Consider the following 455,701-nt stretch of genomic DNA (forward strand, 5'->3'; position numbering starts at 1 on the left):
CTAAGGCGAGGCTGAAAAGCGTAGTCGATGGAAAACAGGTTAATATTCCTGTACTTCCAGTTATTGCGATGGAGGGACGGAGAAGGTTAGGCCAGCCTGGCGTTGGTTGTCCAGGTTTAAGGTGGTAGGCTGAAATCTTAGGCAAATCCGGGATTTCAAGGCCGAGAGCTGATGACGAGTTGCCTCTAGGCGACGAAGTGGTTGATACCATGCTTCCAAGAAAAGCTCCTAAGCTTCAGATAACTGGGAACCGTACCCCAAACCGACACAGGTGGTTAGGTAGAGAATACCAAGGCGCTTGAGAGAACTCGGGTGAAGGAACTAGGCAAAATGGCACCGTAACTTCGGGAGAAGGTGCGCCGGCGAGGGTGAAGGACTTGCTCCGTAAGCCCATGCCGGTCGAAGATACCAGGCCGCTGCGACTGTTTATTAAAAACACAGCACTCTGCAAACACGAAAGTGGACGTATAGGGTGTGACGCCTGCCCGGTGCCGGAAGGTTAATTGATGGGGTTAGCGCAAGCGAAGCTCTTGATCGAAGCCCCGGTAAACGGCGGCCGTAACTATAACGGTCCTAAGGTAGCGAAATTCCTTGTCGGGTAAGTTCCGACCTGCACGAATGGCGTAACGATGGCGGCGCTGTCTCCACCCGAGACTCAGTGAAATTGAAATCGCTGTGAAGATGCAGTGTATCCGCGGCTAGACGGAAAGACCCCGTGAACCTTTACTATAGCTTTGCACTGGACTTTGAATTTGCTTGTGTAGGATAGGTGGGAGGCTTTGAAGTGGGGACGCCAGTTCTCATGGAGCCATCCTTGAAATACCACCCTGGCAACTTTGAGGTTCTAACTCAGGTCCGTTATCCGGATCGAGGACAGTGTATGGTGGGTAGTTTGACTGGGGCGGTCTCCTCCCAAAGAGTAACGGAGGAGTACGAAGGTGCGCTCAGACCGGTCGGAAATCGGTCGTAGAGTATAAAGGCAAAAGCGCGCTTGACTGCGAGACAAACACGTCGAGCAGGTACGAAAGTAGGTCTTAGTGATCCGGTGGTTCTGTATGGAAGGGCCATCGCTCAACGGATAAAAGGTACTCCGGGGATAACAGGCTGATACCGCCCAAGAGTTCATATCGACGGCGGTGTTTGGCACCTCGATGTCGGCTCATCACATCCTGGGGCTGAAGCCGGTCCCAAGGGTATGGCTGTTCGCCATTTAAAGTGGTACGCGAGCTGGGTTTAGAACGTCGTGAGACAGTTCGGTCCCTATCTGCCGTGGACGTTTGAGATTTGAGAGGGGCTGCTCCTAGTACGAGAGGACCGGAGTGGACGAACCTCTGGTGTTCCGGTTGTCACGCCAGTGGCATTGCCGGGTAGCTATGTTCGGAAGAGATAACCGCTGAAAGCATCTAAGCGGGAAACTTGCCTCAAGATGAGATCTCACTGGGATCTTGAATCCCCTGAAGGGCCGTCGAAGACTACGACGTTGATAGGTTGGGTGTGTAAGCGCTGTGAGGCGTTGAGCTAACCAATACTAATTGCCCGTGAGGCTTGACCATATAACACCCAAGCAATTTGCTAGCGCAGATTGCGGTGGTGAAGACGAAACAACCGAAAGTTCGCAACATCACAAATATCGCATATCCGAATTCGCTGGGCTGTCCATCTGGACATTCTGGCAACAGAATTTCTTGACGACCATAGAGCATTGGAACCACCTGATCCCATCCCGAACTCAGCAGTGAAACGATGCATCGCCGATGGTAGTGTGGGGTTTCCCCATGTGAGAGTAGGTCATCGTCAAGATTCATTTCGCAAAACCCCTATCTGCACATGCAGGTAGGGGTTTTGTCTTTGTGGTGCAAAAACTCCCGGGCATACGCAGCCCCTGTGGGAGCGGGCGTTCGCTGCCGCCGGCAGCCCTTTTCCTATGCAAGCCAACAGCCCATAGCTATCATGCCTGCCTTATTCCAAGTCGAGACTGGCATGCTGAAGTTGTTGAATCTCCTCAAGGATGGTCGGTTCCATTCCGGAGAAGCTCTGGGGTCGGCCCTCGGGGTAAGTCGCAGCGCCGTTTGGAAGCAGCTGCAGCACCTGGAGAGCGAACTGAACCTCACCATTCACAAGGTTCGTGGGCGCGGCTATCAGCTGGCGGCGCCACTGGCTTTGCTCGATGCACAAGCGATTGCCGGGTTTGCCGACGGCGAGCAGTGGCCCGTTTTCATCCACGAAACCATCGACTCGACCAATGCCGAAGGCTTGCGGCTCGCCGGGGAAGGGCAGATCGCTCCATTCCTGGTCCTGGCCGAGCGCCAGAGCGCCGGCCGTGGTCGGCGCGGTCGGCAGTGGGTCAGCCCGTTTGCCGAAAACCTCTATTACAGCCTGGTTCTCCGCGTGGATGGTGGCATGCGCCAGCTCGAGGGCTTGAGCCTGGTGGTTGGATTGGCGGTAATGCGTACCCTGCAGGCTTTTGGCGTAAAGGATGTGGGCCTCAAATGGCCCAACGATGTCCTCGTTCGCGGGCAAAAGATCACCGGTATCCTCCTGGAGTTAGTGGGCGACCCGGCAGATGTTTGTCACGTGGTACTAGGTATTGGCATCAATGTGAACATGCAGACCAACGATCAGGTCGACCAGATGTGGACCTCGATGCGTCGCGAAATAGGTGCGGCAATAGACCGTAACCGGCTGGTAGCGTTGCTCAGTCAGCAGTTGCAGCACGAATTGGCACGGCATCGTCGCTATGGGTTTGCCGCATTCCAGGAAGAATGGGAGCAGGCGCACCTCTGGCAGGGGCGCAAGGTTTCTCTGGTTGCCGGTAGCACGCGTATTGATGGCGTGGTTCTTGGCGTCGATGGGCAGGGCGGTTTACGCCTTGAGGTGGACGGGGTGGAGAAGAGCTTCAGTGGTGGTGAGCTCAGTTTGAGGTTGCGTGATGATTCTTGAGCTCGATTGCGGTAACAGCTTCATCAAGTGGCGGGTAATCCATGTCGCTGATGCAGTGATTGAAAGCGGCGGTATCGTCGACTCCGATCAGGCGCTGGTGGCCGAAGTGGCTGCACTGGCTTCGGTGCGTCTCAGCGGTTGCCGCATTGTCAGTGTGCGCAGTGAGGAAGAAACAGATGCGCTTTGCGCGCTGATTGCCCAGGCGTTTGCCGTGCAAGCTCGGGTGGCGCACCCGGCCCGGGAAATGGCGGGTGTGCGCAATGGCTATGACGACTACCAGCGCCTGGGCATGGACCGTTGGTTGGCGGTGCTGGGAGCCTTTCACTTGGTCAGGGGTGCCTGCCTGGTCATTGATCTGGGGACCGCTGCAAAAGCGGATTTCGTTGCGGCGGATGGCGAGCATCTGGGTGGCTACATCTGCCCGGGGATGCCATTGATGCGTAGCCAGTTGCGTACGCACACCCGGCGTATCCGTTATGACGATGCCTCCGCAGAGCGGGCGTTGGCCAGTCTGGAGCCGGGCCGTTCGACGGTCGAGGCGGTCGAGCGCGGTTGCGTGTTGATGCTTCAGGGTTTTGCGCGTACCCAGCTCGAACAGGCGCGTGCGTTGTGGGGGCAGGATTTCACAGTGTTTCTCACAGGAGGTGATGCGCCGCTGGTAAGGGAGGCCGTCCCCCAGGCGCGTGTCGTGCCTGACCTGGTTTTCGTAGGCCTGGCCATGGCCTGCCCATTGGATTGAGGTGCCTATGCGTTGGTTGTTTCTGCTGTTACTGGTGCTTAACGTCTTCTATTACGTGTGGCACCAGCAGGAAGCCCCGCTGAAGGTCAAGGAAGTCGCGCCCTTGTCGCTGTACAAGGGCAATCAGCAAGAAATCCGCCTGTTGCGCGAAACAGGGGTGTCGGCGCCGCCCAAGCGCCGGGATGAGTGCCTGGTGGTCGGTGGTGTGATGGGGCAGGGTCAGCTCGATGCGCTGCGTCAGCGCCTGGTGACCTTGGATATTTCCACGCTGCCGGTGGTGGGGCAGCTGCCAGGGGCGGACGGTCGTTGGCTCAAGGTTGCCCCGGAAAGCGAGCGTTTGCTGGACCAAACCGTTCTTGCAACTCTTTCCAACGATTTCAAAGACTTAAAACACAAAATTATTTTCTGCCAGGGTATTGCAACTGGCGAATAGCTTGATAGAATGGCGCCCGCTTCACAGGGAACACCACTCAGGTGGCAGAACTGGAAGCAGTGTCAAAGTAGCTAAGTTTCAGATTTGATTGAAAAAATTTGAAAAAAAGCTTGACACTAGGACGGCAGACAAATAGAATGCCGGCCACATCTGGAGGGATTCCCGAGCGGTCAAAGGGGACGGACTGTAAATCCGTTGCGAGAGCTTCGAAGGTTCGAATCCTTCTCCCTCCACCAGTTTTAGCGAGAGCCGCAAGCTCCGCGGGTATAGTTTAGTGGTAGAACCTCAGCCTTCCAAGCTGATGATGCGGGTTCGATTCCCGCTACCCGCTCCAAGTTTGCTGGATTTTGCACAAAGTGTTTCGCTCTTGTAGCTCAGTTGGTAGAGCACACCCTTGGTAAGGGTGAGGTCAGCGGTTCAAGTCCGCTCAAGAGCTCCATATAAACAAGGCAGATATGAAAATATCTGCCTTTGTTTTATCAGCGCAAGACTATTTCTTCTGCGGAGGATTGTATCGATGGCTAAGGAAAAGTTTGATCGTTCCCTTCCCCACGTTAACGTCGGCACTATCGGCCACGTTGACCACGGTAAGACCACTCTGACCGCGGCTCTGACTCGCGTCTGCTCCGAAGTTTTCGGTTCGGCAGTCGTTGAGTTCGACAAGATCGACTCGGCTCCGGAAGAAAAAGCGCGCGGTATCACCATCAACACCGCTCACGTCGAGTACAACTCGAACATTCGTCACTACGCTCACGTTGACTGCCCAGGTCACGCTGACTACGTGAAGAACATGATCACCGGTGCTGCCCAGATGGACGGCGCGATCCTGGTTTGCTCGGCCGCCGATGGTCCGATGCCACAAACCCGTGAGCACATCCTGCTGTCCCGTCAGGTAGGCGTTCCTTACATCGTGGTCTTCCTGAACAAGGCTGACCTGGTAGACGACGCCGAGCTGCTGGAACTGGTCGAGATGGAAGTTCGCGACCTGCTGTCCACCTACGACTTCCCAGGCGACGACACTCCGATCATCATCGGTTCGGCTCGTATGGCCCTGGAAGGCAAAGACGACAACGAAATGGGTACTACCGCTGTCAAGAAGCTGGTAGAAACTCTGGATGCCTACATCCCTGAGCCAGTTCGTGCCGTTGACCAGCCGTTCCTGATGCCGATCGAAGACGTATTCTCGATCTCGGGTCGTGGTACCGTTGTTACCGGTCGTATCGAGCGTGGTATCGTCCGCGTTCAGGATCCGCTGGAAATCGTTGGTCTGCGTGAAACTTCGACCACCACCTGCACCGGTGTCGAAATGTTCCGCAAGCTGCTGGACGAAGGCCGTGCTGGCGAGAACTGCGGCGTTCTGCTGCGTGGTACCAAGCGTGACGACGTTGAGCGTGGCCAGGTTCTGGTCAAGCCAGGTTCGGTCAAGCCGCACACCAAGTTCACCGCAGAAGTCTACGTTCTGTCGAAGGAAGAAGGCGGCCGTCACACTCCGTTCTTCAAAGGCTACCGTCCTCAGTTCTACTTCCGTACCACTGACGTGACCGGTAACTGCGAACTGCCGGAAGGCGTTGAAATGGTAATGCCAGGTGACAACATTCAGATGACTGTCACGCTGATCAAGACCATCGCAATGGAAGACGGTCTGCGCTTCGCTATCCGTGAAGGCGGTCGTACCGTCGGCGCCGGCGTCGTAGCAAAAATTATTGAATAAGTAGTTGATTTACTTGATCAGGCCGGTATAATGGCCGGCCTGATACAGCGTTACAGGTCAGTAGCTCAATTGGCAGAGCGACGGTCTCCAAAACCGTAGGTTGGGGGTTCGATTCCCTCCTGACCTGCCATTTCACCTCGGTGTGATGGCTTTCTTCTCACAGGATCCTCCTCGATGACTCCCAAAACTGAAGCCCAAGAATCGCGTTTTGATCTGTTCAAGTGGCTGGCTGTAGTGGCTTTGGTGGTTGTTGGTGTAGTGGGTAACCAGTATTACTCCGCCTCCCCGATTCTGTATCGCGTCCTTGTACTTCTCGTCCTGGCTGCTGTCGCGGGCTTTGTAGCTCTGCAGACTGCGAAGGGCAAGTCGTTCTTTGCGCTGGCGAAGGAAGCTCGTACCGAGATTCGTAAAGTCGTGTGGCCGACCCGCCAGGAAACCACCCAGACCACGCTGATTGTCGTGGCTGTCGTGCTGGTTATGGCACTGCTGTTGTGGGGTCTTGATTCCCTGCTCGGCTGGGCGGTCTCCTTGATCGTTGGCTAAAGGTGTCCCGTGGCTAAGCGTTGGTATGTTGTGCATGCTTACTCGGGTTACGAGAAGCATGTAATGCGCTCCCTGATCGAGCGCGTCAAGCTGGCTGGCATGGAAGACGGTTTCGGCGAGATCCTGGTCCCGACCGAAGAAGTCGTCGAAATGCGCAACGGCCAGAAGCGCAAGAGTGAGCGTAAATTCTTCCCTGGCTATGTACTGGTCCAGATGGAGATGAACGAAGGGACTTGGCACTTGGTCAAGGATACCCCTCGTGTGATGGGCTTTATTGGTGGCACCGCAGACAAGCCTGCGCCGATCACCGATAAAGAAGCGGAGGCTATCCTGCGTCGCGTTGCCGACGGTAGCGACAAGCCGAAGCCCAAGACGCTGTTCGAGCCGGGTGAAGTGGTTCGAGTCATTGACGGTCCGTTCGCTGACTTCAATGGTAGTGTCGAAGAGGTTAACTACGAAAAGAGTCGCCTGCAGGTGGCGGTGCTCATTTTCGGTCGCTCTACTCCGGTGGAGCTCGAGTTCAGCCAGGTCGAAAAGGTCTAGGCGGACGAAGCATCCCATACCCCGCAGCCCTGTGTGCTGCGGGGTTTTGTCGTCACTGGGATAAAACGCAAGTCATCCGGGGAGCCAACAGGCGTTCGTACCCGATTTTGGAGTAGCTCATGGCTAAGAAGATTCAGGCTTACATCAAGCTGCAAGTTAAGGCCGGCCAGGCCAACCCAAGCCCACCCGTTGGTCCAGCACTGGGTCAACACGGTGTGAACATCATGGAATTCTGTAAGGCCTTCAACGCCCGTACCCAGGGTCAAGAAGCCGGCCTGCCGACTCCTGTGATCATCACTGTCTACAGCGACCGTAGCTTCACCTTCGAGACCAAGAGCACCCCTGCCTCGGTTCTGCTGAAGAAAGCTGCTGGCCTGACCAGTGGTTCGGCTCGCCCGAACACCGTTAAAGTCGGTACCGTTACCCGTGCTCAGCTGGAAGACATCGCCAAAGCTAAACAGGCTGATCTGACTGCCGCTGACCTGGACGCTGCTGTACGCACCATCGCTGGCTCTGCCCGCAGCATGGGCCTGAACGTGGAGGGTGTGTAATGGCTAAGCTGACCAAACGCCAAAAGGCAATCGCCGAGAAAATCGAAGCAGGCAAGGCCTACAACTTCGAAGAAGCGGCCACTCTGCTGGCTTCGCTGCCGGCTGCCAAGTTCGTAGAGTCCTACGACATCGCCGTTAACCTTGGTGTTGACCCGCGTAAATCCGACCAGGTCGTACGTAGCGCTACCGTGCTGCCACACGGCACTGGCAAGACCGTTCGCGTTGCTGTCTTCACCCAGGGTCCAGCTGCTGAAGCCGCTCTGGCTGCCGGCGCTGACCGCGTAGGTATGGACGATCTGGCTGCCGAAATGAAAGGCGGCGACCTGAACTATGACGTCGTCATCGCATCGCCTGATGCCATGCGCGTTGTAGGTCAACTGGGTCAGGTTCTGGGTCCTCGCGGCCTGATGCCTAACCCGAAAGTTGGTACCGTGACCCCAGACGTAGCCGGCGCCGTCAAGAACGCCAAGGCTGGTCAGGTTCGCTACCGTACCGACAAGAACGGTATCATCCACACCTCCGTTGGCAAGGTCGGCTTCGAAGCTGGCAAGCTGAAGGAAAACGTTGAAGCCCTGATCGCTGATCTGAAGCGTATCAAGCCAGCTTCCTCGAAAGGTATCTACGTCAAGCGCGTTACCCTGAGCACCACCATGGGCCCAGGTCTGGTCATCGATCAGAGCTCGCTGAACGTGTAAGAACATGGTGGCGCGACCTGTCGCGCCACCAGCAAAAATTGGGGTCCCTGCCTGGCGGGGGCTATCCAAGACCGTAGGCGGCGCAAGCCTTAAAATACCAGCCCACGCAGATGGTGCTCCCGATTCGTTACCGAATCAGACACCAAAACGACATCCGGCTTCGGCCAGATGAAACGGTAAAAACCAGGAGTAAACCCGTGGCAATTAAACTCGAAGACAAGAAGGCCATCGTCGCTGAAGTCAACGAGGCTGCCAAAGTCGCTCTGTCCGCTGTCGTGGCTGATGCCCGTGGTGTGACTGTAGGCGCAATGACCGGACTCCGTAAAGAGGCCCGCGAAGCTGGCGTATACGTACGTGTCGTACGTAACACCCTGCTGAAGCGCGCTGTTGAAGGCACCGAATTCTCGATCCTCAACGACGCGTTCAAAGGCCCGACCCTGATTGCTTTCTCCAACGAACACCCGGGCGCTGCTGCTCGTCTGTTCAAAGAGTTCGCCAAGGGTCAGGACAAGTTCGAGATCAAGGCAGCTGCGTTCGACGGCAAGTTCCTTGCCGCTAACCAGATCGACGTGCTGGCAACCCTGCCAACTCGCGACGAGGCTATCGCACAGCTGATGAGCGTAATCCAAGGTGCAACCAGCAAGCTGGCTCGTACCCTGGCAGCTCTGCGCGACCAGAAAGAAGCTGCTGCTGCCTAAGGCACGCGCAACTCTTTCAAAATCATACGTTTAATTTGATGGCTGCGTAGGCTGTCACCCCAATACAGGATTTAAGTCATGTCTCTGACTAACGAACAAATCATCGAAGCGATCGGCCAGAAAACTGTTCTGGAAATTGTTGAACTGATCAAAGCGATGGAAGAAACCTTCGGCGTTACCGCTGCTGCCGCTGTTGCTGCTGGCCCAGCTGCTGGCGCTGCTGCCGCTGTTGAAGAGCAGACCGAGTTCAACGTCGTTCTGACCGAAGCTGGCGACAAGAAAGTAAACGTGATCAAGGCCGTTCGTGAACTGACCGGTCTGGGCCTGAAAGAAGCCAAAGAGAAAGTCGACGGCGCTCCTCAGGTTATCGCTGAAGGCGTTTCGAAAGAAGCCGCTGAAGACGCGAAGAAGAAGCTGGAAGAAGCTGGCGCTAAAGTCGAGCTGAAGTAATCTCGACCTTGCGACTCCAGTCCGAGCGTTGAGCGAAGGGCTGATGGCTGGTGGCTTATGCCACCGGCCTTTTTCCGTTATTGGTGGCCGGTCAGGCCGGCCCCGATAACAAGCTGCAAGACACCCATGTGGGTGGCGCAAACCAAGAGGTTTGCACGATTTTCTGGCTGCTCCCGCCGGGAGAAGCCAAACAAGCAGGTGACCAAGCTGGGGAACGCTGATGGCTTACTCATACACTGAGAAAAAACGTATCCGCAAGGACTTTAGCAAGTTGCCGGACGTCATGGATGTGCCTTACCTCCTGGCCATCCAGCTGGATTCGTATCGCGAATTCCTGCAAGCGGGAGCATCCAAGGATCAGTTCCGCGACGTCGGCCTGCACGCGGCCTTCAAATCGGTATTCCCGATCATCAGCTACTCCGGCAATGCTGCCCTGGAGTACGTAGGCTATCGCCTGGGCGAACCCGCCTTCGATGTGAAGGAATGTGTCCTGCGTGGCGTGACCTTCGCGGTCCCACTGCGGGTCAAGGTGCGCCTGATCATCTTCGACAAGGAATCGTCGAACAAAGCGATCAAGGACATCAAAGAGCAAGAAGTCTACATGGGTGAAATCCCCCTGATGACTGAGAACGGTACCTTCGTTATCAACGGTACCGAGCGTGTGATCGTTTCCCAGCTGCACCGTTCGCCTGGTGTGTTCTTCGACCACGACCGTGGCAAGACTCACAGCTCCGGCAAGCTGCTGTACTCCGCTCGCATCATCCCTTACCGCGGCTCCTGGCTGGACTTCGAGTTCGACCCGAAGGACTGCGTGTTCGTGCGTATCGACCGTCGCCGCAAACTGCCGGCCTCGGTGCTGCTGCGTGCCCTGGGTTACAGCACTGAAGAAGTGCTGAACACCTTCTACACCACCAACGTGTTCCACATTTCCGGCGAGAAACTCAGCCTGGAACTGGTACCGCAGCGTCTGCGTGGTGAGGTTGCAGTCATGGATATCCATGACGAAACCGGCAAAGTCATCGTCGAGCAGGGCCGCCGTATTACTGCGCGCCACATCAACCAGCTCGAGAAGGCCGGCGTCAAGCAGCTGGACGTTCCAATGGAATACGTCCTGGGCCGCACTACTGCCAAGGCTATTGTGCATCCGGCTACCGGCGAGATCCTGGCTGAATGCAACACCGAGATGACCACTGAACTGCTGATCAAGGTCGCCAAGGCTCAGGTCGTCCGTATCGAGACCCTGTACACCAACGACATCGATTGCGGTCCGTTCATCTCCGACACCCTGAAGATCGACACCACCAGCAACCAGCTGGAAGCCCTGGTCGAGATCTACCGCATGATGCGTCCTGGCGAGCCGCCAACCAAGGATGCTGCCGAGACCCTGTTCAACAACTTGTTCTTCAGCGCCGAGCGTTACGACCTGTCCGCCGTTGGCCGCATGAAGTTCAACCGTCGTATCGGTCGTACCGAGATCGAAGGTTCGGGCGTGCTGAGCAAGGAAGATATCGTCGAGGTTCTGAAGACCTTGGTCGACATCCGTAACGGCAAAGGCATCGTCGACGACATCGACCACCTGGGTAACCGTCGTGTACGTTGCGTCGGCGAGATGGCCGAGAACCAGTTCCGCGTTGGCCTGGTGCGTGTCGAGCGCGCGGTCAAGGAACGCCTGTCGATGGCGGAAAGCGAAGGCCTGATGCCGCAAGACCTGATCAACGCCAAGCCGGTTGCGGCGGCGGTGAAAGAGTTCTTCGGTTCCAGCCAGCTGTCCCAGTTCATGGACCAGAACAACCCGCTCTCCGAGATCACCCACAAGCGCCGCGTCTCCGCACTCGGCCCAGGCGGTCTGACCCGTGAGCGTGCCGGCTTCGAAGTCCGTGACGTACACCCGACCCACTACGGCCGTGTGTGCCCGATCGAGACCCCAGAAGGTCCGAACATCGGTCTGATCAACTCCCTGGCAGCCTATGCCCGCACCAACCAGTACGGCTTCCTGGAAAGCCCGTACCGCGTGGTGAAGGAAGGCGTGGTCAGCGACGAGATCGTGTTCCTGTCGGCCATTGAAGAAGCGGATCACGTCATCGCCCAGGCTTCGGCCGCGATGAACGAGAAGAAGCAGCTGATCGATGAGCTGGTAGCTGTTCGTCACCTGAACGAATTCACCGTCAAGGCGCCGGAAGACGTCACCCTGATGGACGTTTCGCCGAAGCAGGTTGTTTCCGTCGCTGCGTCGCTGATTCCGTTCCTCGAGCACGACGACGCCAACCGTGCATTGATGGGTTCCAACATGCAGCGTCAGGCTGTACCGACCCTGCGCGCCGACAAGCCGCTGGTAGGTACCGGCATGGAGCGCAACGTTGCCCGTGACTCCGGTGTATGCGTGGTTGCTCGCCGCGGTGGTGTGATCGACTCGGTCGACGCCAGCCGTATCGTTGTTCGCGTTGCCGACGACGAAGTGGAAACCGGCGAAGCAGGTGTGGATATCTACAACCTGACCAAGTACACCCGTTCGAACCAGAACACCTGCATCAACCAGCGTCCGCTGGTGAGCAAGGGTGACAAGGTTCAGCGTGGTGACATCATGGCCGACGGCCCGTCCACCGACATGGGTGAACTGGCACTGGGTCAGAACATGCGCATCGCGTTCATGGCGTGGAACGGCTTCAACTTCGAAGACTCCATCTGCCTGTCCGAGCGTGTGGTTCAGGAAGACCGCTTCACCACCATCCACATCCAGGAACTGACCTGTGTGGCGCGTGACACCAAGCTTGGCCCAGAGGAAATCACTGCGGACATCCCGAACGTGGGTGAAGCCGCGCTGAACAAGCTGGACGAAGCCGGTATCGTCTACGTGGGTGCCGAAGTCGGCGCTGGCGACATCCTGGTCGGCAAGGTAACGCCAAAAGGCGAAACCCAGCTGACTCCGGAAGAAAAACTGCTGCGCGCAATCTTCGGTGAGAAGGCCAGCGACGTTAAGGACACCTCCCTGCGCGTGCCAACCGGCACCAAGGGTACCGTCATCGACGTACAGGTCTTCACCCGTGATGGCGTCGAGCGCGACAGCCGCGCTCTGGCCATCGAGAAGATGCAGCTGGACGAGATCCGCAAGGACCTCAACGAAGAGTTCCGCATCGTCGAAGGTGCAACCTTCGAGCGTCTGCGTTCTGCTCTGAACGGCCAGGTGGTCGACGGTGGCGCGGGCCTGAAGAAAGGCACCGTGATCACTGACGAAGTGCTGGATGGTCTGGAGCACGGGCAGTGGTTCAAACTGCGCATGGCCGAAGATGCACTGAACGAGCAGCTGGAAAAGGCTCAGCAGTACATCGTCGATCGTCGCCGTCTGCTGGACGACAAGTTCGAAGACAAGAAGCGCAAGCTGCAGCAGGGTGATGACCTGGCACCGGGCGTACTGAAGATCGTCAAGGTTTACCTGGCAATCCGCCGTCGCATCCAGCCGGGTGACAAGATGGCCGGTCGTCACGGTAACAAGGGTGTCGTCTCGGTAATCATGCCGGTCGAAGACATGCCGCACGACGCCAACGGTACTCCGGTCGATGTCGTACTGAACCCGCTGGGTGTACCTTCGCGTATGAACGTCGGTCAGATCCTCGAAACCCACCTGGGCCTGGCGGCCAAAGGTCTGGGCGAGAAGATCGACCGCATGATCGAAGAGCAGCGCAAGGCCGCTGAACTGCGCGTGTTCCTGACCGAGGTCTACAACGAGATCGGCGGTCGTCAGGAAAACCTGGACGAGTTCACCGACGAAGAGATCCTGGCCCTGGCCCACAACCTGAAGAAGGGCGTGCCAATGGCTACCCCGGTCTTCGACGGTGCCAAGGAGCGCGAGATCAAGGCCATGCTGAAGCTGGCCGACCTGCCAGAGAGCGGCCAGATGGTGCTGTTCGATGGCCGTACCGGCAACAAGTTCGAGCGTCCTGTGACCGTTGGTTACATGTACATGCTCAAGCTGAACCACTTGGTGGACGACAAGATGCACGCGCGTTCCACTGGTTCCTACAGCCTGGTTACCCAGCAGCCGCTGGGTGGTAAGGCGCAGTTCGGTGGTCAGCGTTTCGGGGAGATGGAAGTGTGGGCGCTGGAAGCATACGGCGCGGCATACACCCTGCAAGAAATGCTCACAGTGAAGTCGGACGACGTGAACGGCCGTACCAAGATGTACAAGAACATCGTGGATGGCGATCACCGTATGGAGCCGGGCATGCCCGAGTCCTTCAACGTGTTGATCAAAGAGATCCGTTCGCTCGGTATCGATATCGATCTGGAAACCGAATAACACGTGACGCGAAGGGGAGTGGGGCAGGTAATGCCCGCTCCCTGCTCCGCCAGGAGGAAAGGCCTTGAAAGACCTACTGAATTTGCTGAAAAACCAGGGTCAAGTCGAAGAGTTCGACGCCATCCGCATCGGTCTGGCGTCGCCTGAAATGATCCGTTCGTGGTCGTTCGGTGAAGTTAAGAAGCCGGAAACCATCAACTACCGTACGTTCAAGCCTGAGCGTGACGGCCTGTTCTGCGCCAAGATCTTTGGCCCAGTCAAGGACTACGAGTGCCTGTGCGGCAAGTACAAGCGCCTCAAGCACCGCGGCGTGATCTGCGAGAAGTGCGGCGTTGAAGTTGCCCTGGCAAAAGTTCGTCGTGAGCGCATGGCGCACATCGAACTGGCCTCGCCGGTTGCCCACATCTGGTTCCTGAAGTCGCTGCCGTCCCGTATCGGCCTGCTGATGGACATGACCCTGCGTGACATCGAGCGCGTGCTCTACTTCGAGAGCTACGTCGTTATCGACCCGGGCATGACCACCCTGGAAAAAGGCCAGCTGCTGAACGACGAGCAGTACTTCGAAGCGCTGGAAGAGTTCGGAGATGACTTCGACGCCCGCATGGGTGCCGAGGCTGTCCGCGAACTGCTGCACGCTATCGACCTGGAACACGAGATCGGCCGCCTGCGCGAAGAGATTCCGCAGACCAACTCGGAAACCAAGATCAAGAAGCTGTCCAAGCGCCTGAAGCTGATGGAAGCGTTCCAGGGTTCGGGCAACCTGCCTGAGTGGATGGTCCTGACCGTCCTGCCAGTGCTGCCGCCGGACCTGCGTCCGCTGGTACCGCTGGATGGCGGCCGCTTCGCGACCTCCGACCTGAACGACCTGTATCGTCGGGTGATCAACCGTAACAATCGTCTGAAGCGCCTGCTGGATCTGTCGGCGCCGGACATCATCGTGCGCAACGAAAAGCGCATGCTGCAGGAGGCGGTCGACGCCCTGCTGGACAACGGCCGTCGCGGTCGCGCCATCACTGGCTCGAACAAGCGTCCGCTGAAGTCCCTGGCCGACATGATCAAAGGTAAGCAAGGTCGCTTCCGTCAGAACCTGCTCGGTAAGCGTGTGGACTACTCCGGCCGTTCGGTAATTACCGTAGGCCCGACCCTGCGTCTGCACCAGTGCGGTCTGCCGAAAAAGATGGCTCTCGAGCTGTTCAAGCCGTTCATTTTCGGCAAGCTGGAAATGCGTGGTCTGGCGACCACCATCAAGGCTGCCAAGAAGATGGTCGAGCGCGAGCTGCCAGAGGTTTGGGACGTGCTCGCCGAGGTGATCCGCGAACACCCCGTGCTGCTCAACCGTGCACCGACCCTGCACCGTCTGGGTATCCAGGCATTTGAACCGGTTCTGATCGAAGGTAAGGCTATCCAGCTGCACCCGCTGGTCTGTGCCGCGTACAACGCCGACTTCGACGGTGACCAGATGGCCGTTCACGTGCCGCTGACCCTGGAAGCCCAGCTCGAAGCGCGCGCGCTGATGATGTCGACCAACAACATCCTGTCGCCAGCCAACGGTGAGCCAATCATCGTTCCGTCGCAGGACGTGGTACTGGGTCTGTACTACATGACCCGTGAGGCCATCAACGCCAAGGGCGAAGGTCGCGTGTTCGCCGACCTGCAGGAAGTCGACCGCGTATTCCGCGCCGGCGAGGCTGCCCTGCACGCGAAAATCAAGGTTCGTATCAACGAAACCGTGAAAGAGCGTGACGGTTCCGTGGTCAAGAACACCCGCATCGTCGACACCACCGTCGGCCGTGCGCTGCTGTTCCAGGTTGTACCGGCAGGCCTTCCGTACGACGTGGTCAACCAGCCGATGAAGAAGAAGGCGATCTCCAAGCTGATCAACCAGTGCTACCGCGTGGTTGGTCTGAAAGAGACCGTAATCTTCGCTGACCAGCTGATGTACACCGGTTTCGCGTACTCGACCATTTCCGGCGTTTCGATCGGTGTTAACGACTTCGTTATCCCGGACGAGAAAGCTCGCATCATCGGTACCGCTACCGACGAAGTGAAGGAAATCGAGAGCCAGTACGCCTCCGGCCTGGTAACCCAGGGCGAGAAGTACAACAAGGTCATCGACTTGTGGTCGAAGGCGAACGACGAAGTGTCCAAGGCGATGATGGCCAACCTCTCGAAAGAGAAGGTCATCGATCGCGAAGGCAAGGAAGTCGAGCAAGAGTCCTTCAACTCGATGTACATGATGGCTGACTCCGGTGCGCGGGGTTCCGCAGCCCAGATCCGTCAGCTGGCCGGTATGCGTGGCCTGATGGCCAAGCCGGACGGCTCCATCATCGAGACGCCGATCACTGCGAACTTCCGTGAAGGTCTGAGCGTTCTGCAGTACTTCATTTCGACCCACGGTGCTCGTAAGGGTCTGGCGGATACCGCACTGAAGACTGCGAACTCCGGTTACCTGACTCGTCGTCTGGTAGACGTTGCCCAGGATCTGGTGGTTACCGAGATCGACTGCGGCACCGACCAGGGCCTGCTGATGACCCCGCACATCGAAGGCGGCGACGTTGTAGAGCCGCTGGGTGAGCGTGTACTGGGTCGTGTCATCGCCCGTGACGTGTTCAAGCCAGGCACCGAGGACGTCATCGTTCCGGCCGGTACCCTGGTCGACGAGAAGTGGGTCGAGTTCATCGAGCTGAACAGCATCGACGAAGTGGTCGTGCGTTCGCCGATCAACTGCGAAACCCGCTACGGCATCTGCGCCAAGTGCTACGGTCGTGACCTGGCTCGCGGTCACCAGGTGAACATCGGTGAAGCTGTCGGCGTTATCGCTGCCCAGTCGATCGGTGAGCCGGGTACCCAGCTGACCATGCGTACGTTCCACATCGGTGGTGCTGCGAGCCGTACCTCGGCTGCCGACAGCGTCCAGGTGAAGAACGGCGGTATGGTGCGTCTGCACAACCTGAAGCAGGTAGAGCGTGCTGATGGCAACCTTGTTGCCGTATCGCGTTCGGGCGAGTTGGCCATTGCCGACGAGTTCGGTCGTGAGCGTGAGCGCTACAAGCTGCCTTACGGTGCGGTGATTTCGGTCAAGGAAGGTGACAAGGTCGAAGCTGGCGCCATCGTCGCCAAGTGGGACCCGCACACCCACCCGATCGTTACCGAACTGAAAGGTACCGTGACCTTCGTGGGCATGGAAGAAGGCATCACGATCAAGCGTCAGACCGACGAATTGACCGGTTTGACCAACATTGAAGTTCTGGACGTCAAGGATCGCCCTGCCGCTGGTAAGGAAATCCGTCCGGCGATCAAGATGGTCGACGCTTCTGGCAAGGACCTGTACCTGCCAGGTACCGACGTACCTGCCCAGTACTTCCTGCCGGCCAACGCCCTCGTCGGTGTGGCTGACGGTGCCCAGATCGGTGTTGGTGACGTTATCGCGCGTATCCCGCAGGAAACGTCGAAGACCCGTGACATCACCGGTGGTCTGCCGCGCGTTGCCGACCTGTTCGAAGCACGCCGTCCGAAAGAAGCCTCGATTCTGGCTGAAGTCAGCGGCACCATCGCGTTCGGTAAGGAGACCAAGGGCAAGCGTCGTCTGGTCATCACCCCGACCGACGGTAGCGATCCGTACGAAGAGCTGATTCCGAAGTGGCGCCACCTGAACGTCTTCGAAGGCGAACAGGTAAACCGCGGCGAAGTTATCTCCGACGGCCCGAGCGATCCGCACGACATCCTGCGTCTGCTGGGTGTGAGCGCGCTGGCGAAGTACATCGTCAACGAGATCCAGGACGTTTACCGTCTGCAAGGCGTTAAGATCAACGACAAGCACATCGAGACCATCCTGCGTCAGATGCTGCGCAAGGTCGAGATCTCCGAGTCGGGCGATTCCAGCTTCATCAAGGGCGACCAGATGGAACTGACCCAGGTACTGGTAGAGAACGAGCGTCTCGCCGCCGAGGACAAGTTCGTCTCCAAGTTCACCCGCGTGCTGCTGGGTATCACCAAGGCGTCGCTGTCGACCGAGTCGTTCATCTCCGCGGCTTCCTTCCAGGAAACCACCCGCGTACTGACCGAAGCGGCGGTAACCGGCAAGCGCGACTACCTGCGCGGCCTGAAAGAGAACGTGGTCGTGGGTCGTCTGATCCCGGCCGGTACTGGTCTGGCCTACCACAGCGAGCGCAAGCGTCGCCGTGATGCCGACAAACCGCTGCGTGTGAGCGCCAGTGAGGTGGAAGCCGCACTGACCGAAGCGCTGAATTCCAGCGGTAACTAAGTACAGGGCAGGGCCCCGGCAAGCCCCGAACGGTCATCGACGACATGAAATGTTGCCGATGATCGGACGGGGAGGGCCGGGGCCTCGTCTTGACTGGGTGCAAGATCCTCTTTAGACTTTTGTACCCTTAAATTTGGTGAGGCTCCGTCTCGCCAATTTTTGGCTTTCTTGCAAGACAATAGAGTCGCAAGACAATCAGTGGAGCTAGTAGATGGCAACTATCAACCAGCTGGTACGTCAGCCGCGTAAGCGTTCGGTCGAGAAGTCCGACGTTCCTGCGCTGCAGAACTGCCCGCAGCGTCGTGGCGTGTGCACCCGCGTGTACACCACCACGCCGAAAAAACCTAACTCGGCACTGCGTAAAGTATGCCGTGTGCGTCTGACCAACGGTTTCGAGGTTTCCTCGTACATCGGTGGTGAAGGCCACAACCTGCAAGAGCACAGCGTCGTCCTGATCCGTGGCGGCCGTGTAAAAGACTTGCCAGGTGTTCGTTACCACACCGTTCGCGGCTCTCTGGATACTTCGGGCGTTAAAGGCCGTAACCAGGGTCGTTCGAAGTACGGTACCAAGCGTCCGAAGTAATCGGTCGTTTGCAGACATCCATTTATTTGAGTCGATAAGAGTAAGGTCGGGCAGGGGTCGAAAGACCTGGTCCCGGGCTAACCTGAAGACCGTTTGAGGGCTTATCATGCCAAGACGTCGTGTAGCAGCAAAACGTGAGATCCTTGACGATCCGAAGTACGGATCCCAGATTCTCGCCAAGTTCATGAACCACGTGATGGAAAGCGGCAAGAAGGCTGTAGCCGAGCGCATCGTTTACGGTGCCCTGGATACCGTCAAAGCACGCAAGAACAGCGACCCCCTGGAAATCTTCGAGAAAGCTCTCGACGCCATCGCTCCGCTGGTCGAAGTTAAGTCCCGTCGTGTCGGCGGTGCCACTTACCAGGTTCCGGTTGAAGTTCGTCCATCCCGTCGTAACGCTCTGGCAATGCGCTGGCTCGTAGACTACGCCCGCAAGCGCGGCGAGAAGTCGATGGCTTTGCGCCTGGCCGGCGAGCTGCTGGATGCTGCTGAAGGCAAGGGTGCTGCAGTCAAGAAGCGTGAAGACGTGCACCGTATGGCCGAGGCCAACAAAGCGTTCTCGCACTACCGCTTCTAATTCAAGCATCAATCATTTTGCGAGGGCTTTATGGCTCGTACTACAGCAATTAACCGCTACCGTAACATCGGTATCTGCGCCCACGTTGACGCGGGCAAGACTACCACTACCGAGCGGATCCTGTTCTACACAGGTCTGAGCCACAAGATGGGCGAGGTGCACGACGGCGCCGCGACCACCGACTGGATGGTGCAGGAGCAGGAGCGCGGTATCACCATTACCTCCGCTGCCGTTACCACCTTCTGGAAAGGTTCCCGTGGTCAGTATGACAACTACCGCGTAAACGTCATCGATACCCCCGGCCACGTTGACTTCACCATTGAAGTAGAGCGTTCGCTGCGTGTACTCGACGGCGCGGTCGTTGTGTTCTGCGGTACCTCCGGCGTTGAGCCGCAGTCCGAAACCGTATGGCGTCAGGCCAACAAGTACGGCGTTCCACGTGTTGTTTACGTGAACAAGATGGACCGTGCTGGTGCCAACTTCCTGCGCGTTGTCGGCCAGATCAAGAACCGCCTGGGTCACACCCCGGTTCCGGTCCAGCTGGCTATCGGTGCAGAAGACGACTTCCAGGGTCAGGTTGACCTGATCAAGATGAAAGCCATCTACTGGAACGAAGACGACAAGGGCACCACCTACCGCGAGGAAGAAATTCCTGCGGATATGGTCGACCTGGCTAACGAATGGCGCAACAACATGGTTGAAGCTGCCGCCGAAGCCAACGAAGAGCTGATGAACAAGTACCTTGAAGAAGGTGACCTGTCCGTCGAAGACATCAAGGCCGGTCTGCGCGCGCGTACCCTGGCCAGCGAGATCGTTCCGGCTGTCTGCGGTTCGTCGTTCAAGAACAAGGGCGTTCCCCTGGTTCTCGACGCCGTTATCGACTTCCTGCCTGCTCCGACCGAGATTCCTGCGATCAAGGGTATCCACCCTGATCTGGCCGAAGTGCCGAAGGATGAAATCACCGAAGCGCAGCAGGACGAGCGTCACGCTGACGACGCAGAGCCGTTCTCGGCCCTGGCGTTCAAGATCGCTACCGACCCGTTCGTAGGTACCCTGACCTTCGTTCGCGTTTACTCGGGCGTTCTGACCTCTGGTGACTCGGTCATCAACTCGGTCAAAGGCAAGAAAGAGCGCGTTGGTCGTATGGTGCAGATGCACGCCAACCAGCGTGAAGAGATCAAGGAAGTGCGCGCTGGCGACATCGCGGCCCTGATCGGCATGAAGGACGTTACCACTGGTGAAACCCTGTGCGACGCTGACAAGCCAATCATCCTTGAGCGCATGGACTTCCCGGAGCCAGTGATTTCGCTGTCTGTCGAGCCGAAGACCAAGCAGGACCAGGAAAAGATGGGTATCGCTCTGGGCAAACTGGCTCAGGAAGACCCGTCGTTCCGCGTCAAGACCGACGAAGAGACTGGCCAGACCATCATCTCCGGTATGGGTGAGCTGCACCTGGACATCATCGTTGACCGCATGAAGCGTGAATTCAACGTTGAGGCCAACATCGGCAAGCCGCAGGTTTCGTACCGCGAGAAGATCACCAAGTCCGGTGTCGAGATCGAAGGCAAGTTCGTTCGCCAGTCGGGCGGTCGTGGTCAGTTCGGTCACTGCTGGATCCGTTTCTCGGAGCCAGAGCAGGACGACAAGGGCAACATCACCGAAGGTCTGGTGTTCTCCAACGAAGTCGTTGGTGGTGTAATTCCTAAGGAATACATCCCTGCGATCCAGAAGGGTATCGAAGAGCAGATGAAAAACGGCGTTGTTGCCGGTTATCCTCTGATCGGCCTGAAGGCCGCGGTATTCGATGGTTCGTACCACGACGTCGACTCCAACGAAATGGCGTTCAAGATCGCCGCTTCGATGGCAACCAAGCAACTGGCCCAGAAGGGCGGTGGCGTGGTTCTCGAGCCGATCATGAAGGTCGAAGTTGTAACCCCGGAAGACTACCTGGGTGACGTGATGGGTGACCTGAACCGTCGTCGTGGTCTGGTCCAGGGTATGGATGAGTCGGTCTCTGGCCGTGTCGTCCGCGCTGAAGTTCCGCTCGGAGAGATGTTCGGTTACGCAACCGACGTTCGTTCCATGTCTCAGGGTCGCGCAAGCTACTCCATGGAATTCTCCAAATACGCCGAAGCTCCGTCGAACATCGTCGAAGCACTCGTTAAAAAACAAGGCTAATCCCCTTTAGGCAAGAGGTTCACTGTCGTGGCTAAAGAAAAATTTGATCGTTCCCTTCCCCACGTTAACGTCGGCACCATCGGCCACGTTGACCACGGTAAGACCACTCTGACCGCAGCTCTGACTCGCGTCTGCTCCGAAGTTTTCGGTTCGGCAGTCGTTGAGTTCGACAAGATCGACTCGGCTCCGGAAGAAAAAGCGCGCGGTATCACCATCAACACCGCTCACGTCGAGTACAACTCGAACATTCGTCACTACGCTCACGTTGACTGCCCAGGTCACGCTGACTACGTGAAGAACATGATCACCGGTGCTGCCCAGATGGACGGCGCGATCCTGGTTTGCTCGGCCGCCGATGGTCCGATGCCACAAACCCGTGAGCACATCCTGCTGTCCCGTCAGGTAGGCGTTCCTTACATCGTGGTCTTCCTGAACAAGGCTGACCTGGTAGACGACGCCGAGCTGCTGGAACTGGTCGAGATGGAAGTTCGCGACCTGCTGTCCACCTACGACTTCCCAGGCGACGACACTCCGATCATCATCGGTTCGGCTCGTATGGCCCTGGAAGGCAAAGACGACAACGAAATGGGTACTACCGCTGTCAAGAAGCTGGTAGAAACTCTGGATGCCTACATCCCTGAGCCAGTTCGTGCCGTTGACCAGCCGTTCCTGATGCCGATCGAAGACGTATTCTCGATCTCGGGTCGTGGTACCGTTGTTACCGGTCGTATCGAGCGTGGTATCGTCCGCGTTCAGGATCCGCTGGAAATCGTTGGTCTGCGTGAAACTTCGACCACCACCTGCACCGGTGTCGAAATGTTCCGCAAGCTGCTGGACGAAGGCCGTGCTGGCGAGAACTGCGGCGTTCTGCTGCGTGGTACCAAGCGTGACGACGTTGAGCGTGGCCAGGTTCTGGTCAAGCCAGGTTCGGTCAAGCCGCACACCAAGTTCACCGCAGAAGTCTACGTTCTGTCGAAGGAAGAAGGCGGCCGTCACACTCCGTTCTTCAAAGGCTACCGTCCTCAGTTCTACTTCCGTACCACTGACGTGACCGGTAACTGCGAACTGCCGGAAGGCGTTGAAATGGTAATGCCAGGTGACAACATTCAGATGACTGTTACCCTGATCAAGACCATCGCAATGGAAGACGGTCTGCGCTTCGCTATCCGTGAAGGCGGTCGTACCGTCGGCGCCGGCGTCGTAGCCAAAATCATCGAGTAATCACTCGACCGATTGAAAAAACCCCCGCTCAGCGGGGGTTTTTTTTATTGGGTTGACACTAAATGGGGGCGTCTATAGAATCACGCCTCCTTTTAGCGGGCGTAGTGCGTCCGTTGGGAACAGCCTGGAGTCTGAAATCCAATGCAAAATCAGCAAATCCGTATCAGGTTGAAGGCTTTCGACCATCGCCTGATCGACCAATCCACCCAGGAAATCGTGGAAACCGCGAAACGTACTGGTGCACAAGTGCGTGGTCCAATTCCACTGCCTACCCGCAAAGAGCGTTTCACCGTTCTGGTTTCCCCGCACGTCAACAAAGACGCGCGTGACCAGTACGAGATCCGCACTCATAAGCGTGTTCTGGACATCGTCCAGCCAACGGATAAAACCGTTGACGCGCTGATGAAGCTTGATCTGGCGGCAGGTGTGGAAGTACAGATCAGCCTCGGCTAAGACTTCGGTCTGGTCGTGTAACGCTCTGAAATGGGCGGCCATAGCGGGTGAAAGCCCCGTACACTCATGAGGTTTACAACATGACTATTGGTGTAATCGGTCGCAAGTGCGGTATGACCCGCATTTTCACCGAAGAAGGTGTCTCCATTCCGGTCACGGTCATCGAGATCGAGCCGAATCGTGTCACCCAGTTCAAAACTGAAGAAACCGATGGCTACCGTGCAGTGCAAGTCACTGTCGGCGAGCGTCGTGCTTCGCGTGTGACTGCCGCTCAGGCAGGTCACTTCGCAAAGGCCAACGTTGCCGCTGGTCGCGGTGTCTGGGAGTTCCGTCTTGAAGAAGGCGATTTCCAGGCTGGCGATCTGATCAAAGCTGAACTCTTCACTGCAGGCCAGCTGGTAGACGTTACTGGTCAGTCCAAAGGTAAAGGCTTCGCCGGTACCATCAAGCGCTGGAACTTCCGTGGCCAGGACAACACCCACGGTAACTCCGTGTCGCACCGTGTCCCAGGTTCCATCGGCCAGTGCCAGACTCCTGGTCGTGTGTTCAAGGGCAAGAAAATGTCCGGTCACATGGGCGCCGAGCGCGTGACTGTTCAGTCCCTGGAAGTAGTTCGCGTAGACGCTGAGCGCAACCTGCTGCTGGTCAAGGGTGCCGTTCCAGGCGCTACTGGCGGCGACGTGGTTGTACGTCCAGCTGTCAAGGCTCGCGGTTAAGGGGAAACTGACATGCAACTCAATGTAAATGACGCTCAGGCGATCGAAGTTTCCGAACTGACTTTCGGTGGCGAATTCAACGAGACGCTGGTACACCAAGCAGTCGTGGCCTACATGGCCGGCGGCCGTCAGGGCACCAAGCAGCAGAAGACCCGTTCCGACGTGGCTGGTGGCGGTAAGCGCCCATGGCGTCAGAAGGGTACTGGCCGTGCTCGTGCTGGTACCACTCGTGGTCCGATCTGGCGTGGCGGTGGTGTAACCTTCGCAGCTCGCCCTCAAGATCACTCGCAGAAGCTCAACAAGAAGATGTATCGCGCAGCCCTGCGCTCCATCCTCGCTGAGCTGGTGCGTAGCGACCGTCTGGTCGTGGTTCAGGACTTCGCTGTTGAAGCACCGAAAACCAAAGATCTGCTGAACAAGCTGAACGGCATGGGTCTGAACGACGTACTGATCGTTTCCGACGCTGTTGATCAGAACCTGTACCTGGCTGCTCGCAACCTGCCGCACGTCGACGTACGTGACGTACAAGGTTCCGACCCGGTCAGTCTGATCGCATACGAGAAAGTGTTGATCACTGTCTCGGCCGTGAAGAAATTCGAGGAGCTGCTGGGATGAACCAGGAACGCGTATTCAAAGTCCTCCTTGGCCCGCACGTTTCCGAGAAGGCTACCGTTCTGGCTGAGAAAAAAGGCCAGTTCGTATTCAAGGTTGCTACCGATGCAACCAAGCTGGAAATCAAGAAAGCTGTCGAAGGCCTGTTCAACGTAAAAGTTGAAAACGTGTCGACTGTTAACGTTCTGGGTAAAACCAAGCGTACCGCACGTGGTCTGGGCAAGCGTAATGACTGGAAGAAGGCGATCGTCTCCCTTCAGCCAGGCCAAGATCTCGATTTCAGCAGCAGTGCTGAGTAAGGAAGGGGTGCATCATGGCAATCGTTAAATGCAAACCGACTTCCCCTGGCCGCCGTTTCGTGGTCAAGGTGGTCAACCAGGAGCTGCACAAAGGCGCTCCTCACGCACCGCTGATCGAGAAAAAATCGAAGTCTGGTGGTCGTAACAACAATGGCCGCATCACCACTCGTCACGTTGGTGGTGGTCATAAGCAGCATTACCGTCTGGTCGACTTCCGTCGCAACGACAAAGATGGCATTCCAGCCACTGTCGAGCGTATCGAATACGACCCGAACCGTACTGCTCACATCGCCCTGCTGTGCTACGCAGACGGTGAGCGTCGCTACATCATCGCCCCTAAAGGCGTGAGCGCTGGTGACCAGCTGATCGCAGGTGCCCTGGCCCCAATCAAGGCCGGTAACTCCCTGCAGCTGCGCAATATCCCAGTAGGTAGCACCATTCACGGCATCGAACTGAAGCCGGGTAAAGGTGCTCAGATCGCTCGTTCCGCTGGTGCTTCGGCTCAGCTGATCGCTCGTGAAGGCGTCTACGTGACTCTGCGTCTGCGTTCCGGTGAGATGCGTAAAGTACTGGCTGAGTGCCGTGCGACCCTGGGCGAAGTCTCGAACTCCGAGCACAGCCTGCGTTCGCTGGGTAAAGCTGGTGCCAAACGCTGGCGCGGCGTTCGCCCAACCGTTCGTGGTGTTGCCATGAACCCGGTTGACCACCCACATGGTGGTGGTGAAGGTCGTACCTCCGGTGGTCGTCATCCGGTATCGCCATGGGGCTTCCCAACCAAGGGTGCGAAGACCCGTGGTAATAAGCGTACCGACAACATGATCGTCCGTCGTCGCAAGTAACTAGAGGGATACGACAGTGCCACGTTCTCTGAAAAAAGGTCCTTTTATCGATCTTCACCTGCTGAAGAAGGTCGAAGTGGCGGTGGAGAAGAACGATCGCAAGCCAGTTAAAACCTGGTCGCGCCGTTCGATGATCCTGCCACAAATGGTCGGTCTGACCATCGCGGTACACAACGGTCGTCAACATGTCCCAGTTCTGGTGAACGAAGACATGGTCGGCCACAAACTGGGCGAGTTCGCCGGTACCCGCACCTATCGCGGGCACGTGGCTGACAAGAAAGCCAAGCGTTAAGGGGTAAGGAAATGGAAGTAGCCGCTAAGTTGTCGGGCGCTCGCATCTCCGCCCAGAAAGCCCGCTTGGTCGCCGACCAGATCCGCGGGAAGAAGGTGGGCGAAGCGCTCAACCTGTTGGCCTTCAGCAGCAAAAAAGCCGCTGAAATCATGAAGAAAGTCCTCGAGTCGGCCGTTGCCAACGCCGAACACAACGAAGGCGCAGACGTTGATGACCTGAAGGTCTCCACCGTCTTCGTCAACGAAGGGCGTTCGCTGAAGCGCATCATGCCACGTGCCAAAGGCCGTGCTGATCGCATCGTCAAGCGGTCTTGCCATATCACTGTCAAGGTTGCGGACAAGTAACGGAGTCGATCAGATGGGTCAGAAAGTACATCCCACTGGCATTCGCCTGGGAATCGTCAAGGAGCACACCTCCGTCTGGTACGCAGACGGTGCTACTTACGCAGATTACCTGTTGAAGGATCTGAAAACGCGTGAGTACCTCCAAGACAAACTAAAAAGCGCGTCCGTAAGCCGTATCGATATTCATCGTCCGGCTCAAACTGCACGCATCACCATCCACACCGCTCGTCCCGGTATCGTTATCGGTAAGAAAGGTGAAGATGTCGAGAAGCTGCGTCAGGACCTGACCAAGCAGATGGGTGTGCCTGTGCACATCAACATCGAAGAGATCCGCAAGCCGGAACTCGACGCTATGCTGGTTGCGCAGAGCGTAGCTCAGCAGCTGGAACGCCGCGTAATGTTCCGTCGCGCCATGAAGCGCGCCGTACAGAACGCCATGCGTATTGGTGCCAAGGGCATCAAGATCCAGGTGAGCGGTCGTCTCGGCGGTGCTGAGATTGCTCGTACCGAGTGGTATCGCGAAGGTCGTGTGCCTCTGCACACCCTGCGTGCCGATATCGACTACAACACCTACGAAGCTCACACCACTTACGGTGTGATCGGTGTGAAGGTTTGGATCTTCAAAGGCGAAGTTATTGGTGGTCGCCAAGAAGAACTGAAACCACAAGCACCAGCGCCTCGTAAAAAAGCTGCTAAGTAAGGGGTACGCCAAATGTTGCAACCAAAGCGTACAAAATTCCGCAAGCAGATGACTGGCCACAACCGTGGTCTGGCACTGCGCGGTAGCAAAGTCAGCTTCGGCGAATTCGCCCTGAAAGCTGTTGCTCGCGGTCGCCTCACCGCTCGCCAGATCGAGTCCGCACGTCGTGCGCTGACCCGTCACGTAAAACGTGGCGGTAAGATCTGGATCCGTGTGTTCCCGGACAAGCCGATCTCCAAGAAGCCTCTCGAGGTTCGTATGGGTAAAGGTAAGGGTTCCGTGGAATACTGGGTTGCCCAGATTCAGCCAGGCAAAGTCCTGTATGAAATCGAGGGTGTTTCTGAAGAGCTGGCGCGCGAAGCTTTCGCCCTGGCTGCTGCAAAGCTGCCTCTCGCCACCTCCTTTGTTAAGCGGACGGTGATGTGATGAAAGCGAATGAACTTCGTGAAAAATCGGCACAGCAACTGAATGAGCAACTGCTCGGCTTGCTGCGCGACCAGTTCAATCTGCGTATGCAGAAAGCAACTGGCCAGTTGGGGCAGTCGCACCTGCTCTCGCAAGTTAAGCGTGACATCGCTCGCGTGAAAACTGTGCTCAACCAGCAGGCAGGTAAGTGATCATGGCTGAAGCTGAAAAAACCGTCCGTACGCTGACTGGCCGTGTCGTCAGCGACAAAATGGACAAGACCATCACCGTTCTGATCGAGCGTCGCGTAAAGCACCCGATCTACGGTAAATACGTTAAGCGTTCGACTAAGCTGCACGCGCACGACGAAGCCAACCAGTGCAAGATCGGCGACAAGGTTTCCATCCGTGAAACCCGTCCGCTGGCCAAGACCAAGTCCTGGGCACTGGTTGAAGTCCTCGAACGCGCTGTTGAAGTCTAAGGGCTAGGGGTCGGAGAAATTTTATGATTCAGACTCAATCCATGCTCGATGTGGCCGATAACAGCGGCGCTCGTCGCGTCATGTGCATCAAGGTGCTCGGCGGTTCGCACCGCCGTTACGCCGGCATCGGTGACATCATCAAGGTAACCGTCAAGGAAGCAATTCCGCGCGGTAAGGTCAAGAAAGGCCAAGTGATGACTGCTGTTGTCGTGCGCACCCGTCACGGTGTTCGTCGCGCTGACGGTTCCATCATTCGTTTCGACGGCAACGCTGCTGTTCTGCTGAACAACAAGCAAGAGCCGATCGGCACTCGCATCTTCGGGCCAGTGACCCGTGAACTTCGTACTGAGAAGTTCATGAAGATCGTCTCGCTCGCCCCTGAAGTGCTGTAAGGAGATCCGACATGCAAAAGATTCGTCGTGACGACGAGATCATCGTGATCGCCGGCAAAGACAAAGGTAAGCGCGGTAAGGTGCTGAAGGTTCTGGCTGACAACCGTCTGGTTGTTGGTGGTGTGAACCTGGTCAAGCGTCATACCAAGCCTAACCCGATGGCGGGCGTACAGGGCGGTATCGTCGAAAAAGAAGCGCCTCTGCACGCTTCCAACGTTGCCATCTTCAACGGCGAAACCAACAAGGCTGACCGCGTTGGTTTCAAAGTAGAAGACGGTAAAAAAATTCGTGTCTTCAAGTCGACCCAAAAAGCGGTTGATGCTTGAACACTGCTAGGTAGAAGACCATGGCACGACTGAAAGAGATTTACCGGAACGAAATCGCTCCTAAGCTTAAGGAAGAACTTAAGCTGTCGAACGTGATGGAAGTTCCGCGCGTTACCAAGATCACCCTGAACATGGGTCTGGGCGAAGCGATCGGCGACAAGAAAGTCATCGAGCACGCTGTTGCCGACCTGGAAAAGATCACTGGTCAAAAGCCGGTTGTGACTTTCGCTCGTAAATCCATCGCGGGCTTCAAAGTCCGTGAAGGCTGGCCGATCGGTGTCAAGGTGACCCTGCGTCGCGACAAGATGTACGAATTCCTGGACCGCCTGCTGGCGATCTCCCTGCCTCGGGTTCGCGACTTCCGCGGCCTGAATGCCAAGTCCTTCGACGGCCGTGGCAACTACAGCATGGGCGTGAAAGAGCAGATCATCTTCCCGGAAATCGACTACGACAAGATCGATGCTCTGCGCGGTTTGGACATCACCCTGACCACCACTGCTCGTTCGGACGACGAAGGCCGCGCTCTGCTGCGTGCTTTCAAGTTCCCGTTCCGCAACTGATTGGAGTAGGAAAATGGCCAAGAAGAGCATGAAAAACCGCGAGCTGAAGCGTCAGCTCACGGTAGCCAAGTACGCCAAAAAGCGTGCCGAGCTGAAAGCGACCATCGTCAACCTGAACGCCTCTCCTGAAGAGCGTTTCGCTGCCGTTGTCGCCCTGCAGAAGCAGCCACGTGATGCCAGCGCTTCGCGTCTGCGCAACCGTTGCCGCCTGACCGGTCGTCCTCACGGTGTATACCGTAAGTTCGGCCTGGGCCGTAACATGCTGCGTCAAGCTGCAATGCGCGGTGACGTACCAGGTCTGGTCAAGGCCTCCTGGTAATCGCTGCAGGCTGGATCCCGGCGGAAGGGGAGCAATCTTCCGACCGCCGGTGACCTCGCCAACAAACAAGCCCCTATATGGGGCTTGTTTCGTTTCTACCTTGTGTCTAGAATGACCGGCTCACCTGAGCCTGGGTTTTTTGCCCTGTCCGCTCGGGTGGTTGTGATAGCCGCAAGGCTAATAATTCTTGTATCAGGAGCATCTAGCCCATGAGTATGCAGGACCCGTTAGCGGACATGCTAACTCGCATCCGTAATGCCCAGATGGCTGAAAAGTCCGTCGTAAGCATGCCTTCCTCCACCCTGAAGGTCGCGGTTGCCAAAGTTCTGAAAGACGAAGGTTACATCGCCGGCTACCAGGTAACTGGTGAGGCCAAGCCTTCCCTGTCGATCGAACTGAAGTACTTCGAAGGCCGTCCGGTCATCGAGGAGCTGAAGCGCTCCAGCCGTCCAGGCCTGCGCCAGTACAAGTCCGTCGCAGAACTGCCGAAAGTACGTGGCGGTCTGGGCGTGTCTATCGTCTCCACCAACAAAGGTGTGATGACTGATCGCGCTGCGCGCGCTGCCGGTGTCGGCGGCGAAGTTCTGTGCACAGTGTTCTAAGGGGGGATAGGCATGTCTCGCGTCGCTAAGAACCCCGTTAAGCTGCCAGCAGGCGTCGAAGTCAAATTCGCCGGCCAGCAGCTTTCGGTGAAGGGTGCCAAAGGCACTCTCGAACTGAACGTTCACTCGTCTGTTGAAGTTACCGAAGAGTCTGGCGAGCTGCGTTTCGTCGCTCGTAACGGTGACCAGCAAGCTCGCGCCATGGCCGGTACCACCCGCGCTCTGGTGAACAACATGGTCCAGGGCGTAAGCCAAGGCTTCGAGCGCAAGCTCCAGCTGGTCGGTGTTGGTTACAAGGCACAGGCCAAGGGCACCGTCCTGAACCTGGCCCTGGGCTTCTCGCACCCAGTGGACTACGAACTGCCAGCCGGTATCACCGCTGAAACCCCAAGCCAGACCGACATCCTGATCAAGGGTATCGACAAGCAGCTGGTGGGTCAGGTGGCCGCTGAAATCCGCGACTTCCGTCCGCCAGAGCCTTACAAAGGCAAGGGTGTGCGTTACGCGGACGAAGTAGTCCGTCGTAAAGAAGCCAAGAAGAAGTAGGGCCTAGCAAATGACCGACAAAAAAGTTACTCGACTGCGTCGCGCTCGCAAAGCACGTCTCAAGATGCACGAACTCGAAGTCGTGCGCCTGTGCGTGTTCCGCTCCTCGCAGCACATCTACGCCCAGGTCATTTCGGCCGACGGCAGCAAGGTTCTGGCAAGCGCCTCGACCTTGGACAAAGAACTGCGTGATGGCGCCACTGGCAACATCGACGCGGCCACTAAGGTTGGCAAGCTGGTAGCTGAGCGTGCGAAAGCCGCCGGTGTATCTCAAGTTGCCTTTGACCGTTCCGGCTTCAAGTACCACGGCCGCGTCAAAGCGCTGGCTGATGCTGCTCGTGAAGGCGGGCTGGAGTTCTAAGTTATGGCAAATAACGATCAAAAGCGCGACGAAGGCTACATCGAGAAGCTGGTTCAAGTTAACCGCGTTGCCAAAACCGTAAAAGGCGGCCGTATCTTCACCTTCACCGCGCTGACCGTGGTAGGTGATGGTAAGGGCCGTGTTGGCTTCGGCCGTGGCAAGTCGCGCGAAGTACCTGCCGCGATCCAGAAAGCCATGGAAGCTGCTCGCCGCAACATGATCCAGGTTGACCTGAAGGGCACCACCCTGCAGTACGCCACCAAGGCAGCCCACGGCGCCTCGAAGGTTTACATGCAGCCTGCCTCGGAAGGTACCGGTATCATCGCCGGTGGCGCAATGCGTGCTGTCCTGGAAGTTGCTGGTGTTCAGAACGTTCTGGCCAAGTGCTACGGTTCGACCAACCCAGTGAACGTGGTTTACGCCACCTTCAAGGGTCTGAAAGCCATGCAATCTCCTGAATCCATTGCTGCCAAGCGCGGCAAGAGCGTCGAGGAGATCTTCTGATCATGGCAACCGTAAAAGTAACGCTGATCAAGAGCGTCTCGGGCCGTCTGCCTAACCACAAGCTGTGCGTTAAGGGCCTGGGTCTGCGTCGCATCGGTCACACTGTAGAAGTCCAGGATACTCCCGAAAACCGCGGGATGATCAACAAGGCTTACTACATGCTGAAGGTCGAGGGTTAATCGATGAAACTCAATGATCTGAGTCCAGCGCCGGGTTCCCGTCGCGAGAAGCATCGTCCAGGTCGTGGTATCGGTAGCGGTCTGGGTAAGACCGGCGGCCGTGGCCACAAAGGTCAGACTTCCCGTTCGGGTGGTTCGATCGCTCCTGGCTTCGAAGGCGGTCAACAGCCGCTGCACCGTCGTCTGCCGAAGTTCGGCTTCGTTTCCCTGAAAGCCATGGATCGCGCCGAAGTGCGTCTGTCCGAGCTGGCCAAGGTGGAAGGCGACGTGATCTCCGTGCAATCCCTGAAGGATGCCAACGTGATCGGCCAGAACGTACAGCGCGTGAAAATCATGCTGTCTGGCGAAGTCACTCGCGCAGTCACCATCAAGGGTATCGCAGCCACCAAGGGTGCGCGTGCGGCTATCGAAGCAGCTGGCGGCAAGTTCGAGGAATAAATGGCTAAGCAAGGTGCTCTCTCTTCGCTCGGTAAGGGCGGGATGTCGGAACTCTGGGCTCGTCTGCGCTTTCTGTTCATGGCGATCATCGTCTATCGGATAGGTGCGCATATCCCGGTTCCTGGCATCAATCCAGACCGTCTGGCGGATCTGTTTCGGCAGAATGAGGGGACCATTCTTAGCTTGTTCAACATGTTTTCCGGTGGCGCGCTTGAGCGCATGAGCATCTTTGCACTGGGGATCATGCCGTACATCTCGGCATCGATCATCATGCAGCTGATGACGGCGGTCAGCCCGCAACTGGAACAGTTGAAGAAGGAAGGTGAAGCTGGCCGTCGCAAGATCAGCCAGTACACCCGCTACGGCACCGTTATCCTGGCACTGGTTCAAGCCATTGGCATGTCCATTGGCCTGGCCAACCAGGGCGTGGCGTTTTCTGTAGGCCTGGGCTTCCATGTCGTTGCCGTCTCCACCTTCGTGGCAGGCGCGATGTTCATGATGTGGCTGGGCGAGCAGATCACCGAGCGCGGTGTGGGCAACGGTATCTCGATGTTGATCTTCGCGGGTATCGTTGCCGGTCTTCCGAGAGCAATCGGGCAGTCTTTCGAGTCTGCGCGCACAGGCGATATCAACATTTTCGCCCTGGTCGCTATCGGTTTGCTGGCAGTAGCGATTATCGGTTTTGTGGTGTTCATTGAGCGTGGTCAGCGTCGTATCGCCGTTCACTACGCCAAGCGTCAGCAGGGCCGCAAGGTCTTCGCTGCGCAGACCAGCCACTTGCCGCTGAAGTTGAACATGGCGGGGGTTATCCCGGCCATTTTCGCGAGCAGCATTCTGCTGTTCCCGGCTTCGCTGGGTGCCTGGTTCGGTCAGTCCGAAGGTATGGGCTGGCTGCAGGACATCTCGCAGTCGATCGCTCCTGGTCAGCCGTTGAACATTCTGCTGTTTAGTGCAGGGATCATTTTCTTCTGCTTCTTCTACACAGCGCTGATGTTCAACCCGAAAGACGTAGCGGAAAACCTGAAGAAGTCCGGTGCCTTTATTCCGGGTATCCGTCCTGGTGAGCAGTCGGCACGCTACATTGATGGCGTTCTGACCCGTCTGACCATGTTCGGTGCTCTTTACATGATGGCCGTCTGCCTTCTGCCCCAGTTCCTGGTGGTGGCAGCAAATGTGCCGTTCTACCTTGGCGGGACCTCGTTGCTGATTGTGGTAGTGGTTGTGATGGACTTCATGTCCCAAGTACAATCGCACCTCGTTTCGCACCAGTACGAATCCCTGATGAAGAAAGCCAACCTGAAAGGCTACGGTGGCAGCGGTCTGCTGCGCTGATACGCCCCTAAGGTTCGAGGAGTCGGTAATGAAAGTTCGTGCATCGGTGAAAAAGCTGTGCCGTAACTGCAAGATCATCCGTCGCGAAGGCGTCGTACGAGTGATCTGCAGCGCGGAACCGCGTCACAAACAGCGCCAAGGCTGAGTGTGATCTGCGCTTCAAACCCAGCAGCTAGTGTGCTGCTGGGTTGATTATTCGTTTCTACAGCGATATTATCTCGCGCCCTATTTCTTGGCTTCCGGGGCGTAGGTAGCTGTCAATTGGAGTCCCACTGAATGGCCCGTATTGCAGGCGTCAACATTCCAGATAACAAGCATGCTGTTATCTCGCTGACCTACATCTATGGTGTCGGTCGCACTACTGCACAGAAGATCTGTGCAGACGCTGGTGTAAACCCAGCCGCTAAGATCAAGGATCTGAGCGACGAGCAAATCGAAACCCTGCGTGGCGAAGTCGCGAAGTTCACCACCGAAGGTGACCTGCGTCGTGACATCAACATGAAGATCAAGCGCTTGATGGACCTGGGTTGCTACCGCGGCCTGCGTCATCGTAAAGGTCTGCCGGTTCGCGGTCAGCGCACCAAGACCAACGCACGCACCCGTAAGGGCCCGCGTAAGCCGATCCGCAAGTAATCGCCCAGGAATATAGACATGGCAAAACCTGCTGCTCGTCCTCGTAAGAAAGTCAAAAAGACAGTGGTTGATGGCATCGCCCACATCCATGCCTCTTTCAACAACACCATCGTGACCATCACCGACCGTCAGGGCAACGCTTTGTCCTGGGCGACCTCCGGTGGTTCGGGTTTCCGTGGTTCGCGCAAATCCACCCCGTTCGCAGCCCAGATCGCTGCTGAGCGTGCTGGTCAAGCTGCGCTGGAATACGGTCTGAAGAACCTCGACGTAAACGTCAAGGGTCCAGGTCCAGGTCGTGAGTCCGCCGTTCGTGCACTGAACAGCTGCGGCTACAAGATCGCCAGCATCACCGACGTGACGCCAATCCCGCACAACGGGTGCCGTCCGCCGAAGAAGCGTCGCGTGTAATCAGGAGACAGATAAATGGCACGTTACATTGGTCCAAAATGCAAACTGTCTCGTCGTGAAGGCACTGACCTGTTCCTGAAGAGCGGCGTTCGCGCTCTGGAATCGAAGTGCAACATCGAAGCAGCCCCAGGTATCCACGGCCAGCGCCGTGGCCGTCAGTCCGACTACGGTACCCAGCTGCGCGAGAAGCAAAAAGTTCGTCGTATCTACGGTGTTCTGGAGCGTCAGTTCCGCGGTTACTACCAGGCTGCAGCCTCGAAAAAAGGCGCAACCGGTGAGAACCTGCTGCAACTGCTCGAGTGCCGTCTGGATAACGTCGTCTACCGTATGGGCTTCGGCTCGACTCGTTCCGAGTCCCGTCAGCTGGTTTCGCACAAAGCGATCAGCGTCAACGGTAAGACTGTAAACATTCCATCCTACCAAGTTCGTCCGGGTGACGTGGTCGCGGTTCGCGAGAAGTCGCTGAACCAGCTGCGCATTGTTCAAGCCCTTGAACTGTGCGCCCAGCGTGGCCGCGTTGAGTGGGTTGACGTGGATGCTGCTAAAAAGTCGGGCGTTTTCAAGAACGTTCCTGCTCGCAGTGACCTGTCTGCCGACATCAACGAGAACCTGATTGTCGAGCTCTACTCCAAGTAAGGGCTAGAAAATAGGTGCATCCATGCAGATTTCGGTAAATGAGTTCCTGACTCCCCGCCACATTGATGTGCAGGTAGTCAGTCCGACCCGCGCCAAGATTACGCTCGAGCCTCTCGAGCGTGGTTTCGGCCATACCCTGGGCAACGCGCTGCGCCGCATCCTGTTGTCCTCCATGCCTGGCTGTGCAGTAGTCGAGGCCGAGATCGACGGCGTACTCCACGAGTACTCCGCGATCGAAGGTGTTCAGGAAGACGTCATTGAAATCCTGTTGAACCTGAAAGGCCTGGCTATCAAACTGCACGGTCGTGACGAAGTTACGCTGACCTTGTCGAAAAAGGGTTCGGGGGTGGTTACCGCTGCCGATATTCAGCTGGATCACGATGTCGAGATCGTCAACCCCGATCACGTAATCGCGAACCTGGCGTCGAACGGCGCCCTGAACATGAAGCTCACTGTAGCTCGTGGTCGTGGTTACGAGCCGGCCGACTCCCGTCAAACCGACGAAGACGAAAGCCGTAGCATTGGCCGTCTGCAGTTGGACGCTTCGTTCAGCCCGGTGCGTCGTATCGCCTATGTGGTCGAGAACGCCCGTGTTGAACAGCGTACCAACCTGGACAAGCTGGTCATTGATCTGGAAACCAACGGCACCCTGGATCCTGAAGAGGCTATCCGCCGCGCTGCGACCATCCTGCAACAGCAGCTGGCCGCGTTCGTCGACCTCAAAGGTGACAGCGAGCCTGTCGTAGTCGAGCAGGAAGACGAGATCGATCCGATCCTGCTGCGTCCGGTTGACGACCTGGAACTGACTGTACGTTCGGCCAACTGCCTCAAGGCGGAGAACATCTACTACATCGGCGACCTGATTCAGCGTACCGAAGTAGAACTGTTGAAGACTCCTAACCTGGGCAAGAAGTCCCTGACTGAAATCAAGGACGTCCTGGCCTCTCGTGGTCTGTCTCTCGGCATGCGCCTCGACAACTGGCCGCCTGCAAGTCTTAAGAAAGACGACAAGGCGACCGCCTGATCGTCGTAATCACCGAACGTAGTGTTTGGTAAGGAATGAATCATGCGTCATCGTAAAAGTGGACGTCACCTGAGCCGTACCAGCTCTCACCGCAAGGCTATGTTCCAGAACATGGCAGTGTCGCTGATCGAGCACGAGCTGATCAAAACCACCCTGCCGAAAGCCAAGGAACTGCGCCGCGTTGCCGAGCCGCTGATCACCCTGGCCAAGGAAGACAGCGTAGCTAACCGCCGTCTGGCCTTCGATCGTACCCGTTCGAAGTCCGCTGTTGGCAAGCTGTTCAACGACCTGGGCAAGCGTTACGCCACCCGTCAGGGCGGCTACCTGCGCATCCTGAAGTGCGGTTTCCGCGCTGGCGACAACGCTCCTATGGCGTACGTCGAGCTGGTTGATCGTCCGGTCGGCGGCGCTGTAGAAGCTGCTGAGTAAGACGTTCTGTCTGCTACAAAGAACCGGGCCTAGTGCCCGGTTTTTTGTTTCAACATGTATTGTTTATTTCTATTGATTCAAGTCATGTAATGCATTTGTTCTTGTAACCTTGCTCGTCAATACTCTCTCCAGAGCCGATTAGCCGGCGCTTGAAGACCGATAAGGAGAGCCCATGAGCAAGATTCTCACCACCGCCAGCGGTGCACCTGTAGCAGACAACCAGAATTCCCGTTCCGCCGGCCCGCGCGGCCCGCTGCTGCTCGACGACTTCCATCTGATCGAGAAGCTTGCCCACTTCAACCGCGAGAACATTCCTGAGCGCCGCGTACACGCAAAAGGCTCGGGAGCTTACGGCACCTTTACCGTCACCCGCGATATCACCGATTACACCAGTGCCAAGTTGTTTGAACAGGTTGGCAAGGAGACCGAAACCTTCCTGCGCTTCTCGACCGTTGGTGGTGAGCGTGGCTCCGCTGATACCGAGCGCGATCCCCGTGGTTTTGCCGTCAAGTTCTACACCGAGGAAGGCAACTGGGACATCGTCGGCAACAACACGCCGGTGTTCTTCATCCGCGACCCACTGAAGTTCCCGGACTTTATCCACACCCAGAAGCGTCACCCACAATCCAACCTGAAGAACGCTCAGATGATGTGGGACTTCTGGTCACACTCTCCCGAGGCGCTGCATCAGGTCACCATTCTGTTCTCCGATCGCGGCATTCCGGACGGCTACCGCCACATGCACGGCTTCGGTAGCCATACCTACAGCCTGATCAATGCCAAGGGTGAACGCACCTGGGTCAAATGGCACTTCAAGACCCAGCAAGGCATCAAGAACCTCGCTCCGGCAGATGCTGCGCGTCTGGCAGGTACTGACCCGGACTACGCCCAGCGCGACCTGTTCGAAGCCATCGAGCGGGGCGATTACCCACGCTGGACCGTATGCATCCAGGTGATGAGCGAAGCCGAGGCTGCCAGCCGCGACGAAAACCCCTTCGACGTTACCAAGACCTGGTCGCAGAAGGTCTACCCGCTGATTGAAGTGGGTGTGCTGGAGCTCAACCGTAACCCGCTCAACTACTTTGCCGAGGTCGAGCAGGCTGCGTTTGGCCCGAGCAACATGGTGCCGGGTGTTGGCCTGTCGCCGGACCGCATGCTGCAAGGGCGGGTATTCGCCTACGCCGACGCGCATCGCTACCGGGTGGGTACCAACCACCAGCAGCTGCCGGTGAACGCACCACGCTGCCCGGTCAACAGCTACCAGCGTGATGGTTCCATGGCCGCTGGCAGTTACGGCAGCGCGCCGAACTATGAGCCCAACAGCTACAGCGATGCGCCGAAGCAGTCACCAGGCCACGCCGAGCCTGCACTGGCCCTGAATGGTTCGGCAGACCGCTACGACCACCGCGAGGACACCGACTACTACAGCCACGCCGGCGCGCTGTTCCGCCTGATGAGCGATGAGCAGAAAGCCCTACTGATAAACAACATTGCCGGCACCATGGCAGGCGTCAGCGAAGACGTGATCCAGCGTCAGCTGCAATACTTCTTCAAGGCCGATCCGGCCTATGGCGAAGGGGTTGCCAAGGCCTTGGGCATCAATCTCGCCTAAGTCGAAGTGATAAGAAGAACCGCCCTCATTTGGGCGGTTTTTCAATGAATATCACTACTGTTTAACCGATTTTTTGCTTCTAATTGCGCGGTTTTCAGTGACCGCGGGCAAAAGCTGGTTCACACTATATGGCATAGACGTTTTCACATGGAGAAGCAGGGCGATGCAAGGTCACCCGGACGTAATCAACTACCTCGTTACGCTGCTGAAGGGCGAACTGGCGGCTCGCGACCAGTACTTCATTCACTCGCGTATGTACGAAGACTGGGGCCTGTCCAAGCTCTACGAGCGCATCAACCACGAAATGGAAGAAGAGACGCAGCACGCCGATGCCCTGATGCGTCGCATCCTCATGCTCGAAGGCACCCCTGACATGCGCGCGGATGACCTGGAAGTGGGCAGCACCGTGCCGGAAATGATCGAGGCCGACCTCAAGCTCGAGTACAAGGTACGCGGCGCGCTGTGCAAAGGCATCGAACTGTGCGAATTGCACAAGGACTACATCAGCCGCGACATCCTGCGCGCTCAGTTGGCTGATACCGAAGAAGATCACACCTACTGGCTGGAGAAGCAGCAGGGGCTGATCAAGGCCATTGGCCTCGAGAATTACCTGCAGTCGCAGATGTAAAAGGCTGGGGCTGCTTTGCAGCCCTATCGCGATAAAAGGCCGCTCCCACAGGGAAATGCATTCCTCCTGTGGAGCGGCCTTTTGTCGCGAAATGGGCGCAAAGCGCCCCCCGAGGCCTTACGCCCGATCCCGCTCCAGCAACGGTTTCAGGTAGTGCCCGGTATACGACTGCTTCATCGTACTCAGTTCTTCCGGCGTACCGCAGGCAATGATTTGCCCGCCTTTCGAACCACCCTCCGGCCCCAGATCCACCAGCCAATCCGCGGTCTTGATCACATCCAGGTTGTGCTCGATCACCACCACGGTATTGCCGTGGTCGCGCAGGCGATGCAGCACGTCCAGCAACTGCTGAATATCGGCAAAGTGCAGGCCCGTGGTCGGCTCGTCGAGGATGTACAGGGTCTTGCCGGTGTCACGCTTGGACAGTTCGCGCGACAGCTTCACTCGCTGTGCCTCACCGCCCGACAGCGTGGTCGCCGACTGGCCCAGCTTGATGTATGACAGCCCCACATCCATCAACGTCTGCAGCTTGCGCGCCAGCGCCGGCACTGCGTCGAAGAACTCGCGGGCATCCTCGATGGTCATTTCCAGCACCTCGTGGATGTTCTTGCCCTTGTACTTGATCTCCAGGGTTTCGCGGTTGTAGCGCTTGCTCTTGCACACGTCGCACGGCACATAGATGTCCGGCAGGAAGTGCATCTCCACCTTGATCAGGCCATCGCCCTGGCAGGCCTCGCAACGGCCTCCCTTGACGTTGAACGAGAAACGCCCCGGACCATAGCCGCGCGAACGCGATTCCGGCACACCGGAGAACAGCTCGCGGATCGGCGTGAAGATGCCGGTGTAGGTCGCCGGGTTCGAGCGAGGGGTGCGGCCGATCGGGCTCTGGTCGATGTCCACTACCTTGTCCAGGTGCTGCAGGCCATCCATGCTGGCATGCGGTGCCGCTTCCAGGCTGCTTGAGCCATTCAGGGCGGTCGCGGCCAGTGGGAACAGGGTGTTGTTGATCAGTGTCGACTTGCCCGAACCGGACACCCCGGTCACGCAGGTCAGCAGGCCGATCGGGATTTCAAGGTCGACGTTTTGCAGGTTGTTGCCACGCGCGCCCTTGAGCTTGAGTTGCAGCTTCTTGTTGCGCGGCGTGCGCTTGGCCGGCACTACGATCTTCTTGCGCCCTGACAGGTACTTGCCGGTCAGCGAGTCGGGGTGCTCCATGACCTCCTGCGGCGACCCCTCGGCGACGATCTGACCGCCGTGCACGCCGGCCCCAGGGCCGATGTCCACCACGTAGTCGGCCAGGCGGATGGCGTCCTCGTCGTGTTCCACCACGATCACCGTGTTGCCCAGGTCGCGCAGGTGGTTGAGGGTGGCCAGCAGGCGGTCATTGTCACGTTGATGAAGGCCGATGGACGGCTCATCGAGGATGTACATCACTCCCACCAGGCCAGCACCGATCTGGCTGGCCAGGCGGATACGCTGCGCTTCGCCACCGGACAGGGTATCAGCGCTGCGGTCCAGGGTGAGATAGTCGAGACCGACGTTCACCAGGAACTGCAGGCGCTCGCAGATTTCCTTGAGGATCTTCGCCGCAATCTCGCCACGGCGTCCGGTCAGAGTCAGCTCGCCGAAGTAGTTGCTGGCTTCACCGATCGGCAGGTTGGTCACTGCCGGTAGCGTTTTTTCGCCCACCCACACATGCCTTGCCTCACGGCGCAGGCGGGTGCCGCGGCAATCGGGGCACGGCTGGGTGCCGAGAAACTTGGCCAGTTCTTCGCGCACGGTGGCCGACTCGGTCTCGCGGTAGCGACGCTCCAGGTTCGGCACGATGCCTTCGAACGGGTGCGAGCGCTTGACGATGTCGCCACGGTCGTTGAGGTACTTGAAGTCGACGCTCTGCTTGCCGCTGCCCTGCAGGATCACCTTCTGGTGCTCGGCCGAAAGCTGGCCGAATGGTTCCTCCAGGCTGAAGCCGTAATGCGCGGCCAGCGAGCCGAGCATCTGGAAGTAGTACACGTTGCGCCGGTCCCAGCCGCGGATCGCGCCTTCGGCCAAGGTGAGCTCGGCATTGACCAGGCGCTTGGTGTCGAAGAACTGCTTCACCCCCAGGCCATCGCAGGTAGGGCAGGCGCCGGCGGGGTTGTTGAAGGAGAACAGCTTCGGCTCCAGCTCGCTGATGGCATGGCCACAGACCGGGCAGGCGAAACGCGCGGAGAAAATCGTCTCCTCGCCTGGCTCGTCATCCATCGGCGCTACCAGGGCTATGCCGTCGGCCAGCTTGAGCGCGGTCTCGAACGACTCGGCCAGGCGCTGTTGCAGGTCGGCGCGGACCTTGAAACGGTCCACCACCACATCGATGCTGTGTTTTTTCTGCTTGTCCAGCTTGGGCAGTTCGTCGAGTTCGTAGAGCTTGCCGTTTACCCGGGCGCGCACGAAGCCCTGGGCGCGCAGCTCGTCGAACACCGCCAGGTGCTCGCCCTTGCGCTCGCGCACCACCGGCGCCAGCAGCATCAGCTTGCTGCCTTCCGGTCGCTCCAGCACCAGGTCGACCATCTGGCTGATCGTTTGCGCTTCCAGCGGGATATCGTGATCCGGGCAGCGTGGGGTACCCACGCGAGCGTACAGCAGGCGCAGATAGTCGTAGATTTCGGTGATGGTGCCGACCGTGGAGCGGGGGTTGTGCGAGGTCGACTTCTGCTCGATGGAAATGGCCGGCGACAGGCCTTCGATGGTGTCGACGTCGGGCTTTTCCATCATCGACAGGAACTGCCGGGCGTAGGCCGACAGCGATTCCACATAGCGGCGCTGGCCTTCGGCGTACAGGGTGTCGAATGCCAGGGACGACTTGCCGGAACCGGACAGGCCGGTGATCACGATCAGCTTGTCCCGGGGCAGGGTCAGGTCGATGTTCTTCAGGTTGTGGGTACGTGCCCCACGAATCAGGATCTTGTCCACTGCGGCCTCGCTCGGCGGGCATAAACAAGGAAGTATACGGCGCCCTGCCATTACGCGGCAAAGCGTCGCGTAGATGCCGTCAAGCTGTCGGACTGATAGAATCGCCGCCGGTTCACACGAGGTTAATCCATGCACGACACCCACAACGAGCGTATGAGTGGCGGCGAAACCCGCGCCGCTGGCGGCCTGGCCCTGGTCTTTGCCTTTCGTATGCTGGGCATGTTCATGGTCTTGCCGGTGCTGGCCACCTACGGCATGGACCTGGCCGGTGCCACGCCTGCGCTGATCGGCCTGGCCATTGGTGCCTATGGCCTGACCCAGGCCGTATTGCAGATCCCGTTCGGGATCATTTCCGATCGCATCGGCCGCCGGCCTGTGATTTACCTGGGGCTGGTCATCTTTGCCCTGGGCAGTGTATTGGCGGCCCAGGCCGACTCCATCTGGGGTGTGATTGCCGGGCGTATCCTGCAGGGGGCCGGGGCGATTTCCGCTGCGGTCATGGCGCTGCTGTCCGACCTCACCCGCGAGCAGCATCGGACCAAGGCCATGGCCATGATCGGCATGAGCATCGGCCTTTCGTTTGCCGTCGCCATGGTCGTCGGCCCATTGCTGACTCGTGCCTTTGGCTTGTCAGGATTGTTCCTCGCCACGGCAGGACTTGCCCTGGTCGGCATCCTGCTGATCGCCTTTGTGGTGCCCAATACCCACAGCATCCTGCAGCACCGTGAGTCGGGTGTGGCGCGCCAGGCCATCGGCCCGACCCTGCGCCATCCGGACCTTCTGCGCCTGGATGTGGGCATCTTCATCCTCCACGCCATCCTCATGGCCAGCTTCGTCGCATTGCCACTGGCCTTTGTCGAGCGCGGCGGCCTGCTGAAGGAGCAGCACTGGTGGGTATACCTGACCGCGTTGTTCATCTCATTTTTTGCAATGGTCCCGTTCATCATCTATGGCGAAAAAAAGCGCAAGATGAAACGCGTGCTGGCCGGGGCGGTCAGTGTGTTGCTGCTGGTGGAGGTGTTCTTCTGGCAGTGGGCTGACGGTTTGCGCGGACTGGTGATCGGCACCGTGGTATTCTTTACTGCATTCAACCTGCTGGAGGCATCGCTGCCTTCGCTGGTGAGCAAGGTGTCGCCTGCAGGTGGCAAGGGGACGGCAATGGGGGTCTACTCCACCAGCCAGTTCCTTGGCGCTGCCCTGGGAGGAATCCTTGGTGGCTGGTTGTTCCAGCACGGCGGGCTGAACATGGTGTTCCTCGGTTGTGCGGTACTGTGTGCCATCTGGTTGGTCGTCGCCTTGCGCATGAACGAGCCGCCCTATGTGACCAGCCTGCGCATGCCACTGACGCCAGAGGCAGTCCGGGAAGCCGGCCTGACCGAGCGCCTGATGGCTGTACCGGGTGTGACCGACGCCGTCGTGGTGGCGGAAGAAGCCGCCATCTATATCAAACTGGATACGAAAATTTTGGACCGTACGACCCTCGAGCGCCTGGTGAACCCGGCCTCTTCGGCGTGCGAAGCCTAGGAGAACGTTATGGCCCGTGGGGTTAACAAAGTCATTCTGGTCGGCACCTGTGGCCAGGATCCCGAAGTCCGCTACCTGCCCAACGGTAACGCCGTGACCAACCTGAGCCTGGCTACCAGCGAGCAGTGGACCGACAAGCAGTCGGGCCAGAAGGTCGAGCGTACCGAGTGGCACCGTGTGTCGCTGTTCGGCAAGGTTGCCGAAATCGCCGGCGAATATCTGCGCAAAGGTTCGCAGTGCTACATCGAAGGCAAGCTGCAGACCCGCGAGTGGGAAAAAGACGGCATCAAGCGCTACACCACCGAGATCATCGTCGACATCAACGGCACCATGCAGCTGCTCGGCGGTCGTCCGCAGAACCAGCAGCAGGGCGGTGACCCGTACAACCAGGGTGGCGGCAACTACGGTGGCGGCCAGCCGCAGCAGTACAACCAGGCCCCACGCCAGCAGGCCCCGCGCCCGCAACAGGCTCCTCAGCGCCCGGCCCCGCAGCAGCCAGCCCCGCAGCCGGCGGCTGACTTCGACAGCTTCGATGACGATATTCCGTTCTGATCAGAACGGTTAGGCGTCTGGCAAGACCAGAAACCCAGGGCAGTTGCCCTGGGTTTTTTTATGGGCGGTGCCGCGTACCTTTTTGTGGGCGGGTTTGCCCGAGAATGAATTGGTACCGACTGCCACTCCAGTAGCGAGCCTGATCAATAGAACAACCGTGGCTCCGGCGAGTCCAGCAGGCTGACCAGCTTGGTCAGGGCAAAGCCCAACTCCTGACGGCTGGGGGCCATCAAGGCGATGCGCACGCCGCAGCTGGCGTGGCTGCGCTCTGGCAGGAACTGGCTGCCACTGACTACAGTGACGCCGTTGTTACGCGCCAGGTTGGCGAATTCGTCGCTGGTCCACGGCTCGGGCAACTCCAGCCAGATGTGGAAGCTGTTGGGCTGGCTGCGGATCTTGTACTTGCCAAGGATCTCCTGGGCCATTTGCTGGCGCGCGGCAGCCTCTTCCTGTTGTTCTCGCACCAACTGGTCGGCCATGCCGCTGTTGATCAGGTTGCTGGCCAGTTGTGCCATCAACGGCGATGGCATCCAGACGCTGCTGCGTACCATCGACGATAGCCGCGAGAGGGTTTGCGGTGGGGCGTACAGGTAACCGATACGCAGCGCCGGCAGCACACTTTTGGACAGGCTGGTGAGATACACCGAACGTTCTGGCGCGTACGCCGCCAGTGGCTGGTAATCCGGTGCGGGTTCAAGGAAGCCGTAGATATCGTCATCGACGATGAACAGGTCGAACTCGCGGGCGATCTCTGCGATGGCCTGGCGCCGTGCGTGGGGCATGATTGAGTTGGTGGGGTTCTGGTGGGTGGTGACACACACCAGCAGGGAAGGGCGATGCTCCAGGCAGGCCGCGCGCAATGCCTCGGGAATAAGGCCATGCTCGTCCATGGCCACGCCACGCAGGCGTCGGCCCATGCTGTGGGCCAGGGAGATGATGCCTGGGTAGCAGAACGATTCGCACAGCACCACATCGTCGCTCTTCGACAGGCTGCTTATGGCCACCAATAGTCCATGCTGGGCGCCAGAGGTCAGTACAACTTGTTGCCAGCGCGCGCCAGGCAGCCAGCGCCGAATCCAGTCTGCACCTGCTTGTTTGTGGGAGGTGTGACCACCTTCTGTCACATAGTCGAGTACCTGTCCCAGGTCCGCAGAGGTGGCCAGCTCGCTGATGGCTGCACCCAGCCACTCACTCATGTGGGCGTCGTTGGGTTTGATGATCGAGAGATCGATCTGGCTGCTTTCGCCAGTAACTGGTGTAGGCACCGACGGGGCGGATAACCGCTGTCGCAACTGCCTGACAAATGTGCCACGGCCTACCTCTCCAACCACCAGGCCGCGCTTGGCGGCTTCGTCGTAGGCTCTTCCAACGGTGCCGGGGGTTACATTCAGTGCCTCGGCAAGGTCTTTGAGGGTGGGCAAACGATCGCCTGCTGCAAGCCGACCACTTTCGATGTCCTGTTCAAGGGCATTAGCGATCATCAGGTAAACCGGCTGGGTTTGATCGCCGTATTGAGGGACCCACATGGAAATGGCACCAGATTCTGCAATTGCGCGCAGCCTAACATGAAAGCCAGGATGCGGGTAATGATGGCAATCTTCGCCATTGAGTCGATTTAATTCGATATTGCATCGATTCAATTTTTGTAATTACAATCATCGCGCTGATTGGGACATGCACACTTGCGTTGTGCTTGGCAGAAAACTCCACTGGATGGACTTCGCTATGGAAATTCTGGGCGCTTTCTGGGCGGAACACTGGTTGCTGGCGGTGCTCATGCTTGGGGCTATCGCTTTCGTTGCCGGCTTCGTAGACAGCATTGCCGGTGGCGGCGGGTTGTTCCTGGTGCCGGGCTTTCTGCTGGTCGGCATGCCACCGCAGGTTGCCCTCGGCCAGGAAAAACTGGTCAGTACCCTTGGCACACTGGCGGCCATTCGCAACTTCCTGGCCAACAGCAAGATGGTCTGGCAGGTGGCGCTGGTCGGCGTGCCATTCTCGTTGCTCGGTGCCTACCTGGGAGCGTACCTGATCGTCTCGATCTCCCAGGAAGCTGTGGGCAAGATCATCCTGGCGCTGATCCCCTTCGGCATCCTCATCTTCCTCACCCCCAAGGACCGCTTGGTCGAGGAGCGCGAACTGTCATCGCGCATGCTCTTCACCGTGGTGCCGCTGACCTGCCTGGCCATCGGCTTCTACGACGGCTTCTTCGGCCCGGGTACCGGCAGCATGTACATCATCGCGTTCCACTACCTGCTGCGTATGGATCTGGTCTCCAGTTCGGCCAATTCAAAAACCTTCAACTTCGCATCCAACATCGGCGCTTTGGTGGCCTTCGTCATTGCCGGCAAGGTCGCCTACCTGTTGGCGTTGCCGCTGGTGGCCTGCAACATCCTCGGTAACCACCTGGGCAGCGCAATGGCCCTGCGCAAGGGCAACGAAGTGGTGCGCAAGGCGCTGGTGTTCTCGATGCTCTGCCTGTTCACCAGTCTGGGCGTGAAGTACCTGGCCTGACCCTTCCATAGGAGACAACTGATGGAAACCGCATTCGTAACCGGCGCCTCCTCGGGCTTTGGCCGCGCCATCTGCCGTACCTTGATCGGCAAAGGCTACCGCGTGATCGGTGGCGCCCGGCGCATGGACAAGCTGCAAGCGCTGGCCGCCGAGCTGGGCGTCAATTTCATTCCGCTGGCGCTGGATGTCACCGACCCGGTGTCGCTCGAGAAGGCGGTCGAGCAGATTACTGATGCGTCACTGCAGGTCGACCTGCTGGTCAATAATGCCGGGCTGGCGCTGGGCGTGGACCGTGCCCAGGCCAGTAGTGCGGAGAACTGGCAGCGGATGATCGACACCAACATCACTGGCCTGGCCATGGTCACCCACAAGATCCTGCCGCAGATGGTGGAAGCTGACAGCGGCATGATCATCAATATCGGCTCGATCGCCGGCACCTATCCCTACCCGGGCGGTAACGTGTATGGCGCCAGCAAGGCCTTCGTTCGCCAGTTCAGCCTCAACCTGCGCGCCGATCTGGCGGGCACCCGCGTTCGAGTGAGCAACATCGAGCCTGGGCTGTGCTCGGGGACCGATTTCTCGGTGGTGCGCCTGAACGGTGATCTGGATGCCGTGCAGGCGCTGTATCGGGACGTGGAGGCCATCCTGCCCGAGGACATCGCGGCCACGGTGGCCTGGATTGCCGAGCAGCCGGCGCATGTGAACATCAATACCATCGAGATCATGCCGGTGGCCCAGAGCAGTGCGGCGCTGAACGTGGTGCGCAACCTGCCGCTTTGCTGATCGGCCGGTGGTGGATGGCACCGGCGTTGCCGGTGTTCGCGGGCACGCTCGCTCCCACAGGAATAGCGCCCTGCTTCGGGCATGGGCAGTAACTGTGGGAGCGGGTTCACCCGCGAATCAGGCAGCACAGCGCCTTCTGCTGACCCATGTCATCGCACCTTCTCGATTCTTGGCTAGTCTTAACTGTCGGCGGCCATCAATTGGCCGCCACCGTGACTACCAAGAGGCGCCGGCCATGTTCCGTGCGTCCACCACCTGATCAGGAGTGCACGATGGACCTGAACCGTCGGCAGTTCTTCAAGGTCGCCGCCGTCGGCCTTGGAGGCTCGAGCCTTGCGGCGTTGGGCATGGCCCCGACACCAGCATTCGCCGAGCAGGTGCGTCACTTCAAGCTGGCGCATACCAAAGAAACCCGTAACACCTGCCCCTACTGCTCGGTCGGCTGCGGCCTGATCATGTACAGCCAGGGCGATGCGGGCAAGAACGTCAAACAGAACATCATCCATATCGAAGGTGACGCCGACCACCCGGTCAACCGCGGCACCCTCTGCCCGAAAGGCGCCGGCTTGCTGGACTTCATCCACAGCCCGAGCCGCCTGCAGTTCCCCGAGGTACGCAAGCCGGGCAGCAAGGAGTGGGTGCGGGTCAGCTGGGACGAGGCGCTCGATCGCGTCGCCGACCTGATGAAGCAGGACCGCGACGCCAACTTCATCGAAAAGAACGCCCAGGGGCAAACGGTCAACCGCTGGCTTACCACCGGTTTTCTTGCTGCTTCCGCCGCCTCCAGCGAGGCCGGCTACCTGACCCACAAGGTCATCCGCGCAACAGGCATGCTGGGGTTCGATAACCAGGCTCGTGTCTGACATGGCCCGACGGTGGCAAGTCTTGCCCCGACGTACGGCCGTGGCGCCATGACCAACCACTGGTCCGATATCGCCAATGCGAATCTGGTCCTGGTGATGGGTGGCAACGCAGCAGAAGCGCATCCGTGCGGCTTCAAGTGGGTGACCGAGGCCAAGGCGCACAACAAGGCGCGGCTGATCGTGGTCGACCCGCGGTTTACCCGTACCGCTTCGGTGGCCGACTACTACGCACCGATTCGTACCGGTACCGACATCGCCTTCATGGGCGGGTTGATCAATTACTTGCTGAGCAATGACAAGATCCAGCACGAGTACGTGCGCAACTACACCGACGTGTCGTTCATCGTCAAAGAGAACTATGGCTTCGAGGATGGCCTGTTCAGCGGGTACGACGAGGCCAAGCGCGTGTATTCCGACAAGTCCGGCTGGGGTTACGAGCTGGGTGCAGACGGCTTTGCCAAGGTTGACCCGACGCTGCAGCACCCGCGCTGCGTGTTCCAGCTGATGAAGCAGCACTACAGCCGCTATACACCGGAACTGGCAAGCATGACCTGTGGCATGCCGCAGGACGCCATGTTGAAGATCTGGGAAGAGATCGCCACCTGCTCGGTACCGGGCAAAACCATGACGATCCTCTACGCGCTGGGCTGGACGCAGCACTCGATCGGTGCGCAGATCATCCGCAGTGCGGCCATGGTGCAGTTACTGCTGGGTAACGTCGGCATGCCAGGTGGCGGGGTCAACGCCTTGCGCGGGCACTCCAACATCCAGGGCCTGACCGACCTCGGCCTGCTGTCCAACTCGTTGCCGGGTTACTTGACCCTTGCCGGCGATGCCGAGCAGGACTATGCCGCCTATATCGACAAGCGCGCCTCCAAGCCACTGTGTCCTGGCCAACTGTCGTACTGGCAGAACTACGGCAAGTTCCATGTCAGCCTGATGAAGGCGTGGTACGGCGCCAATGCCACGGCGGAGAACAACTGGGGCTACGACTGGCTGCCCAAGCTTGATGTGCCGGCCTACGACGTGCTGCGCATGTTCGAGATGATGAGCCAGGGCAAGGTAAACGGCTACATGTGCCAAGGTTTCAACCCGATTGCCGCGCTGCCGGACAAGAACCGTGTCACTGCCGCCCTGAGCAAACTCAAGTGGCTGGTGATCATGGACCCGCTGGCCACCGAGACCTCGGAGTTCTGGCGCAACGCCGGGCCGTTCAACGATGTCGACACGGCCAACATCCAGACCGAAGTGATCCGCCTGCCCACTACCTGCTTTGCCGAGGAAGACGGCTCGCTGGTCAACAGCAGCCGCTGGCTGCAGTGGCACTGGAAGGGCGCCGACGGCCCGGGCGAGACCCGCACCGACGTTCACATCATGAGCGAGCTGTTCCTGCGCCTGCGCCGACGCTACCAGGCCGAAGGCGGCGCCTATCCTGACGCGCTGATGAACATCAGCTGGCCATACAAGGTCCCTGAAGAGCCATCCCCGGAGGAGCTGGCCAAGGAAATGAACGGCTGGGCGGTGACGGACGTCACCGATCCGACTGGCGCAGTGCTCAAGGCCGGCCAGCAACTGGCGGGCTTTGGCCAGCTCAAGGACGACGGCAGCACTGCGTCCGGTTGCTGGATCTTCTCCGGCAGCTGGACCGAGCAGGGTAACCAGATGGCTCGCCGTGACAACAGCGACCCGTACGGCATGCACCAAGTGCAGAACTGGGCCTGGGCCTGGCCGGCCAACCGCCGCATCCTCTACAACCGTGCCTCCAGCGACCCGCAAGGCAAGCCGTGGGACCCGGAGAAGAAGCGCCTGGTGTGGTGGAACGGCAAGGCCTGGACCGGGACCGATGTGCCCGACTTCAAGGTCGACTCGCCGCCCGAGGCGGGGATGAACCCATTCATCATGAACCCCGAAGGCGTGGCGCGGTTCTTTGCCATCGACAAGATGGCCGAAGGCCCGTTCCCCGAGCACTACGAGCCGTTCGAGACGCCGATTGGCATCAACCCGCTGCACCCGCAGAACAAGAAGGCCACCAGCAACCCGGCCGGGCGGGTGTTCGACTCGGTGTGGGACACCCTCGGCAAGCACGACGAGTTCCCGTACGCGGCGACCACGTACAGGCTGACCGAGCACTTCCACTTCTGGAGCAAGCATTGCCGGCTTAACGCCATTGCCCAGCCCGAGCAGTTCGTCGAAATCGGCGAGGTGCTGGCCAACGAGAAAGGTATCAAGGCCGGTGACCGGGTGCGGGTATCGAGCAAGCGCGGGCACATCGATGCGGTGGCGGTAGTGACCAAGCGGATTCGCCCGCTCCAGGTCAACAACCAGACCGTGCACCAGATCGGCATCCCGCTGCACTGGGGCTTCACCGGGGCTACGCGGCATGGCTACCTGACCAACACCCTGGTGCCTTTCCTGGGTGACGGCAATACCCAGACGCCAGAGTCCAAGTCGTTCCTCGTCAAAGTGGAGAAACTCTGATGGCCAGCCAAGACATCATCGCCCGCTCGGCCACCACCACCGTACCGCCTTCGGTACGCCAGCAGCAGGAAGTCGCCAAGCTGATCGACACCACCAAGTGCATCGGCTGCAAGGCTTGCCAGGTGGCGTGTTCGGAGTGGAACGAACTGCGTGACGAGGTCGGCCACAACTACGGCACCTACGACAACCCCCAGGACCTCACCGCCGAGACCTGGACCCTGATGCGCTTCACCGAGCACGAGCGCGACGACGGCAACCTGGAGTGGCTGATTCGCAAGGATGGCTGCATGCACTGCGCCGAGCCAGGTTGCCTGAAGGCGTGCCCGAGCCCGGGAGCGATCATCAAGCACGCCAACGGCATCGTCGACTTCAACCAGGACCACTGCATCGGTTGTGGCTACTGCATCACCGGTTGCCCGTTCAATATCCCGCGTATTTCGCAGAAGGACCACAAGGCGTACAAGTGCACCCTGTGTTCCGACCGCGTGACCGTGGGCCTGGAGCCGGCCTGTGTGAAAACCTGCCCGACCGGGGCGATCGTGTTCGGCACCAAGGATGAGATGAAGGTGCATGCTGCCGAGCGCATCGTCGATCTCAAGTCGCGAGGCTACGACAAGGCTGGGCTGTACGACCCGGACGGCGTCGGTGGCACCCACGTGATGTATGTGCTGCACCATGCCGACACGCCGAAGCTGTACGCCGGCCTGCCGGACCAGCCGGTGATCAGCCCGCTGGTGGGGCTGTGGAAGGGCTTTACCAAGCCGCTGGCGCTGCTGGCCATGGGGGCTGCGGTGCTGGCAGGGTTCTTCCACTATGTGCGGGTGGGGCCACAGCGGGTGGAGGAGGACGAACACCCGACACCCGCGGATGAAAGCGTGCACCAGGTGGACCCGTCGGTCCATGTCTATGATCCGACCAAGCCCGGTGGGCAAGGGGAGCAGCGACCATGAACGACAACAAACCCATCCTGCGCTACAACGCCAACGAGCGCAGTAACCACTGGGTCGTCGCGATCCTGTTCATCCTGGCTGGCCTGTCGGGGCTGGCGCTGTTCCATCCGGCGCTGTTCTGGCTCAGCAACCTGTTCGGCGGTGGCCCGTGGACACGCATCCTGCACCCCTTCCTCGGGGTGGCGATGTTCGTGTTCTTCCTCGGCCTGGTGCTGCGTTTCTGGCGCGCCAATTTCATCACTGCCAATGACCGACTGTGGCTGCGCCGGGTGGACCGGGTGATGCTCAACAAGGAGGAGGGTGTGCCACCGATCGGCAAGTACAACGCCGGGCAGAAGCTGTTGTTCTGGACCCTGCTGGTGTGCATGCTGGTTCTGCTGGTCAGCGGCGTGGTGATCTGGCGCGCATACTTCAGCCATTTGTTCGGCATCGAGGTCATTCGCCTGTCTGCGCTGCTCCACGCCCTGGCGGCGTTCGTGCTGATCCTCAGCATCATCGTGCACATCTACGCCGGTATCTGGATCAAGGGCTCGATCGGCGCCATGCTGCATGGCTGGGTCAGCCGCGCCTGGGCGCGCAAGCACCATGAGTTGTGGTACCGCGAAGTGACTGGTGACAAGACGCCGGGCAATCACGGACGAAAAGAAGGATGAGCGCTTGAGCACGATACTCGAACCCGGGCAGATCGAAGCGTCGGCAGTGATGCCGCCGTTTCTGCACCTGCCCCCCGCCAACCTGTTCGAACTGCGCGCCGCGCGCCTGGAGCAGCTGGCCGAGGGCAATGCCCTTGGCGAATACCTGAAGCTGGTGGCTCGTTTGTGCCGTATCCAGCAGCAGCTTGTGGATAACCCGCCCGCTGGCATGCCGGTGGCAGAGGAGCGTCAGCGCCTGTGCACAAGTCATGGTTTGCCGCCACTGGCGGCGGACAGCCTGGTGCGTGAAGGGCCGTGGCTGGTCTGGTTGCAGGCCTTGCTCGAGCACTTCAATCCGCAGGCCAGCGTTCCATTAGGGGAGGCGCTGCAAGTTCTGCGCAGCAGTGACGACTGTCAACGCAAGGGTTGGGGCATCGCCTTGCTTGCCGGTCAGTACGATGCCGTGCCTGCGGCGCTGGTGCCGTTCATTGGTGCGGCCTTGCAGGCGGCCTGGTCCAGCTGGTTGCTGGCGCTGCCCGCGCCAGAGCTCAAGCCCGCCGACAGCCTGGCCCAGTGCCCGGCCTGCGGTTCGCCGGCGATGGCCGGGGTGGTGCGCAACCGCGGCAAGCACAATGGCCTGCGCTACCTGGCTTGTTCGCTGTGTGCCTGCGAATGGCATGTGGTGCGGGTCAAATGCGTGTACTGCGAGTCGAGCAAGGACCTGCGCTATACCAGCCTTGACGATGACCGCCATGCGCCGGGCAAGGCGCCGCTACGGGCGGAGTGCTGCCCGGAGTGCGAGAGCTACCTGAAGCAGAACTACCTGGAAAACGATGCGGCGGCCGAGCCGCTGGCCGATGACCTGGCCAGCCTGGCACTGGACATTCGCCTGGACGAGGAGGGCTTCCATCGGTTGGCACCGAACCTGATGCTCGCACCCGGGTAATGGAGAGTGTCTACACTGTAAGACCGAGTCGCCTTCTTCGCGGGTAAACTCGCTCCCACAGGGCCCGCGCAGCTTTTGAGGCTTGCGCGGCCCTTGTAGGCGCGGGTTTACCCGCGAAGAGGCCAGTACAGACAACGGATCAGTCCAAGGTAGTACCGCATGTCCTCCAGCCTAGCCAGCGACACCCCACGCCTGCCCTCCATCGACACCCTTTTGCGCCACCCAGCCTGCCTCCCGCTGATCGACCGCCACGGTCGCGACGCGGTCCTCGCCACCCTGCGGCAACTGCTCGACGATCTGCGCGACCCCGCCCGCACCGGCCAGCTCAGCACCGCCGAACTGGCCGCTGAAGTCCTGCTGGGCCGCACTGGCGAACGCTTGGCCACCCAGCAACGCAGCCAGGTCCGCCGAGTGTTCAACCTCACCGGCACCGTGTTGCACACCAACCTCGGCCGCGCACTGTTGCCAGAGGAGGCCATCGAGGCCATGCAGACCGCCGCCCGCTACCCGCTCAACCTTGAGTTCGACCTGGCCACCGGCAAGCGCGGCGACCGTGACGACCTGATCGAGGGCCTGATCCGCGAGCTGACAGGCGCCGAAGCCGTCACCGTGGTCAACAACAACGCCGCCGCCGTGCTGCTGGCGCTCAACAGCCTGGGTGCGCGCAAGGAGGGGATCATCTCCCGCGGTGAACTGATCGAGATCGGCGGTGCCTTCCGCATCCCCGACATCATGGCCCGCGCCGGCGTGAAGCTGCACGAAGTCGGCACCACCAACCGCACCCACGCCCGTGACTACGAGGCCGCCATCAGCCCGCGTACGGGCCTGCTGATGCGGGTGCATTGCAGCAACTACAGCATTCAGGGCTTCACTACCCAGGTGCCCACCGCCGAGCTGGCGCGTATCGCCCACCAACATGACTTGCCGTTGCTCGAAGACCTTGGCAGCGGCAGCCTGCTTGACCTTACCCGCTGGGGCCTGCCCGCCGAGCCTACTGTGCGTCAGGCCCTTGCTGACGGCGCCGATATCGTCACCTTCAGCGGCGACAAACTGCTGGGCGGGCCGCAAGCCGGAATCATCGTCGGGCGCAAGGAGCTAATCGCCAGAATCAAGAAGAACCCGCTCAAGCGCGCGCTGCGGGTCGACAAGATCACCCTTGCCGCACTCGAAGCGGTGCTGGCGTTGTACCGCAACCCCGACCGCCTGGCCGAGCGCCTGCCCAGCTTGCGCCTGCTGACCCGCAGCCAGGCAGAAATCCAGGCCCAGGCCGAGCGCCTGGCCCCTGAAATCAAAGCCCGCCTCGGCGAGCAATGGGCGGTCAGTGTGGAGCCGGCGTTGGGCATGATTGGCAGTGGCAGCCAACCGGTGGCCCGCCTGCCAAGCGCGGCATTGTGCCTGCGCCCGCAGGTGTCGAAGAAGTTGCGCGGGCGCAGCCTGCATGTACTGGAGCGCGCCTTGCGCGGTCTGCCCGTGCCAGTGCTCGGCCGAATCGACGATGACGCCCTGTGGCTGGACCTGCGCCAACTGGATGACGAGGCCCAGTGGCTGGCTCAGTTGCCCGCCCTGCAATTAGGGCCGGTACAGTGATCGTTGGTACCGCCGGCCACATCGACCACGGCAAGACCGCACTGCTCCAGGCCCTGACCGGCCAGGCCGGTGACCAGCGCCAGGAGGAGCGCGCCCGTGGCATGACCATCGACCTTGGCTATCGCTATGCGGCGTTGACCGAGGGCGCAGCGCTGACCGGCTTCATCGACGTGCCCGGTCACGAGCGCTTTATCCACAACATGCTGGCCGGCGCCCATGGCATCGATCTGGTGCTGCTGGTAGTCGCGGCCGACGACGGGGTGATGCCTCAAACCCGCGAGCACCTGGCGATCATCGAGTTGCTGGGCATCCCACAAGCCCTGGTGGCGATCAGCAAATGCGACCGTGTAGAGCCGGCCCGCCTGGCCGAAGTGCAGGCACAGGTCAGCGAACTTCTGGCGCCGGGCCCATATGCCGGTGCGCGGCAGTTTCCGTTGTCCAGTGTGACCGGCGAAGGTATCGATGCCTTGCGCCAGGCCTTGCTGGCCGCGCAACAGCGCGTGTGCCAGCGCAGCGTGCGCGGCGGTTTCCGCCTGGCCGTCGACCGCGCCTTTGCCGTTACCGGTGCGGGTGTGGTGGTCACGGGCACGGCGCTGGCCGGGCGGGTCAGTGCCGGTGACACCTTGTTACTGGGCAAGGCCGGCAAACCGGTGCGGGTGCGTGGCCTGCATGCGCAGAACCAGGCCGCACTGGTGGCCGAAGCGGGCCAGCGGGTGGCACTGAACATTGCTGCCGAACGCCTGGCGGTGGAGCAGGTGCGCCGGGGGGACTGGCTGGTGCCCGAGTGGCTGCATGCGCCTAGCGTGCGGGTGGATATCGAGTTGAACCTATTGCCTGGCGAGACCCGTACCTTCGAGCATTTCAGCGCTGTGCACGTGCACCTGGGCACCCAGGATGTAACGGCCCGGGTAGCCTTGCTCGAGGGTGAAACCTTGGTGGCAGGCCAGCGCATGTTCGCCCAGTTGCTGCTCAACGCGCCGCTGCAGGCGGTACACGGCGACCGCTTGGTGCTGCGCGATCAGCGTGCCCAGCGCACACTGGGGGGCGGCAAGGTACTCGATCCGTTCGCGCCAAGCCGTCAGCGTCGCAGTGATGAGCGCCTGCGCCAATTGCAGGTGCTGCGTGATGCCGAGGACCTGGAGCAGGCCTTGCCGGCACTGCTTGCCAGCGCACCCGGGGGTATCGACCCGCAACGTCTGGAACGGCAGTTCAATCGCCTGCGCGAAACCTGGCAGTTGCCGGAAGATGTGCTGGTGGTGGCTACGCGGCAGGGCCAACTGCTGTTTGCCAGTGCCCGGTGGCAGGCGCTCAAGCGCCAGGTGCTGGAGCAGCTGGCGCGGTTCCATGAACAGGAGCCCGACCAGCTCGGCCCGGACCGCGACCGCCTGCGCCGCTTTGCTGCCTTGCCGCTGGAGCGGCCCGCTTTTGTCAGCCTGCTGGATGAGTTGCTCGAAGACGGCGCCATTGCCAGCAGCGGGCCTTGGCTGCACCTGCCCGATCACAAGGTGCAGTTGAGCGAAGCCGACAGTGCATTATGGGCGAGTCTGCAACCGAAGTTGCTGGCGGGGCAATACGATCCGCCCTGGGTCCGGACGCTGGCGAGCGAGGAAAATTGTGCCGAAGCCGATGTGCGCCTGTTGCTGCGCAAGCTGGCCCGGTTGGGCCTGGTGCACCAGGTGGTGCGCGACCTGTTCTACCCCGAGGCGACGCTACAGCGCATGGCAGAGCTGCTGCTGGGGCAGGCCAGTGAAACGCCGATAGTGCAGGTTGCCGCGTTTCGCGATATGTTGGGCATCGGTCGCAAGCGCAGTGTGCAGATTCTGGAGTACTTCGACCGCATCGGCCTGACCCGGAGGGTGGCCGATCAGCGTCACATTCGCGCCGACAGCGCCCTGGCCCAGCAGCAGGCCAGGCACTGAGTTCAAGGAAGGCAATCGCGCCCGGTGGCGCGGCCGGGCTTCAAACCCGGTTGGGGACGGCAGCCGTTCCCGGGCAGGTTCGACTCCCGCTGCCTTCCGCCATTTTCTTTTGCCTGTCAGGGCCCTATCGCCGGCAAGCCAGCTCCCACAGGTACTCCACAGATCGTGTTATCCCTGTGGGAGCTGGCTTGCCGGCGATAGGGCCAGACCAGGCAACACTCAGGCCCGTTCCCCACACAGGTCCAGGGCAAACCACCGCTCTGCCGTTTCGACATCCAGCCCGGCCCCCAGCAACGCAACCATCTTGGCCAGCGCCGCCTCCCGGGTCATGCCCCCGCCACTGACCAGCCCGGCCCCGCGCAAGCGGTTACCCGCCGCATAGGTATCGAACATCACCGACCCCTCAGGGCACTGGCTGATAGCTGCCAGCATCACACCCCGCTGGCGTGCCGCGCTCAGCACATCCAGTAACGCCTGGTCATCCGACGGCCCGGTTCCGCTGCCGTAGCATTCCAGCAGCAAACCCTGCACGCCGCTGCCCAGCAGTGCCTGCAAATGCCCGGCCTGCAGGCCCGGGAACACCGGCACTACCGCCAGGTTGACCGGCTGGCGCGGGTGCTTGTAGCCAAGCTCGGCAGGGATCGCCGTTGCGCGCTCACTGTCACGATGGCGCGGCAGCGCGGCAAAGGCATCGAACGCCTCGCTGCGCAGCTTCGACGCCCGGCAGCCATGCAGCAGCTGCCCATGGAAGTACAGTTGTACGCCATCTTCCAGCCCTTGTTCGAACTGGCGCAGTGCGCCGCACAAGTTGCCCCAGGCGTCGCTGTCCGCGCTACCTGCCGGCAGCATCGAGCCGGTCAGCAGCACTGGCACCGGAAGGCCCAGCAGCAGGAACGACAACGCCGCGGCGCTGTAGGCCAGGCTGTCGGTGCCATGCAGCACGAGCACGCCATCATGGCCAGCTACCTCTACCGCTGCAACGATTGCATCGCGCATCGCCAGCCAGTTGTGCTGTTGCATGTTGGCGCTGTCGAGCAGCGGGTTCAGTTCCTGCAAGGTCCATTGCACCTGGGGTGCATCGGCCAACTGGGCAAAGTGTTCGCGCATGCGTGCTTCGAAGCCACCGGCGGGCGCCAGGCCTTCGGGGGTTTCGAGCATGCCGATGGTGCCCCCGGTATAGAGCACGAGGAGATTCTTTACTGCTCGCATGGGAAGTATCCGTAGCGGTGAGCGGAAGAAGGTAAGCCGCCCACGGACGGGGCGGCTGGCAGGGGAGAATATCAGCGTTGAGTCTGGACTTCGCCGACTGCTTTGTCAGTGGCTGTTTCCGCCTGCGGATTGGCAGGCCAGGCATTGCGATCCAGGTCCAGGTCGGCAAACTTGGCCGAGTCGAACACCGGTTGGTCGACGCCCGCCTTGCGCTGGTCATCGTAGTCGCGCATCACCCGCAGGCCGACCTTGAACAGCAGGGCCAGGGCTACCAGGTTGACGAAGGCCAGGCAGGTCATGGTGATATCGGCAAAGGCGAACACAGTCGACAGGTCCTGCAACGAGCCCCATACAACCAGCGCCAGTACCAGGCCACGGAATACCATCAGTACCACACGATTGCGGCTGAGGAATTGCAGGCTGTTCTCGCCCAGGTAGTAGTTGTAGAGGATGCAGGTGAACACGAACAGCGACAGTGCCACGCTGACGAACACGCGGCCCCAGTCACCGACCACGGCGGCTAGCGAGTTCTGGGTCAGGACGATGCCGTCACCTTCGAAGCCCGGGGTGTAGAAGCCCGACAACAGGATCAGCAGCGCGGTGCAGGTGCAGATCACGAAGGTGTCGAGGAACACGCTGAATGCCTGGACAACGCCCTGCGCACCCGGGTGTTTCACGGCGGCCACGGCTGCGACGTTTGGCGCACTGCCCAGGCCCGCTTCGTTGGCGAACACACCACGCTTCACGCCCATGACGATGGCGCTGCCGAGCAGGCCGCCGAACGCCGGGTCGAGGCCGAAGGCACTCTTGAAGATGGTTTCCAGCATGGCTGGCACGTGCTCGATCTGGGTGCCGATCACGTACAGGGTCACGCCGATGTACGCCAGGGTCTTGACCGGTACCAGCAGGTCCGACACCGCGGCGATGCGCTTGATGCCGCCGATGAAGGTGATGGCCAGCAGCACGGCGAGGACGATGCCGGTGTGCTTAGGGTCGAAGGCGAAGGCGTTCTGCAGCGAGTGAGTTACGGTGTACGACTGCAGGCCGATGAAAGCGAAGCCGTAGGTGACCAGCAGCAGGACCGAGAAGACGATGGCCATGCTTTTCAGCTTCAGGCCGTGCTGGATGTAGTACGCCGGGCCACCACGGTACAGGCCGTCGCCATCGGCGCGCTTGTAGACCTGGGCCAGGGTGCATTCGAAGAAGCTGCTGGACATACCCACCAGTGCGGTGACCCACATCCAGAACACGGCGCCTGGGCCACCCAGGGTCACGGCAATGCCGACACCGGCGATGTTACCGGCACCAACGCGGCCAGCCAGGCTCAGCATCAGGGCCTGGAAGGAGCTCAGCTGGCCTGCCTGGCCACGCAGCGATTCCTTGAACACACCGAACATGTGGCCGAAGTGGCGGAACTGGACGAACCGGGAGCGGATAGTGAAGTAGCTACCCAGCCCTACGATCAGCACAATGAGAAGTTTCCCCGAGAGGAAATCGTTGAGTACTTCGAGCATTGGAAAATGACCTCGATTCTTATTGTTCGTGTGGAAAGATCAGCGGACGGCAGGCGCACCGCTATTCGTGGGGCGCATGGTTGGCTATGACAAGAGCGGTTACAATTTCGCGGGTTGCTCTGATTTGGTGCAACTTGATGCTACAATTGCGCCATTCGCGTCACCTGAGTCCCGAGTCATGAGCGATCATTTCGCTACCAACCTCAAACTGGCCTGCAGCCACTACCGCTCTATCTCCGAAGTTTGCCGCCAGCTGTCGATCAACCGCGCGCAGTTCAACAAGTACCTGAGTGGGCAAAGCCGCCCGACGGCCTACAACCTCAAGCGCATCGGCGATTTCTTCGGGGTAGAAGATTACGAATTGCATTTGCCACCCGAGCAGTTCAGCCGCCTGATCGGTGCCCGCGTGTCGACCCCGGCCGAGCAGCCTGGCGACCCGATCAGTGATCTGTTCCGCCCGTTGCACGCCCATGCGGGGAACCTGTCGCGCTATTGCGGTTACTACCTGGAATATTCCAACTGCATGTCGGTTCCGGGTACGGTCCTGGTGTCATTGGTGCACCTGTGGGAGGAGCGCGGGCAGTTCCTTTTCGAACGCCAGGAACGCCAGGAGCGTTCCAGCGCCACCAACCCCCATGCCGAGGTGCGTTGTCGCTATCTGGGAGCGGCGTTCCAGCTGCAGGACCGGATGTTCCTGGTCGATTACGAGTCGCTGACGTTCAACGAGATGAGCCAGACTATCCTCATCCCCAGTTTCAAAAGCCGCATTACCCGGCTCAACGGCCTGAAGGCCGGCGTATCCAGCGGAGACCGGCGAAACCCGGCCTGCACTCGGGTTGTGTGGGACTACCTGGGAGAGGAGATCAATCGCATCAATGTCTACCGGCAGGTAAAACTGTACCAGCCGGATGACCCACGCATAGATGACGATGTGCGTGAGCGCCTTAGCGTGGGGCCGTTGCGTAACAGTCTGTTCGAAATCGAGTGATGCTTTTTTCACAGAACAAGTTGATGTAACCACTCGCCAACAGGGTTACCTGGGTCGAGCAGCAACTTGATTGCCATGATGCAGCAAACACAGACCAGCAATGGCTTGATCAGACGGGGGCCAAAGTGTACTGCGCAGCGTGCGCCCAGTTGAGCCCCCACAAAAGCAGCGAATGCCATTGCCAGTGCCAGCGGCCAGATGATCGCCCCGCTCAGTGAAAAGACTGACAACGCGCCCAGATTACAGGCTGCGTTCAATAGCTTGCTGGTGCACACGGCTTGTATCAAGTGCTGGCCCAAGAGGATCACGCAGGCCAGCATGAAGAACGAGCCGACGCCAGGGCCGAAGATCCCGTCATAAAAGCCAATGATTGGTGCAACCGTAATGCAGAACAGGCTGGTCGATATCTTTGCCTTGCGCGCTCGTTCATTCGGCTTTGGACTGAAGGCAAAGTAGGCGGCTATCAGGATCAGCAGAGGTGGAACGCACGCCTGCAGAACGCTTTTGGGCACGTAAGTTATCGACAAGGCACCCAACGCCCCTCCGATAAACGACATGACAGCCATTGGACTGCCTTGTCTCCAGTCGATCATGCCTTTGCGGGCGAAGGCGCACGTAGCCGAAACCGTAGCCGAAGCCGCCTGGAACTTGTTGGTGGCAATTGCCGCCAAGGGTTCGATACCGGCAATGAACAACACCGGGAGCGTGATCAGGCCCCCGCCACCGGCGATGGCATCGAAAAAGCCGGCCATCAGTGCCACCAGTGCGAGGGTCAGAACAAGCGTTACGTCGAATTCGATCATTGGGTGTTCTCCTGGGATCAGCCACGCACCAGCAGCGGGTCTTCAGCGAGCACCAACGGTACTGCGAAGGGGGAGTATCCGAATTGACGGATGAGCAGCCGCCGGTTGTCCTGGACCATGTCGCGGCCGTGCAAGGCTCGGCTGTTGTTGATCAACAATGCGCTGTCAGGCTGCAGGACAAACGCCAGTGGTCGTGCGTTATCCAGTGCTTTCTGAAAGGCGTCGAAAGCGCGCGCCGCTGCGCTGCAGGCGCGGTCATTCAGGCTGAAGCGATAGCTGTTGTAACGAACAGAAAAACCACCATTGGGCTCGAATTGCAGCATTGAAACTGCTTTGCCTGCATTGCCCTGTCCGTGAGCGAAGCAGTCACTGCGGGTGAAATCGAAGGACGTTGAAGTCAGCGCAAGTGTGTCCAGGCTACCCAGGCGTTCAATGATTCCCCGGAGCGGGAAGACATGCGTAGGTTCATTGGCGGGGTTCCAGCGCGCAGTCAGAATCAGTGCAGAGGGAGCAGGGGAGTGAGCGGTGCTGGAAATTGTCGAGCAGTTGTAGGGCGCTTCAGTGTGCGGCCCCAAGCGCAAGCCCGCATGCGAGCTGGTTTCAACTTTAAGGCAGGGATCTTCGTCGAGTCGCGGAATGCGGCCACCGCCCTTGAAGTTGCCTACCAGGCGAACCTGCTTACCCTCGTTATCTATATCGAAGGCGAAACTGCGGTGGCGAACGAGCTCCAGCAGCAGTTGATTGCGTGAGGCAAGGTATTGGCAGCGAGGGTTTTGCGCCAGGGCGGAAATGTCGGGCAGGTACTCTGGTATTGGCTCGTTGGCACAAGGCATCTGCCTGTACATCAAGGCAGATAGCTGGCCCTCACTGAAGCGTTGTAACAGCGCACGCTGTTCCTCACTCAAGGCTTGCTCGAGTTGATCGGCGAATATACGAGCCTGAAGTGCTACTCCTTTGGCCTCCGGGCCACCCAAGTCAGCAATGGTCTGGCTTGCAAAGGCTATGGCTTTGCTTTGCTCCGGGCTGAAATCCAGGTATGCAACTTCCGAACGAGGCATTGAACGCTCCCTGTACTTGTTTTTGAGAAGCTCCCCGGCTGGCAAGTGGGGGAGTCAACTATTCAATGCGGTTGTGCTGTTGCGCGGAAGTCAGCTCGTTCCTGGTATGTCGTAGGAGATTTCTGCGTGTTGCGGTATTGAAAGGTGGAACTTTGAATTCAGTACCGCCTGTGGCATCGAACGGGTCCGGTGTTGGACTTCCCCGCCCGGAAACCGCAAAATGACCCCTTTCCTTCAATCAACCTCTCCGGATCTGCTGACTCTATGCGTATGCGCCTAATGCTGTTGGGTGGTGGCAATGCCCTCGGGCAAGCGCTGATTCGTCTTGGGGCCGAGGAGGACATCGCATTCCTGGCTCCGCGTCCGCCCGAGAACGGCTGGACGCCGGCCAGCCTCACCCAGCTGCTCGACGATCATCGTCCCGATGCACTGGTCAACCTGGCCTATTACTTCGACTGGTTCCAGGCCGAGTCGGTCAGTGAGCAGCGCCTGGCCCAGCAGGAGCGGGCTGTGGAGCGGTTGGCAGAGCTGTGCCAGCACCACCAGATCACCCTGGTTCAGCCGTCCAGCTACCGGGTGTTCGATGGTTCTCGGGCCACGGCCTACAGCGAAAAGGACGAGCCGGTACCGCTGGGCCTGCGTGGCCAGGCCCTGTGGCGCATCGAGCAGAGCGTTCGCGCGGCTTGCCCGCAACACGTGCTGTTGCGCTTTGGTTGGCTGCTCGACGAAAGCATCGACGGGGCGTTGGGCCGCTTCCTGACCCGCGCCGAGCAACCCCAGGAGCTGCTGCTGGCCGATGACCGGCGTGGCAACCCTACGCCGGTCGACGACGCCGCCCGGGTGATTCTGTCGGTGCTCAAACAACTCGATTGCAGTGCGCCGCTGTGGGGCACCTACCATTACGCCGGCAACGAAGCGACCACGCCGCTGGCGCTGGGCCAGGCGATCCTCGCCGAGGCAGGCCAGTACCGGCAGCTGGCCGTGCAGGCGCCGACGCCGCAGGCACATGCCGCACGGCCGGATGCCAGCGAAGAGCCGCAGCACGCGGTACTGGCCTGCAAGAAAATCCTTCATACCTTCGGCATCAAGCCGCGCGCCTGGCGCGCCGGCTTGCCGCCTCTACTGGACCGGTTCTACCGCCATGGCTGACGCCCCCATCCTGATCACCGGCGGTGCCGGCTTTATTGGCTCCCACCTGTGCGATGCGTTGTTGGAGAAAGGCTACGCCGTACGCATTCTCGACGATTTCTCCACTGGCCAGCGGGGCAACCTGCAGGTTGACCACCCTCGGCTGGAACTGGTTGAAGGCGATGTCGCCGATGCCGAGCTGGTTACGCAGGTTACGGCTGGCTGCAGTGCCGTGGTGCACCTGGCAGCGGTGGCCTCGGTGCAGGCCTCGGTCGAGGACCCGGTGCGGACCCACCAGAGCAATTTCATCGGTACCCTCAACGTGTGCGAAGCCATGCGCGTGCATGGGCTGCGCCGGGTGCTGTTCGCCTCCAGTGCGGCGGTGTATGGCAACAATGGTGAAGGCGAGTCGATTGCCGAAGACACCCCCAAGGCGCCGCTGACCCCGTATGCCGTGGACAAGCTGGCCAGTGAGCAGTACCTGGACTTCTACCGTCGCCAGCATGGCCTGGAGCCGGTGGTGTTCCGCTTCTTCAATATTTTCGGGCCGCGCCAGGACCCGTCCTCGCCGTATTCCGGGGTGATCAGCATCTTCTCCCAACGTGCTGTGCAGGGTTTGCCGATTACCGTGTTCGGTGATGGTGAGCAGACCCGGGACTTCCTTTACGTGGGCGACCTGGTGCAGGTGATGGTGCAGGCGCTGGAGCAGCCGCAGGTCGAGGAGGGAGCGGTGAATATCGGCCTCAACCAGGCCACATCGCTTAACCAGCTGCTGGCAGCGCTTGAGAAGGTGGTGGGTAGCTTGCCGGCGGTCAGCTATGTGGCGGCACGTTCGGGTGACATTCGCCATTCGCGGGCGGATAACCAGCGCTTGTTGGCGCGGTTCGAGTTTCCGCAGGCGACGCCGATGGTCGAGGGCTTGTCGCGGCTACTGGGTAAGGGCTGAAATTCTTGGGGGCGCTTTGCGCCCCTATCGCCGGCAAGCCCGCTCCCACAAGAGCGAGAACGCGGTCCCGGTGGGAGCTGGCTTGCCGGCGATGGGCTGCGCAGCAGCCCCAGAATCACTCATGCCGCACCACTTTTCGCAGGCAATCCCCTGCCGCCAGCACCCGCCCATCCCGGGCCCGCACCTGCAGTGTTTCCAGCGCCTGCCCCGTATCACTATCCACCAACTCCGAACGCACCTCGCCCGCCTCGAACAGAAACCGCTCCCCCCACTGCCTCAAGCCAACCACCACCGGGAACACCGATCGCCCTTTCTCGGTCAGCACATACTCCTTGTAGGCACTGCCATCCGACGCCGGCTGCAGCGTCAGCAGCCCACTCTCCACTAGCCACTTCAGCCGTGAGGCGAGGATGTTCTTCGCCAGCCCCAGGTTCTTCTGGAATTCACTGAACCGCCGCAGCCCATCGAATGCGTCGCGCAGGATCATCAGCGCCCAGCGGTCTCCCAGTACCTCAAGCGCCCGGGCTACGGGGCATTGCGCATTGTTTTCATCGAGCATGGACGGGGCCTTTCGTGATCATTCGGTTGCAGATTAAAACCACATTTGCTAAATAGCCAGCATGTGGTTTCAATTCGAAACCAGATTAACGAGACCAGCCCGATGAACCCTGCACTGACACGCTGGATAACCCTGCTGCTGGCCATTACCAGCGCCATGGCTGTGGCGACAGTGTATTTCGCCCAGCCTCTGCTCGAGTCGATGGCCGCTGACCTTGGCGTGGCGCAGCAGCAGATCGGTTGGGTAGTTGGCGCGACCCAGGCGGGCTACGCCCTGGGGTTGTTGCTGATCGTGCCGTTGGGTGACCTGATCGACCGCAAGCGCCTGCTGCTCGGGCAGTTGCTGTTCTCGGCCCTGGCGCTGGTTGGGGTAGGCATGGCGCCCAACTGGGCGCTATTGCTGCTGGCCCTGGCTATCACCGGGCTGATGGCGGTCATGGTGCAGGTGATGGTGGCGCATGCAGCGAGCCTTGCCGACCCCGGCCAGCAAGGGCAGGCCGTGGGCACCGTCACCAGCGGCATAGTGCTGGGCATTTTGCTGGCGCGGCTGGTCTCGGGCGGGCTTGCCGACCTGGCTGGCTGGCGCAGCGTGTACCTGATTACCGCCGGGTTGTTGATGCTGCTGGCCCTGGTGCTGTGGCGCAGCCTGCCCGTGGGGCAACCGGTGTCGCTGCGGTCTGGCTACCGGGCGCTGATCGTTGCCCAGTTCAGGCTGTACCGGCACGACCGGCTGCTGCGTCAGCGCGGGTTGTTCGGCGTGTTGATCTTCGCTGCGTTCAGCGTGCTCTGGAGTGCCATGGTCATGCCCCTGAGTGCCGAGCCACTGGAGCTGAGCCATACCGCGATCGGTCTATTCGGCCTGGCGGGTGTTGCCGGCACATTGGCGGCAGCGCGCGCCGGTCGCCTGGCCGACCAGGGGCTGGGGGAGCGCACCACCGGGGTAGCGCTGATTCTGCTTGTGCTGTCATGGCTGCCCACTGCCTTCGTCGGGCATTCACTGATGGCCTTCGGGTTGGGTGTGCTGATGCTGGACTTTGCCGTGCAGGCGGTGCATGTCACCAACCAGAGCCTGCTGCTGGCGGGGCGTGGCGCAATGGCCAGCCGGTTGATCGGCGCCTACATGTGCTGCTATTCGCTTGGCAGTGGAGTGGGGGCAGTGCTGGCGAGCTGGGTGTATGCCCATTGGGGTTGGGCAGCGGTGTGTGGGCTCGGGATGGGCATCAGCGCGGTCGCGCTGGGGTACTGGTTATGGCTGCAACGCGCGAGGGCGGCCGAAGCCGCCCTGCAGTGTTCAGGTCAGAACTTGTAGCCAAGGCCGACCATGTACACCCATGGGTCGACATCGACGTCGACTTTGGTCTTGCTGTAGCCCAGTGCGGACGGGCCGTCGACGCTGGCCTTGGTGTCGATGTCGATGTACCAGACCGAAGCGTTGACCAGCAGGTTGTCGGTGATCATGTAGTCCATGCCCAGCTGGCCGGCGAAGCCTACCGAGTCCTGCAGCTCCAGGTTGCTGAAGCCCTGCTGCTTGCGGGTGCTGCTGAGGTCTTCATCGAAGAACAGCGTGTAGTTGATGCCGACGCCGGCATACGGCTGGAACTTGGAAGTCGGCTCCATCGGGTAGTACTGCAGCGACAGGGTTGGCGGCAGTTGCTTGATGTCGGCCAGCTTGCCGTCCAGGCCGCCGCCCAGACCTTTGACGCCGACGGTGTGCTTGAACGGGGTGGCTGCCAGCAGCTCCAGGCCGATGTGGTCGGTGAGCATATAGGCGAAGGTCAGGCCCAGTTGGGTGTCGCTGTCCAGAGTCGCCTTGGTGCCCGAGACTTTGTTGCCGTCGAATTTCAGGTCGCCGCTGCTTTCGTTGGGAGCAGTGGTAATGGCACCTGCGCGGACGATGATATCGCCTGCCTGGTGGGCGTTGGCGACAGGGGCAGCGAGCGCCAGGGCCGCGAGGGCGGCGCTGAGCAAGGACTTGTTCATGGAAGCTCCCAGAGGACGTGAGTAATCGAGTAGTCCAATGGTACGGATGCGTCTGAACGGAAAGTTTGACCCAGCTCAACGAAGCATCGTCACAAATTCGAAATAGTTCTCATCTCAGCTCATAAGCGTATATTTTCTCGGCTTCCATCTGGTAGCCGGCATCGGCCAGTTCGCTGCTGGAGGCTCTAACCTGAAGCTTTCCCTCGATCCAGTAGGGCTGGTAGAGGTCTTCTATGCGAACGCCCATTTCACTGAAGATGTGCACAATCTGGTTCGACGGTGGCGGTGGCACGTGGATGCACGCGCCGTAGTAGGGGACCAGCAGGAATTCGGTGGTGCGGCCTTCTTCGCTCACCTCCAGCGGCACGATGTAGCCGGGCAGTTTGATCTGCTGGCCGTCGAGGCTTTTTACCACTGGAGCATCGGGAGCCTGCTGGCGCGCCGGTGGGGCGGACTCGGCGGACAGGGCGTTGCTGAGCTGCGACATGTCGTGCAACGGCGCGAGTTGGGGCGGGATGACCGGGGCGCCTTCGGGGATGAGGGCGGGCCAGTCAAGTTCGCGGGGTTCCGAGGCCCAGGTGGGCGATGCCAGCGAAAGCAGCATGACCAGTAGTAGTTGTACTGCCTGTACTGGCCTCTTCGCGGGTGAACCCGCTCCCACAGGTCCTGCATAGGCTTTGAAGCTTGTGGTGGACCTTGTGGGAGCGGGTTCACCCGCGAAGAAGGCAGTGAGGTATTGGATCATTGCACGCCCTCAGAGGTGAATGGACAAGCCGTCGGCCAGCGACTGCCGATAGGCCCGCCACGCCGGTACGCTGCCCATCAGCAGCGCAGCTCCCAGTATGATAGCCAGCAATGTCCATTCATGAGCACTCGGCATGGCCAGCGGCAAGTACAAACCATAGTTGGCCTGCACATACCCTTGTGCCAGGGCGATTCCCGCATACAGCAAGCCAAGCCCTGCAGCGATCCCTACCGCCGCCAGCGACAGTGCCTCCAGCACCAGCAGCCCTGCGATATGCCACGGCCTGGCACCAACCGAGCGCAATATCGCCATCTCCCTGCGGCGTTCATTGAGGCTGGTGAGAATCGCCGTAAGCATGCCGATCAGGCCGGTCAGCACCACGAACAGCGACACCACGAACAACGCCTGCTCCGCGGTGCCCATCAGGCTCCACAGCTCCTGCAGGGCTACCCCGGGCAGGATCGCCAGCAACGACTCGCTGCGGTATTCATTGATCTCCCGCTGCAGGCTGAATGTCGCGATCTTGCTGTTCAGGCCGAGCATGAACGCAGTGATGGCGGCAGGCTGCAGGTCCATGGTCCGTGCCTGCTCGGCGCTGATACGCCCGGCGCCACGGGCCGGCACCCCGTTGTGCCAGTCGATGTGGATGGCTTCCATGCCGCCCAGGCTGATATGCAGCGTGCGGTCGACCGGTGTGCCGGTGCGCTTGAGCACTCCGACTACGGTGAACGGCTTGTCGTCGTGCTTGACCAGGCTGATCGCGGCCACGCCGTGGGCAAGCACCAGCTTGTCGCCCAGCTTGTAGTGCAATGCCTCGGCCACTTCGGCACCCAGCACCACCTCGAACGGATCATCGGCAAACGCGCGGCCATGGCTCAATTCCAGGTGCTGGCGGCGGCCGTACTGGTAATGGCTGAAGTAGTCGCCGGTAGTGCCCATCACTCGATAACCACGGTGCGAGTCGCCCAGCGAGATGGGGATGGCCCATTTCACCCGCGGGTCCTTGGCGTAGTGCTCATAGCTGTCCCAACGGATGTTGTTGGTGGCGTTGCCGATGCGGAACACCGAGTACAACAGCAGGTTCACCGAGCCGGAGCGGGCGCCGACGATCAGGTCGGTACCGCTTATGGTGCTGGCGAAGCTGGCCCGGGCCTCGGTACGGACCCGCTCCACGGCCAGCAGCAGGCACACCGACAGGGCGATGGCGAAGGCGGTGAGGAATGCGGTGAAGCGGCGGTTGGCCAGGCTGGCCAAGGCAAGGCGGAGCAGGTACATCAGGCCTCCCGGGGCTTGGCGGCGCGGTTGAGTTCGGCCAGCGACAGGTGGCGGTCGAACAGCGGCGCCAGGCTCTGGTCGTGGCTGACGAACAGCAGGCTGGTACCGGCGGCGCGGCATTCATCGAACAGCAAGCGGATGAACGCTTCGCGGGTGTCGGCATCCAGCGCCGAGGTCGGTTCGTCGGCGATCACCAGTTCGGGTTGGCCGATCAGTGCGCGGGCGGCAGCGACCCGTTGCTGCTGGCCGATCGACAGGCTGTCGGCGCGGCGGGCGAGCAGGGCGGGGTCGTCCAGGCCCAAGTGGGCCAGCAAGGTGCTGGCTGCCTGGTCGACACTGCCATGGCGTTGCTCGGCGCGGGCCTTGCGGCTGCGCGAGAAGCGGCAGGGCAGCTCGACATTTTCGCGTACCGAGAGGAACGGCAGCAGGTTGAACTGCTGGAAGATATAACCGGTGTGGTCGACCCGGAAGCGGTCACGGGCGCCTTGGCCCAGGCGGCCGAGGTCCTGGCCGAGCAACTGGATGCGGCCTTGGCCCGGTACGTTCACCCCGCCCAGCAGGCCCAGCAATGTGGTCTTGCCACTGCCACTGGGACCCTTGAGAAACAGTGCTTCGCCAGCTTCCAGGCGGAATGCCGGAATATCCAGCAGCGCCGGCTGGCCGGGCCAGGCAAACACCAGGTCATGCAGTTCGATCAACGGCTGGCGCATTCAGAACGCGACCGCAGCCTTGGCTGGCGTGGCTTCCGCGCCTTTCTGGCCATTGGGGCCGATCAGTTGAACGGTGATTTTCTGGGTAGCCGGGAACGCCTTGAACAGCGGAGCGAGGTCCACCTGCGCCAGTTTGTCGGGGTTGGCGCAAGTCAGCTGGTAATGGGCGCCGATGTCGCTGTGCTGGTGGCTGTGCTCGTGCTCGTCACCATCGTCGTCGGCTTTCGGGGCATCACCGAACAGCGGGCTTTCCAGTTCCTGCTGGTCTTCCTTGCAACCGGCAGCGGCGGGCAGGCCGAACAGCTTCAGTGGTTGCTCCAGCTGCTGGCGCACCGCCGCGACCTTGGCCTTGTCGGCGTCGCTGTTGGCGGCGTGTTCGAAGCCGACCAGGTTCATTGCCGGGCTGTCCAGCTCCAGCTCCAGGGTGTTGCCATCGAGCACGGCATTGAGCTTGGCCACGCCATGCTCGTGGGCGCCGAGGGTGCCGTGGGCGTGGTCGTGATCGTGATCATCATCGTGGGCATGGGCCACGGCCAGGGGCAGCAAGGCGAAGGGCAGGGCAAGCAACAGGCGACGCATGGACGACTCCGGAGCGGGCAAGAAGATTGGGTTATGTTATAACAGCTTTTCCCCGTGCTGCCAGCCTGCGTGGCGCAGGTTTCATGTTGGGGTAGGATGGCGGCATTGACTTGGGTTCAGGGAATGCAGCATGAGAATTCGTGGACAGATTGGTGATTGGCCTGTGGACCTGACCATCGAGCTGGCGCCTGAAGAGTGGGCACAACTGGGGCGGCAGATCGAATTGCCCGCGGTGGCGCAGACCGCAGCAACCGAAACCGTGGCGACAACGCGTCAGGATGACGGGCAATGGACTGCGGCGTGTGAGGTGTTGCGCCTGGCGGGGCAGATGAGCGGGCCGGAATTGCTGGATCGGCTCGAAGGGCTGGCGGGAAGTACGGCGGCGGGTAAGCGGCTGCTGGTGCGCTTGCGGCATAGCAGTGAAGTCAAGGTGGAAAGTGGCGTGGACGCGCCGGTGTATCACTGGGTTGGGTGAAGGCTTTCAGGATTTTTGGGGCTGCTTTGCAGCCCATTCGCAGCACAAGGCTGCTCCTACAGGGACTGCGCAACACGTGGTGTAGGAGCAGCCTTGTGCTGCGAATGGGCCGCAAAGCGGCCCCGGCATTGTCAGAACATCGCCGCCGACAACTTGCGACGATACACGCCGACCAGCGGGTGATCACCGCCCAACAGCTCGAACACCTGCAGCAACGCCTTCTGCGGCAGCCCGTTCTCATACCCACGGTTACGCTGGAACAGCTTCAGCAACCCTTCCAGCGCCGCTTCATACTGCTGGCGCGCCAACTGCTGCACGCTCAGCTGATAAGCCGCTTCATCATCCTGCGGGTTCTGCGCCAGGCGGCTTTTCAGGTCAGCCACTTCCGGCAGACTGGCGGCCTGGCGCAGGAAGGTCAGTTGTGCCTTGGCACCGGCCAGTGCAGCTTTGTGCTCGTCAGTCTTGACCGCATCCAGCACCACCTGGGCCTCACCCAGCTCCCCGCGCTCGGCCAGGCAACGGGCATACAGGATCAGTGCCTCGGCATTGCTGTTGTCCTCACCCAGCAGTGCCTGCAACAGTGCTTCGGCCTCGGCAAAACGGCTTTCGGCAAAAAGTCCCTTGGCCTGCTCCAGTGGCGAGGCGGTAGGCGCGGCAGGCAGTTGCACGTGCGGCTCGAGCATCGCGCGGATCGCCGATTCCGGCTGCGCACCGGCAAAACCGTCCACCGGCTGGCCGTCCTTGAACAGCACCACGGTCGGCAGGCTGCGGATGCCGAACTGGGCAACTACCTGTTGCTCCACGTCACAGTTGATCTTGGCCAGCAGCAACTCGCCCTGATAACCCTCGGTGATCTTCGCCAGCAGCGGCATCAGTGCCTTGCACGGCGCGCACCACTCGGCCCAGAAATCCACCAGCACCGGTTTGTGGAAGGAGTTCTCGATAACCAGTTGCTGGAAGGTGGCATCGGTAGCGTCGAAAATGTAAGGCGTGTCTTGGGTCATCGCGACTCTCGCAAACTCGTGGATAACACCACTATAAAGTGTCGCGGCTGGCGTGGTACAGGCTGACCCGGCGGAATTCGTGCGGCTCGGCCAGGTCTGGCAGGGTAAGCGCTTCCAGCACGCCCAGCTGCTGGTACAGCGGGTGGCTGAAGTCGCGTACCCGCGAGTCGGCCACCAGCGCCTGGCGCCCGCGGCCGAGGAAGGCATCCAGCAGCGGCAGGTTGGCGCGGTCGTACAGCACGTCGGCAACCAGGATCAGATCGAAGCGGTCGTCTTCGGCGAAGAAATCGCTGCTGTAACCCAGTTCCACCCCGTTCAGCGCGGCATTCGCGCGGCAGGCATCGAGTGCCAGCGGGTCGAGGTCGCAGGCCACCACTTCCAGCGCACCGGCGCGGGCGGCGGCAATACCGGCGATACCGGAGCCGGCGCCAAAATCCAGCACGCGCTTGCCGGCTACCCATTCCGGGTGCTCGGCCAGATAACGGGCCATGGCCAGGCCGCTGGCCCAACAGAAGCTCCAGTAGGGCGGATCTTCAAGAATGCGCCGAGTCTCCTCGCTACTGAAGGCGCGGTCCATGTTCTGGTCGTCGATCAGCCACAGCTTGAGGTCGCAGCCGGGCAGCTCGCTGACGACAAGACGCGCTTCGCCGATCAGGCCGCTGAGGGCCTGTTGCAGGGGCTGTTGTAGGGAGACTGGCGCCACTTACGGCGCCTTCTCGAAACGCAGCGGGCCGGTGGCCTGGGTCTGGGCCTGGGTAATGCGCACCGGCGGCAGGTGCATGATCAGCTGGCCAGAGCTGCTGGCGCGGCCGCGCAGCTCGACCCGGGCACCAGCGGGGAAGGCCTCGGGGTTGAAGCGCAGTTGGTAGGGCAGGGCCTGGCCGGTGCCAGTCAGATTGCTGCTGGCCAGCAAGCGTTGTGGGCGGTCGCGTTCGTCGATGACCAGCAAGGCCAGCTCCACGTCGGCACCGGCGGGGATTTCCAGCAAGGTGCCGCTCAGCTCGCGCTGGTAGGCCGGCAGCGGGCCCAGTACTGCGGCCGGCTTGGCCGTGCGGGCTGGCGTGGGTGCCGGAGGGGTGTCGGGCTTCGGCCTGTCGCTGCCGCAGGCAGCGAGCAGGGCGGCGCAGCACAGCACGACGAGCGCTCGGTAGTGCATGGGGTAGTCCTTCACGGGCAGATTTCCCATGGATGTTAACCCCTTTGGCTTGTCTTGCCAGTGGGATGCGCTACCATGGCCCTCCCTTTTTTTGTTGCCTGCCACCATGCACTGTCCCTTTTGCGGTGCCAACGACACCAAGGTAATCGACTCTCGCCTCGTCGCCGAGGGCGAGCAGGTGCGCCGCCGCCGTGAATGCGTCGCCTGCGGCGAGCGCTTCACCACCTTCGAAACCGCTGAGCTGGTGCTGCCCCGGCTGATCAAGCAGGACGGCACGCGCCAACCCTTCGACGAAGAAAAACTGCGAGCCGGCATGCAACGGGCACTGGAAAAGCGCCCGGTCAGCGTCGAGCGCCTGGAAGCTGCGCTGGCGCATATCAAGAGCCGCCTGCGTGCCACCGGCGAGCGTGAAGTCAAATCGCTGGTGGTGGGTGAGATGGTCATGGCCGAGCTGCGCAAGCTCGACGAAGTGGCCTATATCCGTTTTGCCTCGGTTTACCGGCGCTTCCAGGACCTCGACGAGTTCCGCGAAGAAATCGACCGCCTGGCTCGCGAGCCGGCTAAAGAGTGAACATGCCCAGCCAAGCTGCCATCCTCGACGCCCACTACATGGCCCGCGCGCTGGAGCTGGCGCGCAAGGGCCTGTACACCACCCACCCGAACCCGCGCGTAGGCTGCGTGATCGTGCGCGATGGCGAGGTGGTTGGCGAAGGCTGGCATGTACGCGCCGGCGAGCCGCATGCCGAAGTGCATGCGCTGCGCCAGGCCGGTGAGCGTGCCCGTGGCGCCTGTGCCTATGTCACCCTCGAGCCGTGCAGCCACCATGGCCGCACGCCGCCGTGCGCCGAAGCGCTGGTCAAGGCAGGCGTGGCACGGGTGGTAGCCGCCATGCAGGACCCCAACCCGCAAGTGGCGGGGCAGGGCTTGCGGCGCCTGGCCGAAGCCGGTATCGAAGTGGCCAGCGGCGTGCTCGAGGCCGAGGCCCGCGCACTCAACCCCGGTTTCCTCAAACGCATGGAGCACGGCCTGCCGTTCGTTCGCGCCAAGCTGGCCATGAGCCTGGATGGCCGCACCGCCATGGCCAGTGGCGAAAGCCAGTGGATCACCGGCCCGGCCGCCCGCTCGGCGGTGCAGCGCCTGCGCGCCCGCTCCAGCGTGGTACTGACCAGCGCCACCAGCGTGTTGGCCGACAACGCGCGGATGACCGTGCGCGGCGCCGAGCTGGGCCTGGATGCCGAAACCACTGCCCTGGCTCTCAGCCGCACACCGCTGCGCGTGCTGATCGATGGCCACCTGCGCCTGCCGCTGGATGCGCCGTTCTTCCAGGCTGGCCCGGCGCTGGTGGTGACCGCTGTCGCAGATGACCCGCGCTATGCCGCTGCCGGCCACGAACTGCTCAGCTTGCCGGGTGACAATGGCCAGGTAGACCTGTCGGCGTTGCTGCAGGCCCTGGCGGCCCGCGGCATCAACGAAGTCCTGCTGGAAGCCGGTGCCGGCCTGGTCGGCGCCTTCGCCCGGCAAGGCCTGATCGACGAGTACCAGCTTTTCGTCGCCGGCACGTTCCTTGGTTCCCAGGCCCGTCCGCTGTTGGACTGGCCACTGGACAAGATGAGCGAAGCGCCGCGGCTGAAAATTACCGAAATGCGCGCAGTGGGCGATGACTGGCGGGTCACGGCCATCCCCCTGCCGGCACCCCGCGTATAATGCCTGGCTTGCCCTGCGCAAAACGTTTTTGAGGAAGACCCAATGTTCACCGGCATCATCGAATCCATCGGCACCATCCGCAGCCTGACTCCCAAGGGTGGCGACGTGCGCGTCTACGTCGAAACCGGCAAGCTCGACCTGGGTGACGTCAAGCTCGGCGACAGCATCGCCGTCAACGGCGTGTGCCTGACCGCCGTCGAACTGCCGGGCGACGGCTTCTGGGCCGACGTCAGCGTCGAAACCCTCAAGCGCACCGCCTTCATCGACCTCAAGAGCGGCAGCAAGGTCAACCTAGAAAAAGCCCTGACTCCCACTACCCGGCTGGGCGGGCACCTGGTCAGCGGCCACGTCGACGGGGTCGGCGAAATCATCTCGCGCAGCGATAACGCCCGCGCCATCCAGTTCCGCGTGCGTGCACCGAAGGAACTGGCCAAGTACATCGCCCACAAGGGTTCGATCACCGTCGACGGCACCAGCCTGACGGTCAACGAGGTCAATGGCGCCGAGTTCGAGCTGACCATTGTCCCGCACACCCTGTCCGAAACCATCATGGCCGACTACCGTGCAGGGCGTCGGGTAAACCTTGAGGTCGACCTGCTGGCCCGTTACCTGGAGCGTCTGCTGCTGGGTGACAAGGCCGCCGAACCGAGCAAGGGCAGTGGCATTACCGAAAGCTTCCTGGCCGCCAACGGCTTCTTGAAATCCTGATTGAGAAGGGGGTGCCGCGTGGCGCTCAACAGCATCGAAGAACTGGTCGAAGACATCCGCCAGGGCAAAATGGTCATCCTTATGGATGACGAAGATCGCGAAAACGAAGGCGACATCATCATGGCAGCCGAGTGCTGCCTGCCCGAACATATCAATTTCATGGCCAAGCACGCCCGTGGCCTGATCTGCATGCCGATGACCCGCGAGCGTTGCGAAACGCTGAAGCTGCCGCTGATGGCGCCGCGCAACGGCTCGGGCTTCGGCACCAAGTTCACCGTGTCGATCGAAGCCGCCGAAGGTGTCACCACCGGCATCTCCGCCGCTGACCGCGCACGTACCGTGCAGGCGGCCGCTGCCAAGGACGCCAAGGCCGAAGACATCGTCAGCCCTGGCCACATCTTCCCGCTGATGGCCCAGCCTGGCGGTACCCTGGCCCGTGCCGGCCACACCGAGGCCGCGTGCGACCTGGCGCGCATGGCCGGTTTCGAGCCGAGCGGCGTGATCTGCGAAGTGATGAACGACGACGGCACCATGTCGCGCCGCGCCGAACTGGAAGTGTTTGCCGCCGAGCACGGCCTGAAGATCGGCACCATCGCCGACCTGATTCACTACCGCATGATCCACGAGCGCACCGTGCAGCGCGTCTCCGAGCAACCGGTCGAGAGCGAGCTGGGTGAGTTCAACCTGGTCACCTACCGCGACGCGGTGGAAGGCGACGTGCACATGGCCTTGACCCTGGGCAAGATCTGCGCCGAAGAGCCGACCCTGGTCCGCGTACACAACATGGACCCGCTGCGCGACCTGCTGCTGGTCAAGCAACCGGGCCGCTGGAGCCTGCGCGCCGCCATGGCTGCCGTGGCCGAGGCCGGCAGCGGCGTGGTATTGCTGCTGGGGCATCCGCTGGACGGCGACGTGTTGCTGGCGCACATCCGCGAAAGCGCTGGCGATGCACCAGTCAAGGCACCGACTACCTACAGCACCGTGGGTGCAGGTTCGCAGATCCTGCGCGACCTCGGTGTGCGCAAGATGCGCCTGATGAGTTCGCCGATGAAGTTCAACGCGATATCCGGATTCGATCTGGAAGTTGTAGAATACGTGCCCTCCGAGTGACTTGAGGCGGCAGTGACGCCCTCCAGCTCGAGTCCATACCCCTGTCGAGGCCGCCAGCATGCGGCCTCGCTCTTGAAGATGAGAATATCGGAATGACCCTGAAGACCATCGAAGGTACCTTCATCGCCCCCAAAGGTCGCTATGCTTTGGTGGTTGGCCGCTTCAACAGCTTCGTCGTCGAAAGCCTGGTAAGCGGTGCCGTTGATGCCCTGGTACGCCACGGTGTCAGCGAAAGCGACATCACCATCATCCGTGCCCCGGGTGCATTCGAAATCCCGCTGGTGGCACAGAAGGTCGCCCAGCAAGGCGCCTACGACGCGATCATCGCCCTGGGCGCCGTGATCCGTGGTGGTACCCCGCACTTCGAATACGTGGCGGGCGAATGCACCAAGGGCCTGGCCCAGGTGTCCATGGAGTTCGGTGTTCCGGTGGCCTTCGGCGTACTGACCGTCGACTCCATCGAGCAGGCCATCGAGCGTTCCGGCACCAAGGCCGGTAACAAAGGTGCTGAAGCTGCCCTGTCCGCTCTGGAAATGGTCAGCCTGCTGGCGCAGTTGGAGGCCAAGTGATTAGCGACGAAAGCGATCGTTTCAACCCGCGCGATCCAAAACCTGCGGATGCCGGCAAGCCATCGAAGAGTGCCAAGCGCCGCGAAGCCCGCAAGCTCGCGACCCAGGCGCTGTACCAGTGGCACATGGCGCAGCATTCGCTGAACGAGATCGAAGCGCAGTTCCGGGTCGATAACGATTTCTCCGATGTCGACGGCGCTTATTTCCGCGAGATCCTCCATGGGGTCCCGGCGATCAAGAGCGAAATCGACAGCGCCCTGAAGCCATGCCTGGACCTGGCACTGGAAGAGCTCGACCCGGTCGAGCTGGCCGTGCTGCGTCTGTCTACCTGGGAGTTCATCAAGCGCGTCGACGTACCGTACCGCGTGGTGATCAACGAAGGTGTCGAGCTGGCCAAGGTCTTCGGTGCCACCGACGGCCACAAGTTCGTCAACGGTGTGCTGGACAAGCTGGCCCCGAACCTGCGCGAAGCAGAAGTCAAGGCGAACAAGCGCTGATCCTGGCGCTTGCGGACCATGGGTGAGTTCGAGCTGATCAGCCATTACTTCGCCGCCGCGCCCTGTGCGCAAGGCGGTGAAGGCGTGGCCCTTGGCATTGGTGACGACTGCGCCTTGCTGGGCCTTCCTGTCGGCGAGCAACTGGCAGTGTCCACCGACACCCTGGTTGCCGGGGTGCATTTTCCGGCTCTGTGCGACCCTTGGTTGCTCGGCCAGCGCTCGCTGGCCGTGGCGGCCAGCGACCTGGCTGCCATGGGCGCCACCCCCATCGGCTTCACCCTTGCCCTGACCTTGCCCGAGGTCAGCGCCGACTGGCTGCAAGCCTACGCCAGCGGCCTCAACCGCATGGCCGGCCATTGCCAGCTAAGCCTTATCGGTGGCGACACCACTCGCGGCCCCCTGAGTATCACCATGACCGTGTTCGGCCGGGTTCCGGCGGGGCAGGCGTTGCGCCGTGGCGGGGCTCGTCCGGGCGACTTGCTGTGCGTGGGCGGTGAGCTGGGCAATGCGGCGGGTGCCTTGCCGCTGGTGCTGGGCCAGCGCCAGGCGGATGCCGCGCTGGCGCAACCGTTGCTCGACCATTACTGGTCGCCATCGCCACAGTTCGCCCTGGGCCAACTGCTGCGCGGGCGTGCCACCTCGGCGCTGGATATTTCCGACGGCTTGCTGGCCGACTGCGGGCATATCGCCAAGGCCTCCCGTGTGGCGCTCGAGGTGAACCTGGAGCAGGTACCAGTGTCAGCCGCTCTGCAGGGGTTCCTCGGTGCCGAGGCGGCCGTGCAGGCGGCGCTGACCGGTGGCGACGACTATGTGCTGGCGTTCACCTTGCCGCCAGCCGAGCTTTCATCCCTGCAGGCACAAGGCCTGGCGGCGTTCCATGTCATCGGGCGGGTGCTCGAAGGGCAGGGTGTGAGCCTGCGCGACCGGCAGGGCCAGGACATCACCCCGCGGCAACGCGGCTATCAACATTTTAGGGAGACACCGTGACCGATCACCCCAACCAGGTGCCTGCGGAGTTTGTTCCGCCTTCGGTCTGGCGCAACCCGTGGCACTTCATCGCCTTCGGTTTCGGTTCTGGCACCTTGCCAAAGGCGCCGGGCACCTGGGGCTCGCTGGTGGCCATACCGTTCATCCCGCTGTGGCAGATGCTGCCCGACTGGGGCTACTGGCTGTTGCTGGGCGTGAGCATGCTGTTCGGCTTCTGGCTATGCGGCAAGGTCGCCAATGACTTGCGCGTGCACGACCATGAAGGCATTGTCTGGGACGAGATCGTCGGCATGTGGATAACCCTCTGGCTGGTGCCGGAAGGCTGGCAGTGGCTGCTGGCGGGGTTCCTGATGTTCCGCTTCTTCGACATTCTCAAGCCGTGGCCGATCCGCTGGGTCGACCGCCATGTGCATGGGGGCGTTGGCATCATGCTCGACGATATCCTGGCTGGCGTGTTTGCCTGGCTGGGGATGCAGGTTCTGGTTTGGGCGGTTGCCTGATACAGGGAGCGTGTGAATGGCCATGAGGACCGTGCTGGTGGCAATGCTGCTGAGCCTTGCACCATGGGCGGCGGCTGCCGAGGGTGTGCCGAAACAGATCCACCTGGTCAGTGAAGAGTGGCTCGACTACACCAACGCCGACGGTACCGGGGTAGCCTGGGACGTGCTGCGCAAGGTGTTCGAGCCGGCCGGGGTCAAGGTAGTGACCCAGAGCGCGCCCTACAGCCGTGCGGTCGGGCTGGTGAAGCGTGGCGAGGCTGACGCCTGGGTAGGCTCGTACAAGGAAGAGAACGACGACAACCTGTACCCGCGCTGGCACTTCGACATGGACCACATCTACGCGCTAGGGTTGGTCAGCAAGCCAGTGCCTACTCGGCAGACCATAGGCCGCTACCGCTTGGCCTGGGTGCGTGGCTACGACTTCGGTAGCTATCTGCCCGATGTGCATGACTTCCGCGAAGTCCAGCGCCGCGAAGGCATCCTGCCGATGCTCGAGCATGACCGCGTGGACTTCTACATCGATGCGCTGACCGAGATCGACTACGTGCTCGGCCAGACCTCCCAGCCCGAGCGCTTCCGCCGCACCCATGTGGCCGAACTGCCTCTGTACCTGGCCTTTGCCCGCAGCGACCAGGCCAAGGCCCTGCGCGACCTGTTCGACAAGCGCATGGCCGAGCTGGTGCGCAGTGGTGAGCTGAAGCCGATCTTCGAGCACTGGCAGCAGCCGTATCCGTTCAGCCCGGATAGCAAACCGCATTGAGGCGCAGAGCACCAAGGCCTGTGCGGTCCCTGTGGGAGCGGGTTTACCCGCGAACACCGGCGAAGCCGGTGCCAGGCACCGCGTTACCTTCTTCGCGGGTAAACCCGCTCCCACAGAAGCCCGCGTAGGGGGCAGGGTTGATCGATGGCCTAATAAGCATCGAACTTTTCGATCTTACCCCACGGTATTCAGCCAGCCCACATCCCCCAACCTGCTGATACAATCGGCCCACGAGAAATTTAAACTTATTCCAGGAGCACAACGTGCCCGTCGTCTTTGTTGCCGCCTCTAAACTCCCGACTCCCTTCGCGACCTTCACCATGCATGGCTTCCTCGACGAAGCCACTGGCCGTGAGCACGTGGTGCTCAGCCTGGGTGACATCGCGGACGGCCAGCCGGTGCTGGGGCGCCTGCACTCCGAGTGCCTGACCGGCGATGCCCTGTTCAGCCAGCGCTGCGACTGCGGCTCGCAGCTGGAAGCCGCGCTGCAGGCCATCGCCCGTGAAGGCCGTGGCGTGCTGCTGTACCTGCGCCAGGAAGGCCGTGGCATCGGTCTGCTGAACAAGATTCGCGCTTATGAGTTGCAGGACGGTGGCGCCGATACCGTCGAGGCCAACGAGCGCCTGGGCTTCGCCGCCGACCAGCGCGACTACGCCATGTGCCTGCCGATGCTGGAGCACCTGGGCGTGAAGTCGTTGCGCCTGATGACCAACAACCCGCGCAAGGTCAAAGCCCTGACCGACATGAACATCGTCGTCGCCGAGCGCGTACCGCTGCACACCGGGCACAACCCGCACAACCGCTACTACCTGGCAACCAAGGCCGGCAAGCTGGGCCACATGCTGGGTAACGAGCACCAGGGCGAGGTGCCTCAGGCGTGACCCGCGCCGAGGTCAAGCGGCGCCTGGCGCTGGCCTGGTGGCAATACCTGGCGGTGGGCCTGGTGCCGCTGCCAGTGATGGCCTGGGCCTTCGGTGGCGGTGATGCGCTGGCCTCGGTGTTGGCCATGCCACTGTTCATTGCCGGCGCGGCGACCATGTTCCTCAGCCTGCCGCGCTTCGGTGCCTACAAGCGCGCCCTCATCGCCACATCCAAGGTGCTCGGCACTGGTGAAGAGCCCGCCGCCTGGATCGAGCTGGCGCGGGTGCGGCGCCTGGCCATGCTGTATGCCTGCTTCCCGGCCTGGGTCGCCGCCTTGTCGGTGCTGGTCGGCCTCGAGGCGGTGCCACAGATCCTGCTGGCGTTGTCCACCGCAGTGGTGCTGTACCTCTATCGCATTCCACGCCAGCTCGGCTGATGCGCCTGCTGCCCGGCCTGTTGGCGCTGCTCGTCTGCTCCACACTGGCCGCCGAACCCCTGCGAGTGGTCAGCCTGGCCCCGTCGATGAGCGAGATCATGCTCGAACTGCAGGCCGATGACCTGCTGGTCGGTGTGCTCGACGGTGGCGAACGGCCGGCGGCGCTGCGCGAGTTGCCCTCGGTGGGACGCCAGGGGCAACTGGACCTCGAACGCCTGCTCAGCCTGCGCCCCGACCTGTTGCTGCTGTGGCCGGGCAGCGTGCCGCCGGCCCAACGCGACCAGCTCAAGCGCCTGGGTATCGCAACGTACAGCGCAGAACCCAATGATATCGACCAGCTGATCGAGCAGATCGAAGCCATCGCCGAACGAATCGGCCGTGCCGAACAGGGCCATCGGTATGCCCAGGCCCTGCGTGACCGGCTGCGGCAGCTGCGCCAGCAGTATCGACGGGACGAGCCCCTGCAGGTGTTCTACCAGGTCTGGGACCGACCGCTGTATACGCTCGGTGGCCGGCAGGTGGTCAGTGATGCCCTGGCCGTTTGCGGCGCGCGTAATGTCTTCGCCGATCTCACCCAGGCGGCGCCGCAGGTAAATGTGGAGTCTGTGCTGCTGCGCAACCCGCAGGTCATTCTGGCGGGTGATGAGGCGCAGCTGGCGGGTTGGAAGGCCTGGCCACAACTGCGTGCAGTTGCCGGTGATCGTTTACTGGTGGTGCCAGACAAGGGCCTGGAGCGGCCTAGTGGGCAGATGATCGAAGCTACGGCGCGTTTGTGTGCGTTGCTCGAGGCTAACGCGCCGGCGTCCAAGTAAGCTTTTGCGAGGGCTGCGCCCTCGATCGCGACGCAAGGCCGCTCCCACAGGGACTGCGCAAGGCTTGGTGGCTTGCACGACCTTTGTGGGAGCGGCCTTGTGTCGCGAAAGGGCCGCAAAGCGGCCCCCAAGGGATTACAACCCGAGCCTGGCCATCCGAGCCTTCACCGAAGCCTCGATCCCAGCCGCATCCAGCCCGCACTCAGCCAGCATCTGCGCCGGCTTGGCATGCTCGACATAGATGTCCGGCAACCCCAGGTGCAGCAGCGGTTTCACGATCGCCTGGCTGGCCAGGAACTCACCCACAGCCGCACCGGCACCGCCCATGATGGCGTTTTCTTCGATGGTTACCAGCAGCTCATGGCTTGCAGCCAGCTCCAGCACCAGCGCCTCGTCCAGCGGTTTGACGAAACGCATGTCCACAACGGTAGCGTTGATCTGCTCGGCCACCTGCATGGCCTCGGCCAGTTGCACGCCGAACACCAGCAAGGCGACTTTCTCGCCCTGGCGACGGACCACGCCCTTGCCGATTTCCAGCGGCTCCAGGTCACCGCTGATCGGCGCGTTCGGGCCGGTGCCACGCGGGTAGCGCACAGCCGCCGGGCCGTTGTACAGGTGGCCGGTGCTGAGCATCTTGCGCAGTTCGTTTTCGTCGCTTGGGGTCATCACCAGCATGCCCGGGATGCAGCGCAGGTACGACAGGTCGTAGCTGCCCGCGTGGGTCGGGCCGTCTTCGCCGACCAGGCCGGCGCGGTCGATGGCGAACAGCACGTCAAGATTCTGTACCGCCACGTCGTGGATCAGCTGGTCGTAGGCGCGCTGCAGGAAGGTGGAGTAGATCGCCACCACCGGCTTGCTGCCCTCGCAGGCCATGCCGGCCGCCAGGGTCACGGCATGTTGCTCGGCAATCGCCACGTCGAAGTAACGCTCCGGGTAGCGCTCGCTGAACTCGACCAGGTCGGAGCCTTCCTTCATCGCCGGGGTAATGCCCACCAGGCGGTTGTCGGCGGCAGCCATGTCGCACAGCCACTGGCCGAATACCGCGGAGTATTTCGGGCCGCTGGCTTTCTTCGGTGCGGCGGGTTTGTCGGCCGGCTCCAGCTTGGTGATGGCGTGGTAGCCGATCGGGTCGATCTCGGCCGGGGCGAAGCCCTTGCCCTTCTTGGTCACCACGTGCAGGAACTGCGGGCCCTTGAGGTCACGCATATTCCGCAGGGTGGCGATCATGGTCGGCAGGTCGTGGCCGTCGATCGGGCCGATGTAGTTCCAGCCCAGTTCTTCGAACAGCGTGCCCGGCACCAGCATGCCCTTGGCGTACTCCTCGGTGCGGCGGGCGATTTCCCAGGCGCCTGGCAGGCGCGACAGCACTTTTTTGCTGCCTTCGCGCATGCTCGCGTAGGTGCGGCTGGAGAGGATCTTGGCCAGGTAGTTGGACAGGCCGCCGACATTGCGCGAAATCGACATGTCGTTGTCGTTGAGGATCACCAGCATGTCGGCGTTGACTTCCTGGGCGTGGTTCAACGCCTCGAAGGCCATGCCGGCGGTCAGCGCGCCGTCACCGATCACCGCGATCGACTTGCGGTCGCTGTTCTGCAGGCGGGCGGCAATGGCCATGCCCAGTGCGGCGCTGATCGAGGTGCTGGAGTGGCCGACGCCGAAGGTGTCGTACTCGCTCTCGCTGCGACGCGGGAAGGCGGCGATGCCGTCCTTCTGGCGCAGGCTGAGCATGCGGTTACGGCGCCCGGTGAGGATCTTGTGCGGGTAGGCCTGGTGCCCCACGTCCCACACCAGCCGGTCGTCGGGGGTGTCGAAGACATAGTGCAGGGCGATGGTCAGCTCGATGACGCCCAGGCCGGCACCAAAATGCCCACCGGTCTGACCCACGGTGTAGAGCAGTTCCTGGCGCAGTTCGTCGGCCAGGGTCTCCAGGTCGGCTTCGGCCAGCCGGCGCAGGCCGGCAGGCGTGTCAGCGCGGTCGAGCAACGGCGTGACCGGGCGTTCGCGGGGGATCTCTTGAAACGTCGTGGGCATCAGGCGAGTCGTTATAGGTGTGTGAAGACGCGGCAGTTTACCCCATTGTAGGAAATACTGCCCATTCAACCACGGGTTACGCGGCCCCTGTGGGAGCGGGTTCACCCGCGAATGCGGCGGTAAACTCGACATCGCATTCGCGGGTAAACCCGCTCCCACAGGGATTGGTGTCGTTGCTTAATTGCGGCGTTCGACGATGTAACGCGCCAACGCCCGCAGCGGTTCGGCCTTTTCGCCGAACCCTTGCAGTGCGACCAGCGCCTGGTCGCGCAGTTCGATCGCATAGGCCTTGGCCGCTTCCAGGCCCAGCAGCGCCGGGTAGGTCGGTTTGTCACGGGCGATATCGGCCCCCTGGCGTTTGCCCAGGGTGGCGGTGTCGCTTTCCACGTCAAGGATGTCGTCCTGCACCTGGAACGCCAGGCCGATGGCCTGTGCATAGGTCTGCAAGGCATCCAGTTGCGCCTGTTCGGCGCGGGCGCTGGCCAGGGCGCCGAGGCGCACGCTGGCTTCGATCAGCGCGCCGGTCTTGTGCCGGTGCATGAACTCCAGCGCCTGCTGGTCCAGCTTCAGGCCAACCGAGCCCAGGTCGATGGCCTGGCCACCGACCATGCCTGCCGGGCCGGCAGCCTTGGCCAGGGCCTGGACCATGGCCAGGCGAATGCTGTCAGCCTGTGGGCTCAGGCGCGGGTCGAGCAGGGCGCTGAAGGCCAGGCTCTGCAGACCGTCGCCGGCGAGGATCGCGCAGGCTTCATCGAAGGCTTTGTGGGTGGTCGGCTGGCCGCGGCGCAGGTCGTCGTCATCCATGGCCGGCAGGTCGTCATGCACCAGCGAGTACGCGTGGATCAGTTCCACCGCACAGGCTGCGCCGTTGGCCTGTTCGGCCGGGGCGCCCAAGGCTTCGCAGGCCGCGTAGGCCAGCAGCGGACGAACGCGTTTGCCACCGTTCATCACGCTGTAGCGCATGGCGGCGTAAAGGCGTTCGAGTTCCTTGGTCGGGGCGACGAACAACGGTTCGAGGGCGGCGTCGACCCGCGCCTGGCAGCTGGCCTGGTAGGTGCCGATCATGCTTCCGGCTCCGCGTCGAAGGGCTGGGCAGCCAGTTCGCCATCGCGTTCCAGCAGGATCTGCACCTTCTGTTCGGCCTGGGCCAGGGCGCCCTGGCAATCGCGGGTCAGGGCGATGCCTTGCTCGAAGGCGGCCAGCGACTCTTCCAGCGACAACTCGCCGTTCTCCAGGCGCTCGACCAGTGCTTGCAGGTCTGCGAGGGATTGCTCGAAATCGAGGGAGGCTTTTTTGCGGGCCATGGCGACTGTCTCGGTGGCATTCAGAACGGCGCGACACTAGCAGAGCGGGGCGGGGGGAGCAAACTTCCGGCAGCCTGAGGTTGCACTTGCCGGCCTCTTCGCGGGTAAACCCGCTCCCACAGGTACTGCACCGGTTCCGAGTCTGCGCGGTCCCTGTGGGAGCGGGTTTACCCGCGAATGGGCCGCAAAGCGGCCCCGTGCGGTGGATCAGGCTGGCTCTGCCTCGAGCTCCAGCATGGCCTCACGGTACCGCGCCAGTTCCTCGATGGTCAGCACCGGCAGATTGTATTGCCGCGCATACACCGCCACCTGCTCGCCACGGGCCATCGTGCCATCGGGGTTCATCAGTTCGCACAGCACTGCCGCCGGGCGCAACCCGGCCAGGCGTGCCAGGTCTACCGAGCCTTCGGTGTGGCCACGGCGGGTCAGCACCCCGCCATTGCGGGCGCGCAGCGGGAATACATGCCCCGGGCTGACGATATGGCGCTGGTCCGCAGTAGAGCGCAATGCCGCGCCAATGGTGGTGATGCGGTCCTGGGCGGACACCCCGGTGGTGATGCCTTCCGCCGCCTCGATGGTGACGGTGAAGCCGGTGCCATGGCGGGCCTGATTGTTCTGCACCATGGGTGCCAGTTGCAGTTCGTCGACGGTGGCCTCGTCCAGGCACAGGCAGACGATGCCGCTGCAATCGCGAATCATCATGGCCATGGTCTGCAGCGAGATGTTCTCGGCGGCGGCGATGATGTCCGCTTCGTCCTCGCGGTCGTCGTCGTCGAGCAGCAGCACAGGGCGCCCGGCCCGGAAGGCGGCGATGGCGGCGCTGACATTGGGGAATTGCGGGTGGTGCGTGGTGGACATGAAACGCTCCTCGTGAATGATCGATGAACGTCTCGGGGCGAACAAAATGCGCGCGCAGGGGCGCCCGGATGGCCCCTGCCTGACGCCTTCTTTCATCCGGACTATGACCGTCGGCTCTGGAGTCTCACCAGATCTGCTGACCCCCGGCATGGCCGGGGCGCTCGCGGGCTCATCTTTCGATTTACCGCCGGTGGGGACTTTCACCCCGCCCTGAAGACCCGCCAAGCATACAGCACATTGCCACCTCGCTGGCAACCGACGGCTCTACGACCTTTGGCGGTATCATTCGGCTATGCATTCGAGGAACAGCCCCATGGACATTCTCCAGGTCGCCGGCGGCAAGCCGGTCAAGTTGTGGACCGACGGCGTACCGGTGGAAGACGACGCCCGCAAGCAACTGCTCAACACAGCCAGGATGCCGTTCATCTTCAAGCACCTGGCTGTGATGCCGGACGTGCACCTGGGCAAGGGCTCGACCATCGGCAGTGTGATCCCCACGGTTGACGCAATCATCCCCGCCGCGGTGGGTGTGGATATCGGCTGCGGAATGATCGCCGCGCGCACGTCGCTGTACGCCCGCGACCTGCCGGACAACCTGCATGGCCTGCGCAATGCCATCGAGCACGCCGTGCCGCATGGCAAGACCTTCGGCAAACATGACCAGGGCGCCTGGGCCGATGTGCCAGCCAAGGCGGACAAGGCCTGGGGGCAGTTGGCCTGGCGCTTCAAGGCCATCACCGACAAGTACCCGCGCCTGGAGAAGACCAATAACCGCCATCACCTGGGGACGCTGGGCGGCGGCAACCACTTCATCGAGGTGTGCCTGGACGAGGCCGACCGCGTCTGGTTCATGCTGCACAGCGGCTCCCGGGGCGTGGGCAATGCCATTGGCAACCTGTTCATCGAACTGGCCCAGGCCGACATGCGCCAGCACCTGGCCAACCTGCCGGACAAGGACCTGGCGTATTTCGAGGAAGGCAGCCGCCATTTCGCCGACTACGTGGAAGCGGTGGAGTGGGCGCAGGACTACGCCAGGCAGAACCGCGAGCTGATGATGCTGGCGGTGGTCGGTGCGGCTCGCAAGGCGCTCGGCAAACCGTTCGAGGCCAGCCTGGAAGCGGTGAACTGCCACCACAACTATGTGCAGCGCGAGCAGCATTTTGGCCGAGAGGTGCTGGTGACGCGCAAGGGGGCGGTGTCGGCGCAGAAAGGGCAGTTGGGCATCATTCCCGGCTCGATGGGGGCCAAGAGCTTCATCGTGCAAGGGCTGGGCAACGAGGAGTCTTTCTGTTCCTGCAGCCATGGTGCCGGCCGGGTGATGAGCCGGACCAAGGCCAAGAGCCGCTTCACCGTGGAAGACCAGCGGCGGGCCACGGCGCATGTGGAATGCCGCAAGGACAAGGAGGTGATCGACGAGATCCCCATGGCCTACAAGGACATCGATGCGGTGATGCGCGCGCAGCAGGACTTGGTGGAGGTGGTGCACACCTTGCAGCAGGTGGTGTGTGTGAAGGGCTGACGGGTTTACCGAGATATCCCTTCATTCGAGCCGCGGTATGACTTCTGATAATCAGATTTTTCCCGTTGCGCGTAGGCCATTTCTGAAATAGCTTCCTAGCGCCCTTGAGCCATTGCGGTGGTGTTCCTGGCGGCCTAGTGTGGGCCTGTCGTTGCCAAATCAGCGACCGGGCCTGCAAGCCCGCTCAGAGAACGATTACCGATCACCAATAGCCAATGGCATGCCATTGCGCGCGCTTGTTGGTGGCTGCGTACGGGAGGTTTTCGAACCTGCCGGTTTCGTTCTCTGCCGGTCTTGCAGACCTGTACGTGGCCGCCACCCATCACACTGCAAGTAATGAGTGGCGGTTCTAGCCAATCAACTGAGAACCTCACCATGCTTAAGATTGTCCCCGATCCACCCCACGATATTCATTCCCTTGAAGACACCCTGATCCGGGCCACGGACTACGCTCTGTGCGCGGCGACCGTTGTGCATCAGGCCATGCTGCTGCCCGCTCAGCCTCGGACTTTGCACTGAGGCTTGAGTGATGTGTTGTCTGGGCCGGCCTTTTCGCGGGTAAACCCGCTCCTACAACGATCGGTGGTCCATGTAGGAGCGGGTTCACCCGCGAATGGGCCAGAGCAAGCAGTCGAGAAATTTCAGGGGGATTCAACAATGACCACAGAAGACACCCAGTTCACCGTCGGCAAAACCACCTTCTACCAAGGCGAACACGGCACCCATCCACTGTTCCGCATCGAGCCCGGCATCCCCTGCCGCGATGCCCGCGAGCAGTCCTCAGAGTTGATGGGCTATGTCCGCGAACTGACCATCACCGGCCTGATGGATGAGAAGCCGATGATGATCTGGGCTGCGCACTACCTGAGTGCGATGGCCAAGGCGCTGATGGATGATGCTGAATTGGGCATGGGGCAGTGAGCGTTTGCCTTTAGGTCGCATGAGGGCCGCAAGGTGTTCGCCGCGGCAGTTTCAGCGCCTGTCAGACCGAGCGCCGCCCGCGCGGCGCTTCGCAGCACAAGGCTGCTCCTACATCTGTTTCGGGCCAGTCCTTCCTGTGTAATTCGCGCGCGAACGCCTTGGCGCATGCCGTGATATCGCGTCGCACAAACAAGGCGACCGCACGCCCCTGGCACAGGCGATATTGGCCCGAAACAAATGTAGGAGCAGCCTTGTGCTACGAAGCGCCGCGCGGGCGGCGCTCGGTCTCACAGGCGCTGCAAACCTGTCGGTATACACCTGATGGCCCGCTTGATTAGAGTGGCGCCTGGGGTGATACAGGCCAGTCAAGCCTTTCGACAAGCGAGGTGCAGGTGAGCGTTGATATCGAGTGTGTGGTGGTCGGGGCCGGCGTGGTCGGCCTGGCGGTGGCGCGCGCCCTGGCCCAGGCTGGCCATGAAGTGCTGGTGGTGGAGGCGGGCGAGGGCATTGGCGTCGGGGTCAGCTCGCGCAACTCCGAGGTGATCCACGCCGGCCTGTATTACCCCGATGGCAGCCTGAAGGCGCAGTTGTGTGTCGAGGGCAAGCAACGCCTGTATGCCTATTGCGACAGTCGGGGCGTTGAATACCAACGCCTCGGCAAACTGATCGTCGCCACCGATGCGGCCCAGGTCGAAGGCTTGCAGCGCCTGCTGGAGCAGGGCCGGCGCAATGGTGTCGATGACCTGCAATGGCTCGACGCCGACCAGGCGCGTGAGTTGGAGCCGGCGCTGTCATGTGTCGCCGCGCTGTGCTCGCCGTCCACCGGCATCATCGACTCCCACGGTTTGATGCTCGCCCTGCTGGGTGACGCCGAGGCCGCAGGCGCCACCTTGGTACTGCATACCCCACTGCTTGCCGCGCGGGTGATCGAGGCCGGTTTCAGCCTGGACATGGGCGGTGCCGAGCCGATGAGCCTGACCTGCCAGCGGCTGGTCAACTGCGCCGGGTTATCGGCAGTTGAAGTCGCTGGGCACATCACCGGCCTCGATCCGGCCCATGTGCCCAAGGCCTATCTATGCAAAGGCAGCTATTTCAGCCTGAGCGGTCGCGCGCCATTTCGGCACCTGGTGTACCCCGCACCGGAGCACGCCGGCCTGGGCGTGCACATGACCCTCGACCTGGGCGGCCAGGCGCGCTTCGGCCCGGATGTGGAGTGGGTGGAAAATATCGACTACCCGGTAGACCCCCGACGCGGCGACAGCTTCTACGCTGCAGTACGGCGCTATTGGCCCGACCTGCCAGACGCCAGCCTGCAACCGGCCTACAGCGGCATCCGCCCGAAGATCAGCGGCCCGCAGGACCCGGCGGCAGACTTTGTCATCAGTACGCCCGCCGAGCATGGTGTGCCGGGGTTGGTGAACCTGTTTGGCATCGAGTCACCGGGGTTGACCAGTTGCCTGGCATTGGCGGATCGCGTGCTGCATACCCTGCGTGACAACTGAGGGCAGTGCCAAGCTGCCTTCAGTCTTTATGCATGTGCTGCTTGCCATCGCGATGAGTATGGGCCTTTGAATGCCCCTCATCATGCTGGCCTGCGCCCGAGGCCTGCTCACCATGGTGGCCAGGCACGTTGCCGCGGTGCTGGCCTTCATGGTTGTGCATTTCACTTTCGCCACCACCATGCTGGTGGCCGCCACTGGCCGCGACCATCGTTTTGTACTGCTCGGCGTTCAACTGGGGTAGCTGGTCCAGGAAGGCGACGATGCCCCAGATGTATTCATCGCCCATGCTCTTGCCCCAGGCCGGCATGCCGGAGGCCTTGATGCCGTGCTTGATGATCCAGAACGCCGCAGCAGGGTCGCCACCGATACCGCTTATGGTCAGGTTGGGGGGTGATGGATACAGAGCCTGGCTGAGCTCGGTCTTCTCGACGCCAGGGGCAAGGTGGCAACCGATGCACATGGCATTGTAGTTACCGGCGCCGGTACGAATCAGCGCTTCATCTTTCAGGTCTGGCACCTCGATGTCCCTGGCCCGTACTGCGATGGAGCGGTCCCGGGCCATGGCCAGAAACGCATGCACGGCGGGGAAATGGGGATCATCGGCCCCCACGTTGACCAGGCCGGAGTACGCAGCACCCAGCATGGCCACGCAGGCCACTGCGCCTGCTGCAAGAAGCGTTGTTATTGTTCTTTTCATGTCTGGTTCTCAAAACCACATGCGGATACCGGCCACGAAACGCGCTTCATCCACATCACCACCGTCGTCGCGGACGAAATCGGCGGTTTTGCCGTAGGAGCGGCTCCAGGTGATGCCGATGTAGGGGGCGAACTGGCGGACAATTTCATAGCGCAGGCGCAGCCCGACTTCGGTATTTGCCAGGCCGGAACCTACGCCGCGCCCAGGGTCGTCCTTGCCATAGAAGTTGACTTCAGCGGTCGGCTGCAGGATCAGGCGGTTGGTCAGCAGAATGTCATAGTCGCCTTCCAGGCGAGCGGCAGTCTGGCCGTTCTCGCCAATGAACGCGGTGGCTTCGGCTTCGAAGTCGTAAAGCGCCATGCCCTGGATACCGAACGCCGCCCAGGTCTGGGGAGATTCAGGCTTGAAGTCCTGGCGCACCCCGGCAACCACATCCCACCATGGGCTGATCGAGCGGCCGTACAGCAGCTGCAATTCGGCATCCTCGGTGACACCGTTGGTGCGTTCACCTTCGGAGCGGATCCACAGCCGGTTGATATCGCCGCCTACCCAGCCAGAAGCATCCCAGGCCAGCGTGCTGCCTTCATTCGCATCCTGGTACTCGAGCTGATCCAGCAGGAAGAAGCTGTTGATAGCACTGTCGTGCATCTGATGCCCACCCAATGGGGGGAAGGCTGCCTGGCGGTCGGCGTCGGTCAGGACCGGGATCGGGGTACGGCTTGTTGTCGGTGTATCCGCCGAGCCTTGGTTCATTGTCGAATGGTCCATAGCCTCATGATTCATAGCCTCATGATTCATAGCTCCATGATTCATCGCGCCATGGTCCATGCCCTGCATGCTGCCATGATCCATCTCGCCGTGGTCCATCATCGAATGGTCCATTTCTTCAGCGGCGAAGCTGGGCGCAGCGCCCAGCGCCCCCAGCGTAACGGTCAGTGCCAGCAGCGATGGTCGTGCCAGGCTATTGAGCATCTTTCCCTGCCTTGGCTTTGTTACTGCCATGGGATTCCATCATCTTGCCGTGGTCCATGCCCTGCATCGAACCATGGTCCATACCCTTCATGGCGTCATGGTTCATACCTTTCATCGAGCTGTGATCCATCCCTTTCATGGCGCCATGGTCCATGCCCTTCATCGCACCATGGTCCATGCCTTGGGCACTCCTGGCTTCCTTGGCATCGGCAGACTGCTGATCGTTGCCGTCGGACCAGGATGATGGGGCATAAACTGCAAACAGGCCGGCTATCGCAGCAGAGAGAAAAAACGCGCTTCGTTTCATTGGTTTGCTCATCTCGGATCTCCAGTTCATTCGTCCACGCGGACTTCGCGGAACATGCCCATTTCCATGTGGAACAGCAGGTGACAGTGATAGGCCCAGCGCCCCAAGGCATCTGCCGTGACGCGATAGCTTCGTTTTGAGCCAGGCGGCATGTCGATCGTGTGTTTGCGCACCATGAAGTTGCCGTTCTCATCCTCCAGGTCGCTCCACATGCCATGCAGGTGGATGGGGTGAGTCATCATGGTGTCGTTGACCAGGGTGATGCGCAGGCGCTCGCCATACTTGAGGCGCAGTGGCTCGGCATCGGAAAACTTGATGCCGTCGAAGGACCACGCGAACTTTTCCATGTGGCCGGTTAGGTGCAACTCGATTGTGCGACCAGGCGCGCGGCCGTCCGGGTCCGGGAAGGTGCTGCGCAGGTCGGCATAGGTCAGCACACGGCGGCCGTTGTCACGCAGGCCGATGCCCGGATCGCCCAGTTTTGGCGTCGGGGTCATCGTTTGCATGTCGACCAGGGGGTTGTTGGTCTCGGACTCTGGGTGGCTCTGCATGGGCGCGCTGGTGCCAGCCATTTCGCCATGGTCCATGCCGGCCATGCTGCCGTGATCCATGCCGCCCATACCGCCCATACCGCCCATACCGCCCATACCGCCATGGTCCATGCCCATATCGCTCATGGAAATGGTCGGCCGTGGATCGACAGCGGGAACAGGGGCCTGCAAGCCCTCGCGAACCGCCAGGGTGCCCCTGGAATACCCGGTACGGTCCATGGATTGGGCGAAAATGGTGTAAGCCTGCTCGCTTTCGGGTTCGACGATGACATCGTAGGTTTCGGCAACGGCAATGCGGAACTCGTCGACCGCAACGGGTTTGACATGCTGCCCATCCGCCGCGACAACCGTCATCTTCAGGCCGGGAATTCGCACATCGAAATACGTCATGGCCGAGCCGTTGATGAAGCGCAGGCGGATTTTCTCGCCCGGCTTGAACACGCCCGTCCAGTTACCGTCGGGGGCCTGGCCGTTCATCAGGTAGGTGTAGGTGTAGCCGCTCACGTCAGCGAGATCGGTGGGGCTCATTTTCATCTCGGCCCACATCTTGCGGTCGGCTACCGCGGCGGACCAGCCCATTTCGCTCACATCGTTGACGAAATCGCCCACCGTGCGCTTGTGGTAGTTGTAGTAGTCGGACTGCTTCTTGAGCTTGGACAGCACCCGTGCAGGGTCTTCATCCGTCCAGTCGCTGAGCATGACCACGTAGTCCCGGTCATAGGTGAACGGCTCAGGCTCTTTCGCGTCGATGACCAGGGCACCATACACCCCGACCTGCTCCTGGAAACCGGAGTGGCTGTGGTACCAGTAGGTGCCGTTCTGCTGGACCTTGAACTTGTACTCATACATGCCGTCGGGGGCGATGCCATGGAAGCTCAGGCCCGGCACCCCGTCCATGTTCGCCGGCAGGATGATGCCGTGCCAGTGGATGGAGGTGTCCTGCTGCAAGCGGTTGCGCACACGCAGCGTGACGGTATCGCCTTCGCGCCAGCGCAGGATGGGCCCGGGAATGGAGCCGTTGATGGCCATCGCTGTGCGCGCAGCGCCGGTAATGTTGACCGGCAGCTCACCGATGTAGAGATCGAAGTCGGTGCCGCTCAGCACACTCGGTTGGCCCGGGCTGGTCACGGCCCAGACCGGCGCGCGCCACATGCCAAGCCCGCCAAGCAGTCCGGTAGCGGCCAGGCCTTTGACGAAAGAGCGTCTGGTGGTTTTGCTTTGCATGCCGTTGCGTCCAGTCAGTCGAAAAGTTGCTGGTATTCAGGCGGTTCAACGCCCCAGGCCGTGGGGCTAGAAGCCCCCCACAATCTTCCTTAACGCTAGCGGACCTGCGCTGTCAGCTGGCTGAGCTTCAGATTACTTTTCTGTCAGCTTGTGGTGGGTCAAATTCAGTAAGCGCGCCGCGCGGCCTGTGGGAGCGGGCGTGCCCGCGAAGGGCTGCAAAGCAGCCCCATCAAGGGGCTCTTTGGCCTGGCCGCTACTCGATGCGCAGCGCCGCGACCGGATGCAAGCGAGCCGCCCGCACGGCCGGGGCCAGGCCGGCGAGAATGCCGAGCACCGCCGCCAGCAGCAGCGCCAGCAGCAGAAACAGCGGTTGCAGCGCCAAGGGCAGGCTCGGCATGGCCAGGTGCAGTAGCCCCAGCAGCAGGCCCATCAACAGCAGGCCAAGCAGGCCACCGGCCAGGGACAGCAGCGTCGCTTCAGCGAGAAACAACCCAAGTACCTGCCGCGGACTGGCGCCAATCGCCCGCAACAGGCCGATTTCTGCCGTGCGCTCGCCCACAGTGGTCGTCATGATGGTGAGAATGCCGACGGCGCCGACCAACAGCGAAATGCCCCCCAAGGCACCAATGGCCAGGCTCAGGGTGCCGAGAACGCGGTTGAAGCTGCGCAGCATGTCGTCCTGGGTGGTCAGGCTGAAGTCCTCCGCACCGTGTCGTTCGCCGAGCACCTCGCGAATCTGCCGGCTCAACGCCCGTGAAGTGGTACCGGCGCCAAACACCACATGGGCTTTGACCACCCCGGTGCGGTTGAACAGGCTTTCCGCCCAGTCCACCGGGATGTAGGCGATATCGTCGAGGTTGAAACCGAGCAACTGGCCTTTCTCCGCCATCACGCCGATCACCCGGAAACGTACGCCGCCGACGCGGATCAGCTCACCCAGCGGGTTGCGCGCACCGAACAGCTCGGTACGCAGCTGATGGCCGAGCACCACATAGGGCGGCGAACGGCCGTCACGGGCCGGGGGCAGGAACTCGCCCAGGCTCAGTTGCATGCGCCAGGCCTGTGCCATCTGATGGCCGCCACCGAGAATGTCGCTGCGCCGGCTCAGGTGACCGAACTGGATATTCCCGCTGCCCTGAATGATCGGCACCGCCGCCTCGACATGCGGCAAGCGCCGCAGGGCGTCGGTGTCACTGATGGTCAGTGGCCGCACGCTGCCAAGCAGGCCGCCGAGGCCGCTGGTCTGGGTCTTGCCCGGGCGCACGGTGATGATCCGCGTACCAAACTGCGAGAAGTTCTCCAGCACATAGCCGCGCACGCCTTCGCCTATGGCCGTGAGCAGCGCCACGGCGGCTATGCCGATCGCTACCCCGAGCAGGGTCAGCAGGCTGCGCAGCGGGCGGCAGGTCAGCGCCGAGCTGGTCAGCCGGAAACCATCTTGCCAGCGCATCAGTGCGCCCCCGGCGGGCGTAGCGCCGCCACCGGCTCCAGCGCCGAGGCCCGAGCGGCAGGCAGCCAGGCGAAAAGCAGCGCCGTGCCGAGTGCCAGCAGCACGGCGCCAACCCGCGCCCACCAGGGGGCATAGAGCGGCAGATCGAACGCCAGGCGCCCCAGCCAGAGCAAGGTTTCGGCCAGCAGCAGCCCTGCCAGTGCCCCTGTCAGGGCCAACAGCGCCGCCTCGCCGAGGAACAGCAGGCGCAGCTGCGCCGCCGTCACGCCTATGGCTTTGAGCAGGCCGATCTCGGCGGTGCGCTGGCTTACTGCAATCCAGGTCACGTTCATGATCAGGATGCCTGCCACCAGCAGGCTGATCGCGGCAATGCCGGCCACCGCCAGGGTCAGCACCGCGAGTATCTGGTCGAAGGCGCTGAGCAGGCTGTCCTGGCTGACGAGGGTAACGTCCTCCTCACCCTCGTGACGCTCCTTGAGCGCGGCGAGTATCAGCTGCTTGCTACGGTCGAGAAAGCTCGGACCATGCACCTCGACAAACACCCGCGACAACCCCTCGCTATTGAACAAGGCCTGGGCACTGGCCACCGGGATGATCAACATCTCGGCGAAATCCATCCCCAGCGATTCGCCCCGCTCGCCGAGAATGCCGACCACCCGGAAGCGCCGGTCGCCAGCGCGCAACCATTCACCCAGGGCCGGGCGAGCCCCGAACAGCTCGCGCCGGAGTTTGCCGCCGATCACGCAGACGGCTTCGGCCTGCTCAGGGTCCAGCGTCGGCAGGGGTTGGCCTTGTACGACGGTCAGTTGGCGAATGGCGAAGAAGTCCCGGGTGGTGCCCAGCGTCAGCACTTCACGATTGCGGTTGCCGACTATTACCTCCATCTGCCCGGCCTGCTGCGGCGCGACCCGGCGGATGCCCGGCAACCGGGTGATGGCCTGGACATCCTGCAAGGTCAACTCGTGTGGCGTCAGCCCGGTGAGCGGCGGCATTCGCCCGGTGGTTTCCTTGCGCCCCGGGAAAACGATGAGTATGTCGCGCCCGAGCAGCGAGAACTCGTTCAGGACGAAGGCCCGCGCCCCCGCGCCAAGACCGGTGAGCAGATTGACCGCGACCACCCCGATAGCGATGGCCAGCAGTAGCATCAGGCTGCGTGAGCGATGCCCACGCAAGGCACCTAGCCAGAAGCCCAGGGCATCGGCAGCGCGCATCAGGCCAGCGCCCACTGCGGCGCAATACTGTGGATCCGCCCATCACGCATGTGCAGCTGGCGCTGTGCACGGGCGCCCAGGTTGGCATCGTGGGTCACCACTATCAGGGTCAGGCCCTCGCCGTTGAGCTCCTCCAGCAGGCTGAAGACCTCTGCGCCGGCCTGGCTATCGAGATTTCCGGTGGGTTCGTCGGCCAACAGCAGCGCCGGTTGCATGACCATCGCCCGGGCGATCGCCACGCGCTGGCGCTGGCCACCGGACAGCTCGGCCGGGCGGTGGGCAATGCGCTCGCCCAGCCCCAGGCGTGCCACCAATTGGCTGCTGCGCTTGCGCCGTTGTGCCGCACCAATGCCGGCAAGGACCATCGGCAGCTCGATGTTTTCCAGCACCGTCAGCCGTGCGATCAGGTGGTAGGACTGGAACACGAAACCTATCAGCCGGCTGCGCAACTGGGCGCGGCGCGCCTCGCTCAGGGCCGCCGTGGCCTCGCCCTGCAGCCAGTATTCGCCGGCGCTCGGCGCGTCGAGCAGGCCGAGGATGTTCAGCAAGGTCGACTTGCCCGAGCCCGACGGGCCCATCACCGCCATGTAGTCACCGGCGGCGATGTCCAGGTCCAGGCCATCCAGCCCCATCACCTGCTGTTCGCCCAACTGGAAGCTGCGGCTGCCGCCGCGCAGGCGGATCATTTCTCGGTCTCCGCGGCATCCACCGGGATCACCGCCACGGTATCCTTGAGCCCTTCCTGCTCGTGGCTGGCGACTATGCGTGCGTCCTCGTCCAGCCCTGCAAGCACCTCAGTCCAGCGCCAGTTGCTCAGCCCGGTTTGCACCTGCACCTCGCGCAACACCCGGGCGCTTGGGTCATATCGCAGCACGCGCTGCCCCTCCAGCAGGGTCTCGGTGGGGATGCGCAAGGCGCCCGCGTGCTGCTCCAGGAGGATCTCGACATCGGCGCTATAGCCGGTGAGCAGGGCCAGGTCTGCCGGCGGCTGGTCGAAGCGCACCTCGACATCGACGGTGCGCGCCTGCTTCTCCAGTTCGCGCACATAGGGCGCGATGCGGCTGACGCGGCCGGTGAAATGCTGACCACGGAAGGCATCCAGGCTGATCCGTACGGCGGTTCCGGGGTGAACCCGGGCAGCGTCCACCTCATCGATCGGTGCCTCTACAAACAGGCAGCTGTCGTCGATCAGGTCGACTGCCGGCGGCGTGGGAATACCTGGCGGCGACGGGGTGACGAACTCGCCGAGTTCGCCGTTGATTTCTGCGACGATGCCGGCGAATGGTGCACGCAGGGTTGTCTGTTCCAGCAGTGAACGCTGTAACTGCAGGCTGGCGTCGGCCTCGCGGATCAGCACGGCACTGGCACTGCACATCAGTTTCGCCAGGTTGGCCTTGGTCGTGGCCTGATCGAGGCGGTCGGCGGCAATCAACTTGCGGTCGGCCAACTGGCCCAGGCGATCAAGGTCGCGCCGGTCCAGCAGAGCTTGCTGGCAGCGCTGTTCGCGGGTGTTGCGCTGGGCCTCCAGCCGCGCCTCGGCTTCCTGTAGCCTGGCCTGTTGCTCGTCCTGCCGCAGGCGCATGAGCACCTGACCCGGCTGGACCCGTTGGCCTTCGCTGACCAGCAACTCGGCAACCTGGCCGCCGACATTGAAGGACAGGTGCGAGCGTCGACAGGACTTCAGCGTACCCGCGCGCGTGTTGGCCACCACCGTCTCCACCGGTCCCCGCTCAACTTCCAGCAGCCTGACCGGCACCGGCTGCGGTCGACTCAACCAGCCGCCCAACACCACGAGACAAGCCAGGATCGACGAGCCAATCAATAATTTGCGCATGGACTACACCTCCTCCCATATGGCTTGAGCCTAGATCAGGAGGGTGAAAGCTCCACGCGAAACGTCATTTATCTGACGATTTTCGGATGAGCGTTAGTATAGTGTCAGATAAATGGCGAATGAGATTTTTTTCGCTCACGCAGCGGCGATTCCCTGGCCATGGGAAGGCTGCAGAAAGTTTCAGAGGATGGGAATGGCGGGCATTAAAAAGCCGGCTTGTGGCCGGCTTCTCGGGGACGCTTCCGACTAATTTATGGTAAGCCGCAATCGCCTTAACTGTGTGGCCATCAAGGGCCTGAAAGAGATGGCAGATGCCCGTGTGGGATATCGCCGAGCCCTCTGGACCGCGGCTTGCGCCGGTCGGGGCTGAATGTGCGGCGTAGCATACAAGGGCGCGCGCAGGATGCCCAGCAAAAAATGGCACAGGTTGTTTCAGTCGGGCCGTTGCTGGCGGAAATGCGACCAGTGGAACACCCAGCCCAGGACCTTCAGCCCTTGTGTCTGGCGCTGGGCGGCGGTGTAGCGTTCGACCGCATAGTTGCGCCGATCATGGCTGTGCAGGTACAGCGTGCCGTGCTGGCCGAGGCTGAGGTTGTTAACCCTGAGCACGCCGTTGTGCAGCAGGGCATAGGTTTCGCCCTCGACCACCTGGGTCATGCCCAGGTCGATGGCCAGGGTAGCTTGCAGCGGAATCAGCGGGGTCATGTTGCTGGCGGGCATGGCCAGGCAGATGGCGTCGTCGGCATGCACTCCCAACCCTTTCAGGGCTTTTGCGGGCAGGCACAGGTGTTTGCCGGCCACGGGCGACAGCAGGCCGTTGTGCAACTCGTAAAAGGGCACCTTCAATGTACGGCCGCCTTGCGCCGATAGCGGCGTGTGCGGGTTGGCGGGCGCCGGCTCCGGTGGGCAGGTGCGCAGGATCGGGTTGTGGTGTTTGGGGCCTTCGCCCGTGCGCAACCAGCGACGATGCACGCAGAACAGGTCCGCCATTTCGTCCAGCCGGGCCAGGGGCACGCCGCGCTTGAGCCAGTTGTTGACGTGCTGGGGCGTGACGCTGCGCTGGGCGGCGAAATCGGAAGGGGTCAGGCCACATTCGTGGAGGAGGGCTTTGAGTCTGTCACCGGATGTGTTCATGGCGGCGAGTGTAGCGGCGGGGTGCCAGCAAGGATATGAACCGGATGTTGATGGGGCTTGTGTGAAAAGCGCCTGTTTGTAGGGCGTTGGAGTAGGACTGCGTAGGATTTTTTACTCTCCCAGGCAAGTGCGCGGTTCCTGTGGGAGCGGGTCGGCATCTAGAATTTGAGCAAGACAGTTGTTCCCACAAAAGTGCTGCGCAGGCAGGTCATCCAGTGCCAGGGCGACCAGCCATCCATCAGGCATAAAAAAACCCCGCCGAGGCGGGGTTCTTCATGCAACCGGCATCAGCCCTTGTAGGCAGCAACCGATTTGGTGATCGCGGCGCGGGCGGCGTCAGCGCCTTCCCATCCTTCGATCTTGACCCACTTGCCCTTCTCGAGATCTTTGTAGTTGGCAAAGAAGTGCTCGATCTGCTGGATCAGCAGGGCTGGCAGGTCGGTGTATTCCTTCACGTCGACGTACAACTGCGACAGCTTGTCGTGAGGAACAGCGATGACCTTGGCGTCGCCGCCGCCGTCGTCGGTCATGTTCAGCACGCCGACCGGACGGGCGCGGATAACCGAACCTGGGGCTACCGGGTAAGGGGTAACGACCAGCACGTCCAGCGGATCACCGTCATCGGCCAGGGTGTTCGGGATGAAGCCGTAGTTGGCTGGGTAGAACATCGGGGTCGCCATGAAACGGTCGACGAACAGGGTATCGCTGTCCTTGTCGATCTCGTATTTGATCGGCGCGTGGTTGGCCGGGATCTCGATGGCGACGTAGATGTCGTTCGGCAGGTCTTTGCCCGCCGGAATCTTGCTGTAGCTCATTGGGCAGTGCCCCCGTGTTTGACCAAAAAAGTGGCGGCGATTATAGGCACATTCTGCATGGGCATGCCACGCCTGGCCTGATGTGCGGCCCCGTCAGGCGTGGCTTTCGCGGTATTCCGGGTGTTCGGCCTGCAGCCGGCACAGGCGCGCCAGCGGGTCCTGGCGGTAGAACAGCGACAACTGGCGGTAGACCTGTGGATAAGCCTGTTGCAGCAGGTCGGGGGCACTAAAGAAGTACTCGCTGGTGACGGCAAAGAACTCCGCGGGGTTCTCTGCGGCATACGGGTCGATGGCGGTTTCGGCCTCGGGGTTGGCGTCCAGCTGGCGGTTGAGGTCGTCATAGGCCTGTTGCATGGCGGTTGCCCATTCATCCACGGGCATGCCGCTGTGCAGCGGCGGCAGGCCGTTGGCATCGCCATTGAGCATGTCGAGCTTGTGCGCCAGTTCATGGATGACCAGGTTGTAGGCCTCCCAGCCACCGCTTGCCAGCACGCCGTTCCAGGCGAGGATGATCGGGCCCTGCTGCCAGGCCTCGCCGCTGTGCTCGCCGTCCCACACGTGCTCAACGCCACTGGCATCGCGGTGGCGCTGGGGGCTCTTGAAGTCGTCGGGGTAGAGGATGATTTCGTGGAAACCCTGGTACCAGTTCAGCTCGCCCAGGTGCAGCAGCGGCAACTGCGCCTGGGCCGCCAGCAACAGGCGCTGCTCGTCATCCGGCTCGACGCCGGGCAGGCAGGTGAGGTGCTTGTCGAGCAGGAACAGGATGCAGGCTTCACGCAGCCAGCGATCCTCTTCGTCAGTGATGCCGTCCAGCATTGGCAGGCGCTCGCGCACGGCCTGCCATTGCTGGGGGGTGATGGGATAGCGCGCCAGGGTGCGCTTGCGCCGCCAGGCGCTGAACGACCACATCGGCAAGTTTCAGTGCGCTTTGGCCGTGCGGCCCAGGCGGCCACGCAGCAGGCCGAGGATCATCGGTACCAGCGACAGGATGATGATGCCCACCACCATCATCGACAGGTGCTGTTTGATGAATGGCACGTTGCCGAAGAAGTAGCCCAGGGTCACCAGGCCACCGACCCACAGCAGCGAACCGGCGACGCTGAAACCGAGGAAGCGCGGGTAGTGCATGTGGGCGATGCCGGCGACGAACGGCGCAAAGGTGCGCAGGATGGGCAGGAAGCGCGCCATGGTCACGGTCTTGCCGCCGTGGCGTTCATAGAAGTCGTGGGTACGCTGCAGGTAGTCGCGACGGAAGATCTTCGAGTTGGGGTTGTTGAACAACCGCTCGCCCGCCGTGCGGCCGATCACATAGTTGGTGCTGTCGCCGAGGATCGCGGCGGCCATCAGCAGGCCGGCCAGCAGCAACGGGTCCATGCCGCCACCGGCGGCCACGGCGCCGGCAATGAACAGCAGCGAATCGCCAGGCAGGAAGGGCATGACCACCAGCCCGGTTTCACAGAAGATCACGGTGAAGAGGATGGCGTAGATCCAGGGGCCGTAGTTGGTGACCAGCAGATCGAGGTAGGCATCGAGATGCAGGATAAGGTCCAGCGGGTTGAAATCCATGTACAGCACCTGTGTTCTTGGGCGTAGGCTCGGTTACCTGCGGATGGGTAAATTTTCACACATGACAGGTGGGCCATTATACGGCTAAGTCAGGAACATGCCCGGGGAGTTTGTAGCGGGGGGTTACGGCAGGGGGGACTCCTGTACCAGCCTCTTCGCGGGTAAACCCGCTCCCACAGGTACAGCACGGACTTCAGATGTGCCGCTATGCCTGTGGGAGCGGGTTTACCCGCAAAGAGGCCGGTACAGGTCAATCCTGGCTGATCGGCAGGATATAGCTCTTGAACTCGTTATCCTCACGAAACCCGATGGATTCGTAAGTCTTGTGCGCTACCTCATTGTCCGCGCTGGTCGACACCCGCATGCGCACGGCGTTGGTTTCCTTGGCCATTTTCTTCGCCTCGCGCATCAGGTGGTCGGCCACCAGCATGCGCCGCGAGTCCTCGGCCACGTAGATATCGTTGAGAATCCATACCCGCTTCAGCGACAGCGACGAGTAGCTCGGGTACAGCTGGCAGAAGCCCAGCAGCTTGCCGTCATCATCATCGGGTAGCGCCAGGTAGATCACCGACTCATCCCGCTTCAGGCGCTTTTCCAGGAAGCTGCGCGAACTGTCGGGGTAGGGTAGCTGCCCATAGAACTCGCGGTATTTGACGAACATCGGCGTAAGCAGATCGAGGTGTTCCAGGGTTGCCTTGATGATGCGCATGTGCGGCCCTCAGAGTCCATTAGGGGAAACAGCGGATTGCCAGCAGCTTTCAAAGGCATGCTGCCCAATGCTTGGCGCAAGTGCAATCCGCCTTCCGTGACATGTTTTTTATCCTTTGCCGAGCAGAAAGTTACCTTTCTGGCCGGTGTTGTTTTCGCTCTCCAGGCTATGGACCTCGGCCTCGTCCTTCAGATTCACCCCGGAAAGCTGGCGCCGGCAGGCTTCGCGCATCAAGTACAGCAAGCGGTGCGCCGCCATGCCATAGCTCAGCCCCTCCAGGCGGATGTTGGAAATGCAGTTGCGGTAGGCATCGGTCAGGCCGACCTTTGGCGCATAGGTGAAGTACAGGCCAAGGCTGTCGGGCGAGCTGAGCCCCGGGCGTTCGCCGATCAGCATCACGGTCATCCGTGCGCCCAGCAGTTCACCGACCTCGTCGGCCACTGCCACGCGGCCCTGCTGCACCAGCACCACCGGGGCGCTGGTCCAGCCATCGGCGGCGGCCTGTTCCTCGAAGCGCGCCAGGAACGGCAGGGTGTGGCGGTGCACGGCCAGTGCCGACAGGCCGTCAGCGACGACGATGGCCAGGTCGACCCCGCCGGGGTTGGCCTGGGCGTGCTGGCGCAGCGCGGCAACCGAATCTTCGTTCAGCCGTCGCCCCAGGTCCGGGCGTTGCAGGTACTGGTTGCGGTCGCTGGCGGCGCTGTGCAGCACCAGGCTTTCGCGCCCGCGGTCACTCAGCTGGGTAGCCAGGCCGGCATGGTCGAAGGCCAGATGCACGGCATCGCGTGCCTGGGCGTGGGCGAACTGGAAGTCCAGTTGCGCACCGGTAGGCAGGCTGGTGCCGGTGCGGCCCAGGGCAATGCGCGCCGGGGTCAGGTTGCGCAGGGCCAGCCAGGGGTTTTCGGGGGTAGGCGTGCGGTGGTCCATGGTCATCCCTATGCAAGCTGTGCCAAGGCCTGGCGGAAGGCCGGCGGCAGGTTGTCACCGAAGCGCACCCGGCCATCGGCCTGGGTGAAGATGCCGGTGCGGGCCAGCCATGCCTCGAATTCCGGCCCAGGCTTAAGGCCCAGGGTCTGGCGTGCATACAGCGCGTCGTGGAACGAGGTGGTCTGGTAGTTGAGCATGATGTCGTCGGAGCCTGGGATACCCATGATGAAGTTGATCCCGGCCACGCCCAGCAGGGTCAGCAGGGTGTCCATGTCGTCCTGGTCGGCTTCGGCGTGGTTGGTGTAGCAGATGTCGCAACCCATCGGCACTCCCAGCAGCTTGCCGCAGAAGTGGTCTTCGAGGCCGGCGCGGATGATCTGCTTGCCGTTGTACAGGTATTCGGGGCCGATGAAACCGACCACCGTGTTGACCAGGAACGGTTTGAAGTGGCGGGCCACGGCATAGGCGCGGGTCTCACAGGTCTGCTGGTCGACGCCGTGGTGGGCGTTGGCCGACAGCGCGCTGCCCTGTCCGGTTTCGAAGTACATCAGGTTCTGCCCGAGGGTGCCGCGTTTCAGCGAAAGGCCCGCTTCGTAGCCTTCCTGCAGCACGTTCAGGTTGATGCCGAACCCGGCGTTGGCCGCCTCGGTGCCGGCAATGGACTGGAACACCAGGTCCAGTGGTACGCCACGGTTGATCGCCTCGATCGAGGTGGTGACGTGGGTCAGCACGCAGGCCTGGGTGGGGATGTCGTAGCGCTGGATGATGGCGTCGAGCATCTCCAGCAGGGCGCAGATCGAGGCGATGCTGTCGGTGGCCGGGTTGATGCCGATCATGGCGTCACCGTTGCCGTACAGCAGGCCGTCGAGAATGCTGGCGGCGATGCCGGCCGGCTCGTCGGTCGGGTGGTTGGGCTGCAGCCGGGTCGACAGGCGCCCGCGCAGGCCCATGGTGCCACGGAACCGGGTGACCACGCGGATCTTCTGTGCCACCAGCACCAGGTCCTGCACGCGCATGATCTTCGACACCGCTGCGGCCATTTCCGGCGTCAGCCCGGGTGCCAGGCTGTGCAGGCTGTCCTCGTTGGCCTCTTCGCTCAGCAGCCAGTCGCGCAGGCCACCCACGGTCAGGTGGCTGACCGGGGCGAAGGCCTGGGCGTCGTGAGTGTCGATGATCAGGCGCGTGACTTCATCATCTTCGTAAGGGATCAGCGCTTCGTTGAGGAAATGCGTCAGCGGGATATTGGCCAGGGCCATCTGCGCGGCGACCCGTTCGCCATCATTGCTGGCCGCCACGCCCGCCAGGTAGTCCCCCGAGCGGGCGGGGCTGGCCTTGGCCATCACTTCCTTGAGGCTGTCGAAGCGGTAGACCAGGTGGCCGACCGTGTGTACGAAACTTGCCATACAGAGTCTCCAGAGCCGCGGGTTGCCCCGCGGCGGGTGGCGGCGATCAGTGCAGGGCCTCTTCGGCCTTCTGGATCGCGGCGAATTCCTCTTCCGGTGTACCCGCGACCAGGTGGTGGCGGCTGTAGAAAGCAAAGTAGGCAATTAATACCGCATAGATAACTGCGGCGCCAATCACCACCCGAGGGTCGACCAGGAAACCGGCGACCACGGCGATGCAGGCCAGTACCAGTGCCAGGCCCGAGGTGAAGATGCCACCAGGGGTGCGGTATGGGCGCTCCATCTTCGGCCGGCGGATGCGCAGGGTGATGTGCGCGGCCATCATCAGTACGTACGACAAGGTAGCGCCGAACACCGCCACCAGGATCAGCAAATCACCTTGGCCAGTCAGCGACAGGGCAAAGCCGATGATCCCGGGGATGATCAAGGCCAGTACCGGGGCCTTGCTCTTGTTGGTTTCCGACAGCTTGCGCGGCAGGTAACCGGCGCGGGACAGGGCGAAGATCTGCCGGGAGTAGGCGTAGATGATCGAGAAGAAGCTGGCGATCAGCCCGGCCAGGCCGACCAGGTTGACGAAGCCGCCCATCCAGGTGCTACCGCCGTAGGCCTTGGACAAGGCTTCTACCAGCGGGTTGCCGGACGCTTTCAATGCTTCGGACCCTGCGCCGCCGGGGCCGACCACCAGGATCAGCAGGGCGAAGGCCAGCAACACCAGCATGGCGCCGATCAGGCCGCGTGGCAGGTCACGCTTGGGGTTCTTGGTTTCTTCGGCAGCCAGCGGCACGCCCTCTACGGCAAGGAAGAACCAGATGGCATAGGGGATGGCCGCCCACACGCCGACATAGCCGAACGGCAGGAAGCTGCTGGCGCCTACAGCGTCCGTTTTGGCGATGTCGAACAGGTTGGCTGCATCAAAATGGGGCACCATGCTCACCAGGAACACGGCCAGGGCGATGGCTGCGATGGCGGTGATGATGAACATCAGCTTCAACGCCTCACCCACGCCAAAGATGTGGATGCCGATGAACACGATGTAGAACGCCAGGTAGATCATCCAGCCGCCGATGCCGAACAGTGACTGGCAGTAGGCGCCGATGAACACCGCGATGGCGGCGGGGGCGATAGCGTACTCGATGAGGATCGCCGTGCCGGTGAGGAAGCCGCCCCAGGGGCCGAAGGCGCTGCGGGCAAAGCCGTAGCCGCCGCCTGCGGTGGGGATCATCGACGACAGCTCGGCCAGCGAGAAGCACATGCACAGGTACATGGTGGCCATCAGCAGGGTAGCGAGGAACATGCCGCCCCAGCCGCCCTGGGCCAGGCCGAAGTTCCAGCCGGCATAGTCGCCGGAGATGACGTAGGCCACGCCCAGGCCGACCAGCAGGACCCAGCCGGCGGCACCTTTTTTCAGTTCACGTTGCTGGAAATAGTCCGAGCCGACTTTTTCGAAGTCGACGGAAGAGCCTGCCGGCGAGCCGGCGGAATGATCGCTTGGCATAGTTTCACCTGTTGTTTTTCTTGGTGGCCGGACGGGTTCCGGGCCGATGGTGATGGGTACTGCAGGAAGCGAGCCAGAGCGTTGGTGCACGGTTACCGCTCTGGGTTTTGTATATGCAGGCCTGGCCTCTTCGCGGGTGAATCCGCTCCTACAGGGGGTGTACAGCGCCTTAAGCAAGCGCAGTACCTGTGGGAGCGGGTTTACCCGCGAAGAAGGCGACGCGGTTTAGAAGAAGCCCAACGGATTGATGTCGTAGCTCACCAGCAGGTTCTTGGTCTGCTGATAGTGGTCGAGCATCATCTTGTGCGTCTCACGCCCGACCCCCGACTTCTTGTAGCCACCGAACGCGGCATGCGCCGGGTACAGGTGGTAGCAGTTGGTCCACACGCGGCCAGCCTTGATCCCACGGCCCATGCGGTAGGCACGGTTGATGTCGCGGGTCCACACGCCGGCACCCAGGCCGAACTCGGTGTCGTTGGCGATTGCCAAGGCTTCGGCTTCGTCCTTGAAGGTGGTGACGCTGACCACCGGGCCGAAGATTTCTTCCTGGAACACGCGCATCTTGTTGTTGCCCTTGAGCAGGGTCGGCTGGATGTAGTAACCGGTGGCCAGCGAGCCTTCCAGTTTTTCGACCTTGCCACCGGTCAGCAACTCGGCGCCTTCCTTCTGGGCGATGTCGAGGTACGACAGGATCTTCTCGAACTGCTGTTGCGAGGCCTGCGCTCCGACCATGGTGTCGGTGTCCAGCGGGTCGCCGCGCTTGATCTGCAGCACCTTCTTCATCACCACTTCCATGAACTGCGGGTAGATCGACTCCTGTACCAGTGCCCGTGACGGGCAGGTGCATACCTCGCCCTGGTTGAAGAACGCCAGCACCATGCCTTCGGCCGCCTTCTCGACGAAGCTTGGCTCGGCTTGCATGATGTCTTCGAAATACACGTTCGGCGACTTGCCGCCCAGTTCGACGGTGGACGGGATGATGTTCTCGGCGGCGCATTTCATGATGTGCGAGCCAACCGGGGTCGAGCCGGTGAAGGCGATCTTGGCGATGCGCTTGCTGGTGGCCAGTGCTTCACCGGCTTCGCGGCCATAGCCTTGCACCACGTTGAGCACGCCTTTTGGCAGCAGGTCACCGATCACTTCCAGCAGCACGGTGATGCCCAGCGGGGTCTGTTCGGCAGGCTTGAGCACCACGCAGTTGCCGGCGGCCAGGGCCGGGGCGAGCTTCCAGGCGGCCATCAGGATCGGGAAGTTCCACGGGATGATCTGCCCGACCACGCCCAGTGGCTCATGGATGTGATAGGCCACGGTGCCTTCGTTGATTTCCGCGGCGCCGCCTTCCTGGGCGCGGATGCAGCCAGCGAAGTAGCGGAAGTGGTCGACCGCCAGCGGAATGTCGGCATTGAGGGTTTCGCGGATCGGCTTGCCGTTGTCCCAGGTTTCGGTAATGGCCAGCAGTTCGAGGTTCTGCTCGATACGGTCGGCGATCTTCAGCAGAACGTTGGAGCGGTCCTGCACTGAAGTGCGGCCCCAGGCGTCGGCTGCAGCGTGGGCGGCATCCAGGGCTTTGTCGATGTCTTCGGCAGTGGAGCGAGGGAATTCAGCGATCAGCTTGCCATTCACCGGGGAGGTATTTTCGAAGTACTGCCCCTTTACCGGAGGAACGAACTCACCACCGATGTAGTTGCCGTAGCGGCTCTTGAAGGAAACCTTCGCGCCTTCGGTACCGGGATGTGCGTAACGCATGGTGTGTCTCCTGGCTATTGTGTTTGTTAGGGAGTTGGAAAGCGTAGAGCAAAGGTTGGGCCAGCGTTTCGAGCGCCAGGCAAATCAATGACTTGGCTCGGTTCGTTGGGCCTGGCCCACGATCTCTGTGCCAGCGCCGGTACGCGCGGGGGTGACACTTTGTGCCATTTGCGACACATAACCGGAGGGTGCATTGCAAAGCCTTCCCGGGTGGAGGATGCTGGCGAGACTCTCTATCTGCGGAGAACTACAACAATGCAGAGCAATCATTTCAGTCGCCATGCCCAGCAAGTCCATACCGTCGCCCATGGTGGGGCCGGGGCGGGTGGCAGTGACCCGTCCATCGCCCGCTCCTGGCTACGCTGCCTGGAGGACTACCACCTCGACCCGTCGGTGATCGAGGCCCCGGTGGTGCTCGAGCATGGGCGCCTGCTGGAAAGCCGCGAGCGCCTGCGCCAGGTGCTGCAGATTGCCGACCATGAAATGAACAGCCTGCACCAGCAGCTTTCCGGGGCCGGCCATGCGGTGCTGCTGACCGATGCCCGTGGGGTGATCCTCAATTGCGTCAGCGCGCCGACCGAGCGGCGCAGCTTCGAGCGTGCCGGGCTGTGGCTGGGCGCTGACTGGAGCGAGGCGCGCGAGGGCACCAACGGCATCGGCACATGCCTGGTCGAGCGCCAGGCGCTGACCATTCACCAGAACGAGCACTTCCGCGGTCGCCACACCGGCCTGACCTGCTCGGCCAGCCCGGTGTTCGACCCGCATGGCGAGCTGCTGGCAGTGCTGGATGTGTCTTCGGCGCGGCCCGACGTTTCCCGGCAGAGCCAGTTCCACACCATGGCTTTGGTCAACCTGTCGGCGAAGATGATCGAAAGCTGCTACTTCCTGCGCCATTTCGAACAGCAATGGCTGCTGCGTTTTCACCTGCAGGCCGAGTCGGTCGGCCTGTTCAGCGAAGGCCTGCTGGCGTTCGACGGTGACGGGCGCATCTGCGCCGCCAACCAGAGCGCGCTGAACCTGCTGGGCACGGTGCGTGGTGGCGTGCTGGGCAAACCGCTGGAACGCTTTTTCGCTTGCAGCCACGACGAACTGTTCAGCCGCGCCACGCCTGGCGGCAGCACGGCGTGGCCGCTGCATACCCTGGACGGGCGCCAGGTGTTCGCCAGCCTGCGTGGCCAGGCTCGCGCACCGGTGTGGTCGGTGCCAGCCGCCCAGCCGCGGCCCACGCGGGAAGTGGAGCCGCTTATCTGCCTGCTCGACCCCGCCTTGCAAAACGACTTCCGCCGCAGCGTGCGGGTGTTCGAGCGCGATGTGCCGCTGTTGCTGCGCGGCGAGACCGGCTGTGGCAAGGAGGCTTTTGCCCAGGCCGTGCACCAGGCCAGCGAGCGGCGCGGCAAGCCGTTCGTCGCCATCAACTGCGCCTCGATCCCGGAAAGCCTGATCGAGAGCGAACTGTTCGGCTACCGCGGCGGCAGCTTTACCGGTGCACGCAAGGAAGGCATGCGCGGCAAGCTGCTGCAGGCCGATGGCGGCACCTTGCTGCTGGACGAGATTGGCGACATGCCACTGGCCCTGCAAACCCGCCTGCTGCGCGTGCTGGAGGAGCGCCAGGTGGTGCCGATCGGTGGCGAGCCGCAGGCGGTCGACGTGCGCATTGTCAGCGCTACTCACCGTGACCTGCTGGAGAGGGTGGAGCAGGGCAGTTTCCGCGAGGACCTGTATTACCGCCTGAATGGCCTGGAAGTGGCATTGCCTGCGGTGCGCGAGCGCAGTGACAAGGCGCAGTTGCTGGACTTTCTGCTGCGTCAGGAGGCGCAGGGAGAACCGATCGATATCGAGCCCAGGGCGCGGCAGGCACTGCTCGACTTCGCCTGGCCGGGCAACGTGCGGCAGATGCGCAACGTGCTGCGTACCCTGGTGGCACTTTGCGAAGACTCCCGCATCGTGTTCCAGGATCTCCCAGCCATTGTTCGCGAGGGCTTCGCCCTCGATCGCAGTGGCTTCAGGCCATGTGCAATCCCTGTGGGAGCCGGCTTGCCGGCGATAGGGCCAGAGCAGGTAGCACAAGACAGTTGCTCCCTCAGGGTGAATGGGGCTTTCGAAGCTGGCGCTGTACCTGTGGGAGCTGGCTTGCCGGCGACAGGGTCTGCCGCATTGGAGGACGCCGAGCGCCATGCGCTGTTGGCGACCCTGGAGGCAAAACACTGGCACCTCACCCGTGTCGCCGAGCACTTGGGCATCAGCCGCAATACCTTGTATCGAAAACTGCGCAAACACGGCATCACCAGGGCCGACTGAGCGAAACATCTGGTGCGATTTGTCGCGCCCTGGGCTACCCTGCCTCGATGTTTTGCGAGGTCGACCATGCATATTCACATTCTCGGTATTTGCGGCACTTTCATGGGCTCGCTGGCGGTGCTGGCCAAGGAACTTGGCCACCGCGTCACCGGCTCGGACGCCAACGTCTATCCCCCGATGAGCACCCAGCTTGAAGCCCAGGGCATCAAGCTGACCCAAGGCTATGACCCGGCCCAGCTGGACCCGGCGCCAGACCTGGTGGTCATCGGCAACGCCATGTCGCGTGGCAACCCGGCGGTGGAGTACGTGCTGAACAAGGGCCTGCCCTATGTTTCCGGCCCGCAGTGGTTGGCCGACCACGTGTTGCAGGGCCGCTGGGTGCTGGCCGTTGCCGGTACCCACGGCAAGACCACTACCAGCAGCATGCTGGCCTGGGTGCTGGAACACGCTGGCATGAGCCCGGGCTTCCTGATTGGCGGTGTGCCGCAGAACTTCTCGGTGTCGGCGCGCCTTGGCGATACGCCGTTCTTCGTGGTCGAAGCCGACGAGTACGACAGCGCCTTCTTCGACAAGCGCTCGAAGTTCGTCCACTACCACCCGCGCACGGCGATCCTCAACAACCTCGAGTTCGACCATGCGGACATCTTCCCCGACCTGGCCTCGATCGAGCGGCAGTTCCACCACCTGGTACGCACCATTCCTAGCGAAGGCCTGGTCATCCACCCCACCACCGAACAGGCGCTGGAGCGGGTGATCGGCATGGGTTGCTGGACCCCGGTGCAGACCACCGGCGAAGGTGGCCAGTGGCAAGCCCGTCTGCTCAGCCCCGACGGCTCGCGCTTCGAAGTGCTGTTCGACGGCGAAGCGCAGGGTGTGGTGGACTGGGCGCTGACTGGCCAGCACAACGTCGCCAACGCCCTGGCTACCCTGGCAGCGGCGCGCCATGTAGGCGTGGTGCCAGCCATGGGCATCGAAGGCCTGAGCGCCTTCAAGAGCGTCAAGCGGCGTATGGAGAAGGTTGCCGAAGTGCAGGGCGTGACCATCTACGATGACTTCGCCCACCACCCGACCGCCATCGCCACCACCCTGGACGGCCTGCGCAAGCGCGTTGGCGAAGCCCCGGTGATCGCCGTGATCGAGCCGCGCTCCAACTCGATGAAGCTCGGTGCCCACCGTGACGGCCTGCCGGAAAGCGTAAACGACGCCGACCAGGTGATCTGGTACGCCCCGGCCAACCTTGGCTGGGACCTGGCTGCCACCGCCGCGCAATGCAAAGTGCCCAGCGTGGTGGCCGACAGCCTCGAAGCGATCATCGAGCGGGTCAAGGGCCAGGCCCGCCCAGGCACCCATGTGGTGATCATGAGCAACGGCGGCTTCGGCGGCCTGCACGGCAAGCTGGCCGAGGCACTGAAGTGAGCGGGCCGGAACGCATCACCCTGGCCATGACGGGCGCCTCTGGTGCCCAGTATGGCCTGCGCCTGCTCGACTGCCTGGTGCGTGAGGACCGCGAGGTGCACTTCCTGATCTCCAAGGCCGCGCAACTGGTGATGGCTACCGAGACGGACGTGGTGCTGCCGGCCAAGCCACAGGCGATGCAGGCCTTCCTCACCGAATATACCGGCGCTGCCGACGGGCAGATCCGCGTGTATGGCAAGGAAGACTGGATGTCGCCGGTGGCCTCGGGCTCCGGCGCCCCGGCGGCAATGGTAGTGGTGCCCTGTTCCACTGGCACGCTGTCGGCGATTGCCACCGGTGCCTGCAACAACCTGATCGAACGTGCTGCCGACGTTACCCTCAAGGAGCGTCGCCAGCTGATCCTGGTGCCGCGCGAGGCGCCGTTCTCCACCATCCACCTGGAGAACATGCTCAAGCTGTCGCAGATGGGCGCGGTGATCCTGCCGGCGGCGCCGGGCTTTTATCACCAGCCGCAGACCATCGACGACCTGGTCGACTTCGTGGTCGCGCGCATTCTCAACCTGCTGAACATTCCCCAGGACATGTTGCCGCGCTGGGGTGAGCACCACTTCGGGGTGGATGATTGAAGCGAGCGCTGGTGGGCTTGCTGGCGCTGGTGCTGCTCGGTGGCTGCGCCACGGTGCGCACGCTGGATGCCAACAAGCCCGGGGCACCGGTGGTGTATGCAGGTACCCGGTTGGACTTGTATGTGATCAATGGCGGGTGCTGCCCGCGGGATCGTTACGGGGCTGAGGCGCCAGCGTATCCGGGGCTGGACCTGCCGGGGAGCATGTTGCTCGATACCTTGTTGCTGCCGTTGTCGTTGCTGACAGCGGCCGGTGTAGGCTTCCAGGCCACTGGTGGCCTGTAAGGGCCCTTTCGCGGGTAAACCCGCTCCCACAGGTACTGCACCAGGTCTGAAATCGGTGCAAATCCTGTGGGAGCGGGTTTACCCGCGAAGAGGCCCTGCCAGGTAAAGCCTACTTCTTGCCCAACCTGCGCAACTCATCCGACTCCACAATCCGCACCCCGTCCTCTTCCTCCAGCGCCAGCCGCCACAGCGCCCGGGCCAAGGTACAAGCCTCGATCCCCCGATACTTCCCGGGTATCAGCCTGGCAAACGGCGAAGCCAACTGTTCGCCGAGCCGCGGCTCGACCCGCTCACCCAGCAGCAACGACGGCCGCACGATGGTCAGCTGCGGCCAATCCTGAGCCTTGAGAGCCTCCTCCATCTCACCCTTGACCCGGTTGTAGAAAATCGACGATTTCGGGTCGGCGCCCAATGCACTGACCACCAGCAGATGCCGCGCGCCCAACTCCCGGGCACGCTTGCTGAAAGCCACCACCATGTCCAGGTCCACAGCGCGGAAGGCCGATTCGGAACCGGCTTGCTTAAGTGTGGTACCCAGGCAGCAATAGGCGATATCGACCCGCCCACCCAGTTGTGGAAGGAACACAGCCGGGTCGCCTACCGGGTTTTCCAGGTGCGGGTGCTCGGCCAATGGCCGGCGGGTAGGCGCCAGTACGCGAGTGATGGTGGGCTCGTTGAGCAGACGGTCGAGCAGGTGTTCACCTGTCAGACCCGTGGCACCGGCAAGCAGGACATGCTGAGGCGTCAAATACATGATGTCTCTCCCTTGTTACACACAAGCTTAGTGGCTGCCGGGCGTTTGCGCCTGTTCCCCCACGTTGGCCTGTGCGGCGTTACGCAATGCTTCTTCGGCCTGTTGCCGGCGCAGGTGCTGCCAGTGCTCAAGCACCTTCTGCGGCGCCCACAGCTGAGGTTCGGAGGCCTCGAAACCTTCCCTTTGTTCTCTTTCGGCAACGCTGGCGCGCGCCAGTTCAAACGCCTGTTTCAGGTCGTCGGTCTGGTTCAGCGCTTCGGCGAACAGGGCATCGCCGAAATAGGTGAAATCGGCTTCTTCCGAACAACCGAAAGACACGCGGTCGGCCCGGGCGGCGGTCATGATCAGCGTGCGCTCATCTTTGAGCGGCGTGATGTAGCCCCCTGAATAGCAGGCGGATATGACAATCACCTTGTCGCGGTTCTTCAGCGGTGCCAGCGCGCTCGCCAGCTCGTCGGCAGACAGATCGGCCAGCTGCAGGCGCGGTTGGTCGAGTACCAGCTGATGGTCCTGGCTGCCATGACTGGTGAGATAGATGAACACCAGGTCTTCGGGGCCGCTGCGCTCGGCCAGGGTGCGGGCGGCGCGGGTCAGGTTTTCGCGTGTGGCCATGGCTCGGGTGGTCATGTGGTCGCGGTGGTTGACCAGGGTCACCTGGCCACTGGCGCCAAAGCGCACCTTGAGCATGTTGCTGACATAGTCGGCTTCGCGCATGAACACGCTCTGCTGGCCATCGCCGGCCACCACCAGGCTGTATAGCTGAACTGGTGGCGCCGAGCGCGGTACCCGGGCCAACGCTTCATCCAGCAAACGGCCCTGGTTGAGCAGCGCCAGGTCCAGTGGGTCAGGCAACAGCTTGCCGTTCTGGTCCCGTACGCGCACGCCGTTGCTCCAGGTGCCACTTTCGACCTTGCCGTTGGCCAGGATCAGCCGGCCCTGGCCGTGGTAGGCATCGTTGAGAAAGCCACCGATATACTTGCTGCCGTCGGCCAGCTGCAGGCTGCCCTGGCCCGACAGTCGCCAGTCGGCGAAGGTGCCTTTGTAGTGGCTGCCATCGCTGCCCAGCAATTCGCCTTCGCCAACCAGCGAGCCGTCCTTGAATTCGCCGATCCACACATCACCATCGGCATTTTCGTAGCGGCCACGGCCTTCCAGGCGGTTGTCCTTGAACTCGCCGATGTACTGCTCGCCGTCAACGCTGTCGTAGGTGCCGCTGCCTTCCAGCTGGCCATTGATGAAGTGGCCGCTGAACTGGTTGCCGCTGGCATCGCTGCGCACCCCGGCGCCGTTGGGCTTGCCCTTGGCGAACAGGCCCTGGTAGCGGCTGCCGTCGGCCAGTTCCAGCTCGCCGGCGCCTTCGTACAAGTCGTCCTTGAACTGGCCGCGGTAGGTCTGGTCGGCTTGCTTGAGGGTGCCTTCGCCGTCGCGGCGGCCGTGGCTGAAGGTACCGGCATAGTGGCTGCCCGGGGTAGTCAGCTCGCCCAGCCCCTGGAACAGCCCTGCGGCGAACTGGCCGCGGTACACCTCGCCGTTGCGGCCGTGCCATTCGCCCTGGCCGTGCCATTGGCCGTCCTTGAAGGTACCGGCGTACCAGCTGCCGTTGGGGTAGTCGATCCGGCCCTCGCCTTGCAACAGGCCATCGACCACCTGCCCCCGGTACCGCCCACCGTCAGGCAGGCGCGCGTCCGGCGGGAGCAGCGATTCGCCATCGCCGCAGGCGGCGAGCAGCAGGACCAGGGTGACGGGGAGCAGTGAACGCATGGCGAGAACCGGGCAATAGGTCTGCCGAGTATGACGCAGAATGGGATCCTGAAACAGCGAACGCATGTGCTGGCGCAGCTCTCGAGCCTGCACTGCATTGAAAAGCTGGCACGGAACCTGTGGGAGCGGGCGTGCCCGCGAACACCGGCGAAGCCGGTGCCAGGCACCGTGTGGTCTTCTTCGCGGGTGAACCCGCTCCCACAGGTATTGCGGTGACCTTCAGCTTTGCGCAATCCCTGTGGGAGCGGCTTTAGCCGCGAACACCGGCGAAGCCGGTGCCAGGCACCGCGTCGCCTGCTTCGCGGGCACGCCGGCTCCCACAGTTTCCGTGTTGCCTTTGAGGTGCAATCAGCGCACGCCCGGCGACACGATGATCTTCACGTTCTCCTCCTTGTTGTTGACCAACTCCTCGAAGCCCAGCTCGACAATCTGCTCCAGCCCGATCCGCCCGGTCACCAGCGGGCGAATGTCCAGCCTGCCGTCAGCGATGAAGGCAATCACATCGGCGAACTCGCCGTTGTACGCCAACGCGCCCAGCACCTGCTTTTCGGTGGACACCAGTTCGAAGAAGTTGAACTCGCTAGGCTCCTCGAATATCCCCACCAACACGCACTTGCCCGCCTTGCGGATGGTGTCGATGGCCAGCTTGGCCGTGTGCTTGTTGCCGATGCATTCAAAACTCACATCCGCGCCCAGCCCGGCAGTGAGCTTGCGGATTTCCACCAGGGCGTCGCACTGGCTGGGGTCCAGCACCACGCTGGCGCCAACCTCCTTGGCCTTGGCCTTGCGTGCCGAGGACATTTCCAGGGCGATCACCTGCGCCGCGCCAGCCGCCTTGGCACACATGATGGTGCACAGGCCGATGGTGCCGGCGCCGACCACCACCACCGTCTGGCCAAGCAGGCTGCCGGCCTTCTTTACCGCATGCATGCCCACCGCCAGCGGTTCGATCAGCGCCCCGGCCTCTGCCGGGAAACCCTGCGGCAGCCGGTACAGCAGGTTGGCGGGCACGTTGACCAGTTCGGCAAAGGCGCCGTTGTTCATCAGGCCGGTGAAGGCCAGGCGTTCGCAGATGTTGTACAGGCCGTGGGTGCAGTAGTAGCAGGTGCCGCAATGCTGGCAGGCGTCCGCAGCCACCGGGTCACCGACGGCAAAACCTTCCACGCCTTCACCCAGCTTGGCGATCTGGCCGCAGAACTCGTGGCCGAGGATGCACTGGCCCTGGATGCCGGTCAGCGGGTGCGGTGCCTCCACCGGGATGAATACCGGGCCAGCGACGTATTCGTGCAGGTCGGAGCCGCAGATGCCGCACCAGTCCACCTTGATCTGCACCCAGCCGGGCGCAGGGTCGGCCGGCAGGGGCACCTGTTCGACGCGGATATCATTGCGGCCATGCCAGACGGCGGCGCGCATGTGGGTGTGGCTCAGGTCGTTCATTGTTGTTCTCCAGGCTCACGGAAAGGGCTTAGTGCTTGCGCAGGAACGCGAGCAGTTGCTGGTTGACCTGTTCGGCCGCCTCCATTTGCACCATATGGCCAGCCTCGGGCAGCACCAGTACTTCAGCCTCCAGCCCTTCGGCATGGCTGACCGGGATGATCGCGTCCTTGCCGCCCCACACCACCAGGGCCGGGTGTTGTCCCAGCACCCCGCGCAGGTCGTGGCGCTGCCGGTCGCCGTCGGCGATGGCCGATGCCAACAGGCGCAACGCGTCGTCCACGCCTTCCAGTCGCTTGAACTTGAGCATGTCCTCCAGCATCTGCCGCGTTACCAGTGCGGGGTCGGCAAACAGCTGTACCATCTGCGGTTTGAGGGCATTGCGGTTGGCGGCAGCGACGAAGCCTTGCAGGTACTGTCCGTTGATCTCGTCGCCCAGCCCGGCACTGGCCACCAGGCTCAGGCTGGCCACCCGTTGCGGCGCCAGGCGCGCCACGTTCAGGCTGACCGCGCCGCCCATGGAGTGGCCGGCCAGGTGGGCCTTGGCGATGTCCAGGTGGTCGAGCAGGGCCAGTACGGTTTCGCTCAACTCATCCAGGTCGCCCCGTTGCAGGGCCTTGGCCGACTCGCCATGGCCCGGCAGGTCGAGGGCGATTACCCGTCGCTCGGCAGCCAGCGCCGGGTGGTTGAACAGCCAGTTGTTGAGGTCGCCACCAAAACCGTGCACCAGCACCAGCGGCGTGCCGCCTTCACCCAGCTCGAACCAGCGCAACTGCCGGCCAGCCACTTCAGCCTTCTGTGGCGCCGGCCCTTGGGCCTGGTCGGCGCCACCCTCGGCAACGAACTCGGCCTGGAAGCGCTGCACCACGGCATCGATTTCAGCCTCTTCGGCTTCGCCTTCCACTACCACCGCCAGCAGGGCACCGACCGGCAGGGTTTCATCAGGCCTGGCCACCTGGCGGCGCAACACACCGCTGAACGGGGCTTCGACGCTGCTGCTGATCTTGTCGGTCTCGACGTCCAGCACCTCGTCGCCCTTGCTGATTTCGTCACCTTCCTGCTTCAGCCAGGTATCCACCCGGCCCTCGGTCATCGACAGGCCCCACTTGGGCATGGTCAGCGTATGGATCTGGCTCATGCGGCACTCCTTGCGGCTTCGATCACTTTGCGTACCGCAGCCTCGATCTTCGCCGCGTCAGGGATGTACAGGTCTTCCAGGGCATCGGAGAACGGCACGGGAGTATGCGGGGCGGTGACCATTTCGATCGGGCCCTTGAGCGCGCCGAAGGCCTTCTGTGCCACCAGCGCGCTGATGTCGGTGGCCATGGAGCAACGCGGGTTGGCTTCGTCGATCACCACCAGGCGGCCGGTCTTTTCCACGCTTTCCAGGATGCTGTCCTCATCCAGCGGGCTGGTGGTGCGCAGGTCCAGCACCTCGCAGTCGATACCCTGGCGGGCCAGGTTGTTGGCAGCCTCCAGCGCCACATGCACCATGCGGCCATAGGTGACCAGGGTCACGTCGTCGCCATCACGCAGGAAGTTGGCCTCACCGAACGGTACGGTGTACACCTCTTCCGGCACCTCTCCCTGCATGCTGTAGAGCAGCTTGTGCTCGCAGAAGATCACCGGGTCGTTGTCGCGGATCGCCTGTATCAACAGGCCCTTGGCATCGTACGGCGAGGACGGGCAGACCACCTTCAGGCCGGGAATGTGCGTCCACAGCGAGGTGAGCATCTGCGAGTGCTGGGCCGCCGCGCGCAGGCCGGCGCCGTACATGGTGCGCATCACCAGCGGAGTGACCGCCTTGCCGCCGAACATGTAGCGGAACTTGGCGGCCTGGTTGAGGATCTGGTCCAGGCAGCAGCCGGCGAAGTCGACGAACATCAGCTCGCACACCGGGCGCAGGCCCTGGGTGGCAGCACCGACGGCAGCGCCGACGTAGCCGATTTCCGACAGCGGTGCGTCGAGCACGCGCCCCGGGAACTGATGGTAAAGGCCCTTGGTCACGCCCAGCACGCCCCCCCAGGCGTCATCCTCGCCGGGGGCACCGGCGCCGCCGGCAACGTCTTCGCCAATGATGAATACAGTGTTGTCGCGGCGCATTTCCTGGGCCAGGGCTTCGTTGATGGCCTGCTGGTAGCTGATCTTTCTTGCCATGGTGATTCTCCTGTTGTTCTTGTAATCCGCGGCTCAGGGGTAGGCGACGTAGACGTCGGTGAGCAGGTCGGCGGGCTGTGGCTTGGGATCGGACTTGGCGCGGCGCACGGCGTCTTCGATCAGGTCCTCGACGCGGGCGTCGATGGCGTCCAGTTGCGCAGCCGTGAGCAGGCCGGCGCGGGTGGTCTTGTTGCGGAACTGCATGAGGCAGTCGCGGGATTCGCGCAGGTTCTTCACTTCGTCGGGGGCGCGGTAGGTTTGTGCATCGCCTTCGAAATGGCCGTAGTAGCGGCTGAGCTTGACCTCGATCAGCGATGGGCCTTGCCCGGAACGCGCACGTTCGATGGCAGCGCCGGCGGCCTCGTACACGGCAAAGAAGTCGAAACCGTCGATGGTGACACCTGGCATGCCGAACCCGGCCGCGCGGTCGGCGATATGGTCGCAGGCAACCGACCAGGTCGAGGCGGTGGCTTCGGCGTAGCCGTTGTTCTCGGCCACGAAGATGCACGGCAGGTTCATGATCGAGGCCATGTTCATGGCTTCGAACACGGCGCCTTCGTTGGAGGCGCCATCGCCGAAGAAGGCCACCGATACATCGTCGCGGCCTTTGATCTTGGCCGCCAGCGCCGCCCCGGCCACCAGCGGAGCGCCGGCACCGACGATGCCGTTGGCGCCGAGCATGCCTTTTTCCAGGTCGGCGATGTGCATCGAACCGCCTTTGCCGCCGCACACGCCGGTCTTCTTGCCGTAGATCTCGGCCATCATGCCGTACACGTCCACACCCTTGGCGATGCAGTGGCCGTGGCCGCGGTGGGTCGAGGCGATACAGTCGCTATCGCGCAGGTGGGCCATGACTCCAGCGGCGGAAGCTTCTTCGCCGGCATACAGGTGCACGAAGCCAGGGATCTCGCCGGTGGCGAACTCGACGTGCAGGCGTTCTTCGAAGGCGCGGATGGTGCGCATCACTTCATAGGCATGCAGCAGTTGTTCGGTACTGAGTTGATTGGACATCTTGTTGTTCTCCGGGGTTGTCTCAACACGGGGTTGCAGGGTGCAGCCGATGGCCACGGGGCACGGCCAGCAAGTGATGGCGGGCGGCGTGCGCCAGTACGGCCTCGACGTCCACGCTCAATGGGCCTTGGTGGTCGAGGGTGATGGTGGGGCTGTCATGCTCGGCGAATTCGATTTCGCGCTCGCCGTCCAGCGCCAGGGTGCCGCTGGCCAGGCTCAGACGATGGGCTACGCCGGGCGTCAGGGCGCCGCTAGCGGTGATGCCGCAGCCTTGCAGCAGGCCGGGTGCCAGTGGTGCGAGCAGCGCTTGTTCAGCACCGGGGTTCAGGCGTACCCAGGCACCGTGCGGGTCCTGGCGCGAGACCGGGCACCACAGGCCGCACAGGGCCGAGAGGCCGATGGCATGGGGTTCGGCGAAACAGGCGAAGACTTCGCAAAGGTCTTCGCTGCGGCTCAGTGCCCGAGCGCCGATGAAGCGCTGGGGCGAGACCGCCACCTCCACCAGTGCCCATTCGGCAAGCTGTTGTTCGGGCACCTTCACCAGCAGGCGCTTGTTGCGGCGCAGGCCGATGCTGGCTGGTACCCGGCCGCTGGCAAGCAGGCCGCCGGCCAGGCCGGCGCTGGTGGCCTCGCGCAGTTCGGGGAAGGCATTGTTGGTGCCGGTGGACAAGGTCAGCAGCGGTACGTCACCGGCCTCGGCAGCAACTGCCTTGTGGGTGCCGTCGCCGCCGAGCACTGCAATCATCGCCACGCCGCGTTCGACCATGCGCCGGGTGGCCAGGCGGGTATCGGCAACGGTCTGGGTCAGCGGCAGGTCGAGGATCTCGATGGCCGGCCAGTGCTGGTCCTGGGCGACCGGGCCCTGGCTGGCCTTGAGCACGGCAGCGGCGATGCCGGTCATGTCGCTGGGCAGCAGCACCTGGCCGATGCCGGTAGCACCGAAGGCAGCGAGCAGGCGCTGGATCGCCGATGCCTTGTCGGTACTCGAATAGAGCCCGGCATTGGCAGTCAGGCGGCGCAGGTCGCGGCCGGAGGCAGGGTTGGCAATGATGCCGACAGTTGGGGCGGGTAGCGGCATGGCGCACCTCGTTTCTTGTTTGCCAGTGCCGGAGCAAGCGCGGTGCCAGTTTTCCTTGGGTTGGCTGAAATCACCGGGGCAGAGCGGTTTCGTTGCGCTCTGGCCGGAACGTATGGCCGGGTTGGCGAGACGCCGGGTGCCAGCCGAGGTATGGCATGGCCGAGACGCTGAGACGCTGCGTCTCAAGCCAGCCGGTAATCACGCAGTGCTTGTCGGGGCATGCCCGGAAGCGCTTAATGGCCGGACAACGATAAAAACAGCAACGAGAACCGGAGGGCCTGAATGCTTGCCGCGAACTCCCGAGCCCATGTCGACTGCGTCAGCAGGGTGCTGAAGAATGCCGACCGCCTGCCGCAGGCGCCGGTGCCACCGCTGATCCTCGATTCATGGCGCCGTTCCATGGAGCTGTACCGCCTCGACCCCGGGTCCCAGCAGGGGCCGCGCATCCTGTCCCAAAGCCTGCTCAACGAATGCCGCGAGCGCGCCGAACTGTTCCTGCGCATCGCCAGCGATGCCGTGGCCCGCCTGCATGAGCGGGTGCGCGGTGCCGACTACTGCGTGCTGCTCACCGACGCCTTGGGGCGCACCATCGATTACCGGGTCGAGTCGGCCATCCGCAACGATTGCCGCAAGGCCGGGCTGTACCTGGGCACCTGCTGGTCGGAGGGCGAGGAGGGCACCTGCGGCGTGGCGGCGGTGTTGACCAGCAAGGCGCCGGTCACGGTGCACAAGCGCGACCACTTCCGCGCTGCGTTCATTGGCCTGACCTGTACGGCGGCACCGGTGTTCGACCCGCTGGGCGAGTTGCTGGGCGTGGTGGATGTCTCGGCCTTGCAGTCGCCGGACGACCGCCGCAGCCAGCACCTGATCCGCCAATTGGTCGAGCAGACTGCGCGCGAGATCGAAAATGCCTTCTTCATGCACAGTGCCCAGGGCCATTGGGTAATGCGTGCCCATGGCACGCCGGGCTATGTGGAAAGCCAGCCCGACTACCTGCTGGCCTGGGATGGCGATGGCCGTATGCAGGCGATCAACAGCCTGGCGCGCCAGCGCCTGGTGGAGCATCTGGGGCGTTTGCCCGAGCACATTGGCGAGCTGTTCGACATGGATCAGTTGCGCCGCGTGAACGCATCGTCCGCTCAACGCCTGCCGGGCCTGGGCGGGCTGTACGGCCGGGTCAGCGCACCCCGCCAGCGCCAGCGTGCGCAGCCGTTGCGCCAGGCCCAGGACGCCCGTATCGAGCAGCATCTGCGCCTGGCCACGCGGGTCAAGGACTGCAATCTGGCGGTGCTTGTGCAAGGCGAGACGGGGGCTGGCAAAGAGGTGTTCGCCCGCCAGCTGCATCAGCAAAGCCTGCGTCGCGATGGCCCGTTCGTCACCCTGAACTGCGCGGCCATCCCGGAAAGCCTGATCGAGAGCGAGCTGTTCGGCTATGTGGCCGGGGCCTTCACCGGGGCTTCCAGCAAAGGTATGCAGGGGCTGTTGCAGCAGGCCGATGGCGGCACGCTGTTCCTCGACGAAATCGGTGACATGCCGCTGAACCTGCAAACCCGGTTGCTGCGCGTGCTGGCGGAGGGTGAAGTGGCGCCGCTGGGCGCGGCGCGGCGGGAGCGGGTGGATATTCAGGTGATTTGCGCGACCCACCGCGATTTGGCGGCGATGGTGGAGGATGGGCGTTTTCGTGAGGACCTGTACTTCCGCCTGGCCAATGCCCGCTTCGAATTGCCGCCGCTGCGCGAGCGTGAGGACCGCTTGGGGTTGATTCACCAGTTGCTGGCCGAGGAAGCCGAGGCCTGCGGAGTCGAGGTGGTGTTGGCGGATGATGCGCTGCAGGCGCTGCTGGTTTACCGCTGGCCGGGGAATTTGCGCCAGCTGCGGCAGGTGTTGCGCTATGCCTGTGCGGTGAGTGAGGGCGGGCAGGTGCAGATGCAGGACCTGCCGCAGGAGGTGCGTGGCGAGGTGGTTGCTTCGGCTGAAGGCGGCATGTCTTGCCCGGCCCGGCAGTTGCTGCTGGATGCGCTGATCCGCCATCGCTGGAAGCCGGCCGATGCGGCGCGGGCTCTGGGAATATCGCGGGCAACCTTGTACCGGCGGGTGCATGAGCATCACATCGAGATGCCGCGGATGAAGGGCTGAGTCACGCGGACCTGTAGGAGCAGCCTTGTGCTGCGAAAGGGCCGGCATGAACAACAAATTTGTTTGGGAAGTAATGCCCTCTTCGCAGCACAAGGCTGCTCCTACAGGGCTTCTGCCAAACCGGTGACCCATAAAAAACCCCGGAACAAGTCCGGGGTTTTCAGTACATCACACTACGCGATCACTCCTGGCTAGCCAGTTTGTGCTCGAGGTAGTGAATGTTGACGCCGCCTTTGCAGAAACCTTCATCACGCACCAGGTCGCGGTGCAGCGGGATGTTGGTCTTGATGCCGTCGACGACGATCTCGTCCAGGGCATTGCGCATGCGCGCCATGGCTTCGTCGCGGTCCTTGCCATAGGTGATCAGCTTGCCGATCAGCGAGTCGTAGTTCGGCGGAACCGAGTAACCGCTGTACAGGTGCGAATCAACACGCACGCCGTTGCCGCCCGGGGCGTGGAAGTGCTTCACCTTGCCTGGGCTCGGGATGAACTTCTTCGGGTCTTCGGCGTTGATACGGCATTCCAGCGCATGGCCACGGATGACCACGTCTTCCTGGCGGAACGACAGCTTGTTGCCAGCGGCGATGCTCAGCATCTCCTTGACGATGTCGATACCGGTCACCATCTCCGACACCGGGTGCTCAACCTGCACGCGGGTGTTCATCTCGATGAAGTAGAAGCGGCCGTTCTCGTACAGGAACTCGAAAGTACCCGCACCACGGTAGCCGATCTCGATGCACGCATCGACGCAGCGCTTGAACACTTCCTGACGGGCTTTCTCGTCGATGCCCGGGGCTGGCGCTTCTTCCAGTACCTTCTGGTGACGGCGCTGCAGCGAGCAGTCACGGTCACCCAGGTGAATGGCGTTGCCTTGGCCGTCGGACAGTACCTGTACTTCCACGTGGCGTGGGTTGGTCAGGAACTTCTCCAGATAGACCATCGGGTTGCCGAAGGCTGCACCGGCTTCGGTACGGGTGAGCTTGGCCGAGGAAATCAGGTCCTCTTCCTTGTGCACCACACGCATGCCGCGACCACCACCGCCACCGGCGGCCTTGATGATCACCGGGTACCCGACGTCACGAGCAATCGCCAGGGCGACTTCTTCATCTTCCGGCAGCGGGCCATCGGAGCCCGGTACGGTCGGTACGCCCGACTTGATCATCGCGTCCTTGGCCGAAACCTTGTCGCCCATCAGGCGAATGGTGTCGGCTTTCGGGCCGATGAAGGCGAAACCGGATTTTTCCACCTGCTCGGCGAAGTCGGCGTTTTCCGCCAGGAAGCCGTAGCCCGGGTGAATCGCGGTGGCGCCGGTCACTTCGGCGGCAGCGATGATTGCCGGGATATGCAGGTAGGAATCCTTGGACGATGCAGGGCCGATGCAGACCGACTCGTCTGCCAGGCCCAGGTGCATCAGTTCACGGTCGGCGGTGGAGTGCACGGCGACTGTCTTGATACCCAGCTCTTTGCAGGCACGCAGGATCCGCAGGGCAATTTCCCCGCGGTTGGCGATCAGGACTTTTTCGAGCTTCCCAGACATCGTTGGCTCTCCGCGATTCAAACGACGGTGAACAGCGGCTGGTCGAACTCAACCGGCTGGCCGTCTTCTACCAGGATGGCGTCGATGACACCGCCAACATCGGCTTCGATGTGGTTCATCATCTTCATGGCTTCGACGATGCACAGGGTGTCGCCTTTCTTCACGGTCTGGCCAACTTCAGCGAAGTTCGGCGAGGTCGGCGAAGGCTTGCGGTAGAAGGTACCTACCATCGGCGAGCGGATCACGGTGCCTTTCAGGGCCGGGGCGGCGGCAGCGGCTTCAGTGGCCGGAGCGGCAGCGGCGACCGGGGCAGCAACAGGAGCGGCGGCTACCGGAGCCGGTGCGAAGTACTGCTGGGCAGCCGGGGTCTTGCTGTGACGGCTGATACGGACCGACTCTTCGCCTTCCTTGATCTCCAGTTCGTCGATGCCAGACTCTTCCAGCAGCTCGATCAGTTTCTTGACTTTACGGATATCCATTAATCATCAACTCCCAAAGGTTCGGTCAGGGGGCGAAATACAAAAAAACGTATCTGAAACGTTTCTCTCGAACCCTGGCCCACTGAGGCCAGGGTTTTCATCATTTGGGCTGTGCGTTGGCAGCCAGTTGTTCCAGCGCGGACTCCAGAGCCAGGCGATAACCGCTGGCGCCCAGGCCGCAGATCACCCCTACGGCAACATCGGAAAAGTAGGAGTGGTGGCGGAACGGTTCGCGTTTGTGCACGTTGGACAGGTGCACTTCGATGAATGGGATGCTCACCGCAAGCAATGCGTCACGTAATGCGACGCTTGTGTGGGTGAAAGCAGCCGGATTGATCAGGATGAAGTCCACACCCTCGTTGCGTGCGGCGTGAATGCGGTCGATCAGTTCGTATTCGGCATTGCTCTGCAGGTACTGCAGATGGTGGCCTGCGGCGCGGGCACGTTGCTCCAGGTCCTGGTTGATCTGGGCCAGGGTCACGGCGCCGTAGTGGCCAGGCTCGCGGGTACCGAGCAGGTTGAGGTTGGGGCCGTGGAGCACCAGTAGCGTTGCCATCTGCGGATTCCTTGGATTTGTAGGGCAATTCGACACAGCGCGGCGAGTGTGCCGTAAAGCGACGGCAAGTGTCCAGTTCCCGGCAATAGCCAGCACGATGTCCGAGGTTCGCGCGAAGTATGTGACCAAATAATTAAATTTGGTCACTGATTTCTGGATTTTTCACAGCTCGCGGGAAGTTATAGACCGACTTTGCCGCGCACGCGTGTGAGAATTTGCGCAAATTCACCGGCATTTATCTCGCCAATGACCCGATCAGCGGTTATTTCGCTACCGTTCGCGGCAAAGAACAGCAGGGCGGGCGGGCCGAACAGCTGGTAGCGATCGAGCAGGCTGCGTTGTTCGGCATTGCTTTCGGTGATGTCAAAACGCAGCAGCTTGAAGCCGGCCAGTTGCGCTTGCACCTGCGGCGCGGTGAGCACCTCGCGTTCGATCACTTTGCAGCTGATGCACCAATCGGCGTACCAGTCCAATAGCACCGGCTGGCCGGCTGCCTTGGCCTGGGCCAGGGCAGCGTCCAGTGCAGCGGGGGTAGTGATCGTCTGCCAGCTATCCGCCTGCACCGCCGGCCCGTTGCCGGTGGCCACAAGGGTTGCCGGCGGCAGCGGGCGCAGGGGGTCGCCCTGGCCGCTGAGGGCGCCGTACCAGCAGGCCAGGGCGTATACCAGCAGGGCCAGGCCGAGCAGTTGGGCCAGGCGCTGGCGTGCGGTCTTGACGACGAACTCGAGGGCACCGAGGAACAGCGCCACGCCAGCGGCGAGGAAGCCGACCAGCAGCAAAGTCAGCGGGCCTGGCAGCACTCGGCTGAGCAAGCCGATGGCCAAGCCCAGCAGCAGGACGCCGATGGCATTCTTCACCGTATTCAGCCAGGGGCCGCTTTTCGGCAGCCAGGCCGCGCCACCGGTGGCCACCAGCAGCAATGGTGCGCCCATGCCCAGGCCCAGGGCGAACAGCTTGAATGCGCCGCCCAGGGCATCGCCGCTGGCGCTGATGTACAGCAGCGCACCGGCCAGCGGCGCCGACACACAGGGCGAAACCAGCAGGCTGGAGAGTACGCCCAGTATTGCCGCGCCCAGCAGCGAGCCGCCCCGGGTGTGGCTGGCGACATTGTTCAGGCGGTTGCTCAGGGCTTGCGGCAGTTTCAGTTCGAACAGGCCGAACATGGCCAGGGCGAATACCACGAAAAACAGCGCGAAGGGCACCAGTACCCAGGCCGACTGCAGGCGCGCCTGCAGGTTCAGGCCGGCGCCGAACAACCCCATCAACGCACCGAGTACCGCAAAGCTGGCCGCCATCGGCAGCACATAGGCCAGCGACAGCGCCAGCCCGCGCAGGCCGCCGGCCTGGCCGCGCAGCACCACGCCGGAAAGGATCGGCAGCATCGGCAGAACGCAGGGGGTGAACGTCAGGCCGACCCCAGCGAGGAAGAACAGCAGCAGCGACTTCCAGGTCCAGGCGTGTTCACCGCCGGCCGGGATGCTTTTGCCGCCTTCGCCATCGATGTTCAGGCCTGCGGTTTCTGGCGGGTAGCACAGGCCTTTGTCGGCGCAGCCCTGGTAGCCCACCAGCAGGGTGAAGGCGCGCGGGTCATTGCGCGGCAGCTCGATATCGAGCACGCCGTGGTACACCTCGACATCGCCGAAGAACTCATCGTGCTTGGCCTCGCCCTTGGGGATGCTTGGTGTGCCCAGGGCAATGTCGGCCGGTTCGGTGCGGAACTGGAAACGGTGGCGATAGAGGTAGTAGCCGTCGGTTGCGACGAAGCGCAGCTTGATGGTTTGCGCATCGGCCTGGACCAGGCTGAGCTTGAACGCTTCGTGTACCGGCAGGAAGTCGGCGTTGTTGGCCAGCGAAGCTGCGCCGAGGGTGGCGCTGGGGCGGTTGTCGAGCAGGCCCGTGGCGAAGGCAGGGCTGGCCAGCAGCAGGAACAGCAGGAAAAACAGGCGGCGCATGGCGGACTCGCGAGGTGGAACGTGCTGGGCATGATAGCGGAGTTGGTGCGGGTTGGGGCCATGCTGGTGGCGGGGGCGACACATGGCCGCTGGCTCATGTGCTGCCTGTGTCGGCCTCTTCGCGGGTAAACCCGCTCCCACCTCGTCCGCATGAACCTCAAGCCATGCGCTATCCCTGTGGTAGCGGGCATGCCCGCGAAGAGGCCGGTACAGGCCAACCTAGACTCTGAAGGCCCGCACCGCCCGGTTCAGTTCACCACCCAGGCTCAGCAACTGCTCGCCTTGCTCTCGCCCCTCGCCAATGCGCTGCAGGTTGTCCTCACCCAGCTCATGAATCCGCTCGCTGTGGTCGCGAATCTCACTCACGGCACCACTCTGCTGCGCCGTGACATCGGCAATCCGCACCGCAGTGTCCGAAATGGTGCGAATGGCACAGACGATCTCGTCCAGCGCCCCGTCCGCCGCCTGGGCCTGGTTGGCCGTGGCCTCGGCATGCTCAAGCTGCGCACGCATCCCGGCTACCGAGCTTCTGGCTGCCTGCTGCAAGCGGTCGATCAGTGCCTGAATCTCGCCGGTCGCCCCGGTGGTGCGCTGTGCCAGCGAACGCACCTCATCGGCCACCACGGCAAAACCACGGCCCATCTCACCGGCGCGGGCCGCTTCGATCGCGGCATTCAGCGCCAGCAGGTTGGTCTGCTCGGCAATCGAGCGGATCACCGTCAGGACGCCGCCGATGGTGGCCGACTCCTCCGCCAGTTGCTCGATCATGCGGGCGTTGCCCTGCACCTCGTCGACCAACTCACGCAAGCCCGACAGGCTCTGGCCGATCACCGCCTGGCCCTGCTCCACTGCACGCCCGGCATCGCGGCTGGCGTCGGCTGCGGCGCTGGCGTCGCTGGCCACTTGCTGGATGGTCGCTTCCAGTTCACCCAAAGCATCGCGGATCTGCCCGGTGTCGCCGGCCTGGCGTTCGGCGCCGTCATGAAGGGCGGCGCTCATGCCGGCCAGGGCGTGGCTGCTGCCAGCCACCTGCTCGGCGTTGTGGCGGATGGTGCCGACCAGCTCTACCAGATACTGGCGCAGGCGGTTGAGCGATTCCTGGATGTCGCGCAGTTCGCGGTTGGTCCTGCCCAGGGCGATGGCCTCGGCGAAGTCACCCTCGGCCCAGCGCGACAGGGCCGGGGCCAGGCCGGTCAGGGTGCGCGCCAGGCGGCGTTGCAAGGTGTCGATCAGCAGGGCGATAAGCAGGATCAGGCCGATCATCAGACCCTGGATGATGCGCACTTCGCCGGCAATTTTCGCATGCTGGCCGCGTACCTCGGGCTCCAGTGCCGCAATGGCCTGTTGCACGGCCTCCAGGCGTTGGCCGGTGCTGGCAGCCAGAGCGACGCGGCGCTCGATCTGTTCGCGGGTGCGCTGCAGCTCGGCCGGGTAGCGGCCGAGCAGGCTCTGCAGTTCGCGCTTGAGGCCGACGGCAATGTCTTCCTGCTGGGCGCTGGCCTGGGTTTCCAGGCCCATCATCGCGGCGAAGTCGTCGGCACCGGACTCGGCGCTACGGGTTACGCCGAGCAAGGGCAAGGCATCGATCGCCTGGGCCTGGACACGGATCAACTGCAGCTCACGCTCCACTTCGTCGGCCAGCTCCGGGCGGCCGCTGCTGACCAGCTTGTCCCGGGCCAGCGACAGGCGACCGAGGTGCACGGTGGCGTCGAGCAGTGGCACCAGGTAGCGGTTTGCGTCGGCGCTGCCGCTGTCGCGGGCGTAGCCGGCCAGTTGTTCGAAGTTGGCACCCAGTTCCCGCTCGGCTTGCAGCAGCAGGGCTTGCGGGTCACCAGCCAGCTTGCCGGCGGCCAGTAGCTCCTCGGCGGTAAAGGCCTGCAGGCTGTCCAGGCTGGGGCGCAGTTTGTCGGCCAGTTCGCTGGGCCACTCGGCCAGCGCGGCCTGCAACTGCTGGTTGGCCTCCATCGCCGCGGCATGGCGCAGGGCATCGCCGCTGCCCAGGTACGCCTGGATGTTGCGGGCCGCCTGGTTCTGGAATTGCTGGGACAGGCCCAGGTAGCGCTCCATCAACTGGTAGGGGCGCTCCAGGGCCCGTTGCGACCACCACAAGGTGGCGCCCAGGGCGATACACACGGTTACCAGCAACAGGGTGTTGAAATTGGTCAGCCACTTCAGGCGCATAGCCGCGAGCTTCCTGCGGGGAGGGGAGAGGTCGGTGGCTGAAGTTATTGCGATTTTGTGACGGGGTGATGACGACAGGGGGGTGGCGCCATAAAAAAGTGGCACAGTGCCTCTATTGGTGACCGTCTACACTGGCCTATTCGCAGCACAAGGCTGCTCCTACAGAGCGTGCGATACCTGTAGGAGCAGCCTTGTGCTGCGAAGAGGCCAGTGCAGGCTATAAGAAACTCAAGGCTCCACACGGACTACGCAATTACGCCCGGCATGCTTGGCCCGATACAGCGCCTCGTCCGCCGCACTGGCCATGGTCAGCGCATCCAGCCCCTCATCCAACTGCACCACCCCTGCACTGAAGGTGCACTGCAAGTCCCGTGGCTGCGCCGGGTAGAGGATCTCGGCAAAGCGCCGGCGGATTTCGTCCAGCACCTTGTGCGCCGCGTCCAGCGCGGTATTGGGCATCACAATGGCGAACTCTTCACCGCCGTAACGGCCAATGAAATCGGTCTTGCGCAAGCGCTGCTTGAGAAACAGCGCCAGGCTCTTGATCACCCGGTCGCCCATGGGGTGACCGTGGCGGTCGTTGATCTTCTTGAAATGGTCGATGTCGAGCATGGCAAAGCACAACGGCAGCTGCTCGCGACGGGCGCGGAAGCTGCAGTCTTCCAGCAATTGCAGGATGTGGGTGTGGTTGTACAACCCGGTCAGGCTGTCGCGCACCATGCGCGCCTTCAGGTGCCGGGCGCGGGCGGCGCGGTTGCGCACGGTGGTGATCAGGTGGCGAGAACGAAACGGCTTGGTCAGGAAATCATCACCGCCTTCGCTCATGGCATCCAGCTGCTTGTCCAGGTCGTCTTCGGCAGACAGATAGATGATCGGCACGCTCACATAACGGTCGCTGTGGCGGATCACCTTGGCCAGTTCAGGGCCGGTGCAGGCCGGCATGTACAGGTCGAGGATGATCAGGTCGGGCTGGAAGTCAGCCAGCTCGGCCATGGTGCGGATCGGGTCGGTCAGGCTGCGGGTGATCATGCCGGCGCTGGCCAGCACGCGCTCGGTGTACAGCGCCTGGGTGCGTGAATCGTCGATGACCAGTACGCGCAACGGGTCGTGCTGGGTTGCATTGGTCAGCAGTTCGACCTTTTCCAACAGGCTGGAGGCTTCCAGGGTGCCGGTGAGGAAGTCCTGGCCACCGGCGCGCACGGCGGCCAGGCGGGTCGGGGTGTCGGTTTCGTGATGGCTGAAGAACAGCAGTGGTATATGTCGGGCCAGCCCCTGCTGCATCTGGGCAGCCAACAGCAGGCCTTGGCCGGCACCGTTGAAGTCGACATCCATGATGATGGCCGAGGGCGGGTATTCGCTGATCGAGGCCTGAAACGCCGCAGCGCTGGCAAGCGCCTGCACCACCAGGCCAAAGAATTCCAGTTGCTGGGCCAGGCGCTGGGCGCGCTCGTGGTCCTGCAGCAGGATGTACACCGGCTTGCGCAGGGGCGGCAGCAGCACCTGATCGAGCGGGTCGTCCTTGCGCAGGCCGCTACGCGTCAGCTGTTGGGCGGGGCACAGCGGGCTCGGCTCGGCTGCTTGGCTCATGTCCTGGCTACTTGTAGGTTGGGGTGTGCAGGGGCAATGATGGCTCTATGCTAGCAGTTCTTTTCAGGTGCGTGAGTGCCCTGCGTCAACAAAGCGGCCAGAACGAATATTCAGTTGCTGACCGATTGGTCGCTTATGCGTAAGGCGGTGTCTGCTTTATAGTGCTGCCACGCGGGCTTGCCGTGGCACCCTGGCGCAGGCCTGTGGTCCAAGCCCCTGAACCGTCGTGACTGATTAAGGACAAAGCCATGCTGGACTGGAAAAACCGCGAGGCCAAAGCCGAGCCCCGCGAGCGTGTCGACGGCCGTGGCGCCGCCGCCCGTAGCTATCTTGGCGGCCTCTGGAGCCGTGCCCTGGGGACCCTGATCGGGTTGTACCTGCTGGTGTGCATCGGCCTGGGCTGGTACTGGAGCCAGGAGCCGGAGCTGTTCCCGGTGCAGCAGAACGCCCAGGCCGCAGCCGAGCGTACCGGCCAGCAGATGGTGGTGGGCTACACCACTATCGAAACCCTCAAGACCGTGGCCGGCACCTTGCTGAACAAGCCGGGTGGCTACATTTCCAACGACCGCTTCCCGCCAGGGCTGTGGATGGACAACATGCCGAGCTGGGAATATGGCGTGCTGGTCCAGGTGCGCGACCTGTCCCGTGCCTTGCGCAAGGACTTCGCCCGTTCGCAGTCGCAGTCGACCGAAGACGCCGACCTGGCCAAGGCCGAGCCGCGTTTCAACTTCGACAACAAGAGTTGGATCCTGCCGTCGAGCGAGTCGGAGTTCGAAGAGGGCATCAAGTCGCTGACCCGCTACCAGACCCGTCTGGCTGCCGGCGACAAGGGCGCAATCTTCTATACCCGTGCCGACAACCTGAATAACTGGCTGGGTGACGTGGCCACCCGCCTGGGCTCGCTGTCGCAGCGCCTGTCGGCCAGCGTTGGCCGGGTCAAGCTCAACACCACGCTGAAGACCGAGTCGCTGGTCGCCGGCCAGGCGCCGCAGGTGGACGAGGAACTGGTGGAAACCCCATGGCTGCAGATCGACAACGTGTTCTACGAAGCCCGTGGCCAGGCCTGGGCGCTGTCGCACCTGCTGCGCGCCATCGAGGTGGACTTTGCCGACGTGCTGGCGAAGAAGAACGCCACGGTCAGCGTGCGCCAGATCATCCGTGAGCTGGAAGCCTCGCAGGAAGCCCTGTGGAGCCCGATGGTGCTCAACGGCAGCGGCTTCGGCATGTGGGCCAACCACTCACTGGTCATGGCCAACTACATTTCCCGGGCCAACGCGGCGGTCATCGACCTGCGTCAGCTGCTGTCGCAGGGTTGATGATGGCGATCAGCCCGAACGAGGCCGCCCACCGGGCGGCTTCCGACCGAGAACTGGTCACCTGGGTGGACGAAGCCGACCGGGTGCTGGGTGCCTTGCCCCGGGCCGAACTGCGTGAGCGCGGCCTGATAGGGCGTTGCACGTTCATTCTGCTGTTCAACAGTGCCGGTGAGCTTTGCGTGCACCGGCGTACCCTGAGCAAGGCGCTGTACCCGGGTTACTGGGATGTGGCGGCAGGCGGCATGGTGACGGCCGGGGAGTCGTATGCCGATTCGGCGGCGCGGGAGCTGGCCGAGGAGCTGGGGATCGACGGTGTGGAGCTGCGTTTTCATGAGCGGTTCTACTTTGACCAGCCGGATAACCACTTGTGGTGTGCGGTGTATTCGGCGGTGTCGGATGCGCCATTGCGGTTACAGCCGGAAGAGGTGATCGAGGCGCGGTTCATTGGCCTGGAGCAGGCTGAGCAAGAAAGCCTGACGAAGCCGTATTGCCCGGACTCGTTGGCGGCGTTGCAGCGCTATAAAGCCAGCCTGGGATAGTTGTTTTGGCAGTGCCGGCCCTTTCGCGGGCACGCCCGCTCCTACAGGGACAGTGCAATGTTCGAGAGCGGCGTCGGGCCTGTGGGAGCGGGCGTGCCCGCGAATAGTCGCAAAACATTCGCAAAATGCCGCATTCCGGTACTTAGCAACAGCGGGATTTATCGTTACACTGCGCGCCCTTTTCGGGCTGCCGCAGGTCTTGTGGCAGTAGCGCCGCCCCTGCCAGAGTGGGGCTTCGCGGTCGGGCTCAACCCCCTGGGGCCGACCAGTTTTTGTCCTCAGCACAGAGGAACAAAAGTGGCCAAGAAAGCTTCTTCCTTCGCCGCCCTTGGCGGTCTCGTTTACTCCACCGACACCGGTCGGCACTGCCCCGACTGTAGCCAGCCGGTGGATGCCTGTACCTGCAAGCAGCAGGTCATCCCCGAAGGCGATGGCATTGCCCGTGTGCGCCGCGAAAGCAAGGGCCGCGGCGGCAAGACCGTGACCACCGTCACCGGCGTGCCGCTGCCGCTCGATCAGCTCAAGGAGCTGGCCTCTACCCTCAAGCGCCGCTGTGGTACCGGTGGCGCCCTGAAGGATGGGGTCATCGAAATCCAGGGCGACCATGTCGAACTGCTGATCGGTGAGCTGACCAAGCAGGGCTTCAAGGCGAAAAAATCCGGCGGCTGATGCGGCCACGCGATTTTTTGCCCAGTGCTTTCTAAACTCGTTGCCGTGACCAGGGTCTATCCAGGGCACGGACGAATCGTCATTTTTGGCTTTTACACTGCGCCCGCCTCCTTGCGGGGCAGTGTCTTCGACTTATCTATAGGGGACTTGAATGTCCGTACGACGCACACGCAAAGACGATGGTAGCCAATGGACCGTGGCCGACAGCCGCAGTGTTTATGGCATCCGCCATTGGGGCGCTGGTTATTTCGCCATCAATGAAGCCGGGCGCGTCGAAGTACGCCCCAACGGCCCCAAAAGCGCACCGATCGACCTGTTCGAACAGGTCGACGAACTGCGCCAGAGCGGCCTGTCGCTGCCATTGCTGGTGCGCTTCCCCGACATTCTGCAGGACCGCGTGCGCCAGCTGACCGGCGCCTTCGATGCCAACATCGCGCGCCTGGAATACCAGAGCAAGTACACCGCGCTGTACCCGATCAAGGTCAACCAGCAGGAAGCGGTGGTGGAAAACATCATCGCCACGCAGAACGTCTCCATTGGCCTGGAAGCCGGCTCCAAGCCTGAGCTGCTGGCAGTGCTGGCGCTGGCGCCGAAGGGTGGCACCATCGTCTGCAACGGCTACAAGGACCGCGAGTTCATCCGCCTGGCGCTGATGGGCCAGAAGCTCGGCCACAACGTGTTCATCGTCATCGAGAAAGAGTCGGAAGTGGCCCTGGTGATCGACGAGGCCGCCGAGCTCAAGGTCAAGCCGCAAGTCGGCCTGCGCGTGCGCCTGTCGTCGCTGGCCTCGAGCAAGTGGGCCGACACCGGTGGCGAGAAGTCCAAGTTCGGCTTGTCCGCCGCCCAGCTGATTTCGGTGGTACAGCGCTTCCGCGATGCCGGCCTGGACCAAGGTATCCGCCTGCTTCACTTCCACATGGGCTCGCAGATCGCCAACCTGGCGGACTACCAACACGGCTTCAAGGAAGCCATCCGTTACTACGGTGAGCTGCGTGCGCTGGGCCTGCCGGTCGACCATATCGACGTTGGCGGTGGTCTGGGCGTGGACTACGACGGTACCCATTCGCGCAATGCCAGCTCGATCAACTACGACATGGACGACTACGCCGGCGTGGTGGTGGGCATGCTCAAGGAATTCTGCGACGCGCAGGGCCTGCCGCACCCGCACATCTTCTCCGAGAGCGGCCGTTCGCTGACCGCCCACCACGCCATGCTGGTGATCCAGGTGACCGACGTCGAGAAGCACAACGACGACGTGCCGACCATCGAGAACAAGGAAGCCCTGCCCGAGACCGTGCAGTGGCTGGTCGACCTGCTCGGCCCGACCGATATCGAGATGGTGACCGAGACCTACTGGCGCGCCACCCACTACATGGGTGACGTGGCTGCGCAGTATGCCGATGGCAAGATCAGCCTGGCCGAGAAGGCCCTGGCCGAGCAGTGCTACTTTGCCGTGTGCCGCCGCCTGCACAACTCGCTGAAAGCCCGCCAGCGCTCGCACCGCCAGGTGCTGGACGAGCTGAACGACAAGCTGGCCGACAAGTACATCTGCAACTTCTCGGTGTTCCAGAGCCTGCCGGACACCTGGGCCATCGGCCAGGTACTGCCGATCATCCCGCTGCACCGCCTGGACGAAGAGCCGATGCGTCGTGCCGTGCTGCAGGACCTGACCTGCGACTCCGACGGCAAGATCAACCAGTACGTCGACGAGCAGAGCATCGAGACCAGCATGCCGGTGCATGCGGTGAAGGAGGGCGAGGACTACTTGCTGGGTGTGTTCCTGGTTGGTGCCTACCAGGAAATCCTCGGTGACATGCACAACCTGTTCGGTGACACCGACTCGGTGAACATCTACCAGAACGCCGACGGTAGCGTGTACCACGCCGGTATCGAGACCCACGACACCATCGAAGACATGCTGCGCTATGTGCACCTGTCGCCGGAGGAGTTGATGACGCATTACCGTGACAAGGTGGCCAGCGCCAAGATCACTGCGCGGGAGCGGACCCAGTACCTGGATGCGTTGCGCCTTGGGTTGACGCGGTCTTCGTACTTGTCGTCGTGATCCTCGGGGGCCGCTTTGCGGCCCATCGCGACACAAGGCCGCTCCTACAGGGGGCCGCGAAACCACATGGAATTGCGGTTTCGCGGGAAATCGCGGCGCGAGCTGTTGTAGGAGCGGCCTTGTGTCGCGATCTGAGGGCGCAGCCCTCACCGCGTCATACTCGGTAATGATCCACCGGCGGTGCATTTCATCGCCACGCCTATCCTGTGAATGCAATGTTCAAAGGAAGTCGACATGGATCGTCACGGCAACCATCGCTTGCGCCAAGGGCGCTTTTCAGAGCCAGGACGGCTCTACCTGCTAACCACCATCACACGCCATCGCCTCCCGTTATTCGAGAACCTCTGGTTTGCGCGTTCGGCCATTCAGCAATTGCGGCTGAGTGATCGAGAGGGGAGTTGCCGTTCGCTGGCCTGGGTCTTGATGCCGGACCATTTGCATTGGCTGATCGAGCTCGGCCCGACCAGCCTGGGCAAACTCATGTGTGCCTTCAAGTCGCGAAGCAGTTGCGCGCTCTACCGTACAGGTGCCGAGCGACAGCACATCTGGCAACCCGGCTTTTACGACCGGGCGCTGCGCAAGGAGGAGGATGTAAAGGCCGCTGCCCGCTACATCATCGCCAATCCCATTCGGGCTGGGCTGGTGCGGCGGGCTGGTGATTATCCACATTGGGATTGTGTGTGGCTGTGAATCCGCAGGTGATCGCGATACCAGGCCGTCTCCATGTAGGAGCGGCCTTGCGTCGCGATGGGCCGCAAAGCGGCCCCGGCATTACTGAATCCACTCACCTTTTTCCTGCAACCGCCACCCCACCCACCCCAATGTCACCGCCCGCAACCCCATGAACCCGAGAAACGCCAACCACAACCCATGGTTGCCAAACCCACTCATGAGCACTCCCAAGGGCAGCGCAATCACCACCGACACCAACATCGCATTACGCATCTCCCGCGCCCGGGTCGCGCCTATGAACAAGCCATCCAGCAAATAGCTCCACACCGCAATCAATGGCAGCAATGCCAGGTACGGCAGGTACGGATAAGCCGCTGCCCGCACACTCTCGATGTCGGTCTGCAAATCGATGAACAGGTGCCCGCCCAGCAGGAACAACCCGGCAAACCCCAGGCTGGTGATCAGCGACCAGCCACAGGCCACCACCAGCGAGCGGCGCAATGTGTCGCGGTCGCGGGCGCCAATGGCATGGCCGCACAGGGCCTCTACCGCGTGCGCCAACCCGTCAAGCGCATAGGCAGTCAGCAGCAGGCCGTTGAGCAGCAGGGCATTGGCCGCCACGGTGGCTTCGCCCAGACGAGCGCCTTGCACGGTGATCAGCAGGAACACCAGTTGCAGCGCCAGGCTGCGCAGGAAGATGTCGCGGTTCACCGCCAGCAGCGGCCGCCAGGCCTGCCAGCGCTTGAGCGCCGCCCACACGATCTGCCCCGGGTAGGCGCGCAGGGCCGGGCGGGTCAGGGCCAGGCCGAGCAGGGCGGCGCTCCATTCGGCGATCACCGACGCCCGCGCCGAACCCAGCACGCCCCAGTCCAGGCCAAGCACGAACCACAGGTTCAAGGCGATGTTCAGCAGGTTGGTGGTCAGCAGGATGGCCAGTGGCGCCCTGGCGTTCTGGGTGCCTAGGAACCAGCCGACCAGGGCGTAGCTGGCCAGTGCCGCGGGCAGGCCAAGCAAGCGGGTATGGAAGAAGTCTTCGGTGGCTTGCTGCAGGGCCGCGCTGGGTTCCATCGCGTGCAGCGCCAGCTGACTGAAGGGCAGGGCCAGCAGGCCGATCAGCAGAGCGAAGCCCACCGCCAGCAGCAGCCCTTGTACCAGTACCTGGCGCAACGCTGCACCGTCGCCTCGGCCGGCGGCCTGGGCGGCGAAGCCGGTAGAGCCCATGCGCAGGAAACCCATCAGGCCGACCATGAAGGTGAACAGCGTGGCGCCCACGGCTACGGCACCCAACTGGTGGGCGTGGGGGAGGTGGCCGATGACCGTGCTGTCGACCAGGGCTACCAGCGGCACGGAGATATTGGACAGGATCATCGGCGCGGCCAGGGCCCAGACCTTGTGGTGGGTGGGGCGGTGCTGCCAGTCGGTGGTCAGTGAGGTCATCGGGTGTCCTGGGGAATCCTGGGGCTGCTGCGCAGCCCTTTCGCGACACAAGGTCGCTCCTACAGGGGCCGCAAGGCCTTCCAGGTTGCCGCGGTCTCTGTAGGAGCGACCTTGTGTCGCGAAAGGGGCGCAAAGCGCCCCCGCTTTTCTAAATTGCCAGCAGTGTACCGGCCATGCAGCCAATTCGCGCGACCATAGTTGCGCTATAGTTGCTGCCCTCACGTACACGCTGCCAAAGAGTTCTACTCCATGTTCAACAAAGGATTGTTGCTGGCCTGCGCGCTGGCTTTGCTCAGTGCCTGTGACTCTTCGACGCCGGACAAGCCGGCGCCATCCGAAAAGCCGGCGGCCACAGCGCCCGTCGCCACCCCGGCACCCCAACGCGAAGACCAGGCCGAACTCGGAAAACGCTACGAGGGCCGCGAGCTGACGGTGCTGGATGTTTCCGAAGTGCAGCTCGATGGCGCCGCGACGCTGTCGATCAGCTTCTCCGCGCCGCTGGATGCCAAACAGGACTTCGCCAGCAAAGTGCACCTGGTCGACACCGTCAAAGGCAAGCTCGACGGCGCCTGGGAGCTCTCCGACAACCAGATGGAGCTGCGCCTGCGCCATCTGGAGCCGCAGCGCAAACTGGTGCTGACCGTCGACAAGGGCCTGCTGGCGGTCAATGGCAAGCAACTGGACAGCGAGTCGATCAGCCGCCTGGAAACCCGCGACATGCAGCCGACCATCGGCTTCGCCAGCCGCGGTTCGCTGCTGCCCACGCGCCTGGCCGAGGGGCTGCCGGTGATCGCGCTCAACGTCGACAAGGTCGATGTCGAGTTCTTCCGCGTGAAGCCGGACATGCTCTCGACCTTCCTGGTCAACTGGGGGCGCAACAGCAGCCTGTACTACTACCAGTCCAAGGAAACCCTGGACATGGCCGATCTGGTCTACAGCGGCCGCTTCGACCTCAACCCCGCACGCAACACCCGCGAGACCGTGCTGCTGCCGATCGCCGGCATCAAGCCGCTGCAGGAGCCAGGCGTGTACCTGGCGGTGATGCGTGCCTCGGGCACCTACGACTACTCGCAACCAGCGACGCTGTTCACTCTCAGCGACATCGGTGTGTCCGCGCATCGCTACCGCGACCGCCTCGATGTGTTCGCCCAGGCCCTGGAAGGTGGCAAGGCGATGAACGGCGTGAACCTGGAAATCCATGACGACAAGGGCAAGCTGCTGGCCCAGGCCAGCACCGATAGCGATGGCCACGCCCAGCTGCCGATCACGCCCAAGGCCGACACCCTGATCGCCACCCAGGGCGTGCACACCACCCTGCTGCGCCTGAGCAGCGCGGCGCTGGACCTGGCCGAGTTCGACATCACCGGCCCGCAGGCCAACCCGCTGCAGTTCTTCATCTTCGGCCCGCGTGACCTGTATCGCCCCGGGGAAACGGTGTTGCTCAACGGCCTGCTGCGCGACCAGGACGGCAAGCCGGTCAAGGCGCAGCCAGTGAGCGTGGAAGTGCGTCGCCCGGATGAGCAGGTCAGCCGCAAGTTCGTCTGGGAAGCCGACGGCAACGGCCTGTACCAATACCAGCTGCAGTTGGCCAGCGAGGCCCCGACCGGCCGCTGGCAACTGCTGCTCGACCTGGGCGGCGGGCGCAAGCAGGTGTATGAATTTCTCGTCGAAGACTTCTTGCCCGAGCGCCTGGCGCTGGAACTCAAGGGCAGCAGCAAACCGTTGTCTCCGGATCAGGATGCGCGCATCCAGGTCAATGGCCGTTACCTATACGGCGCCCCGGCTGCCGGCAACCGCCTGAGCGGCCAGGCCTATGTTCGCCCGCTGCGCGAGGCGGTACCGGCGCTGCCTGGCTACCAGTTCGGCTCGGTCACCGAAACCGAGCTGAACCAGGACCTGGAGCTGGACGAAGTCACCCTCGACCAGGCCGGCAAGGCCGTGGTCGATATCGAAAGCCGCTGGGCCGAAGCCCGCTCGCCGCTGCAACTGACCGTGCAGGCCAGCCTGCAGGAGTCCGGTGGCCGGCCGATTACCCGCCGCCTGGAGCAACCCATCTGGCCGGCCGAGCGCCTGCCGGGCCTGCGTGGCCTGTTCGACGGCGAGGAAACCGACAGTGACGGGCCGGTGGAGTTCGAGTTCCTGGTGGCCGACCGCAACGGCAAGAAGCTGGCGGCCAACGACCTCAAGGTGCGGCTGGTGCGCGAGCGCCGTGACTACTATTGGAACTACTCGCAGAGCGATGGCTGGAGCTACGCCTACAACGAGAAATTCCTTACCCAGAGCGAAGAGACCGTCAGCGTCAAGGCCGGCTCCACCGCCAAGCTGAGCTTCCAGGTGGAATGGGGCCCGTACCGTGTCGAGGTGGAGGATCCGGAGACGGGCCTGGTGTCCAGCGCGCGCTTCTGGGCTGGCTACCGCGCCCAGGACAACGCCGAAGGCGGCGCGGTGCGGCCGGACCAGGTCAAGCTGGCGCTGGACAAACCGGCCTACGCCGACGGCGCTACCGCCAAGGTCACCGTCACCCCGCCCGCAGCCGGCAGTGGCTACCTGATGATCGAGTCCAGCGATGGCCCGCTGTGGTGGCAGGAGATCGACGTGCCCGCCGAGGGCAAGACGTTCGACGTGCAGCTGGACAAGCAGTGGGCCCGCCACGATCTGTACATCAGCGCGCTGGTGATCCGCCCGGGTGAGCGCAAGGCCAACGCCACGCCGAAACGCGCGGTGGGCGTGCTGCACCTGCCGCTGAACCGCGCCGAACGCAAGCTGGCGGTGAGCCTGCAGGCGCCGGAGAAAATGCGCCCGAAACAGCCGCTGACCGTGAAGGTCAAGGCTGAAAATGCCGATGGCAGCGTGCCGAAACAGGTGCATGTGCTGTTGTCGGCGGTGGACGTGGGCATCCTCAACATCACCGACTTCAAGACCCCCGACCCGTTCGCCAGCCTGTTCGGGCGCAAGGCTTACGGTGCTGACCAGCTGGATATCTACGGCCAGTTGATCGAAGCCGGACAGGGTCGCCTGGCCAGCCTGGCATTTGGCGGTGACGCAGCGATGGCCAAGGGTGGCAAGCGCCCCAACACCACGGTGACCATCGTCGCCCAGCAGAGCCTGCCGGTGACCCTGGACGACAAGGGCGAGGGCCAGGCCACGGTCGATATCCCCGACTTCAATGGCGAACTGCGGCTGATGGCCCAGGCCTGGACCGAGGAACAGTTCGGCATGGCCGAAGGCAAGACCGTGGTCGCCGCGCCGCTGATCGCCGAGCTCTCGGCACCGCGTTTCCTGGCCGGTGGCGACCGCACCAGCCTGGCGCTGGACCTGGCCAACCTGTCGGGCCGTGCCCAGCAGCTGAACGTTGAAATCAGCACCGAAGGGCAGCTGAGCCTGGCGGCCAACGCCGTGCAGAACGTTGGCCTGGCTGAAGGCCAGCGCTCGACGCTGATGATCCCGGTACAGGCCCAGGGTGGCCTGGGCCAGGGCAAGGTGCATGTGCGGGTCACTGGCCTGCAGCTGCCGAACGAGCCGACCGGCGCGTTCGAACGCGAGTGGACGCTGGGCGTGCGCCCGGCCTACCCGGCGATGCTCAAGCACTACCGCGTGGCATTGAAGGACCAGCCATGGACCCTGCCTGAAGCAGACCTGGCCGCCTTCGAACCCGCCGGGCTTGAAGCCAGCCTGGCCTTGTCGAGCCGGCCACCGCTGAACCTGGCCGAGCAGATCCGTGCCCTCGAAGCCTACCCCTACGGTTGCCTGGAGCAGACCACCAGCGGCCTCTACCCGTCGCTGTACGCCGATGCCGACAGCCTCAAGCGCCTGGGCATCAAGGGCGAGCCTGCCGATGTGCGCAAGCGCAAGATCGAGATGGGTATCGAGCACCTGCTGGGCATGCAGCGTTACAACGGCAGCTTCGGCCTGTGGAGCTCGGACAGCGAGGAAGAATACTGGCTGACCGCCTATGTCACCGACTTCCTGCTGCGCGCCCGTGACCAAGGCTATGGTGTGCCCGCCGAAGCGCTGAAGAAGGCCAGCGAGCGCCTGCTGCGCTACCTGCAGGAGCGCAACCTGATCGAAGTCGACTACAGCGAGAACGCCGAACACACCCGCTTCGCCGTGCAGGCCTATGCGGCATTGGTGCTGTCGCGCAGCCAGCAGGCGCCCCTGGGTGCCCTGCGTGGCCTGTTCGAACGCCGCGCCGACGCCCGCTCTGGCCTGCCACTGGTGCAACTGGCGGTGGCGCTGGACAAGATGGGCGACAAGCCGCGTGCCGAGCAGGCCCTGCAGGCAGGCCTGGGCATCAGCCGCGGTAAAGGCTGGATGGCCGACTATGGTAGCGCCCTGCGCGACCAGGCACTGATCCTGGCGCTGCTGCAGGAAAGCAACCTGGCCAGCCGCCAGGTCGACCAGCGCCTGTTCGCCCTGTCGGATGAACTGGCGGCCAACCGCTGGCTGTCGACCCAGGAGCGCAATGCACTGTTCCTGGCCGGCCGTGGCCTGCTGGGCAAACCGGAAGGCCAGTGGCAGGCGCGCCTGGACAGCGCGGGTGAAGTGCGCGAGTTCAACAATGCCGAGTCTGGCATGAAGCTCGAAGGCCCGTTGCTGGCTTCGCCGCTTAGTGTGCAGAACCAAGGCAGCGAGACGCTGTACCAGCAACTGACCTTGTCGGGTTACCCACGCCAGGCGCCTGCGGCCGGTGGCAACGGCATGCAGATCCGCCGTGAGTACCTGGGCATGAATGGCCAGCCGTTGGACCTGCATAACCTGCGCAGCGGAGACCTGGTGCTGGTGCACCTGGCGCTCAAGGCTGAAGACCGGGTGCCGGATGCGCTGGTGGTGGACTTGTTACCGGCGGGCCTGGAGCTGGAAAACCAGAACCTGGCGCAAAGTGCCGCCAGCCTGGAAAACGCCAGCAGTGCGGTGAAGGAATGGCGCGAATCGATGCAGAACGCCAGCGTGGTGCACCAGGAGTATCGCGATGATCGTTACGTCGCCGCGCTCAAGCTGGACAGCTACGGCACCACCCACCTGCTGTATCTGGCTCGGGCGGTGACCCCGGGCACCTATCGCGTGCCGCCGCCGCAGGTTGAATCGATGTACCGGCCAAACCTGCAGGCCGTGGGGGATGGGCAAGGGGAGATGACCGTAAAAGCCCGCTAGAATTTTGTCGCCTTTACCGGCCTCATCGCCGGCAAGCCAGCTCCCACAGGATGGAGCATGGCTTGAGGGCGACGCGGGCGAGGTGGCAGCTGGCTTGTCGGCGATTGGGCCGCAAGGCGGCCCCCGGCCTTGTTCAGTGAATCACCCAGCTCATCACCCACAACCCCAGCAACAGCCAGATGATCCCGAGGATGATCGAGGCGCGCATGAACGCGCGGATTGCCGAGTACAGCAGCACCAGCCCGATGATCAGGGCGAGGATGCTGAGCAGCGAGGTCTCCATGCCCAAGGTGCGCGCCAGGCCATCGATGAAATTGCCACCGGCATTGGCCAGCAGGTTGAACAGCCCGCTCAATGCGTCGACGATGAAGCGGATCAACGACCCCAGCGCCTGGCCCAGCCACTCGAAAAAACCTTCTACATGCATAGTTGCTTCCTGATGAACGAATCGGCGATGTTGCCGTTCCCAAGCCTTTGGCCATCACCTGGCCAGGTCGGTTCCCGATGCCAAGCTTAACGCGGCCGCGTACCCGTGCGGGCAGGCTGTTGCGCGTCACGGCGATCGGCATGCTGGTACTGTTCGGCCTGTTGTGGCTGGCCGACCGCCTATGGCCGCTGCCCATGCCCGGAGACGACCTGGCCCGCGTGGTGCTGGCCGAGGACGGCACGCCGTTGTGGCGCTTTGCCGATGCCGATGGCGTGTGGCGCTACCCGGTCAGCCCCGACGAGGTTTCGCCGCTGTACCTGCAGGCGTTGCTGACCTATGAGGACCGCTGGTTCTACAGCCACCCCGGGGTCAACCCGTTGGCCCTGGCCCGTGCTGCCTGGCTGAACCTGCGTGGCGGGCGTGTGGTGTCGGGCGGCAGCACGCTGTCGATGCAGGTCGCGCGCCTGCTCGACCCGCATGACCGCACCCTGGCCGGCAAACTGCGCCAGCTGTGGCGCACGGCGCAGCTGGAATGGCATTTGTCCAAGCGCGAAATCCTGCAGATCTACCTGGACCGCGCACCTTTCGGCGGCACCCTGCAGGGCGTGGCGGCCGCCAGTTGGGCATACCTGGGCAAGTCACCCATGCACCTGACCCCGGCCGAAGCGGCGCTGCTGGCCGTGCTGCCCCAGGCGCCCAGCCGCCTGCGCCCGGACCGCCACCCCGAGCGTGCCCAGCGCGCCCGGGACAAGGTGCTGCAACGCCTGGCCGAATACCAGGTGTGGCCGGCCCAGCAAATCCGTGAGGCTGCCGAAGAACCGCTGGTGCTGGCGCCACGTCAGGAACCGGCCCTTGCGCCGCTGCTGGCCCGGCGCCTGAACAGCGCCGACAGCCCGCCGCTGATCCGCACCACGCTCGACGCCGCACTGCAGCGGCGCCTCGAAGACCTGCTGCTGGGCTGGCGCGCACGGCTTCCAGAGCGCACCTCCGCTGCCATCCTGGTGGTCGATGCGCAAACCATGGCGGTGCGAGCCTATCTGGGCTCGATCGACCTGGCCGACGAGCGCCGCTTCGGGCATGTCGACATGGTGCGTTCGTTGCGCTCGCCGGGCTCCACCCTCAAGCCGTTCCTCTACGGCATGGCGCTGGATGACGGCCTGATCCATTCCGAGTCGTTGCTGCAGGATGTGCCGCGACGCTATGGCGACTATCGCCCCGGCAACTTCTCCATGGGTTTCAGCGGGCCGGTGTCGGCCAGTTCGGCGCTGGCGCTGTCGCTCAACCTGCCGGCGGTGCAGCTGCTGGAGGCCTATGGCCCGAAACGCTTTGCCGCGCAACTGCGCATGGCGGGCATGCCGCTGATACTGCCGCCCTTGGCCGAGCCCAACCTGTCGTTGATCCTGGGTGGAGCGGGCAGCCGCCTGGAGGACCTGGTGGGTGGCTACGCGGCTTTGGCGCGGGGTGGCAACAGTGCGAGGGTGCGCCTGCAACCACAGGATCCGTTGCTGGAACGGCGCCTGCTGTCGCCAGGGGCGGCGTGGATCATCCGGCGCATCCTCAGCGGTCAGGCGCGCCCCGACCGCGACCCGCATGCCGAGCTGGTGCAACGCCCGCAACTGGCGTGGAAGACGGGCACAAGCTACGGCTTTCGCGATGCCTGGTCGATCGGCGTGGGCCCGCGCTACCTGATCGGCGTATGGATTGGCCGCCCCGATGGCACACCGGTCCCCGGCCAGTTCGGGCTGGCTTCGGCAGCGCCGCTGATGCTGCAGGTGCACGACCTGCTGAGCAACCGTGACAGCCAGCGTGGCATCAGCGTGCCGGTGGAGCGGGTGCCGGCGAATGTCGGCGTGGCTGCGATCTGTTGGCCACTGGGCCAGCCGATGAGCAAAAAGGACCCCAACTGCCGGCGTCAGCGTTTCGCCTGGACTTTGGACGGCACTACGCCGCCAACCCTGCAGGCCGCCGACCAGCCACTCGGCCTGGGCCTGCGCGAAAGCGTATGGGTCAACGACCAGGGGCTGCGCGTCGATGGCAGTTGCCCGGGCGCCAAGGCCCGCGATATCGCCCTATGGCCCGCCCCGCTGGAGCCTTGGCTGCCACGTGTGGAGCGACGTGCGGCGCGCCTGCCGGCCATCGACCCGGCCTGCCCGCCGCAGGTGCCGGCCAGCGCGCCACCGCTTTCGATCGTGGGCGTGCGGCCAGGCGACAACCTGCGCCGCCCGGCCACCAGCAGCGAGCCGTTGCAACTGCATGTGTCGGCGCTTGGCGGCGGCGGTCGGCGCTGGTGGTTCCTCAACGGCCAGCCATTGGGCGAAACCCAGGGCCAGGACAGCCTGCTGGTGCGCTTCCAACAGGTAGGCCAGGCCGAAATCAGCGCGCTGGATGAAAGCGGCGAGACGGCGCGCGTGGCGTTCCAAGTCAGCGAGTAGCCGTTCGACGAGGGCCGAGGCAGCACCTACGCTTGCAGGTAACGGGTGTGACCGGCTGGCGCCCCTGATGCCTGTCAGTCAAGCAATTTGGGGCCGCTTTGCGGCCCTTCGCGGGCACGCCCGCTCCCACAGGTTTGGTGCTGGCTTCAGGAAAGCGCGATCTCGGTGGGAGCGGGCGCGCCCGCGAAGGGCTGCAACGCAGCCCCAGGGAACATGGAGCGCCCTATGCGTCCTCTGGCCGTGCCCCTGTTGTTGCTGCCTTGGGCACTTGCGGCCCATGCCGAGCCTTTGCCAGGTTTTCTCGACAGCCATGAGTACGAACGTCGCCTGCCCGGCGCCAACCTGCCGATAGACGCCTACCGTCCGGTCAGTGCTCACCTGCAGCTGGCCGGGGAGGATGGCGACAGCCCCGCGCGGGCGCCTGCGAATACCCGGCTGGTGCTGCATAAAGTGCGCTTCGAAGGCGGCACGGTGTTCCCCCTGAGCGACCTGCGCGAACACTACCAACCGCTGATCGGGCGCCAGACTACCTTGGGCGAGCTCCAGCAGTACACCGCGCGCCTGACCCAGCGCTATCGACAGGAAGGCTACCTGTTGTCTTACGCCTACCTGCCGCCGCAGGAGGTGGCTGATGGCCTGGTCAATGTGGTGCTGGTCGAAGGCTATATTCGGGATTACCGCGTGGTCGGCGATATCGGCCCGGCAAGCGCCTATCTGCACCAGCTGCTGGAGCGGCTTGCAACCGAGCGCCCGCTGACCCGGGAAACGCTGGAGCGCTACCTGGGCCTGGCCGAGCGCCTGCCGGGGGTAACGATAGAGCCGCAGCTGGCCGTGGCGCAAACCGCTGATGGTGCTGCGCGGTTGACCGTGCATGCGCAGCGCAAGCCGTTCAGCGCTGCTGTTATCGTTGCTGATGGCAACCGCGACGATGCGCAGGCGCTGCTGACGGCAACCAGCCACGCCCAGACCCGCTTTGCCGAACAGATCGAGGCCAGCCTGTTGCTGCCGCCGGGGGATGACCAGGTGCATTACCAGCGCCTGGCCTACAGCCAGTACCTGGACGCGGGCGGCAGCCAGCTGCTGCTGTCGGCTTCGCGCTACCGCAGCGAACCCGGCACGCGGATTCGTCTGGACGATGGCCGTGACATCACCCGCAAGCGCGACAGCGATCGCTATGCGATCGGCCTGCGCCAGCCGGTGATCGTCAGGCCGGATGAATGGATGGTGGTGCAGGGGCAGGTATATTCGGTCAGTGAGCACTTCGAGGACCGGGTAGATGGGTTGCCATCGGCACGGGACTACGACACCTACGTGCGTGCGCTGTCATTCGAGGGCGACTGGCGCAAGGTGGAAGAGGGCCGTTTGCGCATCGTCAGCGCCGGGGTCTATCAGGGCCTGGATTACCTGGGTGCACGCAGCGATGCCGACTACGATCTGGATTTTCTGCGGTTGCGGCTTTCCGGCTTGCAAAGTGACAGGTTGCTCGGTAACTGGCAGGGGGTGGTGTCCGGGGCGCTGTACTGGAGTGATGACCGCTTGCCCGACAGCGAGCGTGCGGGGTTTGGCGGGCAGAGTTTCGGCCGTGGCTACCCGCGCGACCAGGCGGACGGGGACAAGGGCTGGGGTGTGGCTTACGAGGTGAATTACAGCATGCACGCCAACTGGCTGGCGTTGGTGCAGCCCTATGTGGTCGTTGATACGGCGCAGGCCTGGCATAACCGGGGGCCTGTGCAGGATGCCCACCTGGCTTCGGCGGCGCTTGGTGTGCGGTTGGGCGATGGGCGCTTGTTCAATGTGGCGCTGGAGCTGGCCAAGCCTTTGGCGGATGTGGCATTGGACAGCCTGGACCGCGCGCCGCGCATGACGTTAAAACTGGCTATCCAGTTGTAACAGGTGAACCGAGGATCTGTAGGGGCAGCCTTGTGCTGCAAAGAGGCCATTTCAGGCGCAATCTTTTGTATGCCATGAGGGCCCTTTCGCAGCGCAAGGCTGCTCCTACAAAAAAGCGGTGTGCCTACCGGTCACTCAATGGGTAGTAAACCGCTGATGCACCGGCGACGAACTGGGTGTCAGTGCCAGTGCCAGCTGGGTGCGGTTGTGCATGTGGGTCAGGCGCAGCACCTGCGACACATACAGCTTCACGGTATTCTCGGTAATGCCCAGCTCACAGGCGATCTGGTAGTTGGTCTGGCCCTTGCCCACCAGGCGGGCTACTTCCAGCTGGCGTGGCGACAGCTTCTCGAACGCCGCTGGCAGTTCGCTTTCACTCTCGTCCACATCGCTGGCACGCCGGTGCATGCCCTGGCCCCGGGCTTTTTGCAGGTCCTGGTAAAGCTCGTCCATCGACTCTGCCAGCTCTTGCAGACGCTGGCTCAACCCGCCCAGCTCGCGGAAGCTGCGCTGGCGCTCCTGCACGGCCTGTTCCTGGCGGCGTACGCCCTCCAGCAGTTCATCGAGGTCCATGGGTTTCTGGTAGTAATCGGCAAAGCCCTCGCGCAACGCTCGGATCACATCCTGCTTCTCCGCTCGACCTGTCACCATGATGGCCTCGAACGCGCGCTGCCCGCCTTGTATCTTCAGTTCGCGCACCAGTTCAATACCATCACGACCAGGCATGTGCAGGTCACAGATGACCACGCCAATGGCCTCGTCTGCCAGGTAACGTTCCAGGGCTTCGTCAGTGGAGTGGGCCGGCAGGCAGCGGTAACCCTTGGTTTCGAGAAACTCACACAATTGTTCGACTATCACTGGTTGGTCATCGACCACCAATATCTTCACATCACTGAATGCTCTGGACACGATCAACTCCCTGTCGTTACGCGGTCCTGCTCCCGGGCCAAGCGCTCTGCAAACTAAAAATAGTCGGGGGTAGTGGATTTGTACAAATTACAAATTCTGTACAGCCATCGGACCACGAGATTGCTCACTGGATCCATACAGCAGTCAAAAGAAAACCGGTGAGCACATAGGGGACGAACGCCTGCTTGTCACCCATTTCCTCGGTCAAAGCCTGCAAGCGCTTTTTTACCTTGGGGTTGAGCAACGTCCACAGGCGCCGGCGGGTAAGCAGCCACAGCAGTACGCTGACACCGGCGCCGATGAAGGTGCCAAGTACGTATTGCGGGCTGGTGGCCAGGGCCAGGGCGCCCATCAGCTTGACGTCATCGGCACCGAAACGGCCGAGCATGTAACCGGGCAGGGTCAGCAACATGACTATGGCCAGCGCCCATCCGGCATCGCTGGCATCGGCGCCGATCCAGCTGCGGCCAGTGGCGAAAAGCCAGGCCAGGGCACAGGCAGCCACACCCAGGGTGAGCATGTTGGATATCTGGCGTTGACGCACGTCCTGTTCGGAGCACAAGGCAAGCCACAGCAGAAGAACAATGCTTTGCATTGGCAGGTAGCCCTTCCCAAATGTTGAACACATCTACCCGGTCAGTCAGGTTTCCTTAAGTGAAGATAGACGGGAACTTGCGGGCGAGTGGGGCGGGAAAGGCAAAAAGGCGTGGTCGGGATGGATTTTGTCGCTGTTGAAACAGGCCTCGCAGGCGACCCTTGTGGGAGCGGGTTCACCCGCGAACACCGGCAAAGCCGGTGCCATGCACCGCGTTGTTTTCTTCGCGGGTAAACCCGCTCCCACAGGGGCTGCGGCGCCTGCATAACCGCGTTCGGTGTTACTTCTTGCTCCCCGGCGGGTAGTTGGCCAACACCTTGGTCACAGTGTTCTGGATAGCGCTGTTACGTTCTTCAGGGCTTGGTGGGTAGTTGTTCATGATCTGCTCGGCACTGCCGCGCCACACCAGCTTGCCGTCACGCCCATCGAACAGGTCGATCTGGATAGTGGCGACCTTGTAGTCGACGCTGCGCGTTTCGTTGTACATCGGGCCACCCCAGTAGCCGCCCCAGTAGCCTCCCCAGCCACCGCCGTAGTTGGTGGTGATCTGTTGCTGGCGCTGCTCGACGATCAGGTACGCGCGCACTGTCACGTCCGGCCGGGCGCCGCCTTGTACCGGGCGCAGGCCACGCTGGTCGAGTTGGCTTGCAACTGCCTGGCGAATGCGCTGCTCGGTCAGGTCGCTCTTGATTCGTGGGTCATCCGGGCGGTACTGCAGGCCCGGTTCCTGCCATGCCCAGCTGCGGTAGGCGGCAAAGTCACGGCTGGCATCGAAATCCTGCTGGACGTTATTGCTGGAGCAGGCGGCGAGCAACAACGCGAATGACAGTAGAACGAGACGGCGCAACATGATGGTTCTCCGTTGGTTATCAACTGGGAGGATAGCCGTTGAGCGCCTTGTGCACAGAATCGCGCAGGGCGCTTTCGCGTTCACGCGGCGAGTCCTTGTCGCTGCCGCTTTCGGCACTGGCACTCCATACCGGCTGGCCGCTGCGGGCGTCGTACAGGTCGATACGCACCACCATCACCTGCACTTCGTAGGTGCGCACTATGGGCACGCTGGCATAGCCCCCATAGCCATGGCGGTAGCCGCCATAGCCGACACCGCCATAGGGATACGGGCCGTAGTAAGGGTCGTAGGCATCGTAGTCACGTACCTGGCGCAAGCGCTTTTCCAGGCGTATGTCGGCGCTGACCAGCAAGTCGCCGGGGCCGCCCCGGGCGGGACGCAGGCCATGCTGGTCCAGTGCGCCGCTGACGGCATCGGCCAGTTGCGCCGGGTCGGTATCGACCGAGCCACTGGGCAACTGGCCGTTGAGCCAGCTCCAGCTACGGTAGTGCCCGTAATCACGGGCCGGTGTCGGGTAGGCACTGGCATCGAAGGTGCTGGCCGCCTGGGCCGGTGCCGGTGGTAACGGGCGGCTGCTGGCCACGTAGGGGTTGCTGCCCTGGCAGCCAGCCAGGGCAAGCGGCAGCACGGCCAGGCACAACAGACGGTACGGCATGTATTCCTCCCGGCGGGCAGGTCAACGGGGGCGGCAGACCCAGTGCAGGTAGCGGCCGAGCCCGGCGAAGCTGGGGTGGCGACGGTAGGCCAGTTCCATTTCCAGCAGGTCGAGCAGCTCGGCCTTGCCTTGGAATTCCTTGGGCATGTAGTCGTGGAACACCCGCACGCCACTTTCGCTTTCAACCTGCCACATAGGATCAAGTTGCGCCCTGAGTTCCCGTGGATCAAGCGGTTTTTGCGGGGTCAGGCTCTGCTTTTCACCTTCCAGCCGGTTGCTGCGCAACTTGCGGAAATGGCCCTTGAGCAGGTTGCGATAGACCAGGGCGTCTCGGTTGTAGAAGGCCAGCGACAGCCACCCGGAAGGGGCCGTGAGCTGGTGCAGCACCGGCAGGATGCTTTCGGGCTCGGCCAGCCACTCGAGTACTGCGTGGCATAGCACCAGATCGTAGGGTTCGGTCAGCTGGCCAAGCAGGTCTTGCCAGGGGGCCTGTATGAAGGTGGCCGGTTGGCCGGCTTCGGCAAAGCGCGCCCGTGCGCCGTCGAGCATCGGCGCGGCGGGTTCGGCCAGGGTCAGCTGGTGGCCGCGCTGGGCCAGCCACAAAGCCATGTGACCCAACCCGGCACCGATGTCGAGGATGCGCAGCGGGCGGTCAGGCAGGGCTTCGGCCAGGTCGGCCTGCAGCACGGCCAGGCGGATCGCGCCCTTGGCGCCGCCGTAGATCTTTTCGGCAAAGCGGGTAGCCAGCTCATCGAAGTGACGGTCGTTCATCGGGCGAAGCGCCTCTCGCTGTCGGCCAGCTTGGCTCGCACTACCTGGTCCATGTCCAGGCCAAGTTCGCTGCACAGCAGCAACAGGTAGAGCACCACATCGCCGATTTCCTGGCCGGCATGGGCCAGCTTATCGGCTGGCAGCTGGCGCGATTGGTCTTCGCTCAGCCACTGGAAGATTTCCACCAGCTCGGCCATTTCGACACTGGCGGCCATGGCGAGGTTCTTCGGGCTGTGAAAGCCGCGCCAGTCGTTGTTGTCGCGGATCTGGTGCAGGCGTTGGGTGAGTTCTTGCAGGTTCATCGGGGGTCTCCTAATGCTGCATAGCTTCTGCGCAGGCCCGATGCAAAGCAAGCGTATACCGCCAAGACAGACATGGTCCCTGTAGAAGCGGCCTTGTGTCGCGATGGGGCGCGAAGCGGCCCCAAATTATCAGCTTCGCCGCTGGCATCGCCGGGGCCGCTTTGCGGCCCATCGCGACACAAGGCCGCTCCTACAGGGGGGCCCAGCGCCCGACCATATGCAACATGCCTCCATGCCCATCCAGCCGCAGCTCTCCCGCAGCCCCCGCCTCACTGGCACCGAGCATCACCTCCGATGGCAACCGCACCGGCTTGCGGAAATCCACCTCGAAGGCAAAGCCACTGTGCGGCAGGTGCCCGCGCAGTGCCGCCAGGGCCATGGCCTTGCTCCACATGCCATGGGCAATGGCCGTGGGGAAGCCGAACAGCCGGGCACTGGCCGCGCTGAGGTGGATCGGGTTGTAGTCCCCGCAGACCTTGGCATAACGCCGGCCGATATCGCTGTCGGCGTACCAGCGGGTCGCCTCTGGCAACGCTTGCGGTTCGTCCTCGGCAGGCTCACCTGCCTCGCTTTCCAGCTTCAACCCGCGCACCAACATGCGGCTGGTCTCGCGCCAGAGCAGGCCGATGCCGTCTTCGGCTTCGGTGACCAGGTCGAAGGTACCGCCCTTGGCATGCGCTTGCAGATTCCCTGCATGCACCGCAAAGCGCAGCCCTTCGATACCGCCCAGCGGGCGCATCACTTCGATGCGGTTGTGCAGGTGCACCAGGCCAAGCAGCGGGAAGGGGAAGTTGGGCGCGGTCATCAACTGCAGCTGCAGCCTGAACGCCATGACATGTGGATAAGTACCCGGCAGGCGGCCATCGTCGGTGAAGTGGCACAGCCGACGATAGGCGGCCAGGTTGCCCGACTGGACGCGAATGAAACAGCGTAGGCCGTCGTCCGGCAGCTTGTCGCCGCTGATGGTGCGCTTGCTGGCCGCGCGCAGATACAGGCTGGCGCGCGAAGCCGGGCTGTGCAGGTCGTGCCAGTGTCGGCTCATGCTCAAGCCCCCATCAAGGCCTGGCCGCATACCCGCAGCACCTGGCCGTTGACTGCACCGGAGCCCGGCTGGCTGAGCCAGGCGATGGCTTCGGCGACATCCTGCGGGCGGCCGCCCTGGCCAAGCGAACTCAAGCGTCGCCCGGCCTCGCGCAGGCCCATGGGCATGGCGGCGGTCATGTGGGTTTCGATGAAACCGGGTGCCACGGCATTGATGCTGCCGCCGCGCTCGGCGAGCCGGGGCGCCCACGCCTGGGCCAAGCCGATCAGCCCGGCCTTGCTCGCGGCATAGTTGGCCTGCCCGCGGTTGCCGGCGATACCGCTGACCGAGGCCAGCAGGGTGATGCGCGCGTTCTCACCCAGGGCGCCGTTGTCGTACAGCGCCTGTGTCAGCACCTGCGGTGCCTTGAGGTTTACCGCCAGCACCGCGTCCCAGTATTCCGGGGTCATGTTGGCCAAGGTCTTGTCGCGTGTGATACCGGCATTGTGCACCACGATGTCGACGCCGTCGGGCAGGGCCGCAAGCAGTTGCGTTGCCGCGTCGCCGGCGCAGATGTCCAAGGGCAGCGCCTTGCCGCCCAAGCGCGCGGCCAGGGCGTCGAGATCCTGGCTGGCTTGGGGCACATCCAGCAGCAGTACGTCGGCACCGTCCCGCGCCAGGGTTTCGGCAATGGCGGCACCGATGCCGCGCGCGGCACCGGTCACCAGGGCGCGGCGCCCAGCCAGCGGCCGGGTCCAGTCCTCGACCTGGCTGGCGCAGGCATGCAGGCGCAGCACCTGGCCAGAGATAAAAGCGCTTTTGGGCGAGAGGAAGAAGCGCAGGGCGCCTTCCAGCTGGTCCTCCGCGCCGGGGCCGACATACAGCAACTGCGCGGTCGCACCGTTGCGCAGTTCCTTGGCCAGCGAGCGGCTGAAGCCTTCCAGGGCTCGTTGGGCAATGCTGGCCAACGGGTCGTCGAGGCTTTCTGGCGCGCGGCCCAGCAGCACCACATGGGCGCACGATGCCAGGCTGCGCAGCAGTGGCTGGAAAAATTCGCGCAACTGCTTCAACGCGTCGCTGTCGGACAGGTGACTGGCATCGAATACCACGGCCTTGATCTTCGGCCCCAGGCCAGCCACCCACGCTTCGGCCTGGAGGTTGTCGGTATTGAAGCTGTAAAGCGTGTCGGTCAGGCGCGGGGCAATGGCTTCGACCTGGCTCGCCAGTGGCCCGCCACCCAGTACCAGGGCACCTTCGACCGGGCGCAGGCGGCCGGCCTGCCAGCGCTCCAGCGGCGTCGGGTGTGGCAGGCCAAGGGCTTCCACAAGACGGCGGCCGAGGTTGGAGTTGGCAAAGCCGAGGTAGCGATCGCTCATGAGTGGGTCTCCCGGAAGGCAAGCTTGAAAGTGTGGACCAACTTTGTGGCAAGGTCGTTCGAATGCGGTAAAAACACCTAGGCTGTACGGATCAAATTGTTTCAGGAGGAACAAGCGCATGCGTTCACTTCGCCGGGTCGCGATCTTGGGCGGCAACCGAATTCCCTTCGCCCGTTCCAATGGCGCCTACGCCACGGCCAGCAACCAGGCGATGCTAACCGTCGCCCTCGAAGGGCTGATCGAACGCTACCGCCTGCATGGGTTGCGCGTGGGGGAGGTGGTGGCTGGCGCTGTGCTCAAGCACTCACGAGACATGAACCTGACACGTGAGTGCGTGCTGGGTTCGCGCCTGTCGCCGCTGACGCCAGCCTATGACATCCAGCAAGCCTGCGGGACGGGGCTAGAGGCGGCACTGCTGGTGGCCAACAAGATTGCCCTGGGGCAGATCGACTGCGGCATAGCCGGCGGCGTGGACACCACCTCCGATGCGCCGATTGCGGTCAGCGAAGGCCTGCGCCACATCCTGTTGCAGGCCAACCGTGGCAAGAGCCTGGGCGAACGGCTCAAGCCATTTCTCAAGCTGCGTCCTCACCACCTGAAACCCGAATTACCGCGCAGCGGTGAGCCGCGCACCGGTTTGTCTATGGGCGAGCATTGCGAACGCATGGCCCAGGCCTGGCGCATTGGCCGTGCCGAGCAGGACGAGCTGGCGCTGCTGAGCCACCAGGCGCTGGCTGCCGCGTACGCCGAAGGGTGGCAGGATGACCTGCTGACGCCGTTTCTGTCGTTGACCCGTGATAACAACCTGCGCCCCGACCTGACCCTGGAACAATTGGCCAAGCTCAAGCCAGCCTTCGACCGCAGCGGGCAGGGCACGCTGACGGCGGGCAACTCCACACCGCTGACCGATGGTGCTTCGCTGGTGTTGCTGGGCAGCGAGGAATGGGCCGAGCAGCAGGGGCTGTCGGTGCTGGCCTATCTGGTCGATGGTGAAACCGCTGCGGTGGATTTCGTTACTGGTCGCGAAGGGCTGTTGATGGCGCCGGTGTATGCGGTGCCGCGGCTGCTGGCGCGCAATGGCCTGACGCTGCAGGACTTTGACTATTACGAGATTCACGAAGCCTTTGCTGCCCAGGTGCTGTGCACGCTCAAGGCCTGGGAAGATGCCGATTATTGCCGCGAACGGCTGGGGCTGGATGCGCCGCTCGGGACGATTGACCGCAGCAAGCTCAACGTCAAGGGCAGTTCGCTGGCGGCCGGGCACCCGTTTGCCGCGACCGGGGGGCGGATATTGGCCAACCTGGCCAAGCTGCTGGCGAGGTCGGGGAAGGGGCGGGGGTTGATATCGATCTGCGCTGCGGGTGGGCAGGGGGTGACCGTCATCGTCGAGCGCTGAGCTGTTAGGCTTGTCTGGTCAGAACTAAAAGAAACCACCATGCCCATCATCGGACACCCCCGCCCCATTCCGGCGCTGGACCACCTGCCCAGGCCGCTCTATGCACGAGCCGAAAGTCTTGGCGCCGGCTCCTGGACCACCCGCCACCAGCACGACTGGGTGCAGTTTTCCTATGCCATCAGCGGCGTCCTCGGGGTGTATACCCAGGAAGGCAGCTACTTCGCCCCGCCCCAGTGGGGCGTGTGGATACCAGCCGATGCCGAACACGAAGTGGTCACCTCGATGCAGGCCGAAATGCGCAGCCTTTACGTGCGCCGGGATGCCTGCCCGTGGGCCCCGGAGCAATGCCGGGTACTGGAAGTGACCCCGTTGGCGCGCGAACTGATCAAGCAGTTCTGCCTGTTCCCGGCAGAATACCCGGAGGTTGATAGCGCCGAGGCGCGGCTGGTGGCGGTGCTGCTCGACCAGTTGCGCATGCTGCCCGAAGTCGGCTTTTCGTTGCCACTGCCACGGCACCCGGGGTTGCTGGCGCTGTGCAATGGTCTGATCGCTGCACCGGACCAGTCGCAGACGTTGCAGCAGTGGGCGCGAGAGTTGGGTTGCTCGGAGAAGACGCTGATGCGGCTGTTCCAGCGGGAGACGGGGTTGAGTTTTCGCAACTGGCGGCAGCGTATGCGGCTGTTGTCGTCGCTGGCGCTGCTGGAGGCCGGGGAGAGTGTGACCGAGGCGGCGTTGGGGTGTGGGTATGACTCCACCTCGGCTTACATTGCGGCATTCAAGCAATTGTTCGGCGCGACGCCGGGAGAATTGAGGCTTTAGTGATTGGTCGCCTGTGCCGGCCTCTTCGCGGGCACGCCCGCTCCCGCAGGTACTGCACAGCTTGCAAAGCTGCGGTGATCCCTGTGGGAGCGGGTTCACCCGCGAAGAGGCCAGCGCAGGCAACACATCAGGTACGGAACCTGCGCACCAGTGCATCCAGCTCATTGGACAACCCGGCCAGGCTCTCCGAATCCATCCGCGCCGCCTGGGCCAGTTCGGCCACCAGCTGCGCATCGCCGTGAATCTGGCTGATGTGCCGGTTGATGTCTTCGGCCACCTGGTGCTGCTCTTCGGCCGCCGTGGCAATCTGGGTGTTCATGTCGCGGATCACATCCACCGACTCGCGGATCTGCCCGAAGCTGTCACGGGCCAGGCCGATGCGGCTCACCGACTGCTGCGAAACCTCCAGGCTGGCGTGCATCTGTGCAGCCACTTCGGCAGTGCGGCTGGCCAGGTTGCCCAGCAGGCCGTCGATCTCGGCGGTGGAGTCGGCAGTGCGCTTGGCCAGCGCCCGCACCTCGTCGGCAACCACGGCAAAGCCACGGCCCTGCTCGCCGGCACGGGCCGCTTCGATGGCGGCGTTGAGCGCCAGCAGGTTGGTCTGCTCGGCAATCGAGCGAATGGTGCCGAGGATCGACTGGATGGCGTTGCTGTCACGCTCCAGTTGCTGGATCGACTGCGCCGACTGCTCGATTTCCTGGCTCAGGCGGTCAACGCTATGTACCGCGGCATCGATCTGCTGCTGGCCTTCGCGGGCCTGTTGCTGGCCGCTGTCGGCCGACTGTGCCGCCTGGCGGCAGGAACGTGCCACTTCGTTGGCGGTGGCGACCATTTCGTGGAAGGCTGTAGAGACCATGTCCACCGCTTCGCGCTGGCGGCCTGCGGCTTCGGCCATGTCGCTGGAAACGCGGGTCGAGCTGCTGGAGGTGCTGAGGATCTTGCTGGCGGCAGCACCGATGTGCTGGATCAGGCTGCGAATGGCACCGAGGAACTGGTTGAACCAGCTGGCCAGTTGTGCGGTTTCGTCGCGGCCACGGATCTCCAGGTTGCGGGTCAGGTCGCCCTCGCCCTGGGCGATATCTTCCAGGCCGCTGGTGACGCTGTTGATCGGGCGTACGATCAGCTTGGCGAAGGTGGCACCGACCACGGCGAACAGCGCGGCCAGTACCAGGGCCACCACGCCGATCAGCCAGGTCAGGCGGGTGGTGGTCTGCATCACTTCGCTTTGTTCGATCAGGCCGATCAGGGTCCAGCCAAGCTGTTCGTCCGGGTAGATGTTGGCCATGTAGCGCACACCATTCAGCGCCACTTCGGCCAGCCCCTTGCCGTGCTTGGCCAGCTCGGCGTACCCGTCGCCAAAGCTCGCCAGTTGCTTGAAGTTATGCTTGGCGTCACGAGGGTCGACCAATACGTTGCCGTTGTTTTCCACCAGTAGCACGTAGCCGCTTTCGCCCAGCTTGATCTGCTGGACGATCTCGGTAAGGCCTTTGAGCGAGACGTCGACGTTGACCACGCCGCCAGGGTTGCCCAATTGGTTGGCGACGGTGCGCACGGTGCTGACCAGCACGGCGTCGTCGGCAGCCCAGTAGTAGGCGCCGGTACGCAAGGTTTTGCCAGGGTTGGCCATGGCCAATTGGTACCAGGGGCGGGTGCGCGGGTCGTAATTGACGAACTTCTGCCCGGCCGGCCAGCCGACATAGCCACCGTCATTCACCCCATAGGACAGGTACGCATAGCTGGGATGCGTGGTGGCCAGGCGGGTCATGAACTCCAGCAGCTTGCTGGCCTGCTCGCCCAGTTCATAGGACGGGGCTGCGCTCATGTACTTGTTCAGTTCGCTACCCGTGGCGGCGACCATCGGCTGCGCAGCCAGGTACTCGACGTTCTGGTTGATGCCCTGGAAGAAGATGTTCATCGCGTTGCTGACCTGGCGGATTTCCCGGCTGCTGCCATCGAGGAATCCGTCGCGGGCTTCGCCACGCAGGTTGAGGACCACAAGGGTGGCCACTAGGACGATGGGCAAGCCGGCGATGACCGCGAATGCCCAGGTCAGTTTCTGTTTGATGCTCATCGACGCTCCCGGATTTGTTATTTTCGACACACGAGGCAGGTAACAATTGCATCGGCAGCATCCGGGTTTAATGTAGGGAAACGCCCGTATTTATTGGATAAAGTCGCAGTTGGTGACTATTCGGTCGTGTTTGGACGTATATGGCATACCAAAAGCGTTGCGGGTGGCTCAGTGACAGCAGCCACCAGCAGTCCCATTGGCCAGATCCTTGAGGATCGGGCAGTCCGGGCGCTCGTCTCCCTGGCAGTGCGATACCAGTTCGCCAAGGGTGTCGCGCAGGCTCACCAGCTCTTCGATGCGCCGGTTCAGCTCATCGATGTGCTGCATGGCCAGCGCTTTCACATCGGCGCTGGCACGCTGGCGGTCCTGCCACAAGGTCAACAGCTTGCCGACCTCCTCGAGGGAAAAGCCCAGGTCGCGGGAGCGCTTGATGAAGGCCAGGCTGTGCAAGTCTTCCGCCTGGTAAAGGCGGTAGCCGCTGTCACTGCGCGTGGCGGGTTTGAGCAGGCCGATGGACTCGTAGTAACGGATCATCTTGGTGCTGAGCCCGCTGCGGCGGGCGGCCTGGCCTATGTTCATGGGGCCTCCTGGGTGTTGCTGGTGGGTTTCCACGCCTTGAGCCACAGCGCGTTGCTCACCACGCTGACGCTGGACAGGGCCATGGCGGCGCCGGCCAGTACCGGGTTGAGGTAACCCAGCGCGGCCAGCGGGATGCCGATCAGGTTATAGATGAACGCCCAGAACAGGTTCTGGCGGATCTTCGCATAGGTCTTGCGGCTGATCTCCAGGGCGGCCGGTACCAGGCGTGGGTCGCCGCGCATCAGGGTGATGCCGGCGGCCTGCATGGCCACGTCGGTACCGCCCCCCATGGCAATGCCGATATCGGCGGCGGCCAGCGCCGGCGCATCATTGATGCCATCACCGACCATGGCGACCACGCCATCCTGCTTGAGCGCGGCCACGGTCGCGGCCTTGTCGGCCGGCAGCACTTCGGCATGCACGTCGTCGATGCCCAGGGCATCGGCCACCACTTTGGCGCTGCCGCGGTTGTCGCCGGTCAGCAGGTGGCTGCTGATGTGTTGCGCATGCAGGGTATCGATTGCCTGCGCGGCGCCGGGCTTGAGGCTGTCACCAAAGGCGAACAGGCCCAGCACACGCGGCTGCGCGCCGCGTTCGATAAGCCATGACAGGGTGCGCCCCTCGGCTTCCCAGGCCTGGGCCTTGGCGGCCAGGTCGCCGGGTGGCAGGGCGCTTTCATCGAGCAGGCGGCGGTTGCCCAGGGCCAGCTCGCGGCCTTCCACGCGCCCGGCAATACCACGCCCGGTCAGCGACTGGCTGTCGGTAACCCCAGGCACGTCCAGGCCCTGTTCGGCACAGGCATCCAGTACCGCCTTGGCCAGCGGGTGTTCGCTGCCGCGCTGCAGGGCACCGGCCAGGCGGTGCAGGTCGGCGCTGCTGCCCACCTGCGCCTGGCTGTGGACAACGCGCGGGCTGCCGGAGGTGAGGGTGCCGGTCTTGTCGAACACCACGCGGTTGACCGCATGGGCGCGCTCCAGCGCTTCGGCGTCCTTGATCAGGATGCCATGGCGGGCGGCGACCCCGGTGCCGGCCATGATCGCGGCGGGTGTGGCCAGGCCGAGGGCGCAGGGGCAGGCGATGACCAGTACCGCGACGGCATTGATCAGCGCGGTTTCCAGTGGCGCGCCAGCCAGCCACCAACCGACCAGGGTGATCAGCGCCAGTACCAGCACGGCCGGGACGAATACCTGGCTGACCCGGTCGACCAGCTTCTGGATCGGTGCCTTGGCCGCCTGGGCGTCTTCCACCAGGCGGATGATGCGTGCCAGCACGGTTTCGGTACCCAGTGCCTTGGTGCGTACCAGCAGCCGGCCTTCGCCGTTGATGGCGCCACCGGTGACGCTGTCGCCGGGCTGCTTGGGCACCGGCAGGCTCTCGCCGCTGATCAGGGCTTCATCGGCATGGCTGCTGCCGTCTTCCACCACGCCATCGACCGGGAAGCGCTCGCCGGGTTTGACCAGTACCAGGTCGCCGAGGCGCAGTTGGGCAATGGCCACGTCTTCTTCCCGGCCATCGACCAGGCGCACGGCCCGTTCCGGGCGCAGGGCCTCGAGGGCACGGATGGCGCTGGCAGTCTGGCGCTTGGCACGGCTTTCCAGGTACTTGCCCAGCAGCACCAGGGCAATCACCACGGCCGAAGCTTCGAAGTACAGGTGAGGGGCCATGCCGGCGGGGGCTTGCGCCCACTGGTACAGGCTCAGGCCGTAGCCGGCGCTGGTGCCCAGGGCTACCAGCAGGTCCATGTTGCCAGTCCCGGCGCGCACGGCTTTCCAGGCGGCCACGTAGAACCGCGCGCCGAGAATGAACTGCACCGGTGTGGCCAGCAGGAACTGCACCCACGCTGGCAACATCCAGTGCACGCCAAACGGCTGCACCACCATTGGTACCACCAGCGGCAGGGCGAGCAGCAACGCTGCGCCGACCGCCAGGCGTTCGTTACGCAGGCGGTGCTGGGCAGCGTGCTGGTCGTCCTTGGCGGTTTGCGGCAGGCTGGCGCTGTAGCCGGCCTTTTGCACGGCGTCGATCAGCAGGTTGTCGTCGAGGGCCGCGAGCACTTCGAGGTGAGCGCGTTCGCTGGCCAGGTTGACGCTGACCCGTTCAACACCCGGCAGCTTGCCGAGAGCGCGCTCTACGCGGCCGACGCAACTGGCGCAGGTCATGCCGCCAATCTGCAGTTCGACGGTGCGGGTGGGCACGCCATAGCCGGCTTCGCGTATGGCCTCGACCAGCGCGGGCAGACTGTTGACCGGGGCCTGGACCCGGGCCTGTTCGGTGGCGAGGTTGACGCTGACCTGTTCAGTGCCGGTGACCTTGCGCAGGGCGCGTTCGACCCGGCCGGCACAACTGGCGCAGGTCATGCCGGAGATCGGCAGGTCGTATGTGGTGGATGCGGGCATGGCTCTCCTCCTTGGACAGGCCTCCAGCATCAACCTTGCCACGCAGGTAAGGTCAATAGCCCAGGCCGGCTCGCTTCAACTCCAGCCCATATTGCCCCATGGCGATGCGGTATTTGTTGATCTGGCCCGCCTGCAGGTTCAGTCGCGTGCTGCGTTGGTCCTCGACACCCGGGGCGCAGCCGGGCATTTGCCCGGGCAGCAGGCGCAGGCGCACGTCCACCGGGCCGGGTGGCAGGTTGAACGAGGTGGACTGCTCCTGGAACACGCGCCCGGAGAGCTGGTCGTTGAGGTAGATGCCGATTTCGCAACTGGTGGCCACTTCCAGACGCTCCCGGGAAATGATCAGCACACTGTAGTCCGAGTTGCCCTCGGCGCTGGCCGGTGGCACTGCAGCCAGCGTGCTCAATAGCCCGACGACGCCCAATGCTGCCCTGAACATGAAGAATCTCCTGCTTGCCTGATCATCAAAGGCGCAGCTTGGCCGACGCGCGCGCGGATTTCCACCCCAGCTGGTGTCGGCAAGTCTTGACCTTGCCCCGATGGCAAGCTTGAGACTTGTGGAAAACCCGAAGGAGGTAACCCCCATGCAAGTGTTCAATGTACAAGGCATGACCTGTGGCCATTGCGTGAAAGCCGTGACCCGGGCGGTGCAGGAACAGGATGCCGCGGCCAAGGTGGAGGTCGATCTGGCGGCCAGGCAGGTACGGGTGCAGAGCGAGTTGGCTCAGGAGCAGATCCTCACGGCCATTCGCGATGAGGGTTATCAGGCCGACGTAGCCTGATCAGGCTATGCGCTGAACTCTGTAGGAGCGGCCTTGTGTCGCGATGGGCCGCAAGGCGGCCCCAGGATATTGGCATCGATGCATGACTTGCTGGGGCCGCTTTGCGGCCCATCGCGACACAAGGCCGCTCCTACAGGGGCCGCGCGAGGGCCTGTATTGTTGCAAATGTTTTCATGTCGATAGGGCCCGCAGCAGGTAGAATCGAGCACTTGCTTAGCCTGCTATGGATTCCTGATGAACCTGCGAATGGTGCTCATCCTGGGCGCACTCAGTGCGTTCGGGCCCTTGGCGATCGACTTCTACCTGCCTGCTTTCCCGGCCATGGCGCAGGCGTTCGCCACCGATGAAAAACACGTCCAGGCCACTTTGGCCGCCTACTTCCTTGGCCTGTCCATCGGGCAACTGGCCTACGGGCCGGTGGCTGACCGCTTTGGCCGACGCAAGCCGCTGATGTTCGGGGTGACCCTGTTCACCCTGGCGTCACTGGCCTGTGCCTATGCCCCCAACCTCGATACCCTGGTGCTGGCGCGGTTTGTCCAGGCGTTGGGCGGTTGCGCCGGGATGGTGCTTTCGCGGGCCATCGTCAGTGACAAGTGCGACCCGGTGGCCTCGGCCAAAGTGTTCTCGCAGCTGATGCTAGTCATGGGCCTGGCGCCAATCCTGGCACCGATGCTGGGCGGGGTGCTGGTGAACGTGGCCGGCTGGCAATCGATCTTCCTCGCCCTGAGCCTGTTCAGTGCCGGCTGCCTGCTGGCGGTCAGCCTGGGCCTGCCGGAAAGCCTGCCCGAGCACATACCGCGGCAACCGCTGTCTGGCGCCATGCGCCAATACTTGCGTCTGTTCGCTGACCGGGTGTTCGTCGGCCATGCCCTGACCGGTGGTATCGCCATCGCCGGCATGTTTGCCTACATCGCCGGTTCACCTTTCGTGTTCATCAAGCTCTACGGCGTGCCGGCCGAGCATTACGGCTGGTTGTTCGGCACCAATGCCGCCGGCTTCATCCTGGTGGCGCAGGTGAATGCACGCTTGCTGGCCAAGCGCGGGCCGGCGTTTCTGTTGGCGCGTGCGGTGTGGCTGTACCTGGCTGCGGGCTTGGTGTTGCTGGCCGTGGCGGCAATGCGGCCAACACAGCTGTGGCCACTGCTGGTACCGCTGTTCGTCTGCATCTCCAGCCTTGGCTGCATCATCCCCAACGCCTCTGCGTGTGCCATGAGCGGGCAGGGGGCGCGGGCCGGCAGTGCCTCGGCGCTGATGGGCTGCCTGCAGTTCAGCGTTGCCGCCGGCGCAGCAGCGCTGGTCGGGCTGCTGCATGATGGCAGTGCGGTACCGATGGCGCTGGTGATCAGCCTGTGCGGGGCGCTGGTGGTCAGTGTCGCGCTGCTGACCCGACGCTTGCCGGCCAAGGCTCCCGCATAAGCGGGTGAGGTGCATGCAGGCGGGTTTCCAGCGTGGCGACGAAGGCACGCGCCTCGGCCTCGCTGCGGAAACTGACCACGTGTTGATCGAGCTGGACCTGCCAGGGGCAAGCGGGGTTTCGGCTCGACGCACTGACGACAATTTTCATCGCGGCATACCTCCAAAGGGGGAGAGCGGATGAAGTGTAGCGCTGCACCTTCTGCCCGCCATGACCTGCATCAGTGTCCTGACTGACGGTTGGCAAGAATGTTTTCTACATGTTTTTTCCTGCTTGGGGTGCAATGCCCGCAAGCACGTGGAACCTTCGCTTTGGCTTGCGCTACTTGTGGAAATTGGTTGTCGGCCGCGTCCGAAGTTGCATCCGGTGTTTTTTCCGCCTGTCGTTCCCGGGCTCCTGCCATGTGTGCCGGGCTGCTTGCCCACGCGGTCCGGGCAGCTTTCACGCACTGCTTCACTGCTTGCCATGGGTAGGCATACCCAGTGGTATTTTGCCTGTGGCACCACTGCGCGGCGCTGCCTGAATGGCGTTTTTTGCGGCTTATACTGGCGAACCAGGCCAGTGCCAGCGAGAGGCGCTTCCCTGCCAGGGGTGGCCATCGCATCCACACAGTGAACTTGCAGGGAGTTACAGGGACATGAACGCAGCCAGCAGTATCAGCCAGATTGCCAGCCTGATGGCCGACCCCAAGCGCAGTGCCATGTTGTGGGCATTGATCGATGGCACGCCGCGGCTGGCCAACGAGCTCGCGGTAATGACAGGCCTGACCTCGTCATCGGCCTGCGCTCATCTTTCGTTGTTGTCGTCGGCCGGTTTGCTCCGGCACGAAGCGCGGGGGCGCAAGCGCTACTTCCGGCTGGCCACCCCGCAAGTCGGGGCGGCGGTGGAGGCCCTGGCCAGTGTCCAGTTGGAGAGTGCCAGGGGGGAGCGGGCCAAGGCACCGGTATCACCGCTACCCATGTCGATACGCAGGGCGCGTCGCTGTGGCGATCACCTGGGTGGGGAACTGGCCGGTGAACTGTATCACCGTCTGGTGGTGGCCGGCTGGCTGGAGGGTAGTGGTCGGCAGTTGATGGTAAGCGAAGAGGGGCGGAGGCAGTTGGCTTTGGTCGGGGTCTACATCGATGCCTTGGCGCCGCACCAGCAACGTGGCTGTGTGATCTGCCGCTGCACCGAGTGGAACGACCAGGGGCCGCACCTGGGTGGCGTACTGGGGCAGGCCTTGTTCCGGCTGTTCCTGCAATCTGGCTGGATGCGCGAGGCCGAGGACTCGCGGGCATTGCATATTTCTGCGTTGGGTATCCAGCAGATCAATCGCATTGCCCGCGTGCCGACGTTGCAGGTAGGTTGACGGCGCCACAGATATGTCGCCGTCAGGTCATTCAGGCCAGCCGGGCATCCAGGCTGTTCTGGGCCAGTCGACGGGCCTGGTCTTCGGTCATACCCAGATGGGTGTACAGGGCGTGGAAGTTTTCGGTGACATAGCCGCCGAAGTAGGCCGGGTCGTCAGAGTTGACCGTGACCTTCACGCCGCGCTCGAGCATCTCGAGGATGTTGTGCTGGCTCATGTGGTCGAACACGCACAGTTTGGTGTTCGACAGCGGGCACACCGTGAGCGGGATCTGCTCGTCGATGATGCGCTGCATCAGGCGCTCGTCCTCGATGGCGCGCACACCGTGGTCGATACGCTTGACCTTCAGCAGGTCCAGGGCTTCCCAGATGTACTCGGGCGGGCCTTCCTCGCCGGCATGGGCAACGGCGACCAGGCCTTCGCTGCGGGCGCGGTCGAACACGCGCTGGAACTTGCTCGGTGGGTGCCCCATTTCCGAGCTGTCCAGGCCAACGGCGATGAACGCATCGCGGAATGGCAGGGCCTGGTCGAGGGTTTTCTGTGCTTCATCTTCGCTGAGGTGGCGCAGGAAGCTGAGGATCAGGCCACTGCTGATGCCCAGTTGTTCGCGACCGTCCTTCAACGCCTGGTTGATGCCGTTGAGCACCATCTCGAAGGGGATGCCGCGGTCGGTATGGGTCTGTGGGTCGAAGAACGGTTCGGTGTGGATCACGTTCTGCGCCTTGCAGCGTTGCAGGTAGGCCCAGGTCAGGTCGTAGAAGTCCTGCTCGGTGCGCAGCACGTCGGCGCCCTGGTAATACAGGTCCAGGAACTCCTGCAGGTTGTTGAAGGCATAGGCACCGCGCAAGGTCTCCACATCGGCCCAGGGCAGGGCGATCTTGTTGCGCTCGGCCAGGGCGAACAGCAGCTCGGGCTCCAGCGAGCCTTCCAGGTGCAGGTGCAGTTCGGCCTTGGGCAGGGCGTTCAACCAGTCATACATGGTGGGTCATCTCGATCAGGTACGGTTGCCGCCATTCTACAGAGCCTGGCCGGGCATTGCGCACGGCCAGGCTGCGACCTGGTGAATCACCAGACCAAGGGTTCGCCCTTGTAGTTGATGAAGCGCAGGCCGCCGTTGCCGCTTTGCGCCTTGATCTGTTCAAGCATGCCGCGGGTGCTGGTCAGCACGTCGATCTCGGCGTTTTCACCGCCCATGTCGGTTTTCACCCAGCCAGGGTGCATGGCCAATACGCAAAGGTCGGGGCGTTGTTGCTCGACGACGAAGCTGTTGATCATCGAGTTCAGGGCCGCCTTGCTGGCCTTGTACAGGCAGATTTCGCCGCCATCGGGGATGGTCACGCTGCCCAGGATCGAGCTCATGAAGGCCAGCACGCCGCTGCCTTCGCGTACCTGGCCGACCAGGCGGCGGGCCACGCGGATTGGCGCCACGGCGTTGGTCATGAACAGGTCGCCGATGTCCTTGTTCTGCACCGTCTCCAGGTCTTGCGGCAGAGGCCCCATGACCCCGGCGTTGATGAACACCAGGTCGAAGACTTGGTCTTGCAGGCGTTGCTTGAGGCCATCGAGCTGGGCCGTGTCGTTCATTTCCAGCTGTTCGATGCGCACGCCGGGCACGTCCGCTAGGGCGCCGGGCTGCTGCGGGTTGCGCACGGTGGCGGTGATGGTCCAGCCGTCTTCCTGCAGGCGTTGCACCAGGCCCAGGCCCAGCCCGCGCGAGGCGCCGATGATGAGTGCGGTTTTTGCGTTAGCCATTTGGATGCGCTCCGTGATCGGTTCGAAGAAGGATATTGAGGATAATGCACTGTGGTGCCGAGCGCCTCGTTGTGGGCTGTACGAAAAATCACCAGTTGCGTCAGGCCCTTGTACGGCGTGGCCTTCGGCTTGTTGGCGCACGGGTTATCCACAAGCTGGTCCACAGTTATTGTGTGCAAGCGCAGATGGCTGTGCGGGGGTACGCAGGCTGGGGACCTGGGGATAACGTCAGGAGCATCAACGGTTTGCGGCTGTCATCAAATGGTGATCAAAATATGATCAAGCCTCTGTAGCCCTTGATTAATGCTGCCTGCAAGCGAATGCCCCAAGCTTATCCACAGGCCGGCCCACAGTTGTTGTGGGCAATGTTCAACGTGCTTCGAGCAGAATGCGCCCGCGGCTCAAGTCGGCCAACTGCTGCTGAATTTGCGCAAGATGGGTGTCGCCGAGTGCAATCAGCAGGTCCACGCCATTGGCGGTGAATTGTTCGTCCAGAACCAGGCCGTCAACCTCTGCCAGGCGCAGCTTTACCAGTGCCAGTTCGCTGAAACTGCAACTGCAGGTGAATTCGCTGCGCTGTACCAGCAGCCGCTTGGGTGCCTGTTGCAGGCATTTGTTGGCGCCGCCGCCGTAGGCCCTGGCCAAGCCGCCAGTTCCCAGCTGAATGCCGCCGTACCAGCGGATTACCAGCACTACCACCTGGTCGCAGTCCTGCGCCTCGATGGCCGCGAGGATTGGCCGCCCCGCGGTACCGCCAGGTTCGCCGTCATCGCTGCTGCGGTACTGGGCGCCAAGCTTCCAGGCCCAGCAGTTGTGGGTGGCGGCCAGGTCGCTGTGGCGTTCGATGAAACTCATCGCGTCGGCGGCACTGCTGATCGGCCCGGCCAGGGTGATGAAGCGGCTTTTGCGGATTTCCTCGCGGTACTCGCAGAGGTCGAGCAGGGTAGAAGGCATAAATGACGATCAGGCAGCCGGCTTGATGCCGCAGCCCTTCAAAATGATGTGGATAAGATTGTTGCTCGCGTCTTCCATGTCCTGCTTGGTCAGGCGGCTGCGGCCGGTCACCTGGCAGATCTGGGTGGCGAAGTCGGCGTAGTGCTGGGTGCTGCCCCACAGCAGGAAGATCAGGTGCACCGGGTCGACCGGGTCCATCTTTCCGGCTTCGATCCAGGCCTGGAACACCGCGGCCCGGCCGCGGAACCATTCTCGGTAGTCGGCACTGAAGTATTCGCTCAGGCAGGTGCCGCCGCTGATCACTTCCATGGCGAAAATCCGCGAGGCTTGCGGGTTGCGCCGGGAGAACTCCATCTTGGTGCGGATGTACTGGCTCAGGGCTTCGCCCGGGTCGTCGTCGACGCTCAAGGCGTTGAAGGTGCTGTCCCACAACTCGATGATGTTGCTGAGTACGGCAATGTACAGGCCCAGCTTGTTGGTGAAGTAGTAATGCAGATTGGCCTTGGGCAACCCCGCCTTGAGGGCGATGGTGTTCATGCTGGTGCCCTTGAAACCATGGCGGGCAAACTCGTCTTCGGCGGCCTGGATAATGGCCTGTTCGTTCTTCTGGCGGATGCGGCCCGCGGGCTTGCCCGAGGCGGAGAGGCGATGCGCAGGGACTTCTAGGGTCATGGACGATTCCGTACGGGTCAGTGGCTGCGGCTGTCGGACAAGATTACCTGCCTGTGCCGAAGTGACAAGCGTTTGCGGCACAGACTGGCATCAGCGTGTCGCAGCCAGGCTTTCGAGGAAGCTTTCCAGTACCAGGTTCGGCCGCCGGCCCTTGCGCGTTACCCAGCTGAGACTCAGGTCATAGAAGCGTTCCCGGGGCTTGAGGGCACGCAAGCGGCCTTGCTGCACCCAGAACGTGGCGTAGTGGTCTGGCAGGTAGCCGATGTAGCGCCCGGTAAGGATGAGAAACGCCATGCCTTCGCGGTCCGAAGCACTGGCCGTGCAATTCAGTGCCTGGTAATGCGCCTGGATTTCGGCCGGCAGGCGGAAGGTGGGGGTGATGGCTTCCTGGCTGTTGAGGCGGTCGTCGTCGATCTGCTGGTCATCGGCATAGAACAGTGGGTGGCCGACTGCGCAGTACAGCAGCGAGCGCTCACTGTACAGCGGCTGGTACTCGAGGCCCGACAGCGGGCTGGTCTGCGGCACCACACCTACATGCAGGCTGCCATCGAGCACGCCGTGCTCGACCTGGCTGGGTGCGATCATGCGGATCTGGATGCGCACATCGGGGCCGCGGTCCTTGAGCTCGGCCAGGGCATGGGTAATGCGCATGTGTGGCAGGGTCACCAGGTTGTCGGTCAGGCCAATGTTCAGCTCGCCACGCAAATGCTGGTGCAGGCCGTTGACCTCGGTGCGAAAGCTTTCCAGAGCGCTGAGCAGTTGCAGCGCCGAGTGGTAGACCTCGCGGCCTTCCTCGGTCAGCGAGAACCCGGCGCGTCCGCGCTGGCACAGGCGCAGGCCCAGGCGTTGCTCGAGGTCGTTCATCTGCTGGCTGATGGCCGAACGGCCAATGCCCAGCACGTTTTCGGCGGCCGAGAAGCCGCCGCACTCGACGACACTGCGGTAGATCTTCAGCAGGCGGATGTCAAAATCGCTGACTTGGGCGAGTGGATCGGGGCGTCGGCTCATTAGTTTAGTCAGGGCCTGTCTGAAGATTAGAAATGTTGGCTTTTCCAGACTTTATCGCCGTGCCAATTTAGCTGCAACAACATCCATCGTTGCCTAATCGTCTTCCGAGGAACCGCCGATGAACATGCCCGAAACCGCCCCCGCCGGTATCGCCAGCCAGCTCAAGCTGGATGCGCACTGGATGCCCTACACCGCCAACCGCAACTTCCAGCGCGACCCACGCCTGATCGTGGCGGCCGAAGGCAGCTACCTGTTCGACGACCAGGGGCGCAAGATCTTCGATGCCCTGTCCGGTTTGTGGACCTGCGGCGCCGGGCACACCCGCAAGGAAATCACCGAAGCGGTGGCTCGCCAGATCGGCACACTGGACTACTCCCCGGCCTTCCAGTTCGGCCACCCGCTGTCGTTCCAGCTGGCCGAGAAGATCACCGAACTTACCCCGGGCGACCTGAACCATGTGTTCTATACCAACTCCGGTTCCGAGTGTGCCGACACCGCGCTGAAGATGGTGCGTGCCTACTGGCGCCTGAAAGGCCAGGCGACCAAGACCAAGATCATCGGCCGTGCTCGCGGCTACCACGGCGTGAACATCGCCGGCACCAGCCTCGGTGGCGTCAACGGTAACCGCAAGCTGTTCGGTCAGCTGCTGGATGTCGACCACCTGCCTCACACCGTGCTCCCGGTCAACGCCTTCTCCAAAGGCATGCCGGAAGAGGGTGGTATCGCCCTCGCTGACGAGATGCTCAAGCTGATCGAGCTGCACGACGCCTCCAACATCGCTGCCGTGATCGTCGAGCCGCTGGCGGGTTCGGCTGGTGTTCTGCCGCCGCCGAAGGGTTACCTGAAGCGCCTGCGTGAAATCTGCACCCAGCACAACATCTTGCTGATCTTCGACGAAGTGATTACCGGCTTCGGCCGCATGGGCGCGATGACTGGCTCCGAAGCCTTCGGCGTGACCCCGGACCTTATGTGCATCGCCAAGCAGGTGACCAACGGCGCCATCCCGATGGGCGCGGTTATCGCCAGCAGCGAGATCTACCAGACCTTCATGAACCAGCCGACCCCCGAGTACGCTGTGGAATTCCCGCACGGCTACACCTACTCGGCCCACCCGGTAGCCTGCGCCGCCGGTATCGCCGCGCTGGACCTGCTGCAGAAGGAAAACCTGGTGCAGGCCGCCGCCGAGCTGGCGCCGCACTTCGAGAAGCTGCTGCATGGCGTGAAGGGCACCAAGAACATCGTCGATATCCGCAACTACGGCCTGGCCGGCGCGATCCAGATCGCTGCCCGGGACGGTGATGCCATCGTGCGTCCGTACGAAGCGGCGATGAAACTGTGGAAGAAAGGCTTCTATGTACGCTTCGGTGGCGACACCCTGCAGTTCGGCCCAACCTTCAACACCACGCCGCAGGAACTGGATCGCCTGTTCGACGCAGTAGGCGAAACCCTGAACCTGATCGACTGATCTTTCCGATTCTGATGCCTGGCGCGTGAACGCATCGCGCGCCTGCCTCAACCTTCTTTATCTGGAGTTTTGCATGAGCATTGTTCAGCACCTGATCCATGGCGAACTGGTTACCAAGGGTGAGCGCACCGCCGATGTCTTCAACCCGTCCACCGGCCAGGCCGTGCGCAAAGTCGAGTTGGCCAGCCGCGCGACCGTGCAGGAAGCGATCGACTCGGCCAAGGCTGCCTTCCCGGCCTGGCGCAACACCCCACCGGCCAAGCGCGCCCAGGTGATGTTCCGTTTCAAGCAACTGCTGGAGCAGAACGAAGCGCGTATCTCGCAGATGATCAGCGAAGAGCACGGCAAGACCCTGGAAGATGCTGCCGGCGAACTGAAGCGTGGCATCGAGAATGTCGAGTTCGCCTGCGCCGCGCCTGAAGTGCTCAAAGGCGAGTACAGCCGCAACGTCGGCCCGAACATCGATGCCTGGTCCGACTTCCAGCCGCTGGGCGTGGTTGCCGGTATCACCCCGTTCAACTTTCCGGCCATGGTGCCGCTGTGGATGTACCCACTGGCCATCGCCTGCGGCAACGCCTTCATCCTCAAGCCTTCCGAGCGCGACCCGAGCTCGACTCTGTTCATCGCCCAGCTGCTGCTGGAAGCCGGCCTTCCGAAGGGTATCCTCAACGTGGTGCATGGCGACAAGGAAGCGGTGGATGCGCTGATCGAAGCGCCGGAAGTGAAGGCCCTGAGCTTCGTCGGTTCGACTCCGATCGCCGAGTACATTTACGCTGAAGGCACCAAGCGCGGCAAGCGTGTGCAGGCCCTGGGTGGTGCGAAGAACCATGCGGTGCTGATGCCGGATGCCGACCTGGACAATGCCGTGAGCGCACTGATGGGGGCGGCCTACGGTTCATGCGGCGAGCGTTGCATGGCCATTTCGGTGGCGGTATGCGTGGGTGACCAGGTGGCTGACGCCCTGATTGCCAAGCTGGAACCGCAGATCAAGGCACTGAAGATTGGGGCCGGCACCTCGTGCGGCCTGGACATGGGGCCGCTGGTGACGGCTGCTGCCCGTGACAAGGTAGTGGGCTACATCGATGACGGTGTTGCTGCTGGCGCCAAGCTGGTGGTGGATGGCCGTGGTTTCCGTGTGGCCGGTAATGAGGATGGCTATTTCGTCGGTGGCACCCTGTTCGACAAGGTGACCCCAGAGATGCGCATCTATAAGGAAGAGATCTTCGGCCCGGTGCTGTGCGTAGTGCGTGTGAACAGCCTGGAGCAGGCCATGCAACTGATCAACGATCACGAGTACGGCAACGGCACCTGCATCTTCACCCGTGACGGTGAAGCGGCGCGCCTGTTCTGTGACGAGATCGAAGTGGGCATGGTCGGTGTGAACGTACCGCTGCCGGTACCGGTGGCCTACCACAGCTTTGGTGGCTGGAAGCGCTCGTTGTTCGGTGACCTGCATGCCTATGGTCCGGACGGTGTGCGCTTCTATACCCGTCGCAAGGCGATTACCCAGCGCTGGCCGCAGCGGGCCAGCCATGAGGCTTCGCAGTTTGCGTTCCCTAGTTTGTAAGGGATGAAGCAGAAGCGGGGAGGCCGACAGGCCTCCCCGCTTTGTTTTTGGGGTTTGGTGTTTTGGCTTTTGGTTGTCGTGTGCGTCAGGGCGGCTATGGGCCTGTCTTGAGATGGTATTGGCTTTGAGAGGTGGCTGTCTTGGGTTTTCTGGCGCCTGTGAGATCGAGCGCCGCCCGCGCGGCGCTTCGCAGCACAAGGCTGCTCCTACCGTTTGTTTCGGGCCAATTATTCCTGTGAGAACGGCACGCGACCGCCTTGGCGTCCACCTCGATGTCGCGTCGGGCAAACAAGGCGGTCGCGTGCGCAGGCACAGGCGTGACTGGCCCGAAACAGATGTAGGAGCAGCCTTGTGCTGCGAAGCGCCGCGCGGGCGGCGCTCGATCTCATAGGTGCAGAAGGTGTTGTGGCGAACATCTGGTGGCCTTTATAAGGTCTTCGCCTGGGATATTTCAAATAAATGAAATTAACCCTTGACCGCCTTCTGAATCCCCTTATAATGCGCCCCACTTCCAGCGACGCCGGAACGACAAACTCCTTGATTTTCAAAGAGTTAGATAGTTGAAGCGAAGTTGAAAGGGCTACGATCAAATGATCGCCAGCGGTTGAGATGATGGTTGACAGCGCTTCTAAACGCTGTATGATTCGCCTCCCGCTACGAGAGATCGCAGCGAGTCAAGTGTTTGAAGCTAAACGAGTTTCTCGCAAAAAACTTCAAAATAAACGCTTGACAGCAAATGAGGGAAGCGTAGAATGCGCGCCTCGGTTGAGACGAAACGCTCTTAACCAAACGCTCTTTAACAAATCGAATCAAGCAATTCGTGTGGGTGCTTGTGAGTACGGACTGATAGTCACAAAGATTATCAGCATCACAAGTGGCCATGCGAGAAATCACATAGTCATTTGAGATTGCTGAGCCAAGTTTAGGGTTTCTTAAAAACCCAAGCAGTATTGAACTGAAGAGTTTGATCATGGCTCAGATTGAACGCTGGCGGCAGGCCTAACACATGCAAGTCGAGCGGATGAAGGGAGCTTGCTCCTTGATTCAGCGGCGGACGGGTGAGTAATGCCTAGGAATCTGCCTGGTAGTGGGGGACAACGTTTCGAAAGGAACGCTAATACCGCATGCGTCCTACGGGAGAAAGCAGGGGACCTTCGGGCCTTGCGCTATCAGATGAGCCTAGGTCGGATTAGCTAGTTGGTGAGGTAATGGCTCACCAAGGCGACGATCCGTAACTGGTCTGAGAGGATGATCAGTCACACTGGAACTGAGACACGGTCCAGACTCCTACGGGAGGCAGCAGTGGGGAATATTGGACAATGGGCGAAAGCCTGATCCAGCCATGCCGCGTGTGTGAAGAAGGTCTTCGGATTGTAAAGCACTTTAAGTTGGGAGGAAGGGCAGTAAGTTAATACCTTGCTGTTTTGACGTTACCGACAGAATAAGCACCGGCTAACTCTGTGCCAGCAGCCGCGGTAATACAGAGGGTGCAAGCGTTAATCGGAATTACTGGGCGTAAAGCGCGCGTAGGTGGTTCGTTAAGTTGGATGTGAAAGCCCCGGGCTCAACCTGGGAACTGCATCCAAAACTGGCGAGCTAGAGTACGGTAGAGGGTGGTGGAATTTCCTGTGTAGCGGTGAAATGCGTAGATATAGGAAGGAACACCAGTGGCGAAGGCGACCACCTGGACTGATACTGACACTGAGGTGCGAAAGCGTGGGGAGCAAACAGGATTAGATACCCTGGTAGTCCACGCCGTAAACGATGTCAACTAGCCGTTGGAATCCTTGAGATTTTAGTGGCGCAGCTAACGCATTAAGTTGACCGCCTGGGGAGTACGGCCGCAAGGTTAAAACTCAAATGAATTGACGGGGGCCCGCACAAGCGGTGGAGCATGTGGTTTAATTCGAAGCAACGCGAAGAACCTTACCAGGCCTTGACATGCAGAGAACTTTCCAGAGATGGATTGGTGCCTTCGGGAACTCTGACACAGGTGCTGCATGGCTGTCGTCAGCTCGTGTCGTGAGATGTTGGGTTAAGTCCCGTAACGAGCGCAACCCTTGTCCTTAGTTACCAGCACGTTATGGTGGGCACTCTAAGGAGACTGCCGGTGACAAACCGGAGGAAGGTGGGGATGACGTCAAGTCATCATGGCCCTTACGGCCTGGGCTACACACGTGCTACAATGGTCGGTACAGAGGGTTGCCAAGCCGCGAGGTGGAGCTAATCTCACAAAACCGATCGTAGTCCGGATCGCAGTCTGCAACTCGACTGCGTGAAGTCGGAATCGCTAGTAATCGCGAATCAGAATGTCGCGGTGAATACGTTCCCGGGCCTTGTACACACCGCCCGTCACACCATGGGAGTGGGTTGCACCAGAAGTAGCTAGTCTAACCTTCGGGAGGACGGTTACCACGGTGTGATTCATGACTGGGGTGAAGTCGTAACAAGGTAGCCGTAGGGGAACCTGCGGCTGGATCACCTCCTTAATCGACGACATCAGCCTACTGATGAGCTCCCACACGAATTGCTTGATTCATGGTTGAAGACAATCAAGATCCTGTATGGGTCTTGTGTTGTTCCTGGTCAGAACTTGGAAATGAGCATTCGCATCGAATGTTGATTTCTGACTTTTGTCAGATCGTTCTTTAAAAATTCGGATATGTGATAGATATAGACTGATGACCAGTTTCACTGCTGGTTAATCAGGCTAAGGTAAAATTTGTGAGTTCTGCTCGAAAGAGCAACATGCGAATTTTCGGCGAATGTCGTCTTCACAGTATAACCAGATTGCTTGGGGTTATATGGTCAAGTGAAGAAGCGCATACGGTGGATGCCTTGGCAGTCAGAGGCGATGAAAGACGTGGTAGCCTGCGATAAGCTTTGGGGAGTCGGCAAACAGACTGTGATCCAGAGATCTCTGAATGGGGGAACCCACTCAGCATAAGCTGAGTATCTTGTACTGAATACATAGGTGCAAGAGGCGAACCAGGGGAACTGAAACATCTAAGTACCCTGAGGAAAAGAAATCAACCGAGATTCCCTTAGTAGTGGCGAGCGAACGGGGACCAGCCCTTAAGTTGATTTGAGATTAGTGGAACGCTCTGGAAAGTGCGGCCATAGTGGGTGATAGCCCCGTACACGAAAATCTCTTGTCAATGAAATCGAGTAGGACGGAGCACGAGAAACTTTGTCTGAATATGGGGGGACCATCCTCCAAGGCTAAATACTACTGACTGACCGATAGTGAACCAGTACCGTGAGGGAAAGGCGAAAAGAACCCCGGAGAGGGGAGTGAAATAGAGCCTGAAACCGTATGCGTACAAGCAGTGGGAGCCTACTTTGTTAGGTGACTGCGTACCTTTTGTATAATGGGTCAGCGACTTATATTCAGTGGCGAGCTTAACCGAATAGGGGAGGCGTAGCGAAAGCGAGTCTTAATAGGGCGTTTAGTCGCTGGGTATAGACCCGAAACCGGGCGATCTATCCATGGGCAGGTTGAAGGTTAGGTAACACTGACTGGAGGACCGAACCGACTACCGTTGAAAAGTTAGCGGATGACCTGTGGATCGGAGTGAAAGGCTAATCAAGCTCGGAGATAGCTGGTTCTCCTCGAAAGCTATTTAGGTAGCGCCTCATGTATCACTCCAGGGGGTAGAGCACTGTTTCGGCTAGGGGGTCATCCCGACTTACCAAACCGATGCAAACTCCGAATACCTGGAAGTGCCGAGCATGGGAGACACACGGCGGGTGCTAACGTCCGTCGTGAAAAGGGAAACAACCCAGACCGTCAGCTAAGGTCCCAAAGTCATGGTTAAGTGGGAAACGATGTGGGAAGGCTTAGACAGCTAGGAGGTTGGCTTAGAAGCAGCCACCCTTTAAAGAAAGCGTAATAGCTCACTAGTCGAGTCGGCCTGCGCGGAAGATGTAACGGGGCTCAAACCATGCACCGAAGCTACGGGTGTCATCTTTGATGACGCGGTAGAGGAGCGTTCTGTAAGCCTGTGAAGGTGAGTTGAGAAGCTTGCTGGAGGTATCAGAAGTGCGAATGCTGACATGAGTAACGACAATGCGAGTGAAAAACTCGCACGCCGAAAGACCAAGGTTTCCTGCGCAACGTTAATCGACGCAGGGTTAGTCGGTCCCTAAGGCGAGGCTGAAAAGCGTAGTCGATGGAAAACAGGTTAATATTCCTGTACTTCCAGTTATTGCGATGGAGGGACGGAGAAGGTTAGGCCAGCCTGGCGTTGGTTGTCCAGGTTTAAGGTGGTAGGCTGAAATCTTAGGCAAATCCGGGATTTCAAGGCCGAGAGCTGATGACGAGTTGCCTCTAGGCGACGAAGTGGTTGATACCATGCTTCCAAGAAAAGCTCCTAAGCTTCAGATAACTGGGAACCGTACCCCAAACCGACACAGGTGGTTAGGTAGAGAATACCAAGGCGCTTGAGAGAACTCGGGTGAAGGAACTAGGCAAAATGGCACCGTAACTTCGGGAGAAGGTGCGCCGGCGAGGGTGAAGGACTTGCTCCGTAAGCCCATGCCGGTCGAAGATACCAGGCCGCTGCGACTGTTTATTAAAAACACAGCACTCTGCAAACACGAAAGTGGACGTATAGGGTGTGACGCCTGCCCGGTGCCGGAAGGTTAATTGATGGGGTTAGCGCAAGCGAAGCTCTTGATCGAAGCCCCGGTAAACGGCGGCCGTAACTATAACGGTCCTAAGGTAGCGAAATTCCTTGTCGGGTAAGTTCCGACCTGCACGAATGGCGTAACGATGGCGGCGCTGTCTCCACCCGAGACTCAGTGAAATTGAAATCGCTGTGAAGATGCAGTGTATCCGCGGCTAGACGGAAAGACCCCGTGAACCTTTACTATAGCTTTGCACTGGACTTTGAATTTGCTTGTGTAGGATAGGTGGGAGGCTTTGAAGTGGGGACGCCAGTTCTCATGGAGCCATCCTTGAAATACCACCCTGGCAACTTTGAGGTTCTAACTCAGGTCCGTTATCCGGATCGAGGACAGTGTATGGTGGGTAGTTTGACTGGGGCGGTCTCCTCCCAAAGAGTAACGGAGGAGTACGAAGGTGCGCTCAGACCGGTCGGAAATCGGTCGTAGAGTATAAAGGCAAAAGCGCGCTTGACTGCGAGACAAACACGTCGAGCAGGTACGAAAGTAGGTCTTAGTGATCCGGTGGTTCTGTATGGAAGGGCCATCGCTCAACGGATAAAAGGTACTCCGGGGATAACAGGCTGATACCGCCCAAGAGTTCATATCGACGGCGGTGTTTGGCACCTCGATGTCGGCTCATCACATCCTGGGGCTGAAGCCGGTCCCAAGGGTATGGCTGTTCGCCATTTAAAGTGGTACGCGAGCTGGGTTTAGAACGTCGTGAGACAGTTCGGTCCCTATCTGCCGTGGACGTTTGAGATTTGAGAGGGGCTGCTCCTAGTACGAGAGGACCGGAGTGGACGAACCTCTGGTGTTCCGGTTGTCACGCCAGTGGCATTGCCGGGTAGCTATGTTCGGAAGAGATAACCGCTGAAAGCATCTAAGCGGGAAACTTGCCTCAAGATGAGATCTCACTGGGATCTTGAATCCCCTAAAGGGCCGTCGAAGACTACGACGTTGATAGGTTGGGTGTGTAAGCGCTGTGAGGCGTTGAGCTAACCAATACTAATTGCCCGTGAGGCTTGACCATATAACACCCAAGCAATTTGCTAGCGCAGATTGCGGTGGTGAAGACGAAGCAACCGAAAGTTCGCAACATCACAAATATCGCATATCCGAATTCGCTGGGCTGTCCATCTGGACATTCTGGCAACAGAATTTCTTGACGACCATAGAGCATTGGAACCACCTGATCCCATCCCGAACTCAGCAGTGAAACGATGCATCGCCGATGGTAGTGTGGGGTTTCCCCATGTGAGAGTAGGTCATCGTCAAGATTCATTTCTCAAAACCCCTATCTGCGCATGCAGGTAGGGGTTTTGTCTTTGTGGCGCAAAAATTCCTGGGCATACGCAGTCCCTGTGGGAGCGGGTTCACCCGCGAACACCGGCATAGCCGGTGCCATCCACCACGTCGCCCGCTTCGCGGCGGTTCGACGCCTCGACTCGCCCGCACTGGTCACCGTTCAATCGTCGCCTCCCACAATTCGAGCCAGAACACTAGAATAGGCCCACGCACCTATTCAGAAGCGCTATATGCCCAATCCTGTCGAACCTGAAACCCTGGCCCAGTTGCCGTTGGACGAGCTTGTCGCCTGTCATGAATGTGACCTGCTGCTGCGCAAGCCCGTGCTCCAGCATGATGAGAAAGCCCAATGCCCGCGCTGCGGCTATGAGCTGTACGCCCATCGGCACAATGTGGTCAACCGCAGCCTGGCCCTGGTGCTCACCGCCTTGCTGCTGTTTGTGCCTGCCAATTTCCTGCCGATCATGCAGCTGCACCTGCTTGGCCAGACATCGGACGATACTGTCTGGAGCGGCGTGCTGGGCCTGTACAACTCGGAAATGCGCGGTGTGGCCGTCGTGGTTTTCTTGTGCAGCATGGCCATCCCTCTGGCAAAACTGCTCTGTCAGCTGGTCGTGCTCTTGAGTATCCGTCTGAACGTGGGGCGTAGTTTCGGCCTGCTGTTCTACCGCATCTATCACCACTTGCGTGACTGGGGCATGCTCGAGGTCTATTTCATGGGCGTGCTGGTAGCCATCGTCAAGCTGGTGGACCTGGCCGAGCTGACGGTAGGCCTGGGGCTGTTCTGCTTCATCAGCCTGTTATTGATCCAGGTGTGGCTCGAGGTGGTGATGTCACCGCATCAGATCTGGAGTGCGCTATCAGGGGAGGACCTGCATGCGGGCGATTGATGCAGGCATTCTTGTCTGCAATGAATGTCACGAGCTGAACCGGCAACAGCCAGACAGCACTTCACAAACCTGTACACGCTGCGGTGCCATCGTGCATGCCCGTCGGCCGAACAGCATCGCGCGTACCTGGGCGCTGCTGATTGCCGCGTCGATCCTGTACATCCCGGCCAACATGCTGCCGATCATGACCGTGAGCACCCTGGGCCAAGGCAGCCCCGACACGATCATGTCCGGCGTCATCACCTTGCTCAAGCATGGCATGGTGCCCATTGCTGCCGTGGTGTTCATTGCCAGTATCCTGGTGCCCACGTTCAAACTGGTGGGCATCGGCTTGCTGTTGTACTCCGTTCAGCGCCGTCAGCCGCTTTCGGCACGGCAACGGATATTGATGTACCGCTTCATCGAATTCATTGGGCGCTGGTCCATGCTCGATATCTTTGTCATCGCCATCCTGGTGGCGGTGGTGAATTTCGGCCGAATAGCCAGTGTCGAAGCCAACCTGGGCGCTGTCGCCTTTGCAACTGTGGTGATCCTGACAATGCTTGCCGCTTTAACTTTCGATCCCCGACTGATTTGGGACAACACGGAGTCGGATGACGACCATGAGTGACCTGCCAACGGCTAAAACCCGCCCAGCCTCGAACTGGTCGGCCATATGGATCCTGCCTTTGATCGCCTTGATGATCGGTGGCTGGCTTGCGTGGCAGGCTTACCGTGATGCCGGTGTGGAAATTGAAGTCCGCTTCGAGTCGGGTGAGGGTATCGTCGCCAACAAGACCGAGGTGATCTACAAGGGCATGCCGGTTGGCAAGGTCAAGAGCCTGGTGCTCGACGCCAAGGGTGAGAACCAGGGAGTGATCGCCACCATCGAGATGAACAAGGCTGCCGAGCCGCATCTGACCAAAGGCACGCGTTTCTGGCTGGTGAAGCCGAGCGTCAGCCTGGCGGGTATTTCCGGCCTGGAAACTCTGGTGTCAGGCAACTACATCGCCGTCAGCCCAGGGGAGGGGGAGCGCACCAAGCGTTTTACTGCCTTGAAGGTTGCGCCGCCGCTGTCGGACACCGAGCCGGGCCTGCACCTTACCCTCAAGGCTGAGCGGCTTGGGTCGCTCAACCGTGACAGCCCGGTGTTCTACAAGCAGATCCAGGTTGGCCGGGTTAAAAGCTACCGCCTGTCCGAGGACCAGAGCACCGTCGAGATAAAGGTCTTCATCGAGCCGGCCTATGCCAGCCTGGTGCGCAAGCACACGCGTTTCTGGAATGCCAGCGGCGTCAGCATCGATGCCTCGCTGTCGGGCGTGAAAGTGCGTAGTGAATCGCTGTCGAGCATTGTCGCCGGTGGTATCGCCTTTGCCACGCCGGAACACCGCAAGGACAGTCCACCCACCGACTCGAACCTGCCGTTCCGTCTGTATGAGGACTTTGATGCGGCCCAGGCCGGTATCCGGGTGAAGGTGAAATTGAGCGATTACGAGGGCCTGCAGGCGGGCCGTACACCGGTCATGTACAAGGGCATCCAGGTAGGCTCGCTGAAAGCCCTGACAATGGCAGACAACCTGGCCAGTGCCTCAGCCGAGCTTACGCTGGACCCGTTGGCCGAGGATTATCTGGTCGAGGGCACGCAGTTCTGGGTGGTAAAGCCGTCGATTTCCCTGGCGGGTATCACCGGCCTGGAGGCGCTGGTCAAGGGTAACTACATTGCCATTCGCCCTGGTGAAAGGGGCGCGCGGCCCGAACGCGAGTTCGAAGCCCGCGCCAAGGCGCCTCCGCTCGACCTCAAAGCACCAGGCCTGCACATGGTGCTGTTCGCCGACACCCTGGGTTCGCTGGAAGTCGGTAGCCCGGTCATGTACCGCCAGGTGAAGGTGGGTAGCGTGCAGAGCTACCAGTTCGCCCGCAACAGCAATCGCATCCTGATCGGTGTGCATATCGAGAAGGAATACGAAAAGCTGGTCAACGGTTCGTCGCGCTTCTGGAATGTCAGTGGCATCACCCTGACGGGCGGCCTTTCGGGCATCAAGATCAAGAGTGAGTCACTGCAAACCCTGATGGCCGGTGGTATCGCATTCGACACGCCACGGCCCGATGTGCCCCTGAAACGCCACATCCCGCGCTTCCGCCTGCATGACAGCCAGGATGCGGTCAACCGCGCGGGTACGTTGATCACCATTCGCGTGGACCGTGCCGATGGCCTCAAGCCGGGTACGGCGATCCGCTTCCGTGGCCTGGATGTGGGCAGCATCGAGAGCGTCGACCTGACCGATGACCTGCAGGCGGTGCTGCTGCGGGCGCGCATTACCGAAGCGGCGGACCGTATCGCCCGCGTCGGTACGCAGTTTTGGGTGGTCAAGCCAGCCTTTGGCCTGGTGCGCACGCAGAACCTCGACACTCTGGTGGGCGGGCAGTACCTGGAAGTGCAGCCGGCTGCCAAGGACCGTGGCCCGCAGCGCGATTTCATCGCCTTGGCCGACGCCCCGCAGGTGGCAGTGCCTGAAGTCGGGCTGCCGTTGACGCTGAGCGCCCCGCGCCGTGGCTCGATCAAGCCGGGCGTGCCGGTGACCTATCGTGAGGTTGCGGTGGGCAAGGTGACGGGCTTCGAACTGGGCCAGAGCGCTGACCGCGTATTGATCCATATCCTGATCGAGCCGCGCTACGCGGCCCTGGTGCGCAGCGGCAGCCGTTTCTGGAACAGCAGCGGCTTCGGTTTCGACTGGGGGCTGGTCAAGGGGGTTACGGTGCGTACCGAGTCGGTGGAGACCATGATCGACGGCGGTATCGCCTTTGCCACGCCGGATGGCGAGCAGATGGGCAACCCGGCACGGCCGCAGCAGACGTTCGCCTTGTTCGACAAGGCCGAGGATGAATGGCTGCAGTGGGCGCCGAAGATTCAGATTGCCAAGTGATGTGGAGGCAGGGCTGCCAAGTGCAGCCTTGCGCTTTTCCGTAGGAGCAGCCTTGTGCTGCGAATGGGCTGCGTAGCAGCCCTGACAATGTCCGCTGCCAGCTGAAGCCTGGGGCTGCTATGCAGCCCATTCGCAGCACAAGGCTGCTCCTACAAAAAGCCGATCGTAATCAACTGGGCGGGATGCTTGCACAAATCGCAGGCAACAAAAAACCGACCCTAGGGTCGGTTTTTCGACTAGCGCGTCGCTTAGGCAGCTGCAGCTTCTTTCAGCGCCTTGATGTGGCCATTCAGACGGCCTTTGTGACGAGCAGCCTTGTTCTTGTGGATGATGCCCTTGTCGGCCATACGGTCGATTACAGGCACAGCCAGAACGTAAGCGGCTTGCGCTTTTTCGGCGTCTTTTGCGTCGATGGCTTTAACTACATTCTTGATGTAGGTACGGACCATGGAACGCAGGCTGGCGTTGTGGCTGCGACGCTTCTCAGCCTGTTTTGCACGTTTCTTGGCGGAAGGTGTGTTGGCCACCGTCGAGCTCCTCGAAAGACTTTAGGTAAATAGCAAACAAAATAGGCCGCGAATCATGCCGATCAGTCGAACGGATGTCAAGGCCACCTGCAAGGTTCCGCCGAGCGGTGCGCCAACAAGAGGGAAATATTCCTTTCTGCTGCGCGACCTGTAAACTCGGGAATTTTTGGCTCCCCTGCGAAGGCGCGGGAGTATCGCACATTCGGACGCTGTCTGGCAGCGTCCTCTGCCCTTGGCGTGAATCTTTTCGATGAACCTGCTCAAATCCCTGGCTGCGGTAAGCTCGATCACCATGATTTCCCGGGTGCTAGGCTTTGTCCGCGACACCATCCTGGCGCGTGTTTTCGGCGCCGGCATCGCCACCGATGCTTTCTTCATCGCCTTCAAGCTGCCCAACCTGCTGCGGCGCATCTTCGCCGAGGGCGCATTTTCCCAGGCCTTCGTGCCGATCCTGGCCGAATACAAGACCCAGCAAGGCGAGGAGGCGACCCGCACCTTCGTCGCCTATGTCAGTGGCCTGCTGACCTTGGTTCTGGCGCTGGTGACCGCCATCGGCATCCTGGCGGCGCCATGGGTGGTGTGGGCGACCGCACCAGGCTTTGTCGACAGTGCCGAAAAGTACGAACTGACCACCGCCCTGTTGCGGGTGACTTTTCCTTATATATTGCTGATCTCGCTGTCCTCCCTGGCCGGGGCAATCCTCAATACCTGGAACCGTTTCTCGGTGCCGGCCTTTACCCCGACCTTGCTGAACGTGGCGATGATTGCCTTCGCCGTGCTGCTCACGCCGTATTTCGACCCGCCCATCATGGCCTTGGCATGGGGCGTGCTGGCCGGTGGCCTGGCACAGTTGCTGTACCAGCTGCCAGCGCTGAAGAAGATCGGCATGCTCGTGCTGCCACGCCTGAACCTGCGTGATGCCGGCGTGTGGCGGGTGCTCAAGCAGATGCTGCCGGCGATCCTCGGGGTGTCGGTGAGCCAGATCTCGCTGATCATCAACACCATCTTCGCCTCCTTCCTGGTAGCCGGCTCGGTGTCGTGGATGTACTACGCCGACCGCCTCATGGAGCTGCCTTCCGGCGTACTGGGCGTGGCCCTGGGCACCATACTGCTGCCGACCCTGGCCAAGACCTACGCCAACAAGGACCGCGAGGAATACTCGCGGATCCTCGACTGGGGCCTGCGCCTGTGCTTCCTGCTGGTGCTGCCATGCACCCTGGCCCTGGCCATTCTCGCCGAGCCACTGACCGTGGCGCTGTTCCAGTACGGCAAGTTCACTGCCGTCGACGCAGCCATGACCCAGAAGGCGCTGATCGCCTATTCGGTGGGCTTGCTGGCGATCATTCTGGTCAAGGTGCTGGCACCGGGCTTCTATGCGCAGCAGAATATCCGTACACCGGTGAAGATCGCGGTATTCACCCTGGTTTGCACCCAACTGTTCAACCTGGCCCTGATCGGGCCGCTCGCGCATGCCGGCCTGGCCCTGGCGATCAGCCTGGGGGCCTGCCTGAACGCCGGCCTGCTGTTCTGGAAACTGCGCAGTCAGCAGCTGTTCCAGCCGCAACCAGGCTGGGCGATATTCCTGCTCAAGCTGGTGCTGGCGGTGGGGCTGATGTCGGCGGTGTTGCTGGCCGGCATGCATTATCTGCCGGCCTGGGAACAGGGCAACATGCTCGAGCGCCTGGTGCGCCTGGGGGCTCTGGTACTGGCGGGCGTCGTGACCTATTTCGGCTGCCTGTACCTGTGCGGCTTCCGGCCTCGGCATTTCGCCCGCAAGGCCTTGCACTGAGGCATCGGGCGGGTCAGGCGTCGGTTTTTCGCATTCCACGCCGCCCTTGGGCGCTGCTGCCTGTCACCGGCGCCCGGGTGTGGTTATAATCGGCCACTTTATGAGCAAGAAGCGCGTTATGCAGCTGGTTCGAGGTCTTCACAACCTGCGCCCCGAGCACCGGGGCTGTGTCGCCACCATTGGCAACTTCGACGGGGTTCACCGCGGCCACCAGGCTATCCTGGCGCGCCTGCGCGAGCGCGGCCAGGCCTTGGGCCTGCCGACCTGCGTGGTCATTTTCGAACCGCAACCACGCGAGTATTTCGCCCCCGACACCGCGCCGGCCCGCCTGGCCCGGCTGCGCGACAAGATCGAGCTGCTGGCGGCCGAGGGTATCGACCGGGTGCTGTGCCTGGCATTCAACCAGCGCCTGAGCAAGCTCGGCGCCGATGCCTTCGTCAAGGCCATCCTGGTCGACGGCCTGGGTGTACGCCACCTCGAAGTGGGCGATGACTTCCGCTTCGGCTGCGACCGCGCCGGCGACTTCGCTTTCCTGGTCGAGGCCGGCAAGCAGTACGGCTTCACCGTCGAGGCTGCCAACACGGTGATCCAGGACGGCCTGCGGGTCAGCAGCACCGAAGTGCGCAAGGCCCTGTCCGAAGGCAACTTCGAGCTGGCCGAGCACCTGCTGGGCCGCCCGTACCGCATCAGCGGCCGCGTGCTGCATGGCCAGAAGCTGGCCCGCCAGCTCGGCACACCTACCGCCAACATCCAGCTCAAGCGCCGCCGCGTGCCGCTGTCCGGGGTCTACCTGGCCAGCATCGAAATCGACGGCAAGGCCTGGCCGGGTGTCGGCAATATCGGCGTGCGCCCCACCGTTGCCGGTGATGGGCGCCCGCACCTGGAGATTCATCTGCTGGACTATGCCGGCGACCTTTACGGCCGGCGCCTGACGGTGGAGTTCCACCACAAGCTGCGAGAAGAGCAGCGATTCGCCTCCCTGGAGGCGCTGAAGTCGGCGATCGATGCGGATATCGCCGCCGCACGTGCACATTGGCACGCTCAACCGCTAACGAAGAGCCTGAAATGACCGACTACAAAGCCACGCTTAACCTTCCGGACACCGCCTTCCCCATGAAGGCCGGCCTGCCTCAGCGCGAACCGCAGATCCTGCAGCGCTGGGACAGCATTGGCCTGTACCAGAAGCTGCGCGAAATTGGCAAGGATCGTCCCAAGTTCGTCCTGCACGACGGCCCGCCCTATGCCAACGGCAAGATTCACATCGGTCATGCGCTGAACAAGATCCTCAAGGACATGATCGTCCGTTCCAAGACCCTGGCCGGCTTCGATGCGCCGTATGTGCCGGGCTGGGACTGCCATGGCCTGCCGATCGAGCACAAGGTCGAGGTCACCCACGGCAAGCATCTGTCCGCCGACCGCACTCGCGAGCTGTGCCGCGAGTACGCCGCCGAGCAGATCGAAGGGCAGAAGACCGAGTTCATCCGCCTGGGCGTGCTGGGCGACTGGGACAACCCGTACAAGACCATGAACTTTGCCAACGAGGCCGGCGAAATCCGCGCCCTGGCCGAGATGGTCAAGCAAGGTTTCGTGTTCAAGGGCCTGAAGCCTGTGAACTGGTGCTTCGATTGCGGTTCGGCCCTGGCCGAGGCCGAAGTCGAGTACGCCGACAAGAAATCGCAGACCATCGACGTTGCCTTCCCGGTAGCCGATGACGCCAAGCTGGCTGCTGCCTTCGGTCTGGCTTCGCTGGCCAAGCCGGCTGCCATCGTGATCTGGACCACCACCCCGTGGACTATCCCGGCCAACCAGGCGCTGAACATCCACCCGGAGTTCAAGTACGCCCTGGTCGACACCGGCGAGCGTCTGCTGGTTCTGGCCGAAGAGTTGGTCGAGTCGTGCCTCAAGCGCTACAGCCTGGAAGGCTCGGTCATTGCCACCGCCCAGGGTTCGGCACTGGAACTGATCAACTTCCGCCACCCGTTCTATGACCGCCTGTCGCCAATCTACCTGGCTGACTACGTCGAGCTGGGCGCCGGTACCGGCGTGGTGCACTCCTCGCCAGCCTACGGTGAAGACGACTTCGTCACCTGCAAGCGCTACGGCATGGTCAACGACGACATCCTCACCCCGGTGCAGAGCAACGGCGTGTATGTGGACTCGCTGCCATTCTTCGGCGGCCAGTTCATCTGGAAGGCCAACCCGGCCATCGTCGAGAAGCTGAGCGAAGTCGGCGCGCTGATGCACACCGAAACCATCAGCCACAGCTACATGCACTGCTGGCGCCACAAGACCCCGCTGATCTACCGCGCCACCGCGCAGTGGTTCGTGGGTATGGACAAGCAGCCGACCACCGGCGAGCCGCTGCGTGAGCGCGCACTTAAAGCCATCGAAGACACCAAGTTCGTCCCGGCCTGGGGCCAGGCGCGCCTGCATTCGATGATCGCCAACCGCCCGGACTGGTGCATCTCCCGTCAGCGCAACTGGGGTGTACCGATCCCGTTCTTCCTGCACAAGCAGACCGGCGAGCTGCACCCACGCACCGTCGAGCTGATGGAAGCAGTGGCCAAGCGCGTCGAACAGGAAGGCATCGAGGCCTGGTTCAAGCTGGACGCCGCCGAACTGCTGGGCGCTGAAGCCGAGCAGTACGACAAGATCACCGACACCCTCGACGTGTGGTTCGACTCGGGTACCACCCACTGGCACGTGCTGCGTGGCTCGCATGACATCGGCCACGCCACCGGCCCGCGTGCCGACCTGTACCTGGAAGGTTCCGACCAGCACCGCGGCTGGTTCCACTCGTCCTTGCTGACCGGTTGCGCCATCGACGGCCACGCGCCGTACCGCGAGCTGCTGACCCACGGCTTCACCGTGGACGAGAACGGCCGCAAGATGTCCAAGTCGCTGGGCAACACCATCGAGCCGGAGAAGGTCAACAACACCCTGGGTGCCGATATCCTGCGCCTGTGGGTTGCCGCTACCGACTATTCCGGTGAAATGGCCGTTTCCGAGCAGATCCTGCAGCGCAGCGCCGACGCGTACCGCCGTATCCGCAACACTGCACGCTTCCTGCTCTCCAACCTGTCCGGCTTCGACCCGGCCCGCGACTTGCTGGCCCCGGAAGACATGCTGGCGCTGGACCGCTGGGCGGTTGACCGTACCCTGCTGCTGCAACGCGAGCTGGAAGAGCACTACAGCGAGTACCGTTTCTGGAACGTCTACTCCAAGGTGCACAACTTCTGCGTGCAGGAACTGGGCGGCTTCTACCTCGACATCATCAAGGACCGCCAGTACACCACCGGCGCCAACAGTGTCGCTCGCCGTTCCTGCCAGACCGCGCTCTACCACATCAGCGAGGCGCTGGTACGCTGGATCGCGCCGATCCTGGCGTTTACGGCCGACGAAATCTGGCAGTACCTGCCAGGCGAGCGCAACGAGTCGGTAATGCTCAACGGCTGGTACGAAGGCCTGAGCGAGCTGCCGGAAGGTACCGAACTGGACCGCGCCTACTGGGACCGCGTGATGGCCGTCAAGGCATCGGTCAACAAGGAGCTGGAAAACCAGCGTACCGCCAAGGTCATCGGCGGCAACCTGCAGGCCGAAGTCACCCTGTACGCCGACGAAGGCCTGAGCGCCGACCTGGGCAAGCTGGGCGACGAACTGCGCTTCGTGCTGATCACCTCGGCTGCCAGCGTTGTGCCATTCGCGCAAGCGCCGGCCGAAGCGGTGGCCACCGAAGTCGAAGGCCTCAAGCTGCAAGTGGTCAAGTCCGGCCACACCAAGTGCGGCCGTTGCTGGCACTTCCGCGCCGACGTCGGCAGCCACCCGGAGCATCCGGAAATCTGCGGCCGTTGCGTCGACAACCTGAGCGGTTCCGGCGAGGTGCGCCACTATGCCTAACCCTGTAGCGGGGCGCTTCGGGCGCCTTGCATGGCTTTGGCTGAGCCTGGTGGTACTGGTCCTCGACCAGGCCACCAAGCTGTATTTCAACAATGCCCTGACCATGTACCAGCAGGTTGTCGTCATCCCTGACTACTTCAGCTGGACCCTGGCCTACAACACCGGCGCGGCGTTCAGCTTCCTGGCGGAAAGCTCGGGCTGGCAGCGCTGGCTGTTCGCCCTGATCGCCGTGGTGGTCAGTGCCGTGCTGGTGGTTTGGCTCAAGCGCCTGGGGCGCAACGAGACCTGGCTGGCCGTGGCGCTGGCGCTGGTGCTGGGTGGCGCGATCGGCAACCTGTACGACCGCGTCGTGCTCGGCCATGTGGTCGACTTCATCCTGGTGCACTGGCAGAACCGCCATTACTTCCCGGCCTTCAACCTGGCCGACAGCGCCATCACCGTTGGTGCGGTGATGCTGGCGCTGGATATGTTCAAGAGCAAGAAGTCCGAGGATCCGGTCCATGACTGACACCCGTATCGGCCAGAACACCGAAGTCACCCTGCACTTCGCGTTGCACCTGGAAAACGGCGATACCGTCGACAGCACGTTCGACAAGGCCCCGGCCACCTTCAAGGTTGGCGATGGCAACCTGCTGCCAGGGTTCGAGAACGCCCTGTTCGGCTTCAAGGGCGGCGACAAGCGTACCGTCGTGGTGGCCCCGGAGAACGCGTTCGGCCAGCCAAACCCGCAGAACGTGCAAGTCATGCCACGGTCTCAGTTCGAGGGCATGGAGTTGTCCGAAGGGCTGTTGATCATCTTCAACGACGCCGCCAACACCGAGCTGCCGGGTGTGGTCAAAGCGTTCGATGACGACCAGGTGACCATCGACTTCAATCACCCATTGGCTGGCAAGACCCTGACCTTCGAGGTGGAGATCCTCGAGGTGAAGGCCCTGTAAGCCTGGAGCCGAGCATGCAAATCAAACTCGCCAACCCTCGCGGCTTCTGCGCGGGGGTCGACCGGGCGATCGAGATCGTCAACCGCGCGCTGGAAGTCTTCGGCCCGCCGATCTATGTGCGTCACGAAGTGGTGCACAACAAGTTCGTGGTGGAAGACCTGCGCAACCGTGGCGCCATCTTCGTCGAAGAGCTGGACCAGGTACCGGACGACGTCATCGTCATCTTCAGTGCCCACGGGGTTTCCCAGGCTGTGCGCCAGGAAGCTGCTGGCCGTGGCCTGAAAGTGTTCGATGCCACCTGCCCGCTGGTGACCAAGGTGCACATCGAAGTGGCCAAGTACAGCCGCGACGGCCGTGAGTGCATTCTCATCGGCCACGAAGGGCATCCGGAGGTCGAAGGCACCATGGGCCAGTACGACGCCAGCAACGGTGGCGCCATCTACCTCGTCGAAGACGAGGAGGATGTTGCCAACCTGCAGGTGAAGGATCCGGACCACCTGGCGTTCGTCACCCAGACCACGCTGTCGATGGACGACACCAGTCGTGTGATCGACGCCCTGCGTGCGCGCTTCCCGAACATTGGCGGCCCGCGCAAGGACGACATCTGCTACGCCACCCAGAACCGCCAGGACGCGGTCAAGCAACTGGCGGACGAGTGCGACGTGGTACTGGTGGTCGGCAGCCCGAACAGCTCCAACTCCAACCGCCTGCGCGAGCTGGCCGAGCGCATGGGCACCCCGGCCTACCTGATCGACGGTGCCGAGGACCTGCAGCGTGGCTGGTTCGACCAGACGGCGCGGGTCGGCATCACCGCTGGCGCTTCGGCTCCCGAAGTGCTGGTGCGTGGCGTGATCGAGCAGCTCAAGGCCTGGGGCGCCACCGGTGCTGAAGAGCTGGATGGGCGGGAAGAGAACATCACCTTCTCCATGCCCAAGGAACTGCGGGTTCGGTCGCTGATCTGAAACGGCACCCACCTGGTGCTGTTTTATGTGGGAGCGGCCTTGTGTCGCGAAAGGGCCGCTCCCACAACGACCACGTATGCTAGCTGGAGGTGTCTTTGCATCGGGATTTTTTTGGCTCTCCCATCTGTACGTTGACCCTGCCAGTCGATGCCATCACAACTTGATACTGGCTAGTTGCGGTCAAGCGCTCGCAAATCTCCATCGTTGAACCTAACCAATTACCGTTGGCCCCAAGCGGAACACCCTGCGCACTGAATTTCAGCTGCTCACCGCGATTGCTCGTGATCTTCAGCGGCCGTGAAAGACGCTGCTCGCGCAGCACCTGCCCGTTATGCTCCAGCATCACCTGCCAACCATTCCCCCAGTTACCGTCCAACGCCTGCACCAGCACCGGCTGGCTTTGCAACATGGCATGGCTGCGCGCACTGCGCAGTGCCTGCGCCAAGTCACGCGCAGCTGCCGCCCTGTGTAGGTCGTCGCTCAATCTGGCGTAGGCCGGCATGCCGAGCTGTGTCAGCAATACGGCCACCGCCAGGGCCGACAACATTTGTATCAGTGTTACACCTCGTTGCTTCACCGTGCATTCCTCCCTGGAAGTGCTTGGCTGTAGCTTCACGGTCGTTGGACCGGCGGTCCAGTCGCCCGGGTTCAATGCAATTGCAGGAAAAGTCGCAGGAGGTGCAGGGATGCACGCAAGACAACGGGGCATGACGCTTCTGGAAGTGTTATTGGCGGTGGGTGTGGTGGCCGTAGGTATGTTCGCAGCGGCAGGCCTGCAACTGCAGGCATTGCAGGCTGCGGAGGACGCGCGCCGCGATGGCAAGGCGGTAATGGCGGCGCACAGTGAGCAGGAAAGGGGGCGGCCATGAGTCGCGGCCAGCGTGGTTTCGGCTTGCTTGAGCTGATGCTGGCGCTGACCATCGGGTTGCTGCTGTTGGCGGCGGCCAGCCAGCTATTCGCCTCGGCCCACCATACCTGGCGGCTGCAAGGCACGGCAGTACGCATGCAGGATGAGGCACGCCTGGCATTGCTGCGAATGGCCCAGGATATCCGCATGACCGGGATGTTCGGCTGCCTGCGACTGCGGCCAAAGCACTTCGGCAGTTCGAGCGCAGAGCACGCATTCGCCCGGCCGATGGAAGTCGAAGCATCCACCCTTAGCCTGGTCGTTGCGGAGTTACCTGGGCAAGCCGGGGGCCCGCAGTGGTTCCTGCACACGGACTGTACTAGCAAAGTGTCTGTGGACGATGAGTTGAAGGAGGGCTACCCACAGGTTTACCCCATCAGCAGATATGTCTACCAACTCCAGGGCAATACGCTGAAATTCAAACGCAACAAAAGCAACTTCCAGCCGCTGGTTGAAAATGTGCGCTCAATACGTTTCCAGCGTGTGCAAATGGCACAGGGTGAGGGGGTGGATATTGCCCTGACGCTTTACGAACCCACGCTCGAACTTGAACAGCACCATGAACTGAGCGTCGCAATCCGCAACCCGGTGCCGGCCTCATGAATCGTCAGCGTGGCATAGTCCTGTTGTTGGCCTTGGTCCTGAGCCTGCTGCTTGGGCTGCTTGCGGCGTCTGCCCTGCGTAATGCGCTGGCGCAAACGCGAATGACCGGCTACCTGAGCGAAGGCCTGCTGGCGCTGGAGCAGGCCGAGGCCACGCTGCTGGCAGGGGCAGGCGAGCTCGAGCGGGCTCCCCCCGACCCTTGCGAGGCGTGCCCGCCACCCGCTCGACCGCATGACCTGAGCGGGCAGTGGCAGCGCACGCGAACCGGCTATTTCCATTTGCAGAATCTGGGTACCAGCGAACACGCGGCGCATATGCCGGAAGGGCAGCAGGTCACCCTGTACCGCGTCACCGCCGTCAGCCTGCAAACCCAGTCACGGCATGTGCTGGAAGCGGTCTACGCCATGGCCGGCGACGCAACCCGGCGCATTGCCTGGCGGCAGAGATTGCGAGGAGACTGACATGCAGCAAGGTTTGAGCCTGATCGAGTTGTTGATTGTGCTGGCCGTGACCGGCATTCTGGCAGCCATTGCCTACCCCAGTTACAGCGACCAGCTACGGCGAGCCGCGCGCAGCGAAGTGGTTGGCCTGCTGCATGATGCCGCCCTGCGCCTGGAGCGCCACCGCGTACGCACTGGCCAATACGCCGAGGGCGACCCGGCGTTGCCCGACGGTACCCGCTATTACAGCCTGCAGGCCCAGCGCGACAGCGACACCTTCACGCTGCGCGCCCGGCGGCTGCCGAGCGGGCTGATGGCGCAGGACCGCTGTGGCGATTTTCAGCTCGACCAGGCCGGCGTGCAGCGCAATCCGGGTGCCGTCGAAGACAGCGTGCACTGCTGGGGAAGCTGAAGATTGAATGATGCCCGGTGCATCGCGGATTTACTTCAGGTGTTGGATCGACAGATGAGCAAGCAAGTAGTGGTGGTCGGCGGCGGGGTGATTGGCCTGCTGACGGCATTCAACCTGGCGGCGAAGGTCGGGCAGGTGGTGGTGTGCGATCAGGGGGAAGTCGGCCGCGAGTCGTCCTGGGCTGGCGGTGGCATCGTCTCGCCGCTGTACCCGTGGCGTTACAGCCCGGCCGTGACCGCCCTGGCACACTGGTCGCAAGACTTTTATCCACAGCTGGGCGAGCGTTTGTTCGCCAGCACCGGCGTCGACCCCGAAGTGCACACCACGGGCCTGTACTGGCTCGACCTGGACGACGAGGCCGAAGCGCTGGCCTGGGCCGAGCGTGAGCAGCGGCCGCTGAGTGCCGTGGATATTTCGGCGGCCTATGACGCGGTGCCGGTGCTGGGCCCGGGCTTCAAGCGTGCCATCTACATGGCCGGCGTGGCCAACGTGCGCAACCCGCGCCTGGTGAAGTCGCTCAAGGCGGCGTTGCTGGCGTTGCCCAACGTGACCTTGCGTGAGCACTGCCAGGTTACCGGTTTTGTCCAGCAAGGCGGTCGCGTGACCGGGGTGCAGACGGCAGACGGCGTTCTGGCGGCGGATGAGGTGGTGCTCAGTGCTGGCGCGTGGAGTGGCGACCTGCTGCGTACGCTCGGCCTGGAGTTGCCGGTGGAACCGGTGAAGGGCCAGATGATTCTGTTCAAATGTGCCGAAGACTTCCTGCCGAGCATGGTGCTGGCCAAGGGGCGCTATGCGATCCCGCGGCGTGACGGGCATATTCTGGTGGGTAGCACGCTGGAGCATGCCGGGTACGACAAGACCCCGACCGAGGAGGCGTTGGAGAGCCTGAAGGCCTCGGCGGTGGAATTGTTGCCTGAGCTCGAGGGGGGGACGGTGGTGGCGCACTGGGCCGGGCTGCGGCCGGGGTCGCCGGAAGGTATTCCGTATATCGGGCCGGTGCCGGGGCATGCGGGGTTGTGGTTGAACTGCGGGCATTACCGCAACGGGCTGGTGCTGGCGCCGGCTTCGTGCCAGCTGTTTACCGACTTGCTGACCGGGGCCGAGCCGATCATCGACCCGGCGCCCTATGCGCCAACCGGGCGGCTGGGCTGAGGGCCTCTTCGCGGGTAGAGCACAGGTTTCGAAAACTGTGCGATCCCTGTGGGAGCGGGTTTACCCGCGAAGAAGCCAGTGGAGATTTGAATTCAGTCTTGGCGGCCAGGCCCCTGCTGCAGGTGCGCCTGGCTGCAGTACCACTCGTTGCCCTGCTGCAATGCCCGGTCATTGGGCAGGTGCACGCCGCAATGGGCGCAGCGCACCATCTTCAGCGGCGCATCCAGCTTGGCCTCGGGGTGCGACTGTTGGCTGGCTTTGAACTTGCGCCACAGCCAGAACGCTGCGGCGATCAGGGCGATCCAGAAAAGTAGGCGAACCATGGTGTCCAGCTTGTCGGTTGAAGAAGCCGACAGTCTAGGACGCGGCCAATAAAAAAGGGAGGCCCAGGGCCTCCCTTTCATGTACCGCTACGTATCAGTCGAACAGACCAAAGGTCATGTAGCTGAACCAGGAACGGTCCTTCTCGGCTTCCTTCGGCCCTTCCGGCACGATCGGGTCACCGTTCTCGTCAGTTGGCAGCAGCTCACGCGGCATCTCGTCACGTGCATCCTGGAACTGCTTGACCACGTCCTGGTTGGCGCGGGTTTCGCCCGGTGGCAGCGGGGTTTCGGTTTCGATCAGGCCCAGGGTCGCCTTGGACAGCCAGCCGCGGCCGTCAGACTCGGTCTGCTTTGGCTGGAACTCGCCATCTACCAGGCTCGGGTGGTCCGGGTAGTTGAGTTTGAGGGTTTCCAGGCTGGTGGCGGCCAGTTCGTCCAGGTGCATCTTCTGGTACGCCTCGACCATCACCGCCAGGCCGTCGCCGACCGATGGGGTTTCCTGGAAGTTCTCCACCACGTAGCGGCCACGGTTGGCAGCGGCTACATAGGCCTGGCGGCTCAGGTAGTAGTCGGCCACATGGATTTCGTACGACGCCAGCAGGTTGCGCAGGTAAATCATGCGCTGTTTGGCGTCGGGGGCGTAGCGGCTATTGGGGAAGCGGCTGGTCAGCTGGGCGAATTCGTTGTACGAGTCGCGGGCAGCACCCGGGTCACGCTTGGTCATGTCCAGCGGCAGGAAGCGCGCCACCAGGCCACGGTCCTGGTCGAACGAGGTCAGGCCCTTGAGGTAGTAGGCGTAGTCGACGTTCGGGTGCTGCGGGTGCAGGCGGATGAAGCGCTCGGCAGCCGACTTGGCAGCCTCGGGCTCGGAGTTCTTGTAGTTGGCGTAGATCAGCTCGAGCTGCGCCTGGTCGGCATAGCGGCCGAACGGGTAGCGCGACTCCAGGGCCTTGAGTTTGTTCACGGCGCTGGTGTAGCTGGAGTTGTCCAGGTCAGCTTGCGCCTGCTGATACAGCTCGGCCTCGCTGAGGTTCTCGTCGATCACTTCCTTATTGGAGGAACAGGCCGCGGTGAGCCCGAGGATGGCGATCAGCAGCAGGTGTTTCACTTGCATGGCGGCTTGCGTCCCTTTGACGGCCGCTGTCTTGGGCGGTGCCGTCCTGTTATGATGAGCGCCCCGGCCAACCCCGGGACAAAAGAAGCCGTATTTAACCACAAGCTCGCAGCCGAAACCAAAGGCTGTGCGCCCGCCGAATCGAGCATGTCCGAGATCATTCAACTTAGCGCAGAGGTCCCGTCCGAACTGGGCGGTCAACGCCTCGACCAGGTCGCCGCCCAATTGTTCGACGAGTATTCGCGCTCGCGGCTGACTACCTGGATCAAAGAAGGCCGCCTGACGGTCGATGGCGCGGTCCTGCGCCCGCGTGACACCGTCCATGGTGGCGCCGTGCTGGCCCTGGAGGCCGAGCAAGAGGCCCAGGGCGAGTGGGAGGCCGAGGACATCGCGCTGGACATCGTCTATGAAGACGACCAGATCCTGGTGATCAACAAGCCTGCCGGCCTGGTTGTGCACCCGGCTGCCGGGCATGCCAGCGGCACCTTGCTGAACGCGCTGCTGCACCATGTGCCCGACATCATCAACGTGCCACGTGCCGGCATCGTGCACCGCCTGGACAAGGACACCACCGGCCTGATGGTGGTGGCCAAGACCCTGCAGGCGCAGACCAACCTGGTCGACCAGCTGCAAAAGCGCTCGGTCAGCCGCATTTATGAATGCATCGTGGTTGGTGTGGTGACTGCCGGTGGCAAGATCGACGCACCGATCGGCCGCCACGGCGGCATGCGCCAGCGCATGGCAGTCACCGACGGCGGCAAGCCTGCGATCAGCCACTACCGTGTGCTCAAACGCTTCCGCTCGCACACCCATGTGCGGGTGAAGCTGGAAACCGGCCGTACCCACCAGATCCGCGTGCACATGGCTCATGTCGGCTACCCGCTGGTCGGCGACCAGACCTACGGCGGCCGCTTCCGCATTCCGCCGGCAGCCAGCCCGACCATGGTCGAGGCGGTGAAGACCTTCCCGCGTCAGGCCCTGCACGCACGCTTCCTGGCGCTGGTACACCCGACCACCGGTGAGCGCATGGAATGGGAATCGCCGTTGCCGGATGACTTCGTCTGGTTGCTGTCGCTGCTGAACCAGGACCGCGAGAGCTTTATCGGATGAGTGGCCTGACTCAGTCGCTGCTGTTCCCCGACTGGCCGGCCCCGGCCTCGGTGCGCGCCTGTGTCACCACTCGCCAGGGCGGCATCAGCCTGCCGCCCTATAAAACCTTCAACCTTGGCGACCATGTAGGGGACGACCCTGCCGCGGTGGCCGAAAACCGTCGTCGCCTGAGCGACGAATTCGCCATCCAGCCGGCCTGGCTCAAGCAGGTGCATGGGCTGGTGGTGGCAAATGCCGACCCGGCTGTGGTGGCCGAGGCCGACGCCAGCTGGACCGACCAGCCTGGCATTGCCTGCACCGTGATGACTGCGGATTGCCTGCCAGCACTGTTCTGCGACCGGGCCGGTACCCGTGTGGCGGCCGCGCATGCTGGCTGGCGCGGGCTGGCCGGTGGTGTGCTGGAGGCCACCTTGGATCGCCTGGCACTGCCACCCGAAGAGGTGCTGGTGTGGCTGGGGCCGGCGATTGGCCCACAGGCGTTCGAAGTGGGGCTGGAAGTGCGTGATGCCTTTACTGCGGTGCACCCGGAAGCGGCCCGGGCCTTTGTCGATGGTGCCCGGCCGGGCAAGTTGATGGCCGACATCTATGAGCTGGCGCGTATTCGTTTGGCGGCGCGTGGGGTGACTGCTGTTCATGGCGGTGGCTTGTGCACGGTCAGCGACGAGCGGTTCTTCTCCTATCGGCGTACCCCGCAGGGTGGGCGTTTTGCCTCCCTGGTGTGGCTGGAGCCGCGCTAGCCTGCACCGGCCTCTTCGCGGGTGAACCCGCTCCCACAGGATAATCACAGGCCCTGAGAGCGGAGCAGTACTTGTGGGAGCGGGCATGCCTGCGAATGGCCCAGCACTAATCCAGCAGGTTGATCCTGGTCAACCCCGCTACGCTTGAATCTTCCAGAATCAGCCTTATCTATAAGGTCATCTCAGGCAGGTTTCTTCACAAACAGGCGCTGTCCATCGCTCCGACCTGCCCTTTAAAAGGAAGGTATCCCCATGCGAATAGACCGTTTGACCAGCAAGCTGCAGCTTGCGATATCCGATGCCCAATCCCTGGCGGTTGGCATGGATCACCCTGCCATCGAGCCGGTGCACCTGTTGCAGGCATTGCTCGAGCAGCAGGGCGGCTCGATCAAGCCGCTGCTGATGCAGGTAGGCTTCGACATCAACAGCCTGCGTCAGGCACTGGTGAAAGAACTCGACCAGCTGCCGAAAATCCAGAACCCCACCGGCGACGTGAACATGTCGCAGGACCTGGCGCGCCTGCTCAACCAGGCCGACCGCCTGGCCCAGCAGAAGGGCGACCAGTTCATTTCCAGCGAACTTGTGCTGCTGGCTGCCATGGACGAGAACAGCAAGCTCGGCAAGCTGTTGTTGAGCCAGGGCGTGAGCAAGAAGGCCCTGGAAAACGCCATCAACAACCTGCGCGGCGGTGCGGCGGTCAATGACGCCAACGCCGAGGAATCGCGCCAGGCGCTGGACAAGTACACCGTCGACCTGACCAAGCGTGCCGAAGAAGGCAAGCTGGACCCGGTGATTGGCCGTGACGACGAAATTCGCCGTACCGTACAGGTGCTGCAACGCCGTACCAAGAACAACCCGGTGCTGATCGGTGAGCCTGGCGTAGGTAAAACCGCCATCGCCGAAGGCCTGGCCCAGCGCATCATCAATGGTGAAGTGCCGGACGGCCTGAAGGGCAAGCGCCTGCTGGCGCTGGACATGGGCGCGCTGATTGCCGGTGCCAAGTACCGCGGCGAGTTCGAAGAACGCCTCAAAGGCCTGCTGAACGAGCTGTCCAAGCAGGAAGGCCAGATCATCCTGTTCATCGACGAACTGCACACCATGGTCGGCGCCGGCAAGGGCGAGGGCGCCATGGACGCCGGCAACATGCTCAAGCCGGCCCTGGCTCGTGGCGAGCTGCACTGCGTTGGCGCCACCACGCTGAACGAGTACCGCCAGTTCATCGAAAAGGATGCTGCCCTGGAGCGCCGCTTCCAGAAGGTGCTGGTCGAGGAGCCGAGCGAGGAAGACACCATCGCCATCCTGCGTGGCCTGAAAGAGCGCTATGAAGTGCACCACAAGGTGGCCATCACCGACGGTGCCATCATTGCTGCGGCCAAGCTCAGCCACCGCTACATCACCGACCGTCAGCTGCCGGACAAGGCCATTGACCTGATCGACGAAGCGGCCAGCCGCATCCGCATGGAGATCGACTCCAAGCCGGAAGTGCTCGACCGCCTCGACCGTCGCCTGATCCAGCTGAAGGTGGAGTCGCAGGCGCTGAAGAAGGAAGAAGACGAAGCGGCGAAAAAACGCCTGGAGAAACTGACCGAGGAAATCGACCGGTTGGAGCGGGAATACGCCGACCTGGAAGAAATCTGGGCTTCCGAGAAGGCCGAAGTACAGGGCTCGGCGCAGATCCAGCAAAAGATCGAGCAGGCCCGCCAGGAGCTGGAGACCGCCCGTCGCAAAGGCGACCTGAGCCGCATGGCCGAGCTGCAGTACGGGGTGATCCCGGACCTGGAGCGCAGCCTGCAGATGGTCGACCAGCACGGCAAGACCGAAAACCAGTTGCTGCGTAACAAGGTGACCGAGGAAGAAATTGCCGAAGTGGTCTCGAAGTGGACCGGTATCCCGGTGGCCAAGATGCTCGAAGGCGAGCGTGAAAAGCTGCTGAAGATGGAAGAGCTGCTGCACCAGCGTGTGATTGGCCAGAACGAGGCGGTAACCGCCGTGGCCAACGCGGTGCGCCGTTCGCGTGCCGGGCTGTCCGACCCGAACCGGCCGAGTGGTTCGTTCCTGTTCCTCGGCCCGACCGGGGTGGGCAAGACCGAGCTGTGCAAGGCGCTGGCCGAGTTCCTGTTCGACACCGAAGAGGCAATGGTGCGCATCGACATGTCCGAGTTCATGGAGAAGCATTCCGTGGCTCGCCTGATCGGTGCCCCACCAGGCTATGTGGGGTATGAAGAGGGCGGTTACCTGACCGAGGCGGTACGGCGCAAGCCATACTCGGTGGTGCTGCTGGACGAGGTGGAGAAGGCCCACCCGGATGTGTTCAACGTGCTGCTGCAGGTGCTGGAAGATGGCCGCCTGACCGACAGCCACGGGCGCACCGTGGACTTCCGCAACACCGTGATCGTGATGACCTCCAACCTGGGCTCGGCGCAGATCCAGGAACTGGTGGGTGACCGTGAGGCACAGCGTGCGGCGGTGATGGATGCGGTGGGTTCGCACTTCCGTCCGGAGTTCATCAACCGTATCGACGAAGTGGTGGTATTCGAGCCACTGGGCCGCGAGCAGATTGCCGGCATTACCGAAATCCAGCTGGGCCGCCTGCGCAGCCGCCTGCTGGAGCGCGAACTGTCGCTGAGCCTGAGCCCGGAGGCATTGGACAAGCTGATTGCCGTGGGTTACGACCCGGTATACGGCGCACGGCCACTGAAGCGTGCGATCCAGCGCTGGATCGAGAACCCGCTGGCGCAGTTGATCCTGGCAGGCAAGTTCATGCCGGGCACGGCGATTACCGCCAAGGTGGAAGGCGACGAAATCGTCTTCGGCTGATCTGTTTCACCATGAGCCCCGCATCTGCGGGGCTTTTTTTTGCCTGTATCTCCCAGGCCTCACACACATTCCGAGGACCAGTGCAGTACCTGTGGGAGCGGGCATGCCCGCGAAGGGGCCCTCACAGCCCCAGCAAATCCGGGCCTTTCCGGCCTCCTGGATAACTAGCTGAAATTTTTGAAATTTTTGCTTGCATCTAAAATCGAGTGCCCCTAATATACGCCGCGTTGTCAGGCACTAAGCGAATCACCAGCAACACCGGTGACCGCAAAACAACTTACAAATCAGTAAGTTGAATGAAAAAAAGTGGTTGACAAGCAAAACGAAGAATGTAGAATAGCCGGCCTCAGCAGCTGCAACGCGAAAGCGGATAGCCAAAGAGACCGAAGCTAACACAAGCTTCGAAGCTGTAAAGATGTACCGAAGTTCAGTTCCGCGATAGCTCAGTCGGTAGAGCAAATGACTGTTAATCATTGGGTCCCTGGTTCGAGTCCAGGTCGCGGAGCCAATCTCGGGGTGTAGCGCAGTCCGGTAGCGCGCCTGCTTTGGGAGCAGGATGTCAGGAGTTCGAATCCCCTCACCCCGACCATTTTCCGGGTCGTTAGCTCAGTTGGTAGAGCAGTTGGCTTTTAACCAATTGGTCGTAGGTTCGAATCCTACACGACCCACCATGTAAAAAGGGCATCTCAAGCGAGATGCCCTTTTTCTTTAAGTATCACGGGGTGTAGCGCAGTCCGGTAGCGCGCCTGCTTTGGGAGCAGGATGTCAGGAGTTCGAATCCCCTCACCCCGACCATTTCCGGGTCGTTAGCTCAGTTGGTAGAGCAGTTGGCTTTTAACCAATTGGTCGTAGGTTCGAATCCTACACGACCCACCATGAAAAAAAGGGCATCTCGCATGAGATGCCCTTTTTTTTTGCCTGCTCCGCACAGCAACACAACCCCTTGTAGGAGCAGCCTTGTGCTGCGAAGAGGCCATTGTTGCCGAAGAAAATCTTCTGTCGTACCGGCCTCTTCGCAGCACAAGGCTGCTCCTACAGGGCAGTGCCGTGCCTGTAGGAGCAAGTGCCTGTCAGTGCAATTTCAGGCGCGGCTCGGTACCCCGGCCAATCTTGCTACCCAGCATCATCAATGCCGTACGGAAGAACCCGTACAACGCCATCTGGTGCATCCGGTACAGCGACACGTAGAACATCCGCGCCAGCCAGCCCTCCAGCTTCACGCTGCCCATCAGGTTACCCATCAGGTTGCCCACCGCCGAGAAGCGCGACAGCGACACCAGCGAACCGTAGTCCTTGTACTCATAGGTCGGCAGCGCCTTGTTCTCCAGCCGCGCCTTCAAACTCTGCGCCAGCATCGAAGCCTGCTGGTGCGCCGCCTGGGCACGTGGCGGCACGTTGCGGTCGCTACCCGGTTGCGGGCAGGCGGCGCAGTCACCGAAGGCAAAGATGTTGTCATCGCGCGTGGTCTGCAGGGTAGGGCGTACCACCAGCTGGTTGATGCGGTTGGTTTCCAGGCCATCGATGTCCTTGAGGAACGCCGGCGCACGGATACCAGCCGCCCACACTTTCAAACTGGCCTGGATCACTTCACCGTCTTTGGTTTTCAGGCCATCCTCGGTCACTTCACTGACGGCGGCATTGGTCATCACCTTCACCCCGAGCTTTTCCAGGGTCTTGTGCACCGGCACGCTGATGCGCTCTGGCAGCGCCGGCAGTACGCGCGGGCCGGCCTCAATAATGGTGATGTGCATGTCCTTGGGCTGGATGCGGTCCAGGCCATAGGCCGCCAGTTCGTGGGCCGCGTGATGCAGCTCGGCTGCCAGTTCCACACCGGTGGCACCGGCGCCGACGATGGCCACGCTGATCTTCTCGCTCGCCACGTCACCGGCGTGGGCGCGCAGATAGTGGTTGAGCAACTGCTGGTGGAAACGCTCGGCCTGCTTGCGGGTGTCGAGGAACAGGCAGTGCTGCGCCGCGCCCAAGGTGCCGAAGTCGTTGGTGTTGGAACCCACGGCAATGACCAGGGTGTCGTAGCCCAAGGTGCGCGCAGGCAGCAGCTCGCGGCCCTCTTCGTCGAGGGTGGCGGCCAGTTGAATCTGTTTGCCTTCACGGTCCAGGCCGCTCATGCGCCCCAACTGGAAGTTGAAGTGGTTCCACTTGGCCTGGGCCACGTAGTTCAGTTCGTCTTCCGAGGAGTTCAGCGAGCCGGCGGCCACTTCGTGCAGCAGAGGCTTCCAGATGTGCGTGAGGTTGGCGTCGACCAGGGTAATCTCGGCCTGCTTGCGCTTGCCCAGGCTTTTACCCAGGCGGGTCGCCAGTTCCAGGCCGCCGGCGCCGCCGCCGACAATCACGATGCGATGAGTCATGGGGATATCTCATAAGGTTTACGGAATTCGTGGCCCCGGGGGCCGGCCGCAAACTGCACGAGGGGAGGGCGAGCGCGAAGCAGCTCATAGCACCAGTCCACTTAGCAGGCGGCTGATGAGACCCAACCCGATGGTCACGGCCACCACCAGCACAAGGAGCAGCCACGGCCGGAAGGGCCTGCGCTCGACTTGGTGCTGGGGGGCTCGCAGATACTCATCGACACGACGCTGATCTTCCGGATTCAGGCGGCTGGTCATGGTGGGGCCTCGTCAGGTAGACGTTTGGGACTGCGTAAACGCTACAGCGTTCACGCAAGCGCTTGAAACAAATGATAAGGCTTTCTATCTCTGGCGCCGAGTGTACGCCATCGCAAACACTCGCTGCAGTGGATCAAAGACTGATGCCCACGTCGAACACAATGCTGCGGCCCAGGTTGCCACGCAGGAAGTCCGGCGCATCGGGGTGGGCGAACAGCACCCGGGCAAATGTCGGCCCGACCAGTGACAGCGAGCGCCAGCCCTGGCGCAGGTATTCGGTGGGCGGCGGGAAATGGGTGTTGAGGTCGAGCACTTCGCGCTTGAGGCTGGCGAAGGCAATGATATCCAGCTCGTTCAGTTCCAGCCCGCGTTCCCGGTAGTTGTGCGCCTTCTTGCGCAAGGTCGGCGCCAGCCGCCCCAGCAGCTCGGTGGCACTGATGCGCCGCGGGCGCGCTTCGCGGCGCACCAGTTGCGCCAGGGAAAACGCACTGCGCCGGCGCTGCAGTTCTTCGCGCCATTCATCGTTGAGCCGGCGGCCCTCGTCGAGCACGAAAAACACCTCGAACGCCGCGTCGCGGAACAGCACGTCTGGCGGTTCTTGCCCGGCCGGGGTGAAGTCCTCGCTGCGATAGGGGATGTTCAGCCCCTGCAACAGGCGTTGGCACACCCAACGCTCCCGCTCCCACTTGCGGGCGTTGGAGAGAAAGGCATTGGCTTGTTCCGCCTGGATGGTAAGCAGGCGCAGGTAGTCTGAGTCATCCATGCAGACAAGCTTAGCTGTTAATCGATGACGATAAGATGCTGTTTGTGCGCAGAAATCAGCCCAGTATTGGCCATTGCTGTACCACACCAAGCAGGTGCACCAGGCCAAACCCCAGGCAGATCAGCGAACTGACCACGATGAAACGCCGCGAGCGCCCGGTACCCGCCAGCAATATCGGCCCCAGCAGGCCGCGCGCCAGGTACACCAAGGTGATCAGGCAGATGGCCGGCAGCAGCAAGGGCAACCGCCCGATGGCCCCGGCAGCTGACAGCGCATACCCCGACCAGGCCAGCAGCACGCAGGCGATGGCTGCGGTGATCAGCCCTGGGTACCAGCGGCCGTTTTCGGCGGCCACGGCCATGCGCTCGCCGGCCCCGAACAAACGGTACCAGCGTGGCCCGACGGCGATGATGACCAGGTGAAGTACGCCGATGATGGCGTTGAGTGCTGCTGCCAGCAGCAGGGCGAGGTTGATTCCTTCCGGCATGAGCAATGCTTCCTGCATCGAGTGAGGGTGCCAGCCTAGCGCAACCGAATGAAACGGAGAATGGGTGTAGACTCGGCGTTATCCACATGGCTGCAAGGGGCATTCGTCAGGTGATCAGCGCGCAGGTGTTGTCGGGCACCACCCTTACGCTTGGCTGGCTGGGATATGTGCCGTTGCTGATCTGGGCGGTCAGCCAGGTGCGCTGGGTTGAGCTGTTCACTGACCGGCGCCGCCAGCATCTGCTGTTTGGCACGGTGTTCTGCCTGTTTGCCTTGTGGTTGGTGCGGCGCGATTTCGATACCGGTGTGTCGTACCACTTCATAGGCATGACGGCGGTCACGCTGTTGCTGGACTGGCCACTGGCGGTACTGGGCGGGTTCATGGCCCAGCTCGGTTTGCTGGTGCTGGGGCGTCAGGACCTGGCGGCGCTGGGGGTGAATGGCTTGTTGCTGGTTGGCCTGCCGGTGCTGATCGCCGAGGCGTGCGCGATAGGGGTCGAGCGCGCCCAGCCGCGGAACCTGTTTGTGTATATCTTCTGTTCAGGGTTCTTCCCGGCGGCACTGACCGTGCTGGCCTGCCTGTCGACCGCGCTGGGGCTGTTGTGGCTGGACGGGCGCTTCGCCATGCCGGAGTGGCTCAGCGATTTTGTCGGCTACCTGTGGCTGATGATGTTCCCCGAAGCGTTCATCAACGGCACGGTGATCAGCGCGCTGGTGGTGTTTTGCCCGGAGTGGCTGGAAACCTTCAACCGCACGCGGTATCTGCAGGCGCCGTGGAAGGAGGATGATCGATAACTAACCAGGCCACCGCAGCGGTGCGGTCCTTGCTTGTAGGAGCGGCCTTGTGTCGCGAAAGGGCTGCGGAGCAGCCCCGGCGAACTTTGGGTTAACGCTGAAATCGAGGGCCGCTTTGCGGCCCATCGCGACACAAGGCCGCTCCTACAGGTACCGCGCCAGTCTTGAAGCTTGTGGGGTTGCCTGTGGGAGCGGGCATGCCCGCGAAAAGGCCCGCACAGCCACTTGGCTATCGGATCAATGCCGCGGCTCCAAATCCCCCGAGTACAGCTCATCCTCGGACTCTTCCGCCCCCGGAATCTTGTGCTCCTCCGCCGCCCAGGCCCCCAGGTCGATCAGCTTGCAACGGTCCGAACAGAATGGCCGGAACGGGCTTTTCTCGTTCCATTCCACAGGTGCGCCACAGGTCGGGCAATCGACGGTCAATGGCTGGCTCATGGCTGGCCTCCTCGTAAAGTCAGGTAAAAGTGGTGCAGGCGGTCAATCTGCTGATGCAGCGCGGCCAGGTCGCCGTCATTGACCACCACATCATCGGCATGGCGCAGGCGCTCCTCGCGGGCCAGCTGGGCCTTGAGAATGGCCTGCACCTGCTCGGCACTGGTGTTGTCACGCGCCAGGGTACGCGCCACCTGCAGCTCCTGCGGCGCATCGATCACCAGCACCCGTTGGGTTTTCTGGTGCTGGCCCGACTCGATCAGCAGCGGCGACACATACACCGCATACGGCGACTCCGCTTTGGCCAGGTAGCTGAAAATCTCCTGCCCGATCAGCGGGTGCAGCAATTGCTCCAGCCATTTGCGCTGCGCCGGGTCGGCGAATATCAGCTGGCGCAGTGCCGAACGATCGAGTTGGCCGTCCGCCTGCAGTACGCCGGCACCAAAGCGCTCGACGATGCTGGCCAGGGCCGGGCGGCCAGGCTCGACCACCCAGCGCGCCGCCTGGTCGGCATCGACCAGGTGCACGCCAAGCTCAACGAAACGCTCGGCAGCGGCGCTCTTGCCGCTACCAATGCCGCCGGTCAGGCCGAGAATCCAGGGGGTAAAGGCCGCAGTGGTCATCAGAATCCAAGCAGGTTTGTGTATGAAGCGTATATTTCATCACCCCAGAGCACGGCAATCCACCCCGCAATCGCCAGATAGGGGCCAAACGGGATCGCCGTGCCCATCGCATGGCGGCGCAAGCGCAACAGGCACAGCCCAGCCAGCGCCCCGACCACTGACGACAACAGCAAGGTCAATGGCAACACCTGCCAGCCACCCCAGGCCCCGATCAGCGCCATCAGCTTGAAGTCGCCATAGCCCATGCCTTCCTTGCCAGTGGCCAGCTTGAACACCCAGTACACCGTCCACAGGCTGAGGTATCCGGCCACCGCGCCCCACAACGCACTGGTCAGCGGGACGTAGAGGCCAAAGGCGTTGACGATCAGCCCCAGCCACAGCATCGGCAGCACCAGCGCATCCGGCAGCAACTGGTGCTCGGCATCGATCAGGCTCAGGGCCAGCAGGCACCAGGTCAGCGGCAGCGCCAGCAAGGCCTCGGGCGAAGCACCAAAGCGCCAGGCCACCACCAGCGACAGCAGCGCGCTGGCCACCTCCACCAACGGGTAGCGCGGGCTGATGCGGGTTTTGCAGGCTGAACAACGCCCGCGCAAGGCCAGGTAGCTGATGACCGGAATGTTCTCCCATGCGCGAATCCGATGCGCACAATGCGGGCAGCGCGAGGCGGGTAGCCACAGGTCGAAACGCTCGTGCGGCGTGATCGGCAATTCCAGCATTTCCTGCGCCTCACGCTGCCATTGCCGCTCCAGCATGATCGGCAGGCGATACACCAGCACGTTGAGAAAACTGCCCACCAGCAGGCCGAGCACCGTGGCCAGGGTGAGAAAGTACGCCGGCTGCTCAGCCAGCAAAGTCCATAAAGTCATGTTCAGATCAAGCTACCCAACTGGAAGATCGGCAGGTACATCGCCACCACCAGGCCGCCCACCAGCAGGCCCAGGACCAGCACGATGGCCGGCTCCAGCAGGCTGGTCAACTGGTCCAGCGCCTGGCTGACCTGTTCCTCGTAATGGCTGGCGGCCTTTTCCAGCATCTGGTCCAGCGTGCCGCTGGATTCCCCGATGGCCGTCAGTTGCACCAGCAGCGGCGGAAACAGCGGCTCAGCGGCCATCGCCTGGTGCAGCCCCTGCCCATTGGCCATACCCTGGCGCAGCCGCAACACCGCCTGCTCATGCAGGTCGCCGCCACTGACCCTGGCCACCGTGCCCAGCGCATCCAGCAACGGCACCCCGGCGGCGTAGGACGTTGCCAGGCTACGCGCAAACCGCGCCAGCGCCGCCTGCCCCAGCAGCGTGCCGAACACCGGCAAGCCCAGCACCCGACGAGATATCCACAGGCGCGCTGGCGCGTGCTGCCGGTAGAGCTGGCGCATGGCAAAACCCAGCACCACGCCCATCACCAGCAACAACGGCGCAAACCGGCTCAGCCCTGTGGACAAGTCGATCACCCATTGGGTAAATGCCGGCAACGCCACGCCCATGCCAGAGAACATGCCCTCGAATTTCGGAATCACCTCCAGCAACAGGATCGCCGACACCCCCAACCCCGTCAGCAACAGCAGCAACGGGTAGATCATCGCCTTGCGCACCTTCTTGTGCAGCACCCGACGCTGCTCCAGCATGCCTGCCAGCTGTTCCAGCTGCCGGTCGAGCGTGCCGGACTGCTCACCCACCCGCACCAGGTTGCAGTACAGCGCATCGAACCAGCCCGGGTGGCGCTGCAACGCATCTGCCAGCCCCAGGCCCGAGGCCACATCCTGTTTCAATCTATCCAGCAATGCCGCCTGCGCCGCATCACAGCCACTGCGCCCCATTACCTCGAACGCCTGCAGCAGCGGCACACCGGCCTTGAGCAAGGTCGCCAGCTGCCGGCTGAACCCCGCCGGGTCGGCCTTTGCCCGCCGTTTCGGCAAACTGAACGTTAGCCCACCGGCAGGCCGCAAACTGGCCACCTTGATGCCCTGGCGGATAAGCCCGGCACGCACATAAGCCGGGCTGCGCCCGAACGTTTGCCCACTGACCGGCGCGCCGTTGGCGTCGGTGCCGTGCCAGGTGTAGAGGAGTGTGGATTGGGTCATGCAAGGTCCTTTTTCTGCCCGTGCGACAAGCCTGGAAACAGCTTGCCGCGCCCATGCAAGGGCGTGCGTCCGAGATGCTCACTAGAGTAGTTCAGCGAAGACGACGCCCGAGCGGGCAGGGGTGACAAAAGGTGTCTGTTCAGGCCTACTGCGCCGCTGCCAGCCGGGGTCGAGCCTGACCTCAACGAGTACGCGTATCAAAAAGGAAAACGTTCATGAAAGGGCAACGCGGTATCACCCTGATCGAACTGATGATCGTCGTCGCGATCATCGGCATTCTGGCGACCATCGCCTTACCGATGTACACCAACCACCAGTCACGCTCCAAGGCCGCGGCCGGGTTGCTGGAGATCAGCGCGCTGAAGACCGCGATGGACCTGCGGTTGAATGACGGGAAGGATGTGCCGGATGTGGCCGCGCTGGGGGGCCAGCCGGCGACGGCGCACTGTGCGATCACGGCTAGCGGCAAGGCGGCGGATGGCACTGGGAGCATCGTTTGTACGCTGGTGGATGCGCCGGCCAATGCGCTGGGCAAGGCATTGACCCTGACGCGTTCGGCTAGCGGGTGGGCGTGTACGACCGACATCGAGGAAGACCTGGCGCCGACGGGGTGCAAGGCGCCTTGAGGGTGGGGCAATAAACTAGCGGAAACAGGGGTTTGCGTAACGGGTGCGAGCAGTGGTACGTTGCGCTACACGCCGGTGTAGCTCAGTCGGTAGAGCAGCGCACTCGTAACGCGAAGGTCGCAGGTTCGATTCCTGTCTCCGGCACCAGTCAATAGATTCATGCAGTGCCAAGCAGTCGCATGAAACCCCTCAGAAGCCCGCCTAGTGCGGGCTTTCTGTTTCATGCGGTGCCATCCGATCCCATCCCAGCGCTTGCTATCTGAGTACCCCTGCGAGTACCTTTGTGCTGTTCAATAATCTATAGGTACTCGCATGCCTTTGACAGTGCTGCAAGTGAATAACGCCGCACCCCGCGAAAAGGACTTTGGCCTTGCTGACGGAGGTGGCTTATTCCTCTGGATTCGAGCCGCCGGCGGCAAGTCTTGGCGCTTCCGTTTCAGGCTGGACGGTAAGCAATCACACATTTCTTTGGGCACTATCGACAACGTTACGTTGGCGCAGGCTCGCCAGCTTGCGTTTGATGCACGCCAGCTGGTTTCACAGGGACGGCATCCAGGCCTTGAGAGAAAGGTCGCTCGGGCTCAGGCGGCAATTTCTCGTGCCAATACCTTCAAAAGTCTCGCATTGGAGTGGCATCAGCATAAGTCTGCACGCTGGTCAGAAGGGTATGCGACTGACGTCATCGAGGCTTTTGAGCTGGACATCTTTCCGCAGGTTGGAAGCTTGCCTCTGTCTGAGATCAAGCCTATGCAGTGGTTACAGGTCTTCCGCCGCATAGAGTCGCGTGGGGCTTTGGAAAAGCTACGCAAGGTTCGACAGCGCTGCCAAGAGGTGTACCGCTTTGCGATTGCCACCGGCAGGGTCGAGTACAACCCCATTGCAGATATCGGAGGGGCACTTCAAACGCCTACCTCCCGGCACTACCCCTTCCTTCCTATCGCGGAAATCCCAGATCTGATTCGAGGCTTCCAGGCGTGCCCAGGGCATGACGTGGTGAAAATTGCTACCCGTTTGCTAATTCTCACGGGTGTACGGACTGCCGAGCTCAGAGGGGCGCCGTGGTCCGAGTTTGACCTCGACAATGGACTTTGGACGATTCCAGCCCAGCGGATGAAAATGCGCCGAGCCCATCTAGTCCCTTTGTCGACGCAAGCGGTGACTGCGTTGCGTGAACTAGAAGGCATCACAGGTGGTTATACGCTTGCGTTTCCTGGTCGTAATGACCCCGCGAAGCCGATGAGCGAGGCTGCGATAAATCAGTTGCTTAAACGCTCTGGTTACGACGGTAAGGCGACAGGTCATGGATTCCGCCACACGATGTCCACCACTCTGCATGAGCAGGGATATCGTAGTGAGTGGGTCGAGACCCAGCTGGCGCATGTGGATAAGAACAGCATTCGCGGTACCTATAATCACGCTCAATACCTTGAAGGGCGTCGTGAAATGCTTCAGTGGTATGCCAACCGTTTAGACGCTTTGTCGTGCGGTGCTGCCTAGATTTCAATTGAATAAATATGGAGTTCCCAGTGAGTGATGACGCTATGCGCCTGTCTGATCTGGCGCCGATGTACGCCCGATTCTACAAGGTTAGCCCTCAAGAAGCTGCATATGCATTGTATGAATTGATTGAAAGATTATATATTGAGTACGGTGTGAACCGATTTAGTCCGGACTCGGTTAATGATATTTTCTGGGTTGGGTCTGTTGGAGGCTATAAACGTTCGGCTAGAACTCATGTGATTTATTTTCAGGGGTTGAGCAGGTACTTTTACGATATTTTTTGCTCGTCACAACAAAGTGATAAAGATAACTTGGATTGTTATTGTGAGGATGCCCAGCAGTCAATAAGTGTCCCTGCTAGCGTAGTATATTTCTCAAAATCCGCCCTGTCTGAGTGGATTTTGAATGCAGGTTTCGAGTCTCCTGATTTTATGATAAGTGACAAATTGGCTGGGAAGGGAAATAAAGTCGGGGGCGGTGATGAGTTTAGCCGGCAGGAGTTAGGGAGCATCGTTAAGGTTATGAAGGGTTTGCTTGAGGTAATAAAGGCAGTTGACAAGGCTCATCGTGAACCACCTAAGGACTATCATGGTGAAAAGCGTGCTCAGAAGATTAAGAACTTGGCCAATCTGTTTAATAATCCGCCGCGTGATGGATTTGATGTTTGCTCTCACTTGATACTTCTTGCGCAGGAGGCGGAAGTTGATATGCTCTCATGTCATAAGACTTTTCGGAAGTACATGGGGATTGGGCCTAAAAACGGCAAAAAGGTGTGAGCTATCCGTAGAAAATCTTGGGGAACCCTCTGAGAGTTTGGGGTTCCCCATGACTCCTCTATCGCGGTGCCATTGAATTCATAGCCATCCAAACCGGCCCCAGGAGGTCCCATAGATGGCTAATCAGTCTGTATCACCTTTGTTGCTTCGTCTGCCGGGAGTCTGCGCCCTTGTAGGGCTGAGTAAGTCTCAGATCTACCGCTTGATTCGAGCTGGGGATTTTCCTCCCGGAATCTCTCTCGGAGCGAATTCTGTGGCATGGCCGGCGGAGCAGGTACAAGCTTGGGTAGCGGATAAAATCAGTTCGGCTGTTCGTTGACGATGGCTACAAATCCGCCATTTCCACCACGCGTCAATATCAAGATAGAGGAGCTTAGAAAGAGCTCTATTGCTAGGCGTAAGGAAAAAGAGAAAGATAAGCACGTTGAGGTCGAGGTTGAAGCCAAGCGTGAATCACTACCAAGCTGGTCCGACTCAGTTAGGCGTATACCTAATGTAGCTCTTAGATCGGCGTTGTTTGGAACCATGAGGAAGGGGGCGCATCCTTATGTTGAACAAATGGAGGTCAGCGCGCTAGGTGGTGTCAGTATCCTCTATACAGGCGCTCTCCTTGATCAAGGTGATTTGGACGTTTGGGCAGCAGTTCTACATTTGGCGCGAATGCAAGAGTTGGGAGAGGAGTGCAGAATTACTGCCTACCGCCTTTTGAAGGTTTTGGGGAAAACCGACACGGGTAAAAATCGTCGTGTCTTGGACCTGAGCATCAGCCGCTTGAAAGCCACGGCTTTGCAGGTAAAGGTTGGTCGGTACGCATATGAAGGCAGCTTGATTCATGAGGTTTATCGTGATCATCATGAGCGAAGTGAACGAATTTATGTCATACGATTGAATCCGAAGCTCGGGGCGTTTTTTCGTGAAGACCAATTCACCGATGTAGATTTGTCAATAAGGTATGCTCTGCGCGGTAAGCCGCTTGCAAAGTGGATACATGGATTCTATTCCAGTCACGCACGGCCATATGATCTTAAGATCGAAACTTTGCATAGGCTGTGCAGAAGTCAAGCAAGCTCCTTGATTGATTTTAAAAAGGACTTGCTGAAGTCTCTTGAAGCAGTAAAGCAAGCAAGTGCAAATGTTGGTAGACCGTTTAGCTATCTTGTTGACGCTCATTTGATCCAAGTTAAGACGACTCCTAGCGCCTCTCAAAAGCGGCACTTAGATAAGAAGCGTTGATAGCGTCTCAGTCCCGCTGGTACCGTTTCAGCATTCCTGCTCGTAACGTACCAGCCTTCAACTTATACCGTTCCAGCACCCCTGTCGATACCGCTCCAGTACTCCTACCGATGCCGTTCCAGCCCCCCTGTCGATACCGTTCCAGCACCCCTATCGATACCGTTCCAGACCCCTATCGATACCGTTCCAGCACCCCTGTCGATACCGTTCCAGCACTCCTACCGATGCCGTTCCCGCACCCCTGTCGATACCGTTCCAGCACTCCTACCGATGCCGTTCCCGCACCCCTGTCGATACCGTTCCAGCACCCCTGTCGATACCGTTCCAGCACTCCTACCGATGCCGTTCCCGCACCCCTGTCGATACCGTTCCAGCACTCCTACCGATGCCGTTCTAGCACCCCTGAATACCGTTCTAGCACCCTTAGAATGCCGTTCTGATACCCCCATCATTACCGTTCCAGCACCCCTTGGACGATTTGAAAAATCGCGCTCCAGCCCAGTAGGAATAGGGTGTCGGCCGTAGCACGGGAGGCTGCTAATCTCTTACTAATCAAATCTAATCGCTGCTTGCAGTTGGGTGCTAATAACTGACTATGAGAAGAGATTACGATCCCTCTGGAGGGCTTGTTTCACGACTGCTGCCGTCGCATCGTCGCCAGTAGCCCATGTCTCCATGAGCACGTTTAGGTAAGCGATGCGGTCGTGCATCAACTTGACCTGTCTCTGATCGTCAGAGGCGGCCTTGATCGCGGCGTCTCGTTCTTGGTCAGCGATACCGAGAATCTGCATGAGGCTAGCTACCTCATGTCGATGATGCGTTGCAGTTGCAGCTAAGCGCTCAAGGTGCAGTTGTTCGAGAGCTTCAATTTCTTCGCCTTGTTCTTTGTGCAGAGCTAGCTGTCGCTGAGTGCTGGCATCCAGCAACGTTTCAGTTTGCGCTATAGCTTTTTTGCTCTCGATGAGTAGGAGGAGGAGCACGACAATTAGAATGAGCGACGCACCTAAAACGAAGAGAAGGCAGCTGTGAATCAGGGTTGGATCGATAGTGGTGCTCAACGCAGATAGACCTCGGTAATCTCAGGGCGGAAATGGCCTAGTTCCTGTGAGACCACCTCCAAGGCTTGTTTCCGTGGGAGATGACGTTGTAGCGAAGCCATTCGCTCTTGAGCGTACGTGTGGCGTAATCCATGTGCGCCATTTGACCAGCCGAGAGCTTCCTTCGAGGCAGTGCTGACGCTTTTGCTCCAAGGCTGGCCGCCGCCAATTGCATAGAATTGCTGGTAGTTGATGCCGCGATCCGTTACGCCCCGTGGTGCCGCCAGCCGGGTCCTTTCTAATCGTTGAGCCAGTGGAATCGGGATACGCACCTCGCGAACTAGTCCACCTTTACCGTGAACGGTGTAGCTGATCGTAGTTTCCCGAATTCCTGCAAATTTCATCCCGTGCGTTGGACGTTCATCCGCTACACGGCGATGAGTTCTTTGGAGACTCAGCAATTCATGAGCACGGAGACCCGCTGCGTATGCAATCTCTGTCGCAAGCGAGTTGTGAGGAGCTTGCCGAGAGGCGATCAGCGTCATCTGCTCGCGGTTATATGCTCGTGTTTGGTTGGCCAAACGGCGACCCAAAGTCGGGTGCTGCTTCGTGCTGGTGCGAGCGGTCGCGCTGCTTTTAATTACTTCCAGAGACCGGCCTATCGGCAGTTGTAGGGTGACGTGTTGCATCATGGCCTGGAGAGCCTGACGCTCCATATCGAGTGTTTTCTGACCCACGGTCGTCGCCCTTTGCTGGAGGTAGCTAATCGCGCGATCAGGGGTCATTTCGCGGAGGCTGCCTAAGCGATGCTGCTGTAGGTAAGCGGTGATGCGTACCAACCGCTGCTCGTAGTTACGGACAGTGCCCACGGATCGAATTTGGGTGCCCTGGAGCTTTTTCATCACGGATGCAGCTTGCGTTGTAGGCTTGGCAAACTTAGCCACTCAGGCGATTCCGATGTAGCCATCGGTGCACTGTAGAGCGTTGAATCTTGATACCTCTTTCCGCTATCCAGCGTTGCAGTTCGGTGCCATTGCAGCCTGCTGAATCAAGCTGCAACAGCTCGTATTTATAGTTATCCAACAATGAGCGACGCTGGGCATAAGTTCGGGGTTTTCTCCGAATCCTTGATTCGGCCTTGAGGCGTGCAGTAATGCTCTGCGCATCGAATTCGCTCATGGGATTCTCTCTATCAGGTGTAAGAACTCCTGACCGTTGCCGGTTCAGCGACACACCATCCGGAGATGGTTCGTTGTGTGCCTGTTCGCCCCCCTTAGCATGAGATGCAGGCGGGGACTGTTCACGCCTACTCGGATTCTCCGAGTGAGTTCCTGAGTGTCCGCTCAGGTTCGGCTGCCATTGGGTCTGGCTGACCATGTTGGGTTGTCTTCACTCCTCAAGTGATTGGTCGTTGCCGGTTCAGCGACACACCATCCGGAGATGGTTCGTTGTGTGCCTGTTCGCCCCCCTTAGCATGAGATGCAGGCGGGGACTGTTCACGCCTACTCGGATTCTCCGAGTGAGTTCCTGAGTGTCCGCTCAGGTTCGGCTGCCATTGGGTCTGGCTGACCATGTTGGGTTGTCTTCACTCCTCAAGTGATTGGTCGTTGATGGTCCCGATACGTAGTCGGCGTTGGGCCGGGCACACACGCGATGACGCAGGTGTGGCCGATGGGCTAATGCCCGCGATGACGCAGGCTGAGCCCCCTGCCACTGTCGCAACCCACGAATCACACGGGTAACGACTGCCGGGCAGTGCGGTTTGGTTCCTGATCAGCTTACGAAAACGGGGGCGGGCAAACAACGCAACTGCGCTGCGTTGTATTTGTTGCGCGAAATCAAACCGGTCGATGGTGCCCGCTATGTAGCGCGACGTTTACGAGCGTTACATAGCGGGCACGGGGCGCGAGCAGAACCAGTAGCAGTAACTACATAGGGTTCGGTAGAACCGAAGCCAGTGGATTCATAGGATCGATACGTATCCTTTATCACTGGAGTGATGTGACGATGAAATTCGCGATTTTTTTGGACTGGGTTCAGGTGCGTATGCCATTCCTTACCAGGTGGGCGGGTCGGCTGGGATTGCTCCTAGGCCCCGTTCTTTGCGTTCTGCATCTGATCGCCGCATCAATTTTTCCACCATACGGGCAACTCGTACTCGCCCAATATGATGCGGTCCAGCTCACCGGAAGCCTCTTAGCCGCTCCGACTGCGCAGTATTTCATTCTGTTGGGCGTGGTCTTCGGTGTCCTGTGGGTATTCCTTTGGGCTGTCCGGTGTGCCTTGGCTCTGCGTAGTTGGATCATCTGTCGGCGGGCGGCATGATGAGCATTGGCACGGCTGAGGATTTCGCCGGATTCAATTGGGTATTCGGGATGTGGGAAAACGTTGCGTTGACGATCCTGACTGCCACCGAGCCGCTATTTGTTGCATTCAACGAAACCAGCAACGCGCTTATCGTTGCGGTTGGTTTTGGGTGGATGCTGCTTGTTGCATTGCGCGTGGGACAGGGCGCGGCGCGAACGTTGTTGTCCGGAATTATGATTTTCCTGGTTGTAGCGTACGGAATGAGACCGGTGACCGTAACCCTTCCAAGCGGAGCAACGGTCCGGTTGGTTGAGGCTCAGGCGGTGCCGCTCAGTTTCGTGATGACGATTCACAAAATCTACAGACAGGCTTTTGATCAGGTTCTTAGTGATCAAACAGTGGCAGGGACAATCGTCCCCGCGCAGTCCGCGATTGACAACATGGTAGGTCGATCAGCCGAAGTGTTTGCCGGCAGTGATTTGGCTCGGTTGATTAGAGATTACAACGCTAGTTGTGCCCCGGCGCCGGCGGAGCTTGCCGGTCCCGAGCACGCGGCCAAAGTCGAAGCTTTGCAGTCTATAGGGCTGCTCGGCGGTGGTGGCTTGGGGATACCGGATGAAGAAGTCGGCGTGATAGCACAAGCACGCACCGCTATTGGCGGCGCGTGGACATATGTGTTCGGTTCAGCCGAAGAAAATGGAGGTTGGGGAGCTTATCTGTTAGGCGGCGGGGCTGCCCGAGCTAGTCTGGGTCAGGTGCTTGACCAGAGAGCTATCCAGTCGCGTCGTGAGGCCGGTATTCGTGCTCTTGAATCTGCCGGGCCGTTCATGGGGGACCGCTATGCCCTGCCAACGCAAGCGCATTGGGCCGCCAAGCTTGCAGGGGAATCTCAAGCTACGCCGTCTTACTTGTCGATCAGCACAGTGCCAGGGCAGGAGTCGGCTATCGTCGGCGACGATCAAGGAATAATGTTTCGACCCACCAGTTGCATCGAGGCATACAAAATTGCCCAGATGGGCGCTGAGCAGGCGTATCAGGCGTTGCGCGAGTCGGGTGCGGTTATAGCAGGTGGGCAGAGAGTAAGCGCTGAGGTGGGGGCTGTCAGTACAGCGACAGCTTGGCAGCGATTCATGGCTGGTTCATTGCAGAAAACGGCGGGCCTCTCTCGTGGGGATAGTGAGGTTGCTGGAAGCTTCTTAGCCGCGGCTCAGATGTGGAAGAACTTTAGCGGGTGGCTTGATCTGCAAACGCTGTTACCTGGTTATGTGATCATGTCAGCCTGGTTGTTTTGGATTGTGTTACTCCTCGCGCCGTTCTTCTTGATGCTCGCGCCTCTCAGGGGCGGTAGGATGTTGACCAATTGGCTGTCGCTGCTGATGCTGCCGGTCATCTCCGTCATGACCGCACAGATGATCACTGTTGCGGTGTCCCAGACGGTGGCTGCTGTTGCGGTTGCCCAAGCGGGGGCTGCTAGTGGGTGGTCAGGCGTCGGAGCGGACTATGACGGTCTTCGTGGGTTGATGTCAGCTATTGCAGCTGTATCACTGGGCATTTCCACCTGGATCACTTCGAGTATGCTAGGTGTATCGTTGGGGGGGTTGGCTGGTAGCCTGTCCGGCGCTGTGGCAACTGCCAGCGATGTAGGACGCCTAGGTATGAAAGCGGTTGGGTTTGCCATGATGGGCTCCCGAATTGCTAGCATAGCGGGAGCGGCCTCGACTGGGCGCAGGCGTGGCTCTAAAACTCAGTCGGGCAACGAAACCCCTCCATCCATGCCACCGTCAGCCAATCCGGTTGGGCCTAGCTCGATTCCCACATTTCGGCCCGGTAGCCCTGGTGTGAGATCGCTAAACCCACCGAAAGCCGGACGTTAGAGTTCGGGCAAGGGGGGCGGCGCTGACCGCCCTGGTACAGGTGATGACGTCGCTTTTTGCGGGGCTCATCTGTACAAGCCCTCCATTTCCGAAAGAAACCAACAGATGCATTCGCGGCGCCCTAACAACTCAATTGGGGGCACCGCTTTTGCGTTGCCGAAGCAGTTGGCCGCACAAGCTCGCAACTGCCGTTCCAGTGACTCACCTTTAAGGCTCCTCTGAGATGAGTCACTGGTTCTTCGCCCTGCCATTGGCATGGCGTCGCCAGACCCAATCAAGCCTGCGCCACACCAGTGACTACCCAGCGAAAATCTCCGAAAAACCACTGAGAATCATCGGCGCACCCTCTCGTGCTTTGGGGGACTGTTGATACACCCCGGCTTACCTATGAGATCCGCCACGAACTCCTCGATTCCCACTTGGGGTAGTGAGCATTTTTTTCCGTGGCCCGATGACACCATGCCAAGTGGTGTTTTGCTTCCCCCTCTACTGGGAGAGGAGATGAGCATGAAGACTCTTTTGATCACGGTTGTATGCGCTGGGGGAGGGTATTTGCTGGGAACGAATCGCTTAGTACCTCCATGGCTGGTAATCGGATTGGCAATTTTGGGCGTGGGGTTATGGGTCATTGCCGAGTGGATTGAGCTCCGGGAAGGGAATGACGAGGGCAAACCATGATGTATGCCGATATGAAGGATCTTGCCGTTCTATCTGCAATGTTTCCTTCCTGGAGTTGGAGGCTGGCGGTGAGACGACGGGTATTTGTGGCATCGGAAGGGCCAGTCATCCGACTCTACTGGATGCCAGCCTTGTTGAGCCTTGACGAGTTTCGTGCCCAGCTTTTTGTGAAGGAGCTCAACGCCTTAGGCGCGTCTGGTGGCTCAAGACAGGGGGAGAGGTGATAATGGCAAATTGTTATCAAGGAGTGTGCTGTGTGAAAAAATGGAAACTGGTGATGCTGGCTGTGGCATCCGCCTCCCTTGCCGGGTGCTGGCAGAGCGATTACGCCTTTGAGGGGAAATACTTCGTTGCGGAGGGAGAGGAGTGCGCGCCCCCTACTACCGCCTCGGATCGCGAGCAATATCTTCTGGATATCACCAAACAGGTCCACGACGGTAAAGCTTTGTACTCGGCCAGATTCCCAATCGCTGCGAAGCTGGGAGCTCCTCTCACCAGCGAACAGAGCGTGACTGCAACAGACGATAATGAGCTGACTTTCCGGTTCAATAAACCTGAAGTTTCCGGAGTGTTTTCAGGAAGCCCGGCAGTGGAAATCATGCTCACCGTCGTGCCTAACAAGAGCAGAAAAGATCATCTCTGGATGAAAAAAGCGACTTTCACTAGCGTTCGAGACGGGAAGGTCATCGAACGAGATTTTTTAGCCAGTCTGAGAGCTGCAAGCAAGGTCGGGGAGTCCGGTGCTTGTTTGAGAAAAGATAGCGTCGCCCTATGATTGGCTAAACATCGGGCTGCCAGAGATAAGGGGGAGCGCCTTGGCGCTCCCTCCGTGTAACAAACCAATCGTGTTGCAGTTCGCTTGAGAGCGGGCAGAAGCCGCGAGCCATTTGGGATTTTCGAGTGATGCGCTAAAGTCCGCTATTTTCGCTCTGTCACTCGGCCAAGATAGTGGCAGTCTGTTTCCCGGTTGAGTATGTCTATAATTTCATCAAGTGCAATTTTTTCATGCAGTCCAATTTTGAAGCTGGCTCCATTGGTATAAAAAAGGTCGGCATGGTCTAAGGGGTGTTTGTGCCCATCTCGTCTGTCGGGGTCATGGTCGAAGCGCAGATATCCGTCTTCTGCATCAAGTAGCTCGGCCAGAACAGGCCAAAAGTCATTTGAAGCCCCACCCTGGCTTTCGAAATGTTCCGCTAGAGTCCACTCATTGATCAAGCCATTATTTTTCAGAAGTGATGCTATCAGTAGTATTTCTGAGGATAGCCTACTATCAATATCAATGCCGGAGATGGTTTTTACGGTAAATGAGCCTGCATCGGCTTCAACCCTAAATGGAAAGGCTACGGAAAAAGTTTTAGGGACGCTGGAGTAAAATAGTCTACTCATTCTGGAGTTGTGGATGTGGATTTCTGCGGCAGTAATAGCTTCATGCGGTGGAAAGTAGTTGATGATTACTTTTATTGAGTCCATCCATAGTCTCAAAATATCAAACCTGCTGCGTATGGCCTTAGTGAAAGCTTCAGTCTGATATTGGTCCACTTTGAAAATATTTACCGTCATGCCGAGCTATTCCGACGTAAGCTTACGGGCAAGCTTGTGGATCTCGACTTTAGATGCATCAGGATCGAGGAGAGACTTCATTGCACTGAGATAACGAGCGACTTGAGATTCAGGTGTGCCCAGTTCTGTGAGAATGTCTAACGCGAGATCATCGAAAGATTTAAGTCTGCCATGCCATTTGACGGAGGCTCTAATTCGATCTTGTTCTTCAGCTGGTGGCGGCATGACTCTCAATACACCGCTTTCGGAGATCTTTTCTAGACCTTCCTGAATCCTGTCGAGCGTTTGATTCATAGCCCCATTCGGGACTAAAAAATACGTCTTAAGGAAGGACCTCGTAATTGCCATGTAGAGTGCATTTCGATGATTGAATGACTCCGAGAGGTGGGAGGTTACGCAGATTACAAATGGGAACTCTAAGCCCTTCACATGGTTAGTGTTGCTGAGGAAAAGCTCTCCATCTTTGCTTGGATTACCAGATTCATAGGCTTTGTTAACAGGCCAGCCGACTTCTCTAGGTATGATCTGAGCAAGCATGTCAGACATTTCGTAAATTGCTTTTCCTTTGTCGATCATGATAATACCGACATCATTTGCAGTTACGTTGGGGTACTGTCTTTTTATATCTCTTATGCATTCTATGATTTGCAGGCAGCTTTGCTGACGATACTCTCCATTTAAGCGAATTAAGTCTACGCTTCTGCTTTCTTGAGATATGTCTTCAAATCTGCTGATAGGCTCGCGCTTGAGAATTAGCTCTCCCGTGTGCGGATCGGTATGGTTTTGGTAGCCGCAAGCATCTAAATCGTCGTTGTCTAGCCAGTTAAGTTTCCGGTCTTCGAAGTATCCCATAGCTAGCGCCTGTGCGAACATAAGCGTAGTGGGTGCCGTGCGGTAGCACTTGCTAAGTGTAAATTCCGCCTTAGCTCCGGCGTTTTTTCTTTCGTCGAAAATGCTTTGGAATATGTCGCCGGCTATGAATAGAGAGTTTTTTGTTGCCAGTTCGCATAGCACAAAGAAACTCTCGGGGAAATCTTGACTTTCATCGATCAGCATGTAATCGAACGCATATACTCCGTCCGTTCCACCTTTCGCTTTCAGTGCTTCTAAAGACAGTGAGCAAGCTCGGTCAAAATCCATGGAGCGTGACCAGGGGTGGCAGGGGATATCGTACGCGCTGCAAATAGCTGCGTATGCGCCGGAATATGGCTGGCCAGATGAACCCCATGCATGAACACAAAGAAGCCTATGGTTCCATTCAATCTGCTGCTCAACCTTCATGAAGTTAAAGAACTTCGGAATTCTTGCTCGAAGGTTAGCGGCAAGAATTTTGTTGTGGCACGTGACAGCAATTTTGGAACTGTCATCGGCAACGTAGAGCTCTTTAAGCTTGTGAAGCAGTAACTCAGTTTTGCCGGTCCCTGAGAGACCTTGTATGCGGACTTCTTTTTGTTTCAAGTCTTGATATACGAAGCGAGTCTGATCTCCATCGAAAAGCAAAATATTACGCTTAATTCGATCGAGGTCATTTTCAGGTACTTCTACACCGACACGTTCGATGTCGTTAATGCTGCCGGTGGCTAATGAAACAAGCAATTCTGAAAGGCGTTGTTCTTCTGGATTGTCTAGTTCCGACGCTTCAAGGTATTCTGCTATTGATAGATTTTCGGCGTTTGGCTTCTGAGAGGTTAAAACATTTTGCCAGCGCTTCGGTCGACCGATTTTTTCTTTGTAGTTGAATTTTGTTGAGATGTAGCCAATATCCTCAACGAAATCATCGGCATATTCTGATAGGGTGTTTTCGTCTGTGCTGCAACTTGCGAATACGATCTTTCGTTTTGGGATTAATATGGCGAAACATTTGTCTGATTCGTAGTTGCCTTTGACTTCAATCAGTGGCTTGTCGATGATGTAGCACTGTACGAATTTTTGTGCGCACCAATCGGCCAGCTCATGCAGAAAACCTTCAATTTCTGCGCTTGCCTCAATGCTACTGAAGATATAACTGCTCATATTTTTCTCTGTTCTGGATGGCGCTTGAGCGAGGGGTGGTGCTTTTTACTGAGTACTCAAGCTAGGTCGTGAACGGATGATGGCCCAACCTTGGGCCACCGGCAAGGAAAGCAGCTGTTACCGGCGGTGTCTCAGCTCTACCTACAGGCTCACCAGCTCGGATATCACCGTGAGGATGCTTTGTCCTTTGTCCTACCGCTGAGAGCGCCGAAGGTAGCCCTCAATCGCATTCCCTTGTGAAGACGAGCCCGAGCCCGAGCTGAGTACCTAGATGAGTGCCTTTTTGCATATTCAAACTGAATTCAACGCCTGATTATCTGGCGTTGAGCTAGCTGATTCGACTCCTGTCTCCGGCACCAGATCTTGTTGGCACGATGCAGGTTTTCCTGGTTTCGGCCCCTCCAAAAATGCCCGCCTTGTGCGGGCATTTTTGTTTCTGCCACATTCTGCCTGTGGCCGATCAGGCTACCTTCGGCTCAGCATCTCGACTGAGTGAATGGTTAGCTGCTTTTCACTTCCGGTTGCACGGGTTTCAAGATAATGGGTGACTGGCATTTGGCTTTCGCTCAGTGTTTTCGGGGTGTTCGGCGAAATTTTTTAAGATAGTGCTTTCACCGGTTAGAGATATTTTCAGATGGGCAAGCTTTTCATCATGATCTTCAGCTGCTGACCCCGCCTAGTCATCACACAACCCGTAGATCCACTGCATACCCTTCGGGAGATGGCCCCCTTTGGGCTGCGCTGTCGCGTAGATAACTGAAATTGCAGGCAATCCGCGTACTCTGTGGGAGCGGCTTTAGCCGCGAAGAATCCAACGCGGTGCCATCCACTGAGTTGCTTTCTTCTCGGATAAACCCAATTCCACAGGGGTATAGGTCATAGCGCCGGTTAGCGACTATTAGTTGCTGTCGAAAACGGAAAGTAATAGAGGTAGTATTAGATGGCCTTGTGCCATACTCATCGAAGGCTGTGCTCACCTTTGATAAAACTACCTACTACCCTACTTCTACCCGCGACCCTGGAACGGTGAAACGCAATGGATGCCAGCATTCAGAAGATCGAACTCTACGGCCACGTTCTCGAAACACCGCAGAGCAAGCTTGATACAAACCTGGTCAGGCAAGCATTCTCGACGATTGCCTCGACGTGGTCGCGGAAAATCAATGCCGGCTTTTACGATCTGTTTTCCAACCTGGATAGCCTCTATGAAGGCGGCGACGATCTGGCAGACGAGATCCGCACTCAGGCAATAGGTCAGAGCATCAAACTCACTGTGGCCCACGGGATCTACGATCTTGACGAAGAAGGTTTCTATGACGCGTTCATGCAGCGCTACGACTCATGGGATGATGACTTCGGCGTATTGGCCGAGCAATACGAGGCCATCGTCGAACGCTCTGCTGAGCTGGATGCGCATCGTACCAATCGCCGCCGTGGTCGCCGCCAATGGGTGGGCTACGGTTCAGAGAAGGCGGTATACGATGCCGACGCGAAAAACCTGATTTCCAATATTGGTCATGGTGTATTCAACCTGATGGCCAAAGGGGTCAGCGCACTCGGCGACTCGTTCAAGAAAAACGAGATTTTCAAGAGCCCGGCAACGGTCAAGTCTTTCGCAGACGGTGCCAGCAATATCGTCAATGCAGCCTACCTGGCGACGCTCGACGCCATCAATGCCGATTCGCCCGGGAAGTTGCATAGCTACTCGAAGGACGAGATTAGAAAGTCCCAAGCGATAACCGAGAATATTGAAAAAGGCCTGATTCCCGACGATTCCGTGCTTCCGTCGGCGATCAAGGCGATCAGTGTTTATCCCTACAACGAGCGGATCTACCCGATCCTGCTTCGCAAGTTCGGTGGTGATCAAGGGCGGCTCGATGGTGTTGTGGAATACTTCGGCATGGGCGACCTGCTCAAGGAAAAGCAAGCGCTGATCCAGGAGAAATTGCGTCAGTGCGACCTCAGTACGGTGGAAAGTTTCAACGCCAGTCGCCCGGACATCGAGCGTTATGCGCAGTTCATCTGTTATGAACGTTTCGATGAACACTGTGAGCGAGTCGTTGAGAAAATAGTGGCGCGCGAGGCTCAGGCAAGCGCGCCATCTGCTGCTACGCCGGCACTACAGGGCGCAGCGAAACACAGCGGTAGCGGGTTGACGGTGGCGACTGCCGCCCAAGGTTTCAAGTCCAATGCCGACCACAAGTTCTACGTGGCACCGGACTTGCCGGCGAAGAAGATCCTAGCCTTCGAATCCAAAAACGCGCTGAACATTGCCAAGGACGAGGTTGTGTTCTTCTTTGACGACACGGTGTTCGGTGCTGGCGACAAGGGCGTATTGGTTGATCTTGAGTACGTGTATGTACACCTGCAATTCAAGGAGTCACACCACGTGGCGCTTGCTGATATCGCAGACGTTACTATCAGCGGACTGTTGAATAAAAAGCTCACGATGGCCAAGGGTGACGGAACCACGGTGGATGTGGTACTGACCCAAAGCAACAAGGGCGCGATCAGCTTGAGCGAGGCCATTCTTGGGCTGGTGCGGTTGAGAAGGGCGGCAAGGAGCTGATAATTAGGTCAACAATCTTTGTTGGTCTGATGCTATTTGACACTACGAAGGCAGCGGCTGGATGCCGCGTCTCGTAAAAACAGTTGATTGGTTCCACTTAGGCTGTGTATGAAAACCCTTGAAACGGTTCGTTGGTACCACTGTGGCATCAGTCCTCAACGCCACGTCATTATGGGTGGTGGTTCATCTCAAGTGCGTTGAACATCTGGCAGTATGCGCAGCCACTACTCCTGTGATTGAGGTCCAATTCCACTCATGGGCCTCGTCCGAGATACGATTTTCTTACCTCGTTGCCCTGCAGTAACTTATCCGCTTGGCCAACTATTGCGCCAACCTGCGCCCGTTTCTTTCTTCTGGAGAAGAGACGGGCGCTCCTACCACTGCTGCAGCCCTGATCGCACCTAGCTTTGCGGCATTCCCCCTCGTGACAATCGGCGTGACAAATGCCGATGTCACCAGCAACAGCCATGTAGATGATGGTGCCGCAGGGCCAGGAATGGACTGCACCTGACTGACAGTCAGGCATGCCCCGGTCATCGCATTGCTGCTTGCACATGGCTCAGGATCTTCAGGCGCTGGTCTCGTCAGCCAGTGCTGCCTCCACCCGCCCACCGGTAAAGGTGTTCAGGAGGCCAGATCATGAGATGCCCGTGCTCCCGGTCGTAAGGAGCCGCCAGTCCCGCGTTAAAGGACATCCCCACAGGTCGCAGGGGCCTTTATCCCTGATAACACTCAGCATTCTTGGCGGGATGACGTGGGGCGAGAATTGGAGATCGGAAGATGGGGTGATCGACATGGCATTGGTAGGTAGGCGCGACGGTCGTAATTTTGGCTACGGCAGGCAATTGAGCTACGCAGGGCCGCAGGCCCTGAAAGACATGTTTGGTGGCGGCCACTACGGCACGGTCAAGGCGCACTGTGATCGGTGGCGGGCATTCGTAAAGTGGAGCCGCTCCGAACAGGGGCCCGGTATCAATGATGCGCGGCAGATTGATCGAAAGGTATTGGCCGACTACGCGGCGTATCTGCGCGGCATTGTTAAGAGCGGTGATCTCGCCGTCAGCACCGCGCAAAACCGATTATCCAGCGTTAACAGGACCATGGCAGCGCTTCGCGGTGATCAGCATGTGAAACTGCCAAGTCCGAGCAAGGCGTTGGGTACGCAGCGCAGCGGAATTCGACACTCGGTGCCACAGGGCCAAGACCGCAAACAGGTTAAGCAGATTGTCGATGTACTTTGCCGCGATCATCAGCAACGGGCCGCTGCAATCGTTCTGTTGGCGCGAGCCACCGGCATGCGCTTGCGTGAGGCCATCCTAGCCGACTTGCCACGGCTGAGCCGTGAGGCTAACGACCTAGGCAGGATCAACATCCAGGATGGCACCAAAGGCGGTCGCACCGGCGCGACGGCGCCCCGTTGGATCGCAGTGAACGACCATGTTCAAGGTGCGCTCGAATCGGCACGGCAGGTTTCGCCTGCGGGTAGCCGCAACCTGATTGCGCCACACGAAAGCTATCTGAATGTTCTGCAAGAAGTCGTTCGCCCTGCGCGTGCCATCCTGCATGCATACAACCTCAGAGGCTTCCATGAGCTCCGTGCAGCGTTCGCATGTGAGCGCTATGAGCAGATCACCCAACACCCCGCGCCAATCAATGGTGGCCAATGTTGCCAGGTAGATAGGAAGCTTGATCACAAGGCTCGGAGGCGAATCAGTTACGAGCTTGGGCACGGTCGGATCGACGTGGTCGCGGCGTACATTGGAGGGCGGACATGAACAAGCCATTCGATATGGAGTTGTTCTTGGCTGGCGTGCTGACCGGATCGCACTCCACACAACAACGCCATTTGCGGCAGGCTAGATTCATCCAAGCAGAAATCTCAGAGCGCTGGCAGCGACAGACGCCTTGGGCTTGGCAGAAAAAGCATGTGGATTGGTTTCTTGAGCATCGCCTAAATGCACACAGCGAGGCGACGCGGTATTACTATCTGCTGACTGTGCGGCTACTCGCCCGTCGTTTGCAAAAAGCATGGGTGTTCAATCTCTGAGGGATACTGCTCTTGATAGGCACGACTGAACGTAATCGTCCCTTTGCGGCCGTTCGAGGCGCCACGAAACCAGGGGCGATTGAAATCTACGACTCTAGCCTTGGGAGTTCTCTGCCGATTCGTGACAGCCTAAAGCCAGCCACCATCCAAGATTTAAGAGAACTCTGAATGTCGCTACCGACCAAAACGCCCCTTCGCAACGTTCACATGCGAGCGTTAGCGAGCGTCAACGACCAATTGTGCCTCACCCTGTTTATGCACGAAGATGTCGCTGCTCGTTGGCAGGAGCTAGCTGCGTTGCGTCCGACTGAATTCACGAGCGAAGTGTTCCCAAGCAACGAGTTCGCTGATCGAATACACATTCCTATGACACGCCTGTTGTCATTTCGTGATGCTCAGCTCAATACTTCACTGGGAGTGAGCTTCGCATTTGCAGTCGAACAACTGCTCCTCTTCATTGAGGCTGCTTTACAGCACTGGGGAGATATAGCTGAAACTCCCATTAAGCTGGCTGATCCCATTGATGAGACCTTGAATCAGTATTTGCTGACGCATAATGTGCCAATAGAGCCCTCATTACTGAGGACGGTCAAATATCTGAGATTAAGGCGAAACCACGTAATCCACGGAGCCACTGAGCTTTCGACCGAGTATTCGAAGCTCCTGAAGCACGACGCATCACGTCTTCAGCAATTCTGGGAGGCGCGCTCAGCCATCCCAGGTCTGAATTTCGGAGACAAATCGCCAACAACCTTTTCTCCGAGTGAGACGATTACGTTGGTCAAGCTCGTCAGGGTGTGCCTTGAAGAAATTGACACTTGCGTTGCTGGTCAGTTGCGGCCAAATTGGATCTTTCGGTCAATCAATGCGGGGCTTCTGAAAGATCGCCATGAACTACGGGTGACAAATCCGGTGGTGGTGGGGCGAAGAATCCGAAAGATCAAAAATAAGTCGAGCTCGATGTATGGTCTGCACGTTCAAGCGTCAGATATTGCGAGTGCTCTGGGAGAGTCATTTCAATAGTTAAGTCAATGCTATACAGACAGGCCTTTGATAGGCTGGTTAACTGAAGTCTTTGTTTTTTGATAGTCACTGTGAGGAATAATGAATCGCACCGTACCTGAATGGCTTATTCAGATAACTTGGTGGGGCTCCGGGATTTTTGCAACTGGGGCGCTTTGGTATTTTATATCAGTTAAAGACTACCCCTTTGCGCTTGGGTCAGCTGCTACGGCAACTGTACTTGCTATTGTCGCAGTGCTTCTACACCGGCGAAAGGATCAGCTCGCAGAAAGTCAAGTTCCAGCCGAGGTGAAGGACTCGCTTCCAGATGATTATATAAGAAGATCGTTCGATGACCCTAGCGATCTACGCCTCTTTGATGGTTTGCCAAACATTAAGATGCTGGCCTATGCAAACGCACAATCAGGTTGGGGCACAGGCGTAACCATCGAAATGAGGAAGGCTTCCTATGATCTTGTGGACTTCTATGAATTCTTTTGGCTTAGATTGGCAGAGTTCTATTCACACAAGCACCTTGGTTCAGGTGGGGCTAGTGCCTATTTTCGTCAGTACGTTCGTGAGCGATATAAGTTCCATTGGGCGAAGCACGAGCCAAGCGGCCCAGGAACAGGGGGCACCATTGTTGGTGTTCTAACGGGCAGAGATGTTATTGAGGATCTTGATCGACTTATAGTTGACACTGCGACTGCAATCGTTGGCTACAGGGATGATTTTGATTTCACATCATGGCTTCAACGCTGGAAGGACCTGCCCTCCGATGCTTAACCTGTCATTCAGCAAATCGCCTAGTAGTACTAGTTAATTATTGACGCCAAATCCATCGCTGGTGCGGGTGCAGGAATTTAAAGCTTGATTTATATGCGGAAACATAAGTTCCAACGTAGGTATGCAATGAGATTTAAAGTTTTGCCCGTTGATTCTCCTCTAAAAGATTGACCGTACGCCGCTCTCGCTTGAGGTAGGCAGTAGTCGCGAAGAAGTAGCTCTGGCATAGGTTCACCTCATAGCGTTCACCGTCGTGAGCCCAGCCAATTACCGGGTTTTTTATGCACGGATTTGACGCGAGTGGCCGCCACCGACCCATGGCGGACCTTAGACACGGGCCGCGTTCAGCTGGAAAATGTCACTTGGATGTATCTAGAAGTCTTGGGGGAAATCACCGATCAAGCCGCTGATGTGCCCTATAGATATCTTGAGTAATCCTTATCAAGCGTGCGCTTCTTGAGCATGGAGCAAGTGCGCCCGCAAGGAGTGAGGTCGTTGAGTACGGGGTTGATAAAAGTTTTTCGTTCTGATAATTAGTGAGTGAGGCCGCAACGGACTCCTGCGTTCTGGCACGTCGTGTCACTGCAAGTGCGGTGGAAGCCATCCTTCAGTTATGGAAGAAGATTTTATGGAAATGCAGAAGGACAAAATTTATCTATTTGATCATCCGACTCTTCAGGGTTACAGGATCATAGATGGATGGGTTAATTTGCACGGAAAAACTGTAGGGGTTGTTGGCAAGAATAATGGGTCACGGCGATTCTATCCAGAAGGAGTTATTGATTTTTACTCTCATCTTCCGGACTTACCAAAAGAGTGGAAGAAATCCATAATTATTCGAGGGCTAACTGCGATCCTGCCTAGTGAGGAATTAATTCCTCTTTACGAAATGCATTCTGAGCGTCCGAGTAGTATTGAAAAGCGGCGCGCTGAAACGTTGCGCTATGAAACTGCGTTCAATGATCTGGCCAATGAGATCCTAGATGAGGTCAAAGGCTACCTGGGTGAAAATCACGATTCCGCGGCAGTTAAACTCTTCTATAATCTGCTTGTATCATTTAAGAGCCGAATGGGGCGTGATGCTTCTTTGCCAAACTTGAATGGCTTTTTCTTAGGCCTTCAGGCTGCGTCGATTTTAGATGAAAAGCAATCCAAGCTTACTCGTGAGAAAGTTGACCAGCTTCATGAGCTTGGAGGTATATATTCAGACTATATATCTCACCGTTAAATAATACTTCCGGTATTGATGGTGGGGCGTTGACATTAATTCCTGATAATAGAGGGCTCCACCACCTCGGAGCCCCGCAGAACTGTGGCCCCTGAGGCATTTCGACCCAGCTTTTGCAGTGCGAATCGACGTCTCTGCGAGCGTTTCAACCAGATGCTGTACCCGATGTCGGCGACTGATACTTCTTGACCTATAGCTGCTCTTCATCAGTGGCATTTGAGAGACGTTAGCGTTCCCTCGTGACCGGCAGCTTTCGGCCAAGAACTGTCGCTCAAGTATTTATCGAACCAGAGGCGATTCATTCGAATGCGAATGGAAATTCCCATTCAGATCCGTCCTTCAAGCGGTCGAACAATTTTTCAGGGTTTTTAATTTCTGAATGGTCAGCTAAATCCAGGTAATAGTTAAGCCCGTCATGAATGTAATAAACAAGCCACTCACCCGTAAGTGCTCCCCTCTTTCGTCTTGACTCGATCCCCTCATAAACAACTGAATGTGATATTCGATTGGCCATAACAACGCGATATCTTTCAATGTCAGCATCGTCCTCTTCAGCCATAAAGATTTCTCGGAGCTTTTCCTTGAATAGGCCGTGTTTAAGTGCGTAATCACCAAACCACTTATTTTGAAAGTTCTGCGCCAAATGTCTTGAATCGCAATAATGCTTATGCCAGAACCTACCTAGAATAGGCCCTCTAAATTTTTCAGCTGCTTTGGTTCCTGTAGAGCGGCTAGTTGGTGTTCTCTCTAGTAGTGCAATTTCATCTAGCACCGAGAATTTATTTATCCGTCTAAGAGATGACAGCAGTTGAAGCTTTAGTGCTAAACTTTGACTCAGTCGGTGTGAATAGGGTTGCGACAACGTAACGCTTTTCTTGAGCAGCAGTGAGTCGTATCTATGAAGTAAGGGCATAGGTTTTCCTCCAGCACGGATAGCTCTAGGTATTCTAGATCATTCGATGTCTGCTCCTGGCCGATAGCAGGCTCTGGCTGAAGACCGCTAACGACAAGCAGCGGTGAGAGACTTTCAGTCAAGGGCATCACGCCGGCACTCAGCTTTTTGAAGCATTGCAGCTAAGCGATCTGTTTGCACTTTGATTTGAGCCCTGGTTTCATAACCAATCGAGATGAGTCCAGCAATTTCCAATATGACCCAAGCTGCCCATTTGCTTATTGTAATTATATCGCGCTCCGATACATGGCTATGACTTGCGTCATGCACTGCTCTGGAACGCAACTCATAAAGTGTGTCGATCTCCTTTTCAAGTTCTTTCCATTTATCTAAGCTTGCAAAGCCGTAGCTTCCAAATGTCAGCAGCGCGGTCAATCCACGCTTGATTTTATTTGTGGTCTCGCCCGAGTTTTCGAAGGAAAAAAAGCACTCAATACAACTCCAAAACTTTACCAGTTGCATCTCTTCTGATGTGTCTGTCTGTGCATCGAAGAACCAATAGATGGCGCGACGCACTGCGTGTTCCGCGTCAGTCCCACTATTCCGCTGGATGATTTCAGCTAATTCAACGAACCATTCGGACTCGTGTAATTGCTTGACGAGAGCATCATCTAGGTCGATTGATTGGAACCCTCGCATAGATGAGCTTGTGCATAGTTCATGAGATGAGGTCTCAATCGAAAACCACGTCGCCGCGCTCGGCCTAATTCTACCATCCATGCTGGGCGTCAAGCGGACAGCGTAGCCACCTTTTTCCAGAACGGTTGTCAAAGTGACGGCTAGTAAACCGCACGCAGCTTTGACGTCTTTGAAAAATTGCTTTTCTGCGTATTTTCTACTTCCCGTGATCTCAGCAGAAACCCAGAGCCCGCTTTTCATTCGTCCCCACGCACCGTCAATCATGGATTCGTAGGCAACACAATTCTGAAGAATTGCTAGATCTGGAGTTTGCACAGTCAATTTACCGACTCTCACCTGGTTGACACCGACAAGCCTCAAACCATCGAGAGTCGTGTAAAATACACGGGTAGCAATATCGCTTTGAATAGCAGCATCCACTGCGCACAGAAAGGTATCGATATCCTTTAGGGGCGTTTCCTGTTCATACATACGCCCTAACACCAGTTTGCATGTTTGATAAATATCATCAGGCAAAACCAAGTCACGACTTGGTAGATGTATTTCTACGATTTCCACCAAGCGCAGAAAACTTGTATTCGCTTTGTTGGAGAGATATACCTGGCCACCGCTGGGAGTTACGATCTCTCGGTACAGCCTTTCCATTACCTCAAATTCCTTGAGTGCTTTGGGCGCTGGCATCAGTTCCTTCGTTCGGAACAACGTAGCAATATCGCTATCAGCAGCTCTTCGCGTCTTCGGATGCATTTCCATCAATACGGCCTGCTATTTTAAAGTGAGCTGCAAGGATAGCGTAGGGCACTGGTTCATGATCGTAGTACTTTCATCGAATGCGTCCGGCGACCTAAGTATACGTGAGCGGTCTCGCCCTGCGGGTCTTCGACATCCAGGCCGCGATGCAGCTTACACCTTGGTAGATGCCGATTTCACTGCACCCACGATTCGCCAGGACGGACAGGTTTGGGTCGATTACGGTCAGTCGTGACCGGCTGCTTTCGACCCTAAGCGACCTTCCGTAAGAGGCAAAAAACGGCACTGCGGGCCCCAACCTCTGCGCCCAGGGATGTCAGCGCGACGCCAAGCGGACCCAAATGTACCAGCTACGACATTGAGTTACGCAGGAAACTCGCTGCGTCTCGACCAAAATTCTAGAACTCATCCAAACAGCTATCGGCTTCCAGTACACTTGGACCGCAGAAAATTCAACTAAATTTTGGCCAAGACAGTGGTTGCTGAATGAAACATGCAGAAGAGTATCTCGAAAGAACAGAAAGCGCCGTACGACTTTTATTCAAGGCTGTGGATGGTTACCTCGAAAATTTAAGAGCGGGTATAAAGCCCATTTTCGTCTCGGGACTACCCTACGGGCCAGAGCAAGATGCCCAGTATGCTGCCTGGCGCATAGAGAATGCGGATGCGTTAGAGGAAGCGAAAGCTGCCCAGCGAGCTTTTCGAGCTGAGACTTTTGCTCTCGACACTATATGCGGAGCGATACTGCAAATCGCAGAAAAGGGTTTAGAAATTTATTCAGAGAACACGCAGGTGCTGGAAGCTTGGACAGCAAAAATCCCTCCGTCTTTAGCGAAGTTCTGTGTCGGACGTGTAGTGCGAAGCACTCCTTTAGGACTCATAGTGTACGCAGCTCGAAATCAGCATACTCACTTCAATGACCCCCAGCTTCGAAAAGCTAGCGCAAGCGTTTTCGCGAATCTGGCCTCAGAACATGGATATAGTTGCTCCGCACTTGATCCAGCTTTCGACTTGAACAATCCAAGTCTCACAAGCTATGCGGGCAATGTAACAGCCCTCATAGAATGGAGAAGCTTTGAGAAATACCAGGACGACATGTGCAGAATGCTTGGCCTGCAATACCGGTCTTAAGAATGTAGTGAAAAGAGCTAGAAAGCTAACCCCAGACATCGTGAATTGCTCTCAATGACCGACGGCTATGGGGCGGCTGCCCTTCGGAACACTCAGCTAGCAGCTAAAATTTTAAGCATAATGGCTGCTAGCAAATCAAAAGTAGTTCACGTAACACTCCATAAAATATAGGACTTTTAAGTGATTAATGGATTTGCTGATTTCAAGATGTCAAACTCGGGTGAAATAAGTGATTGCTATAGAGCAAAGTCAACCTCTCAACTCAGCACGGAAGAGCTGGCAAATATTCATCTGGATATAAATCGCAAATGGCACTGCCTGACTGACGGGAATATCTCAAGCAACATTTACGACTTGAACGAAGCAGTAAACGCAGCGTTTAATAACGCCCGTACAGAACAGTATGTCCCACTGCTAGCCTGCTTTGCCATGCTGGACCAAATTGGTAGCCTATACCAGCGCACCGATATAAAAAGCCATTACAATAACGGAATAAAAAAAGCGTTTGATAGCTACTCAAACTTTAAGTCGCCTGACGACCTAGAGGCCATAGTGACATTGCGTCACGGCCTTCTGCATAACGGAAGTCTAACCTGCATCAATAGTCGAACCGAAACAAAAGTTTTTTTTCGCATGATCAAGAACAGCAAAAAAATCTATACACCACCAAAGAAACAATGGGACGGGATCTATCATGATAGCATGTCTGACTTTACTTCCCTCATCGATTTAAGGGAGCTTCACAATACAACAAAAGAAATCATCAGTGAGTGCAAGAGACTATTGCAGGATAAAAAGTTAGAAATTAAAGTATGTGCACCGAGGGAGCTATTTTTCAAATATCTATTCCTATCTCCTCGCAATGAGGATATTAATTCTCTAGCGGTCTCGGCAACGCTTTAATGAGTTATGCTTTAAGCGAGCTTAATTTTAGCGATGGCCAAACCCCGCCTTGATCGAGCGCAAACAAGATACCATATACTTGAACAATCTTAGCTTTTCTATACAACTACGAACCGCGTCTTGTGGCCCTTAGCAGTCCGTCCTGAAGGGCCGCTATGGGTCGGTTTCTGCCGTTCCTTACGTACCATTTAAAGTGGGTGGGAGGAGCCTCCGCAATTCCTGATTCGATTCCACAGAAAGCCATAACCAGCTGGTTTGTTTATAGACACCCTATGAGGTACATCAAAAAATCCACCAAATTCCAGACCCGCGAAAGCGGGCCCTCACGTCCAACAACCGTCCGTCTGTCTCCGCACCAGAATGAGTTGTCGTGTTTCAGGTCCTCTAGCTACGGCTCGCTCCCCTAGCTGACTTTTGCCTACAATTTTCCGCGAATATTCATACAATGGAGAACCTTGCATTAGCGCCCCCTCAGCGATACCTTGCTCCAGTCGCGGCCAATTCCGCGACCGGGTTTGGCGACCCGAACGAAAAGGCGCAACGGCGCCCCGACCACGATTGCAGGCGCTTTTTTTGCGTCCGCAGTTTCGTGTAATGGCGGCTGTGCGTGGGAGACCTTCGGGTCTGCCGAGTTCCTTTTCCTCGGTTCGCCAACCTGCGTACAGCTGCCACCCTAACCGTTTGGCGACGGTCAGCGTGGTGCTTCAACCGAAAAGGACCGCATGCATGTCTACCTCAAGTCCACTCAAGATCCTCGCATCCGTTCTCCACCTTTATTCCTGGACGACGCTCAGTTACTTCACCTCCAGCCAATCCCGCTCCGTCTCCGCCCAATCGGAGGCACGCCATGACTGACCAAGAACGCCTATCCACCATCCAAAGCTACGCCTGGACCCTCGAACTGTTAGGCGAAGCCCTGGTCCAGCACGACGAAATGCTGGAGTGCGAACACAACCCACACCTGAGTTTTCGTAACACGGCCGGTATCCATCAGGCGATCCGGATCATCAGCCGTTTGGCCAGTGAGCAGTGTGGGAAGGTGATGGAGCGAAACGGCCAGGACCCTGTTAGTTAGGCAGGATCATTGATGAGCGGCGGGCCGGATAACACCCTTGCGGCTGGTCCTCTGCTAAAGGCTTTCTGGTGGTGTATTCCTGTCGGGTAGGGTTATGGGGCTGCTGCGCAGCCCTTCGCAGGCAAGCTAGCTCCTACAGGGACCGCGCTAGTCCCTCCAGCACGACGAAATGCTGGAATGCGAACACAACCCCCACCTGAGCTTTCGCAACACGGCCGGTATCCATCAGGCGATCCGGATCATCAGCCGTTTGGCCAGTGAGCAGTGTGGGAAGGTGATGGAGCGAAACGGGCAGGGCCCTGTTAGTTAGGCAGGATCATTGATGAGCGGCGGGCCGGATATCACGCTTGCGGCTGGCCTTCTGCTAATGGCCTCCTGGTGGTTTATTCCTGTCGGGTAGGGTTATGGGGCTGCTGCGCAGCCCTTCGCAGGCAAGCCAGCTCCTACAGGGACCGCGCTAGTCCCTCCAGCACGGCGAAATGCTGGAGTGCGAACACAACCCGCGCCTGAGTTTTCGTAACACTGCCGGTATCCATGAGGCGATCCGGATCATCAGCCGTCTGGCCAGTGAGCGGTGTGGGAAGGTCATGGAGCGAAGCGGCCAGGCCCCAGAGCGTTAGGCAAGATCCCGTTGTTGCGTGTAATCGCCATGCCGTCGTCAGCCCCGCACAGAATCGGAGGCTGGCAGGCTGCTGTGAGGCGCTTTGGCACGCCTTGCCTGCTCGTCTTGACCAAGCAAGAAGAACGCCGCTCCAGCCGACAACACGGTGAACCCGATCAGCACCAGCACCAAGGTGCCGAAGCCGTCCAGATACGCGGCCTGCAGCAGCAACGGATCGACGCCCTGAACCTGGCCCAGGTCGCCCATCACCAGGCGCTGCGCCAGTTCGCTGTAATCGCCGGCAGGCAGTACGCGCCCAAGACTGTTACCTACCAACGCGGTGAGCAGGGCGATGGTGATCGCCAGGGCGACACCTTCGCCCGCTACCCGGGTGGTGTTGAAGATGCCGGTGGCCATGCCTGCTTGTTCTTTGGGGATCACGCTAACCGCCAGCCCGTCCATCAGGCCCCAAGGGAAACCGGTGCCGATACCAATCACCAGCATTGCCAGCACCAGTTGCTGGTAATCGCCAATAGCGGCATGGGCCAACAGGTACAACCCCGCGGCCGCCACCAGGAAGCCTGCAGCCGACAGCACGCCAGCACTTACCCAGCGGGTCAACCAGGCGGCCAGCAGCGGGACCACCAGCATCGGCGCCGACAGTGCCAGCATGATCAGGCCGCTGTGCATCGGGGCGATGCCTTCTACGCCGATCAAGCGAAACGGAAGCAGTACGATCAGCACGATGTAGCAATAACAGGTGCCGATCGGCAGAATCTGCACCCCGACAAAGCGCGGGTATTTCAGCAGGCTCAGCTCGAGCATCGGCTGCCTGGCGCGCAGCTCGATGGTCACGAACGCCAGCAAGCTCAGTGCCGCGCCGCCGAACAGGCCCAGGATCAGCGGGGAGCGCCAGCCGGCCTGCGGCCCCAGGATGATCGCAGTGGTAAACAGTGCGAGCATGCTCGAGAAGGCAAGCACACCGGGCAAGTCCAGCTTGGGCGCTTCGGGGTTAAAACTTTCGCGCATCCGTGACAACGCCGCCAGCAGCGAGATCGCAGCAAGGACCGCAGTGCTGACGAAGATCGAGCGCCAGCCGAACTGTTCGATCAGCAGGCCGCTGACCATCGGCCCGAACGCCAGGCCCAGCCCGAACGTGGTGCCAAGCAGGCTGAAAGCGCGCGTGCGGGCCTGGTCCTCGAACTCTTGGGCCAAGGCAGCGGAGCCACTGGCCAGGGCAGCGGCGGCGGCAACGCCTTGCACCGCCCGCAGGGCATCAAGCCAGACGATGCTGTAGACGCTCGCCAGCAGGATGCTGACGATGACGAACAGGGCCAGGCCCAGCGTGAACAGGCGCTTTCGCCCGTAAATGTCCGACAGGGTTCCGGCTGCCATCAGCAGGCTGCCGAAACTGAGCATGAAGGCGTTGGTGATCCAGGTAAGCGAGGACGGCTCGGCATCGAAGGCCTTGCCGATGGCCGGCGTGGCCACGGCGCCACCGGTGAAACTCAGCGGCAGCACCAGGGCGGCCAGGCAGATGGCTGCCAGAACATGGTAACGGCCCGCGTGCGGGGTGTGGTCAGTAGCCTGATCCATTGCGCTATCCCTCCTGTTGTAGCACCGTGCGCGTTAAATCTATATTGGCCGCAATTATGGATAAACAGGCTGGAACTCCACTCATAATGGACAAAAAGGAAGTAATGCCATGGAAAGCCTGAACGGCATCCTCGCCTTCGTGAAAACCGCCGAGTCGTTGAGCTTTGTCAGCGCGGCACGGGCGATGGGTATTTCCGCATCGGCGGTCGGCAAGAACGTTGCCCGCCTGGAGAGTTCGTTGAAGGTGCGGCTGTTCCAGCGCAGCACGCGCAAGGTCAGCCTGACGGCGGAAGGCCAGCTGTTCTATGAGCGCTGCCGGCGCATTCTCGACGACCTCCAGGATGCGGAGGCCATGCTGTCCCATGCGATACAGGCCCCGCGTGGTCGCTTGCGGGTCAGCCTCCCGACCATCGGCTACCGTTTTCTGCTGCCGTTGATGCCGGCTTTTCGCAAGGCATACCCTGAAATCGAACTGGAAATGGACTTCAACGACCACCTGGTCGACCTGATCGACGATGGCTTCGATGTGGTGATCCGCAGTGGTGGGCTAGCCGATTCAAAATTGATGTCGCGCAAGCTCGGGCCGTTCCGCTTTGTCCTGTGCGCAGCGCCTACCTACCTGGCACGCAAGGGGCGGCCCCAGACGCTAGCCGACCTGGAGCGACACGACTGCCTGCGCTATCGCTTTGTCACGACCGGCAAGATCATGGACTGGAGCCTCGGTGCCGATCCCGAGATTACCCAGTTGCGCTTACCCACGGTGCTGACGCTGAACAACATGGAGGCAATGCTGATGGCTGCGGTGGACGGCCATGGTATCGCCTACATGCCGGACTTTCTGGTACGTGAATCGGTCAGGGCTGGCGCCCTGGAAAGCCTGCTTGATGCGCATACCTCCGACCAGGGCCAGTTCTGGGCGCTGTGGCAATCGAGCCGCCACCTGTCGCCGAAGATCCGAGTGTTCGTCGACTTCATCGCCGAGCGTTTGTTCAAGGCGTAAGTTGCCCGGCGCCTCCAACGATCTCCACAACACATAACTCATTGAGTTGGCAGTGACCTTGTGGGAGCGGGTGTGTCGAGGCGTCGAACCGCCGCGAACACCGGCGCAGCCGGTGCCAGGCATCGCGTTGGATTCTTCGCGGGCACGCCCGCTCCCACACGGTACGCGTACCGCTTGCGAGCGCTTCACAAATGAAGCAACCCCAACGCCCCGATCAAGGCAGGCGGCATTACCAGCGCCCCCAGGCGCAGGAAGTCCAAGGCACCGACGTGTTCGCCTTCACGGCGAACGGCAACCAGCCAGAGCAAAGTGGCCAGGGAGCCGGTAATCGACAGGTTCGGCCCGAGGTCGACGCCAATCAGCAGCGCCGCAGTGGTTTTCGCGGGTAAATCGACAATATGGCCAACGGAACCTGCGATCAGGCCGGTCGGCAGGTTGTTCATCAGGTTGCCGGCGATAGCCGCGACCACGCCGGCGCCCCAGCTCGCCTGGGTCTCGGAGCTGCGCGCCAGCGCGGCCAAACCATGGGCCAGGTGCTCGATCACACCCGTCTGTGCCACCGCTTCCACCAGCACGAACAGGCCCGCGACCAACGGCAGTACGCCCCATGCCACACCTTTGAGCACCGGCATCGGGTTGCGCCGTTGGCGCAGGTGGATCAGCCCGGCCGTGGCGATGCCGGCGCAGAAGGTGGGCAAGCCGAGTTGCCGGTCCAGGGCGGAGGTCAGCAGCAACAGGGCGCCTGTCAGCACGATACCCAGCGCGCACAAGCGTGCACCGCTGGACAGCGGTTGCATTTCGATAGTCGTTGCCAGGGGTTGGCGTATCTGTTTGCGTTGGGCCAGCCGCAGCACCAGGTAGGTCAGGCCGATGGCCGCAAGCGACGGCAAGGTGAACTGCCGCAGCCAATCCAGCAACGGCGGCATCTGGCTGCCGAACACTACCAGGTTGGCCGGGTTGGAAATGGGCAGCACAAAGCTGGCGGCATTGGCGATGAAGGCACAGATGAACAGATAGGGCAGCGGCTCGGCCTTGGCCGCCCTGCATGCGGCATACACCGCTGGGGTAAGCACCACCGCCGTGGCATCGTTGGAGAGGAACACCGTTACCAGTACCCCCACCAGGAATACCAGGTGGAACAGGCGCTGACCGGAGCCCCGGGCATGCTGCACCGCGTACATGGCCAGCCAGTCGAACAACCCTTCCTGGCGTGCCAGTTCGGCCAGCACCATCATACCGATCAGAAACAGGTAAACATCGCCACCCTCGGCGACAGCGCCGAGGGCCGTGGGTAGTGGCACCAGGCCAAACGCGGTCAGCAATACAGCGGCGCCGACTGCCCAGACATATTCCGGCACCCGCCAGGGGCGCAGGATTACCCCACCGGTCGCAACGGCGGCGACGGCCCAGATGAGCGAGGATGGATCAAATACAGGCATGCAGTTTACTCAGGTGAATGAATGAGTTGGCGCGGCTTGGCCGGGTGCCAGCCTTTGGTGGATGGCGTGCAGCACGCTATATCGTGTCAACGTTATTTGGCTGAGCTGGCAATTGCCGGCTTGGGTGTCCCTTCCTAAGGCCTGTCTGATAGGTGAGTAGCCCGATTGCAGCCACGATACCCAGAACGACGAAGGCTGTGCCATAGCCGAAATGTTGCGCGATCCAGCCGGCGAGTGCGTGGCTCATGGCCGCGCCTATTCCCTGTATCGTCATCACTGCACCAAGCCCTGCATTGATGTGCCCAGTGCCGCGCAGGATGGAAGCGACAAGCCCAGGCAAGGCGACACCCAGCAGGCCTGCCCCGATTCCATCAAGGGCCTGTACCGGAATCAGGGCCCACGGGGACTCCCAGCAACCGGCGATCAGCCCGCGCAAGGGCAAGGCCAGGAGGGCGGCAAGGATCAGTGCCCGATACCCGTGCCGAGAGGCATGCCGCCCGGCCCAAAGCGCGACGGGAATCATGACCAGCTGCGCCACGATGACAGTGGATGCCGTGAACACGCTGGGGTCGGCCAGCCCACGCGTGACAACCGACTGTGCCAGCAAGGGCAGCATCGCGGCATTGCCAAGGTGGAACAGCAGCATGGTGATCGCGAGCAGGCCCAGTTCGCGCGAGTGCGTCAAAACCCGCACCATGGAAGGCGAGGGGCTGCTACCTTGCGCAGGCTGGTTGCCAGTGAGGTCACCACCGCGGGCACGCTCATGATCGATGTCATGTGGATCGATCTTGCGCAAGCAGGCAAGAGCCGCGCACGCCATCAGGGCCATCAGGACGAATACGGCTGACAGCCCCCAGCGGTAGCCTGCCAGCCCGGCCAAGGCAGCCGCTACCACGTTGCCGGCATGGTTCCAGGCTTCGTTGATGCCGAGCTGCCGAGACAAGTCTTTCTGATCAACGATGCCCAAGGTGATGCCCATGATGCCGGCGCCCATCAACGCACCCACAACACCCGTCACCACTTGAGAGGCGACGGCGACGCCGAACGTTGGCGCCGTCCATAGCGCTGCCGTGGCGAGAATGAGTGCAATGGCGCCGCTTGCCAGAAGCAGTCGCTTGTGGCGCGAGGCGTCGATCCACGCGCCCATCGGCGTGGTCGCCAACATGCCTGCGATGCCGCCCGCGGCCATCACGTAGCCGATGTCATCGGCTCGCCAGCCGTGGCTGGCCAGAAACACACCGAGGAAGGGGCCCAGGCCGTCACGGACATCGGCCAGGAAGAAGTTGAGGCCGGACAGCCAGCGCCGTGAGCTGGCATGCGCCGGGGTTATGAAAGGCGTTGCCGGGTGCATAGCGGCATTCCCTTATGGCGCGCGGTCATAGAGCGGCTGCAGGGTGGATAACGTGGTGCCCATGCTGACCGCTTCCAAAGCGGTGCCAAATGCATTGCGCGTGCCCAGCCCGGATGCTGCGAACGGTGCGCCCGTCTGCACGGAAATACGCAGGCTTTCTGACGGGAAACGTACGATGCTGCCATCGCTCAGGATGACGCCGTTGGCCTCGCCCCGTGGGCCAGTGAGCACGGTCTCCACCTGGCCTTCCACCTGTTGGGGCTGCAGGCGCTGGGCGCGCAGGTGTGGCGGCAGGGCTCGGCCTTCGCCGACCGATGGCGGCTGGTCGTACACGGTGCGCCCGCTGTCGGCGTGGATGATGGCGTCGGCTTTGACCGTGCCTCGCGTTTCCGCCCGCCCGATGATGCGGACGGCGTCCCCCACTTTGACCGTGGCTGTGAGCGCATCGGCCATGTGCGGTGGAAACTTTGCAATGGTCCCGTCGCTCAGGCGCAGCCCGTCGACCTCACCATAGGGATTGATGAGCAGCCGTTGCACCTGGCCTTCCACCACGTACTGGCTCACCAGGCCAGGTGTTTCCACACCTTGATGCGGTGTTGGAGGCAGATGGGCGGCGGCGGGCGGCATGGCATGCGCGCTGAGGCTACCCAGACCAATTGCCAGTGCAAGAGATGTGGCGATGAAATACCTGGACATTGGAGAAGCTCTTTTGGGTTGGGAACACCCAACCTGTAGCGCAAACACCATGCCAGATAAAATTATTAATTAAATCAAACGGTTATGATTGATAGGAGTGATGTGCCGTCCGATTCCGTGACGCTAAGGTGTCACGGAATCGGACACCTCCTTTGCGTGCGAAGGGGTTAGTCCAGATCGAACTCGGCCAGCTTGCGGTAGAGCTGCTGGCGAGACAGACCGAGGCGCCGCGCCGCCTCTGCGCGGTTGCCCGCCGTCGCAGCCAGGGCGCGCACGATCATTTCGCGCTCCAGCTGGGCAACGGCCTGTGCCATTGGGCCTTCCCAGTCAATGTCCAGGCCCGGGGTGGGCGCCGCCGCCGTCTGCAACCCGATGTGTTCGGCCTCGATGACCGGGCCGTGGCTGAGGATGGCAGCGCGCTCCATGGCATTGCGCAGTTCGCGCACGTTGCCCGGCCAGGAATGGGCCAGCAGCATCCGGGCTGCCGCCGCGCTCAACCGCTTGGGCGAGTCGCTGCCCAGCAGGCGTAGAAAGTGTTCGGCCAGCAGCAGCACGTCGCCCAGGCGCTCACGCAGCGGCGGCAGCCACAGGGGCACTACCTGCAGGCGGTACCACAGGTCTTCCCGGAAGCGCCCCTCCTTGACTGCGCTGGGCAGGTCTCGGTGGGTGGCCACGATGATGCGCACGTTCACCGGCTGGGCACGATTGGCGCCCACGGGGGTGATTTCGCGTTCCTGCAGCACCCGCAGGATCTTCGCCTGCGTGGCCAGCGGCATATCGCCTATTTCGTCGAGGAACAGGGTGCCGCCATCGGCCTCGCGAAAGCGCCCGGTGCGTTCAGTGATGGCACCGGTGAACGCGCCTTTGACATGACCGAACAGCTCGCTTTCCATCAGTTCGGCCGGGATCGCCGCGCAGTTGACGGCGACGAAGGGGCCGGTGGCTCGCCCGCTGTTGCGATGCAAGGCGCGCGCGACCAGTTCCTTGCCTGTGCCCGTTTCGCCCAGGATCAACGCAGTGGCATCGGAGTTCGCGGCCAGCCCGATACGCTTGAAGACCTGGCGCATGGCCTCGCTGCTGCTGACCAGTTCGGTGCCATCCACGGGCTCTTTTGCGGCAGTTGATGCCCCGGCCGCCTGGGGGTTGTCTGGGGTGTTGGCTGCCCGTCGCAGGGCCCGTTCGAGCGTCTCGATCAGGGCGGCCCTGGTCACGGGCTTGGTCAGGTGGTCGAACGCGCCCAGGCTCATCGCCTCGATGGTGTTGCCGCCACTCGCATAGGCGGTGAGCATGATGCAAGGCACCTGCGAGATGCGCGCCGCGCGGCGCAGAAACACCAGGCCATCCTCGCCCGGCAGCCGCAGATCAACGATGGCCGCATCCACGTCCTCGGTGCGCAGCCTGTGCAGGCCTGCATCGGTGGTTTCAGCCTGCAGCACCGCATACCCCAGGTCTTGCAGCATTTCTGCAAGGCTGTCGCGGAATGCGGCGTCATCGTCGACGATCAGGATTCGGGCCACGGTAGCTCCATCTCTATGCGCGTTCCTTTGGCCGACTCGGCGAGACCGACCCGCCCGCCGTGACCCTGCACGATCTCGCGCACCAGCGCCAGCCCCAGGCCGGTACCTCCAGCGCGGTTGGTGGAGAACGGTTCGAACAGTGTATCGCGCAGGTCATTCGGAATGCCGGAACCATCGTCCGCCACCCACAACAGCAATGTGCCGCGGTGCGTGCGATGTGCACCGAGCTCGATTTCACCGCGTTCTTCCGTGTGCGCCAGCGCATTGAGCAGCAGGTTGTCAAAGACCCGCGCCATTTGTGTCGGGTCGAACAGCGCAACTTGCTTCGCGCTAGCGGTCAGCTCCGGTTCAACGGCCAGTGTTATTCGTACGCCTTTCTTTTGCGCTGCTTCGGCGTGGGCATTACGCCGCTCCTCCAGCCATTCCTGCAGGTCAACTGCCTGGCGCTCGGCGCGGAAAGGTTGGGTCAATGCCAACAGGCTCGACACCAGCGTCTCCAGCCGTGCCGTTTGCGACAGTACGGCCTCCAGGGCGCCAACCACGCGTGCTTCGCGCCGGTCAGCCGGTGCAGCCATCGCGTTTTCCACCTTCATGCGCATCGTGCCCAACGGGTTGCGGATCTCGTGTGCAAGCCCGGCGGAAACGCGCCCCAGCGTGGCCAGGCGTTCGGACTGGGCCAGTTGCTTTCGCAAATGCGCCGACTGGCGCTGCCAACGCGAAATCATCCAGCCCAGCCATGCCCCGGAGACAACGACCAGCGCCAGCAGCAGGCTTACAGCGAGTATCAAGGTATTGACTGTTTCTGTGGCCAAAAGCGGAACGCGCATCAGGGTCCAGGCGATCAGCTGCCGGTCATAGGCCTGAACGGGGCAGGCGGCGAAAGCCACGGCTTCGCGTAAGCCCGGTCGCACATCCGCCACCAGGCCTGCAGAATCCTGCGCACGCTGGGCCGTGGAGGCAATGCGCTGCAACTCGGCGCTCGGCGGGTCGCGTTTGATTCCCGTGCCGTCGTAGGTTGGGAAGGCGTAGGCCACCACACCCGCATCCGCTCGCCAGAAGCCGCCCTCCATGCCCGGCTGATCGCGCAGTGCCAAATCCAGCACTGCCTGTGCGGCAGCGGGGGGCATGAGATCAGGGTGGTCTTGTGCAGGCGGGAGCTGCTGGCGAACCCGTGCCGCACCCGCCTGGAGCGCCTGGCAACTGGTCGAGGTGAGTTGGCGCGCCTGCGCAATCTGAGGGCCGGCGCCTTGGCGGCTGATTATCAGCAGCAGCCATCCCAGCACAAGCGCAACTGCGGCAATGGAAAGCCACAGAATCAGCAGATCACGGCGAACGGAGGGTTGCAGTGACAGGTCAGGTTTCCTTTGATGTGGGGCACCGCTGGTCAGTCGGTGGGCGTTCTGCTGGCAACCTTGCCAGATGGAAAATCGCCGTGCAAGGACGGGGTCGGTTGAATTAGCAGTGACTCTGTGGGCGCTTGGCGGTGAACCAGTACTTTGTGGCCATTGGCGATGCGCGGCAGGTGAGCTTGTCCAGTACCTTCGAGTTCTAGGCCAGCCTGCACCGGCCTTTTCGCGGCTAAAGCCGCTCCCACAGGTACTGCACTGCACTCGAAGGTGGCGCGGTCCTTGTGGGAGCGGCTTTAGCCGCGAATACCGGCGCAGCCGGTGCCAGGCAACGCGTTGGATTCTTCGCGGTTAAAGCCGCTCCCACAGGTACTGCACTGCACTCGAAGGTGGCGCGGTCCTTGTGGGAGCGGCTTTAGCCGCGAATACCGGCGCAGCCGGTGCCAGGCAACGCGTTGGATTCTTCGCGGTTAAAGCCGCTCCCACAGGTACTGCACTGCACTCGAAGGTGGCGCGGTCCTTGTGGGAGCGGCTTTAGCCGCGAACACCGGCGCAGCCGGTGCCAGGCAACGCGTTGGATTCTTCGCGGTTAAAGCCGCTCCCACGGGGTACGCGTACCGCTTCCATTTGCCTTTGTGTGGTCTTTTCGCCTCAGCAGGCGATACTTCTCTGTATTGCAGGCGTGTTCCTGGTGGCGCGCGCCGCTGGGAGGTGTCGTGTGAACAAACTGACAATCGTGGGTGCCGGCATGGTCGGCGAGGCGGCGGCGCAGATCATCGCTCGGGAAGAGTTGTGCCGTGAGCTGGTGTTGATGGATGTGCAGGGCGAGATGGCGCAAGGCAAGGCGCTGGATGTGTGGCAGGCGGCAGTCGAGTCGGGTTCCGATACCCGGGTTCACGGCGGGGCAAAGGCTGAAATGCTGGACGGCTCTGAACTGGTGGTCATCACCGCAGGCGTGCCGCGCAAGCCGGGGCAGTCGCGTCAGGATGTACTGAGTATCAACCTGCCAATCCTCGACGGCATCATGGCCGACATCAAGCTGCATGCACCAACTGCGACCGTGCTGGTGGTGTCGAACCCGGTCGATGTGCTCACCTATCGCGCCTGGAGCCTGAGCGGGCAGGGGCGCACCAAGGTGTTCGGCCAGGCGGGGGTGCTGGATACCGCACGCATGAAGTGTTTCATCGCCGAGCAGACCGGGTTCTCTGCCCGGGATATCACGGCGCTGGTGCTGGGCGGGCATGGCGACAGCATGGTGCCGCTGATGCGCTACTGCCAGATCGGTTCGGTGCCGTTGTCGCACTTCCTGTCCAGTGAGCAGATCGAGCAGATCGTCGAGCGCACCCGCAAGGGTGGTGGCGAGATCCTGGGGCTGAAGAAGCTGGGCAGCGCCTGCGATGCGCCGGGCGTGGCGATTGCGCAGATGGTCGATGCGATCGCCAACGGGCGAAACCGCATCTTGCCGGCTGTGGCGATCCTGGAAGGCGAGTACGGGCGCACGGATATTGCCATGGGTGTGCCCTGTGTACTGGCAGAGGAGGGGCTGGCGCGGGTGATCGAGTTGCCGCTGGATGCGCAGGAGCAGGCGATGTTTGACCAATCGGCTGATCAGGTGGCGCGGGATATTGCTGAAATGAAGGCGCTGTAACGCTGTGGGAGTGGCTTTAGCCGCGAAGAATCCAACGCGGTGCATGGCACCGGCTGCGCCGGTGTTCGCGGCTAAAGCCGCTCCCACAATGTCCCTGCTAATTCAATGAGTTTACGTGCAGTTCAATAAGGGGGGGCTGCCAACCCAGCCTGGCCCCTAGCGCTGGTAAGCCTTGCCAAAATGCCGCTCCAGCCGCGCCTGCACCAGCTCGAGCAGGATCGACAGCACCCAGTAGATCACCGCCGCCGTGGTCAGCATCTCCAGGTATCGATAGCTCGACCGCCCGTACGACTGCGCCAGGAACATCACCTCCCATACCCCCATCACCGATATCAGCGATGAATCCTTCAGCATCGAGATGAACTGGTTGGCCGTAGGCGGAATGATCACCCGCATGGCCTGGGGCAGGACGATATGCCAGAAGATCTGCGGCGTGCGCATGCCCAGCGCCAGTGCCGCTTCACGTTGCCCGCGCGCGACGCCGAGGATGCCGGCGCGGAAGATTTCGCTCAGGTAGGCACCGTAGTTCAGCGACAAGGCGATGATGCCGGCGCTGATGGCGCCCGGTACCAGGCCCAGCTGTGGCAGCCCCAGGTAGATCAGCAGAATCTGGATCAGCAGGGGTGTGCCGCGGAAGAACGAGGTGTAGAAGCTGGCGACACCCACCAGCACCGCGCTGTTCGACAACCGCGCCAGCGCGGCGGCGAAGCCGAACAGCACCGACACCAGCATCGAGCACAGGCACAGGAACAGGGTCAGTGCCGCGCCTTGCAGAAAGCCGTTGGGCCCCAGCTTGAACCCGGCGAGGTTCGGAAACTTCTCCAGGATGATCGAGAACTTCAGATCGAAACTGAGGAAAAACGCAACGAACAGGCCAAACAGCGCCAGCCAGGTCAGCAGCAGCCGGGTGCGAAAACCGAACAGGCCGGCACCCGTGGGCTTGGCCACGGGCTTGGGGGAGGAGGGGAAGGTGCTCATTTGCTGATATCGGCGCCAATCCATTTCTGCGACAGCTTGGCCAGGGTGCCGTCAGCCTTCAACTCGGCAAACACCTGGCGCACCTTGGCATCCCACTCGGGGTCGCCTTTCTCGATGGCCACCGAGTTCGGCTCTTCATACAGCGGGGCACCTGCCAGCTTGAAGCGCTTGTCCTGGTCCAGGCGCGGCTGCGCGGTCACCAGGTTGGTGAGGATGGCGTCCAGGCGTACGCCGGCACCCAGGCCAAGGTCCTGGAAGGCGACGTTGTCGGTGTCGTAGGGCGCGATCTGCACGAAATCGAAGGGGTATTCGAGCTTCTTGTCTTCGTCGCCTTCGATCACCAGGTTCTTGTTCAGGTAGCTCTCGTAGCTCGATGCACTGGTCAGGCCTACCTTGCGGCCTTCCAGGTCCTTGGCGCCATGGATGCGCTCATCCTTGGCGTTGACCACGATCACCGCAGGCGATGCGTAGTACTCCACCGGGAAGTCGAACACTTCGGCGCGGGCCTTGCTCGGGGTCATCGAGCAGATGCAGATGTCGTAGCGGCCGCTCCAGCGGCCTGCGGCGATCACGTCCCACGAAGGGGTTTCCAGGCGCAGCTTGACGCCGAGCTTGTCCGCCACGGCCTTGGCCACATCCACGTCGAAACCGTCCAGCTGGTTCTGGTCATTGAGGAAGGAAAACGGTGGGTAGCTTTCCATCAGGACGTTGACCAGTTCCTTGCGCGATTCAACCCGCTCCAGCGTGGCACCGGCAAAGGCCTGGGAAGCAGTTGCGAGCAGCACAAGGCCCGCACCGAGCACAGTAGAAAATCGCATGGACATACCTGAAATGTTGGCCAATTATAGGAAGCGGTATTTAATAGTTATAAATGTCACCTACATAATGAATTTTATTCATAAGCACCTTTAGAGTAGTTATATGAAACAGCGAGCGATGGTAATTCTCGACGGTGGCATGGGCCGTGAGCTGCAGCGCAGTGGGGCGCCGTTTCGTCAGCCCGAGTGGTCGGCGCTGGCGCTGAGCGAGGCACCGGAAGCGGTGGTTCGTGTGCACGCAGCGTTCATCGCTGCCGGTGCCCAGGTCATTACCAGCAACAGCTATGCGGTGGTGCCGTTCCACATCGGCGAAGAGCGTTTTGCAAAGGAAGGCCGACAACTGGCCAATATCGCAGGCCAGCTGGCGCGGCATGCCGCCGATGCCGCAGCACACCCGGTCAAGGTGGCGGGCTCGCTGCCGCCGCTGTTCGGCTCCTATCGCCCGGACCTGTTCCAGCCCGAGCGCGTCGAGGAGGTGCTGGTCCCGTTGCTGCAGGGCCTGGCCCCGCATGTTGACTTGTGGCTGGCCGAAACCCAGAGCTCGGTTGCCGAGGTGCGAGCCATTCACGGCCAATTGCCGGCAGACGGCAGGCCGTTCTGGGTGTCGTTCACCCTGCAGGACGAAGAAGTCGACGAGGTGCCACGCCTGCGTTCCGGCGAGCCGGTGGCCGATGCCATCGAAGCCGTGGTCGGCCTGGGCGCGGCGGCCGTGCTGTTCAACTGCAGCCAGCCCGAGGTCATTGGCGCTGCACTGGATGTAGCGCGCTCGGTAATCGAACGACACAACGCCGACATCGCCATTGGCGCCTATGCCAACGCCTTCCCGCCACAGCCAAAGGAAGCCACCGCCAACGACGGCCTGGATGAGCTGCGCGAAGACCTTGACCCGCCGGGTTACCTGGCATGGGCCAGCGACTGGCGTGAACGGGGTGCCAGCATGATCGGTGGCTGCTGTGGCATTGGCCCGGAGCATATCGCCGAGCTGAAACGCAACCTGGCGTAAAGCCTTGAAGGGGCAGGGCGGCTTCCGCACCCGCTCGGCCCCAGCCATTAAAAAAAACGTTACTCAGACCCGGATTCCATCGTTTTTCAGTCCCCCCGCCATGCCCCTATAGTCCGCTGAAAGCCGATGCCGAATCGGTGTACACAACTCAGCGGTGCGGGAACCGGATATGAACAAGAACGAGAAATTCGAGGGCAATGCAGCGGCCGGTATCGGTACGCGTGTGGTGTGGAGCGGGGAGCAGGTTCAGCACCCGTACAACGCTACCCAGACCCCGATCGTGGTCAGTGCCGCCTACGGCTACAACGACATCGATGCTTGGTACGACGTGGCGCAGGGCAAGTTGCCCGGCTACATCTACAGCCGCATGAGCAACCCGACAGTCGCAACGCTGGAAGCGAAGCTCTGCGAGCTGGAACAGTCCGAATCGGCGGTGGCATTCAGCAGCGGCATGGCTGCCATCAGTGCCGTGCTGCATACCTTCCTCTCAAGCGGCAAGCGTGTGGTATCGACCCGCGACAGTTACGGCGGTACCAACAAGATCTTCGAAGAGTTCCTGCCGCGCATGGGCGTGCAGGTCTGCCTGTGCGACACCCTCGACACCGAAGCGCTGGAGCGCGAGATCGCCGCGGGTTGCGACCTGCTGTATCTGGAAACCCCTACCAACCCCACCCTCAAGGTACTGGACATCCAGCGCCTGAGCGCTGCCGCCCGGAAGGCTGGCGCCGTGGTGGTGGCCGACAACACCTTCGCCACCCCGCTGAACCAGAACCCGCTGGCCCTGGGCGTGGATGTGGTGGTGCACAGTGCCACCAAGTTCCTGTCCGGGCACGGTGATGTACTGGGCGGGGTAGTGTGCGGTGCCGAGTCGTTGATGGCCCAGGTGCGCCACTACCGCGAGATCAACGGTGCGGCGCTGGACCCGTTTTCCGCCTACCTGATCATCCGCGGTATCAAGACCCTGGCCCTGCGCCTGCGTCAGCAACAGACCAGTGCCCAGGCCCTGGCGCATTACCTGACTACCGAACCGCTGGTCGAAGCGGTCAACTACCCGGGGTTGCCCCAGCACCCGGGCCATGAGATTGCCAAAGCGCAGATGCGTGGCTTCGGCGCCATTGTCAGCTTCGTGCTCAAAGGTGGCATGCCCACCGTGGCGCGGCTGCTGCCGCGCCTGAAGTACGCCCATCGGGCGGGCAACCTGGGCGCGGTAGAAACCATCTACGGCCCGGCGCGTACAACCAGCCATGTGGAAAACACCCTCGAAGAACGGCTGGCCCTGGGCATTTCCGAAGGGCTGGTGCGCATTTCGGTGGGCATCGAGGACACCGAGGACCTGCTGGCAGACCTGGCACAGGCCTGTGCATCGGTGCGCCAGGAGTTGGCCGCAGCAAAGGAATTGCACGGTGACGAAGACACCTGCCTGGCCGAAGTACAGGCCTGAGGCAAGCGTGTAGCACCCGCTCCTTGCGGTGGGTGCCACTTCATGAAGTCGAACAAAAACAATATGCAAGGCAATTCGCTTCGCTCTGCCAAGACGAGGTCGTTGCAACGTCCTTGCCCGCCAACTTTCATGAGTAAACCACAATGTCCCTGCAGACAACGACAACGAGAAATGCTTCGACGCATAGCTTCAAGCAGGATATGCAAACCCGCCATATCGTCATGCTGGCGCTGGGCGGTGTCATCGGTACCGGCCTGTTCCTGACGTCGGGCTACACCGTCAACCAGGCGGGCCCGCTGGGGGCGGTCATCGCCTATATCCTCGGCGCGATCATGGTCTACCTGGTGATGATGTGTCTGGGCGAACTGGCGGTACACATGCCGGAAGTCGGCTCGTTCAGCAGTTACGCCACGCGCTACCTCGGGCCGGGAACAGGCTACATGGTGGCCTGGATGTACTGGCTGACCTGGACCGTGGCCATCGGCTCGGAATTCACCGCCGCCGGTATCCTGATGGTGCGCTGGTTCCCCGATACGCCGGTGTGGATATGGAGTGCGCTGTTCGGGTTTGCGGTGTTCATCAGCAATATCATTTCGGTGCGGTCGTTTGCCGAAACCGAATTCTGGTTGTCACTGATCAAGGTGCTGGCGGTGATTGCCTTCCTGGTGGTGGGCGGCGGCGCGATTCTGGGCGTTTTCGAAATTACCCAGGCGCACAGTGTCGGGCTGGGCAACTTCACCCGCGAGGGGCTGTTCCCTACGGGCTTCTGGTCGATTGCCATGACCCTGCTGGCGGTGGCCTTCGCGTTCTCGGGTACCGAGTTGATCGGCATCGCCGCCGGCGAAACCCGCGACCCGGAAAAGAACGTACCCAAGGCCATCCGCACCACGGTCCTGCGCCTGGCACTGTTCTTCGTCGGTACCATCTTCGTGCTGGCAACCTTGTTGCCACGTGAACAGGCAGGGTTGGTTGAAAGCCCGTTCGTGATGGTGTTTGCCATGATCGGTATCCCCTATGCCGCAGACATCATGAACTTCGTCATCATCACTGCGTTGCTGTCGGCAGCCAATTCCGGGCTCTATGCTGCGGCGCGCATGCTGTGGACCCTCAGCGACCAAGGCAACATGCCCCGCCGGTACGCGGCGCTGTCGCGTCGTGGCACGCCGTTCAATGCCATCGTCCTGAGCATGGCCGGTGGCATGGCATCGCTGCTGAGCAGTGTGTTTGCCCCCGACACCATCTACCTGGCGCTGGTGTCCATTTCCGGGTTGGCGGTGGTGGTGGTGTGGATCAGCATCGCGGCCAGCCAGATGGCGTTCCGTCGCCATTACATCGCCAATGGCGGCAAGCTCGAAGACCTCAAGTTCCGCGTGCGCGGCTACCCGTTCGTGCCGCTGGCGGCCATCTTCTGCTGCGTGCTGGCCTGCGTCGGCATTGCCTTCGACCCGGCACAGCGCGTGGCCCTGTACTTTGGTCTTCCATTTATCGCCTGGTGTTACCTGGCCTACTGGCTGACCCGCAAGTACCGCGACCGTCGCCCGCTGCAACCGGAAGCCTTGGCAACAGGTTCCGAGGCCGCCAGAGCAGGGTGATACTAGGGCACCGGAACGTTGCCACGAGAAACCGCCGATGACCCAGAAAACCCTGCCCCCCTTGAACTGGCTCAGAGCCTTCGAAGTGTCGGCGCGTTACCTGAACTTCACCCATGCAGCCGAGGAACTGCACCTCACCCAAGGGGCCGTGAGCCAGCAGATCCGCCACCTGGAGAGCCAGTTGGGGGTGGCGCTGTTCAAGCGCCTGCCCCGGGGGCTGGGGTTGACCGAAGAAGGCCAGTCCTACCTGCCGGTGGTGCAGGATGCGATAAGCCGCCTGGCGGTAGGCACCAATGAAATTTTCGGGCAACGCCAGCGTCGGCCCCTGAAAGTGCGCGGCAGCCTGTCGTTCCTGCATTTCTGGCTGGCGCCCCGCCTGGCCGATTTTCGCCGTTCGCACCCACAGGTGGACATCCGCTACATCAGCAACCTGTGGGTCAAGGAACTGGATGCAGAGGATGACCTGGAAATCCGCTGGGGCAGCGGCCAGTGGGCTGGCGTGGAGGCGCAGCGCCTGACCCGCGACCTGCTGGTGCCAGTCTGCTCGCCTGCGCTGATTGCCGGCTCCCCGCTACGCGAGCCGCGGGACCTGGCCCGCGTCCCTTTGCTGCATGTGCTGGGTTACGAGGAGGGGTGGGGTTACTGGCTGGAGCGGGTAGGCGCCGATCAGGTCGATTCTTCCAGCGGCCTGCAGTTCGACACCCTGGTGGCGACCTTGCGCATGGCGGAACTGGGGCTTGGGGTGGCACTGGCGCGCTCGTCGCTGGTCGAGGACTTGCTGCAGGAGGGGCGTCTGGTGGCGCCTTTTGCGCAGCGCATCGAGGCGAGCGAGTCGTTTTACCTGGTACGTGGCCTGGGTGAGGCGTTGTCCACGGATGCCCAAGCCTTCAGCCACTGGTTGGTGGCGATGGCCCACCGTTAATCAAATATTTACCTGGAGCACCGATGCAGTACACATCCACGCGCGGCAACGAGACACGGGTTGATTTCCGCACGGCGCTGCTTTCCGGGCTGGCCGACGATGGCGGGCTGTACGTGCCGACTGCGGTGCCGACGTTCAGTCAGCAGGATATTGCCAGTTGGTCGTGGTTGCCGTTCGACGAACTGGCCTGGCGGGTAATGGCGCCGTTTGTCGGCGACACGCTCGATGAGCCGACCCTGAGGGCGCTGGTAAGCGACAGCTACCGCGGCTTCAAGCACCGTGGCATCGCACCGTTGCAGCAGATTGGCCATAACGAATGGATCCTGCAGCTGTTTCACGGGCCTACCCGTTCCTCCAAGGATTTCGCCGCGCAATTGCAGGCGCGGCTCATCCGCCATTTCCTGGGCCCCGATTGCGAACGGGTCATGCTGGTCGGTGCCAGCAACGGCGATACGGCGGTGGCCGCTATCGAAGCCTTGCGGCATTGCCCTACGGCACGCTTGCTGGCGCTTTACCCCAGTGCCGGGACACCGGCCGACCGGGCGGCGGTGATGCGCAGTGTCGCTTCCGAAAGCGTGAGCTGCGTGGCCGTGGACGGCAGCTTCGATGACTGCCAGTCACTGGTGTCGGCGCTGCTGCGTGCATGGCCGTGCCCCGGGCTGATTCCCGTGAGCTTCAACTCGACCAACTGGGTCGGCGTGCTGGCGCAGATCGTGTTCTATTTCCACGCGGCGCTTCAGCTGGGTGGGGGGATTCGGCCGGTGGGTTTCAGCATCCCCACGGCCAGTTTTGCCGAGATCTACGCGGGGTTCATTGCCCAGAAAATGGGCCTGCCAATCAACCAGATCATTGTTTCCACCAACCGCAACGATGCCTTGCACCGGTTCATCCACTGCAATCGCTACAGCCGTGGTTCCACCAGCCAGACCTTGTCGCCGGTCATGGACTTTTCGCTGTTCTCCAACCTGGAACGTTTCGTCTGGGAGCTGTATGACCGCGATGGTGGGGCGACCCGGGCACTGATGGAGCATTTCGAGGATTGTGGCGAGCTGAGCATCGGCAACCGCCAGTGGCTGCACGCGCGCATGCTGTTCGACTCCTATGCCGTGGATGACGCGCTGATTCGCGAAGAAATCGTCACGCTGTTCCAGGAAACCGGCTGCGCAGTAGACCCACACGCTGCCACCGGGGCATTCGCCGGGCGCCTGCACCGGCGCAACATTGGTGCGCCGATCGTCACGCTGGGCCAGTTTGCCCCGGAAAAGTCTGCCGGGTTGCTGGCGGAGCTTGGGGCCTGGCATGGCGAGGTGCCGGCCTGTGGTCTTGGCAGCGCGGGCAGTGGGCCGCTGCTGGCGCCAGAGGACCTGGCGGGGGTTCATGAGATATTGGCCCGGTTGCAGGCAGGACGATGAAGCGCATCCTCGACCCCCTGGACGAGCGAATTCTCGCCGAACTCACCGCCAATGCACGCATTGCCCATGCCGAACTGGGGCTCAAGGTGAACCTGTCGCGTAATGCGGTACGCCAGCGCATCGAGCGCCTGGAGCGTGACGGGGCCATCCAGGGCTATACCCTGCGTATCGGAGAGGGGCGACGACCGACCTCGCTGATCAACGCGGTCATCTTCGTCTACCGCTACGACCGCATGCGCGGAGAGGCTGTGCTCGATGCGTTGCGTCAGATCCCCGAGGTGATCCAGTGTGAAGTGCTCAGCGGCGAATTCGACCTGCTGCTGCGCGTCGAGGCTTCCAGCCCGGAACGGGTGCACCATGTATGGAAGGAGATTGCCGCCATGCCAGGGGTCGAGAACACCGTGACATCGTTCGTCCTGGCCACGGTGATCTGAGACGCGCGCTTGCCGTTTGGTAACCCTCGCTACAACAACGCCGCCCGGGTTTGCGCCCTGGCGGCGTTTTGCATTCCGGCGGCGCTCGGGCGTGCATCGGCTACTGGTCAGATTGGCCAGTAAATACAGCGGATTGCCATATTCAACTGGCATTGCACGGCTCTTACGCTTGTCCCCATCGACCAACCGCCTGGAAAGGACAGCGAACCATGACCGAATACAAAATTGCACTTGTTGGCTTTGGCGGTGTGAACCGTGCCCTGGCCCAACTGATCGCCGAACGCAATGCGCGCTGGCAGCAAGAGCTGGGCTTTGGCCTGAAGATCGTTGGCGTCACCGACCTGTTCCTGGGTTCGGCAATCGACCGCAACGGCCTGGATGCGGCCACGCTGGCTGCTCTGCCTGCTCAGAAGGGGGCGCTGGCGCAGATCCCGCAAGGTTCGGCTGAAGCGTTCAACGAATCGGTGATCAAGCAGTCCGGCGCCGACATCATCGCCGAGGCCACATTCACCAACCCCAAGGACGGTGAACCGGCGGCAACCTTCTGCCGTTGGGCGCTGGAAGCTGGCAAGCACGTGGTCACTACCAACAAGGGGCCGATCGCCTTGCATGCTGCGGCGCTGAAGGCCCTGGCCAAGGCCAATGGTGTGTCGTTCGAGTACGAAGGCGCGGTCATGAGTGGTACGCCGGTGCTGCGCATGGCGCGCCAGACGTTGGCCGGCGCAGGCCTGGTGGGGTTCGAGGGCATCCTCAACGGCACCTCCAACTATGTGCTGACGCGTATGGAAGAGGGGCTCGGTTTTGCCGATGCAGTGGCCCAGGCGCAAGCACTTGGCTATGCCGAGGCGGACCCGAGCGCCGATGTGGAGGGGTATGACGTACGCCTGAAAGTGGTGATCCTTGCCAACGAGCTGCTCGGCGCTTGCTTGCAGGTGAGTGATGTGACCTGCACCGGGATCAGCAGCCTCGATAGCGCTGCTATCCAGCAAGCGCAGGCGGCGGGCCAGCGCTGGAAACTGATCGGCAGTGCCAGCCGTGAAACCGATGGTTCGGTGCGTGCCAGCGTCGAAGCGCGCCTGTTGCCCGGCAACCACCCTCTGGCGGGTATTTCCGGTGCCACCAATGCGGTTGCGTTCAACACCGAATTGCTGGGCGCTGTAACCGTGTCCGGCCCGGGTGCGGGGCGTGTCGAAACGGCATTCGCCCTGTTGTCGGATATCGTCGCCATCCACACTGCTGGCCGCTCGGCCTGAGGAGCAACCTTCATGAGCCTGACTTCCGTGTCCCGGGTAGCCGTCCAGCAACCCGCCTTGATCGATGTCTACAGCCCGTTCGACGGTAACCTGGTCGGCAGCGTCGCCAACCTTGCTGCCGATGCCGTGCCAGGTCTGCTCGTGCGTGCTCGGCAGGGCGTGCACGAAAGTGCTGCGCTGCCTCGGCACCGTCGCGCGAGCATCCTGGAGCAGGCGGCCCGGCTGATTGAGCGCGATGCAGCCGATTTTGCCGGCCTGATTGTCGACGAAGCGGGCAAGACCCTGCGTCAGGCCGAGAAGGAGGTGAAACGCTGCATCAACACGCTCAAGCTGTCTGCCGAGGAAGCGCGGCGCAATGCCGGCGAGGTGGTGCCGTTCGATGCCTACGAAGGCTCCGAATCGCGTCAGGGCTGGTTCACACGCGAGCCGCTGGGGCTGATCCTGGCCATCACGCCGTACAACGACCCGCTCAACCTGGTGGCGCACAAGTTGGGGCCAGCGATTGCCGGGGGCAATGCGGTCATTCTCAAACCCTCGGAGCTGGCCCCGCTTTCTGCCTTGAAGCTGGTGCAGTACCTGGTTGACGCGGGGCTGCCAGAGGCCGTCGTCACCGTGGCCACTGGCGGTGCCGAACTGGGCAAGGCCCTGGTGGCTGTGCGTGAAGTGCGGATGATTTCCTTCACAGGCGGCTTCGCCACGGGCGAACAGATTGCCCGGGGGGCGGGCCTGAAAAAACTGGCCATGGACCTGGGTGGCAACGCCCCGGTGCTGGTACTGAAGGACTGCGACCTCGAGGCCACTGTCGAGTCTTGTGTATCTGGCGCGTTCTGGGCAGCCGGGCAGAACTGCATCGGCACCCAGCGCATCCTGGTGGACGCTTCGATCTATGAGGCGTTCCGCCAGCGCTTCGTTGCCTTGACCCAGGCGATGGTGGTGGGTGATCCTGGCCTGCGCGAAACCGACATGGGGCCGATGATCACCGAAGGCTCGGCCCGGCAGATTGAAGAGCGCGTGAACCAGGCCCTTCAAGGCGGCGCTCGCCTGCTCTGTGGCCACAAGCGCCAGGGGGCGACCTATTCGCCGACGGTGCTGGAGGGTGTTGACCACGCCAGCCGGCTGTGGCGTGAAGAGGTGTTCGCACCGGTGGTGATGCTGGTGCCCTTCGAGGATATCGAGCAGGCCATAGCGCTGGCCAATGCCCCGGAGTACAGCTTGCACGCTGGTGTGTTTACCCGAGACCTGTCCTTGGCGTTGAGCCTGGCGCGGCGTATCGAGGCGGGCGGCGTGATGATCAACGACTCGTCCGACTACCGCTTCGATGCCATGCCATTCGGTGGCTCGAAATATGGAAGCCTTGGTCGCGAGGGGGTGCGGTTCGCCTACGAGGACATGACCCAGCCCAAAGTCGTCTGCCTCAACCAGATGGGCTAATAGGAGGAATCTTGATGATCGAACGGTATGGACAAGGCGAACGGATGTCGCTGGCGGTGAGCTACAGGGGCCTGTTCGAAACGGCTGGCGTGGTCGCGGACGACCTGCAGCAGGATGTGCAGGGGCAGTTGCGCCAGGCGTTGAGTACGATCGATGGGCTGATGGCTGAGGCCAACGTCGGCAAGGAACATTTGACCCGGGTTCAGTTATGGATTGCCGACTACAGCCACTTCGACCTGGTCAATGAGGTGTACGACGCCTGGTTGCAGGGTTGTCCGAAACCAGTACGGGCTTGCGTAGGCGCAGACTTGGGAGAGGGTTACCTGGTCGAGGTACAGGTGTTTGCCGTGTGCCCTGAGCGCTCCTGACCCAAAGCGGCTGACGCCCCGGGTCAGCGCACAAACCGGGGTATCGCCTTTACGTAGACCAGTTCGCCTAGGAGTTCCACCAATGTCTGCGTAATCACAGCTGCCGCCGCCAAACCGCGCATGTCTTCCGGCAACGCCAGCGCCAGCGGCAGCACTACCAGAGAGTTGCGCGTGGCGGCGCTGAAGGTTACCGAGCGTGTCTCGGTCACCGGCAAGCGCAGCAAGCGCGCCGCAACGAACCCGAGCACTGGCGCCAGCAGCACGAAGCCGATGTACACCGGAATCACCGGCAGCAAACGGTCGAAATCACGCAGTACCACGGCAATCTGCGAGGCGATGACCACCACCAGCACCAGAGCCATGGCCGGTACCGGCATCCACGCCCAGGCGTCGTTCCAGGTCGAGACCGTGCGTGAGCGACGGGCGCCGGCGCTGGTGAGTACAGCGAGGACCATCGGCAGCACGATCAGTAGCACGAAGGCTTCCACGAACGGGGTGATGGAAATGGCGACGCTGCTGTTGTCACCCAGCATCAGGGCCAGGTAGAGCGGCAGCATTGCCAGTTGTACCAACAGCAGCACAGGGGTGGCGGCCAGGGTCAGGCGGGAGTCGCCTTTGCCGATGTGGGTGAAAACCACCACGTAATCGATGCACGGTGTCAGCAACACCAGCAGCGCGCCGATGAGGATCGCCGGGTGCTCGACCAGCCCGCGGGTGATGGCCCATACCAGTAGCGGCACGAGGACGAAGTTGGCCAGCAGCAGGGCGGAAGTGAAGCGGCGGTTGCCCAGACCCTGGCGCAAGTCGAGGAAGGGGATCTGCAGGAACATCGCGTACATCAGCACGGCGATGGCGGGGGTGACCAGCGCCTCCAGGAGCTTTGCAGTGTCGCTGGTCAGCAGGCCGAACGTGACGGCGGCGAGCACGGCGACGAAATAGATCGGGACCTGGTGGGTTTCGAGTTGCTCTCTGGTCAAGGTATGGCCTGTGCTTGCGGGTATCAAAGGGGCACAGGGTAATACGCGCTACCAGCAGGGTGTCGCGTTTTTTTGTAGGAGCGGCCTTGTGTCGCGAAAGGGGCGCATAGCGGCCCCACGATTGCAGCTTCGCCACCGTGATAACCGGGACCGCTTTGCGGTCCTTTCGCGACACAAGGCCGCTCCTACCTGGATCGCGACAGTGCTTGAAAATTGCTTATGGCTCGACAACGAAAAAGCCCGGCACTAGGCCGGGCTTTTTCCTGTCAGGCAATCGCCAATCAGTTGCCGTAAACCGGCAGCTTCTTGCAGATGGCCTTGACCTTCTCACGCACGGCGTCGATAACCGCTTCGTTGTTCAGGTCAGCCAGGATGTCGCAGATCCAGCCAGCCAGCTCGCGGCACTCGGCTTCCTTGAAACCACGGGTGGTAACGGCTGGGGTGCCGAAACGCAGGCCCGAGGTGACGAACGGGGAACGTGGGTCGTTCGGTACCGAGTTCTTGTTGACGGTGATGAAGGCTTTGCCCAGGGCGGCGTCAGCGTCCTTGCCGGAGATTTCCTGCTTGATCAGCGACAGCAGGAACAGGTGGTTCTGGGTGCCACCGGAAACCACGTCGAAACCACGCTCGATGAACACGCTGGCCATGGCCTGGGCGTTCTTCACGACCTGCTGCTGGTAAGCCTTGAACTCAGGCTGCAGGGCTTCCTTGAAGCAGATGGCCTTGGCAGCAATGACGTGCTCCAGCGGGCCACCCTGGGCGCCAGGGAAGACGGCGGAGTTCAGCTTCTTCTCGATCTCTTCGTTCTTGCGAGCGAGGATCAGGCCGCCGCGCGGGCCGCGCAGGGTCTTGTGGGTGGTGGTGGTGACCACGTCGGCGAACGGAACTGGGTTCGGGTACACGCCAGCGGCAACCAGGCCGGCAACGTGGGCCATGTCGACGAACAGGTAGGCACCGACCTTGTCGGCGATGGCGCGGAAGCGGGCGAAGTCCAGAACCTGCGAGTAGGCCGAGAAGCCGGCAACGATCATCTTCGGCTTGTGCTCGACAGCCAGGCGCTCGACTTCGTCGTAGTCGATCAGGCCGTTGCTGTCGATGCCGTACTGGATGGCGTTGTACAGCTTGCCCGAGGAGCTTACCGAAGCACCGTGGGTCAGGTGGCCACCGTGGGCCAGGCTCATGCCCAGGATGGTGTCACCGGCCGACAGCAGGGCCAGGTAGACGGCGGCGTTGGCCTGGGAGCCGGCGTGCGGCTGGACGTTGGCGTAGTCGGCGCCGAACAGTTCCTTGGCACGGTCGATGGCCAGCTGCTCGACGACGTCGACGTACTCGCAACCACCGTAGTAGCGCTTGCCTGGGTAGCCTTCGGCGTACTTGTTGGTCAGGACCGAGCCCTGGGCCTCCATGACTGCCGGGCTGGTGTAGTTTTCCGAAGCGATCAGCTCGATATGCTCTTCCTGGCGCAGAGCTTCTTGCTGCATGGCTTCGAAGAGCTCGGCGTCGTACTTGGCAATGGTCAAATCACGGCTGAACATGGCGGTCCTCAAGGATCGGGGTGAATTGGGGGGGCATTCTAACCGATTGATCCGCGGCTGGCATATGAAGTGGCATCAAGTCGCGGACCAATGGGCTTCACGTTGCATCCCGCGCCGTTTCTGGGCTGGGCGGGAACTGGAGTTGACTCGAAGGTCCGTTTTTACAGGTGCGCTTCTCAGGCCGGGCGCGGTCCCTGTAGGAGCGGCCTTGTGTCGCGAAAGGGGCGCGCAGCGGCCCCGCGATTGCAGCGTTGCCGCCGAAATTGTCGGGACCGCGTTGCGGTCCTTTCGCGACACAAGGCCGCTCCTACAGAGTCCGCGCACGCCAGGAGGCGTCGGGGTCAATGGAACATGAAGAGCTTCTCGTTGGCGAACTGCGCCTCGAACTGATGCGCCGGCATCGGCCGCCCGAACAGGTAACCCTGCACCTCGTCGCAACCATGCTCGCGCAGGAACTCCAGCTGCTCGTGGGTCTCCACCCCTTCGGCGATCACCGCCAGGTTGAGGCTGTGGGCCATGGCGATGATCGCCCGGGCAATCTGCGCATCCTGTTCGCCTTCGGGCAGGCCGTCGACGAAGGTGCGGTCGATCTTCAACACGTCGATCGGGAACTGCTTGAGGTAGTTCAGCGACGAATAACCGGTGCCGAAGTCGTCCACCGCGATGCTCAGGCCGAGGTTTTTCAGGCTGGCGAGAATCTGCATGGCTTCGTTCACTTCGCGCATCAGGATGCTTTCGGTCAGCTCCAGCTCCAGGCACGCCGGTGGCAGGCCGGTTTCTTCCAGAATGGTGGCGATGCGCGTGCCCAGCTGGCCGTCGGAGAACTGCCGCGCCGAGATGTTCACCGACACCTTGGGCACGCGCACCTTGGCCTTGTGCCAGGCCTTGAGCTGGCGGCTGGCCTCGCGCAGCACCCAGTCGCCCACGTCCACCACCAGGCCCAGTTCTTCGATCACCGGGATGAAGTCGCCCGGCGGGACCAGGCCGCGGGTCGGGTGGCGCCAGCGCAGCAGGGCTTCGGCGCCGGTCAGGCGCTTGCCGTCGCCACTGAACTGCGGCTGGTAGTAGAGGATGAACTCGTTCTGCTCCATGGCATGGCGCAGGTCGCTCTCCAGCTCCAGGCGTTCCAGGGCGCTGGCGTTCATCTCCGCCTGGTAGAACTGGAAGTTGTTCTTGCCGCGCTCCTTGGCGTGATACATGGCGGTGTCGGCGTTTTTCATCAGCTGGCTCAGCTCGCTGCCGTCCTGCGGGCTGAGGGCGATGCCGATACTTGCGGTAACGAAGAACTCGCGGTTTTCCAGCACGAACGGCCGCACCAGGCTGCCGAGGATGTTCTCGGCCACGTGGATGGCGCGGTTGAGTGCCATCTCGCGGGTAGCGCGCGGTTGCAGCAGCAGGGTGAACTCGTCGCCGCCCATGCGCGCCACGGTGTCGTCGTTGTCCACACAGGCCAGCAGGCGCTGGGCCATGTCCTTGAGCATGCGGTCGCCGGCAGCGTGGCCGAGGGAGTCGTTGATCGGCTTGAAGCGGTCCAGGTCGAGGAACATCAGCACCACCCAGGCCTTTTGCCGCTCGGCCTGCTGCAGGGCGTTGTACAGACGGTCCTGGAACAACGTGCGGTTGGGCAGGTGGGTGAGGGCGTCGTAGTAGGCCAGGCGGTGGATGCGCTGTTCGCTGGCCTTGCGCTCGCTGATGTCGGTGAAGAAACACACGTAGCTGGCCAGGTCGCCTTCGTCATCCAGCACTGCGGTAATGCCGACCCAGGCCGGGTAGTGGTCGCCGTCGCGGCGCTTGAGCCACATTTCGCCCTCCCAGCTGCCGCGCTGGTAAAGCTGCTTCACTACGTAGCGCAGGTGGCCTTCCTGCTGCTCGTCGACGGTAAGCATGCCCGGCAACTGGTCGAGCACCTCGCTGACGGCGTAGCCACTGACGCGGCTGAACGCTTCGTTGGCCTGGACGATATAGCCCGCCGGGTCGGTGATGAGGATGGCCGAAGTGGAGTGCTCGAATACCGTCGCGGCCATGCGCAGGTCTTTCTCGGCACGGCGTTGCTGGCTGATGTCGCGGCCAACCCCGAGCACGCCTTCGAAGCGCTCTTCATCGTCCCACACCAGCACCAGGCGCAGTTCGATGGGGATCTTGCGGCCATCGGCGCGCAGGCAGTCGAAAAGGAACAGCTGGGTGGGCAGTTGGTTGCGTAGCTGGGCCAGCTGGGCCGGGTCGCCCATGGCCTTGCTGACGCGCTCCATCAGGCTATAGATGCCGGTGAGCTGGGACGGGTTGGCGATAATCGACTGCCAGCCGTTGGCGAAGATCCAGTCGGCCTGGTAGCCCAGCACGCTTTGCACCGAGGGGCTTACGTAGTTGAGCTGGAGCAGGTTGTCGGTGGAGAAGATCACGTCGCTGATGCTTTCGGCGAGCATGCGGTAGCGCTGCTCGCTGTCGCGCAGCGACTGGCTGGCCTCGATCTGCACCGTCACGTCCTTACCCACGCCGATGATGCGTGTCACCAGGCCGTCGGCGTCACGGGTCAGCACTTGTTCGCGGATGTCGTAGCAGCGCCAGCCGCCATCGCGGTGGCGGAAACGCAGCTGGCAGTGCAGCGGCTGGTCATGGCCGCTGTCGCGCTGTTGCTGGCGCAGCGCCTGGTAGTGCGTGGCATCCTCGGGGTGCAGCAGCAGCTCCCAGAAGCGCTCGCCCATATGCGCCAGCTCGGTACGGTCGTAGCCCAAGGTCTGGCCGAGGTGGCGGTTGCTGAAGATCATGCGCTGGCTGAGCACGTCCTGCACATACAACTGGTCGGGCACGGTGCGCACCACGTCCGACCAGAAGCTCTCGCGCTCCAGCAGCGACAGCTCCACCTGCTTGCGGCTGGTGATGTCGCTGATGCTGAGGATGACCGCCTGGTAGTCGCGGCGCTGCTGCGGCAGGCGGGCCATCAGCCACAGGTGCAGCTCGCCACCCAGCGGCGCCGGCAGGCGCACCTCCAGCTCCAGCAGCGGGCGCTGCTCGATCAGCGCGTCGATCAGTTGCATGCCGATGCTGTCGCGGCCATCGCCAGTGCCATCGATCAGGCGCTGCCAGGCACCTTCGTGGCTGTCGATGTTCAACAGTTGGCGGGCCACCTGGTTGATCTCGGTGATCTTCAGCTCCAGCAGCAGCGAGCGGCGCAGGTTGGGGTCCAGGGCCAGGCTGTGTTTGAGCGCGGCACGGTTGCGCAGGTGGTAACGGTCGAGTTGGCCGGGCAGGCTGGACAGGTCGAGCACACACAAGGCCACGCCGGTGCCTTCGAAGATTTCCTGATAGCGCCGGCGGTCGTCCTGCAGCGCCCGTTGGCGGCGGCGCATGTTGACCAGGGCCAGCATCGGCAGCAGGGCGCAGAACAGCACCAGCAGGCATTTGCCGAGCAGCGCCGGCAGCAGCTTCTGTTGGGCCAGCTTGGCGTCGAACAGGCCGCGCAACTGCCAGGTACTGTTGTCGATGAAAGCCAGCATCACGCTTTGCAGCGGTTCGTTGCTGGTAACGGCCGGCGCATGGCTTTGCAGTACCTCGCCGTTGCGGCTGTTTTCCAACAGCCACAGCGGGTGGCCCGCACCATCCAGGTGGAGGGTGAGGGTGCGGTAGTAGTCCGGCGACAGGCGCAGCAGCCAGTAGCCGCGGCCTTGTTCGGTGGCCTGGCGTAGCAATAGGTAGACGGTGCGGTTGTCGCCCGAATTGGTGAAGAAGTACGGGCTGCCCTGGTTCAGCCTCAGCAGCTCGTCAAGCAAATGGCGGTCGGGGCTGCCGGCCAGGCTGTCGGCCTGCACCTGCCCGGTAGCGTCCAGCCAGGCCATGCTCTGCAGGGCCGGCAGGCGCTCGCGAAGGGTGCCCAGCAGGCTGGGCTGGGCCGAGGGCGTCGGCGCCTTGACGTAGGGCTGCACCACATTCACGGCCTGTTGCGCCTTGAGGGCCATGTTCAGGCTCAGGTGGTCGGCCAGTTCGGCGGTGGCGTCCAGGCTCTGTTTGCGCAGGTCGGCCTGGGTATGGTTGAACTGGGCGAACAGCTGCCACAGCAGCAGGCCCAGCAGGATCAGGGCCAGCAGCGCCAGTGCACCCTTGATCGACCCGCGCAGCGAGGCCACGGGCGCCTGTGGCGCGGAACGCAATGTCGACGGATGAGTAAGATTGGTCAAGCGTTGATCCTGCGATTGGGCTGGCGATGGCAGGGATGGATCATGCACGGTGTGTGCCGGTGTCTGGTTGCCAGACCGCGGTGGCGCACTATAAGGCCGGACACCCGAAACGGGCTAGCATGCCTAGGATTATGGCAAAGTGCCAGCCGATGTGACCGGTGGTGCCTGCCCGGTGGTTCGGCAAGCCCCTGCAACCTGTGCGAGAATAGCGCCCGCTTCAAATGACAACGCATCGGAGATGTTCGGTTTTGGTTACTCACTTTTCCTCCAATGGCCTCGATTCCGCCTGCGGGCGCAGCAGTCAGACCCTTGTCAGCACTGCCGTGACCGAGGACGTATCCTGCAAGTCTTGCCAGCGTTCGCTGAGCAAACCCGAGGCGGCAGCTGTCGCCAAGAGCAAGAGCCCATCGCTGGCTGAACTGCGCAAGACCGCCAAGGCGGCAGTTGAGCCGGCTGTTACCGTGGCCGAGGTCAAGCCGGCGGCCAAGGTTGTCAGCGTGCCTGCGGCCGCCAAACCGGCCAAAGCTGCCGAGCAGCAGCCGGCTCGTAGCGGTGGCTTCAGCGTGAAGTCCGCCTGGGCCGCGCGCCTGGCCGAGCAGGGCGACCGTTGCCGCTTGCCGCGGGGCAAGGCCAAGCAGCGTCACGTCTGAGTCATCTGCAGCTGTACCGGCCTTTTCGCGGCTAAAGCCGCTCCCACAGGGATTATCACTGCCTTCGAGAACTGTGCAGTACCTGTGGGAGCGGCTTTAGCCGCGAAGAGGCCAGCACAGGCAATAGATTCTCCCCGGTCCTACCCCCCCACCATCCGCCCCTCCTATGCAACGCCGCGCGTTGGCGTAGAATGGTCGACTTTGTTCAATGACACCCCGTAAATACATCCCCCTGGCCAGCGCGCCGGGGCGATCGTCGATGTCTTTACCTATCTGATTAGAGGGCTTGGTTTTGGCTCAATACGTCTACACCATGCATCGGCTGAGCAAGGTCGTGCCGCCGAAGCGGGAAATTCTCAAGAACATTTCCCTGTCGTTCTTCCCGGGCGCCAAGATCGGCGTGCTCGGCCTGAACGGCGCGGGTAAATCGACCCTGCTGCGGATCATGGCGGGCGTCGACAAGGAATTCGACGGCGAAGCCCGTCCGATGCCCGACATCAACGTTGGCTACCTGCCACAGGAACCGCAACTGGACCCGAACAAGTCGGTGCGCGAAGTGGTCGAGGAAGCGGTCAGCGTGATCAAGGACGCCCAGGCACGCCTGGACGAGGTCTATGCTGCCTACGCCGAACCGGATGCCGACTTCGACAAGCTGGCCGCCGAGCAGGCCAAGCTGGAAGCCATCCTGCAGGCTGCTGACGGCCACAACCTGGAGCGCCAGCTGGACGTTGCCGCCGACGCCCTGCGTCTGCCGGCCTGGGATGCACGCATCGAGCACCTGTCCGGTGGTGAGAAGCGCCGCGTGGCCCTGTGCCGCCTGCTGCTGTCGGCCCCCGACATGCTGCTGCTGGACGAACCGACCAACCACCTGGACGCCGACTCGGTGGCCTGGCTGGAGCGCTTCCTGCACGACTTCCCGGGCACCGTGGTAGCCATTACCCACGACCGTTACTTCCTCGACAACGTCGCTGGCTGGATCCTGGAACTGGACCGCGGCGCCGGTATCCCGTACGAAGGCAACTACTCGGGCTGGCTGGAAGCCAAGTCCGAGCGTCTGGCGCAGGAATCCAAGCAGCAGAGCGCCCACGAAAAGGCCATGAAAGAGGAACTGGAATGGGTGCGCAAAGGCGCCAAGGCCCGCCAGTCCAAGTCCAAGGCACGTCTGCAGCGCTTTGAAGAAATGCAGTCGCAGGAATTCCAGAAGCGCAGCGAAACCAACGAGATCTACATCCCGGCCGGCCCGCGCCTGGGCGACAAGGTCATCGAGTTCAAGAACGTCACCAAGGGCTACGGCGACCGCGTGCTGATCGACAACCTGTCGTTCTCCATGCCTAAAGGCGCCATCGTCGGTGTGATCGGTGGTAACGGTGCCGGTAAGTCGACCCTGTTCCGCATGCTGATGGGCAAGGAACAGCCGGACTCGGGCAGCATCGAGATCGGTGAAACCGTGCAGCTGGCCTGCGTCGACCAGAGCCGTGAGGACCTGGACGGCGGCAAGACCGTGTTCCAGCAGGTTTCCGACGGCTCTGACATGATCCGCATCGGCAACTACGAGATCCCGTCGCGTACCTATGTGGGCCGCTTCAACTTCAAGGGTGGCGACCAGCAGAAGTTCGTCAAGGACCTGTCCGGTGGTGAGCGTGGCCGCCTGCACCTGGCCCTGACCTTGAAGGAGGGCGGTAACGTCCTGCTGCTCGACGAACCGTCCAACGACCTCGACGTCGAAACCCTGCGTTCGCTGGAAGAAGCCCTGCTGGACTTCCCGGGCGCGGCGATCGTGATCTCCCACGACCGTTGGTTCCTGGACCGTGTGGCTACCCACATCCTGGCGTACGAAGACGACTCGAACGTGGTGTTCTTCGAGGGTAACTACACCGAGTACGAAGCCGACCGCAAGAAGCGCCTGGGCGATGCTGCTGCCCAGCCGCACCGTGTACGGCACAAGAAGCTGGCCCAGTAAGCCGGTGTTCTGATGCACAAGAATGGGGCCCTTTGTGGCCCCATTTTTGTGCCTGGCTGGAAAGTGGTGCTGGCTTCTTCGCGGGTAAACCCGCTCCCACAGGGATGCCCATAGCTCTCGGGCTTGCGCAGCTCCTCTGTGGGAGCGGGTTTACCCGCGAAGAGGCCAACGCTGATAGCGAATTTGTATACACTTATAGAAAGCGCACCAAATAATTTCAAAAAAACGACATTTCGCCCTATTCCGGTGCGATTGCTTCTTGGTACATTCCTGAAAAAAACCAATAAGTCCAATCCTCTTGGTGAGATGTCTACCATGATCGAATCTGTCGACAATTTCCTCGCGCGCCTGAAGCAACGCGATCCGGCCCAACCTGAATTCCACCAGGCTGTGGAAGAAGTGCTGCGCAGCCTGTGGCCATTCCTCGAGGCCAACCCGCATTACCTGCAGGCCGGCATTCTGGAGCGCATGGTCGAGCCCGAGCGCGCCGTACTGTTCCGTGTGTCCTGGGTCGATGACCAGGGCAAGGTGCAGGTCAACCGCGGCTACCGCATCCAGATGAGCAGCGCCATCGGCCCGTACAAGGGCGGCCTGCGCTTCCACCCGTCGGTCAATCTGGGCGTGCTGAAGTTCCTGGCCTTCGAGCAGGTGTTCAAGAACTCTCTCACCTCGCTGCCCATGGGCGGCGGCAAAGGCGGCTCGGACTTCGACCCCAAAGGCAAGAGCGACGCCGAAGTCATGCGTTTCTGCCAGGCGTTCATGAGCGAGCTGTACCGCCACATTGGCGCTGACCTGGACGTCCCGGCCGGTGACATCGGCGTGGGTGCCCGCGAAATCGGCTTCATGTTCGGCCAGTACAAGCGCCTGGCCAACCAGTTCACTTCGGTGCTGACCGGCAAGGGCATGACCTACGGCGGCAGCCTGATCCGCCCGGAAGCCACCGGCTACGGCTGCGTGTACTTCGCCGAGGAAATGCTCAAGCGTCAGGACAAGCGTATCGATGGCTGCCGCGTGGCGATTTCCGGTTCGGGTAACGTGGCCCAGTATGCTGCGCGCAAGGTCATGGACCTGGGCGGCAAGGTGATTTCGCTGTCCGACTCCGAAGGCACCCTGTACGCCGAAGCTGGCCTGACCGATGCCCAGTGGGATGCGGTGATGGAGCTGAAGAACGTCAAGCGTGGCCGCATCAGCGAACTGGCCGCGCAGTTCGGCCTGGAGTTCCGCAAGGGCCAGACCCCGTGGAGCCTGCCGTGCGACATCGCCCTGCCGTGTGCCACGCAGAACGAACTGGACGCCGAAGACGCCCGCACCTTGCTGCGCAATGGCTGCATCTGCGTGGCCGAAGGCGCCAACATGCCGACTACCCTGGAGGCTGTGGATATCTTCCTGGAGGCCGGCATCCTGTACGCCCCGGGCAAGGCCTCCAACGCCGGCGGCGTGGCCGTGTCGGGCCTGGAGATGTCGCAGAACGCCATGCGCCTGCTGTGGACTGCCGGTGAGGTGGACAGCAAGCTGCACAACATCATGCAGTCGATTCACCATGCTTGCGTGCATTACGGTGAAGAGGCGGATGGCAGCATCAACTACGTCAAAGGTGCGAACATCGCGGGCTTCGTGAAAGTGGCTGATGCGATGCTGGCGCAGGGCGTCGTTTGATCTGAGGCCGTTGGGGCCGCTTTGCGGCCCTTTCGCGACACAAGGCCGCTCCCACAGGGAATTGCGTACTCCTGTGGGAGCGGCCTTGTGTCGCGATGGGCTGCAAAGCAGCCCCCAGGTCCTCAATCTTCACCAAAAACCTCAACCACTTCGATCACCTGCTCCCCCACTGGCCGCCGCCAGACCACTTCATCCCCAGGCCCCGCCCCGAGCAAAGCCCGCCCCAACGGCGAACCCCAGTTTATCAACCCCCGCCCGGCATCCGCCTCATCCTCGCCCACCAGACGCACCACATGTTCCTGGTCCTGCGCATCGACAAACCGCACCCGGCTGCCAATCTGCACCTTGCTGCGCGACGTCGCCGCCGGCACAACCTGGGCGCTTTGCACTCGCGCGCTGAAGTAGCGCAGGTCCCGTTCGGTATCCGCCAGCCGCTGCTTGTCGCCACGTTCACCTTGTGCCTGCAGTTCGCTGCGCAGGGCATTCAGCTCGGTCACGCGCTCCTGCAGCTGGCGCAGGCCACTGGCGGTCACGTAGTTGGGTTGTTCGCTGACCCGTCGCTCGACCGGCTGATCAGCCTGGGCGGCGGCCTGGTCTTCGTTGACGAATGCTCGGCTCATGCGTGGCCTCCTTTTGCAGGAGACCATCATCGCAGGCCGCCGGTTTCAAGGGATGTCCGTTTGCGACTCAGTTGTGGCGATAGGCGCGTGCGGCGTCGCGGTCCTTTTCCTGCTCCCAGTCGCGCTCGCGCTGGTCCCAGAAGCGCTCGTGGTACTGGCGCTGTTCTTCGCTGTTCTGCATGGCGTGGCACTGGCGAAAGCCGTCGTCCCACCCGCTTTCGTACTGGCGCTCGTGCAGGTAGCGCGGCACGTCCTTGCGAAAAGCGCCGACCATCAGCCCTGCCGCCTGTCGGCCGCTGCTGCAGCCGTCCTGGAAGCCATCGGCATAGGCGGGGGGATAACCCTGGTGGACCATCTGCTCGTGGGTGGTTTCGCAACCAGACAGCAACAACGCCATGCACACGCCGAACCAGTACCGCGACATAACCACAAAACCCTCCGGTTGATACTGGAAAGTCTAGGTGGCGATTTGTCGGGGAGCCGTTAAAACAGTGTCAAAGAGTCGGTTGGTTCACACTGCTCTGCTGACCTCACTGGCCCATTCGCGGGCACGCCCGCTCCCACAGGATCACCCCAGGATTCGAGGCCAGTGCAGTACCTGTGGGAGCGGGCATGCCCGCGAAAGGCCGCAAAGCGGCCTCAGTAGTGATACCACTTCAACTCCAGCATCACCTCGTTCTGCGCCGTAGCCAGGTGGCTGAACTCTCGCGAAGCACTCAACCGCAGGCCCAGATTCTGGCTGATCTCCCATTGCTGGTTCAGGCTCATACTGCGCCGTACTTCGCCATTGGTGAAATAATCGCCCTTGGCCTCCAGCGTCATGTTGCCCAGCCCGTTGCGCCACAGCAGCCCGCCATTGAAGCCCGCCGCCGGGGCGATGAACTGGGCAAAATCATTGTGGTGCTCGACCCGCACCGTGCCCAGGGCAAAGCCCAGCAACCCGTCGGCCAGTTGCCAGGTGCCGCCGGCCCCGCCGTTCACATGGCTTACCAGCACTTCGTCATCATGCTTGCCCGGCACGCGCTCCAGCCCGCCGGCCACCTGCCACGACCAGGGCTTGAGCAGCTCGTTGCGCGGTGTCAGCGAGCGGATGGTGGCCAGGTCCAGGCGCTGCACCTGCCAGTCATTGCCTTCGTACTGGCGCAGCTTCAGCTGCAGGATCTCGATCTGCGCCCCCAGCGGGAAGCCATAGGCGTTGTCATTCAGGTCGTGGTAGGCCATGCGCAGGCCGTACTCGGCGTAGGCGCGGTCTTCGCGGGTGCCTACGCCCAGCTGCCAGGTGCGCGAGTCATGGCCGTCCTCGGGCAGGCCTGGGCGCTCGATCTGCAGGGGCGGGGGCGGGTTGCTGTTGATTGCCCGCAGCAGTTCGAAGCTGCGTTTCGCCTGCCCAGGGTCACGCTCCTGGCCATTGGCACGGTAACGCTCCAGACGGTACGCGGCGTCCTGCACCAGCGCCTGGCGCTGGCGGGGGAGGGCCTTGAATTCGGGGCTCTGCAGTTGCCCGGTGTCGGCACTTACAGCCAGCACCTGGCGCTTTTCGTCGTGATCGAGCGGCTCGGCCCGGGCCAGCAGTTCACGTTCGCGAGAGGGGCGGTACGTCTCGCTGGCGACCATGCCGGACTGCTTCACGGCTTTCACCGTGTCGGTCGGGATGGCGGTCAGCGGGAACTGCGAGGTCAGGTCAAGGCCCGGCCGGGCCACCTGCAGCAGCTCCAGCAGGCGGTACGAGCAGTTCTCATCGAAGAAGAAGTAGTCGAACTGGATCTGCTTCAGCTCCCACACATGTTCGACCATGCGCCCGGTTTCTTCCGGGGTCAGGTCCAGTTGGTACTCCCACAGGTCGCGGTTTTCCAGGCTGCGGTATTCGGACAGTTTCTCCTGGTAGGGCATCAGCGCGAACAGGCCCGGGTAGCCACCCATCAGGCCCTTCCAGGCATACAGGATACTGTTGTCGCTGCCTTCGATGTAGGCGCCGAAGTTGATTGCGTAGCTCAGCAGCGTGGTGTCGTCGCTGCGGGTGTTGGACTGGTCGATGCGCAGCAAGGTGTGGCCGAACATCGATGACGGGCTGTTCAGGTAGGCCGCCGGGAAGATCAGCGCCGCACTGTGTGGGTCGATCGACTGGTACCAGGTGGTGAACTCCTGGCAGTCAGGTTGCGGCAAGTCTTGCAGGTCGAGCTGTTCGCGCAGCCAGCGGGTGCGCGCCGGGAATACGCACTGGGCATGTTTGTCACCGAGGCTGGCCGGGGCGTACAGCGCTTCGATCGTGGCTTGCAGCTCTTGGTCGGGGTGGTGCGCGCCGTCCTCGGCAAGGAAGAACGCATCATCATCCACGTAGCTGCGCCAACCACCCAGCTTGGCGGTTTCGTAATGGCCCAGGGCAATCCAGTAAGGGGTGTTGGCCAGTTGCTGGACACGGCCTTGGTCCAGCACGGGCGCGGCATGAACAGGGGCGCAGGCACACAGCGCCAGGGATACGAAGCGTTTGAGCATGTCGGGCAACTACTTCTTAACGATGCCGAAAAAAGGCGAAACCCGCCCCGGGGCCGGGGCGGGAGGAGCTGCACTCAGGCCTCGGTTGCGTATTTGGCCAGGCGTGGGTCGTTCTTCAGAACAGCCAGGGTGTTGCTATGGACGGTTTCGGCAGTGACGTCGGCGCTGCTGAAGATCTGGTTGAAGTGCTGATGGGTGACCGATGCGAAGTAGCCACGGTCTTCCGGCGCCACGCCGAGAACCACGGCATAGGTGGTCAGTGCTTCGCCTTGGCCCATGGCCATGTCTTCGGAAAGTTCATTCATCATGCCGTTCATGGCGAACCAGGACTTGCCGCCGTAGGTCAGCGACGCTTTGGTCGAGCAGCCGTTGGTGCCGGAGGTCATGCCGAAGGTGGCGTTACCGGAGGTGCCGTTGGTGGTGGAAGCCAGGAAGTGTGCCGGAGTGCCGCGCTGGCCTTCGAACAGCATGTTGCCCCAGCCGCAGTTCGGGCCGCCTGGCGCTTCGGCCATGGCATTGATCGAGACCACGGTGAACAGAGTACCCAGAAGAATCCGTTTCATAGCATTTGTTCTCTATTTGACTTAACCAAGGGTCAGGGTTTCTGGCAACTCGGTTGCCAGGTCGGGAAAGCTTTTCACCCACCCGCGCAGCTTGGAGTTTAGGCACGATCTAAGAGTTGCGTTGTTGATTGCGAAAAATTTGCTGTTACATGACCCGCACCGGCTGCGACATAAAGTCCCGCGGAGCCTTGCAAGGCGCGCGCGGGCAGCGCCAGAATGCTGCCTATCTGCCCCGCCGAAGTAAGGAAACCCAATGCCCGATCCTGTCGCTGCGCGCCTGCGTCTCGCGCCTGAAGCCCTGACCCGGCGTTTCTCCCCCGAGCAGTTTGCCTTTACCAATACCGACGATCTGGAGCCGTTTCGCGGAGTCCTGGGCCAGGAGCGTGCTGTCGAGGCCCTGCAGTTTGGCGTGGCCATGCCGCGCCCTGGTTACAACGTGTACGTGATGGGCGAGCCCGGCACCGGCCGCTTCTCGTTCGTCAAGCGCTACCTCAAGGCCGAGGGCAAGCGTCAGCAGACCCCGGCCGACTGGGTTTACGTCAACCACTTCGATGACACGCGCGAACCCCGCGCACTGGAATTGCCGTCCGGCACCGCCGGGGCGTTCATCGCCGACATGAACGGGCTGATCGACAACCTGTTGTCGACCTTCCCTGCGGTATTCGAGCACCCGTCGTACCAGCAGAAGAAAGGCGCCATCGACCGCGCCTTCAACCAGCGTTACGACCGCGCCCTGGATGTGATCGAGCGCGCCTCGCTGGAAAAGGACGTGGCCCTGTACCGCGACGCAAGCAACGTCGCCTTCACCCCGATGGCCGACGGCAAGGCGCTGGATGAAGCCGAATTCGCCCAGTTGCCGGAAGAGGTGCGCGAGCAGTTCCACGAGGATATCGCCCTGCTCGAGGAACGCCTGAACGAAGAGCTGGCCAGCCTGCCGCAATGGAAACGCGAGTCGAACAACCAGCTGCGCCAGCTCAACGAGGAAACCATCACCCTGGCCCTGCAGCCGTTGCTGGCGCCGCTGTCGGAGAAGTACGCCGAGAACGCTGCGGTCTGCGCCTACCTGCAGTCGGTGCAGCTGAACCTGCTGCGTACCGTGGTCGAGCAACTGGTCGATGACAGCAAGACCGACGCGGCTGCGCGCAAGCTGCTGGAAGAGCAGTACGCGCCAAGCCTGGTGGTCGGCCACCACGCCGACGGCGGTGCGCCGGTGGTGTTCGAGCCGCACCCGACCTACGACAACCTGTTTGGCCGTATCGAATACAGCACCGACCAGGGTGCGCTGTACACCTCTTACCGTCAGCTGCGCCCAGGCGCGCTACACCGCGCCAACGGCGGCTTCCTGATTCTGGAAGCCGAGAAGATGTTGGGCGAGCCGTTCGTCTGGGACGCGCTCAAGCGTGCGCTGCAGTCGCGCAAGTTGAAGATGGAGTCGCCACTGGGCGAGCTGGGGCGGGTGGCTACCGTCAGCCTGACGCCGCAGATGATCCCGCTGAACATCAAGCTGGTCATCATCGGTTCGCGCCAGCTGTATTACGCGCTGCAGGATCACGACCCGGACTTCCAGGAAATGTTCCGGGTGCTGGTGGACTTCGACGAAGACATGCCCATGGTCGATGAGAACCTGGAGCAGTTCGCCCAGCTGTTGCGCACCCGCACCAACGAAGAGGGCATGGCGCCACTGACCAGTGACGCGGTGGCGCGCCTGGCCACCTACAGCGCCCGCCTGGCAGAAAACCAGTCGCGCCTGTCGGCACGTATCGGCGACCTTTTCCAGCTGGTCAGCGAAGCTGATTTCATCCGCCAGCTGGCCAGTGACGAAATGACCGACGCCGGGCATATCGAGCGTGCGCTCAAGGCCAAGGCCACCCGCACCGGGCGTGTTTCGCAGCGGGTGCTGGACGACATGCTCGCCGGCATCATCCTGATCGACACCGAAGGCGCGGCCATCGGCAAGTGCAACGGCCTGACCGTGCTGGAAGTGGGTGATTCGGCGTTCGGTATGCCGGCGCGTATCTCCGCCACCGTGTACCCGGGCGGCAGCGGTATCGTCGACATCGAGCGTGAGGTAAACCTCGGCCAGCCGATCCACTCCAAGGGTGTGATGATCCTCACCGGCTATCTGGGCAGCCGCTATGCCCAGGAGTTCCCGCTGGCGATCTCGGCGAGCATCGCCCTGGAACAGTCCTACGGCTATGTGGACGGTGACAGCGCCTCGCTGGGCGAAGCCTGCACGCTGATCTCGGCCTTGTCGCGCACGCCGCTCAAGCAGTGCTTCGCTATTACCGGCTCGATCAACCAGTTTGGTGAAGTTCAGGCGGTGGGTGGGGTCAACGAGAAGATCGAAGGCTTCTTCCGCCTGTGCGAGGCGCGTGGCCTGACCGGCGAGCAGGGAGTGATCATCCCGCGTGCCAACGTCGCCACGCTGATGCTCGACGAGCGTGTGCTGCAGGCAGTGGAGAACGGCATGTTCCACGTGTACGCGGTCAGCCAGGCCGACGAGGCGTTGAGCCTGCTGGTGGGCGAGGAGGCCGGTGTGCTGGATGACAAGGGCCAGTTCACCGAAGGCAGCGTCAACGCGCGGGTGGTGGAGCGCCTGCGTGAGATTGCCGAGATGATCAGCGAGGAAGAAATCGAGAAGGCGGAGAAAGAGCGCCTGGAAGAGGTGATTGCCCAGGCCAAGCCGGCCTGAGTCAAGAAACCGGCGCTGGCGGCGATGTGCTACCGTTCAGCGCCGGTTTTCCATCTTTCTGTACCGTTCTTCTATGCTGGAACTTAAGGACGGTAACAGCGTTCAGGATGGAAACAGCCTGAGGTTCAGGCTGAACAAGGCTTATTGGAGGGGGCGCGGCCATGCGCAATCTCAGCCTCACACGCCAGTGCCTGGGCCTGGTGACCCGCATCGAATGCAGCATCCGTCCGCTGGCCGGGGATAACGGCATGTGGACGCTGCTGTTCGCCGCCGGCATGGCCGGTGAACAACCGTCCGCGATCAAGGCCCAAGGGCCGTTCCATGGGCCGCTGGTGGCCGAATCTGTGCTCAATGCCATTGTCGACAGCTTGACCTTGCATGGGTACCAGGTGGCCGAGGATCCGCAGATCTGGTGTTTGCATTTGCAGGCGCAGTTGCGGCGGATCAACGGTGAGCGGTGTCGGAATCTTGGGGATTACCAGTTTCATCCTGAGACCTGATTGATGCAGGGGGCCGCTTTGCGGCCCATTCGCAGCACAAGGCTGCTCCTACAAGCGAATGGGCTGCATGGCAGCCCCGGGCTTTTGCTGTAACAGGTGGCTGGCTATACTCGCCGTCGCTTTTTTAGTCACCTGATGAGTCCCGACACTCCATGGAACGTATCCTCGAAAATGCGATGTATGCCTCGCGCTGGCTGCTCGCCCCCATCTACTTCGGCCTGTCCCTCGGCCTGCTGGCCCTGGCGCTGAAATTCTTCCAGGAAGTGGTCCACGTCCTGCCCAACGTCTTCGCCCTCAGCGAAGCCGACCTGATCCTGGTGATCCTGTCGCTGATCGACATGTCGCTGGTGGGCGGCCTGCTGGTGATGGTGATGATCTCCGGCTACGAGAACTTCGTCTCGCAACTGGACATCGACGAGAGCAAGGAAAAGCTCAACTGGCTGGGCAAGATGGACTCTTCGTCGCTGAAGATGAAGGTTGCCGCATCGATTGTGGCCATTTCGTCCATCCACCTGCTGCGGGTGTTCATGGACGCACAGAACATCTCCACCGATTACCTGATGTGGTACGTGATCATCCACATGACCTTCGTGGTCTCGGCATTCTGCATGGGTTACCTGGACAAGCTGACCAAGCACTGAACCTTTCAGGCCTCTTCGCAATCCCTGTGGGAGCGGGCAAGCCCGCGAAGAGGCCGGCACGGTCCAACTGACGAGCGGCGTCAGTCATGCCTTGTGCATTCGCCCTTTCTGTACAAAAAATGAGCTCTCATGCGTGGTTCCCATCGCGAGGTGCTCTCATGAACCTGCATCAGCTCAACACCGAGGCCAGGGCTGGCCATGTCGACGAACTGAACCTGATCGCCATCGAAGGCGGTGACTACCTTCTCGAAGCGCGGATCAAAGGCCACCCCCATCCTCTCTCCGACACACGTGGTGAACGCTTGCGCGTGCATTCGGTGGAGGATGCACGCAAGTTGCTGCAAACCATCCCCATGGTCTCGATGAACCTGGTGCACTGGTCGGTGCAGGACGAAATGTGCGGCATGGGCACGCACCCGGAAGAAGACTTGAAGGTGCCGATTTCCCAGCGCTCGGCCTGGTAGCTGCTCGCAGCGCCCCAGTGTGCTAGGCTGCTCGCCCTTTTCATCAAGGGCGCGGCTTCACTGCGCCCTGCAGTGGAGCACGACAATGTCCGAACTCAACCTGTCCACCGACGAAACGCGCGTCAGCTACGGCATCGGCCGTCAGCTGGGCGGCCAGCTGCGCGACAACCCGCCACCGGGCGTCAGCCTGGAAGCCATCCTGGCTGGCCTGACCGATGCCTTCAACGGCGCCGACAGCCGCGTCAGCGAAGCCGACCTGTCGGCCAGCTTCAAGGTGATCCGCGAAGTGATGCAAGCCGAAGCAGCTGCCAAGGCTGAAGCCGCTGCTGCCGCTGGCAAGGCATTCCTGGTCGAGAACGCCAAGCGTGACGGCATCACCACCCTGGCTTCGGGCCTGCAGTTCGAAGTACTGACCGCAGGTGAAGGCGCCAAGCCGACCCGCGAAGACAATGTGCGCACCCACTACCACGGCACCCTGATCGACGGCACTGTGTTCGACAGCTCCTACGATCGTGGTCAGCCGGCTGAATTCCCGGTAGGTGGTGTGATCGCTGGCTGGACCGAAGCCCTGCAGCTGATGAACGCTGGCAGCAAATGGCGCCTGTACGTGCCGAGCGAGCTGGCCTACGGCGCCCAAGGCGTTGGCAGCATCCCGCCGCACAGCGTGCTGGTGTTCGACGTCGAGCTGCTCGACGTTCTGTAATGCCCTCGGGGCCGCTTTGCGGCCCATTCGCGGGCAAGCCCGCTCCCACAAGATCCCCACAGCATTCGAACCCTGTGTTGTGCTTGTGGGAGCTGGCTTGCCGGCGATGAGGCCGGTCCTGCTGGCCTCAATTCCAGTCTGTCCCCCCGGGGCGCAACGCCCGCGCATAGCAGAACAGAAACAGATTCCGCACCAGCTCCTTGAGCACCCCCGGTTCACTCGAGTTCAGCCCGCTCATGTCCAGGTCGCCCTGGTCGCGCAGCTCGTCGAGCGCTTCTTCTTCAAGCACCGCGCACACTTCGCCGGTTTCCCGATGAAGAATGCGCAGGTAGGGGTGAGGGCGGTCCAGCCAGGCGTCGATCAGATAAGTCATGGCTATTCTCCTTGGATAGCAGTCTCAATGAGAATAATTCTTATTATCTTAATAGCAAGCGCCAATTGCCGGTTTTTTGGAAAATCAGACCTTGCGTACGAACTCGGACTTCAGCTTCATGGCGCCGATACCGTCGATCTTGCAGTCGATGTCATGGTCGCCATCGCACAGGCGGATGTTCTTGACCTTTGTGCCGACCTTGACCACCAGGGACGAGCCCTTGACCTTGAGGTCCTTGATCACGGTGACGGTGTCGCCATCCTGCAGGATGTTGCCGACCGAGTCCTTCTTCACCACCTCGTCGCTGGCCGCTTCGGCGTCGCCGCTGGCCGACCACTCGTGGGCGCATTCAGGGCAGATCAGCTGAGTGCCATCCTCATAGGTGTATTCGGAGTTGCATTTCGGGCAGGGTGGCAGAGTGCTCACTTCGGTTCCTCAAACAAACAGACGGGCGGTTAAAAACCCGAATTGTATAAGGTATTTTTTCAGAAGTGATTATGTCCGGACAAAAGCATCGCGGGCAAGCCAGCTCATACAGGCGACGCAATCCTGTAGGAGCGGGCTTGCCCGCGAATGAAGACGACTCGGTCTATCAGTGAGTACGCGCGACAGCAAACTCGCTCAACTCGACCAGCGCATCACGATATTCGCTGGCCGGCAGCACTTCCAGGCACTGGATGGCACGCTTCACATAGTCACGCGCCAGCTCCGCCGTGTACTTCAGAGCACCCGACTCCTCGACTGCCACGCGAATCTGCTCCAGGTCTTCCAGGCCACCCTTCTGGATCGCCTGGCGCACCAGCGCAGCCTGTTCGGCGGTGCCTTCGCGCATGGTGTAGATCAGCGGCAGGGTAGGCTTGCCTTCGGCCAGGTCGTCACCGACGTTCTTGCCCAGGGTCTGCGAGTCGCCCTTGTAGTCCAGCAGGTCGTCGACCAGCTGGAACGCCACGCCCAGGTGGTCACCGAAGGTACGCAGGGCCTCGCGCTGTTCGTCGGTTGCTTCGGCCAGCGCGGCGGCGCTGTGGGTCGAAGCCTCGAACAGCATCGCGGTCTTGCCGCGGATGACCTCCATGTAGACTTCCTCGGTGGTGCTGGCGTCGCGTACCCGCGACAGCTGCAGCACTTCACCCTCGGCAATCACGCGGGTGGCCTTGGACAGGATCTGCATGACCGGCATCGAGCCCAGTTCGACCATCATCTCGAACGAGCGCGAATAGAGGAAGTCGCCCACCAGCACGCTCGGCGCGTTGCCCCACAGGGCATTGGCGGTGGAGCGGCCACGGCGCATGCCGGACATGTCGACCACGTCGTCGTGCAGCAGGGTAGCGGTGTGCAAGAATTCGATGGTGGCAGCCAGCAGGCGCAGGTCGTCGCCTTCGCGGCCCAGGGCCTTGCCACACAGCAGCACCAGCAGGGGGCGCAGGCGCTTGCCACCGGCGGACGTGATATAGTCGCCGATCTTCGATACCAGCGGCACGCGCGAGGTCAGCTGCTTCTTGATGATCTCGTCGACGGCGCTGAAATCATCAGCCACCGCGCGGTAGAAGGATTGGGGTTGCATCGGCTGCTCCAGTGAGGTTGCGCGGCATGCTAGGTCGCGGGTCCCGGTGTGTCAAGGCGCGGTGCCAGCGCCCCGGGGGCGGCACTTGCAAGCAAAACCGCGGTTGCGTACAATCGCGCACCCTAACTTCCTGGGCAGCACCTGCCTTACGCAATTGCGCCGGGCCGTTCCAGCCCTGTGCAGCCATGCCAGCCAATACTCATCATATAAAGCGCTGGGTGAGCAGGATTATCGGAGAAATACCATGTCTTACGCAGTAATCGTTACCGGCGGCAAGCAGTACAAAGTCGCTGAAGGTGAATTCCTCAAGATCGAAAAACTGGAAGTCGCCACTGGCGAATCCGTGACCTTCGATCGCGTCCTGCTGGTCGCCAACGGTGAAGAAGTCACCATCGGTGCTCCAGTTGTTGCTGGCGCTAAAGTAGTGGCCGAAGTCGTTTCGCAAGGCCGCCACGACAAGGTTCGCATCATCAAGTTCCGTCGTCGTAAGCACCACATGAAGCGTATGGGCCACCGCCAGTGGTTCACCGAGATCAAAATCACCGGTATCCAGGCTTAATCCCCTAGATCCCCTGAATTTATTTGGAGAATTGAACCATGGCTCACAAGAAGGCTGGTGGTAGTACTCGTAACGGTCGCGACTCAGAATCGAAACGCCTTGGCGTGAAGATGTATGGCGGCCAGGTTATCAAGCCAGGCAACATCATCGTCCGTCAGCGCGGCACCGAATTCCACGCTGGCTACGGTGTTGGCATGGGCAAGGATCACACCTTGTTCGCCAAGATCGAAGGCGTGATCAAGTTCGAGAAAAAAGGCGAGTTCATGCGCCGTTACGTGAGCATCGTCGCCGCTTAATCGCGACGTCGCTCCAGAAGCCCCGTCATGCGACGGGGCTTTTTCGTTTGTGGTGAGCCTCTTGCAAAGCTGTTTGTATGGGCTGCCGGCGTGGGTTTCTACGGTCGTACGGGGCCGCCGCGCTCATTTTTGCAAGAGCCTCAGGTTTTTCAGGTATTCAACTCGCCAGCAGGCGAGAGGCGGTTTTGAATGAAGTTTGTTGACGAAGTATCCATTCGGGTCAAGGCCGGTGACGGTGGCAACGGTTGCATGAGCTTCCGTCGCGAGAAATTCATCGAGAACGGTGGCCCCAACGGTGGTGACGGTGGCGACGGTGGTTCGGTGTACATGATCGCCGACGAAAACCTCAACACCCTGGTCGACTATCGCTACACCCGTCACCACGAGGCCCAGCGTGGCGCCAACGGCGGCAGCACCGACTGCACCGGCAAGAAAGGCGACGACCTGTACCTGCGCGTGCCGGTCGGCACTACCGTGATCGACGCCTCCACCCAGGAAGTGATCGGTGACCTGGTCACCCCGGGCCAGAAACTGATGGTCGCCCAGGGCGGCTGGCACGGTTTGGGCAACACCCGCTTCAAGTCCAGCACCAACCGTGCACCGCGCCAGACCACCCCGGGCAAGCCAGGTGACCAGCGTGACCTGAAGATGGAAATGAAGGTGCTGGCTGACGTCGGCCTGCTGGGCCTGCCGAATGCCGGCAAGAGCACCTTCATTCGCTCGGTTTCGGCCGCCAAGCCGAAAGTGGCCGACTACCCGTTCACCACCCTGGTGCCGAACCTGGGTGTGGTCAGCGTCGACCGCTGGAAGAGCTTCGTCATCGCCGACATTCCTGGCCTGATCGAAGGTGCTTCCGAGGGCGCCGGCCTGGGTATCCGCTTCCTCAAGCACCTGGCGCGTACCCGCGTACTGCTGCACCTGGTGGACATGGCGCCGCTGGACGGAAGCAGCCCGGCCGATGCCGCCGAAGTCATCGTCAACGAGCTGACCCGCTTCAGCCCGTCGCTGGCCGAGCGTGAGCGCTGGCTGGTGCTGAACAAGGCCGACATGGTCATGGATGACGAGCGCGACGAGCGGGTCAAGGAAGTGGTCGAGCGCCTGCAGTGGGAGGGCCCGGTCTACGTGATTTCGGCCATCTCCAAGCAGGGCACCGAAAAGCTCAGCCACGACCTGATGCGCTACCTCGAAGACCGCGCCGACCGCCTGGCCAACGACCCGGCCTACGCCGAAGAGCTGGCCGATCTCGACCAGCGCATCGAAGACGAAGCCCGTGCCCAGCTGCAGGCCCTGGACGACGCCCGTACCCTGCGCCGTACTGGTGTCAAGAGCGTGCACGACATCGGCGACGATGACGGTTGGGACGATGATTTCGAGGACGACGAAGACGGCCCGGAAATCATTTACGTGCGCGACTGACCGGTTGCAGTACACTAAACGCCGCTCTTTGGAGCGGCGTTTTTGTATCCACGGTATCTACAGATTCGACATAGGTTGGAAGAAGATGCGAAGCAAGGTGACGGGCGCCAAGCGCTGGGTCGTGAAGATTGGCAGTGCTCTGCTGACCGCCGATGGCAAAGGCCTCGATCGCGGTGCCATGGCCGTTTGGGTCGAGCAGATGGTCGCGCTGCGTGAGGCAGGCGTGGAGTTGGTACTGGTCTCCTCCGGGGCCGTGGCTGCCGGCATGAGCCAGCTGGGCTGGACGTCGCGACCGAGTGCGATGAACGAGCTGCAGGCGGCAGCCTCGATCGGCCAGATGCGCCTGGTGCAGGCCTGGGAGTCGAGCTTCGGCGAGCACGGCAAGCACACCGCGCAAATCCTGCTGACCCATGACGACCTGTCCGACCGCAAGCGCTACCTGAACGCCCGCAGCACCCTGCGCACGCTGGTCGACTTGGGCGTGGTGCCGGTGATCAACGAAAACGATACCGTGGTCACCGATGAGATCCGCTTCGGCGACAACGACACCCTGGCGGCGCTGGTGGCCAACCTGGTCGAGGCTGACCTGCTGGTGATCCTCACCGACCGCGATGGCATGTTCGACGCCGACCCGCGCAACAACCCCGAAGCCCAGCTGATCTACGAGGCTCGCGCCGACGACCCGGCACTGGATGCCGTGGCCGGCGGTACCGGTGGCGCGCTGGGTCGTGGCGGCATGCAGACCAAGCTTCGCGCCGCGCGCCTGGCTGCCCGTTCCGGTGCCCACACCATCATCATCGGTGGCCGCATCGAGCGCGTGCTGGATCGCCTCAAGGCTGGCGAACGCCTGGGTACCTTGCTGTCGCCCGAGCGCGGCATGCTTGCCGCGCGCAAGCAGTGGCTGGCCGGCCACCTGCAGACCCGTGGCACCCTGGTGCTGGATGCCGGTGCCGTGCAGGCGCTGCGCCAGGCCAACAAGAGCCTGCTGCCGGTTGGCGTGAAGACCGTGCAGGGCAGCTTCCGTCGTGGCGAGATGGTGGTGTGCGTCGGCCCGGACGGCCTGGAAGTAGCCCGTGGGCTGGCCAACTACAGCGCCCTTGAGGCGCAGAAGATCATCGGCCAGCCATCCGATGCCATCGAAAGCCTGCTGGGCTACAGTGCAGAACCGGAGTTGGTGCACCGCGACAACCTGGTGCTGGTATGAGCGTGCTGAAGCGGGTAATCGGCGTGGCGGCATTGGTGCTGCCAATGCTGGCCGGGGCCGAGGAAATCGGCCAGGTATCCACCGTGTTCAAGTTCCTCGGGCCGAATGACCGCATTGTGGTCGAGGCGTTCGACGACCCCAAGGTCGAGGGCGTGACCTGCTACCTGTCGCGGGCCAAGACCGGCGGCGTGAAGGGTGGGCTGGGGCTGGCGGAGGACCGGGCGGAGGCATCGATTGCCTGTCGCCAGGTCGGGCCGATCAACTTCAAGGGTGAGCTGAAGGATGGCGAGGAAGTGTTCAAGGAACGCACCTCGCTGGTGTTCAAGACCATGCAGGTGGTGCGCTTCCTCGACAAGAAGCGCAATACGCTGGTGTACCTGGTGTACAGCGACCGCATGATCGAAGGCAGCCCGCAGAATGCGGTGACCGCGATTCCGATTCTGCCTTGGGCTCATTGATAGCTTGGTAGATTTTTTGGGAGGCCTTTGGCCTCCATTCGCAGCACAAGGCTGCTCCTACATTGATCGGCGTATGCATACCTTGTAGGAGCAGCCTTGTGCTGCGAAAGGGCCGCAAAGCGGCCCCACTACTCCGATATCAGGCCAACTCTTCGGCCTGATGATCCTCACGCACAACCGCCTTTACCTCATCGCGACGGCTGATGAACTTCCAGTCCGCCTCGTCGATGTAGATGCCATTCGGCCCACTGCCACCTTCCAGGTCGATCGCCACGCGCGCAGACACCTGCGGCTTCACGCTCGCCAGGATCGGCACGAAGCCGAGCTGCAGGCTGGTCTCCAGCAGTGCAGCCTGGTTGCGTTCGTCGATGTCTGCCGCTTCGTCCAGGTAGTACGGCAGGCGGATACGCCCGGCCAGGTCGCGGTCCATCAGGTGCAGCAACAGGTACATGTTGGTCAGCGCCTTGATGGTCATGGTGGTGCCGTTGGATGCCGCGCCGTCGATGTCGGCATGGATCACCGGCTGGCCGTTGACCTTGGTGATCTCGAACGCCAGCTCGAACAGGTCCTTCAGGCCCAGCTGGTTGTGGTTGGCTGCCACCAGCCGTGCCAGGTATTCCTTGGCCTCTTCGTTCTTGTTGTCCTGCTCGGCGCTCTGGCTCAGGTCGAATACCGACAGGGTTTCGCCTTCTTCGTACTGACCAGCGCTGTGGATGATCTGGTCAATGTGCTTGAGCGCTTCCTTGTTCGGCGCCAGCACCACGCGGAAGCTCTCCAGGTTGGATACCTGGCGCTTGTTGATCTCGCGGTTGAACAGCGCCAGCTGGTGCTCGAGGCTGTCGTAGTCGCTGCGGATGTTGCGCAGGGTCCGGGCGATGTCGGTGACCGCGGCGCGGCGTGCCTTGGCCAAGGTCAGGGCTTCGTCGGTGCGGTGCGCGTAGGCATTCACCAGCAGCTGCAGGCGGCGCTCCATGTCGTCTTCGCTGTCGAACTTGGCCACGCCTTTCAGGCGCACCTGGGCGTACAGCGCCTCGATCTGGTTGTCCACCCGCTGCAGGCTCTGCCAGCTGTCCTGGTAGTCGTTGAGCAGTGGCAGCAGGTTGTCCATCGAGTCGTCGATGGCTTCCATGTACGGCGTGCCGTAGGGCAGGTCGGCCGGCAGCAGCTGGCGACGGCGCAGGGCGTCTTCCAGGGTGCGCTGTTTGGCCTCGAGGTCGCCGATCTGCCGGCCGACCAGCTGCAGCTTGGCCGACAGCTGCTGGACACGTTCAGTGAAGGCGTCGCTGGAGCGTTTGAGTTCGTCCTGGGCGGCTTCGAGCTGCGACAGCTGCTCCAGCTTCTCGGGCTCTTCGGCGGCCAGGGTTTCGCTGCGGCGGAAGTCTTCCAGCGCTTTCTGCGCGTCCAGTACTTCCTGGTAAAGGGCTTCGGTCTGCGCCTTGGAGGCGGAGCGGTCGGCGGCCACGGCTTGCTGGGTCTTGAGCTGCTTCAGCTCTTTTTCCAGGCGCTCTTTCTGGTCACGCAGGGCGGCACGGTCGGCCAGGGCCTGCAGTGCCGGTGGGTCGATGTGCGACAGGTCGATGGACAGGCCCGGGGCTTCGAAGCGTTCGCCCTTGAAGCCGTCGAGCACCGCTTCCAGCGATTTTACCCATAGGTCGCTGTCGTCCAGTTCGATACCGCGGTCACCCAGCGGCAGGCTGAACAGCGCGCCATTGAACAGGCGCATCAGGCGGTCGACGTCCTGCTGCGAGAACTCTTCGCGCAGGCGGGCGTAGCTGTTGTTGTCGGCGTGGTCGAGCTGTTGCTTGACCTGCTTCAGGCGCTTTTCCAGGTCGCGGACGCGTTCGTCCAGGTCTTCGGCGCTGAACTGCCGCGACTGGGCCAGGGCGCCGGCCAGTTCGTCGTGGGCGTCCTTGGCCGCCAGCAGTTGCTGCTCCAGCACCTTGACGTCATCGACCAGGGCGAAGCGGTGCTTGAGCACCGACAGCTCGCCCAGCCAGCGCTGGATACCGGTGATTTCACGCTCCAGGCGCATCAGCTCCTGAGTGCCACCGCGCTGGTCGTTCTGCAAGCGGTCCTGCTCGCCACGGTAGTGCTCGGCCTGGATCACCAGCTCTTCCTTGCGCGCCATGGCGTATTCCTGCCAGGTGCCCAGCAGGGTGTCGAGCACTGGCGAAATGCGGTGCAGCTTGCCGCGCAGGATATCGCGCTGGGCCACGCCACCGGCCAGGGCCTCGACCAGCGGACCGGCGGCGACCAGGGCGTTGTAGTCCTGTTCCATGCGGCGCACGTCGCGGAAGGCTTCCTCGCATGCGGCGATGTAGTCGACGCTACCGGAGCGCAGGCTGTGCTCGAAAGCGTCGAGGAACAGCTGCTTGAGCTTGGCGGCGGTGATTTCGCGCATGTGCAGCAGGTTGATGAACAGCGCGCGGAAGGTTTTCAGGCTTTGCTCGCTGGTCGAGCGCAGCGGGATCATGGTCAGGTCCAGCGGCACCGAGGTGTGGCCACCGACCAGCAGACGACGCAGTTCGTCCGGCTTCAGCTCGTAGGCCTTGATCCCCAGGCGCTCGAGGTTGGTGAACAGCTCTTTCTGGCGCAGGCACGTGTCGTTCTTCTGGTAGTGGGCCAGGTCCAGTTCGCCCTTGTAGGCAAAGAACTGGTGGCCGAAACCGCCGCCCGGGCCGCGGCCGACAACGCCGATGACGTGCGGGCCGTGGGGCAGGCTCAGTTCGCAGAGAATGTACGAGGTATCGCTGGCGAAGTAGAAGCGGCGCGACTGCTCGAGGCTGTACTTGCCGAAGCTCATGTCCGACATGCGCGCCAGGATCGGGAACTGCAGGGCGTTGATCGACGCCGATTTACCCAGGTTGTTGGCACCGTATACCGACAGTGGGTGCTCCAACGGGAACAGGCCAAGGCTGTAGCCGGCGGTGTTGAGCAGTGCGAAGCGGCGGATGCCGTAGCGTTCCTGGCTCATGCGTCAATCTCCTGTTGCTCTTCGCGGATGGCCCGGGCCAGGGCTTCCTCTTCGCTTTCCTCGCCCTCGAAGGGGCTGAGGTCGAGCGGGTCGTCGGTGCGGTTGAGTTCTTCGGGGCTTTCTTCCTCGACCAGTACCGGGGTCGGCAGCGGCAGGTCGCTGTGCAGGGTGGCTGCCAGGTCGCGGTCCTGCTGTACGGCCAGGCACACGTCGAGGAAGCGATGCATCGGCGGCAGGAAGCGGTAGATGCCGCCTTCCTCGAAGGCGAAGCCGAGCTGGGTCATGCGGCGCAGGATTTTTTCTTCCAGCTCGTCCACGGTCTGCACTTCGGCCTGCAGGAACAGGTCGCGGTACTTGTCCAGCAGCGAGGGCAGTTCGTCACGGCCGATGCTGCCGCCATCGAGCACGGCCATCGGGTCGCGGCCCTGGTCGGCCAGGTGTTCGACCAGGATGAAGGTGAACAGCGACAGGCGCTGCGCGGTCTTGTTGACCTGCGCGGCGGTCATGTCCGGCACGAAGTAGTAGAAGCCACGGGTGTCGCACACCAGTTCGAAGCCCAGGGCCTTGAACAGGGTGCGGTACTGGTCCTGGAAGTTCGACAGCTGGGCGTACAGCTCGGGGTCGCGGCGGCTGACGTGGAAGCCTTTGAACAGCTCGCGGAAGATCGGCGCGAGCTGGGACAGTTCGGAAAGATCAAGATGCATGGGCTGGGCTCGCGTTGGATTCGGTAGGCGCGCTGGCGGCGTCTTCGCGGCTGGAGGTCAGGGCGAACGAGCGCAGGCTGACCAGGTGTTCCTGGGTGATGTACTCGCGGCGGTCGAGGCGTTCGCGCTTGAAGCGCTTTTCCCGCGACAGGCGCGAGAACCAGTACAGCAACTCGTCGGTGGCGCCTTCGGGTTCCTGCTCCAGCAGCCAGACCATCAGGTCGGGCAGCGGCAGGGCCTGTTCGCAGCGTTCGGCCATTTCCTTGACCGTGCGCGGTGCACGGGGCAGGGCGCCGGACTGGGTCTTGTGGGCCTTGGGGAAGCGCGCCGGCTTGGGCTCGAAGCGGGCCAGGGCGTAGACATAGGCCTCGACCTGGCTGGCGCTGCCGAGGAAAGTGCTTTGCGGGCGGGTGAACATCGGCATGGCCGCTTGCGGTACGGCGTCGATGCCCTTGCGCCGGATCACCGACAGGGCCAGTGCGGCGCCACGGGTCACCGCGTTGTGCCGGCGGGCTTCTTCACGCAGCGGCAGCAGCAGTTCGCGGGCGTGGCGCAGGGTCAGCTGGGCGCTGGTCTGCATTTCCAGGATGCGCGCATGGGTGCGCAGCAGCATGTCGTCGTCGACCAGGTGGCCCAGGCGCGCCTGTTCGCCCAGCAGCTTCAGCAGCACGGTCTCGACCTTGCGCACGCCCTGTTCGAAGGCGCCGTCGGCGTTGACCAGCTGGATCATCGGCTCGACATACTCGTCCCAGGTCGCCAGTACTTCGGCATAGCGCTGGCGCAGCGGGATCTGGCGGTTGCTGGTCTTGGCCCGCTCGGCCACGGCCACCAGTGCCTGTTCGTCGTTGTCGAGCTTCTTCAGTACATCGCGCACGCGCATGTCGAGCAGGCGCAGCTGGCGCGCCAGGTCGTCGCTGTCGCGGTTGTCGAAGGCGTCCTGGATATGCCCGGCCAGGCGCTCCAGGTGGCGCAGGTAGGCTTCGATCTCCAGGCACAGGCCCAGCCGGTGTTCGCGGCGCAGGTAGGCGAGGAAGTCGTGGATCTGCGCGTTGAGCTCGAAACGGTTCGGGCTCTTGGCCACCGGGACCAGGATATCCAGGCGGATCCACACGTCGAGCAGCTGGGTGATGTCCTGCGGGGTGCTCTCGACTTGCTGGCGGGCCACATGCTGACGCAATTCGACCAGGCTCAGGGTGCCCTGGTCGAAACGCTCGCACAGCGGCTCGATCAGGGCCCAGTGTTCGGCTAGGGCGCGCAGGACGCGCTTGGGTTCGATCATTGGCTTCGACTCGTTGCCAAGAAAAAGGGGGCGATTGTACTGCATCCGGGGGGGAGGTTTTCACCCCTTGGTCTGTAATGAGAGATAACCTTTGTCGTTGTACGGGATTCACTGGCCCTTTCGCGGGTGAACCCGCTCCCACAGGGCCTTGCGCAGTACCGGTGGGAGCGGGTTCACCCGCGAAAGGGCCGGTACAGGCAATAAAAATCCGCCGACCAGTTGCGGCACTCGAATGCCAACGGCGTTAGAATGGCCCTTTGTCTTCACCCCTCGGAACCCCGCCCCTTGCTCACCGAACCCCGTCGCCGCGCCTACCTTTCCGCCATGCAAGTGGTGCACTGGCTGCCGCGCGCCGAACTGCCGTTCGCCGCACCGTCGCGTCCCGAGCTGCTGCTTCCGGTGGCGCCGGTCGAGGACCTCGACTTCGACGTCAGGCCGGCACCGGCTGCCAACGAGGCGCCAGTCACCCCACAGGCCCGCTCCGGCGAGCGGCCGAAAATCGAGATTCCGCGCCCGGGCAGTGCGCCCAAGCCGGCCGCCAAGCCTGTCGAGGCCGAGGAGCAAGCCACGCCACCGCGCCCGGCCATGGTGCCACCCCCGCGCTTCTCGTTGCAGTTGCTGCGTGCCGGCAGCTGCCTGCTGCTGGTGGAGTTGGCCACCGGCCAGCCGTTCCAGAGCCGCGACCCGTCGTACCTGCTGCTCAAGGACATGCTGCGCGCCGCCGGCCTGCCCGACGCACCGCAGATCATCGGCGAGCCGGTGCGCTGGCCGCTGCTGGTGCGCGGCAACATGGACCAGGGCCCGGAGGCGGCGCGCGATTTTGTCCAGGGCTTTGTCCAGGCGCGCCTGGAGGACGCCCCGTGCACCTGCCTGTGGCTGGTCGGCCTGCCGGCGCTGCGCTTTGCCGCCAATGTCGACGGCGAAGCCTATTACCAAACCCTGAAGCTCGAGGGCCTGGGCGAAGCCTGGGCCTTGCCGGGCCTTGAACTGTTGATGGACGAGCCGCAGCGCAAGGCGGACGTCTGGAAAGCCATGCGCCAGCTGATGGCGCGCTGGAAGAGCGTTGAATGAGTGACTCGATCAGCTTCCGCCGGATGACCGAGGCGGATCTGGATGCCGTACTTAAGATCGAATATGCCGCGTTCAGTCATCCCTGGACTCGAGGGATCTTTCAGGATGCGCTCAAATCGTATGAAGTCTGGCTGATGTTCGACGGCCAGCAGCAGGTGGGCCATGGCGTGATCAACGTGATCATCGACGAGGCCCACCTGCTCAACATCACCGTCAAGCCGGAAAACCAGGGCCGCGGCCTGGGCCTGCGCCTGCTCGAGCACCTGATGGCCCGGGCCTACCAGCTCAATGGCCGCGAGTGCTTCCTGGAAGTGCGTGCCAGCAACCAGTCGGCCTATCGTTTGTACGAACGCTATGGTTTCAACGAAATCGGCCGCCGCCGCGACTATTACCCGGTTGCCGGCGGCCGAGAAGACGCCTTGGTGATGGCCTGCACCCTGCTCGAAGATTGAGCAGGGCGGGCTTCAATCACAGGTCCTGTGGCTGAGCCTCCATCGGCTTGGCCAGGTCGCGCAGGCTTCTGCTCACGCTGCCGGTATTGCATTTTGCCGCCGCCTGCTCCGGCGTGTACTTGCGAATGGTGCGGAAGAACAGCTCGCAGGTCTGTTTCTTCTGTGTAACCTGCCACTTGGTCGAGCAGGCATCCAGCGTCAGCTTGGCATCGGCCCGTTGATTGCGCCCCATCCCTGCCTGCCAGCAGGCCGCCGTCAGGTCCTGCCCCATCATTTTCAAGCCGGCAGCATCAGCTGCATCCTGGTTGCCGCCGTGGCTGTCCTTGTCTGCCGCATACCAGATGGCACTAGGGTGGTTGGCACCCAGTACCGGTACCTTGGCACCTGCCTGCGGGCTGATGCTGACCAGGCCCAGCACATTCACCTGCGGCCCGTACTGCTGCTGGATCCAGCTGCGTACTGGCGCGCCGAATGCCACCATCGGCAGAGGCCTGGCGGGGTTTTGCAGGGTCATCTCGCTGACCATGCGCACCTGGTAGTCCTTGAAGTAGCTGTAGGTTTCTTTCAGCGTTTCACCCGCGCTGGCGGGGGCGGCGATGGGAGCGATATCGATGATGGTCTGGTAGGCCGGGGTCTGGCTGGCGTCGACGCCATTGAATGTCAACAGCTCGGCCCAGCGGTCGGTGGTGTTGGAACGCAGGTAGTCCTGGGCCTGGGTCAGCGAGTAGTCCGGCGGGAAGTGCAGCAGTTCGATGCTGCGGCGGTTCTGCAGGGCCATGCCCAGCGGCAGGAACAGATACCAGTCGTAGGACCATTTGCCGTCCTCGTTCAGCCGGGTGGCCGCCTGATAGGCCAGTTCACCGCTGTCGAGCAGCTTGCGCAGGGGTTTTGCATAGTTGGCGGGTACGCCACTGATGGTTGCGTGCAGGCGATCGTTGTCGCGGCTTACATGCACCTGGGCCGCGGCATGGCCGTCGCGGCGTACGCTCTGAGTCAGATAGTGTTCTACGGTTTGCTCCAGGGTCCAGTCGCGATAACAGATCACGTGACAGTTGTTGGGGAAGGCGAACAGGCGGGTGACGCGCTGGGCGTCGCCCAGGTCGATTCGCGCATCGGCGGCTGCAAGGCCGCTGAAGGCCAGTGCGGCAAGGCTCGGTAATGCCATCTTGTGCATGCTTAACTCCTTGTTGGGCGCAGCCGTATTCGGCAGCGTGGCACATACTGTGGCAAGGGGAGCAGGGATGAAAAGGGCTGGATGGCTGCCGCTGGTGCTGGGCATGTTGGGTGCAGGAGCGCAGGCCGATGAGCGTGATATCTGGTTGTTCGCGCAATGGGCCGGGGACCATCAGACACGGCCATTTCGCGAGATGCTTGTGGATGCCCGTCTTTATGGCGTGGTGCCGATCCATCAGCTGCTGCGTTCGGCTTCGGACTGGAAGCAGTGCCAAGCGTCCCCCTTCGCCGTGCCGCCCGCCAGCAACTGGCCGGCAGTGCGCTCAACGCTCTCGCTGATAAAGACGCTTCATGACCAGGGCATCCTGCGTCAGTTCGAGGTGGTTTCAGCCTATCGAGCCCCGCGCCTGAATGCTTGCGCCGGCGGGGCGGCCAACAGCGCCCATACCCGGGCGTTCGCTGTCGATATCTTGCTGCCCGAGTGGGCGGACCCCAACCCGCTGTGCCGGTTCTGGCAGCAATACGGCCAGGCCTGGAACATGGGCCTGGGGCGCTACCCCTCCGGGCGTATTCATGTGGATACCGCGGGTTACCGTACCTGGGGGGGTGACGGCCGTGCGGGGTCGTCGTTCTGTATCAAGCCCAGATGAGCCAGGCAGCTCCTGCATTCGCCCATCACCCACGTGGCGAAGCGCTGGCGCTTGCCGTCGTCTTCCAGCGGCAGGGGGCTGAGCAGGTGGTAGGCCGAGCCGTCACGCACGAAGCCGAACGGTGCCTGCAACTGCCCATTGTCGAGTTCGTCGCGCACCATGAGGGCTGAGGCCATGGCCAGGCCCAGGCCGGCGCTGGCGGCCTGAATCGACAGGTAGAAGTGCTGGTAGTCGCTGCGCTCGGTGTGCCGGACCTGTTCGCCGCTCAGGCGCAGCCAGTTGGGCCAGGCGCCGGGGCGGGTGGCGCTGTGCAGCAGGCGCTGGCCTTCGAGTTGGAGGGGGGCGGTGGGGTGGCAGACCGGGCCGATCCATTCGTCGCAGATCTTCTGGTTGTACAGCTGTTTGTCCCAGTGGAAGTCATCGCGGCGAATTGCCAGGTCGACACCGCTACGTGCGAAATCCAATGGCCCGCCAGCGGCCACCAGGTGCAACTGCAGGTCGGGATGGGCGGCGTGGAAGCGGGGCAGGCGCGGGATCAGCCAGCGCATGGCGATGGTCGGCTCGCACGACAGCACCAGTACGTTGTCGCGGGCCTGTTGTTGCAAACGCTGCACGGCGCCTTCGAGCTGCTCGAAGATCGCCTGGGTAGTGCCCTGCAAGGCACGGCCGGCAGGGGTGAGGAAAATGGCCCGGTTGCGGCGCTCGAACAACTCCACACCAAGGCTTTCTTCAAGCAGACGCACCTGGCGGCTGACTGCGCCATGGGTGACATGCAGGTGCTCGGCGGCGCGCACGAAGCTCTCGGTTTCGGCGGCGATGTCGAAGTAGCGGAAGGCATTGAGTGGCGGCAGTTTCATGGCATTCCTGTTTGTCTGTGCCGGCCTCTCGCGGGTAAACCCGCTCCCACAGGTGATGCGCCGCCCCTGTAGGAGCGGGTTTACCCGCGAAGGGGCCGGCACAGGCTCTAGATATCTGTGAGGAAAGCTATCAGATTTGCCTCACTATAAATCGATTTTTCCTGGGCTATAAGCTCTCGATAATTACATGGTCTGTGCATTTCCATCGTCTATCGAGAGCCACCAGCATGACCGAACTCATTGCCGTCGCCCTGTTCACCCTGCTTGCCGTCATCAGCCCCGGTGCCGACTTCGCCATGGTCACCCGCAGCAGTTATGCACAGGGCCGCAAGGCCGGGCTGGCTGCCGCCGTGGGCATTGCCCTGGGAGTGCAGGTGCACGTCCTGTACACGGTGCTGGGCATCGCGGTGATCATCAGCCAGAGCCCGACCCTGTTCCTGGGCATGAAAGTGCTGGGCGCGGGTTACCTGGTCTACCTGGGTTTCCAGTCGCTGACCAACACCCGGCGTATCAGCCTCGACGGGGTTGCCGCATCAGCCACCAGCGTAACGCAGGCCCTGCGCACGGGCTTTCTGACCAACGCCCTCAACCCCAAGACCATGCTGTTCGTGATCAGTGCCTTCACCCAGGTAGTGCAACCGGGCAGCTCGTTGGCGCTGGATTTTGCCTACGGCGCTTTCATGTCCATTGCTCACTGGGTGTGGTTCAGCCTGGTGGCGGTATTTTTCTCCAGTACGGCATTGCGCGAGGCGATGATCGAGCGGCAAAGGCTGGTGGACCGGGTAATCGGCCTGGCGCTGATCGGGTTGGGCCTGGCCGTGGCGGTGACCGGAATGCGTTGAGGTGGCAATTGCATGCCCTGTGCGGGAAGGGTGCAGGCCTGTGGTAATTTTCCGCAGGCAAAGAAAAAGGGCTTACCTTGCGGTAAGCCCTTCGTCTTGTTTGGTGGCTACACAGGGACTTGAACCCCGGACCCCAGCATTATGAATGCTATGCTCTAACCAACTGAGCTATGTAGCCGATGGCGCGCATTATTCTCTTGAACGGCCCCCCTGTCAACACTCATTTCAAAAAAAATTTGCACGCTTTCAAAAACTTAGCGGCCAGACCCGGGTTCTGCCTTGCCCAACGGCATGTCGCCGGCTTTCAACTGCCCGCTGCGCCAGCCATCGGCGGCCTTGAGGTCGGCTTTCCGTACCGGGCCGATATGCGCGCCATCGAAGGTTACCCGCTCACCCATCGATACCATGCGCTGTTCGCTGCCTTGGATAACCATGGCCTTGCCACTGAGCACCACCAGTTCGTCATGGCCTGCATGGCGGGCGACCTGCAGGCGGGTACCGAACACCTGGATGCGCGCGTCGCCCACTGCTATCTCCATGGCCCTGCCGTCGAGCATCACTTCCAGGTATACCCGGCCCTGCACCAGGTGCAGTTGGCGCGTGCGGCCGCGCAGGTCGGCGTTCATCGCACTGGCGCTGCCCAGGTGCAGGGTGGTGCCATCGGCCAGGCGGATGCTGCGGCGCTCACCTGCATCGGTATGCAATTCGCTGCCTAGGCGCTGTATCAGCGGCCAGTACAGGTAGGCGGTAGCAGCCAGCCCCAGGAGGAACAATAGCGCCAGCCATTTGCCCAGATGGCTGCGGTGCGCGTTGATCTGCCGTGGACGGACGCGAACGGGCATTGGGCTCATGGGGTTGGTGTGCTCGCGATTAGGGCCGTTTCGCCCAACGATGACGGGTATTTTGGCCAAGGATGCTAATTATATTGAGAACCATTTTCAAGTGTGTCGCGGACAAAGAAAATAAAAGGTAGCTATGTATCTATTTGTTTTCCGATAATCGGATCCCAAACTACGGACGGAGATTCAGGCACATGGCTATCAGTAGCGCCTCCACGGCGCCCACCAGTGCAGCGGCGAGCCAAGCCACGCCGCTGGTGATGCGCATAATCGGTTTCTGCGCCCTGGCGCACCTGATCAATGACCTGATCCAGTCTGTGCTGCCGGCGATCTACCCGATGCTCAAGGCCAACTACGACCTGAGTTTCGCCCAGATCGGCATGATCACCCTGACGTTCCAGATCACCGCCTCGCTGCTGCAGCCTTGGGTCGGCTTCTTTACCGATCGCCGACCGGCACCGAACCTGCTGCCACTGGGCACCCTGTGTACCCTGGTGGGTATCGTGATGCTGGCCTTCGTCGGCAGCTTCCCGATGATTCTGCTGGCCTCGGCCCTGGTGGGTATCGGCTCGTCGACCTTCCACCCGGAAACCTCGCGTATTGCGCGCCTGGCATCGGGCGGGCGCTTCGGCCTGGCCCAGTCGACCTTCCAGGTCGGTGGCAACACCGGGTCGGCTTTGGGGCCGCTGCTGGCGGCAGCCATTGTCATTCCGTTCGGCCAGAGCCACGTGGCCTGGTTCGGCCTGGCTGCGCTGTTCTTTCTCGGCGTCACCCTGATGCTGCGTGGCTGGTACAAGGAGCACCTCAACCAGGCCAAGGCGCGCAAGGCTGTGCAGGCGACCCACGGCATTTCCCGCGGGCGGGTGGTGGCGGCGCTGATCGTGCTGGGCCTGCTGGTGTTCTCCAAGTACTTCTACATGGCCAGCTTTACCAGCTATTTCACCTTCTACCTGATCGAGAAGTTCGATGTGTCGGTGGCCAGCTCGCAGCTGCACCTGTTCCTGTTCCTTGGTGCGGTGGCGGCGGGTACCTTCTTTGGCGGGCCGATCGGTGACCGCATCGGGCGCAAGGCCGTGATCTGGTTTTCGATCCTTGGCGTGGCGCCGTTCACCCTGGTGCTGCCGTATGCCGATCTGTTCTGGACCACCGTGTTGAGCGTGGTGATCGGCTTTATCCTGGCTTCGGCGTTTTCCGCGATCGTGGTGTATGCGCAGGAGCTGGTACCGGGCAGCGTGGGCATGATTGCCGGGATCTTCTTCGGGCTGATGTTCGGCTTTGGTGGCATCGGTGCGGCCTTGCTGGGGTATGTGGCGGACCTGCGTGGCATCGAGTACGTGTACGAGGTGTGTTCGTTCCTGCCATTGTTCGGGTTGTTGGCGGTGTTCTTGCCAAGTACCGGCAAGCGCTGAAAGCATGCATAGAACCTGTAGGAGCAGCCTTGTGCTGCGAAGAGGCCTTTACTGCCGAAGATAATTTGTTGTCTTGCCGGCCTCTTCGCAGCACAAGGCTGCTCCTACAAGGGCCCGCGCAAGTCTGGAGGCCATGCAAGGCGGTTGTTCCGCGAAATTTGACGACGTGACCACCCTTGGCCTAGAGTCCGCCCTTTCTTCAACCACCTGCGTAGTAGTCAAAGCAATGTGCCGTACCCAGCTCCTGCCAAACGCCCGCCAGCCTGCCTTCCAGGCCCTGCGTCGTGCGTGGCCGAGCGACACGGTGCTCAAGCGTCGCCGCAGCGTGCTTTTTGCCTTCACCTTCTCGCCACACCTCGCCTGAACTGATCTGCGCTTTCGCGTCGCTCGCCGCCCTGGCGTGCGCGCCTGTGTCTGCACGTCTTTTCGGTTTGCAAGGAGTGGTACATGAACATGCGTTTGCTGGCGGGCCTGTTGTTCGCCGTTTCGGTCGTGGGTTTCAGTTTGGGGGCCAGCCTGCCGCTGGTGTCGTTGCGCCTGCATGAAGCCGGTGCGAGCACCCTGGAAATCGGCATCATCTCGGCCATCCCCGCTGCGGGCATGATGCTCTCGGCGTTCCTGGTCGACGCCTGCTGTCGCCACCTGACCCGGCGCACCATCTACCTGCTGTGCTTCAGCCTGTGCACGCTCAGCATTGCCTTGCTCGAGTCGGCGTTCGGCTCGCTGTGGCAGCTGGCGCTGTTGCGCCTGGGCCTGGGGCTGGGCATGGGTATCGCCATCATCCTCGGCGAGTCGTGGGTCAACGAACTGTGCCCGGAGCACAACCGCGGCAAGATCATGGCCCTGTACGCCACCAGCTTCACCGGCTTCCAGGTGCTCGGCCCGGCAATGCTGGCGGTGCTGGGCGCCGACAGCCCGTGGATCACCGGTGTGGTCACCGCCTGCTATGGCCTGGCGCTGCTGTGCATCGTGCTGACCGTACCCAACGACCATGTGGAACATGAAGAAGGTGAAAAGAGCTTCGGCCTGGCCGGTTTCTTCCGTGTGGCGCCGGCGTTGTGCGTGGCGGTGCTGTTCTTCTCGTTCTTCGATGCCGTGGTGCTGTCGCTGCTGCCGGTGTATGCCACCAGCCATGGCTTTGCCGTGGGCGTGGCGGCGCTGATGGTGACCGTCGTGTTTGCCGGTGACATGTTGTTCCAGTTGCCGCTTGGCTGGTTGGCCGACCGGGTGGAGCGCACCGGGCTGCACCTGGTATGCGGGCTGCTGGCGATGGCGATCGGTATCGGCCTGCCCTGGCTGCTGAACCTGACCTGGTTGCTGTGGCCGCTGCTGGTGCTGCTGGGCGCGGTGGCAGGCGGCATCTATACCCTGGCGCTGGTACTGATCGGGCAGCGCTTCAAGGGGCAGGACCTGGTTACCGCCAATGCCAGCGTGGGCTTGCTGTGGGGTGTGGGTAGCCTGGTCGGGCCGCTGGTCAGCGGTGCGGCGATGGATGTGGCGCCGCATGGTCTGCCCATCGCGCTGGCGCTGATGGCCGGGTTGTTCGTGTGCTTTGCCCGGCAGTCGTACCGGCGCACGGTGCGGTTGCGGGGCGATGGTGCCGAGCAATACCCTGCCAGGAATTAGCCGCGCAAGAATCGGCGTTTGTCCGATGAACGGCTGCGTTAAGCTGGGCCTGCAATCGACCCGTTGGAGGTGCCATGATCCTGTCCGACCTATCGCCTGAAGCCTACCGTGAGGCCACTGAATACCTTGCGGCGCTCGACCCGGACTGGTCGCGGCATATCGAGGCGACCGGGCCTTGCCTGCACCAGGCCACGCCGGGGCGTGAACCTTACGAAGTGCTGGTGCGAGCGATTGCCTACCAGCAACTGCATGCCCGTGCTGCCGAGGCAATTCTTGGGCGCTTGCTGGCGTTGTTCCCGGAGGCTGCGTTCCCAGGGCCGGAGCAGTTGTTGGCGGTTACACCGGAAACCATGCGCGCCTGTGGTTTTTCCGCGAGCAAGATGGCGACGATCCAGGGTATTGCCCAAGGCCGGCTGGATGGCCTGGTGCCGAGCCGGGAAGAGGCGCTGGCCATGGCTGACGAGGCGTTGATCGAACGGCTGGTGGCATTGCGCGGGGTAGGGCGGTGGACGGTGGAGATGTTGCTGATCTACAGCCTGGCGCGTTCGGACGTTCTGCCGGTCGACGATTTTGGCGTACGCGAGGGGTATCGGCGGCTGAAGGGGCTGGACAAGGCGCCGACGCCAGCGCAAATGCGTTCGCTGGGTGGCGGCTGGCGCCCATACCGCACCGTGGCGGCCTGGTACCTGTGGCGGGCTTGAGGTTTTGCACTGCCTGTGCCGGCCTCTTCGCGGGTAAACCCGCTCCCACAGGGATATCCACAGCCTTGAAAGGCTATGCAGTACCTGTGGGAGCGGGTTTACCCGCGAAAGGGCCGGCACAGGCAACAACCTATCTGGACATTTACCAATGAACCCCTACACCACTCCCGACCAACGCTGGCAAGCCGTAGAATCCCGCGAAACCGCCGCCACCGGCCACTTCGTCTACGCCGTGCGCACCACCGGCATCTACTGCCACCCCGGCTGCAAATCGCGTCTTGCCAAGCGAACCAATGTCGAGTTCTACGACACCCCAGCTGCCGCCGAAACCGCCGGCTACCGCGCCTGCAAACGTTGCACCGCCACCACCAGCGCCACCCGCCATAGCCAGCTGGTCACCCGCGCCTGCCGCCTGATCGAAGCCACCGACCCGGCACCCAGCCTCGACCAACTCAGCGCCCAACTGGCCGTCAGCCCTTTTCACCTGCATCGCCTGTTCAAGGCCGAAACCGGCCTGACCCCCAAGGCCTATGCCACCGCTTTCCGTGCCCGGCGCCTGCGCGCTCACCTGGAAGATGGCCAGCGCTCTGTCACCGATGCCATCTATGACGCCGGCTACAACTCCAACAGCCGCTTCTACGAAAGCGCCGACCAGCGCCTGGGCATGCGTCCGCGGCAATACCGCGCCGGTGGCGCCGGGGCAACCATCCACTTCGCCCTTGGCCAATGCTCCTTGGGTGCCATCCTGGTGGCCCAGAGCGAGAAAGGCATTTGCGCGATCCTGCTGGGCGACGATCCCGAGGCCCTGCTGCACGATCTGCAGGACCAGTTCCCCAAGGCCCACCTGGTCGGCGGCGACAGTGCTTACGAACGGTTGGTCGCCGAGGTGGTGGGATTCGTCGAAGCACCCGCGCTGGGCCTGGCCCTGCCACTGGATGTGCAAGGCACTGCGTTCCAGGAGCGGGTGTGGCAAGCCCTGCGCGAGGTGCCGGCCGGCAGCCGGGTCAGCTACACCGACATCGCCGAGCGCATCGGCGCGCCCAAGGCGGTGCGTGCGGTGGCCATGGCCTGCGCGGCCAACCACATCGCCGTGGCCATCCCCTGTCATCGGGTGGTCCGCCGCGACGGCGACATCAGTGGCTACCGCTGGGGCATCGAGCGCAAACAGCAGTTGCTCAAACGAGAAACGGCACTCTCCTGATCGCGTGAAGCCGCGTAGAATCCCCCGCCAAATCGAATTGTAAAGAGGAATATTCGATGAGGCGTGTCAGCCTTGCCCGTTATTGTCCAGGCCTGATGGTTTTCATGGCCCTGATGCTTGCCTTTGCCAGCCCGGCCTGGTCGGCCCCGGCCACGCCATTGTCCAATCTGGCGGTTGCCGAAGCGGACGTGCTGGATGAAAACGCCAGCATTGAGCAGTTGAGCGAGCGGCTGGACCAGATACGCCAGGGCGTTACCAGCGACGCCAATGACGATCTGCTTTCGCAGTTGCGCCTGGGCGCAATGCAGGTGCAGCGTCAGGCCGACGCGTTGACTGCCCTGCGCACCACTGATGTTGAAAAAGTCGACGACAAGCTCAAGGTCATCGGCCCGGTCCAGCCGGACGAGGCGGCTACCCTGACCCAGCAGCGTAAAGCGCTGGAGGCCGAGAAGAAGGCCTTGGTGGCGCAGCAGGACCAGGCCTCCAAGCTGACCCAGTCGGCGCGCGACTTGTCCACGCAAATCGTCAACCTGCGCCGCAGCCAGTTCAACTCGCAGATCACCAGCCGCGCGGCCTCACCGCTGACCCCGGCATTCTGGCAGAGCATCATTCGCCCCACCCAGGACGATGTTGCACGCCTGCGTGACCTGCGTGGTGAGACGGCTGATGCCATCGGCAGTGCCTTCAGCGCTGAAAATCGCTGGTTGTTCATTACCAGCCTGGTGGCGGCAATCCTGGTCTGGACCTTGGTGCGCCGCGTGCTCGAGCGCCTTCTCGCCGGCGCCATGGTCAGCTGGCTGCCCGAAGGCCGCCTGCGCCGCAGTGCGCTGGCGCTGGGTGTCAGCCTGGCAACCTTGGGCACCATCGCCGGCTCGGTCTCGCTGCTGCGTTGGGGGCTGGAGAGCAGCGCCGAGTTGGGCGCCGATATCGCCAGCCTGGCCAATCATGTACTTGCCCTGGTGGTGTTCAGTGCCTTCATCACCGGCCTGGGCCGCGCCATGCTGATGCTGCAGCGTCCGTCCTGGCGCCTGCCGCCTATTCACGATGAAGTGGCCAGCGCCCTGGGCTGGTTCCCCAAGGTGCTGGCGTTGGCGCTGATGGTCATGATGACCATGGAACGCATCAACAGCGTGATCGGTGCCAGCCTGGCGCTGACCGTGGCGGTCAACGGCCTGACCGCGCTGGTAGTGGCGTTCACCTTCGCCGGTGCGCTGCTGCGTTACCGCCGCACCCTGCGCAAGCATGACCTGGAGCGCCCCACAGGCCTGGCCGGGCTGATCCCGTTCGTGATGGTGATCTGGCTTACGTTGATCCTGCTGGCCTTGCTCGCCGGTTACCTGACACTCGCCTACTTCCTCACCGCCAAGCTGCTGTGGGTCAGCCTGGTGATTACCTGTGCCTACCTGCTGACCACGTTCTTTGGCGACCTCTGCGAAACCCTGCTGTCGCCCCGCCAACCCGGCGGCCTGGCGCTGGCCTCGACCCTGGGCCTGGCGCCACGTCACCAGGCCCAGGCCAGCACCATCCTGGCCGGTATCGGCCGCACCGTGGTGCTGTTCCTGGCGTTGTTGCTGGCACTGATGCCGTCGGGCACCAGCCCCAGCGAACTGCTGTTGAGCCTGGGTGATTGGGACGAGACCGGCGGCAAGCTGCTGGGCAACATGAACATTGTCCCCCAGGACATTTTGCTGGCAGTGGTGATGTTCCTCGGCGGCCTGTTCGCCATCCGCGTGGTCAAACGCTGGCTGAGCGATCGCCTGCTGCCGGAAACCGACATGGACGCCGGCATGCGTGCCTCGCTGGTGACTCTGGTGGGTTACCTGGGCTTCATCTTCCTGGCCATGCTGGTGATGTCGACCCTGCGCATCAACCTCACCAGCCTGACCTGGGTGGTCAGTGCCCTGTCGGTGGGTATCGGTTTCGGCTTGCAGCAGATCGTGCAGAACTTCATTTCCGGCCTGATCCTGCTGACCGAGCGCCCGGTCAAGGTGGGCGACTGGGTCAGCCTGGCGGGTGTCGAGGGCGACATTCGCCGTATTAACGTGCGCGCCACCGAGATCCAGATGTCCGACCGCTCGACGGTTATCGTGCCCAACTCGCAGTTCATCTCGCAGAACGTGCGTAACGTGACCATGGGCAACGCCCTGGGCGTGGTCGGCATTACCCTGACCATGCCGCTGGAGACCGATGCCAACCGCGTGCGTGAACTGCTGCTGGCGGCTTACCAGGAGCACGAGGCGATTCTGGATGCGCCAGCTACCTCGGTCACCTTCAAGGACCTGACCAGCAGCGGCATGGTGATAGGTGTGAGTGGTTACGTGGCGGGGCCGCGGCAGGTGTCCGGCACGCGCAGTGACCTGTTGTTCACCATCCTTGGGCGCCTGCGTGATGAAGGTATTGCCCTGTCGTCGCCGCAGAGCATGGTGTTGGTGCAAGAGAATGCACGGCCGGCTGACGAGCCGGTGTGAGCATCGGGGGCTGCGTTGCAGCCCATCGCGACACAAGGCCGCTCCTACAGGAAATGTGCAGTCCCTGTAGGAGCGGCCTTGTGTCGCGATAGGGGCGCAAGGCGCCCCCAACCCTCAATGCTGCTTGGCCTGCCTGATCCTCAGCAAAATCACCAACAACACCAACAGCACAGGCGGCGTCATGGCCAACAGCCCATCCCGCGCCGTCAGCCCTAACCCCAGCACATTCAGCCCGCCATACAGCAGCTTGAACAAGTTCAGCAGGTAGTAGGTGATGGCAATGATCGACAGCCCCTCCACCGCCCGTTGAATCTTCACCTGGGCATCAGCCCGGGCATTGAGGCTGCGCAGGATCCCGGCGTTCTGCTCTTCCATTTCCACCTGTACCCGCGCCTGCAACAGGTCGCCCAGGTTGGCCACATTCTTTGCCAGCTGCTCCAGGCGCTGCTCGGTGGCCGCGCAGTAGCGCACGGTTGGCTTGAACCGGCGTTCGATGAAAACCCCCAGGCGCTGGCAATCGCCCACATGGCTTTCCCGCAGCTCGCCCAGGCGTTCGAACACCAGTTGCGCATAGGCTTGCGTGGCGCCGAAGCGGTGGCGGGTTTTCACCGTACGGCTGACCACCTGGCGTGACAGGTGGGCAATGGCTTCCAGCAAGCCTTTGGAATCATGGTCATCGACACCGGCACTTCGCTCCGAGAGGTTGACCAGGGTCTTGTCGAAGGCATCCAGTTCCTGGCTGAGGTGCTTGGCCGTGGTCAGGGTCAGCGAGGCCATCATGCGGTAGGTCTCGATCTCCAGCAGACGGCGGATCATGCGGCCCTGTCGGTAGGCATTGAGGCGACGGTTTATGAACAGGAAGCGGTTGGTGCCGTCCTCGGTCAGGCGAAAATCGCTCCACACCACCGCATCGCCACCGCCGACGCAGGAGCCGCACGGGTCCTTGAAACCGTAGTGGGGCAGTTCCAGTTCCTGTTCGTCACGGACCAGCACCTGCACCGCGTTGATCACATGCGCCGCTTGCGGGGCGATAGCCTCGGCCAGCACCGGCGGCAGCGTTTGCCACTCGGTGTCGGCGGCAGTGCAGGGCACTACCAGGGTCAGGGTGAAGAACTCGGTGTGCCGTTCCCATTTGAACGGATGGCCATCCAGGCGGGTGATGCCTTGGGCGGCTGCGGTGTCCAGGGCATCCGGGCAGCATCGTTGCAGCAGTGCCGCACAGGCAGCATCGCCGCCGAGCAAGGCCAGGTGGAAGACATGCGCCGGGCCGTCGAAATACAGCGACGGACGGGCGTGCAGTTCGTTGTGCAAGGCGGTGCGTTGAGGGTGCATGGGTGGTCCGGCCTGGTGTTGTGATTGTGGGGGTACCAGGAAGTGGGACTTTGCGGTGGGCGGGCAAAGTCACGCGGACGCAGAGTTTTGTGTCGCCTGTGCCGGCCTCTTCGCGGGCAAGCCCGCTCCCACAGGGATGGCACATGGCTTGCCGGCGAAAGGGCCGCAAAGCGGCCCCGGAAATCTCAACCCAGACAGCGCGTCACATGCTTGACCGACTGGTAGGCCGACAGCCCCCAAGGCCCCAGCTCACGTCCGATCCCGCTGCCCTTGGTGCCACCCCACGAGGTCTCGACGAACACCGCCTGCACCGAGTTGATCCACACATGGCCAACCTCCAGCGCATCGGCCACCCGCTCGGCGCGCTCCAGATCGGCGGAGCACACCGTAGCCACCAGCCCGAAGCGGCTATCGTTGGCCTCGGCAATTGCCTGTTCCTCGGTCGCAAAGCGACGCGCGCACAGCACAGGGCCAAAGATTTCCTCGGTCCACAGGCGGCTGTCTTTCGGCACGTCGGCATACAGCGTCGGGCTGACGAACCAGCCATCCCGGTCCAGCGCCTTGCCACCGGCCAGGCACTGCAGGCCTTCTTCCCGCGCCGTGGCAAAGTAGCCGGCCACCTTCAGCCACTGCGCCTGGCTGGTCAGCGGCCCCATATCGACCTCTTCGGTCAATGGATTACCGACCCGTAGCTGTTCCAGTGCGGCCTGCAAACGCGGCAGCAATGCATCGGCAATGCCGTCCTGCACCAGCAGCCGCGAAGTGGCCGAGCACATCTGCCCGGCGTTCCAGGTAATGCCGGCGACGATCCATTCCACCGCCTGGCCCACGTCGCAATCATCGAACACCACGATCGCCGACTTGCCGCCCAGCTCCAGCGTCACCGGCCGGCACTGCGCCGAAGCGCTGCGCATTACCTGGCTGCCGACACTGTTGCTGCCGGTGAACGACAGCTTGTCCAGGCCATTGTGGTTGCTCAGTGCAGCGCCGGTTTCGGCCTTGCCGTTGACGATGTTCAACACCCCGGCCGGCAGCTCCAGGGCATCGGCGATCTGGCCGTAGGCCTGTTCGATCAGCGGGGTGACTTCCGATGGCTTGAGCACCACGGTGCAACCAGCGGCCAGGGCCGGGGCGAGCTTCCAGGCGCTGGTCACCAGCGGGAAATTCCACGGCACGATCAGGCCGACCACGCCCACCGGTTCCAGGCGGGTGCGAGCGCTGAAACCCGGCGCAGCCAGCGGCACATCGCGGTTCTTCGATGGCAGTTGCTCGGCCAGTTCGGCGTAGTAGCCGAAGGTGGCGATGGCGTCGTCCAGGTCGATTTCCGCCTCGTGACGTGGCTTGCCGTTGTTGCGCATCTGCAAGGTGATCAACGCTTCACGGCGCTGCCCGAGCTGTTCGGCAAAGCCGCGCAGGTAGGCGGCGCGTTCGCTGGCGCTGGTGCTTTTCCAGGCGGGCAGGGCGTCACGGGCAGCGGTCACTGCCTGGTCTACCTGGGCGACGCTGGCGGCCATCAGTTCGGCAAACGGTTGCCCAAGGGCCGGGTCATTGACGCTGATGCAGTCGCTGCCCTGGCCTTCGACCCAGCGGCCGGCAATGTAGTGGGAAGTGGTCATGGTCGGTTTCCAGTCAGGCCGTTTCGGCGGTGGTTACCGGCGAGTGCGCGGTGCTTTTGCAACGCACCCAACGCGGGCCCTGGGGGCCATACACGCCGGCAGGTTCGGGGAACAGGTTGAGCAGCAGCAGGTACAGCACACCGGCCAGCCCCAGGGTGACCGGCAGGCTCAGGTCGATGCCGCCGGCCAGGTCGCCCAGTGGGCCGACGAACTGCCCTGGCAGGTTGACGAAGCACAGGCCCACCGCCGCGCTGGGGATCCACGCCCCCATGCCGCGCCAGTTCCAGCCATGCAGGAACCAGTAGTGGCCGCCACGTTGGCCGCGGGTGAACACCTGCAGGTCGTCGGCATGGTAGAACCCGCGGCGGGTGATCAGGCCGAGGATCATGATCACCATCCACGGGCTGGTGCAGGTGATGATCAGCACAGCGAAGGTCGAGACGCTCTGCACCAGGTTGAAGGTGAAGCGGCCGATGAAGATGAAACCGATCGCCAGCACGCCAATCAGCAGGGTGGCGCCGGCACGGCTGAGCAGGCGTGGGAACACGCTGGACATGTCCAGGCCGGTGCCGTACAGCGCGGTGGTGCCGGTGGACATGCCGCCGATCACCGCAATCAGGCACACCGGCAGGAAGAACCAGCTTGGCGCCACCGCCAGCAGGCCACCGACGTAGTTGTTGGCGGCGATGTAGTCCGGCGCCTGGGTGGCCACCAGGGTGGCGGTGCACAGGCCGAACAGGAACGGGATCAGTGTCGCGCCCTGGGCCGCGATCACCGCCAGCATGATGCGCGCCTTGGGCGTTTCACGCGGGATGTAGCGCGACCAGTCGCCGAGGAATGCACCGAACGACACCGGGTTGCTCATGGCCAGGATCGCCGCACCGACGAATGCCGCCCAGAAGCCCGCCTGGCCGAGGTTTACGCTACCCGCATAACCGGCGTCGAACGGCCCGGCAAAGGCAACGATGCCCAGCAGGAACAGCAGGCTCGAGGCCCACACGGCGATCTTGTTGACCCACAGCATGAAGCGGAAGCCAAAGATACACACCACCAGCACCAGTACCGCGAACAGGCCATAGGCCAGGCCCAGGGTCAGGTCGGTTTCCGGCAGGCCGGCCAGGCGCTTGGCGCCGCCGACCAGGGCGTCGCCCGAGCTCCACACCGACAGCGAAAAGAACGCCACCGCGGTGAGCAGCGACAGGAACGAACCGACGATGCGCCCGTGCACGCCAAAGTGCGCCCCAGACGACACAGCGTTGTTGGTGCCGTTGAGCGCGCCGAACAGGCCCATGGGCGCGAGGATCAGCGCGCCCACGCCGACGCCGAGCAGGATCGCCCACACGCCGGCCTGGAACGACAGCCCGAACAGCACCGGGAAGCTGCCCAGCACGGCCGTGGCGAAGGTGTTGGCGCCGCCGAAGATCAGGCGGAACAGGTCCAGCGGGGAGGCGTCGCGTTGATCGTCAGGGATCTGTTCGACGCCGTTGGTCTCGATACCGGTCGAGTGGCTCATGGTGATGCTCCAGCGCGGTTGTTGTGGGCCGGCGCAGTGCGCGGGCCTTCTTGTGGGTGCGATGGCAGGGCGGCAGGGCCGCGTAAAGGGGATCAGGCCGGCGATACGACCGACAGGTGCTCGTGGCAGGCCAGCCACCGTTCGCCGTGGCGGCGGAAGACAATGGTTTCGCGCTCGCTCAACTGGTGTTCTTCGCCGGCGATGCGGATGTGCGTGGCCACATCATGCATGAAGATCGCCATGTCACCTTGCAGGCTCACCTGGGCATTGCCCGATTCGCAGGCGAGCACGGCAAACCCGTCGGCCTGCCATTGGGCCCAGAGTTGCTCGTAGGCATGGCGCGACAGCAGCGGTTGCGGCAGGGTGTGGAAAAGGAAGGTGGCGTCTTCGCTGAAGCAGGCGAAATAGCGAGCGGTGTCGTTGCTGGCGAACGCCGCAACGAGGTCGGCGGCGGCTTGCCGTACCTGGAGTGTCTGGTCCACGGGAGTGGCCTCACGGTTCTTGTGATTGTGGTGAAGCGATTCTGGTGGCGGTTGGCGAGGGGAAAAATCGCTGCGGGCAAATAATCAGTTCAGGAATTTGTGAAGTGATGGCTGCGCTTTCTCAGGTTTCGCACTGCGCATCCTGTGGGAGCGGCTTTAGCCGCGAACACCGGCGCAGCCGGTGCCAGGCACCGCGTTGGATTCTTCGCGGCTAAAGCCGCTCCCACAGGGGATTGCGCCAACTTTTAGAATTTGAGCAAGACAGTTGCTCCCCCAGGGTATGCGGACCGCTTGCGAATTCGGCTCTCTACGCGACAGCGCAGCCCAAAGGGCTTTCAGCTATCCAGCTGTCATCTGACTGCAACGAATATTCAGCAACCTTTCTGCCATCTCCCCGTGCCTCATTGCGAGTTCGAATGGGCCATCCCGCGCTGCATCTGCCACAGGACCACGACCTGTTCGGCCTGCTCTACGCCTTCGCCTTCCGCCCTGGCCAGCCGGGGCGCGAAATCGATTCGGCGCAGTTGTTGCGCACGCTCGGCCAGCCGCTGGAACCTGGCGAGTTTCTCTGGGTGCACCTGAACCTGGCCCACGCTGCCTGCGAACGCTGGTTGCGTACCCACGTGCAGTTGCCCGAAGCCTTCTTCGAAACCCTGCGCGAAGGTTCGCGCTCGACCCGTATCGAACACGCCGACTCGGCGCTGCTGGCGGTGGTCAACGATGTGGTGTTCAACTTCGGCCTGGTGTCCTCGAACATCTCCACGCTGTGGGCCTGCGCCAGCAGCCAGTTGCTGGTAAGCGCGCGGTTGCAGCCGCTGCATTCGGTGGACAAGCTGCGCTCGTCGGTCAAGCATGGCGAGCGCTTTCATTCGTCCATCGAGTTGCTGGTCCATCTGTTGCGCGACCAGGGCGATGTGCTGACCCAGATCGTGCGTGAAACCACCACCAGCGTCGACCGCATCGAAGACCAGTTGCTGTCCCAGCGCCTGAGCGACAACCGCGCCGAACTGGGCAGCATGCGCCGGGTGCTGGTGCGCTTGCAGCGCCTGCTGGCGCTGGAGCCGGGGGCGCTGCTGCGCCTGCTCAACCGGCCGCCCGACTGGCTGCAGGAACAGGACATACGCCAGCTGCGCGCGGCCACAGAAGAGTTCACCCTGGTGATCAGCGACCTCACCGCCCTCGGTGAGCGGATCAAGCTGTTGCAGGAAGAAATCGCCGCCAAGCTCAACGAACAGACCAACCGCACCCTGTTCACCCTGACCGTGGTGACCGTGCTGGCGCTGCCCATCAACATCATCGCCGGCTTCTTCGGCATGAATGTCGGGGGTGTGCCGCTGGCGGAAAACCCCCATGGTTTCTGGGTGCTGGTGGCCCTGGTGGCGACCTTCACCGTGCTGGTGGGGCGCTGGGCGTTTCGCAAGCGGCGCGAGTACTGACGCGACGATCGCCGGTCAGTTCGCCTCCCGCACTGCACTCAGGAACGCCCGGGTCCGCTCCTGTTGCGGGTTTTCGAAGATCTGCGCCGGCGTCCCCTGTTCGTGGATCTGCCCCTTGTAGAAGAAGCACACCCGATCCGCGAACTCCCTGGCAAAGCCCATCTGATGCGTCACCATCAGCATGGTCAGGTTGTGTTCGCTGCCCAACCGGCGGATCACGTTCAGCACCTCGCCACACAGTTCCGGGTCCAGCGCCGAGGTCACTTCGTCGAACAGCATCACCTTGGGCCGCATCGCCAGCGCCCGGGCAATCGCCACGCGCTGTTGCTGACCTCCGGACAATTGCGACGGGTAATGCTCGAACTTGTTGCCCAGGCCAACCATCTCCAGCAGCTCCGCAGCCCGTTCGCGCGCCTCGGAGGGCTTCACGCCCAGTACCTGGACCGGGGCTTCGATCACGTTCTGCAAGGCACTCATGTGCGGGAACAGGTTGAAACTCTGGAACACCATGCCGATCTTCGCGCGCACTTTGCGTACATGGCGCTCGTTGGCGATGAGCTGCTCGCCGTTGCGCCCGGGCATGTGGGTGAGCGATTCGCCATCGACTTCGATCATGCCCTGGTCGATGCCCTCAAGCGTCATCAGTACCCGCAGCAACGTCGATTTGCCCGAACCGCTGGGGCCGATGATCGCCACCTTTTCGCCGGGGGCGACATCGAGGTTGAGGCCGTCGAGCACGGTGAAACTGCCGTAGCGTTTGGTCACGTCCTTGAAGCTGACGATTGGTTGGGCAATGGCCGGTGTGGGCATGTGGGTGTCCAGCGGCTGGGTGACGGTGGCAGTGGCGAAGTGAGTCACAGGGGCGATCATCAGCGGAGCTCCAGGCGCACTTCAAGGCGCCGAACGAGGTAGGCCAGAGCGACGCTCAAGGCCAGGAAGAACAGACCGACCAGAGTGATCGGCTCGAGGTAGCGGAAGCTTTCGGAGCCGACGTTCTTGGCCTGCTGCATGATTTCCACCACGGTGATGGCCGACAGCACCGGGGTGTCCTTGAGCATGGCGATCAGGTAGTTGCCCAACGGCGGCAGGATCGGGCGAATCGCCTGGGGCAGGATGACTGCCCGGTAGGCGGTCCACGGCGCGAAGTTGAGGGCGACCACCGCTTCCCACTGGCTGCGCGCCACCGAGTCGAGGCCGCCGCGGTAAACCTCGGCCAGGTAACAGGCGTAGTGCACGCCGATACCGATGATGCCGGCCTGCATGGCCGTCATGTTCACCCCGTAGTTGGGCAGCACGTAGTAGAGGAAATACACCTGGATCAGCAGCGGCGTACTGCGGATGAACTCGATCAGCAATGCCACCGGCCACGACAGCCAGGCCTGGCGGCTGCGTCGGGCGATGGCCAGGAACAGGCCCAGCACCACTGCGATCAGGAAGCCAACCAAGGTGATGCCCAGGGTTTTCAGCGACGCCTGCAGCAAGTCGGGCAGGATTTGCGCGACGTAGTTCCAGTCCCAGAAATTCATGACAGGCTCCCCCGCAGGCGACCACGGCTCAGGCGCCGTTCGACCCGACGCATGAGGAAGTTGATGACCTGTGCCAGGACGAAGTAGAGCAGCAGGGTGAGGCTGAAGATTTCCAGGGTCTGGAAGGTCGCCTGGTCCAGCTGACGGGCGCGGAAGCTAAGGTCCGACAGGGTGATCAGCGACACCAGCGAGGTGTTCTTCAGCAGTTCGATCAGCAGGTTGGTGCCAGGTGCGATGGCCGCCAGCAATGCCTGCGGCAGGATGATCCGCCGGAAGCGGGTGGTGGCGGGCATGTTCAGCGCGGTGCAGGCTTCGTACTGCCCCTTGGCCACCGAGCTGATCGCCCCGCGCATCACTTCGGCACCGTAGGCACCGATGTGCAGCCCGAGGCCGACGATGGCCACGGTGTAGGCGCTGAGTTCGACGTTGAACGGTGGCAGCGGCAATACGAAGAACAGCCAGAACAACTGCACCAGCAGCGAGGTGCCACGGAACAGCTCGATGTAGGCCACGCACAGCCAGCTCAATGGCCGCCATGACGAACGCCGGCCGAGGGCGGCGAGGATCGCGGCGACGATGGCCAGCAGCGAGCCGAAGAAGGTGACCTGGATGGTGATCCAGGCGCCTTGCAGTAACAACGGTATCAATTCACCCATGGTTCGACCTGAATAATCGGATTACACAGGGAATGGCACGGCAAGCGCCATGCCACCTCGATTCACTGCTGGGCACAGAGCTCGGCGGCGGTCTTGTCAGTCACGTTGCTGCGGTCGAAGCCGAACGGCGCGACGGTCTTCAGATGCTCCTCGCTGCCCAGCCACTTCTTCATCTCGGCGTTGACCGCGTCGCGCAGGGCTTTGTCCTCGGGGCGGAAGGCCAGGGCACCGTAGCCGGTGTGGGCCGGGTCGTCCGTGAAGTCGCTGATCGCCTCGACCTTGTCGCCACCCTTTTTCGCCAGGCCCTTCATGGTCAGCTGGGTGCCCACGGCAGCATCGGCGCGGCCGGCGCGCACGGCCTGCAACTGGGCGGTGGTGTCCGGCACCTGAAGGATCTGCGCATCCGTGATGCCGGAGTCGCGGGCATAGGCGAGGTTGACCGTGCCGGCCATGATCGCCAGCTTCACGTCCGGGTTCCCGGCGATGTCGGCGTAGGTGTGCAGGTTCTTCGGATTGCCCTGTGCCACCAGCAGAGTGTCGGGCAGGGCGTACTGCGGGTCGGTGAAGATCACCTGCTTGCAGCGTGCGGGGGTGATGTACATGCCTGCTGCAATCACATCGAAGCGCCCGGCGCGCAAGCCCGGGATCAACGAACCCCACTCGGTGAGCACGCCATCGACCTGCTTGATGCCCATTTTCTCGAAGATGATCTTGGCGATTTCCGGTGACTCACCGGTTACACGGCCATCGGTTTCGGTGAAGGCGAACGGGGTTTCGTTGGCGTAGCCGATGCGGATGCGGCTGGTTTCCTTGATCTCGTCCAGGCTGGCGGCCTGGGCGCTGGAGAGCACACCGACGGCGGCACAGGCCATCAGCAGGCGCTGGAAGGGGCGTGGAACGTTGAAAGGCTGGCTCATCAATGAAGCTCCTGTTTGTTATAAAAACCGTCGTCGACGGCTCTGTGTTAGGAGGCAGTGGAGCAAAACAGCGATAGCAGGTCGGTCTTTTGTTCGAGGCTGCCAGGCAGCGGGAGTTCGACCTTGGGGCGAGCATACAAAAGCTGAAACGGCGATGGCATTGCACTAGGACAATTGCCCGAAGCACTTGTACGGGGGATGCTGTGACCCTGGCCCCGGCAAGCGAAGCGAACATCATGATGAACAGTTGGAAGGCAGCCCTGGACGCGGCTCGCATCGGCGAGTCCAAATACAAGATCCTGGTCCAGGCCGTCACCGGCGAGATCGAGCGCGGCGTATTGGTACATGACCAGCGCCTGCCACCGCAGCGACAGGTAGCCGATGCCCTGGGCATCAGCGTGCAGACCGTGACCAATGCCTACAAGGAACTGGAGCGACAAGGCCTGGTGCGTTGCGAGATCGGCCGTGGCAGTTTCGTCAGCCGGCGCATGAGCGACCGTGTGTCGGATGACATCATCGACCTGCCCGAGCGTACCCTGGTCGACTTCTCCATCACCCGCATCCTGCACACCCAGGTGCATGAGCGCATCTGGCGCGACACTTGCGCCGAGCTGGCCGTGGAAGAGGACCAGCCGTGGATCCATGCCTACCGGCCCATCGCCGGTTTCGAGAGCCACCGCGAGGCCGCGGTGCGCTGGCTTGCCGGCCTGGGCATGCAGGTCGAGCGTGACGATGTGCTGGTAACCAACGGCGCCGCCCACGCCATCTTCCTGGCCCTGGCCTCGCTGGCCGGGCCGGATGATGTGGTGCTGTGCGAGGGGTTGACCGACCATGGCGTGATCGGCAATTCACAGGTGCTCGGTTTCACCCTCAAAGGCCTGGAGATGGACCGTGAGGGCATCAACCCGGAACATTTCGAGGACATCTGCAGCAACGAGCGGGTGACCGCGTTGGTGTGCACACCCAACCTCAACAACCCGACCGTCAGCCTGATGCCCGACAGCCGGCGCCAGGAGATTGCCGAAATTGCCCGGCGCTTTGGCGTGCATATCATCGAAGATGACGTTTATGGGCCGCTACTGGGTGGCAGCCATGCCAGGCCGCTCAGTTCCTATGCGCCGGAACTGTCGTTCTATTGCACCAGCATGACCAAGTCGGTGCTTACCGGCCTGCGCGTGGGCTATCTTGCCATGCCCAAGCGGCTGGCGCTGCGCACCGAGAGCATCTTGCGGGTCAACAGCTGGATGGCCACGCCCCTGGTGGCGGAGATTGCATCGCGCTGGATCAACGACGGGCGCGCGGCGCAGCTGGTGGCGCTGCAGCGCACCTTGCTGGGCGAGCGTCAGGCGTTGTTGCGTGAGTACCTGGGGGATTATGTGCGTGGTCAGCACGCCCATGCCCTAGGGGCGTGGCTGAACATTCCCGAGCGCTGGGAAGTGGACAGCCTGGTGCGTGCCTTGCGCCGCCGGCAGATTGCGGTGACGCCGCCGGAGCCGTTCCTGGTGCGCGGTACACCGCGGCCACGGGCCGTGCGCTTGTGCGTAGGCGCCGAGTGTTCCGAGGCAAAGCTGCGCCAGGCCTTTGGCGATATGCGGGAGTTGTTTGGGCAGTATCCGCAGATCCACGAGCTTTGAGCGGCCTGTACCGGCCTCTTCGCGGGTAAACCCGCTCCTACAGGTTCCGTGCGGGGTTCAGGAAATGCGCGATTCCTGTGGGAGCGGGCGCGCCCGCGAAGAGGCCGGTACAGGCAAAAACAAATTCCCCGGCAAATTGCCCTAGTACATTCATCACGACAATTTTCGCCTCATACACTCCGCCCAACATCAGCTCACTTGTTGGGTCCCGGTCATGTCAGCGCTCTCGCTTCACGATCTCTACCTCGCCCGCCAGCGTATCCACGGCCTGGTGCGCAGCACGCCGCTGGAACTTTCCCCCAGCCTGTCACGGCACCTGGGCACGCCGGTCTACCTGAAGCTCGAAGCCCTGCAGACCACCGGCAGCTTCAAGCTGCGCGGCGCCAGCAATGCCATCGCCGCACTCAGCGCTGAACAACGCGCTTGCGGCGTGGTTACGGCCTCCACCGGCAATCACGGCCGGGCGGTGGCCCACGCTGCTGCGCAACTGGGCGTGAAGGCAACCGTGTTTCTTTCGCAACTGGTGCCAGCCAACAAAGTCCAGGCCATCCGCGATCTGGGCGCCGAAGTGTGCATCGTCGGCCACTCCCAGGACGATGCCCAGCACGCCGCACAACAACATGCCGACCAACAGGGCGCAACCCTGATCCCACCTTTCGATCACCCTCAGGTCATCGCCGGCCAGGGCACGTTGGGCCTGGAAATCATCGAGCAGTTGCCCGAGGTGGAGCAGGTGCTGATTCCGCTCTCCGGTGGTGGCCTGTTCGCAGGTGTGGCATTGGCCATGAAAAGCATCAAGCCGGCGATCACCACCCATGGCATCAGCATGCAGCGCGGCGCGGCGATGTACGCCAGCCTGCAGGCCGGCAGGCCGGTCGAGGTTGAGGAGCTGCCGACACTCGCTGACTCGCTCGGCGGCGGCATCGGCCTGGGCAACCAGCACACCCTGAACATGACCCAGCGTCTGCTCGACCAACTCCACCTGCTGCCGGAAGCGTCGATCGCCAATGGCATGCGCCACGCCTACCAGCACGAACGGTTGGTACTCGAAGGTGCCGGTGCAGTCGGCATCGCCGCGCTGCTCGACGGCTTGGTGACGGCCCGCGGCCCGGTGGTGGTGGTGGTCAGCGGGCGCAACGTCGACAGCGCACAGCATCAGCGCGTCATCAATGGCGGCGACGCCTGAAATTCACGTTCCTTCACTGGAGGTATTCGAATGCCGGCCATCACCTTGCTCAGCGAAGCCGACCTGCGTAGCTGCATTACCCTCGACCGCGACGCGATCGATGCCATCGAGCAGGCCTTTGCCCTGCTTGCCACGGCCAATGTGGCGATGCCGCCGATCCTGCGCCTGGATGTGCCCGAGCACAACGGCGAGGTGGACGTGAAAACCGCCTACCTGCCTGGGCTGGAGCGTTTCGCGATCAAGGTCAGCCCAGGCTTTTTCGACAACCCCAAGCTTGGCCTGCCCAGCCTCAACGGCATGATGATGCTGCTGTCGGCCCGCACTGGCCTGCTCGATGCCTTGCTCCTCGACAATGGCTACCTCACCGCCGTGCGCACCGCTGCAGCCGGTGCGGTGGCTGCCCGCTGGCTGTCGCGGCAGGACAGCCGCAGCGTGGCCTTGATCGGCAGTGGCGAACAGGCACGCCTGCAGCTGCAGGCACTGCGTCTGGTGCGGCCGATCGAGCAGGTCAAGGTGTGGGGGCGCGATGCGCAGAGAACCGCAGCGTTATGTGATGACCTGGGACGTGATGGGCAACTGCAGGTACAGGCCTGCGACAGTGTCGACCAGGCCATGCAGGCGGTCGATATCGCCATCACCTGCACCCCCAGCCGCGAGCCGCTTATCCAGCCGCATCACCTGCAACCGGGGCTGCACATCACTGCCATGGGCTCGGATGCCGAGCACAAGAACGAGATCGCGCCCACGGCCCTGGCCCGGCTCGACCGTTATGTCGCCGACCGCCTGAGCCAGACCCGCGTGCTGGGCGAACTGCACCACGCCTTGCGCGCTGGCGCGGTCAGCGAACAGGCCGTTCATTCCGAGCTGGGCCAGATCATTGCCGGCCTGCTCCCGGGCCGTGTGCAGGCCGAAGAGGTCACCCTGTGCGACCTGACTGGCACCGGGGCCCAGGACACCGCCATCGCCAACCTTGCCTTCGAACGCGCAATCGCCGCCAACAAAGGCCTGGCGTTTCACAGCTGACAGTTTTCACAACCCACTCACAAGAAGGGCATCCGTATGTCACAGACAGTGGTCAACCTGCCGTTCAGCCGGCAGGAGTACGCCCAGCGCCTGGCCAAGACCCGCGCTGCCATGCAGCAACAGGGCCTGGAGCTTTTGCTGGTTACCGATCCATCGAACATGGCCTGGCTCACCGGCTATGACGGCTGGTCGTTCTACGTGCACCAGTGCGTGCTGCTGGCGCTCGATGGCGAGCCGATCTGGTTTGGCCGCGGCCAGGACGCCAATGGCGCAAGGCGCACGGTGTTCATGCAGCACGACAACATCGTCGGCTACCCGGACATCTATGTGCAGTCACGCGAGCGCCACCCGATGGACTACCTGTGCCAGGAGGTGATTCTGCCCAAGGGCTGGGGCGGCCTGAGCATCGGCGTGGAGATGGACAACTACTACTTCAGCGCGGCGGCCTACCAGGCGCTGTGCAAGCACTTGCCGCAGGCGCGCTTCAGCGATGCCGCCGGGCTGGTCAACTGGCAGCGGGCGGTCAAGTCGCCGCAGGAAATCGAATACATGCGTATCGCCGCGCGCATCGTCGAACAGATGCACGGGTGCATCCTCGAACGCATCGAGCCCGGCATACGCAAGAACGAGCTGGTGGCCGAGATCTACCGCAGCGGCATTCTCGGTGTCGATGGCCATGGCGGCGACTACCCGGCCATCGTGCCGTTGCTGCCGACTGGCGCAGATGCCAGCGCGCCGCACCTTACCTGGGACGATTCCCCGTTCACCCGCGGCGCCGGCACGTTCTTCGAGATTGCCGGCTGCTACAAGCGCTACCACTGCCCGCTGTCGCGTACCGTGTACCTGGGCAAGCCGCCGCAACACTTTCTCGATGGCGAAAAGGCGGTGGTCGAAGGTATCGCGGCCGGCCTCGATGCTGCGCGGCCAGGCAATACCACCGGTGACATCGCCAGGGCGTTCTTCCGTGTGCTGGAGAAGTTCGGCATACACAAGGACAGCCGCTGTGGTTACCCGATCGGTATCAGTTACCCGCCAGATTGGGGCGAGCGCACCATGAGCCTGCGCCCGAGCGACACCAGCGTGCTGCAACCGGGCATGACCTTCCACTTCATGCCAGGGCTGTGGATGGACGACTGGGGCCTGGAGATCACCGAAAGCATCCTCATCACCGAGACCGGGGTCGAGACCCTGTGCAACGTGCCGCGCCAGCTGTTCGTGAAGGACTGACCCATGAATGCAATCGCACAGGCCGCCGCCACGGTGGCCAACCCGATCACCTGTACCTTGGATTTCGAGCAGGACGGTGTGCAGCACGGCTTCCTCAAGCTGCCGTACTCGCGTGACGACTCGGCCTGGGGGGCGGTGATGATTCCGCTGACGGTGGTCAGGAATGGCAATGGCCCTACTGCCTTGCTCACTGGTGGCAATCACGGTGATGAATACGAAGGCCCGGTGGCGCTGAGCAAGTTGGCTCAGCAGCTGCAGCCCGAGCAGGTAAACGGGCGGGTGATCATCGTGCCGTTCATGAACACACCGGCGTTCCAGGCGGGCACCCGTACTTCGCCGATCGACCGGGGCAACCTTAACCGCAGCTTCCCTGGCCGGCCTGATGGCAGCGTGACGGAAAAGATCGCCGATTATTTCCGCCGCACCTTGTTGCCGTTGGCCGATATCGTCCTGGACATCCACTCCGGTGGTCGCACCCTCGATTTCCTGCCGTTCGCTGCATGCCATGTGCTGCCCGACAAGGCCCAGCAGGCCCGCTGTGAAGCCGGCATGCAGGCCTTCGCCGCGCCCTACAGCATGCGCATGCTCGAGCTGGATGCGCAGGCGATGTACGACACCGCGGCAGAAGAGCAGGGCAAGGTGTTCATCACCACCGAACTGGGCGGTGGTGGCACCTCCACGGCGAAAAGCGTGGCCCTGGCGGAGCGCGGCGTGCGCAATGTGCTGATTCACGCCGGCATCCTTGCCGGCGAAGTGGAGCAGGGCGAGACAACCCTGCTGGACATGCCCGATGGCGATTGCTTCATCGCCAGCGAGCACGACGGATTGCTGGAGATGTGCCGCGACCTGGGCGAAACGGTCAGCCAGGGCGAAGTGATCGCCCGTATCCATGACATCCGCCGCACCGGCAGCGCTCCGGTCGAGTACCGCGCCCGACGCGATGGCTTGCTCGCAGCCCGGCACTTTCCCGGCCTGGTGCAGTGCGGCGACACCCTGGCGGTGATAGCCGACGTACTGGCCTGAACCTGGCGCCACGACAACGAGGTATGGAGAACAGTCATGTCACACCACTACCCATTCAACAGCCTGTGCTACGTCGATGGCCAATGGCTGCACAGCCACAGCGGCAACAGCATCGCCGTGCATGACCCGGCCAACCGCCAGGTCATCGGCCATGTGCCGCTGCTCGACCACGAGCAGATCGTCGCCGCGGTGGATGCCGCCCAGCGGGCTTTCCCGGCCTGGCGCCAGCAGAGCCTGGACAGCCGCGCTGCGCTGTTGCGGCGCTGGGCTGAATTGATGCTCGAGCACCAGGAGGCTCTGGCGCGCATTCTCAGCGAGGAACAGGGTAAGCCGCTGGCCGAAGCACGCGGTGAAATCGCCTATGCGGCAAGCTTCATCCCCTGGTTTGCCGAGGAGGCCCGGCGCCTCAACGGGCAGACTATCCCCAGCCATATTCCGGGTGCCCAGCTGAGTACGCTGAAGGAGCCCGTCGGGGTCTGCGCGCTGCTCACCCCGTGGAACTTCCCCAGTGCCATGATCACCCGCAAGGCGGCTGCGGCGTTGGCGGCCGGCTGCACGGTGGTGGTCAAGCCGGCCCACGAAACACCGTTTTCGGCGCTGGCCCTGGCCCAGCTGGCAGAGGACGCCGGCTTCCCGCCGGGGGTGTTCAACGTGGTAATCGGCGAGCCGCAGATGGCCATGGAAACCCTGGTGCGCGACAGCCGCGTGCGGGCGGTCAGCTTCACCGGCTCGACCCGTGTCGGCAAGCTGGTGCTGCAAGCCGCAGCTCAGGATGTGAAGAAAGTGGCGCTGGAGCTGGGCGGCAACGCGCCGTTCATCGTCTGCGCCGATGCCGACCTGGAGCTGGCCGTGCGGGTGGCCGTGGCCGCCAAGTTCCAGACGTCTGGCCAGGACTGCTGCGCGGCCAACCGGATCATGGTGCAGCGGCCGTTGTACGAAGCATTCCTGATGCGTTTCGCCGAAGCGGTGCGGGCGTTGAAGGTTGGCCCGGCGATGGTCGATGGCGAGGAGACGGCGGCAGAGGTCGGCCCGTTGATGCACCAGGCCGCCTTCGATGCCACCCAGGCCCGGGTCGAGGACGCCCTGCAGCGTGGCGCCCGGCGCCTGGTCGGAGGCGAGGGACATGCGCTGGGTGGCTGGTTCTTCCAGCCGACGGTGCTCGCCGATGTCACGCCGGCGATGCGCATCTACCAGGAAGAAAACTTCGCGCCTATTGCCGGGGTCATGCCGTTCGACACGCTGGAGCAGGCCATCACCATGGCCAATGACACCGAGTACGGCCTGGCTGCCTACATCGTCGGCAACCGCCTCGATGTCGTGCACCCGCTGGTGCGCCGGCTCGACCACGCGATGGTGGCGATCAACGGCGTCAAGTTCACCGGCCACCCCATCCCGTTCGGCGGCATGAAGGCCTCGGGCCTAGGCCGCGAAGGCGGCAGCGAGGGCTTCGAACCCTTCGTCGAAACCAAATACGTTTGCTTGCACCACCACGGTCAGTTCTAAGGAGTGTTTGCCATGAGCCAAGATTTCAGCCAGCTGTTCGAACAGGACCGCGCCCACTTCATGCACCCTTCGACCCACGCCCATGACCACGCCAGCGGCGCGCTCAAGGGCCGGATCATCACCGGTGCCGAGGGCATCCGCCTGCGTGACCATGAAGGCCGCGAACTGATAGACGCCTTCGCCGGCCTGTACTGCGTGAACATCGGTTACGGGCGTACCGAGGTCGCTGACGCCATCCATCGCCAGGCCAAGGAGCTGGCGTATTACCACACCTACGTCGGCCACTCGACCGAAGCGATCATCGAGCTTTCCAGCCGCATCATCGACTGGGCGCCGGCCGGGATGAAAAAGGTCTATTACGGCCTGTCGGGTTCCGATGCCAATGAGACCCAGGTTAAGCTGGTGCGCTACTACAACAATATCCTCGGTCGTCCACTCAAGAAAAAGATCATCTCTCGCGACCGCGGCTATCACGGCTCGGGCATCATGACTGGCAGCCTTACCGGCCTGCCCAGCTTCCACCAGCATTTCGACCTGCCGGTGGAAGGCGTCAAGCATACGGTCTGCCCGCACTGGTACCGCAAGGCACCGGCCGGCATGGACGAGCAGGCCTTCGTGCGCTACTGCGCCGACGAGCTGGAGCAATTGATCCTGGCCGAAGGCCCCGATACCGTCGCCGCGTTCATTGGCGAGCCGCTGATGGGCACCGGTGGCATCATCGTGCCGCCCAAGGGCTACTGGAAGGCGATCCAGGCCGTGCTCGATCGCTACGACGTGCTGCTGATCGCCGACGAAGTGGTGTGCGCCTTCGGCCGCCTGGGCTCGAAGATGGGCAGCCAGCGCTACGACATCCGCCCGGACCTGATCACCACGGCCAAGGGCCTGACCAGCGCCTATGCGCCTCTGTCGGCAGTGATCGTTGGTGAGAAGGTGTGGAACGTGATCGAAGAAGGCTCGCAGAAGGCCGGCCCGATGGGCCACGGCTGGACCTACTCCGGGCACCCGATCTGCGCGGCGGCGGCGCTGGCCAACCTGGATATTCTCGAGCGCGAGAACCTGACCGAGAATGCCGAAGTGGTGGGGGCATACCTGAACCGGCGCATGCGCGAAACCTTCGAAGGCCACCCGCTGGTAGGTGAAGTACGGGGTGACGGCATGCTTTGCGCAATCGAGTTCATGGCCGATCGCGAGGCGCGTAAGGCGTTCGATCCGGCGTTGAAAGTCGGGCCACAGGTGTCGGCAGCGTGCCTTGAGCGCGGGATGATCGCCCGGGCCATGCCGCATGGTGACATTCTCGGTTTCGCACCGCCGTTGGTGCTGGACCAGGAGGATGCCGAAAAGATCGTCGCCATCACCAAGGTGGCGGTCGATGAGGTAGCTGGCAAGGTGCTCGGCTGAGCATTGCAGGGGCCGCCATGCGGCCCCATCGCCGGCCTTGGCAGGCGAACCGACTGACGGTTCCATCCACCTTTCATCCTTGCCTACGCTGATATTCCCAACCCGCTAACGCAAGGAAACCTGTCATGGCCTTCCAATACAAGCGTCTGGACAAGAACAACGCCGCCGTGCTGCTGGTCGACCACCAGACCGGCCTGCTCTCGCTGGTAAGGGACATCGACCCCGACCGCTTCAAGAACAACGTCCTGGCCCTGTCGGACCTGGCCAAGTACTTCAAGCTGCCGACCATTCTCACCACCAGTTTCGAGACCGGCCCCAACGGCCCGCTGGTGCCCGAACTGAAAGAGCAGTTCCCCGACGCCCCGTACATCGCCCGGCCTGGCAACATCAACGCCTGGGACAACGAGGACTTCGTCAAGGCCGTCAAGGCTACCGGCAAGAAGCAGCTGCTGATCGCCGGCGTGGTGACCGAAGTGTGCGTGGCCTTCCCGGCACTGTCGGCGCTGGAGGAGGGCTTCGAGGTATTCGTCGTCACCGATGCCTCCGGCACTTTCAACGAACTGACCCGTGACTCGGCCTGGCGGCGCATGGAGGCCGCCGGGGCGCAACTGATGACCTGGTTCGGCGTGGCCTGCGAGCTGCACCGTGACTGGCGCAACGACATCGAAGGGCTGGGGACCCTGTTCTCCAACCATATTCCGGACTACCGCAACCTGATGACCAGCTACAACAAGATGGCCAAGTAATCCGGCCTTGAAGGCACCCCGTACCCTGTGGGGGCGGGTTCACCCGCGAATGCGTCGGTAGCTTTGATGACGCATTCGCGGGTAAACCCGCTCCTACACCCACCCCGGAACACTCACCAGCACTCGTAGAATCAATGAGATAGAGGCAAACCTGCGAAATCCACAAGCGAAGCGGCAAACTGCCATGGATCGACCATACTGACTCTTCATTCGCCCTCAGGAGAGTGCCATGTCGAAGTCGTCCAGGAAGAGAGACCCCAAGGACCAGCCGGAGAAACTGGGCGGCAAGGCGTACGAGAAGGAGCTCAAGCAGCTGCACGTGGAGCTGGTGAAGCTGCAGGAATGGGTGGTGGCCAAGGGCCTGAAGGTGTGCATTGTCTTCGAGGGCCGCGATGGCGCCGGCAAGGGCGGTACCATCAAGGCCATTACCGAGCGCGTCAGCCCGCGAGTATTCCGCGTGGTGGCGCTGCCGGCGCCAACCGAGCGGGAAAAGAGCCAGATGTATGTGCAACGCTACCTGGGCCACCTGCCTGCCGCGGGCGAGGTAGTGATCTTCGACCGCAGCTGGTACAACCGCGCCGGTGTCGAGCGAGTGATGGGCTTCTGCAGTGAAGAGCAGAGCAGCAAGTTTCTCACCGTGGTGCCGCTGTTCGAAAAGATGATGGTCGAGTCGGGGATCATCCTCATCAAGTACTGGCTGGAGGTCAGCGCCGAAGAGCAGACCCGCCGCCTGCAGGACCGCATCAACGATGGCCGCAAGCTGTGGAAGCTGTCGCCGATGGACCTCAAGTCCTACACACGCTGGGATGAATACACCCGGGCCCGCGACGAAATGTTCGCCGCCTCCGACTCGTCATGGGCACCGTGGTTCATGGCCCATTCCAACGACAAGCGCCGTGCCCGGCTGAACATCATCAGCCATCTGTTGACGCGCATTCCCTACAAGGACATCACCCGCGACGGGCTGGTGAAATTGCCCAAGCGCGGCAAGATCGGCAAATACAAGGCCGTCAACTACCCGTTCAAAGTCGTCGAAGAGCGTTTCTGATCTCTCCCCGCGGGGAGCAGCGAGGGTGCGAGCCTATGCCACATGATGGCAGCCTGTTGCAGGCGACGGTGGTGTTTCTGCTGGCGGTGGTGCTTCTGGTACCGCTGGCGCAGCGTTTGAAAATGGGGGCGGTGCCCGGCTATCTGCTGGCGGGCATCCTCATAGGGCCATCGGTATTTGGCCTGCTGAACAACCCGGATAACGTGGCACGCCTGTCGGAGATGGGTGTGGTGATGTTGTTGTTCGTCATCGGCCTGGAGCTTTCGCCGCGGCGTTTGTGGGGCATGCGCCGGGCGCTGTTTGGCGTCGGCTCGCTACAAGTGGGCCTGAGTGCTTTAGTGCTTGGCCTGCTGGCGTACTGGCTGTTCGGCCAGTCGAAGCCAGCTGCCATCGTGCTGGGCCTGGGCCTTGCGCTGTCGTCCACAGCGTTTGGCCTGCAGGTACTGGCCGAGCGCAAGGACCTGGGCAAGCCGCACGGCCGCCTGGCCGTGGCGATCCTGCTGTTCCAGGACATTGCCGCGATCCCGCTGATTGCCGTTGTGCCGCTGCTTGGTGGTGATGTCAGTACCGCCGACGAAGGCGCCTGGCCGGTGTTGGCGGTGGTGGTTGGCATAGGTGTGCTGATCATCTTTGGCCGCTACCTGTTGACCCCTGTCTTCAAATGGACAGTCGGTTCGGGCCTGCCGGAGCTGTCGACCGCTACCGCCCTGTTGGTGGTGCTGGGCACCGCCTGGGTGATGGAGCATGTAGGCGTGTCCATGGCGTTGGGGGCGTTTCTGGCGGGCGTCCTGATGGCCGAGTCGCCTTTCCGTCACGAACTGGAAACCCAGATCGAGCCCATCAAGGGGTTGCTGCTGGGGCTGTTCTTCGTTGGCGTGGGGATGAGCGCCGACCTGCGCCTGCTGTTCGGCATGCCGTTAATGGTGCTGGGGCTGACCCTGCTGCTGGTGATGATCAAATTGCCGCTGCTTTATGGCCTGGGCCGCACCGCAGGTGGGCTCACCCAGGCCCAGGCGCTGTGCCTGGGCGTGGTGCTGGCGTCTGGCGGCGAGTTTGCCTTCGTGGTGTTCAAGCTGGCGTTGGATCATCAGGTGCTGGGGCAGCAGGTGCATGACCTGCTGGTGCTGGCCATCACCTTGTCGATGGCGGTAGTGCCGTTGGTAATGATGGCCCTGGCGCGGCAGTTGCGTGACGACAGCCCCACACCGGCAGCCCCTGAAGCGGGCCACTGAATCGCGCCACATGGCGCACCTGGAGTTCGGAGGTGAAGCATGCAACCGGGTATCAAGATGGACAGCCGCCTGTCGCGGGGCTTGCTCGATGTGCTCATCAAGGCCGGCCTGGTGGCTGCGCTGGTGATATTCGCCTTCCAGACGTTCCAGCCGTTCCTGGAGCTGATGCTGTGGTCGGTGATCCTGGCGGTGACCTTGTACCCGTTGTATTGCCGCATCCAGCGCCGCACAGGGCTCAAGGACGGGCTTTCGGCGACGCTGGTCGTTCTGCTGGTACTGGTCGTGCTGCTGGTGCCGATCTACCTGGTGGTGATGTCCATCGGCGAATCGGTGGACAGCCTGGTGACGCTGCTGAAAAGCGGGGCCTGGACCGTGCCGGCCCCTCCCGACTCGGTGGCGGCCTGGCCGCTGATCGGGCCGAAGGTGCATGCCTTGTGGCTGGCCGCCTCGGAAAACATGGCCGGTGTGCTGAACCAGTGGATGCCCCAGCTCAAGGGTGCCGGGCGCACGGTGCTGGGGGCAGCAGCCAGCGCAGGCGGCGCGTTCCTGCTGTTCATCGCGGCGATCATCGTCTCGGGCATCATCATGGCGTTCGGTGATCGCGGCGAAATCGCGGCGCAGCGCATCGCCATGCGGGTGTCGGGGGAGGAGCGCGGCAAGCCATTGGCCAAGCTGTGCACCGCCACCATTCGCGCGGTGGCCCAGGGCGTGATCGGCATTGCCTTCATCCAGATGCTGCTGATCGGTGTCGGCTTCGTCATCAAAGGGGTACCGGGGGCCGGGATGCTGGCCATCGTCATCCTCATGCTGGGGATTGCCCAGGCACCGGCCACGTTGATAACGGTGCCGGTGATCATCTACATCTTCAACGTCGAAGGCTTTACCGTGGCGACCATCATTTTCGCCATCTACACCTTCGTCGCCGGGCTTGCCGACAACGTGCTCAAGCCGCTGCTGCTGGGGCGCGGGGTGGACGTGCCTATGCCGGTGGTGCTGATCGGGGCATTGGGCGGCATGGTGGTCAAAGGCATCATCGGCCTGTTCATCGGGCCGGTGATCCTGGGCGTCACTTATGTACTGTTCTGGCAGTGGGTGGCGCTGCAGGTGCCGGAAAATCCCGTCGAACCGTCGGCATAGGCCAAGGCCTGCCATGCCCGGACGCTTCTGTGGTTGTGCACTGAGCCTGGCTGCCGCGTTGGTGGGCTGTACCCAGGTCGGCCCGGATTTCCAGCCGCCGCAGGACCCGTGGCTGGGCACTTGGAACACCCCGCTGCTGGAGCAGGCCGGGCAGCAGGCCGCGGCGCCCGACCTGCGCCAGTGGTGGGCCGTGTTCGCCGACCCTGCCCTGGATGCCTTGATCGCCGAGGCCGATGCCAATAACAGCAACCTGCGCGTGGCTGGTTTGCGCGTTGCCGAAGCCCGCGCCCAGTTGGCCATCGTGCAGACCGGGCGTTATCCACAGCTGCAGCAACTGCGCGCGCAGAGCCTTTACCTGAAACAGGATCAGTCCGGCACCGCCACCGCTCGCGACTCGGTGTTCTGGCAATCCAGCGCGGGCTTCGACATCGGCTGGGAAATCGACTTCTGGGGGCGCTTCAGCCGCGCCATCGAAAGCGCCGACGCCGTCTACTTCGCCTCCCAGGCCAATTACGCCGATGCCATGCTGCTGTTGCGTGCGCAGGTGGCCGACACCTACTTTGCCCTGCGCACCGCCGAGGCGCGGCTGGATATCGCCGAAGAAAACGCCCGCCGCCAGGAGCGCAGCCTGGAGATAACCGAGCGGCTGTTCCGTCATGGCGAAAACGACGAACTCGACTGGCAACAGGCGCGCACCCAGTATCTGGCTACCCAGGCCACCATCCCCGAGTTCCAGAACCAGCTCAATGCCCTGCGCAACGTGCTGTGCTCGCTGCTGGGCCGCGCGCCCGGGCCGCTGCCACAGCTGGATGCCGGTCACGGCCAGTTGCCATTGCCGGACCGTGCCGTGCTGCAGGATGTGCCCGCCCGCCTGCTGCAGCGCCGCCCGGACATCCGTGCCGCCGAGCAGGCGGTAGCGGCGCAGTCGGCGCTGGTCGGGGTGGCCGAGGCCGACCTTTATCCACAACTGAGCCTGTTGGGCAGCATCGGCTGGAGTTTCGTCACGGCCAATCATTTGCCCGATACCTTCGACATCGCCGCCGGGCCCAGCCTGATCTGGAACCCGTTCGACTACGGCCGACGCAAGAACGCTGTGCGCGTGGAAGATGCCCGCTTGCAGCAACTGATCGAGCTGTATCACCAGGATGTGCGCGAAGCCGCCCGTGAGGCCGACGATGCCGCCAGCGGGCTGGTGCGCTCGCTGCAGAGCGCAAGTATCCGCGACCAGGCCTCGCAGGCCGCGCAGCGCTCCCTGAACCTGGCCAGCTCGCAGTACCGCGAAGGCTTTGCCGACTTCCAGCGCGTGCTCGACGCCCAGCAACTGCTGCTGCAGCAACAGGACGGCTATCTGGTCAGTCGCGGCAATGCGGTCAGCAGCCTGGTGACGCTGTACAAGGCCCTGGGCGGCGGCTGGGACACCAGCCGCGCACCGATCGACCCGGCCACCCGCCAGCAGATGCAGCAACGCACCGACTGGGGTGAACTGCTTGACGAACCAGGCCCCAGCGCACATGCACAAGGTGAAACGAAATGAGCGACACCACGCCGACACCATCCCCGCCAGCCCCGCCAGCCCCCGATCGCGGCATGCGCTGGGTGCTGCTGCTGATTGTCGTGAGCCTGCTGTGGTACCTGCTGGCCGATCGCTTCACGCCCTATACCCAGCAAGCCCGCCTGCAGGCCTACGTGGTGCCAGTGAGTGCCGAGGTGGCTGGGCAGGTGAAGCGTGTGGCGGTGGGCAACAACCAGGAAGTGCGCAAGGGCGATGTGTTGTTCGAACTGGACCAGGAGCAATATCGCATCGCCCTGGCCCGCGCCGAAGCCGACCTGGACACGGTACGCCGGCAGATCGGCGCCCACACCGCTGGCATCGACTCGGCCCAGGCGGCGCTGGTGGCAGCCCAGGCCAACGAGCGCAAGGCCCGGCAGGACGCCGAGCGGCTCAAGCGCCTGATCGATGAAGACCCGGGCACGGTGTCGGTGCGCCGCCTGGAGGGCGCCCAGGCCAGCCGCGACCAGGCCATCAGCCAGGTGGCGGCAGCCCGTGCCGAAGTTGAGCGGGCCCGTGAGCAGCAGGGCGGGGCGCAGGACGACAACGCCCAACTGCGCAGCGCGGCGGCCAATGTGGAAAAAGCCCGGCTGGACCTGGCGCGCACCATGGTACGCGCCGATGCAGACGGGTTGATCACCGACCTGCGCACCGACGTTGGCCACTATGTTGGCGCCGGCAACCCGATGATGACCCTGATCACTATCCATGACGTGTGGATAAGTGCCGACATGACCGAGAACAACCTAGGTCGGCTGCGCCCTGAAACCCCGGTGCTGGTAGTGCTCGATGCGCTGCCCGGCACGGTGTTGAAGGGGCGCATTCGCAGCATCGGCTACGGTGTGAGCGTGGGCCAGAGTGCCCCGCCAGGTACGTTGCCGACCGTACAGAACAGCCGCGAGTGGCTGCGCTCCGCACAGCGCTTCCCGGTTATCGTCGAACTGGAGCGTGACCAGTTGCAGGACAAGACCGTATTGCGGGTCGGTGGCCAGGCCGAAGTCATGGCCCTGCCAAGCGAGGGCAACCCATTGAACCTGCTGGGCCGGCTGTTCATGTGGCTGATGAGCTGGCTGTCGTATGCCTATTGAACTACGCCGCCTGCGTGCCCTGCGCCTGGCCTGGGGCGTGGCGCTTTGCCTGGCGGTGAGTTTCGGCATTGGCTTGCCGGTACCGATCCTGGCGCCGGTGTTCGCGGTGTTGTTGCTGGCCATGCGCAGCCAGCCCTTGCCCCTGCGTGCGGCACCGGCCTTGGCGGTGCTGGTGCTGCTTGCTTGCGGCAGCGGGCTGCTGCTGATTCCGCTGCTGCGCCATGCCCCGGTAAGTGGGGTGTTGCTGGTGAGTGTGGGGGTTTTCCTTACCTTGCGTTATGCACTGAAAGGCGGCAATGGCCTGTTGGCCAATTTGCTGGTTATCGGCCTGACCATGATCGCTGCCGCCGGCACCAGCGACTTCAGCCTGGCGCTGTCGGTGGTCGAAGCGCTGGCCAAAGGCATGCTGCTGGCGGTGCTGGGCACGGCAGCGGCGCATGTGCTGTTTCCCGAGCCGGCCGATGCGCCGGCGCAACCGGCACCGCCTCTGCTCGACAGTGACCAGGTGAGCTGGGTTGCCTTGCGTGCTACGTTGATCGTCATGCCGGCCTTCTTGCTGGCGCTGATCGCCCCGGACCAGTACATGCCGCTGATCATGAAGGCAGTGAGCCTGGGGCAGCAGGCCGGTGAGACCCGCGCACGGCATGCCAGCCGCGAACTGATCGGCTCGACCTTGCTGGCCGGGTTGCTGGCGATATTGATGTGGGGCGCGTTGAGCCTGTTCGTGCACCTGTGGATGTTTTTCCTGTGGGTGCTGCTGTTCGTTCTCTGGCAGGGGCGCAGGCTCTACCGTGCGGTGGATACCAGGCAAAGCCCGGCGTACTGGGTGAGCTGCCTGACGACCATGCTGATCTTGCTGGGGCAGTCGGTGCAGGACAGCGCGGGCGGGCAGGATGTGTACCGCGCCTTTGCCGTACGCATGGCGCTGTTTCTGGCGGTGTCGGTGTATGCCAGTGCCATGCTGATCTGGATCGACCGGCTTCGGATGCGGCGTGGGCTTCTTCGCGGGTGAACCCGCTCCCACAGGTATCGCGTTGCCCATGGGATCACGCAATTCTTGTGGGAGCGGTTTTACCCGCGAAGGGGCCAGTACAGGAAAACCTAGGGCTTCCAGTCAACCCCACTCTCTTCCAGGTAGGCGTCCACCGCTGCCCCAACAGTGGGATGAAACGCCGACTCCCCCATATGCTCGAACAACTCGAACTGCCGCATCTTGTCCTTTACCGGGTCCTTCATCTCGGCAAACTGCAACTCCACCCCCCGCGCCTCCAGCGCCCGGTCCAGCTCGGCCAGCATGTCCGCCGAGGTGATATCGATGCTGGTCACCGGCTCTGCCGCGATCACCAGCCGTTGTACCGGGGTAGGCGATGCATCCACCGCCGCCATCACCGTGCTCTGGAACTGTTCGGCATTGGCAAAGAACAGCGGGGCATCCCAACGCAGCAGCACCAGCCCCGGAATGCGTCGGGCCTGTGGATAACGCTGCACATCATGGTAACCGCGGGTGCCATCCACCCGTCCCAGCACCGCGTGATGCGGCCGCCAGCCGTCCCACAGGAATTCGATCACCGATATAGCCACGGCAATGCAGATACCGGGAATGGCCCCGAATACCGCTACGCCGACGAAGCAAGTGAATGACAGCCAGAATTCCCATTGCTGCATGCGGAAGATGCGCTTGAGGTCGGCGAACTCGAACAGGCCCAATGCTGCGGCAATCACCACTGCCGCGAGGGCGCTGTTGGGCAGGTGTTGCATCAGGTTGGGCGCCACCAGCAGCAACAGGGTCACCGCCAGCGCGCCGATAATACCGGTGAGCTGAGTCTGCGAGCCGGCCGCTTCGGCCACGGGGGTGCGCGATGAGCTGCTGCTGATGGGGATGCCCTGGAACAGCCCCGAGGCCAGGTTGGCCACACCCAGGCCGAACATTTCCTGGTTGGGGTTGACCGGGGCCTTCATGCGCGCGGCGTATGAACGTGACAGCACACTGGTATCGGCGAACGACACCAGCGCTACTGCGATGCCGCCGAGCAGCACCTCCACCAGGTCGATATCACTGACCCAGGGGAACACGAAGCTGGGTAGCCCCTGGGGCAGTTCGCCGAGCACTTTCACGCCTTGCTGGTCGAGCCCCAGCAGGCTCACCGCCAGCGTGGCCAGCACCACAGCAATGAGAATGCCCGGCAAACGCTTGAACGGCTTGAGCAGCAGGATCAGCGCCAGGCTACCGCCACCGACCACGAAGCTTGGCCAATGGCCCTGGCCGGCGAGCAATGCCTGGATCAGGTTCCAGGTATCCCGCAGCGGGCCCTGGCTGTCGACCGACAGCCCGAACAGTTTGGGCAACTGGCTGATCAGCACCGTGAGGGCGATGCCGTTCATGTAGCCATAGCGGATCGGCTTGGACAGCAGTTCGGTGATGAAGCCCAGGCGCAGCAAACCGGCGATCACACAGAACGCCCCGGCGACCAGGGCCATCATGCTGGCGATGGCGATTGCCCGTTGCGGGTCGCTGGCGGCGTACTGCACCACCACTGCCAGGATCGGCGCGGCCAGCGCCGAGTCCGGGCCCAGCACCAGGATGCGGCTGGGGCCGAACAGGGCGTAGGCCAGCAGCGGAATGATGGTGGCGTACAGGCCGTAGATGCCAGGTACGCCGGAAGCTTCGGCATAAGCGATACCCACCGGCACCAGCATGGTGGTGAGCACCAGGCCGGCGGCGATGTCTTTGGGCAGCCAGGCGGGTTGGTAGTGGAGCAGGGTGACCAGGCCGGGTAACCAGCGTTGCCAGTCGAAGCGGGGTTTTTCGGGCATGGGGCGTGCGTCCAGGGGAGGGTGCTGAATCACAGCTTAGATGCTGAATTCCGGGGCCGCTCTGCGGCCCTTTCGCGACACAAGGCCGCTCTCATAGAACAACACATGACTCATTGGTTCGGTGAGGTTCTGTAGGAGCAGCCTTGTGCTGCGAAGAGGCCGGTACTGACAAAGCCTGTCTGTTGCTTGTACCGGCCTCTTCGCAGCACAAGGCTGCTCCTACAAAGGCCGCGTCAGACGAGCGATATTTGTTCTCTGCGCGACAGCGCAGCCCAAAAGGGCTGGGTAATCTCCCACAGGGGAATGCATTGGTTCAGGCGACGCGTTCCGTTGTAGGAGCGGCCTTGTGCCGCGAAAGGGCTGCAAAGCAGCCCCTGATTTCAGCGGCGTTGCAAATATTGTTGGGGCTGCTCCTGAAGGGCGTGTGCATGATCAGAAAAAACAAAACCCCTTGAGGCGTTGGCCTCAAGGGGTTCGTAGGTACTGCAGTCTGGCGCTTAGACGTTGAAGCGGAAGTGCATAACGTCACCGTCCTTGACGATGTAGTCCTTGCCTTCCAAACGCCATTTACCGGCTTCCTTGGCACCGCTCTCACCCTTGAACTGGATGAAGTCGTCATAGGCCACCACTTCAGCGCGGATGAAACCTTTTTCGAAGTCGGTGTGGATCACGCCAGCGGCCTGTGGTGCGGTGGCACCGACGCGTACGGTCCAGGCGCGTACTTCCTGCACGCCGGCAGTGAAGTAGGTCTGCAGGTTCAGCAGCTCATAACCGGCGCGGATAACGCGGTTCAGGCCAGGCTCTTCCAGGCCCAGGGCCTCGAGGAACATGTCCTTCTCTTCACCGTCTTCCAGTTCGGCGATTTCCGCTTCGATCTTGTTGCATACCGGCACCACTACCGCGCCTTCTTCCTCGGCGATGGCCTTGACCACGTCCAGATGCGGGTTGTTGTCGAAGCCGTCTTCGGCCACGTTGGCGATGTACATGACCGGCTTGCTGGTCAGCAGGTGGAAGCCGCGGATGACCGCCTTGTCTTCGGCGCTCATGTTCTTCATCAGGCTGCGCGCTGGCTTGCCTTCGGTGAAGTGCGGGATCAGCTGTTCGAGGATGGCCTTCTGCGCCAGGGCTTCCTTGTCGCCGCCCTTGGCGTTGCGGGCAACCTTCTGCAGCTGCTTCTCGCAGCTGTCGAGGTCGGCGAAGATCAGCTCGAGGTCGATGATCTCGATGTCACGCTTGGGGTCGACGCTGTTGGAAACGTGGATCACGTTCTCGTCTTCGAAGCAGCGCACCACGTGGGCAATGGCGTCGGTCTCGCGGATGTTGGCGAGGAACTTGTTGCCCAGACCTTCGCCTTTCGAGGCACCAGCCACCAGGCCGGCGATGTCGACGAACTCCATGGTGGTCGGCAGGATGCGGTTTGGCTTGACGATTTCAGCCAGTGCATTCAAGCGCGCATCGGGCATCGGCACGATGCCGCTGTTAGGCTCGATGGTGCAGAAGGGGAAGTTCTCCGCCGCGATGCCAGACTTGGTCAGGGCGTTGAACAGGGTGGACTTGCCGACGTTGGGCAGGCCGACGATGCCGCAATTGAAACCCATGGGTATTCCCCTCTCTAAGGAAATCAGGCCTTCTGGCTGTGCAGCTCGCGCATCGCCTTGGCGAAGTCGCCGGCAAGCACGTCCGGCAGCACGCCGAGGGCAAAATCGATGCTGGCGTCGAGCTTCTCCTGCTCGGCGCGCGGCGCGCGGCCCAGGACGAAGTTGGAGACCAGTTTGGCGTCGCCCGGGTGGCCGATGCCAAGCCGCAGGCGGTGGAAGTCGTTCTGGTTGCCGAGCTGCGCGATGATGTCGCGCAGGCCGTTGTGCCCACCATGGCCACCGCCGCGCTTGAGCTTGGCGACGCCCGGGGGCAGGTCGAGTTCGTCATGTGCCACCAGGATCGCTTCCGGCTTGATGCGGAAGAAATTGGCCAAGGCCGCCACGGACTGGCCGCTACGGTTCATGTAGGTGGTGGGGATGAGCAGACGAACGTCGTTGCCCTGATGGCTGAACTTAGCCGTCAGGCCGAAATATTTGCGGTCAGCGGTCAACGAGACGCGCTGGGCGCTGGCAATGCGTTCAACGAAAAGAGCCCCTGCGTTATGCCGGGTCTGTTCGTATTCGGGGCCGGGGTTACCCAGGCCGACGATCAACTGGATGGCGGTCACGTCAGGGGCTCTTCCTTGGAGTTGGTGGGTTACAGGGCGCGCGGCACTGTAACCCGATCAACGCCGGCGCGCGAGTGGATTACTCGGCAGCGCCTTCTGCTTCTGGAGCAACGCGTGGAGCGTGAACGTTGGCAACAGCTTTGTCATCACCGTGGGCCAGAGCTACGAACTCTACGCCTTTCGGAGCTTTCAGGTCCGACAGGTGGATGATGGTGCCGATTTCAGCGTTGGCCAGGTCGACTTCGATGAACTCAGGCAGGTCTTTGGCTTCGCAGGAAACTTCGATCTCGGCTTCTACGTGGGAGATCTCGCCGCCTTTCTTGACCGGGGCTTCTTCATTGATGAAGTGAACCGGTACCTTGGCGGTCAGTTTCTGGCCAGCAACGACGCGAACGAAGTCGGCGTGCATGATGAAGCCTTTGGCCGGGTGGCGCTGCAGAGCCTTGACCACGACGTTTTGCTTGGCGCCGTCGACGTTCAGTTCCAGAACGTGGCTGAAGGCAGCCTCGTTTTCGAACAGCTTGGTGATTTCCTTGGCCAGGATGGTCAGGGACTGAGCGTCCTGGTTACCACCGTAGACAACGGCTGGGATGTTCGCGGAGTGACGCAGGCGGCGGCTCGCACCTTTCCCCAGGTCAGTACGCGCTTGGGCGTTCAGAGTGAATTCGGTCATTTTGTTTCTCCAAAGTAGCCCCCCGAGGGCGTTTGCGACCAGCGCCAACGGGGATGGCAAAAAAGCCCCGCCCCAACAACCAGTGTTGGGGCGGGGCGCTTTTCGTCAGCGTGTGTTCCGCTTAGCGGAACATCGCGCTGATCGATTCTTCGTTGCTGATGCGGCGGACCGCTTCAGCGACAACCGGTGCGATATCCAGTTGGCGGATACGGTCACAGGCTTGAGCAGCGGCGGACAGCGGAACGGTGTTGGTCACCACCAGCTCGTCCAGTACCGACTTCTCGATGTTCTCGATCGCGCGGCCCGACAGGACAGGGTGCGTGCAGTAGGCGTAAACCTTGGCAGCGCCGTGTTCTTTCAGGGCTTTGGCCGCGTGGCACAGGGTGCCGGCGGTGTCGACCATGTCGTCTACCAGGATGCAGGTGCGCCCTTCGACGTCGCCGATGATGTGCATGACCTCGGAGTGGTTAGCCTTCTCGCGGCGTTTGTCGATGATACCCAGGTCGACGCCCAGGGACTTGGCGACGGCACGTGCGCGCACGACACCACCGATGTCCGGGGAGACGATCATCAGGTTCTCGAAACGCTGGTCCTCGATATCGTCGACCAGTACGGGCGAGCCGTAGATGTTGTCGACCGGGATATCGAAGAAACCCTGGATCTGGTCAGCGTGCAGGTCGACGGTGAGTACACGGTCAATACCTACGACAGTGAGCATGTCAGCGACGACTTTGGCGCTGATGGCTACACGTGCCGAACGCGGACGGCGGTCCTGGCGGGCGTATCCGAAGTAAGGAATCACGGCGGTGATTCGGGATGCTGAGGAGCGGCGGAAGGCGTCGGCCATCACTACCAGTTCCATCAGGTTATCGTTGGTCGGGGCACAGGTCGGCTGAATAATGAAGACGTCTTTACCGCGGACATTCTCATTGATCTCAGTGCTGATCTCGCCGTCGGAGAACTTACCGACAGAAACGTCACCGAGAGGGATATGCAGCTGACGTACGACACGCCGAGCCAGATCGGGGTTGGCGTTCCCCGTAAAGACCATCATCTTGGACACGCGCAGTACCTGAAGGCTGAGGGTAACCTGGATGAGTATAAGGAAAATGGCAGGGGCGGCTGGATTCGAACCAACGCATGGCAGGATCAAAACCTGCTGCCTTACCGCTTGGCGACGCCCCTGTATCTGTTGCTGCGAACGCTTATGCGCTCGACTTCTTGACCAGACTTTGCAGCTTGCGATGCAACATCGAAACGTTGCTTCCTTTCGCCACAAACCCTGTTTGGGTCGCTGAAAGAAGGGCCAGAACTTTATCAGCTTCGGCTTTGCTTGGGAAGGCCCCAAACACACAACTTCCAGTACCGGTCAGTCGAGCCTCAGTGAATTTACCCAGTGAATTCAACGCATTGCGAACTTCCGGGTAACTCTGCTCTACCACCGGTTGGCAGTCATTTCGACTGTTTCCCTCGGGAACGGGGCGCATCTTAAGGGGGAGCGAATCACGTGTCAACTGTGGATGTGAAAAAATTTCTACTGTGCTGACAGACACTTGCGGCACAAGCACGACATACCACGGCTCTTCCGGGTCGACCGGGGTCAATTGTTCACCCACGCCCTGGGCGAATGCCGCGTGGCCGCGCACGAATACCGGTACGTCGGCGCCCAGGCTCAGGCCTAGTGCGGCCAGGCGGTCTTCGTCCCAGTCCAGTTGCCACAGGTGGGCGAGGGCCAACAGGGTAGTGGCGGCATCCGAGCTGCCACCGCCGATGCCGCCGCCCATGGGCAGCACCTTGGTCAGCCAGATGTCGGCGCCCATCGTCGTGCCGGATTGTTCCTGCAGCTTGCGCGCGGCACGCACGATCAGGTTGCTGTCGTGCGGCACCGCCTCGATCTCGGTATGCAGGCGGATCACACCGTCGTCACGCACGGCGAAGCTAAGTTCGTCGCCGTGATCGAGAAACTGGAACACGGTTTCCAGCTCGTGATAGCCGTCCGCACGGCGGCCGATGATGTGCAGCCACAGGTTGAGCTTTGCCGGAGCGGGCAGGGTTAGGGTCTGCATGTATCAGTGCCCCAGCTGGCGGGGCTGCCAGTCCTTGACCACCAGTGTCACGTCGAGGTCCTTGCCGTGCAGCTTCATACGCTCGGGCAGCCAGTAGCCGTTCTGTTCCGTGTAGCTCAGGTATTGCACCTGCCAGCCGTCCTGGTCGAGGCTGGCCAGGCGGCTGTCGCCGTCCAGGGTCAGCTTGCTCTTGCTGTCGGGGGCCGGCAGGCCGCGGACCCACCAGACCAGGTGCGAGACCGGCAACTGCCAGCCCAGTTGTTCTTCCAGCAGGGCTTCGGGGCTGAGGGCCTCGTAGCGGCCCTGGTTGGCCACTTCCAGTACCACGCCGCCGGGGCGGCCGGTCAGGCGAGCGGCGCCACGGCCCAGCGGGCCGGCCAGGCGAATGTCGTAATAGTCCTGGCGTTGCAGCCAGAACAGCGTGCCGCTGCCGGAGTCGCGCGGGGCACGGATGCCGACCTTGCCGTTGATCTGCCAGCCATCGAGGCTGCTCAGTTGCTCTTTATGGGCGCGCCACTGCTGCGGGTCGCCGTGGCCCTGCAGGGCCTCGCGACTACCGAAGCCGGCACAGCCGGCCAGCAGGGCGATCAGGGTGAAGGTAATGCAATGGCGCAGGAACATGGCGTTAGAGAGTCTCGGATCCGGTCAGGCGCAGGATGGTCTTGCGCAGGATGGGGCTGTCGGCCTGGGCTTCGAAGCCCTTGGCCCAGACCTGGCGGGCTTCGCGGCGCTTGCCGTTGGCCCATAGCACTTCGCCCAGGTGGGCGGCCACTTCGTGGTCTGGGAAGCTGGCAAAAGCCTTGCGCAGGTAGGTTTCAGCCTCGTCGAGGTTGCCCAGGCGGTAATTGACCCAACCCAGGCTGTCGAGCACCGCCGGGTCATCCGGGGTCAGCTGATGGGCCTTGTCGATCAGCGCCTTGGCTTCGCTGTAGCGGGTGGTGCGGTCGGCCAGGGTGTAGCCGAGGGCGTTCAGGGCCATGGCGTTTTCCGGCTCGCGGGCGATGATGGCGCGCAGGTCTTTTTCCATCTGCGGCAGGTCGTCACGCTTTTCCGCCAGCATGGCACGGGTGTACAGCAGGTTGAGGTCGTCCGGGTAGCGCTGGATGGCTTGCTGCAGCACCTGGCTGGCCTGGGCGTCCTTGTTGTTGTTGCTGTAGCTTTCCGATTCGATCAGGAACAGCTGTATGGCGTAGTCCGGCTGGGATTCGCGGGCATCGGCGAGCAGGCGCGAGGCTTCGGTACCACGGCCGTTGGCAATCAGGATGTCGGCCTGGCGCAGCTGCGCCGGCAGGTAGTCGGGGCCCGGGCCGACCAGGGCGTATTCACGCAGGGCGCCTGCAGGGTCGTGGCGCTCTTCGCGGATGCGGCCCAGGTTCAGGTGCGCGGCGTCGACGTTGCTGTCGCGTTCGATCAGCTCCTGCAGGTAGCCCTCGGCTTCATCCCAGTCCTTGTTTTCCAGGCACACCAGCGCCAGCGAATAGCGCAGCTCGTCGTCCTCGGGGTATTGCTGGACCAGGCTGAGGAACTCGCCCTTGGCATCGGCGATGCGGTCCTGTTCGACCAGGGTGCGCGCGTAGGTCAGGCGCAGGCGCTTGTCGTCCGGGTTGTCGCGAATCGCCCCGCGCAGCAGTGGCAGGGCCTCCGGGCCGCGGTCCAGGGCTTGCAGCAGGCGCGCGCGCAGCAGGACCGGGGCGACTTCGCCGTTTTGCGGCGGGTGCGACTCGAGCAACTCCAAGGCTTCTTCGGCCTTGCCGTCCTGGTTCAGCAGCAGGGCCTTGCCGAACACCAGCTGGCTGTTGTCCGGGTACTTCACCAGCAGGCGTTCGAAGCTTTGCAGCAAGCCGTCGCGGGTGCTCTGGTCGGTTTCGGCGGCGGACAGGGCGAGGAAATCGAAATGGGTGTCGCCCTGGCCCTGCAGGACCTTTTCCATGTAAGTCATGGAGTCGTCATAGCGGCCGGCGCGGGCCAGCTGGATGGCGGCGGCGCGCTGGGCGTCGAGGTTCTGCGGGTCGTTGCGGGCCCAGACCAGGGCGTTGTCCAGTGCCGGTTCGTCGGCGCCGAGGTATTCGGCAATGCGGTAGGCGCGCTCGGAAACCCCGGGGTCCTGAGTTTTCGCGGCCTGGTCGGTGTAGTTGGCCAGGGCGATGTCGAAGCGGTTGCGCTGGCCGGCCAGTTCGGCCACCAGCAGGCTGTAGAGCGTATCCTGCTTGAACGAGCCATACACCACGGGTTTTTCCGCCTCGCTCTTGCCGGCCTCGGCGACGGGAGGCTCGGCCTTTTGCGGGGCCAGGCTCTGGCAGCCCTGGAGCAGGGCGAAGGCAAGCAGCAATGCGTATGGTTTGTTCATAGAAGGCTTTAAAAAGGACTCACCGGCGGTCGGAGCATGATGACACAAGCGCGGGGGCAAACCCACCTGCGAAGGTCGCGGTTTACAGCCTGGCTGGTGCTGAGTGGGACAGCGGGGTGGGGGAGAGGTTCGCTGGGGCGTGTGCTTGAGGTTTAGTGCTGCTTTCAAAGGGTTTGGTAATGATCGGCAACATATAGGAGTGCTCTAAAGAGTAGCAGTGCGAGAAAAAGCGCTAGGCATACAATGACGAGTCTGATAAGTGATTTCCTCGTGTGGTTTGGTAATTGGTTTACTTCTCTGATATCTATCAAGCCTTTACGTGCATAGGCTTTTGGGAAAGTTAACATTAAAGATATTGTTCCGAATCGAAAAACTTTCCCGGTAAAGCCAAGTCCGGCATATGTTTTTCTGTTTTCGCTGATTAACTTGCAATTGGGTAGCATTGACTCAATGTGTTCAGTCAGGCGATGGGATAAATATAGCGTTATCGACATGGATACGAAGATCGCGGTGATAAGAATGGCGAACACCACTCCCAAAATTTCATGAGCTGTGCTCACTTCACCACCCGCTCGTAGAATACATTTCCCATCAGTTCTCCTCCATCGCTTCCGAGCTTCCCGCCTAGCATCCCCCCGAAAGCTCCACCCGCTACACCACAAACGATTGCCCCAGGCCCACCCGATGCGATTCCCAGAACCACACCGCAAGCTGCCACGCCAAGTATGTTGCCTGCATATGCACCAACTAGGCCTCCTCCCACGCTACCTGCCAAAGAGCTACTCTCAACAATTTTAGCTCTTCTGCAGTCTTCCTCTCTCCCTTCAGTACAGGCTTTGTTGATTGATAGACCTGTACTTGCAACCTCCAGTGCAATGCCTATATAGGTGCCTTTCTTAATCAGGTTGGCAGCCTTGCTAACCCCGGCAACTTTATCCGCATAGCCTGTAATTTCACCCGTATGTAAATACCTTTTGGTGGAAATGGCTAGCGTTCTCTTGATAGAGCCCTTGTTGCGTAAGCCCGAGCCGAACGCTGCCAATTTTCCCAGTTGCTCATCCAGTTTCGTGAAGATTGCCGCCCGCTTGGCATAAAACTGCTCGCGGGCGTTGAGGGTTCCTGAACTCATGTGCGCTTTATACAGGTTGTCGATTTCCAGCAATGTGTCCTGAATGGCCTTCAGATGCCTGCTCCAGCCATCGCTGACCACGCCTGCGCCCAGTGAAGCATGGGCAAGCAAGCTCTTCAGCAACTCGAAATTATCCAGAAAGAACTCATCAGCCCCCTGACCACTGCGCATCAGCCCCATGTGTGTCACGGCAGCCTTCGACATCAGGTACGCCTCCTGGCTAGTACAAGAAGGTGTAGACCAGTCGCCGACGATCACCAGTTCGCCGCTTCTGACCACGCTGTTGTAAATGTGTGCATTCAGGATGTCGAACTTGCTTGCGGCATGCCCGCCAAGCGCAAGGCCGGCCTTGAGGGTGTGATAGTTCTGCATCCTGGGGTTGATGAAAGCGCGGGCTTCGTACATGGCGATACCTCACGCGTACTTCTTGTTGCCGATCCGGTCCCAACCACCGGCAATATTGCCGCCGCCCGAGCCGTCGATGCGCTTCTGCAGGGTATAGGTGGTCTTGATTCTGCCGTAATCGAGGCGAACCACCTCGATAGGCACGCCGTCGGCGGCGCTCTGGGCGTAATCGGCAATGATCACTTCTTCTAGGATGATCTCGTAGTACTTCAGCTTGTCACCGCCCGCGCGGCACAGCGCGAGTTTGACTTCCTTGAGATGCTGCCCCGCGCAACTGGCCTCCATGAGTTTACAGCTGGCGCTGTCGAGAAACTTGGTAAAAGTGAAATGGCTCACTTCGGTGCGCCCCGAAGTGGCACCCCCTGCCGAGCTTGCAGTGGCAGAGGTGCTTTGGCTTACACCGAAATCATAACCGGTGACTTCAATCCACTTGCCGTACTTCTCGTCCAAGGCTTCGCCTGGGATATCGTCGATTTTCAAATACGCGTCCAAAGCCATATCTACCGCTCCTTGGTCATCATGTGGGTGAGGAATATCGATGTAGCGGCGTCAAGGCTAGGCGCGGAAAGAGGGTGGAGCAACAGCTGGGCATGTATTTGGGAAAAGGACTACAAGACTGTGGATAAGTCTTGTAGAGATATGTCAAAAGTCCTCTCGACTTGGTCGGTGTAATTAACTAAGGAGATGTCGAGCCGATGGTTCTTGCTTCTAAGCGCGCGGTAGTTCAGGCGCCGCATAGTGCGACTTCAGGAGGCCGAGCGAAGGGACTGCGGAGGGAGGTGACGGGCATGGATGCCCGTCAAGCGCTGAGGCCCCATGGATGGGGCCTGCAGCGCGTACTCTCGGGAGCAGGCCCATAGCGAGGGTACCCCGGAGCGAAGCGTAGGGGCCGGATGATGGGAGCCGACGGTTTTTGGTTCCTTTTTGCCACGACAAAAAGGGACCCGCCGTAAGGGCGGAAAGGTGACTTGGCGCCACCATCGCGAATGAATGTCTACTCGATGCGAATGCCCACATCCAAAAAGCCCAGTCCATTTACGATGGCGAAGCATACTCACCTTTTCGCTTGTACAGAGCTCCCATCATCCGGCCCCTGCGCTCCGGGGCTCCCTACCTCCGGCCCCGCGAAGATCAAGATCAAAAGCGGGGGTTATGAGCTGAAGTTGCCGCTGATGCTGGCCTGGAGCCGGCGATAGCGGCAGCGCTATCAGCGCAATAGCGAACGGTGGTTGTCCAAAAACCTGCGAAAGAGGACAATTATCGGCTTCCCGTCACAACCAGCGACCTTGCATGGCCTTTCTTGCACTTGGTATCAACCATAAGACTGCCTCGGTAGACGTACGCGAGCGCGTGGCGTTTACCCCAGAGCAGCTGGTAGACGCCCTGCAGCAGCTCTGCCGGCTGACATCCAGCCGCGAAGCGGCGATTCTGTCGACCTGCAACCGTAGCGAGCTCTATATCGAGCAGGACCACCTGTCCGCCGATGCCGTGCTGCAATGGCTCGCCGACTACCACCGCCTCAGCCTGGACGAGCTGCGCGCCAGCGCCTACGTGCACGAAGAGCACGAGGCGGTGAAGCACATGATGCGGGTGGCCTCCGGCCTGGACTCGTTGGTGCTCGGCGAACCGCAGATCCTCGGCCAGATGAAGTCCGCCTATGCCGTGGCGCGTGAGGCCGGCACCGTCGGCCCGCTGCTCGGGCGGCTGTTCCAGGCCACCTTCAGTGCCGCCAAGCAGGTGCGCACCGACACTGCCATCGGTGAAAACCCGGTGTCGGTGGCGTTTGCCGCGGTCAGCCTGGCCAAGCAGATCTTCAGCGACCTGGGCCGCAGCCAGGCCCTGCTGATCGGTGCTGGCGAAACCATCACCCTGGTCGCCCGCCACCTGCATGAGCAGGGCGTGCGCCGTATCGTCGTGGCCAACCGTACCCTCGAGCGGGCCAGCATCCTGGCCGAACAGTTCGGTGCGCACGCGGTTCTGCTGGCCGACATCCCACAGGAACTGGCCAACAGCGATATCGTCATCAGTTCCACTGCCAGCCAGTTGCCGATCCTTGGCAAGGGTGCTGTCGAGAGCGCGCTGAAGCAGCGCCGGCACAAGCCGATTTTCATGGTCGACATTGCCGTACCGCGCGATATCGAAACCGAAGTCGGCGAACTGGATGACGTCTACCTGTACACTGTCGATGACCTGCACGACGTTGTGGCAGAAAACCTCAAAAGTCGCCAGGGCGCGGCCCAGGCCGCCGAAGAGCTGGTGTCGGTGGGGGCAGAGGACTTCATGCTGCGCCTGCGCGAGCTGGCCGCGGTGGATGTGCTCAAGGCCTATCGCCAGCAATGCGAGCGCCTGCGCGACGAAGAGCTGCAAAAGGCCCAGCGGCTGCTGGCCAACGGCGGCAACCCCGAAGATGTACTGGCCCAACTGGCCCGGGGGCTGACCAACAAACTCCTGCACGCGCCCAGCGTGCAATTGAAAAGGCTCTCGGCCGAGGGCCGCCTCGATGCGCTGGCCATGGCCCAGGAACTCTTTGCCCTCAACGAGGGCTCGACGGACAAATCCCCGCAATGAAAGCGTCGCTGCTGAACAAACTGGAAATCCTCCAGGACCGCTTCGAAGAACTCACCGCTCTGCTTGGTGATGCCGAGGTCATTTCCGACCAGACGCGCTTTCGCGCCTATTCCCGTGAGTACGCCGAAGTCGAGCCGGTCTACGCTGCTTATAAAGAGTGGCGCAAAGTCCAGGACGACCTCGAAGGTGCCCAGGCGCTGCTCAAGGACAGTGACCCGGACCTGCGCGAAATGGCCGTGGAAGAAGTGCGTGAAGCCAAGGAACAACTGCTGACGCTGGAGTCGCAGCTGCAACGCATGCTGTTGCCCAAGGACCCCAACGATGGCCGTAACGTGTTCCTCGAAATCCGTGCCGGCACCGGTGGCGACGAGGCGGCGATCTTCTCCGGCGACCTGTTCCGCATGTATTCACGCTACGCCGAAAAGCGTGGCTGGCGCCTGGAAATCCTCTCCGAGAACGAAGGCGAGCACGGCGGCTACAAGGAAATCATCGCCCGCGTCGAAGGCGAGAGCGTGTACGGCAAGCTCAAGTTCGAGTCTGGCGCGCACCGCGTGCAGCGCGTGCCCGAGACCGAATCCCAGGGCCGTATCCACACCTCCGCGTGCACCGTGGCAGTACTACCCGAGCCGGACGAGCAGGCGGCTATCGAGATCAACCCGGCCGACCTGCGGGTGGATACCTATCGCGCATCCGGTGCCGGCGGCCAGCACGTCAACAAGACCGACTCGGCGATCCGGATCACCCACTTGCCCACCGGTATCGTGGTCGAGTGCCAGGAAGAGCGCTCGCAGCACAAGAACCGTGCCCGTGCCATGTCCTGGCTGTCGGCCAAGCTCAACGACATGCAGACCAGCGCCGCGCAGAACGCCATCGCCACCGAGCGCAAGCTGCTGGTCGGCTCTGGCGACCGTTCCGAGCGCATCCGTACGTACAATTATCCACAGGGGCGGGTGACCGACCACCGTATCAACCTGACCCTGTACTCGCTGGACGATATCCTCGCCGGCGGGGTGGAGGCGGTGATCGAACCGCTGCTGGCCGAATACCAGGCCGATCAACTGGCCGCTCTGGGGGACTGATGACCATCATCGCCAGCCTGCTGCGCAACGCGCAGTTGCCAGAGTCGCCTACCGAGCGGCTGGATGCCGAGTTGCTGTTGGCCGCGGCCATCGGCAAATCGCGCAGCTACCTGCACACCTGGCCCGAGCGAATCGTCAGCAGCGAAGATGCCGAGACCTATGCTGGCTACCTGCAGCGCCGCCGTGGCGGCGAACCGGTCGCCTACATTCTCGGGCTGCAGGGCTTCTGGAAGATCGACCTGGAAGTGGCACCGCATACCCTGATCCCGCGGCCGGATACCGAGCTGCTGGTCGAAGCTGCCCTTGAACTGCAACCCGCCACGCCGGCCAAGGTCCTTGACCTGGGCACCGGCACCGGCGCGATTGCCCTGGCCCTGGCCAGCGATCGCCCGGCCTGGCAGGTAACCGCAGTGGACCGGGTGGAGGAGGCCGTCGCCCTGGCCGAGCGCAACCGCCAGCGCCTGGGCCTGGCGAACGCCCAGGTACGGCTCAGCCATTGGTTCGACAGCCTGGCCGGCGAGCGTTTCGACCTGATTGTCAGCAACCCGCCCTACATCGCCGCTGCAGACCCGCATTTGGTCGCCGGTGATGTACGCTTCGAGCCCAGCAGTGCGCTGGTGGCCGGTGCCGATGGCCTGGACGACCTGCGCGTGATCGCTGCCCAGGCCCCCGCGCACCTGGTACCGGGTGGCTGGTTGCTGCTGGAGCACGGCTACGATCAGGCAGCGGCGGTGCGCGCCTTGCTGGCTGAACAAGGCTTCATCGAGGTCGCCAGCCGCACGGACCTGGGCGGCCATGAACGCATTACCCTGGGGTGCCTGCCATGCTGAGTGATCAGGAACTGCTGCGTTACAGCCGGCAGGTTTTGCTGGCCCAGATCGACATCGACGGCCAGTTGCGGCTCAAGCAGAGCAAGGCGCTGATCGTCGGGCTCGGCGGCCTTGGCTCGCCCGTCGCCTTGTACCTGGCCGCCGCCGGGGTCGGTGAGCTGCACCTGGCGGACTTTGACACCGTCGACCTGACCAACCTGCAACGCCAGGTGATCCACGACAGTGCGAGCGTGGGCATGAGCAAGGTCGATTCGGCCCTGCAGCGCCTGCAGGCAATCAACCCGGAAATCAGCCTGGTTGCCCATCGCCAGGCTCTGGACGAGGACTCGCTGGCGGCCGCTGTGGCAGCGGTCGACCTGGTGCTGGACTGCTCTGACAATTTCGGTACCCGTGAGGCGGTCAACGCTGCCTGTGTCGCGGCTGGCAAGCCGCTGGTCAGCGGTGCGGCGATCCGCCTGGAAGGGCAGTTGTCGGTATTCGATCCACGGCGTGACTACAGCCCTTGCTACCACTGCCTGTATGGCCATGGCAGCGAAGCCGAACTGACCTGCAGCGAAGCCGGCGTGATCGGTCCGCTGGTGGGCCTGGTAGGCAGCCTGCAGGCGCTGGAGGCGATGAAGTTGCTGGCCGGGTTCGGCGAGCCGCTGGTCGGCCGCCTGCTGCTGATCGATGCTCTCGGCACTCGTATCCGCGAATTGCGGGTCAAGCGCGACCCGGCCTGTGCGGTCTGCGGCAAGCGCGATGGCTGAGCGCTCGGCGCCGGTCGGCGTGATGGACTCCGGGGTTGGCGGCTTGTCGGTACTCGCCGAGATCCAGCGCCTGCTGCCCAACGAGACGCTGCTGTACGTGGGCGATTGCGGCCACATACCCTACGGCGAGAAGTCGCCGGACTATATCCGTGAGCGTCTCCGGCGCATTGCTGCGTTCTTCCATGAACAGGGCGCCAAGGCCATGGTACTGGCCTGCAATACCGCCACGGTGGCGGCGGTGGCCGACCTGCGCGAGTTGTACCCGAACTGGCCGCTGGTGGGCATGGAGCCGGCGGTGAAGCCCGCTGCCGCCGCCACGCGCTCGGGCGTGGTCGGTGTGCTGGCCACTACCGGTACCCTGCAGAGTGCCAAGTTCGCTGCCTTGCTCGATCGTTTTGCCAATGACGTACAGGTCATCACCCAACCTTGCCCGGGCCTGGTCGAGCTGATCGAGACCGGTGACCTGGCCAGCCCGGCGCTGCGCCAGTTGCTGCAAGGTTATGTGCAGCCGTTGCTGGCCGCTGGCTGTGACACGTTGATTCTCGGTTGCACCCATTACCCCTTCCTGCGCCCGTTGCTGGCCGGCATGGTGCCAGCCGACGTTGCCATCATCGACACCGGTGCCGCAGTGGCGCGCCAACTGCAGCGGCTGCTGGGCGCGGATGACCTGTTGGCCGATGGGCCGGCCAGGGATACCCGCTTCTGGACCAGTGCCGATCCGCAATCTCTCAGAAAGATCCTGCCTTTGCTGTGGCATAAGTCGGACGGTGTGGAAAGCTTTTCATTGTGAAAAAAACGTGAAAGAAGCTGAACTATCGTACCGCTGCCGTTTTCTACCGCCTTGCCTGAAATGAGGCGGATATCAATAACAGCAAAGAAGGATGTTGCTCATGAAGAAGCTGCTCGGCTTGGCGGCGGCTGCCGTCTTCACCCTGGGGCACTCACTGTCGGCGCAGGCTGCCGACGTTTCGTTTTCGGTGGGGCAGACCGGTGACTCGACCATGGTCTACCGGTTGGGGCTGCAATCGAATTGGGAAGCGAGTTGGTGGCAGACCAGCGTCGGGCGCCTGACGGGGTATTGGGATGGGGCCTACACCTATTGGGATGGTGACGAGACCGCGAGCAACCATAGCCTGTCGTTCGCGCCGGTGTTCGTCTACGAGTTTGCCGGGGAGTCGGTGAAGCCTTATATAGAGGCTGGGATTGGCGTGGCGGCATTCTCCAGCACCGAGCTGGAAGACAACGAGCTGGGCTCGGCATTCCAGTTCGAGGACCGCATCGGCTTTGGATTGCGCTTTGCCGGTGGGCATGAGATTGGCGTGCGGGCGATTCACTATTCCAACGCGGGCATCAAGCAGCCCAACGATGGGGTGGAGAGCTATAGCCTGCATTACCGCATGGCGCTCTGAGCTCTCCTTCCGCGGGGGCTCGCATTGCCTGAGATCTACGAGGTACCTGGGGAGCAACTGTCTTGCCCCATTACTCAGGCTACCTCATTACCCGGTAGGAGCAGCCTTGTGCTGCGAAGGGGGCGGCAGGGCAGCAGATGTTCTTCTGCAGTTATGGTCTCTTCGCAGCACAAGGCTGCTCCTACAGGCCTTGCGCATGGCTTCAAGTCGATGTGGTCTAGGTGGAGGCCGGTACGGTCACTACATCGATTGCTTGTGTGACAAAGGCCACAGGCCATTGAGATCCAAGACCTCCAGCACAAGCTCGGGCTCCCTCTGCGGCCACCGCCGCAGCAGTTCTTCTGCCGCATCCTGCGGCGTCCATGCCTCCGGTAGCGCCTGCGCCGGTGTCACGGGGTTCTTCAGCGACTGCGGCCCCACCACGGTCAGCTCAACCCCCTGCGCCTCCAACGCCTGACGCTGCTCGCGCATCCACTGCGGCATGTTGTTCCAGCCCGCAGGCACCTGCGTCGGTGCATGCAACTGCAGCGCCGAATAACGGTTGAACACCGCCATCACCTGCGGCGAGTCACCCTTCGCCAACAACGGCAGCGCACTGGCCAGGCAATGCTCGCCGGCCAACTGGTTGTCCGTGACGATCGCCTCGAACAACTCGCTGTCCGCCACATCGTCCGCCAGGTAATCGCTGGTACCGGCGTTGATGATCAAGCCATCCAGCGCGCACCAGGCATGGCAGATCTGCTGGCTGGCCTGGGCCGCCTGATGTTCTTCGTGCAACTGCCACGGCAAACGCAACAGCTGGCTGCCATAGCGTGCACCCAAGGCATCCAGTGCCTCGCCATGCTTCGCGCTTGCAGCTACCCGGTGTCCTTGCCCGAGCAGCTCCTCCACTAAAGCCAGGCCAAGTCCATTGCCTGCTCCCGTCACCCAGATACTGCGTGCGTTGTTCAAGATGCTGCCCTCTGATCCTGCCGGCGCGGGAGGTTCTTGAATGCCTCCAGTGCGCGCTGACGACTGCTGTCGAGATCGACAATTGGACTGTGGTAGGAATATCTAGCAAAAAGATCGGCCGACTTCACGGGGAAATGAATGGCTTTTTCATCCACCCCCTGCAATTCCGGCAGCCAGTGCCGAATGAAACGCCCTTGCGGGTCGAATCGCTGCGACTGTGAAACCGGGTTGAAGATGCGGAAATAGGGCACTGCGTCGGTGCCAGTGGACGCGCTCCACTGCCAGCCGCCGTTGTTGGCGGCCAGGTCGCCGTCTATCAAGTGGCGCATGAAATGCCGCTCGCCCTTGCGCCAGTCGATCAGCAGGTTCTTGCTGAGGAACATGGCCACGATCATGCGCAGGCGGTTGTGCATCCACCCGGTGTGCAGCAGTTGGCGCATGGCGGCGTCGATGATCGGGAAGCCGGTTCGGCCCTGTTCCCATGCTTCGAGGTCGGCCGGTGCATCGCGCCAGGGCAGGGCTTCGGTCTGGGCACGGAAGGCACGGTGACGCGAGACCTGTGGATAACCGGTCAGGATGTGTTTGTAGAATTCGCGCCAGAGCAGCTCGTTGATCCAGGTTTGCACGCCGCTGCTGCCGCTGTCGAACTCGCCGCGGTTGCTGGCCAGGGCACCGTGCAGGCACTGGCGTGGCGAGATCACGCCGGCGGCCAGATAGGCGGAGAGCTGGCTGGTACCGGGCTTGGCAGGCAAGTCACGCAGTTGTTGGTAATCGTCGATGGTTTCATCGAGAAAACGGGTCAGCCGCGCCTGCGCTTCGGCTTCGCCGGCCGGCCAATGGTCGCGCAGTGCCTGCGCGGGTTTTTCGAAGCCGTCCACGTGCTGTGGGATCGGGTCGCTGCTGACCTGCAGCGGTGCCTGGCGTTTTATCTGGCGGGCCAGGGCAGGGATGCTGCGGTGCAGGTGCTCCAGGCAGCTCTTCTTGAACTGGCTGAACACCTGGAAGTAGTCGCCGCTGCGGGTAAGGATGGTGCCAGGGCGGAACAACAGCTGGTCGAGGTGGCTGTGGGCCTGGATGGACGACTTTTCCAGCAGCGCACGGGTGGCGTCGTCGCGACGTTGCTCGTTGATGCCGTACTCCTCGTTCCAGTGCACGCTTTGCACCTGATGTTGGCGGCAGACGTCGAGTACGGCCTGTGGCGCCTGGTCCCAGGTGTCGATCTTGCGGATCAGCAGGGGGATGTTCAAGCGCTCCAGCGACTGGCGCAGGTCGCGCAGGCTGCGCAGCCAGAAGTCGACCTTGCAGGCGGCGTCGTCGTGGGCCAGCCATTGCCCGGGGCTGACCAGCCACAGTGCGAGGGTCGGGCCGCGTTCGCTGGCGGCGGCTAGCGCGGTGTTGTCATCGATGCGCAGGTCGCTGCGCAGCCAGGTCAGGTGCATGGTGCGGTCATCTCTCCAGGCTGGCGGTCATGGGCTTGCAGCAAACGCAATGCCGCCTGCGGGGTATCGAAGAGGGCAAGATTGGGCAGCCCCAGGGCGCGCAGCCGGGTTTCATGCAGCGCCAGCGTCGGCCCGCCAGCCAGGGTCGGCACGGGCAGGTTGGACAGGGTACGGTGCAACGCCTTGTCATCGATGCGTGGCCCCAGGTGCAGGAGCACGGCGCGTGGCTTGAGCATGGTGGCTGCGCGTTGCAGGTGCGCGCCAGCAATGGTGTGCTCCAGCACTTCGACCGGCAGGCCGTTGCTGGTGAACAGCCAGGCGCACAACCACAAACCGGGGCTGAAAGTGTGTTCGCTGTCTTCGGCCAGCAAGATGGCAGGCCCATGCAGCAACTGGTTGTCGTGGTAGACCCTGGCGCCCAGCTTGCTGCGCAACCAGCTGTGGAAAAACACCTGTTCCAGCCGTGCGTTGAAATAGTTGCGCCAGCGCAGGTCGAGGAGGTCGAGCAGCGGCAACAGCAATTGCTCGCACAGAGTGACGGCCGGGTACAAGGCCATCGCCTGGTTGAGCTGCTGGTCGAGGGCGCGCTGCGACAGCGTGGCGATGGCCTCGATCAGTTGGAACTGCCGGGCTTGCCAGTCGCCTTTCGGCGGCGTGCTGGCCGGTTTGTCGAGCAGCTCGCGTACCTGGCCGACGGAGGCGCCGCGCTGCAGCCAGGCGAGGATCGCTTCTACTCGTTCGACCTGCTCCAGCGGATACAGGCGATGGCCCTTGGCAGTACGCTGGGGCTTGAGCAGGCCGTAGCGGCGCTCCCAGGCTCGCAGGGTGACGGGATTGACGCCCGTGCGGCGAGCCAGTTCGCCGATGGGCAACAGGATCTCAGACGGCATTGCGCAGGCCCAGGCTCTCGGGGTGCGGCTGAAGGTAGGCCTGCTGCTGCAGATACGGATCGGGATGCTTGCGCAAATGGTGCTTGAGCAGGGTCAGCGGCACTACCAGCGGCACCACGCCTAGCTGGTATTGGCCGATGATGGCCTGCAGCTCGGCTTTGTCCTGCCGTGTGAGGATGTCCTTGAAGTAGCCGCTCAGATGCTGCAGCACGTTGCAATGATTGCCGCGGCTGGCACAGCGGCGCAGAGCCTGCATCAGCTGGCTGAAGTAGCGCGGGCCGATGCTTTGCGGGTCATCGTCCTTGCTCATGCTGCCAAGCAGGCGCCCGAGGCTGCGGTAGGCCTGCGGGTTGTTGGCCATCAACAGGTACTTGTAGCGTGAGTGGAATCGCACCAAAGCGCCACGGCTCAGGCCTTCGGCCAGCAGGCGCTGCCAGTCGGCGTAGGCGTACACGCGGCTGATGAAGTTCTCGCGCAGTACGGGGTCGTGCAGGCGGCCTTCTTCTTCCACCGGCAGGTCCGGCCGCCGTGCGCAGAACGCCTGCGCATACACTCCCCGTCCACCGTGGAAGGCAGGGTGGCCATTGTCCTGGTATACCTTGACCCGCTCCAAGCCACAGGAAGGCGATTTCTGCATGAAGATGTAGCCGCAGATATCATCGAGTTCCGCCGCCATTTGCTCGCCATAGCTGCGCAGCGGCCCGGTCAGGTCCATGCCGCGGTTGCGGGTGCCTACCACTTCCGGCTGCTCGGGGTCGCCGACCAGGCGGATCGGGTCGCGCGGCACGCCCAGGCCGATGGCCACCTCCGGGCACACCGGCAACCAGTCGAAATGTTCCTCGAGTTGCATACGGCACAGGTCGGAGGCCTTGTGGCCGCCGTTATAGCGCACGCTGTGCCCGGTCAGGCAGGCGCTGATGGCGATACGCGGCTTGCTGTGGGTGGATGAGTCGTGCATGGGCTGCCTCCAAAAACCTGTACGAGACAAAATAGTTGTACAGGTTCATTCCAGCACAGCCCGGAAGTTATGCAAACAGTTTTTTTTGTATAACCCTACATCACTCGAGATGTTCGAGCAGCCGACGCGCCGCTTCCTGGCCACTGAGCCAGGCGCCCTCGACGCGGCCGGACAGGCACCAGTCGCCGCAGGCGTATAGGCCCTGGTCAGCATCGGCCAGTGCGCCCCATTCATGGTTGCTGCTCGGGCGGGCATAAAGCCAGCGGTGGGCCAAGGCAAAAGTAGGTGCTGGCACCACGCAGCCGACCAGTTCGGCGAATTCGCCCCACAGCTGTTCGATCACTTCTTCCTTGGGCAGGTCGATGTGTTGCCGGCTCCAGTCCGAGGTGGCGTGCAGTACCCAGGTGTCGAGCTGCTCGTCACGCCCGGGCTTGCTGCGGTTGCGCGCCAGCCAGTCGAGCGGGTTGTCCTGCACGAAGCAGCCTTGCATCGGGGTGTCCAGCGGGGTCTGGAAGGCCAGGGCGACGGCCCAGGTGGGCTCCATCTGCACACCGGCGGCCACGGCAGCGAGCTTCGGAGTAGCGGCCAGCAGCGGCGTGGCCTGTGGCGCCGGCACGGCGATCACCACGCGGCTGTAGGGGCCGTGGCTGCAGCCTTCGGTGTCCTGCAGGTGCCAGTACTGCTTACCGCGGAACACTTCGGCGATGCGGCAGCCGAAGTTGACCGTCACGTCCTTGAGCAGGCCGCGGGTGATTGCACTCATGCGCGGCACGCCCACCCAGCGCGTCTGCTCGTCGGGGGAGGGGCTGAGTTCACCATCGCGGTAGTTGTACAGCTGTGGCTTCCATTGCGCGGCCCAACCGGCGGCAACCCATTGCTGTACCTGCTCGACGAAGCGGCGGTCACGGGCCGTGAAGTATTGGGCGCCGAGGTCCAGCGCGCCAGCTTCGCTGCGCTTGCTGGCCATGCGCCCGCCACTGCCGTGGCCCTTGTCGAACAAATGCACGGATTGCCCGGCCTTCTGCAAGGCCTGGGCGGCTGACAGACCGGCGATACCGGCCCCGATGATGGCGATAGGTACTGTCATGATGGCCTCTTCAAACCTTGCTGTAAGCAGACTACGCTGTCAGGCAAACCTGTACAATGCTCAAATGTTGTATAAGGTTATTCCGTGTTGGCAGGCAGGTTGGCCTATGTTTATCCGAGAGCGTCGGGTCAAAAAAGTGCCTTGATGTTAAAAATAGACCACCGCCGCATTCTGCGAGGACACAGCCATGCATATATTGCTGACAGGCGGCACCGGGTTGATAGGCAGGCACCTGTGTCAGTACTGGCTCGGCCAGGGTCATCGCCTGACGGTATGGAGCCGGCGACCCGAGCAGGTGCCGAAAATTTGTGGGACCGGCGTGCGTGGCATCGCCCGCCTGGAGCAACTGGAGGCGGACGATCAGCTGGACGCGGTGATCAACCTGGCCGGCGCCCCGATTGCCGACCGGCCCTGGACGGCGACCCGGCGCAACCTGCTGTGGACCAGCCGCGTCACCCTCACCGAGCAGTTGCTGGCCTGGCTGGGCAGCCGCGAACAGCGCCCGGAAGTGCTGATCTCCGGCTCGGCGGTGGGCTGGTACGGAGACGGTGGCGAACGCGAGCTGACCGAGGCTTCACCGCCGGTGCGCGAAGATTTCGCCAGCCAACTGTGCATTGCCTGGGAAGAGACAGCGATGCGTTCGCAGGCTCAGGGCATTCGCGTGGTGCTGGTGCGTACCGGGTTGGTGCTGGCCAGTGACGGCGGCTTTTTGTCGCGCCTGCGCCTGCCCTTCAAACTGGGGCTGGGCGGGCCTTTGGGCGACGGGCGGCAGTGGATGCCTTGGGTCCATATAGACGACCAGGTCGCCCTGATTGATTTTCTCTTGCAGCACAAGGATGCCAGCGGTCCTTATAATGCCTGCGCCCCGGAGCCGGTGCGCAACCGCGAGTTCGCCAGGCGCCTTGGCCGCACCTTGCACCGGCCGGCGCTGCTGCCAGTGCCGGCACTGCTGCTCAAGGCGGGGCTGGGTGAGCTGTCGACCCTGCTACTCGGCGGCCAGCGCGCCCGCCCGGCACGCTTGCTGGCGGCAGGCTTCACCTTCCGCTTCAACGATTTGCAATCGGCTCTGGACAACCTGTCCAGCCGCCTCTGACATAGGACGCTGCATGACCGATCACGCCCTGCTGCTGGTCAACCTGGGTTCCCCGGCCTCCACCTCGGTGGCCGATGTGCGCCGCTACCTCAACCAGTTCCTCATGGACCCGTATGTGATCGACCTGCCCTGGCCGGTACGGCGCCTGCTGGTGTCGCTGATCCTGATCAAGCGCCCGGAGCAGTCGGCGCATGCCTATGGCTCGATCTGGTGGGAAGAGGGCTCGCCGCTGGTAGTGCTGACCCGTCGCCTGCAGGCGGCAATGGTCGAGCACTGGCCCCATGGCCCGGTGGAGATTGCCATGCGCTATGGTCAGCCGGCCTTGCCCGAGGTGCTGGAGCGCCTGGTGGCCCAGGGTGTGCGCAAGGTGACCCTGGCGCCGCTGTATCCACAGTTCGCTGACAGCACGGTGACCACTGTGGTGGAACTGGCCAGGCAGACGGTCAGTGAACGCCAGTTGCCGTTGCAACTTCGCGTGCTGCAGCCATTCTACGAGCACCCGGACTACATCGAGGCATTGGTCGCCAGCGCCCGGCCTTACCTGGAGCAGGATTACGATCACCTGTTGCTGAGCTTCCATGGCTTGCCGGAGCGCCACTTGAAGAAGCTGGACCCTACCGGCAAGCATGACTTCCAGGCGGCCGATTGCTGCAAGGATGCCAGTGCCGACATGCGCGCGGTCTGCTACCGCGGGCAGTGCCTGGCAACGGCCAGGGCCTTTGCGCAGAAAATGGGCATACCCGATGGCAAGTGGTCGGTGTCGTTCCAGTCACGACTGGGGCGGGCCAAGTGGATCGAACCCTATACCGAGGCGCGGCTGGACGAGCTGGCCAAGGCTGGGGTGAAGAAGCTGCTGGTAATGTGCCCGGCGTTCGTGGCCGATTGCATCGAGACCCTGGAAGAGATCGGCATGCGCGGGAGCGAGCAGTTTGTCGAGGCCGGCGGGCAGGAGCTGGTGCTGGTGCCTTGCCTGAATGATCACCCGGAGTGGGTGAAGGCGCTGGCGGGGATGTGCGAAAAAGCCTGAGTCCAAGGTTGCCCTCTTCGCGGGTAAACCCGCTCCCACAGGTTTTGCACAAGGCCTGAGGGCAGCGGGGTACCTGTGGGAGCGGGTTTACCCGCGAAGTGGCCGGGTCAGGCTAAAGCCGAATCAAGGCAACTGATCATCCAGCTTTTTGTGCTTCCAGCCATCATTGCCCGGCAAGATCAGGTTCAGGGCGATAGCCACGATTGCACACAGGGCGATGCCCTTCAGGCCCCAGTCATCCGGGCCGTCACCGCTGCCGATCAGCACGCCGCCGATACCGAACACCAGGGTGACCGACACGATCACCAGGTTGCGCGCTTCGGCCAGGTCGATCTTGTGGCGGATCATGGTGTTCATACCCACCGCCGCGATCGAACCGAACAACAGGCACAGGATGCCGCCCATCACCGGTACCGGGATGCTCTGCAGTAGCGCGCCGAACTTGCCGATGAAGGCCAGGGTGATGGCGAAGACCGCCGCCCAGGTCATGATCTTCGGGTTGTAGTTCTTGGTCAGCATCACCGCGCCGGTAACTTCGGCATAGGTGGTGTTGGGCGGGCCGCCGAACAGGCCGGCTGCGGTGGTGGCCAGGCCGTCGCCCAGCAGGGTGCGGTGCAGGCCGGGCTTCTTCAGGTAGTCGCGGCCGGTCACGCTGCCGACCGCGATCACCCCGCCGATGTGCTCGATCGCCGGTGCCAGGGCAACCGGGACGATGAACAGGATGGCCTGCCAGTTGAATGCTGGCGCGGTGAAGTTGGGCAGCTCCAGCCACGGCGCGGCGGCGATCTTGGCAGTGTCGACCACGCCAAAGGCGAACGACAGGGCAAAGCCTACGAACACGCCGGCAATGATCGGCACCAGACGGAAGATGCCCTTGCCGAACACGGCAACGATCAGCGTTGTCAGCAGGGCCGGCATCGAGATCATCATGGCGGTCTTGTACGGCAGCAGCACGCTGCCGTCACCGGCCTTGCCCATCGCCATGTTGGCGGCGATCGGCGCCATGGCCAGGCCGATGGAGATGATCACCGGGCCGATCACCACCGGCGGCAGCATGCGGTCGATGAAGCCGGTGCCTTTGATTTTTACCATCAGGCCCATGAAGGTGTACACGAAACCTGCGGCCATCACGCCGCCCATGGTCTCGGCCAGGCCGAACTGGCCCTTGGCGAGGATGATCGGGGTGATGAAAGCAAAGCTCGAGGCCAGGAACACGGGTACCTGGCGGCCGGTGACCAGCTGGAACAGCAGGGTGCCGATGCCGGCAGTGAACAGCGCTACGTTCGGATCGAGGCCGGTGATCAGTGGCATCAGCACCAGCGCGCCGAATGCCACGAAGAGCATTTGCGCGCCCGAAACGACCTGGCGCCAGAGCGGGTCGTTGAAGCCGTCCTGCATGGTCAGGCGTCCTTTTGCTTGGTGCCGAAGATCTTGTCACCGGCATCGCCCAGGCCCGGCACGATGTAGCCGTGTTCGTTCAGGCGCTGGTCGATCGAGGCGGTGTAGATCTGCACGTCCGGGTGGGCTTTTTCCACCACTTCGATGCCTTCTGGCGCAGCGACCAGGACCATGGCGCGGATCTCTTTGCAGCCGGCCTTCTTCAGCAGGTCGATGGTGGCGACCATCGAACCGCCGGTGGCCAGCATCGGGTCGATGATCAGGGCCAGGCGCTGGTTGATGTCCGGCGCGAGCTTTTCCAGGTAGGTGTGGGCTTCGAGGGTTTCCTCGTTGCGAGCAACGCCGACGGCGCTGACCTTGGCGCCCGGGATCAGGCTGAGCACGCCGTCGAGCATGCCGATGCCGGCACGCAGGATCGGTACCACGGTAATCTTCTTGCCGGCGATTTTTTCAACTTGCACCTTGCCGCACCAGCCGTCGATCTCGTAGGTTTCGAGCGGCAGGTCCTGGGTGGCTTCGTAGGTCAGGAGCGCGCCGACTTCCTGGGCAAGTTCGCGAAAATTCTTGGTGCTGATATCGGCACGGCGCATCAGGCCGAGCTTGTGGCGGATCAGCGGATGGCGGATCTCACGAGTGGGCATAGGGGGGCTCCGAAAGGCGGGCAAAAAAACCGCGCTAGATTAATCTATTCAGCCTGTGCTGTCGTCTGGTCATTCTGGACGTTAGTCCATAAATGCTTGATCTGTGACGAGCGGATGCGTACCTTTGCCCGCTTTTCCAAAATGCACCCCCGGAGAGCGCCATGTCCGCCGATCTCGAGCATATCCGTCAAGTCATGCGTGAAGCTGACTGCCTGTACACCGAAGCCGAAGTCGAAGCGGCCATCGCCAAAGTCGGCGAGCAGATCTGCAAGGACCTGCACGACAAGAACCCGGTGGTTTTCTGCGTGATGAACGGCGGCCTGATCTTCTCCGGCAAGCTGCTGACCCACCTGCAGTTCCCACTGGAAGCCAGCTACCTGCACGCTACCCGCTACCGCAACCAGACCAGCGGCGGCGAGCTTTTCTGGAAGGCCAAGCCCGAAGTATCGTTCATCGACCGTGACGTACTGATCGTCGATGACATCCTCGACGAAGGGCACACCCTCAGCGCCATCATCGAGTTCTGCAAGCACGCCGGTGCGCGCTCGGTGCACACCGCGGTACTGATCGACAAGGACCATGACCGCAAGGCCAGCCCGGAACTCAAGGCCAACTACGTGGGCCTGCCCTGCGTCGACCGCTATATCTTCGGTTACGGCATGGACTACAAAGGCTACTGGCGCAACGCCAACGGCATTTTCGCCGTAAAGGGGCTGTGATCATGCGCCAGCCTGCGTTCATCGACCAATCGCTGTTCGCCGGGCTGGCCGCAAAGGCTGCAGCCAACCCGCGTGGGCGGCAACATCACAATTTCCATGAAATGGAAGAGCCTTGCCACCGCATGGCAGTCGGGCTGCAACCGAGCACCTATATCCCGCCGCATCGGCACCTCAGCGACGACAAGGCCGAGGCCCTGATCGTGCTCAAGGGGTGCCTGGGCCTGCTGATCTTTGATGAGCAGGGCGCGGTGACTGACAAACGCGTGCTAAGGGCTGGTGGTGACTGCCTCGGCGTGGACCTGGCGCCCGGCACCTACCATGGGCTGGTGGTGCTGGAGCCGGACAGTATCCTGTTCGAGTGCAAGGCCGGGCCATACCGGCCGGTGGGCGAGGGCGAGCATGCGCACTGGGCGCCGCGCGAAGGTGAAGAAGGCGTGGCCGAGTACCAGGCCTGGATGCTCGCGCAGTTCGATTGATGTCGACTGTACCGGCTTCGTTGCCCTGTAGGAGCAGCCTTGTGCTGCGAAGGGGGTATGACTAAAGATGTTCTGTGGCAATGCTGGCCTCTTCGCAGCACAAGGCTGCTCCTACAGGGCGATAGGGTCATACGCCCCAGGCACTCCATGCTAGAGTGCTCCTTCATTCAAGGAGCCTCACATGCGTGCGTTTCTTCCCCTCCTGCTGGCGGTCAGCCTGCCACTCGCCGCCGCACCGCTGCACAGCCAGTTCCTGCCACCTGACGACCAGTCCCTGCGCCAGGAAGCGCCGACCGGCCAGCAATTGTTGCAAGTGACCGACTACTCGGTGGTAGTGGGTACCCAACGCCAATCCGACCAGCAGCCGATCCCGATCACCTCGTCGTTGCAGGTGCGCCTCAAGGGCAAGCCGCTGAGCAAGGGCGCAACCATCGCCCAGGTACTGCTGACCTTTGACGGTGAAGCGGCCAAGAGCCTGAAGAAACCCGTATACGATGAGAAAACCCGCACCCTGAGCCTGAATTATCCGCTCAGCGACTACCGCGTGATCATGGACCTGCTGCGCAACGAGACGCTGTATGTGCAGTTCCTCACCTACGGCAACGGCCACGTCTGGGCCGACCTGCACACCGGTACCGTACGTACGCGTTGAGGCGCCCGGCCTGCGGGGGGTACACTGCCGGCCTTTGAAATTTCGTGATGGTCCAGTTGGAGTCGGCAATGCGTAAAGACAAGAAACAGGTAATCGGTGACGAGATCAGCGACGACTACATCAAGTCGTTCCTCCAGTTCGAGCCGGCCGATGGCGTGACCTCGCCGTCGCTGCACAAGCTGGTCAAGGCCTACCGCGGCCTGCGCATCGACGATTTCGAGCGTTTTGTCGGCTTCTTCGTCGAGGCTGGGCTGGACCTGGATGGCAAAGACGAGCACGGCCAGACCTTTGTCGAGCAGATTGCCGACCAGCGCAATGCGCCGGATTACATCGAGATCATCGCCAAGGCCCGTGGCTGATTTGTGAACCTGCTCCGGCCCTTTCGCGGGTAAACCCGCTCCCACAGGTACAGCACAGCCCTTAGCTGTGGTGCGGTCCTTGTGGGAGCGGGTTTACCCGCGAAAGGGCCGGAACAGGCTTACAAAGATCCAGGCACAAAAAAACGCCCCGAGGGGCGTTTTTTTCGTTACCGGCCGAATCAGGCGTAATGCTTGGCCGCCGGGCTGCTTTCCACCAGGTCCAGCGCCACGTCGTTGTCGGCACTGATCTTGTGGTACAGGGCAGCATCGGTCGCCAGGGTCTTCTCGCGAGCCGGGAAGATTTCCTTGAGCTTGGCAGCCCAGGCACCTTTGGCCTGCTCGGGGAAGCAGCGCTCGATCAGTTCCAGCATGATCGAAACGGTCACCGAAGCACCCGGCGATGCGCCGAGCAGTGCAGCCAGGCTGCCGTCCTGGGCCGAGACCAGCTCGGTACCGAACTGCAGCACGCCGCCTTTCTTCGGATCTTTCTTGATGATCTGCACGCGCTGACCGGCTACTTCCAGGCGCCAGTCTTCGGCCTTGGCCTGCGGGTAGAAGCGACGCAGGGCTTCCAGGCGCTGCTCCATCGACTGCATCACTTCGCTGACCAGGTACTTGGTCAGGTCCATGTTGTCACGGGCCACGGCCAGCATCGGTCCGATGTTGCCCATGCGTACCGACAGCGGCAGGTCCATCAGCGAACCGTGCTTCAGGAACTTGGTGGTGAAGCCGGCATATGGACCGAACAGCAGCGATTTCTTGCCATCGACCACGCGGGTATCCAGGTGCGGTACCGACATCGGCGGGGCGCCGACCGCGGCCTGGCTGTAGACCTTGGCCTGGTGCTGCTTGACGATTTCCGGGTTGTCGCAACGCAGCCACTGGCCGCTGACCGGGAAGCCGCCGAAGCCTTTGCTTTCCGGAATGCCCGACAGCTGCAGCAGCGGCAGGGCCGCGCCACCGGCGCCGAGGAAGACGAAGCGGGCGTCCACTTCACGGCTACCGCCGCTGTTGACGTCCTTGATGCTCACGGTCCAGCCCTTGCCGTTACGACGCAGGCCAACGACCTTCTTGCTGTACTTGACCTGGGCGTCCTGCGAGTCGCCCAGCAGCTTCAGCAGCTTGTTGGTCAGGGCGCCGAAGTTGACGTCGGTGCCCTTGAGCACGCGGGTGGCGGCGATGTGCTGGTCGGCTGGGCGGCCTGGCATCATCAGCGGCATCCAGTCCTTCATCACGGCCTTGTCTTCGGTGTATTCCATGTCCGCAAAGGCATGGTGCTGCTTGAGCAGCTCATAGCGCTTCTTGAGGAAGGAAACACCCTTGTCACCCTCGACGTAGCTCAGGTGCGGGACAGGGTTGATGAAGGCACGTGCCGAGCCGAAGTTGCCCTTCTTGCTCAGGTAGGCCCAGAACTGGCGCGAAACCTCGAACTGGGTGTTGATGTGCACGGCCTTCTTGATGTCGATGCTGCCATCGGCGGCCTGGGGCGTGTAGTTAAGCTCGCACAGGCCGGCGTGGCCGGTGCCTGCGTTGTTCCAGGGGTTGGAGCTTTCCGCGGCTCCGGAGTCCATCGCCTCCACGACCTCAAGCTTCAGGGTCGGGTCGAGCTCCTTGAGCAGTACGGCCAGGGTGGCACTCATGATGCCTGCGCCTACCAGTACCACATCAACCGATTCGTTCTGCGCCATTCACGCGTCTCCACAATCTACAGCTACCTAATTGACAGCATAGGACCTGGGTTCGCCAGGGTCGCCATGTCCGACTTTTCGCAGTTCTTGCAACTTCCGCGGACACCGCCAATCAGTCTTCGGGTTCGCGTATTGAACGCGGTTTGCCACGGGTGCGGCAATTCGACTTATGGTCAAGGTGTCGTGCGTGCGTTATGGAACGGCTCAGACACTCATACGGGATGAGCGCATTTGCGGCCTGTTCAGGGCTGTTCGGGACACATCTGCCGCTTTTGCACATGCCAGACTGTTCATTTGCTCGCCACACTCTTGTGAAGTTGTGAAAACCGTTTTTTCACGCTCTTTTGGAGACGTGAACCTCAAAAGGGGACTGCGCGATGGCAACCCGCAGGTTCATGCAGTGTGAAGGGCCGGAAAAGCAGGCACGACAGCCGATGCAAGACCTGAGTGGAAGGCTCTCTGTGGGCGAAGCATTGAAGTTGCCGGGGTCAATCGGCGAGTGCGGGGCCCGATCAGGAGACGTCCTTATAATCGGGGGGAGATTATAGCGATGTCGCGGGCAGAAATGTCGCCATTCGTGGTTTTTATTGCAGCGTTTGTCAGGCCGCGAGGATGCGCTGGTGCCAGCGGCGGCTTGCGCGGGCGCAAACCCTGGCACTGGCGGGCAGCTCGCGGCCCAGCCAGGCGAGCCGGATTTCGCCGATCTGGACCCAGCCGCTGCCGCTGGGCGCCTGGCCGCATTGCTTGAAGGCCAGGCATTTGCCGTCGGCATCGAGGCGGGCATAGGTGTTGTGGCGCGGGCGTTGGAACAGCAGGGTCCAGAGCGAGGCCATGGCAGCGAGTCCTGTGCGTTAGGGCTTGGCGCAAGGATAAGGGCGCGGCGATGAAACGATAGTGACAAGCGGGCCGGACCGATGACTGGTCGATGCGTGGCTAGGTATACTGTGGGCCTTCGCCGCTTTTTCTGGAGTAACGCGCATGTTGCAACGTCTGTTGTTCGGTTTGATCGCCGTGGCCAGCCTCAGCCTGGTCGGTTGTGCCCACAGCCCGCAACAACTCAATCCGCAACCCACGCTCAAGGCCCAGCTCGCCCCGGTCGGCCATGGCCAGCCGGTAGTGGTCCGGGTTGTTGACGGCCGGGCATCGCAGTCCCTGGGCACTCGCGGTGGCATGTATCCCGAGACCAGCACCATCAGCGTGAGTGGCAACGACATCGTGCCCAAGCTGCAGGCCCAGGCCGAAGCCGCCGTACGCCTGCTCGGCTTCACCCCGACGCCGAACGCCTACAACGCGCCGCAGCTGACCGTGACCCTGGCCGAACTGAAGTACCAGTCGCCGAAAGACAACCTGTACGTGACCGAGGCTACCATCGGCGCCACCTTCCGTGCCGACGTGTCCAATGGCGGCCGCCGCTACAGTGGCCGTTACGGCGCTTCGCTGGACCAGCGTTTCGGCATGGCGCCGAACCAGGAAACCAACACCCAGCTGGTGGGCGATGTGCTGAGCGATGCCCTGACCCGCATGTTCAAGGACCCGACCATCGGTCAGGTGCTGGGGCAGTAAGCCTTCAGCTATAAAACAAAACCCGCTGCCTGTGTTCCAGGCAGCGGGTTTTTTGTTGTCTGTGCCCGCGGAGAGGCCGGCAAAATTTCATGCCATTCCAGATGAAATTCGATGACACTTTGTCGCCTGAGCCGGGCGTCCGGGCATGACTTGGGTAGAATGCCGGCCTTTGCCGTCGCTCATACCGAGGTTGCGTGATGTCCTTGCAAGTGCTCTGGGGGTTCCTGGCCGCCCACCCGACCAAGCTGATCAATCTGCTGGCGCTGCTGCTGACCTGCCCGGGCGGGTTGCTGCTGCACAGTGCGCGGCGGCGCGAGGCCGAGACTCGCGAATACATGGCGGTGGACGAGGGAGTGGTGGACGCGTTCGACCTGCGGGTGCCGCGGTACTTCTACATTCTCGGCTTTTCGTGCCTGGCGATGGCGTTGCTGCTGTCCTGGTTCAGTACCTGGATTTGAGATTTCAGGGCCGCTTTGCGACCCATCGCGACACAAGGCCGCTCCGTATGCACGATCCCCTGTAGGAGCGGCCTTGTGTCGCGATGGGCTGCAAAGCAGCCCTAGGATCGATCAGGCCACCGGTGCCTGCTGCCTGACCTGGTACTGGTTGCGCACCGGCGTCGCATACTGCAGCACAAGGTACGGCCGCTGCTCCTCAGGGCAGGCATCCAGGCGGCGTTGCCATTCCTCCTTGGCCCGAGCCAGCTCATCGGCCGGGAACACCTTCTCGGCGCTCGGCACCTGTAGCGCCTCATCCCTGCCATCCCACATCGCATAGGCCAGGTAGTGCACCGGGAACAGTCGGTAGCCACCGAGGATCTGCCGGTCGATTTCCGCTGCCAGCTGCTTGGTATCCTCGTGATACTCGGTCACCGGCGGGGCGAAGTTGATGTGCACCCGGCCTTTGTAGCCGGTAATGCCCTTGGCGATGCTGTTGTCGTCCTCGCCCGGCGCCTTCTTGTAGGTGCCGGTGGTGGCGCGGATGTACAGCTCGCGGGCCTTGGCCTGGTCGCACGGGTCATATTCGTAGCTGATCGAAACCGGTGTCAGGTTCAGGCTCTGGATCACCGCGCCGAACGGTTCGTCCTTGCGGCTCATGTGGAACATCTTGAGGATCGCCGAATCGGTGCGGTCGTCACCGTCCTTGGCCCGGCCTTCTGCCTGGGCGATCCAGATCGACGTGGCGTCGTTGCGGATCGAGTGGTTGATGTAGGCTGAGAGCAACTGGTAGGCCGCCAGCTTCTCGCGGCGCCCACTGATCGAGCGGTGCACGATGAAGCTCTTGTTCAGGCGCATCATGTCGCTGACAAACGGCTTTTGCAGCAGGTTGTCGCCAATGGCGATGCGCGGCGTGGGCAGGCCGGCGTGGTAAACCGCGTAGTTGACGAAGGCCGGGTCCATGACGATGTCACGGTGGTTGGCCAGAAACAGGTAGGCGGTGCCGGCCTTGAGCTGCTCCACGCCCGAATAGGTGACGCCGTCGGTGGCGCGGTCGATGGTCTGGTCGACGTAGTACTCGACTTTGTCCTGCAAGGTCGAGACACAGGTGACACCGGCGAATTCCTTGCGCAGGCGGCGGGCGATCAGCGGTTTGAGCAACCAGCCGAGAGCACCGGCCGCACGCGGGAAGCGGAAGTGGGTGAGGATATCGAGGAATGCCGGGTCGCTGAGCAGGCGTGCCAGAACGGCAGGGACCTCAGCGTCGTCGTACGGTCGGATGGCATCGAATTCGCCCATCATGCTCTCTTGTTGGAAACGGCTAGGGTAATAAGGTAAGGGCGGGCTCCGAAAAACGGCTCGGACACACACAGGCCCTGTAAACAGACCGGCAATTATACGCATAAGTCACCCCGGAGGCCGCGATGCTGCAAACTGCGATCTACGATTGCCCTTATTGTGGCGAAGAAGTCGAAACCACGGTGGACCTGTCCGGTGGCGATCAGGAGTACATCGAGGACTGTCAGGTATGTTGCAAGCCTATCCGCTTCGTGCTGCAAGTTCATGGCGAGGAGTGGATGCTGGATGTATTCGGTGAGAATGACTGATGCAGCGCATCTACGAACCGGAAAACCTGCTCGAGGCTGAAATGCTGGCGGGCATGCTCGCCAGCGAGGGGATCGATGCGCACCTGGTTGGTCGTGACCTGATCGGTGCTGCCGGTGAACTGCCGATGCAGGGCTTGCTTGGGCTTGCCGTGGCTGATGAACAGGCCGAGTACGCACGGCAGCTGATCGATGCGTACAATGATGCCCAGCCACTGGTTGGCGACGAACCGGAGAGTTTCCCCGGTACCTTGATCTGCTAGGTTTTGAATTCGCCCATGTGTGGACGTTACGCCCTGTTTCGCTGGCCCCAGGCTCTTGCCAGTCTGCCGGGCTTTCCCGTTGGCCAGCCAGCCCAATGGAACATCTCGCCCGGGGCTTCGGTGCTGATCCAGCGCCAGCTTGACGGCCAGTTGCAACTGGCCAAGGCGCGCTGGGGGCTGACCCCGGCCTGGCTCACCGACCTGTCCCGCACCCCCGCCCATGCCCGCGCCGAAACCCTGGCCGAGCAGCCGATGTTTCGCGACGCGTTTCGCCTGCGCCGCTGCCTGATGCCGGCCAACGGCTTTTACGAATGGCGCGGTAGCGTGCGCAAGCGCCCGTACTGGCTGACCCCGGGGGAGGGCGCATCGCTGTACTTCGCCGCCGTGTGGGAGGCCTACCCGGTGCAGGACCAGGTTTGGCTGAGTTGTGCGGTGGTGACCCAGGCGGCGATGAACCAGCGTCGGCCGTTGATACTGGACGAGGCGGGGCAGGCGGCCTGGCTTGACCCGGACACGCCGCTGGCCCGCCTGCATGAATTGCTGGCCAGCCCGCCGGCGACGTTGCGCGAGCGGGCCCTGGCGCATTTCGTCAATGATCCGAAGCTGGATGCGCCGGAGTGCTTGACCCCGGCCTGATGTATGGCTGTGCCGGCCTCTTCGCGGCTGAAGCCGCTCCTACAACGATCGCATTATCCCTGTAGGAGCGGGTTCACCCGCGAAGAGGCCGGCGCAGGAAAATAAATTCTTCCGTGCGGCTATGGCGGCCCACCGGCGAGTCGTCCTAGGATACGGCGCATGTAGAAAGGGAGTGTTTTCATGCGTAAGTCTTTTGTCGTCAGCCTGTTGAGTGCTGGCATCCTGCTGGCCGGCTGCCAGGCGGTTAATACCACCAGCGGCGGTGCTGTCGGCGTCGAGCGCCAGCAGTACATGTTCAGCATGCTTTCGACCGATGAAGTCAACCAGATGTACGCCCAGTCGTACCAGCAGACCCTGGGTGAGGCATCGAACAAAGGCGTGCTCGACAAGTCCAGCGCAGATGCCAAGCGTGTGCAGGTAATTGCCAACCGCCTGATCGCCCAGACCCCCAAGTTCCGACCGGATGCCGCGCAATGGAACTGGGAAGTGAACGTGATCAAGAGCGACGAGCTCAACGCCAACTGCGGCCCGGGCGGCAAGATCATCGTCTACACCGGCCTGATCGATCAGCTCAAGCTCACCGATGCGGAAATTGCTGCGGTGGTGGGCCACGAGATCGCCCACGCTTTGCGTGAGCACAGCCGCGAGGCGATGTCCAAGGCGTATGGCGTGGAAATGGCGCGCCAGGGCGCCGGTGCCCTCTTTGGCCTCGGCCAGGGCAGCATGGCCATGGCCGATACCGTGGTGAACTATGCCATGACCCTGCCCAACAGCCGGGCCAACGAGAACGAAGCCGACCTGATCGGCCTGGAGCTCTCGGCGCGTGCCGGTTACGACCCGAATGCCGCAATCACTCTGTGGAACAAGATGAGCCAGGTTTCCGAGGGCGCGCCGCCTGAGTTCATGAGCACTCACCCGGCGTCCCAGAGCCGCATTGCTTCGTTGCAGGCGGCCATTCCGAAGGTGATGCCGCTGTATCAGGCGGCCAAGAAGTAAGCCCCGACTTCCAGATGCTTACCCCTTGTAGGAGCAGCCTTGTGCTGCGAAAGGGTCGGTAAGAGCACCACATTTCCTGGTGCCTGTACCGGCCTCTTCGCAGCGCAAGGCTGCTCCTACAGGTTCGGCGTCAGCCTGTCGCCTTTCGGGTTAGCTCACCCAGCCACTGGCTTTCATCGCCGAGTACACGGCCACGATCGCCAGCACGAAGAACGCCGTGGCCGCCAGGCGACGGATCAGCGTCAGCGGCAGTTTGTCCGCCGCGAAGTTACCCGCCAGTACCACTGGCACGTTGGCAATCAGCATGCCCAGGGTAGTACCGATAATGACCATGATCAGGTACGGATACTGTGCTGCCAGCATTACCGTGGCGACCTGGGTCTTGTCACCGATTTCAGCCAGGAAGAACGCGATCAGCGTGGTCAGGAACGGCCCGAAGCGGCGCGCCGGGTTCTCGTCGTCCTCCATCTTGTCCGGAACCAGGGTCCATAGGGCAGTGGCAGTGAAGCTCGCGGCCAGGATCCAGTGCAGTGCCGAGTCGCTGAAGAAGCTGCCGACCCACGCGCCCACGGCACCAGCCGCGGCATGGTTGGCCAAGGTGGCGGCGATGATGCCGGCGATGATCGGCCAGGGCTTGCGGAAGCGGGCAGCGAGTATGAGCGCGAGCAATTGCGTCTTGTCGCCGATTTCGGCGAGGGCAACGATGGCGGTGGGGACCAGCAAAGATTCCAGCATCAGGATTCCTACGGGGGCGGGTCGACACGGCTATGACACGTACAGCCTCCCCGCCCCGGGTAAGGTGTGCGTGTCATAGGTCTTGTCAAACCCTGGATCCGTCTATGCGGATCTCGCCATGCAGGCTGGCATGGTGGGTCGCACGCGCCATGGTCTGTGGACCAAGTATGTTGACGCGTACCGGGCGAGCAGGGCGCTCGCGGGAGACTACTCCCCTAGGACGGTGCGGATTCTGCCTAGGCAAAACGCTTTCGGCAAGCGCTGTTTTTATCCGTGTGTTGCCTGGTAGATGCGGAAACCGTCCGCCTCGTCGCGTACCTGGCAGTTGCCCAGCGCCCCTTCGATCAGTGGCTGGTAGCGCAGGAAGCTGTTGGCAACCAGGCGCATTTCGCCACCTTTTCGCAGATGAACGGCTGATTTTTTCAGCAAGTTTTCCGATGCCTGGTAGTTGGTGTGCACCCCGGTGTGGAACGGCGGGTTGCTCAGGATCAGGCTCAGCTCGGTCGGCGCCGCGTCGATGCCGTCGCCGCTGATCACTTCGCCCTCCAGACCATTGGCGGCCAAGGTCAGGCGGCTGGCGGCCACGGCGAAGGCATCCACGTCCAGCAGGGTCACCCGGTTCTGTGGATAACGGCGTTTGACCGTGGCGCCCAGCACCCCGGCACCGCAGCCGAAGTCCAGCACATGCCCGCTCGGCAGGCCATCGAGGTGCTTGAGCAGCAGGGCGGTACCGCGATCGAGGCGGCCATGGCTGAACACACCGGGCAGGCTGACCACTTGCAGAGGGCCGTCTTCCAGGCTGAGCTCAAAGCGTTCGGCCAGGCTTTCCAGGGGCTTGGCCTCTGGCGCGTGCTCGATGGTCACCTGCCACAGCTGGCAATGGCGGGCGCTGTCGAGCTTGCGCGGCTTGCCAAAGGCCTGCAGCTGCTTGGCCGCACCCTCGATGCCACCACGTTTCTCGCCGACCAGGTACAGCTCGCGGCCCGCCAGGCGCGAGGCTAGGGCGTTGAGCAGGTAGGCGGCCAGTTCGCGGGACTTGGGCAGGAACAGCACGGCGCTGTCGAAAGTCACTTCAGGGGGCTCCACTGCATAGTGGCTGCGGCCGGCGAAGCGGGTTTCGAGCATGGCCTGGTCGCCCGCATGCCAGCTCCAGGCTTGGGCCTGGGGCAACTGGCCAAGCAGGCCGTCGGCGGGGGCGCCGGCGAGCAGCAGCGGGCCCTGGAACAGCTCTGCCTGGCGGAGCAACACTTCACTGCGCGGGTCCATGGACGACGCCTCCTGGAAAAAAGTGGCGCAGTTTAGCAGAGGCGGGCGTCGGGCTCAGCTAACCACGCGGCGTGGCTGCCCGGCGAAGAAGGCCTGGGCGTTCTCGCTGAGCTGGCCGACGATACGCTGGCGCGACTCTACCGCGCCCCAGGCGCTGTGCGGGGTGATGATCAGGCGCGGGATGCCGGCTTCGAGCAGCGGGTTGCCGTTGACCGGCGGCTCCACACTCAGCACGTCGGTGGCGGCGCCACCCAGGTGGCCACTGCGCAGGGCGTCGGCCAGCGCTTGCTCGTCGATCAGGCCGCCGCGGGCGGTGTTGACCACCAGTGCGTTTGGCTTGAGCAAGGCCAGTTCGCGGGCCCCGAGCATGTGTCGGGTGTGCTCGTTCAGCGGGCAGTGCAGGGTCAGGGCGTCGACTTGCGGCAGCAACTCGTCCAGCGGCAACCGGTCGGCGCGTTCCGGGCGGCCGGGGATCTGCCCGCTGAGCACGCGCATGCCGAAGGCTTCGGCCAGTCGCGCCACCGCGCCGCCCAGTTCACCGTGGCCGAGCAAGCCAAGGGTCTTGCCCTCCAGCTCGACGATGGGGAAGTCCAGCAGGCAGAACTGGCTGGCCTTGGCCCACTGGCCGTCGGCTACCGCCTGGTTGTAGTCGCACAGGCGGGTGGCCAGTGCCAGTAGCAGGGCGAGGGTGTGCTGGGCGACGGACGGTGTGCCGTAGCCCTGGCAGTTGCACACGGTGATGCCCTGGGCGCGCGCGGCTGCCAGGTCGACGTTGTTGGTGCCGGTGGCGGCCACCAGGATCAGCTTCAGTTGCGGGTTGGCGGCCAGGGTCGCGGCGTCGAGCATGACCTTGTTGCTGACCACCGCTACCGCGCCCTGAAGGCGTTCGGCGACCTGCTCAGGACGGGTGGCGGCGAACAGTTCGAACTCGTCGAACTGCTGCTTCAGGGGCGAGAGGTCGAGATCGCCCAGGTCCAGGGACTGGTGATCGAGAAACACGGCGCGACGCGGGCTGGGCATGAAGTTCTCCGAGGCTGGGCGGGATTTCGGTGTCGCGGCCATTCGCGGGTAAACCCGCTCCCACAGGTACTGCACCAGCCTTTGCAATGGTGCAATACCTGTGGGAGCGGGTTTACCCGCGAATAGGCCATCAGCTTCACCACATAACCTGAAGCTGCCGGCGCAGTGTCTAGTTCAACCTTGCCGCCCGTCAACGCCCACCACTCATACCTTCATCACGCAAATCATTCCTTCGGCTGATTTAGCCGTCACATTGGCGAACTACAGTAGTTCCCAGACTTGTCCGGCCCGCTTTCCAGAAAAGGGATACCCATGTTGCAGACCCGCATCATCAAGCCCGCCGAGGGCGCCTACGCCTACCCCCTGCTGATCAAGCGACTGCTGATGTCTGGCAGCCGCTATGAAAAGACCCGCGAAATCGTCTACCGAGACCAGATGCGGCTGACCTATCCCCAGCTCAACGAGCGCATCGCGCGCCTGGCCAACGTGCTGACCGAAGCCGGGGTAAAGGCCGGTGACACCGTGGCGGTGATGGACTGGGACAGCCACCGCTACCTGGAATGCATGTTCGCCATCCCGATGATCGGTGCGGTGGTGCACACCATCAACGTGCGCCTGTCGCCCGAGCAGATTCTCTACACCATGAACCACGCCGAAGACCGCGTGGTGCTGGTCAACAGTGACTTCGTCGGCTTGTACCAGGCCATCGCCGGGCAACTGACCACGGTCGACAAGACCCTGCTGCTGACCGACGGCCCGGAAAAGACAGCCGAGCTGCCCAACCTGGTGGGCGAGTACGAGCAACTGCTGGCCGCTGCCAGCCCGCGCTACGACTTCCCGGACTTCGACGAGAACTCGGTGGCCACCACCTTCTACACCACTGGCACCACCGGCAACCCCAAGGGTGTGTACTTCACTCATCGGCAACTGGTGCTGCACACCCTGGCCGAAGCTTCGGTGACTGGCAGCATCGACAGCGTGCGCCTGCTGGGCAGCAACGACGTGTACATGCCCATCACGCCGATGTTCCATGTGCACGCCTGGGGCATTCCCTACGCCGCCACCATGCTGGGCATGAAGCAGGTGTATCCGGGGCGCTACGAGCCGGACATGCTGGTCAAACTGTGGCGCGAAGAGAAGGTCACCTTCTCCCATTGCGTGCCGACCATCCTGCAGATGCTGCTCAACTGCCCGACCTCCCAAGGTCAGGACTTCGGCGGCTGGAAGATCATTATCGGTGGCAGCGCACTCAACCGCTCGTTGTACCAGGCCGCCCTGGCACGCGGCATCCAGCTGACCGCTGCGTATGGCATGTCCGAGACCTGCCCGCTGATTTCCGCCGCCCACCTGAACGACGAACTGCAGGCCGGCAGCGAGGATGAGCGCGTCACCTACCGCATCAAGGCCGGCGTGCCGGTGCCGCTGGTGGAGGCGGCCATCGTCGACGGCGACGGCAACTTCCTGCCCGCCGACGGTGAAACCCAGGGCGAGCTGGTGCTGCGTGCGCCATGGCTGACCATGGGCTACTTCAAGGAACCGGAAAAAAGCGAGGAGCTGTGGCAGGGCGGCTGGTTGCACACTGGTGATGTCGCCACGCTCGACGGCATGGGCTATATCGACATCCGCGACCGTATCAAGGATGTGATCAAGACCGGTGGCGAGTGGATTTCCTCGCTCGACCTCGAAGACCTGATCAGCCGTCACCCGGCCGTGCGCGAAGTGGCGGTGGTAGGGGTGGCCGACCCGCAGTGGGGTGAACGCCCGTTTGCCCTGCTTGTGGTGCGCGAAGACCAGGTCATCGACGCCAAGGCGCTGAAGGAACACCTCAAGCCGTTCGTCGAGCAAGGGCACATCAACAAGTGGGCGATTCCAAGCCAGATCGCCGTTGTTACCGAAATTCCCAAGACCAGTGTCGGCAAGCTCGACAAGAAACGCATCCGCCAGGACATCGTCCAGTGGCAGGCTAGCAACAGCGCGTTCCTCTCCACGCTGTAACCGCCATGCGGGTCGCGTACTGCAGCGCGCGACCCGCACGCTAGAGGGGTGGAACCTTGCCAAACGGCAGAAATACGCCATCCTTTAGCACTGCCAGCGCGCAGCCGGTGCAACATGGCAGCGAGTTGGCCGCACGGAGCGCAAATCACACTTTAGAGGGATCAAGCGCCTGTGCCTTGCTGGCTATAGTCGGGGCCAGGGGATTTTCAGGAATGGGGGAGGCGACATGCGCAAGCCGTGTCGCCGCGGGCGCAAGCCTGCAAACCGGTCGCTCGGGCCGTTCTTGAAAGGACTCACTGCCATAACAAAAAAAGTACATGGAGTAGCGTCGATGAAATCTGCAAACCTGTTCTGGCGCCGGGCCAAGTTGCCCCTGGCCGTCAGCCTTGCTTCCACGCTCGCAAGTCCTGCTTTCGCTGTCAGTTTCAACATTGGTGAAATCGAAGGCCAGTTCGACTCGTCGCTCTCCATCGGCGCCAGCTGGTCGACGGCCAACCCCAACAAGAACCTGATCGGGGTGAACAACGGCGGCAAGGGCCTGTCGCAGACATCCGACGATGGCCACCTGAACTTCAAGAAGGGCGAAACCTTCTCCAAGATCTTCAAGGGTATCCATGACCTGGAGCTCAAGTACGGCGACACCGGCGTGTTCGTCCGCGGCAAGTACTGGTACGACTTCGAACTGAAGGACGAAGGCCGCGAGTTCAAGGACATCAGCGACTCCAACCGCAAGGAAGGCGCCAAATCGTCCGGTGCCGAACTGCTCGACGCATTCGTCTACCACAACTACTCCATCGGCGATCAGCCAGGCTCGGTGCGCTTGGGCAAGCAGGTGGTGAGCTGGGGTGAAAGTACCTTCATCGGTGGCGGCATCAACTCGATCAACCCGATCGACGTGTCGGCGTTCCGCCGCCCGGGGGCCGAGATTAAGGAAGGCCTGATTCCGGTCAACATGTTCTACATTTCGCAGAGCCTGACCGACAACCTGTCGGCGGAGGCTTTCTACCAGATCGAATGGGACCAGACGGTCGTCGACAACTGCGGCACCTTCTTCTCCCAGCCAGACATCATTGCCGACGGCTGTACCGACAACCTGCGCGTGCTCAACAGCAGTCGCACAGTGCCGGGGGCGGCGCAGCAATTCCTTGCCACCCGTGGCGTGGACATCAATGAGGAAGGGGTGATGGTGCGCCGCGGCGCCGACCGCGATGCGCGTGACAGCGGCCAGTTTGGCGTGGCAATGCGCTACATGTTCGAGCCGCTGGACACCGAGTTTGGCGCCTACTTCATGAACTACCACAGCCGTGCGCCAATCTTCAGTGCTACCGGGGCCGCGCCTTCAGTGTTCGCCGGCCTGAGCGCATTGCCTGCACAGCTGCGCGCATTGGCACCGCTGATCGTGGCAGGTAACTCCGAGTACTTCGTCGAATACCCCGAGGACATCCGCCTTTATGGCTTGAGCTTCTCTACCACGTTGCCCACCGGGACCGCCTGGAGCGGCGAACTCAGCTACCGCCCCAACGCACCGGTGCAACTGAATACCACGGATATCCTGTTCGCCGGGGTCCGCCCCATTGGCGGTGCCTTGAGCAACGCTTCGCTGCTGACCGGTACGCCGGGGCAGGACTTGCACGGGTATCGCCGCAAGGAGATCACTCAGTTCCAGACCACCCTCACGCATTTCTTCGACCAGGTAATGGGCGCCAGCCGCATGACCGTGGTGGGCGAGCTGGGTGTCACCCATGTGGGCGGCCTGGAGAGCGCCCACGATACCCGCTACGGTCGCGATCCAGTGTTTGGTCCAGGCCCGCTGCCATCCACCGGTGGGGCAAACACCTGTCAGGCCCTGAATGCCAGCACCATCGCAGGCGCTGGTGCCGGTGCCTCCACCGCCAACCTGAGCCGCAACTGCGAGAACGATGGCTTTACCACCAGCACTTCCTGGGGTTACCGCGCCCGAGTCATCTGGGACTACAACGATGTCTTTGCCGGGGTCAACCTGAAACCCAGCGTGGCCTGGTCGCATGACGTCTCCGGCTATTCGCCGGGCCCTGGCGCCAACTTCGAGGAAGGCCGCAAGGCCGTCAGCCTGGGCCTGGACGCCGAGTACCAGAACACCTACACGGCGAGCCTGTCGTACACCAATTTCTTCGATGGCAAGTACACCACCGTGGATGACCGCGACTTCGTCGCGCTCAGCTTCGGCGTGAACTTCTAAGCATTCAGATCCAGGACGACACGACATGAACAAGACCAGAAGTCTGCTGCAAGCCGGTGTGCTGGGCCTGTCCCTGCTGGCGACCAGCGTCATGGCTGCAGTATCCGCCGACGAGGCGGCCAAGCTGGGCAGTACCTTGACCCCGATGGGCGCCGAAAAGGCTGGCAACGCCGATGGCTCGATCGGCCCGTGGGAACCGCTGTCCAAGAGCGCGGGCAGCGTCGACGGCAAGGGCTTCCTGTCCGACCCGTACGGCAGTGAAAAGCCGCTGTTCACCATCACGGCGCAGAATGCCGACCAGTACAAGGACAAGCTCTCGCCGGGCCAGCTGGCCATGCTCAAGCGCTACCCGGACACCTTCAAGATCCCGGTATTCAAGACCCATCGCGGTTCCACGGTACCGGCAGACGTGTTCGCCGCCATCAAGGAAAACGCCACCAAGACCACCCTGGTGGAGGGCGGCAACGGCTTGAACAACTTCCGCACGGCTGTACCGTTCCCGATCCCGAAAAGCGGCCTGGAGGTGATCTGGAACCACATCACCCGCTACCGGGGCGGTAGCGTCAGCCGTCTGGTGACCCAGGCAACGCCCCAGCAGAACGGCTCTTTCAACCCGGTATACTTCTCCGACCAGTTCGTCTTCCGCGAAAGAATGAAGGATTACGACCCGAACAACCCGGGCAACATCCTGTTCTACTTCAAGCAGGAAGTGACCGCGCCTGCGCGCCTGGCCGGTACCGTGCTGCTGGTGCACGAAACCCTCGACCAGGTGAAGGAACCACGCAAGGCGTGGATCTACAACGCCGGTCAGCGCCGCGTACGCCAGGCACCACAAGTGTCGTACGACGGCCCGGGTACCGCCGCCGACGGTTTGCGCACCTCCGACAACCTGGACATGTTCAACGGTGCGCCAGACCGCTATGACTGGAAGCTGGAGGGCAAGAAGGAGATGTACATCGCGTCCAACGCCTTCAAGCTCGACGACCCCAAGCTCAAGTACACCGACATCATCAAGGCCGGGCACATCAACCAGGACCTGGCCCGTTACGAGCTGCGCCGTGTATGGCACGTGGTCGCCACCCTCAAGCCGGGCCAGCGGCACATCTATGCCAAGCGTGACTTCTACATCGACGAGGACACCTGGCAGGCTGCGGTGATTGACCAGTACGACGGCCGTGGCCAACTGTGGCGCGTGTCCGAGGCACATGCTCAGCCGTACTACAACGTGGAAGTGCCGTGGTACACCCTGGAGGCCATCTATGACCTGCAGTCGGGCCGTTACCTGGCCTTGGGCATGAAGAACGAAGAGAAGCGCGCCTACGACTTCGGCTTCAGTGCCAGCAAGGCTGACTTCCAGCCAGCGGCACTGCGCCAGTCGGGTATTCGCTAAGTATCGCGCAACCTCGGAGCGCCCCGGCTTGTCCGGGGCGTTTCATTTTCCTGTACCGGCCCCTTCGCGGGTGAACCCGCTCCCACAGGTACTGCACTGGGCTTGAAACCTGCGCAATGCCTGTAGGAGCGGGTTCACCCGCGAAGAGGCCGGTACAGCAATAAAGCTGGTGAATACCTCTCCAAACCCCCGCCCCAGTCGCTGTCCATCAGCTACGTTGCTTTTTGTCGCAGTCTTTTCCAGTGGAATTGCGCCCATCATCTTCAAATACGTAGCGTTACCCGCTAGTCTCGCAAGCATCCATACCGCCGTAGTCTTCCAACCAGAACGAGCCGGCCATGACAGATCTGTCCCGTACGCATGGATTCACCAGCCAGGCCCTGGGCCTGCTGGACGGGCGTTTCTTCCGGCCGCCCTTGCCGGACGGCCATGTGCCGCGCCTGCGCCTGTGCCAGCGGCTGCAAGCCGGTCTCGGCGGGCGGTTGTTACTGGTCAATGCCCCGGCAGGGTTCGGCAAAAGCTCCCTTGCCATCGAATTTTGCGAAGCGCTGCCCGAGCACTGGCGTAGCCTGTGGCTGGGCCTGAGCCAACGGGATGCCGACCCTGGCCGATTCCTCGAACGCCTGCTCGAAGGCCTGCAGCAGTATTGCCCGGCGCTGGGCGGCCAGGCCATGGGTCTGCTGAAAATGCGCCAGCGCCACCAGCCGTTCGCCTTCGAGGAATGGCTCGACGGCCTGCTCGACGAGCTGGCGCTGTACCTGCAAGCCGATACTCCCTTGTTGCTGGTGCTGGACGACTATCACCTGGCCCAGGGGCCGGTACTCGACCGCTGCCTGCAGTTCTTCCTCAATCACCTGCCCCCCGGCCTGGTGCTGCTGGTCACCAGCCGCCAACGCCCGGATTGGCACCTGGCGCGCCTGCGCCTGTCGCGGCACCTGGTCGAACTCAACGAACAGGACTTGCGCCTGACCGCCGAAGAATCACTGGCGGTGATCGGCCGCCAACCCAACGGGCTGCGTGGCCAGGCTCTGGACAACCTGATCCAGCGCAGCGACGGTTGGGTGGCCGGGTTGCGTTTCTGGCAGCTGGCGGCAAGCGAGTCCGCTGACGAGCAGGCCTTGCCCCAGGCCTTGCATGGCGGCGAGGGCCTGATCCGTGACTATCTGCTGGAAGAAGTCATCGACATGCTGCCCGCCGATGTGCAGGCCTTCCTTTACGAAACGGCCTGCCAGGAACGTTTCTGCGCCCCGCTGTGCGATGCCGTACGCGGCCGCCACGACAGTGCCGCGATCCTGCGTTTCTTGCAGGCGCACCAGGTGTTCCTGGTGCCGCTGGACGAGCATGGCCACTGGTTCCGCTATCACCACCTGTTCTCCGACCTGTTGCGCAGCCGCCAGGCCAGCGAGCCGCTGGCCGACCTGCAGTTGCGAGCCTGCCGCTGGTTCGAAAGCCAGGGCCTGCTGGACGAAGCGGTGGAGCAGGCCCTGCGCGCCGGTTACCTCGATGTCGCTGCCGACCTGGTGCAGAGCCTGTCCGAGGAGCAACTGCTGGCCGAACAGAACGTCGGCATGTTGCTGCGCTGGAAGATGGACCTGCCCGACAGCCTGCTTATCAGCACGCCGCGGCTGATCGTGCTGTACAGCTGGGCGTTGGGCCTGGCGTGCCAGTTGGACGCGGCCGAGGACCTGGCGGGTTATCTCAGCCGTTTCCTGCCCGCGCCTTCGGCAACCGCGCAAAAGTCCATGCTGGCCCAGTGGCTGGCGCTGAGTGGTGTTATCGCCCGTGGCCGTGGTGATCGCGAGCGCACCCTGGCTTATTGCGGTGAAGCGCTGCAGAGTTTGCCGAGCAAGCGTTATGGCCAACGCCTGGTGTGCCTGTCGACGCTGTCCAACCTGGCGATTGCCGATGGCGATTTCTGGCGGGCCCGCGGCTGGAACCGCGAGGCGCTGGAGTTGGCCCAGCGTGTCGGCAACCCATTGTTCGAGGCCCTGGCCCATTACGACCGGGCGCGGGTGCTGCATGCCCGTGGCGAGGTGTTGCGCGCGCTGGACGAAGTACGCCAGGGGTTGCAGCGCCTGCAAGGGCTGTCAGCACAGCGGCTTTATGCCGTGCGCGCCCGCCTGACGCTTTACGAGGGCTACCTGCTGGTGTCGCGTCTGCAGCCGTCCCAGGGTCGTGCCCGTTTACGTGCTGGGCTGGGCGAGGCGCGGGCCTGCCGTGATATCAGTGTGCTCATCGGCCACTGTGTGATCGCCACGCTCGATGGCCGAGAAGGGCACTTTGCCGAGGCCTTTGCCGAACTGGCCGAGGCCGAGCGGCTGATGCACATCTGGGATGTACCGCCGGTCTACTATCTGGCGATGATCACCCTGGTCAAATGCGAGTTGTGGTTGGCCCAGGGGCGCATCGACCTGGCCGAGTCCTGGCTGCTGCGCCTGGGTCAGACCTATGGCGGCGAGCAACCGGCGGCGGCCCCGGAGTTCCACCCGTTGCTGCCGTTGCACATCGCCTTGCAGCAGGCATCCCTCGAGCGTATCCAGTCGCGTAGCGCGGATGCGGCGCAACGGCTGGCAGGTCTGGTCGAGCGCGGCCAGGCCAGTGGCGGCATGATGCTCAGCGTCAGTGCCCTGTGCCAGTGGCTTGGCTTGTTGCTGGGCGAAGGTCGGGAAGAGCAGGCCACCCAGTTGTTGCCACGGTTGCTGGCGGCAGCCCATGGCGGCGTGCTGCAACCGTTCCAGCCTTTGCTGGAGCAGCACCCGCAGTGGCTTCTCGAACAGCTCCAGGCAGTTGCCGCCTGCCCGGTGCAGGCCGAGTTGCTCAAGCGCCTGCCGCAGATACCAAGCGCCAGCATCGGCAGCGGCGAAGCCCTGAGTAGCCGCGAGTTGGCCGTGCTCGAGCTGATTGCCCAGGGTTGTTCCAACCAGCAGATCAGCGAGCGGTTGTTCATTTCCCTGCACACGGTGAAAACCCACGCCAGCCATATCAACAGCAAGCTGGGGGTGGAACGGCGTACCCAGGCGGTGGCGAAGGCCAAGTCCCTGGGGCTGCTGGTGTGATATTGGCCCAGCAAGGTCTTGCTCGTTGAAGTGATGGCTCGAGGCCGTGGCTCGTGGCCGCCAGTGCTCTACCCTCATCTTTCCCGACCAGCTGCCGATACAGCTATCGGTGGCATCGCCTCGCGCGATTTTTCAATCATTCCAAGGCAGGTCGTGTTGATGCTGCAGTACGGGCAAAAGAGCTTTCTGATCGTCGACGACTTTACCGACTTTCGTACGTCGACCCGTTCCATGCTGCGCGAACTGGGCGTGCGTGATGTGGACACCGCCGACAGCGGCGAGCAGGCGCTGCGCATGTGCGCGCAAAAGCGCTATGACGTCATCCTGCAGGACTTCCACCTGGGCGACGGCAAGAAGAACGGCCAGCAGGTGCTCGAAGACCTTATCCTCGACAAGCACATCAGCCATGAGTGCATATTCATCATGGTCACGGCCGAGAGCAGCCAGGCCATTGTCCTCAGCGCCATCGAGCACGAGCCTGATGCCTATTTGACCAAGCCGTTCAACCGAGTTGGCCTGGCCCAGCGTGTCGAGAAACTGTACCAGCGCAAGACCCTGCTCAAGCCGATCCTGCAGGCCCTGGACCGCAATCGCCCGGCCGAAGTGCTGGCTGCCTGCGCCGAGCTGTGCAAGCGCGACCCACGCCTGGCCCCGCTGTGCCTGCGCTATCGGGCAGATGCCTTGCGCAACCTCAACCGCTTCGAGGAACTGGAGAAGTTCCTCAAGGCCATCCTGGCCAGCCGCCCGCAGCCATGGGCCTACTCGGCGTTGGGCAGCCTGATGCACAAGCGTGGCCAGAATGCCCAGGCCCAGGGCGTGTACGAGCAGGCGCTCAAGGCCTTCCCGATCATGCCGGGCCTGTACGATGGCATGGCCGAGGTGCTGGTGGCCCAAGGCGAAACCAGGCGTGCGCAGAACATGCTTGAAGAAGCCGTGCGCCTGTCGCCGCTGTCGGTGCGCCGGCAGTCGACGCTGGGCAAGCTGGCGTTGGAAAACGAAGACTTCGAGAGTGCCTCGAAGGCATTTCGCCATGCGGTGAATCAGGGCCAGAGCTCGCGCTACAAGGACGCCGAGAACAACCTGGGCCTGGTGCAGGCGCTGATGAGCAGGAATGCCGGTTTTGGCCTGGATGCGCGCACACGGGTCGAGATCAACAGCACACTCAGCGAAGTGGCCAAGGAAAACCCCGAGGACCAAGGCCTGCAGGTGCGTGCCCGCATGATGAAGGCCGCCAGCCTGCAGCAGGCCGGCGATCCCGAAACGGCTGCAAAGCTGACCGAACAGGCGATCCAGCGTCTGGACAAGATGAACCAGTTCTTCTCGGTCGATTCGGCTCTGACCGTTGCCGTGCAGTTGCAGGCCATGGGGCAGGAAGCTGCTGCCATCGGCGTGCTGAAGAGCTGTGTGGAAAGTTATGGCGACGACCCCAAGGTCATGGAGAGGGTCGGCAAGCTGACGGACGACCCCAGCGTGCTCAACGCCATTACCGAAGCTGTCACCCTCAATCGCCAGGGTGTGCGCAGTTACCAGGGAGGGCAGCTCGGCGAGGCATTGCAGCTGTTCCGCAAGGCGCTGGGTTTGCAGCCGAAGAACATCAGCATCGCCCTCAACACTGCCCAGGCGCTGCTGCGCATCGGCGGAGACAACCCTCAGCCCGCGATCATGCAGGAGTGCCGCGACGCCCTGACCAGCGTGGCCGGCATCCCCGCCAGCGACAACCGCTACGACCGCTACCGCAAACTGCACATCCGAGTGTTCGGCGCATGAATCAAGACAACCTGGGGCTGGATTTTTCCACGGTGATCGCCTCCACCGTGCACGACCTGAAGAACTCCCTGTCGGCGCTGATCCAGTCCCACAACCAGTGGATGCAGCGCTTGCCCGAGGAACTGCGCGGTGGTGCCGAGCAAGGGGTGATGGAGCATGAGTTTCGCCACCTCAACGGCATGCTGGTGCAGTTGCTGGGGTTGTACAAACTGGGCGTGAACCAGTTGCCGGTGTGCCCGGACTACCACGAACTGGACGATTTCATCGAAGCCCAGCTGGCGGCACACGAGGAAGTGCTCAAGCACAAGGACATCCTTGCCACCTGGCGCATCGACACCGACAACCCGCTGGGCTTCTTCGACCGCGAGCTGGTGGCCTCGGTGATCGCCAACGTGATCACCAACGCCACCCGCTTCGCCGCGCATGCCTTGCTGATCACCATCGAAGAGGCAGACAACCAGTTGGCCATTTGCGTCAACGATGACGGCCCGGGTTATCCACAGCGGATGCTCGAACGCCAGGAGGAATTCATTCAGGGTATCGACTCGACCAGCGGCAGTACTGGTCTAGGCCTGTATTTTGCGGCGCGGATCGCGGCACTGCATGAAAGCGGCGGGGTACGCGGGCGGATCGAGATCTCTAATGGCGGGGCGCTTGGGGGTGGGTTGTTCAGGTTGTTCTTGCCTTGAAACTGACAAGGATTGCGTTTCAAATTTTTGCAGCTGGAAAGTAGGTTCCCAAGGTGATGTAGGGCATTTCCTTCTTGAGGTTGCAGGGCTTTTGTCCATACCGGGCAAATGACAGTGTAGATACGACGTCTCTACATTTCGCTTGCAATCATTTGGAGGGTTTCTACTATGTATCTACCTTGGGAGATACTCATGCAGATCAAGATTCAACAGTGGGGTAACAGCGCCGCGATTCGCTTGCCGGCTGCAGTGCTCAAGCAGATGCGTCTCGGAGTCGGCTCTACCTTGAGCCTGGATACCGCGGGTGAGACCATGGTGCTCAAACCCGTCAGGTCGAAACCCAAATACACCCTTGAAGAGCTGATGGCTCAGTGCGATCTGGATGCACCGGAGCCAGAGGACATGGCCGACTGGAACGCGATGCCACCAGTAGGGCGTGAAGTGTGAAACGGGTGAAGTTCGCCAGGGGCGATATCGTCTGCATCAATCTCGATCCGACTGTTGGACGGGAGCAGCAGGGTGCCGGGCGACCTGCGCTGGTGCTCACTCCCGCTGCGTTCAATGCGTCAGGCCTGGCTGTGGTAGTGCCGATCACTCAAGGTGGCGATTTTGCCAGGCATGCGGGTTTCGCCGTCACGCTCAGCGGTGCGGGTACGCAGACTCAGGGCGTGATGCTCTGCAATCAGGTGCGCACAGTCGACCTTGAAGCCAGATTTGCCAAACGCATAGAGTCGGTACCCGAGGTCGTCATCCTTGATGCACTGGCTCGCGTACAGACCCTCTTCGATTAACCGGTTCCCGTATTCCCTATGCAGAATCCATCGTCAGCGCTCATCCGCGAAACCTTCCCCGTAGGCCCCCTGCAGTGCAACTGCACCCTGATCGGCGACCCGCTGACCAAAAAGGCCATCGTCGTCGACCCGGGCGGTGACCCGGACAAGATCCTGGCCCGCCTGCAGGCCCACGGGCTGACGCTGGTGAGCATCATCCACACCCACGCGCACTTCGATCACTTCCTCGCCTCGGGCAAGCTCAAGGAGCTGACCGGCGCCACGCTGCACTTGCACAAGGACGACCAGTCGCTGTGGGACAACCTGGAAATGCAGTGCCAGATGTTCGGCGTGCCCTACACTCCGGTACCCGCGCCAGACCGCTGGCTGGGGGATGACGAGGAGCTGGCCTGTGGATGTGGAGTGGCCTTGCATACGCCAGGCCACACGCCAGGCTCGATGAGCTTCTGGTTTGCCGACGCCAAGCTGCTGATCGCCGGCGATACCCTGTTCCGCCGGGGCATTGGCCGTACCGATTTGTGGGGTGGCGACCAGCGGGCCATCGTCCGTTCCATCAGGGAGCGGCTGTACCGGCTGGACGAGGAGGCCATCGTGGTGACCGGCCACGGGCCTGATACCCGCCTGGGTGACGAAATGCGCGAGAACCCCTTTGTGCGTGCCTGATGGCACATGAAGGCACTTTCACGGAATTTTTCGGCGCCGATGCAATCCAAGGCTGGCATAGATCCCTTTATGATCTGTCGCATTCATGAATTCAGTAGGAGCTTGTCCATGTTCACCATGCGTCGTCTGATTATCGTCGCAACCGCCGCTGCCCTGATGACCGGCTGTGCCGGCCAGAACCCTTATGACAGCCAAGGGCAGGCGCAGGGCTCCACCGGGATGAGCAAAACTGCCAAATACGGCGGCCTGGGCGCGCTGGCCGGTGCTATCGCCGGTGCCGCCATCGACCACAACAACCGTGGCAAGGGCGCACTGATCGGCGCTGCTGCCGTGGGTGCCGCTGCAGCCGGTTATGGCTACTACGCCGACAAGCAGGAAGCCGAATTGCGCGCGCAAATGGCCAATACCGGTGTGGAAGTTCAGCGCCAGGGTGACCAGATCAAGCTGATCATGCCGGGCAACATCACCTTCGCAACCGACTCGGCCAACATCGCGCCAAGCTTCTACTCGCCGCTGAACAACCTGGCTGGCTCGTTCAAGCAGTTCAACCAGAACACCATCGAAGTGGTCGGCTTCACCGACAGCACTGGCAGCCGCCAGCACAACATGGACCTGTCCCAGCGCCGTGCGCAGGCGGTCAGCACCTACCTGACCTCGCAGGGTGTGGATGCCTCGCGTATCACTGTACGTGGCATGGGCCCGGACCAGCCGATCGCCAGCAACGCCGACGCCAATGGCCGTGCGCAGAACCGCCGTGTGGAAGTGAACCTGAAGCCGATTCCGGGTCAGCAGTATGACCAGGGGCAGGTTCAGCAGTAAGGCATCAATCCTGGGGCCGCTTTGCGGCCTATCGCCGGCAAGCCAGCTCCCACAGATACTGCACAAGGCTCAAGGGCTATGCAAATCCTGTGGGAGCTGGCTTGCCGGCGATGGGCTGCAAAGCAGCCCCAGCTTTTAGCCCCCCACGCTGGCCTGGATCGCCGTCAGGGCAATGGTATGCACGATATCGTCAACCTGAGCCCCGCGCGGCAAGTCGTTCACCGGCTTGCGCAACCCTTGCAGCATCGGCCCCAGGCTGACCCCGTCGGTGCTGCGTTGCACCGCCTTGTGGGTCGTGTTGCCGGTATTCAGGTCAGGGAACACGAATACCGTCGCCCGCCCGGCTACCGGGCTGCCCGGCGCCAGGTCCCGTGCAATCGCCGGGTTGGCCGCCGCGTCATACTGCAACGGCCCGTCGATCAGCAGCTCTTGCGCCGCGCCTTGTGCCAGGCGGGTCGCTTCGCGCACTTTCTCGACTTCCTCGTCGCTGGCCGAATCGCTTGAATAACTGATCATCGCCACCCGTGGCGCGATGCCGAAGGCCTGCGCCGATTCGGCACTCTGCCGGGCGATCTCGGCCAGTTCGACAGCACTCGGGTGCGGGTTCATCACACAGTCGCCGTACACCAGCACCTGCTCGGGGAACAGCATGAAGAACACCGACGACACCAGGCTCGAGCCCGGTGCGGTCTTGATCAGTTGCAGTGCCGGGCGGATGGTGTTGGCGGTGGAGTGCACCAGGCCCGAGACCAGGCCGTCCACTTCGTCCAGAGCCAGCATCATGGTACCGATCACCACCGGATCCTCCAGTTGCTGCTCGGCCATTGGTGCATTGAGGTTCTTGCTCTTGCGCAGCTCGACCATCGGCTCTACATAGCGCCCGCGAATTACCTCGGGGTCCAGGATTTCCAGGCCCGGCGGCAAGGTGATGCCCTGGGCGCGGGCCACGGCGTCGACATCCTCGGGCTTGGCCAGTAGCACGCAGCGGGCAATGCCGCGGGCCTGGCAGATGGCCGCTGCCTGCACCAGCAGCGGCTCGGCGCCTTCCGGCAGGACGATGCGCTTGTTGGCCTGCTGCGCCCGCTGGATCAACTGGTAGCGGAACACGGCTGGCGACAGGCGCAATTCACGCGGCGTGCCGCAACGCTGGTGCAGCCAGGCGGCGTCGAGGTGGCTGGCGACGAAGTCGGTGATGAATTCGGCGCGCTCGCGGTCGTCCACCGGTATCTCGCGGTTCAGCGAGTTGAGCTGGTTGGCGGTGTCGTACGAGCCGGTACTGACCGAAAGGATCGGCAGGCCGGCCTGCAGGGCACCACGGCACAGACCAAGGATACGCGCGTCAGGTTTGCTGTCGCTGGTCAGCAGCAGGCCGGCCAGCGGGACGCCGTTGATCGCCGCCAGGCTGACGGCGAGGATGATGTCGTCGCGGTCGCCCGGTGTCACCACCAGGGTACCCGAGGTGAGCAGTGGCACCGTGTTGGCAACGGTACGCGCGCAGATGATGATCTTGCTCATGCGCCGCTGTTCATAGTCGCCGGCATTGAGCACCTGGGCACCGAGCAGGTCGGCCACATCGCGGGTGCGCGGGGCGTTCAGTTCAGGCTGGTAGGGGATGCAGCCCAGCAGGCGGAAGTCGTTGCCGCGCAGTAGTGGCGAGTGCTCGCGCAGGCGGGTGGAAAAGTCCGCCATGCTTTCGTCGGTGCGCACCTTGTTGAGGATTACCCCGAGCACCTTCGGGTCGCGCGGGCCGCCGAAAAGCTGGGCCTGCAGTTCGACCCGGCCGGACAATTCGCTGAGCACTTCGTTTTCCGGCGCCGATACCAGTATCACCTCGGCATCCAGGCTCTTGGCCAGGTGCAGGTTGACCCGCGCCGCATAGCTGGCGTGGCGCGTGGGCACCATGCCCTCGACCACCACCACGTCGTTGCCGATGCAGGCTTGCTGGTAAAGGCGGATGATTTCTTCGAGCAACTCGTCCAGCTGGCCATCGCCGAGCATGCGCTCGACATGGGCCAGGCTCAGCGGCACAGGGGGCTTGATGCCGTGGGTACGGGCAACCAGCTCGGTGGAGCGCTCGGGGCCGGTGTCACCCGGGTGAGGCTGGGCGATCGGCTTGAAGAAGCCGACCTTCAGGCCGGCCCGCTCCAGGGTGCGCACCAGACCCAGGCTGATGGAAGTCAGGCCGACACCGAAATCGGTCGGCGCAATGAAAAATGTCTGCATGCGTGCTTCTCGAAATAAGCGGTGCAAGAAATTAACGGCCAAGGGTAGCGCTATCGGCCCCTTGTGCGCACCAGCCGCAAGCGAAAGGCTGGCCGATGCGCTGCGCGCGTTGGGCCGGGTCGAGCACCCAGGGGCGCGCCTGCCACGGCGGCTGGTGGCGCAGGTGCTGGGTGTGGCCGCAGGACAGCTCGGCCACCCAGTGGCCCTCTTCGTCCTGGTGGAAGCCGGTGATCCGACTGATGGGCCGTTGCTCGTCCGCGGTGCGTTCGCAATCGGGCGATGGCTTGGTTACACTTGTCCGCTCTACATACTTTTGCAAAAGGTCTTGCCCCATGCTGATCGCCGCCAACAAGGCTGTCTCCATCGACTATACCCTGACCAACGACGCCGGGGAGACCATCGACAGCTCCGCCGGCGGTGCACCGCTGGTTTACCTGCACGGTGCCGGCAACATCATCCCGGGCTTGGAAAAAGCCCTGGAAGGCAAGCAGGCCGGTGACGAGCTGAACGTTTCCATCGAGCCGGAAGATGCCTACGGCGAATACCTGGCCGAGCTGGTCAGCACCCTGAACCGCAGCCTGTTCGAAGGTGTCGACGAACTGGAAGTGGGCATGCAGTTCCACGCTTCGGCGCCGGATGGCCAGATGCAGATCGTCACCATCCGCGACATCGACGGCGACGACGTGACTGTCGACGGCAACCACCCGCTGGCCGGCCAGCGTCTGACCTTCCAGGTCAAGGTGGTCAACGTTCGTGATGCCAGCGACGAAGAAATCGCTCACCGCCACATCCACGGTGAAGGTGGCCATCACCACTGATTTTTCTGCGCTAAGCTCAGAAAGTCGCCAGGCGCTCGGGCAAGCCGATTTGCCTTCCTACGGGAGGTGGACGGTTTGGACGAGCGCCTTTTTAGTGGGCGTAATTCGCCTGCGCGGCAACCGGGAACCTGAGAGGGGATTCATCATGAGTGCTTTTCACGACCTGAAACTGGACGCGTTGAACGGCGGGGAGCTGCCCCTCGCACCGTTCAAGGGCCAAGTGGTGCTGGTGGTCAACGTTGCCTCCAAGTGTGGTCTCACGCCGCAATACAAGGCCCTGGAGAACCTCTACCAGAATTACAAGGACAAGGGCTTCAACGTGCTTGGCCTGCCGTGCAACCAGTTTGCCGGGCAGGAGCCTGGCAGCGAAAAGGAAATCCAGGAGTTCTGCAGCCTCAACTACGGGGTGAGCTTCCCGCTGGGTGCCAAGCTGGAGGTCAACGGGCCGCAGCGCCATTCACTGTACCGATTGCTGGCGGGTGAGGGGGCGGAGTTCCCGGGCGACATTACCTGGAACTTCGAGAAGTTCCTGGTGGGCAAGGACGGGCGGGTGCTGGCGCGTTTTTCGCCGCGCACTGCGCCGGATGATCCTGCGGTGGTGCAGGCTATCGAGAAAGCCTTGGCCTGAAGCGCCTGACTCGGTCTCTGTAGGAGCGGCCTTGTGCCGCGAATGGGCCGCGAAGCGGCCCCAGGCATTCGGCATCATGGCAGCCATCGTGGGCCGCGCTGCGGCCCATTCGCGGCACAAGGCCGCTCCTACACAGATCGCGTAGCACCCAGCCTCGAAGCTGGCGAGGTCGCAGCCTGGTTCCGGGCTGCATGCAGATACCCCTCAAACTGCTCGACAATCCCTGGCCATCCCTGGTGGCTGGCATGCTTTCGCGCATTCAGGCGCACCCGCCGTAACGTCTCTTCTTCCTCCAGCAGCCAGCAGGCTGCATCGATGAACGCCGCCTGGTCCCCCGGCATGGCCAGCGCACCGCTATGACCATGACGAATATGCTGCGCGGCGGCCGCCTCGTCATAGGCGACCACCGCCAACCCCGAGGCCATGGCTTCGAGCACCACATTGCCAAAGGTTTCGGTCAGGCTCGGAAACAGGAACAGGTCACCGCTGGCATAGTGTTCGGCCAGCACCTCGCCACGCTGGGCGCCGCAGAACATGGCATCCGGTACCTGCTGTTCGAGGGCGGCACGCTGCGGGCCGTCACCGACCATGATCAGGCGCAGACGTTTGTGTGGATAAGCTTTCTGCAGTGCCTCCAGGCTTGGGCGCAGCAAACCCAGGTTCTTTTCTGCCGCCAGCCGCCCGACATGCAGTACGGCGATGTCGTCCGGGCCGAGCCCCCAGCTTTCCCGTAATGCGGGGCTGCGCCGGGCCGGGTTGAACAGGCAGGCATCGACCCCTCGGGCCAGCAGTTCCAGGCGTTCGAAGCCACGGCGTTCGAGCTCCAGGCGCTGACTGAGGCTGGGTACCAGGGTGATTGTCGTGCGCCGATGGAACCAGCGCAGGTAGTTGGTAAGCAGGCGCGTCAGCAGGCCCAGCCCGTACTGGCCGGAATACTGCGGGAAGTTGGTGTGGAAGCCACTGACCACAGCAACCCCGAGGCGCCGGGCCGCGCGCAGTGCACTGAGCCCAAGCGGCCCCTCGGTGGCGATGTACAGCACATCCGGGCGCTGTCGACGCCAGCGGCGCAACAGCTTGTGCATCGAAACCTCGCCCCACTGCAAGCCCGGGTAGCCAGGCAGTGGCCAGCCACGGCACAGCATCAGGTTCGGGTCGCTGTGCCGCGGTGCTTCTCCGGCCTGGCGTGGGCGCACCACTTCGATCTCATGGCCGCGTTGGCGCAACCCCTCGCTGAGGCGGCCAAGGGTATTGGCCACGCCGTTGATCTCGGGTGGGAAGGTTTCGCTGACCAGGGAAATGCGTAGGGCGGGTGTATTCATGACAAAAAGTTTCCGCCTGCTGGATTGCGCCAATGTGACTGCCATGTGACGTAAAGATGACGCCTGCTCGCCGACGCGTATGTCCACGTGAATATTTCATTGCAGGGCACTCAAGCGGGGGCATCGGCAGCCGATGAAGATGCATTCGACTACCCGATTCGCTCCAGGAGAGCGGTGATGTTCAACAACAAGCTCAAGCAAGAAATCCGGCAGCTTCGCGAAGACCTGATGTCCATAGAACAGGTCAAGAATAGCCTCGACAGCGAGATGCTGGTACTTCAACTCGACCCTCAGGGACGGATCGAGATGGTCAATGCCAACTTCGAGAGCGAGATGCTTTACCGTGGCGAACAATTGCTTGGGCGCAATATCGAGGACATCGTCCCCGCCCATGTGAAGACGCTGGATTTCCACCAGCGCATGAAGGGCGCAATCAGCCGCGGTGAACACCTGAACGGTGCATTCCGCCTGCTGCGTGGCAATGGCCAGGAAGCCTGGCTACGGTCGATCCTGCAGCCGGTCAAGAACAGCGAGGGGCGCATCAAGTATTTCACGCTGCATTCCAGCGACCTTACCCGCACCATCGAGACCTCCCGCGAGCACGAAAGCCTGATCAAGGCCCTGATGCGGTCCACCGCGGTGATCGAGTTTGATCTCGATGGCACCATCCTCACTGCCAACGACCGGTTCCTGGGCGCTGTCGGTTACCGCCTGGAGCAGATCCGTGGCAAGCATCACCGCATCTTCTGCGAGCCGGAGGAGGCCAACTCGGCCGGCTACCAGGCGTTCTGGGACAAGCTGCGCCGTGGCGAGTACGTTGCCGACCGCTTCAAGCGTATCGATGCCCACGGCCGGGTGGTCTGGCTGGAAGCTTCATACAACCCGATTTTCGATGCCCATGACGTGCTGTACAAGGTGGTGAAGTTCGCCACCGTCATCACCGATCAGGTCAACCAGGAGCAGGCGGTGGCCGAGGCGGCGGATGTCGCCTACAACACCTCGCTGGGTACCGATGCCAGTGCCCGCAAGGCTACCGATGTGGTCACCCAGAGCGTCAGCGTGATGCGCGGGCTGGAAGCGTCGATGCAAGAGGCGGCAGAGGGTATCCAGGCACTGGATACCCAGTCGCGGGTGATCGGTTCGATCATCAAGACCATCAGCGACATTGCCGGGCAGACCAACCTGCTGGCGCTGAACGCGGCCATCGAAGCGGCCCGCGCTGGCGAACAGGGGCGTGGGTTTGCCGTGGTTGCCGATGAAGTGCGCCAACTGGCCTCGCGCACCAGCACCGCCACCGAGGAAATCGCCCGCGTGGTACAGCAGAACGAGCAACTGGCCCAGGCGGCAGTGGCGATCATCGACACCAGCAAGCGCCAGGCCGAGCAGGGCCTGGCACTGGCGGACGAGACAGGGAGCGTGATCGTCGAGATTCAGGATGGTGCGAAGCGGGTGGTGGATGTGGTGGGGCAGTTTTCCAGCCAGTTGAGTCTTTGATATGGCCTGAGGTTTGTAGCGCCTATGCAGTCGAGCCCCCGCCCAGATGGGGCTCGATCTCAGGCACGACAAAGATCCCCAACCTTGTCCATGGTGCCGGCCGAACAGCTCAACTTCGCTGAACCTGCTGTAAAAGAAGTCGCATTTTCCTACAACTGACTCAGAAACTTCCGATCCGAATCCATGATGGGATTTCCCCCTGCACACGCTGTCAGGGAGACACCTCATGTACCTGGATTACCTCGTGCCTTCCTGGCACGAGATCGAGTCACGTGTCATCGCCATGGTGGGCTACCAAAGCGGTGGCCAGTTCCGCACCAGCCTCAATGAAGAGGTCGCCTCGCTGGGCCTCAACCTGCGCCGGATCGAAGCCGTCCGCACAGCCTTCTACCACGCCGAATGGCAGGCGGCGCACATGCTGCGCCAGCGCTTCGCCGACCTCGACATCAACAGTATCGTCGACGAACTGCTGATGGTCGTGCGGCAGATGGCGATGATCGTCGCCGGCAGCACCATTACCGGTGGCCTGCTTGGCGCGGGGGTTGGCGCATTCGCCGGCGGCGCCGGAACCATTCCGTTCGCCGGCGCGGGCGCGGCCATGGGCCTCAAGGTCAGTGGCTGGATCCTCGGCGCGCTGGGGCTGGCCTCCATCGCCGAGTTCTTCATCGAGGGCTTGCCGCGTATCGGCGAGTACTACGTCGACGGCATTCGCTTCGCCTGGGAAGGCACCTGCGGCAATGAAGGCACGGGCCCGTTCTGCCGGGACGACCCCTATGCGATATCCCGGGCCACACATCAGATTGCCCAAGGCCACGTGGAAGTCGTGCTGCTGTTGTTGGGGGCGATCGTGTCGTACCTCACCCGCGGCCGCGGCGATGCCCGGGTGCTGGCCCAGGAAATGACGGCCAGCCGCAAAGGTGCGCGGCTGGGGCAATGGATGCTCAAGCATGAAGAGGGGTTGAAGAAACGGCCGGACCTGCAGGTGCCGGAGCGGCGCAAGGGGGCGGTGGGTGAGCCGCAACCGATGCAGCCTGATCGGCCGGCTGGGAAAGACAAGGAGCCCTCGACAGGGAAGCCCGGTAGCATGCCGTTGCATACCGTGGCGTGCTTCAAGGCAGACAAATTGCCAGTATCCAAGCATGGCGAGTTTGAACGGCAGTTGAAGGGACAGCAGGATGGGCTAAACCGGCTTACGGTTGAAGAGTTTCTTGAAAATCTTACTCATCCAGTCAAGCGGGATCCGAACATTGCCAGGAAAGCAAGGAAGAAACTGTATGATAAATTGAAAGATAGAATTCAGAAAGATTTGATGAAAAGTATGAGCCCTATTGAAGCTAAAAAGCTTTCAGTGAAGCAAGCAAAGGAAACCATGTCATCGCTTGCGGCATTGCATAATCCAGATTTGAGCGCGGGTGGTCGGGACGCTATTTCTGACTTCGGCGACAGACAAGTCAACTCTACTATAGGTCCGCAGTGGAAAAATAGAGTGAGAGGATTAAAGCAAGCCGCTGAAGAGCTATCCAGATCGGGTGGTGCATCAAGCCTTTTGAATGTCAGGTTGCATAAATGCTAATAGTTAGAGTTTTTTAATATGGATAAATTCTTTTCAATTTTTATAGAGGAAATGGGTAATCCTGTATTCCGGCAAGAGGTTCCGCCTTCGAGCATACAGCGTTATAGTGGAAAATTGCCGGGAAAATTATTGGAATATTGGGCTGAGCACGGATGGTGTGGATACGGCGACGGGATATTCTGGACTGTCAACCCGCAGGATTACGAGGGGGTGGTCGCTTCATTCATTGAAGGTACTGCATTAGAGGGGCGTGATACGTATCATCTAGTCGCTCGCGGTGCCTTTGGCGATCTCTATCTATGGGGTGAAAATTCCGGGTTTTCATTGGACATTATAGCCTACGCGTCACGTTATTCTGGCAATGATCATGAATTAGCGACAGCTGATATCGATAGGGAAGTGCAAGGTTTTTTCCTGGGCATGGAGAAGGAATCCAATGATTTCGGCGACCTATTCGAGCCAGCAAAGAGAAAATTAGGCATGCTAAAGCACGATGAAATGTATGGTTTTGTTCCGGCCTTGGCGTTCGGTGGGCCAAGTAAACTTGCTAATATCGAAAAGGTTAAGGCAGTGGAACATTTGATATTGCTTTCTCAGATTTCTACTCTAGAACCCTACAGCTTCTCTGACTTCTAGAAACGCAATCTGCAAAAAGGGGCTGCCCTGCAGCCCCTCGCCCCTTCAGTTGCGCTCCCGCACCCAGAACAACGTAGCCCCGGCCACCGCCGCCGGCATCATCAGCACGTTCACCACCGGCACCATCAACGCCAGATAGGTGATGCCGCCAAAGCCCAGCGATTGCCAGCGCTTCTGCCGCAGCCAGGCGAGCATGTCCTGCCAGCTCATCTTGTTGTTGTCCGCCGGGTAGTCGATGTACTGGATAGCCATCATCCACACCCCGAAGATCAGCCAAAGCGGCGCCGCCACCACGTTGACCACCGGGATCAGCGACAGGATGAACAGGCCGATGGCCCGCGGCAGGAAGTAGCCCAGCTTGCGCATTTCACGGCCGAAGGTACGTGGCACCATGGCCACCAGTTCGCCCCAGCTGAACGCGGGGAAATTGTCCTCGCCACGCACCACAACCTCGACCTTTTCCGCCAGAAAGCCGTTGAACGGCGCGGCGATGATGTTGGCCACCAGGGTAAATGTGAAGAACACCATCAGCACCACCAGGGCGACGAACAGCGGCCAGAGGATGTAGGTGAGAAAGCTCAGCCAGCTCGGCAAGCTCGGCATCAGGGCGTCCACCCACAGGCTGAACTGGTGGCCGGCGAAGTAGATCAGGCCGCCAAACAGCAGCAGGTTGACCGCCAGCGGCAGCAGCACGAACAACCGCAGATTGGGGCTCAGCACCAGTTTCAGGCCTTCGCGCAGGTACTGGGGGCCAGAGAGTACAGGGGCTTGCATCGAGAGACTCCGCAGAGAAGGAAAACGCGCTGACCTTACCGAGTTTGCCGCGCCGACGAAAGGCGGGCAGCTGGCGGGAAACGGGCTGTAACAAAAGCAGCAGGGCTTGGCTATCGATCAAATCGCTGAATAGACGATGGCTATGAGGTGGATTGTCGAAGGATATTTCCTTAATCTTTGCGACCTCGCTACAGTGCGCTCACTTTCCGCTTTATGGGCCTGCGCGTTGTAGCCTTCCCCAAGTGCTGCGTGGGTCCTTTTTAATTTCCAGGCAGGCGCAGCCGGTACACCGATGCCGGCCCTGCGGCCCGCTCGACAGGAGTTCGACATGTCTGAAGTACGTCATTCGCGCGTCATCATTCTCGGTTCCGGCCCTGCCGGTTACAGCGCTGCGGTGTATGCCGCCCGTGCCAACCTCAAGCCGCTGCTGATCACCGGCATGCAGGCCGGTGGCCAGCTGACCACCACCACCGAAGTCGACAACTGGCCGGGCGACCCTCACGGCCTGACCGGCCCTGCGCTGATGCAGCGCATGCAGGAACACGCCGAGCGTTTCGAAACCGAAATCGTCTTCGACCACATCAACGCCGTCGACCTGGCCAACAAACCCTTCACCCTGCAGGGTGACAGCGGCAAGTACACCTGTGACGCGCTGATCATCGCCACTGGCGCCAGCGCCCGCTACTTGGGCCTGCCGTCGGAAGAAACCTTCATGGGCAAGGGTGTTTCGGCCTGTGCCACCTGCGACGGCTTCTTCTACCGCAACAAGCCGGTCGCCGTGGTGGGAGGGGGCAACACTGCCGTGGAAGAGGCGCTGTACCTGGCCAACATCGCCAGCAAGGTGACTCTGGTACACCGTCGCGATACCTTCCGCGCCGAGAAGATCCTGGTCGACAAGCTGCACGCCCGTGTGGCCGAAGGGAAGATCGAGCTCAAGCTCAATGCCACCCTGGACGAAGTGCTGGGTGACAACATGGGCGTGACTGGTGCGCGCCTGAAGAACAACGATGGCAGCAGCGACGAAATCAAGGTCGACGGCGTGTTCATCGCCATTGGCCACACCCCGAACACCTCGCTGTTCGAAGGCCAGCTGACCCTCAAGGACGGCTACCTGGTGGTCAACGGCGGCCGTGAGGGCAATGCCACCGCCACCAACATCGAGGGCGTGTTCGCCGCCGGTGACGTGGCCGACCACGTTTATCGCCAGGCCATTACCTCGGCCGGTGCCGGCTGCATGGCGGCGCTGGATGTCGAGCGTTACCTGGATGGGCTGGCCAACGCTTCGTTCTGATCCGAGAGCGCCACCAATGAAAAAACCGGCCCTGAGGCCGGTTTTTTCATGCCTGCAATCAGCTTACAGGCTCAACCGCATCGACAGGTCCACCGCCTTCACATCCTTGGTCATGGCACCAATCGAGATGTAGTCCACCCCAGTCTCGGCAATCACCCGCAAGGTCGTCTCGTTGACCCCGCCACTGGCTTCCAGCTTGGCCTTGCCCGCAGTAATGCGCACTGCTTCGCGCATCTCTTCCAGAGTCAGCTCGTCGAGCATGATGATGTCGGCACTAGCGGCCAGTGCCTGGCGCAGCTCATCCAGGCTTTCCACTTCGATTTCCACCGGCTTGCCCGGCGCAATGCGGTGCGCCGCCGCCACGGCCGCGGCCACGCCGCCGCTGGCTGCGATGTGGTTTTCCTTGATCAGGAAGGCGTCGTACAGGCCGATGCGGTGGTTGTCGCAACCGCCGCAGGTCACTGCATACTTCTGCGCCAGGCGCAGGCCCGGCAGGGTCTTGCGGGTGTCCAGCAGGCGTACCTGGGTGCCTTCCACCAGGTCGGCAAGGAAGCGCGCACGAGTGGCGACACCCGACAGCATCTGCAGGAAGTTCAATGCACTGCGCTCACCACTGAGCAGCGAACGCGCGGGGCCCTCCAGATGGAACAGTGGCTGGTTGGCCGTGGCGCGCTCGCCATCGGCCACCTGCCAGTGCACGGCCACGCGTGGGTCGAGTTGGCGGAACACGGCATCGACCCAGGCGGTGCCGGCGATCACGCAGTCTTCGCGGGTAATGATGGTCGCCTTGGCCAGGCGCTCGGCCGGGATCAACTGCGCGGTGATATCGCCACTGCCGATGTCCTCCAACAGCGCACGGCGCACATTGGCTTCGATTTCAGCGGTCAGGTCGGCAAGGCGTAGGTTCGGCATGGTCGGCTCCACAAGCTAGATGCCGGCGATTATAGGGCAGGGGGCCGGTGTGTACAGTCGCCTCGGCGATGACCTTTGGTCGGCCGGTGTGAGCAGGCGTGGTAAATCAGGGTCATTAGCCAGCTAGTGAAACGGCGCTGGCAGCTGTGCGGATTTTTACCGATAATGGTGACCAGTATTTGGCGTCATGACTTTGACGATCTTCAGCCCCTTCGGGCGAGACACCCTGCAAGGAGTACAGGATGCAAAAAGAAGGCAAGGTGGTGCCCTTGGCGGCAGCCATCGATCGAGGCGGGCGTGCGCCTCTGCCTTGCCTTCCGGTATTGCTCCTGCAGGTGCGCGACAAGGCCGCCTTGCAGTTGCGTCAGGGCCTGCAGGGCTTGTTCGACAATGCTGACGACACCCTCTTCGAGATGGCCGACAAGGCCTTCGACCGCAGTGACCAGAACCTGTACTTTGAGGCCATGCGTGACCTGCGCCTGAAGCGCAAGAGTATCGAGCGCGGTTTTCTCGACACGTTCTATGATGCCTTTGCCCGTATCGGCCAGGTTGACCTGCTGGCGCACATGGTCGAGCCGGGTAACCTGCGCAGCAAGGCCCACGTGGAACGGGCTGGCGCGATAGAAGGCATGGTCGCGCGCGTGCTGTCACGCGACGGTATTGCCCTGCAGCAACTGGGCCTGCGCTTGCAGGTACTGCTCGACCGCCCCCTGCACGAGCAGCACAACCCGCTGGGGCCCGCAGCGCTGTGCGGCTATTTCCTCGACGCTGGCCGCAACCTGGGGGTTGGCCTGCGGGTCAAGCTGGTCCTGCTCAAACTGTTCGAGCGCTATGTGTTGCGCGATGCCGACGTGATCTATGGCGAAGCCAACCAGTTGCTGGCCGCCGCCGGTGTATTGCCTGAATTGCCGTCTGCACCACGTCGGCGTGCCGAAGATCGGCGCATGAGCGCAGGTCGTGGGCCGGCGAACCTGGGTCACGAGGTGGGCTCGGACGCGGCAGGGCAGGCTTTCTTTGCCTCGTTGCAAACACTGCTGGCCCCGGTGCGTGGAAAGTTCGCGCCTCGTTTGCAGGCGGTGGCCGCCGCCCAGCCAATCAGCACCGCCGACCTGCTGCGCCTGCTTTCGCATTTGCAGCACTATGTGCCCGCTACTCATGAGGCCGACGATTTCGAACTTGGCCAACAGCTTGAACAATTGCTGTTGCGGGTCAGCGTGCGCAGCGGCACACGCCGGCGTATCGATGTTGCCGACGAGGACATGATCAACCTGGTTGGCCTGCTGTTCGCTTTCATCCAGGACGACGACAACTTGCCGGCCAGCCTGCGTGCGCTGATCGGGCGTTTGCACATTCCGCTGCTTAAAGTGGCCCTGTTGGACAAGGGGCTGCTCAGTCGTGCCAGCCACCCGGCCCGCCGGCTGCTCAACGAGATCGCTGGCGCGGCAATCGGCTGGGAATGCGGCGGCGACGGTATGCGTGACAGCCTGCACCTGCGGGTGGAGCGTATCGTCCAGCGCCTTCTCAATGATTTTGCCGAAGATACCAGCCTGTTCTCCGAACTGCTCGAAGACTTCCTCGCTTTTAACCAGGACGAGCGGCGGCGCAACGAGCTGCTCGAACAACGCACCCGCGACGCCGAAGAAGGGCGTGCCCGAACACTGCAGGCCAGGCAGCAGGTGCAGCATGCTCTCAACCAACGGCTGCGCGGTAGGTTATTGCCGCAGGTGGTGGTACAGATGCTGGTGCAAGCCTGGAGCCAGGTACTGCTGCTGGCCTGGCTCAAGCAAGGTGAAGCATCCCAGGCCTGGCGGGATGCCTTGCAGACGATGGACACGCTGCTGGCCAGCATCACTCCGCCGCATGAGCCGCATGCCTTGCTGCAGCAGGTACCGGGCCTGCTCAAGGCACTGCGCGATGGCCTGGCCAGCGTGGCCCTGGACTCGGCAGCGACCCGCGAATTCTTCCTGCAACTGGAACAGCTGCACCTGCGTGCCTGCGCGGGTACCGCGATGCAGCCCGGCACTGAGGGCCAGCCCTTGAGCGAAGTGCTGGTGGCCGAGGACATCGTCCTGGCGATTGCCGAAGAACCCGCTTGCGCTCCGTCGCAGTTTGCCGACGGGCAGGCTGTGGCCGTGCGTCAGGTGCAGCGCCTGCGTATCGGTACCTGGGTAGAAGTGCTGGACGAGGACGAACCGCTGCGCTGCAAACTGGTGGCGCGCGTCGACAGTAGCGACCGGCTGGTGTTCGCCAACCGCACCGGTATGAAAGTACGCGAATGGAACGGGGCCAGCCTGGCCCGGGCACTGCATCGAGGTGAGGTGCGGGTGCTGGATGACGGGCTTTTGTTCGAGCGCGCGCTGGAAGCAGTACTCGAAACGCTTCGCGTAGGGGTACCTCTCTAGCGCAAGATCTGCAGGTTTGCGCTATCCCTGTGGGAGCGGGTATTACAATCATTCACATGCAAACGCTGTTGGCCAAAGGGCATACTGTCTACCTGTTCACGGCGCTTTCAGGATCTGCCCCATGCAATTGGACCGTGCCACTGGCTGGTTCCACGGAATCGGAATCACCCATTGCCCCTCGCCGAACTTCAATGCTCGCCCCGAAGGCGAATCGATTTCCCTGCTGGTTATTCACAACATCAGCCTGCCGCCGGCCTGCTTCGGTACCGGCAAGGTCCAGCAATTCTTCCAGAACCGCCTGGACCCCAATGAGCACTCGTACTTCGCCAGCATCAACCACCTGACCGTATCAGCGCACCTGTTCGTCGAGCGTGACGGCGCGGTGACCCAGTTCGTGTCGTTGCTCGACCGCGCCTGGCATGCTGGTGTGTCGTGCTTCGACGGGCGTGAAGGCTGTAACGATTTCTCCATCGGTATAGAACTGGAGGGCACCGACGACCTGCCCTATACCGATGCCCAGTACGCGGTGCTGGAGCAACTTACCCGGCACATCCTCGGTGCCTGGCCGGCCATCGGGCTGGACCGCATCCAGGGCCATAGCGACATTGCCCCGCAGCGCAAGACCGACCCCGGCCCGGCCTTCGACTGGCCGCGCTACCGAAAGGCGCTGCAGCAAAACGAGGACAAGGCATGAGTTTTCTGGTGTTGTTGCTGGCGCTTTGGGTCGAGAAGTTCTCGGCCCTGCGCCATCAGGTGCAGCGAGATGGGTTCTTCCTTGGCGAACTGGTGCGCCTGGAGCGCAGCGGCAAGGTGCACCCATGGTGGACGCTGGCCATTCTGGTGTTGGCACCGGTAGCGCTGCTGGTTTTGCTGCTGCATGTTCTGGACCCGGTGGCGTATGGCTTGCTGGCGTTGCCGGTGCACCTGCTGGTGCTGATCTACAGTCTGGGCCGCGGCGATGCCAAGGCATCGATGGGGCCGTTCCGTGATGCCTGGCGGCGCGGTGATGACCAGGCCGCGCTGCACGTGGCCGAGCGCGACCTTGGGCTGGCGGCCGACGAGCCGCAAAGCCTGTTGGTGCAGGTGCAGGGCAACTTGCTATGGCAGGTGTACCAGGGCTTTTTCGCGGTGATTTTCTGGTACTTCGTGCTGGGCCCGGGTGCAGCCCTGGCCTATCGCTTGCTGGCTTTGTGTGGCGAACACAGCAAGCAACCGGCGTTGAAGGCTCGTGCCGAGCAGCTCAGGCATATCATGGACTGGCTGCCGGTACGGGTACTGGCCTTGAGTTTCGCCCTGGTCGGCAATTTTCTCGTGGTCACCCGGGTGATGCTGCACGAGGTGCTCAACTGGCACATCAGCGCCGGCCACCTGGTTGCCAGGGTCGGGCGCATTGCCGATGACATTCCCGAAGAAGAAGACAGCCAGCGCGGGCTGGGCCGGCTCGACAGCCTGTGGGAACTGCTGCTGCGCTGTGCGGTGCTGTGGTATGCCGGGTTTGCGCTGTGGACGGTGCTTGTCTGAACTGACACGCTGGCTTCTTCGCGGGCAAGCCCGCGAAGAGGCCCACGCAGGTGCCAGCACTTCAGCTACCAGCCAAACAACTCGCAAGCATTGCGGGTGCTGGCTTGAGCCAGTTCCGCGACATCCACCCCCATCACCTGCGCCAGCACCCCGGCAATTTCCGGCAGGTGCTCCGGGCTGTTCCTCACCCCTGGGTACATGACCGGCGCCATGTCCGGCGCATCGGTCTCCAGCACCACGCTGTCCAGCGGCAACCGCGCCAGGGTCTTGCGCAGCCTTAAGGCCTGTGGCCAGGTACCTGCACCGCCAAGCCCAAGCCGGAAGCCCAGCTTGATGTACTCGCGGGCCTCTTCGTAACTGCCGGCAAACGCATGAATCACCCCCGCCCGCGCCGGCTTGTAGCGCTTGAGCGTGGCGATCACCTGGGCATGGCTGCGGCGCACGTGCAGCAGTGCGGGTAGTTCGAAGTCGCAGGCCATCTGCAGTTGCGCTTCGAACAGCTTCTGCTGGCGGGCCTTGTCTAGGTCTTCGAGGTAATAATCCAGGCCAAACTCGCCCACGGCACAAAGCCGTGGGTCGCCGTGCAGGCGCTGCAGCCACTCGCGCAACTGCGTCAGGTGCTCGGGATGATGCTGGTCGAGGTAGACCGGATGCAGGCCGAGTGCGGCGAACAGGCGCTTATCGGCACAGGCCAGGTCCCATACCCGCTGGAAATTTGCCTGGTACACCCCCAGCACCACCATCCTCTCCACCCCGCGCGACGCCGCGTTGGCCAGCAGTTGTGGGCGGTCGGCGTCGAAGTCGGGGAAGTCCAGGTGGGTGTGGGTGTCGATCAGGCGCATGTTCAGGCCGCTGTAATGCGTTGCTTGAACGTTCGACCGACGGCATGCACGCCAGGTTCGTAGCGTTTGTCCTCGATTGCGGCCAGTGCCAGTTCCAGCGCGGTGGCGGCAATCAGGCCATGCTGCTGGGCCATGGCATTGACTGGCAGCGGCAGGAAGTCGAGCAACTGGTTGTCGCCAAAGGTACCCAGCTGCAGCTGGCGTGAGTCGGCAGTGCGCGCCTGCAGGGTGTCGAACACCCCTTGCAGCAGCACGTAGGAGGTTGTCACCAGGGCATCCGGCAGGCCGCCAAGGTCATCGATCAGTTGCTGCATCAGGCGCTGGCCGCACTCTCGGCTGAACGCTTCGCCCTGATAGCGGCGAACCTCGCCGGCATAGCCTTGCAGGGCTTCGTCGAAGCCACCGGCACGTGCCTGGCTGACCGACAGCTCGGGGCGGGCGCCGATCAAGGCGATGCTGCGCGGGGCGGCGCTCAGCAAGCTGGCGGCCAGCTGGCGGCTGGCGTCGCGGTCGTCGCTGATCACCGAGCAGAAGTGCGCAGGGTCCAGGCGGCGGTCGATGGCGATTACCGGCAGGCCTTTGTCCTGCAGCTCGCGGTAGCTGTCGTCTTCTGGCGGCAGGCAGCTGGCGACGAACAGTGCATCGCAACGGCGGGCGCGGAACAGCTGTTGCAACTGGCGCTCGCTGTCGGGCTGGTCGTCGCTGCTGGCAATCAGCAACTGGTAGCCACGGGCGCGGGCACCTTGTTCGAGCTGCTTGGCGATGCGGGCGTAGCTGGGGTTCTCCAGATCCGGGAGAATGAAGCCCAGAGTGCGGGTATGCCGGCTGCGCAGGCCAGCGGCCTGCGGGTTGGGGGTGAAGCCGTGGGCCTCGACCACCGCGCGTACCCGCTCGACAGTGCTGTTGCTGATGCGCTGCTGTTCGGCCTTGCCATTGATGACGTAGCTGGCAGTGGTCACGGACACACCGGCCAGACGGGCGATATCGCTGAGTTTCACCGAATTTTCCTTGTTATTACCGGGGCTGGCTGTGAGCCTTGACCGGGTAGTTTGACCCGGCGGGGGCGCCACGCGCAGACGACCATTGTCGCAATTGTCCGACAGGATGGGGCTTTTTCCTCGGCAGATTATCGAGTAACGTGGCCGTCTGGTCAGATTAATCGTTTCAGCTGCCGAATTTTCTGCCTCGGCTGCCATCCGTGCAAGGCTGTTGAACTGGCCGTTCATGTGAATTTCACAACAATACTCCAGTACCCGACCGGGAACTGCAAAAGGAGAAGGTCATGCTCGAGCTCGCCAAGGAGCAGATAGCCATGGGCCAGAAGGCCGCCGACAAGGCCGAGGCATTGCGCCTGCTGGCCGACCGGCTGGTCGATGACGGCCTGGTCGCCGAGGGATACCTGCAAGGGCTGCAGGCCCGAGAGGCACAAGGCTCCACCTTCCTTGGGCAGGGCATTGCCATCCCCCATGGCACGCCGCAGACCCGTGACCTGGTGTACGCCACCGGCGTGCGCCTGTTGCAGTTTCCCGAGGGCGTGGACTGGGGCGATGGCCAGATGGTCTATCTGGCTATCGGCATCGCCGCCCGTTCCGATGAGCACCTGCGCCTGTTGCAACTGCTGACCCGCGCCCTGGGCGAGACCGACCTGGCCGAAGCTCTGCGGCGCGCCGGTTCCGCGGAGGCGTTGCTGAAGCTGCTGCAGGGCGCGCCTCAGGAACTGGCGCTGGATGCGCAGTTGGTCGGCCTGAACCTGCCGGCCGAAGACTTCGATGAGCTGGCCTGGCGCGGCGCCCGTCTGTTACAGCGTGCCGACTGCGTCGATAGCGGTTTTGCCGCCGTCCTGCAGCAGGCCGAACCGCTGCCGCTGGGCGAGGGCCTGTGGTGGCTGCACAGCGAGCGCCAGGTGCGCCAGCCGGGGCTGGCCTTCATCACCCCGCAGCAGCCGCTGCGTTACCGCGACCAACCGCTCAACGGCCTGTTCTGCCTGGCCAGCCTCGGTGCAGCCCACCAGGCCTTGCTCGAACGCCTGTGCGAAGTGCTGATCGAAGGCCGCGGCCAGATGCTCTACCAGGCCACCAGCAGCCGCGCGGTGCTGGAGGTACTAGGCGGTGAGGCGCCGACAGACTGGCCCAGTGCGCGCGTAGTGCTGGCCAACCCGCACGGTTTGCATGCCCGCCCGGCAAAGGTATTGGCGCAACTGGCCAAAGGTTTCGATGGGGAAATCCGTGTGCGGCTGGCGGATAGCGCGCAGCCGGCGGTGTCCGTAAAGAGCCTGAGCAAGCTGCTCAGTCTCGGCGCCCGACGTGGCCAGACACTGGAGCTGGTGGCTGAGCCCGGCATCGCCCCCGATGCCTTGCCGGTGCTGCTGGCCGCCATCGAACAAGGCCTGGGTGAAGAGGTGGAGCCACTGCCGCAGAGTGCTGAGGTTGTAGCTGGCGCAGCGGCCGAAGTGCTGCAAGCGCCCGCGGCCGGTAGCCGTATCCACGGCGTGGGTGCTGCGCCCGGCATTGCCAGTGGCCCGGCCCATGTGTGTGTCGAGCGTGAGTTCGACTACCCCCTGCGCGGTGAGTCCTGCGCCCAGGAGCGGCAGAAGCTGCGTGAAGCTGTGGCGGCCGTGAATGGCGAGCTGCAGGCTTTGGTCCAGCGCAGCGACAAGGCCATTGGCGAAATCTTCGTCACCCATCAGGAAATGCTCGCAGACCCGGCCCTGAGCGATGATGTCGAGCAGCGCCTGGGCCAGGGCGAAAGCGCCGCGGCAGCATGGATGGCAGTGATCGAGGCGGCGGCGCGTCAACAGGAGTCGCTGCACGATGCCTTGCTCGCCGAACGTGCTGCCGACCTGCGTGACATCGGCCGCCGCGTGCTGGCGCAGTTGTGTGGCGTGCAGGCCCAGGCTGAACCCGAGCAACCCTACGTGCTGGTAATGACCGAAGTCGGTCCGTCCGATGTCGCCCGGCTGGACCCGAGCCGCGTCGCCGGTATCGTCACCGCCCAGGGTGGCGCCACCGCCCACAGTGCCATCGTCGCCCGTGCCTTGGGCATTCCGGCGGTGGTGGGCGCGGGGGCGTCGATACTGCTGTTGGACAGCGGCACGCCGTTGCTGCTCGATGGCCAGCGTGGCGTGGTCAGCGTGGCGCCACCGGCGGATGAACTGCAAAAGGCCCTGGCCGAGCGCGACCTGCGCGAGCAACGCTTGCAGGCCGCCTGGGCCAACCGCTTCGAGCCGGCGGTCACTCGCGATGGTCACGCTGTCGAGGTGTTTGCCAACATCGGCGAGAGCAACGGCATCGCCAAGGTAGTGGAGCAGGGCGCCGAAGGCGTTGGCCTGCTGCGCACCGAGTTGATTTTCATGGCCCACACCCAGGCCCCGGACGTGGCGACCCAGGAAGCCGAGTACCGTCGCGTGCTCGATGGCCTCGACGGGCGCCCGCTGGTGGTGCGCACCCTCGATGTCGGTGGCGACAAGCCGCTGCCGTACTGGCCGATCGCTGCCGAGGAAAACCCCTTCCTCGGTGTGCGCGGCGTACGCCTTACCCTGCAGCGCCCGCAGGTGATGGAAGACCAGTTGCGCGCCCTGCTGCGCGCTGCCGACCAGCGCCCCCTGCGCATCATGTTCCCGATGGTTGGGCAGGTGCATGAATGGCGCGAGGCGCGCGCCATGGTCGAGCGCCTGCGCGCCGAGATCCCGGTAGTCGACCTGCAACTGGGTATCATGGTCGAAGTGCCCTCGGCAGCGCTGTTGGCACCACAACTGGCGCGCGAAGTGGACTTTTTCAGCATCGGCACCAACGACCTGACCCAGTACACCTTGGCCATCGACCGTGGTCACCCCAGCCTCTCGGCCCAGGCCGACGGCCTGCATCCGGCGGTGCTCAGCCTGATTGACATGACCGTGCGCGCCGCCCATGCCCATGGCAAGTGGGTGGGCGTGTGCGGCGAGCTGGCGGCCGACCCGCAGGCAGTGGCCGTGCTGCTGGGCCTGGACGTGGACGAACTCAGCGTCGCCGCGCGCAGCATTGCCGAAGTCAAGGCCCTGGTTCGCCAGGCCGATCACCAGACGGCCCGCGCCCTGGCGCGCGAGGCCCTGCAACAGGACAGCGCCGCAGCGGTTCGCGCGCTGGTGGAGCGTTACTGAATGGCCAAGATCCTCACCCTCACCCTGAACCCTGCGCTGGATATCACCATCGGCCTGGGTACCCTGCGCCCAGGGCAGGTAAATCGCAGCCAGGAGCAGCACAGCCACGCCGCAGGCAAGGGACTGAACGTTGCCCAGGTACTGGCCGACCTGGGCCACACCGTCACTGTTGGCGGCTTCCTCGGGCGTGACAACCTGCAGCCTTTCGAGGCGCTGATCGACTGGCGCGGCTTCGTCGACTGCTTTGTCCGCGTGCCGGGCGAAACCCGCAGTAATATCAAGCTGGTCGAAGCCGATGGCCGTGTCACCGACATCAACGGCCAAGGCCCGGAAGTCGACGAAGCGGCGCGCAGTGCATTGCTGCGCTGCCTGGCGCAGGTTGCCCCGGGCCACGATGCGGTGGTGGTGGCTGGTAGCCTGCCGCGTGGGATCAGCGCCGACTGGTTCCGACAGTTGCTCGAACAGCTCAAGGCGCAAGGCCTGAAGGTGGCCCTGGACAGCAGCGGTGAAGCCCTGCGTGCCGGCCTGCAGAGCTCGCCCTGGCTGGTCAAGCCCAATACCGAAGAGTTGGGCGAGGTGCTCGGCCTGGCTGTGGATAACCCGGCGCAGCAGCGCGCTGCTGCCGAGCGCCTGCTGGCCAGTGGTGTCGAACACGTGGTGGTGTCGGCGGGAGAGCAGGGCGTCAGCTGGTTCACCCGCGGCCATGCCGTACATGCTTGCCCGCCCAAGGTGCAGGTTGCCAGCACAGTGGGTGCAGGTGATTCGCTGGTGGCCGGCATGGTCCACGGCCTGCTGCAGGGCGAAGCCCCGGCGCAGACCTTGACCCGTGCCACCGCCATCGCTGCACAGGCTGTTACCCAGGTTGGTTTCGGCATCCGTGACCGCGAGCAACTGGCGCGTCTGGAAGCTGCCGTGCAACTGACAGAACAAAAAGAGGGTTGCCGATGAATATTGCCATTGTCACTGCCTGCCCCAACGGCCAGGTGTCGAGCGTGCTGAGCGCGCGCTTGCTGTCCGCCGCAGCCCAGCGGCGGGGCTGGAGTACCAGCGTCGAAGTGCAGGATGCCGGCCACCCCGAGCGGCAACTGAGCGCCACGCAGATCGCCGAGGCCGACTGGGTGCTGGTGGTCAGCACCGGTCCGGTGGACCTGGAGCGTTTCGTCGGCAAGCGCGTTTACCAGAGCACGCCATCCCAGGCTTTGGCCGACCGCGAAGGCTTCCTCGATGAGGCGGCTTCCAGCGCCCGTCTGCTGGCCACGGTGCCAGGCCTTCCGGCTGAAACTGGCAGCGCTGGCGCACGCATCGTCGCCGTCACGGCTTGCCCGACTGGCGTCGCGCATACATTCATGGCCGCGGAAGCCTTGCAGCAGGCTGCGCAGCAACTGGGCTACGAGCTCACCGTCGAGACCCAGGGCTCGGTCGGTGCGCGCAACCCCTTGTCTGCCGAAGCCATCGCTGCAGCGGATGTAGTGCTGCTGGCCGCCGACATCGAAGTGCCCACCGCGCGTTTCGCTGGCAAGCGCATTTACCGTTGTGGCACCGGTATCGCCCTCAAGCAGGCCCGCGCGACCCTCGACAAGGCCCTGGCTGATGCCAAGGTGGAAAACAGCGGCGATGCCGCAGCGGCGAGCACGCCAGCCAAGGGCGAGAAGAGCGGGGTATACAAGCACCTGCTCACCGGCGTGTCGTTCATGCTGCCGATGGTGGTGGCTGGCGGCCTGCTAATTGCCCTGTCGTTCGTATTCGGTATCGAGGCTTACAAAGAAGCGGGCACCTTGCCGGCGGCGTTGATGCAGATCGGCGGCGAGGCTGCGTTCAAGTTGATGGTGCCGCTGCTGGCCGGCTATATCGCCTGGTCCATCGCCGACCGCCCGGGGCTGGCGCCCGGCATGATCGGCGGCCTGCTGGCCAGCACCCTGGGCGCCGGTTTCATCGGGGGTATCGTCGCGGGCTTCCTCGCTGGCTACAGCGCCAAGGCCATTGCCCGCTGGGCGCGCTTGCCCAGCAGCCTGGAGGCACTGAAGCCGATCCTGATCATTCCGCTGCTGGCCAGCCTGTTCACCGGCCTGGTGATGATCTACGTGGTTGGCCAGCCAGTGGCGGCGATGCTGGAAGGGCTCACGCAATTTCTCGACAGCATGGGCACCACCAATGCCATCCTGTTGGGTCTGTTGCTGGGCGGCATGATGTGCGTCGACCTGGGCGGGCCGATCAACAAGGCCGCGTATGCCTTCTCGGTGGGGCTGCTGGCCTCGTCGAGCTATGCGCCGATGGCGGCGACCATGGCCGCCGGCATGGTGCCGCCAATTGGCCTGGGTATCGCCAGCTTCCTGGCCCGACGCAAGTTTGCCCAGAGCGAGCGTGAAGCGGGCAAGGCGGCGTTGGCGCTGGGGCTGTGCTTCATCTCCGAAGGGGCGATCCCGTTTGCCGCCAAGGACCCGCTGCGGGTGATCCCGGCCAGCGTGGCCGGCGGGGCATTGACCGGGGCATTGTCGATGTACTTCGGCTGCAAGCTGATGGCGCCGCATGGCGGCCTGTTCGTGCTGCTGATCCCCAATGCGATCAACCATGCGCTGCTGTACTTGTTGGCGATCGTGGCGGGTAGCCTGCTGACGGCGGTGGTGTATGCGGTGATCAAGAAGAGCGAGCGGGTGGAGTTGGCGGTAGCGCCGGTGAAGGGTTAGAGATTTCAGCTGGCTTTACTGGCCTCTTCGCGGGTGAACCCGCTCCCACAGGTACTGCACAGGCATCAGGTCCGGCGCGGTCTCTGTGGGAGCGGGTTCGCCCGCGAAGAGGCCAGAACAGGTCACTGCCCGTGCTTCTGCCGCAACGGCACAAGCAGATCGCCCAGCCCGTTGTGATCGATCTCGTGCATCAGCGCCAGCAACCCACCCAACTCCCCCGCCGGGAAACCCTTGCGCGCAAACCAGGCCAGGTAATCCCCTGGCAGGTCGGCAATGATTCGTCCCTGGTACTTGCCAAACGGCATGGTGCGGGTGACCAGCAGTTCGAGGGTTTCCGGCTTCATCATCGGCGCACCTGGTTGTTGAAAAGCGCCGACCATACTGCAATCTGCACGAAGGCCCAAGCGGCAATCATGCAGAACGCCGTGATCAAACTCAGACCTTGTGTTTCTATCTTATTGATTATTAAGGAATTTGTAGATAATCCTCGCTTGGCACGAACGCTGCTCCCTTACAGATGACTATCACCTGCCAAGGAGTTTGTGCCATGAGCAATCCCAACAAAGACGTGATCGACGTGCTCAACGACCTGATCGAGTACAGCAAGGATGGTGAGAAAGGTTTCAAGGCCTCTGCCGATGATGTGAAAAACCCCGAACTTAAAGCGTTCTTCGTTCAACGTGCCGGTGAGTGCGCCAATGCGGCCGGCGAACTGCAGAGCGAAGTGCGTCGCCTGGGTGGCGACCCGGAAACCTCCACCAGCATCAGCGGTGACCTGCATCGGGGTTGGGTAAACCTCAAGGCGATGGTCACCGGCAAGGATGAGGAAGCGGTGCTGAACGAGGTGGAGCGGGGCGAGGACCATGCCCTCAAGGCCTACAAGGAAGCTCGCGAGAAACTGGTCAAGCTGGGCCGCACCGCCAGCGACCAGACCTACACCTTGGTGGAAAAACAGCTGCAAGGTGTGCAGCGTAACCATGATCAGGTCAGGGCCTTGCGCAACGCCGCGCGCGCCCGCAGCTAGTCCGCAGGCCCCTCTACCCGGTTGCGGCCTTTGGCCTTGGCACGGTAGAGCGCTTCATCGGCAGCACCCAGCACCCTCGCCAGGTCGTGCTGGGTGCCTGACAGGCCGATGCCGATGCTCACCGTGACAGAGTGGGCATCGTCGGCAAACGGTGCCAGCGCCTCGACGCTGGCGCGGATGCGCTCCGCCAGCAGTTGCGCGCCGGCCAGGTCAGTTTCCGGCAACACCACCTGGAATTCTTCACCCCCATAGCGCGCCGCCAGATCGGCCGGGCGCCGGATGCACGCCTCGATGGTCCTGGCCACTTCGCGCAAGGCATGGTCGCCACCGGCGTGGCCGTGGCGCTGGTTGAATGCCTTGAAGTGATCCACATCCACCATCAGCACTGCCAATGACTTGCGATTGCGCTGGGCGCGGGCCCATTCCTGACGGAGTACCTGGTCCAGGTGGCGGCGGTTGGGCAAGCCGGTCAGGCTGTCGGTGGCGGCCAGGTTGGCCAGACCCTGTTCGGCCTCTTGTCGGCGGCGCAACTCGCGGCCCAGCAGCAGGGTCAGCCAGAGGATACCCACACACAGTACCCCTGTGGCGACGCCGACCACGATCGCAGTGCGGCGCCACGACTCGAAAACCTCATCGGCCGAACGCACGACCAGCACGATCAGCGGCAACTGAGCGACCCGGGCAAAGGTGTACATGCGCGGGGTGCCGTTGCGGCTGGAGCGTGCGGTAAAGCTGCCGTTCTGCTCGCTGAGAATGCGTTTGAAATTGGGCCGTTCGGCATAATTGCTGCCAATCGCCGGGTCTTGCGCGCGGCTGGGCTGGCGGGCCAACAGTTGGCCGTCTGTGTTGAGCAGGTTGATGCTGCTATCGTCGCCGATGTCCAGGCGCTGAAACAGGTCACTGAAGTACGACAGGCGCAGTGCCCCCGCGGCCAGGCCGACGAACTCGCCATTGGGCCCGGAAATGCGCCGGCTGAAACTGATGCACCAGTCCAGGTCGCCGAGCCTGGCCTTGAACGGCGGGCCGACCAGCAGGCCGAGGTTGGCGTTGTGCAGATGGGCCTGGAATACCCCTGTACCGCTGAAGTTGGCCTTGCGTGGCACGCTACTGGTGGAATCGCCCACCACGTTGCCTTGCTTGTCCAGCCACAGCACGTCACCGCGCTTGCGGTCGACGAAGGCTTCATTGAATAGCAGGCGTTGACGCACCGGGCCGGGTATTTCCGGCAGCTCCTTGCGCCCGACCGCCCAGATCAGGCCCTGCAGCGACTGGTCGTAGAGTTCGACATTGCGCAGGATGTCGCTTTCGATCAGCTGGACAATATTGTTGGACGAGCGGATCGCCGACAGCTCGATATTGTCGCGCTCCCGCGCCAGCAGGTAGCTGACGATGGCCACGATGGCGAGCACGGCAAGGCAACTGCCCAGGTTGAGGAGCAGCTCGGGGTGTGACCTGTAGAGTGCGAAACGCGGTGATCGGGAGGTCATGCTCGCTACTGCGTGGGCAGGGCCATTCGCGGCGGCGACATTCTAGGGAAGCAGGGATTGTCGGACAAGATTTCTCCGACGGAATCACGGTATACCTTTTTCTGGACTGACCGCGAACCTTGTGGGAGCGGGCATGCCCGCGAAGCAAGCGCCGCGGTGCATGGCACCGGCTTCGCCGGTGTTCGCGGGCACGCCCGCTCCCACAGGTTGGATGTCTAGCTTGCGGTCCAGGATCAGAACACGTTCAACGGGTAATCCACGATCACCCGCAGTTCATCGTTGTCGCTGTTGCTGTCGATCGGCGCATAACCCTGGCTGCCGCGGTGGGTGGCATAGCGCACCAGCACCGACAGGTCCTTCAGGTCACCCTCCTGGAACACGTACTTCACGTCCACGTCGCGCTCCCAGTGCATGGCGTTCTTGCCATCGGCACGGTAGTAGTCGTAGTGGGTGGTGTCCTGGACCGCCTTGGTCAGGTCGGCTTCACCGCGCGAGTACGACAGCACCGTACTCAGGCCAGGGATGCCCACACCAGCGAAGTCATAGTTGTACTGCAGCTTCCACGAGCGCTCGTTCGGTGCGTTGAAGTCCGAGTACATGCGCGAGTTGTCCAAATAGACGCTGTCGCCCAGGTTGATGTAGTCGAACGGCGTGTTGCCATTGACCCGCTGATAGGCGGCCGTGACGCTGTGGAACCCGGCGTTGACGGTGAAATGCACGCTGTAGGTGTTGTTGTCGATCTTGCCCAGCAGTGCCTGGCCGGTGTCCTGAGTGTGATAGAAGTGCACGCCCGGGTTCAGGCTGACCAGATCGTTGACCACATAGGTGTAGTCGAAATCGGCGTAGTACTGGTTCCAGATGTCCTTCAGTTCGGCCGCATACAGGTTGGCAGTGATGTTCGGGGTGCCACTCCACGACGCGCCGGCCCAGTTCAGGTGCTTGCTTTTGTCATGCTCGCCCAGCGAACCGTAGTAGGTGTCGATGCGGCGGTGGCCGCTCTGGTTGTACGGCTTGGTGAAGCTCACCTGGCCGCCTTCGAGCAGCAGGCCGTCGATGCTGGTGTTGGTCAGGCTCACACCACGGAAGGTCTGCGGCAGCATGCGGGTTTCGCCGCCAGCGATCACCGGGTTGGTGAGGAACAGGTCACCGGCTTTCAGCTCGGTGTCGAACGCCTTGAGCTTGACTGCGGCACCGGCGGTGGAGAAGGAGTGCGGGGCAGCACCCAGTTCGTCTTCGTTCTTCTGGTGGGTCGGCAGGATGCTGGTGCCAGCATGGCCGCCGCCCCCGTCGAGCTTCAGGCCCAGCATGGCATGGGCGTCCAGGCCAAAGCCGACCACACCCGGGGTGTAGCCCGACTCGAAACGTGCAACCGCACCTTGGCCCCACTCGCGGGTGTCGCGCACGCCGGCGTTGTGGTTGTCGCGGTTGAAGTAGGCATTACGGAAATGCAGGTTGAAGGACGAGCCTTCGATGAAGCCATCAGCCTTGTCTTCATCTGCCTGGGCGGCGAAAGGGATCGTTGCAGTCAACGCAATGAACAGCGGGGTAAAACGAAACGCGGAAGGCACCGGTACTAGCTCCTTGGGTCTGGCGGTGGGGCAGTTTTTATTTTCGAATGTGCGTCTTTTTTATAGGTGAACGTTACAGCTTGGCTGATAGTTGAAGCACATAAAAAAAGCCGCTGATCGGCAGCGGCTTTAAAAGGCTAACATATCGGCACTGGTAGTGCCCATGGCGTAGCCAAGGGAAAACGGGAGCAGCGACAGCACTTGATCAGCTGTCGGCATTGGCATCGACAGAGTTCTTGGAAGCTGTCTGTTTAGCGTCTTTTGCGGTGTCTACCTGCTGTGCGGCTACGGCTTCGCGGGCCTCTTGGTGGACTGCGGCGAACTCAGCATTACGGGTGACGAAAGCCTTGGATTCTTCAGCCATGGCCAGGGGCGACAACAACAGGGAAGACAGGACGAAGACGCTGGCAATACCCATACTGTTGGACATTTGAAACTACCTTCTTGCGATGCAAGTGCTAATGAGGACGGGGGTAAAGTTAGTCCTTTCAATGCACTTGAAACAGAGCGAAGAGCGATAAGCACTGTTGCGCAAAAGGTAACTATCGCAGTAAAAGCAATTGGACTTTCGCCGCAAACCCCCAGCCTAGAGCACTTCCGCGCTTCTTTGTAGGAGCAGCCTTGTGCTGCGAAAGGGCCAGTGAAGGCATCAGAGGATATTGGGGTCTACCGGCCCTTTCGCAGCGCAAGGCTGCTCCTACACGGGCGGGGTAGGCCTTGAGGTTGGTAACTGGATACCAAAGGTATTGGCCCCCGCGGCACTACGCACGAACACCTCCCCACCATGCATCAGCGCAATCGCCTTGACGATCGCCAACCCCAACCCATGGTTACCCCCACCACTATTGCTACGTGCCGCATCCACCCGGTAGAAGCGCTCGAACAACAACGGCAGGTGCTCATCGTCGATCGCCGGCCCCGGGTTGCTCACGGCGATACTGACCTGCTCCGGCCCGGCAGCGATCTGCACCTCGATCACCTGGTGCGGTGCGGTGTGCTGCACGGCGTTGTTCAGCAGGTTGATCAGCGCCCGGCGCAGCTGGGCCTTTTCGATGGGCGCCTGGGCGTCACCGCTCACACGCACGCTGACTTGCGCATCTTCGAGAATGTAGTCCAGGTAGTCCAGGGTGGTCGCCACTTCCTGGGCCAGCGAGGCCTGGGTCAGGGCAGTGGCCTTGCTGCCCTGGTCGGCACTGGCCAGGAACAGCATGTCGTTGATGATGCTGCGCAGGCGCTCCAGCTCCTCAAGGTTCGATTGCAGCACTTCGAAGTAATGCTCGGCGCTGCGCCCTCGGGTCAGTGCAACCTGGGTCTGGCCGATCAGGTTGGTCAGCGGCGAGCGCAGTTCGTGGGCGACGTCGGCATTGAACGCCTCCAGCCGCGAGTAGGCCTGGCTTACCCGGTCGAGCGCAGCATTGAAGGCGCCGGCGAACTGCGCCAGTTCCGGGGCCAGGGCGTGGGTCTGCAGGCGCCCGTCCAGGCGCGGAGGGGCCAGGGCCTGGGCCTCAACGGACAATGCCAGCAGCGGGCGCAGGCCGATGCGCGCCACCCAGTAGCTCAGCAGCGAGGCCAGCAGCACGCCGAGCACCGCCAGCCCGACAATCGCCACCAGCAGGCTGTGCTGCGCCTGCCAGAATGTTTCGGTGTCGATGCCGATCAGAAAGCGCAGCGGCGGCCGCTCGCCCAGGGCCGGCAGTTCGCTGACCAGCACCTTGTAAGGGTAGGGCCGGTCGGGCAGGTGCAGGTCGCGCATGCCCTGCGCGCCTTCGGCGAAGGCGCGGACCAGCTCGCTGGGGTGGCCGTATTCGTAGGCCGGGTTGCTGCTGACTACCCAGAAGCGAATGCGCTTGTCCTCTTCACTTAGCAGGTTGAGCTTGTTGTTGATCTTGACCCAGTGTTCCGGTGTGCCGAAGCGGTTGAGGGTGGACTCGAGCACACTGAAGCGCGCGTCCAGTTCGGCTTGCGGCAGCAGGTCGAGGCTGCGGTCTACCTGGCGGTACAGCGCCGAGCCGATCAGCAGGAACACGCCCAGCGCCACCAGGATGAACAGCGCCGACAGGCGCAGCGCGATGGAATTACCCCGCACGGCTTTCCAGGACATAGCCCATGCCTCGGATGGTGTGCAGCAACTTGTTGTCGAAAGGCCCGTCGAGCTTGGCGCGCAGGCGCTTGATCGCCACTTCGACGACGTTGGCATCGCTGTCGAAATTGATGTCCCAGACCAGCTCGGCAATCGCTGTCTTCGACAGGATTTCACCTTGTCGGCGGGCCAGCACGCTGAGCAGCGAGAACTCCTTGGCCGTCAGCTCCAGGCGCTGGCCGGCGCGTGTGGCCTTGCGCGCCATCAGGTCAATCCACAGGTCACCCACCTGCACCTGCAGCGGTTCATGGTTGCTGCTACGGCGGGTCAGGGCTTGCAGGCGGGCGACCAGTTCGAGGAAGGAAAACGGCTTGCCCAGATAGTCGTCGGCACCCTCGCGCAGGCCATGGATACGGTCTTCGACCCGTTCACGGGCGGTCAGCATGATGACCGGTGTCTGCTTGCGCGCGCGCAGGGCGCGCAGCACGCCATAACCGTCCAGGCCCGGCAGCATCACATCCAGCACGATCACTGCGTAGTCACCTTCCAGGGCCAGGTGCAGGCCATCGATGCCGTCCCGCGCCAGGTCGACGGTAAACCCCTGTTCGCTGAGGCCGCGATGCAGGTAGTCGGCGGTTTTTTCTTCGTCTTCGATGATCAGCACACGCATGGTCTTGTCCTAACTGGCACTGGGCGCCGCCGCACGGGCGGCCTGACGGCGGTGGAACAGGCGCTCCAGGGCCAAGTATATGACCGGGGTGGTGAACAGCGTCAGCGCCTGGCTCACCAGCAGGCCGCCAACCACGGCGATGCCCAGTGGCTGGCGCAGTTCGGAACCGGTGCCGAAGCCGAACATCAGCGGCACCGCGCCGAGCAAGGCGGCCAGGGTGGTCATGATGATCGGCCGGAAGCGCGTCAGGCAGGCCTGATGGATCGCCTGCTCCGGGGTCAGGCCCTGACGGCGTTGGGCCTCCAGGGCGAAGTCGATCAGCAGGATGCCGTTTTTCTTGACGATACCGATCAGAAGCACCACGCCGATCAGCCCCATGATGCTGAAGTCCTGGCCCAAGGCCCACAACAGGATCAGCGCGCCGAGGCCGGCCGAGGGCAGGGTGGAAATGATCGTCAGCGGGTGGACGAAGCTTTCGTACAGCACGCCGAGGATGATGTACACCGCCACCAGCGCAGCCAGGATCAGCCAAGGCTGGCTCGACAGCGAACTCTGGAAGGCCTGGGCCGCGCCCTGGAAGTTGCCGCTGATGGAGTCGGGCATGCCCAGCTCGCGCTGGGTGCGCTCGAGGATGGTCACCGCATCGCCCAGGGCCACGCCCGGGGCCAGGTTGAACGACAGGTTGGCCGCCGGGAACAGGCCATCGTGGCTGATCGACAGCGGCCCGGTGCTGGGCGCCGCTACATGGGCTACTGCCGACAGCGGTACCATCTCGTTGGTCAGCGGCGAGCGCAGGTAGAAGTAGTTGAGGCTTTCGGCCTTGCCGCGCTGGCGGGCATCCAGTTCGAGGATCACCTTGTACTGGTTGGTCTCGGTCTGGAATTCACTGATCTGCCGTTGGCCGAAGGCGTCGTACAACGCCTGGTCGACGTCGGTGGTGGTCAGGCCGAAACGTGCCGCGGCCTGGCGGTCGATATCGATGCGGGTGACGCTGGCGCCCAGTTGCAGGTCGTTGGACAGGTCGCGGAACGCCGGGTTTTCCCGCAGGCGCTCGGTCAGGCGCTGGGTCCACAGGTTCAGCGCCATGCCGTCGTTGCTCTTGAGCACGTACTGGTACTGGGTGCGCGACGGGCCGGAGCTTAGGTTGATGTCCTGGCCGGCACGCATGTACAGGACGATGCCTGGTACCTGGGCCAGCTTGGGTCGCAGCCGGTCGATCAGTTCGCTGGCCGACACATCGCGTTCGCCACGCGGTTTGAGGGCGATCCAGAAACGGCCGTTGGCGATGGTCTGGTTGCTGCCGGTGACGCCCACCGAGTGGGAGAACGCGCGCACCGCCGGGTCGGCCTCGATGATTTTGGCCAGCGCCTGGTGCTTCTCGATCATCGACGGGTACGACACATCCGCTGCCGCCTCGCTGGTGCCAAGGATGAAGCCGGTGTCCTGCAGCGGGAAAAAGCCCTTTGGGATACCCACGTAACCGGCCACCGCCAGGGCCAGGGTCAGGCCGAACATGCCGAGGGTGAGGCGCTGGTGGGTGAGCGCGTGATCCAGGCCCTTTTCGTACCACCTGACCAGCCGCTCGCCGAAGCCGCCCTTGTGCTCTCCGGGCGGGCGGTGCATGAACAGTGCGCACAGGGTTGGCGCCAGGGTCAGCGAAACCACCACCGAAATCAGGATGGTGGCGGTGGCGGTCAGGGCGAACTCCTTGAACAGCCGGCCGACCACGCCGCCCATGAACAGCAGCGGGATGAACGCGGCGATCAGCGAGAAACTGATCGACACCACGGTGAAGCCTATTTCCCCGGCGCCCTTGAGCGCTGCCGTGCGGCTGTCGTCGCCGGCCTCCAGGTGACGGTGGATGTTCTCCACCACGACGATGGCATCGTCGACCACGAAGCCCACCGAGATGACGATGGCCACCAGGGTCAGGTTGTTCAGGCTGAAGCCGAAGATGTACATCAGCGCGCAACTGGCGATCAGCGATACGCCGAGCACGCTGGACACCACCATGGTCGCCGACCACTGGCGCAGGAACAGCGCCATCACCCCGATCACCAAGGCCACGGCGATCATCAGGGTCAGCTCCACTTCATGCAGCGAGGCACGGATGGTCTGGGTGCGGTCCTGCAGCACCGACACTTCGACCGAGGCTGGCAGCATCTCCTGCAGCTTGGGCAGGGCAGCCAGTACCCGGTCCACGGTATCGACGATGTTGGCGCCTGGCTGGCGGAAAATCACCAGGTTCAGCCCAGGCTGGTCGCCGGACCAGGCTTTGACGTAGGCGTTCTCGGCGCCATTGATCACCTTGGCCACGTCCTTCAGGTGCACCGGTGCACCGTCACGGTAGGAGACGATCAGCTGGGCGTAGTCATCGGGGTGGAACAACTGGTCGTTGGCGGCGATGGTCGACACGCTGTGTTCGCCGTACAGCGCACCCTTGGCCAGGTTCAGGCTGGTCTGCTGGATGGCCTGGCGCAGGTCGGCCAGGGTCAGGCCGATGGCGGCCAGTTTCTCGGGGTGCGCCTGCACGCGGATCGCCGGGCGCAGTTGCCCGGTGATGTTGATCAGGCCGACCCCGTCGATCTGGCTCAGCTGGCGCGCGAGCAGGGTTTCGGCGTAGTCGCTGAGGTCGTTGCCAGGCATCTGGCTGGAGCTTACCGTCAGCACCAGCACCGGGCTGTCCGCCGGGTTGACCTTGCGCCAGGTCGGCGGGTTGGGCAGGTCTTGCGGCAGGCGCGCGGTGGCGGTGTTGATGGCCGCCTGCACTTCCTGGGCGGCGGTGTCGATGTTTTTGTCTAGCGTGAACTGCAGGATCAGGTTGGTCGAGCCCAGTGCGCTGCTGCTGGTCATCTGGGTCATGCCGGGGATGGCGCTGAACTGCACTTCCAGCGGCGTGGCCACCGACGAGGCCATGGTTTCCGGGCTGGCGCCGGGCAGCTGGGCGGTGACCTGGATGGTCGGGAAGTCGGCTTCCGGCAGTGGTGCCACCGGCAGGCGCGGGAAGGCGATGGCCCCCAGCAGCACCAAGGCGAAGGTCAGCAGCAGGGTGGCGATGGGGTGGTCGATGCACCAGGCCGAAACACCGTTGCGCGTGTTCATGGCTGGCTCCGGCGGTCGGCCATTTCCGACGGCGCGGGGGCGTCGGGGGCCACCTCGACCCGCGAACCGGGCTTGAGCCGCGACTGGCCATCGAGCACCAGGCGCTCGCCCGGCTTGACCCCGGCAATGATGTTGAGCCCGCTGTCCTGGTACAGCACCTTGACCGGCACGCTGGTGACCTTGTCACCGTCCAGGCGGTAGACAAAGTGCCCGTCGACGCCGCGCTGTACCACAGGCGGCGGTACCACCAGGGCGTTTTCTTCCACGGAGGTGCGCAGGCGGATGGTGACCAGCTGGCCCGGCCACAGGCGGCCGTCCTTGTTGTCGAACTCGGCTTTTACCCGCACGGTGCCGGTGGTGGCGGAGATCTGATTGTCGATCAGTGCCAGGTGGCCTTCACCGAGCAGGCTGCGTTCGCCGTCGGCATCCATGTAGGCCTGCACCAGTGCCGGGGTGGGCGCCTTGAGCAGGCTTTGCAGGGTTGGCAGCATTTGCTGCGGCAGGGCGAATTCGACGGCGATCGGGTCGATCTGGGTGACGCTGAACAGGCTGCGGGTATCGCTGGTGCGCACCAGGTTGCCGGGGTCGACGTTGCGAATACCTACCCGGCCGGTCACTGGCGAGCGGATCTGCGTGTACGACAGCTGCACCTCGGCATTGGCGATGGCCGCCTGGTTGCCCTTGACCGTGGCTTGCAGGCGGTTGACCAGGGCCTGCTGCTGGTCGAGCGTCTGCTTCGACACGCCGTTGTCGGTACTCAGCAGGCGGTAGCGCTGCAGGTCGACGTTGGCTACCTGGATCTGCGCCTGGCTCTGGCCAAGTTCGGCACGGGCCTGGTCGAGGTTGGCGCGGATGGCGCGGTCGTCGAGGGTGGCCAGCAGGTCACCTTCCTTCACCCACTGGCCTTCCTTGACCAGCACCTGGGTCAGTACACCCTCCACTTGCGGGCGCACCTCGACGCTGTGCAGCGACAGCACCGAGCCGATGGCGCTGGCATAGCGCGGCACGTTCTGCTGGACGACGCTGACCACGCGCACCGGGATGGCGGTTTGCGCGCGGGTGGCAGGTGCTGGCTGGCGCTGGCCGAACCAGATACCCGCTACCGCCAGGACCAGGAGCGCCAGGGCGGCGAGGATGACAGGGCAGGACGGACGTCGCATCGGTGCGGGCACCTTGGCCATAGGGGAGGGAAGTGGCTGTATTCAATCTTATAGCCCTCGAACCGGGTCGGCAGCGTGACCGCTGGCTGACAGTGCTGTCAGTTTCGCCTGTTCCGCGGGAGATCGTTCGCCTTTTGCGCTGCGCTGTCGCGCGGCGATCTGCGTTCCCCGTGGGAGCGGGTTTACCCGCGAAGAATCCAGCGCGGTACATGGCACCGGCTCCGCCGGTGTTCGCGGCTAAAGCCGCTCCCACAGGGATGGCGTCGGTTCATAGATCTGGAACAGGACAGTTGCCCCGCCAAGGCATAGCTAGAAGCTGATGAAGGCGTAATACACCGGGGGCTCGCTGGTGGTGCGCAAACCATGTTCCTGCAAGCTCGCCACCAGCGCCGCGTCCTCCACGTGCAGGGTCCAATGTGCCAGGCCAGCCTCCGGTATCTGCTCCAGACCCGCGCGGAAGGCCCCCATGTCAGGCAGGTAGGCAGTAAATCCGTTGCCCTTGAGCGCACTGGTGGTCATGCCCAGCGCCTGGCACACCGCCACCTTGGCGGCGATGTCATCGCGGTCGGCCTGGCGCGAGGCCTGCACCAGCGCCTCCAGCCCGGCATCGACCAGTTGCCTGCCGTGAATCAGCTCCGGCCCCTGTTGCCAGGCTTCCGGCGGGCAGTCCTTGCTGCCCGGGCGCAGCGGTATATGCGGGTTGATTTCCACCGGGTAGATGCGACAGACCAGCGGGCGCTGGTCGTAGATGGTGCACAGGTCGTTGTCGTCGAGGTTGCGGCAGCGCCCGGGGTTGAACGCGGCAAAGGTCACCGAGACGCGCGCCTCGCCGTCGCCACAGGGCACTGGATGGGAACGACGCAGCACATGATCACGCTGTTCTACCGGCATGCCAGGGCCGTCCGCCACGAAGGCTTCGATCAGTACCACCACCTGGCCGTCGTTGTCTGCCCAGCGGCGCGCTTCGGCCAGGGTCAAGGGCACGTGGTGGCCGGTACAGCACTTGCCGCAGCCGGTACAGGCGAAACGCAGGCTGTCGGTCACTTAACCTCCGGGCTCCACTCGCTGACGAAGGCACGCTGGTGCTGGCGGTCGTACAGGCACAGCTCGGTGCCGGTACGCTGCTGCATGTGCTTCTGGGGGTAGACGCCTTCGATCAGCAGGGCACTCATGCCGACCTGGTCATCGAACTCGGCCGGCTTGCTGCGGGCGTGAGCATCCTTGAACTGGCTGGCGGCCAGGCAAGCCTTGAGCATCTGCTGGCGCTGCTCGTTCCAGGCCTGGCTGCTGGAGGCCTGGGCGATACCGCTGAAGAGGGCGAAACTGATCAGGATAGAGCTGAAAAACTTCATACGGATTCCGGCAAGTTACTTGCGAGGGGGGCGAATTATGCCCGACTCGACCCCGACGGCAAGCCGGGGAGTTTGTCTCCGAATATATCAGCGCTCGGCGAACACCACGGCGCGCGCCGCCACCACCAGACAATCGGTCAGCTCTGGCGAGGAAAACTTGGTGAGGATGGCATTGGCCCCGGCCTGGGTCGCCTTTTCACTGCTCATCGCGCTGTCCAGCGAGGTGTGCAGCAGTATGTACAGGTGCTGGAAGTCGGGGGTTTCGCGCAGGGTGCGTGTGAAAGCGTAGCCGTCCATTTCGCTCATTTCGATGTCGGAGACGATCACGTTGATTTCCTGCGCGGTGCCCTGCAGCTCCAGCAACACGTTGATGGCGTCCTTGGCGCTGCGCGCGGTATGGCATTCGACGCCGAGGTTGCGCAGGGTGTGCACCGACTGTTGCAGGGCTACCTGGCTGTCATCCACCACCAGGATATTGGCGGCGGCCAGCAGGCTGGCGTCTTCCTCGCTCAGGGTGGCGTGATGCGGTTCGGGCACCGGCGGGGCGATGGCGTGGATGACTTTTTCGATGTCCAGCACCTGCACCAGAGTGTTGTCGACCCGGGTCACGCCGGTGATGAACGAGCGGCTGCCCGAGCCATAGGGAGGTGGTTTGATGTCGGTGCTCAGGCAATGCACGATGCGGCTGACCGCCTGCACATGCAGGCCCTGGCGCGAGCGGCTGATCTCGGTGACGATCAGGCAGCCGCCGTCCGGGTCGGCCAGCGGCCGTTCGCCAATGGCGCGGGACAGGTCGATGACCGACAGCGAATTGCCGCGCAGGGTTGCCACGCCTTTCACGTGGGGGTGCGATTCGGGCAGCTTGGTCAGCGGCGGGCAGGGGATTATCTCGCTGACCTTGAGCAGGTTGATTGCCATCAACTTGCCGCTGCGCAGGGTGAACAGCAGCAGGGACAGCGAGTCCGCGCGGGCATTTTGCGTGGCCATGGTGACCTTCGTGGGGAACAGGGGATAACCGGTTATCGGCCTGTTCGGGCTTGGCTTTAGTCATTTTGCACCGAGCCAAGGAATGCTCGGGACCCTGTGGGAGCGGCTTTAGCCGCGAACACCGGCGCGGCCGGTGCCATGCACCGCGTTGGATTCTTCGCGGCTAAAGCCGCTCCCACAGGTACCGCGCTGGTTCAATTAGCGCAGCCCCAGCCGACGGGCCAGGCGGCTAAGGTTGGCGCGGTCCAGGCCGAGTTCCCGGGCAGCCGCTGCCCAGTTTTCCTGGTGCCGCTGCAGGCAAGCCTCGATCAGCTGGCGCTGGTAGTCGTCGACGGCTTCGCGCAGGCCCCCTTCGGCTAGCGGTGCCGCCGGCAAGGGCGCGGCAGGGGAGGGCGGGGTGTCGGGCGTTGCGGTTGCGCGCAGGTCCAGGTCGATGGCTTCCAGGGTGAGGATGCGTGGCCTGTCGGAATGTTGGCCCAGCGCCTTGAGCGCCGAGCGGCCGATCAGATGTTCCAGTTCACGTACGTTGCCTGGCCAGTCGTAGGCCAGCAGCGCGGCCTGGGCTTCGCTGCTCAGGCGCAGGCTGTTCAGGCCCAGGCGCGAACGGTTCTGTTCGAGGAAGTAGCCAGCCAATAGCAGCACATCACGCCCACGTTCGCGCAACGGCGGAACGTGCAGCGGGTATACGCTGAGGCGGTGGTAGAAGTCGGCGCGGAAGTTGCCAATACGCACCTCTGCTGCCAGGTCGCGGTTGGTGGCTGCGATCAGGCGCACATCCACCCGGTGTTCGCGATCCGAGCCCAGGCGTTGCAACTGGCCGCTCTGCAGTACGCGCAACAATTTGGCCTGCACCGTCAGTGGCAGTTCACCGACTTCGTCGAGGAACAGTGTGCCGCCGTTGGCGAGCTCGAACTTGCCGCGGCGCTCGCCATGGGCGCCGGTGAAGGCTCCGCGTACATGGCCGAACAGTTCGCTTTCCACCAGGGTGTCAGGCAGGGCGGCGCAGTTGAGGCTGACCAACGGCTTGTCGGCGCGGTTGCTGGCCTGGTGCAGGGCCTGGGCCACCAACTCCTTGCCGACGCCGGTCTCACCGGTGATCAGTACGGTCAGGTCACTGCCACCGACCAGGCGGATTTCCTCGACCAGGCGCTTGTGCGCGGGGCTCTGGCCAATCAGCTCTTTGTCCTGGCCGCTGGCCTGGCGGTAGATCTCCGCGCGATGGTGTTCGTCTTCCGCGCGCAGGGCCAGGTGCTCGATGCGCTCGGCCACGGTGACCGTGGCGGCGGCAAGGCTGGCGAAGGCCTGCAGAGCGCCCAGCTCCAGGCTCTGGAACTGCCCAGGGGTCAGGGCATCGAGGGTAACCAGGCCCCAAGGGCGCTCGTCGACCATCAACGGGCAACCCATGCAGTCATGTACTTCCAGGTTGGCATCAGGGGCGTTGACCAGGCCGTCGTAAGGGTCGGGTAGCTCGGAGTCGCTGGCGAAGCGGGTGGGTTCCCGGCTGCTGAGCAGGATCTGGAAGCGTGGATGCTCGCTGACTCGGAAGCGCCGGCCCAAGGTATCGGGGCTCAGGCCGTCCACTGCCAGCGGCACCAGCCATTCGCCGTCCAGGCGCAGCAGCGCGGCGGCATCACAGGGCAGCAACCCCCGCATGGCCTGCAGCAGGCGGCGATAGCGTTCCTGGTCAGGCAGGTCGCGGGAAAGGTCGCTGACCAGGGGCAGCAGGGTGGTGAGCAGGGGCTTCGTGGTCATATGGACTCCTGTGGGTCGATATGACTATACGTCGAGGTGGGTCGTTTTGACATGACCTGCGTCAAGCCCCTGATTTTGCTGGAGATAAGAGTTGGCATGATTGATGTAATAGCTCGGGCAGTCATTTGAAGCCACAGGCTCAGGAGTTGTTGCAATGCTCAATGCCGAACAACGTGCAATCATCAAGGCCACTGTCCCCCTGCTGGAAAGCGGCGGCGAAGCGCTGACCACCCACTTCTACAAGATGATGCTCAGCGAGTACCCGCAGGTGCGCCCGCTGTTCAACCAGGCCCACCAGGCCAGCGGTGACCAACCGCGCGCCCTGGCCAACGGCGTGCTGATGTATGCCCGCCATATCGACCAGCTGGAGCAGCTTGGCGGCCTGGTCGGCCAGATCATCAACAAGCACGTTGCCCTGCAGATTCTGCCGGAGCACTACCCTATCGTCGGCAGCTGCCTGCTGCGCGCCATCGAAGAAGTGCTGGGCAAGGAAATCGCCACCCCCGCCGTGATCGACGCCTGGGGCGCGGCCTATGGCCAGTTGGCCGACATCCTGATCGGCGCGGAAGAGAACCTCTATAAACAGAAGGAAGAAGCCGAAGGCGGCTGGCGCGGCACCCGCGAATTCCGCCTGGTGCGCCGTGAGCAGGAAAGCAGCGAAATCGTTTCGTTCTACTTTGCGCCGGTGGATGGCAAACCGGTGCTCAGGGCCGAGCCTGGCCAGTACATCGGCCTGAAGCTGGACATCGACGGCGCCGAGCAGCGCCGCAACTACTCCCTGTCGGCACTGTGCGACGGCAAGGAATACCGCATCAGCGTCAAGCGCGAGGCGGGTGGCAAGGTCTCCAACTACCTGCACGATGTGCTGGCGGTGGGCGATACCCTGCAGCTGTTCCCGCCGGCTGGCGATTTCACCCTGGCAGCGAGCGACAAGCCGCTGGTGCTGATCAGCGGTGGCGTGGGTATTACCCCGACCCTGCCAATGCTGCAGGCGGCACTGCAAACCCAGCGTGAGGTGCATTTCATTCACTGCGCCCGTAACGGCGCCGTGCATGCGTTCCGCGCCTGGGTCGACGAGCTGGCCGAGCGTCACCCGCAGCTCAAGCGCTTCTACTGCTATGCAGAACCGCAGGGTGGCGGCGCGGCTGATGCCGTGGGCCTGCTGAGCGAAGACCTGCTGGCCGAGTGGCTGCCCCAAGAGCGAGACGTGGATGCCTACTTCCTCGGGCCCAAGGGCTTCATGGCGGCGGTCAAGCGCCAGTTGAAGGGCCTGGGTGTGCCAGAGCAGCAGAGCCGCTACGAGTTCTTCGGGCCGGCGGCTGCGCTGGAGTGATGTAGCGCCTGCACTGGCCTCTTCGCGGGTAAACCCGCTCCCACAGGGACCGCACAGGTTTCAAACCTTGTGGGGATCTGTGGGAAATTTAGTGGTTTTCAACAAACCAGCCCCCACAGGGATCGCGCAGATTTCAATGCCTGCGCGATCCCTGTGGGAGCGGGTTTACCCGCGAAGAGGCCGGTACAGGCTTACATCGTATTCATCCCAGCCGCTGGGCCACACTTCACCTTCCTGCCTATATAAAGGAGAGATGAAAGCGGCTGTGCAGCTTTCATCTTTAATCCTCCTTTAATCACGGTATCCTTCACTCCCGGGTGTCGAGGGGCTTGCCCCTGCGCGGCACCCGGGCAGCCGCTTTTTTGCCGCCCGGCGTTGAACCGACGTCGTTGCGGCCGGTCTCAGCCACACCGGATAGCCCTGCGCAGCGCTATCACGCCGCTTCCTCGGCACGCTCAAAGGCCCTGCACAGCGTGTAGACTTGCGCCAGGCAGGCGGATCACGCTGCCACTATCCATCGAAGGAACCGGCAATGAACGAACAAACATCGCGCCTGAATCGGGAACGGCGCTTTCTGGTACTGTTGGGCCTGATCTGCATTTCGCTGATCGGTGGCGCCCTCTACATGCAGATAGTCCTGGGCGAGGCACCGTGCCCGCTGTGCATCCTGCAACGTTATGCGCTGTTGTTCATCGCCGTGTTTGCCTTCATCGCCGCGGCCATGCCCGGGCGCCGTAGCCTCACCTTCTTCGAGGCACTGGTGGTGCTCAGCGCCATCGGCGGAATCGTTGCGGCCGGCAACCATGTGTATATACTCGCCAACCCCATGGTCAGTTGCGGCATCGACACCTTGCAGCCGATCGTGGACGACCTGCCGCTGGCCAAGCTCTGGCCGCTGGTGTTCCAGGTCGACGGCTTCTGCAGCACGCCGTACCCGCCGATCCTCGGTCTGTCGCTGGCGCAATGGGCACTGGTGGCGTTCGTCCTTACGGCTGTACTGGTTCCGCTCGGGATCTATCGCAACCGACGCCAGGCTTAGACAAAAGTACCGAGTGGCATGTGGTCTTTTACGCCGCATGAGAAGAGGGGAAATTCGCTCACCGCTTGATCCAGATCAACCCGGAGGCCTTGCAGAATGCGGCTTTGGGGCCTATCAAGCGGGGTGCGACAAACTGTCGCGAAGTTGAATTTTTGAGCGGTATTGTTGCAGATTCTGTAAAGGACTGTTGCTCAATAAGTCATAGTCAAGGGTTGGCGACCTATCTACAATCGCCCCCAATTTCCGTTCGGCACTGCTTGCGAGTCGCAGGATTGAAGGAAGCCTCAGCGCTCCTTTTTGCTGACTTCGTCAAGTTTCGCCCAACGGCGATACCGGGCGGATCCCCCTCCGCGTTTTCCCGCACCAAATGGACTTGGTCTGAAGTACAGGCCTGTTGCCTACGAAACCATAAGCACCGCTAACCCGCTTGACGCCAAGGTCCTGCAGTCGGACCCCGGGCAGGAGCGAGTACGGGCGCGAAATGCCTCACTTGGCAGGACGAAGTGCTGGCTACCAAAACACAAATTGCATTGAAGCAAGCTGATCTAGAGGTCGTGAGATGAGTAAAAAGCGTTACCCCAGACTGTTTGGCATATTGCCCTTTTTAGGCATGCTTTTACTCAGTGGGTGCAACTGGACCCTGCTCGACCCGAAAGGTCAGGTCGGCATTGAGCAAAAGAACCTGATCCTGATCGCTACCGGCCTGATGCTGCTGGTGGTGATTCCTGTCATTATCATGACCGTGGTTTTCGCCTGGAAGTACCGTGCTTCCAACAAGGCTGCCACCTACACCCCCGACTGGTCGCACTCGACCAAGATCGAAGCCGCGGTGTGGATCATCCCGATCCTGATCATCATCGCCCTGGGCTACTTCACCTACCACTCCACCCACAAGCTGGACCCGTACCGTCCGCTGGATTCCGATGTGAAGCCGGTGCAGATCGACGTGGTCGCACTGGACTGGAAGTGGCTGTTCATCTACCCGGAGCAGGGCATTGCCACGGTCAACAAGATCGTCTTCCCGGCTAACACCCCGGTCAACTTCCGCGTCACTTCCGACGCCGTGATGAACTCGTTCTTCATCCCGGGCCTGGGCGGCCAGATCTACGCCATGGCCGGCATGACCACCAAGCTGCACCTGATCGCCAACGAAAACGGCGAGTTCGACGGTATCAGCGCCAACTACAGCGGTGCTGGCTTCACCGGCATGAAATTCAAGGCTACTGCCACCTCTCAGGAAGACTTCGACAAGTGGGTCGCCGAGGTCAAGCAGTCGCCGAAGAAGCTGGACAAGGCCGAATACGACGCCTTGGCCAAACCAAGCGAAAACAACCCGGTCGCGCTGTATAGCGAGGCTTCGCCTGACCAGTTCCAGCTGATCGTCGACAAGTACGAAGGCATGAACCGCGGTCGTCCGAGCCACGAAGAAGCAGGCAGCAAAGATCTGGCCACTACCAAGGGTGTGGAATCGAGTATGCAACCAGCTGCCGGTGCAGAGGAGTAAGAGATGTTCGGTAAACTAAGCCTGGAGGCGATACCCTATCACGAGCCGATAGTCATGGTGACGCTTGCCATGATCGCGCTCGGTGGTATCGCTGTCGTCGGTGCTATCACCTACTTCCGCAAGTGGACCTACTTGTGGAGCGAGTGGTTGACGACTGTCGACCACAAGAAAATCGGGGTGATGTACATCATCGTCGCGATGGTCATGCTGTTGCGCGGCTTTGCCGACGCCATCATGATGCGTACCCAGCTGGCTGCCGCTACCGGTGGCTCCGAAGGCTACCTGCCGCCTGAACACTATGACCAGATCTTCACCGCTCACGGTGTGATCATGATCATCTTCATGGCGATGCCGTTCTTCACCGGCCTGATGAACCTGGCGGTTCCTCTGCAGATCGGTGCACGTGACGTTGCCTTCCCGTTCCTGAACTCCCTGAGCTTCTACCTGCTGCTGGCAGGCGTGCTGCTGGTCAACATCTCGCTGGGCGTTGGTGAATTCGCCAAGACCGGCTGGGTTGCCTATCCGCCGCTCGCGGGCATTCAGTACAGCCCTGGGGTGGGTGTCGACTACTACATCTGGGCGCTACAGCTCTCAGGCCTGGGTACGACGCTTACCGGCGTGAACTTCCTCGTCACCGTGATGAAGATGCGCGCACCTGGCATGAAACTGATGGACATGCCGATCTTCACCTGGACCTGCACCTGGGCCAACGTGCTGATCGTGGCTTCCTTCCCGATCCTGACCGCTGCACTCGCTCTGCTGACTGTTGACCGTTATCTGGACTTCCACATCTTCACCAACGAGCTTGGTGGGAACCCGATGATGTACGTCAACCTGTTCTGGGCGTGGGGTCACCCTGAGGTTTACATCCTGATCCTGCCGGCCTTCGGTGTGTTCTCGGAAGTTACCTCCACCTTCGCAGGCAAGCGTCTGTTCGGCCACCACTCGATGATCTACGCATCGGGCGCCATCGCCGTGCTGGGCTTCGCTGTATGGCTGCACCACTTCTTCACCATGGGTGCCGGCGCCAGCGTCAACACCTTCTTCGGCCTGGCGACGATGCTGATCTCCATTCCGACCGGTGTGAAGCTGTTCAACTGGCTGTTCACCATCTACCAGGGCCGTCTGCGCTTCACCGCGCCGATCATGTGGACCCTGGGCTTCATGATCACCTTCTCCATCGGTGGCATGACTGGTGTTCTGCTGGCTGTTCCAGGTGCTGACTTCGTGCTGCACAACAGCCTGTTCGTAATTGCTCACTTCCACAACGTGATCATCGGTGGTGCGGTATTCGGCTACATCGCCGGCTTCGCCTACTGGTTCCCGAAAGCCTTTGGTTTCACCCTGAACGAGAAGTGGGGCAAGGCTGCCTTCTGGTTCTGGATCTCGGGCTTCTACGTAGCGTTCATGCCGCTGTACGCCCTGGGCTTCATGGGCATGACTCGTCGTCTGAACCACTCCGACAACCCACTGTGGGAACCCTACCTGTACGTAGCCGTTGTCGGCGCCGTGCTGATCCTGTTCGGTATCGCCTGCCAGCTGATCCAGCTGTACGTATCGGTTCGCGACCGCAACCAGAACCTGGACGTGACCGGCGACCCATGGGGCGGCCGTACCCTGGAATGGTCGACTTCGTCGCCACCTCCGTTCTACAACTTCGCCCACATGCCTGAGAAGGTTGGCCTGGACGCCTGGCACGAAGCCAAGGAAGCCGGTGTTGCCTACAAGCCTGCGGCCAAGTACGAAGCGATCCACATGCCGAGCAACACCTCCACCGGTTTGTTCATGGGCCTGTTCCTGACCGTCTTCGGCTTCGCCTTCATCTGGCACATCTGGTGGCTGGTTGGCGCGAGCCTGGTTGCAACCATCGCTGTCTTCGTTCGCCACGCTGCGCGTGACGACCAGGGCTACATGGTTCCGGCCGAAGAAGTGGCGCGCATCGAAGGCGAGCGCATGAAAGCGCTGGCCAAAGCAGGTGCTCTGCCTGCCGGCGCACGTGTCGAATCGTTTGAGCGGGTGTAATCAATGTCCAGTCAAGTAATGCACGGTGCTGCTCATGGTCACGACCATGGGCATGACGACCACCACCACGACTCGGGCCAGATGACCGTACTCGGTTTCTGGCTGTACCTGATGACCGACTGCATCCTGTTTGCGTCGCTCTTCGCTACCTACGCGGTGCTGTCCGGCAGTTTTGCCGGCGGCCCGTCGGGTCATGACATCTTCCAGCTCGATTTCGTAGCTGTTGAAACGCTGTTCCTGCTGCTGTCCTCGATCACCTTCGGCTTCGCCATGCTGAAGATGTTCGACGGCAAGAAAGCTGGCGTACTGGGCTGGTTGGCTGTGACCTTCCTGTTCGGTGCAGGCTTCATCGCGATGGAAATCTACGAATTCCATCACCTGATCGCCGAGGGCTACGGCCCGAACCGCAGTGGTTTCCTGTCGGGCTTCTTCGCCCTGGTAGGTACCCACGGTCTGCACGTGACCGCCGGCCTGATCTGGATGGCAATCATGATGTACCAGATCAACAAGCACGGCATCACGCCGACCGCCAAGACCCGCATGAGCTGCCTGAGCCTGTTCTGGCACTTCCTGGACGTGGTCTGGATCTGCGTATTCACCGTCGTCTACCTGCTGGGAGTTCTGTAATGGCTAACGCACACGACACTCATCACGAAGGTAACCACGGCAGCGTCAAGTCGTACATGATCGGCTTCATCCTGTCGATCATCCTGACTGCGATCCCGTTCGGCCTGGCCATGTCGCCAAGCCTGCCGAAGAACCTGACCGTTCTGATCATTGTTGCCATGGCCGTGATCCAGGTAGTAGTGCACCTCGTGTACTTCCTGCACATGGACCGCTCGAAAGAGCAACGCAACAACGTTTCGACGTTCCTGTTCACCACCCTGGTGATCGCTCTGCTTGTCGGCCTGTCGCTGTGGATCATGTTCAGCATCCACTTCGAAATGTTGGCCAAGTGAGGTAAGACTGCATGTCCGTTAAGCACTTTATCCAAATCACCAAACCGGGGATCATTTTCGGTAACGTGCTTTCCGTGGCAGGCGGTTTCTTCCTTGCCTCGAAGGGCCATGTGGATTTCGCCCTGTTCCTGGCGGTGGTGATCGGTACTTCGCTGGTGGTTGCGTCCGGATGCGTGTTCAACAACTGCATCGACCGTGACATCGACCACAAGATGGAGCGCACCAAGAACCGCGTCATGGTCCAGGGCGGCATGTCGCTGCCCCTCGCGCTGATCTACGCCACCCTGCTCGGGGTGGCGGGTTTCAGCCTGCTGTATGTCCAGGCCAACCCGCTGTCGGCGTTCTGTGCGCTGATCGGCTTCATCGTCTACGTCGGTTTCTACAGCCTGTGGCTGAAGCGTAAATCGGTGCACGGCACCTTGGTCGGTAGCCTGTCTGGTGCCATGCCTCCGGTGATCGGCTATTGCGCCGTGAGCAACAGCTTCGACCTGGCTGCGTTTACCCTGCTGGTGATGTTCAGCCTGTGGCAGATGCCGCACAGCTTCGCCATCGCGATCTTCCGCTTCAAGGATTACAGCGCTGCCAACATTCCGGTCCTGCCGGTGGCACGTGGCATCCTCGCGGCGAAGAAGCAGATCGTGCTGTACGTGCTGGCTTTCGTGCTCGCAACCCTGATGCTTACCCTCGGCGGTTACGCCGGCCTCGGCTATCTGGCCGTGGCAGCAGCCATGGGCCTGTACTGGCTGTACATGGCCTGGGCTGGCTACAAGGCCGAGGACGACAGCAAGTGGGCGCGCAAGGTGTTCGGCTTCTCCATCCTCACCGTCACTGCCCTGAGCGTGATGATGGGTGTGGACAGCCAGACCGCTGCGGACGTGCTGATGACATACGCACGCTGATACTGCTGCCTGTTTCACGAAAAAGCCCGGCCACTGTGCCGGGTTTTTTTATGGGCGTTTTTCTGTGCCGGCCTCGTTCGCGGGCTCGCCCGCGAAGAGGCCGGCACAACAGAATATAAATTTCTTATTTTCAAAAAATACATCTGAAAAGATCTATGAAAACAGGAAATTGTCCTTTACAGGCATCCTGTATCGGCATTATCTTCTGATCCAGGCCGCCATATCGGCCAGCGTCGCTCGGACGGTTCCGGGCGCTTACGTACTCAGAGGAAGCCATGGCCAACCCAGGTTCGCCGCGTCGCTTTGCGCGCATCGATCGTCTCCCCCCTTACGTCTTCAACATCACTGCCGAGCTCAAGATGGCTGCCCGCCGCCGTGGCGAGGACATCATCGACCTGAGCATGGGCAACCCCGATGGCGCTACCCCACCGCACATCGTCGAGAAGCTGGTGCAGGTCGCCCAGCGTGAAGATACCCACGGCTACTCCACCTCTCGCGGCATCCCGCGCCTGCGTCGGGCCATCTCCAACTGGTACAAGGAACGCTACGAGGTCGACATCGACCCGGAAAGCGAAGCCATCGTCACCATCGGCTCGAAGGAAGGCCTGGCACACCTGATGCTGGCTACTCTCGACCAGGGCGACACGGTGCTGGTGCCCAACCCCAGCTACCCGATCCATATCTACGGGGCGGTGATCGCCGGTGCCCAGGTGCGTTCGGTACCGCTGGTGCCGGGCGTGGACTTTTTCAACGAACTCGAGCGGGCCATCCGCGAGTCGATCCCCAAGCCGAAGATGATGATCCTCGGCTTCCCGTCCAACCCCACCGCTCAGTGCGTGGAGCTGGACTTCTTCGAGCGCGTGGTGGCCCTGGCCAAGCAGTATGGAGTGCTGGTGGTCCATGACCTGGCCTATGCCGACATCGTCTACGACGGCTGGAAAGCCCCATCGATCATGCAGGTGCCGGGGGCCAAGGACATCGCGGTGGAGTTCTTCACCCTGTCCAAGAGCTACAACATGGCTGGCTGGCGGATCGGCTTCATGGTCGGCAACCCCGAGTTGGTCAGTGCCTTGGCGCGGATCAAGAGCTACCACGACTACGGCACCTTCACCCCGCTGCAGGTGGCTGCCATTGCAGCACTGGAAGGCGACCAGCAGTGCGTACGAGACATTGCCGAGCAATACCGCCAGCGCCGCAACCTGCTGGTGAAGGGGCTGCACGAGCTGGGCTGGATGGTCGAGAACCCCAAGGCCTCGATGTACGTATGGGCGAAGATTCCGCCGGAATATGCGCACCTGGGCTCGCTGGAGTTTTCCAAGAAACTGCTGGCCGAGGCCAAGGTGTGTGTGTCGCCGGGGATCGGTTTTGGTGATTATGGTGATGACCATGTGCGTTTTGCCCTGATCGAGAACCAGGATCGTATTCGCCAGGCGATTCGCGGGATCCGGCAGATGTTCCGGGCTGATGGCCTGACTCATAAGTAAGCCCCCATGCCTACAGGTACGGCACATGCCGCACGGCCTGCGCCGTACCTGTAGGAGCACTTTCCTACTGCTCTACAGCTACCCGGAAAACTATTTTTCTGCACTCATTTCTCACTTCAGAGACTCGAAAGATGAGTGTCTTCACCGCCTATTTCTGCGGCACCGGTTCCCACCGCTTCGACGATGCCAACCCCAACTTCTGGAATGGTGAGCTGGTCTCTACCCTGGCCAGCAATGACCAGGGCCGCGAGTTCGCTCACTGGATTGCCGTTGACGGCCCCGGCAGCGGCAACCTGCAGGATGACAATCTGTTCGTCGAGCCCGGTGGTTATTTCAACTGGAGCGGCCAGATGTTCGGCAGCGGCTGGGAAGAGAACGTCAACCATGTGCTGAAGGTGATCAAAGGCGAAAGCAGTTGGCAGCGCACCAAGCTGAGCGAGGAAGAATACGAGCGGCTGAAGCAGGCCGGTGTTCCGATCCCGGATGCAACCTCGACAGCTTCCTGGTTCTGGCGCACCTATGACTACGGCGAACGCCACCCGACGCCACAGGAGCTGCAAGAGCGCATCATCAACCTGTTCCGCAAGCCGCGCTTGCCGACCCGGGTGAACCTGGTGGGTTGGAGCAGGGGAGGGATCAGTTGTCACATGCTGGCCAACGCCATGGCGCAGGACCCTGTATTGCGGGACATACCTGTGAATATCTTCGCCATCGACCCGGTGCCGGGCATCGGTAACCTGCAAAGCCAGCGGGTAACCTTGGCGGGCAATGTCCGCGAGTATGTGGGTTTCTATTCGCGGGACGAGCGATCCAAAGGCTTTGCCTGCGTGATCCCTTCGGTCGAACCGAGTACACGGATATGCATCTACCCGATACCAGGCCGCCACGCCACACTGGTGGGCAACGCCTCCATCGACGGTGCGAGTGATGGCAAGGTACTGGCGGAGCCGGGATTGATCGTTCGTCATTTTGCCGAGGTCTGCCTGACCCGCTGGGGTGTGCAACTGGACAGGCGCCTGTTCCTGAGCGACGAGCACTTGATGCGATATCACATGGTCATGGCCGCTGCCGAAGGGCATTACAAGGCCATGCGTAGCGAGTCGTATACCGTACTTACCGAGGGCGAAGATGACGACCGCTTGGTGTATTGCGGCGAGACCTGCATTCACTTCAGCAAAGTGTGTGGTGATGGCTATGAGCCGACCGAGGGCCTTGGCCTGCAGCGCTGGGATGTCACCACCTACAAGGCATTACGCTGACTTGAATGGGCGGCCGGGGAAGTCATTGGTCGCCCGTGTTCAATTGCCGGATCAGCGGCAAATATTTTTTGCATTCCCCTCTATCCAGCCGCCCCGGCTTGGATTGAAAATGGCGCTGCGGGCCAGCCCCGATAACAACAACCTTCCCTCCGTGCCATCATGTCCGAATACAACCCTTGCCTTGACTGCGGCGCCTGCTGCGGGTACTTCCGTGTGTCCTTTTTCTGGGGCGAATGCCAGTCCGCCGGGGGCCTTGTGCCGGACGACCTGGTGGTACAGATCAACCCCACCCGTGTTGCCATGATCGGCACCGATGCCAAACCCTGCCGCTGCATCAGCCTGCAGGGCGAGATCGGCCAGGAAGTGGCTTGCACCATCTACGCCAACCGTTCCAGCCCCTGCCGCGAGTTCGAGGCGTCGTGGGAGGGTGGGGTGCATAACCCCAGCTGCGACGATGCGCGGGCAGCGTATGGCCTGCCACCGCTGACCCCGCCCGGGGCCAACGAGCCGCATTGGCCGGATGATGGGGCTGAGGTGGCCTGATCGTATTTCGTTAGCCTGTACCGGCCCTTTCGCGGGTAAACCCGCTCCTACAGGTATCACCGTACCCTGTAGGAGCGGGTTTACCCGCGAAAGGGCCATCAGCTGTAAGAAGATTCTGAGCCTGCAACCAAATGCTTCAGGTTGCCAGGGATTAGGAATTATCCTACGGCCTCAGTCGGATGCCGTCTGATAGGCAAGTAGCTACCTCAGAGATAACGTTTCGGCGTCGTCACAATTGGCGATCGGGTGTGAGAAGCCCGGTGTTTCGAGATGGCTTGCCAGTTATGGCAGCCGTGCGCGTGCAGGCTTCAGTCTGGCCGGTGCCTCGGACACTGGTCTTCTCACCTCGCGTACGGCTGCCACCTTATCTGTGAGAAGGATGCGAGTGGTTGCCTCTGAAAATATTTCCGAGATGACTATGAAAAAACTTGTACCTGATCCACCCGTTACAGACCTTACTTACCAAGCCGCGAAGTCCCAGGCTACCCAGGTCATGGACATTCTCTCCAACACCATCCTCCAATACCTCGACGCAGAAGCCCCGGACCTGCGTTCCACCTTTCTCGAAAACATGTCGACGCAAACTGCCCTGCTGCACGCCTTGTTAGCCCACATAAAGGCGCAGGAGGCCCAGGCATGAGCGACCACCTCAAATCCCGCACCACCGTAGGTGCGGAGAAATTCCTTGAGCTGTACCGGGTAGAGCCGGGTGTACCGCTTGATCTGGCATTCGATGAATTGTCGGTGCTGATCGGCTGTATCAAGCATTTGAACGAAGAGGCCGAGATGGAGGGCGACAAGATCGCCGGCAGCGCGGCGCGCATACTCAGTGCCATGGCCAAGGCGCTGATCAATGACATGGAAATGGGCTTGAATCGGGGCGCCTGAACGATTTTTGGGGCCGCTTTGCGGCCCATCGACGCGGTTCGTCGCCACGACAAGCCAGGCTCCCACAGGTATAGTGCAAGGCTCCGGGCCTGTGGTGCACCTGTGGGAGCCTGGCTTGCCGGCGATGGGCTGCGCAGCAGCCCCGGGATGCTTGAACCGATCGCTTGACGTTAAACTGTCATCTCCCCAGCAATGGACAGGAGATCCGGCGTGACCCCACCCCGCAGTTTCCCCAGTGACCTCTGCCTCGACAGCCCGCGTCTGCAATTGCGCCCCATGCGCCATGCCGATGCCGCGCAATGGCTGGCGATCATGGCCGACCCCGAGGTCATGCGCTATTGGCACCATGCACCTTGGCAAGACCTGGCCGAAGCCGAAAGCGCCCTGGCCGCCGACCGCGAAGCCTATGCCAATGGTGACCAGCTCAAGCTTGGCATGTACCGCCGTGACAACGGCGAACTGATCGGTATGGTCCAGCTGTTCAACATCGACGATGTATCCCGCCGTGGTGAAATCGGCTACTGCCTGGCCAGCGCGGTGCAGGGCAGGGGTTACATGGACGAAGCACTGACCTGCTTCATCGATTACCTCGCCCACACCCTGCACATGCGCCGCCTGGAAGGCGAGATCGACCCGCGCAACCAAGGTTCGGCACGCACTCTGGAGCGCCAGGGCTTTGTGCTGGAAGGCACATTGCGTGCGCGTTGGTGCGTTGCCGGCGAGTTGTCCGATTCGGGTATTTATGGCCTTCTGCTAGAGCCCCCGGTTGCATAGGAAGTAAATCTCTTGCCAGTTTTCTACCTGAGCGCCAGCCTGCTGCTTTACCTGCTCGCACTGTTCTTCGACGGCGCGCTGATGAGTGGTGACCGCCACATGCCGGCCCTGCAGATGCTGTTGTACGGGCCTTGGGGCATGCCCTTCGGGTTGTACCAGTGGTTTGCCAACCCGCTGCTGGCCCTGGCAATCCTTGCCCATCGGCGCTTTCGTCGTCTGGCCTTGCTGGTCGGGCTGGTGGCTGTGTATCTGGCGGCCAGCAGCTTTGGAATTGACCGCCTGCCGGACAATCAGAGCTATGAGTTCCATGACCTGACCGGTTTTGGTGCCGGTTTCTACCTGTGGCTGGCGGCAATGGTGGTGTTTTGCATGGGCCAGGCCTGGCATTGCTGGAGGGCACGCAGCGCCGACGACATGCCGGGCTGGAGCTGGCTGGATGTGGTGTTGATCGCGGCGCTTGGCGTGATGTTTTATGCGGCAACGCAGATGCCGTCGCTGCGCTTCGAGCCGGGCAAGGTGCTGATGCCGCCGGAACAGCCGCAGACGCTGTGATGCCCACAAGGAGAGTTTATGACCAAGCATTACCTGACGGGCCTGGCATTGGCCTGTGTGCTGCCGCTGGCCCAGGCGGATGACTACACGCCGGGATACGGGCAGTGCATGGACAAGGCGTCCAGTACCGTGGCCATGAGCGAGTGCATTCGGGCCGAGACGCAGTTGCAGGACCAGCGTTTGAACCGGGTGTACAAGCAATTGATGGGCAAGCTGGATGCCGGGCAGCAGAAGAGCCTGCGTGATGTGCAGCGCAAGTGGCTTGCCTACCGCGATGGCAATTGCGGGTTCCATGTGCAGGCCAGTGGCGGGACCATGGCACAGCTGGAAGGTGGGTCCTGTGTGATGGACATGACCCGCGACCGGGCGGCGGAGCTGGAGCGCGTGCTCAGCCCTGGGCAGTGAGTACTGCCAGTACTGGCCCTATCGCCGGCAAGCCAGCTCCCACAGGGAGCGCATACCCTGTCAGGCAGTGCAATACCTGTGGGAGCTGGCTTGCCGGCGATGGGGCGCGAAGCGGCCCCGTTTTTACTTGCGTGGTTCGCGCAGCGCCCGGGCCTTGAGATACTCGCGCACTTCCACCGCATCCCCGGCAAACTCGATACGCTCTGCTTTCGCTGCACGCTGGTAGGCATACATCGGGTCGTAATACTCGCTCAGCAAGCTTTCGATGAAGACCCGGTGCAACTCCACCGAACCACTGCGCTGCTGCTCGTCCAGCGCCTGGCGCAGGATTTCCGACAGCCGCTGATGGCGCTCGCCGCCGAGGCGCTTTTGAATCCTGCCCATGCTCTGCAGAAGTGTCTCGGCAAATAGCCGCCGGCCATCTTCTTCACCATGCAGGCTGACGAACTCGGCGCTCAGGTCGATCACGTAGTCGCGCAGGATACGCTCCACGCGGTTGGCCAAACTGTCTTCCAGCCACACCAGCGGGTATTGCTGCATGCCCTGGTACAACTCCAGCGGTACGGTGCAGCTGCCCACGATTCGGCCTTCGTCTTCCAGCACGAACTGCTCGATACCCCGGGCGCGTTTTTTCAACACGTCTATGGCCAGCCTGTTCTCGAAGTCGATCTGCGCTGGCTGTGCAGTGGCGCGCTTGCCAAAGCTGGAACCGCGATGGTTGGCGTAGCCCTCCAGGTCCAGCTCGTTGTCCAGTAGGTGCAGCACTTCGGTCTTGCCGGTGCCGGTCAGGCCGCCCACTAGCACGAAATCACATTGCGCGACCGCCTGTTGGGTAGTCTCCAGCAGGAAGTGGCGCATGGCCTTGTAGCCGCCCTCGACGAGGGGGTAGTGGATGCCCTTCTCATCGCGCAGCACTTTCTGCACAAGATGCGAGCGCAGGCCGCCCCGGAAGCAGTACAGGTAGCCTTCCGGGTGATCCTCGGCGAACTTTGCCCAGGCCTCCAGACGTGCCTGCTTGATCTCGCCGCTGACCAGCTTGTGGCCCAGAACGATGGCTTCAGCCTGGCCCTTCTGCTTGTAGCAGGTGCCGACCTTTTGCCGCTCCTGGTCATTCATCAGTGGCAGGTTTACGGCACCGGGGAAGGCGCCCTTGGCAAATTCGACAGGTGCACGCATGTCCATCATCGGCACGTCGTCGAGGAACAACTGGCGGAAGTCGGTGCAGTCGGGGCGCATCAGATCACCTCGACCGCGTGGCTCTGTCGCTCGACCAGCTTGCCGATCGGCGCCAGTTGCAGGCCCAGTTCGGCGGCCACCGCGAGGAACTCGGCTTCACCCTCCGGGGTAACCGCCACCAGCAGGCCACCGCTGGTCTGCGGGTCGCACAGCAGATGCTTCTGGTCGTCGCTCAGGGCGCCGATCTTGTGGCCGTAGCTGTCGAAGTTGCGCAGGGTGCCGCCGGGGATGCAGCCCTCGGCCAGGTAGTGGTCGACGCTGGGCAGGCGCGGGACGGCGGCATAGTCCAAATGAGCGGTAAGGCCACTGCCCTCGGCCAGTTCCACCAGGTGGCCGAGCAGGCCGAAACCGGTGACGTCGGTCATGGCCTTGACCCCGTCAAGCTTGCCGAAGCGGCTGCCGGGCGTGTTGAGGGTGCACATCCAGTCGCGGGCAAGGCCCTGGTCCTGGGTGCGCAGCTTGGCCTTTTTCTCGGCGGTGGTGAGGATGCCGATACCCAGTGGCTTGGTCAGGTACAGGCGGCAGCCTGCGCTGGCGGTGTCGTTGCGCTTGAGGTGACGCTTGCTGACCACGCCGGTGACGGCCAGGCCGAAGATCGGCTCGGGGGCGTCGATGGAGTGGCCGCCGGCCAGCGGGATACCGGCTTCGGCGCATACCGCACGGCCGCCGCGGATCACCTCGCGGGCCACTTCCGGTGGCAGCACGTTGACTGGCCAGCCGAGAATGGCAATGGCCATCAGCGGGTCGCCGCCCATGGCGTAGATGTCGCTGATGGCGTTGGTGGCGGCGATACGGCCGAAGTCGTACGGGTCATCGACGATCGGCATGAAGAAGTCGGTGGTCGAAACCACGCCGCGCTCGTCATCCAGCGCGTACACGGCCGCATCGTCGCGCGAGGCGTTGCCCACCCACAGTTTCGGGTCCAGGGCCTGGGCGCCGCTTTCTGCGAGGATCACATCCAGCACCTTGGGGGAGATCTTGCAGCCACAGCCGGCACCATGGCTGTACTGGGTCAGGCGAATCGGCTCGCTCATGTGCACCTCAAGAGGTCAGTTTGATGCGCGATTGTAGCAAAGCTGGCCTTTGCGCCTGCGCCTCTTATAATTCCCGTTGTCGGCGCATAGGCCGACATTTCCCCGCTATTGAACCGGAGAACACCCCATGCTCAAACGCCCTCTGGCGCTCGCCGCCGGCCTCGTGCTGTCTTGCTGTGCCGTTGTCGCCCAGGCCGCCGACACTCTGCGGGTCAGCGCCATCCCTGACGAAGCACCGACCGAACTGCAGCGCAAGTTCAAACCGTTGGGCGAGTACCTGGCCAAGCAGTTGGGCATGGAGGTGAAGTTCGTGCCGGTGGCCGATTACCCGGCGGTAGTCGAATCGCTGGCTTCCAACCGCCTGGACCTGGCCTGGCTAGGGGGCTTCACCTTCGTTCAGGTGCACTTGAAGGACCCTGCCGCCACGCCGCTGGTGCAGCGTGAACAGGATGCGCAGTTCACTTCCAAATTCATCACCGCCAACCCTGATGTGAAGAGCCTGGCCGACCTCAAAGGCAAGTCGTTTGCCTTCGGTTCCATCTCATCCACTTCGGGCAGCCTGATGCCGCGTTACTTCATGCTCAAGCAGGACAACATCAAGCCTGAAGACTACTTCGGTCGCGTTGCCTACTCCGGCGCCCACGATGCCACTGTGGCCTGGGTGCAGGCCGGCAAGGTCGATGGCGGCGTGCTCAATGCCAGCGTTTGGCAGAAGCTGGTGGATGCCGGCAAGGTCGATACCGCCAAGGTGAAGGTTTTCGCCACCACCCCGACCTACTTCGACTACAACTGGACCGTGCGCGGCAACATGGACCCGGCGCTGAAAGAGAAGATCAAGAAAGCCTTCCTCGACCTCGACCCGGCCAACCCGGAGCACAAGGCGATCCTCGACCTGCAGGCGGCCAGCCGCTTCATCGAGACCAAACCTGAGAACTACGTGGGCACCGAGCAGGCTGCGCGCGAGGCCGGCCTGCTCAAGTGATATCGACAGTGGCTTCCAACGTGGCTATTCATCTGCACGGGGCCGGGCTGCGCCATGGCCAGGTGCGTGCGCTTGATGCCGTGAGCCTGAGCATCGGCCAGGGCGAGCGCGTCGCCATCATCGGGCCTTCGGGCGCGGGCAAGTCCAGCTTGCTGCACCTGATGGCGACCGCCGTCCAGCCCAGCAGCGGGCGCCTGGAGTTGCTCGGCCAACAGCCCTGGGCGCTGTCCGCCAAGGCCCGGCAGCGCCTGCGTGCGCGGGTAGGCCTGGTGCACCAGGCGCCGCCCTTGCCACCGCGCCAGCGGGTGGTGACGGCAGTGCTGGCCGGCCGCCTGGGGCAGTGGGGCATGCTGCGTGGCCTGTTCAACCTGCTGTACCCCAGTGATGTGCCGGGAGCGCGCCAAGCCCTGGCCGAGCTGGGCCTGGCCGACAAACTGTTCGTGCAGTGCGGGCAATTGTCCGGTGGCCAGTTGCAGCGGGTGGGTATTGCCCGGGCGCTGTACCAGCGGCCGCAGGTGTTGCTGACCGATGAGCCGGTGTCGGCCATGGACCCGGTGCTGGCCGACCACAGCCTGGCCTTGCTCAACCGCCACGCCCAGGCCAATGGCGTCACCCTGGTGGCGAGCCTGCATGCCGTGGACCTGGCGCTGGCGCACTTCCCGCGGGTGATTGGTATCCGCGAAGGGCAGGTGGTGTTCGACTGCCCGGCGCAAGCGGTGACCGAGCAGTTGCTGGATGCGTTGTATGCGAATGAACAACTGGCTTCACCACCGAGCCAGGGGCCGACCCTGACCGTGCAGATACCGCGATGCTGAAACTTGATGCCCGCGACCCGGCGCTGTTTCATCGGTTGCTGCTGACGCTGCTGGCTGTGGCGGTGCTGTGGCCTGGCGTGCAGCTGAGCGAATTGAACCCGGCGGTCCTGCTGCAAGCGGAGAATCGCCAGCAGATCGCCAGTTTCACCAGTGCCTTCTGGCCACCAGCACACGATGCCGACTTCCTTTCCCTGCTTTATGAGGCCACCTTGCAGACCCTGGCCGTGGCCACGGCCGGCATGGCGTTGGCGTTGCTACTGGCGGTCCCTGCCGGGTTGCTGGCCAGCCGTGCCTTGTCGCTGCGTGCCGCCTCACGTGGCGGGCGCGCCGGATTGTGGTCGCGTCTGCTGCGCCTGCCAGTGCGCTGGTTGCTGATTTTCCTGCGCAGTGTGCCGGAGATCGTCTGGGCGTTGCTGTTCGTGCGGGCCGTCGGGCTGGGGCCGACGGCGGGCGTGCTGGCAATCGCCATTACCTACAGCGGTATGCTCGGCAAGGTGTATGCCGAGATCTTCGAATCGGTCGACCAGCGCCCGGCCCATGCCTTGCTGCAGGCGGGTAGTGGCCGCCTGGCTGCGTTTTTCTACGGCATCCTGCCCAGTGCGGTGTCCGAAGTGGTGTCCTATACCGTGTACCGCTGGGAGTGCGCGGTACGCGCCTCAGTGGTGATGGGCTTTGTCGGTGCTGGCGGGCTGGGGCAGCAGATCGACCTGTCGATGCGCATGTTTGCGGGAGCGGAAGTGGCAAGCATGCTGCTGACCTTCCTGGTCCTGGTGATGCTGGCCGACCTGCTCAGCCGCTTCCTGCGCTGGAGGCTTGCATGAACCGGGGCATCAACTGGCTGGTGCTCGGCGCCATCGTGGCTGCAGTGATGGCCTCGTTCGCCTACCTGGAGCTGGACTTGCAGGCGCTGGTCGGCAACGGTGGGCTGGGGCAGATGGGCGAATACGCCGGGCGTTTCCTGCACCCGGACCTGTCTGCCGGGCACCTGCGCGCAGTAGCGCATGGGGCGCTGGAAACCTTGGCCATGTCCGGCCTGGGCACCTTGTTGGCCATGCTGCTGGGCATGCTGTTGGCGCTGCCGGCCGCTGGCCGGTTCGGTTGGCCGCTGCAGGCCTGTGCGCGGTTGTTGCTGAATGCCCTGCGGGCCATCCCGGAACTTGTGTGGGCGGCGCTGACGGTACTGGCGGCCGGGCTTGGGCCGAATGCTGGTACCCTGGCCTTGGCGCTGCATACCGCTGGCGTGCTGGGGCGGCTGTTTGCCGAGGCGCTGGAGAACGCACCGCCGGAGCCCGCAGCTGCCATCCGCTTGCAGGGCGGTAGCCAGGTGGCGGCATTCTGCTTTGGCACCTTGCCCAATCTGTGGCCGCAGTTGCTGGCTTATAGCTTGTATCGGTGGGAAAACAACATCCGCATGGCGAGCGTGCTGGGATTTGTCGGGGCTGGCGGGTTGGGGCAGATGCTGTACACAACCTTGAGTTTGTTCCAGGAGGCCCAGGCCAGCACGGTGATCATGGGGATGCTGGTGCTGGTGTTGCTGGTGGATGCGTTGAGTGATGTGTTGCGCCAGCGCTATGTGCGGGCCTGACAGATAGTCGGGGCCGCGTTGCGGCCCTATCGCCGGCAAGCCAGCTCCCACAGGTACGGTGCAAGGTCACAGGATTTCACGGCCCCTGTGGGAGCTGGCTTGCGATAGGGCAGTTGAGGTCTGGCACTAAGCCAACTCCCCACACTGCGCCTCCCGCTGCATCGACTCCAGATTCCGCTCGATCGTCTCGCAAATGCTGTCCATCTGGATCTGGTGCTCACTGAACCTGAACGGGCTCTGCAAATCCGTCCCGATCCGCTCGATGGCCAGCAGCATGAAGCCCACCACCGTCGATGCCAGCGGCGTGAACCAGCCCAGCGACTCCACCAGCCCCACCGGCACGATCAGGCAGAACAGGGTGATGAACAGCCGCGGAAAGTACACGTAAGGGTAGGGCAGCGGCGTATTGGCGATCCGTTCCATGCCACCTTGGGCATTGGACAGGTCCACCAGCGTCGATTCCAGCCTTGCCAGGCGAATGCTGTCCAGCCGCCCGGCCTGGTACTCCCGCGCCAGCAACGCCGCCGAACCACTCAGAATGTCGTTGGCGAAATTGTTCGAGCGGTTGCGCCGCTCGAATTCCGCTGGCGGAATGAACGCCATCAGTTCATCCGGGCAGCGCTCGCCCTTCAGGTGCGCCGCCAGGCAGTTCACATAGGCGATATGCCGACGCAGCAGGGTAGCCTTGACCGGGTTCAGGCCATCATCCGGGTCATCGATCAGCGTCAGCGCCTGCCGCGCGAAACTGCGTGAACTGTTCACCAACGCCCCCCACAATGTGCGAGCTTCCCACCAGCGGTTGTAGGCGCTGCTGTTGCGAAAGCTCACCAGCACCACCAGCGCCGAGCCAAGCAAGGTCAGCGGGATCAACGGCAGGGTGAACTTGCTGTTGAAGAACAGCATGAAATCGATGGTGACCAGCACATCCCAGATCAGCAGCCAGAACAGCGACCAGCCGATATAGCCGATGGTCTTCACCGCCAGGCGGTACTTGCGGAAAATGATGTCTTTCACGCGGGGGTACCTCGAAACACGGGTGATGCAGGATCGGACGTCGAGGCGCGGCGAAGGTTCGGGTGTTGAATGTTGCAAGGTTTTTTATGACCGTGAAGAGAAAAGTCTGACCCCGTTATGGGAAATGCCTGAGTTCCCATATAAGGGGTAAGGCGACAGAGTGGGCCGCTTCAACACTTGAATGGGTGTATCCGTACGGATACGATTGGGTGACCACTTGATGTATCTCGTTGAACAGACGGAGAGCTTTGCAGTTTGGCTATCCAGCTTGAGAGATTTGAGGGCCCAGCTTGCGATAGGTCGTAGATTGGAGCGAGCAGCAATGGGGAATCTTGGAGATGTCAAATGGCTTGGAGGCGGTATCGGTGAGCTTCGCATCGATGTAGCTGCTGGATATCGTGTCTATTTTGCGCAAAAGGGCCAGAGGCTGGTTCTGCTGTTGGTCGGCGGAGACAAGTCCACCCAGGCCACCGATATCCTCAAAGCCAGAAAACTGCTGAAGGAGATGAAATGAGCGAAAAGTTGATCCCGTTTGATATGGCGGCCTTGTTGAGTAGTGATGAGGCCATCACTGAGTACCTTAGTCAGGTCCTCGCAGATGGCGATACCGAGGAAATAATTCGGGCACTTGGCCATATCGCTCGCGCACGGGGAATGACGCAGATCGCCACCGAGAGTGGGTTGGGAAGGGAAAGTCTGTACAAGGCACTCAGTCCAGGCGCAAAACCACGCTTTGACACTGTGCTGAAAGTCATTCGTGCCTTGGGGGTCGACCTCCTCGTTCAGCCCCATGTAGTTCCCCGCTAGCAGAACAGGGATTTCGGAGGGCTGAACGGGGCGGTTGGTCAGCTTCATCGCAGGTCATTCCTGCGCTGGCAACGGGGCGCGGTCGGAGCGGCCGAGGCCATTGCCTCCACTACTTGGCGAGGCCGTGAGCCAGAGGGGCTGGTCGTCTGGATGCTACTCCACCGGGTCACTCACCGGCTTGGCAAAGATGGCCTTGAGTTCGCTGGTCATCGGGAACTCCAGGTTCAAGCCTTTAGGCGGAATCGGCTGTTCGAACCAGCGCTGGTAGATCCCGTTGATTTCCCCTGAGCTGTACAGCTCGCCCAGCGACGCGTTCACCAGCGCGAGGAACTGCGGGTCATCCTTGCGCACCATGCAGCTGTAGATTTCCCGCGACTGCTCTTTCCCGACCACCACCCAGTTGTGCGGATCGCGAGCCTTGGCGCGTTCGCCGTAGAGCAGCGCATCGTCCATGTAGAACGCCGCCGCCCGGCCGGACTGCAACATCTGGAAGGCTTCACCATGGTCCTTGGCGCTGATCACGTACATGTCCATCTTGTTATCAACGTTGTAGCTTTTCAGATAGCGTTCGTTCGTGGTGCCTGCAGTGGTTACCACATTCTTGCCGCGCAGGTCGGCGAAACTCTTGATCCCGCTGTCTTTGGCCGTCAGTAATTGACCTTTGACATAGATGAACCCATAGGAAAACGCCACCTGCTTCTGGCGCTCTGCGGTGACGCCGGTCGAGCCGCACTCCAGGTCAACGGTACCGTTCTGTACCAGCGGAATGCGGGTTTGCGATGTCACCAGGTTGTACTTCACCTTGAGCTGGGGCAACGCCAGCTTTTGCTGTACCCGCTCGACGATCTTTTTCGCCAGGTCTACTGCCCATGGGTTGTCCCGAATGGTCTCCCACGTAGGAGAACGGCACCGAAGCATCGCGATAGCCCAGGGTAATGCTGTTGGCTCTGGCAATCTTGCTCAGGGTAGGCCCCAGCGCTGCTTCGTCAGCATGGGCCTGGGTGCCTAGCAACAGGCCAAGGGTGCAGCCGATCAACGTGATTTTTCGCATTGTTATTCTCCGTTGTAGGTGAGGGGTTAGCGACGTGCTGCAATAACGGTTATTTCCACCAATACCTGCGGACGCGCCAGTTCGGCCTGCAAGGTGGTGCGACTTGGTGCCTGGCCGGGCGACAACCAGGCGGACCACACTTCATTCATCGCAGCGAAATCTTTACCGATGTCCTTCAGGTAGATGGTCGCGCTGAGCAAGTGATCCTTGTCGCTGCCCGCCTCGGCCAATAATGCGTCGATCTTTTCCAGCACTTGGCGAGTCTGGCCGCCGGCATCGGTGGCGTCGTCCGGCACCTGGCCAGAGAGAAACACCAGGTCGCCGAAGGTCACGGCGCCGGACAAGCGTGGATTGGGCTGGATACGGTTAATGGTCATCGGGTGGTCCTTCTAAGGAGTTAGCGTTCAAGCTGCGCGGGGCGTAAAACCCTGCAGGTCGATGGAGGGGCGGCGCTGGCCGATCAGTTCACTGAGCAATCGTGCACTGGCGCAGGCCAGGGTGAAGCCCAGTGCACCATGGCCGAGGTTCAGCCACAGATTGCGATACGCCGTTGCGCCCAGCAGCGGTACGCCGCTGGGGGTCGCCGGCCGCATGCCGGCCCATTCGATGGCGTAGTCGTAGTCACCAGCATTGGCGAAGGTTTCGCGGGCCTGGCGTTTTAGCAGGGCCAGGCGCTTGGGGTCCAGCGACGGATCGAAACCGACAATGTCAACCATCGCCGCCACCCGCAGCTGTTCGCCAATCCGGGCGTAGACGATCTTGCGATCGTAGTCGGTGATGCTCAGGTCCGGCGCCTTGTGCTGTGCGCCGATCGGTAATGTCAGGCTATAGCCCTTGAGTGGATACAGCGGCAGGTCGATGCCCGGCAGTGCCAGCAACGCACTGCGATGGCCGGCCGCAACCACCAGGTGCTCCACCGGCAGCACTTCGTCGTCCAGTTCAATCGCATTCACCACGCCATGCGCATGGCGAATTGCGGACACCGCCTGGCCCAGGCGGAACTTGCAGCGTCCCGACGCCTGCAGGCGCGCCGCCAGTTGCTGGCAAAAGCTGTGGCAATCGCCGACTTCTTCATCCGGGGTATAGATGGCGCCGACAAAGGGCGCCTCTGCCAGTGCCGGGTCCAGACGGGTGCAGTCGGCGTGCGACAGCACCTGTTGTTGCTGGGGCGCGGCAAGGTTCTTGCGCGCATGTTCGAAGCTGCTGGCCTGGCGGAAGGTGACCAGCTTGCCGTTGCGCCGCCAGTTGAAACCGTCCAGGCCATCCTCTTCTCGCCAGGTTTGTAAGGTCGATTGGCTCAACAGCGCGAGGCGCAACAGGTGGCCTGCGTTGGCGCGGTTGACCGAGGAGCGGCAAGCACCAAGGAATGCTGCCATCCAGCGCCATTGGGCACGATCGAAGCGCGGGCGCAATCGCAGCGGCGATTCACCTCGCAGCATCCAGCCAAGGGCCTGCAATGGCACACCTGCGTCGGCCAGGGGCGCCACGTACCGATAGGACAGCTGGCCGCCGTTGGCGAAGCTGGTTTCACTGCCCAACGAATCGCGAGCCTCGATCAGCGTCACGTCAAAGCCGTCGCGTACCAGTGCGTAAGCGGTTGACAGGCCAATGACGCCACCGCCGATGATGCATACATGCTGAGCCATGTCAGTCCTTGGTCGTGGTTGGAACGAGGCTGAGGTTAGGGCCAGGTGACAGGTGGCGAAAAATAAATAAAGATCGCTGAGCCATAAACAAAGGTTATGGACTTGCCATGCGCCTTCGCCATATCGAGATTTTCCAGGCCATCCGCCAGACCGGCTCGGTCAGCGGTGCCGCACAGTTGCTGCACGTTTCCCAACCTGCCGTGACCAAGGTTCTGCAGCACGCCGAGCAGCAACTGGGCTTCCCGTTGTTCCTGCGGGTGCGCGGCAAGCTGCAGCCCACGCCCGAAGCGCTTGAGCTGGAGCGTGAGGTCGACAAGGTCACGGAGAGCCTGCAAGGGGTGCGACGCCTGGCGCAAAGCCTGCGTCGCGCGCCAGGCCACAGCCTGCGGATCGGTGCGACCCCGGCACTGGCCCTGTCGCTGCTGCCGCCGGCCATTCATGAATGGACCCAGCGTTATCCGGATATCGCCTGCGAGTTGTCCAGCGCCCACAGTCGCGAACTGGTGCAGAACCTGTTGATGCGGGAGATCGATGTCGCCCTGACCTTGCAACAGCCAGATCACCCTGCGCTCAAGGCTCAGGCGCTGGCCAGCGGGGTTTTGGTGGCATTGGCACCGGCAGGTTACTGGCCGCTGGAAGATGAAGGCAAGCCGCTGCCGTTGGCGGCACTGGCCGGTGCGCCCATGATCGGGCTGTCCAGCGCCGACCCGCTGTCGGTGCGCCTCGAAAGCTACCTCAAGGCGGTGGAGCCGCCGCCACGGGTGAGCATCGCGGTGCAAACCTATTCACTGGCCAGGGCGATGGTCGAATCCGGTGCTGGGCTGGCGGTGATCGATCCCTTCACCGCACTTGGCGCGGCGCCTGGGGCGACCGCGATCAGGCCGCTGGCCCCGGCGCTGCCGATTACCTTGTATGCGGTCACCCGCACTGCCGAACCGTCACCGCATACATTGAGCGAGCTGCTGACGATTTTCAGCAGCCGTGCCCAGGGGCAGCTGGATCGCTGGCGCTGACCGGACGGGCAAAAAAAAACCGACCATAAGGTCGGTTTTTTCCGGATCTTGGTGCCCGAGGGAGACCAATACTATCCAGTACAGGCCTCGGATTGTAACGGGTGAGGTATCTTTGAGCAAGAATCTACTCACAAAACTACTCACTTTTTTGCGAGCGTTTCTAAGCCATCACACATTTGTGCCGTCTATTCGGACTGATGCTTGAGCGTCATCAGCATACGGAATGCTCACCTCGACCTTTTTGCCTGACTCGGTAGTGATTTCAATGACGAGTCGGTGAGGAGGAGCGGCAAAGTCGTCTGTGAACAGAACGTGGACAGCTTCTTTGCATGAGTCACCCGTGGAAACCGGCCAGTAGGCCGAGCCGTCTTTGGCCGGCAGATACACTTGAATGTTGGACATTTCCTTTCTCCTTGCTGCTTTAGATTGCGTGTCTCAGCAGGCTAGCCGACTTTCATGATCCTTTTTCGGGATGTCAACAATCCGAGCAGCGCCTTGAAAATCAACCCTTCCCCTTGGCAATATGCCATCAATACCCCCACAGATACCCCGTGTACCTATGGGTAGGCTCTATGTGATCGATCCTAGGACGCGGGCTCTCTTTTATGGAAGGTTGTCGATGTGGGCGTGCATTGTGTGGAAGCTACTTTCTGTGTCCAGTCAGAACACTTTCCAGATTTTGTAGCCAGCCTGGACTCACGATGTGAGCACTGATCACCAGTTAAAGCTCTCTAAGGAGCCAGCTATGGAATGGAAAAAATCTGCTGACGAGAATTTTGTCATCTGTTGCCTTGATCGGATGACGAAAGAGATCTCCTACTTCTCACAAAACCTAATACACCTCAAACCGTCATACTTTAATTAACAACAATTAAGCGTTTACCTCGAGGGAATGAAATGAAGTTAAAGAGCTTAAAAATAGAAAATTTTCGAGCAATTCGCGGTGGCTCGAATATCCTTCGGTTTGAGGATAACGACATAGTTTTTATTTTCGGCAAAAACAATATTGGGAAATCTAGCATACTGAGGGCTTATGAGTACTTTGCTTCTCCCAATAAGACGGCAGCAATTACTGATTTCTACGAGCAAAATTCAGAAAACCCTATAATCATCGAGGCAGCATTTCTCAAAGAGGACTTGGACGAAGAAAATTTTGATCAGAAGGGCCTGAATAAATGGGTATGTAAAAAGACCGGAGAAATACACTTTAGAAAAACCTGGGACACGATAGATGCTGCTGCAACGAAGCAGACATTAGACCCCGAAACAGGCGAGTATGTTTCTGGAGGATTTGGCGGGCTAGAGCCTATACTTACGAACGCCACTCCAGCTATCATATTTATTGAGGCCATGCCAAGCATAAAGTCATTAACTGAATGGCTAGAAAAGGAAATTAAGAACAAACTTCTGAAGAAACTTAAAGACAACCACGCAGCCGAATACGGAAGCGCTCTTGACGCAATTAAAAAACTTCAAGAAAAAGTCGAAGGTGCGGACTATCTAGGCGAAATAAGTAATGGGGCAAATAAATATTTTGCTAAAACCTTTCCAGAGCTAGAGCTGCGAATAACAACAAATCCCTATAAAGATAGCGATATCGCCAAGGCAATTGAAAAAGATTTCAATATAACGATAGGCAACAAGCCGGCCGCACTTGATGAAGAAAAAGTAGAGGAAGATTTAGCTGCCGCTGTCTTGGCGCTTGAGGACCTAACAGCAGACACTGAACGTACTGAAGGCGTCGAAAAGCGCGCCCAAGGAGTGGCTGGGCGTCAATTTGACTTGCATGGGCACGGACTGATAAGACAAGCAATAATAAACATTTTAGGCATATTTAAAGAGTCCCAGGCAGACAAGAAACACATCATTCTTTTCGAAGAGCCAGAACTATACTTACACCCTAGCAATAAGCGCAGATTTCGCGACACGCTGTATGACTTGGCCAGCCAAGACGCCTACCAGATAATATGCGTTTCTCACGACCCCCAGTTAATTGATCTTAATAGACCTCACATATCACTTGCTCGCTTTGTGAAGTGCAGCGATGGTGAAACTCGAATCTATCAGGCAGGTCACGATCTTTTTTGCGAAACAGCCGATGAAAAAGATAGGCTACAGATGCTGAACAGGTTCAATCCTCATATCTGCGAATCATTCTTCGCTGACGAGGTTGTTCTAGTGGAGGGTGATACGGAAGCAATTATCATGCGAGAGTTGCTGGAGACTCATCACAAGAATGGCGAGGTGTTTGTACTAAATACTGGCTCAAAGACAAACATGCCTTTCTTCATCAAGATTCTCAGGCACTTCTACATCAAGCAGCATGTAATTCATGATGCAGATGAGCGCTACATATACAATAAAGGCGCAGTGGTTCTAAAGGATGATCAGACTCCTAAAAGGAACGGTTCTTGGACCTTAAATCAAACAATTTGGGATGAGCTCCAACTGTGCAATGTTAAAGAGATCTTTGCTAAGCGCTACGTTTCAATAAGAAACTTCGAACATGCACATGGATACGTTTATAATAAGCAATTAGGCAAGCCGTTATCAGCTCACCAGTATGCAAAAGATCTAGACTTTGAGGACACGACCATTCCCATAGTTCAGTTCGCACGACATATAATTGGCTGCGCGAAAGATGCTGGCACCGACTATTCCCCTGAGTTCTTAGAGGCTACGGTTGTAGAGCCATACTAGTCATACAATGGTGCAACCTAGGTGTCCTCAAAACTGAGGGCACCCCTTTTTTCAGGCGGGGACGGTATGAAAGACTTTTTCATAAATTTAGAAGTGCTGCATCCAAAATGCATCATTAACATTGTTAAAGGTGGTCTCTTATCATCAAACGGCATGAAATGGGAGTTTACCAACGAGATAAAAGCGGTCGACCTTTATTGCTACTTCCATTCTAAATATGGTAAACCCAATGGTTTGCTAAATTTTGCAAAATCTGACACTTCAGATAACTTAATCCATTGGGAGTGGGCCTTTGCCACTGAACATGGACTACTGTCAATTCTAGGCATGAACTTCCGAACCGAAGTACTGCTCCGGGGAGATTACCAGGGCAAAGGGATTACGAAGGAAATGTTCTTAAGTCAGATCAAGTCTGATATGGATAAGTACGGGAAAGCGATATCGGCATTCCGCAAAAATATAGAAACATGGACCCAATTCGTTAATCCATATCAACGTATCAAGAAAGCTGTAGATCAAAACTTTGCCCAGCTTGATGCATTAGATGTTGACCCGCAGCGGGATCGGATCCATCACCCTAAAAACAGCCAAGACACCATTGGATTTGAGTCGACTTGGCGCGCTACGAGCGCCCGCTACAGTGCTGCCGTGGGGCTTGTCTTTGGTCTGAGAGCAATGTTGCCGGTGATGGCCGAGTCATTTGTTAACCTTCTCTTCTATCTACGTGCTAGGCCAGAAATCAAATCAAATCCTACTCTATTTAAGAGAATGAATCGGTTAAACATCGATATCCGAATCCAGACCTTACACCTAAACTGCATTGGCTTTAAGAAACCCCTTGACTACTCATCACCAGAATGCAAGGCCTTTAATTCAATAATAAATGAACGAAATGATTTGCTTCACGGAAACGTCGAAGTAAATAAGCTTTCTATTGGGGAAATCTACTTTCACGACAAAACGCCTCTATTTAAGCAGTATGACGACTTCTGGAGTCTTACAATAGGCACGTCCATGGACTCGGTTCGTTTCGCAACGATACGGGAAGACTTTCAAGCAATAGAGACTTTCATAGAGCACGTTATTCAGCATCTGGATGAAACGGCTGAGGAAGAAGTTCGATTCGCACTTGATCAAAGCTTACTTGGAGAAAACAATAAAACAGGTGGAATTGGTTTCTTGCTTCCGGAGAACATGGCGGACTTCCACCTTAAATTTAAATCCGATGATACAGATCCATCCGAACAAAAAGCAGATTTGGCTGCACACGCTGGCGCTACGGCTGAGCCTAATAGCACCACCGACCCAGACCAGTTGTGACAAGAAAAACTCAGCGCCGACGCCAATGGACTGAATAAAGCGCTTGCAAATGGATGCATACCCAGTGAGTAAAGTATTGGCCTTTTACTAAATCGCTCAGAGGTTTGAGGCTTAGTGGCATGAACGAAGAGTACTAGGCTTTTGGGGGGCCTCAGAACTGATGCCACCCTTCAGGTCAGGTGTGTTTACAAGTGACTCAGGCTCACATCAAGCCTTGTCCTGCGCCACGATTGATGCTGAGATGATCGCCCCGCCCCAGCGGCGCTCCCCGATGCAGATTGGTACCGGTAGACCGCTGGCGGTAGTGTTCTTGGCGCTTCCAAAGGCATAGCTAGGCAGGTTCTCAGGTGCGCCGCTCTGTGACAGCCCCGCCGCCTGTGGACTCAGCATCTGAATAACGCCACCAGCGACCAACGCTACACCTGGCCCGTAGGTGGCGCCTCCGGTGAACGGTCCGGCAATGAGCAAAGCGATTCCAACGATCGTCTGCAGCAGGCCAGCACGCTTGCTGCCATGCACTACCGGTACAAACCACAGCTCTCGGGCTCCCCCTCGGGTCAGGTCGCCGTCGCCAATGTTCTTGCCATTTTTGAATACCGCGAAGCGTAGGCCCTGGCTCTCAGCATCAGCTAAGTCACGGGCGAAGCCTGGATAATTGGCATCCAGCGCTTTAGCGGCCTCCTTCGCGTCACCGCGTTGCAGCAAGAAATGGTGGTGCTTTCCGTATTTCTTGCCAAGGAATCCGCCTAGGCGGATTTTGGTTTTTGGTGCGTAGTCGATCACGGCGGCGGTCATCGCACGGCCTCCTGCGGCATAGCCAGGTGGACGCCCAGGCGCCGGGCAAGCATCTCGCGACACTGCAACGCCTCCAGGCGGATGGAGGCCTCACGGGCAGGATCAGGGTTCCAGTTGGGCGCATAGCTGCACATGGAAGCGCGAGCGCCGCGCAGGGTACCACGCAGCAAGTCGGCGGATATTCGCGCCTCCTCCTCGGTGAAGAACACGCCATCGAGCTTCACCCTTTGGCCGGCCTGGACATGCTCAACTTCCCACAACAGGTAACAGGGGCCGCCTTTGTCCAGTGTGAAGGTGGCCACGTCACAGACTCGGGCGAAACGCTCTTGAAAGGTGTGTGGAGTTGGTTGGATGGTCATCAGTGGGTAGCCTCCAGGTGTTAACTCGTCGGTGTTAAAGCGTTAACTTTTAGGTGTTAAAGGTGTTAACCGCTGTTAATGTCCGCCAGTGGGCGCTCTCGGCTTGTATGCCCCGGTTTACGTGGCTTCCAGCCCCATGCACGTTCGGCATGGGTGTTAACATCGCTTTAACATTTTTTGTTAAAGGGGAAAAAATCTGCACGTGGGGTCGGAGGCGGTCTAGGTCAGCGAACCTTCCAGACTTTCGACCCGCCCTCCCTCAGTAGGTCGGCGCGATGTACGGCGGCGCCGACCGGATCTGCTCCAGCGCTTCGGCTGCGCTCAGGCCGCTGGCCAACAGGCGATCGATCTCTTTGCTCAACCGCTCACGCTCTTCCATCTGGCGCAACAGGGCGCGGCTGTGGGCGATCTGGTTGAGGGCTCGTTGAACTGGCTTGGGTAGATGGGTATGGCTCATGGTCTTCTCCGGTGTGAATGAAAAGGCCCGCGAGTGCGGGCCAGTGCCGGGTCACCCCACAAAGGAAAGAAGGGCTCCGACTGCTGCGGTTAGGAGGTCGTGGCACTCACAGCTAAACCACGCTCGTTGTTACGGTGTCGGCGTGCCGGCCAGCGTGACGAGTCGAGTAGCTGTGGGAGCGAACACCGCCAGGCCAGCGCGCAGCTCTGCCAACATGGTCACCATGTTGCGGCGGAAGTTGTCGCCGTCGTGGCGGCTAGCCTCCACGGTCACTTCCTGGCGGTCCAGCAACGCGGCCACGCTGGTATCGAGGATCAATGCCTCGCCTTGCGGCATGCCGTTGGTGACGACTACAGGGGTGCCCCACAGGCTGGGCGGCGCTGGATCGCGTGGGGTGCCAATCACATACTGGCCGTCGCCATCCTCGGCGCGCTCGCTCTCGATGGCGAACCAGTCACGCGGGTTCATCACGATAACGTTCGGGTTCCAACCTTCGGCCTTGAGGTCAGTGAGTGCTGCGCCGATACGGTCAGCTGGCTTGCCGGTGGTGATGCCAGCGGCGGTTGCCTGCTTCTTGAACCCGAGGATTTCACCTGGTCCACCCTCGCCGTTGATGAGCTCGGCTTCCAGCTTCTGGCGAACCCCCACGCTCATAAGCGTGTTGATCTGCCCCTCAAGCTGGTCATTGTCCTGCAGCACCTGGAGGCTCGCCGGAATCCAGGTAGCGATGGTGGCGATCTCAGCCCGCTCCATCTTGGTGGGCATCGACCCTTCGGCCTTCTCCTCACCTTCTTCTTTCTGGTAGGCCGCGCCATTGATGTAGCCGTCGAGGCGAACGAACTCGTAGGTGGCGCTGGTGACCGGCACGATCGGCAGAACATCCAGCAAGCTCAGCCGCGGCTGAGGAATGCCACGGATACCGGCGCCGTCACGCTGCGGGGCAGTTGGGTAGCTGGTCGAGCCGGTGACGCCTTTGTTGGGGTTGGTGATGGCCGCGCGCACGCCCACTTTGCAATTGATCTGGCCGGTGGACTTCATGCCGCTACGGAAGCCGGCGATGCCATCAGCGGCCACGACCTGGGCAGTTACGGCATTGGAGTCGGTGGAGTCGTCGTTGGCGCCTCGGCGGGCGCTGACATTCACCATCTTCTGCTCGATTTCCAGAAGGCGGGCGCTGAACTCGGTCTGCTTCTCTGTGACCTGTGCGCCGACATCCTTGATGGCCTGGTTGAGCTGGTTCATGTCTTCTTGATACGGGTCTGGCATAGGGTTCTCCGGGGTGTCGAATTGATGTCGTCTACCTTATGCGCGCACGCACACCCCGGTCAGCGGTTAACTTCGACGTCCTCAGTCGGTATCCGTCGCAAAGCGCACTATGTCGGCTATTTTGTAGAACCTCCGATTGCCACGGCGCACGAATGGCAGCGGTGAGCGACCCTCGGCAGCCAGGCGGCGCAGGTAGCTGGGGGCATATCCCAACAGGTCTGCCGTGGCTGGCTCGGGCACCAGGCCACCAATCAGCGGGGTGATGCCGGCCTGGGCCAGCCGCTCGGTAACGTCCTGTTCAACGTCCACCATGATTTACATGCTCCTCTGTGATGGATCCGGGTTTTCGCTAGAGGCCGCGTTGTCTGTGGCCTGTGTCGGATTTTGTGGGATTGCGTATCTCGGGTATGTCTCGCCTGTGAGTGCGCTCAACCCGAGCCCGTCTAAATGGTCATGCCAGCGTTCCAGCGCTTGGCGCTTGAGGGCTTCGGCGGTGGTGTGGATGTAGGTCGCGTCCATGTTGCGCAGGGCGTGGTTCACCAGCATCTCGCCCACCAGGTAATCCACACCCAGGTCCATCCAGCAGGTGCGGGCGACCTTGCGCACATCGTGGCTGGTCCACTGGCGGTCGCTCAGTTCGGCAAACACCTGGCTTGCTACCGTCGCGCTAAGAGGGCCGCGCCGGCTGGCTGGGAACAGGTAGGCGCCGTGATAGCCCTGGGCGGTTTGCTGGGCTTGATAGCGGTTCAACAGTGCACAGGCTTGGCGGGTCAGCGGTAGCGTGTGGTTCTGCTTGGTCTTGGTGTCGTCGGCCGGGATGAACCACTGGCCGGCCTGCAGATCGACGTTGCGCCATAGCGCGCTACGCGTCTCGCCCAGGCGGGTACCGTGACACAGCATCATCAGCGCCAGCAGGGTGTCACCGGGCCTGGTCTCGTTCCACGTGGCCAGCTTGGCCAGCAGATCGGGCAAGTCTCGCTCCCGCAGCCGGGACGACTTCGGTTTGATCCGCACCCCGACGAAATCACCGAAGCGCAGCGAGCCCATGGGGTTCTGCTCGATCATCCCAAGCCGGTGTGCCTTGCGCATGGCCACCGCCAGCACGTTGAACACCAGGCGCACAAACGACAGTGCATAACGCTCCTGCAGCGGCCACATAAGGCGTTGGTCGAGCGTGGCCTTGCTCACCTCGGCCAGCGGCAGGTCATTCAGTCGCGGCGCCAGGTGGCAGGTAATGGCCGACTTCGCCCCGGCCTTGCGCTTGGCGGACAGGTTGCGGTCGCGCAGCATGCGATCCAGGTACCAGTCCAGCAGCTCACCGGTACGGCTCCAGGTGCTGGTCAGCGAGGTGGCCTCGGCGTCTGCGGCGCGGCGCCCCAGGATGGCCGGCAGCGCGGTCAGCATTGCCTTGGTGGTCAAGCTGGGGAAGTCGCCGGCCTTGCCCCATTTCCCCCTGACAACAACGTGCCAGGCTCCCCGGGTGCGATCTACGGTGGAATAGCGGAATCGCAGCTCGGGGTAACGCGGGTCACGCAATTGGCGCACCGGCTGGCCGGCCTGCTTTCGAATCTCGGCGTCACTGAGGGTGATGTGTTTGGTGGTCATGCTTGCTCCTCAATACGACGGTGTCGTTTCACCGAGCCAGGCCAGATGATCCGAATCAGACCAAATGAGCCGATTCGGATCAGGGCGCCACCGGGTAAAACACAACACACTGTGGCGTTTTCTACACAGTGGCGAACGTGGTCGGGCCATCCGATTAAGTGGGAATATCCCAGGGTTTGCCAAAGCGGGAATTCCCGCCCACCTCGGCGAGCGCTCGCCGATTGCTCGTCTAGGTATCCACTGAGCCTCGTCACGGCCCCACCTCCGCACCTGGCCAACGAACGCGAACGTCGGCCAGCGCTTCGTCGCGGGTAATCGGCTCGCTGATCATCGTGAATGGCTGGCACCCCGGCACCAGCACCGACCAGTTGCAGCGGCGCTCCAGGCCGTCGTTCGCAGCCAGTTCGGCCAGCAGCGCCAGCCGGTGTGCTTTGACGTATTTGCGCACATCGTCGGTCAGTTTTGAGGCGGGGGAGATCCGCACCCGCATCCCTTGCTTCTTTGCGGAAAATCCACGTTCCAGCAGGTAGTCGAGCGCGGCCATTACAGGTCCTCCGCGTCATCATCCAGCGATGGAAGCGACGCGCCACCCGGCAGCGGATCTTCCTGCTGATTCTCCCACTCGTGCCCATTTTCCTTACTCGTGCCCACGCCGGAGGATGGGCACGAGTAGGATTCTGAGGGCACGAGTGGTTGAAAGGGCGCGAATGAGCCACCCGCTTGGGGTAATGACCAGAACGACTTCACATCCTTTTTGTTGCCGGTTCTGGCGGTGACAACAGACAGCTTTTCCCTGGCTCGGCGAATCTGTTTTTCGGTGTAGCCATTGCGCCTCATCAGGGCTTTTGCTTCATTACTTTCGAGCGGGTTGTCCTTTAAGATCCGATATAGGCAGTCGCTGGGATCATCCAGGTCTTGTGCCTCCTCATCACTGGATGCCTCCGCTTCTCCGAGGATCTCCCGGGCACTACCTTCGATGGCTGCGCCCCACACCACGCGAGTTGCTTCGATTCCATCTCCGATGTCGCATGGCTCGATGGTGTAGGAGACGCCTCCCTCGTCAGCGCCGATGTTCGACTTCGCTCGCGCCAGCACGCGTTGGTCGGAGTCTTCCTGCTTGGCAGCTACCAGTACCGTGCGCGCCAGCGCCGAGAACGCTTGCGAACCAATAACTCGATCAGCAGGCGATGAGCCAGCGCCACCCTTGGCGAAGTGGGAAATCCCCACCACGGCGCAAAGGTTCTGCTCGGCGAAGTCCACCACGCCTTGCAGCGCCCGACGCACATCATTGGCCTTGTGCATGTCACCCTTCACTGCGCTGACGATGGGGTCGAGCATTAGAAGCGATACACCGCCAATCTCGCTGGCCGTTTCACGCAAACGGACAATGTCGTTGGCTGGGTCGAATGGATCGGCGTCGCCCCTGGCGTTCGTCAGCCCCTGGATGATGTAGACCCGGCTCATGTCAGCGCCAGCAGCGGTCAAGCGGGGGATAAGCGTATCGGCTGGATCATCCTCGCTCGACCAGATCAGTGCATTACCCGGCTCGCTGCAGCGGCTGCCATCCGGCCAGCGCCCACCAGTGGTGATGGTGGCGATCAGGCCGATCAGCAGCGTGGTTTTCCCGGTACCGCCAGCGCCGGCGAGGATGTGCAGTTTTCCTTTGGCCAGCCAGCCAGGCCACAGCCAGCGTATTGGAACGGCCTTGATTGTCGATGCCTTCACCGCATTCACGCGCCACAGGGGCGTGACGTTTTCACGATTGATGGGGCTAAGAGGCTCGGTCCATTCTTGGGCAAAGCGATCAGTTGTCATTGGACCCCCAGTCGCTGTTTGGCGAGGTTGAAACGCGCCAGGTCGTCACCTGCCAACTTTCCTTGTTGCTGGAGGGGCTGACCGATCCGGTAAACCATGCGCTCATGTTCTATTGTCGCCCTGCTCGGGCCGCGCCGAGGTTGTATGTCGCCGGGAAACAAGTCCCGCAACTCCAGACCGATTGCCGAGACAATCTCTCTAGTTGTGCAGCCGGCCCAGCACTTGAGCAAGACGACACCATCCGAAGTTTCGCTAATTGCCAAACTTGGGTGTTTGTCATCGTGCGCTGGGCAGCAGGCTTTCCACTTGCCAGTGCCAGTAGGCTTAACTTTCTCTAACCGGAGTATCACTTTATCCAGGCAAGCCGATCCCGCCAGCGCAACTTGGCGCTGCTGATAATTTGTCATGGTTAGGCTCTCAGTTCGAGATTGTTCATCTGGTCATTAGCGCGGGAGATGTGGTCATCCACAACGTAGCAATGATCGTCTGCAAGATATTGAACTAGGCTGGCAAGGTCTTTTGCGACAAAGCCACGCCCTGATGCCAAGTCCTCGTGAATCGCTTTTCCGAGGGCAGACAACCAGCGCAGATGCTCACGAACGCATTCCAGTTGATCGATCGCCTCATTCGCAACAGTGGTTACGTTCGACTGGATAGTCATTGCGCACCCCCGATCTCATTCGCGCTGTAGCTATAGCCGATATACCGGTGCCGCCAGCAAAAGTTCTGCGACCCGAGTTTGACGTTATCGAGCTGCGCGTAAAGGTCTTTCGAGATCGGGTGCTGCTGACCAAGAGCCGGGATAATCATCGCTGTAAGGATACTTTCGAGCTTTTTGAACGCCTCCCTGGCCTGGTTTTGGTGGTGGCATTCGAAATCGGCGAGAACGGCCGGCTCCAGCATCGTTTGCTTCGGACTACGGATCATTGCTCACCTCCTTGGGCTTCCAGGGCGCGGGCCTGATCCATGTGGTGGTTGAAGCGCTTCAAGCGGACGGACAGGGACGAGTTTGCGCGGAGGGCGCTGAGGGCCATCTTGCGGTGAGCAAGGGCACGGATTCTGGACGGAATGAGGGCGGTCATGGTTGTAGCTCCTTGATTTGAGGAGCTGCCACGGATCGTCGCCAAACGATTTAGGGTGGCAGCTGTACGCAGGTTGGCGAACCGGGAATCAAGGAACCCGGCAGACCCGAAGGTCTCCCGCGCACAGCCACCATAAAGCCGAATGCTGGGCACAAAAAAAGCGCCAGATTCAGTTAGGGCGCTTATGCGCCTTGATTTGTGCGGGTCGCCAAACCCGGTCGCTGAATTTGCAACGACAAGTGGACGATACAGCGAGCGTTGAGAGGGTGCAAGTCTTACTCGTGCCCATTTTTCCCACTCGTGCCCATCCCTGCGCGTGGGCACGAGTAAGGAATATGGGCACGAGTAAGGAGGAAGGACTTGAGTGGAGCCGTAGTAGGTCATCACGCCACCTCTCCACGGCTGGCCGCAATCTGCTCATCACACCAGGTATGAATCTCGGCCTCGATCCACACGACGCACTTCGGGCCGAGGGTGATTTGCTTGGGGAAAGCGCCAGCGGCGATACGGCGGTAAATCTCGGTGCAGGAAAGGCCGGTGATCGACTCAACGTCCTGGCGCTTGATGAAGCGGCGAGCGGGTGGGGTGGTGTTGGTAGGGTTAGCCATCGTCTGCGCCTCCTTGGGCGGTTTCGGTAATCGACGATGGCAATGCTGGCGGGTTAGAGGCGGTGCCGACAGTCCGGTGTGCTCTGCAAACCGTACAGTTTGCAGAGCATAATGTACGGTTTGCAGTGCAGACCGTAGTCGGCCTATGTGCGCTCTCGTTCGTAAGCTTGAATCCACTCTTGCAGCGTGCGCTCTTTCATCCCGTCTCGCCGAGATACGATGCGGCAGAAGTCGGCCCTGCTTTTGTACTCAGCGCCAGTTCTGCTCCATTCATCCAGCAGCTCGGTCTTTTTCTTGTTCGTAGAGGCGTGCCGTTTCTGGGCGCGCTCGCGTGCAATATTCGAGGCTATTTCATTCTGTTCATGAAACGCGAGATTCAAAGCATATTTTGCAGAAAGTTCTCCGAAGGTTCTAAGCAGTAGCTCATATACTTGAAATGCCTCTGCAAATTTTTTCTTGCTATATAGCCAGCAGAGTATGTCGTATTGGTAGGCTAAGAGGCTGTTTTTCTGCCAGTAATCAAAGTCGCCAAAGGACGCGTGGATAGAGAGGGCTGTTAAGCTTTCGATAGTCTTGCTCGCAGATGCTCTTGGTCCTGGCAGGCTGATGCTGGCAGCAATGGCAAGTCGTTCCAAATCTCCTTCAATTACATCGCCAACTTCGGCTGCCAGCTCAATCGGCTCAAGATTCTTCCAGGCTTCATTGTCTTGGCATGTTACGTCGGCTAGGTCCTCGAATACGGTTTGCAATGTGTCTGCAAACTGGTCGGGTATATTAGAGAGCTTGTGAATTTCATATGCTGAGAAGGCTTCCAGGTCCTTATAGACCCCCTCCAGGTCTATACAACGGAAGTATGCGCAAAGCATTAGCAAGCCCTCATGATTCGAATTTTGGAGTTTTCACCGGCGCACATTGCGTCGATGGAGTCAGCCCATGCCTGCATCATTTCCCGTCGCTGCTCCAGGTAGTGCGCATGGTTGTACGTGTCGCGGATCGAGTCTTGATCGCCATGGGCCAGTTGCCGCTCGAT

Annotated in this window: 425 protein-coding genes, 13 tRNA genes, 5 rRNA genes, 2 pseudogenes and 2 riboswitches (2 of these 447 cut by a window edge); of the genes and pseudogenes, 260 read left to right on the forward strand and 185 right to left on the reverse strand. The window is 61.9% G+C overall.

All coding sequences use genetic code 11. The features are described from left to right. The 52 genes from E5221_RS02675 to bfr form a co-directional block, all read left to right on the forward strand. Positions 1-1,553 (forward strand): 23S ribosomal RNA (locus E5221_RS02675); it begins 1,339 nt to the left of the window's first position. A 131-nt stretch (positions 1,554-1,684) separates the two neighbouring features. Then, a 5S ribosomal RNA gene (gene rrf / locus E5221_RS02680) occupies positions 1,685-1,800 on the forward strand. 180 nt (positions 1,801-1,980) lie between these two features. Further along, complete coding sequence (gene birA / locus E5221_RS02685) at positions 1,981-2,940, forward strand: bifunctional biotin--[acetyl-CoA-carboxylase] ligase/biotin operon repressor BirA (RefSeq protein WP_003257078.1); 960 nt, start codon at positions 1,981-1,983, stop codon at positions 2,938-2,940. Then, positions 2,930-3,679, forward strand: coding sequence for a pantothenate kinase (locus tag E5221_RS02690; protein WP_247846828.1), 750 nt, complete (start codon positions 2,930-2,932; stop codon positions 3,677-3,679). The genes birA and E5221_RS02690 overlap by 11 nt, the downstream gene beginning before the upstream one ends. A 7-nt stretch (positions 3,680-3,686) precedes the next feature. Continuing rightward, entirely contained in the window at positions 3,687-4,112 is a 426-nt protein-coding gene (locus E5221_RS02695) for a hypothetical protein (RefSeq protein WP_039614594.1), read from the forward strand. Between the two features lie 152 nt (positions 4,113-4,264). Beyond that, positions 4,265-4,348, forward strand: a tRNA-Tyr gene (locus E5221_RS02700). A 24-nt stretch (positions 4,349-4,372) separates the two neighbouring features. Further along, positions 4,373-4,446: transfer RNA gene (locus tag E5221_RS02705), tRNA-Gly, on the forward strand. A 29-nt stretch (positions 4,447-4,475) separates the two neighbouring features. Further along, positions 4,476-4,551, forward strand: a tRNA-Thr gene (locus E5221_RS02710). A 78-nt stretch (positions 4,552-4,629) separates the two neighbouring features. Beyond that, entirely contained in the window at positions 4,630-5,823 is a 1,194-nt protein-coding gene (tuf, locus tag E5221_RS02715; RefSeq protein WP_023382632.1) for an elongation factor Tu, read from the forward strand. Between the two features lie 54 nt (positions 5,824-5,877). Next, positions 5,878-5,953, forward strand: a tRNA-Trp gene (locus tag E5221_RS02720). A gap of 44 nt (positions 5,954-5,997) precedes the next feature. Further along, complete coding sequence (gene secE / locus E5221_RS02725) at positions 5,998-6,366, forward strand: preprotein translocase subunit SecE (RefSeq protein WP_003255502.1); 369 nt, start codon at positions 5,998-6,000, stop codon at positions 6,364-6,366. A gap of 9 nt (positions 6,367-6,375) precedes the next feature. Continuing rightward, positions 6,376-6,909, forward strand: a complete 534-nt coding sequence (nusG, locus tag E5221_RS02730; protein WP_003255501.1) for a transcription termination/antitermination protein NusG — start codon at positions 6,376-6,378, stop codon at positions 6,907-6,909. Between the two features lie 119 nt (positions 6,910-7,028). Beyond that, positions 7,029-7,460 (forward strand): 50S ribosomal protein L11, encoded by a 432-nt coding sequence (rplK, locus tag E5221_RS02735; protein ID WP_003255500.1) that lies wholly within the window; start codon positions 7,029-7,031, stop codon positions 7,458-7,460. Further along, entirely contained in the window at positions 7,460-8,155 is a 696-nt protein-coding gene (rplA, locus tag E5221_RS02740; RefSeq protein ID WP_013970629.1) for a 50S ribosomal protein L1, read from the forward strand. The genes rplK and rplA overlap by 1 nt, the downstream gene beginning before the upstream one ends. Positions 8,156-8,352: 197 nt before the next feature. Then, entirely contained in the window at positions 8,353-8,853 is a 501-nt protein-coding gene (gene rplJ, locus E5221_RS02745) for a 50S ribosomal protein L10 (RefSeq protein ID WP_003257082.1), read from the forward strand. Between the two features lie 78 nt (positions 8,854-8,931). Beyond that, the gene (gene rplL / locus E5221_RS02750) at positions 8,932-9,303 is read left to right on the forward strand and encodes a 50S ribosomal protein L7/L12 (RefSeq protein WP_013970630.1); all 372 of its coding nucleotides are present in this window, start codon (positions 8,932-8,934) and stop codon (positions 9,301-9,303) included. 220 nt (positions 9,304-9,523) lie between these two features. Beyond that, entirely contained in the window at positions 9,524-13,597 is a 4,074-nt protein-coding gene (rpoB, locus tag E5221_RS02755) for a DNA-directed RNA polymerase subunit beta (protein WP_046617162.1), read from the forward strand. A gap of 64 nt (positions 13,598-13,661) precedes the next feature. Continuing rightward, positions 13,662-17,861 carry a DNA-directed RNA polymerase subunit beta' gene (gene rpoC / locus E5221_RS02760; protein WP_063911036.1) on the forward strand — a complete coding sequence of 1,400 codons (4,200 nt, stop codon included), beginning with the start codon at positions 13,662-13,664 and terminating at the stop codon, positions 17,859-17,861. A gap of 211 nt (positions 17,862-18,072) precedes the next feature. Then, positions 18,073-18,444, forward strand: coding sequence for a 30S ribosomal protein S12 (gene rpsL / locus E5221_RS02765; protein ID WP_003255492.1), 372 nt, complete (start codon positions 18,073-18,075; stop codon positions 18,442-18,444). Between the two features lie 106 nt (positions 18,445-18,550). Next, positions 18,551-19,021, forward strand: a complete 471-nt coding sequence (gene rpsG, locus E5221_RS02770; RefSeq protein ID WP_003246741.1) for a 30S ribosomal protein S7 — start codon at positions 18,551-18,553, stop codon at positions 19,019-19,021. A gap of 30 nt (positions 19,022-19,051) precedes the next feature. Continuing rightward, positions 19,052-21,199, forward strand: a complete 2,148-nt coding sequence (gene fusA, locus E5221_RS02775; protein ID WP_061551336.1) for an elongation factor G — start codon at positions 19,052-19,054, stop codon at positions 21,197-21,199. A 27-nt stretch (positions 21,200-21,226) separates the two neighbouring features. After that, entirely contained in the window at positions 21,227-22,420 is a 1,194-nt protein-coding gene (gene tuf, locus E5221_RS02780) for an elongation factor Tu (protein ID WP_023382632.1), read from the forward strand. Positions 22,421-22,561: 141 nt separating this feature from the next. Continuing rightward, positions 22,562-22,873, forward strand: coding sequence for a 30S ribosomal protein S10 (gene rpsJ, locus E5221_RS02785; RefSeq protein ID WP_003186070.1), 312 nt, complete (start codon positions 22,562-22,564; stop codon positions 22,871-22,873). Positions 22,874-22,953: 80 nt separating this feature from the next. Beyond that, a complete protein-coding gene (rplC, locus tag E5221_RS02790; protein ID WP_003257089.1) occupies positions 22,954-23,589 on the forward strand; it encodes a 50S ribosomal protein L3 in 636 nt (211 codons plus the stop codon). Positions 23,590-23,601: 12 nt separating this feature from the next. Continuing rightward, complete coding sequence (rplD, locus tag E5221_RS02795) at positions 23,602-24,204, forward strand: 50S ribosomal protein L4 (RefSeq protein WP_008089819.1); 603 nt, start codon at positions 23,602-23,604, stop codon at positions 24,202-24,204. After that, positions 24,201-24,500 carry a 50S ribosomal protein L23 gene (rplW, locus tag E5221_RS02800; RefSeq protein WP_003255484.1) on the forward strand — a complete coding sequence of 100 codons (300 nt, stop codon included), beginning with the start codon at positions 24,201-24,203 and terminating at the stop codon, positions 24,498-24,500. The genes rplD and rplW overlap by 4 nt, the downstream gene beginning before the upstream one ends. Before the next feature lie 14 nt (positions 24,501-24,514). After that, a complete protein-coding gene (gene rplB, locus E5221_RS02805; RefSeq protein WP_015268750.1) occupies positions 24,515-25,339 on the forward strand; it encodes a 50S ribosomal protein L2 in 825 nt (274 codons plus the stop codon). A gap of 16 nt (positions 25,340-25,355) precedes the next feature. Beyond that, entirely contained in the window at positions 25,356-25,631 is a 276-nt protein-coding gene (gene rpsS, locus E5221_RS02810) for a 30S ribosomal protein S19 (protein ID WP_003255482.1), read from the forward strand. A gap of 11 nt (positions 25,632-25,642) precedes the next feature. Then, a complete protein-coding gene (rplV, locus tag E5221_RS02815; protein WP_003103908.1) occupies positions 25,643-25,975 on the forward strand; it encodes a 50S ribosomal protein L22 in 333 nt (110 codons plus the stop codon). Positions 25,976-25,988: 13 nt separating this feature from the next. After that, positions 25,989-26,675 (forward strand): 30S ribosomal protein S3, encoded by a 687-nt coding sequence (gene rpsC / locus E5221_RS02820; protein WP_003255481.1) that lies wholly within the window; start codon positions 25,989-25,991, stop codon positions 26,673-26,675. A gap of 12 nt (positions 26,676-26,687) precedes the next feature. Beyond that, positions 26,688-27,101, forward strand: a complete 414-nt coding sequence (rplP, locus tag E5221_RS02825; RefSeq protein ID WP_003255479.1) for a 50S ribosomal protein L16 — start codon at positions 26,688-26,690, stop codon at positions 27,099-27,101. Beyond that, a complete protein-coding gene (gene rpmC / locus E5221_RS02830; RefSeq protein WP_002555481.1) occupies positions 27,101-27,292 on the forward strand; it encodes a 50S ribosomal protein L29 in 192 nt (63 codons plus the stop codon). Before rplP ends, rpmC begins: the two co-directional genes overlap by 1 nt. A gap of 2 nt (positions 27,293-27,294) precedes the next feature. Beyond that, the gene (gene rpsQ, locus E5221_RS02835) at positions 27,295-27,561 is read left to right on the forward strand and encodes a 30S ribosomal protein S17 (protein ID WP_003255478.1); all 267 of its coding nucleotides are present in this window, start codon (positions 27,295-27,297) and stop codon (positions 27,559-27,561) included. 23 nt (positions 27,562-27,584) lie between these two features. After that, a complete protein-coding gene (gene rplN / locus E5221_RS02840) occupies positions 27,585-27,953 on the forward strand; it encodes a 50S ribosomal protein L14 (RefSeq protein WP_002555479.1) in 369 nt (122 codons plus the stop codon). 11 nt (positions 27,954-27,964) lie between these two features. Next, positions 27,965-28,279: a 50S ribosomal protein L24 gene (gene rplX, locus E5221_RS02845; protein WP_013970637.1), complete on the forward strand. Its 315-nt coding sequence runs from the start codon at positions 27,965-27,967 to the stop codon at positions 28,277-28,279. 20 nt (positions 28,280-28,299) lie between these two features. Next, positions 28,300-28,839 carry a 50S ribosomal protein L5 gene (gene rplE / locus E5221_RS02850; RefSeq protein ID WP_003257095.1) on the forward strand — a complete coding sequence of 180 codons (540 nt, stop codon included), beginning with the start codon at positions 28,300-28,302 and terminating at the stop codon, positions 28,837-28,839. Positions 28,840-28,852: 13 nt separating this feature from the next. Further along, complete coding sequence (rpsN, locus tag E5221_RS02855) at positions 28,853-29,158, forward strand: 30S ribosomal protein S14 (protein ID WP_013970638.1); 306 nt, start codon at positions 28,853-28,855, stop codon at positions 29,156-29,158. A 209-nt stretch (positions 29,159-29,367) separates the two neighbouring features. Then, positions 29,368-29,760 carry a 30S ribosomal protein S8 gene (gene rpsH, locus E5221_RS02860; protein ID WP_009681971.1) on the forward strand — a complete coding sequence of 131 codons (393 nt, stop codon included), beginning with the start codon at positions 29,368-29,370 and terminating at the stop codon, positions 29,758-29,760. Positions 29,761-29,772: 12 nt separating this feature from the next. Then, a complete protein-coding gene (rplF, locus tag E5221_RS02865) occupies positions 29,773-30,306 on the forward strand; it encodes a 50S ribosomal protein L6 (protein ID WP_009681972.1) in 534 nt (177 codons plus the stop codon). A gap of 10 nt (positions 30,307-30,316) precedes the next feature. Continuing rightward, positions 30,317-30,667: a 50S ribosomal protein L18 gene (gene rplR / locus E5221_RS02870; protein WP_009397496.1), complete on the forward strand. Its 351-nt coding sequence runs from the start codon at positions 30,317-30,319 to the stop codon at positions 30,665-30,667. A gap of 3 nt (positions 30,668-30,670) precedes the next feature. Continuing rightward, positions 30,671-31,171 carry a 30S ribosomal protein S5 gene (gene rpsE / locus E5221_RS02875; RefSeq protein WP_003255465.1) on the forward strand — a complete coding sequence of 167 codons (501 nt, stop codon included), beginning with the start codon at positions 30,671-30,673 and terminating at the stop codon, positions 31,169-31,171. Between the two features lie 2 nt (positions 31,172-31,173). Then, positions 31,174-31,350 (forward strand): 50S ribosomal protein L30, encoded by a 177-nt coding sequence (rpmD, locus tag E5221_RS02880; RefSeq protein ID WP_003255463.1) that lies wholly within the window; start codon positions 31,174-31,176, stop codon positions 31,348-31,350. 3 nt (positions 31,351-31,353) lie between these two features. Beyond that, complete coding sequence (rplO, locus tag E5221_RS02885) at positions 31,354-31,788, forward strand: 50S ribosomal protein L15 (protein WP_003257107.1); 435 nt, start codon at positions 31,354-31,356, stop codon at positions 31,786-31,788. After that, complete coding sequence (gene secY, locus E5221_RS02890; RefSeq protein ID WP_247846829.1) at positions 31,789-33,120, forward strand: preprotein translocase subunit SecY; 1,332 nt, start codon at positions 31,789-31,791, stop codon at positions 33,118-33,120. A 28-nt stretch (positions 33,121-33,148) separates the two neighbouring features. Further along, the gene (gene rpmJ, locus E5221_RS02895) at positions 33,149-33,265 is read left to right on the forward strand and encodes a 50S ribosomal protein L36 (RefSeq protein ID WP_002555468.1); all 117 of its coding nucleotides are present in this window, start codon (positions 33,149-33,151) and stop codon (positions 33,263-33,265) included. A gap of 131 nt (positions 33,266-33,396) precedes the next feature. Further along, positions 33,397-33,753, forward strand: coding sequence for a 30S ribosomal protein S13 (gene rpsM / locus E5221_RS02900; RefSeq protein WP_003257112.1), 357 nt, complete (start codon positions 33,397-33,399; stop codon positions 33,751-33,753). 18 nt (positions 33,754-33,771) lie between these two features. Further along, on the forward strand, positions 33,772-34,161 hold the full coding sequence (gene rpsK, locus E5221_RS02905; RefSeq protein WP_003255454.1) for a 30S ribosomal protein S11: 390 nt from the start codon (positions 33,772-33,774) through the stop codon (positions 34,159-34,161). Between the two features lie 15 nt (positions 34,162-34,176). Continuing rightward, positions 34,177-34,797, forward strand: a complete 621-nt coding sequence (gene rpsD / locus E5221_RS02910) for a 30S ribosomal protein S4 (RefSeq protein ID WP_003257114.1) — start codon at positions 34,177-34,179, stop codon at positions 34,795-34,797. A 22-nt stretch (positions 34,798-34,819) separates the two neighbouring features. Continuing rightward, a complete protein-coding gene (rpoA, locus tag E5221_RS02915; protein ID WP_003255452.1) occupies positions 34,820-35,821 on the forward strand; it encodes a DNA-directed RNA polymerase subunit alpha in 1,002 nt (333 codons plus the stop codon). 42 nt (positions 35,822-35,863) lie between these two features. Further along, on the forward strand, positions 35,864-36,250 hold the full coding sequence (gene rplQ, locus E5221_RS02920; protein WP_003255451.1) for a 50S ribosomal protein L17: 387 nt from the start codon (positions 35,864-35,866) through the stop codon (positions 36,248-36,250). Positions 36,251-36,422: 172 nt separating this feature from the next. Next, positions 36,423-37,862, forward strand: coding sequence for a catalase (locus E5221_RS02925; protein ID WP_039614598.1), 1,440 nt, complete (start codon positions 36,423-36,425; stop codon positions 37,860-37,862). Between the two features lie 163 nt (positions 37,863-38,025). Then, positions 38,026-38,490, forward strand: coding sequence for a bacterioferritin (gene bfr, locus E5221_RS02930; protein ID WP_003257116.1), 465 nt, complete (start codon positions 38,026-38,028; stop codon positions 38,488-38,490). Positions 38,491-38,607: 117 nt separating this feature from the next. On the opposite strand, the gene uvrA is transcribed toward bfr, so the two are convergent. After that, on the reverse strand, positions 38,608-41,442 hold the full coding sequence (uvrA, locus tag E5221_RS02935) for an excinuclease ABC subunit UvrA (RefSeq protein WP_013970642.1): 2,835 nt from the start codon (positions 41,440-41,442) through the stop codon (positions 38,608-38,610). A 129-nt stretch (positions 41,443-41,571) separates the two neighbouring features. On the opposite strand from uvrA, the gene E5221_RS02940 reads away from it, so the two are divergent. Next, positions 41,572-42,966, forward strand: a complete 1,395-nt coding sequence (locus E5221_RS02940; protein WP_247846830.1) for an MFS transporter — start codon at positions 41,572-41,574, stop codon at positions 42,964-42,966. A gap of 9 nt (positions 42,967-42,975) precedes the next feature. Then, positions 42,976-43,518, forward strand: coding sequence for a single-stranded DNA-binding protein (locus tag E5221_RS02945; RefSeq protein ID WP_013970644.1), 543 nt, complete (start codon positions 42,976-42,978; stop codon positions 43,516-43,518). Positions 43,519-43,661: 143 nt separating this feature from the next. Here the strand turns inward: E5221_RS02945 and E5221_RS02950 are convergent, their stop codons facing one another. Further along, a complete protein-coding gene (locus tag E5221_RS02950) occupies positions 43,662-45,044 on the reverse strand; it encodes a PLP-dependent aminotransferase family protein (RefSeq protein WP_061551339.1) in 1,383 nt (460 codons plus the stop codon). Positions 45,045-45,243: 199 nt separating this feature from the next. On the opposite strand from E5221_RS02950, the gene E5221_RS02955 reads away from it, so the two are divergent. From E5221_RS02955 to E5221_RS02995, 9 genes are all read left to right on the forward strand, one after another. Continuing rightward, entirely contained in the window at positions 45,244-46,029 is a 786-nt protein-coding gene (locus E5221_RS02955) for a TSUP family transporter (protein WP_247846831.1), read from the forward strand. A gap of 21 nt (positions 46,030-46,050) precedes the next feature. Next, the gene (locus E5221_RS02960) at positions 46,051-46,812 is read left to right on the forward strand and encodes an SDR family NAD(P)-dependent oxidoreductase (RefSeq protein ID WP_247846832.1); all 762 of its coding nucleotides are present in this window, start codon (positions 46,051-46,053) and stop codon (positions 46,810-46,812) included. Between the two features lie 272 nt (positions 46,813-47,084). Next, a complete protein-coding gene (gene fdnG / locus E5221_RS02965) occupies positions 47,085-50,153 on the forward strand; it encodes a formate dehydrogenase-N subunit alpha (protein WP_247846833.1) in 3,069 nt (1,022 codons plus the stop codon). Further along, positions 50,153-51,103, forward strand: a complete 951-nt coding sequence (fdxH, locus tag E5221_RS02970; RefSeq protein ID WP_061551342.1) for a formate dehydrogenase subunit beta — start codon at positions 50,153-50,155, stop codon at positions 51,101-51,103. The genes fdnG and fdxH overlap by 1 nt, the downstream gene beginning before the upstream one ends. Next, positions 51,100-51,756, forward strand: coding sequence for a formate dehydrogenase subunit gamma (locus tag E5221_RS02975; RefSeq protein WP_013970651.1), 657 nt, complete (start codon positions 51,100-51,102; stop codon positions 51,754-51,756). The genes fdxH and E5221_RS02975 overlap by 4 nt, the downstream gene beginning before the upstream one ends. Before the next feature lie 4 nt (positions 51,757-51,760). Further along, on the forward strand, positions 51,761-52,681 hold the full coding sequence (fdhE, locus tag E5221_RS02980) for a formate dehydrogenase accessory protein FdhE (RefSeq protein ID WP_247846834.1): 921 nt from the start codon (positions 51,761-51,763) through the stop codon (positions 52,679-52,681). A gap of 159 nt (positions 52,682-52,840) precedes the next feature. Then, entirely contained in the window at positions 52,841-54,268 is a 1,428-nt protein-coding gene (selA, locus tag E5221_RS02985; protein ID WP_247846835.1) for an L-seryl-tRNA(Sec) selenium transferase, read from the forward strand. Continuing rightward, positions 54,265-56,187 carry a selenocysteine-specific translation elongation factor gene (selB, locus tag E5221_RS02990; RefSeq protein WP_247846836.1) on the forward strand — a complete coding sequence of 641 codons (1,923 nt, stop codon included), beginning with the start codon at positions 54,265-54,267 and terminating at the stop codon, positions 56,185-56,187. Before selA ends, selB begins: the two co-directional genes overlap by 4 nt. Before the next feature lie 6 nt (positions 56,188-56,193). Further along, positions 56,194-56,289 (forward strand) — tRNA-Sec (locus tag E5221_RS02995). A gap of 117 nt (positions 56,290-56,406) precedes the next feature. On the opposite strand, the gene E5221_RS03000 is transcribed toward E5221_RS02995, so the two are convergent. Further along, positions 56,407-57,396: an asparaginase gene (locus E5221_RS03000; RefSeq protein WP_247846837.1), complete on the reverse strand. Its 990-nt coding sequence runs from the start codon at positions 57,394-57,396 to the stop codon at positions 56,407-56,409. Positions 57,397-57,467: 71 nt separating this feature from the next. After that, positions 57,468-58,910 (reverse strand): alanine/glycine:cation symporter family protein, encoded by a 1,443-nt coding sequence (locus E5221_RS03005; protein WP_013970656.1) that lies wholly within the window; start codon positions 58,908-58,910, stop codon positions 57,468-57,470. Between the two features lie 178 nt (positions 58,911-59,088). On the opposite strand from E5221_RS03005, the gene E5221_RS03010 reads away from it, so the two are divergent. Beyond that, the gene (locus E5221_RS03010; RefSeq protein WP_025337507.1) at positions 59,089-59,898 is read left to right on the forward strand and encodes a helix-turn-helix transcriptional regulator; all 810 of its coding nucleotides are present in this window, start codon (positions 59,089-59,091) and stop codon (positions 59,896-59,898) included. A gap of 8 nt (positions 59,899-59,906) precedes the next feature. On the opposite strand, the gene E5221_RS03015 is transcribed toward E5221_RS03010, so the two are convergent. Next, complete coding sequence (locus tag E5221_RS03015; protein ID WP_102083498.1) at positions 59,907-60,701, reverse strand: TSUP family transporter; 795 nt, start codon at positions 60,699-60,701, stop codon at positions 59,907-59,909. 17 nt (positions 60,702-60,718) lie between these two features. Beyond that, on the reverse strand, positions 60,719-61,759 hold the full coding sequence (locus E5221_RS03020; RefSeq protein WP_102083497.1) for a TauD/TfdA family dioxygenase: 1,041 nt from the start codon (positions 61,757-61,759) through the stop codon (positions 60,719-60,721). Positions 61,760-62,023: 264 nt separating this feature from the next. Between E5221_RS03020 and E5221_RS03025 the strand changes: the two genes are divergently transcribed. Next, the gene (locus E5221_RS03025; protein WP_024086179.1) at positions 62,024-62,908 is read left to right on the forward strand and encodes a sugar nucleotide-binding protein; all 885 of its coding nucleotides are present in this window, start codon (positions 62,024-62,026) and stop codon (positions 62,906-62,908) included. After that, positions 62,901-63,833, forward strand: coding sequence for an NAD-dependent epimerase/dehydratase family protein (locus E5221_RS03030; RefSeq protein WP_023662675.1), 933 nt, complete (start codon positions 62,901-62,903; stop codon positions 63,831-63,833). The genes E5221_RS03025 and E5221_RS03030 overlap by 8 nt, the downstream gene beginning before the upstream one ends. A 115-nt stretch (positions 63,834-63,948) precedes the next feature. On the opposite strand, the gene E5221_RS03035 is transcribed toward E5221_RS03030, so the two are convergent. After that, positions 63,949-64,392 (reverse strand): helix-turn-helix domain-containing protein, encoded by a 444-nt coding sequence (locus tag E5221_RS03035; RefSeq protein WP_013970662.1) that lies wholly within the window; start codon positions 64,390-64,392, stop codon positions 63,949-63,951. 102 nt (positions 64,393-64,494) lie between these two features. Here E5221_RS03035 and E5221_RS03040 point away from each other — a divergent pair, with 102 nt between their 5' ends. Then, complete coding sequence (locus tag E5221_RS03040) at positions 64,495-65,700, forward strand: MFS transporter (RefSeq protein ID WP_061551349.1); 1,206 nt, start codon at positions 64,495-64,497, stop codon at positions 65,698-65,700. On the opposite strand, the gene E5221_RS03045 is transcribed toward E5221_RS03040, so the two are convergent. The 5 genes from E5221_RS03045 to E5221_RS03065 all read right to left on the reverse strand — a co-directional run bounded on the left by E5221_RS03045 (position 65,688) and on the right by E5221_RS03065 (position 69,680). After that, positions 65,688-66,371, reverse strand: a complete 684-nt coding sequence (locus tag E5221_RS03045; RefSeq protein WP_061551350.1) for an OmpW family outer membrane protein — start codon at positions 66,369-66,371, stop codon at positions 65,688-65,690. The genes E5221_RS03040 and E5221_RS03045 overlap by 13 nt on opposite strands. 109 nt (positions 66,372-66,480) lie before the next feature. Continuing rightward, complete coding sequence (locus E5221_RS03050) at positions 66,481-66,975, reverse strand: DUF3299 domain-containing protein (protein ID WP_038408606.1); 495 nt, start codon at positions 66,973-66,975, stop codon at positions 66,481-66,483. A gap of 150 nt (positions 66,976-67,125) precedes the next feature. Then, positions 67,126-68,391 (reverse strand): ABC transporter permease, encoded by a 1,266-nt coding sequence (locus tag E5221_RS03055; RefSeq protein WP_247846838.1) that lies wholly within the window; start codon positions 68,389-68,391, stop codon positions 67,126-67,128. Further along, positions 68,391-69,101: an ABC transporter ATP-binding protein gene (locus E5221_RS03060; protein ID WP_061551351.1), complete on the reverse strand. Its 711-nt coding sequence runs from the start codon at positions 69,099-69,101 to the stop codon at positions 68,391-68,393. The genes E5221_RS03055 and E5221_RS03060 overlap by 1 nt, the downstream gene beginning before the upstream one ends. Next, positions 69,102-69,680, reverse strand: coding sequence for a DUF2796 domain-containing protein (locus E5221_RS03065; RefSeq protein ID WP_102083494.1), 579 nt, complete (start codon positions 69,678-69,680; stop codon positions 69,102-69,104). It abuts the gene before it with no gap. A 130-nt stretch (positions 69,681-69,810) separates the two neighbouring features. Here E5221_RS03065 and E5221_RS03070 point away from each other — a divergent pair, with 130 nt between their 5' ends. Next, complete coding sequence (locus E5221_RS03070) at positions 69,811-70,155, forward strand: hypothetical protein (RefSeq protein ID WP_102083493.1); 345 nt, start codon at positions 69,811-69,813, stop codon at positions 70,153-70,155. A gap of 131 nt (positions 70,156-70,286) precedes the next feature. On the opposite strand, the gene trxA is transcribed toward E5221_RS03070, so the two are convergent. The 3 genes from trxA to E5221_RS03085 are packed head-to-tail and all read right to left on the reverse strand — an operon-like array spanning position 70,287 to position 72,315. After that, positions 70,287-71,159 carry a thioredoxin gene (trxA, locus tag E5221_RS03075; protein WP_013970670.1) on the reverse strand — a complete coding sequence of 291 codons (873 nt, stop codon included), beginning with the start codon at positions 71,157-71,159 and terminating at the stop codon, positions 70,287-70,289. Positions 71,160-71,190: 31 nt separating this feature from the next. Then, positions 71,191-71,862: a 50S ribosomal protein L11 methyltransferase gene (locus tag E5221_RS03080; RefSeq protein WP_003259339.1), complete on the reverse strand. Its 672-nt coding sequence runs from the start codon at positions 71,860-71,862 to the stop codon at positions 71,191-71,193. Continuing rightward, positions 71,863-72,315, reverse strand: coding sequence for a YbaY family lipoprotein (locus E5221_RS03085; RefSeq protein WP_039614618.1), 453 nt, complete (start codon positions 72,313-72,315; stop codon positions 71,863-71,865). Between the two features lie 106 nt (positions 72,316-72,421). On the opposite strand from E5221_RS03085, the gene nrdR reads away from it, so the two are divergent. The 12 genes from nrdR (at position 72,422) to E5221_RS03145 (ending at position 81,259) form a co-directional block, all read left to right on the forward strand. Beyond that, positions 72,422-72,886, forward strand: coding sequence for a transcriptional regulator NrdR (gene nrdR / locus E5221_RS03090; RefSeq protein ID WP_003255402.1), 465 nt, complete (start codon positions 72,422-72,424; stop codon positions 72,884-72,886). Between the two features lie 2 nt (positions 72,887-72,888). Further along, positions 72,889-74,019 carry a bifunctional diaminohydroxyphosphoribosylaminopyrimidine deaminase/5-amino-6-(5-phosphoribosylamino)uracil reductase RibD gene (gene ribD / locus E5221_RS03095; RefSeq protein WP_085721425.1) on the forward strand — a complete coding sequence of 377 codons (1,131 nt, stop codon included), beginning with the start codon at positions 72,889-72,891 and terminating at the stop codon, positions 74,017-74,019. Positions 74,020-74,061: 42 nt separating this feature from the next. Then, entirely contained in the window at positions 74,062-74,727 is a 666-nt protein-coding gene (locus E5221_RS03100; RefSeq protein WP_003255399.1) for a riboflavin synthase, read from the forward strand. Positions 74,728-74,745: 18 nt separating this feature from the next. Further along, entirely contained in the window at positions 74,746-75,837 is a 1,092-nt protein-coding gene (gene ribBA / locus E5221_RS03105; protein WP_003259341.1) for a bifunctional 3,4-dihydroxy-2-butanone-4-phosphate synthase/GTP cyclohydrolase II, read from the forward strand. 92 nt (positions 75,838-75,929) lie between these two features. Further along, on the forward strand, positions 75,930-76,406 hold the full coding sequence (gene ribE, locus E5221_RS03110) for a 6,7-dimethyl-8-ribityllumazine synthase (RefSeq protein ID WP_003255395.1): 477 nt from the start codon (positions 75,930-75,932) through the stop codon (positions 76,404-76,406). Continuing rightward, complete coding sequence (gene nusB / locus E5221_RS03115; RefSeq protein ID WP_013970674.1) at positions 76,403-76,903, forward strand: transcription antitermination factor NusB; 501 nt, start codon at positions 76,403-76,405, stop codon at positions 76,901-76,903. Before ribE ends, nusB begins: the two co-directional genes overlap by 4 nt. An 18-nt stretch (positions 76,904-76,921) precedes the next feature. Next, positions 76,922-77,890 (forward strand): thiamine-phosphate kinase, encoded by a 969-nt coding sequence (gene thiL / locus E5221_RS03120; protein ID WP_102083491.1) that lies wholly within the window; start codon positions 76,922-76,924, stop codon positions 77,888-77,890. After that, positions 77,887-78,390, forward strand: a complete 504-nt coding sequence (locus E5221_RS03125; RefSeq protein WP_004376077.1) for a phosphatidylglycerophosphatase A — start codon at positions 77,887-77,889, stop codon at positions 78,388-78,390. Before thiL ends, E5221_RS03125 begins: the two co-directional genes overlap by 4 nt. 16 nt (positions 78,391-78,406) lie before the next feature. Next, positions 78,407-79,150 (forward strand): transporter substrate-binding domain-containing protein, encoded by a 744-nt coding sequence (locus E5221_RS03130; protein ID WP_102083490.1) that lies wholly within the window; start codon positions 78,407-78,409, stop codon positions 79,148-79,150. A 263-nt stretch (positions 79,151-79,413) separates the two neighbouring features. Next, entirely contained in the window at positions 79,414-80,031 is a 618-nt protein-coding gene (gene ribA / locus E5221_RS03135) for a GTP cyclohydrolase II (RefSeq protein WP_003260612.1), read from the forward strand. Next, a complete protein-coding gene (locus E5221_RS03140) occupies positions 80,028-80,447 on the forward strand; it encodes an MFS transporter (RefSeq protein ID WP_075044459.1) in 420 nt (139 codons plus the stop codon). Before ribA ends, E5221_RS03140 begins: the two co-directional genes overlap by 4 nt. After that, on the forward strand, positions 80,447-81,259 hold the full coding sequence (locus E5221_RS03145; RefSeq protein ID WP_247846839.1) for a cobalamin-binding protein: 813 nt from the start codon (positions 80,447-80,449) through the stop codon (positions 81,257-81,259). Before E5221_RS03140 ends, E5221_RS03145 begins: the two co-directional genes overlap by 1 nt. Before the next feature lie 135 nt (positions 81,260-81,394). Here E5221_RS03145 and dxs read toward each other — a convergent pair whose 3' ends face one another. The 4 genes from dxs to ribB all read right to left on the reverse strand — a co-directional run bounded on the left by dxs (position 81,395) and on the right by ribB (position 85,452). After that, positions 81,395-83,290: a 1-deoxy-D-xylulose-5-phosphate synthase gene (gene dxs, locus E5221_RS03150; protein WP_024086183.1), complete on the reverse strand. Its 1,896-nt coding sequence runs from the start codon at positions 83,288-83,290 to the stop codon at positions 81,395-81,397. A 177-nt stretch (positions 83,291-83,467) separates the two neighbouring features. Then, on the reverse strand, positions 83,468-84,355 hold the full coding sequence (gene ispA, locus E5221_RS03155) for a (2E,6E)-farnesyl diphosphate synthase (RefSeq protein ID WP_039614624.1): 888 nt from the start codon (positions 84,353-84,355) through the stop codon (positions 83,468-83,470). Next, complete coding sequence (locus tag E5221_RS03160; RefSeq protein WP_003255380.1) at positions 84,352-84,594, reverse strand: exodeoxyribonuclease VII small subunit; 243 nt, start codon at positions 84,592-84,594, stop codon at positions 84,352-84,354. Before E5221_RS03160 ends, ispA begins: the two co-directional genes overlap by 4 nt. 207 nt (positions 84,595-84,801) lie before the next feature. After that, positions 84,802-85,452, reverse strand: coding sequence for a 3,4-dihydroxy-2-butanone-4-phosphate synthase (gene ribB / locus E5221_RS03165; RefSeq protein ID WP_039614625.1), 651 nt, complete (start codon positions 85,450-85,452; stop codon positions 84,802-84,804). Between the two features lie 80 nt (positions 85,453-85,532). Continuing rightward, positions 85,533-85,674, reverse strand: a riboswitch (FMN riboswitch). A 91-nt stretch (positions 85,675-85,765) separates the two neighbouring features. Between ribB and E5221_RS03170 the strand changes: the two genes are divergently transcribed. The 3 genes from E5221_RS03170 (at position 85,766) to E5221_RS03180 (ending at position 89,394) form a co-directional block, all read left to right on the forward strand. Continuing rightward, positions 85,766-86,971, forward strand: a complete 1,206-nt coding sequence (locus E5221_RS03170) for an RtcB family protein (RefSeq protein WP_247846840.1) — start codon at positions 85,766-85,768, stop codon at positions 86,969-86,971. 657 nt (positions 86,972-87,628) lie between these two features. Then, complete coding sequence (locus tag E5221_RS03175; RefSeq protein WP_015268787.1) at positions 87,629-87,892, forward strand: DUF3077 domain-containing protein; 264 nt, start codon at positions 87,629-87,631, stop codon at positions 87,890-87,892. Positions 87,893-88,284: 392 nt separating this feature from the next. Further along, a complete protein-coding gene (locus tag E5221_RS03180; RefSeq protein ID WP_247846841.1) occupies positions 88,285-89,394 on the forward strand; it encodes an NAD(P)/FAD-dependent oxidoreductase in 1,110 nt (369 codons plus the stop codon). A gap of 19 nt (positions 89,395-89,413) precedes the next feature. Here the strand turns inward: E5221_RS03180 and E5221_RS03185 are convergent, their stop codons facing one another. From E5221_RS03185 to E5221_RS03265, 17 genes are all read right to left on the reverse strand, one after another. Further along, positions 89,414-90,091 (reverse strand): c-type cytochrome, encoded by a 678-nt coding sequence (locus tag E5221_RS03185; protein ID WP_247846842.1) that lies wholly within the window; start codon positions 90,089-90,091, stop codon positions 89,414-89,416. Positions 90,092-90,100: 9 nt separating this feature from the next. Next, positions 90,101-91,063: a copper resistance protein B gene (locus E5221_RS03190; protein WP_182329877.1), complete on the reverse strand. Its 963-nt coding sequence runs from the start codon at positions 91,061-91,063 to the stop codon at positions 90,101-90,103. After that, positions 91,053-91,382 (reverse strand): hypothetical protein, encoded by a 330-nt coding sequence (locus tag E5221_RS03195; protein ID WP_232881189.1) that lies wholly within the window; start codon positions 91,380-91,382, stop codon positions 91,053-91,055. Before E5221_RS03195 ends, E5221_RS03190 begins: the two co-directional genes overlap by 11 nt. Before the next feature lie 14 nt (positions 91,383-91,396). Next, a complete protein-coding gene (locus E5221_RS03200) occupies positions 91,397-93,145 on the reverse strand; it encodes a copper resistance system multicopper oxidase (RefSeq protein WP_247846843.1) in 1,749 nt (582 codons plus the stop codon). Between the two features lie 253 nt (positions 93,146-93,398). Then, positions 93,399-94,595: an ABC transporter permease gene (locus E5221_RS03205; RefSeq protein WP_061551366.1), complete on the reverse strand. Its 1,197-nt coding sequence runs from the start codon at positions 94,593-94,595 to the stop codon at positions 93,399-93,401. Continuing rightward, positions 94,595-95,806 carry an ABC transporter permease gene (locus E5221_RS03210; protein WP_061551369.1) on the reverse strand — a complete coding sequence of 404 codons (1,212 nt, stop codon included), beginning with the start codon at positions 95,804-95,806 and terminating at the stop codon, positions 94,595-94,597. Before E5221_RS03210 ends, E5221_RS03205 begins: the two co-directional genes overlap by 1 nt. Beyond that, complete coding sequence (locus E5221_RS03215) at positions 95,806-96,492, reverse strand: ABC transporter ATP-binding protein (protein WP_039614639.1); 687 nt, start codon at positions 96,490-96,492, stop codon at positions 95,806-95,808. The genes E5221_RS03210 and E5221_RS03215 overlap by 1 nt, the downstream gene beginning before the upstream one ends. After that, the gene (locus E5221_RS03220; RefSeq protein ID WP_247846844.1) at positions 96,489-97,640 is read right to left on the reverse strand and encodes an efflux RND transporter periplasmic adaptor subunit; all 1,152 of its coding nucleotides are present in this window, start codon (positions 97,638-97,640) and stop codon (positions 96,489-96,491) included. The genes E5221_RS03215 and E5221_RS03220 overlap by 4 nt, the downstream gene beginning before the upstream one ends. 432 nt (positions 97,641-98,072) lie before the next feature. Then, positions 98,073-98,774, reverse strand: a complete 702-nt coding sequence (locus E5221_RS03225) for an XRE family transcriptional regulator (RefSeq protein ID WP_247846845.1) — start codon at positions 98,772-98,774, stop codon at positions 98,073-98,075. A 287-nt stretch (positions 98,775-99,061) separates the two neighbouring features. After that, positions 99,062-99,589: an inorganic diphosphatase gene (gene ppa / locus E5221_RS03230; protein WP_003255365.1), complete on the reverse strand. Its 528-nt coding sequence runs from the start codon at positions 99,587-99,589 to the stop codon at positions 99,062-99,064. Between the two features lie 93 nt (positions 99,590-99,682). After that, the gene (locus E5221_RS03235; RefSeq protein WP_247846846.1) at positions 99,683-100,498 is read right to left on the reverse strand and encodes a M90 family metallopeptidase; all 816 of its coding nucleotides are present in this window, start codon (positions 100,496-100,498) and stop codon (positions 99,683-99,685) included. Positions 100,499-100,507: 9 nt separating this feature from the next. Beyond that, positions 100,508-101,155, reverse strand: a complete 648-nt coding sequence (locus tag E5221_RS03240; RefSeq protein WP_247846847.1) for a DedA family protein — start codon at positions 101,153-101,155, stop codon at positions 100,508-100,510. 250 nt (positions 101,156-101,405) lie between these two features. Next, positions 101,406-101,864 (reverse strand): GNAT family N-acetyltransferase, encoded by a 459-nt coding sequence (locus E5221_RS03245; RefSeq protein ID WP_003257044.1) that lies wholly within the window; start codon positions 101,862-101,864, stop codon positions 101,406-101,408. A gap of 108 nt (positions 101,865-101,972) precedes the next feature. Further along, a complete protein-coding gene (eutC, locus tag E5221_RS03250; RefSeq protein WP_247846848.1) occupies positions 101,973-102,791 on the reverse strand; it encodes an ethanolamine ammonia-lyase subunit EutC in 819 nt (272 codons plus the stop codon). Between the two features lie 8 nt (positions 102,792-102,799). Next, positions 102,800-104,194: an ethanolamine ammonia-lyase subunit EutB gene (locus E5221_RS03255; RefSeq protein ID WP_247846849.1), complete on the reverse strand. Its 1,395-nt coding sequence runs from the start codon at positions 104,192-104,194 to the stop codon at positions 102,800-102,802. Positions 104,195-104,240: 46 nt separating this feature from the next. Next, the gene (gene eat / locus E5221_RS03260; RefSeq protein WP_013970695.1) at positions 104,241-105,689 is read right to left on the reverse strand and encodes an ethanolamine permease; all 1,449 of its coding nucleotides are present in this window, start codon (positions 105,687-105,689) and stop codon (positions 104,241-104,243) included. Positions 105,690-105,914: 225 nt separating this feature from the next. Then, positions 105,915-107,435, reverse strand: coding sequence for an aldehyde dehydrogenase family protein (locus tag E5221_RS03265; RefSeq protein ID WP_182329869.1), 1,521 nt, complete (start codon positions 107,433-107,435; stop codon positions 105,915-105,917). 255 nt (positions 107,436-107,690) lie between these two features. Here E5221_RS03265 and E5221_RS03270 point away from each other — a divergent pair, with 255 nt between their 5' ends. The 4 genes from E5221_RS03270 to E5221_RS03285 all read left to right on the forward strand — a co-directional run bounded on the left by E5221_RS03270 (position 107,691) and on the right by E5221_RS03285 (position 112,059). Then, complete coding sequence (locus E5221_RS03270; protein WP_247846850.1) at positions 107,691-109,733, forward strand: sigma-54-dependent Fis family transcriptional regulator; 2,043 nt, start codon at positions 107,691-107,693, stop codon at positions 109,731-109,733. A gap of 66 nt (positions 109,734-109,799) precedes the next feature. Continuing rightward, the gene (gene mpl, locus E5221_RS03275) at positions 109,800-111,149 is read left to right on the forward strand and encodes a UDP-N-acetylmuramate:L-alanyl-gamma-D-glutamyl-meso-diaminopimelate ligase (RefSeq protein WP_247846851.1); all 1,350 of its coding nucleotides are present in this window, start codon (positions 109,800-109,802) and stop codon (positions 111,147-111,149) included. Next, positions 111,146-111,775: a flavin prenyltransferase UbiX gene (gene ubiX, locus E5221_RS03280; RefSeq protein ID WP_013970698.1), complete on the forward strand. Its 630-nt coding sequence runs from the start codon at positions 111,146-111,148 to the stop codon at positions 111,773-111,775. The genes mpl and ubiX overlap by 4 nt, the downstream gene beginning before the upstream one ends. Further along, positions 111,772-112,059, forward strand: coding sequence for a YceK/YidQ family lipoprotein (locus E5221_RS03285; RefSeq protein ID WP_015268804.1), 288 nt, complete (start codon positions 111,772-111,774; stop codon positions 112,057-112,059). Before ubiX ends, E5221_RS03285 begins: the two co-directional genes overlap by 4 nt. 109 nt (positions 112,060-112,168) lie before the next feature. Here E5221_RS03285 and E5221_RS03290 read toward each other — a convergent pair whose 3' ends face one another. The 7 genes from E5221_RS03290 to E5221_RS03320 form a co-directional block, all read right to left on the reverse strand. Then, complete coding sequence (locus tag E5221_RS03290) at positions 112,169-112,813, reverse strand: oxidoreductase (RefSeq protein WP_013970700.1); 645 nt, start codon at positions 112,811-112,813, stop codon at positions 112,169-112,171. Between the two features lie 27 nt (positions 112,814-112,840). After that, positions 112,841-114,574, reverse strand: a complete 1,734-nt coding sequence (locus E5221_RS03295) for a C13 family peptidase (RefSeq protein WP_102083471.1) — start codon at positions 114,572-114,574, stop codon at positions 112,841-112,843. A 348-nt stretch (positions 114,575-114,922) separates the two neighbouring features. Beyond that, positions 114,923-115,987 carry a 2,3-butanediol dehydrogenase gene (locus E5221_RS03300; protein WP_232881192.1) on the reverse strand — a complete coding sequence of 355 codons (1,065 nt, stop codon included), beginning with the start codon at positions 115,985-115,987 and terminating at the stop codon, positions 114,923-114,925. Positions 115,988-116,039: 52 nt separating this feature from the next. Continuing rightward, on the reverse strand, positions 116,040-117,146 hold the full coding sequence (locus E5221_RS03305) for an acetoin dehydrogenase dihydrolipoyllysine-residue acetyltransferase subunit (protein WP_247846852.1): 1,107 nt from the start codon (positions 117,144-117,146) through the stop codon (positions 116,040-116,042). After that, a complete protein-coding gene (locus E5221_RS03310; protein ID WP_013970705.1) occupies positions 117,143-118,165 on the reverse strand; it encodes an alpha-ketoacid dehydrogenase subunit beta in 1,023 nt (340 codons plus the stop codon). The genes E5221_RS03305 and E5221_RS03310 overlap by 4 nt, the downstream gene beginning before the upstream one ends. A 33-nt stretch (positions 118,166-118,198) precedes the next feature. Next, positions 118,199-119,176, reverse strand: coding sequence for a thiamine pyrophosphate-dependent dehydrogenase E1 component subunit alpha (locus E5221_RS03315; RefSeq protein WP_015268810.1), 978 nt, complete (start codon positions 119,174-119,176; stop codon positions 118,199-118,201). A gap of 22 nt (positions 119,177-119,198) precedes the next feature. After that, positions 119,199-120,254, reverse strand: a complete 1,056-nt coding sequence (locus E5221_RS03320) for an NAD(+)/NADH kinase (RefSeq protein ID WP_039614649.1) — start codon at positions 120,252-120,254, stop codon at positions 119,199-119,201. A gap of 282 nt (positions 120,255-120,536) precedes the next feature. Between E5221_RS03320 and E5221_RS03325 the strand changes: the two genes are divergently transcribed. Continuing rightward, positions 120,537-122,390, forward strand: coding sequence for a sigma-54-dependent Fis family transcriptional regulator (locus E5221_RS03325; RefSeq protein ID WP_247846853.1), 1,854 nt, complete (start codon positions 120,537-120,539; stop codon positions 122,388-122,390). A 181-nt stretch (positions 122,391-122,571) separates the two neighbouring features. On the opposite strand, the gene accC is transcribed toward E5221_RS03325, so the two are convergent. The 6 genes from accC to E5221_RS03355 form a co-directional block, all read right to left on the reverse strand. Further along, positions 122,572-123,927 (reverse strand): acetyl-CoA carboxylase biotin carboxylase subunit, encoded by a 1,356-nt coding sequence (gene accC, locus E5221_RS03330; protein ID WP_003257054.1) that lies wholly within the window; start codon positions 123,925-123,927, stop codon positions 122,572-122,574. A gap of 17 nt (positions 123,928-123,944) precedes the next feature. Beyond that, positions 123,945-124,406, reverse strand: a complete 462-nt coding sequence (accB, locus tag E5221_RS03335) for an acetyl-CoA carboxylase biotin carboxyl carrier protein (protein ID WP_247846854.1) — start codon at positions 124,404-124,406, stop codon at positions 123,945-123,947. 100 nt (positions 124,407-124,506) lie between these two features. Further along, a complete protein-coding gene (gene aroQ, locus E5221_RS03340; protein ID WP_003255330.1) occupies positions 124,507-124,962 on the reverse strand; it encodes a type II 3-dehydroquinate dehydratase in 456 nt (151 codons plus the stop codon). A 179-nt stretch (positions 124,963-125,141) separates the two neighbouring features. Continuing rightward, positions 125,142-126,914: a protein-disulfide reductase DsbD gene (locus E5221_RS03345; protein ID WP_247846855.1), complete on the reverse strand. Its 1,773-nt coding sequence runs from the start codon at positions 126,912-126,914 to the stop codon at positions 125,142-125,144. 219 nt (positions 126,915-127,133) lie between these two features. Beyond that, on the reverse strand, positions 127,134-129,095 hold the full coding sequence (locus E5221_RS03350; RefSeq protein WP_247846856.1) for a methyl-accepting chemotaxis protein: 1,962 nt from the start codon (positions 129,093-129,095) through the stop codon (positions 127,134-127,136). Between the two features lie 228 nt (positions 129,096-129,323). After that, positions 129,324-130,682, reverse strand: a complete 1,359-nt coding sequence (locus tag E5221_RS03355; RefSeq protein ID WP_015268816.1) for a diguanylate cyclase — start codon at positions 130,680-130,682, stop codon at positions 129,324-129,326. A gap of 248 nt (positions 130,683-130,930) precedes the next feature. Between E5221_RS03355 and E5221_RS03360 the strand changes: the two genes are divergently transcribed. The 5 genes from E5221_RS03360 to E5221_RS03380 all read left to right on the forward strand — a co-directional run bounded on the left by E5221_RS03360 (position 130,931) and on the right by E5221_RS03380 (position 135,961). Continuing rightward, positions 130,931-131,998, forward strand: a complete 1,068-nt coding sequence (locus E5221_RS03360; RefSeq protein WP_013970713.1) for a DUF2333 family protein — start codon at positions 130,931-130,933, stop codon at positions 131,996-131,998. Between the two features lie 2 nt (positions 131,999-132,000). Beyond that, positions 132,001-132,537, forward strand: coding sequence for an NUDIX hydrolase (locus E5221_RS03365; protein WP_247847721.1), 537 nt, complete (start codon positions 132,001-132,003; stop codon positions 132,535-132,537). Between the two features lie 297 nt (positions 132,538-132,834). After that, positions 132,835-133,206 (forward strand): translation initiation factor Sui1, encoded by a 372-nt coding sequence (locus E5221_RS03370; protein ID WP_003257057.1) that lies wholly within the window; start codon positions 132,835-132,837, stop codon positions 133,204-133,206. A 151-nt stretch (positions 133,207-133,357) separates the two neighbouring features. Continuing rightward, on the forward strand, positions 133,358-135,271 hold the full coding sequence (gene speA, locus E5221_RS03375) for an arginine decarboxylase (protein ID WP_013970716.1): 1,914 nt from the start codon (positions 133,358-133,360) through the stop codon (positions 135,269-135,271). 234 nt (positions 135,272-135,505) lie between these two features. After that, a complete protein-coding gene (locus E5221_RS03380; protein WP_015268818.1) occupies positions 135,506-135,961 on the forward strand; it encodes a transposase in 456 nt (151 codons plus the stop codon). An 81-nt stretch (positions 135,962-136,042) separates the two neighbouring features. On the opposite strand, the gene E5221_RS03385 is transcribed toward E5221_RS03380, so the two are convergent. After that, a complete protein-coding gene (locus E5221_RS03385) occupies positions 136,043-137,380 on the reverse strand; it encodes an MATE family efflux transporter (RefSeq protein ID WP_247846857.1) in 1,338 nt (445 codons plus the stop codon). Between the two features lie 249 nt (positions 137,381-137,629). On the opposite strand from E5221_RS03385, the gene E5221_RS03390 reads away from it, so the two are divergent. After that, positions 137,630-142,531, forward strand: coding sequence for an alpha-2-macroglobulin (locus tag E5221_RS03390; RefSeq protein ID WP_247846858.1), 4,902 nt, complete (start codon positions 137,630-137,632; stop codon positions 142,529-142,531). Positions 142,532-142,664: 133 nt separating this feature from the next. On the opposite strand, the gene E5221_RS03395 is transcribed toward E5221_RS03390, so the two are convergent. Continuing rightward, a complete protein-coding gene (locus E5221_RS03395; RefSeq protein WP_013970720.1) occupies positions 142,665-142,958 on the reverse strand; it encodes a hypothetical protein in 294 nt (97 codons plus the stop codon). 77 nt (positions 142,959-143,035) lie between these two features. Here E5221_RS03395 and pbpC point away from each other — a divergent pair, with 77 nt between their 5' ends. Beyond that, positions 143,036-145,390 (forward strand): peptidoglycan glycosyltransferase PbpC, encoded by a 2,355-nt coding sequence (gene pbpC / locus E5221_RS03400; protein WP_247846859.1) that lies wholly within the window; start codon positions 143,036-143,038, stop codon positions 145,388-145,390. 225 nt (positions 145,391-145,615) lie between these two features. Beyond that, complete coding sequence (locus tag E5221_RS03405) at positions 145,616-147,280, forward strand: POTRA domain-containing protein (protein ID WP_247846860.1); 1,665 nt, start codon at positions 145,616-145,618, stop codon at positions 147,278-147,280. Positions 147,281-147,415: 135 nt separating this feature from the next. Here E5221_RS03405 and E5221_RS03410 read toward each other — a convergent pair whose 3' ends face one another. The 8 genes from E5221_RS03410 to E5221_RS03445 all read right to left on the reverse strand — a co-directional run bounded on the left by E5221_RS03410 (position 147,416) and on the right by E5221_RS03445 (position 153,759). Then, on the reverse strand, positions 147,416-148,189 hold the full coding sequence (locus E5221_RS03410) for a response regulator transcription factor (RefSeq protein ID WP_024086200.1): 774 nt from the start codon (positions 148,187-148,189) through the stop codon (positions 147,416-147,418). A gap of 124 nt (positions 148,190-148,313) precedes the next feature. Then, complete coding sequence (locus E5221_RS03415; RefSeq protein ID WP_013970724.1) at positions 148,314-148,784, reverse strand: A24 family peptidase; 471 nt, start codon at positions 148,782-148,784, stop codon at positions 148,314-148,316. A 280-nt stretch (positions 148,785-149,064) separates the two neighbouring features. Continuing rightward, positions 149,065-149,634: a DUF4136 domain-containing protein gene (locus E5221_RS03420; RefSeq protein ID WP_039614657.1), complete on the reverse strand. Its 570-nt coding sequence runs from the start codon at positions 149,632-149,634 to the stop codon at positions 149,065-149,067. A 19-nt stretch (positions 149,635-149,653) separates the two neighbouring features. Then, the gene (locus tag E5221_RS03425) at positions 149,654-150,289 is read right to left on the reverse strand and encodes a DUF4136 domain-containing protein (RefSeq protein ID WP_003257064.1); all 636 of its coding nucleotides are present in this window, start codon (positions 150,287-150,289) and stop codon (positions 149,654-149,656) included. 21 nt (positions 150,290-150,310) lie between these two features. Then, positions 150,311-151,060 (reverse strand): methyltransferase domain-containing protein, encoded by a 750-nt coding sequence (locus tag E5221_RS03430; protein WP_015268825.1) that lies wholly within the window; start codon positions 151,058-151,060, stop codon positions 150,311-150,313. Continuing rightward, the gene (locus E5221_RS03435; protein ID WP_013970728.1) at positions 151,057-151,362 is read right to left on the reverse strand and encodes a MazG-like family protein; all 306 of its coding nucleotides are present in this window, start codon (positions 151,360-151,362) and stop codon (positions 151,057-151,059) included. Before E5221_RS03435 ends, E5221_RS03430 begins: the two co-directional genes overlap by 4 nt. A 190-nt stretch (positions 151,363-151,552) precedes the next feature. Next, positions 151,553-152,404: a MaoC/PaaZ C-terminal domain-containing protein gene (locus tag E5221_RS03440; protein WP_247846861.1), complete on the reverse strand. Its 852-nt coding sequence runs from the start codon at positions 152,402-152,404 to the stop codon at positions 151,553-151,555. A 2-nt stretch (positions 152,405-152,406) separates the two neighbouring features. Then, complete coding sequence (locus tag E5221_RS03445) at positions 152,407-153,759, reverse strand: 3-oxoacyl-ACP reductase (RefSeq protein WP_247846862.1); 1,353 nt, start codon at positions 153,757-153,759, stop codon at positions 152,407-152,409. A gap of 118 nt (positions 153,760-153,877) precedes the next feature. Here E5221_RS03445 and E5221_RS03450 point away from each other — a divergent pair, with 118 nt between their 5' ends. Both E5221_RS03450 and E5221_RS03455 read left to right on the forward strand, forming a co-directional pair. Then, complete coding sequence (locus tag E5221_RS03450; protein WP_247846863.1) at positions 153,878-155,155, forward strand: acetyl-CoA C-acetyltransferase; 1,278 nt, start codon at positions 153,878-153,880, stop codon at positions 155,153-155,155. A gap of 39 nt (positions 155,156-155,194) precedes the next feature. Then, entirely contained in the window at positions 155,195-155,974 is a 780-nt protein-coding gene (locus E5221_RS03455) for a helix-turn-helix transcriptional regulator (RefSeq protein ID WP_013970732.1), read from the forward strand. A gap of 127 nt (positions 155,975-156,101) precedes the next feature. Here the strand turns inward: E5221_RS03455 and E5221_RS03460 are convergent, their stop codons facing one another. The 4 genes from E5221_RS03460 to E5221_RS03475 all read right to left on the reverse strand — a co-directional run bounded on the left by E5221_RS03460 (position 156,102) and on the right by E5221_RS03475 (position 161,459). Next, entirely contained in the window at positions 156,102-158,045 is a 1,944-nt protein-coding gene (locus tag E5221_RS03460) for a methyl-accepting chemotaxis protein (RefSeq protein ID WP_247846864.1), read from the reverse strand. A gap of 168 nt (positions 158,046-158,213) precedes the next feature. Continuing rightward, on the reverse strand, positions 158,214-158,624 hold the full coding sequence (gene cueR, locus E5221_RS03465) for a Cu(I)-responsive transcriptional regulator (RefSeq protein ID WP_023663456.1): 411 nt from the start codon (positions 158,622-158,624) through the stop codon (positions 158,214-158,216). After that, the gene (locus E5221_RS03470) at positions 158,621-161,020 is read right to left on the reverse strand and encodes a heavy metal translocating P-type ATPase (RefSeq protein ID WP_247846865.1); all 2,400 of its coding nucleotides are present in this window, start codon (positions 161,018-161,020) and stop codon (positions 158,621-158,623) included. The genes cueR and E5221_RS03470 overlap by 4 nt, the downstream gene beginning before the upstream one ends. Before the next feature lie 52 nt (positions 161,021-161,072). Beyond that, positions 161,073-161,459, reverse strand: a complete 387-nt coding sequence (locus E5221_RS03475) for a hypothetical protein (RefSeq protein WP_061303955.1) — start codon at positions 161,457-161,459, stop codon at positions 161,073-161,075. A gap of 145 nt (positions 161,460-161,604) precedes the next feature. Between E5221_RS03475 and E5221_RS03480 the strand changes: the two genes are divergently transcribed. Together E5221_RS03480 and E5221_RS03485 are read left to right on the forward strand one after the other, a co-directional pair. Then, positions 161,605-161,802: a cation transporter gene (locus E5221_RS03480; protein ID WP_015268835.1), complete on the forward strand. Its 198-nt coding sequence runs from the start codon at positions 161,605-161,607 to the stop codon at positions 161,800-161,802. A 234-nt stretch (positions 161,803-162,036) separates the two neighbouring features. Then, entirely contained in the window at positions 162,037-163,218 is a 1,182-nt protein-coding gene (locus E5221_RS03485; RefSeq protein ID WP_015268836.1) for a multidrug effflux MFS transporter, read from the forward strand. Here the strand turns inward: E5221_RS03485 and E5221_RS03490 are convergent. Further along, a complete protein-coding gene (locus E5221_RS03490; protein ID WP_015268837.1) occupies positions 163,169-163,366 on the reverse strand; it encodes a hypothetical protein in 198 nt (65 codons plus the stop codon). The two genes, E5221_RS03485 and E5221_RS03490, sit on opposite strands and share 50 nt — an antisense overlap. Positions 163,367-163,853: 487 nt before the next feature. Here E5221_RS03490 and E5221_RS03495 point away from each other — a divergent pair, with 487 nt between their 5' ends. Continuing rightward, positions 163,854-164,567, forward strand: a complete 714-nt coding sequence (locus E5221_RS03495) for a helix-turn-helix transcriptional regulator (RefSeq protein WP_061552087.1) — start codon at positions 163,854-163,856, stop codon at positions 164,565-164,567. A gap of 31 nt (positions 164,568-164,598) precedes the next feature. Here the strand turns inward: E5221_RS03495 and E5221_RS03500 are convergent, their stop codons facing one another. From E5221_RS03500 to E5221_RS03520, 5 genes are all read right to left on the reverse strand, one after another. Beyond that, positions 164,599-165,546, reverse strand: coding sequence for an adenosine deaminase (locus E5221_RS03500; protein ID WP_061552088.1), 948 nt, complete (start codon positions 165,544-165,546; stop codon positions 164,599-164,601). Between the two features lie 86 nt (positions 165,547-165,632). Next, positions 165,633-166,319, reverse strand: coding sequence for an SDR family oxidoreductase (locus E5221_RS03505; RefSeq protein ID WP_013970741.1), 687 nt, complete (start codon positions 166,317-166,319; stop codon positions 165,633-165,635). Between the two features lie 369 nt (positions 166,320-166,688). Beyond that, complete coding sequence (locus tag E5221_RS03510) at positions 166,689-167,273, reverse strand: YigZ family protein (RefSeq protein ID WP_015268839.1); 585 nt, start codon at positions 167,271-167,273, stop codon at positions 166,689-166,691. A 9-nt stretch (positions 167,274-167,282) separates the two neighbouring features. After that, positions 167,283-167,945: a TetR/AcrR family transcriptional regulator gene (locus E5221_RS03515; RefSeq protein WP_003257076.1), complete on the reverse strand. Its 663-nt coding sequence runs from the start codon at positions 167,943-167,945 to the stop codon at positions 167,283-167,285. A 90-nt stretch (positions 167,946-168,035) separates the two neighbouring features. Continuing rightward, entirely contained in the window at positions 168,036-168,953 is a 918-nt protein-coding gene (locus tag E5221_RS03520) for a LysR family transcriptional regulator (protein ID WP_013970743.1), read from the reverse strand. A 118-nt stretch (positions 168,954-169,071) separates the two neighbouring features. On the opposite strand from E5221_RS03520, the gene E5221_RS03525 reads away from it, so the two are divergent. The 8 genes from E5221_RS03525 to E5221_RS03560 all read left to right on the forward strand — a co-directional run bounded on the left by E5221_RS03525 (position 169,072) and on the right by E5221_RS03560 (position 181,751). Then, positions 169,072-170,418, forward strand: coding sequence for an aspartate aminotransferase family protein (locus E5221_RS03525; protein ID WP_013970744.1), 1,347 nt, complete (start codon positions 169,072-169,074; stop codon positions 170,416-170,418). Between the two features lie 73 nt (positions 170,419-170,491). Beyond that, positions 170,492-171,985 (forward strand): CoA-acylating methylmalonate-semialdehyde dehydrogenase, encoded by a 1,494-nt coding sequence (locus E5221_RS03530; protein ID WP_023662877.1) that lies wholly within the window; start codon positions 170,492-170,494, stop codon positions 171,983-171,985. A gap of 952 nt (positions 171,986-172,937) precedes the next feature. After that, positions 172,938-174,474 (forward strand): 16S ribosomal RNA (locus E5221_RS03535). A 317-nt stretch (positions 174,475-174,791) separates the two neighbouring features. Beyond that, positions 174,792-177,683 (forward strand): 23S ribosomal RNA (locus E5221_RS03540). A gap of 131 nt (positions 177,684-177,814) precedes the next feature. After that, positions 177,815-177,930 (forward strand): 5S ribosomal RNA (rrf, locus tag E5221_RS03545). The 16S, 23S and 5S rRNA genes sit together here, the layout of an rRNA operon. Positions 177,931-178,188: 258 nt before the next feature. After that, positions 178,189-178,848, forward strand: coding sequence for a paraquat-inducible protein A (locus tag E5221_RS03550; RefSeq protein ID WP_013970746.1), 660 nt, complete (start codon positions 178,189-178,191; stop codon positions 178,846-178,848). Then, a complete protein-coding gene (locus tag E5221_RS03555; protein ID WP_015268842.1) occupies positions 178,835-179,458 on the forward strand; it encodes a paraquat-inducible protein A in 624 nt (207 codons plus the stop codon). Before E5221_RS03550 ends, E5221_RS03555 begins: the two co-directional genes overlap by 14 nt. Then, a complete protein-coding gene (locus E5221_RS03560; RefSeq protein WP_247846866.1) occupies positions 179,451-181,751 on the forward strand; it encodes an MlaD family protein in 2,301 nt (766 codons plus the stop codon). The genes E5221_RS03555 and E5221_RS03560 overlap by 8 nt, the downstream gene beginning before the upstream one ends. A gap of 248 nt (positions 181,752-181,999) precedes the next feature. Here the strand turns inward: E5221_RS03560 and rpsT are convergent, their stop codons facing one another. Then, complete coding sequence (rpsT, locus tag E5221_RS03565; protein ID WP_003247625.1) at positions 182,000-182,278, reverse strand: 30S ribosomal protein S20; 279 nt, start codon at positions 182,276-182,278, stop codon at positions 182,000-182,002. 250 nt (positions 182,279-182,528) lie between these two features. On the opposite strand from rpsT, the gene murJ reads away from it, so the two are divergent. From murJ to ispH, 6 genes are all read left to right on the forward strand, one after another. Next, entirely contained in the window at positions 182,529-184,067 is a 1,539-nt protein-coding gene (gene murJ, locus E5221_RS03570; RefSeq protein WP_123084946.1) for a murein biosynthesis integral membrane protein MurJ, read from the forward strand. Between the two features lie 118 nt (positions 184,068-184,185). Continuing rightward, a complete protein-coding gene (ribF, locus tag E5221_RS03575) occupies positions 184,186-185,136 on the forward strand; it encodes a bifunctional riboflavin kinase/FAD synthetase (protein ID WP_023660619.1) in 951 nt (316 codons plus the stop codon). Further along, positions 185,133-187,964: an isoleucine--tRNA ligase gene (ileS, locus tag E5221_RS03580; RefSeq protein WP_061552036.1), complete on the forward strand. Its 2,832-nt coding sequence runs from the start codon at positions 185,133-185,135 to the stop codon at positions 187,962-187,964. The genes ribF and ileS overlap by 4 nt, the downstream gene beginning before the upstream one ends. Then, positions 187,957-188,472: a signal peptidase II gene (gene lspA / locus E5221_RS03585; protein ID WP_003258216.1), complete on the forward strand. Its 516-nt coding sequence runs from the start codon at positions 187,957-187,959 to the stop codon at positions 188,470-188,472. Before ileS ends, lspA begins: the two co-directional genes overlap by 8 nt. After that, positions 188,465-188,902 carry an FKBP-type peptidyl-prolyl cis-trans isomerase gene (gene fkpB, locus E5221_RS03590; protein WP_003258215.1) on the forward strand — a complete coding sequence of 146 codons (438 nt, stop codon included), beginning with the start codon at positions 188,465-188,467 and terminating at the stop codon, positions 188,900-188,902. Before lspA ends, fkpB begins: the two co-directional genes overlap by 8 nt. A gap of 14 nt (positions 188,903-188,916) precedes the next feature. Then, complete coding sequence (gene ispH / locus E5221_RS03595; RefSeq protein WP_013970753.1) at positions 188,917-189,864, forward strand: 4-hydroxy-3-methylbut-2-enyl diphosphate reductase; 948 nt, start codon at positions 188,917-188,919, stop codon at positions 189,862-189,864. Between the two features lie 79 nt (positions 189,865-189,943). On the opposite strand, the gene E5221_RS03600 is transcribed toward ispH, so the two are convergent. Further along, positions 189,944-190,441: a GspH/FimT family pseudopilin gene (locus tag E5221_RS03600; RefSeq protein WP_024086212.1), complete on the reverse strand. Its 498-nt coding sequence runs from the start codon at positions 190,439-190,441 to the stop codon at positions 189,944-189,946. 109 nt (positions 190,442-190,550) lie between these two features. Between E5221_RS03600 and E5221_RS03605 the strand changes: the two genes are divergently transcribed. The 5 genes from E5221_RS03605 to thiO are packed head-to-tail and all read left to right on the forward strand — an operon-like array spanning position 190,551 to position 193,378. Continuing rightward, positions 190,551-190,733 carry a prepilin-type N-terminal cleavage/methylation domain-containing protein gene (locus E5221_RS03605; protein WP_247846867.1) on the forward strand — a complete coding sequence of 61 codons (183 nt, stop codon included), beginning with the start codon at positions 190,551-190,553 and terminating at the stop codon, positions 190,731-190,733. Further along, positions 190,730-191,374, forward strand: coding sequence for a prepilin-type N-terminal cleavage/methylation domain-containing protein (locus E5221_RS03610; RefSeq protein ID WP_247846868.1), 645 nt, complete (start codon positions 190,730-190,732; stop codon positions 191,372-191,374). Before E5221_RS03605 ends, E5221_RS03610 begins: the two co-directional genes overlap by 4 nt. Then, positions 191,371-191,835, forward strand: coding sequence for a hypothetical protein (locus E5221_RS03615; protein WP_003258209.1), 465 nt, complete (start codon positions 191,371-191,373; stop codon positions 191,833-191,835). The genes E5221_RS03610 and E5221_RS03615 overlap by 4 nt, the downstream gene beginning before the upstream one ends. A 1-nt stretch (position 191,836) precedes the next feature. Further along, positions 191,837-192,226 carry a type IV pilin protein gene (locus E5221_RS03620; protein ID WP_013970758.1) on the forward strand — a complete coding sequence of 130 codons (390 nt, stop codon included), beginning with the start codon at positions 191,837-191,839 and terminating at the stop codon, positions 192,224-192,226. A 54-nt stretch (positions 192,227-192,280) separates the two neighbouring features. After that, positions 192,281-193,378 carry a glycine oxidase ThiO gene (thiO, locus tag E5221_RS03625; RefSeq protein WP_061552033.1) on the forward strand — a complete coding sequence of 366 codons (1,098 nt, stop codon included), beginning with the start codon at positions 192,281-192,283 and terminating at the stop codon, positions 193,376-193,378. Positions 193,379-193,470: 92 nt separating this feature from the next. Here the strand turns inward: thiO and E5221_RS03630 are convergent, their stop codons facing one another. Next, a complete protein-coding gene (locus E5221_RS03630; protein ID WP_013970760.1) occupies positions 193,471-193,701 on the reverse strand; it encodes a PP0621 family protein in 231 nt (76 codons plus the stop codon). A gap of 94 nt (positions 193,702-193,795) precedes the next feature. Continuing rightward, the gene (locus E5221_RS03635; RefSeq protein WP_013970761.1) at positions 193,796-194,815 is read right to left on the reverse strand and encodes an outer membrane protein assembly factor BamD; all 1,020 of its coding nucleotides are present in this window, start codon (positions 194,813-194,815) and stop codon (positions 193,796-193,798) included. A gap of 147 nt (positions 194,816-194,962) precedes the next feature. On the opposite strand from E5221_RS03635, the gene rluD reads away from it, so the two are divergent. From rluD to E5221_RS03675, 8 genes are all read left to right on the forward strand, one after another. Beyond that, a complete protein-coding gene (gene rluD, locus E5221_RS03640) occupies positions 194,963-195,925 on the forward strand; it encodes a 23S rRNA pseudouridine(1911/1915/1917) synthase RluD (RefSeq protein WP_015268856.1) in 963 nt (320 codons plus the stop codon). After that, complete coding sequence (gene pgeF, locus E5221_RS03645) at positions 195,922-196,662, forward strand: peptidoglycan editing factor PgeF (protein ID WP_247846869.1); 741 nt, start codon at positions 195,922-195,924, stop codon at positions 196,660-196,662. Before rluD ends, pgeF begins: the two co-directional genes overlap by 4 nt. Before the next feature lie 252 nt (positions 196,663-196,914). Next, positions 196,915-199,479 (forward strand): ATP-dependent chaperone ClpB, encoded by a 2,565-nt coding sequence (clpB, locus tag E5221_RS03650; RefSeq protein WP_015268858.1) that lies wholly within the window; start codon positions 196,915-196,917, stop codon positions 199,477-199,479. A gap of 432 nt (positions 199,480-199,911) precedes the next feature. After that, positions 199,912-199,987, forward strand: a tRNA-Asn gene (locus tag E5221_RS03655). A 4-nt stretch (positions 199,988-199,991) separates the two neighbouring features. After that, positions 199,992-200,068: transfer RNA gene (locus E5221_RS03660), tRNA-Pro, on the forward strand. Positions 200,069-200,074: 6 nt separating this feature from the next. Continuing rightward, a tRNA-Lys gene (locus tag E5221_RS03665) sits at positions 200,075-200,150 on the forward strand. A gap of 47 nt (positions 200,151-200,197) precedes the next feature. Further along, positions 200,198-200,274: transfer RNA gene (locus E5221_RS03670), tRNA-Pro, on the forward strand. A 5-nt stretch (positions 200,275-200,279) separates the two neighbouring features. Then, positions 200,280-200,355: transfer RNA gene (locus E5221_RS03675), tRNA-Lys, on the forward strand. A gap of 194 nt (positions 200,356-200,549) precedes the next feature. Here E5221_RS03675 and E5221_RS03680 read toward each other — a convergent pair. From E5221_RS03680 to E5221_RS03695, 4 genes are all read right to left on the reverse strand, one after another. Next, a complete protein-coding gene (locus tag E5221_RS03680; RefSeq protein ID WP_003260618.1) occupies positions 200,550-201,845 on the reverse strand; it encodes an NAD(P)/FAD-dependent oxidoreductase in 1,296 nt (431 codons plus the stop codon). A gap of 84 nt (positions 201,846-201,929) precedes the next feature. Then, the gene (locus E5221_RS03685; RefSeq protein ID WP_013970765.1) at positions 201,930-202,103 is read right to left on the reverse strand and encodes a DUF3094 family protein; all 174 of its coding nucleotides are present in this window, start codon (positions 202,101-202,103) and stop codon (positions 201,930-201,932) included. 133 nt (positions 202,104-202,236) lie between these two features. Then, positions 202,237-202,866, reverse strand: a complete 630-nt coding sequence (locus E5221_RS03690) for a DUF1780 domain-containing protein (RefSeq protein ID WP_013970766.1) — start codon at positions 202,864-202,866, stop codon at positions 202,237-202,239. A 55-nt stretch (positions 202,867-202,921) separates the two neighbouring features. Continuing rightward, positions 202,922-203,353 carry a hypothetical protein gene (locus tag E5221_RS03695; protein ID WP_015268860.1) on the reverse strand — a complete coding sequence of 144 codons (432 nt, stop codon included), beginning with the start codon at positions 203,351-203,353 and terminating at the stop codon, positions 202,922-202,924. Between the two features lie 86 nt (positions 203,354-203,439). On the opposite strand from E5221_RS03695, the gene E5221_RS03700 reads away from it, so the two are divergent. Further along, positions 203,440-204,147, forward strand: a complete 708-nt coding sequence (locus E5221_RS03700; protein WP_043935298.1) for an energy-coupling factor ABC transporter permease — start codon at positions 203,440-203,442, stop codon at positions 204,145-204,147. 237 nt (positions 204,148-204,384) lie between these two features. Here the strand turns inward: E5221_RS03700 and yacG are convergent, their stop codons facing one another. The 4 genes from yacG to E5221_RS03720 are packed head-to-tail and all read right to left on the reverse strand — an operon-like array spanning position 204,385 to position 207,282. After that, complete coding sequence (gene yacG / locus E5221_RS03705) at positions 204,385-204,585, reverse strand: DNA gyrase inhibitor YacG (protein WP_003260624.1); 201 nt, start codon at positions 204,583-204,585, stop codon at positions 204,385-204,387. Beyond that, complete coding sequence (gene coaE / locus E5221_RS03710; protein WP_013970769.1) at positions 204,582-205,205, reverse strand: dephospho-CoA kinase; 624 nt, start codon at positions 205,203-205,205, stop codon at positions 204,582-204,584. Before coaE ends, yacG begins: the two co-directional genes overlap by 4 nt. Next, a complete protein-coding gene (locus tag E5221_RS03715) occupies positions 205,205-206,071 on the reverse strand; it encodes an A24 family peptidase (protein WP_232880148.1) in 867 nt (288 codons plus the stop codon). The genes coaE and E5221_RS03715 overlap by 1 nt, the downstream gene beginning before the upstream one ends. Before the next feature lie 2 nt (positions 206,072-206,073). After that, positions 206,074-207,282 (reverse strand): type II secretion system F family protein, encoded by a 1,209-nt coding sequence (locus tag E5221_RS03720; protein WP_247846870.1) that lies wholly within the window; start codon positions 207,280-207,282, stop codon positions 206,074-206,076. Between the two features lie 215 nt (positions 207,283-207,497). Here E5221_RS03720 and E5221_RS03725 point away from each other — a divergent pair, with 215 nt between their 5' ends. The 6 genes from E5221_RS03725 to trfA all read left to right on the forward strand — a co-directional run bounded on the left by E5221_RS03725 (position 207,498) and on the right by trfA (position 211,417). Then, positions 207,498-207,908 (forward strand): pilin, encoded by a 411-nt coding sequence (locus E5221_RS03725; RefSeq protein WP_123085805.1) that lies wholly within the window; start codon positions 207,498-207,500, stop codon positions 207,906-207,908. A gap of 71 nt (positions 207,909-207,979) precedes the next feature. Continuing rightward, positions 207,980-208,055 (forward strand) — tRNA-Thr (locus tag E5221_RS03730). Between the two features lie 165 nt (positions 208,056-208,220). Next, positions 208,221-209,405: a tyrosine-type recombinase/integrase gene (locus E5221_RS03735; RefSeq protein WP_247846871.1), complete on the forward strand. Its 1,185-nt coding sequence runs from the start codon at positions 208,221-208,223 to the stop codon at positions 209,403-209,405. A 29-nt stretch (positions 209,406-209,434) separates the two neighbouring features. Continuing rightward, positions 209,435-210,184, forward strand: coding sequence for a hypothetical protein (locus tag E5221_RS03740; protein ID WP_157765891.1), 750 nt, complete (start codon positions 209,435-209,437; stop codon positions 210,182-210,184). Positions 210,185-210,299: 115 nt separating this feature from the next. Beyond that, positions 210,300-210,503, forward strand: coding sequence for an AlpA family transcriptional regulator (locus E5221_RS03745; RefSeq protein WP_099593719.1), 204 nt, complete (start codon positions 210,300-210,302; stop codon positions 210,501-210,503). A 2-nt stretch (positions 210,504-210,505) separates the two neighbouring features. Continuing rightward, positions 210,506-211,417, forward strand: coding sequence for a plasmid replication initiator TrfA (gene trfA / locus E5221_RS03750; RefSeq protein WP_099593717.1), 912 nt, complete (start codon positions 210,506-210,508; stop codon positions 211,415-211,417). 593 nt (positions 211,418-212,010) lie between these two features. Here trfA and E5221_RS03755 read toward each other — a convergent pair. Genes E5221_RS03755 through E5221_RS03765 form a run of 3 tightly spaced genes read right to left on the reverse strand, consistent with a single transcriptional unit; the run spans position 212,011 to position 213,633 of the window. After that, entirely contained in the window at positions 212,011-212,475 is a 465-nt protein-coding gene (locus tag E5221_RS03755; protein ID WP_247846872.1) for a hypothetical protein, read from the reverse strand. Beyond that, a complete protein-coding gene (locus E5221_RS03760) occupies positions 212,472-213,398 on the reverse strand; it encodes a site-specific integrase (RefSeq protein WP_247846873.1) in 927 nt (308 codons plus the stop codon). The genes E5221_RS03755 and E5221_RS03760 overlap by 4 nt, the downstream gene beginning before the upstream one ends. Beyond that, positions 213,391-213,633 (reverse strand): hypothetical protein, encoded by a 243-nt coding sequence (locus E5221_RS03765; RefSeq protein ID WP_099593658.1) that lies wholly within the window; start codon positions 213,631-213,633, stop codon positions 213,391-213,393. The genes E5221_RS03760 and E5221_RS03765 overlap by 8 nt, the downstream gene beginning before the upstream one ends. Before the next feature lie 1,142 nt (positions 213,634-214,775). Here E5221_RS03765 and E5221_RS03770 point away from each other — a divergent pair. Next, positions 214,776-216,635, forward strand: a complete 1,860-nt coding sequence (locus E5221_RS03770; protein WP_247846874.1) for a hypothetical protein — start codon at positions 214,776-214,778, stop codon at positions 216,633-216,635. Between the two features lie 934 nt (positions 216,636-217,569). Beyond that, positions 217,570-218,088, forward strand: coding sequence for a hypothetical protein (locus E5221_RS03775; RefSeq protein ID WP_247846875.1), 519 nt, complete (start codon positions 217,570-217,572; stop codon positions 218,086-218,088). Positions 218,089-218,231: 143 nt separating this feature from the next. On the opposite strand, the gene E5221_RS03780 is transcribed toward E5221_RS03775, so the two are convergent. After that, positions 218,232-218,873: a hypothetical protein gene (locus E5221_RS03780; protein WP_247846876.1), complete on the reverse strand. Its 642-nt coding sequence runs from the start codon at positions 218,871-218,873 to the stop codon at positions 218,232-218,234. A 6-nt stretch (positions 218,874-218,879) separates the two neighbouring features. Continuing rightward, the gene (locus E5221_RS03785) at positions 218,880-220,886 is read right to left on the reverse strand and encodes an ATP-binding domain-containing protein (protein WP_173895574.1); all 2,007 of its coding nucleotides are present in this window, start codon (positions 220,884-220,886) and stop codon (positions 218,880-218,882) included. A gap of 1,036 nt (positions 220,887-221,922) precedes the next feature. Here E5221_RS03785 and E5221_RS03790 point away from each other — a divergent pair. From E5221_RS03790 to E5221_RS03815, 6 genes are all read left to right on the forward strand, one after another. Next, on the forward strand, positions 221,923-223,455 hold the full coding sequence (locus E5221_RS03790; protein WP_247846877.1) for a hypothetical protein: 1,533 nt from the start codon (positions 221,923-221,925) through the stop codon (positions 223,453-223,455). Positions 223,456-224,249: 794 nt separating this feature from the next. Further along, positions 224,250-225,230, forward strand: coding sequence for an integrase domain-containing protein (locus E5221_RS03795; RefSeq protein WP_247847722.1), 981 nt, complete (start codon positions 224,250-224,252; stop codon positions 225,228-225,230). Continuing rightward, the gene (locus E5221_RS03800; RefSeq protein ID WP_183673610.1) at positions 225,227-225,502 is read left to right on the forward strand and encodes a hypothetical protein; all 276 of its coding nucleotides are present in this window, start codon (positions 225,227-225,229) and stop codon (positions 225,500-225,502) included. Before E5221_RS03795 ends, E5221_RS03800 begins: the two co-directional genes overlap by 4 nt. Before the next feature lie 168 nt (positions 225,503-225,670). Continuing rightward, complete coding sequence (locus E5221_RS03805; RefSeq protein ID WP_183673607.1) at positions 225,671-226,525, forward strand: hypothetical protein; 855 nt, start codon at positions 225,671-225,673, stop codon at positions 226,523-226,525. Positions 226,526-226,606: 81 nt separating this feature from the next. Then, positions 226,607-227,290, forward strand: coding sequence for a hypothetical protein (locus E5221_RS03810; protein WP_247846878.1), 684 nt, complete (start codon positions 226,607-226,609; stop codon positions 227,288-227,290). A gap of 628 nt (positions 227,291-227,918) precedes the next feature. Continuing rightward, positions 227,919-228,518, forward strand: coding sequence for a hypothetical protein (locus E5221_RS03815; RefSeq protein ID WP_183673603.1), 600 nt, complete (start codon positions 227,919-227,921; stop codon positions 228,516-228,518). A gap of 298 nt (positions 228,519-228,816) precedes the next feature. On the opposite strand, the gene E5221_RS03820 is transcribed toward E5221_RS03815, so the two are convergent. Together E5221_RS03820 and E5221_RS03825 are read right to left on the reverse strand one after the other, a co-directional pair. Continuing rightward, positions 228,817-229,431, reverse strand: coding sequence for a hypothetical protein (locus tag E5221_RS03820; RefSeq protein ID WP_183673601.1), 615 nt, complete (start codon positions 229,429-229,431; stop codon positions 228,817-228,819). A gap of 114 nt (positions 229,432-229,545) precedes the next feature. Further along, complete coding sequence (locus E5221_RS03825; RefSeq protein WP_247846879.1) at positions 229,546-230,862, reverse strand: HEPN domain-containing protein; 1,317 nt, start codon at positions 230,860-230,862, stop codon at positions 229,546-229,548. A 483-nt stretch (positions 230,863-231,345) separates the two neighbouring features. Between E5221_RS03825 and E5221_RS03830 the strand changes: the two genes are divergently transcribed. The 3 genes from E5221_RS03830 (at position 231,346) to E5221_RS03840 (ending at position 233,968) form a co-directional block, all read left to right on the forward strand. Then, the gene (locus tag E5221_RS03830; RefSeq protein WP_183673597.1) at positions 231,346-231,990 is read left to right on the forward strand and encodes a hypothetical protein; all 645 of its coding nucleotides are present in this window, start codon (positions 231,346-231,348) and stop codon (positions 231,988-231,990) included. Between the two features lie 180 nt (positions 231,991-232,170). After that, complete coding sequence (locus E5221_RS03835; RefSeq protein ID WP_183673595.1) at positions 232,171-232,893, forward strand: hypothetical protein; 723 nt, start codon at positions 232,171-232,173, stop codon at positions 232,891-232,893. A gap of 847 nt (positions 232,894-233,740) precedes the next feature. Beyond that, positions 233,741-233,968 (forward strand): hypothetical protein, encoded by a 228-nt coding sequence (locus E5221_RS03840; RefSeq protein WP_015268870.1) that lies wholly within the window; start codon positions 233,741-233,743, stop codon positions 233,966-233,968. 658 nt (positions 233,969-234,626) lie between these two features. Here E5221_RS03840 and E5221_RS03845 read toward each other — a convergent pair. Continuing rightward, positions 234,627-236,165, reverse strand: coding sequence for an MFS transporter (locus tag E5221_RS03845; protein ID WP_123085797.1), 1,539 nt, complete (start codon positions 236,163-236,165; stop codon positions 234,627-234,629). A gap of 109 nt (positions 236,166-236,274) precedes the next feature. Between E5221_RS03845 and E5221_RS03850 the strand changes: the two genes are divergently transcribed. Then, the gene (locus tag E5221_RS03850) at positions 236,275-237,165 is read left to right on the forward strand and encodes a LysR substrate-binding domain-containing protein (RefSeq protein WP_123085796.1); all 891 of its coding nucleotides are present in this window, start codon (positions 236,275-236,277) and stop codon (positions 237,163-237,165) included. Between the two features lie 185 nt (positions 237,166-237,350). Here the strand turns inward: E5221_RS03850 and E5221_RS03855 are convergent, their stop codons facing one another. The 5 genes from E5221_RS03855 to E5221_RS03875 all read right to left on the reverse strand — a co-directional run bounded on the left by E5221_RS03855 (position 237,351) and on the right by E5221_RS03875 (position 243,451). Continuing rightward, positions 237,351-238,604: an arsenic transporter gene (locus tag E5221_RS03855; protein WP_123085795.1), complete on the reverse strand. Its 1,254-nt coding sequence runs from the start codon at positions 238,602-238,604 to the stop codon at positions 237,351-237,353. Between the two features lie 76 nt (positions 238,605-238,680). After that, positions 238,681-239,955, reverse strand: a complete 1,275-nt coding sequence (locus E5221_RS03860) for an MFS transporter (RefSeq protein WP_123085794.1) — start codon at positions 239,953-239,955, stop codon at positions 238,681-238,683. A 12-nt stretch (positions 239,956-239,967) separates the two neighbouring features. Beyond that, positions 239,968-240,651, reverse strand: coding sequence for a hypothetical protein (locus tag E5221_RS03865; protein WP_039614381.1), 684 nt, complete (start codon positions 240,649-240,651; stop codon positions 239,968-239,970). Between the two features lie 167 nt (positions 240,652-240,818). Next, entirely contained in the window at positions 240,819-242,168 is a 1,350-nt protein-coding gene (locus tag E5221_RS03870; RefSeq protein WP_123085792.1) for a sigma-54 dependent transcriptional regulator, read from the reverse strand. Continuing rightward, entirely contained in the window at positions 242,153-243,451 is a 1,299-nt protein-coding gene (locus E5221_RS03875) for an ATP-binding protein (RefSeq protein WP_247846880.1), read from the reverse strand. Before E5221_RS03875 ends, E5221_RS03870 begins: the two co-directional genes overlap by 16 nt. A gap of 781 nt (positions 243,452-244,232) precedes the next feature. Here E5221_RS03875 and E5221_RS03880 point away from each other — a divergent pair. After that, positions 244,233-245,162, forward strand: a complete 930-nt coding sequence (locus E5221_RS03880; RefSeq protein WP_039614383.1) for a malate dehydrogenase — start codon at positions 244,233-244,235, stop codon at positions 245,160-245,162. A gap of 156 nt (positions 245,163-245,318) precedes the next feature. Here E5221_RS03880 and E5221_RS03885 read toward each other — a convergent pair whose 3' ends face one another. Continuing rightward, on the reverse strand, positions 245,319-246,140 hold the full coding sequence (locus E5221_RS03885; protein ID WP_015268879.1) for an amino acid ABC transporter permease: 822 nt from the start codon (positions 246,138-246,140) through the stop codon (positions 245,319-245,321). Beyond that, positions 246,137-246,958 (reverse strand): ABC transporter substrate-binding protein, encoded by an 822-nt coding sequence (locus tag E5221_RS03890; protein WP_023663597.1) that lies wholly within the window; start codon positions 246,956-246,958, stop codon positions 246,137-246,139. The genes E5221_RS03885 and E5221_RS03890 overlap by 4 nt, the downstream gene beginning before the upstream one ends. Before the next feature lie 118 nt (positions 246,959-247,076). On the opposite strand from E5221_RS03890, the gene E5221_RS03895 reads away from it, so the two are divergent. The 9 genes from E5221_RS03895 to E5221_RS03935 all read left to right on the forward strand — a co-directional run bounded on the left by E5221_RS03895 (position 247,077) and on the right by E5221_RS03935 (position 256,814). After that, entirely contained in the window at positions 247,077-247,961 is an 885-nt protein-coding gene (locus E5221_RS03895; RefSeq protein ID WP_247847723.1) for a homocysteine S-methyltransferase family protein, read from the forward strand. A gap of 169 nt (positions 247,962-248,130) precedes the next feature. Beyond that, positions 248,131-249,402, forward strand: a complete 1,272-nt coding sequence (locus E5221_RS03900) for a cystathionine gamma-synthase family protein (protein ID WP_023663595.1) — start codon at positions 248,131-248,133, stop codon at positions 249,400-249,402. 200 nt (positions 249,403-249,602) lie between these two features. Continuing rightward, a complete protein-coding gene (locus E5221_RS03905; RefSeq protein WP_003256305.1) occupies positions 249,603-250,994 on the forward strand; it encodes an amino acid permease in 1,392 nt (463 codons plus the stop codon). A 37-nt stretch (positions 250,995-251,031) separates the two neighbouring features. Beyond that, the gene (locus tag E5221_RS03910) at positions 251,032-251,916 is read left to right on the forward strand and encodes a LysR substrate-binding domain-containing protein (protein ID WP_013970803.1); all 885 of its coding nucleotides are present in this window, start codon (positions 251,032-251,034) and stop codon (positions 251,914-251,916) included. Between the two features lie 23 nt (positions 251,917-251,939). Next, positions 251,940-253,328 carry a threonine synthase gene (locus E5221_RS03915; protein WP_247846881.1) on the forward strand — a complete coding sequence of 463 codons (1,389 nt, stop codon included), beginning with the start codon at positions 251,940-251,942 and terminating at the stop codon, positions 253,326-253,328. After that, complete coding sequence (locus E5221_RS03920) at positions 253,325-253,762, forward strand: Lrp/AsnC family transcriptional regulator (RefSeq protein ID WP_015268886.1); 438 nt, start codon at positions 253,325-253,327, stop codon at positions 253,760-253,762. Before E5221_RS03915 ends, E5221_RS03920 begins: the two co-directional genes overlap by 4 nt. Before the next feature lie 209 nt (positions 253,763-253,971). Then, on the forward strand, positions 253,972-255,015 hold the full coding sequence (locus E5221_RS03925; protein ID WP_247846882.1) for a homoserine dehydrogenase: 1,044 nt from the start codon (positions 253,972-253,974) through the stop codon (positions 255,013-255,015). A gap of 12 nt (positions 255,016-255,027) precedes the next feature. Next, positions 255,028-256,446, forward strand: a complete 1,419-nt coding sequence (locus E5221_RS03930) for an aldehyde dehydrogenase family protein (protein ID WP_247846883.1) — start codon at positions 255,028-255,030, stop codon at positions 256,444-256,446. A gap of 44 nt (positions 256,447-256,490) precedes the next feature. Further along, positions 256,491-256,814 carry a RidA family protein gene (locus E5221_RS03935; protein WP_049866930.1) on the forward strand — a complete coding sequence of 108 codons (324 nt, stop codon included), beginning with the start codon at positions 256,491-256,493 and terminating at the stop codon, positions 256,812-256,814. Between the two features lie 23 nt (positions 256,815-256,837). Here the strand turns inward: E5221_RS03935 and E5221_RS03940 are convergent, their stop codons facing one another. The 3 genes from E5221_RS03940 to E5221_RS03950 all read right to left on the reverse strand — a co-directional run bounded on the left by E5221_RS03940 (position 256,838) and on the right by E5221_RS03950 (position 263,498). After that, positions 256,838-257,791 (reverse strand): arsenic resistance protein, encoded by a 954-nt coding sequence (locus E5221_RS03940; protein WP_247846884.1) that lies wholly within the window; start codon positions 257,789-257,791, stop codon positions 256,838-256,840. A gap of 281 nt (positions 257,792-258,072) precedes the next feature. After that, entirely contained in the window at positions 258,073-259,326 is a 1,254-nt protein-coding gene (gene glyA / locus E5221_RS03945) for a serine hydroxymethyltransferase (protein ID WP_003256308.1), read from the reverse strand. 341 nt (positions 259,327-259,667) lie between these two features. Next, a complete protein-coding gene (locus E5221_RS03950; protein ID WP_247846885.1) occupies positions 259,668-263,498 on the reverse strand; it encodes a bifunctional diguanylate cyclase/phosphodiesterase in 3,831 nt (1,276 codons plus the stop codon). Positions 263,499-263,746: 248 nt separating this feature from the next. Here E5221_RS03950 and E5221_RS03955 point away from each other — a divergent pair, with 248 nt between their 5' ends. From E5221_RS03955 to gdhA, 3 genes are all read left to right on the forward strand, one after another. Then, on the forward strand, positions 263,747-264,148 hold the full coding sequence (locus E5221_RS03955; RefSeq protein ID WP_024086234.1) for a hypothetical protein: 402 nt from the start codon (positions 263,747-263,749) through the stop codon (positions 264,146-264,148). A 292-nt stretch (positions 264,149-264,440) separates the two neighbouring features. Then, entirely contained in the window at positions 264,441-266,108 is a 1,668-nt protein-coding gene (ettA, locus tag E5221_RS03960; protein WP_015268893.1) for an energy-dependent translational throttle protein EttA, read from the forward strand. Between the two features lie 315 nt (positions 266,109-266,423). Beyond that, positions 266,424-267,764: an NADP-specific glutamate dehydrogenase gene (gdhA, locus tag E5221_RS03965; RefSeq protein ID WP_015268894.1), complete on the forward strand. Its 1,341-nt coding sequence runs from the start codon at positions 266,424-266,426 to the stop codon at positions 267,762-267,764. 122 nt (positions 267,765-267,886) lie between these two features. Here the strand turns inward: gdhA and E5221_RS03970 are convergent, their stop codons facing one another. The 4 genes from E5221_RS03970 to E5221_RS03985 form a co-directional block, all read right to left on the reverse strand. Continuing rightward, positions 267,887-268,384, reverse strand: coding sequence for a GreA/GreB family elongation factor (locus tag E5221_RS03970; RefSeq protein ID WP_123085689.1), 498 nt, complete (start codon positions 268,382-268,384; stop codon positions 267,887-267,889). Between the two features lie 67 nt (positions 268,385-268,451). Beyond that, positions 268,452-268,808 carry a hypothetical protein gene (locus E5221_RS03975; RefSeq protein ID WP_013970815.1) on the reverse strand — a complete coding sequence of 119 codons (357 nt, stop codon included), beginning with the start codon at positions 268,806-268,808 and terminating at the stop codon, positions 268,452-268,454. A gap of 215 nt (positions 268,809-269,023) precedes the next feature. Then, positions 269,024-270,877 carry a DUF4105 domain-containing protein gene (locus E5221_RS03980; RefSeq protein WP_247846886.1) on the reverse strand — a complete coding sequence of 618 codons (1,854 nt, stop codon included), beginning with the start codon at positions 270,875-270,877 and terminating at the stop codon, positions 269,024-269,026. Positions 270,878-270,951: 74 nt separating this feature from the next. After that, entirely contained in the window at positions 270,952-271,440 is a 489-nt protein-coding gene (locus tag E5221_RS03985) for a DUF3015 domain-containing protein (protein WP_003256313.1), read from the reverse strand. Between the two features lie 253 nt (positions 271,441-271,693). On the opposite strand from E5221_RS03985, the gene E5221_RS03990 reads away from it, so the two are divergent. From E5221_RS03990 to E5221_RS04010, 5 genes are all read left to right on the forward strand, one after another. Beyond that, a complete protein-coding gene (locus tag E5221_RS03990) occupies positions 271,694-274,132 on the forward strand; it encodes an ATP-binding protein (protein WP_013970817.1) in 2,439 nt (812 codons plus the stop codon). A 161-nt stretch (positions 274,133-274,293) separates the two neighbouring features. Further along, positions 274,294-274,632, forward strand: a complete 339-nt coding sequence (locus E5221_RS03995) for a hypothetical protein (protein WP_003247487.1) — start codon at positions 274,294-274,296, stop codon at positions 274,630-274,632. 152 nt (positions 274,633-274,784) lie between these two features. Further along, the gene (locus tag E5221_RS04000) at positions 274,785-275,273 is read left to right on the forward strand and encodes a TIGR00645 family protein (RefSeq protein ID WP_003247486.1); all 489 of its coding nucleotides are present in this window, start codon (positions 274,785-274,787) and stop codon (positions 275,271-275,273) included. Positions 275,274-275,431: 158 nt separating this feature from the next. Then, on the forward strand, positions 275,432-275,737 hold the full coding sequence (locus E5221_RS04005; RefSeq protein WP_013970818.1) for a DUF6482 family protein: 306 nt from the start codon (positions 275,432-275,434) through the stop codon (positions 275,735-275,737). An 85-nt stretch (positions 275,738-275,822) separates the two neighbouring features. Next, complete coding sequence (locus E5221_RS04010; RefSeq protein WP_003256315.1) at positions 275,823-276,440, forward strand: FKBP-type peptidyl-prolyl cis-trans isomerase; 618 nt, start codon at positions 275,823-275,825, stop codon at positions 276,438-276,440. Between the two features lie 127 nt (positions 276,441-276,567). Here the strand turns inward: E5221_RS04010 and E5221_RS04015 are convergent, their stop codons facing one another. The 3 genes from E5221_RS04015 to E5221_RS04025 all read right to left on the reverse strand — a co-directional run bounded on the left by E5221_RS04015 (position 276,568) and on the right by E5221_RS04025 (position 278,374). Beyond that, positions 276,568-276,813 (reverse strand): hypothetical protein, encoded by a 246-nt coding sequence (locus E5221_RS04015; protein WP_003256316.1) that lies wholly within the window; start codon positions 276,811-276,813, stop codon positions 276,568-276,570. A gap of 84 nt (positions 276,814-276,897) precedes the next feature. Continuing rightward, positions 276,898-277,239: a zinc ribbon domain-containing protein YjdM gene (locus E5221_RS04020; RefSeq protein ID WP_009686103.1), complete on the reverse strand. Its 342-nt coding sequence runs from the start codon at positions 277,237-277,239 to the stop codon at positions 276,898-276,900. A gap of 166 nt (positions 277,240-277,405) precedes the next feature. Then, positions 277,406-278,374 (reverse strand): polyprenyl synthetase family protein, encoded by a 969-nt coding sequence (locus E5221_RS04025; protein WP_003256318.1) that lies wholly within the window; start codon positions 278,372-278,374, stop codon positions 277,406-277,408. Between the two features lie 244 nt (positions 278,375-278,618). Here E5221_RS04025 and rplU point away from each other — a divergent pair, with 244 nt between their 5' ends. From rplU to E5221_RS04050, 5 genes are all read left to right on the forward strand, one after another. Beyond that, on the forward strand, positions 278,619-278,933 hold the full coding sequence (gene rplU / locus E5221_RS04030; protein ID WP_003247466.1) for a 50S ribosomal protein L21: 315 nt from the start codon (positions 278,619-278,621) through the stop codon (positions 278,931-278,933). 38 nt (positions 278,934-278,971) lie between these two features. Continuing rightward, positions 278,972-279,229, forward strand: coding sequence for a 50S ribosomal protein L27 (rpmA, locus tag E5221_RS04035; RefSeq protein WP_003247464.1), 258 nt, complete (start codon positions 278,972-278,974; stop codon positions 279,227-279,229). Between the two features lie 189 nt (positions 279,230-279,418). Beyond that, positions 279,419-280,645: an Obg family GTPase CgtA gene (cgtA, locus tag E5221_RS04040; protein ID WP_013970821.1), complete on the forward strand. Its 1,227-nt coding sequence runs from the start codon at positions 279,419-279,421 to the stop codon at positions 280,643-280,645. Positions 280,646-280,730: 85 nt separating this feature from the next. Next, complete coding sequence (gene proB / locus E5221_RS04045) at positions 280,731-281,849, forward strand: glutamate 5-kinase (protein ID WP_015268899.1); 1,119 nt, start codon at positions 280,731-280,733, stop codon at positions 281,847-281,849. A gap of 5 nt (positions 281,850-281,854) precedes the next feature. Next, entirely contained in the window at positions 281,855-282,307 is a 453-nt protein-coding gene (locus E5221_RS04050; RefSeq protein WP_161795752.1) for a CreA family protein, read from the forward strand. Between the two features lie 139 nt (positions 282,308-282,446). Here E5221_RS04050 and mksF read toward each other — a convergent pair whose 3' ends face one another. The 3 genes from mksF to mksB are packed head-to-tail and all read right to left on the reverse strand — an operon-like array spanning position 282,447 to position 287,264. Beyond that, positions 282,447-285,281 (reverse strand): Mks condensin complex protein MksF, encoded by a 2,835-nt coding sequence (mksF, locus tag E5221_RS04055; RefSeq protein WP_247846887.1) that lies wholly within the window; start codon positions 285,279-285,281, stop codon positions 282,447-282,449. Further along, positions 285,278-285,985 carry an Mks condensin complex protein MksE gene (gene mksE / locus E5221_RS04060; protein ID WP_013970824.1) on the reverse strand — a complete coding sequence of 236 codons (708 nt, stop codon included), beginning with the start codon at positions 285,983-285,985 and terminating at the stop codon, positions 285,278-285,280. The genes mksF and mksE overlap by 4 nt, the downstream gene beginning before the upstream one ends. Then, a complete protein-coding gene (gene mksB, locus E5221_RS04065) occupies positions 285,975-287,264 on the reverse strand; it encodes an Mks condensin complex protein MksB (RefSeq protein WP_024086237.1) in 1,290 nt (429 codons plus the stop codon). The genes mksE and mksB overlap by 11 nt, the downstream gene beginning before the upstream one ends. 285 nt (positions 287,265-287,549) lie before the next feature. Between mksB and E5221_RS04070 the strand changes: the two genes are divergently transcribed. Together E5221_RS04070 and rimI are read left to right on the forward strand one after the other, a co-directional pair. Further along, positions 287,550-288,335, forward strand: coding sequence for a hypothetical protein (locus E5221_RS04070; protein ID WP_024086238.1), 786 nt, complete (start codon positions 287,550-287,552; stop codon positions 288,333-288,335). Continuing rightward, positions 288,332-288,787: a ribosomal protein S18-alanine N-acetyltransferase gene (gene rimI / locus E5221_RS04075; protein WP_003256329.1), complete on the forward strand. Its 456-nt coding sequence runs from the start codon at positions 288,332-288,334 to the stop codon at positions 288,785-288,787. The genes E5221_RS04070 and rimI overlap by 4 nt, the downstream gene beginning before the upstream one ends. 16 nt (positions 288,788-288,803) lie before the next feature. Here rimI and E5221_RS04080 read toward each other — a convergent pair whose 3' ends face one another. Further along, entirely contained in the window at positions 288,804-289,961 is a 1,158-nt protein-coding gene (locus E5221_RS04080) for a hypothetical protein (protein WP_247846888.1), read from the reverse strand. A 67-nt stretch (positions 289,962-290,028) separates the two neighbouring features. On the opposite strand from E5221_RS04080, the gene E5221_RS04085 reads away from it, so the two are divergent. Further along, complete coding sequence (locus E5221_RS04085) at positions 290,029-290,610, forward strand: D-Ala-D-Ala carboxypeptidase family metallohydrolase (protein ID WP_180355366.1); 582 nt, start codon at positions 290,029-290,031, stop codon at positions 290,608-290,610. Here E5221_RS04085 and E5221_RS04090 read toward each other — a convergent pair. Beyond that, the gene (locus E5221_RS04090) at positions 290,550-291,467 is read right to left on the reverse strand and encodes a LysR substrate-binding domain-containing protein (RefSeq protein ID WP_247846889.1); all 918 of its coding nucleotides are present in this window, start codon (positions 291,465-291,467) and stop codon (positions 290,550-290,552) included. The genes E5221_RS04085 and E5221_RS04090 overlap by 61 nt on opposite strands. Positions 291,468-291,694: 227 nt before the next feature. Between E5221_RS04090 and E5221_RS04095 the strand changes: the two genes are divergently transcribed. Further along, positions 291,695-292,309: a LysE family transporter gene (locus E5221_RS04095; protein WP_139657408.1), complete on the forward strand. Its 615-nt coding sequence runs from the start codon at positions 291,695-291,697 to the stop codon at positions 292,307-292,309. 101 nt (positions 292,310-292,410) lie between these two features. On the opposite strand, the gene E5221_RS04100 is transcribed toward E5221_RS04095, so the two are convergent. Together E5221_RS04100 and E5221_RS04105 are read right to left on the reverse strand one after the other, a co-directional pair. Continuing rightward, a tRNA-Met gene (locus tag E5221_RS04100) sits at positions 292,411-292,487 on the reverse strand. Between the two features lie 100 nt (positions 292,488-292,587). Then, positions 292,588-293,160: pseudogene (locus E5221_RS04105) on the reverse strand (FecR domain-containing protein); the annotation flags it as partial. Positions 293,161-293,342: 182 nt separating this feature from the next. Between E5221_RS04105 and E5221_RS04110 the strand changes: the two are divergent. The 6 genes from E5221_RS04110 (at position 293,343) to E5221_RS04135 (ending at position 300,553) form a co-directional block, all read left to right on the forward strand. Next, complete coding sequence (locus E5221_RS04110; RefSeq protein WP_023661338.1) at positions 293,343-294,557, forward strand: MFS transporter; 1,215 nt, start codon at positions 293,343-293,345, stop codon at positions 294,555-294,557. Positions 294,558-294,783: 226 nt separating this feature from the next. Then, positions 294,784-294,921 carry a hypothetical protein gene (locus E5221_RS04115; RefSeq protein WP_177328675.1) on the forward strand — a complete coding sequence of 46 codons (138 nt, stop codon included), beginning with the start codon at positions 294,784-294,786 and terminating at the stop codon, positions 294,919-294,921. A gap of 83 nt (positions 294,922-295,004) precedes the next feature. Continuing rightward, positions 295,005-296,183, forward strand: coding sequence for an MFS transporter (locus E5221_RS04120; protein ID WP_023661336.1), 1,179 nt, complete (start codon positions 295,005-295,007; stop codon positions 296,181-296,183). 74 nt (positions 296,184-296,257) lie between these two features. Continuing rightward, positions 296,258-296,884, forward strand: a complete 627-nt coding sequence (locus E5221_RS04125) for a DNA-3-methyladenine glycosylase (protein WP_013970834.1) — start codon at positions 296,258-296,260, stop codon at positions 296,882-296,884. A gap of 148 nt (positions 296,885-297,032) precedes the next feature. Continuing rightward, positions 297,033-298,085, forward strand: a complete 1,053-nt coding sequence (gene ada / locus E5221_RS04130; protein ID WP_061551978.1) for a bifunctional DNA-binding transcriptional regulator/O6-methylguanine-DNA methyltransferase Ada — start codon at positions 297,033-297,035, stop codon at positions 298,083-298,085. Between the two features lie 56 nt (positions 298,086-298,141). Beyond that, positions 298,142-300,553, forward strand: coding sequence for a DUF3772 domain-containing protein (locus E5221_RS04135; RefSeq protein WP_061551979.1), 2,412 nt, complete (start codon positions 298,142-298,144; stop codon positions 300,551-300,553). A 114-nt stretch (positions 300,554-300,667) separates the two neighbouring features. On the opposite strand, the gene E5221_RS04140 is transcribed toward E5221_RS04135, so the two are convergent. The 4 genes from E5221_RS04140 to E5221_RS04155 form a co-directional block, all read right to left on the reverse strand. Then, entirely contained in the window at positions 300,668-301,885 is a 1,218-nt protein-coding gene (locus E5221_RS04140) for a DUF3422 domain-containing protein (protein ID WP_247846890.1), read from the reverse strand. Between the two features lie 185 nt (positions 301,886-302,070). Further along, entirely contained in the window at positions 302,071-303,501 is a 1,431-nt protein-coding gene (locus E5221_RS04145; RefSeq protein WP_247846891.1) for an aldehyde dehydrogenase family protein, read from the reverse strand. A 13-nt stretch (positions 303,502-303,514) separates the two neighbouring features. Continuing rightward, positions 303,515-305,014, reverse strand: coding sequence for a cytosine permease (locus tag E5221_RS04150; protein ID WP_013970840.1), 1,500 nt, complete (start codon positions 305,012-305,014; stop codon positions 303,515-303,517). A 92-nt stretch (positions 305,015-305,106) separates the two neighbouring features. Continuing rightward, positions 305,107-305,496 carry a nuclear transport factor 2 family protein gene (locus E5221_RS04155; RefSeq protein ID WP_013970841.1) on the reverse strand — a complete coding sequence of 130 codons (390 nt, stop codon included), beginning with the start codon at positions 305,494-305,496 and terminating at the stop codon, positions 305,107-305,109. Between the two features lie 416 nt (positions 305,497-305,912). Here E5221_RS04155 and E5221_RS04160 point away from each other — a divergent pair, with 416 nt between their 5' ends. Then, on the forward strand, positions 305,913-306,932 hold the full coding sequence (locus E5221_RS04160) for a transporter (protein ID WP_247846892.1): 1,020 nt from the start codon (positions 305,913-305,915) through the stop codon (positions 306,930-306,932). A 15-nt stretch (positions 306,933-306,947) separates the two neighbouring features. Here the strand turns inward: E5221_RS04160 and ehuA are convergent, their stop codons facing one another. From ehuA to ehuB, 4 genes are all read right to left on the reverse strand, one after another. Next, positions 306,948-307,742, reverse strand: a complete 795-nt coding sequence (gene ehuA, locus E5221_RS04165) for an ectoine/hydroxyectoine ABC transporter ATP-binding protein EhuA (protein WP_220467664.1) — start codon at positions 307,740-307,742, stop codon at positions 306,948-306,950. 59 nt (positions 307,743-307,801) lie between these two features. Continuing rightward, positions 307,802-308,458, reverse strand: a complete 657-nt coding sequence (gene ehuD, locus E5221_RS04170) for an ectoine/hydroxyectoine ABC transporter permease subunit EhuD (RefSeq protein WP_003256382.1) — start codon at positions 308,456-308,458, stop codon at positions 307,802-307,804. Beyond that, entirely contained in the window at positions 308,455-309,114 is a 660-nt protein-coding gene (ehuC, locus tag E5221_RS04175; protein ID WP_013970844.1) for an ectoine/hydroxyectoine ABC transporter permease subunit EhuC, read from the reverse strand. The genes ehuD and ehuC overlap by 4 nt, the downstream gene beginning before the upstream one ends. Before the next feature lie 62 nt (positions 309,115-309,176). Further along, positions 309,177-310,031, reverse strand: coding sequence for an ectoine/hydroxyectoine ABC transporter substrate-binding protein EhuB (gene ehuB / locus E5221_RS04180; RefSeq protein WP_247846893.1), 855 nt, complete (start codon positions 310,029-310,031; stop codon positions 309,177-309,179). Between the two features lie 239 nt (positions 310,032-310,270). Between ehuB and E5221_RS04185 the strand changes: the two genes are divergently transcribed. The 14 genes from E5221_RS04185 (at position 310,271) to E5221_RS04250 (ending at position 326,837) form a co-directional block, all read left to right on the forward strand. After that, entirely contained in the window at positions 310,271-311,665 is a 1,395-nt protein-coding gene (locus E5221_RS04185) for a PLP-dependent aminotransferase family protein (protein ID WP_061552025.1), read from the forward strand. Between the two features lie 214 nt (positions 311,666-311,879). Further along, complete coding sequence (gene eutB, locus E5221_RS04190; RefSeq protein WP_247846894.1) at positions 311,880-312,851, forward strand: hydroxyectoine utilization dehydratase EutB; 972 nt, start codon at positions 311,880-311,882, stop codon at positions 312,849-312,851. A gap of 30 nt (positions 312,852-312,881) precedes the next feature. Next, a complete protein-coding gene (locus tag E5221_RS04195) occupies positions 312,882-313,874 on the forward strand; it encodes a cyclodeaminase (protein ID WP_182329719.1) in 993 nt (330 codons plus the stop codon). A gap of 36 nt (positions 313,875-313,910) precedes the next feature. Then, complete coding sequence (gene doeA, locus E5221_RS04200) at positions 313,911-315,101, forward strand: ectoine hydrolase DoeA (RefSeq protein ID WP_247846895.1); 1,191 nt, start codon at positions 313,911-313,913, stop codon at positions 315,099-315,101. Between the two features lie 3 nt (positions 315,102-315,104). Further along, positions 315,105-316,124, forward strand: coding sequence for a N(2)-acetyl-L-2,4-diaminobutanoate deacetylase DoeB (gene doeB / locus E5221_RS04205; protein ID WP_052261083.1), 1,020 nt, complete (start codon positions 315,105-315,107; stop codon positions 316,122-316,124). 36 nt (positions 316,125-316,160) lie between these two features. Next, a complete protein-coding gene (locus tag E5221_RS04210; protein WP_247846896.1) occupies positions 316,161-317,627 on the forward strand; it encodes an NAD-dependent succinate-semialdehyde dehydrogenase in 1,467 nt (488 codons plus the stop codon). 12 nt (positions 317,628-317,639) lie between these two features. Beyond that, positions 317,640-319,025 (forward strand): aspartate aminotransferase family protein, encoded by a 1,386-nt coding sequence (locus tag E5221_RS04215; protein ID WP_247846897.1) that lies wholly within the window; start codon positions 317,640-317,642, stop codon positions 319,023-319,025. Between the two features lie 125 nt (positions 319,026-319,150). After that, positions 319,151-319,771, forward strand: coding sequence for an isochorismate family cysteine hydrolase YcaC (ycaC, locus tag E5221_RS04220; protein ID WP_013970853.1), 621 nt, complete (start codon positions 319,151-319,153; stop codon positions 319,769-319,771). Positions 319,772-320,000: 229 nt separating this feature from the next. Continuing rightward, positions 320,001-320,819 (forward strand): polyphosphate kinase 2, encoded by an 819-nt coding sequence (gene ppk2, locus E5221_RS04225; protein ID WP_003256373.1) that lies wholly within the window; start codon positions 320,001-320,003, stop codon positions 320,817-320,819. 35 nt (positions 320,820-320,854) lie between these two features. Continuing rightward, complete coding sequence (locus E5221_RS04230) at positions 320,855-322,051, forward strand: monovalent cation:proton antiporter-2 (CPA2) family protein (RefSeq protein WP_247846898.1); 1,197 nt, start codon at positions 320,855-320,857, stop codon at positions 322,049-322,051. 39 nt (positions 322,052-322,090) lie between these two features. Beyond that, positions 322,091-323,188 carry an AI-2E family transporter gene (locus tag E5221_RS04235; protein WP_013970855.1) on the forward strand — a complete coding sequence of 366 codons (1,098 nt, stop codon included), beginning with the start codon at positions 322,091-322,093 and terminating at the stop codon, positions 323,186-323,188. Between the two features lie 13 nt (positions 323,189-323,201). Further along, the gene (locus tag E5221_RS04240) at positions 323,202-324,722 is read left to right on the forward strand and encodes a TolC family protein (RefSeq protein ID WP_247846899.1); all 1,521 of its coding nucleotides are present in this window, start codon (positions 323,202-323,204) and stop codon (positions 324,720-324,722) included. Beyond that, complete coding sequence (locus tag E5221_RS04245; protein ID WP_247846900.1) at positions 324,719-325,825, forward strand: HlyD family secretion protein; 1,107 nt, start codon at positions 324,719-324,721, stop codon at positions 325,823-325,825. The genes E5221_RS04240 and E5221_RS04245 overlap by 4 nt, the downstream gene beginning before the upstream one ends. Further along, the gene (locus E5221_RS04250; protein ID WP_015268935.1) at positions 325,815-326,837 is read left to right on the forward strand and encodes a DUF2955 domain-containing protein; all 1,023 of its coding nucleotides are present in this window, start codon (positions 325,815-325,817) and stop codon (positions 326,835-326,837) included. Before E5221_RS04245 ends, E5221_RS04250 begins: the two co-directional genes overlap by 11 nt. A gap of 89 nt (positions 326,838-326,926) precedes the next feature. Here E5221_RS04250 and sulP read toward each other — a convergent pair whose 3' ends face one another. The 11 genes from sulP to E5221_RS04305 form a co-directional block, all read right to left on the reverse strand. Next, positions 326,927-328,639 carry a sulfate permease gene (sulP, locus tag E5221_RS04255; RefSeq protein ID WP_182329730.1) on the reverse strand — a complete coding sequence of 571 codons (1,713 nt, stop codon included), beginning with the start codon at positions 328,637-328,639 and terminating at the stop codon, positions 326,927-326,929. A gap of 497 nt (positions 328,640-329,136) precedes the next feature. Next, on the reverse strand, positions 329,137-330,237 hold the full coding sequence (gene ychF / locus E5221_RS04260; RefSeq protein WP_013970895.1) for a redox-regulated ATPase YchF: 1,101 nt from the start codon (positions 330,235-330,237) through the stop codon (positions 329,137-329,139). A gap of 23 nt (positions 330,238-330,260) precedes the next feature. Beyond that, the gene (gene pth / locus E5221_RS04265; RefSeq protein ID WP_008099045.1) at positions 330,261-330,845 is read right to left on the reverse strand and encodes an aminoacyl-tRNA hydrolase; all 585 of its coding nucleotides are present in this window, start codon (positions 330,843-330,845) and stop codon (positions 330,261-330,263) included. A 79-nt stretch (positions 330,846-330,924) separates the two neighbouring features. Beyond that, positions 330,925-331,518: a 50S ribosomal protein L25/general stress protein Ctc gene (locus tag E5221_RS04270; RefSeq protein ID WP_013970896.1), complete on the reverse strand. Its 594-nt coding sequence runs from the start codon at positions 331,516-331,518 to the stop codon at positions 330,925-330,927. A 121-nt stretch (positions 331,519-331,639) separates the two neighbouring features. Then, complete coding sequence (locus E5221_RS04275; RefSeq protein ID WP_003247410.1) at positions 331,640-332,581, reverse strand: ribose-phosphate pyrophosphokinase; 942 nt, start codon at positions 332,579-332,581, stop codon at positions 331,640-331,642. A gap of 47 nt (positions 332,582-332,628) precedes the next feature. Continuing rightward, positions 332,629-332,703 (reverse strand) — tRNA-Gln (locus E5221_RS04280). A gap of 20 nt (positions 332,704-332,723) precedes the next feature. Further along, positions 332,724-333,584 carry a 4-(cytidine 5'-diphospho)-2-C-methyl-D-erythritol kinase gene (gene ispE, locus E5221_RS04285; protein WP_061551990.1) on the reverse strand — a complete coding sequence of 287 codons (861 nt, stop codon included), beginning with the start codon at positions 333,582-333,584 and terminating at the stop codon, positions 332,724-332,726. A 3-nt stretch (positions 333,585-333,587) separates the two neighbouring features. Next, entirely contained in the window at positions 333,588-334,205 is a 618-nt protein-coding gene (gene lolB / locus E5221_RS04290; RefSeq protein WP_013970898.1) for a lipoprotein insertase outer membrane protein LolB, read from the reverse strand. Between the two features lie 4 nt (positions 334,206-334,209). Continuing rightward, entirely contained in the window at positions 334,210-335,931 is a 1,722-nt protein-coding gene (locus E5221_RS04295; protein ID WP_139657413.1) for a tetratricopeptide repeat protein, read from the reverse strand. A 556-nt stretch (positions 335,932-336,487) separates the two neighbouring features. Next, positions 336,488-337,465 (reverse strand): hypothetical protein, encoded by a 978-nt coding sequence (locus E5221_RS04300; protein WP_247846901.1) that lies wholly within the window; start codon positions 337,463-337,465, stop codon positions 336,488-336,490. 9 nt (positions 337,466-337,474) lie between these two features. After that, entirely contained in the window at positions 337,475-337,963 is a 489-nt protein-coding gene (locus E5221_RS04305; RefSeq protein ID WP_061551993.1) for a type VI secretion system tube protein Hcp, read from the reverse strand. Positions 337,964-338,755: 792 nt separating this feature from the next. Between E5221_RS04305 and hemA the strand changes: the two genes are divergently transcribed. From hemA to E5221_RS04335, 6 genes are all read left to right on the forward strand, one after another. After that, positions 338,756-340,033 (forward strand): glutamyl-tRNA reductase, encoded by a 1,278-nt coding sequence (gene hemA, locus E5221_RS04310; RefSeq protein ID WP_013970908.1) that lies wholly within the window; start codon positions 338,756-338,758, stop codon positions 340,031-340,033. Beyond that, complete coding sequence (gene prfA / locus E5221_RS04315; protein WP_013970909.1) at positions 340,030-341,112, forward strand: peptide chain release factor 1; 1,083 nt, start codon at positions 340,030-340,032, stop codon at positions 341,110-341,112. The genes hemA and prfA overlap by 4 nt, the downstream gene beginning before the upstream one ends. Continuing rightward, positions 341,112-341,942, forward strand: a complete 831-nt coding sequence (gene prmC / locus E5221_RS04320) for a peptide chain release factor N(5)-glutamine methyltransferase (RefSeq protein WP_247846902.1) — start codon at positions 341,112-341,114, stop codon at positions 341,940-341,942. Before prfA ends, prmC begins: the two co-directional genes overlap by 1 nt. Beyond that, positions 341,936-342,691 (forward strand): molybdopterin-synthase adenylyltransferase MoeB, encoded by a 756-nt coding sequence (locus tag E5221_RS04325; RefSeq protein WP_013970911.1) that lies wholly within the window; start codon positions 341,936-341,938, stop codon positions 342,689-342,691. The genes prmC and E5221_RS04325 overlap by 7 nt, the downstream gene beginning before the upstream one ends. Next, complete coding sequence (gene murI / locus E5221_RS04330; protein ID WP_123085654.1) at positions 342,684-343,481, forward strand: glutamate racemase; 798 nt, start codon at positions 342,684-342,686, stop codon at positions 343,479-343,481. The genes E5221_RS04325 and murI overlap by 8 nt, the downstream gene beginning before the upstream one ends. A 100-nt stretch (positions 343,482-343,581) precedes the next feature. Then, on the forward strand, positions 343,582-344,100 hold the full coding sequence (locus E5221_RS04335; protein WP_039613794.1) for an acyloxyacyl hydrolase: 519 nt from the start codon (positions 343,582-343,584) through the stop codon (positions 344,098-344,100). 240 nt (positions 344,101-344,340) lie between these two features. Here E5221_RS04335 and E5221_RS04340 read toward each other — a convergent pair whose 3' ends face one another. From E5221_RS04340 to E5221_RS04360, 5 genes are all read right to left on the reverse strand, one after another. Next, a complete protein-coding gene (locus E5221_RS04340; RefSeq protein ID WP_123085655.1) occupies positions 344,341-345,051 on the reverse strand; it encodes an SDR family NAD(P)-dependent oxidoreductase in 711 nt (236 codons plus the stop codon). Further along, on the reverse strand, positions 345,048-346,490 hold the full coding sequence (gene phrB, locus E5221_RS04345; protein WP_247846903.1) for a deoxyribodipyrimidine photo-lyase: 1,443 nt from the start codon (positions 346,488-346,490) through the stop codon (positions 345,048-345,050). Before phrB ends, E5221_RS04340 begins: the two co-directional genes overlap by 4 nt. Next, positions 346,481-347,380, reverse strand: coding sequence for a MerR family transcriptional regulator (locus E5221_RS04350; RefSeq protein ID WP_015268948.1), 900 nt, complete (start codon positions 347,378-347,380; stop codon positions 346,481-346,483). The genes phrB and E5221_RS04350 overlap by 10 nt, the downstream gene beginning before the upstream one ends. Further along, positions 347,370-348,338 (reverse strand): DUF523 and DUF1722 domain-containing protein, encoded by a 969-nt coding sequence (locus tag E5221_RS04355; RefSeq protein WP_061551997.1) that lies wholly within the window; start codon positions 348,336-348,338, stop codon positions 347,370-347,372. The genes E5221_RS04350 and E5221_RS04355 overlap by 11 nt, the downstream gene beginning before the upstream one ends. A 100-nt stretch (positions 348,339-348,438) precedes the next feature. Continuing rightward, positions 348,439-349,425: an NAD(P)/FAD-dependent oxidoreductase gene (locus E5221_RS04360; RefSeq protein WP_013970918.1), complete on the reverse strand. Its 987-nt coding sequence runs from the start codon at positions 349,423-349,425 to the stop codon at positions 348,439-348,441. Between the two features lie 187 nt (positions 349,426-349,612). Between E5221_RS04360 and E5221_RS04365 the strand changes: the two genes are divergently transcribed. After that, the gene (locus E5221_RS04365; RefSeq protein ID WP_061551998.1) at positions 349,613-350,518 is read left to right on the forward strand and encodes a TIGR01777 family oxidoreductase; all 906 of its coding nucleotides are present in this window, start codon (positions 349,613-349,615) and stop codon (positions 350,516-350,518) included. Positions 350,519-350,531: 13 nt separating this feature from the next. Then, complete coding sequence (hemH, locus tag E5221_RS04370; protein WP_038408702.1) at positions 350,532-351,545, forward strand: ferrochelatase; 1,014 nt, start codon at positions 350,532-350,534, stop codon at positions 351,543-351,545. A 123-nt stretch (positions 351,546-351,668) separates the two neighbouring features. Here the strand turns inward: hemH and E5221_RS04375 are convergent, their stop codons facing one another. Beyond that, complete coding sequence (locus tag E5221_RS04375; RefSeq protein ID WP_085587350.1) at positions 351,669-352,943, reverse strand: uracil-xanthine permease family protein; 1,275 nt, start codon at positions 352,941-352,943, stop codon at positions 351,669-351,671. Between the two features lie 2 nt (positions 352,944-352,945). Beyond that, on the reverse strand, positions 352,946-353,584 hold the full coding sequence (gene upp, locus E5221_RS04380) for a uracil phosphoribosyltransferase (RefSeq protein ID WP_011532223.1): 639 nt from the start codon (positions 353,582-353,584) through the stop codon (positions 352,946-352,948). Between the two features lie 161 nt (positions 353,585-353,745). Between upp and E5221_RS04385 the strand changes: the two genes are divergently transcribed. From E5221_RS04385 to E5221_RS04400, 4 genes are all read left to right on the forward strand, one after another. Then, positions 353,746-354,303, forward strand: coding sequence for a hypoxanthine-guanine phosphoribosyltransferase (locus E5221_RS04385; protein WP_003256346.1), 558 nt, complete (start codon positions 353,746-353,748; stop codon positions 354,301-354,303). 2 nt (positions 354,304-354,305) lie between these two features. Next, positions 354,306-354,779 (forward strand): WbuC family cupin fold metalloprotein, encoded by a 474-nt coding sequence (locus E5221_RS04390; protein ID WP_247846904.1) that lies wholly within the window; start codon positions 354,306-354,308, stop codon positions 354,777-354,779. A gap of 181 nt (positions 354,780-354,960) precedes the next feature. Beyond that, positions 354,961-355,431: a hypothetical protein gene (locus tag E5221_RS04395; protein ID WP_013970925.1), complete on the forward strand. Its 471-nt coding sequence runs from the start codon at positions 354,961-354,963 to the stop codon at positions 355,429-355,431. A 68-nt stretch (positions 355,432-355,499) separates the two neighbouring features. Then, entirely contained in the window at positions 355,500-355,790 is a 291-nt protein-coding gene (locus E5221_RS04400) for a PA4642 family protein (protein WP_061551999.1), read from the forward strand. Between the two features lie 179 nt (positions 355,791-355,969). Here E5221_RS04400 and mqo read toward each other — a convergent pair whose 3' ends face one another. Together mqo and E5221_RS04410 are read right to left on the reverse strand one after the other, a co-directional pair. Further along, positions 355,970-357,478, reverse strand: coding sequence for a malate dehydrogenase (quinone) (gene mqo / locus E5221_RS04405; protein ID WP_013970927.1), 1,509 nt, complete (start codon positions 357,476-357,478; stop codon positions 355,970-355,972). A 599-nt stretch (positions 357,479-358,077) separates the two neighbouring features. Continuing rightward, a complete protein-coding gene (locus tag E5221_RS04410; RefSeq protein WP_247846905.1) occupies positions 358,078-358,311 on the reverse strand; it encodes a hypothetical protein in 234 nt (77 codons plus the stop codon). A gap of 145 nt (positions 358,312-358,456) precedes the next feature. Between E5221_RS04410 and E5221_RS04415 the strand changes: the two genes are divergently transcribed. Both E5221_RS04415 and E5221_RS04420 read left to right on the forward strand, forming a co-directional pair. After that, positions 358,457-359,041, forward strand: coding sequence for a YajG family lipoprotein (locus tag E5221_RS04415; RefSeq protein ID WP_013970929.1), 585 nt, complete (start codon positions 358,457-358,459; stop codon positions 359,039-359,041). A gap of 197 nt (positions 359,042-359,238) precedes the next feature. Then, complete coding sequence (locus E5221_RS04420; protein WP_013970930.1) at positions 359,239-359,499, forward strand: hypothetical protein; 261 nt, start codon at positions 359,239-359,241, stop codon at positions 359,497-359,499. Positions 359,500-359,610: 111 nt separating this feature from the next. On the opposite strand, the gene E5221_RS04425 is transcribed toward E5221_RS04420, so the two are convergent. Then, the gene (locus tag E5221_RS04425; RefSeq protein WP_161795741.1) at positions 359,611-360,780 is read right to left on the reverse strand and encodes a 1-acyl-sn-glycerol-3-phosphate acyltransferase; all 1,170 of its coding nucleotides are present in this window, start codon (positions 360,778-360,780) and stop codon (positions 359,611-359,613) included. Between the two features lie 122 nt (positions 360,781-360,902). Between E5221_RS04425 and E5221_RS04430 the strand changes: the two genes are divergently transcribed. The 4 genes from E5221_RS04430 (at position 360,903) to E5221_RS04445 (ending at position 362,977) form a co-directional block, all read left to right on the forward strand. After that, positions 360,903-361,085 (forward strand): CPXCG motif-containing cysteine-rich protein, encoded by a 183-nt coding sequence (locus tag E5221_RS04430; RefSeq protein WP_003260667.1) that lies wholly within the window; start codon positions 360,903-360,905, stop codon positions 361,083-361,085. After that, positions 361,085-361,345 (forward strand): DUF2007 domain-containing protein, encoded by a 261-nt coding sequence (locus tag E5221_RS04435; RefSeq protein WP_003260668.1) that lies wholly within the window; start codon positions 361,085-361,087, stop codon positions 361,343-361,345. The genes E5221_RS04430 and E5221_RS04435 overlap by 1 nt, the downstream gene beginning before the upstream one ends. Before the next feature lie 15 nt (positions 361,346-361,360). Next, entirely contained in the window at positions 361,361-361,981 is a 621-nt protein-coding gene (locus tag E5221_RS04440; protein WP_003260669.1) for an SOS response-associated peptidase, read from the forward strand. 180 nt (positions 361,982-362,161) lie between these two features. After that, positions 362,162-362,977, forward strand: a complete 816-nt coding sequence (locus tag E5221_RS04445; RefSeq protein WP_061552001.1) for a M48 family metallopeptidase — start codon at positions 362,162-362,164, stop codon at positions 362,975-362,977. Positions 362,978-363,127: 150 nt separating this feature from the next. Here the strand turns inward: E5221_RS04445 and E5221_RS04450 are convergent, their stop codons facing one another. The 3 genes from E5221_RS04450 to E5221_RS04460 all read right to left on the reverse strand — a co-directional run bounded on the left by E5221_RS04450 (position 363,128) and on the right by E5221_RS04460 (position 365,998). Continuing rightward, positions 363,128-363,712, reverse strand: coding sequence for a TMEM165/GDT1 family protein (locus E5221_RS04450; protein WP_182329817.1), 585 nt, complete (start codon positions 363,710-363,712; stop codon positions 363,128-363,130). Positions 363,713-363,800: 88 nt separating this feature from the next. Continuing rightward, positions 363,801-363,940, reverse strand: a riboswitch (yybP-ykoY riboswitch). A gap of 39 nt (positions 363,941-363,979) precedes the next feature. Then, entirely contained in the window at positions 363,980-364,978 is a 999-nt protein-coding gene (locus E5221_RS04455) for a class I SAM-dependent methyltransferase (protein ID WP_061552002.1), read from the reverse strand. 54 nt (positions 364,979-365,032) lie between these two features. Continuing rightward, on the reverse strand, positions 365,033-365,998 hold the full coding sequence (locus E5221_RS04460; RefSeq protein ID WP_061552003.1) for a 2-hydroxyacid dehydrogenase: 966 nt from the start codon (positions 365,996-365,998) through the stop codon (positions 365,033-365,035). A gap of 312 nt (positions 365,999-366,310) precedes the next feature. Here E5221_RS04460 and E5221_RS04465 point away from each other — a divergent pair, with 312 nt between their 5' ends. The 10 genes from E5221_RS04465 to E5221_RS04510 all read left to right on the forward strand — a co-directional run bounded on the left by E5221_RS04465 (position 366,311) and on the right by E5221_RS04510 (position 379,386). Next, complete coding sequence (locus tag E5221_RS04465) at positions 366,311-367,993, forward strand: fatty acid--CoA ligase (RefSeq protein ID WP_047594605.1); 1,683 nt, start codon at positions 366,311-366,313, stop codon at positions 367,991-367,993. A 331-nt stretch (positions 367,994-368,324) separates the two neighbouring features. Further along, positions 368,325-370,211 carry a DUF1302 domain-containing protein gene (locus E5221_RS04470; RefSeq protein WP_039613806.1) on the forward strand — a complete coding sequence of 629 codons (1,887 nt, stop codon included), beginning with the start codon at positions 368,325-368,327 and terminating at the stop codon, positions 370,209-370,211. Positions 370,212-370,236: 25 nt separating this feature from the next. Continuing rightward, complete coding sequence (locus E5221_RS04475; RefSeq protein WP_247846906.1) at positions 370,237-371,601, forward strand: DUF1329 domain-containing protein; 1,365 nt, start codon at positions 370,237-370,239, stop codon at positions 371,599-371,601. A gap of 338 nt (positions 371,602-371,939) precedes the next feature. Next, positions 371,940-374,657, forward strand: a complete 2,718-nt coding sequence (locus E5221_RS04480) for a LuxR C-terminal-related transcriptional regulator (protein WP_247846907.1) — start codon at positions 371,940-371,942, stop codon at positions 374,655-374,657. Positions 374,658-374,816: 159 nt separating this feature from the next. Further along, positions 374,817-376,424: a tetratricopeptide repeat-containing response regulator gene (locus E5221_RS04485; protein ID WP_015268960.1), complete on the forward strand. Its 1,608-nt coding sequence runs from the start codon at positions 374,817-374,819 to the stop codon at positions 376,422-376,424. Continuing rightward, positions 376,421-377,113, forward strand: a complete 693-nt coding sequence (locus E5221_RS04490) for a HAMP domain-containing sensor histidine kinase (protein WP_061552006.1) — start codon at positions 376,421-376,423, stop codon at positions 377,111-377,113. The genes E5221_RS04485 and E5221_RS04490 overlap by 4 nt, the downstream gene beginning before the upstream one ends. A gap of 192 nt (positions 377,114-377,305) precedes the next feature. After that, complete coding sequence (locus E5221_RS04495) at positions 377,306-377,560, forward strand: AbrB/MazE/SpoVT family DNA-binding domain-containing protein (RefSeq protein ID WP_013970943.1); 255 nt, start codon at positions 377,306-377,308, stop codon at positions 377,558-377,560. Continuing rightward, positions 377,557-377,904, forward strand: a complete 348-nt coding sequence (locus tag E5221_RS04500; protein ID WP_061552007.1) for a type II toxin-antitoxin system ChpB family toxin — start codon at positions 377,557-377,559, stop codon at positions 377,902-377,904. The genes E5221_RS04495 and E5221_RS04500 overlap by 4 nt, the downstream gene beginning before the upstream one ends. An 18-nt stretch (positions 377,905-377,922) precedes the next feature. Further along, positions 377,923-378,567 (forward strand): MBL fold metallo-hydrolase, encoded by a 645-nt coding sequence (locus E5221_RS04505; RefSeq protein ID WP_013970945.1) that lies wholly within the window; start codon positions 377,923-377,925, stop codon positions 378,565-378,567. Between the two features lie 108 nt (positions 378,568-378,675). Then, the gene (locus E5221_RS04510; RefSeq protein ID WP_015268963.1) at positions 378,676-379,386 is read left to right on the forward strand and encodes an OmpA family protein; all 711 of its coding nucleotides are present in this window, start codon (positions 378,676-378,678) and stop codon (positions 379,384-379,386) included. 135 nt (positions 379,387-379,521) lie between these two features. Here E5221_RS04510 and pta read toward each other — a convergent pair whose 3' ends face one another. Next, a complete protein-coding gene (gene pta, locus E5221_RS04515; RefSeq protein WP_061552008.1) occupies positions 379,522-381,609 on the reverse strand; it encodes a phosphate acetyltransferase in 2,088 nt (695 codons plus the stop codon). A 31-nt stretch (positions 381,610-381,640) separates the two neighbouring features. Continuing rightward, the gene (locus E5221_RS04520; protein WP_015268965.1) at positions 381,641-381,943 is read right to left on the reverse strand and encodes a DUF3565 domain-containing protein; all 303 of its coding nucleotides are present in this window, start codon (positions 381,941-381,943) and stop codon (positions 381,641-381,643) included. Between E5221_RS04520 and E5221_RS04525 the strand changes: the two genes are divergently transcribed. Then, on the forward strand, positions 381,942-382,427 hold the full coding sequence (locus tag E5221_RS04525; RefSeq protein WP_003259610.1) for a peptidylprolyl isomerase: 486 nt from the start codon (positions 381,942-381,944) through the stop codon (positions 382,425-382,427). The two genes, E5221_RS04520 and E5221_RS04525, sit on opposite strands and share 2 nt — an antisense overlap. Positions 382,428-382,572: 145 nt before the next feature. Beyond that, on the forward strand, positions 382,573-383,055 hold the full coding sequence (locus E5221_RS04530; protein ID WP_015268966.1) for a glutathione peroxidase: 483 nt from the start codon (positions 382,573-382,575) through the stop codon (positions 383,053-383,055). Between the two features lie 128 nt (positions 383,056-383,183). Here E5221_RS04530 and E5221_RS04535 read toward each other — a convergent pair whose 3' ends face one another. After that, entirely contained in the window at positions 383,184-384,374 is a 1,191-nt protein-coding gene (locus tag E5221_RS04535; RefSeq protein ID WP_247846908.1) for a glycosyltransferase family 1 protein, read from the reverse strand. Positions 384,375-384,551: 177 nt separating this feature from the next. On the opposite strand from E5221_RS04535, the gene E5221_RS04540 reads away from it, so the two are divergent. From E5221_RS04540 to E5221_RS04550, 3 genes are all read left to right on the forward strand, one after another. Then, positions 384,552-385,868: a PAS domain-containing methyl-accepting chemotaxis protein gene (locus E5221_RS04540; RefSeq protein ID WP_024086274.1), complete on the forward strand. Its 1,317-nt coding sequence runs from the start codon at positions 384,552-384,554 to the stop codon at positions 385,866-385,868. A 226-nt stretch (positions 385,869-386,094) separates the two neighbouring features. Then, positions 386,095-387,441 (forward strand): DUF6861 domain-containing protein, encoded by a 1,347-nt coding sequence (locus tag E5221_RS04545; RefSeq protein WP_247846909.1) that lies wholly within the window; start codon positions 386,095-386,097, stop codon positions 387,439-387,441. A gap of 18 nt (positions 387,442-387,459) precedes the next feature. Beyond that, positions 387,460-388,077, forward strand: a complete 618-nt coding sequence (locus E5221_RS04550) for a GAD-like domain-containing protein (RefSeq protein WP_247846910.1) — start codon at positions 387,460-387,462, stop codon at positions 388,075-388,077. Between the two features lie 45 nt (positions 388,078-388,122). Here E5221_RS04550 and cysZ read toward each other — a convergent pair whose 3' ends face one another. Beyond that, complete coding sequence (gene cysZ / locus E5221_RS04555; protein ID WP_004376058.1) at positions 388,123-388,851, reverse strand: sulfate transporter CysZ; 729 nt, start codon at positions 388,849-388,851, stop codon at positions 388,123-388,125. A 328-nt stretch (positions 388,852-389,179) separates the two neighbouring features. Between cysZ and trxB the strand changes: the two genes are divergently transcribed. Continuing rightward, positions 389,180-390,142, forward strand: coding sequence for a thioredoxin-disulfide reductase (gene trxB, locus E5221_RS04560; RefSeq protein WP_015268972.1), 963 nt, complete (start codon positions 389,180-389,182; stop codon positions 390,140-390,142). A gap of 63 nt (positions 390,143-390,205) precedes the next feature. Here trxB and nadC read toward each other — a convergent pair whose 3' ends face one another. Beyond that, complete coding sequence (gene nadC / locus E5221_RS04565) at positions 390,206-391,054, reverse strand: carboxylating nicotinate-nucleotide diphosphorylase (RefSeq protein ID WP_247846911.1); 849 nt, start codon at positions 391,052-391,054, stop codon at positions 390,206-390,208. 242 nt (positions 391,055-391,296) lie between these two features. Here nadC and E5221_RS04570 point away from each other — a divergent pair, with 242 nt between their 5' ends. The 3 genes from E5221_RS04570 to ampE all read left to right on the forward strand — a co-directional run bounded on the left by E5221_RS04570 (position 391,297) and on the right by ampE (position 394,977). Continuing rightward, entirely contained in the window at positions 391,297-393,456 is a 2,160-nt protein-coding gene (locus E5221_RS04570; RefSeq protein ID WP_247846912.1) for a DUF1631 domain-containing protein, read from the forward strand. Positions 393,457-393,577: 121 nt separating this feature from the next. Then, complete coding sequence (gene ampD, locus E5221_RS04575) at positions 393,578-394,150, forward strand: 1,6-anhydro-N-acetylmuramyl-L-alanine amidase AmpD (RefSeq protein ID WP_061552015.1); 573 nt, start codon at positions 393,578-393,580, stop codon at positions 394,148-394,150. Then, a complete protein-coding gene (ampE, locus tag E5221_RS04580) occupies positions 394,147-394,977 on the forward strand; it encodes a regulatory signaling modulator protein AmpE (protein ID WP_247846913.1) in 831 nt (276 codons plus the stop codon). The genes ampD and ampE overlap by 4 nt, the downstream gene beginning before the upstream one ends. A 65-nt stretch (positions 394,978-395,042) precedes the next feature. On the opposite strand, the gene E5221_RS04585 is transcribed toward ampE, so the two are convergent. Together E5221_RS04585 and cra are read right to left on the reverse strand one after the other, a co-directional pair. Then, the gene (locus tag E5221_RS04585) at positions 395,043-395,819 is read right to left on the reverse strand and encodes a TatD family hydrolase (protein WP_247846914.1); all 777 of its coding nucleotides are present in this window, start codon (positions 395,817-395,819) and stop codon (positions 395,043-395,045) included. A 2-nt stretch (positions 395,820-395,821) separates the two neighbouring features. Next, a complete protein-coding gene (gene cra / locus E5221_RS04590; RefSeq protein ID WP_004376064.1) occupies positions 395,822-396,817 on the reverse strand; it encodes a catabolite repressor/activator in 996 nt (331 codons plus the stop codon). A 284-nt stretch (positions 396,818-397,101) separates the two neighbouring features. Here cra and ptsP point away from each other — a divergent pair, with 284 nt between their 5' ends. The 3 genes from ptsP to E5221_RS04605 are packed head-to-tail and all read left to right on the forward strand — an operon-like array spanning position 397,102 to position 402,638. Beyond that, a complete protein-coding gene (gene ptsP / locus E5221_RS04595) occupies positions 397,102-399,954 on the forward strand; it encodes a phosphoenolpyruvate--protein phosphotransferase (RefSeq protein ID WP_247846915.1) in 2,853 nt (950 codons plus the stop codon). Further along, positions 399,955-400,902 (forward strand): 1-phosphofructokinase, encoded by a 948-nt coding sequence (gene pfkB / locus E5221_RS04600; RefSeq protein ID WP_169775005.1) that lies wholly within the window; start codon positions 399,955-399,957, stop codon positions 400,900-400,902. After that, entirely contained in the window at positions 400,899-402,638 is a 1,740-nt protein-coding gene (locus E5221_RS04605) for a PTS fructose-like transporter subunit IIB (RefSeq protein ID WP_182329829.1), read from the forward strand. The genes pfkB and E5221_RS04605 overlap by 4 nt, the downstream gene beginning before the upstream one ends. A 122-nt stretch (positions 402,639-402,760) precedes the next feature. Here the strand turns inward: E5221_RS04605 and E5221_RS04610 are convergent, their stop codons facing one another. Continuing rightward, a complete protein-coding gene (locus tag E5221_RS04610) occupies positions 402,761-402,982 on the reverse strand; it encodes a DUF3820 family protein (RefSeq protein WP_247847724.1) in 222 nt (73 codons plus the stop codon). A gap of 203 nt (positions 402,983-403,185) precedes the next feature. On the opposite strand from E5221_RS04610, the gene E5221_RS04615 reads away from it, so the two are divergent. Then, entirely contained in the window at positions 403,186-403,662 is a 477-nt protein-coding gene (locus tag E5221_RS04615) for a PA2169 family four-helix-bundle protein (protein ID WP_013970965.1), read from the forward strand. On the opposite strand, the gene E5221_RS04620 is transcribed toward E5221_RS04615, so the two are convergent. From E5221_RS04620 to norR, 11 genes are all read right to left on the reverse strand, one after another. Continuing rightward, on the reverse strand, positions 403,659-405,149 hold the full coding sequence (locus E5221_RS04620) for a sensor domain-containing diguanylate cyclase (protein ID WP_015268981.1): 1,491 nt from the start codon (positions 405,147-405,149) through the stop codon (positions 403,659-403,661). The genes E5221_RS04615 and E5221_RS04620 overlap by 4 nt on opposite strands. 233 nt (positions 405,150-405,382) lie before the next feature. Next, the gene (locus tag E5221_RS04625) at positions 405,383-406,717 is read right to left on the reverse strand and encodes an OprD family porin (RefSeq protein ID WP_247846916.1); all 1,335 of its coding nucleotides are present in this window, start codon (positions 406,715-406,717) and stop codon (positions 405,383-405,385) included. A 205-nt stretch (positions 406,718-406,922) separates the two neighbouring features. Continuing rightward, positions 406,923-407,147 (reverse strand): hypothetical protein, encoded by a 225-nt coding sequence (locus E5221_RS04630; protein ID WP_123085373.1) that lies wholly within the window; start codon positions 407,145-407,147, stop codon positions 406,923-406,925. 267 nt (positions 407,148-407,414) lie between these two features. Continuing rightward, positions 407,415-408,818: a heavy metal sensor histidine kinase gene (locus tag E5221_RS04635; protein WP_123085374.1), complete on the reverse strand. Its 1,404-nt coding sequence runs from the start codon at positions 408,816-408,818 to the stop codon at positions 407,415-407,417. After that, complete coding sequence (locus E5221_RS04640; RefSeq protein ID WP_024086289.1) at positions 408,793-409,467, reverse strand: heavy metal response regulator transcription factor; 675 nt, start codon at positions 409,465-409,467, stop codon at positions 408,793-408,795. Before E5221_RS04640 ends, E5221_RS04635 begins: the two co-directional genes overlap by 26 nt. 9 nt (positions 409,468-409,476) lie before the next feature. After that, the gene (locus tag E5221_RS04645; protein WP_247846917.1) at positions 409,477-412,569 is read right to left on the reverse strand and encodes a multidrug efflux RND transporter permease subunit; all 3,093 of its coding nucleotides are present in this window, start codon (positions 412,567-412,569) and stop codon (positions 409,477-409,479) included. Then, positions 412,566-413,729 (reverse strand): efflux RND transporter periplasmic adaptor subunit, encoded by a 1,164-nt coding sequence (locus E5221_RS04650; protein WP_247846918.1) that lies wholly within the window; start codon positions 413,727-413,729, stop codon positions 412,566-412,568. The genes E5221_RS04645 and E5221_RS04650 overlap by 4 nt, the downstream gene beginning before the upstream one ends. Before the next feature lie 309 nt (positions 413,730-414,038). Further along, entirely contained in the window at positions 414,039-414,773 is a 735-nt protein-coding gene (locus E5221_RS04655) for a YkgJ family cysteine cluster protein (RefSeq protein WP_247846919.1), read from the reverse strand. After that, positions 414,770-415,081: a hypothetical protein gene (locus E5221_RS04660; RefSeq protein WP_247846920.1), complete on the reverse strand. Its 312-nt coding sequence runs from the start codon at positions 415,079-415,081 to the stop codon at positions 414,770-414,772. The genes E5221_RS04655 and E5221_RS04660 overlap by 4 nt, the downstream gene beginning before the upstream one ends. A gap of 87 nt (positions 415,082-415,168) precedes the next feature. Continuing rightward, the gene (locus E5221_RS04665) at positions 415,169-416,068 is read right to left on the reverse strand and encodes a chemotaxis protein (RefSeq protein WP_015268990.1); all 900 of its coding nucleotides are present in this window, start codon (positions 416,066-416,068) and stop codon (positions 415,169-415,171) included. Positions 416,069-416,266: 198 nt separating this feature from the next. Next, positions 416,267-417,820 (reverse strand): nitric oxide reductase transcriptional regulator NorR, encoded by a 1,554-nt coding sequence (gene norR / locus E5221_RS04670; protein WP_061551909.1) that lies wholly within the window; start codon positions 417,818-417,820, stop codon positions 416,267-416,269. A gap of 154 nt (positions 417,821-417,974) precedes the next feature. Between norR and hmpA the strand changes: the two genes are divergently transcribed. The 15 genes from hmpA to E5221_RS04745 all read left to right on the forward strand — a co-directional run bounded on the left by hmpA (position 417,975) and on the right by E5221_RS04745 (position 431,481). Then, complete coding sequence (gene hmpA, locus E5221_RS04675; protein ID WP_247846921.1) at positions 417,975-419,153, forward strand: NO-inducible flavohemoprotein; 1,179 nt, start codon at positions 417,975-417,977, stop codon at positions 419,151-419,153. Between the two features lie 532 nt (positions 419,154-419,685). Further along, positions 419,686-420,192, forward strand: coding sequence for a disulfide bond formation protein B (locus tag E5221_RS04680; RefSeq protein WP_039613829.1), 507 nt, complete (start codon positions 419,686-419,688; stop codon positions 420,190-420,192). Positions 420,193-420,751: 559 nt separating this feature from the next. Next, the gene (cyoA, locus tag E5221_RS04685; RefSeq protein WP_015268993.1) at positions 420,752-421,696 is read left to right on the forward strand and encodes a ubiquinol oxidase subunit II; all 945 of its coding nucleotides are present in this window, start codon (positions 420,752-420,754) and stop codon (positions 421,694-421,696) included. 3 nt (positions 421,697-421,699) lie between these two features. Further along, on the forward strand, positions 421,700-423,718 hold the full coding sequence (cyoB, locus tag E5221_RS04690; RefSeq protein WP_013970980.1) for a cytochrome o ubiquinol oxidase subunit I: 2,019 nt from the start codon (positions 421,700-421,702) through the stop codon (positions 423,716-423,718). Between the two features lie 3 nt (positions 423,719-423,721). Continuing rightward, positions 423,722-424,345: a cytochrome o ubiquinol oxidase subunit III gene (gene cyoC / locus E5221_RS04695; RefSeq protein ID WP_023661242.1), complete on the forward strand. Its 624-nt coding sequence runs from the start codon at positions 423,722-423,724 to the stop codon at positions 424,343-424,345. Next, entirely contained in the window at positions 424,345-424,677 is a 333-nt protein-coding gene (cyoD, locus tag E5221_RS04700; RefSeq protein WP_003259128.1) for a cytochrome o ubiquinol oxidase subunit IV, read from the forward strand. Before cyoC ends, cyoD begins: the two co-directional genes overlap by 1 nt. Positions 424,678-424,688: 11 nt before the next feature. Continuing rightward, the gene (cyoE, locus tag E5221_RS04705) at positions 424,689-425,576 is read left to right on the forward strand and encodes a heme o synthase (RefSeq protein WP_013970981.1); all 888 of its coding nucleotides are present in this window, start codon (positions 424,689-424,691) and stop codon (positions 425,574-425,576) included. A 275-nt stretch (positions 425,577-425,851) separates the two neighbouring features. After that, a complete protein-coding gene (gene alaC / locus E5221_RS04710) occupies positions 425,852-427,060 on the forward strand; it encodes an alanine transaminase (RefSeq protein WP_182329833.1) in 1,209 nt (402 codons plus the stop codon). A gap of 131 nt (positions 427,061-427,191) precedes the next feature. After that, the gene (locus E5221_RS04715; protein WP_182329835.1) at positions 427,192-428,319 is read left to right on the forward strand and encodes a hypothetical protein; all 1,128 of its coding nucleotides are present in this window, start codon (positions 427,192-427,194) and stop codon (positions 428,317-428,319) included. A gap of 159 nt (positions 428,320-428,478) precedes the next feature. Further along, positions 428,479-428,862 (forward strand): YkgJ family cysteine cluster protein, encoded by a 384-nt coding sequence (locus tag E5221_RS04720; protein WP_003259127.1) that lies wholly within the window; start codon positions 428,479-428,481, stop codon positions 428,860-428,862. Between the two features lie 493 nt (positions 428,863-429,355). Then, positions 429,356-429,502, forward strand: coding sequence for a hypothetical protein (locus E5221_RS04725; protein ID WP_177342414.1), 147 nt, complete (start codon positions 429,356-429,358; stop codon positions 429,500-429,502). Next, positions 429,499-429,750: a DUF3077 domain-containing protein gene (locus tag E5221_RS04730; RefSeq protein ID WP_013970986.1), complete on the forward strand. Its 252-nt coding sequence runs from the start codon at positions 429,499-429,501 to the stop codon at positions 429,748-429,750. The genes E5221_RS04725 and E5221_RS04730 overlap by 4 nt, the downstream gene beginning before the upstream one ends. A gap of 210 nt (positions 429,751-429,960) precedes the next feature. Beyond that, positions 429,961-430,524, forward strand: a complete 564-nt coding sequence (locus E5221_RS04735) for a GNAT family N-acetyltransferase (RefSeq protein ID WP_012270565.1) — start codon at positions 429,961-429,963, stop codon at positions 430,522-430,524. Positions 430,525-430,536: 12 nt separating this feature from the next. Beyond that, entirely contained in the window at positions 430,537-431,076 is a 540-nt protein-coding gene (locus tag E5221_RS04740) for a hypothetical protein (protein ID WP_039613833.1), read from the forward strand. Positions 431,077-431,094: 18 nt separating this feature from the next. Beyond that, complete coding sequence (locus E5221_RS04745; RefSeq protein ID WP_023661248.1) at positions 431,095-431,481, forward strand: lysozyme inhibitor LprI family protein; 387 nt, start codon at positions 431,095-431,097, stop codon at positions 431,479-431,481. Positions 431,482-431,604: 123 nt separating this feature from the next. On the opposite strand, the gene mnmH is transcribed toward E5221_RS04745, so the two are convergent. Beyond that, complete coding sequence (gene mnmH, locus E5221_RS04750) at positions 431,605-432,717, reverse strand: tRNA 2-selenouridine(34) synthase MnmH (protein WP_013970990.1); 1,113 nt, start codon at positions 432,715-432,717, stop codon at positions 431,605-431,607. After that, positions 432,717-433,751 (reverse strand): selenide, water dikinase SelD, encoded by a 1,035-nt coding sequence (gene selD, locus E5221_RS04755; RefSeq protein ID WP_061551914.1) that lies wholly within the window; start codon positions 433,749-433,751, stop codon positions 432,717-432,719. Before selD ends, mnmH begins: the two co-directional genes overlap by 1 nt. A gap of 127 nt (positions 433,752-433,878) precedes the next feature. On the opposite strand from selD, the gene E5221_RS04760 reads away from it, so the two are divergent. From E5221_RS04760 to phnE, 4 genes are read left to right on the forward strand one after another with little or no spacing between them, the layout of a single operon-like run. Next, complete coding sequence (locus E5221_RS04760) at positions 433,879-434,733, forward strand: putative selenate ABC transporter substrate-binding protein (protein WP_013970992.1); 855 nt, start codon at positions 433,879-433,881, stop codon at positions 434,731-434,733. A gap of 20 nt (positions 434,734-434,753) precedes the next feature. Further along, on the forward strand, positions 434,754-435,548 hold the full coding sequence (locus E5221_RS04765) for a phosphonate ABC transporter ATP-binding protein (RefSeq protein ID WP_061552022.1): 795 nt from the start codon (positions 434,754-434,756) through the stop codon (positions 435,546-435,548). Next, positions 435,542-436,369 (forward strand): ABC transporter permease, encoded by an 828-nt coding sequence (locus E5221_RS04770; protein ID WP_061551916.1) that lies wholly within the window; start codon positions 435,542-435,544, stop codon positions 436,367-436,369. The genes E5221_RS04765 and E5221_RS04770 overlap by 7 nt, the downstream gene beginning before the upstream one ends. Beyond that, positions 436,366-437,133 carry a phosphonate ABC transporter, permease protein PhnE gene (phnE, locus tag E5221_RS04775; protein ID WP_061551917.1) on the forward strand — a complete coding sequence of 256 codons (768 nt, stop codon included), beginning with the start codon at positions 436,366-436,368 and terminating at the stop codon, positions 437,131-437,133. Before E5221_RS04770 ends, phnE begins: the two co-directional genes overlap by 4 nt. A gap of 126 nt (positions 437,134-437,259) precedes the next feature. Here phnE and E5221_RS04780 read toward each other — a convergent pair whose 3' ends face one another. Beyond that, a complete protein-coding gene (locus E5221_RS04780; RefSeq protein ID WP_061551918.1) occupies positions 437,260-438,147 on the reverse strand; it encodes a bestrophin family ion channel in 888 nt (295 codons plus the stop codon). 220 nt (positions 438,148-438,367) lie between these two features. Between E5221_RS04780 and E5221_RS04785 the strand changes: the two genes are divergently transcribed. Beyond that, a complete protein-coding gene (locus E5221_RS04785; RefSeq protein WP_080604915.1) occupies positions 438,368-438,661 on the forward strand; it encodes a type II toxin-antitoxin system RelE/ParE family toxin in 294 nt (97 codons plus the stop codon). Further along, positions 438,658-438,954 (forward strand): addiction module antidote protein, encoded by a 297-nt coding sequence (locus tag E5221_RS04790; RefSeq protein ID WP_039613839.1) that lies wholly within the window; start codon positions 438,658-438,660, stop codon positions 438,952-438,954. The genes E5221_RS04785 and E5221_RS04790 overlap by 4 nt, the downstream gene beginning before the upstream one ends. 153 nt (positions 438,955-439,107) lie before the next feature. On the opposite strand, the pseudogene E5221_RS04795 reads toward E5221_RS04790, so the two are convergent. The 3 genes and pseudogenes from E5221_RS04795 to E5221_RS04805 form a co-directional block, all read right to left on the reverse strand. Next, positions 439,108-440,005, reverse strand: a pseudogene (locus E5221_RS04795) (transporter substrate-binding domain-containing protein). Positions 440,006-440,031: 26 nt separating this feature from the next. Next, the gene (locus E5221_RS04800) at positions 440,032-440,382 is read right to left on the reverse strand and encodes a RidA family protein (RefSeq protein ID WP_013971005.1); all 351 of its coding nucleotides are present in this window, start codon (positions 440,380-440,382) and stop codon (positions 440,032-440,034) included. Between the two features lie 27 nt (positions 440,383-440,409). Next, a complete protein-coding gene (locus E5221_RS04805; RefSeq protein ID WP_182329839.1) occupies positions 440,410-441,651 on the reverse strand; it encodes a D-amino acid dehydrogenase in 1,242 nt (413 codons plus the stop codon). A gap of 107 nt (positions 441,652-441,758) precedes the next feature. Between E5221_RS04805 and E5221_RS04810 the strand changes: the two genes are divergently transcribed. Beyond that, positions 441,759-442,664: a LysR substrate-binding domain-containing protein gene (locus E5221_RS04810; RefSeq protein ID WP_013971007.1), complete on the forward strand. Its 906-nt coding sequence runs from the start codon at positions 441,759-441,761 to the stop codon at positions 442,662-442,664. A 168-nt stretch (positions 442,665-442,832) separates the two neighbouring features. Here E5221_RS04810 and E5221_RS04815 read toward each other — a convergent pair whose 3' ends face one another. After that, the gene (locus tag E5221_RS04815; protein WP_247846922.1) at positions 442,833-443,066 is read right to left on the reverse strand and encodes a hypothetical protein; all 234 of its coding nucleotides are present in this window, start codon (positions 443,064-443,066) and stop codon (positions 442,833-442,835) included. Positions 443,067-443,561: 495 nt separating this feature from the next. On the opposite strand from E5221_RS04815, the gene E5221_RS04820 reads away from it, so the two are divergent. Both E5221_RS04820 and E5221_RS04825 read left to right on the forward strand, forming a co-directional pair. Then, positions 443,562-445,364, forward strand: coding sequence for an AAA family ATPase (locus tag E5221_RS04820; protein ID WP_247846923.1), 1,803 nt, complete (start codon positions 443,562-443,564; stop codon positions 445,362-445,364). Positions 445,365-445,430: 66 nt separating this feature from the next. Further along, positions 445,431-446,684, forward strand: coding sequence for a hypothetical protein (locus E5221_RS04825; protein WP_247846924.1), 1,254 nt, complete (start codon positions 445,431-445,433; stop codon positions 446,682-446,684). A 207-nt stretch (positions 446,685-446,891) separates the two neighbouring features. Here E5221_RS04825 and E5221_RS04830 read toward each other — a convergent pair whose 3' ends face one another. The 14 genes from E5221_RS04830 to E5221_RS04895 all read right to left on the reverse strand — a co-directional run. Further along, positions 446,892-447,479 carry a tail assembly protein gene (locus E5221_RS04830; protein WP_247846925.1) on the reverse strand — a complete coding sequence of 196 codons (588 nt, stop codon included), beginning with the start codon at positions 447,477-447,479 and terminating at the stop codon, positions 446,892-446,894. Beyond that, positions 447,476-447,838 (reverse strand): hypothetical protein, encoded by a 363-nt coding sequence (locus tag E5221_RS04835; RefSeq protein WP_247846926.1) that lies wholly within the window; start codon positions 447,836-447,838, stop codon positions 447,476-447,478. Before E5221_RS04835 ends, E5221_RS04830 begins: the two co-directional genes overlap by 4 nt. A 259-nt stretch (positions 447,839-448,097) precedes the next feature. Further along, the gene (locus E5221_RS04840; RefSeq protein WP_033698165.1) at positions 448,098-448,295 is read right to left on the reverse strand and encodes a hypothetical protein; all 198 of its coding nucleotides are present in this window, start codon (positions 448,293-448,295) and stop codon (positions 448,098-448,100) included. 129 nt (positions 448,296-448,424) lie between these two features. Continuing rightward, the gene (locus tag E5221_RS04845) at positions 448,425-449,561 is read right to left on the reverse strand and encodes a phage major capsid protein (RefSeq protein ID WP_247846927.1); all 1,137 of its coding nucleotides are present in this window, start codon (positions 449,559-449,561) and stop codon (positions 448,425-448,427) included. Positions 449,562-449,642: 81 nt separating this feature from the next. Next, entirely contained in the window at positions 449,643-449,873 is a 231-nt protein-coding gene (locus E5221_RS04850) for a helix-turn-helix domain-containing protein (RefSeq protein WP_081874717.1), read from the reverse strand. Positions 449,874-449,876: 3 nt separating this feature from the next. After that, positions 449,877-451,166, reverse strand: a complete 1,290-nt coding sequence (locus E5221_RS04855; RefSeq protein ID WP_247846928.1) for a site-specific integrase — start codon at positions 451,164-451,166, stop codon at positions 449,877-449,879. A 250-nt stretch (positions 451,167-451,416) separates the two neighbouring features. Further along, on the reverse strand, positions 451,417-451,710 hold the full coding sequence (locus E5221_RS04860) for a hypothetical protein (RefSeq protein WP_247846929.1): 294 nt from the start codon (positions 451,708-451,710) through the stop codon (positions 451,417-451,419). After that, a complete protein-coding gene (locus E5221_RS04865) occupies positions 451,710-452,981 on the reverse strand; it encodes an AAA family ATPase (protein ID WP_196166104.1) in 1,272 nt (423 codons plus the stop codon). The genes E5221_RS04860 and E5221_RS04865 overlap by 1 nt, the downstream gene beginning before the upstream one ends. A gap of 409 nt (positions 452,982-453,390) precedes the next feature. After that, positions 453,391-453,642, reverse strand: a complete 252-nt coding sequence (locus E5221_RS04870; RefSeq protein ID WP_196166105.1) for a hypothetical protein — start codon at positions 453,640-453,642, stop codon at positions 453,391-453,393. Next, positions 453,639-453,908 (reverse strand): hypothetical protein, encoded by a 270-nt coding sequence (locus tag E5221_RS04875; RefSeq protein ID WP_196166106.1) that lies wholly within the window; start codon positions 453,906-453,908, stop codon positions 453,639-453,641. The genes E5221_RS04870 and E5221_RS04875 overlap by 4 nt, the downstream gene beginning before the upstream one ends. After that, the gene (locus tag E5221_RS04880; protein WP_196166107.1) at positions 453,905-454,063 is read right to left on the reverse strand and encodes a hypothetical protein; all 159 of its coding nucleotides are present in this window, start codon (positions 454,061-454,063) and stop codon (positions 453,905-453,907) included. Before E5221_RS04880 ends, E5221_RS04875 begins: the two co-directional genes overlap by 4 nt. Before the next feature lie 383 nt (positions 454,064-454,446). Continuing rightward, complete coding sequence (locus E5221_RS04885) at positions 454,447-454,671, reverse strand: AlpA family phage regulatory protein (protein WP_196166108.1); 225 nt, start codon at positions 454,669-454,671, stop codon at positions 454,447-454,449. Positions 454,672-454,814: 143 nt separating this feature from the next. Further along, positions 454,815-455,537 carry a hypothetical protein gene (locus E5221_RS04890; protein ID WP_247846930.1) on the reverse strand — a complete coding sequence of 241 codons (723 nt, stop codon included), beginning with the start codon at positions 455,535-455,537 and terminating at the stop codon, positions 454,815-454,817. Then, positions 455,537-455,701, reverse strand: partial view of an integrase arm-type DNA-binding domain-containing protein gene (locus E5221_RS04895; RefSeq protein ID WP_247846931.1) — the end only. The gene runs 1,047 nt beyond the window's last position; 165 of the gene's 1,212 nt are visible here — the last part of the coding sequence; the start codon falls outside the window, past its right edge — the gene reads right to left on this strand; it ends in the stop codon at positions 455,537-455,539. Before E5221_RS04895 ends, E5221_RS04890 begins: the two co-directional genes overlap by 1 nt.

This window comes from Pseudomonas sp. A2, from assembly GCF_023100865.1.
Lineage (GTDB): Bacteria > Pseudomonadota > Gammaproteobacteria > Pseudomonadales > Pseudomonadaceae > Aquipseudomonas > Aquipseudomonas asiatica.

Excerpts from the sequence above, each read along its gene's own strand:
- ribF (WP_023660619.1), top strand. The coding sequence starts at position 184,186 with ATGCAGCTGGTTCGAGGTCTTCACAACCTGCGCCCCGAGCACCGGGGC.
- selD (WP_061551914.1), bottom strand. The coding sequence starts at position 433,751 with ATGAGCGAGCCGATTCGCCTGACCCAGTACAGCCATGGTGCCGGCTGT.
- E5221_RS03715 (WP_232880148.1), bottom strand. The coding sequence starts at position 206,071 with ATGACTTTATGGACTTTGCTGGCTGAGCAGCCGGCGTACTTTCTCACC.
- E5221_RS03865 (WP_039614381.1), bottom strand. The coding sequence starts at position 240,651 with ATGTCCAGGTATTTCATCGCCACATCTCTTGCACTGGCAATTGGTCTG.
- E5221_RS04855 (WP_247846928.1), bottom strand. The coding sequence starts at position 451,166 with ATGACCACCAAACACATCACCCTCAGTGACGCCGAGATTCGAAAGCAG.
- E5221_RS03530 (WP_023662877.1), top strand. The coding sequence starts at position 170,492 with ATGAGCATTGTTCAGCACCTGATCCATGGCGAACTGGTTACCAAGGGT.
- cueR (WP_023663456.1), bottom strand. The coding sequence starts at position 158,624 with ATGAACATAGGCCAGGCCGCCCGCCGCAGCGGGCTCAGCACCAAGATG.
- E5221_RS04410 (WP_247846905.1), bottom strand. The coding sequence starts at position 358,311 with ATGGCCTCGCTCTGGACCCTGCTGTTCCAACGCCCGCGCCACAACACC.
- E5221_RS04715 (WP_182329835.1), top strand. The coding sequence starts at position 427,192 with ATGAGTGTCTTCACCGCCTATTTCTGCGGCACCGGTTCCCACCGCTTC.
- E5221_RS03055 (WP_247846838.1), bottom strand. The coding sequence starts at position 68,391 with ATGTACCTGCTCCGCCTTGCCTTGGCCAGCCTGGCCAACCGCCGCTTC.
- rpmA (WP_003247464.1), top strand. The coding sequence starts at position 278,972 with ATGGCTCACAAGAAGGCTGGTGGTAGTACTCGTAACGGTCGCGACTCA.
- E5221_RS04890 (WP_247846930.1), bottom strand. The coding sequence starts at position 455,537 with ATGCTTTGCGCATACTTCCGTTGTATAGACCTGGAGGGGGTCTATAAG.
- ppk2 (WP_003256373.1), top strand. The coding sequence starts at position 320,001 with ATGTCGAAGTCGTCCAGGAAGAGAGACCCCAAGGACCAGCCGGAGAAA.
- E5221_RS03680 (WP_003260618.1), bottom strand. The coding sequence starts at position 201,845 with ATGACTCATCGCATCGTGATTGTCGGCGGCGGCGCCGGCGGCCTGGAA.
- rpsQ (WP_003255478.1), top strand. The coding sequence starts at position 27,295 with ATGGCTGAAGCTGAAAAAACCGTCCGTACGCTGACTGGCCGTGTCGTC.
- E5221_RS04425 (WP_161795741.1), bottom strand. The coding sequence starts at position 360,780 with ATGATGGGCGAATTCGATGCCATCCGACCGTACGACGACGCTGAGGTC.
- E5221_RS04615 (WP_013970965.1), top strand. The coding sequence starts at position 403,186 with ATGAGCAATCCCAACAAAGACGTGATCGACGTGCTCAACGACCTGATC.
- E5221_RS04835 (WP_247846926.1), bottom strand. The coding sequence starts at position 447,838 with ATGACCATCCAACCAACTCCACACACCTTTCAAGAGCGTTTCGCCCGA.
- E5221_RS03315 (WP_015268810.1), bottom strand. The coding sequence starts at position 119,176 with ATGTCCAATCAACTCAGTACCGAACAACTGCTGCATGCCTATGAAGTG.
- ychF (WP_013970895.1), bottom strand. The coding sequence starts at position 330,237 with ATGGGTTTCAATTGCGGCATCGTCGGCCTGCCCAACGTCGGCAAGTCC.
- E5221_RS04820 (WP_247846923.1), top strand. The coding sequence starts at position 443,562 with ATGAAGTTAAAGAGCTTAAAAATAGAAAATTTTCGAGCAATTCGCGGT.
- ycaC (WP_013970853.1), top strand. The coding sequence starts at position 319,151 with ATGGCCTTCCAATACAAGCGTCTGGACAAGAACAACGCCGCCGTGCTG.
- E5221_RS04235 (WP_013970855.1), top strand. The coding sequence starts at position 322,091 with ATGCAACCGGGTATCAAGATGGACAGCCGCCTGTCGCGGGGCTTGCTC.
- ribB (WP_039614625.1), bottom strand. The coding sequence starts at position 85,452 with ATGTCCACCACGCACCACCCGCAATTCCCCAATGTCAGCGCCGCCATC.
- mksB (WP_024086237.1), bottom strand. The coding sequence starts at position 287,264 with ATGATCGAACCCAAGCGCGTCCTGCGCGCCCTAGCCGAACACTGGGCC.
- E5221_RS03615 (WP_003258209.1), top strand. The coding sequence starts at position 191,371 with ATGAATCGTCAGCGTGGCATAGTCCTGTTGTTGGCCTTGGTCCTGAGC.
- E5221_RS03810 (WP_247846878.1), top strand. The coding sequence starts at position 226,607 with ATGAATCGCACCGTACCTGAATGGCTTATTCAGATAACTTGGTGGGGC.
- E5221_RS03265 (WP_182329869.1), bottom strand. The coding sequence starts at position 107,435 with ATGCGTTACGCACATCCCGGTACCGAAGGCGCGAAGGTTTCCTTCAAG.
- mqo (WP_013970927.1), bottom strand. The coding sequence starts at position 357,478 with ATGGCGCAGAACGAATCGGTTGATGTGGTACTGGTAGGCGCAGGCATC.
- E5221_RS03825 (WP_247846879.1), bottom strand. The coding sequence starts at position 230,862 with ATGGAAATGCATCCGAAGACGCGAAGAGCTGCTGATAGCGATATTGCT.
- E5221_RS03185 (WP_247846842.1), bottom strand. The coding sequence starts at position 90,091 with ATGAAAAGAACAATAACAACGCTTCTTGCAGCAGGCGCAGTGGCCTGC.
- E5221_RS03045 (WP_061551350.1), bottom strand. The coding sequence starts at position 66,371 with ATGAACAAGTCCTTGCTCAGCGCCGCCCTCGCGGCCCTGGCGCTCGCT.
- E5221_RS04240 (WP_247846899.1), top strand. The coding sequence starts at position 323,202 with ATGCCCGGACGCTTCTGTGGTTGTGCACTGAGCCTGGCTGCCGCGTTG.
- E5221_RS03895 (WP_247847723.1), top strand. The coding sequence starts at position 247,077 with ATGGTAATTCTCGACGGTGGCATGGGCCGTGAGCTGCAGCGCAGTGGG.
- E5221_RS03425 (WP_003257064.1), bottom strand. The coding sequence starts at position 150,289 with ATGCCGTACCGTCTGTTGTGCCTGGCCGTGCTGCCGCTTGCCCTGGCT.
- E5221_RS03485 (WP_015268836.1), top strand. The coding sequence starts at position 162,037 with ATGAACCTGCGAATGGTGCTCATCCTGGGCGCACTCAGTGCGTTCGGG.
- pbpC (WP_247846859.1), top strand. The coding sequence starts at position 143,036 with ATGCCAAGCTTAACGCGGCCGCGTACCCGTGCGGGCAGGCTGTTGCGC.
- E5221_RS02955 (WP_247846831.1), top strand. The coding sequence starts at position 45,244 with ATGGAAATTCTGGGCGCTTTCTGGGCGGAACACTGGTTGCTGGCGGTG.
- E5221_RS03930 (WP_247846883.1), top strand. The coding sequence starts at position 255,028 with ATGAGCCTGACTTCCGTGTCCCGGGTAGCCGTCCAGCAACCCGCCTTG.
- cyoE (WP_013970981.1), top strand. The coding sequence starts at position 424,689 with ATGTCCGTTAAGCACTTTATCCAAATCACCAAACCGGGGATCATTTTC.
- rpmJ (WP_002555468.1), top strand. The coding sequence starts at position 33,149 with ATGAAAGTTCGTGCATCGGTGAAAAAGCTGTGCCGTAACTGCAAGATC.
- mpl (WP_247846851.1), top strand. The coding sequence starts at position 109,800 with ATGCATATTCACATTCTCGGTATTTGCGGCACTTTCATGGGCTCGCTG.
- E5221_RS03210 (WP_061551369.1), bottom strand. The coding sequence starts at position 95,806 with ATGCGCGCTGCCGATGCCCTGGGCTTCTGGCTAGGTGCCTTGCGTGGG.
- pfkB (WP_169775005.1), top strand. The coding sequence starts at position 399,955 with ATGGCCAAGATCCTCACCCTCACCCTGAACCCTGCGCTGGATATCACC.
- phrB (WP_247846903.1), bottom strand. The coding sequence starts at position 346,490 with ATGCACCTGACCTGGCTGCGCAGCGACCTGCGCATCGATGACAACACC.
- selA (WP_247846835.1), top strand. The coding sequence starts at position 52,841 with ATGTCCTCCAGCCTAGCCAGCGACACCCCACGCCTGCCCTCCATCGAC.
- secE (WP_003255502.1), top strand. The coding sequence starts at position 5,998 with ATGACTCCCAAAACTGAAGCCCAAGAATCGCGTTTTGATCTGTTCAAG.
- tuf (WP_023382632.1), top strand. The coding sequence starts at position 4,630 with ATGGCTAAGGAAAAGTTTGATCGTTCCCTTCCCCACGTTAACGTCGGC.
- cyoB (WP_013970980.1), top strand. The coding sequence starts at position 421,700 with ATGTTCGGTAAACTAAGCCTGGAGGCGATACCCTATCACGAGCCGATA.
- E5221_RS03015 (WP_102083498.1), bottom strand. The coding sequence starts at position 60,701 with ATGATCGAATTCGACGTAACGCTTGTTCTGACCCTCGCACTGGTGGCA.
- E5221_RS03295 (WP_102083471.1), bottom strand. The coding sequence starts at position 114,574 with ATGCGTTCACTGCTCCCCGTCACCCTGGTCCTGCTGCTCGCCGCCTGC.
- E5221_RS03355 (WP_015268816.1), bottom strand. The coding sequence starts at position 130,682 with ATGAGCCAAGCAGCCGAGCCGAGCCCGCTGTGCCCCGCCCAACAGCTG.
- speA (WP_013970716.1), top strand. The coding sequence starts at position 133,358 with ATGTCCGTACGACGCACACGCAAAGACGATGGTAGCCAATGGACCGTG.
- rpmD (WP_003255463.1), top strand. The coding sequence starts at position 31,174 with ATGGCAACCGTAAAAGTAACGCTGATCAAGAGCGTCTCGGGCCGTCTG.
- thiL (WP_102083491.1), top strand. The coding sequence starts at position 76,922 with ATGGGTGAGTTCGAGCTGATCAGCCATTACTTCGCCGCCGCGCCCTGT.
- E5221_RS03830 (WP_183673597.1), top strand. The coding sequence starts at position 231,346 with ATGAAACATGCAGAAGAGTATCTCGAAAGAACAGAAAGCGCCGTACGA.
- rplU (WP_003247466.1), top strand. The coding sequence starts at position 278,619 with ATGTCTTACGCAGTAATCGTTACCGGCGGCAAGCAGTACAAAGTCGCT.
- E5221_RS04470 (WP_039613806.1), top strand. The coding sequence starts at position 368,325 with ATGAAATCTGCAAACCTGTTCTGGCGCCGGGCCAAGTTGCCCCTGGCC.
- E5221_RS03745 (WP_099593719.1), top strand. The coding sequence starts at position 210,300 with ATGGCTAATCAGTCTGTATCACCTTTGTTGCTTCGTCTGCCGGGAGTC.
- E5221_RS03805 (WP_183673607.1), top strand. The coding sequence starts at position 225,671 with ATGTCGCTACCGACCAAAACGCCCCTTCGCAACGTTCACATGCGAGCG.
- fkpB (WP_003258215.1), top strand. The coding sequence starts at position 188,465 with ATGACTGACACCCGTATCGGCCAGAACACCGAAGTCACCCTGCACTTC.
- E5221_RS04395 (WP_013970925.1), top strand. The coding sequence starts at position 354,961 with ATGCGTGCGTTTCTTCCCCTCCTGCTGGCGGTCAGCCTGCCACTCGCC.
- E5221_RS04815 (WP_247846922.1), bottom strand. The coding sequence starts at position 443,066 with ATGTCCAACATTCAAGTGTATCTGCCGGCCAAAGACGGCTCGGCCTAC.
- E5221_RS04875 (WP_196166106.1), bottom strand. The coding sequence starts at position 453,908 with ATGATCCGTAGTCCGAAGCAAACGATGCTGGAGCCGGCCGTTCTCGCC.
- E5221_RS04805 (WP_182329839.1), bottom strand. The coding sequence starts at position 441,651 with ATGGCTCAGCATGTATGCATCATCGGCGGTGGCGTCATTGGCCTGTCA.
- ptsP (WP_247846915.1), top strand. The coding sequence starts at position 397,102 with ATGCTCGAGCTCGCCAAGGAGCAGATAGCCATGGGCCAGAAGGCCGCC.
- E5221_RS03245 (WP_003257044.1), bottom strand. The coding sequence starts at position 101,864 with ATGCGCATCATCAAGGCAACCCTGGAACACCTCGATCTGCTTACGCCG.
- E5221_RS03060 (WP_061551351.1), bottom strand. The coding sequence starts at position 69,101 with ATGCGCCAGCCGTTGATCGAACTGCATGACCTGGTGTTTGCCTGGCCC.
- E5221_RS02945 (WP_013970644.1), top strand. The coding sequence starts at position 42,976 with ATGGCCCGTGGGGTTAACAAAGTCATTCTGGTCGGCACCTGTGGCCAG.
- E5221_RS03980 (WP_247846886.1), bottom strand. The coding sequence starts at position 270,877 with ATGCTCAAACGCTTCGTATCCCTGGCGCTGTGTGCCTGCGCCCCTGTT.
- eutC (WP_247846848.1), bottom strand. The coding sequence starts at position 102,791 with ATGGACCACCGCACGCCTACCCCCGAAAACCCCTGGCTGGCCCTGCGC.
- E5221_RS04745 (WP_023661248.1), top strand. The coding sequence starts at position 431,095 with ATGACCAAGCATTACCTGACGGGCCTGGCATTGGCCTGTGTGCTGCCG.
- E5221_RS04830 (WP_247846925.1), bottom strand. The coding sequence starts at position 447,479 with ATGACCGCCGCCGTGATCGACTACGCACCAAAAACCAAAATCCGCCTA.
- E5221_RS04115 (WP_177328675.1), top strand. The coding sequence starts at position 294,784 with ATGTGCCGTACCCAGCTCCTGCCAAACGCCCGCCAGCCTGCCTTCCAG.
- E5221_RS04360 (WP_013970918.1), bottom strand. The coding sequence starts at position 349,425 with ATGACAGTACCTATCGCCATCATCGGGGCCGGTATCGCCGGTCTGTCA.
- E5221_RS04355 (WP_061551997.1), bottom strand. The coding sequence starts at position 348,338 with ATGCACGACTCATCCACCCACAGCAAGCCGCGTATCGCCATCAGCGCC.
- E5221_RS03935 (WP_049866930.1), top strand. The coding sequence starts at position 256,491 with ATGTCGCTGGCGGTGAGCTACAGGGGCCTGTTCGAAACGGCTGGCGTG.
- E5221_RS03195 (WP_232881189.1), bottom strand. The coding sequence starts at position 91,382 with ATGAGCAAACCAATGAAACGAAGCGCGTTTTTTCTCTCTGCTGCGATA.
- E5221_RS04825 (WP_247846924.1), top strand. The coding sequence starts at position 445,431 with ATGAAAGACTTTTTCATAAATTTAGAAGTGCTGCATCCAAAATGCATC.
- E5221_RS03255 (WP_247846849.1), bottom strand. The coding sequence starts at position 104,194 with ATGGCAAGTTTCGTACACACGGTCGGCCACCTGGTCTACCGCTTCGAC.
- E5221_RS04530 (WP_015268966.1), top strand. The coding sequence starts at position 382,573 with ATGAGTGCTTTTCACGACCTGAAACTGGACGCGTTGAACGGCGGGGAG.
- E5221_RS03915 (WP_247846881.1), top strand. The coding sequence starts at position 251,940 with ATGCAGTACACATCCACGCGCGGCAACGAGACACGGGTTGATTTCCGC.
- E5221_RS03040 (WP_061551349.1), top strand. The coding sequence starts at position 64,495 with ATGAACCCTGCACTGACACGCTGGATAACCCTGCTGCTGGCCATTACC.
- E5221_RS04885 (WP_196166108.1), bottom strand. The coding sequence starts at position 454,671 with ATGGCTAACCCTACCAACACCACCCCACCCGCTCGCCGCTTCATCAAG.
- E5221_RS04770 (WP_061551916.1), top strand. The coding sequence starts at position 435,542 with ATGCTGAAACTTGATGCCCGCGACCCGGCGCTGTTTCATCGGTTGCTG.
- rpsJ (WP_003186070.1), top strand. The coding sequence starts at position 22,562 with ATGCAAAATCAGCAAATCCGTATCAGGTTGAAGGCTTTCGACCATCGC.
- E5221_RS03910 (WP_013970803.1), top strand. The coding sequence starts at position 251,032 with ATGACCCAGAAAACCCTGCCCCCCTTGAACTGGCTCAGAGCCTTCGAA.
- clpB (WP_015268858.1), top strand. The coding sequence starts at position 196,915 with ATGCGAATAGACCGTTTGACCAGCAAGCTGCAGCTTGCGATATCCGAT.
- E5221_RS04760 (WP_013970992.1), top strand. The coding sequence starts at position 433,879 with ATGCTCAAACGCCCTCTGGCGCTCGCCGCCGGCCTCGTGCTGTCTTGC.
- E5221_RS03780 (WP_247846876.1), bottom strand. The coding sequence starts at position 218,873 with ATGACGGTAAATATTTTCAAAGTGGACCAATATCAGACTGAAGCTTTC.
- E5221_RS04475 (WP_247846906.1), top strand. The coding sequence starts at position 370,237 with ATGAACAAGACCAGAAGTCTGCTGCAAGCCGGTGTGCTGGGCCTGTCC.
- E5221_RS04135 (WP_061551979.1), top strand. The coding sequence starts at position 298,142 with ATGAGGCGTGTCAGCCTTGCCCGTTATTGTCCAGGCCTGATGGTTTTC.
- bfr (WP_003257116.1), top strand. The coding sequence starts at position 38,026 with ATGCAAGGTCACCCGGACGTAATCAACTACCTCGTTACGCTGCTGAAG.
- rpsD (WP_003257114.1), top strand. The coding sequence starts at position 34,177 with ATGGCACGTTACATTGGTCCAAAATGCAAACTGTCTCGTCGTGAAGGC.
- E5221_RS04480 (WP_247846907.1), top strand. The coding sequence starts at position 371,940 with ATGACAGATCTGTCCCGTACGCATGGATTCACCAGCCAGGCCCTGGGC.
- rplR (WP_009397496.1), top strand. The coding sequence starts at position 30,317 with ATGACCGACAAAAAAGTTACTCGACTGCGTCGCGCTCGCAAAGCACGT.
- E5221_RS03270 (WP_247846850.1), top strand. The coding sequence starts at position 107,691 with ATGCAGAGCAATCATTTCAGTCGCCATGCCCAGCAAGTCCATACCGTC.
- E5221_RS04645 (WP_247846917.1), bottom strand. The coding sequence starts at position 412,569 with ATGAACACGCGCAACGGTGTTTCGGCCTGGTGCATCGACCACCCCATC.
- E5221_RS04085 (WP_180355366.1), top strand. The coding sequence starts at position 290,029 with ATGAAAAGGGCTGGATGGCTGCCGCTGGTGCTGGGCATGTTGGGTGCA.
- ehuB (WP_247846893.1), bottom strand. The coding sequence starts at position 310,031 with ATGAGCCAGCCTTTCAACGTTCCACGCCCCTTCCAGCGCCTGCTGATG.
- rpsK (WP_003255454.1), top strand. The coding sequence starts at position 33,772 with ATGGCAAAACCTGCTGCTCGTCCTCGTAAGAAAGTCAAAAAGACAGTG.
- rplV (WP_003103908.1), top strand. The coding sequence starts at position 25,643 with ATGGAAGTAGCCGCTAAGTTGTCGGGCGCTCGCATCTCCGCCCAGAAA.
- E5221_RS03300 (WP_232881192.1), bottom strand. The coding sequence starts at position 115,987 with ATGCGCGCCGCCGTCTGGCATGGCCGCAATGATATCCGCGTCGAACAG.
- rpsG (WP_003246741.1), top strand. The coding sequence starts at position 18,551 with ATGCCAAGACGTCGTGTAGCAGCAAAACGTGAGATCCTTGACGATCCG.
- E5221_RS03170 (WP_247846840.1), top strand. The coding sequence starts at position 85,766 with ATGGACATTCTCCAGGTCGCCGGCGGCAAGCCGGTCAAGTTGTGGACC.
- E5221_RS03325 (WP_247846853.1), top strand. The coding sequence starts at position 120,537 with ATGCTTGCCGCGAACTCCCGAGCCCATGTCGACTGCGTCAGCAGGGTG.
- E5221_RS04140 (WP_247846890.1), bottom strand. The coding sequence starts at position 301,885 with ATGCACCCTCAACGCACCGCCTTGCACAACGAACTGCACGCCCGTCCG.
- rplA (WP_013970629.1), top strand. The coding sequence starts at position 7,460 with ATGGCTAAGCTGACCAAACGCCAAAAGGCAATCGCCGAGAAAATCGAA.
- E5221_RS03320 (WP_039614649.1), bottom strand. The coding sequence starts at position 120,254 with ATGCCGCTACCCGCCCCAACTGTCGGCATCATTGCCAACCCTGCCTCC.
- E5221_RS03790 (WP_247846877.1), top strand. The coding sequence starts at position 221,923 with ATGGATGCCAGCATTCAGAAGATCGAACTCTACGGCCACGTTCTCGAA.
- hemA (WP_013970908.1), top strand. The coding sequence starts at position 338,756 with ATGGCCTTTCTTGCACTTGGTATCAACCATAAGACTGCCTCGGTAGAC.
- E5221_RS03845 (WP_123085797.1), bottom strand. The coding sequence starts at position 236,165 with ATGGATCAGGCTACTGACCACACCCCGCACGCGGGCCGTTACCATGTT.
- rimI (WP_003256329.1), top strand. The coding sequence starts at position 288,332 with ATGAGTGACTCGATCAGCTTCCGCCGGATGACCGAGGCGGATCTGGAT.
- glyA (WP_003256308.1), bottom strand. The coding sequence starts at position 259,326 with ATGTTCAGCCGTGATTTGACCATTGCCAAGTACGACGCCGAGCTCTTC.
- rplK (WP_003255500.1), top strand. The coding sequence starts at position 7,029 with ATGGCTAAGAAGATTCAGGCTTACATCAAGCTGCAAGTTAAGGCCGGC.
- E5221_RS04605 (WP_182329829.1), top strand. The coding sequence starts at position 400,899 with ATGAATATTGCCATTGTCACTGCCTGCCCCAACGGCCAGGTGTCGAGC.
- rpmC (WP_002555481.1), top strand. The coding sequence starts at position 27,101 with ATGAAAGCGAATGAACTTCGTGAAAAATCGGCACAGCAACTGAATGAG.
- E5221_RS04680 (WP_039613829.1), top strand. The coding sequence starts at position 419,686 with ATGAACGAACAAACATCGCGCCTGAATCGGGAACGGCGCTTTCTGGTA.
- ampD (WP_061552015.1), top strand. The coding sequence starts at position 393,578 with ATGCAATTGGACCGTGCCACTGGCTGGTTCCACGGAATCGGAATCACC.
- E5221_RS03205 (WP_061551366.1), bottom strand. The coding sequence starts at position 94,595 with ATGCGCTGGCAAGATGGTTTCCGGCTGACCAGCTCGGCGCTGACCTGC.
- E5221_RS04300 (WP_247846901.1), bottom strand. The coding sequence starts at position 337,465 with ATGTACGAAGCCCGCGCTTTCATCAACCCCAGGATGCAGAACTATCAC.
- E5221_RS04660 (WP_247846920.1), bottom strand. The coding sequence starts at position 415,081 with ATGAAGTTTTTCAGCTCTATCCTGATCAGTTTCGCCCTCTTCAGCGGT.
- rpsN (WP_013970638.1), top strand. The coding sequence starts at position 28,853 with ATGGCCAAGAAGAGCATGAAAAACCGCGAGCTGAAGCGTCAGCTCACG.
- E5221_RS04440 (WP_003260669.1), top strand. The coding sequence starts at position 361,361 with ATGTGTGGACGTTACGCCCTGTTTCGCTGGCCCCAGGCTCTTGCCAGT.
- E5221_RS03225 (WP_247846845.1), bottom strand. The coding sequence starts at position 98,774 with ATGAACACATCCGGTGACAGACTCAAAGCCCTCCTCCACGAATGTGGC.
- E5221_RS04585 (WP_247846914.1), bottom strand. The coding sequence starts at position 395,819 with ATGCGCCTGATCGACACCCACACCCACCTGGACTTCCCCGACTTCGAC.
- accB (WP_247846854.1), bottom strand. The coding sequence starts at position 124,406 with ATGGATATCCGTAAAGTCAAGAAACTGATCGAGCTGCTGGAAGAGTCT.
- E5221_RS04250 (WP_015268935.1), top strand. The coding sequence starts at position 325,815 with ATGCCTATTGAACTACGCCGCCTGCGTGCCCTGCGCCTGGCCTGGGGC.
- E5221_RS03305 (WP_247846852.1), bottom strand. The coding sequence starts at position 117,146 with ATGAGCCAGATCCATACGCTGACCATGCCCAAGTGGGGCCTGTCGATG.
- E5221_RS03850 (WP_123085796.1), top strand. The coding sequence starts at position 236,275 with ATGGAAAGCCTGAACGGCATCCTCGCCTTCGTGAAAACCGCCGAGTCG.
- rluD (WP_015268856.1), top strand. The coding sequence starts at position 194,963 with ATGTCCGAGATCATTCAACTTAGCGCAGAGGTCCCGTCCGAACTGGGC.
- E5221_RS03350 (WP_247846856.1), bottom strand. The coding sequence starts at position 129,095 with ATGCGCCTGAAGTGGCTGACCAATTTCAACACCCTGTTGCTGGTAACC.
- E5221_RS04865 (WP_196166104.1), bottom strand. The coding sequence starts at position 452,981 with ATGACAACTGATCGCTTTGCCCAAGAATGGACCGAGCCTCTTAGCCCC.
- ehuC (WP_013970844.1), bottom strand. The coding sequence starts at position 309,114 with ATGGGTGAATTGATACCGTTGTTACTGCAAGGCGCCTGGATCACCATC.
- ada (WP_061551978.1), top strand. The coding sequence starts at position 297,033 with ATGAACCCCTACACCACTCCCGACCAACGCTGGCAAGCCGTAGAATCC.
- E5221_RS03360 (WP_013970713.1), top strand. The coding sequence starts at position 130,931 with ATGCTGGACTGGAAAAACCGCGAGGCCAAAGCCGAGCCCCGCGAGCGT.
- E5221_RS04880 (WP_196166107.1), bottom strand. The coding sequence starts at position 454,063 with ATGACCGCCCTCATTCCGTCCAGAATCCGTGCCCTTGCTCACCGCAAG.
- E5221_RS03635 (WP_013970761.1), bottom strand. The coding sequence starts at position 194,815 with ATGCAAGTGAAACACCTGCTGCTGATCGCCATCCTCGGGCTCACCGCG.
- E5221_RS04790 (WP_039613839.1), top strand. The coding sequence starts at position 438,658 with ATGAGCGAAAAGTTGATCCCGTTTGATATGGCGGCCTTGTTGAGTAGT.
- lolB (WP_013970898.1), bottom strand. The coding sequence starts at position 334,205 with ATGTTCCTGCGCCATTGCATTACCTTCACCCTGATCGCCCTGCTGGCC.
- E5221_RS04210 (WP_247846896.1), top strand. The coding sequence starts at position 316,161 with ATGTCACACCACTACCCATTCAACAGCCTGTGCTACGTCGATGGCCAA.
- E5221_RS04110 (WP_023661338.1), top strand. The coding sequence starts at position 293,343 with ATGGCTATCAGTAGCGCCTCCACGGCGCCCACCAGTGCAGCGGCGAGC.
- E5221_RS03130 (WP_102083490.1), top strand. The coding sequence starts at position 78,407 with ATGGCCATGAGGACCGTGCTGGTGGCAATGCTGCTGAGCCTTGCACCA.
- E5221_RS04015 (WP_003256316.1), bottom strand. The coding sequence starts at position 276,813 with ATGACTTATCTGATCGACGCCTGGCTGGACCGCCCTCACCCCTACCTG.
- E5221_RS04000 (WP_003247486.1), top strand. The coding sequence starts at position 274,785 with ATGGAACGTATCCTCGAAAATGCGATGTATGCCTCGCGCTGGCTGCTC.
- E5221_RS03605 (WP_247846867.1), top strand. The coding sequence starts at position 190,551 with ATGCACGCAAGACAACGGGGCATGACGCTTCTGGAAGTGTTATTGGCG.
- accC (WP_003257054.1), bottom strand. The coding sequence starts at position 123,927 with ATGTCTGGGAAGCTCGAAAAAGTCCTGATCGCCAACCGCGGGGAAATT.
- E5221_RS03620 (WP_013970758.1), top strand. The coding sequence starts at position 191,837 with ATGCAGCAAGGTTTGAGCCTGATCGAGTTGTTGATTGTGCTGGCCGTG.
- E5221_RS03925 (WP_247846882.1), top strand. The coding sequence starts at position 253,972 with ATGACCGAATACAAAATTGCACTTGTTGGCTTTGGCGGTGTGAACCGT.
- E5221_RS03385 (WP_247846857.1), bottom strand. The coding sequence starts at position 137,380 with ATGACCTCACTGACCACCGACTGGCAGCACCGCCCCACCCACCACAAG.
- yacG (WP_003260624.1), bottom strand. The coding sequence starts at position 204,585 with ATGAGCCAGCCATTGACCGTCGATTGCCCGACCTGTGGCGCACCTGTG.
- E5221_RS03500 (WP_061552088.1), bottom strand. The coding sequence starts at position 165,546 with ATGTATGACTGGTTGAACGCCCTGCCCAAGGCCGAACTGCACCTGCAC.
- cyoA (WP_015268993.1), top strand. The coding sequence starts at position 420,752 with ATGAGTAAAAAGCGTTACCCCAGACTGTTTGGCATATTGCCCTTTTTA.
- E5221_RS04125 (WP_013970834.1), top strand. The coding sequence starts at position 296,258 with ATGATCCTGTCCGACCTATCGCCTGAAGCCTACCGTGAGGCCACTGAA.
- E5221_RS03450 (WP_247846863.1), top strand. The coding sequence starts at position 153,878 with ATGCGTTCACTTCGCCGGGTCGCGATCTTGGGCGGCAACCGAATTCCC.
- nadC (WP_247846911.1), bottom strand. The coding sequence starts at position 391,054 with ATGCCGAACCTACGCCTTGCCGACCTGACCGCTGAAATCGAAGCCAAT.
- coaE (WP_013970769.1), bottom strand. The coding sequence starts at position 205,205 with ATGACCACTGCGGCCTTTACCCCCTGGATTCTCGGCCTGACCGGCGGC.
- aroQ (WP_003255330.1), bottom strand. The coding sequence starts at position 124,962 with ATGGCAACGCTACTGGTGCTCCACGGCCCCAACCTCAACCTGCTCGGT.
- E5221_RS03145 (WP_247846839.1), top strand. The coding sequence starts at position 80,447 with ATGCGCCTGCTGCCCGGCCTGTTGGCGCTGCTCGTCTGCTCCACACTG.
- E5221_RS03690 (WP_013970766.1), bottom strand. The coding sequence starts at position 202,866 with ATGGATGACTCAGACTACCTGCGCCTGCTTACCATCCAGGCGGAACAA.
- E5221_RS02925 (WP_039614598.1), top strand. The coding sequence starts at position 36,423 with ATGAGCAAGATTCTCACCACCGCCAGCGGTGCACCTGTAGCAGACAAC.
- E5221_RS04335 (WP_039613794.1), top strand. The coding sequence starts at position 343,582 with ATGAAGAAGCTGCTCGGCTTGGCGGCGGCTGCCGTCTTCACCCTGGGG.
- E5221_RS04445 (WP_061552001.1), top strand. The coding sequence starts at position 362,162 with ATGCGTAAGTCTTTTGTCGTCAGCCTGTTGAGTGCTGGCATCCTGCTG.
- rpoB (WP_046617162.1), top strand. The coding sequence starts at position 9,524 with ATGGCTTACTCATACACTGAGAAAAAACGTATCCGCAAGGACTTTAGC.
- E5221_RS03175 (WP_015268787.1), top strand. The coding sequence starts at position 87,629 with ATGACCACAGAAGACACCCAGTTCACCGTCGGCAAAACCACCTTCTAC.
- E5221_RS03905 (WP_003256305.1), top strand. The coding sequence starts at position 249,603 with ATGCAAACCCGCCATATCGTCATGCTGGCGCTGGGCGGTGTCATCGGT.
- E5221_RS03010 (WP_025337507.1), top strand. The coding sequence starts at position 59,089 with ATGAGCGATCATTTCGCTACCAACCTCAAACTGGCCTGCAGCCACTAC.
- E5221_RS03215 (WP_039614639.1), bottom strand. The coding sequence starts at position 96,492 with ATGATCCGCCTGCGCGGCGGCAGCCGCAGCTTCCAGTTGGGCGAACAG.
- E5221_RS03435 (WP_013970728.1), bottom strand. The coding sequence starts at position 151,362 with ATGAACCTGCAAGAACTCACCCAACGCCTGCACCAGATCCGCGACAAC.
- E5221_RS03920 (WP_015268886.1), top strand. The coding sequence starts at position 253,325 with ATGAAGCGCATCCTCGACCCCCTGGACGAGCGAATTCTCGCCGAACTC.
- E5221_RS04375 (WP_085587350.1), bottom strand. The coding sequence starts at position 352,943 with ATGCAGGACGGCTTCAACGACCCGCTCTGGCGCCAGGTCGTTTCGGGC.
- E5221_RS02940 (WP_247846830.1), top strand. The coding sequence starts at position 41,572 with ATGCACGACACCCACAACGAGCGTATGAGTGGCGGCGAAACCCGCGCC.
- E5221_RS03840 (WP_015268870.1), top strand. The coding sequence starts at position 233,741 with ATGACTGACCAAGAACGCCTATCCACCATCCAAAGCTACGCCTGGACC.
- E5221_RS04570 (WP_247846912.1), top strand. The coding sequence starts at position 391,297 with ATGCAAAAAGAAGGCAAGGTGGTGCCCTTGGCGGCAGCCATCGATCGA.
- E5221_RS04665 (WP_015268990.1), bottom strand. The coding sequence starts at position 416,068 with ATGGCCACGCAAAATGCCCGCGCGGACTCGCTGTCCCTGCTGCTGTTC.
- E5221_RS04325 (WP_013970911.1), top strand. The coding sequence starts at position 341,936 with ATGCTGAGTGATCAGGAACTGCTGCGTTACAGCCGGCAGGTTTTGCTG.
- ileS (WP_061552036.1), top strand. The coding sequence starts at position 185,133 with ATGACCGACTACAAAGCCACGCTTAACCTTCCGGACACCGCCTTCCCC.
- mnmH (WP_013970990.1), bottom strand. The coding sequence starts at position 432,717 with ATGCGCCCCGACTGCACCGACTTCCGCCAGTTGTTCCTCGACGACGTG.
- E5221_RS03480 (WP_015268835.1), top strand. The coding sequence starts at position 161,605 with ATGCAAGTGTTCAATGTACAAGGCATGACCTGTGGCCATTGCGTGAAA.
- rplO (WP_003257107.1), top strand. The coding sequence starts at position 31,354 with ATGAAACTCAATGATCTGAGTCCAGCGCCGGGTTCCCGTCGCGAGAAG.
- E5221_RS03550 (WP_013970746.1), top strand. The coding sequence starts at position 178,189 with ATGCCCAATCCTGTCGAACCTGAAACCCTGGCCCAGTTGCCGTTGGAC.
- E5221_RS03820 (WP_183673601.1), bottom strand. The coding sequence starts at position 229,431 with ATGCCCTTACTTCATAGATACGACTCACTGCTGCTCAAGAAAAGCGTT.
- E5221_RS03220 (WP_247846844.1), bottom strand. The coding sequence starts at position 97,640 with ATGCGCAAATTATTGATTGGCTCGTCGATCCTGGCTTGTCTCGTGGTG.
- doeA (WP_247846895.1), top strand. The coding sequence starts at position 313,911 with ATGTCACAGACAGTGGTCAACCTGCCGTTCAGCCGGCAGGAGTACGCC.
- fusA (WP_061551336.1), top strand. The coding sequence starts at position 19,052 with ATGGCTCGTACTACAGCAATTAACCGCTACCGTAACATCGGTATCTGC.
- pta (WP_061552008.1), bottom strand. The coding sequence starts at position 381,609 with ATGCAGACATTTTTCATTGCGCCGACCGATTTCGGTGTCGGCCTGACT.
- E5221_RS03445 (WP_247846862.1), bottom strand. The coding sequence starts at position 153,759 with ATGAGCGATCGCTACCTCGGCTTTGCCAACTCCAACCTCGGCCGCCGT.
- E5221_RS03975 (WP_013970815.1), bottom strand. The coding sequence starts at position 268,808 with ATGTCGCGGTACTGGTTCGGCGTGTGCATGGCGTTGTTGCTGTCTGGT.
- rplF (WP_009681972.1), top strand. The coding sequence starts at position 29,773 with ATGTCTCGCGTCGCTAAGAACCCCGTTAAGCTGCCAGCAGGCGTCGAA.
- murJ (WP_123084946.1), top strand. The coding sequence starts at position 182,529 with ATGAACCTGCTCAAATCCCTGGCTGCGGTAAGCTCGATCACCATGATT.
- E5221_RS03555 (WP_015268842.1), top strand. The coding sequence starts at position 178,835 with ATGCGGGCGATTGATGCAGGCATTCTTGTCTGCAATGAATGTCACGAG.
- E5221_RS04730 (WP_013970986.1), top strand. The coding sequence starts at position 429,499 with ATGAGCGACCACCTCAAATCCCGCACCACCGTAGGTGCGGAGAAATTC.
- E5221_RS03735 (WP_247846871.1), top strand. The coding sequence starts at position 208,221 with ATGCCTTTGACAGTGCTGCAAGTGAATAACGCCGCACCCCGCGAAAAG.
- E5221_RS04725 (WP_177342414.1), top strand. The coding sequence starts at position 429,356 with ATGGACATTCTCTCCAACACCATCCTCCAATACCTCGACGCAGAAGCC.
- E5221_RS03100 (WP_003255399.1), top strand. The coding sequence starts at position 74,062 with ATGTTCACCGGCATCATCGAATCCATCGGCACCATCCGCAGCCTGACT.
- E5221_RS03890 (WP_023663597.1), bottom strand. The coding sequence starts at position 246,958 with ATGCGATTTTCTACTGTGCTCGGTGCGGGCCTTGTGCTGCTCGCAACT.
- E5221_RS03720 (WP_247846870.1), bottom strand. The coding sequence starts at position 207,282 with ATGACCCAATCCACACTCCTCTACACCTGGCACGGCACCGACGCCAAC.
- E5221_RS03490 (WP_015268837.1), bottom strand. The coding sequence starts at position 163,366 with ATGAAAATTGTCGTCAGTGCGTCGAGCCGAAACCCCGCTTGCCCCTGG.
- rplL (WP_013970630.1), top strand. The coding sequence starts at position 8,932 with ATGTCTCTGACTAACGAACAAATCATCGAAGCGATCGGCCAGAAAACT.
- E5221_RS03085 (WP_039614618.1), bottom strand. The coding sequence starts at position 72,315 with ATGCACTACCGAGCGCTCGTCGTGCTGTGCTGCGCCGCCCTGCTCGCT.
- E5221_RS03800 (WP_183673610.1), top strand. The coding sequence starts at position 225,227 with ATGAACAAGCCATTCGATATGGAGTTGTTCTTGGCTGGCGTGCTGACC.
- rplD (WP_008089819.1), top strand. The coding sequence starts at position 23,602 with ATGCAACTCAATGTAAATGACGCTCAGGCGATCGAAGTTTCCGAACTG.
- mksE (WP_013970824.1), bottom strand. The coding sequence starts at position 285,985 with ATGCATCTTGATCTTTCCGAACTGTCCCAGCTCGCGCCGATCTTCCGC.
- pgeF (WP_247846869.1), top strand. The coding sequence starts at position 195,922 with ATGAGTGGCCTGACTCAGTCGCTGCTGTTCCCCGACTGGCCGGCCCCG.
- E5221_RS03050 (WP_038408606.1), bottom strand. The coding sequence starts at position 66,975 with ATGCTGCTTTCGCTGGCATCGCCCACCTGGGCCTCGGAACCCCGCGAA.
- E5221_RS03420 (WP_039614657.1), bottom strand. The coding sequence starts at position 149,634 with ATGTTGCGCCGTCTCGTTCTACTGTCATTCGCGTTGTTGCTCGCCGCC.
- E5221_RS04800 (WP_013971005.1), bottom strand. The coding sequence starts at position 440,382 with ATGACCATTAACCGTATCCAGCCCAATCCACGCTTGTCCGGCGCCGTG.
- E5221_RS04810 (WP_013971007.1), top strand. The coding sequence starts at position 441,759 with ATGCGCCTTCGCCATATCGAGATTTTCCAGGCCATCCGCCAGACCGGC.
- E5221_RS03000 (WP_247846837.1), bottom strand. The coding sequence starts at position 57,396 with ATGCGAGCAGTAAAGAATCTCCTCGTGCTCTATACCGGGGGCACCATC.
- sulP (WP_182329730.1), bottom strand. The coding sequence starts at position 328,639 with ATGCCCGAAAAACCCCGCTTCGACTGGCAACGCTGGTTACCCGGCCTG.
- E5221_RS03430 (WP_015268825.1), bottom strand. The coding sequence starts at position 151,060 with ATGAACGACCGTCACTTCGATGAGCTGGCTACCCGCTTTGCCGAAAAG.
- E5221_RS04860 (WP_247846929.1), bottom strand. The coding sequence starts at position 451,710 with ATGGCCGCGCTCGACTACCTGCTGGAACGTGGATTTTCCGCAAAGAAG.
- E5221_RS02950 (WP_061551339.1), bottom strand. The coding sequence starts at position 45,044 with ATGTGGGTCCCTCAATACGGCGATCAAACCCAGCCGGTTTACCTGATG.
- E5221_RS03700 (WP_043935298.1), top strand. The coding sequence starts at position 203,440 with ATGGCTGCAAGGGGCATTCGTCAGGTGATCAGCGCGCAGGTGTTGTCG.
- E5221_RS03030 (WP_023662675.1), top strand. The coding sequence starts at position 62,901 with ATGGCTGACGCCCCCATCCTGATCACCGGCGGTGCCGGCTTTATTGGC.
- fdxH (WP_061551342.1), top strand. The coding sequence starts at position 50,153 with ATGGCCAGCCAAGACATCATCGCCCGCTCGGCCACCACCACCGTACCG.
- E5221_RS04270 (WP_013970896.1), bottom strand. The coding sequence starts at position 331,518 with ATGACCGAATTCACTCTGAACGCCCAAGCGCGTACTGACCTGGGGAAA.
- E5221_RS02690 (WP_247846828.1), top strand. The coding sequence starts at position 2,930 with ATGATTCTTGAGCTCGATTGCGGTAACAGCTTCATCAAGTGGCGGGTA.
- rplE (WP_003257095.1), top strand. The coding sequence starts at position 28,300 with ATGGCACGACTGAAAGAGATTTACCGGAACGAAATCGCTCCTAAGCTT.
- E5221_RS03795 (WP_247847722.1), top strand. The coding sequence starts at position 224,250 with ATGGCATTGGTAGGTAGGCGCGACGGTCGTAATTTTGGCTACGGCAGG.
- E5221_RS04550 (WP_247846910.1), top strand. The coding sequence starts at position 387,460 with ATGGATAAATTCTTTTCAATTTTTATAGAGGAAATGGGTAATCCTGTA.
- E5221_RS02960 (WP_247846832.1), top strand. The coding sequence starts at position 46,051 with ATGGAAACCGCATTCGTAACCGGCGCCTCCTCGGGCTTTGGCCGCGCC.
- E5221_RS04185 (WP_061552025.1), top strand. The coding sequence starts at position 310,271 with ATGAACAGTTGGAAGGCAGCCCTGGACGCGGCTCGCATCGGCGAGTCC.
- E5221_RS02695 (WP_039614594.1), top strand. The coding sequence starts at position 3,687 with ATGCGTTGGTTGTTTCTGCTGTTACTGGTGCTTAACGTCTTCTATTAC.
- E5221_RS03455 (WP_013970732.1), top strand. The coding sequence starts at position 155,195 with ATGCCCATCATCGGACACCCCCGCCCCATTCCGGCGCTGGACCACCTG.
- E5221_RS04420 (WP_013970930.1), top strand. The coding sequence starts at position 359,239 with ATGTCCTTGCAAGTGCTCTGGGGGTTCCTGGCCGCCCACCCGACCAAG.
- E5221_RS03560 (WP_247846866.1), top strand. The coding sequence starts at position 179,451 with ATGAGTGACCTGCCAACGGCTAAAACCCGCCCAGCCTCGAACTGGTCG.
- E5221_RS03495 (WP_061552087.1), top strand. The coding sequence starts at position 163,854 with ATGAACGCAGCCAGCAGTATCAGCCAGATTGCCAGCCTGATGGCCGAC.
- alaC (WP_182329833.1), top strand. The coding sequence starts at position 425,852 with ATGGCCAACCCAGGTTCGCCGCGTCGCTTTGCGCGCATCGATCGTCTC.
- E5221_RS04610 (WP_247847724.1), bottom strand. The coding sequence starts at position 402,982 with ATGAAGCCGGAAACCCTCGAACTGCTGGTCACCCGCACCATGCCGTTT.
- E5221_RS04145 (WP_247846891.1), bottom strand. The coding sequence starts at position 303,501 with ATGACCACTTCCCACTACATTGCCGGCCGCTGGGTCGAAGGCCAGGGC.
- E5221_RS04090 (WP_247846889.1), bottom strand. The coding sequence starts at position 291,467 with ATGAAACTGCCGCCACTCAATGCCTTCCGCTACTTCGACATCGCCGCC.
- hmpA (WP_247846921.1), top strand. The coding sequence starts at position 417,975 with ATGCTCAATGCCGAACAACGTGCAATCATCAAGGCCACTGTCCCCCTG.
- thiO (WP_061552033.1), top strand. The coding sequence starts at position 192,281 with ATGAGCAAGCAAGTAGTGGTGGTCGGCGGCGGGGTGATTGGCCTGCTG.
- E5221_RS03990 (WP_013970817.1), top strand. The coding sequence starts at position 271,694 with ATGCCCGATCCTGTCGCTGCGCGCCTGCGTCTCGCGCCTGAAGCCCTG.
- secY (WP_247846829.1), top strand. The coding sequence starts at position 31,789 with ATGGCTAAGCAAGGTGCTCTCTCTTCGCTCGGTAAGGGCGGGATGTCG.
- E5221_RS04785 (WP_080604915.1), top strand. The coding sequence starts at position 438,368 with ATGTATCTCGTTGAACAGACGGAGAGCTTTGCAGTTTGGCTATCCAGC.
- E5221_RS04230 (WP_247846898.1), top strand. The coding sequence starts at position 320,855 with ATGCCACATGATGGCAGCCTGTTGCAGGCGACGGTGGTGTTTCTGCTG.
- prmC (WP_247846902.1), top strand. The coding sequence starts at position 341,112 with ATGACCATCATCGCCAGCCTGCTGCGCAACGCGCAGTTGCCAGAGTCG.
- E5221_RS04390 (WP_247846904.1), top strand. The coding sequence starts at position 354,306 with ATGCGCCAGCCTGCGTTCATCGACCAATCGCTGTTCGCCGGGCTGGCC.
- E5221_RS04850 (WP_081874717.1), bottom strand. The coding sequence starts at position 449,873 with ATGGTGGACGTTGAACAGGACGTTACCGAGCGGCTGGCCCAGGCCGGC.
- E5221_RS03240 (WP_247846847.1), bottom strand. The coding sequence starts at position 101,155 with ATGGATTTCAACCCGCTGGACCTTATCCTGCATCTCGATGCCTACCTC.
- doeB (WP_052261083.1), top strand. The coding sequence starts at position 315,105 with ATGAATGCAATCGCACAGGCCGCCGCCACGGTGGCCAACCCGATCACC.
- E5221_RS03525 (WP_013970744.1), top strand. The coding sequence starts at position 169,072 with ATGAACATGCCCGAAACCGCCCCCGCCGGTATCGCCAGCCAGCTCAAG.
- E5221_RS04630 (WP_123085373.1), bottom strand. The coding sequence starts at position 407,147 with ATGTCCAACAGTATGGGTATTGCCAGCGTCTTCGTCCTGTCTTCCCTG.
- E5221_RS04305 (WP_061551993.1), bottom strand. The coding sequence starts at position 337,963 with ATGGCTTTGGACGCGTATTTGAAAATCGACGATATCCCAGGCGAAGCC.
- E5221_RS03190 (WP_182329877.1), bottom strand. The coding sequence starts at position 91,063 with ATGCTCAATAGCCTGGCACGACCATCGCTGCTGGCACTGACCGTTACG.
- E5221_RS04845 (WP_247846927.1), bottom strand. The coding sequence starts at position 449,561 with ATGCCAGACCCGTATCAAGAAGACATGAACCAGCTCAACCAGGCCATC.
- E5221_RS03365 (WP_247847721.1), top strand. The coding sequence starts at position 132,001 with ATGGCGATCAGCCCGAACGAGGCCGCCCACCGGGCGGCTTCCGACCGA.
- E5221_RS03505 (WP_013970741.1), bottom strand. The coding sequence starts at position 166,319 with ATGGCTAACGCAAAAACCGCACTCATCATCGGCGCCTCGCGCGGGCTG.
- ehuA (WP_220467664.1), bottom strand. The coding sequence starts at position 307,742 with ATGCCCACACCGGCCATTGCCCAACCAATCGTCAGCTTCAAGGACGTG.
- E5221_RS04650 (WP_247846918.1), bottom strand. The coding sequence starts at position 413,729 with ATGCGACGTCCGTCCTGCCCTGTCATCCTCGCCGCCCTGGCGCTCCTG.
- E5221_RS04415 (WP_013970929.1), top strand. The coding sequence starts at position 358,457 with ATGTTGCAACGTCTGTTGTTCGGTTTGATCGCCGTGGCCAGCCTCAGC.
- E5221_RS03785 (WP_173895574.1), bottom strand. The coding sequence starts at position 220,886 with ATGAGCAGTTATATCTTCAGTAGCATTGAGGCAAGCGCAGAAATTGAA.
- E5221_RS04620 (WP_015268981.1), bottom strand. The coding sequence starts at position 405,149 with ATGACCTCCCGATCACCGCGTTTCGCACTCTACAGGTCACACCCCGAG.
- E5221_RS03725 (WP_123085805.1), top strand. The coding sequence starts at position 207,498 with ATGAAAGGGCAACGCGGTATCACCCTGATCGAACTGATGATCGTCGTC.
- E5221_RS03515 (WP_003257076.1), bottom strand. The coding sequence starts at position 167,945 with ATGACCCTAGAAGTCCCTGCGCATCGCCTCTCCGCCTCGGGCAAGCCC.
- E5221_RS04495 (WP_013970943.1), top strand. The coding sequence starts at position 377,306 with ATGCAGATCAAGATTCAACAGTGGGGTAACAGCGCCGCGATTCGCTTG.
- E5221_RS04365 (WP_061551998.1), top strand. The coding sequence starts at position 349,613 with ATGCATATATTGCTGACAGGCGGCACCGGGTTGATAGGCAGGCACCTG.
- E5221_RS04460 (WP_061552003.1), bottom strand. The coding sequence starts at position 365,998 with ATGCCCAGCCCGCGTCGCGCCGTGTTTCTCGATCACCAGTCCCTGGAC.
- eat (WP_013970695.1), bottom strand. The coding sequence starts at position 105,689 with ATGCCAAGCGATCATTCCGCCGGCTCGCCGGCAGGCTCTTCCGTCGAC.
- trxB (WP_015268972.1), top strand. The coding sequence starts at position 389,180 with ATGTCTGAAGTACGTCATTCGCGCGTCATCATTCTCGGTTCCGGCCCT.
- E5221_RS04195 (WP_182329719.1), top strand. The coding sequence starts at position 312,882 with ATGCCGGCCATCACCTTGCTCAGCGAAGCCGACCTGCGTAGCTGCATT.
- E5221_RS03395 (WP_013970720.1), bottom strand. The coding sequence starts at position 142,958 with ATGCATGTAGAAGGTTTTTTCGAGTGGCTGGGCCAGGCGCTGGGGTCG.
- E5221_RS03290 (WP_013970700.1), bottom strand. The coding sequence starts at position 112,813 with ATGTATTTGACGCCTCAGCATGTCCTGCTTGCCGGTGCCACGGGTCTG.
- E5221_RS04005 (WP_013970818.1), top strand. The coding sequence starts at position 275,432 with ATGAACCTGCATCAGCTCAACACCGAGGCCAGGGCTGGCCATGTCGAC.
- E5221_RS04870 (WP_196166105.1), bottom strand. The coding sequence starts at position 453,642 with ATGACTATCCAGTCGAACGTAACCACTGTTGCGAATGAGGCGATCGAT.
- E5221_RS04450 (WP_182329817.1), bottom strand. The coding sequence starts at position 363,712 with ATGCTGGAATCTTTGCTGGTCCCCACCGCCATCGTTGCCCTCGCCGAA.
- E5221_RS04490 (WP_061552006.1), top strand. The coding sequence starts at position 376,421 with ATGAATCAAGACAACCTGGGGCTGGATTTTTCCACGGTGATCGCCTCC.
- E5221_RS03855 (WP_123085795.1), bottom strand. The coding sequence starts at position 238,604 with ATGCCTGTATTTGATCCATCCTCGCTCATCTGGGCCGTCGCCGCCGTT.
- rplN (WP_002555479.1), top strand. The coding sequence starts at position 27,585 with ATGATTCAGACTCAATCCATGCTCGATGTGGCCGATAACAGCGGCGCT.
- E5221_RS04120 (WP_023661336.1), top strand. The coding sequence starts at position 295,005 with ATGAACATGCGTTTGCTGGCGGGCCTGTTGTTCGCCGTTTCGGTCGTG.
- E5221_RS03440 (WP_247846861.1), bottom strand. The coding sequence starts at position 152,404 with ATGAGCCGACACTGGCACGACCTGCACAGCCCGGCTTCGCGCGCCAGC.
- E5221_RS04095 (WP_139657408.1), top strand. The coding sequence starts at position 291,695 with ATGACCGAACTCATTGCCGTCGCCCTGTTCACCCTGCTTGCCGTCATC.
- E5221_RS04510 (WP_015268963.1), top strand. The coding sequence starts at position 378,676 with ATGTTCACCATGCGTCGTCTGATTATCGTCGCAACCGCCGCTGCCCTG.
- eutB (WP_247846894.1), top strand. The coding sequence starts at position 311,880 with ATGTCAGCGCTCTCGCTTCACGATCTCTACCTCGCCCGCCAGCGTATC.
- rpsE (WP_003255465.1), top strand. The coding sequence starts at position 30,671 with ATGGCAAATAACGATCAAAAGCGCGACGAAGGCTACATCGAGAAGCTG.
- rplX (WP_013970637.1), top strand. The coding sequence starts at position 27,965 with ATGCAAAAGATTCGTCGTGACGACGAGATCATCGTGATCGCCGGCAAA.
- rpsH (WP_009681971.1), top strand. The coding sequence starts at position 29,368 with ATGAGTATGCAGGACCCGTTAGCGGACATGCTAACTCGCATCCGTAAT.
- E5221_RS03405 (WP_247846860.1), top strand. The coding sequence starts at position 145,616 with ATGCGTCCTCTGGCCGTGCCCCTGTTGTTGCTGCCTTGGGCACTTGCG.
- E5221_RS04465 (WP_047594605.1), top strand. The coding sequence starts at position 366,311 with ATGTTGCAGACCCGCATCATCAAGCCCGCCGAGGGCGCCTACGCCTAC.
- E5221_RS04520 (WP_015268965.1), bottom strand. The coding sequence starts at position 381,943 with ATGGGGCAAGACCTTTTGCAAAAGTATGTAGAGCGGACAAGTGTAACC.
- trfA (WP_099593717.1), top strand. The coding sequence starts at position 210,506 with ATGGCTACAAATCCGCCATTTCCACCACGCGTCAATATCAAGATAGAG.
- rplP (WP_003255479.1), top strand. The coding sequence starts at position 26,688 with ATGTTGCAACCAAAGCGTACAAAATTCCGCAAGCAGATGACTGGCCAC.
- rpsM (WP_003257112.1), top strand. The coding sequence starts at position 33,397 with ATGGCCCGTATTGCAGGCGTCAACATTCCAGATAACAAGCATGCTGTT.
- E5221_RS04160 (WP_247846892.1), top strand. The coding sequence starts at position 305,913 with ATGGGCCATCCCGCGCTGCATCTGCCACAGGACCACGACCTGTTCGGC.
- ppa (WP_003255365.1), bottom strand. The coding sequence starts at position 99,589 with ATGAGCTACAGCAAGATTCCGGCGGGCAAAGACCTGCCGAACGACATC.
- lspA (WP_003258216.1), top strand. The coding sequence starts at position 187,957 with ATGCCTAACCCTGTAGCGGGGCGCTTCGGGCGCCTTGCATGGCTTTGG.
- E5221_RS04400 (WP_061551999.1), top strand. The coding sequence starts at position 355,500 with ATGCGTAAAGACAAGAAACAGGTAATCGGTGACGAGATCAGCGACGAC.
- ribD (WP_085721425.1), top strand. The coding sequence starts at position 72,889 with ATGCCCAGCCAAGCTGCCATCCTCGACGCCCACTACATGGCCCGCGCG.
- murI (WP_123085654.1), top strand. The coding sequence starts at position 342,684 with ATGGCTGAGCGCTCGGCGCCGGTCGGCGTGATGGACTCCGGGGTTGGC.
- E5221_RS03610 (WP_247846868.1), top strand. The coding sequence starts at position 190,730 with ATGAGTCGCGGCCAGCGTGGTTTCGGCTTGCTTGAGCTGATGCTGGCG.
- E5221_RS03685 (WP_013970765.1), bottom strand. The coding sequence starts at position 202,103 with ATGACCAGCCGCCTGAATCCGGAAGATCAGCGTCGTGTCGATGAGTAT.
- rpsC (WP_003255481.1), top strand. The coding sequence starts at position 25,989 with ATGGGTCAGAAAGTACATCCCACTGGCATTCGCCTGGGAATCGTCAAG.
- ehuD (WP_003256382.1), bottom strand. The coding sequence starts at position 308,458 with ATGAATTTCTGGGACTGGAACTACGTCGCGCAAATCCTGCCCGACTTG.
- E5221_RS04535 (WP_247846908.1), bottom strand. The coding sequence starts at position 384,374 with ATGAATACACCCGCCCTACGCATTTCCCTGGTCAGCGAAACCTTCCCA.
- E5221_RS03885 (WP_015268879.1), bottom strand. The coding sequence starts at position 246,140 with ATGAGCACCTTCCCCTCCTCCCCCAAGCCCGTGGCCAAGCCCACGGGT.
- E5221_RS04840 (WP_033698165.1), bottom strand. The coding sequence starts at position 448,295 with ATGAGCCATACCCATCTACCCAAGCCAGTTCAACGAGCCCTCAACCAG.
- E5221_RS04635 (WP_123085374.1), bottom strand. The coding sequence starts at position 408,818 with ATGTCCTGGAAAGCCGTGCGGGGTAATTCCATCGCGCTGCGCCTGTCG.
- E5221_RS03390 (WP_247846858.1), top strand. The coding sequence starts at position 137,630 with ATGTTCAACAAAGGATTGTTGCTGGCCTGCGCGCTGGCTTTGCTCAGT.
- E5221_RS03415 (WP_013970724.1), bottom strand. The coding sequence starts at position 148,784 with ATGCAAAGCATTGTTCTTCTGCTGTGGCTTGCCTTGTGCTCCGAACAG.
- E5221_RS03160 (WP_003255380.1), bottom strand. The coding sequence starts at position 84,594 with ATGGCCCGCAAAAAAGCCTCCCTCGATTTCGAGCAATCCCTCGCAGAC.
- E5221_RS03470 (WP_247846865.1), bottom strand. The coding sequence starts at position 161,020 with ATGCCCGCATCCACCACATACGACCTGCCGATCTCCGGCATGACCTGC.
- E5221_RS04640 (WP_024086289.1), bottom strand. The coding sequence starts at position 409,467 with ATGCGTGTGCTGATCATCGAAGACGAAGAAAAAACCGCCGACTACCTG.
- E5221_RS04385 (WP_003256346.1), top strand. The coding sequence starts at position 353,746 with ATGTCCGCCGATCTCGAGCATATCCGTCAAGTCATGCGTGAAGCTGAC.
- E5221_RS03970 (WP_123085689.1), bottom strand. The coding sequence starts at position 268,384 with ATGAGCCGAGCATTCGTCAACGAAGACCAGGCCGCCGCCCAGGCTGAT.
- E5221_RS03475 (WP_061303955.1), bottom strand. The coding sequence starts at position 161,459 with ATGTTCAGGGCAGCATTGGGCGTCGTCGGGCTATTGAGCACGCTGGCT.
- cyoD (WP_003259128.1), top strand. The coding sequence starts at position 424,345 with ATGGCTAACGCACACGACACTCATCACGAAGGTAACCACGGCAGCGTC.
- cyoC (WP_023661242.1), top strand. The coding sequence starts at position 423,722 with ATGTCCAGTCAAGTAATGCACGGTGCTGCTCATGGTCACGACCATGGG.
- E5221_RS04215 (WP_247846897.1), top strand. The coding sequence starts at position 317,640 with ATGAGCCAAGATTTCAGCCAGCTGTTCGAACAGGACCGCGCCCACTTC.
- E5221_RS03005 (WP_013970656.1), bottom strand. The coding sequence starts at position 58,910 with ATGCTCGAAGTACTCAACGATTTCCTCTCGGGGAAACTTCTCATTGTG.
- E5221_RS03070 (WP_102083493.1), top strand. The coding sequence starts at position 69,811 with ATGAGAATTCGTGGACAGATTGGTGATTGGCCTGTGGACCTGACCATC.
- hemH (WP_038408702.1), top strand. The coding sequence starts at position 350,532 with ATGACCGATCACGCCCTGCTGCTGGTCAACCTGGGTTCCCCGGCCTCC.
- E5221_RS03065 (WP_102083494.1), bottom strand. The coding sequence starts at position 69,680 with ATGCGTCGCCTGTTGCTTGCCCTGCCCTTCGCCTTGCTGCCCCTGGCC.
- rpsL (WP_003255492.1), top strand. The coding sequence starts at position 18,073 with ATGGCAACTATCAACCAGCTGGTACGTCAGCCGCGTAAGCGTTCGGTC.
- E5221_RS04540 (WP_024086274.1), top strand. The coding sequence starts at position 384,552 with ATGTTCAACAACAAGCTCAAGCAAGAAATCCGGCAGCTTCGCGAAGAC.
- E5221_RS04505 (WP_013970945.1), top strand. The coding sequence starts at position 377,923 with ATGCAGAATCCATCGTCAGCGCTCATCCGCGAAACCTTCCCCGTAGGC.
- E5221_RS04080 (WP_247846888.1), bottom strand. The coding sequence starts at position 289,961 with ATGCACAAGATGGCATTACCGAGCCTTGCCGCACTGGCCTTCAGCGGC.
- E5221_RS03860 (WP_123085794.1), bottom strand. The coding sequence starts at position 239,955 with ATGCACCCGGCAACGCCTTTCATAACCCCGGCGCATGCCAGCTCACGG.
- trxA (WP_013970670.1), bottom strand. The coding sequence starts at position 71,159 with ATGACCCAAGACACGCCTTACATTTTCGACGCTACCGATGCCACCTTC.
- E5221_RS03025 (WP_024086179.1), top strand. The coding sequence starts at position 62,024 with ATGCGTATGCGCCTAATGCTGTTGGGTGGTGGCAATGCCCTCGGGCAA.
- E5221_RS04350 (WP_015268948.1), bottom strand. The coding sequence starts at position 347,380 with ATGCCGTCTGAGATCCTGTTGCCCATCGGCGAACTGGCTCGCCGCACG.
- cysZ (WP_004376058.1), bottom strand. The coding sequence starts at position 388,851 with ATGCAAGCCCCTGTACTCTCTGGCCCCCAGTACCTGCGCGAAGGCCTG.
- phnE (WP_061551917.1), top strand. The coding sequence starts at position 436,366 with ATGAACCGGGGCATCAACTGGCTGGTGCTCGGCGCCATCGTGGCTGCA.
- E5221_RS03310 (WP_013970705.1), bottom strand. The coding sequence starts at position 118,165 with ATGGCAAGAAAGATCAGCTACCAGCAGGCCATCAACGAAGCCCTGGCC.
- E5221_RS03235 (WP_247846846.1), bottom strand. The coding sequence starts at position 100,498 with ATGTGGTCGTTCAGCGCCTGGCGGCGCAAGCGCACCCTGGCGCGCTAT.
- E5221_RS04245 (WP_247846900.1), top strand. The coding sequence starts at position 324,719 with ATGAGCGACACCACGCCGACACCATCCCCGCCAGCCCCGCCAGCCCCC.
- E5221_RS03380 (WP_015268818.1), top strand. The coding sequence starts at position 135,506 with ATGGATCGTCACGGCAACCATCGCTTGCGCCAAGGGCGCTTTTCAGAG.
- rplQ (WP_003255451.1), top strand. The coding sequence starts at position 35,864 with ATGCGTCATCGTAAAAGTGGACGTCACCTGAGCCGTACCAGCTCTCAC.
- E5221_RS03770 (WP_247846874.1), top strand. The coding sequence starts at position 214,776 with ATGATGAGCATTGGCACGGCTGAGGATTTCGCCGGATTCAATTGGGTA.
- nrdR (WP_003255402.1), top strand. The coding sequence starts at position 72,422 with ATGCACTGTCCCTTTTGCGGTGCCAACGACACCAAGGTAATCGACTCT.
- E5221_RS04025 (WP_003256318.1), bottom strand. The coding sequence starts at position 278,374 with ATGCAACCCCAATCCTTCTACCGCGCGGTGGCTGATGATTTCAGCGCC.
- E5221_RS03020 (WP_102083497.1), bottom strand. The coding sequence starts at position 61,759 with ATGCCTCGTTCGGAAGTTGCATACCTGGATTTCAGCCCGGAGCAAAGC.
- E5221_RS03985 (WP_003256313.1), bottom strand. The coding sequence starts at position 271,440 with ATGAAACGGATTCTTCTGGGTACTCTGTTCACCGTGGTCTCGATCAAT.
- E5221_RS04485 (WP_015268960.1), top strand. The coding sequence starts at position 374,817 with ATGCTGCAGTACGGGCAAAAGAGCTTTCTGATCGTCGACGACTTTACC.
- norR (WP_061551909.1), bottom strand. The coding sequence starts at position 417,820 with ATGACCACGAAGCCCCTGCTCACCACCCTGCTGCCCCTGGTCAGCGAC.
- cgtA (WP_013970821.1), top strand. The coding sequence starts at position 279,419 with ATGAAGTTTGTTGACGAAGTATCCATTCGGGTCAAGGCCGGTGACGGT.
- upp (WP_011532223.1), bottom strand. The coding sequence starts at position 353,584 with ATGCCCACTCGTGAGATCCGCCATCCGCTGATCCGCCACAAGCTCGGC.
- prfA (WP_013970909.1), top strand. The coding sequence starts at position 340,030 with ATGAAAGCGTCGCTGCTGAACAAACTGGAAATCCTCCAGGACCGCTTC.
- E5221_RS03765 (WP_099593658.1), bottom strand. The coding sequence starts at position 213,633 with ATGAGCGAATTCGATGCGCAGAGCATTACTGCACGCCTCAAGGCCGAA.
- E5221_RS04720 (WP_003259127.1), top strand. The coding sequence starts at position 428,479 with ATGTCCGAATACAACCCTTGCCTTGACTGCGGCGCCTGCTGCGGGTAC.
- E5221_RS03630 (WP_013970760.1), bottom strand. The coding sequence starts at position 193,701 with ATGGTTCGCCTACTTTTCTGGATCGCCCTGATCGCCGCAGCGTTCTGG.
- E5221_RS04430 (WP_003260667.1), top strand. The coding sequence starts at position 360,903 with ATGCTGCAAACTGCGATCTACGATTGCCCTTATTGTGGCGAAGAAGTC.
- E5221_RS03995 (WP_003247487.1), top strand. The coding sequence starts at position 274,294 with ATGCGCAATCTCAGCCTCACACGCCAGTGCCTGGGCCTGGTGACCCGC.
- E5221_RS03520 (WP_013970743.1), bottom strand. The coding sequence starts at position 168,953 with ATGAGCCGACGCCCCGATCCACTCGCCCAAGTCAGCGATTTTGACATC.
- E5221_RS04435 (WP_003260668.1), top strand. The coding sequence starts at position 361,085 with ATGCAGCGCATCTACGAACCGGAAAACCTGCTCGAGGCTGAAATGCTG.
- E5221_RS04295 (WP_139657413.1), bottom strand. The coding sequence starts at position 335,931 with ATGAACAAACCATACGCATTGCTGCTTGCCTTCGCCCTGCTCCAGGGC.
- E5221_RS03815 (WP_183673603.1), top strand. The coding sequence starts at position 227,919 with ATGGAAATGCAGAAGGACAAAATTTATCTATTTGATCATCCGACTCTT.
- E5221_RS03345 (WP_247846855.1), bottom strand. The coding sequence starts at position 126,914 with ATGCGCCGCCTGTTTTTCCTGCTGTTCCTGCTGCTGGCCAGCCCTGCC.
- rpoA (WP_003255452.1), top strand. The coding sequence starts at position 34,820 with ATGCAGATTTCGGTAAATGAGTTCCTGACTCCCCGCCACATTGATGTG.
- E5221_RS04525 (WP_003259610.1), top strand. The coding sequence starts at position 381,942 with ATGCTGATCGCCGCCAACAAGGCTGTCTCCATCGACTATACCCTGACC.
- proB (WP_015268899.1), top strand. The coding sequence starts at position 280,731 with ATGCGAAGCAAGGTGACGGGCGCCAAGCGCTGGGTCGTGAAGATTGGC.
- birA (WP_003257078.1), top strand. The coding sequence starts at position 1,981 with ATGCTGAAGTTGTTGAATCTCCTCAAGGATGGTCGGTTCCATTCCGGA.
- rplC (WP_003257089.1), top strand. The coding sequence starts at position 22,954 with ATGACTATTGGTGTAATCGGTCGCAAGTGCGGTATGACCCGCATTTTC.
- gdhA (WP_015268894.1), top strand. The coding sequence starts at position 266,424 with ATGATCGAATCTGTCGACAATTTCCTCGCGCGCCTGAAGCAACGCGAT.
- E5221_RS04455 (WP_061552002.1), bottom strand. The coding sequence starts at position 364,978 with ATGGACCCGCGCAGTGAAGTGTTGCTCCGCCAGGCAGAGCTGTTCCAG.
- E5221_RS02975 (WP_013970651.1), top strand. The coding sequence starts at position 51,100 with ATGAACGACAACAAACCCATCCTGCGCTACAACGCCAACGAGCGCAGT.
- ispE (WP_061551990.1), bottom strand. The coding sequence starts at position 333,584 with ATGCAGACCCTAACCCTGCCCGCTCCGGCAAAGCTCAACCTGTGGCTG.
- E5221_RS04150 (WP_013970840.1), bottom strand. The coding sequence starts at position 305,014 with ATGAGCCACTCGACCGGTATCGAGACCAACGGCGTCGAACAGATCCCT.
- ribE (WP_003255395.1), top strand. The coding sequence starts at position 75,930 with ATGACCCTGAAGACCATCGAAGGTACCTTCATCGCCCCCAAAGGTCGC.
- mksF (WP_247846887.1), bottom strand. The coding sequence starts at position 285,281 with ATGAGCCAGGAACGCTACGGCATCCGCCGCTTCGCACTGCTCAACACC.
- E5221_RS03695 (WP_015268860.1), bottom strand. The coding sequence starts at position 203,353 with ATGCCGGAAGGAATCAACCTCGCCCTGCTGCTGGCAGCAGCACTCAAC.
- ispH (WP_013970753.1), top strand. The coding sequence starts at position 188,917 with ATGCAAATCAAACTCGCCAACCCTCGCGGCTTCTGCGCGGGGGTCGAC.
- rplB (WP_015268750.1), top strand. The coding sequence starts at position 24,515 with ATGGCAATCGTTAAATGCAAACCGACTTCCCCTGGCCGCCGTTTCGTG.
- ispA (WP_039614624.1), bottom strand. The coding sequence starts at position 84,355 with ATGATCGGCACCTACCAGGCCAGCTGCCAGGCGCGGGTCGACGCCGCC.
- E5221_RS03510 (WP_015268839.1), bottom strand. The coding sequence starts at position 167,273 with ATGCCTTCTACCCTGCTCGACCTCTGCGAGTACCGCGAGGAAATCCGC.
- E5221_RS04010 (WP_003256315.1), top strand. The coding sequence starts at position 275,823 with ATGTCCGAACTCAACCTGTCCACCGACGAAACGCGCGTCAGCTACGGC.
- E5221_RS03460 (WP_247846864.1), bottom strand. The coding sequence starts at position 158,045 with ATGAGCATCAAACAGAAACTGACCTGGGCATTCGCGGTCATCGCCGGC.
- E5221_RS03200 (WP_247846843.1), bottom strand. The coding sequence starts at position 93,145 with ATGCAAAGCAAAACCACCAGACGCTCTTTCGTCAAAGGCCTGGCCGCT.
- E5221_RS03900 (WP_023663595.1), top strand. The coding sequence starts at position 248,131 with ATGAACAAGAACGAGAAATTCGAGGGCAATGCAGCGGCCGGTATCGGT.
- dxs (WP_024086183.1), bottom strand. The coding sequence starts at position 83,290 with ATGCCCACGACGTTTCAAGAGATCCCCCGCGAACGCCCGGTCACGCCG.
- E5221_RS04545 (WP_247846909.1), top strand. The coding sequence starts at position 386,095 with ATGTACCTGGATTACCTCGTGCCTTCCTGGCACGAGATCGAGTCACGT.
- E5221_RS03035 (WP_013970662.1), bottom strand. The coding sequence starts at position 64,392 with ATGCTCGATGAAAACAATGCGCAATGCCCCGTAGCCCGGGCGCTTGAG.
- rplW (WP_003255484.1), top strand. The coding sequence starts at position 24,201 with ATGAACCAGGAACGCGTATTCAAAGTCCTCCTTGGCCCGCACGTTTCC.
- ampE (WP_247846913.1), top strand. The coding sequence starts at position 394,147 with ATGAGTTTTCTGGTGTTGTTGCTGGCGCTTTGGGTCGAGAAGTTCTCG.